This is a genomic window from Pseudomonas sp. PGPPP1, assembly GCF_002255865.1.
GTDB lineage: Bacteria > Pseudomonadota > Gammaproteobacteria > Pseudomonadales > Pseudomonadaceae > Aquipseudomonas > Aquipseudomonas cremoris.
Window position 1 is genome coordinate 113,533 of the sequence record NZ_NKIG01000001.1, and the last position, 461,373, is coordinate 574,905.

At 60.3% G+C, this 461,373-nt stretch carries 409 protein-coding genes, 2 tRNA genes and 8 pseudogenes (2 of these 419 cut by a window edge); 206 read left to right on the plus strand and 213 right to left on the minus strand.

Annotation, left to right across the window (positions count from 1 at the left end):
* Window positions 1-1,128, plus strand: the 3' portion of a protein-coding gene (locus tag CFE47_RS00560) for a sugar transporter (RefSeq protein WP_286835030.1). The gene continues 57 nt to the left of window position 1, outside the view; the window shows 1,128 of its 1,185 coding nt (coding positions 58-1,185); its start codon lies off the left edge, out of view; the stop codon is at window positions 1,126-1,128.
* 153 nt (window positions 1,129-1,281) lie between these two features.
* Here the strand turns inward: CFE47_RS00560 and CFE47_RS00565 are convergent, their stop codons facing one another.
* Window positions 1,282-2,226, minus strand: coding sequence for an aliphatic sulfonate ABC transporter substrate-binding protein (locus CFE47_RS00565; protein WP_286835031.1), 945 nt, complete (start codon window positions 2,224-2,226; stop codon window positions 1,282-1,284).
* Window positions 2,227-2,421: 195 nt separating this feature from the next.
* On the opposite strand from CFE47_RS00565, the gene CFE47_RS00570 reads away from it, so the two are divergent.
* The 4 genes from CFE47_RS00570 to CFE47_RS00585 all read left to right on the plus strand — a co-directional run bounded on the left by CFE47_RS00570 (window position 2,422) and on the right by CFE47_RS00585 (window position 5,974).
* A complete protein-coding gene (locus CFE47_RS00570) occupies window positions 2,422-3,480 on the plus strand; it encodes an ABC transporter substrate-binding protein (protein WP_286835032.1) in 1,059 nt (352 codons plus the stop codon).
* Window positions 3,467-4,456 carry an ABC transporter permease gene (locus CFE47_RS00575; protein ID WP_286835033.1) on the plus strand — a complete coding sequence of 330 codons (990 nt, stop codon included), beginning with the start codon at window positions 3,467-3,469 and terminating at the stop codon, window positions 4,454-4,456. The genes CFE47_RS00570 and CFE47_RS00575 overlap by 14 nt, the downstream gene beginning before the upstream one ends.
* Window positions 4,450-5,238: an ABC transporter ATP-binding protein gene (locus CFE47_RS00580; protein ID WP_286835034.1), complete on the plus strand. Its 789-nt coding sequence runs from the start codon at window positions 4,450-4,452 to the stop codon at window positions 5,236-5,238. Before CFE47_RS00575 ends, CFE47_RS00580 begins: the two co-directional genes overlap by 7 nt.
* Before the next feature lie 115 nt (window positions 5,239-5,353).
* A complete protein-coding gene (locus CFE47_RS00585) occupies window positions 5,354-5,974 on the plus strand; it encodes a phosphatase PAP2 family protein (protein WP_286835035.1) in 621 nt (206 codons plus the stop codon).
* On the opposite strand, the gene CFE47_RS00590 is transcribed toward CFE47_RS00585, so the two are convergent.
* Together CFE47_RS00590 and CFE47_RS00595 are read right to left on the minus strand one after the other, a co-directional pair.
* The gene (locus CFE47_RS00590) at window positions 5,926-6,258 is read right to left on the minus strand and encodes a hypothetical protein (RefSeq protein WP_286835036.1); all 333 of its coding nucleotides are present in this window, start codon (window positions 6,256-6,258) and stop codon (window positions 5,926-5,928) included. The two genes, CFE47_RS00585 and CFE47_RS00590, sit on opposite strands and share 49 nt — an antisense overlap.
* Window positions 6,255-6,563 (minus strand): phosphomannomutase, encoded by a 309-nt coding sequence (locus CFE47_RS00595; RefSeq protein ID WP_233081344.1) that lies wholly within the window; start codon window positions 6,561-6,563, stop codon window positions 6,255-6,257. Before CFE47_RS00595 ends, CFE47_RS00590 begins: the two co-directional genes overlap by 4 nt.
* Window positions 6,564-6,862: 299 nt before the next feature.
* Here CFE47_RS00595 and CFE47_RS00600 point away from each other — a divergent pair, with 299 nt between their 5' ends.
* On the plus strand, window positions 6,863-7,924 hold the full coding sequence (locus tag CFE47_RS00600; RefSeq protein WP_286835037.1) for an acyltransferase family protein: 1,062 nt from the start codon (window positions 6,863-6,865) through the stop codon (window positions 7,922-7,924).
* A 12-nt stretch (window positions 7,925-7,936) separates the two neighbouring features.
* Here the strand turns inward: CFE47_RS00600 and CFE47_RS00605 are convergent, their stop codons facing one another.
* The 7 genes from CFE47_RS00605 to CFE47_RS00635 all read right to left on the minus strand — a co-directional run bounded on the left by CFE47_RS00605 (window position 7,937) and on the right by CFE47_RS00635 (window position 16,898).
* Entirely contained in the window at window positions 7,937-9,076 is a 1,140-nt protein-coding gene (locus tag CFE47_RS00605; protein WP_286835038.1) for a glycosyltransferase, read from the minus strand.
* A gap of 17 nt (window positions 9,077-9,093) precedes the next feature.
* Complete coding sequence (locus CFE47_RS00610; RefSeq protein ID WP_286835039.1) at window positions 9,094-9,876, minus strand: glycosyltransferase family 2 protein; 783 nt, start codon at window positions 9,874-9,876, stop codon at window positions 9,094-9,096.
* On the minus strand, window positions 9,873-11,096 hold the full coding sequence (locus CFE47_RS00615; RefSeq protein ID WP_286835040.1) for a hypothetical protein: 1,224 nt from the start codon (window positions 11,094-11,096) through the stop codon (window positions 9,873-9,875). The genes CFE47_RS00610 and CFE47_RS00615 overlap by 4 nt, the downstream gene beginning before the upstream one ends.
* A 140-nt stretch (window positions 11,097-11,236) precedes the next feature.
* Window positions 11,237-12,577, minus strand: coding sequence for a lipopolysaccharide biosynthesis protein (locus CFE47_RS00620; RefSeq protein WP_286835041.1), 1,341 nt, complete (start codon window positions 12,575-12,577; stop codon window positions 11,237-11,239).
* An 83-nt stretch (window positions 12,578-12,660) separates the two neighbouring features.
* A complete protein-coding gene (locus tag CFE47_RS00625) occupies window positions 12,661-13,983 on the minus strand; it encodes a UDP-glucose dehydrogenase family protein (protein ID WP_286835042.1) in 1,323 nt (440 codons plus the stop codon).
* Window positions 13,984-14,192: 209 nt separating this feature from the next.
* A complete protein-coding gene (locus CFE47_RS00630) occupies window positions 14,193-16,418 on the minus strand; it encodes a polysaccharide biosynthesis tyrosine autokinase (protein ID WP_286835043.1) in 2,226 nt (741 codons plus the stop codon).
* A gap of 39 nt (window positions 16,419-16,457) precedes the next feature.
* Window positions 16,458-16,898, minus strand: coding sequence for a low molecular weight protein-tyrosine-phosphatase (locus CFE47_RS00635; protein WP_286835044.1), 441 nt, complete (start codon window positions 16,896-16,898; stop codon window positions 16,458-16,460).
* A gap of 388 nt (window positions 16,899-17,286) precedes the next feature.
* Here CFE47_RS00635 and rfaH point away from each other — a divergent pair, with 388 nt between their 5' ends.
* From rfaH to CFE47_RS00705, 14 genes are all read left to right on the plus strand, one after another.
* The gene (gene rfaH, locus CFE47_RS00640) at window positions 17,287-17,823 is read left to right on the plus strand and encodes a transcription/translation regulatory transformer protein RfaH (protein WP_502695416.1); all 537 of its coding nucleotides are present in this window, start codon (window positions 17,287-17,289) and stop codon (window positions 17,821-17,823) included.
* A 208-nt stretch (window positions 17,824-18,031) separates the two neighbouring features.
* On the plus strand, window positions 18,032-19,177 hold the full coding sequence (locus CFE47_RS00645) for a glycosyltransferase (RefSeq protein ID WP_286835045.1): 1,146 nt from the start codon (window positions 18,032-18,034) through the stop codon (window positions 19,175-19,177).
* On the plus strand, window positions 19,174-19,743 hold the full coding sequence (locus CFE47_RS00650; protein WP_185706908.1) for an LbetaH domain-containing protein: 570 nt from the start codon (window positions 19,174-19,176) through the stop codon (window positions 19,741-19,743). Before CFE47_RS00645 ends, CFE47_RS00650 begins: the two co-directional genes overlap by 4 nt.
* Complete coding sequence (locus tag CFE47_RS00655) at window positions 19,740-20,678, plus strand: glycosyltransferase family 2 protein (RefSeq protein WP_198913552.1); 939 nt, start codon at window positions 19,740-19,742, stop codon at window positions 20,676-20,678. Before CFE47_RS00650 ends, CFE47_RS00655 begins: the two co-directional genes overlap by 4 nt.
* Before the next feature lie 69 nt (window positions 20,679-20,747).
* Window positions 20,748-21,869, plus strand: coding sequence for a GDP-mannose 4,6-dehydratase (gene gmd, locus CFE47_RS00660; RefSeq protein WP_286835046.1), 1,122 nt, complete (start codon window positions 20,748-20,750; stop codon window positions 21,867-21,869).
* Window position 21,870: 1 nt separating this feature from the next.
* On the plus strand, window positions 21,871-22,848 hold the full coding sequence (fcl, locus tag CFE47_RS00665; RefSeq protein WP_286835047.1) for a GDP-L-fucose synthase: 978 nt from the start codon (window positions 21,871-21,873) through the stop codon (window positions 22,846-22,848).
* Window positions 22,848-24,056, plus strand: coding sequence for a glycosyltransferase WbuB (locus CFE47_RS00670; RefSeq protein WP_286835048.1), 1,209 nt, complete (start codon window positions 22,848-22,850; stop codon window positions 24,054-24,056). Before fcl ends, CFE47_RS00670 begins: the two co-directional genes overlap by 1 nt.
* 5 nt (window positions 24,057-24,061) lie before the next feature.
* Entirely contained in the window at window positions 24,062-24,520 is a 459-nt protein-coding gene (locus CFE47_RS00675; protein ID WP_185706916.1) for a GDP-mannose mannosyl hydrolase, read from the plus strand.
* Window positions 24,521-24,543: 23 nt separating this feature from the next.
* Window positions 24,544-25,953: a mannose-1-phosphate guanylyltransferase/mannose-6-phosphate isomerase gene (locus CFE47_RS00680; RefSeq protein WP_286835049.1), complete on the plus strand. Its 1,410-nt coding sequence runs from the start codon at window positions 24,544-24,546 to the stop codon at window positions 25,951-25,953.
* A gap of 179 nt (window positions 25,954-26,132) precedes the next feature.
* Complete coding sequence (locus tag CFE47_RS00685) at window positions 26,133-26,372, plus strand: hypothetical protein (protein ID WP_286835050.1); 240 nt, start codon at window positions 26,133-26,135, stop codon at window positions 26,370-26,372.
* Between the two features lie 84 nt (window positions 26,373-26,456).
* Window positions 26,457-27,569, plus strand: coding sequence for a polysaccharide biosynthesis/export family protein (locus CFE47_RS00690; RefSeq protein WP_185706922.1), 1,113 nt, complete (start codon window positions 26,457-26,459; stop codon window positions 27,567-27,569).
* 12 nt (window positions 27,570-27,581) lie between these two features.
* The gene (locus CFE47_RS00695; RefSeq protein WP_286835051.1) at window positions 27,582-28,235 is read left to right on the plus strand and encodes a YjbF family lipoprotein; all 654 of its coding nucleotides are present in this window, start codon (window positions 27,582-27,584) and stop codon (window positions 28,233-28,235) included.
* Window positions 28,232-28,993, plus strand: coding sequence for a capsule biosynthesis GfcC D2 domain-containing protein (locus CFE47_RS00700; RefSeq protein WP_286835052.1), 762 nt, complete (start codon window positions 28,232-28,234; stop codon window positions 28,991-28,993). Before CFE47_RS00695 ends, CFE47_RS00700 begins: the two co-directional genes overlap by 4 nt.
* Window positions 28,990-31,065, plus strand: a complete 2,076-nt coding sequence (locus CFE47_RS00705; protein ID WP_286835053.1) for a YjbH domain-containing protein — start codon at window positions 28,990-28,992, stop codon at window positions 31,063-31,065. Before CFE47_RS00700 ends, CFE47_RS00705 begins: the two co-directional genes overlap by 4 nt.
* 82 nt (window positions 31,066-31,147) lie before the next feature.
* Here the strand turns inward: CFE47_RS00705 and CFE47_RS00710 are convergent, their stop codons facing one another.
* From CFE47_RS00710 to CFE47_RS00730, 5 genes are all read right to left on the minus strand, one after another.
* On the minus strand, window positions 31,148-32,539 hold the full coding sequence (locus CFE47_RS00710; protein ID WP_286835054.1) for an undecaprenyl-phosphate glucose phosphotransferase: 1,392 nt from the start codon (window positions 32,537-32,539) through the stop codon (window positions 31,148-31,150).
* Window positions 32,540-32,790: 251 nt separating this feature from the next.
* Window positions 32,791-33,450 carry a winged helix-turn-helix domain-containing protein gene (locus CFE47_RS00715; RefSeq protein WP_286835055.1) on the minus strand — a complete coding sequence of 220 codons (660 nt, stop codon included), beginning with the start codon at window positions 33,448-33,450 and terminating at the stop codon, window positions 32,791-32,793.
* A gap of 31 nt (window positions 33,451-33,481) precedes the next feature.
* Window positions 33,482-34,162: a hypothetical protein gene (locus CFE47_RS00720; RefSeq protein WP_286835056.1), complete on the minus strand. Its 681-nt coding sequence runs from the start codon at window positions 34,160-34,162 to the stop codon at window positions 33,482-33,484.
* The gene (locus tag CFE47_RS00725) at window positions 34,155-34,883 is read right to left on the minus strand and encodes a winged helix-turn-helix domain-containing protein (RefSeq protein WP_286835057.1); all 729 of its coding nucleotides are present in this window, start codon (window positions 34,881-34,883) and stop codon (window positions 34,155-34,157) included. The genes CFE47_RS00720 and CFE47_RS00725 overlap by 8 nt, the downstream gene beginning before the upstream one ends.
* Window positions 34,884-35,202: 319 nt before the next feature.
* Complete coding sequence (locus tag CFE47_RS00730; RefSeq protein WP_286835058.1) at window positions 35,203-36,066, minus strand: LysR family transcriptional regulator; 864 nt, start codon at window positions 36,064-36,066, stop codon at window positions 35,203-35,205.
* A 103-nt stretch (window positions 36,067-36,169) separates the two neighbouring features.
* On the opposite strand from CFE47_RS00730, the gene CFE47_RS00735 reads away from it, so the two are divergent.
* Window positions 36,170-37,174, plus strand: coding sequence for a quinone oxidoreductase family protein (locus CFE47_RS00735; RefSeq protein WP_286835059.1), 1,005 nt, complete (start codon window positions 36,170-36,172; stop codon window positions 37,172-37,174).
* Window positions 37,175-37,236: 62 nt separating this feature from the next.
* On the opposite strand, the gene CFE47_RS00740 is transcribed toward CFE47_RS00735, so the two are convergent.
* Together CFE47_RS00740 and CFE47_RS00745 are read right to left on the minus strand one after the other, a co-directional pair.
* Window positions 37,237-37,623 (minus strand): hypothetical protein, encoded by a 387-nt coding sequence (locus tag CFE47_RS00740; protein WP_286835060.1) that lies wholly within the window; start codon window positions 37,621-37,623, stop codon window positions 37,237-37,239.
* 145 nt (window positions 37,624-37,768) lie between these two features.
* Entirely contained in the window at window positions 37,769-38,491 is a 723-nt protein-coding gene (locus CFE47_RS00745; RefSeq protein ID WP_185706943.1) for a pirin family protein, read from the minus strand.
* A 192-nt stretch (window positions 38,492-38,683) separates the two neighbouring features.
* On the opposite strand from CFE47_RS00745, the gene CFE47_RS00750 reads away from it, so the two are divergent.
* Both CFE47_RS00750 and CFE47_RS00755 read left to right on the plus strand, forming a co-directional pair.
* Window positions 38,684-39,634, plus strand: coding sequence for a GlxA family transcriptional regulator (locus CFE47_RS00750; RefSeq protein ID WP_185706945.1), 951 nt, complete (start codon window positions 38,684-38,686; stop codon window positions 39,632-39,634).
* A gap of 95 nt (window positions 39,635-39,729) precedes the next feature.
* Window positions 39,730-41,253, plus strand: a complete 1,524-nt coding sequence (locus CFE47_RS00755) for an ATP-binding protein (protein WP_286835061.1) — start codon at window positions 39,730-39,732, stop codon at window positions 41,251-41,253.
* Here the strand turns inward: CFE47_RS00755 and CFE47_RS00760 are convergent.
* Complete coding sequence (locus CFE47_RS00760; RefSeq protein ID WP_286835062.1) at window positions 41,200-43,962, minus strand: ATP-binding protein; 2,763 nt, start codon at window positions 43,960-43,962, stop codon at window positions 41,200-41,202. The genes CFE47_RS00755 and CFE47_RS00760 overlap by 54 nt on opposite strands.
* A gap of 57 nt (window positions 43,963-44,019) precedes the next feature.
* Window positions 44,020-44,418, minus strand: coding sequence for a helix-turn-helix domain-containing protein (locus tag CFE47_RS00765; RefSeq protein WP_286835063.1), 399 nt, complete (start codon window positions 44,416-44,418; stop codon window positions 44,020-44,022).
* Between the two features lie 204 nt (window positions 44,419-44,622).
* On the opposite strand from CFE47_RS00765, the gene CFE47_RS00770 reads away from it, so the two are divergent.
* From CFE47_RS00770 to CFE47_RS00795, 6 genes are all read left to right on the plus strand, one after another.
* Window positions 44,623-45,531: a LysR family transcriptional regulator gene (locus CFE47_RS00770; RefSeq protein WP_286835064.1), complete on the plus strand. Its 909-nt coding sequence runs from the start codon at window positions 44,623-44,625 to the stop codon at window positions 45,529-45,531.
* Window positions 45,532-45,672: 141 nt separating this feature from the next.
* A complete protein-coding gene (locus CFE47_RS00775) occupies window positions 45,673-47,322 on the plus strand; it encodes a PI-PLC domain-containing protein (protein ID WP_286835065.1) in 1,650 nt (549 codons plus the stop codon).
* A 200-nt stretch (window positions 47,323-47,522) separates the two neighbouring features.
* Window positions 47,523-48,113, plus strand: a complete 591-nt coding sequence (locus tag CFE47_RS00780; RefSeq protein WP_185706955.1) for an antibiotic biosynthesis monooxygenase — start codon at window positions 47,523-47,525, stop codon at window positions 48,111-48,113.
* Window positions 48,110-49,948, plus strand: a complete 1,839-nt coding sequence (locus tag CFE47_RS00785) for an amidohydrolase (protein WP_286835066.1) — start codon at window positions 48,110-48,112, stop codon at window positions 49,946-49,948. Before CFE47_RS00780 ends, CFE47_RS00785 begins: the two co-directional genes overlap by 4 nt.
* A 29-nt stretch (window positions 49,949-49,977) precedes the next feature.
* A complete protein-coding gene (gene ycaC / locus CFE47_RS00790; RefSeq protein ID WP_185706960.1) occupies window positions 49,978-50,595 on the plus strand; it encodes an isochorismate family cysteine hydrolase YcaC in 618 nt (205 codons plus the stop codon).
* 183 nt (window positions 50,596-50,778) lie between these two features.
* Entirely contained in the window at window positions 50,779-51,660 is an 882-nt protein-coding gene (locus CFE47_RS00795) for a LysR family transcriptional regulator (RefSeq protein WP_286835067.1), read from the plus strand.
* Here the strand turns inward: CFE47_RS00795 and CFE47_RS00800 are convergent.
* Together CFE47_RS00800 and CFE47_RS00805 are read right to left on the minus strand one after the other, a co-directional pair.
* A complete protein-coding gene (locus CFE47_RS00800; protein ID WP_286835068.1) occupies window positions 51,647-52,684 on the minus strand; it encodes an AraC family transcriptional regulator in 1,038 nt (345 codons plus the stop codon). The two genes, CFE47_RS00795 and CFE47_RS00800, sit on opposite strands and share 14 nt — an antisense overlap.
* Window position 52,685: 1 nt before the next feature.
* Complete coding sequence (locus CFE47_RS00805; protein WP_185706968.1) at window positions 52,686-53,600, minus strand: GGDEF domain-containing protein; 915 nt, start codon at window positions 53,598-53,600, stop codon at window positions 52,686-52,688.
* Between the two features lie 388 nt (window positions 53,601-53,988).
* Between CFE47_RS00805 and CFE47_RS00810 the strand changes: the two genes are divergently transcribed.
* Genes CFE47_RS00810 through CFE47_RS00830 form a run of 5 tightly spaced genes read left to right on the plus strand, consistent with a single transcriptional unit; the run spans window position 53,989 to window position 60,375 of the window.
* The gene (locus tag CFE47_RS00810) at window positions 53,989-56,502 is read left to right on the plus strand and encodes a TonB-dependent receptor (protein ID WP_286835069.1); all 2,514 of its coding nucleotides are present in this window, start codon (window positions 53,989-53,991) and stop codon (window positions 56,500-56,502) included.
* A 45-nt stretch (window positions 56,503-56,547) separates the two neighbouring features.
* Entirely contained in the window at window positions 56,548-58,410 is a 1,863-nt protein-coding gene (locus CFE47_RS00815; protein WP_286835070.1) for a phytase, read from the plus strand.
* A 47-nt stretch (window positions 58,411-58,457) separates the two neighbouring features.
* Window positions 58,458-59,150 (plus strand): protein TolQ, encoded by a 693-nt coding sequence (gene tolQ / locus CFE47_RS00820; RefSeq protein ID WP_286835071.1) that lies wholly within the window; start codon window positions 58,458-58,460, stop codon window positions 59,148-59,150.
* A 14-nt stretch (window positions 59,151-59,164) separates the two neighbouring features.
* A complete protein-coding gene (gene tolR / locus CFE47_RS00825) occupies window positions 59,165-59,611 on the plus strand; it encodes a protein TolR (protein WP_286835072.1) in 447 nt (148 codons plus the stop codon).
* On the plus strand, window positions 59,608-60,375 hold the full coding sequence (locus CFE47_RS00830; protein ID WP_286835073.1) for an energy transducer TonB: 768 nt from the start codon (window positions 59,608-59,610) through the stop codon (window positions 60,373-60,375). Before tolR ends, CFE47_RS00830 begins: the two co-directional genes overlap by 4 nt.
* Window positions 60,376-60,380: 5 nt before the next feature.
* Here CFE47_RS00830 and CFE47_RS00835 read toward each other — a convergent pair whose 3' ends face one another.
* The 12 genes from CFE47_RS00835 to CFE47_RS00890 all read right to left on the minus strand — a co-directional run bounded on the left by CFE47_RS00835 (window position 60,381) and on the right by CFE47_RS00890 (window position 76,265).
* Window positions 60,381-62,501 (minus strand): TonB-dependent receptor, encoded by a 2,121-nt coding sequence (locus tag CFE47_RS00835; protein WP_286835074.1) that lies wholly within the window; start codon window positions 62,499-62,501, stop codon window positions 60,381-60,383.
* 700 nt (window positions 62,502-63,201) lie between these two features.
* The gene (locus tag CFE47_RS00840) at window positions 63,202-64,146 is read right to left on the minus strand and encodes a D-isomer specific 2-hydroxyacid dehydrogenase family protein (protein ID WP_286835075.1); all 945 of its coding nucleotides are present in this window, start codon (window positions 64,144-64,146) and stop codon (window positions 63,202-63,204) included.
* On the minus strand, window positions 64,143-65,312 hold the full coding sequence (locus tag CFE47_RS00845) for an acyl-CoA dehydrogenase family protein (RefSeq protein ID WP_286835076.1): 1,170 nt from the start codon (window positions 65,310-65,312) through the stop codon (window positions 64,143-64,145). Before CFE47_RS00845 ends, CFE47_RS00840 begins: the two co-directional genes overlap by 4 nt.
* 125 nt (window positions 65,313-65,437) lie before the next feature.
* Complete coding sequence (locus CFE47_RS00850) at window positions 65,438-66,121, minus strand: peroxiredoxin-like family protein (RefSeq protein ID WP_286835077.1); 684 nt, start codon at window positions 66,119-66,121, stop codon at window positions 65,438-65,440.
* Entirely contained in the window at window positions 66,118-67,476 is a 1,359-nt protein-coding gene (locus tag CFE47_RS00855) for an LLM class flavin-dependent oxidoreductase (protein ID WP_286835078.1), read from the minus strand. The genes CFE47_RS00850 and CFE47_RS00855 overlap by 4 nt, the downstream gene beginning before the upstream one ends.
* Before the next feature lie 30 nt (window positions 67,477-67,506).
* A complete protein-coding gene (locus CFE47_RS00860) occupies window positions 67,507-68,481 on the minus strand; it encodes an ABC transporter substrate-binding protein (protein WP_286835079.1) in 975 nt (324 codons plus the stop codon).
* Between the two features lie 156 nt (window positions 68,482-68,637).
* The gene (locus tag CFE47_RS00865) at window positions 68,638-69,003 is read right to left on the minus strand and encodes a 4Fe-4S dicluster domain-containing protein (RefSeq protein ID WP_286835080.1); all 366 of its coding nucleotides are present in this window, start codon (window positions 69,001-69,003) and stop codon (window positions 68,638-68,640) included.
* The gene (locus CFE47_RS00870) at window positions 69,000-70,526 is read right to left on the minus strand and encodes an FAD-dependent oxidoreductase (RefSeq protein ID WP_286835081.1); all 1,527 of its coding nucleotides are present in this window, start codon (window positions 70,524-70,526) and stop codon (window positions 69,000-69,002) included. The genes CFE47_RS00865 and CFE47_RS00870 overlap by 4 nt, the downstream gene beginning before the upstream one ends.
* Window positions 70,527-70,535: 9 nt before the next feature.
* On the minus strand, window positions 70,536-72,989 hold the full coding sequence (locus CFE47_RS00875) for a TonB-dependent receptor plug domain-containing protein (RefSeq protein ID WP_286835082.1): 2,454 nt from the start codon (window positions 72,987-72,989) through the stop codon (window positions 70,536-70,538).
* Window positions 72,990-73,147: 158 nt separating this feature from the next.
* Window positions 73,148-73,978 carry a TauD/TfdA dioxygenase family protein gene (locus CFE47_RS00880; protein ID WP_286835083.1) on the minus strand — a complete coding sequence of 277 codons (831 nt, stop codon included), beginning with the start codon at window positions 73,976-73,978 and terminating at the stop codon, window positions 73,148-73,150.
* A 95-nt stretch (window positions 73,979-74,073) separates the two neighbouring features.
* Window positions 74,074-75,657: a rhodanese-related sulfurtransferase gene (locus tag CFE47_RS00885; RefSeq protein ID WP_286835084.1), complete on the minus strand. Its 1,584-nt coding sequence runs from the start codon at window positions 75,655-75,657 to the stop codon at window positions 74,074-74,076.
* Complete coding sequence (locus CFE47_RS00890) at window positions 75,654-76,265, minus strand: cysteine dioxygenase family protein (protein ID WP_178922500.1); 612 nt, start codon at window positions 76,263-76,265, stop codon at window positions 75,654-75,656. The genes CFE47_RS00885 and CFE47_RS00890 overlap by 4 nt, the downstream gene beginning before the upstream one ends.
* Before the next feature lie 213 nt (window positions 76,266-76,478).
* Between CFE47_RS00890 and CFE47_RS00895 the strand changes: the two genes are divergently transcribed.
* Together CFE47_RS00895 and CFE47_RS00900 are read left to right on the plus strand one after the other, a co-directional pair.
* Entirely contained in the window at window positions 76,479-77,384 is a 906-nt protein-coding gene (locus CFE47_RS00895; RefSeq protein ID WP_286835085.1) for a LysR family transcriptional regulator, read from the plus strand.
* A 191-nt stretch (window positions 77,385-77,575) separates the two neighbouring features.
* Window positions 77,576-78,370 (plus strand): class II aldolase/adducin family protein, encoded by a 795-nt coding sequence (locus CFE47_RS00900; RefSeq protein WP_185707007.1) that lies wholly within the window; start codon window positions 77,576-77,578, stop codon window positions 78,368-78,370.
* 133 nt (window positions 78,371-78,503) lie between these two features.
* Here the strand turns inward: CFE47_RS00900 and CFE47_RS00905 are convergent, their stop codons facing one another.
* Window positions 78,504-79,586: an LLM class flavin-dependent oxidoreductase gene (locus CFE47_RS00905; protein ID WP_286835086.1), complete on the minus strand. Its 1,083-nt coding sequence runs from the start codon at window positions 79,584-79,586 to the stop codon at window positions 78,504-78,506.
* Window positions 79,587-79,843: 257 nt separating this feature from the next.
* Between CFE47_RS00905 and CFE47_RS00910 the strand changes: the two genes are divergently transcribed.
* Both CFE47_RS00910 and CFE47_RS00915 read left to right on the plus strand, forming a co-directional pair.
* Window positions 79,844-80,665: an ABC transporter permease gene (locus tag CFE47_RS00910; protein ID WP_286835087.1), complete on the plus strand. Its 822-nt coding sequence runs from the start codon at window positions 79,844-79,846 to the stop codon at window positions 80,663-80,665.
* 1 nt (window position 80,666) lies between these two features.
* Window positions 80,667-81,467, plus strand: a complete 801-nt coding sequence (locus CFE47_RS00915) for an ABC transporter ATP-binding protein (RefSeq protein ID WP_286835088.1) — start codon at window positions 80,667-80,669, stop codon at window positions 81,465-81,467.
* Between the two features lie 22 nt (window positions 81,468-81,489).
* Here the strand turns inward: CFE47_RS00915 and CFE47_RS00920 are convergent, their stop codons facing one another.
* Window positions 81,490-82,329 (minus strand): AraC family transcriptional regulator, encoded by an 840-nt coding sequence (locus CFE47_RS00920; protein ID WP_286835679.1) that lies wholly within the window; start codon window positions 82,327-82,329, stop codon window positions 81,490-81,492.
* A gap of 110 nt (window positions 82,330-82,439) precedes the next feature.
* Here CFE47_RS00920 and CFE47_RS00925 point away from each other — a divergent pair, with 110 nt between their 5' ends.
* Both CFE47_RS00925 and glsB read left to right on the plus strand, forming a co-directional pair.
* Window positions 82,440-82,850: a hypothetical protein gene (locus CFE47_RS00925; protein ID WP_286835089.1), complete on the plus strand. Its 411-nt coding sequence runs from the start codon at window positions 82,440-82,442 to the stop codon at window positions 82,848-82,850.
* Window positions 82,851-82,964: 114 nt separating this feature from the next.
* Window positions 82,965-83,873 (plus strand): glutaminase B, encoded by a 909-nt coding sequence (gene glsB, locus CFE47_RS00930; RefSeq protein WP_286835680.1) that lies wholly within the window; start codon window positions 82,965-82,967, stop codon window positions 83,871-83,873.
* A gap of 58 nt (window positions 83,874-83,931) precedes the next feature.
* On the opposite strand, the gene CFE47_RS00935 is transcribed toward glsB, so the two are convergent.
* A complete protein-coding gene (locus CFE47_RS00935) occupies window positions 83,932-84,759 on the minus strand; it encodes an SDR family oxidoreductase (RefSeq protein WP_286835090.1) in 828 nt (275 codons plus the stop codon).
* A 110-nt stretch (window positions 84,760-84,869) separates the two neighbouring features.
* On the opposite strand from CFE47_RS00935, the gene CFE47_RS00940 reads away from it, so the two are divergent.
* Window positions 84,870-85,775 (plus strand): LysR family transcriptional regulator, encoded by a 906-nt coding sequence (locus CFE47_RS00940; protein ID WP_286835091.1) that lies wholly within the window; start codon window positions 84,870-84,872, stop codon window positions 85,773-85,775.
* A 183-nt stretch (window positions 85,776-85,958) separates the two neighbouring features.
* Here CFE47_RS00940 and CFE47_RS00945 read toward each other — a convergent pair whose 3' ends face one another.
* From CFE47_RS00945 to CFE47_RS00960, 4 genes are read right to left on the minus strand one after another with little or no spacing between them, the layout of a single operon-like run.
* Entirely contained in the window at window positions 85,959-87,227 is a 1,269-nt protein-coding gene (locus tag CFE47_RS00945; RefSeq protein WP_286835092.1) for an NAD(P)/FAD-dependent oxidoreductase, read from the minus strand.
* Entirely contained in the window at window positions 87,224-87,976 is a 753-nt protein-coding gene (locus CFE47_RS00950) for an amino acid ABC transporter ATP-binding protein (RefSeq protein WP_286835093.1), read from the minus strand. Before CFE47_RS00950 ends, CFE47_RS00945 begins: the two co-directional genes overlap by 4 nt.
* Entirely contained in the window at window positions 87,973-88,641 is a 669-nt protein-coding gene (locus tag CFE47_RS00955) for an amino acid ABC transporter permease (protein ID WP_286835094.1), read from the minus strand. The genes CFE47_RS00950 and CFE47_RS00955 overlap by 4 nt, the downstream gene beginning before the upstream one ends.
* Window positions 88,638-89,420, minus strand: a complete 783-nt coding sequence (locus tag CFE47_RS00960; protein WP_286835095.1) for an ABC transporter substrate-binding protein — start codon at window positions 89,418-89,420, stop codon at window positions 88,638-88,640. Before CFE47_RS00960 ends, CFE47_RS00955 begins: the two co-directional genes overlap by 4 nt.
* Window positions 89,421-89,636: 216 nt before the next feature.
* Between CFE47_RS00960 and CFE47_RS00965 the strand changes: the two genes are divergently transcribed.
* On the plus strand, window positions 89,637-90,416 hold the full coding sequence (locus tag CFE47_RS00965; protein ID WP_185707044.1) for an IclR family transcriptional regulator: 780 nt from the start codon (window positions 89,637-89,639) through the stop codon (window positions 90,414-90,416).
* A 141-nt stretch (window positions 90,417-90,557) separates the two neighbouring features.
* Here CFE47_RS00965 and CFE47_RS00970 read toward each other — a convergent pair whose 3' ends face one another.
* Window positions 90,558-90,797: a DUF6124 family protein gene (locus CFE47_RS00970; RefSeq protein ID WP_286835096.1), complete on the minus strand. Its 240-nt coding sequence runs from the start codon at window positions 90,795-90,797 to the stop codon at window positions 90,558-90,560.
* A 488-nt stretch (window positions 90,798-91,285) separates the two neighbouring features.
* Window positions 91,286-91,447, minus strand: a pseudogene (locus CFE47_RS31705) (saccharopine dehydrogenase); the annotation flags it as partial.
* Window positions 91,448-91,588: 141 nt separating this feature from the next.
* Between CFE47_RS31705 and CFE47_RS00980 the strand changes: the two are divergent.
* Window positions 91,589-91,663: transfer RNA gene (locus CFE47_RS00980), tRNA-Lys, on the plus strand.
* A 52-nt stretch (window positions 91,664-91,715) separates the two neighbouring features.
* Window positions 91,716-93,974, plus strand: coding sequence for a hypothetical protein (locus CFE47_RS00985; RefSeq protein WP_286835097.1), 2,259 nt, complete (start codon window positions 91,716-91,718; stop codon window positions 93,972-93,974).
* Window positions 93,975-94,064: 90 nt separating this feature from the next.
* Here the strand turns inward: CFE47_RS00985 and CFE47_RS00990 are convergent, their stop codons facing one another.
* Window positions 94,065-95,309 (minus strand): saccharopine dehydrogenase family protein, encoded by a 1,245-nt coding sequence (locus tag CFE47_RS00990; RefSeq protein ID WP_185707048.1) that lies wholly within the window; start codon window positions 95,307-95,309, stop codon window positions 94,065-94,067.
* A 28-nt stretch (window positions 95,310-95,337) separates the two neighbouring features.
* Entirely contained in the window at window positions 95,338-96,435 is a 1,098-nt protein-coding gene (locus CFE47_RS00995) for a carboxynorspermidine decarboxylase (RefSeq protein ID WP_286835098.1), read from the minus strand.
* 266 nt (window positions 96,436-96,701) lie between these two features.
* On the opposite strand from CFE47_RS00995, the gene CFE47_RS01000 reads away from it, so the two are divergent.
* The 7 genes from CFE47_RS01000 (at window position 96,702) to CFE47_RS01030 (ending at window position 103,647) form a co-directional block, all read left to right on the plus strand.
* Window positions 96,702-97,721 (plus strand): LacI family DNA-binding transcriptional regulator, encoded by a 1,020-nt coding sequence (locus tag CFE47_RS01000; protein ID WP_286835099.1) that lies wholly within the window; start codon window positions 96,702-96,704, stop codon window positions 97,719-97,721.
* On the plus strand, window positions 97,705-98,709 hold the full coding sequence (locus tag CFE47_RS01005) for an ABC transporter substrate-binding protein (RefSeq protein ID WP_185707056.1): 1,005 nt from the start codon (window positions 97,705-97,707) through the stop codon (window positions 98,707-98,709). The genes CFE47_RS01000 and CFE47_RS01005 overlap by 17 nt, the downstream gene beginning before the upstream one ends.
* Complete coding sequence (locus CFE47_RS01010) at window positions 98,710-99,528, plus strand: ABC transporter permease (RefSeq protein ID WP_286835100.1); 819 nt, start codon at window positions 98,710-98,712, stop codon at window positions 99,526-99,528. It begins immediately after the preceding gene.
* Window positions 99,525-100,319 (plus strand): ABC transporter permease, encoded by a 795-nt coding sequence (locus CFE47_RS01015; RefSeq protein ID WP_286835101.1) that lies wholly within the window; start codon window positions 99,525-99,527, stop codon window positions 100,317-100,319. Before CFE47_RS01010 ends, CFE47_RS01015 begins: the two co-directional genes overlap by 4 nt.
* Window positions 100,316-101,347, plus strand: a complete 1,032-nt coding sequence (locus CFE47_RS01020) for an ABC transporter ATP-binding protein (RefSeq protein ID WP_286835102.1) — start codon at window positions 100,316-100,318, stop codon at window positions 101,345-101,347. The genes CFE47_RS01015 and CFE47_RS01020 overlap by 4 nt, the downstream gene beginning before the upstream one ends.
* 9 nt (window positions 101,348-101,356) lie before the next feature.
* Complete coding sequence (locus CFE47_RS01025; RefSeq protein ID WP_286835681.1) at window positions 101,357-102,190, plus strand: phosphodiesterase; 834 nt, start codon at window positions 101,357-101,359, stop codon at window positions 102,188-102,190.
* 137 nt (window positions 102,191-102,327) lie between these two features.
* Entirely contained in the window at window positions 102,328-103,647 is a 1,320-nt protein-coding gene (locus CFE47_RS01030; protein ID WP_286835103.1) for an OprD family porin, read from the plus strand.
* A 228-nt stretch (window positions 103,648-103,875) separates the two neighbouring features.
* Here the strand turns inward: CFE47_RS01030 and CFE47_RS01035 are convergent, their stop codons facing one another.
* Window positions 103,876-104,964, minus strand: a complete 1,089-nt coding sequence (locus CFE47_RS01035) for a polyamine ABC transporter substrate-binding protein (RefSeq protein WP_286835104.1) — start codon at window positions 104,962-104,964, stop codon at window positions 103,876-103,878.
* Between the two features lie 19 nt (window positions 104,965-104,983).
* Entirely contained in the window at window positions 104,984-106,273 is a 1,290-nt protein-coding gene (locus CFE47_RS01040) for an NAD(P)/FAD-dependent oxidoreductase (protein ID WP_286835105.1), read from the minus strand.
* Between the two features lie 116 nt (window positions 106,274-106,389).
* Here CFE47_RS01040 and CFE47_RS01045 point away from each other — a divergent pair, with 116 nt between their 5' ends.
* Window positions 106,390-107,265, plus strand: coding sequence for a LysR substrate-binding domain-containing protein (locus CFE47_RS01045; RefSeq protein WP_286835106.1), 876 nt, complete (start codon window positions 106,390-106,392; stop codon window positions 107,263-107,265).
* 72 nt (window positions 107,266-107,337) lie between these two features.
* Window positions 107,338-107,949, plus strand: coding sequence for a LysE family translocator (locus tag CFE47_RS01050; protein WP_286835107.1), 612 nt, complete (start codon window positions 107,338-107,340; stop codon window positions 107,947-107,949).
* 116 nt (window positions 107,950-108,065) lie between these two features.
* On the opposite strand, the gene CFE47_RS01055 is transcribed toward CFE47_RS01050, so the two are convergent.
* Window positions 108,066-109,220, minus strand: a complete 1,155-nt coding sequence (locus tag CFE47_RS01055; protein ID WP_286835108.1) for an acetyltransferase domain-containing protein — start codon at window positions 109,218-109,220, stop codon at window positions 108,066-108,068.
* A 131-nt stretch (window positions 109,221-109,351) separates the two neighbouring features.
* Here CFE47_RS01055 and CFE47_RS01060 point away from each other — a divergent pair, with 131 nt between their 5' ends.
* From CFE47_RS01060 to CFE47_RS01090, 7 genes are all read left to right on the plus strand, one after another.
* Entirely contained in the window at window positions 109,352-109,849 is a 498-nt protein-coding gene (locus CFE47_RS01060) for a sigma-70 family RNA polymerase sigma factor (RefSeq protein ID WP_286835109.1), read from the plus strand.
* Window positions 109,846-110,799 carry a FecR domain-containing protein gene (locus CFE47_RS01065; protein WP_286835110.1) on the plus strand — a complete coding sequence of 318 codons (954 nt, stop codon included), beginning with the start codon at window positions 109,846-109,848 and terminating at the stop codon, window positions 110,797-110,799. Before CFE47_RS01060 ends, CFE47_RS01065 begins: the two co-directional genes overlap by 4 nt.
* Before the next feature lie 91 nt (window positions 110,800-110,890).
* Window positions 110,891-113,320 (plus strand): TonB-dependent receptor, encoded by a 2,430-nt coding sequence (locus CFE47_RS01070; protein WP_286835111.1) that lies wholly within the window; start codon window positions 110,891-110,893, stop codon window positions 113,318-113,320.
* A gap of 173 nt (window positions 113,321-113,493) precedes the next feature.
* A complete protein-coding gene (gene yfcF / locus CFE47_RS01075) occupies window positions 113,494-114,126 on the plus strand; it encodes a glutathione transferase (protein ID WP_286835112.1) in 633 nt (210 codons plus the stop codon).
* Window positions 114,127-114,237: 111 nt separating this feature from the next.
* Window positions 114,238-114,969: a GntR family transcriptional regulator gene (locus tag CFE47_RS01080; RefSeq protein ID WP_286835113.1), complete on the plus strand. Its 732-nt coding sequence runs from the start codon at window positions 114,238-114,240 to the stop codon at window positions 114,967-114,969.
* A gap of 98 nt (window positions 114,970-115,067) precedes the next feature.
* Window positions 115,068-116,333, plus strand: coding sequence for an MFS transporter (locus CFE47_RS01085; protein ID WP_286835114.1), 1,266 nt, complete (start codon window positions 115,068-115,070; stop codon window positions 116,331-116,333).
* 29 nt (window positions 116,334-116,362) lie between these two features.
* A complete protein-coding gene (locus CFE47_RS01090; RefSeq protein ID WP_286835115.1) occupies window positions 116,363-117,196 on the plus strand; it encodes an amidohydrolase family protein in 834 nt (277 codons plus the stop codon).
* On the opposite strand, the gene CFE47_RS01095 is transcribed toward CFE47_RS01090, so the two are convergent.
* Window positions 117,173-117,436, minus strand: coding sequence for a hypothetical protein (locus tag CFE47_RS01095; RefSeq protein WP_185707089.1), 264 nt, complete (start codon window positions 117,434-117,436; stop codon window positions 117,173-117,175). The two genes, CFE47_RS01090 and CFE47_RS01095, sit on opposite strands and share 24 nt — an antisense overlap.
* A gap of 131 nt (window positions 117,437-117,567) precedes the next feature.
* Here CFE47_RS01095 and CFE47_RS01100 point away from each other — a divergent pair, with 131 nt between their 5' ends.
* Window positions 117,568-118,212: an ATPase gene (locus CFE47_RS01100; protein WP_286835116.1), complete on the plus strand. Its 645-nt coding sequence runs from the start codon at window positions 117,568-117,570 to the stop codon at window positions 118,210-118,212.
* A gap of 34 nt (window positions 118,213-118,246) precedes the next feature.
* Entirely contained in the window at window positions 118,247-118,588 is a 342-nt protein-coding gene (locus CFE47_RS01105; protein WP_286835117.1) for a hypothetical protein, read from the plus strand.
* Between the two features lie 31 nt (window positions 118,589-118,619).
* Here CFE47_RS01105 and CFE47_RS01110 read toward each other — a convergent pair whose 3' ends face one another.
* A complete protein-coding gene (locus tag CFE47_RS01110; RefSeq protein ID WP_286835118.1) occupies window positions 118,620-119,366 on the minus strand; it encodes a creatininase family protein in 747 nt (248 codons plus the stop codon).
* Window positions 119,367-119,408: 42 nt separating this feature from the next.
* Entirely contained in the window at window positions 119,409-120,137 is a 729-nt protein-coding gene (locus CFE47_RS01115) for a murein L,D-transpeptidase catalytic domain family protein (protein WP_185707097.1), read from the minus strand.
* A gap of 41 nt (window positions 120,138-120,178) precedes the next feature.
* On the opposite strand from CFE47_RS01115, the gene CFE47_RS01120 reads away from it, so the two are divergent.
* Window positions 120,179-121,753, plus strand: a complete 1,575-nt coding sequence (locus CFE47_RS01120) for a L,D-transpeptidase family protein (RefSeq protein ID WP_286835119.1) — start codon at window positions 120,179-120,181, stop codon at window positions 121,751-121,753.
* 25 nt (window positions 121,754-121,778) lie between these two features.
* On the opposite strand, the gene CFE47_RS01125 is transcribed toward CFE47_RS01120, so the two are convergent.
* Complete coding sequence (locus CFE47_RS01125; protein WP_286835120.1) at window positions 121,779-122,807, minus strand: alginate lyase family protein; 1,029 nt, start codon at window positions 122,805-122,807, stop codon at window positions 121,779-121,781.
* 117 nt (window positions 122,808-122,924) lie between these two features.
* Between CFE47_RS01125 and dapF the strand changes: the two genes are divergently transcribed.
* Window positions 122,925-123,731, plus strand: a complete 807-nt coding sequence (gene dapF, locus CFE47_RS01130; protein ID WP_286835121.1) for a diaminopimelate epimerase — start codon at window positions 122,925-122,927, stop codon at window positions 123,729-123,731.
* 178 nt (window positions 123,732-123,909) lie between these two features.
* Here dapF and CFE47_RS01135 read toward each other — a convergent pair whose 3' ends face one another.
* Together CFE47_RS01135 and CFE47_RS01140 are read right to left on the minus strand one after the other, a co-directional pair.
* Window positions 123,910-125,067, minus strand: coding sequence for a PAS domain-containing sensor histidine kinase (locus tag CFE47_RS01135; protein WP_286835122.1), 1,158 nt, complete (start codon window positions 125,065-125,067; stop codon window positions 123,910-123,912).
* Window positions 125,057-125,872, minus strand: a complete 816-nt coding sequence (locus CFE47_RS01140; RefSeq protein WP_286835123.1) for an alpha/beta fold hydrolase — start codon at window positions 125,870-125,872, stop codon at window positions 125,057-125,059. The genes CFE47_RS01135 and CFE47_RS01140 overlap by 11 nt, the downstream gene beginning before the upstream one ends.
* Before the next feature lie 128 nt (window positions 125,873-126,000).
* Here CFE47_RS01140 and CFE47_RS01145 point away from each other — a divergent pair, with 128 nt between their 5' ends.
* Window positions 126,001-127,197, plus strand: a complete 1,197-nt coding sequence (locus CFE47_RS01145; RefSeq protein WP_286835124.1) for a TPM domain-containing protein — start codon at window positions 126,001-126,003, stop codon at window positions 127,195-127,197.
* 61 nt (window positions 127,198-127,258) lie between these two features.
* Window positions 127,259-127,792 carry a GNAT family N-acetyltransferase gene (locus CFE47_RS01150; RefSeq protein WP_286835125.1) on the plus strand — a complete coding sequence of 178 codons (534 nt, stop codon included), beginning with the start codon at window positions 127,259-127,261 and terminating at the stop codon, window positions 127,790-127,792.
* Here CFE47_RS01150 and CFE47_RS01155 read toward each other — a convergent pair.
* Together CFE47_RS01155 and CFE47_RS01160 are read right to left on the minus strand one after the other, a co-directional pair.
* Window positions 127,779-128,204: a GNAT family N-acetyltransferase gene (locus CFE47_RS01155; protein WP_286835126.1), complete on the minus strand. Its 426-nt coding sequence runs from the start codon at window positions 128,202-128,204 to the stop codon at window positions 127,779-127,781. The genes CFE47_RS01150 and CFE47_RS01155 overlap by 14 nt on opposite strands.
* Window positions 128,205-128,206: 2 nt before the next feature.
* Window positions 128,207-128,698 carry a GNAT family N-acetyltransferase gene (locus tag CFE47_RS01160; RefSeq protein ID WP_286835127.1) on the minus strand — a complete coding sequence of 164 codons (492 nt, stop codon included), beginning with the start codon at window positions 128,696-128,698 and terminating at the stop codon, window positions 128,207-128,209.
* Window positions 128,699-129,151: 453 nt separating this feature from the next.
* Here CFE47_RS01160 and CFE47_RS01165 point away from each other — a divergent pair.
* Window positions 129,152-129,277, plus strand: a pseudogene (locus tag CFE47_RS01165) (magnesium chelatase subunit ChlI family protein); the annotation flags it as partial.
* Between the two features lie 9 nt (window positions 129,278-129,286).
* Here CFE47_RS01165 and CFE47_RS01170 read toward each other — a convergent pair.
* Window positions 129,287-130,501 (minus strand): aldose 1-epimerase family protein, encoded by a 1,215-nt coding sequence (locus CFE47_RS01170; protein WP_286835128.1) that lies wholly within the window; start codon window positions 130,499-130,501, stop codon window positions 129,287-129,289.
* 154 nt (window positions 130,502-130,655) lie between these two features.
* Entirely contained in the window at window positions 130,656-131,258 is a 603-nt protein-coding gene (locus tag CFE47_RS01175) for a LuxR C-terminal-related transcriptional regulator (RefSeq protein ID WP_286835129.1), read from the minus strand.
* 115 nt (window positions 131,259-131,373) lie between these two features.
* On the opposite strand from CFE47_RS01175, the gene CFE47_RS01180 reads away from it, so the two are divergent.
* Window positions 131,374-132,987: an ATP-binding response regulator gene (locus CFE47_RS01180; RefSeq protein WP_286835130.1), complete on the plus strand. Its 1,614-nt coding sequence runs from the start codon at window positions 131,374-131,376 to the stop codon at window positions 132,985-132,987.
* Here CFE47_RS01180 and CFE47_RS01185 read toward each other — a convergent pair.
* Window positions 132,977-133,312 (minus strand): hypothetical protein, encoded by a 336-nt coding sequence (locus CFE47_RS01185; protein WP_286835131.1) that lies wholly within the window; start codon window positions 133,310-133,312, stop codon window positions 132,977-132,979. The two genes, CFE47_RS01180 and CFE47_RS01185, sit on opposite strands and share 11 nt — an antisense overlap.
* A gap of 248 nt (window positions 133,313-133,560) precedes the next feature.
* On the opposite strand from CFE47_RS01185, the gene CFE47_RS01190 reads away from it, so the two are divergent.
* Together CFE47_RS01190 and CFE47_RS01195 are read left to right on the plus strand one after the other, a co-directional pair.
* Window positions 133,561-134,037: a GNAT family N-acetyltransferase gene (locus CFE47_RS01190; RefSeq protein WP_286835132.1), complete on the plus strand. Its 477-nt coding sequence runs from the start codon at window positions 133,561-133,563 to the stop codon at window positions 134,035-134,037.
* A 138-nt stretch (window positions 134,038-134,175) separates the two neighbouring features.
* A complete protein-coding gene (locus CFE47_RS01195) occupies window positions 134,176-134,652 on the plus strand; it encodes a DUF488 domain-containing protein (protein WP_286835133.1) in 477 nt (158 codons plus the stop codon).
* Here the strand turns inward: CFE47_RS01195 and CFE47_RS01200 are convergent.
* Window positions 134,609-135,430 (minus strand): DUF8758 domain-containing protein, encoded by an 822-nt coding sequence (locus CFE47_RS01200; RefSeq protein WP_286835134.1) that lies wholly within the window; start codon window positions 135,428-135,430, stop codon window positions 134,609-134,611. The two genes, CFE47_RS01195 and CFE47_RS01200, sit on opposite strands and share 44 nt — an antisense overlap.
* Before the next feature lie 209 nt (window positions 135,431-135,639).
* On the minus strand, window positions 135,640-136,128 hold the full coding sequence (locus CFE47_RS01205) for an HIT family protein (protein ID WP_286835135.1): 489 nt from the start codon (window positions 136,126-136,128) through the stop codon (window positions 135,640-135,642).
* A gap of 125 nt (window positions 136,129-136,253) precedes the next feature.
* On the opposite strand from CFE47_RS01205, the gene CFE47_RS01210 reads away from it, so the two are divergent.
* Window positions 136,254-136,583 carry a DHCW motif cupin fold protein gene (locus tag CFE47_RS01210; protein ID WP_286835136.1) on the plus strand — a complete coding sequence of 110 codons (330 nt, stop codon included), beginning with the start codon at window positions 136,254-136,256 and terminating at the stop codon, window positions 136,581-136,583.
* A gap of 139 nt (window positions 136,584-136,722) precedes the next feature.
* On the opposite strand, the gene CFE47_RS01215 is transcribed toward CFE47_RS01210, so the two are convergent.
* Both CFE47_RS01215 and CFE47_RS01220 read right to left on the minus strand, forming a co-directional pair.
* Complete coding sequence (locus tag CFE47_RS01215; protein ID WP_286835137.1) at window positions 136,723-137,190, minus strand: copper chaperone PCu(A)C; 468 nt, start codon at window positions 137,188-137,190, stop codon at window positions 136,723-136,725.
* Entirely contained in the window at window positions 137,190-137,795 is a 606-nt protein-coding gene (locus CFE47_RS01220) for an SCO family protein (RefSeq protein WP_185707128.1), read from the minus strand. Before CFE47_RS01220 ends, CFE47_RS01215 begins: the two co-directional genes overlap by 1 nt.
* Before the next feature lie 180 nt (window positions 137,796-137,975).
* On the opposite strand from CFE47_RS01220, the gene CFE47_RS01225 reads away from it, so the two are divergent.
* Window positions 137,976-138,359, plus strand: a complete 384-nt coding sequence (locus CFE47_RS01225; RefSeq protein ID WP_286835138.1) for a DUF2946 domain-containing protein — start codon at window positions 137,976-137,978, stop codon at window positions 138,357-138,359.
* Between the two features lie 62 nt (window positions 138,360-138,421).
* Window positions 138,422-138,967 (plus strand): putative natural product biosynthesis protein, encoded by a 546-nt coding sequence (locus CFE47_RS01230; protein WP_286835139.1) that lies wholly within the window; start codon window positions 138,422-138,424, stop codon window positions 138,965-138,967.
* On the opposite strand, the gene CFE47_RS01235 is transcribed toward CFE47_RS01230, so the two are convergent.
* Entirely contained in the window at window positions 138,942-139,856 is a 915-nt protein-coding gene (locus CFE47_RS01235; RefSeq protein WP_286835140.1) for an aromatic alcohol reductase, read from the minus strand. The two genes, CFE47_RS01230 and CFE47_RS01235, sit on opposite strands and share 26 nt — an antisense overlap.
* Before the next feature lie 91 nt (window positions 139,857-139,947).
* Between CFE47_RS01235 and CFE47_RS01240 the strand changes: the two genes are divergently transcribed.
* A complete protein-coding gene (locus tag CFE47_RS01240; protein ID WP_233081356.1) occupies window positions 139,948-140,343 on the plus strand; it encodes a winged helix-turn-helix transcriptional regulator in 396 nt (131 codons plus the stop codon).
* A gap of 173 nt (window positions 140,344-140,516) precedes the next feature.
* Window positions 140,517-141,833 (plus strand): OprD family porin, encoded by a 1,317-nt coding sequence (locus tag CFE47_RS01245; RefSeq protein WP_286835141.1) that lies wholly within the window; start codon window positions 140,517-140,519, stop codon window positions 141,831-141,833.
* A 6-nt stretch (window positions 141,834-141,839) separates the two neighbouring features.
* On the opposite strand, the gene CFE47_RS01250 is transcribed toward CFE47_RS01245, so the two are convergent.
* Both CFE47_RS01250 and CFE47_RS01255 read right to left on the minus strand, forming a co-directional pair.
* Entirely contained in the window at window positions 141,840-142,082 is a 243-nt protein-coding gene (locus CFE47_RS01250) for a hypothetical protein (protein WP_286835142.1), read from the minus strand.
* Window positions 142,083-142,161: 79 nt separating this feature from the next.
* Window positions 142,162-142,638: a PA2171 family ribosome-binding persister protein gene (locus CFE47_RS01255; RefSeq protein WP_286835143.1), complete on the minus strand. Its 477-nt coding sequence runs from the start codon at window positions 142,636-142,638 to the stop codon at window positions 142,162-142,164.
* A 268-nt stretch (window positions 142,639-142,906) separates the two neighbouring features.
* Between CFE47_RS01255 and CFE47_RS01260 the strand changes: the two genes are divergently transcribed.
* Window positions 142,907-143,113, plus strand: a complete 207-nt coding sequence (locus CFE47_RS01260) for a PLDc N-terminal domain-containing protein (RefSeq protein WP_185707142.1) — start codon at window positions 142,907-142,909, stop codon at window positions 143,111-143,113.
* Window positions 143,114-143,169: 56 nt separating this feature from the next.
* On the opposite strand, the gene CFE47_RS01265 is transcribed toward CFE47_RS01260, so the two are convergent.
* On the minus strand, window positions 143,170-143,730 hold the full coding sequence (locus CFE47_RS01265) for a type 1 glutamine amidotransferase domain-containing protein (protein ID WP_286835144.1): 561 nt from the start codon (window positions 143,728-143,730) through the stop codon (window positions 143,170-143,172).
* A gap of 286 nt (window positions 143,731-144,016) precedes the next feature.
* Here CFE47_RS01265 and CFE47_RS01270 point away from each other — a divergent pair, with 286 nt between their 5' ends.
* From CFE47_RS01270 to CFE47_RS01280, 3 genes are read left to right on the plus strand one after another with little or no spacing between them, the layout of a single operon-like run.
* Window positions 144,017-144,241, plus strand: coding sequence for a hypothetical protein (locus tag CFE47_RS01270; RefSeq protein WP_185707146.1), 225 nt, complete (start codon window positions 144,017-144,019; stop codon window positions 144,239-144,241).
* A 2-nt stretch (window positions 144,242-144,243) separates the two neighbouring features.
* A complete protein-coding gene (locus tag CFE47_RS01275) occupies window positions 144,244-144,675 on the plus strand; it encodes a DNA methylase (RefSeq protein WP_286835145.1) in 432 nt (143 codons plus the stop codon).
* Window positions 144,672-145,409, plus strand: a complete 738-nt coding sequence (locus CFE47_RS01280; RefSeq protein WP_286835146.1) for a DUF72 domain-containing protein — start codon at window positions 144,672-144,674, stop codon at window positions 145,407-145,409. The genes CFE47_RS01275 and CFE47_RS01280 overlap by 4 nt, the downstream gene beginning before the upstream one ends.
* Here CFE47_RS01280 and CFE47_RS01285 read toward each other — a convergent pair.
* A complete protein-coding gene (locus CFE47_RS01285; RefSeq protein ID WP_286835147.1) occupies window positions 145,374-146,159 on the minus strand; it encodes a DeoR/GlpR family DNA-binding transcription regulator in 786 nt (261 codons plus the stop codon). The two genes, CFE47_RS01280 and CFE47_RS01285, sit on opposite strands and share 36 nt — an antisense overlap.
* A 121-nt stretch (window positions 146,160-146,280) precedes the next feature.
* On the opposite strand from CFE47_RS01285, the gene CFE47_RS01290 reads away from it, so the two are divergent.
* Window positions 146,281-147,441 (plus strand): alpha-hydroxy acid oxidase, encoded by a 1,161-nt coding sequence (locus CFE47_RS01290; RefSeq protein ID WP_286835148.1) that lies wholly within the window; start codon window positions 146,281-146,283, stop codon window positions 147,439-147,441.
* 192 nt (window positions 147,442-147,633) lie between these two features.
* Here CFE47_RS01290 and CFE47_RS01295 read toward each other — a convergent pair whose 3' ends face one another.
* Window positions 147,634-148,560, minus strand: a complete 927-nt coding sequence (locus CFE47_RS01295; protein WP_286835149.1) for an alpha/beta hydrolase — start codon at window positions 148,558-148,560, stop codon at window positions 147,634-147,636.
* Between the two features lie 162 nt (window positions 148,561-148,722).
* On the opposite strand from CFE47_RS01295, the gene CFE47_RS01300 reads away from it, so the two are divergent.
* The gene (locus CFE47_RS01300; RefSeq protein WP_286835150.1) at window positions 148,723-149,580 is read left to right on the plus strand and encodes an SDR family NAD(P)-dependent oxidoreductase; all 858 of its coding nucleotides are present in this window, start codon (window positions 148,723-148,725) and stop codon (window positions 149,578-149,580) included.
* A gap of 11 nt (window positions 149,581-149,591) precedes the next feature.
* The gene (locus CFE47_RS01305) at window positions 149,592-150,179 is read left to right on the plus strand and encodes an NUDIX domain-containing protein (protein WP_286835151.1); all 588 of its coding nucleotides are present in this window, start codon (window positions 149,592-149,594) and stop codon (window positions 150,177-150,179) included.
* Between the two features lie 163 nt (window positions 150,180-150,342).
* Here CFE47_RS01305 and CFE47_RS01310 read toward each other — a convergent pair whose 3' ends face one another.
* Window positions 150,343-150,729: a hypothetical protein gene (locus CFE47_RS01310; RefSeq protein WP_286835152.1), complete on the minus strand. Its 387-nt coding sequence runs from the start codon at window positions 150,727-150,729 to the stop codon at window positions 150,343-150,345.
* A 129-nt stretch (window positions 150,730-150,858) separates the two neighbouring features.
* Between CFE47_RS01310 and CFE47_RS01315 the strand changes: the two are divergent.
* Window positions 150,859-151,642 (plus strand): annotated as a pseudogene (locus CFE47_RS01315) (lipase family protein); the annotation flags it as partial.
* Window positions 151,643-151,749: 107 nt separating this feature from the next.
* Here CFE47_RS01315 and CFE47_RS01320 read toward each other — a convergent pair.
* The gene (locus CFE47_RS01320) at window positions 151,750-152,163 is read right to left on the minus strand and encodes a hypothetical protein (protein WP_286835153.1); all 414 of its coding nucleotides are present in this window, start codon (window positions 152,161-152,163) and stop codon (window positions 151,750-151,752) included.
* 1 nt (window position 152,164) lies between these two features.
* Window positions 152,165-156,907: an RHS repeat-associated core domain-containing protein gene (locus CFE47_RS01325; protein ID WP_286835682.1), complete on the minus strand. Its 4,743-nt coding sequence runs from the start codon at window positions 156,905-156,907 to the stop codon at window positions 152,165-152,167.
* 213 nt (window positions 156,908-157,120) lie between these two features.
* On the opposite strand from CFE47_RS01325, the gene lexA reads away from it, so the two are divergent.
* From lexA to uvrA, 6 genes are all read left to right on the plus strand, one after another.
* A complete protein-coding gene (lexA, locus tag CFE47_RS01330; protein ID WP_286835154.1) occupies window positions 157,121-157,738 on the plus strand; it encodes a transcriptional repressor LexA in 618 nt (205 codons plus the stop codon).
* The gene (imuA, locus tag CFE47_RS01335) at window positions 157,738-158,352 is read left to right on the plus strand and encodes a translesion DNA synthesis-associated protein ImuA (RefSeq protein ID WP_286835155.1); all 615 of its coding nucleotides are present in this window, start codon (window positions 157,738-157,740) and stop codon (window positions 158,350-158,352) included. Before lexA ends, imuA begins: the two co-directional genes overlap by 1 nt.
* 7 nt (window positions 158,353-158,359) lie before the next feature.
* Entirely contained in the window at window positions 158,360-159,775 is a 1,416-nt protein-coding gene (locus CFE47_RS01340; protein ID WP_286835156.1) for a Y-family DNA polymerase, read from the plus strand.
* Window positions 159,751-162,843: an error-prone DNA polymerase gene (locus CFE47_RS01345; protein ID WP_286835157.1), complete on the plus strand. Its 3,093-nt coding sequence runs from the start codon at window positions 159,751-159,753 to the stop codon at window positions 162,841-162,843. The genes CFE47_RS01340 and CFE47_RS01345 overlap by 25 nt, the downstream gene beginning before the upstream one ends.
* Window positions 162,844-162,952: 109 nt before the next feature.
* Window positions 162,953-164,653: an ATP-binding protein gene (locus CFE47_RS01350; protein ID WP_286835158.1), complete on the plus strand. Its 1,701-nt coding sequence runs from the start codon at window positions 162,953-162,955 to the stop codon at window positions 164,651-164,653.
* Window positions 164,654-164,661: 8 nt separating this feature from the next.
* Window positions 164,662-167,169 (plus strand): excinuclease ABC subunit UvrA, encoded by a 2,508-nt coding sequence (gene uvrA / locus CFE47_RS01355; protein WP_286835159.1) that lies wholly within the window; start codon window positions 164,662-164,664, stop codon window positions 167,167-167,169.
* Window positions 167,170-167,282: 113 nt separating this feature from the next.
* On the opposite strand, the gene tkt is transcribed toward uvrA, so the two are convergent.
* Entirely contained in the window at window positions 167,283-169,337 is a 2,055-nt protein-coding gene (gene tkt / locus CFE47_RS01360) for a transketolase (RefSeq protein WP_286835160.1), read from the minus strand.
* 174 nt (window positions 169,338-169,511) lie between these two features.
* On the opposite strand from tkt, the gene CFE47_RS01365 reads away from it, so the two are divergent.
* A complete protein-coding gene (locus tag CFE47_RS01365) occupies window positions 169,512-169,736 on the plus strand; it encodes a DUF465 domain-containing protein (protein ID WP_185705421.1) in 225 nt (74 codons plus the stop codon).
* A gap of 147 nt (window positions 169,737-169,883) precedes the next feature.
* Here CFE47_RS01365 and hglS read toward each other — a convergent pair whose 3' ends face one another.
* Entirely contained in the window at window positions 169,884-171,260 is a 1,377-nt protein-coding gene (gene hglS, locus CFE47_RS01370; protein ID WP_286835161.1) for a 2-oxoadipate dioxygenase/decarboxylase HglS, read from the minus strand.
* A 288-nt stretch (window positions 171,261-171,548) separates the two neighbouring features.
* Between hglS and CFE47_RS01375 the strand changes: the two genes are divergently transcribed.
* Window positions 171,549-172,958 carry an OprD family outer membrane porin gene (locus CFE47_RS01375; protein ID WP_286835162.1) on the plus strand — a complete coding sequence of 470 codons (1,410 nt, stop codon included), beginning with the start codon at window positions 171,549-171,551 and terminating at the stop codon, window positions 172,956-172,958.
* A 69-nt stretch (window positions 172,959-173,027) separates the two neighbouring features.
* The gene (locus CFE47_RS01380) at window positions 173,028-175,667 is read left to right on the plus strand and encodes an MGH1-like glycoside hydrolase domain-containing protein (RefSeq protein ID WP_286835163.1); all 2,640 of its coding nucleotides are present in this window, start codon (window positions 173,028-173,030) and stop codon (window positions 175,665-175,667) included.
* Between the two features lie 104 nt (window positions 175,668-175,771).
* On the opposite strand, the gene CFE47_RS01385 is transcribed toward CFE47_RS01380, so the two are convergent.
* Window positions 175,772-176,086 (minus strand): SCP2 sterol-binding domain-containing protein, encoded by a 315-nt coding sequence (locus CFE47_RS01385; protein ID WP_095016621.1) that lies wholly within the window; start codon window positions 176,084-176,086, stop codon window positions 175,772-175,774.
* Between the two features lie 56 nt (window positions 176,087-176,142).
* Window positions 176,143-176,853: a histidine phosphatase family protein gene (locus tag CFE47_RS01390; RefSeq protein ID WP_286835164.1), complete on the minus strand. Its 711-nt coding sequence runs from the start codon at window positions 176,851-176,853 to the stop codon at window positions 176,143-176,145.
* 194 nt (window positions 176,854-177,047) lie between these two features.
* Here CFE47_RS01390 and sohB point away from each other — a divergent pair, with 194 nt between their 5' ends.
* Window positions 177,048-178,073, plus strand: coding sequence for a protease SohB (gene sohB / locus CFE47_RS01395; protein ID WP_185705434.1), 1,026 nt, complete (start codon window positions 177,048-177,050; stop codon window positions 178,071-178,073).
* A gap of 132 nt (window positions 178,074-178,205) precedes the next feature.
* On the opposite strand, the gene CFE47_RS01400 is transcribed toward sohB, so the two are convergent.
* A complete protein-coding gene (locus CFE47_RS01400; RefSeq protein ID WP_286835165.1) occupies window positions 178,206-179,738 on the minus strand; it encodes an MFS transporter in 1,533 nt (510 codons plus the stop codon).
* A gap of 150 nt (window positions 179,739-179,888) precedes the next feature.
* Here CFE47_RS01400 and CFE47_RS01405 point away from each other — a divergent pair, with 150 nt between their 5' ends.
* A complete protein-coding gene (locus CFE47_RS01405) occupies window positions 179,889-180,764 on the plus strand; it encodes a LysR family transcriptional regulator (protein WP_286835166.1) in 876 nt (291 codons plus the stop codon).
* Here the strand turns inward: CFE47_RS01405 and CFE47_RS01410 are convergent.
* Window positions 180,742-181,857, minus strand: a complete 1,116-nt coding sequence (locus CFE47_RS01410; RefSeq protein WP_286835167.1) for an MDR/zinc-dependent alcohol dehydrogenase-like family protein — start codon at window positions 181,855-181,857, stop codon at window positions 180,742-180,744. The two genes, CFE47_RS01405 and CFE47_RS01410, sit on opposite strands and share 23 nt — an antisense overlap.
* A 66-nt stretch (window positions 181,858-181,923) precedes the next feature.
* A complete protein-coding gene (locus CFE47_RS01415; RefSeq protein WP_286835168.1) occupies window positions 181,924-182,931 on the minus strand; it encodes a substrate-binding domain-containing protein in 1,008 nt (335 codons plus the stop codon).
* A gap of 477 nt (window positions 182,932-183,408) precedes the next feature.
* Between CFE47_RS01415 and CFE47_RS01420 the strand changes: the two genes are divergently transcribed.
* A complete protein-coding gene (locus CFE47_RS01420) occupies window positions 183,409-184,971 on the plus strand; it encodes a TerC family protein (protein ID WP_286835169.1) in 1,563 nt (520 codons plus the stop codon).
* 71 nt (window positions 184,972-185,042) lie between these two features.
* Here the strand turns inward: CFE47_RS01420 and CFE47_RS01425 are convergent, their stop codons facing one another.
* The 4 genes from CFE47_RS01425 to CFE47_RS01440 all read right to left on the minus strand — a co-directional run bounded on the left by CFE47_RS01425 (window position 185,043) and on the right by CFE47_RS01440 (window position 187,736).
* Window positions 185,043-185,786 (minus strand): hypothetical protein, encoded by a 744-nt coding sequence (locus tag CFE47_RS01425; protein ID WP_286835170.1) that lies wholly within the window; start codon window positions 185,784-185,786, stop codon window positions 185,043-185,045.
* A gap of 135 nt (window positions 185,787-185,921) precedes the next feature.
* Entirely contained in the window at window positions 185,922-187,004 is a 1,083-nt protein-coding gene (locus CFE47_RS01430) for a GGDEF domain-containing protein (RefSeq protein WP_286835171.1), read from the minus strand.
* 74 nt (window positions 187,005-187,078) lie between these two features.
* The gene (locus CFE47_RS01435) at window positions 187,079-187,414 is read right to left on the minus strand and encodes a thioredoxin family protein (RefSeq protein WP_286835172.1); all 336 of its coding nucleotides are present in this window, start codon (window positions 187,412-187,414) and stop codon (window positions 187,079-187,081) included.
* A 73-nt stretch (window positions 187,415-187,487) separates the two neighbouring features.
* Complete coding sequence (locus CFE47_RS01440) at window positions 187,488-187,736, minus strand: hypothetical protein (protein WP_286835173.1); 249 nt, start codon at window positions 187,734-187,736, stop codon at window positions 187,488-187,490.
* A gap of 333 nt (window positions 187,737-188,069) precedes the next feature.
* On the opposite strand from CFE47_RS01440, the gene CFE47_RS01445 reads away from it, so the two are divergent.
* From CFE47_RS01445 to CFE47_RS01480, 8 genes are all read left to right on the plus strand, one after another.
* A complete protein-coding gene (locus tag CFE47_RS01445) occupies window positions 188,070-188,918 on the plus strand; it encodes a transporter substrate-binding protein (protein WP_065907736.1) in 849 nt (282 codons plus the stop codon).
* Window positions 188,919-188,970: 52 nt separating this feature from the next.
* Window positions 188,971-189,633 (plus strand): amino acid ABC transporter permease, encoded by a 663-nt coding sequence (locus CFE47_RS01450; RefSeq protein WP_185705451.1) that lies wholly within the window; start codon window positions 188,971-188,973, stop codon window positions 189,631-189,633.
* Between the two features lie 11 nt (window positions 189,634-189,644).
* The gene (locus CFE47_RS01455) at window positions 189,645-190,307 is read left to right on the plus strand and encodes an amino acid ABC transporter permease (protein WP_025857548.1); all 663 of its coding nucleotides are present in this window, start codon (window positions 189,645-189,647) and stop codon (window positions 190,305-190,307) included.
* Entirely contained in the window at window positions 190,304-191,086 is a 783-nt protein-coding gene (locus CFE47_RS01460; protein ID WP_286835174.1) for an amino acid ABC transporter ATP-binding protein, read from the plus strand. Before CFE47_RS01455 ends, CFE47_RS01460 begins: the two co-directional genes overlap by 4 nt.
* Window positions 191,087-191,101: 15 nt before the next feature.
* Window positions 191,102-191,491, plus strand: a complete 390-nt coding sequence (locus CFE47_RS01465) for a RidA family protein (protein WP_005788829.1) — start codon at window positions 191,102-191,104, stop codon at window positions 191,489-191,491.
* A gap of 166 nt (window positions 191,492-191,657) precedes the next feature.
* A complete protein-coding gene (locus CFE47_RS01470; protein WP_185705455.1) occupies window positions 191,658-192,422 on the plus strand; it encodes an IclR family transcriptional regulator in 765 nt (254 codons plus the stop codon).
* 9 nt (window positions 192,423-192,431) lie between these two features.
* Window positions 192,432-193,640, plus strand: coding sequence for an amino acid deaminase (locus CFE47_RS01475; protein ID WP_286835175.1), 1,209 nt, complete (start codon window positions 192,432-192,434; stop codon window positions 193,638-193,640).
* Window positions 193,641-193,757: 117 nt separating this feature from the next.
* A complete protein-coding gene (locus CFE47_RS01480; protein WP_286835176.1) occupies window positions 193,758-194,663 on the plus strand; it encodes a sugar kinase in 906 nt (301 codons plus the stop codon).
* 111 nt (window positions 194,664-194,774) lie between these two features.
* Here CFE47_RS01480 and CFE47_RS01485 read toward each other — a convergent pair whose 3' ends face one another.
* The 15 genes from CFE47_RS01485 to CFE47_RS01555 form a co-directional block, all read right to left on the minus strand.
* Window positions 194,775-195,050 (minus strand): peptidylprolyl isomerase, encoded by a 276-nt coding sequence (locus CFE47_RS01485; protein WP_034098324.1) that lies wholly within the window; start codon window positions 195,048-195,050, stop codon window positions 194,775-194,777.
* A gap of 43 nt (window positions 195,051-195,093) precedes the next feature.
* On the minus strand, window positions 195,094-197,589 hold the full coding sequence (locus CFE47_RS01490; RefSeq protein WP_286835177.1) for a PAS domain-containing hybrid sensor histidine kinase/response regulator: 2,496 nt from the start codon (window positions 197,587-197,589) through the stop codon (window positions 195,094-195,096).
* Window positions 197,590-197,731: 142 nt separating this feature from the next.
* The gene (locus tag CFE47_RS01495; RefSeq protein ID WP_286835178.1) at window positions 197,732-199,684 is read right to left on the minus strand and encodes an acetoacetate--CoA ligase; all 1,953 of its coding nucleotides are present in this window, start codon (window positions 199,682-199,684) and stop codon (window positions 197,732-197,734) included.
* A gap of 169 nt (window positions 199,685-199,853) precedes the next feature.
* Complete coding sequence (locus tag CFE47_RS01500) at window positions 199,854-200,627, minus strand: 3-hydroxybutyrate dehydrogenase (protein WP_185705465.1); 774 nt, start codon at window positions 200,625-200,627, stop codon at window positions 199,854-199,856.
* A gap of 7 nt (window positions 200,628-200,634) precedes the next feature.
* Window positions 200,635-202,026, minus strand: coding sequence for a GntP family permease (locus CFE47_RS01505; protein ID WP_185705467.1), 1,392 nt, complete (start codon window positions 202,024-202,026; stop codon window positions 200,635-200,637).
* 298 nt (window positions 202,027-202,324) lie between these two features.
* Complete coding sequence (locus CFE47_RS01510; protein WP_286835179.1) at window positions 202,325-203,716, minus strand: sigma-54 interaction domain-containing protein; 1,392 nt, start codon at window positions 203,714-203,716, stop codon at window positions 202,325-202,327.
* Entirely contained in the window at window positions 203,713-205,293 is a 1,581-nt protein-coding gene (locus CFE47_RS01515; protein ID WP_185712141.1) for an ABC transporter ATP-binding protein, read from the minus strand. The genes CFE47_RS01510 and CFE47_RS01515 overlap by 4 nt, the downstream gene beginning before the upstream one ends.
* A 10-nt stretch (window positions 205,294-205,303) precedes the next feature.
* A complete protein-coding gene (locus CFE47_RS01520) occupies window positions 205,304-206,326 on the minus strand; it encodes an ABC transporter permease (protein ID WP_185705473.1) in 1,023 nt (340 codons plus the stop codon).
* Window positions 206,326-207,387: a microcin C ABC transporter permease YejB gene (locus CFE47_RS01525; RefSeq protein WP_286835180.1), complete on the minus strand. Its 1,062-nt coding sequence runs from the start codon at window positions 207,385-207,387 to the stop codon at window positions 206,326-206,328. Before CFE47_RS01525 ends, CFE47_RS01520 begins: the two co-directional genes overlap by 1 nt.
* Window positions 207,387-209,246, minus strand: coding sequence for an extracellular solute-binding protein (locus CFE47_RS01530; RefSeq protein WP_185705477.1), 1,860 nt, complete (start codon window positions 209,244-209,246; stop codon window positions 207,387-207,389). Before CFE47_RS01530 ends, CFE47_RS01525 begins: the two co-directional genes overlap by 1 nt.
* A 130-nt stretch (window positions 209,247-209,376) precedes the next feature.
* Window positions 209,377-209,658, minus strand: coding sequence for a peptidylprolyl isomerase (locus CFE47_RS01535; protein ID WP_010210937.1), 282 nt, complete (start codon window positions 209,656-209,658; stop codon window positions 209,377-209,379).
* 88 nt (window positions 209,659-209,746) lie between these two features.
* Window positions 209,747-210,595, minus strand: a complete 849-nt coding sequence (locus CFE47_RS01540) for a response regulator transcription factor (protein WP_286835181.1) — start codon at window positions 210,593-210,595, stop codon at window positions 209,747-209,749.
* A gap of 65 nt (window positions 210,596-210,660) precedes the next feature.
* Window positions 210,661-212,079, minus strand: a complete 1,419-nt coding sequence (locus CFE47_RS01545) for an aminotransferase (RefSeq protein ID WP_286835182.1) — start codon at window positions 212,077-212,079, stop codon at window positions 210,661-210,663.
* A gap of 24 nt (window positions 212,080-212,103) precedes the next feature.
* Window positions 212,104-213,204, minus strand: coding sequence for a polyamine ABC transporter substrate-binding protein (locus tag CFE47_RS01550; RefSeq protein WP_286835183.1), 1,101 nt, complete (start codon window positions 213,202-213,204; stop codon window positions 212,104-212,106).
* Between the two features lie 97 nt (window positions 213,205-213,301).
* Window positions 213,302-213,796 carry a DUF1543 domain-containing protein gene (locus CFE47_RS01555; protein ID WP_286835184.1) on the minus strand — a complete coding sequence of 165 codons (495 nt, stop codon included), beginning with the start codon at window positions 213,794-213,796 and terminating at the stop codon, window positions 213,302-213,304.
* Between the two features lie 106 nt (window positions 213,797-213,902).
* Here CFE47_RS01555 and CFE47_RS01560 point away from each other — a divergent pair, with 106 nt between their 5' ends.
* Window positions 213,903-214,724 carry an aldo/keto reductase gene (locus CFE47_RS01560; protein ID WP_286835185.1) on the plus strand — a complete coding sequence of 274 codons (822 nt, stop codon included), beginning with the start codon at window positions 213,903-213,905 and terminating at the stop codon, window positions 214,722-214,724.
* 51 nt (window positions 214,725-214,775) lie between these two features.
* On the opposite strand, the gene CFE47_RS01565 is transcribed toward CFE47_RS01560, so the two are convergent.
* Entirely contained in the window at window positions 214,776-215,291 is a 516-nt protein-coding gene (locus CFE47_RS01565; RefSeq protein WP_185705488.1) for an Hcp family type VI secretion system effector, read from the minus strand.
* A 480-nt stretch (window positions 215,292-215,771) separates the two neighbouring features.
* Here CFE47_RS01565 and tssA point away from each other — a divergent pair, with 480 nt between their 5' ends.
* The 16 genes from tssA to CFE47_RS01645 are packed head-to-tail and all read left to right on the plus strand — an operon-like array spanning window position 215,772 to window position 235,589.
* Complete coding sequence (gene tssA / locus CFE47_RS01570; protein ID WP_286835186.1) at window positions 215,772-217,325, plus strand: type VI secretion system protein TssA; 1,554 nt, start codon at window positions 215,772-215,774, stop codon at window positions 217,323-217,325.
* A 31-nt stretch (window positions 217,326-217,356) separates the two neighbouring features.
* Window positions 217,357-217,854, plus strand: a complete 498-nt coding sequence (gene tssB, locus CFE47_RS01575) for a type VI secretion system contractile sheath small subunit (RefSeq protein ID WP_286835187.1) — start codon at window positions 217,357-217,359, stop codon at window positions 217,852-217,854.
* 27 nt (window positions 217,855-217,881) lie between these two features.
* Window positions 217,882-219,357, plus strand: a complete 1,476-nt coding sequence (tssC, locus tag CFE47_RS01580) for a type VI secretion system contractile sheath large subunit (RefSeq protein WP_286835188.1) — start codon at window positions 217,882-217,884, stop codon at window positions 219,355-219,357.
* Complete coding sequence (tssE, locus tag CFE47_RS01585; protein ID WP_502695420.1) at window positions 219,354-219,773, plus strand: type VI secretion system baseplate subunit TssE; 420 nt, start codon at window positions 219,354-219,356, stop codon at window positions 219,771-219,773. Before tssC ends, tssE begins: the two co-directional genes overlap by 4 nt.
* Window positions 219,763-221,550, plus strand: coding sequence for a type VI secretion system baseplate subunit TssF (gene tssF / locus CFE47_RS01590; protein ID WP_286835189.1), 1,788 nt, complete (start codon window positions 219,763-219,765; stop codon window positions 221,548-221,550). The genes tssE and tssF overlap by 11 nt, the downstream gene beginning before the upstream one ends.
* Window positions 221,514-222,521, plus strand: a complete 1,008-nt coding sequence (gene tssG, locus CFE47_RS01595; protein ID WP_286835190.1) for a type VI secretion system baseplate subunit TssG — start codon at window positions 221,514-221,516, stop codon at window positions 222,519-222,521. The genes tssF and tssG overlap by 37 nt, the downstream gene beginning before the upstream one ends.
* Before the next feature lie 12 nt (window positions 222,522-222,533).
* Window positions 222,534-225,101 carry a type VI secretion system ATPase TssH gene (gene tssH / locus CFE47_RS01600; protein WP_286835191.1) on the plus strand — a complete coding sequence of 856 codons (2,568 nt, stop codon included), beginning with the start codon at window positions 222,534-222,536 and terminating at the stop codon, window positions 225,099-225,101.
* The gene (locus CFE47_RS01605; protein WP_286835192.1) at window positions 225,098-226,615 is read left to right on the plus strand and encodes a sigma-54 interaction domain-containing protein; all 1,518 of its coding nucleotides are present in this window, start codon (window positions 225,098-225,100) and stop codon (window positions 226,613-226,615) included. Before tssH ends, CFE47_RS01605 begins: the two co-directional genes overlap by 4 nt.
* A gap of 39 nt (window positions 226,616-226,654) precedes the next feature.
* A complete protein-coding gene (locus CFE47_RS01610; protein WP_286835193.1) occupies window positions 226,655-226,786 on the plus strand; it encodes a type VI secretion protein in 132 nt (43 codons plus the stop codon).
* 16 nt (window positions 226,787-226,802) lie between these two features.
* The gene (tagH, locus tag CFE47_RS01615; protein WP_286835194.1) at window positions 226,803-227,975 is read left to right on the plus strand and encodes a type VI secretion system-associated FHA domain protein TagH; all 1,173 of its coding nucleotides are present in this window, start codon (window positions 226,803-226,805) and stop codon (window positions 227,973-227,975) included.
* 5 nt (window positions 227,976-227,980) lie between these two features.
* Entirely contained in the window at window positions 227,981-228,466 is a 486-nt protein-coding gene (gene tssJ / locus CFE47_RS01620; RefSeq protein ID WP_286835195.1) for a type VI secretion system lipoprotein TssJ, read from the plus strand.
* Window position 228,467: 1 nt separating this feature from the next.
* Complete coding sequence (tssK, locus tag CFE47_RS01625; RefSeq protein ID WP_286835196.1) at window positions 228,468-229,796, plus strand: type VI secretion system baseplate subunit TssK; 1,329 nt, start codon at window positions 228,468-228,470, stop codon at window positions 229,794-229,796.
* Window positions 229,797-229,801: 5 nt separating this feature from the next.
* Entirely contained in the window at window positions 229,802-230,665 is an 864-nt protein-coding gene (icmH, locus tag CFE47_RS01630; RefSeq protein ID WP_286835197.1) for a type IVB secretion system protein IcmH/DotU, read from the plus strand.
* Window positions 230,666-230,680: 15 nt separating this feature from the next.
* Window positions 230,681-234,046: a type VI secretion system membrane subunit TssM gene (gene tssM / locus CFE47_RS01635; protein WP_286835198.1), complete on the plus strand. Its 3,366-nt coding sequence runs from the start codon at window positions 230,681-230,683 to the stop codon at window positions 234,044-234,046.
* Window positions 234,040-234,750 carry a PP2C family protein-serine/threonine phosphatase gene (locus tag CFE47_RS01640; protein ID WP_286835684.1) on the plus strand — a complete coding sequence of 237 codons (711 nt, stop codon included), beginning with the start codon at window positions 234,040-234,042 and terminating at the stop codon, window positions 234,748-234,750. The genes tssM and CFE47_RS01640 overlap by 7 nt, the downstream gene beginning before the upstream one ends.
* On the plus strand, window positions 234,747-235,589 hold the full coding sequence (locus CFE47_RS01645) for a serine/threonine-protein kinase (RefSeq protein ID WP_286835199.1): 843 nt from the start codon (window positions 234,747-234,749) through the stop codon (window positions 235,587-235,589). The genes CFE47_RS01640 and CFE47_RS01645 overlap by 4 nt, the downstream gene beginning before the upstream one ends.
* An 8-nt stretch (window positions 235,590-235,597) precedes the next feature.
* Here the strand turns inward: CFE47_RS01645 and CFE47_RS01650 are convergent, their stop codons facing one another.
* On the minus strand, window positions 235,598-235,927 hold the full coding sequence (locus tag CFE47_RS01650) for a DUF6388 family protein (protein WP_286835200.1): 330 nt from the start codon (window positions 235,925-235,927) through the stop codon (window positions 235,598-235,600).
* Between the two features lie 24 nt (window positions 235,928-235,951).
* Window positions 235,952-236,218, minus strand: a complete 267-nt coding sequence (locus CFE47_RS01655) for a hypothetical protein (RefSeq protein ID WP_286835201.1) — start codon at window positions 236,216-236,218, stop codon at window positions 235,952-235,954.
* A 316-nt stretch (window positions 236,219-236,534) separates the two neighbouring features.
* Between CFE47_RS01655 and CFE47_RS01660 the strand changes: the two genes are divergently transcribed.
* Window positions 236,535-238,610, plus strand: coding sequence for a PTS sugar transporter subunit IIC/EAL domain-containing protein (locus CFE47_RS01660; protein ID WP_286835202.1), 2,076 nt, complete (start codon window positions 236,535-236,537; stop codon window positions 238,608-238,610).
* Here the strand turns inward: CFE47_RS01660 and CFE47_RS01665 are convergent.
* The 3 genes from CFE47_RS01665 to CFE47_RS01675 are packed head-to-tail and all read right to left on the minus strand — an operon-like array spanning window position 238,607 to window position 241,890.
* Window positions 238,607-239,449 carry a metal-dependent hydrolase gene (locus CFE47_RS01665; protein ID WP_286835203.1) on the minus strand — a complete coding sequence of 281 codons (843 nt, stop codon included), beginning with the start codon at window positions 239,447-239,449 and terminating at the stop codon, window positions 238,607-238,609. The two genes, CFE47_RS01660 and CFE47_RS01665, sit on opposite strands and share 4 nt — an antisense overlap.
* 15 nt (window positions 239,450-239,464) lie before the next feature.
* On the minus strand, window positions 239,465-240,355 hold the full coding sequence (locus CFE47_RS01670) for an SDR family NAD(P)-dependent oxidoreductase (protein ID WP_286835204.1): 891 nt from the start codon (window positions 240,353-240,355) through the stop codon (window positions 239,465-239,467).
* Window positions 240,352-241,890 carry a flavin-containing monooxygenase gene (locus tag CFE47_RS01675; RefSeq protein WP_286835205.1) on the minus strand — a complete coding sequence of 513 codons (1,539 nt, stop codon included), beginning with the start codon at window positions 241,888-241,890 and terminating at the stop codon, window positions 240,352-240,354. Before CFE47_RS01675 ends, CFE47_RS01670 begins: the two co-directional genes overlap by 4 nt.
* A gap of 264 nt (window positions 241,891-242,154) precedes the next feature.
* Between CFE47_RS01675 and CFE47_RS01680 the strand changes: the two genes are divergently transcribed.
* The 5 genes from CFE47_RS01680 to CFE47_RS01700 all read left to right on the plus strand — a co-directional run bounded on the left by CFE47_RS01680 (window position 242,155) and on the right by CFE47_RS01700 (window position 247,608).
* On the plus strand, window positions 242,155-243,153 hold the full coding sequence (locus tag CFE47_RS01680) for an alpha/beta fold hydrolase (RefSeq protein WP_286835206.1): 999 nt from the start codon (window positions 242,155-242,157) through the stop codon (window positions 243,151-243,153).
* A 306-nt stretch (window positions 243,154-243,459) separates the two neighbouring features.
* On the plus strand, window positions 243,460-244,740 hold the full coding sequence (locus CFE47_RS01685; RefSeq protein WP_286835207.1) for an alkane 1-monooxygenase: 1,281 nt from the start codon (window positions 243,460-243,462) through the stop codon (window positions 244,738-244,740).
* A 136-nt stretch (window positions 244,741-244,876) separates the two neighbouring features.
* Entirely contained in the window at window positions 244,877-245,371 is a 495-nt protein-coding gene (gene praA, locus CFE47_RS01690; protein ID WP_286835208.1) for an alkane oxidation protein activator PraA, read from the plus strand.
* 133 nt (window positions 245,372-245,504) lie between these two features.
* On the plus strand, window positions 245,505-246,023 hold the full coding sequence (gene praB / locus CFE47_RS01695; protein ID WP_286835209.1) for an alkane oxidation protein activator PraB: 519 nt from the start codon (window positions 245,505-245,507) through the stop codon (window positions 246,021-246,023).
* Window positions 246,024-246,132: 109 nt separating this feature from the next.
* Window positions 246,133-247,608 (plus strand): outer membrane protein transport protein, encoded by a 1,476-nt coding sequence (locus tag CFE47_RS01700; protein WP_286835210.1) that lies wholly within the window; start codon window positions 246,133-246,135, stop codon window positions 247,606-247,608.
* 111 nt (window positions 247,609-247,719) lie between these two features.
* Here the strand turns inward: CFE47_RS01700 and CFE47_RS31650 are convergent, their stop codons facing one another.
* Complete coding sequence (locus CFE47_RS31650) at window positions 247,720-247,770, minus strand: hypothetical protein (RefSeq protein WP_353744888.1); 51 nt, start codon at window positions 247,768-247,770, stop codon at window positions 247,720-247,722.
* Window positions 247,771-247,876: 106 nt separating this feature from the next.
* Here CFE47_RS31650 and CFE47_RS01705 point away from each other — a divergent pair, with 106 nt between their 5' ends.
* The 5 genes from CFE47_RS01705 to CFE47_RS01725 all read left to right on the plus strand — a co-directional run bounded on the left by CFE47_RS01705 (window position 247,877) and on the right by CFE47_RS01725 (window position 255,827).
* The gene (locus CFE47_RS01705) at window positions 247,877-250,402 is read left to right on the plus strand and encodes an acyl-CoA dehydrogenase (protein WP_286835211.1); all 2,526 of its coding nucleotides are present in this window, start codon (window positions 247,877-247,879) and stop codon (window positions 250,400-250,402) included.
* A 157-nt stretch (window positions 250,403-250,559) separates the two neighbouring features.
* Window positions 250,560-251,903, plus strand: coding sequence for a 3-oxoacyl-ACP reductase (locus tag CFE47_RS01710; protein ID WP_286835212.1), 1,344 nt, complete (start codon window positions 250,560-250,562; stop codon window positions 251,901-251,903).
* 3 nt (window positions 251,904-251,906) lie between these two features.
* Entirely contained in the window at window positions 251,907-252,797 is an 891-nt protein-coding gene (locus CFE47_RS01715; RefSeq protein ID WP_286835213.1) for a MaoC/PaaZ C-terminal domain-containing protein, read from the plus strand.
* A complete protein-coding gene (locus CFE47_RS01720; protein ID WP_286835214.1) occupies window positions 252,794-254,092 on the plus strand; it encodes an acetyl-CoA C-acetyltransferase in 1,299 nt (432 codons plus the stop codon). Before CFE47_RS01715 ends, CFE47_RS01720 begins: the two co-directional genes overlap by 4 nt.
* Window positions 254,093-254,123: 31 nt before the next feature.
* Complete coding sequence (locus CFE47_RS01725; protein ID WP_286835215.1) at window positions 254,124-255,827, plus strand: AMP-binding protein; 1,704 nt, start codon at window positions 254,124-254,126, stop codon at window positions 255,825-255,827.
* A 92-nt stretch (window positions 255,828-255,919) separates the two neighbouring features.
* Here the strand turns inward: CFE47_RS01725 and CFE47_RS01730 are convergent, their stop codons facing one another.
* A complete protein-coding gene (locus tag CFE47_RS01730) occupies window positions 255,920-257,035 on the minus strand; it encodes a Gfo/Idh/MocA family protein (protein WP_286835216.1) in 1,116 nt (371 codons plus the stop codon).
* Between the two features lie 305 nt (window positions 257,036-257,340).
* Here CFE47_RS01730 and CFE47_RS01735 point away from each other — a divergent pair, with 305 nt between their 5' ends.
* From CFE47_RS01735 to CFE47_RS01755, 5 genes are all read left to right on the plus strand, one after another.
* The gene (locus CFE47_RS01735; RefSeq protein WP_286835685.1) at window positions 257,341-258,381 is read left to right on the plus strand and encodes a WD40/YVTN/BNR-like repeat-containing protein; all 1,041 of its coding nucleotides are present in this window, start codon (window positions 257,341-257,343) and stop codon (window positions 258,379-258,381) included.
* Window positions 258,382-258,396: 15 nt separating this feature from the next.
* A complete protein-coding gene (locus CFE47_RS01740; RefSeq protein WP_185705519.1) occupies window positions 258,397-260,772 on the plus strand; it encodes an efflux RND transporter permease subunit in 2,376 nt (791 codons plus the stop codon).
* 79 nt (window positions 260,773-260,851) lie between these two features.
* The gene (locus CFE47_RS01745) at window positions 260,852-261,148 is read left to right on the plus strand and encodes a DUF5629 family protein (RefSeq protein ID WP_185705521.1); all 297 of its coding nucleotides are present in this window, start codon (window positions 260,852-260,854) and stop codon (window positions 261,146-261,148) included.
* On the plus strand, window positions 261,135-262,310 hold the full coding sequence (locus CFE47_RS01750) for a lactonase family protein (RefSeq protein WP_286835217.1): 1,176 nt from the start codon (window positions 261,135-261,137) through the stop codon (window positions 262,308-262,310). The genes CFE47_RS01745 and CFE47_RS01750 overlap by 14 nt, the downstream gene beginning before the upstream one ends.
* A gap of 156 nt (window positions 262,311-262,466) precedes the next feature.
* Complete coding sequence (locus CFE47_RS01755; protein WP_286835218.1) at window positions 262,467-262,646, plus strand: hypothetical protein; 180 nt, start codon at window positions 262,467-262,469, stop codon at window positions 262,644-262,646.
* 113 nt (window positions 262,647-262,759) lie between these two features.
* On the opposite strand, the gene CFE47_RS01760 is transcribed toward CFE47_RS01755, so the two are convergent.
* From CFE47_RS01760 to CFE47_RS01810, 11 genes are all read right to left on the minus strand, one after another.
* Complete coding sequence (locus CFE47_RS01760; RefSeq protein WP_286835219.1) at window positions 262,760-263,353, minus strand: glutathione S-transferase; 594 nt, start codon at window positions 263,351-263,353, stop codon at window positions 262,760-262,762.
* A complete protein-coding gene (locus CFE47_RS01765; protein WP_286835220.1) occupies window positions 263,350-266,988 on the minus strand; it encodes an AAA family ATPase in 3,639 nt (1,212 codons plus the stop codon). Before CFE47_RS01765 ends, CFE47_RS01760 begins: the two co-directional genes overlap by 4 nt.
* Complete coding sequence (locus CFE47_RS01770) at window positions 266,985-268,226, minus strand: exonuclease SbcCD subunit D C-terminal domain-containing protein (RefSeq protein ID WP_286835221.1); 1,242 nt, start codon at window positions 268,224-268,226, stop codon at window positions 266,985-266,987. The genes CFE47_RS01765 and CFE47_RS01770 overlap by 4 nt, the downstream gene beginning before the upstream one ends.
* Window positions 268,227-268,585: 359 nt before the next feature.
* Window positions 268,586-270,226, minus strand: coding sequence for a BatD family protein (locus tag CFE47_RS01775; protein ID WP_286835222.1), 1,641 nt, complete (start codon window positions 270,224-270,226; stop codon window positions 268,586-268,588).
* Complete coding sequence (locus CFE47_RS01780) at window positions 270,223-271,968, minus strand: tetratricopeptide repeat protein (protein WP_286835223.1); 1,746 nt, start codon at window positions 271,966-271,968, stop codon at window positions 270,223-270,225. Before CFE47_RS01780 ends, CFE47_RS01775 begins: the two co-directional genes overlap by 4 nt.
* The gene (locus tag CFE47_RS01785; RefSeq protein WP_286835224.1) at window positions 271,965-273,053 is read right to left on the minus strand and encodes a vWA domain-containing protein; all 1,089 of its coding nucleotides are present in this window, start codon (window positions 273,051-273,053) and stop codon (window positions 271,965-271,967) included. Before CFE47_RS01785 ends, CFE47_RS01780 begins: the two co-directional genes overlap by 4 nt.
* Window positions 273,046-273,540, minus strand: a complete 495-nt coding sequence (locus CFE47_RS01790; protein ID WP_058424110.1) for a DUF4381 domain-containing protein — start codon at window positions 273,538-273,540, stop codon at window positions 273,046-273,048. The genes CFE47_RS01785 and CFE47_RS01790 overlap by 8 nt, the downstream gene beginning before the upstream one ends.
* On the minus strand, window positions 273,537-274,469 hold the full coding sequence (locus CFE47_RS01795; RefSeq protein WP_116628994.1) for a DUF58 domain-containing protein: 933 nt from the start codon (window positions 274,467-274,469) through the stop codon (window positions 273,537-273,539). The genes CFE47_RS01790 and CFE47_RS01795 overlap by 4 nt, the downstream gene beginning before the upstream one ends.
* 5 nt (window positions 274,470-274,474) lie before the next feature.
* Window positions 274,475-275,434 (minus strand): AAA family ATPase, encoded by a 960-nt coding sequence (locus CFE47_RS01800; protein WP_017739127.1) that lies wholly within the window; start codon window positions 275,432-275,434, stop codon window positions 274,475-274,477.
* A gap of 167 nt (window positions 275,435-275,601) precedes the next feature.
* Window positions 275,602-277,974, minus strand: coding sequence for a S8 family peptidase (locus CFE47_RS01805; RefSeq protein WP_286835225.1), 2,373 nt, complete (start codon window positions 277,972-277,974; stop codon window positions 275,602-275,604).
* Window positions 277,975-278,094: 120 nt separating this feature from the next.
* On the minus strand, window positions 278,095-278,448 hold the full coding sequence (locus tag CFE47_RS01810; protein ID WP_286835226.1) for a hypothetical protein: 354 nt from the start codon (window positions 278,446-278,448) through the stop codon (window positions 278,095-278,097).
* Between the two features lie 480 nt (window positions 278,449-278,928).
* Between CFE47_RS01810 and CFE47_RS01815 the strand changes: the two genes are divergently transcribed.
* A complete protein-coding gene (locus tag CFE47_RS01815; RefSeq protein WP_286835227.1) occupies window positions 278,929-283,788 on the plus strand; it encodes an NAD-glutamate dehydrogenase in 4,860 nt (1,619 codons plus the stop codon).
* A 190-nt stretch (window positions 283,789-283,978) separates the two neighbouring features.
* Here CFE47_RS01815 and CFE47_RS01820 read toward each other — a convergent pair whose 3' ends face one another.
* The 3 genes from CFE47_RS01820 to CFE47_RS01830 all read right to left on the minus strand — a co-directional run bounded on the left by CFE47_RS01820 (window position 283,979) and on the right by CFE47_RS01830 (window position 286,880).
* Window positions 283,979-284,665 (minus strand): GntR family transcriptional regulator, encoded by a 687-nt coding sequence (locus CFE47_RS01820; protein ID WP_286835228.1) that lies wholly within the window; start codon window positions 284,663-284,665, stop codon window positions 283,979-283,981.
* Between the two features lie 17 nt (window positions 284,666-284,682).
* Window positions 284,683-285,384, minus strand: a complete 702-nt coding sequence (locus CFE47_RS01825; protein WP_286835229.1) for a FadR/GntR family transcriptional regulator — start codon at window positions 285,382-285,384, stop codon at window positions 284,683-284,685.
* A 170-nt stretch (window positions 285,385-285,554) separates the two neighbouring features.
* Window positions 285,555-286,880 (minus strand): C4-dicarboxylate transporter DctA, encoded by a 1,326-nt coding sequence (locus CFE47_RS01830; protein WP_185706310.1) that lies wholly within the window; start codon window positions 286,878-286,880, stop codon window positions 285,555-285,557.
* A 216-nt stretch (window positions 286,881-287,096) separates the two neighbouring features.
* Here CFE47_RS01830 and CFE47_RS01835 point away from each other — a divergent pair, with 216 nt between their 5' ends.
* Window positions 287,097-287,726, plus strand: coding sequence for a DNA-3-methyladenine glycosylase I (locus CFE47_RS01835; RefSeq protein WP_286835230.1), 630 nt, complete (start codon window positions 287,097-287,099; stop codon window positions 287,724-287,726).
* A gap of 249 nt (window positions 287,727-287,975) precedes the next feature.
* Here CFE47_RS01835 and CFE47_RS01840 read toward each other — a convergent pair whose 3' ends face one another.
* Both CFE47_RS01840 and pdxR read right to left on the minus strand, forming a co-directional pair.
* Window positions 287,976-288,377 carry a cupin domain-containing protein gene (locus CFE47_RS01840; protein WP_286835231.1) on the minus strand — a complete coding sequence of 134 codons (402 nt, stop codon included), beginning with the start codon at window positions 288,375-288,377 and terminating at the stop codon, window positions 287,976-287,978.
* 84 nt (window positions 288,378-288,461) lie between these two features.
* Complete coding sequence (gene pdxR, locus CFE47_RS01845; RefSeq protein WP_286835232.1) at window positions 288,462-289,895, minus strand: MocR-like pyridoxine biosynthesis transcription factor PdxR; 1,434 nt, start codon at window positions 289,893-289,895, stop codon at window positions 288,462-288,464.
* 153 nt (window positions 289,896-290,048) lie between these two features.
* Between pdxR and CFE47_RS01850 the strand changes: the two genes are divergently transcribed.
* Window positions 290,049-290,492, plus strand: a complete 444-nt coding sequence (locus tag CFE47_RS01850) for a carboxymuconolactone decarboxylase family protein (protein ID WP_286835233.1) — start codon at window positions 290,049-290,051, stop codon at window positions 290,490-290,492.
* On the opposite strand, the gene CFE47_RS01855 is transcribed toward CFE47_RS01850, so the two are convergent.
* The 5 genes from CFE47_RS01855 to CFE47_RS01875 all read right to left on the minus strand — a co-directional run bounded on the left by CFE47_RS01855 (window position 290,493) and on the right by CFE47_RS01875 (window position 294,831).
* Window positions 290,493-291,260 carry an SDR family oxidoreductase gene (locus CFE47_RS01855; RefSeq protein ID WP_286835234.1) on the minus strand — a complete coding sequence of 256 codons (768 nt, stop codon included), beginning with the start codon at window positions 291,258-291,260 and terminating at the stop codon, window positions 290,493-290,495.
* 22 nt (window positions 291,261-291,282) lie between these two features.
* Complete coding sequence (locus CFE47_RS01860; protein WP_286835235.1) at window positions 291,283-292,350, minus strand: phosphotransferase family protein; 1,068 nt, start codon at window positions 292,348-292,350, stop codon at window positions 291,283-291,285.
* Between the two features lie 129 nt (window positions 292,351-292,479).
* Entirely contained in the window at window positions 292,480-293,433 is a 954-nt protein-coding gene (locus tag CFE47_RS01865) for a 2-hydroxyacid dehydrogenase (protein ID WP_185705569.1), read from the minus strand.
* 92 nt (window positions 293,434-293,525) lie between these two features.
* The gene (locus tag CFE47_RS01870; RefSeq protein ID WP_286835236.1) at window positions 293,526-294,053 is read right to left on the minus strand and encodes a cysteine hydrolase family protein; all 528 of its coding nucleotides are present in this window, start codon (window positions 294,051-294,053) and stop codon (window positions 293,526-293,528) included.
* A gap of 184 nt (window positions 294,054-294,237) precedes the next feature.
* Window positions 294,238-294,831, minus strand: coding sequence for a TetR/AcrR family transcriptional regulator (locus CFE47_RS01875; RefSeq protein WP_286835237.1), 594 nt, complete (start codon window positions 294,829-294,831; stop codon window positions 294,238-294,240).
* 427 nt (window positions 294,832-295,258) lie between these two features.
* Here CFE47_RS01875 and CFE47_RS01880 point away from each other — a divergent pair, with 427 nt between their 5' ends.
* From CFE47_RS01880 to CFE47_RS01900, 5 genes are all read left to right on the plus strand, one after another.
* Window positions 295,259-295,801 (plus strand): DUF3833 domain-containing protein, encoded by a 543-nt coding sequence (locus CFE47_RS01880; protein WP_286835238.1) that lies wholly within the window; start codon window positions 295,259-295,261, stop codon window positions 295,799-295,801.
* A 101-nt stretch (window positions 295,802-295,902) separates the two neighbouring features.
* On the plus strand, window positions 295,903-296,208 hold the full coding sequence (locus CFE47_RS01885) for a DUF6482 family protein (RefSeq protein WP_286835239.1): 306 nt from the start codon (window positions 295,903-295,905) through the stop codon (window positions 296,206-296,208).
* 718 nt (window positions 296,209-296,926) lie between these two features.
* On the plus strand, window positions 296,927-299,029 hold the full coding sequence (locus tag CFE47_RS01890) for a P-loop ATPase, Sll1717 family (RefSeq protein WP_286835240.1): 2,103 nt from the start codon (window positions 296,927-296,929) through the stop codon (window positions 299,027-299,029).
* A 9-nt stretch (window positions 299,030-299,038) separates the two neighbouring features.
* Window positions 299,039-299,509 (plus strand): hypothetical protein, encoded by a 471-nt coding sequence (locus CFE47_RS01895; protein ID WP_286835241.1) that lies wholly within the window; start codon window positions 299,039-299,041, stop codon window positions 299,507-299,509.
* Window positions 299,510-299,758: 249 nt separating this feature from the next.
* Complete coding sequence (locus CFE47_RS01900; RefSeq protein WP_286835242.1) at window positions 299,759-301,414, plus strand: GGDEF domain-containing protein; 1,656 nt, start codon at window positions 299,759-299,761, stop codon at window positions 301,412-301,414.
* Window positions 301,415-301,571: 157 nt separating this feature from the next.
* Here the strand turns inward: CFE47_RS01900 and CFE47_RS01905 are convergent, their stop codons facing one another.
* Together CFE47_RS01905 and choX are read right to left on the minus strand one after the other, a co-directional pair.
* Complete coding sequence (locus CFE47_RS01905) at window positions 301,572-302,738, minus strand: gamma-butyrobetaine dioxygenase (RefSeq protein WP_286835243.1); 1,167 nt, start codon at window positions 302,736-302,738, stop codon at window positions 301,572-301,574.
* A 53-nt stretch (window positions 302,739-302,791) separates the two neighbouring features.
* Window positions 302,792-303,709: a choline ABC transporter substrate-binding protein gene (gene choX, locus CFE47_RS01910; protein WP_286835244.1), complete on the minus strand. Its 918-nt coding sequence runs from the start codon at window positions 303,707-303,709 to the stop codon at window positions 302,792-302,794.
* 285 nt (window positions 303,710-303,994) lie between these two features.
* Here choX and CFE47_RS01915 point away from each other — a divergent pair, with 285 nt between their 5' ends.
* From CFE47_RS01915 to CFE47_RS01960, 10 genes are all read left to right on the plus strand, one after another.
* Window positions 303,995-305,116, plus strand: a complete 1,122-nt coding sequence (locus CFE47_RS01915; protein ID WP_286835245.1) for an aromatic ring-hydroxylating oxygenase subunit alpha — start codon at window positions 303,995-303,997, stop codon at window positions 305,114-305,116.
* Window positions 305,117-305,146: 30 nt separating this feature from the next.
* Complete coding sequence (locus tag CFE47_RS01920) at window positions 305,147-306,121, plus strand: PDR/VanB family oxidoreductase (protein WP_286835246.1); 975 nt, start codon at window positions 305,147-305,149, stop codon at window positions 306,119-306,121.
* 139 nt (window positions 306,122-306,260) lie between these two features.
* Window positions 306,261-307,757 carry an aldehyde dehydrogenase family protein gene (locus tag CFE47_RS01925; protein WP_502695422.1) on the plus strand — a complete coding sequence of 499 codons (1,497 nt, stop codon included), beginning with the start codon at window positions 306,261-306,263 and terminating at the stop codon, window positions 307,755-307,757.
* A 10-nt stretch (window positions 307,758-307,767) separates the two neighbouring features.
* Entirely contained in the window at window positions 307,768-308,952 is a 1,185-nt protein-coding gene (locus CFE47_RS01930; protein ID WP_286835247.1) for an iron-containing alcohol dehydrogenase, read from the plus strand.
* 58 nt (window positions 308,953-309,010) lie between these two features.
* Window positions 309,011-310,456, plus strand: a complete 1,446-nt coding sequence (locus tag CFE47_RS01935) for a purine-cytosine permease family protein (protein WP_286835248.1) — start codon at window positions 309,011-309,013, stop codon at window positions 310,454-310,456.
* 180 nt (window positions 310,457-310,636) lie between these two features.
* On the plus strand, window positions 310,637-311,611 hold the full coding sequence (locus tag CFE47_RS01940; RefSeq protein ID WP_286835249.1) for a helix-turn-helix domain-containing protein: 975 nt from the start codon (window positions 310,637-310,639) through the stop codon (window positions 311,609-311,611).
* Between the two features lie 34 nt (window positions 311,612-311,645).
* Window positions 311,646-312,293, plus strand: coding sequence for a transcriptional regulator BetI (betI, locus tag CFE47_RS01945; RefSeq protein WP_286835250.1), 648 nt, complete (start codon window positions 311,646-311,648; stop codon window positions 312,291-312,293).
* Window positions 312,294-312,501: 208 nt separating this feature from the next.
* Complete coding sequence (locus tag CFE47_RS01950; RefSeq protein WP_286835251.1) at window positions 312,502-313,779, plus strand: serine/threonine transporter; 1,278 nt, start codon at window positions 312,502-312,504, stop codon at window positions 313,777-313,779.
* A 592-nt stretch (window positions 313,780-314,371) separates the two neighbouring features.
* Window positions 314,372-314,515, plus strand: coding sequence for a hypothetical protein (locus CFE47_RS01955; protein ID WP_286835252.1), 144 nt, complete (start codon window positions 314,372-314,374; stop codon window positions 314,513-314,515).
* Window positions 314,505-316,148 (plus strand): SulP family inorganic anion transporter, encoded by a 1,644-nt coding sequence (locus tag CFE47_RS01960; protein WP_286835253.1) that lies wholly within the window; start codon window positions 314,505-314,507, stop codon window positions 316,146-316,148. The genes CFE47_RS01955 and CFE47_RS01960 overlap by 11 nt, the downstream gene beginning before the upstream one ends.
* Before the next feature lie 48 nt (window positions 316,149-316,196).
* Here the strand turns inward: CFE47_RS01960 and acnB are convergent, their stop codons facing one another.
* A complete protein-coding gene (gene acnB / locus CFE47_RS01965) occupies window positions 316,197-318,806 on the minus strand; it encodes a bifunctional aconitate hydratase 2/2-methylisocitrate dehydratase (RefSeq protein WP_185706316.1) in 2,610 nt (869 codons plus the stop codon).
* Between the two features lie 396 nt (window positions 318,807-319,202).
* Here acnB and CFE47_RS01970 point away from each other — a divergent pair, with 396 nt between their 5' ends.
* Window positions 319,203-319,673, plus strand: coding sequence for a DUF1289 domain-containing protein (locus CFE47_RS01970; RefSeq protein WP_286835254.1), 471 nt, complete (start codon window positions 319,203-319,205; stop codon window positions 319,671-319,673).
* Window positions 319,674-319,797: 124 nt separating this feature from the next.
* Here the strand turns inward: CFE47_RS01970 and uspL are convergent, their stop codons facing one another.
* Window positions 319,798-320,661, minus strand: coding sequence for a universal stress protein UspL (gene uspL / locus CFE47_RS01975; RefSeq protein WP_286835255.1), 864 nt, complete (start codon window positions 320,659-320,661; stop codon window positions 319,798-319,800).
* Window positions 320,662-320,812: 151 nt separating this feature from the next.
* On the opposite strand from uspL, the gene CFE47_RS01980 reads away from it, so the two are divergent.
* Window positions 320,813-321,415, plus strand: a complete 603-nt coding sequence (locus CFE47_RS01980) for a MiaE family protein (protein WP_185705605.1) — start codon at window positions 320,813-320,815, stop codon at window positions 321,413-321,415.
* On the opposite strand, the gene CFE47_RS01985 is transcribed toward CFE47_RS01980, so the two are convergent.
* The gene (locus CFE47_RS01985) at window positions 321,371-322,570 is read right to left on the minus strand and encodes an MFS transporter (protein ID WP_286835256.1); all 1,200 of its coding nucleotides are present in this window, start codon (window positions 322,568-322,570) and stop codon (window positions 321,371-321,373) included. The two genes, CFE47_RS01980 and CFE47_RS01985, sit on opposite strands and share 45 nt — an antisense overlap.
* A gap of 155 nt (window positions 322,571-322,725) precedes the next feature.
* Here CFE47_RS01985 and CFE47_RS01990 point away from each other — a divergent pair, with 155 nt between their 5' ends.
* Both CFE47_RS01990 and CFE47_RS01995 read left to right on the plus strand, forming a co-directional pair.
* Complete coding sequence (locus CFE47_RS01990) at window positions 322,726-323,433, plus strand: response regulator (RefSeq protein WP_286835257.1); 708 nt, start codon at window positions 322,726-322,728, stop codon at window positions 323,431-323,433.
* Window positions 323,434-324,711, plus strand: a complete 1,278-nt coding sequence (locus CFE47_RS01995; protein ID WP_286835258.1) for an ATP-binding protein — start codon at window positions 323,434-323,436, stop codon at window positions 324,709-324,711.
* Between the two features lie 127 nt (window positions 324,712-324,838).
* On the opposite strand, the gene CFE47_RS02000 is transcribed toward CFE47_RS01995, so the two are convergent.
* The 4 genes from CFE47_RS02000 to ampC form a co-directional block, all read right to left on the minus strand.
* On the minus strand, window positions 324,839-325,630 hold the full coding sequence (locus CFE47_RS02000; RefSeq protein ID WP_286835259.1) for a MipA/OmpV family protein: 792 nt from the start codon (window positions 325,628-325,630) through the stop codon (window positions 324,839-324,841).
* Window positions 325,631-325,647: 17 nt separating this feature from the next.
* Window positions 325,648-327,471: a serine hydrolase domain-containing protein gene (locus CFE47_RS02005; protein ID WP_286835260.1), complete on the minus strand. Its 1,824-nt coding sequence runs from the start codon at window positions 327,469-327,471 to the stop codon at window positions 325,648-325,650.
* Between the two features lie 94 nt (window positions 327,472-327,565).
* Complete coding sequence (locus CFE47_RS02010; protein ID WP_286835261.1) at window positions 327,566-328,054, minus strand: GFA family protein; 489 nt, start codon at window positions 328,052-328,054, stop codon at window positions 327,566-327,568.
* 102 nt (window positions 328,055-328,156) lie between these two features.
* Window positions 328,157-329,299 carry a class C beta-lactamase gene (ampC, locus tag CFE47_RS02015; RefSeq protein WP_286835262.1) on the minus strand — a complete coding sequence of 381 codons (1,143 nt, stop codon included), beginning with the start codon at window positions 329,297-329,299 and terminating at the stop codon, window positions 328,157-328,159.
* Window positions 329,300-329,431: 132 nt separating this feature from the next.
* On the opposite strand from ampC, the gene CFE47_RS02020 reads away from it, so the two are divergent.
* Window positions 329,432-330,310 carry a LysR family transcriptional regulator gene (locus CFE47_RS02020; protein ID WP_286835263.1) on the plus strand — a complete coding sequence of 293 codons (879 nt, stop codon included), beginning with the start codon at window positions 329,432-329,434 and terminating at the stop codon, window positions 330,308-330,310.
* A gap of 75 nt (window positions 330,311-330,385) precedes the next feature.
* Window positions 330,386-331,570: a DUF2252 domain-containing protein gene (locus tag CFE47_RS02025; RefSeq protein ID WP_286835264.1), complete on the plus strand. Its 1,185-nt coding sequence runs from the start codon at window positions 330,386-330,388 to the stop codon at window positions 331,568-331,570.
* 138 nt (window positions 331,571-331,708) lie between these two features.
* On the opposite strand, the gene yghX is transcribed toward CFE47_RS02025, so the two are convergent.
* Together yghX and CFE47_RS02035 are read right to left on the minus strand one after the other, a co-directional pair.
* Window positions 331,709-332,596 (minus strand): YghX family hydrolase, encoded by an 888-nt coding sequence (gene yghX / locus CFE47_RS02030; RefSeq protein WP_286835265.1) that lies wholly within the window; start codon window positions 332,594-332,596, stop codon window positions 331,709-331,711.
* 44 nt (window positions 332,597-332,640) lie between these two features.
* Window positions 332,641-333,135 carry a PaaI family thioesterase gene (locus tag CFE47_RS02035; RefSeq protein ID WP_286835266.1) on the minus strand — a complete coding sequence of 165 codons (495 nt, stop codon included), beginning with the start codon at window positions 333,133-333,135 and terminating at the stop codon, window positions 332,641-332,643.
* A gap of 92 nt (window positions 333,136-333,227) precedes the next feature.
* Between CFE47_RS02035 and CFE47_RS02040 the strand changes: the two genes are divergently transcribed.
* Window positions 333,228-333,794, plus strand: a complete 567-nt coding sequence (locus CFE47_RS02040; RefSeq protein WP_286835267.1) for a YceI family protein — start codon at window positions 333,228-333,230, stop codon at window positions 333,792-333,794.
* Here CFE47_RS02040 and CFE47_RS02045 read toward each other — a convergent pair.
* On the minus strand, window positions 333,791-334,681 hold the full coding sequence (locus CFE47_RS02045; protein ID WP_286835268.1) for a DMT family transporter: 891 nt from the start codon (window positions 334,679-334,681) through the stop codon (window positions 333,791-333,793). The genes CFE47_RS02040 and CFE47_RS02045 overlap by 4 nt on opposite strands.
* Before the next feature lie 89 nt (window positions 334,682-334,770).
* Here CFE47_RS02045 and CFE47_RS02050 point away from each other — a divergent pair, with 89 nt between their 5' ends.
* On the plus strand, window positions 334,771-336,096 hold the full coding sequence (locus tag CFE47_RS02050) for an aminotransferase-like domain-containing protein (protein WP_286835269.1): 1,326 nt from the start codon (window positions 334,771-334,773) through the stop codon (window positions 336,094-336,096).
* 7 nt (window positions 336,097-336,103) lie between these two features.
* On the opposite strand, the gene CFE47_RS02055 is transcribed toward CFE47_RS02050, so the two are convergent.
* Window positions 336,104-336,535, minus strand: coding sequence for a nuclear transport factor 2 family protein (locus tag CFE47_RS02055; protein ID WP_286835270.1), 432 nt, complete (start codon window positions 336,533-336,535; stop codon window positions 336,104-336,106).
* A 245-nt stretch (window positions 336,536-336,780) separates the two neighbouring features.
* On the opposite strand from CFE47_RS02055, the gene CFE47_RS02060 reads away from it, so the two are divergent.
* On the plus strand, window positions 336,781-337,008 hold the full coding sequence (locus tag CFE47_RS02060) for a DUF6434 domain-containing protein (protein ID WP_286835271.1): 228 nt from the start codon (window positions 336,781-336,783) through the stop codon (window positions 337,006-337,008).
* Entirely contained in the window at window positions 337,005-337,742 is a 738-nt protein-coding gene (locus CFE47_RS02065) for a CPBP family intramembrane glutamic endopeptidase (protein ID WP_286835272.1), read from the plus strand. The genes CFE47_RS02060 and CFE47_RS02065 overlap by 4 nt, the downstream gene beginning before the upstream one ends.
* 121 nt (window positions 337,743-337,863) lie before the next feature.
* Here CFE47_RS02065 and CFE47_RS02070 read toward each other — a convergent pair whose 3' ends face one another.
* The gene (locus CFE47_RS02070; RefSeq protein WP_286835273.1) at window positions 337,864-339,573 is read right to left on the minus strand and encodes an amidase; all 1,710 of its coding nucleotides are present in this window, start codon (window positions 339,571-339,573) and stop codon (window positions 337,864-337,866) included.
* Between the two features lie 54 nt (window positions 339,574-339,627).
* Window positions 339,628-340,416, minus strand: coding sequence for a helix-turn-helix domain-containing protein (locus tag CFE47_RS02075; protein ID WP_286835274.1), 789 nt, complete (start codon window positions 340,414-340,416; stop codon window positions 339,628-339,630).
* An 83-nt stretch (window positions 340,417-340,499) separates the two neighbouring features.
* Between CFE47_RS02075 and CFE47_RS02080 the strand changes: the two genes are divergently transcribed.
* Window positions 340,500-340,805, plus strand: coding sequence for a DUF2834 domain-containing protein (locus tag CFE47_RS02080; protein ID WP_286835275.1), 306 nt, complete (start codon window positions 340,500-340,502; stop codon window positions 340,803-340,805).
* Complete coding sequence (locus CFE47_RS02085; RefSeq protein ID WP_286835276.1) at window positions 340,798-341,217, plus strand: MAPEG family protein; 420 nt, start codon at window positions 340,798-340,800, stop codon at window positions 341,215-341,217. Before CFE47_RS02080 ends, CFE47_RS02085 begins: the two co-directional genes overlap by 8 nt.
* Window positions 341,218-341,269: 52 nt before the next feature.
* Here the strand turns inward: CFE47_RS02085 and CFE47_RS02090 are convergent, their stop codons facing one another.
* The 3 genes from CFE47_RS02090 to CFE47_RS02100 are packed head-to-tail and all read right to left on the minus strand — an operon-like array spanning window position 341,270 to window position 344,214.
* Complete coding sequence (locus tag CFE47_RS02090) at window positions 341,270-342,193, minus strand: sugar ABC transporter substrate-binding protein (protein ID WP_185705649.1); 924 nt, start codon at window positions 342,191-342,193, stop codon at window positions 341,270-341,272.
* 42 nt (window positions 342,194-342,235) lie between these two features.
* Complete coding sequence (locus CFE47_RS02095) at window positions 342,236-343,369, minus strand: phytanoyl-CoA dioxygenase family protein (RefSeq protein ID WP_286835277.1); 1,134 nt, start codon at window positions 343,367-343,369, stop codon at window positions 342,236-342,238.
* Window positions 343,369-344,214, minus strand: a complete 846-nt coding sequence (locus tag CFE47_RS02100) for an SDR family oxidoreductase (RefSeq protein WP_286835278.1) — start codon at window positions 344,212-344,214, stop codon at window positions 343,369-343,371. Before CFE47_RS02100 ends, CFE47_RS02095 begins: the two co-directional genes overlap by 1 nt.
* A gap of 124 nt (window positions 344,215-344,338) precedes the next feature.
* Between CFE47_RS02100 and CFE47_RS02105 the strand changes: the two genes are divergently transcribed.
* Window positions 344,339-345,364: a LacI family DNA-binding transcriptional regulator gene (locus tag CFE47_RS02105; RefSeq protein WP_286835279.1), complete on the plus strand. Its 1,026-nt coding sequence runs from the start codon at window positions 344,339-344,341 to the stop codon at window positions 345,362-345,364.
* Window positions 345,365-345,398: 34 nt separating this feature from the next.
* Complete coding sequence (iolG, locus tag CFE47_RS02110) at window positions 345,399-346,403, plus strand: inositol 2-dehydrogenase (protein ID WP_286835280.1); 1,005 nt, start codon at window positions 345,399-345,401, stop codon at window positions 346,401-346,403.
* On the opposite strand, the gene CFE47_RS02115 is transcribed toward iolG, so the two are convergent.
* The 3 genes from CFE47_RS02115 to CFE47_RS02125 all read right to left on the minus strand — a co-directional run bounded on the left by CFE47_RS02115 (window position 346,400) and on the right by CFE47_RS02125 (window position 350,640).
* Entirely contained in the window at window positions 346,400-347,566 is a 1,167-nt protein-coding gene (locus tag CFE47_RS02115) for a GGDEF domain-containing protein (protein ID WP_286835281.1), read from the minus strand. The genes iolG and CFE47_RS02115 overlap by 4 nt on opposite strands.
* Before the next feature lie 87 nt (window positions 347,567-347,653).
* Window positions 347,654-348,784, minus strand: coding sequence for a sensor histidine kinase (locus tag CFE47_RS02120; protein WP_286835282.1), 1,131 nt, complete (start codon window positions 348,782-348,784; stop codon window positions 347,654-347,656).
* Between the two features lie 644 nt (window positions 348,785-349,428).
* Window positions 349,429-350,640 carry an MFS transporter gene (locus CFE47_RS02125; RefSeq protein ID WP_185705661.1) on the minus strand — a complete coding sequence of 404 codons (1,212 nt, stop codon included), beginning with the start codon at window positions 350,638-350,640 and terminating at the stop codon, window positions 349,429-349,431.
* A 97-nt stretch (window positions 350,641-350,737) separates the two neighbouring features.
* On the opposite strand from CFE47_RS02125, the gene CFE47_RS02130 reads away from it, so the two are divergent.
* Window positions 350,738-351,559, plus strand: coding sequence for an AraC family transcriptional regulator (locus CFE47_RS02130; RefSeq protein WP_286835687.1), 822 nt, complete (start codon window positions 350,738-350,740; stop codon window positions 351,557-351,559).
* A gap of 61 nt (window positions 351,560-351,620) precedes the next feature.
* Here the strand turns inward: CFE47_RS02130 and proP are convergent, their stop codons facing one another.
* Window positions 351,621-353,123: a glycine betaine/L-proline transporter ProP gene (gene proP, locus CFE47_RS02135; RefSeq protein WP_185705665.1), complete on the minus strand. Its 1,503-nt coding sequence runs from the start codon at window positions 353,121-353,123 to the stop codon at window positions 351,621-351,623.
* A gap of 394 nt (window positions 353,124-353,517) precedes the next feature.
* Here proP and CFE47_RS02140 point away from each other — a divergent pair, with 394 nt between their 5' ends.
* Window positions 353,518-354,921, plus strand: a complete 1,404-nt coding sequence (locus tag CFE47_RS02140) for an MFS transporter (RefSeq protein ID WP_286835283.1) — start codon at window positions 353,518-353,520, stop codon at window positions 354,919-354,921.
* Between the two features lie 38 nt (window positions 354,922-354,959).
* Here the strand turns inward: CFE47_RS02140 and CFE47_RS02145 are convergent, their stop codons facing one another.
* From CFE47_RS02145 to CFE47_RS02155, 3 genes are all read right to left on the minus strand, one after another.
* Window positions 354,960-355,880: a bifunctional helix-turn-helix transcriptional regulator/GNAT family N-acetyltransferase gene (locus CFE47_RS02145; protein ID WP_286835284.1), complete on the minus strand. Its 921-nt coding sequence runs from the start codon at window positions 355,878-355,880 to the stop codon at window positions 354,960-354,962.
* A 70-nt stretch (window positions 355,881-355,950) separates the two neighbouring features.
* Window positions 355,951-357,243: a PQQ-dependent sugar dehydrogenase gene (locus CFE47_RS02150; RefSeq protein ID WP_286835285.1), complete on the minus strand. Its 1,293-nt coding sequence runs from the start codon at window positions 357,241-357,243 to the stop codon at window positions 355,951-355,953.
* Complete coding sequence (locus tag CFE47_RS02155) at window positions 357,240-357,653, minus strand: DUF2231 domain-containing protein (protein WP_286835286.1); 414 nt, start codon at window positions 357,651-357,653, stop codon at window positions 357,240-357,242. The genes CFE47_RS02150 and CFE47_RS02155 overlap by 4 nt, the downstream gene beginning before the upstream one ends.
* A 173-nt stretch (window positions 357,654-357,826) precedes the next feature.
* On the opposite strand from CFE47_RS02155, the gene CFE47_RS02160 reads away from it, so the two are divergent.
* On the plus strand, window positions 357,827-358,855 hold the full coding sequence (locus CFE47_RS02160; RefSeq protein WP_286835287.1) for an apurinic/apyrimidinic endonuclease family protein: 1,029 nt from the start codon (window positions 357,827-357,829) through the stop codon (window positions 358,853-358,855).
* Window positions 358,856-358,861: 6 nt separating this feature from the next.
* On the opposite strand, the gene CFE47_RS02165 is transcribed toward CFE47_RS02160, so the two are convergent.
* Window positions 358,862-359,812, minus strand: coding sequence for a SphA family protein (locus tag CFE47_RS02165; RefSeq protein ID WP_286835288.1), 951 nt, complete (start codon window positions 359,810-359,812; stop codon window positions 358,862-358,864).
* A 144-nt stretch (window positions 359,813-359,956) separates the two neighbouring features.
* Here CFE47_RS02165 and CFE47_RS02170 point away from each other — a divergent pair, with 144 nt between their 5' ends.
* On the plus strand, window positions 359,957-360,439 hold the full coding sequence (locus tag CFE47_RS02170; RefSeq protein ID WP_185705679.1) for a P-loop nucleotide/nucleoside kinase family protein: 483 nt from the start codon (window positions 359,957-359,959) through the stop codon (window positions 360,437-360,439).
* 23 nt (window positions 360,440-360,462) lie between these two features.
* Here the strand turns inward: CFE47_RS02170 and CFE47_RS31710 are convergent, their stop codons facing one another.
* The 3 genes and pseudogenes from CFE47_RS31710 to CFE47_RS02180 all read right to left on the minus strand — a co-directional run bounded on the left by CFE47_RS31710 (window position 360,463) and on the right by CFE47_RS02180 (window position 366,509).
* Window positions 360,463-361,230, minus strand: coding sequence for a methyl-accepting chemotaxis protein (locus CFE47_RS31710; protein ID WP_371857077.1), 768 nt, complete (start codon window positions 361,228-361,230; stop codon window positions 360,463-360,465).
* A 135-nt stretch (window positions 361,231-361,365) separates the two neighbouring features.
* Window positions 361,366-362,415: pseudogene (locus CFE47_RS31715) on the minus strand (cache domain-containing protein); the annotation flags it as partial.
* A gap of 125 nt (window positions 362,416-362,540) precedes the next feature.
* Complete coding sequence (locus CFE47_RS02180) at window positions 362,541-366,509, minus strand: bifunctional nitrate reductase/sulfite reductase flavoprotein subunit alpha (RefSeq protein ID WP_286835290.1); 3,969 nt, start codon at window positions 366,507-366,509, stop codon at window positions 362,541-362,543.
* 519 nt (window positions 366,510-367,028) lie between these two features.
* Between CFE47_RS02180 and nirB the strand changes: the two genes are divergently transcribed.
* Together nirB and nirD are read left to right on the plus strand one after the other, a co-directional pair.
* Entirely contained in the window at window positions 367,029-369,569 is a 2,541-nt protein-coding gene (gene nirB / locus CFE47_RS02185; RefSeq protein WP_286835291.1) for a nitrite reductase large subunit NirB, read from the plus strand.
* Window positions 369,569-369,916, plus strand: a complete 348-nt coding sequence (gene nirD, locus CFE47_RS02190; RefSeq protein ID WP_286835292.1) for a nitrite reductase small subunit NirD — start codon at window positions 369,569-369,571, stop codon at window positions 369,914-369,916. Before nirB ends, nirD begins: the two co-directional genes overlap by 1 nt.
* 55 nt (window positions 369,917-369,971) lie before the next feature.
* Here the strand turns inward: nirD and CFE47_RS02195 are convergent, their stop codons facing one another.
* Window positions 369,972-370,610 carry an aspartate/glutamate racemase family protein gene (locus CFE47_RS02195; RefSeq protein ID WP_286835293.1) on the minus strand — a complete coding sequence of 213 codons (639 nt, stop codon included), beginning with the start codon at window positions 370,608-370,610 and terminating at the stop codon, window positions 369,972-369,974.
* Between the two features lie 101 nt (window positions 370,611-370,711).
* Between CFE47_RS02195 and CFE47_RS02200 the strand changes: the two genes are divergently transcribed.
* Complete coding sequence (locus tag CFE47_RS02200; protein WP_286835294.1) at window positions 370,712-371,161, plus strand: HIT family protein; 450 nt, start codon at window positions 370,712-370,714, stop codon at window positions 371,159-371,161.
* Here CFE47_RS02200 and CFE47_RS02205 read toward each other — a convergent pair.
* Together CFE47_RS02205 and CFE47_RS02210 are read right to left on the minus strand one after the other, a co-directional pair.
* Window positions 371,143-371,712: a cysteine hydrolase family protein gene (locus CFE47_RS02205; RefSeq protein ID WP_286835295.1), complete on the minus strand. Its 570-nt coding sequence runs from the start codon at window positions 371,710-371,712 to the stop codon at window positions 371,143-371,145. The genes CFE47_RS02200 and CFE47_RS02205 overlap by 19 nt on opposite strands.
* 125 nt (window positions 371,713-371,837) lie before the next feature.
* Window positions 371,838-372,458, minus strand: a complete 621-nt coding sequence (locus CFE47_RS02210) for a LysE family translocator (protein ID WP_286835296.1) — start codon at window positions 372,456-372,458, stop codon at window positions 371,838-371,840.
* Between the two features lie 129 nt (window positions 372,459-372,587).
* Between CFE47_RS02210 and CFE47_RS02215 the strand changes: the two genes are divergently transcribed.
* From CFE47_RS02215 to CFE47_RS02240, 6 genes are all read left to right on the plus strand, one after another.
* A complete protein-coding gene (locus CFE47_RS02215) occupies window positions 372,588-373,496 on the plus strand; it encodes a LysR family transcriptional regulator (protein ID WP_286835297.1) in 909 nt (302 codons plus the stop codon).
* A 134-nt stretch (window positions 373,497-373,630) separates the two neighbouring features.
* On the plus strand, window positions 373,631-374,761 hold the full coding sequence (locus CFE47_RS02220) for an SMP-30/gluconolactonase/LRE family protein (RefSeq protein WP_286835298.1): 1,131 nt from the start codon (window positions 373,631-373,633) through the stop codon (window positions 374,759-374,761).
* A gap of 67 nt (window positions 374,762-374,828) precedes the next feature.
* Window positions 374,829-375,803, plus strand: a complete 975-nt coding sequence (locus tag CFE47_RS02225) for a hydroxyacid dehydrogenase (RefSeq protein WP_286835299.1) — start codon at window positions 374,829-374,831, stop codon at window positions 375,801-375,803.
* A 13-nt stretch (window positions 375,804-375,816) separates the two neighbouring features.
* Complete coding sequence (locus tag CFE47_RS02230) at window positions 375,817-376,509, plus strand: RraA family protein (protein WP_286835300.1); 693 nt, start codon at window positions 375,817-375,819, stop codon at window positions 376,507-376,509.
* Between the two features lie 75 nt (window positions 376,510-376,584).
* The gene (locus CFE47_RS02235; protein ID WP_286835301.1) at window positions 376,585-377,871 is read left to right on the plus strand and encodes a CitMHS family transporter; all 1,287 of its coding nucleotides are present in this window, start codon (window positions 376,585-376,587) and stop codon (window positions 377,869-377,871) included.
* Between the two features lie 10 nt (window positions 377,872-377,881).
* Complete coding sequence (locus tag CFE47_RS02240; RefSeq protein WP_286835302.1) at window positions 377,882-378,142, plus strand: TerC family protein; 261 nt, start codon at window positions 377,882-377,884, stop codon at window positions 378,140-378,142.
* 40 nt (window positions 378,143-378,182) lie between these two features.
* Here the strand turns inward: CFE47_RS02240 and CFE47_RS02245 are convergent, their stop codons facing one another.
* On the minus strand, window positions 378,183-379,184 hold the full coding sequence (locus tag CFE47_RS02245; RefSeq protein WP_286835303.1) for an NAD(P)H-quinone oxidoreductase: 1,002 nt from the start codon (window positions 379,182-379,184) through the stop codon (window positions 378,183-378,185).
* Between the two features lie 16 nt (window positions 379,185-379,200).
* A complete protein-coding gene (locus CFE47_RS02250; RefSeq protein WP_286835304.1) occupies window positions 379,201-380,637 on the minus strand; it encodes an NAD-dependent succinate-semialdehyde dehydrogenase in 1,437 nt (478 codons plus the stop codon).
* A 189-nt stretch (window positions 380,638-380,826) separates the two neighbouring features.
* Here CFE47_RS02250 and CFE47_RS02255 point away from each other — a divergent pair, with 189 nt between their 5' ends.
* Window positions 380,827-381,762, plus strand: coding sequence for a LysR family transcriptional regulator (locus CFE47_RS02255; protein WP_286835305.1), 936 nt, complete (start codon window positions 380,827-380,829; stop codon window positions 381,760-381,762).
* A 60-nt stretch (window positions 381,763-381,822) separates the two neighbouring features.
* On the opposite strand, the pseudogene CFE47_RS31720 reads toward CFE47_RS02255, so the two are convergent.
* Together CFE47_RS31720 and CFE47_RS31725 are read right to left on the minus strand one after the other, a co-directional pair.
* Window positions 381,823-382,767 (minus strand): annotated as a pseudogene (locus CFE47_RS31720) (methyl-accepting chemotaxis protein); the annotation flags it as partial.
* Window positions 382,768-383,115: 348 nt separating this feature from the next.
* Window positions 383,116-383,418 (minus strand): annotated as a pseudogene (locus CFE47_RS31725) (PAS domain-containing protein); the annotation flags it as partial.
* A 132-nt stretch (window positions 383,419-383,550) separates the two neighbouring features.
* On the opposite strand from CFE47_RS31725, the gene CFE47_RS02265 reads away from it, so the two are divergent.
* Window positions 383,551-385,749 carry an OsmC domain/YcaO domain-containing protein gene (locus tag CFE47_RS02265; protein ID WP_286835307.1) on the plus strand — a complete coding sequence of 733 codons (2,199 nt, stop codon included), beginning with the start codon at window positions 383,551-383,553 and terminating at the stop codon, window positions 385,747-385,749.
* 59 nt (window positions 385,750-385,808) lie between these two features.
* Here CFE47_RS02265 and CFE47_RS02270 read toward each other — a convergent pair whose 3' ends face one another.
* From CFE47_RS02270 to CFE47_RS02315, 10 genes are all read right to left on the minus strand, one after another.
* Entirely contained in the window at window positions 385,809-386,975 is a 1,167-nt protein-coding gene (locus CFE47_RS02270; protein ID WP_286835308.1) for a cystathionine gamma-synthase, read from the minus strand.
* Window positions 386,972-388,348, minus strand: a complete 1,377-nt coding sequence (locus CFE47_RS02275) for a pyridoxal-phosphate dependent enzyme (protein ID WP_286835309.1) — start codon at window positions 388,346-388,348, stop codon at window positions 386,972-386,974. The genes CFE47_RS02270 and CFE47_RS02275 overlap by 4 nt, the downstream gene beginning before the upstream one ends.
* A gap of 121 nt (window positions 388,349-388,469) precedes the next feature.
* Complete coding sequence (dapA, locus tag CFE47_RS02280; RefSeq protein WP_286835310.1) at window positions 388,470-389,333, minus strand: 4-hydroxy-tetrahydrodipicolinate synthase; 864 nt, start codon at window positions 389,331-389,333, stop codon at window positions 388,470-388,472.
* Window positions 389,334-389,614: 281 nt separating this feature from the next.
* Window positions 389,615-390,592 carry an alpha/beta hydrolase gene (locus tag CFE47_RS02285; RefSeq protein ID WP_286835311.1) on the minus strand — a complete coding sequence of 326 codons (978 nt, stop codon included), beginning with the start codon at window positions 390,590-390,592 and terminating at the stop codon, window positions 389,615-389,617.
* A gap of 76 nt (window positions 390,593-390,668) precedes the next feature.
* Window positions 390,669-391,151, minus strand: a complete 483-nt coding sequence (locus CFE47_RS02290; protein WP_286835312.1) for a VOC family protein — start codon at window positions 391,149-391,151, stop codon at window positions 390,669-390,671.
* Between the two features lie 32 nt (window positions 391,152-391,183).
* Entirely contained in the window at window positions 391,184-391,576 is a 393-nt protein-coding gene (locus CFE47_RS02295; protein ID WP_286835313.1) for an ester cyclase, read from the minus strand.
* A 146-nt stretch (window positions 391,577-391,722) separates the two neighbouring features.
* Complete coding sequence (locus CFE47_RS02300) at window positions 391,723-394,185, minus strand: TonB-dependent siderophore receptor (RefSeq protein ID WP_286835314.1); 2,463 nt, start codon at window positions 394,183-394,185, stop codon at window positions 391,723-391,725.
* Window positions 394,186-394,282: 97 nt separating this feature from the next.
* Window positions 394,283-395,263 carry a FecR domain-containing protein gene (locus tag CFE47_RS02305; RefSeq protein WP_286835315.1) on the minus strand — a complete coding sequence of 327 codons (981 nt, stop codon included), beginning with the start codon at window positions 395,261-395,263 and terminating at the stop codon, window positions 394,283-394,285.
* Window positions 395,260-395,775, minus strand: coding sequence for a sigma-70 family RNA polymerase sigma factor (locus tag CFE47_RS02310; RefSeq protein WP_286835316.1), 516 nt, complete (start codon window positions 395,773-395,775; stop codon window positions 395,260-395,262). Before CFE47_RS02310 ends, CFE47_RS02305 begins: the two co-directional genes overlap by 4 nt.
* 108 nt (window positions 395,776-395,883) lie before the next feature.
* Window positions 395,884-396,504: a LysE family translocator gene (locus CFE47_RS02315; RefSeq protein WP_286835317.1), complete on the minus strand. Its 621-nt coding sequence runs from the start codon at window positions 396,502-396,504 to the stop codon at window positions 395,884-395,886.
* 120 nt (window positions 396,505-396,624) lie between these two features.
* Between CFE47_RS02315 and CFE47_RS02320 the strand changes: the two are divergent.
* A pseudogene (locus CFE47_RS02320) lies at window positions 396,625-396,786 on the plus strand (zinc-binding dehydrogenase); the annotation flags it as partial.
* Window positions 396,787-396,953: 167 nt separating this feature from the next.
* Here CFE47_RS02320 and CFE47_RS02325 read toward each other — a convergent pair.
* The 4 genes from CFE47_RS02325 to CFE47_RS02340 form a co-directional block, all read right to left on the minus strand.
* Window positions 396,954-397,544 carry a hypothetical protein gene (locus tag CFE47_RS02325; RefSeq protein WP_286835318.1) on the minus strand — a complete coding sequence of 197 codons (591 nt, stop codon included), beginning with the start codon at window positions 397,542-397,544 and terminating at the stop codon, window positions 396,954-396,956.
* A 62-nt stretch (window positions 397,545-397,606) separates the two neighbouring features.
* On the minus strand, window positions 397,607-397,894 hold the full coding sequence (locus CFE47_RS02330) for a hypothetical protein (protein ID WP_286835319.1): 288 nt from the start codon (window positions 397,892-397,894) through the stop codon (window positions 397,607-397,609).
* 26 nt (window positions 397,895-397,920) lie between these two features.
* Window positions 397,921-398,463, minus strand: coding sequence for an ATP-binding protein (locus tag CFE47_RS02335; protein ID WP_286835320.1), 543 nt, complete (start codon window positions 398,461-398,463; stop codon window positions 397,921-397,923).
* Between the two features lie 18 nt (window positions 398,464-398,481).
* Window positions 398,482-399,279 (minus strand): hypothetical protein, encoded by a 798-nt coding sequence (locus CFE47_RS02340; protein ID WP_286835321.1) that lies wholly within the window; start codon window positions 399,277-399,279, stop codon window positions 398,482-398,484.
* 252 nt (window positions 399,280-399,531) lie between these two features.
* On the opposite strand from CFE47_RS02340, the gene CFE47_RS02345 reads away from it, so the two are divergent.
* From CFE47_RS02345 to CFE47_RS02360, 4 genes are all read left to right on the plus strand, one after another.
* A complete protein-coding gene (locus CFE47_RS02345) occupies window positions 399,532-399,879 on the plus strand; it encodes a metalloregulator ArsR/SmtB family transcription factor (RefSeq protein ID WP_286835322.1) in 348 nt (115 codons plus the stop codon).
* Between the two features lie 36 nt (window positions 399,880-399,915).
* The gene (locus CFE47_RS02350) at window positions 399,916-400,386 is read left to right on the plus strand and encodes an arsenate reductase ArsC (protein ID WP_286835323.1); all 471 of its coding nucleotides are present in this window, start codon (window positions 399,916-399,918) and stop codon (window positions 400,384-400,386) included.
* A gap of 9 nt (window positions 400,387-400,395) precedes the next feature.
* Window positions 400,396-401,094, plus strand: a complete 699-nt coding sequence (gene arsH / locus CFE47_RS02355; RefSeq protein ID WP_286835324.1) for an arsenical resistance protein ArsH — start codon at window positions 400,396-400,398, stop codon at window positions 401,092-401,094.
* A gap of 241 nt (window positions 401,095-401,335) precedes the next feature.
* A complete protein-coding gene (locus CFE47_RS02360) occupies window positions 401,336-402,448 on the plus strand; it encodes a (R)-mandelonitrile lyase (protein WP_286835325.1) in 1,113 nt (370 codons plus the stop codon).
* Between the two features lie 145 nt (window positions 402,449-402,593).
* Here CFE47_RS02360 and CFE47_RS02365 read toward each other — a convergent pair whose 3' ends face one another.
* On the minus strand, window positions 402,594-403,505 hold the full coding sequence (locus tag CFE47_RS02365) for a LysR family transcriptional regulator (protein WP_286835326.1): 912 nt from the start codon (window positions 403,503-403,505) through the stop codon (window positions 402,594-402,596).
* Between the two features lie 76 nt (window positions 403,506-403,581).
* Window positions 403,582-404,202: a TetR/AcrR family transcriptional regulator gene (locus tag CFE47_RS02370; protein WP_185705741.1), complete on the minus strand. Its 621-nt coding sequence runs from the start codon at window positions 404,200-404,202 to the stop codon at window positions 403,582-403,584.
* Window positions 404,203-404,318: 116 nt separating this feature from the next.
* Here CFE47_RS02370 and CFE47_RS02375 point away from each other — a divergent pair, with 116 nt between their 5' ends.
* The 7 genes from CFE47_RS02375 (at window position 404,319) to CFE47_RS02405 (ending at window position 413,665) form a co-directional block, all read left to right on the plus strand.
* Window positions 404,319-406,106, plus strand: a complete 1,788-nt coding sequence (locus CFE47_RS02375; protein WP_286835327.1) for an ABC transporter ATP-binding protein — start codon at window positions 404,319-404,321, stop codon at window positions 406,104-406,106.
* Window positions 406,100-407,827, plus strand: a complete 1,728-nt coding sequence (locus CFE47_RS02380) for an ABC transporter ATP-binding protein (protein WP_286835328.1) — start codon at window positions 406,100-406,102, stop codon at window positions 407,825-407,827. Before CFE47_RS02375 ends, CFE47_RS02380 begins: the two co-directional genes overlap by 7 nt.
* Complete coding sequence (locus CFE47_RS02385; protein WP_286835688.1) at window positions 407,827-408,759, plus strand: ABC transporter permease; 933 nt, start codon at window positions 407,827-407,829, stop codon at window positions 408,757-408,759. The genes CFE47_RS02380 and CFE47_RS02385 overlap by 1 nt, the downstream gene beginning before the upstream one ends.
* Window positions 408,756-409,688 (plus strand): iron chelate uptake ABC transporter family permease subunit, encoded by a 933-nt coding sequence (locus tag CFE47_RS02390; RefSeq protein ID WP_286835329.1) that lies wholly within the window; start codon window positions 408,756-408,758, stop codon window positions 409,686-409,688. The genes CFE47_RS02385 and CFE47_RS02390 overlap by 4 nt, the downstream gene beginning before the upstream one ends.
* Window positions 409,685-410,449, plus strand: coding sequence for an iron ABC transporter ATP-binding protein (locus CFE47_RS02395; RefSeq protein WP_286835330.1), 765 nt, complete (start codon window positions 409,685-409,687; stop codon window positions 410,447-410,449). The genes CFE47_RS02390 and CFE47_RS02395 overlap by 4 nt, the downstream gene beginning before the upstream one ends.
* 8 nt (window positions 410,450-410,457) lie before the next feature.
* Complete coding sequence (locus tag CFE47_RS02400) at window positions 410,458-411,390, plus strand: siderophore ABC transporter substrate-binding protein (protein WP_286835331.1); 933 nt, start codon at window positions 410,458-410,460, stop codon at window positions 411,388-411,390.
* Window positions 411,391-411,457: 67 nt separating this feature from the next.
* Window positions 411,458-413,665 (plus strand): TonB-dependent receptor, encoded by a 2,208-nt coding sequence (locus CFE47_RS02405; RefSeq protein WP_286835332.1) that lies wholly within the window; start codon window positions 411,458-411,460, stop codon window positions 413,663-413,665.
* Window positions 413,666-413,690: 25 nt separating this feature from the next.
* Here CFE47_RS02405 and CFE47_RS02410 read toward each other — a convergent pair whose 3' ends face one another.
* The 21 genes and pseudogenes from CFE47_RS02410 to CFE47_RS02505 form a co-directional block, all read right to left on the minus strand.
* Window positions 413,691-414,719: an alpha/beta fold hydrolase gene (locus CFE47_RS02410; RefSeq protein ID WP_286835333.1), complete on the minus strand. Its 1,029-nt coding sequence runs from the start codon at window positions 414,717-414,719 to the stop codon at window positions 413,691-413,693.
* 138 nt (window positions 414,720-414,857) lie between these two features.
* The gene (locus CFE47_RS02415; protein ID WP_286835334.1) at window positions 414,858-417,437 is read right to left on the minus strand and encodes an autotransporter family protein; all 2,580 of its coding nucleotides are present in this window, start codon (window positions 417,435-417,437) and stop codon (window positions 414,858-414,860) included.
* Window positions 417,438-417,685: 248 nt separating this feature from the next.
* On the minus strand, window positions 417,686-418,447 hold the full coding sequence (locus CFE47_RS02420) for a PIG-L deacetylase family protein (RefSeq protein WP_286835335.1): 762 nt from the start codon (window positions 418,445-418,447) through the stop codon (window positions 417,686-417,688).
* Window positions 418,448-418,624: 177 nt separating this feature from the next.
* Entirely contained in the window at window positions 418,625-419,284 is a 660-nt protein-coding gene (locus CFE47_RS02425; protein WP_286835336.1) for a glycosyltransferase family 2 protein, read from the minus strand.
* Window positions 419,281-419,880: an SAM-dependent methyltransferase gene (locus CFE47_RS02430; protein WP_286835337.1), complete on the minus strand. Its 600-nt coding sequence runs from the start codon at window positions 419,878-419,880 to the stop codon at window positions 419,281-419,283. The genes CFE47_RS02425 and CFE47_RS02430 overlap by 4 nt, the downstream gene beginning before the upstream one ends.
* Window positions 419,877-420,635, minus strand: coding sequence for a PIG-L deacetylase family protein (locus CFE47_RS02435; protein WP_286835338.1), 759 nt, complete (start codon window positions 420,633-420,635; stop codon window positions 419,877-419,879). Before CFE47_RS02435 ends, CFE47_RS02430 begins: the two co-directional genes overlap by 4 nt.
* Window positions 420,632-421,630 carry an acyl-CoA dehydrogenase family protein gene (locus CFE47_RS02440; protein WP_286835339.1) on the minus strand — a complete coding sequence of 333 codons (999 nt, stop codon included), beginning with the start codon at window positions 421,628-421,630 and terminating at the stop codon, window positions 420,632-420,634. Before CFE47_RS02440 ends, CFE47_RS02435 begins: the two co-directional genes overlap by 4 nt.
* Window position 421,631: 1 nt before the next feature.
* Window positions 421,632-423,791: a glycogen debranching protein GlgX gene (gene glgX / locus CFE47_RS02445; protein WP_286835340.1), complete on the minus strand. Its 2,160-nt coding sequence runs from the start codon at window positions 423,789-423,791 to the stop codon at window positions 421,632-421,634.
* 130 nt (window positions 423,792-423,921) lie between these two features.
* Window positions 423,922-424,191: a DUF2934 domain-containing protein gene (locus CFE47_RS02450; RefSeq protein WP_286835341.1), complete on the minus strand. Its 270-nt coding sequence runs from the start codon at window positions 424,189-424,191 to the stop codon at window positions 423,922-423,924.
* A 23-nt stretch (window positions 424,192-424,214) separates the two neighbouring features.
* Window positions 424,215-426,950 carry a malto-oligosyltrehalose synthase gene (locus tag CFE47_RS02455; protein ID WP_286835342.1) on the minus strand — a complete coding sequence of 912 codons (2,736 nt, stop codon included), beginning with the start codon at window positions 426,948-426,950 and terminating at the stop codon, window positions 424,215-424,217.
* Entirely contained in the window at window positions 426,947-429,031 is a 2,085-nt protein-coding gene (malQ, locus tag CFE47_RS02460; RefSeq protein WP_286835343.1) for a 4-alpha-glucanotransferase, read from the minus strand. The genes CFE47_RS02455 and malQ overlap by 4 nt, the downstream gene beginning before the upstream one ends.
* Complete coding sequence (gene treZ, locus CFE47_RS02465; RefSeq protein ID WP_286835344.1) at window positions 429,028-430,773, minus strand: malto-oligosyltrehalose trehalohydrolase; 1,746 nt, start codon at window positions 430,771-430,773, stop codon at window positions 429,028-429,030. The genes malQ and treZ overlap by 4 nt, the downstream gene beginning before the upstream one ends.
* 20 nt (window positions 430,774-430,793) lie before the next feature.
* The gene (gene glgA / locus CFE47_RS02470; protein WP_286835345.1) at window positions 430,794-432,347 is read right to left on the minus strand and encodes a glycogen synthase GlgA; all 1,554 of its coding nucleotides are present in this window, start codon (window positions 432,345-432,347) and stop codon (window positions 430,794-430,796) included.
* Window positions 432,348-432,851: 504 nt separating this feature from the next.
* Window positions 432,852-433,805 (minus strand): D-2-hydroxyacid dehydrogenase family protein, encoded by a 954-nt coding sequence (locus CFE47_RS02475; protein ID WP_286835346.1) that lies wholly within the window; start codon window positions 433,803-433,805, stop codon window positions 432,852-432,854.
* 26 nt (window positions 433,806-433,831) lie between these two features.
* Window positions 433,832-434,833: an alpha/beta fold hydrolase gene (locus CFE47_RS02480; RefSeq protein ID WP_286835347.1), complete on the minus strand. Its 1,002-nt coding sequence runs from the start codon at window positions 434,831-434,833 to the stop codon at window positions 433,832-433,834.
* 44 nt (window positions 434,834-434,877) lie between these two features.
* Window positions 434,878-435,321, minus strand: coding sequence for a YqaA family protein (locus CFE47_RS02485; protein ID WP_286835348.1), 444 nt, complete (start codon window positions 435,319-435,321; stop codon window positions 434,878-434,880).
* Window positions 435,322-435,324: 3 nt separating this feature from the next.
* Entirely contained in the window at window positions 435,325-435,771 is a 447-nt protein-coding gene (locus CFE47_RS02490; protein WP_286835349.1) for a DUF411 domain-containing protein, read from the minus strand.
* Between the two features lie 99 nt (window positions 435,772-435,870).
* The gene (locus CFE47_RS02495) at window positions 435,871-436,329 is read right to left on the minus strand and encodes an SRPBCC family protein (RefSeq protein WP_286835350.1); all 459 of its coding nucleotides are present in this window, start codon (window positions 436,327-436,329) and stop codon (window positions 435,871-435,873) included.
* Window positions 436,330-436,409: 80 nt separating this feature from the next.
* Window positions 436,410-437,255 (minus strand): methyl-accepting chemotaxis protein, encoded by an 846-nt coding sequence (locus tag CFE47_RS31730; RefSeq protein WP_502695435.1) that lies wholly within the window; start codon window positions 437,253-437,255, stop codon window positions 436,410-436,412.
* Between the two features lie 15 nt (window positions 437,256-437,270).
* A pseudogene (locus CFE47_RS31735) lies at window positions 437,271-438,404 on the minus strand (HAMP domain-containing protein); the annotation flags it as partial.
* A 134-nt stretch (window positions 438,405-438,538) separates the two neighbouring features.
* Entirely contained in the window at window positions 438,539-439,534 is a 996-nt protein-coding gene (locus CFE47_RS02505; RefSeq protein WP_286835352.1) for an aldo/keto reductase, read from the minus strand.
* A gap of 116 nt (window positions 439,535-439,650) precedes the next feature.
* Between CFE47_RS02505 and CFE47_RS02510 the strand changes: the two genes are divergently transcribed.
* Window positions 439,651-440,568, plus strand: a complete 918-nt coding sequence (locus CFE47_RS02510) for a LysR family transcriptional regulator (protein ID WP_286835353.1) — start codon at window positions 439,651-439,653, stop codon at window positions 440,566-440,568.
* Window positions 440,569-440,642: 74 nt separating this feature from the next.
* Here the strand turns inward: CFE47_RS02510 and CFE47_RS02515 are convergent, their stop codons facing one another.
* Window positions 440,643-440,783, minus strand: a complete 141-nt coding sequence (locus CFE47_RS02515) for a hypothetical protein (RefSeq protein WP_185705808.1) — start codon at window positions 440,781-440,783, stop codon at window positions 440,643-440,645.
* A 172-nt stretch (window positions 440,784-440,955) separates the two neighbouring features.
* On the opposite strand from CFE47_RS02515, the gene CFE47_RS02520 reads away from it, so the two are divergent.
* Complete coding sequence (locus tag CFE47_RS02520; protein WP_010210250.1) at window positions 440,956-441,144, plus strand: hypothetical protein; 189 nt, start codon at window positions 440,956-440,958, stop codon at window positions 441,142-441,144.
* 1 nt (window position 441,145) lies between these two features.
* Here CFE47_RS02520 and CFE47_RS02525 read toward each other — a convergent pair whose 3' ends face one another.
* Complete coding sequence (locus CFE47_RS02525) at window positions 441,146-441,526, minus strand: fe2+ zn2+ uptake regulation protein (protein WP_185705810.1); 381 nt, start codon at window positions 441,524-441,526, stop codon at window positions 441,146-441,148.
* Window positions 441,527-441,761: 235 nt separating this feature from the next.
* Here CFE47_RS02525 and pvdQ point away from each other — a divergent pair, with 235 nt between their 5' ends.
* The 4 genes from pvdQ (at window position 441,762) to CFE47_RS02545 (ending at window position 445,953) form a co-directional block, all read left to right on the plus strand.
* Complete coding sequence (gene pvdQ / locus CFE47_RS02530; protein WP_286835354.1) at window positions 441,762-444,050, plus strand: bifunctional acylase PvdQ; 2,289 nt, start codon at window positions 441,762-441,764, stop codon at window positions 444,048-444,050.
* Between the two features lie 212 nt (window positions 444,051-444,262).
* Window positions 444,263-444,336 (plus strand) — tRNA-Cys (locus tag CFE47_RS02535).
* 401 nt (window positions 444,337-444,737) lie between these two features.
* Entirely contained in the window at window positions 444,738-445,022 is a 285-nt protein-coding gene (locus tag CFE47_RS02540) for a hypothetical protein (protein WP_286835355.1), read from the plus strand.
* A gap of 310 nt (window positions 445,023-445,332) precedes the next feature.
* On the plus strand, window positions 445,333-445,953 hold the full coding sequence (locus CFE47_RS02545) for a hypothetical protein (protein ID WP_286835356.1): 621 nt from the start codon (window positions 445,333-445,335) through the stop codon (window positions 445,951-445,953).
* Between the two features lie 289 nt (window positions 445,954-446,242).
* Here the strand turns inward: CFE47_RS02545 and CFE47_RS02550 are convergent, their stop codons facing one another.
* From CFE47_RS02550 to CFE47_RS02570, 5 genes are all read right to left on the minus strand, one after another.
* Window positions 446,243-446,788 (minus strand): GNAT family N-acetyltransferase, encoded by a 546-nt coding sequence (locus CFE47_RS02550; RefSeq protein ID WP_286835357.1) that lies wholly within the window; start codon window positions 446,786-446,788, stop codon window positions 446,243-446,245.
* Between the two features lie 4 nt (window positions 446,789-446,792).
* Window positions 446,793-446,996, minus strand: coding sequence for a hypothetical protein (locus CFE47_RS02555; RefSeq protein ID WP_286835358.1), 204 nt, complete (start codon window positions 446,994-446,996; stop codon window positions 446,793-446,795).
* Between the two features lie 121 nt (window positions 446,997-447,117).
* Window positions 447,118-448,536 (minus strand): efflux transporter outer membrane subunit, encoded by a 1,419-nt coding sequence (locus CFE47_RS02560; RefSeq protein WP_286835359.1) that lies wholly within the window; start codon window positions 448,534-448,536, stop codon window positions 447,118-447,120.
* The gene (locus CFE47_RS02565) at window positions 448,533-450,101 is read right to left on the minus strand and encodes a DHA2 family efflux MFS transporter permease subunit (protein WP_185705820.1); all 1,569 of its coding nucleotides are present in this window, start codon (window positions 450,099-450,101) and stop codon (window positions 448,533-448,535) included. Before CFE47_RS02565 ends, CFE47_RS02560 begins: the two co-directional genes overlap by 4 nt.
* Window positions 450,094-451,203 carry an HlyD family secretion protein gene (locus tag CFE47_RS02570; protein ID WP_286835360.1) on the minus strand — a complete coding sequence of 370 codons (1,110 nt, stop codon included), beginning with the start codon at window positions 451,201-451,203 and terminating at the stop codon, window positions 450,094-450,096. Before CFE47_RS02570 ends, CFE47_RS02565 begins: the two co-directional genes overlap by 8 nt.
* A 99-nt stretch (window positions 451,204-451,302) precedes the next feature.
* On the opposite strand from CFE47_RS02570, the gene CFE47_RS02575 reads away from it, so the two are divergent.
* Window positions 451,303-452,007, plus strand: coding sequence for a CerR family C-terminal domain-containing protein (locus tag CFE47_RS02575; RefSeq protein WP_286835361.1), 705 nt, complete (start codon window positions 451,303-451,305; stop codon window positions 452,005-452,007).
* Window positions 452,008-452,157: 150 nt separating this feature from the next.
* Complete coding sequence (locus tag CFE47_RS02580; RefSeq protein ID WP_286835362.1) at window positions 452,158-452,334, plus strand: hypothetical protein; 177 nt, start codon at window positions 452,158-452,160, stop codon at window positions 452,332-452,334.
* A 175-nt stretch (window positions 452,335-452,509) separates the two neighbouring features.
* On the opposite strand, the gene CFE47_RS02585 is transcribed toward CFE47_RS02580, so the two are convergent.
* The 4 genes from CFE47_RS02585 to CFE47_RS02600 are packed head-to-tail and all read right to left on the minus strand — an operon-like array spanning window position 452,510 to window position 455,930.
* Window positions 452,510-453,040 (minus strand): phospholipase D family nuclease, encoded by a 531-nt coding sequence (locus CFE47_RS02585; RefSeq protein ID WP_286835363.1) that lies wholly within the window; start codon window positions 453,038-453,040, stop codon window positions 452,510-452,512.
* A gap of 27 nt (window positions 453,041-453,067) precedes the next feature.
* Window positions 453,068-454,390 (minus strand): coiled-coil domain-containing protein, encoded by a 1,323-nt coding sequence (locus CFE47_RS02590; RefSeq protein WP_286835364.1) that lies wholly within the window; start codon window positions 454,388-454,390, stop codon window positions 453,068-453,070.
* On the minus strand, window positions 454,387-454,791 hold the full coding sequence (locus tag CFE47_RS02595) for a DUF6384 family protein (RefSeq protein ID WP_286835365.1): 405 nt from the start codon (window positions 454,789-454,791) through the stop codon (window positions 454,387-454,389). Before CFE47_RS02595 ends, CFE47_RS02590 begins: the two co-directional genes overlap by 4 nt.
* Window positions 454,791-455,930, minus strand: coding sequence for a merozoite surface protein 3b (locus CFE47_RS02600; RefSeq protein ID WP_286835366.1), 1,140 nt, complete (start codon window positions 455,928-455,930; stop codon window positions 454,791-454,793). The genes CFE47_RS02595 and CFE47_RS02600 overlap by 1 nt, the downstream gene beginning before the upstream one ends.
* A gap of 264 nt (window positions 455,931-456,194) precedes the next feature.
* On the opposite strand from CFE47_RS02600, the gene CFE47_RS02605 reads away from it, so the two are divergent.
* On the plus strand, window positions 456,195-456,803 hold the full coding sequence (locus CFE47_RS02605; protein WP_185705836.1) for a LysE family translocator: 609 nt from the start codon (window positions 456,195-456,197) through the stop codon (window positions 456,801-456,803).
* A 3-nt stretch (window positions 456,804-456,806) separates the two neighbouring features.
* Here CFE47_RS02605 and CFE47_RS02610 read toward each other — a convergent pair whose 3' ends face one another.
* Window positions 456,807-456,956, minus strand: a complete 150-nt coding sequence (locus CFE47_RS02610; RefSeq protein ID WP_286835367.1) for a hypothetical protein — start codon at window positions 456,954-456,956, stop codon at window positions 456,807-456,809.
* 235 nt (window positions 456,957-457,191) lie between these two features.
* Between CFE47_RS02610 and lepB the strand changes: the two genes are divergently transcribed.
* Window positions 457,192-457,860: a signal peptidase I gene (gene lepB / locus CFE47_RS02615; RefSeq protein WP_286835368.1), complete on the plus strand. Its 669-nt coding sequence runs from the start codon at window positions 457,192-457,194 to the stop codon at window positions 457,858-457,860.
* A gap of 70 nt (window positions 457,861-457,930) precedes the next feature.
* On the plus strand, window positions 457,931-458,911 hold the full coding sequence (souR, locus tag CFE47_RS02620) for a transcriptional regulator SouR (protein WP_286835689.1): 981 nt from the start codon (window positions 457,931-457,933) through the stop codon (window positions 458,909-458,911).
* 255 nt (window positions 458,912-459,166) lie between these two features.
* Here the strand turns inward: souR and CFE47_RS02625 are convergent, their stop codons facing one another.
* Together CFE47_RS02625 and CFE47_RS02630 are read right to left on the minus strand one after the other, a co-directional pair.
* Window positions 459,167-460,417 carry an NAD(P)/FAD-dependent oxidoreductase gene (locus CFE47_RS02625; protein WP_286835369.1) on the minus strand — a complete coding sequence of 417 codons (1,251 nt, stop codon included), beginning with the start codon at window positions 460,415-460,417 and terminating at the stop codon, window positions 459,167-459,169.
* Window positions 460,418-460,420: 3 nt separating this feature from the next.
* Window positions 460,421-461,373 carry the 3' portion of an aldehyde dehydrogenase (NADP(+)) gene (locus CFE47_RS02630; protein WP_286835370.1) on the minus strand. Its footprint extends 619 nt past the window's final position, so the window shows 953 of its 1,572 coding nt (coding positions 620-1,572); its start codon lies beyond the right edge, outside the window; it ends in the stop codon at window positions 460,421-460,423.

Consider the following 461,373-nt stretch of genomic DNA (forward strand, 5'->3'; position numbering starts at 1 on the left):
CTGGCCGCCTTTGTGTTCAACACCACCGAATTCGTGCCCGTCGGGCTGCTCAGCGCCATTGGCGCCAGCTTCGACATGCCGGTGTCCAGCGTCGGGTTGATGCTGACCATCTACGCATGGATCGTCTCCCTCACCTCGTTGCCGGTGATGCTACTGACCCGCAACGTCGAACGGCGCAAGCTGCTGATCGTGCTGTTCGGCCTGTTTATCGCCAGCCATGTGCTTTCCAGCATCGCCACCAGCTTTGGCATCCTGATGCTCAGTCGGATCGGCATCGCGCTATCCCACGCACTGTTCTGGTCGATCACGGCGTCCCTCGCGGTGCGCCTGGCGCCGGAGGGCAAGCAGGTGCAAGCCCTCGGCCTGCTGGCCACCGGTACGTCGCTGGCGATGGTATTGGGCATCCCACTGGGCCGTTTGCTGGGCGAAGCCATGGGCTGGCGCACCACCTTCCTGGTGATCGGTGCCTTCGCTGCTGCGCTGGTGTTCTGGCTGGCGCGCACCTTGCCGCCGCTGCCGAGCCAGAACTCCGGTTCCCTGCGCAGCCTGCCGTTGCTGTTCAAGCGCCCGGCGCTGGTGGCGTTGTACGTGCTGACCGCGATGACCGTCACTGCGCAATTCACTGCCTACAGCTACATCGAACCCTTCGTCGAAGGCGTGGCTGGCATGAGTGGCAGCGCCGTAACCCTGATCCTGCTGGTGTTCGGCGGTGCGGGCATCATCGGCTCGCTGCTGTTCAGCCTGGTACACCGCTTCAACCCGCACCTGTTCGTGGTCGGTGCGGTGTTTATCCTGGCTGCGTGCCTGGCGCTGCTGCTGCCATTGAGCGGTGCCGAGTCGTACCTGGTGGTGCTGAGCATTTTCTGGGGCATGGCGATCATGGGCTTTGGCCTGGCGATGCAGTCCAAGGTGCTGGTGCTGGCACCGGATGCGACCGACGTGGCCATGGCGATGTTTTCCGGGATCTACAACATCGGTATCGGCGGCGGCGCGCTGATGGGCAGTTGGGTCGGCAGCCACTTTGGCTTCGCCTGGATCGGCGCGGCGGGCGGGTTGATGGCGGCGCTGGCGTTGATTTTGTATTGCCTGGCGATCCAGCGATTTGGGCAGGGAGTTGTCCGTAACTGATAGCCGACCAAGGTGATGTGTCGGGCTCGGTTTAAATGTGGGAGCGGGCTTGCTCGCGAAGGCGGTGGATCAGCCAATAAATGTGCTGACTGACACACCGCATTCGCGAGCAACCCCGCTCCCACATTTGGATCTTCAACTATCAGGTAGATCTCAAGGCTTCCAGGTTTGTACGTCCTGTGCGTCGACTGCCTTGGGCAGCAGCCCGGCCTTGAAGAACGCATCGGCAATCTTCTGCTGCTCACCCAGCTGATCCAACGTCACCGGCTGCACCAGATAGCTGCGGTGTGCATTCGCCGCTTCTACCGTGGCCACGTCCAGGTTGCCCCACAGCGGGCCGAGCACTTTGGCCGCGTCCTGCGGGTGGGTTTTCACCCACTTGCCAGCTTTCTCCAACTGCTCATACACCACCTTCAACACTTCGGGATGCGCCTTGGCGTACGGTGTGCCGGTCAGGTAGTAACGCTTGTAGCTGGCCAGGCCAGTACCGTCGGCCAGGGTGCGTGTGGGCAGTTGACGCTGCACGCTGGTAAGGAAGGGTTCCCAGGTGACCCAGGCGTCTACTTTGTTGTTCTCGAAGGCGGCGCGGCCATCGGCGGGGGTCAGGTAGGCCGGTTCGATATCGGAGAACTCAAGGCCTGCCTTGGCCAGCGCCGCAATCAACAGATAGTGGGTGCCTGCCGCCTTGGTCACGGCGATTTTCTTGCCTTTCAAGTCGCTCAGTTGCTGGATCGGCGAATCCTTGCGCACCACGATGGCCTGGGCCGACGGTGAGGGTGCTTCCTGGGCAAAGTAAGTGAGTTTGGCCTGGGCCGCCAGGGCGAAGATCGGCACGGTGTCGGCGACATCGGCGCTGATGTCCACGTTGCCCACGTTCAGCGCCTCCAGCAGCGGTAGGCCACTGGGGAATTCGTGCCAGCTCACATCGATATTGTCGGCCTTGAGGGCTTTTTCCAGGGTGCCTTGGGTTTTCAGCAACGTGATCAGGGTGGAGGACTTCTGGTAACCGATGCGTACGGTTTCTTGAGCCTCTGCACTCACGGCGACAGAAAAGGCCAGCAACCCGAGTACCGCGGCGAGGGGACGACGTATGGACATGGCGAGCTCGATCTTCAACGAAATAACGCCGAGCATAAAGTTCTAAAAACTATTCGTTAAATACTCTTTCGGTCTTAGCTTAGGGCGCTTTTCCCGCGTTTCGACGAATCGGGCATAACCATAGAGTTATATGTTTCTTTCATAATCATCTGCCATTTATATAATCGATTTGATTTTATAAGAGGATAGTTGTGCATGGATGATTTCGACCGTATCACCCGCCGCCGCCTGCTGGGCATGGCCGGGATCACGCTGGCCGGCCTGTCGCTGCCTCGCCTGGGGTTTGCCGCCGATGAACACGCTGGCCACAACACCACCCCGGAACCGTCGGGGACGGGTGAATTCATCCGCCTCGACGCGCCACGCAAGCTGAAACTGGCCGTGAACCTCAACGCGGTCTGCCTGGCCCCAGTGGTCATAGCCCATGGCCAGGGTTTCTTTACCAAGCACAACCTTGATGTGGAACTGGTCAACTTCGGCAACTCCACCGAAGTGCTGCTGGAAGCCATCGCCACCGGCAAGGCTGACGCGGGCGTGGGCATGGCACTGCGTTGGCTCAAGGCGCTGGAGCAGGGCTTTGATGTGAAACTCACCGCCGGTACCCATGGCGGATGCCTGCGTTTACTCAGTGCGGTGAATGGCTCGGTCACCAGGCTGGAAGACCTCAAAGGCAAGGCGATCGGCGTGACCGACATGGCCAGCCCCGACCGCAACTTCTTCTCGATCCTGCTGAAAAAGCATGGCGTGGACCCGGTACGTGATGTGGAGTGGCGCCTGTACCCGGCCGACCTGCTCGGCACGGCGCTGGAGCGCGGCGAAGTGCAGGCCGTGAGCGGCAGTGACCCATTCATGTACCGCCTGATCAAGTCCGGCGTGGCGCGGGAGCTGTCCACCAACCTAGTAGAGGAATACGCCAACCTCAGTTGCTGCGTGGTCGGTGTTACTGGCAAGTTGGTGCGCGAAGACAAACGTGTGGTCGCAGCGCTGACCCAGGCGATCCTGGAGGCCCATGACTATTCCGTGCAACACCCGGAAGAAGTCGCCAAAGGCTTCCAGGCGCATGCGTTGAATACCTCGGTCGAGGAAGTGCAGGCGATCCTTCACGACCACACCCACGGCCACCATGCGGTGGGTGCAGCCCTGACGAAAGAAATCACCACCTACGTCACCGACCTGAAAACCGTTGAAGTGATCAGCAAGGGCACGGATCCGGTGGAGTTTGCCAGGGAGATCACCGCCGATGTCTTCAGTTGACGCCACCACCCTTAATCCGCCGCTGCCCCTCAGGCTTTGGGGGCAGGGCGTTGCAGTGGTGGCGGCCTGGCTGGCCGTCGCGCTGTTGATCAGCTATTGGCCCAACGCGATACGCAATTGGCCGATGACGCAGGGGTTGGCCAATGTCTGCGTGGGCGTGGCGGCGTTGTTTGTGGTGCTGAGCGTGGTGGGGCGCAGGCTTTCCAGGCTGGGCACGCGCCTGCGCACGGCCGGGCCCTGGCTGATTGCCTTGCCGGTATTGCTGGGCATTTGGGAGTTGCTCACGGCCAAGCTGGCGTTGTTGCCGGTACCTTTTTTTGCGCCGCCCCAGGCGCTGCTGGCGGTGTATGTCGAAGACTACGCACGCTTGGCCGACAGCCTGTTGCATTCAGCATTGCTGCTGGGCTCGGGCGTTGCACTGGGGGCGATCACCGGATTTATTGCCGGTGTGGCCATCGGCTGGTCCACGCGCATCGGTTACTGGCTGCACCCGGTGCTGCGCATCCTGGGGCCGGTGCCGTCGACGGCGTTGTTGCCGTTGTGCTTTTTCCTGTTCCCCAGCAGTTGGAGTGCCAGTGTGTTCCTGATTGCCTTGGCGACCTGGTTCCCGGTGACGGTGCTGACCTGGTCCGGCGTGGCCAGCGTGGACAAAGCCTATTACGACGTGGCCCGCACCCTCGGCGCCAAGCAAGGTTTCCTGATCTTCAAGGTGGCGATTCCTGCGGCCTTGCCCCATGTGTTCGTCGGCCTGTTCATGGGCCTCGGCGCCTCGTTCTCGACCTTGGTGGTGGCGGAAATGATGGGGGTCAAATCCGGCATCGGCTGGTACCTGCAATGGGCCCAGGGTTGGGCCGCCTATGCGAATATGTATGCCGCACTGCTGATCATGGCGTTGGCCTGCTCGGGGTTGATCACCGGCCTTTTCCTGGTGCGTGACCGCCTGCTGGCCTGGCAAAAAGGAGCGATGAAATGGTAGCCCTGGCACACGCAGTACCGGCGTCGACGGGGTTGGCGCTGCGCATCGAAAACCTCAGCCATGGCTTTGCCTTGGACGGCCAGCACCTGCCAGTGTTGGAGCGGGTATCGCTGGACGTGGCACCGGGGGAATTCGTCGCGTTGCTGGGCCCTTCGGGGTGCGGCAAATCCACGTTGCTGCGCCTGGTTGCCGGGTTGGAACCGGCGGATTCGGGCCGCCTGCTGGCCGATGGTGCAGCCATCACCGGACCAGACCCGAGCCGGGTGGTGGTATTCCAGGACCCGACGCTGTACCCCTGGCGCCGCGTGTGGGACAACGTCGCCGTGGGCCTGGAAGCCCAGGGGTTGCTCAAGACCCATTCGGCCAAGGTCGATGAGGCCCTCGACAAAGTCGGCCTGAGCCAGTTCGCCCGCGCCTACCCTCGGCAGCTGTCCGGCGGCATGGCTCAGCGGGTGGCGCTGGCGCGGGCACTGGTCAACCAACCGCGCCTGCTGATCCTGGACGAACCGCTGGGCAAGCTCGACTCCCTGACGCGCATCACCATGCAAAAGGAGTTGATCTACCTGTGGCAGCGCCAAGGCTATACGGCATTGTTGGTGACCCACGATGTGGAAGAGGCGTTGCTGTTGGCCAACCGCGTGATTGTGTTCAGCGATCGTCCCGCCAAGATCCAGGCACAGCTGACCATTGACCGGCCGTATCCTCGGCACCGTGATGACCCTTACCTGGTGGATTTGCGCCGCCAGATACTAGGATTATTGGGCCTGGGCGCGAACTGGTAGCCCGCTCGCTACAACAATCCGGTTCACCATGAAAGGCTGACCCTAGATAACGTTGTAATTTCCCCGACGCTGAGGTCTGATGAGCGCCGAAATGGGCTTGTCAGGTTGGGGCACGATGCGGGCAGAACTAGCGCAATATGGCGGCATTACCGTCATGATTCCGGCTGCGACCATCATTGCCGTTTGGCTGTGGTACTCCAATCCCCGGGCGCTTCGGGCCTGGGTTATCACGGTCTTTGCCACTTACTCGCTGGTGGCCGTCAGCAAGTTGCTGTTCAAGGGTTGGGGCTTGTCGTTCGAGCACTTGGACATTGCCGTATTGAGTGGGCATGCCATGAACACCAGCCTGATGGTCACGGTGGGGGCGAGTCTGGTCGCGCGTCAGTTCAACCCGACGCTACGCTGGCCAGCGGCCCTGGTGGGGTTGATCGCCAGTCTAGGATTCAGTGCCTACTGCGTTGCGCCGTATATCCATCCTCTGAATGAAGCCCTGGCCGGCGCCGTATTGGGCGCCACGGCGGCCATCGCGTTCCTCTGGCGCATCGAAGCCGCCGAGGTCAAGGTGTCGCCCTCGTTCATCGGTGGCGGCCTGGTGGTCTTGCTGTTATGTGCGCTGGTGCCTAAGTACAACGCCGAGCTGTTGCTCAACCGGGTCGCCATCAGCCTGTCCGGTGCCGATCAGGCCCATCAAGAGCCTTCCTGGCGACTGGACGTCACGCACAGCAAGGCCGAGTAGGTCACCAGGTCCAGCGCGCGGTTGCTTTCTACCATCAACTCCAGCAACACCGTCTGCGCATTGAAGCGCCGCTCATCGCCGCGGCTGCGCGACTCTCTCATGTGTTTGAACAGCGTGTGGGTGATTTGCTGCGGGGAACTGCCGTGCAGTTGGTCCAGCCAGCGGCCAATCGCCTGGGTATTACGACGGTACTGCGCGCCCACGGCAGGCTCGGCAAAACCTTCGAACAGCCGGGTCAATTTCCTCAGCGCATAACTGCGCCGCACATCTTCCAGCAGGCTCATAAACGCTCCTCGGTGCCGGAAATGTTTGCCAGCAACTCGGCAGTCTTGACCTGCATGAACTGGCTATCGCCTCGGCTCTCCACACACAGGCACACCGACAGCGCATCGCTCACCTGCAACTTGAAGCGCCAATCGGCAAACACCATCGACAGCCCCGAGCACGACTCGTTGCTGTCCAGGGAGTTGTCGGCATACAACACCTGCATGCGTTCGACGACGCGGGTCGAGTTATTCACCTCTACATGAATATTTCCCGAAGAAGGAAATAGGCCAATACGTTCTACCAATAACTTTGAAGTGTTCATGGCCGTGTTCCGCTGCTGTGTCCAGTAGGCACTTTATTATGAAGAACGATAAAAGAAAGGGGATGTTATTTTTTGTCGGATTAAAGTTGTCGATGGTGGTCGGGGCGGTGCGTATGGTCAGACTTAAAAGAGTTCAACGTTATCGTATGTCATCCCTGAGCGCTAGATGTGTATGTATTAGGTGGTGATTAATAATTGTTTATGGTTGGGCGGAAAGTATGAATTATGCTATGTTGATCGTCGCTATATATGCTATTTCCTTGTTCTTTATAGAGAGGGTGTTCAGGCGGATTAATATCTTGACCGAGCAGACCTTGATAAGATCTTCGCCAATTGATGCTCTACGCGGTTTACTGGCGACCTCTGTCGTTTGTCACCATTTTGTAGTGACGTACCACTGGAAAATCAGCGGGGAGTGGGAGCGCCCGCAAAGTGATATTTTAAATAATATGGGGGTTGTGCCGGTCTCGCTATTTTTCATGATCACCGGGTTTTTGTTTTTTGGGAAAATTTACAGAAAGAACCCAGAGTGGGGCAGTATCTTAAGGTCGAGAATACAAAGGGTAATGCCCCTTTATCTATTTGTAGTGCTAATGGTGTTTGTGATCAGCGTGATCAAAACTGGGTGTGTAATGAATGGCGACACACGAGGGCTAATAAAAGCAATGATAAGTTGGGGGCTTTTCGTAGGTTCTTCCTTCAATGGATCCGTGGAGAGTGTGCACATGACATCAGGCGCACATTGGACGCTTAGATATGAATGGCTTTTTTATTGCTCTCTTCCGATAGTTGCCGCTTTTTTTAATATGAAGTGGTACGGAAAATATTGCTTCTTGTCAATGCTTGCACTGGGATTGGCGATTCCCGGTGTTTACGCGGGATTGGTGGTACCGAAATTAGCGTTGCTGTTCTTTATAGGCTTTGCGCCTGTCATCATAAAGATAAATTTTCCAGAATTTTTGCCTTTGGCTAAAGGTCGGTTGAGTTCGCTGGTGGTTTTAGTTTTTATCGTTTCTGCAATGTTCATGGGGCAAGGATATTCTATTATTCAGATGCTGGCGCTCGGAGTCCCGTTCATTATGATTGCCCTGGGGAATAATGTTTTTGGGGTGCTTGACAGTCGTGGGCTCAAGGCGCTTGGGGAAGTGAGTTATAGTATTTATCTGACGCACGGCTTAATACTTTATATATTGTTTTCAGTGCTTGAAGTGTTTTCTTTCGAAGAGGGTGGCGTGCTTCAATACAGTGCTTGGTTGCCTGTTGTTCTTACGTTGGTTGCAGTATGTTCTATTGTGACGTTTTCTGTCATAGAAAAGCCGTTTATTCTGGTTAGAAATAAAAAGATGCCTGTTTTAAGTTGATGTGATCAATGGCTAGTTGTGTTCCTCATAAAACTTCGGTGGTCGAGCGTCGCGCCCGTCATGCCACGAAATCACACGCATCAGATATTCAGCTCCCGCATGTGCAGAGAGAATGCTCGTGGCTGTCGCTGCTCGCAGGGCTCTATTGACGGGGTTTAGCTCTTCCGTATCCCTTAGGTTTTCAATGGCATCGGCGATGGCAGTTGGCTTGTTGGGTGGAACGCACCGACCAAACAGGCTTCGCTCAAGAACTACCGATGCCCCGACGGTTGCAGTGGCCACAACAGCGACGCCGCACATAAGTGCTTCGCTGACAACGACGCCCCATCCATCATCCGCCGTGGTAGAGGCGAGTACCAGCACATCGACCTGGCGAAAAAAACAATTGACGTCGCTCATGGGTAATACGCCGTGCAAGGTCGCCTCTACACCAGCTGAAATACAATAAGCTTTCAGCGCGTCCTCATCGGCACCGCCGCCGGCGATATCGAGCGTTACGCAACTGTTTAAGTGAGCCAGTGCGTCCACCAGGTCAAATACACCTTTAGACTTCACCAGACGGCCCAAATACCCGACGCGTAGTTTTTCGCTGGAGGGTGGAATATAAGTTTTCACGCTGGGGGGGGATATGAAATAAGCAAACGGAATGATTTTTTCCGCAGAATAACCAATCGACTTAAACCAGGGTGGTCCATTACGCCCAATGGCCAGGATGAACGCCGCATGGCGACGGTGATAGCGTTCTTCTCCCCATGACTGCAGCCACCTTAATGCGCCAGACCAGCCCGAGCCCACGCGAGGCTCAGACATAATGGCGTAGCGCGCTTTATTGGCTCTTACCGCTGTTAGCCCTTTGAGAATCGTTGGAACCCAACGTATTCCTGAAAAGATATGCAGCGACGTGGAAACAGATTCCGCCACCAACCACTCAATAGTTTGGGAGCTGGGCGCTACAATATTTCTATAGCCTACGGGCTTGGGAACACTCCAGCCCATGGCGCGACGACCCTCAGAGAGTTCTCTATCGGCGCAGCAAATCACCTCCCATTCAGGGTTTAAACGTGCCAGTGCCGTGAAGAAATCGGACTTGTGAGGGGACAGTGACGGCTCCCAAATGACGAGCCTCTGCAGTGAAGGACGATGAGTATTCATATTGAGATGTCCTGCACCTATCGGAGTCGGGCAATACGGCGTATCAGCCATGAAGGCTCAAACAGCCATTTGCGCAGTTTTGCCAGAATATCGATGTAACGGTCTCTTTCGGATCGGGGCCGTTTCAGCGCTGAGCGGAAAAGCCGATCGGCATCCATGGCATACAGTTCATTCAGACGTCCGCTCCCTGTGATGGAAGCCTCATGCAGCCGAAAAATCGCAAGTTCCTCACCGATGGTTTTGAAATGGGCACCCGCAAGCGCCATACCTAAAAACAGTTCTCCGTCCCAGCAGGTTCGGTTATCAGTATTGAATCCGCCGACTTTTCTAAACCAGTCACTACGGAAAAAAGTACCCTGTTGAAAGACGGAAACTGCACCATGCACATAACGCCAGGGTGTGAACTGCGAAGGAGTAATTGATTTTAGAAACGCTCCAGAGGCATCAACAAAGTAACCGCATCCTGAAATGGCGCCCGCTTGACTGTTCTTCAGAAAGGCATCGGCGACCTTTTCCAACGCCCCGGGTAGCAATTCATCATCGGAGTTGATGAACCCAAAGATTTCTCCGGTGGCTCGTGAAAATCCTTTATTAAGGCCATCCGCAGCGCCAGCGTCTTTTTCGAAAACTTTGATTAATTTGTCGCCATATGCCTCGATGATCTCTCGGCTGCCATCGGTGCTTCCGGGGTCAACTACGATATATTCCAAGTCCTTGATATTTTGGGAAAGTACGGAGTCTATACATTTTTTTAAATAGTCCGCCTGATTGAATGAAATCGTGATAATTGATATTTTCAATTTGTTTTTCCGCTCTTTGAAAGACGTCTTGAGTAACAGTAAAGTGCTGCAATGAATAGCGTTGTGCTCCACCTGGCACTTGCCCCAAAGGGTGAAAACATGATGTCCCAGAATAGTTCTATGAGTCCGTTATAAAAATAGAATCCGAGAAAGCTAAAATTTCTAATGAACTCAATTAATAACCAGCGGCTCATGATTATCCAGAACAGGCCGCCACCCACACCGGCCCAGACCAGTCCTCCCATAAGGTAGGAGTGGACCGGTATAAGATCGGTGTTGTAGTTTGCTTCATCTTTTTCTGAGTAGCCCAATGCAAATTTTAGAGCGGTCAGTTTGTCCTGATAACCGCCCGTGTCTTTTGCCCATGAGCCATGACCCAACAAGGGCTTATCGAGAAAAGCACCGATAGACACCAACATTTCACTACGGCCGCCGAGAAGGGATCCGTACTCGCCGCTAGCCTGTACTTGAAATTTTTTCGCCGATTCTTCGGGAAGTTTATCAAGGACCCAATCGGATGAAAAAATAGCAGTGAAAACCGCGTTGATTAATAGTAAAAAAGCAAAAATCAAAAAAACCATTTTAGTTGCGGCAAATTGTCCTTTAACTGTATTGAGTGCTGCTGCGAAACGTTTGCGACTGAGCAATAGGTAGGCGGCCACGGCGAGGACCGGAAAAATGGCCATGCTCCGCGAATCATTAAAAAGACTGAAGATGGAAAAAAGACTGACGAACAGGATGAGGTAGGCGTTTTTTTTTCGTGCGATGAAAAAAGTGTAGACCGTGGCAAAGAGCGCGATGACTAGTTGCCCAATACCCCATTTCCACGCGTTGCCCAAAAAATATTCACTTGGAAATAAAATAAACTGTGGAATGGCACCCAGGTAGGCACCTATCAGAAATGACGGCATGCGCCGATTGTCGCGATCAAAATATATCGACAAGGCAATGAACGTGGATAAGAAAATGAGGGGGGCGCCCACACCTTTTAGCGAGTCCACGGCATCGGACTGATTGACTTGGTCGGAAATAAATTGGCAGGTGGCCCAAATGATACCGAACGCAATGAGTACTGTGGTGTTTTTTTCGAGTTTAAGCGAGCCCAAGTTTATCGCTAGGTAAATGAGCGCAAGAATTTCGCCTATATAGAACTCACCGCCTAAGGCCAGTTTCTGACTGGCGACAAAGCCGATTAATAAGGGCGTTAATCTGAGTGTCATTTTAAGTCGGGATCGGTCTAGCTCACTTTTTATCTTAAGGGGAGGGAGCACCGTAGAATGACCCGGTTGAGGACAAAATTCTTGCATGCTGAAGATCCCAGTCACGTTAATGTAAGCGCGGTAGCCGCACGTTGGTGGGGTTACGAATTTTTATGGGCGAAAGATGTGCTGTTTTTTACGTTTTTGGAGAACGTCAGTCTGATGTTGGTAGTGAGCAGCCATCCTCCCACTACTAGTCGGAGTACTTGGCAAGCGTTCAATGACCATATCATACCCAATAATCCCAGCGCTGACGTAGCCCATATTTTTGCCGTGAGCAAAATAATTAAGTAAACAATGTAGAGCTGTACTTGTTGCTTAATGACGCCAGCACCATTTAATACCATCGACTGCACCGTGCCGATGCAAGTAAGTACCGCAAATAACGCCATGCCGGTCAGCACGGGGTAGGGCAGTGTAAGGTTCTGGTGGGTCCACGCCATAACCAAGTGCTCTCCGAAGAGCAAAAGAACGAGGCTTATGGCGAGTGCCAGGGTTCCAGTCAGGTAATAAGCCCAACGCGTTATTTTTAAGATCCAGGCCACATTTCCTTGCGCTTTTGCGTTGGCGATTTCTGGCCATAGCGGAAACAGCGCAATCGAGATCAGTGCGGGAACATAGGTATACAACCGCGTGTACACATCCAGTGATGGCACACTGTCGATGCCGATTAGACTGCCGGCCAGTAGCGTGTTTACGCCGACTTCTGCATACGGTACGACCTGCAGAATCAAGAATGACAGTCCCGTTATCAAATAAGGTTTTAAAAGGGCGTTATCATAATGTTCAACGCGAGGCACTAACGGCTTTATGCTGCTTCTGCTGAACACCACCAGTACTGAGACCCAGCCAATGATGACGGGTACGCCAATCACCCCGAAAATAAGCAATGACAAGTTTGCGACGCCACTCTCTACCACTGCCCACACAAAGAACAGCGACAGTAGACGCCCGCTTGTGGTCCATGCGTTCGCTTCGGTTGTGCGGTGACGGGCGAACAAAATTCGTTGAATCAGTCCTGATGGCAAACCGACGAAGACGCAAGCGGATCCCAGCAGCATTGCCTGGTAGCGTGGAACGTCGGCAATAGGCGCAAAGTGGTAGACCCAGAGTGCCAATGCCCCAGTCACAGTCAGGGCCGTGCATGCAATCGCCAGCAACGTAAACCAGACCACCGAAACAGCTTTTCGAGATTCTTCGGAGACGGACTTGTCGTTCTCCCCCGCCAGGGTGTTGACAATCGCCAGTCCAATACCGAGGTCTGCGTAAGCGGACAGCACCGATAATGATATCGCCATTGACAGAAAGGCATAATCAGCCGCACTCAGCGTGTTAATGGTGAGCGGAATGAGCGCCATGACAATGAGCAGATTAAAAAAGCGGGCGGCCGCAGACCCAAAAATGTTTTTAACGAGCCGCCGAAGTCGGTTATCTAGACGCACCGTATGAGATCTCTGGATTAGGCTGAGCAGGGTTGCATGGAAATCATGAAGGTGCTTCGACGGTTATTAGGGATGGGGCTTACTTATCGGCCAATAGAGTAATGAGTGATGCCTTTCTTTTTCATTCGGGCAGGCTCATATAAGTTTCGCCCATCAAAAATCACGGGCTGGTTAAGCTGTTGTTTGATGAATTCGAAGTCCGGTGCTTTGAAGGCGGGCCAATCGGTGACGATCACCAGGGCCTCTGCACCTTTGAGTGTCGCCTCCTTGGTTCCGCACAAACTAAGATCGTCACGAACGCCATAGATGCGTTGGGTTTCCTCCATGGCTTCTGGATCATAGACGTGGACCTTGGCACCCGCTTTCCACAGGGACTCCATGAGTACGCGGCTGGGAGCCTCGCGCATGTCGTCGGTGTTTGGCTTGAAGCTCAGGCCCCAAATGGCGAATGTTTTACCGCTCAGCTCACCCGAAAAATGCTGATGGATTTGTTTGAACTGGAGGGTTTTTTGTTCGTTATTTCGGTGTTCAACCGCTTTCAAGATACTGGCATCGAAATCGATGCTGTCAGCCGTGCGAATCAATGCTTGTACATCTTTCGGGAAGCACGATCCGCCGTAACCGACACCAGGGTAGATGAAGTGGTAGCCGATGCGCGGATCCGAACCGATGCCCTGGCGAACCATTTCGATGTCAGCGCCGAGCATCGCCGCCAAGTTGGCCATTTCGTTCATAAAGCTTATTTTTGTAGCAAGCATGCAGTTGGCTGCGTATTTCGTCAGTTCGGCGCTGCGTACATCCATGACAATAATTTTTTCGTGATTGCGGTTGAACGGTGCATACAGTTCACGCATGACTTCTTCGGCGTGCTTGCTACCCGTGCCGATGACGATGCGATCAGGACGCATGCAGTCCGTGACTGCAGAGCCTTCCTTGAGAAACTCGGGGTTTGACACCACATCGAATGTCAGCTCCTCACGCGCGCGCTGGGTGAGAACGTCCACAATACGGCTATTGACCTTATCGGCCGTACCGACGGGCACGGTGGATTTGTCGATAATGATTTGATGGCCTTCCATGTACTGGGCGATCGTTTCTGCGACGCTGAGTACGTACGTCAAATCGGCCGATCCATCCTCATCCGGCGGCGTGCCTACAGCAATGAACTGTACTTCGCCATGCTTGACGGCGGACATCGCATCGGTAGTGAAAGTGAGGCGGCCTGCTGCGTAATTTTCTTTCACAAGAATTTCCAGGCCTGGCTCATAGATCGGTACATGGCCCTGCTTGAGTTGCTGGACCTTATCAGCATCAATATCAACACACACGACGTCATGACCCACTTCGGCCAACACAGCGCCTTGGACTAAACCTACATAACCAATGCCGAAAACGGTGACTTTCATGTCGATTCTCTAGGGAAGAATTTAAGGGCGCAGAACTGAGGTGTTTGGGCACGCTACCGCCCCAGGATTTTCCGCCAGTCCCTGAGAGCGGTATGAGTTGAAGGGTTAACTGAATTCGAGCCAACAGGCGATCTACTCATACGCAGCTGAGGAAACAGCTACTCGGAAACAGTCAGATCGACAGGGGCGGTAATGCAAAGGGCGGCACCTCAAGCCTTATCGGATTTGTAGTCATAGTGGTAGTAGCCATAGTTTGAATAACCATACTTAGCCGATGCGCGTCTTTTAACCCCATTAAAAATAACGCCTTTAAGCTGTATGCCATTTTGAGCAAATCGTCGCCTGGTCAATTCAATTTCCCGGGCCGGGTTCATTCCGAAGCGAGTCACAATCAAATTGGTACCAGCCAGGCGGCCTACAATTGCAGCATCTGTCACTGCCAGAAGAGGTGGTGTATCCAGAATGACCAGATCGTATAGGCTGCTGACTTGCTCAAGCAGTGCACTAAAATTCGCGTGCATCAAAAGTTCTGACGGATTGGGAGGGATTTGGCCTCGCCCAATGACGTCAAAGTTCTCGATTCCGGTTTTGTGTATCGCCGCCTTCAAATCACAACGTTTTACCAGCAGGTCGGACAGCCCATGTTTTGCTGAAACCCGCAGTACTTTATGCAGATAGCCTTTGCGCATATCTACATCAATAAGCAATACCCTTTGCCCTGCCTGCGCGATGACAGCGGCGAGGTTGGCCGAAACAAATGTTTTCCCCACCAGGGGGCTTGGGCCGGAGATCATCAAACGGTTATTGGGCGCCTCGAGCATGGCGAAGTGCAGGCTGGTACGCAGGCTGCGCAGTGCTTCAATCGCAAGGTCGGTAGGGTGAGAAAGGGATAGCAAACCGGCAGGGTTGTACCGGCCATGGCCTCGATTGCCCTTCGCTTCCTCAGCGTGTTGCAGCACGCTGTAGGGAATAGAGGCATAAACCGGCAACCCTAGCCGCTCGATGGCATCTGGATTCTCCAGCCCTTTGTTCAAGGCTTTTCGAAACAATACCAAGGTCACGGCGAAAAAGGCGCCGAACAGCGTAGCGCCCAGTACAATCATGGCCTTCTTGGGTTTGACGGGCTTCTGAAAGTTCACATCGGCGGTGTCGATCAGGCGTACGTTCCCGACGGTACCCGCTCGCATCACATCAAGTTCCTGAGATTTGTTCAGGAGCTGGGTGTACACCTCGGTGCCCACCTCGACATCGCGAGTGAGGCTAAGCAGTTCCTGCTGTGTCGAGGGCAGACTGATAACTTTTTTCTCCAACGTTGCTTGTTTGTCAGTCAATTCGCTGATTTGACTCAGCAGCGCACGGTAGGCGGGGTGCGCGGGGGTAAACTTTCTATCCATCTCCGCCTGCTGGAGTTTCAAGTTGGATATATTGGTGTCCAGATTGACCACTTGATCAAGGATCGCCTTTGTTTCCAGAGTGATGTCCACGGACTTGTTACGGGTCTGGTATTGGTTCAGGGCACTGCCAGCTTTCTCTAGATCCTTTTTGATCTCTGGAAGCTTCTCTCGCAGAAAGTCCAGGCTCTGAGCAGCCTCTGCAGACGTACGCTGCACGTTCTGTCGTACATAGAGCTCAGCAATGGTGTTTAAGATTTTTACCGCCTTTCCAGCGTCTTTACTTTCCAGTGCGAGGTTGAGAATGCCTGATTCTTTCCCGCGCTCAAGCACCTCCAGTGCATCTTGATATTCCAAAATACTGTTCAAACGAGGTTTGCGGAGAATACTGAACGTTGTTCCGGGATTGGCGTGCATTTCCTCAATTTGAAGTTTGATGCCGTCCCGATCAACGGCTTGTCCCACTTCGCTTTCAACCAACAAGTTGTCATCATCGTCTAAAAGCGTGAAATGCCCATTGGTGCCCGCGACGAGGGTCATTTTTTTGCCGAGGAGTCTCTCGGGTAGCGTAAGTTGAAACAGTTTGAGGGACTCCCCCCCCCACGCGAAGCTACTCAAGCCCAACCATGGGGTGGACACATCGCCGGGAAATGTGCTTTTGAAACGGCGATAAATGAACTCGCCCACCAGAGGGAAGTAGTTCGGCGCGACGACAATATCAAGTTTCAGTTTGTCGACCGTCTCGCCAATAATCGCACGCGACCTGATCAGTTCAATCTCGGTGGTAGAAGGAGACTCTTTGCCGAGCATACTGCTGACATCCGAGAATCCTAACAGGTCATTCTTTTTAGATTCTACCTGAATCAGCGCGTTCGCTTGATAGATGGGAGGCGCTAACAGCGCGTACGCGGCGCCGACAATCATAAAGGCCACGGTAATTACCGAAATTAACACCTTATGATCTAACATTGTTCCGAACAAGCCGAGAAGATCAATCTCGTCAGTGTCGTTATCCTGCACATTGATTACGGTTGACTCTTGCATAAGTTTGGTTCTTGGCCTTGACTATTCGGGAAGTGACAATCAGCGCGCGAGACGCTGTGCCCATGCATGTACGGCTTCTTCTATCAAGGCATAAGCATGCACAAAAGCAGGTTTACCTTGGCGGTAGGGATCGCTAATTTCGCGGTTGTTTTGCCATTTACCCAACAAGAAAACTTTGCCGCGTGCTTGCGGAGCAATGTTGAGAATACTGTTGATATGCCCTTGTTCCATCACCAGGATGAGATCCGATCCACAGACAGCTTGTGTCGTCAGCTGACTGGCTTTATGTGCCGTGTGGACGAACCCATGTTCCTCAAGGACTATTCGCGCTGTGGGCTCGATCGGGTTTTCCACCAAAGCCGCAAGGCCCGCGGAGCTCACTTCTATGTCCGAACTAGCAAGTGTTTCGCGCAACAAAATTTCTGCAGTGGGGCTGCGGCAGATGTTGCCGATGCAGATAATCAGAATTTTTTTAAACACGGCAACCTCCTTGTATCGTTTAGCGTTACGTTGATGAAGTACCTTCCAGCGTCGAGAATGCTGAAAGATAGCGCGAGGTTTAAGTGCGAGCTGGGCGTTTAAAAGCTTACCGTCTAAATCGCCGCAACAGCAACTCTTAAATGTCAGTTGTGTACTTAATGCCACAGTGTTCGTGATTAGCCAGCTTATTAAGTTTGACAAAAAATAACATTCAATCTGATGGCGGACAAAATATAACATTCATGGATTTTTCTGTGCGGCTCGGTATAAAGTTTATTGGCGGCTGTTAGTGTGTGGGAAGTGTAAGTGTGCGGGTTAAGCGTCCAGGCGCCTTTAAGCCGGACGAGCACCACTGAGTTGCTCTAGCGAGACGGAAAAGGGGCTGAAAGTGTTGGGAGATAATGCGACAGCCGTTAGGGTTTTCGACGGTCAGCACGTTTCTGCTACGGCGTGGTATTTGATCCAGTGCAAGGCCAATCAAGATGAGCGCGCCGAAAATAATCTGGTTCGCCAAGGCTATATCTGTTTTCGTCCCAAGCACTGGCGTGAGCGTGTTTTACGGGGGCAACGAAAGCGTGTCTGTGAATCGCTTTTCCCCAGTTATTTATTTATCCAACTCGGTGCCGACGACCACTGGGGATCTCTGCGTTCAACCCGTGGTGTATTACGGATTGTTGGTTTTGGCGGCAAGCCTCTGCCGGTTTGCGACGCATTGATTGAGCGGTTCTATGAGCGCGATAACGAAGCTACCGTAGCGCCGAGCCTTACCTGTGGGGAGGCATTGCGCATTACTGAAGGCCCCTTTGTCGAGTTGAAGGCGATTTTTCTGGCAATGGAGGGTAACGAGCGAGTCTTGCTGCTCATGAATTTCCTGCAACGCGAGCAAAAAATTAGTGTGCCGGTGACCAGCGTCTGCAAGCTTTAAGCGCAACGGATCAATAGTCATGGGCCTTTCCGCAGGGTTTATGTTCATCCTGTTCAGGATGTTCGTCTGCTCTGCTTACTGCTCAAGTCCTATAAGGCGCTAACCCTGCCTGGCACTTTCCGGGCAGTTGGCGTGTTCAATGCCTGCCTGATTCTCGCGGCCTGCAAGACAACCAGAATCAACTCAACGGATCAGCGGACGACAGCACTTGAAGTTATTAAGAATCATATCTTCGGTTAAACCGGAAAAGGGCGGGCCCATCAACGCGGCTCGGGAAATTGACACACTGCTTCTCCAGGACGGGCATTGTGTTGATGTGCTCACGCTGGATTCGCAATTCGCTGTCGATTACCCCGGTGCCGTGCATTTCATGGGCCCCAGCCGGTTTGGGTACGGGTTGAACGGCAACATCCGCCAATGGCTTGAACAACATGCCCGACACTATGATTTTTTCATCATTAACGGCCTTTGGCAGTACCACGGATACGTTGCCCGTCAGGTGCTTAGCAAACTGGGCCGGCCTTACATCGTTTACACCCATGGCATGCTTGATCCCTGGTTCAAACATGAATATCCGCTCAAGCATTTGAAGAAATGGCTGTACTGGCCGTGGGGCGAATACCGGGTGTTGCGGGATGCGCGGCGCGTGGTGTTTACCAGTGAAGAAGAGCAAATCCGTGCGCGCGAGTCGTTTTGGCTGTATCGCGCCAATGAGACGATAACGGCGTATGGCACGGCCAGCCCGCCTGCTGATGCTGAACGCCTGGCGCAAGGCTTCGTCGAGGCCCACCCACAGTTGCAGGGCAAACGGCTGGTGCTGTTCCTGAGTCGTATCCATAAAAAAAAGGGTTGCGACCACCTGTTGCAAGCATTCGCCCAGATCGCCGGGCAAGACGAGCGTTTGCACCTGGTCATGGCTGGTCCCGATCAAGGCGGTTGGGCGCCGGCGCTGCAGGACCAGGCTGAGAAGCTGGGCATCGCCCATCGTGTGACGTGGCCAGGTATGTTGCAGGGGGCCGCCAAGTGGGGGGCGTATTACGCTGCCGAAGTGTTTTGCCTGCCTTCGCATCAGGAAAACTTCGGCGTGGTCGTGGCGGAAGCGCTGGCCTGCGGTAAACCGGTATTGATCAGCAATAAAGTGAATATCTGGCGTGAAATCGAAAAGGATTTCGCCGGGTTTGTCAGCGAAGACACGGTGGCCGGCGCTGCGAATAACCTGCAGCGCTGGTTGCAGCTCGATGTGACCGATTATGCGCACATGTGCGAACGAGCCAAGCTGTGTTTTGCCGAACGATTTCATATCCGACGGGGTGCGCAGCGTCTGCTGGAGATCGTGCGGGAGTGTTGCCCGTGATTCTCCAAGGCAACGACCCCCATCGCGCACCGTCTTTTTCCCTCGGCCACCGGGTGCGGAGGCAGGTGTGGAACATCGTGTATGTGCTGCTGTTTCGCACCAGTCCGCGTCCGTTCCATGGCTGGCGGGCATTTTTGCTGAGGGCGTTTGGCGCGCGCCTCGGCAAGGGTGTGCATGTGTATCCGGGGGCAAAAGTCTGGGCACCCTGGAACCTGGAGTTGGGTGACCATGTTGGCATCGCCGACGGCACCACTATCTACAACATGGCGTTGATTCGCATTGGTCGCTACAGCGTGATTTCCCAAGGCGCGCATTTGTGCGGTGGGTCCCATGACTACAACAGCCAGAACTTCCAGCTGTACGCCAAGCCGATCGTGCTGGGCGAGCACGTCTGGGTCTGTGCCGAGGCCTTTATCACGTTGGGCGTGAGCATTGCCGACGGCGTGGTCGTGGGGGCCAGGGCGCTGGTGACGAAAAGCATTGCGCAACCCTGGACCGTGCATGCCGGACACCCGTCCAGACACATCGGGCAGCGCACCCATCGTTCGCCGGAGCACGCCGCATGATCACGCCGCCGACTATCACCGTCATCATCCTCACCTACAACGAAAGCCTGCACATCGCCCGGGCCATCGAGTCGGTGCGCGCGTTCAGCGATGAAGTGCTGGTTGTCGATTCGTTCTCCACCGACGCCACCTGCGACATCGCCCGCCGCCACGGCGCGCTGGTGGTGCAGCACGCGTTCGTCAACCAGGCCAAGCAGTTCCAGTGGGCATTGGACCATTTGCCGATCACCGGTAACTGGACCTTGCGCCTGGATGCCGATGAGGTCATCGAGGCCGACCTCGCTGCCGAGATCAAGGCTCGGCTGCCGACGCTGGACCGTGGGATCACCGGCATCAATTTCAAGCGCAAGCATATTTTCATGGGGCGCTGGGTACGCCATGGCGGTCGCTATCCGTTGAAGATGCTGCGGTTGTGGCGCACCGGCCTGGGGCGCATGGAGGACCGCTGGATGGACGAGCACATCTCGGTGGCCGAGGGCCGCACCATCACTCTGGAAGGCGGGTTTGCCGACCATAACCTGCATGACCTGACGTTCTTCACCCACAAGCACAACCAGTACGCCACCCGCGAAGCGATCGAAGTGCTCAACGCGCGCTTGGGGTTGTTTGCGATCCGCGACGAGTTGCACACCGGGCAGAGTTCGTTCCAGGCCAGGACCAAGCGCCTGATCAAGAACCGCGTGTACAACCGTGTGCCGTTCACCCTCAGTTCCACGGCGTATTTCCTGTGGCGCTACCTCTTCCAACTGGGGTTTCTCGATGGCCGCAGCGGCCTGGTCTATCACCTGCTCCAGGGCTACTGGTACCGCTTTCTGGTGGGCGCAAAAGTGCTCGAACTGGAAACCGCGATTGCTCACTTAAACGATAAGGACGCCATTGTCCGGGAACTTTCAAAGTTGACCGGCCATAACTTGAACCTGCCCACACAGAAGTAACTGACCGTTTTTAACAAACACCCAAGTTTGGGTGTCGGCCTTCGCTCGCCTATCAATTGGGAGACAGACATGAACAAAGTCGCGCTTATCACCGGGATTACCGGTCAGGATGGCTCGTACCTGGCGGAACTCTTGCTGGAAAAAGGCTATACCGTGCACGGCCTCAAGCGACGCTCGTCGTCGTTCAATACGCAGCGCATCGATCACATTTACCAGGACCCGCAAGCCCTGCATAAAAACCTGATCTTGCACTACGGCGACCTGGCGGATTCGTCGAACCTGACGCGCATCATCCAGCAGATCCAGCCCGACGAAATCTACAATCTCGGCGCCCAATCCCATGTCGCCGTGAGCTTCGATTCGCCGGAATACACCGCTGACGTCGACGCGTTGGGCACGTTGCGCATCCTCGAAGCCATCCGCCTATTGGGCCTGGAAAAGAAGACCCGCTTCTACCAGGCGTCCACCTCCGAGTTGTACGGGTTGGTGCAGGAAACCCCGCAAAAGGAGACCACGCCGTTCTACCCGCGCTCGCCCTATGCGGTGGCCAAGTTGTACGCCTACTGGATCACCGTGAACTTTCGCGAAGCCTATGGCCTGTATGCGTGCAACGGCATCTTGTTCAACCACGAGTCGCCGCGCCGTGGCGAAACTTTCGTGACCCGCAAGATCACCCGCGCCTTGACCAACATCGCGCTGGGCCTGGAGCAGTGCCTGTACATGGGCAACATGGATGCCTTGCGTGACTGGGGGCATGCCAAGGACTACGTGCGCATGCAGTGGATGATGCTGCAACAGGACACCCCCGAAGACTTCGTGATCGCCACCGGCGTGCAGTATTCGGTGCGTGACTTTATTCGCTGGTCGGCAGCCGAGTTGGGCGTGCGCTTGCGCTTCGTGGGCGAAGGCATCGAAGAGGTGGCGGTGGTCGAGCACATCGACGGCGACCTGGCACCGGGCATTCTGGTGGGCGATGTGATTGTGCGTGTCGACCCACGTTACTTCCGCCCGGCGGAAGTCGAGACGCTGCTGGGTGATCCTGCCAAAGCCAAGCAAAAGCTTGGTTGGACGCCGGAGATCAGCGCCCAGGAAATGTGCGCCGAGATGGTCCGCGAAGACCTGAAGGTTGCCCAGCGCCACGCCTTGTTGCGCCTGCACGGGCATGACGCACCGATTGCCGTGGAGAACTGAGATGGCACGTGATCTTGATGCGCGCATCTTTGTCGCCGGCCATCGCGGCATGGTCGGTTCGGCCATTGTGCGGCGCCTGTGGGCCCTGGGGTATACGCAGATCCTCACGGCCGGGCGTGATGAACTCGACCTGCTGGACGCGGCTGCGGTGCAGGCGTACTTCGCCGAGCAACGCGTGGACCAGGTGTACCTGGCGGCGGCCAAGGTCGGCGGGATTCACGCCAATGCCACGTACCCGGCGGACTTCATCTACCAGAACCTGATGATCCAGGCCAACGTGGTCCACGCGGCCCACAGCCACGGGGTCGAGAAACTGTTGTTCCTCGGCTCGTCGTGCATCTACCCGGTGCATGCGCCCCAACCGATGATCGAAGCGGTGTTGCTCGATGGCGCGTTGGAGCCCACCAACGAGCCTTACGCGGTGGCCAAGATCGCCGGGATCAAGCTGTGCGAAAGCTATAACCGCCAACACGGCCGCGATTACCGCAGCGTGATGCCCACCAACCTGTACGGCCCGGGCGACAACTATCACCCGGAAAACAGCCACGTGATCGCGGCCTTGTTACGGCGCTTCCACGAGGCGACGCAACGGGGTGATGACGAGGTGGTGATCTGGGGCAGCGGGCGCCCGCACCGTGAGTTTTTGCATGTGGATGACATGGCCGCCGCCAGCGTGCATGTGATGGAACTGGAGCCGGCGCGCTACCGCGAGCAGACCCTGCCGATGCGTTCGCACCTCAACGTCGGCACCGGGGTGGATTGCACCATCGCCGAGCTGGCCCAGGCGCTGGCGCGGGTGACCGGGTTCCAGGGGCGCCTGCGTTTCGACGCGAGCAAACCCGACGGCGCACCGCGCAAGTTGCTGGACGTGAGCCGCATCAACGCCCTTGGCTGGGAAGCCTACATACCGCTGGAGGAGGGCCTGCGCGACGCCTACAACGCTTACCGCGCGGCGCTCGAACAGCCTCGGGGCCACTGATGAAGATCCTCTTGTATGGCATCAATTACAGCCCGGAGTTGACCGGCATCGGCAAGTACAGCGGTGAGCAGGCGCGCTGGCTGGCAGAGCAGGGGCATGAGGTGCGGGTAGTAACGGCGCCGCCGTATTACCCGCACTGGCAGGTGGGTGAGGGCTATTCAGCGTGGCGCTTTCGTACTGAGCAGGACCACGGCGTGACGGTGATTCGTTGCCCGCTGTATGTGCCGCGCCAGCCCACCGCGCTGACGCGCCTGCTGCACCTGGCAAGTTTTTCCGCCAGCTCGTGTGTGGCGGTGCTCGGGCAACTGCGCTGGAAGCCGGACCTGGTAATGCTGGTGGTGCCGACCTTGTTCTGCGCGCCCCAGGCCTTGCTGCTGGCCAAGCTCAGTGGTGCGAAGGCGGTGCTGCATATCCAGGACTATGAAGTGGATGCAATGTTTGGCTTGGGGTTAGGGCGCGGTTCGTGGTTGCGCCGCTTGGCGTTCGGCGTCGAGCGCTGGTTGCTGCGGCGTTTTGATCGAGTCTCGACGATTTCCAGCGGCATGCTCGACAAGGCTCGCAGCAAAGGCGTGCATGACCAGCGACTGCTGTTCTTTCCGAACTGGTCGGAAACCGCACGTTTTTGCCAGGTCGCGCACAATCGCGCACTGCTGGAACGTTTAGGTGTACCCAGCGGTGCGCGGGTGTTGTTGTACTCCGGCAACATCGGCGAGAAGCAGGGCCTGGAGCTGATTCTCGACGCTGCCCAGGCCCATGCCCATCGTACTGACCTGGTGTTCTTGATCGTCGGGCAGGGCACCGGCAAGGCGCGCCTGCTGGAACGTGTCCAACGCGACGGGTTGCGTAATGTGCTGTTCGCGCCGTTGCAGGCCTATGAGGATTTGCCGGCGCTGCTGGCCTCGGCCGACGTGCACCTGGTGATCCAGAAGCGCGGCGCGGCCGACTCGGTGTTGCCGTCCAAGCTCACCAACATCCTCGCGGTGGGCGGCAACGCCATCATCACCGCCGACCCGCACACCACCCTCGGCCGTCTGTGCGAGGAACACCAAGGTATTGCGGTGTTGATCGAGCCGGAGTCCGTCGCGGCATTAAACGCAGGGATCGAGCGTGTGTTGGCATTGCCCACGCGCAATGGGGTGGCGTTGAACTACGCCAAGGAGTTCCTCGACAAGGAACGCATTCTGCAACGTTTTCTGGCACAGGTTTGACCGGTATGTGGCTTGATTTACCGACTTTCAATACAGTCGTGGCGTCGACACCGTTGGTGGCGATTGACCTGGTGGTACGCAACCGCCGTGGCGAGGCTTTTCTCGGCCTGCGGGTCAATCGGCCGGCCTATGGTTTCTGGTTCGTGCCCGGCGGGCGTATTCAAAAAAATGAGACCCTCGACAGTGCCTTCCGGCGCATATCCCGTGATGAACTGGGGGCGACGTTTGAGCGCGCAAATGCGCGGCTGCTGGGGGTGTTCGAGCACTTCTACGATGACAGCGTGTTTGCCAACGCCGGGTTCGGGCCGGACACCCACTACGTGGTGCTCAGCTACTGCCTGGACCTGGACGAAGGCCTGGACCTGCAGCCGCCCACCGAGCAACACCAGCAGTACCGCTGGTGGTCGCAGGATGAACTGCGCGTGAGCCCAAGGGTGCATGAACACACCCGCGCCTATTTCTGAATCGCTCTACCAAGGATGCCCTCATGTTATTACCCGTGATCATGGCAGGCGGTTCGGGATCGCGCTTGTGGCCGCTCTCGCGTCAGCTGAACCCCAAGCAGTTCCTGCGCCTGACCGACGCGCACCTGTCGATGCTGCAGCAAACCATCACCCGGCTGACGGGCGCCAATGTTGCGTTGCCGCAGTTGATCTGCAACGAGCAACACCGCTTCCTGGTGGCCGAGCAGTTGCGCCAACTGGGCATGGAGCAGGCCAATATCCTGCTGGAACCGGTGGGGCGTAACACAGCACCGGCTATTGCGCTGGCGGCGTGCAAGGCGCTCGCCGAGGCCGACGACCCGATCCTGCTGGTGCTGGCGGCGGACCATTTGATCGAGGATGTCCCGGCGTTTCATGCCAGCCTCGAACTAGCCTTGCCGCTGGCACGCGCGGGCAAGCTGGTGACGTTTGGCATCACGCCTACCAGCGCCCATACCGGCTACGGCTACCTCGAGCGAGGCGCAGGGGTGGGCGAGGGCGGTTATCGGGTCAAGCGTTTTGTCGAGAAGCCCGACGCCGCCACCGCCGCAGGCTATGTGGCCAGCGGCGCGTATTGCTGGAACAGCGGCATGTTCATGTTCCGCGCCAGTCGCTACCTGGAAGAATTGGAACGCTTCCAGCCGGCCATTCTTGAAGCGTGCCGCGTGGCGCTGGAGGGCGGCAGCTTTGATCAGCCGTTTACCCGCGTGCATGCCGCCACCTTTGCCGCCTGCCCCGACGACTCCATCGACTACGCGGTCATGGAAAAAACCGACGATGCGGTGATGGTGCCACTGAATGCCGGCTGGAGTGATATCGGCTCATGGTCGGCGCTGTGGGAGGCCAGCGAAAAAGACGCCAGCGGCAACGTGATCCGTGGCGATGGGCTGGTGCTGGATACCCGCGACACCTACGTGCACGCCGACAGCCGATTGGTAGCGACGGTGGGCGTGCAGGACCTGATCATTGTCGAGACCAAGGACGCGGTGCTGGTCGCCCACAAGGACCAGGTACAGCAGGTCAAGGCCATCGTCGACCAACTCAAGCAGGCCGGGCGTCATGAGCACCTCAACCACCGCGAGGTGTACCGGCCATGGGGCATGTACGACTCGGTGGACAGCGGCCAGCGGTATCAGGTCAAACGCATCACAGTGAAGCCGGGGGCCAAGCTGTCGGTGCAGATGCATCACCACCGTGCCGAGCACTGGATCGTAGTGAGCGGCACGGCCAAGGTCACCAACGGCGAGCAGACCTACCTGGTGTCGGAAAACGAATCGACTTATATCCCCATCGGCCAGGTGCATGCCCTGGAAAATCCGGGGGTGATTCCCCTGGAGTTGATCGAGGTGCAATCAGGTTCCTACTTGGGCGAAGACGACATCGTGCGTTTTGAAGACAAGTACGGTCGCGCCTGAGGGTTTTCGACAATTAATAACGTTTTAAATAACGCCGACAGCAGCAATGTGTTGAGGGCCGGGCACTTCGCCGGAAAAACGTTATTTTCAAGTAAGTGCACTACAAGTTACGTGTCTGGTGCACGGTTTAGTTGAATGGCACTATCGCTTGACCAGCCACTGACGATAAGGAGTCTGTTATGAAAAAAGCACTGGCTATTATTGTGCTCAGTGTCATGAGTACTTCCGCATTGGCCGATGAGTTGCCGTTGGGGCTCGACACCAAAGTGGTCGGGTCGGTGACGGTCGGGCAAAGCCTGCTGGTGGGCACGGCCCTCCTGGTTGGGCTGATCGCTGCGTCCAACAGCGGCGGCAGTTCCAACGGCGGCACAACCACAGGTACGACCGGGACTACCGGCACCACGGGGACTGGGAACTAGTTGTAAACCTTCCGTTTTTAGACTGCTTGGAACCCGTCCAAGTGGTCTTTTTTTCTTGTCGTTTATCGCGAGTGTCCTAGCACCATGATGCGTATTTTTTCTGTGGCGGCCGTGGCCGCGGCATTGTTGCAGGGCTGCATGTTTGCACCGGGTCAATACATGGACACGGCGGCATTGACCGAAGGCGGCAGTGCTGAAAACAGTCGCGTGGATTTAATTCCGATAACACCCAAGTTATTGGCCATGGACGCGGCGACCCAAGTGCCTTATTCCATTCCAGCTGAACTTTTGAGTTATAAGCCGGGACCTTACCTGATCGGCGCGAATGACGCGTTATATATCACCGTGTGGGATCACCCCGAACTGACGGCACCTTCGGGCCCCCAGCAGCAGATCGATGCCAACGGCCGGCTGGTGAGCCCCGAAGGCAACCTGTTCTACCCCTATGTGGGTGAACTGGTTGCCAAGGGCCGCTCCATTGAAGCGCTGCGCAGTGAAATCACCGACAAGCTGCGCCAGTACATCGACAGCCCTCAAGTCGACGTCAGCGTGTTGCGTTTTGCCAGCCAGAAAGTGGTGATCACGGGCGCCGTGGTCAAGGCCGGGCCGCTGCCAATCACCACCATTGCCATGAACGTGATGGAAGCCTTGGGCACGGTCGGTATCGACCCGATCAATGCCGACCTGTCCAACCTCACGCTTACCCGTGGCGGCAAACGCTACACCCTGGACCTCGACACACTGAACCTGGAAAAGTCACGCCTCAATGACATCTACCTCAAGGACGGCGACCAGTTGTACCTGGCCTACAACGACCGCAAGCGCATCTACGTGATGGGCGAGGTCATGCAGCCGCGTGCGCTGACCTTCAAGACCCGCAGCATGAACCTCTCCGACGTGCTGGGTTCGGTGGGTGGGGTCAACCAGAACACCTCCAACGCCGACGCGATCTACGTGATTCGCGGTGCGCAGAACATCAATGTGGAGCCGGCCAAGGTGTTCCAGCTGCAAGCCGGCTCACCCTCCGCCATGGCCCTGGCCACGCGCTTTGATGTGCAGCCCCAGGACGTGGTGTTTGTCGGCCCGGCGAACATCACGCGGTGGAACCGGTTCATCAGCCAGTTGATACCTTCCGCCACGATTATCGGTATTGGCGCGTCCACCCAGAACAACCTGAGCGAAGCCAGCAACCGATAGGGTGGTACCTGCGTGAACAGCCTGAAAATGATGACGTGCGCGGGGTTGGCGTGGCTGCTGGCTGGCTGCAATCCGCTGATGAACGCCTCGCTGGATACGTTTAAGGCGGCGGTGGTCGGTCCCGCTCCGCTGGATTTGACTCAAGCCCAGGTGGACGCGACGCCGTTCCCCCAGATCAAGGTCACTACAGACTCCAGTGAGGGCGTCATGGCGTTGATTCGCCAGCGTGGCGACCTGCAATTCTGGGTCGCGTCCGGCAAACAAGTGTTGCTGCTGCGCGACGGTTTGGTAGTGCGCACGGTCGGGCTTGGCGTGGACCTGGATGGCACCCGTTGGCAGGGTCAATCGCCGTTCCAGCAAGGCCTGCACCGCGTGCCGGAGGGGTATCGCAGCACCCGCCAGCTCGATGGAATTGAGGGGTACCGGATGGGCGTCACGCTCAGCAGTCGGCTGACCCACAAGGGCTTGGAAACCCTCGAGATCCTGCACAAACCGTATGTGTTGTTGCGCGTCGATGAAGAGGTGGAGGCGCCCGGTTTCCGGGCACGCAATCGTTATTGGGTCGATCCCGATGACGGTTTTATCGTGCAGAGCGAACAGCACCTCACCCCCGACCTGACCCTGACCATCACCCAACTGCAACCCACCCGCAAGGACGCCCGATGAACCGTCGAACACTCGCGGCGCTCGCCGTTTTGGGGGGCTGTGTCGGCGCATGCCAGGCTGCCGTCACGGTCAGTGGCCAGGTGCGCAATGCAGGCGCCATCGAGGTGCAGGCTGGTAGCCGCTTGCTCGATGTGATCCGCGCCTCTCAGCCGGATGCCGAAGGTTATTGGTTGGGTGCTGCCTGGCTGCACCAGCCGTTGCTGGAGCGCCAGGCGCGACTCAAGGCAGGCGTGCTGTTTGACCTGGACACTCTGCATCGGGCGGCCCTCTCCGCTGGAAACGAACGCCGCGCGCATGTGGCCGCGCAACTCTATCAACAGGTGTCGGCCATGCCGGTTACCGGGCGCCAGGTTGCGATGCTGGACCCGGTGGCGGTGGAAGTCGGCTTTGCGCAGAACCCGTTGGTCAGCGATGGCGACCGTCTGGTCTACCCGCCGAGGCCCGACAGCGTGCGGGTGCTGGGTGCAGTCGCAACGGCGTGCACCTTGGCGTTCCAGGCCCTGCAACCGGCACGTGACTACCTCAATGCCTGCCCACCCGTGGAGCAGACCGACGACCTGTGGCTGATCCAGCCCGACGGGCGTGTCACGCGCCTGGGCATTGCCCCATGGAACCGTGAAGACGGCGCGCCACCCGCACCCGGCAGCATGCTGCTGGTGCCACTGCGCAGCGACGACCTGGACCCGCCCACCCCGGAACTGAATCAGCAATTGGCCGAGTTTCTCGCCACCCAATCCCCGGCCGAGGTCACGCCTTGAAATTATGTATTGCGGCCGTGCTGCTGGTGCCTTGTGGCGTCGTGCATGGCGACCCTCGTTACACCCAAAGTGATTTTGGCGGCGTAGGGCTGCTGCAAACCCCCACCGCACGCATGGCGCCCGCCGGCGAACTCAGTGTGAATGCCAACCGTACCGAGCCCTATAGCCGCTACAGTTTTTCGGCGCAGCCGCTGGACTGGCTGGAAGGCACCTTTCGCTACACCGCGATTACCAACCGGCTGTACGGTGCCGAGTCGTTCAGTGGCGGGCAAAGCTACAAGGACAAGGCAGTTGACGCCAAAGTGCGCCTGAATCCGGAAAGCCACTGGCTGCCCCAGGTGGCGCTGGGGCTGATGGACTTGGGCGGTACAGGCTTGTTTTCCAGTGAATACCTGGTGGCCAACAAACGTTATGGCGACCTGGATTTCAGTGCGGGCATCGCCTGGGGCTACCTGGGCAATCGCGGCGACTTCGACAACCCGTTGGGTGTGCTGGACGATAGCTTCAAAACCCGACCCACTGCCGAAGGCTCAGGCAATTTCTCCAACGGTTATTTTCGCGGGCGGCCCTCGCTGTTCGGGGGCGTTGCCTACCAGACACCCTGGGCACCGTTGAGCGTCAAGGTTGAATACGAAGGCAACGATTACAAGCACGAGCCGCGCGCCAACCCGTTGCGCCAGGACTCACCGGTCAACCTCGGCGTGGTCTACAAACTCGCCGACTCCATCGATGTGAGCGCCGCGTGGGAGCGCGGCAATACCGCAATGTTTGGCGTGACCCTGCACACCAATTTTGTCAGCCGCAAGGCGCCGGTCAAAACCTACGATCCGCCGGCACCCACGTTGCCGGCCGTGGCACCCAGCACGCCACCGGACCAGGTGGATTGGGCCCAGGTGGCCCAGCGGCTGCACGACAACGCGGGCTACAACGTCGAGCGCATTGCCCAGCGCGGTCCGGAGTTATTGGTGTATGGCGAACAGCAACGCTATTTCTACAGCGCCAAGGCAGTCGGGCGTGCCAGTCGTATCCTCGATGGCAGTGTGAATGACCAGATCGATTGGTTCACCCTGGTCAACCAGCGCTACGCCATGCCGATCGAAGAAACCAGCGTGCCTCGCGAGACTTTTCGCGAGGTGGTCAACAACCGCGAAGACCTGCAGAACCTGCATCGCCAGGTCGAGGTCAATCGCGCCAGCGACAACACCCAGACCGTGCTCTACACCGAGCCGCTCAAACCGCTCACGTACGGTGTGGGCCTGGGCTACAAGCAAAACGTCGGTGGGCCGGATGGTCTGCTCTACCAGGTGACCGCCGACCTCGACGCCGAGTACCGCTTTACGCGCAGTACCTGGTGGAGTGGTTTGCTCAGCGTCAACCTGCTGAACAACTACGACGGCTTCACCTACGACGCGCCCAGCGGGTTGCCACGGGTACGTACCGACCTGCGTCGGTACATGACCAGCGCCGACGTGACCCTGCCAACCTTCCAGCTCAACCATGCGCAACGCCTGGACCAGGACCTGTACGGCATGGTCTACGGCGGTTTGCTGGAGTCGATGTACGCCGGCGTCGGCAGTGAAGTGCTGTACCGGCCGATGGGCCAGCGTTGGGCGCTCGGCGCGGATGTGAACTACGTGCGTCAGCGCGGGTTCGAGCAGGATTTCAGCCTGCGCGATTACCGTACGGTGACCGGGCATATCACCGGCTACACCGATTTGCCATTCAATACCCAGGGTGCGTTGAGCGTCGGCCGCTACCTGGCCAGGGACTGGGGCGCCACCTTGGACCTGTCGCGCCAATTCAACAACGGCGTGCGCATCGGCGCATGGATCACCCGTACCAACGTCTCGAAAGAGCAGTTTGGCGAGGGCAGCTTCGACAAAGGCCTTTACCTGTCCATTCCGTTCGATGAGCTGATGAGCCTGTCGACGATGCGCCGCGCCAACCTGGTGTGGGCGCCGCTGACCCGCGACGGTGGTGCACGCTTGAACCGTGCCTACTCACTGCATTCGATGACGGATGGCCAAGACAGCGAGTTGTTCTACAAGAACATCGACAAGATCACCCAGTAGCGACTCGCCGCTTGTTGTAGTGAGCGGGTAAACCCGCTCCCTACAACAAGCCTGCTCACCACAGCAAGCCCGTTCATCACAATCAGTAGATATCCTTGGACAGCAACGTAAACGGCGTCTTCACCAGGATCTTGATATCCAGCCACAACGACCAGGTGTTGATGTAGCGCAGGTCGATCTCCACACGCTTTTGCATCTTCTCCAGCGTCTCCGTCTCGCCTCGGCAACCATTGACCTGGGCCAGGCCGGTGATGCCGGGCTTGATGCGATGGCGCGCCATGTACGCCAGGATCTTCCCGGAGTAATAGTCGTTGTGCGCGATCGCATGGGGCCGTGGGCCGACCAGGGCCATGTGCCCTTGCAGCACGTTGAACAGTTGCGGCAATTCATCGATAGACGTGCGCCGGATAAACCGACCCACCCGTGTGATACGCGAGTCGTTGCGGCTGGCCTGGCGCACCTCGTGGTCGTCATGCACGCGCATCGAGCGAAACTTCCACACCTTGATCACTTGGCCATTCCAGCCATGGCGGTCCTGTTTGAAAATCACCGGGCCGGGGGAGGTGAGCTTGATCAGCAAGGCAAACAGCAATAGCACCGGGCTCAAGACGATGATCGCCAGCAGTGCCAGGCTCTTGTCCAGCAGTGCCTTGCTAAGCGCTGCGGTGGGGCGGCTGGTCAGCGGGCTTTCATTGAGGAAGATCGCCGGCAGCCCATCCACTTCAGCCACGCAGTGGTTAAGCAGCAGCATGTTGTTGAGGTCTGGCACCCAGATCACATCCACACTGATGTCCAACAAGTTGAGGTACAGCGCCTCGATGTGGGTCGCATCTTTCAGGGAATGGGTGATGTAGAGCCGGCGGATGCCGTGCTGCCGGATCAGCTGAGGCAATTGCGGCAGCTCGCCCAGAATCTGCGATTGCGCGTCATCGCAGGCATCCGCGCGATTGCCGACAAGCCCGACCAGGGGCGAGCGTTTTTGCCGAGAAAGGGTGTTGGCCAGGTCGACTGCCAGTTTGCCGGTGCCCACGATCAATGATTTCTGCCGTTCATGCAGTTGGCGGTGGTAATACTTGGACAAGCTATGCAGCGGTGCGTAGCAAATCGCCAGCAGTGGATAACTAATCGCCGCCCACAGCAACAGGATTTCCAACGGAAATACTGAACTGGCATCACAGGCCAGGCCGATTGCCAGCAATATGCCCAACGTGAGCAACCAGCCCATGAACAATCGACCCAGCCCCACGGCATAGTCATCTTTTTTACTGTAGACATCACAAAGGGTATAAGCCGGCAGAGAAGCCAGTATGGTAAACGCGGCGAGCACTCGGTAGTTATATTCAAGTTGGCCAGTTTTAAAAACGACCAACAGGAATAACAGTGCAACGACCAGGCCCGATGCCAATGTCCACTGGCCCCAAAACGTTAAACCTTTCGGGGTCAGGTTACGATGCAGTCTAGTGTTGTTCAGCATACTGCTGCTCCCGGTGGTGACCACTCACGTGGTGGCAGGGTTTAATCGGACAGCGGTTTAACCGCACTAAAACAACAGGCACGCGCACGCGCGTGCCCAGTGATAGTAATGAACGACAGGGCGCAGTGGCTGACGACTTATAACAAGCGTGGCGTCATCTTTTAGAGGGGATGTTATAAATGGGCTGGTAATAGAGTTGGGTGATAGGCAGGGTGAGCAGTAGTGTCCGCATTGCTTATAGTTTTTTTGTATTAACGGCGTGACGGGTTAAGATCGATTGGTTTCTTTATTTTTTGTGTAAGGCAATAACCACGATTGCGTACGGCGCGGAAAAGACGCTCGCCATCGTTAGCGCGTTTGAACTTTTCCTGGAGTCGGCTTAAGCACATCTCCAAGCCACGGTATTGTTCCGGTTCGCGTCCTATGTTGCGGATTAGTTCATCTTTACTGACCACGCGCTCTTCGTGGTGCAGCATCTTTTTGATCAGTGCGGATTCGATACTGGTCAACGAAATGCGCAACCCACCTTTGACCAGTGTTCGGTCATGTTGGGTCAGCAGCCAGAAGTCCTGGGCGTGTAATTGAGTTCTGTCTGGGCTGATGTCCTGAGGGGGAGTGTGGTTATTCGTGAGGCGATCGATCGGTGTTTTTGATTCTTTGCGCGTTGCATTAAAGGGTTGCGAGGGCAGGGTAAGGGAGTGCGTGATCACATAAGTGTTCATCCGCTGGGTAACCTGTTGCTGGTCACCCAGCGTGATGTGCAGATGGGAAAACACCAGTTTTTTGTCTGGGGTATCGGTGCGGGTTGGCACGGTTAATTCGTAGTGGAACAACTCTGCATTGGGCGTGAAGTCCTTCAGTGCGATCGCGGGAAGTGTGGGAGTGAAGGTGTATTTCTTGAGTGAGCTCATAGCGTCCACCAATAAATGGGAAGTGCAGTTGTTATAAACGGTCAGCGGGGGAGTAGTAGCCGCCCTGAAAGTATTCGAACGGCAAATTTTTAGCCAGCAGTGCACTGTCGTCGAACTCGACATTGTCGGCGATGAAGCGCACCCGGGTCGCACTGATCAGCTCCAGCATGCGGTCGTAGAGCCGGTCGAACAGATCGGAGCGGGTATTCAGGCTCAGCCGCAGGGCGGAGTCGGGGAAGGGCATTTTTATGAAGTCATAGAGTTTGAGGTCGACCAACAGGTCGGTCTGTTTTGTGTCGAGTCGGTAGTTGCTGAAAGCCAATTGAACGTCGCATTGATCCTTCAGGCGATAGAGTTGGCGCACCATGGTCCGGCGTTCTACCGGACCGGGTAGGGCATCCAGGGGGTTATCAATACTGAGGGTGAGCGACTGTGTGTGTTCCTCCAGTGCTCGGGCGGCCTGAATAATCTGCTTGATGAAGTTTTCATTCATCAAGACAGATTGATCGACACGCAAAAACGTCTGGCTCGCGCTGCTTGACGTCTTGCGGCGTGGACTTATGTGGCGCAACGCTTCGTTATAGGTGTGTTCCAGTGGTTCGCCGATAACGCACACCTCGTGACCCCATAACGCGTGGTTGCGTTCGACGATAGCCTGCCGCGTGAGGCTCAAATGTGCAGTGTCTGCAGGGACGGCTTTCTCGCTATTCACGGTGCGACCTCTCCTTGACCGGTTGGAAATGGCCCGCGCAGATAAGGCCGCGATTCAGTTTGTATCCATAACCGCGGATGTTCTGAATGATATTGCCGCCATAGTGCGCCTTGATCTTGCTGCGCAAGCGACTGATGGACTTTTCCAGGGCCCTGGAGTCGTAATATTTGGTATTGAGGCCCATGATGCCGGCAATTTCATTGTGACTGAGCAGGCGATTATGGATAAGCGCTTCAAGTACTTTCATTTCGACAAACGAAATTTCCAACTTTTTGCCATCGCCATGAATGCACATCCGGTCCTGATCCAACACCAGGCTGCCCTCGTTCAGGCGTGCACTTTCACTGAGAAAGGCATCGAACAAACTCAGCTTTGTTTCAGGCGCATTTTCGACTACCTGGATGCAATAGTCCGCTCCCGCCAAGTAATACTTGGTTTTACTCAACGTGGAGGCAAAGGTCACTACAACAAATATAGTGCAGCCAGGGTGTTCGTCTCTGGTCTTTCTTATTATGTCAAGGGTTTGATTGCTGGCGGAGGGTGTGTCAATTTCTATAATGATGGCGCGGTAATTTCCGTGGATTTCCTTGGCGTCAATTAGTTGTCCGTAGCAGCGTGTATCGACTTTTAAATTATTCGCTACAGTGCCAACTATCAGCGCCCGAAAGTCCTCCGATTTCGATTGAGTCCGTGCAATAGCGAGGACGTTGGAAAAATGCATCACCCTACTCCCTTTTCCGGCATGCAAGGCCGTCAGTTCAATCGCTGCTAGCGTTTAGATACTAATCGAATTGAATACGCTAAAACGTGACAAATTTTAACATTGGCCACTTTGTTTTTACGAGCGGAGAGGGCAGGCGGCGGGCACTATTAGGAGTGTGATTGCACGGACTAAGACATATGCTAGTGCAAATTTTTAGTGCTCGATAAGTATTTTATCTCAAACGATTTTTTGGCATATCCGGGTTTAACCCTTCTGATGTTAAGGACAAGCAAGGGCAGGCTATGGCGCTTGGTACTCGCGCTTTTTCCGTGTTAATTCAGCGACGTAACTGCACCTCGGCCTCAATGCACGCCACCAGGAATTCCATCACTACTTTGACCAACGGTGAGCGACGCATATCGGGGTACACCGTCAGCCAGATATCCCGCAACGGGCCTTCTGTTGCCGTGGGCAACCTCACCAGCAACGGGTCGTGATCGCCCACCAGCGTCGGCAATACCACTGCGCCGACGTGGGCCCTGGCTGCCATCTGCTGGGTGATCAGCTCACTGGCGGCAAAGGCGATCTCGCGATGGCCGCGCAGTTGGTGCAACCAGGCCTGCTGCGGCAGGTGATCGCGGCTGCTGTCGTAGGCGATGAAGGTCCATTGCTCAGCCGGTAGCTGCTCGTACGTCGATGGCCCGTAGAGCCCGAAGCGCACCACGCCGACCTTTCTGCGCACCAAGGCGTCTTCATCGGGCCGCAGTGTGCGCAGCGCAATATCCGCCTCACCTTTATCCAGTGCGGCCAGTTGGGTTGATGGCATCAACACCAGGTTCAGTTGCGGGTATTCGCTACGCAAACGCGCCACATGGGGCGCGATGCAGTAATTGGCAATGGACGGCGGGCAACTGACCCGCACCGTGCCGGCCATTTCGATGGACGCGAGCCGCGACAGGCGCAACACCTGGGTGGCCATTTCGTCCATGCCAGCAGCCATCGCGGCCAGTGCCAGGCCTTGCGCGGTCAGTGGGCGACTGCGGGGCAGGCGGTCCACCAATTTGACGCCCAGGGCCTTTTCCAGCGCATCCACCCGGCGTCCGACAGTGGCGTGTTCCACCTGCAACTCACGGGCAGCGGCCGAGAGTGACCCGGTGCGGGCCAATACGGTGAAGTAATACAAGTCTTGCCAGTCGAACATCGGATTATTTCCGCACAGAGGATGGGATTGAATGGGGAATTTTCCGTCTGAAGGTGTCCTTTTACCATGTGCGCTTTCCAGTGCAAACGGAGTTGTTCCCGCGATGAAAGCCATCACCCTGCAAACCTATGGCGGCCCAGACGTTGTTCAAGTGCGCCAGGACGTACCCAAACCTCAGGTCACGCCGGGGCATGTGCTGATCAAAGTGGCGTGCGCCGGCATCAATTTCATGGATATCCATACGCGCCAAGGCAAATATGCCAATTCGGTGACCTATCCGGTGCGTCTGCCCTGCACCTTGGGCATGGAAGGCGCGGGGGTGGTGGTGGAGATCGGTGACGGCGTCAGGCATCTGGCCGTGGGGGATCGGGTCGCCTGGTGCATTGCCTGGGGCGCGTATGCCGAATACGCACTGGTGCCGGTCGAAAAAATCGCACAGATCCCCAACGCCATCGCCTTCGATCAGGCGGCTGCGGCGATGTTTCAAGGCTGCACCGCCCATTACCTGATCGATGATGTCGCACGATTGCAGGCCGGCAGCAGCTGCCTGGTGCACGCGGCGTCCGGCAGCATCGGTCAGTTGCTGGTGCAGATGGCTCGGCATTTGGGGGCGACCGTGTTTGCCACTGGCAGCACCCTTGAAAAATGCGCGATTGCGCAACAACGCGGTGCTCACCAGGCTTGGACCTACGACGATGGGCGCTTTGCCGACCGTGTGCTCGACGCCACGCACGGCAAAGGCGTGGACGTGGTGTTCGACTCCTTGGGCAAAAGCACCCTGCGAGACAGCTTTCGCGCCTGCCGTACACGGGGCCTGATCGTCAATTACGGCAATGTCTCGGGGTCGCTGACCGACCTGGACCCGATGGAACTGGGCGAAGCGGGCTCATTGTATTTGACGCGCCCGCGACTGGCCGACCATATGGCCGACGGCGCTACGGTGCAACGGCGCGCCAATGCGGTGTTTGCGGCGATGCTTGAAGGGGCGTTGACGGTGGAGATCGAAGGGCATTACACCCTCGACACGGTGCAGCAGGTGCATGAACGCATCGAGGCGCGGCAACAGATCGGCAAGGCAGTGCTGTGGGTGGACCGCGACCTGCATTAATGACAGGCGAAAAAAAACCGGCTGATCAGGCCGGTTTGGGGTGCCCCGCAAACACTGCGGGGTTATACGCGGTTGCTCTGCAGACGGTCAGCACCACCTTCGGCGACACGACGTTCCAGCAAGCGATCCGAGCCACCTTCGGCAACACGGTTGCCTTGCAGACGGTCGGCACCGCCTTCGGCGACACGACGTTCCAGCAAGCGATCCGAGCCACCTTCGGCAACGCGGTTGCCTTGCAGACGGTCAGCACCACCTTCGGCGACACGACGTTCCAGCAGACGATCCGAACCACCTTCGGCGACGCGGTTGCCTTGCAGACGGTCGGCACCACCTTCGGCAACACGACTTTCCATCAGACGATCCGCGCCGCCTTCAGCGACAACAGGGTGGGCAAATGCGTTGGCTGCGAGTACCGAGAAAGCGAGGCTAAGCAAGATTTGGCGTTTCATGAGAGTGTGCTCCGAGTGTTTTAGTTGGGTGCCGCTGGGTATGGGTTTGATGTTACGCGTTGCATTTTTTTAGAGAACTTCATTGGGCTGATGGTGACTATCGATGCCAGCGATAGCCCGTTTTGGCGGGCTATCGCAGGGACGGTCACGGCATCTGCGGCAATTCCAGGGGGCGCAGGTCGAACACCAGCACCTCAGCGTCCGTGCCTTGGCTCAGGCGAATCTGGCGCTCATCCCGCACTCGGGCACCGTCGCCCTCCTGCAAGCGCTGACCGTTGACTTCAACGCTGCCGCTGGCCACATGGATGTACACATGCCGGTCTGGCGGCAGGTCGAGGGTCGCGGCTTCATCACCGTTGAACAGCCCGGCGTACACCCGTGCGTCCTGGCGCACGCTCAGGGAGCCGTCAGCACCGTCTGGCGAGATGATCAACTGCAAGCGTCCACGTTTCTGTGCCTCGCTGAAATGCTCCTGCTGATAGCGCGGCTCGGCGCCAGCTTCGGCGGGCACGATCCAGATTTGCAGGAAGTGCACGCCACGGGTCTGGCTGTGATTGAACTCGCTGTGGGCCACGCCGCTGCCGGCGCTCATCAGTTGCACATCGCCTGGGCGGATCACCGAACCTGTGCCAAGAGTGTCCTTGTGTTCCAGGGCGCCTTCGAGCACATAGGAGAAGATCTCCATGTCGCGGTGCGGGTGCTGGCCGAAGCCTTTGCCGGCCGCTACGCGGTCATCGTTGATCACCAGCAGGTCGGAAAAACCCTGTTCTTTCGGGTTCCAGTAGTTGGCGAACGAGAAGGTGTGGAACGACTTCAACCAACCGTGATTGGCGGCGCCGCGTTCCGAAGCTTGGCGAAGGGTCAGCATGGTCTTGTCCTCAAGTGAGAGCGGGCTGCGGTATGCAGGGCTCCTGCGTTGAGAAGAAGATTAATGGTTACTGAAAAATTCATTAAGAAGATGAGATCTGAATAACTGTCACCTTGGGGTTGACAATAAAGACCGTGCCATAATGCTCCGGCTGTCCCCTGAGCTTCTTTCTATTTATGGATGTTTTGCCCTATGAAAACCGTGGCCATGGCGCTGTTTCCGGACTTCCTCCTGCTCGACATGGCCGGGCCGCTCGAAGTGTTTTCCATCGCCAACCGCTACCTGCCGGCGGCCGCGCATTACCAGATCCTCACCCTGGGCACCGAACCTGGGCCGTTGCGCGCCTCCAACGGCGTGGTGGTGCAGACCGACCTGCTGTTGGACCAGGCCGACGGCGCCTACGACCTGCTATTGGTACCCGGTGGCCCCGGTGCCTATAACGAATGCCACCCGGCGTTGTTGCCCTGGCTCAAGGCGGCTGCGCCACGGGCGCGGCGCTTTGGTTCGATCTGCACCGGCGCCTTTGTGCTGGGCCACGCCGGGCTGCTGGACGGTCATCGCGTGACCACCCATTGGCACTACACCGAACGCCTGATCAAGGCGTTTCCCAAGGCTATCGTCGAGACCGATCGTATCTACCTGCAAGACGGGCGTTTGATCACCTCGGGCGGGGTCACGGCAGGCATCGACCTGGCGCTGTCGATCGTGGCCCAGGACCACGGCAAGGAAGTCGCGGTGGACGTGGCCAAGGTGCTGCTGGTGGTGATGAAGCGCCAGGGCGGCCAGGCGCAGTTCAGCCCGATGACCGCAGCGGTGGCGCCCCAGGAAACCGCGATCACTCGCGTGCAAAACCATGTGCTGGCGCACCTCGACCAACCGTTCACCATTGAGTCCATGGCCGAACTGGCCGGCATGAGCGCGCGCCATTTTGCGCGGCTGTTTGCCAAGGACGTGCAGATGACCCCCATGGCCTTCCTGCAGGGCGCGCGCATCGACCGTGCCCGCCAGTTGCTGGAAACCACCGACCTGCCGCTCAAGACCGTGGCGTTCCACGCAGGCTTCGGCAGCGTGCGCTATATGCGCTTTCTGTTCAGTGAGAAGCTCGGCCTTAACCCCACCCAATACCGACAACAGTTCAGTTAACGACGGGATGTCCGTCTCACACCCCCGAATGTCCGTGTCGCTCCCCGTGCCAGCATTGTCCTGTCATCGCTAGCTGGCAAGATAGCTGCAAGCCCATGGAAAAGGATGCGCAAACGCCCAAGGCCGGGCGTTTCAGCGCGATTGCACACATGAACAACCCTCAGGCGATTGACGCTGATGGCACGGTGCGCTTCGGTGCCTATGCCTTTCACCGGCAACAGCGGCTGGTCAGCAAGGCAGGCTGGCCGGTGCCGTTGGGCGGGCGGGCGTTGGATATCCTCACCGTGCTGCTTGAAACACCAGGGCAGTTCATCAGCAAGGTCACGTTGATCGAGCGGGTCTGGCCGAACAGCGTGGTGGAAGAAAACAACCTGCGGGTGCACATCGCCGCACTGCGCCGCGCCCTTGAAGGCCCGAGTTTTATCCTCAATGACCCGCAGCGCGGCTACTGTTTTGCCGCGCCTGTGCAAGGGACGATCCAGCACGTGACGCCCCGGCATAACCTGGCGGCGCGGCTCAACCCGCTGATCGGCTGTGACGCGTTGTTGGGCGTGCTGGTGCGGCGCCTGTCCGGGCAACGCCTGGTGACGCTCACCGGTTGCGCTGGCGTGGGCAAGAGCACCTTGGCCCTGGCCCTGGCCGAACGCGTATTGCCGCGTTACCGCGACGGCGTGTGGTGGGTCGACCTGGCCACGGTGGACGCGCCGATGAGCATGCTGCGCCACCTGGCCGCCGCGTTGCACTTGGAATCCAGCGGCAGCGCCACTGAGTTGGCTCGCCAATTGGCCGACCGACAATTACTGCTGGTGCTCGACGGCGCCGACCTGCTGCTCGGCGCCTGCCGGCACTTACTGCGCGTACTGCGTGAAAAAGCCCCTCAGGTGAGTGTGCTGATCAGCAGTCGCGAACCGTTGCAGATCGCCGGCGAATGGGTACAGCGCGTGCCTCGACTGGCGGTGCCCGCACCGTCGGCGCTGAGCAGCGTGGAGCAGGCGATGGCCTATCCAGCGGTGCAATTGTTTGTCGCAAGGGCGGCTGCCAGCCAACAGGGTTTTGCATTGCGGACCCAGGACTTGGCGCCCCTGCGGGATATCTGCCGGCGCCTCGACGCACTCCCCCTGGCCCTCGAACTGGCGGCTGCCCAAGTGGATGCACTGGGTGTGCGTGGCTTGCAGTTGCAATTGCGCCAAGGCTTGCAAGTGCTGACCCGGGGCCGGCGCACGGCGGTGGAGCGTCACCAATCGCTGACGGCCGCCCTGGACTGGACCTACGAGCGCCTGAGCCTGCCGGAGCGCTGGCTGTTCCTGCAGTTGAGTTTGTTCAAGATGGCAGTGACGTTGCCCACCTTGAGTGAGCTGGTCGCCGGTACGGAGTTGGAACACGCCGACCTGGCCTATTTGCTAGGTCGCCTGGTGAACACTTCGCTGCTGAGCCTGGAGCCGGGGCCAGGTGAGGCGCGCTATCGCCTGCTCAATTGCGTGCGCAGCTATGCGCTGGCGCACTTGCGTGATCCGGCACAAGTGGCGCGTCTGCAGCAAGGGTATGGGCATTACCTGGGGCCGTTTTCAGGCCGGCCGTTTGTCTTGCAGCTCGTCGAGCAGGCTGCGTACGCTTATTAGATCCTGGGTTGCAAAGCCTTCGGTAAACCGTGCATGCACGGAACTCAACAGATCACGCGCCGGCTGCAGGCGTGCTTGTCGCTGCCACAACCGGGCCAGCGACGTCGCGCAACGCAACTCCCAGGCCAGCGCCCCTTGCTGGTGCGCCAGGCCCAGGGCTTCGAGCAGCAGCGCCTCGGCGGCACGGGTATCGGCCATGCCATCGGCGCGCACCCGCAGGATCTCCGCAGTGCACCAGCCCGCCGCGCCGGTTCTGGCACGTTCGAAAACGGCGTCTTGCACCTCGATGGCATTGAACGTCACCAACGTATCTTCGACCAATCCCAAACCCTGCACATCCGCCATCTGCAGCGTGCCTTCGTAGCAGCGCGCCCAGGTCTGGAACAACTGCACTGAATGCTTCTGTGCCTGTTGCAACAGCAGGTCGAGGTTGTCGCGGGCGGTGGCGGTGTCTCCGTTGTAGTGAGGGATCACCACCCCGGCCAGGGCCAGGGTGTAGCAAATCGATGTGCCGTGATTGATCTGCAGTGCCAGTTCCAATGCCTGGCTTGCGGTACGCCAGGCGCGCTCCGGAAAGCCGCGCAGCCACAGGATGCGCGCAAGGATGGTCAACGAGGCGACGCTCTGGTCGTACTGCACACCAAAGCCATGGGTGAACCGGTTGAGATGACCGCTCTGGGCCATGCGCTGGATCACCTGTTCGGCATTGTGCTGCGCCAGCGCCTGGTTGCCTGCAAAGTGCTGCGCCAGCACGCGCAAACGTTGAGCGCTGAGGGCTAGCAACGGCTCGGCCTGGGGGCCCAGTTGGTCGAAATGCAGGCTTTGGACCAAGGCTTCGCGGTAGTTGCCACAGCACAGGTTGACGGCCATATGGCCCGATACCGCGCGCAACTGGCCGGCCAAATCCTTGCCGGCTTCCGCCAAGCGCCGGGCGCAGGTAAAGGCCTCGATGGTCTGCGGCGTGCCACCCTGAGCGTGGTAGGAAAAACTGCCCAGCGCCAACTGCAACGCCATGTGCAAGCGTTGGCTGGGTGTGCTCGATTGCCCCAGGCGCAACAGGGCCTTGCCCACGTACAGGCCGTGTTCGCGCAGCAGTGACAGTTCCTGCCACAACGGCATGGCGCTGACGGTCAGGCGTATGCCCAGCACGTGCACGCCGCCGTCGCCCAGGCCCCAATCGAGGGCGGCGCGGATGTCTTCGCGCAGCCCTGCGTAGCGGTCGATCCACACCTGCGTAGCGGTGATTTCCCAATCGTCCTGCGCCTGGTTCATCAGGGCGAGGCAGCGCTCGGCGTGACGTTCGCGGGTGATGGCGAGTTCGTCGGCAACGCTGAGTTTTTCCAGGGCGTAGGTGCGGGTGATGTCCAGTAGGCGATAGACCATCTCATCATCGCCGGCCTCCACATTGATCAAGGACTTGGCCACCAGCTGCGTGATGGACCCCAGCACTTCAGTCGGCGCAATCTGCTCCCCGGCGATCACCGCCGCCGCGCTGGCCAGGCTGAACTCACCCCGGAACACCGCCAGGCGGCGCAGGCAAATTTGCTCGCATGCCGTCAACAGCTCAAAGCTCCAGTCCAGCGTGGCGCGCAAGGTTTGATGACGGGGCAGGGCACTGCGCCGACCACGGGTCAGCAGGCGGAAGTTGTCTTCCATCTGCACCAGCAGCCCTGGCAAGCCGAAGCGTTCGATTTGCGCCGCTACCAACTCGATGGCCAGGGGAATGCCGTCGAGGCGCTGGCAGATATCAATCGCCAGCGGCAGTTCGGCCTCGCTCAACTCAAAGCTGTCCTGCTGGGACATGGCCCGTTCGACCAGCAATTGCAGGGCCGGGTAACCGAGTGCCTGGGCGCGATTGCCGGTAGCGGGCGGGCAGGCCAAGGGGTCGAGGCGTTGCACATGTTCACCCTCGGCGCGCAACGCTTCGCGGCTGGTGGCCAGGATGTGCAGCTTGGGCGCGTGGCGCAGGAGGGTTTCGCTGATCAGCGCGATGTCGTCCAGCAAGTGTTCGCAGTTGTCGATCACCAGCAGCAACTGGCGCTCTTGCAAGCTGCGGGCAAACGTTGCCAGGGGTTCATGTTCGACTGCGGTGAGGTCGAGCAGGGCGGCGAGGTTGGGCAGGATCATCGACGGTGTGCTGAGGGGCGTCAGGTCCAACAGGCGAATGCCGTCGCGGTAATGCCCGATCAGCAGTTCCGCGACGCGCAAGGCGACGGTGGTCTTGCCGATCCCCCCGGTGCCGGTGAGGGTGATAAAGCGGCGCTCGGGCAATTGCTGCACCAGGCTGTCGATCAGGGCCTGGCGACCGATCATCCGCGTACGGCGCAGGGGCAGGTTGTGCCCCTGGCCGAGTGGGGCGCCGTCGTTGGGTAGGCTCATCGGCTCGATGCTCAGTGGCGCCACAAAACTGTAGCCACGCTGGGCCACCGTCACGATATAGCGCTGCCCGGCCTGGCCATCGCCCAGGGCCTTGCGCAACGCCGCCATGTGCACCCGCAGGTTGCCGTCTTCCACGACGCTTTTCGGCCAGACGCGGGCGATCAACTCTTGTTTGCTCACCACATTGCCGGCCTGTTCCAACAGGATCAGCAGGATCTCCACTGCCCGTCGTCCCAGGCGCAACGGGCGACCAGCCTCCAGCACCAGGCGCTGGCGCGGATGGATGCGGTAAGGGCCGAACTGCACGGCCTGATCGCTGAGGTCATTCATGGTTGCCCATGCTCTGGGAAAGGATCGGGCAAGCATATTCCAGGTGCAGGTGTACCACTAGGCCGCGATCACGTGAGGCTTGTGACGCATGTGGTGATTTCGCCAGGTCATCGGGTTGACGCCTTCGCTGCGGGTGAACATATGGCAGAAGTGCGCCTGGTCGCAGAACCCACACTCCAGGCTGATTTGCGTGAGGCTCAGGGCGGAACCGGTGATCAGCTCCTTGGCCCTTTGGATGCGTTGTTGGCGTATCCACTCCTGAGGCGACAGCCCGGTGGTGCACTTGAACGCGCGGGAAAAATGGCTGCGCGACAATGCGCAGGCCTGGGCCAGGTCGGCAATTGCCAGGCTTTCGCCGAGGTTGGCCTGAATCAGTTGCTTGGCGATACGCTCGCGCCGGGGGCATAGGCCGCCGGTCGCGGATAAACGGGGAGCCTGGAGTTCAAGTCGGGCCATGACGGATGTCCGCAGTCGATGGGAGCGTTCCCGGTGAATGGATGCAGTGTAGACCGATACATTCTTGGCGCCTGACCGCCTGGCTGACGAGTTAATCGTTGTTAATTTCGCCAGGTGCAGTCACCGAAAAGACAGCACAGCGGTGCAATCGCGGCAGCGTCTGGCGTGATTTTCTGTGTACTTGCCAACCGTTTGGATACCTCCATGAACCGCAACGACCTACGCCGCGTCGACATGAACCTGCTGGTGATTTTCGAAGCGTTGATGTTCGAGAAGAACCTGACCCGCGTTGCCGAAAAGCTCTTCATGGGCCAGCCGGCGGTGAGCGCGGCCCTGGGCCGCCTGCGCGACCTGTTCGACGACCCGTTGCTGTTGCGCAACGGGCGGGGCATGGAGCCCACGCCACGTGCCGTGGCGATACTCAAGGAGTTGCAACCGGCCATGGACATCATCTCGGGCGCCGTCAGTCGCGCCAAGGATTTCGACCCCTCCACCAGCTGCGCGGTGTTTCGCATTGGCCTGTCCGACGACGCCGAGTTCGGCCTGTTCCCGCCACTGCTCAGCCAACTGCGCGAAGAAGCCCCGGGGATTGTCGTGGTGGTGCGCCGCGCCAATTACCTGCTGATGTCGACGTTGCTGGCCAGCGGCGAGATTTCGGTGGGGGTGAGCTACACCACTGAATTACCGGCGAATGCCAAGCGCAAGAAACTGCGGGACATCCCCTGCAAGGTACTGCGCGGCGACGATGGCTCTGAGCCGCTGACGCTGGATGATTACTGTGAGCGGCCCCATGCGATGGTGTCGTTTTCGGGGGACCTGAGTGGCAATATCGACTTGGACCTGGCGCGCATTGGCCGGGCGCGGCGGGTGGTGTTGGCCGTGCCGCAGTTCAGTGGGCTGCGGGCGTTGTTGGCCGGTACGCAGATTATTGCGACCGTGCCGGACTATGCGGCGTGTGCGTTGACCGAGGGCACTACGTTGCGGGCAGAGGACCCGCCGTTTGCGATTGATGCTGCGGAGTTGTCGATGGTGTGGAGTGGGGTGCATGACAATGATCCGGCGGAGCGGTGGTTGCGGGGGAGGATTGGGGAGCATATGGCTCGTGTTTTGTAGACGAGGCTTAACGGTATATTGGCTATGTATTTTATAGCGAAATATGTTTAAAGACTGTCATTCTTCACAGTAGTTGTATTTTGGGGCGCCGTGTTAACTGTATAGCAATTAAACGCACTTACAGTAGTCAAGGAGTCGAACATGGCGCGCAAAAAAGAAACCGCTGAGTTGCGGGGTGTTGCCCCTGATGACATAAATGAAGATGGTACGTTAAAGCCTGAAGAGGTGACTGTTTTTGGCCACGATCATGGCATGAGTCGATTTCCCGAAGGTCGGCCACTCCCAGAAGATATAATGCCTGATTTATTAAGTCTTAAGCCGGATGATGAGAATTCACCTAACGCCGGTTGGTGCCCGAATGGAAGTTGGAGTGGTGGCATATGTCGTCCGTATAACAATGTGCATAGAGCTCGGTGGATGTCCGCCTATGGATCGGTCAAACACCTTCGGGTTCAAGATGCCATTCTTCCTGGTACTCACCAGTCGGCGTTTGATAAGCAAGCAGCGAGTACGCCTTCAATGGAGACTTGCCAGGACGTGAGCGTTCACACGCAGTTGCACGCGGGTATTCGTGCGATTGACATCAGGGTTCAGTTTTATTTTGGTTACCCGGCGGGCGACAGCCGGCGGTTCATGATATTCCACAGCGGTAATAACGGCCGAACGATTCAGGGTGATATTTTAAATGCGGTGTTAAGCTTTTACAGTGATGCAAATAATAAGGGTGAGGTTATTGTTCTTGATTTTCATCAGTTTAAGGGGTTTACGCCGGCCGCACACCTCGAGTTGGCTGGGATTATTAAAAACTCATTACGGATGGTTATAGCTCCTCCTAGATTTCGAAGCTTCAACATAGCACAACTGGCTACACTAGGTAAGACAGTGATCATCGCCTACAACGATGGTACTCGAAATTCGGATTTCTGGCCGGGAGTCAATCAGCGCTGGATTGGACATAACCAGCCCTCATCCTCTCAATTAAAAGCATTTGTTGATAAAGTAGCGGCTGAAAATAAGCCTGCTTGGGAGCTGCGAGCTATTCAGGCAGCTAAATATACCAAGGTGTTTCACGTACCTGATGATATGTCTCCCGATGTGATGAGTTGGTTTGCGGCCGGTACTGCTGCTAGTCCTATTATGAAGCACTTCATAATTAACACGGACTGGTCTTTGCGTCATCGGCTTGTTGATAATATCATCTACGCCAATCAGTTTCGTTTTGGTTATTATAATGCGGCGTGGCCTTGCTATGAGCCGACGAATTACATTCCTTATAGGCTGAGTCTTATTTATTGGGTTTTTTATGGCTGTTCGCGCAGTCATATTATTTTGCCGGACCCTGCCAACTCACCCTATGGCGAGCATGGATTGGTGGTTGCGATAGGTCGAGAAATTAGCACGACGTTGACGATAAGGCACTCGATATTTCCAGCTGATATTCATGTTCCAATGTCAGCGGGCGATCTTGCTGCGTTTGTTTATTTGAATAAGCGCTGGGAATTTTTATGTGATGTTTATACGCCAAATACGAATGGTGCGACGGTGCCGGCACCGCCATTTGGTGAAAAGTTTGCCCGTTATGTACTGAGTGACGGTAACTATGTTTCGCCAATACGATTGCCGCGCTATGCCGAAAAAATCAATAGCGTGGTCTTTGTAACGTCTAACGCTACTTTAGATGCTGTGATTTCTGGGGAGGGAGTGGTCGGAGGCCATCAGGTTACGATAAGGAAAGGCGATACTTATGCCTTTGCATATGAGGGGCCAGGTCGGTGGCGGCGGTTGAGTTAAACTAACTAAACAAATCAAATAAAACATCGGTGCCTACGTGAGCTTCATCATGCATTCAGGCTTACGTAGGTTTCTGGGTAGCGGGAGGTTACGCGCAGCAAGCGATGATGCTTCGCTAGACAGCACATACATCCAATTTCCCACCCGTCATCCACTCCAAACTCCCCCATCGCTCAACTTTCCAGGGGGAATCAAACATCATGGACCCAGCACCCAACACCAGCCCCGACGAAGTCGTCACCCTGGTCGTCAAGCACCTCATCAAACAAGGCCACGAAGCCGACTACGAAGCCTGGCTGCGCCGCATCGTACGCATCGCCGGCGAGCGCCCCGGCCACCTCGGCGTCGACGTCGTGCGCAGCAAGCAAAACGGCCTGGCCCTGTTCACCTGCGTGTTGCGCTACCGCTCCACCGACGCCCTGGAAACCTGGCTCGACTCCCCCGAGCGCAAAACCCTGATCGACGAAGCCGCCCCCCTGCTGGCCGACGGCGACAACACCGAAATCGGCGCCGTCAACGAGTTCTGGTTCAACCCCGAAACCGAAAACGCCGCCAAGCCACCCCGCTGGAAACAGGCCGTAGTCACCCTGTTTGTGATCCTGCCGCTGACCCTGCTGGTCCCGATCATCTGGGGCCCGATCCTGCGCCTGCATCCGTTCCTCTCCAACTATGTGGTCGCCACTTTCCTGGTCACCCTGACCATCGTGTTGCTGGTGGTCTACCTGCTGATGCCAGCGGCCACCCGCCTGTTCGCTCCCTGGCTTGAAGCCTCTGTAAAGGAAACCCTATGAACGCCGATCTGATTCTGTTCAATGGCCAGTTCCACACCGTGGACCGTGAAAACCCGCGTGCAACGGCCGTCGCCATCAGCCAGGGGCGCTTTGTCGCCGTCGGCACCGACGGTGAAGCGATGGCCCTGCGCGGCAGTGGCACCCAGGTCATCGACCTCAAGGGACGCACCGTGATCCCCGGCCTCAACGACTCCCACCTGCACCTGATCCGTGGCGGCCTGAACTACAACCTCGAACTGCGCTGGGAAGGCGTGCCGTCCCTGGCCGATGCGTTGCGCATGCTCAAGGACCAGGCCGACCGCACGCCCACCCCGCAATGGGTGCGCGTGGTGGGTGGCTGGAACGAATTCCAGTTTGCCGAAAAACGCATGCCCACGCTGGAAGAGCTCAACCAGGCTGCGCCGGACACCCCGGTGTTCGTGCTGCACCTGTACGACCGCGCCTTGCTCAACCGTGCTGCCCTGCGCGTGGCGGGTTACACCAAGGACACGCCGAACCCGCCGGGCGGCGAGATCGTGCGTGACAGCAACGGCAACCCCACCGGCATGCTGGTGGCACGTCCTAACGCGATGATCCTGTATTCGACCCTCGCCAAAGGCCCGAAACTGCCACTGGAGTATCAGGTCAACTCGACCCGCCAGTTCATGCGCGAACTCAATCGCCTGGGCCTCACCAGCGCCATCGACGCTGGCGGTGGGTTCCAGAACTACCCCGATGACTACGCGGTAATCGAGCAACTGGCCAAGGACGAACAGTTGACGGTGCGCATCGCCTACAACCTGTTCACCCAGAAACCCAAGGAAGAGCTCAGCGACTTCCAGAACTGGACCGGCAGCGTGAAGCTGCACCAGGGCGATGACTACCTGCGCCACAACGGCGCCGGTGAGATGCTGGTGTTCTCGGCCGCCGATTTCGAAGACTTCCTTGAACCGCGCCCGGACCTGCCATTGACCATGGAGCAGGAGTTGGAGCCGGTGGTACGCCACTTGGTGGAGCAGCGCTGGCCGTTCCGCCTGCACGCCACCTATGACGAGTCCATCTCCCGAATGCTCGACGTGTTCGAGAAGGTCAACCGCGATATTCCGTTCAATGGCTTGCCGTGGTTTTTCGACCACGCTGAAACCATCACGCCGAAAAACATCGAGCGCGTGCGGGCGCTTGGCGGTGGTATTGCGATCCAGGACCGCATGGCGTTCCAGGGTGAGTACTTCGTGGAGCGTTACGGCGCCAAGGCCGCCGAAGCCACGCCGCCGATCAAGCGCATGCTTGCCGAGGGTGTGCCGGTAGGGGCGGGCACCGATGCCACGCGGGTCTCCAGTTACAACCCGTGGACCTCGCTGTACTGGATGGTCAGCGGCCGCACCGTCGGCGGCCTTGAGTTGCACGCCGAGGGCCTGCCGCGCCTCACCGCGCTGGAGCTGTTCACCCACGGCAGCGCCTGGTTCTCGTCCGAACAGGGCAAGAAGGGCCAGATCAAGGTCGGCCAATTAGCCGACGTCGCCGCGCTCTCGGCGGATTTCTTCAGTGTCGATGAAGAAGCCATCAAGTGGATCGAATCGGTACTGACTGTGGTCGGCGGCAAAGTGGTCTACGGCGCCGGCGATTTCGAGGATTACGCACCACCGCGCGTGCCGGTGCTGCCGGACTGGTCGCCGGTGGTCAAGGTGCCGGGGCACTGGCGCCCAAGCTCGCCTTTGCAGGCTCAAGTACACCAATGCTGCGGCCCGTGCGGCGTGCATTCACACAGCCACGAAAAAGCCCGCCTTTCCAGCGTGCCGGTCAGCGACTTCCAGGGTTTCTGGGGTGCGTTCGGCTGTTCGTGCTTTGCCTTCTGATTACTCAAACCCCCGTAAGGAACTGAACCATGGCTAACAACCGTTTGAACAAAGATGACGCCGTCGTCCTGTTGGTCGACCACCAGACTGGCCTGATCTCACTGGTACAGGATTTCTCGCCGAACGAGTTCAAGAACAACGTGCTGGCACTGGCCGATGTGGCCAAGTTCTTCAACCTGCCAACCATCCTCACCACCAGCTTCGAAAGCGGCCCCAACGGTCCACTGGTTCCGGAGCTCAAGGCACTGTTCCCGGACGCGCCGTACATTGCCCGCCCTGGCCAGATCAACGCCTGGGACAACGAAGATTTCGTCAAGGCCGTCAAGGCGACCGGTCGCAAGCAGATCATCATTGCCGGTGTGGTGACCGACGTGTGCGTAGCGTTCCCCACCCTGTGCGCGTTGGAAGAAGGCTTTGAAGTGTTTGTAGTTACCGACGCATCCGGCACCTTCAACGAAACCGTGCAACAAGCGGCCTGGGCGCGTATGACAGCCGCCGGTGCACAACTGGTCAACTGGTTCGCCGTGGCCTGCGAGTTGCAACGCGACTGGCGCAACGACATGGAAGGCCTGGCCAACCTGCTGTCGCCGCGCATCCCGAACTACCGCAACCTGATGAACAGCTACTCGGCGTTTACGGCCAAGTAACCCGTTCTAGAAAACTGCGAAATACCCCTGTGGGAGCGGGCTTGCTCGCGAATACGGAGTGTCAGTCAACAGATCAAGTGACTGACCCACCGTATTCGCGAGCAAGCCCGCTCCCACATTTTGGTTTGTGGTGTTGCGACGAACCCGTTATACAACCGTACAAATGTCCACCGAGAAGCGACAATGAACCCCTTTGAAGACATGCGCCTTTTCTGCCAAGTCATGGAGTCCGGCAGCTTCACCGCTGCCGCCGAACAGTTGGGCCTGTCCAAGCAGTTCGTCAGCCGCCGCCTGATCCAACTGGAAGACCGCCTCGGCGTGCGCCTGCTCAACCGCTCCACGCGTCGTTTGGATGTCACCCCACTGGGCCAGAGTTACTACGAATCCGCGCTGCGACTGCTCAATGAAGTCGAGCAAGTGGAGCAGGGCATCGCGGGCCAGAACAGCGAACCACGCGGCACCATTCGGCTGAGCGCGCCGCTGTCGTTTGCCATGGCCCACTTGGGTTGCCTGTTGCCGCTGTTCTTGCAGCGCCACCCTCAGGTGTCGGTGGAAGTCGATCTCAGCGACCGTCCCGTGGACCTGATCGGCGAAGGCTACGACCTGGTGTTGCGCATCGGCACCCTGGAAGACTCCACCTTGATTGCCCGCCGCATCGCCAGCATCCCCCGCGTGTATTGCGCCAGCCCCGAGTACCTGGCTCTGCGCGGCACCCCGCAAAAACCCGACGACCTCGCCGAGCACGATTGCCTGCCTTACGGCCATGGCCGCCAGGTGCAGTGGCGCTTCAAGGGCAAGTTGCAGGCGTTGAGTGTCAGTGGGCGCATGCGCGTGAACAACGGTGATCTGCTGCGCGACACCGCGATTGCCGGTCTAGGCGTGACGTACTTGCCGACCTTTATCGTCGCCGATGCGTTGAAGGACGGACGCCTGGTCAGTGTGTTGGATGAGTTCGCCCCCGAAGACCTGACGCTGTCGGCGGTGTACCCGCAACACCGGCAGAGCTCGCGGCCCGTGCAGGCGCTGGTGGAATTCCTGCGTGAGCGCCTGGCTAGCGGCTGTTGAACAACTGGCGGATCAGGTTTGGGGTACTACCGGTCCAACGCTTGAACGAGCGGCGAAAGTTCGCCGCATCGCTGAAGTTCAAATACGCCGCCACCTCATCGTTGCTGTAGCCCTTGACCTGATACAGGTGCAACGCCACTTGCTTGCGCACCCGGTCCACCTGCTGCTGAAAGCCGGTGTCGTGCTTGTGCAGCTTGCGCTTGAGGGTGGCCGGGCTCATGGCGAAGGCGTGCGCGGCCTGTTCCAGGCTGGGTGGCTGGCGTACTTGTTCGCGCAGGTAGTCGTAGAGGCCGTCGAGAAAACTGCTGGCAAAGCCCAACTGTTCAATCTGCTCGCGGGCTTGTTGGCGCGCCACTTGGCCGGCGGTGGCCGAAGCGCCCGGCCAGGGGCGGGTAAGGTATTCACGCGGGATGCACATCACATCCAGTGGCCGCGCGAAGCGGGTCTCTTCCCCCAGATGCACCCAGTACTGCTCGACGTAGCGGGGCTCGGGGTGACTGAAACTGCACGCCCAGGGCAGTCGTTCACCGCTGAGCCATTGGCTCATGGCAACCAGTGAGGTCATGCTCGCTTCCAACAGGAAGCGCCACTGTTCGCCAGCCCCGCAACTGTCCAGCCAGTAGAGGTAGGCGTGGTGCTCATCCAGCTCCAATTGCAGTGTGACCAACGGGCTGAGCAGCACCTGTTGTTGGATCAGGATTTCCAGCGCTTGATGCAAATTCTGCGCATGGCCCAACGCATGGCTGGCCGCGCCGTAATAGCCCGGCAACAGGCGCTGGCCGAACAGGAAGCTGCTGTCGTCGGCGTCCAGCAGCTTGCGGCTGTTGCCGATCAAGGCGAAAAACTGGTGTGGGCTCAGGCGTGCAGTGCCGGCCAGGATGTCTTCATGAAACAGCCCGGTGCCGCGCAGCAGGCGATGGCTGTCGATGTCCCGGGACAAGGCCAGGTCGATCAAGGTGGCAGGCTGGTAGTGCCCCGGGATGAAGCGGCTGTCGGCTTCATACCCGTTGGTTTTCACGGCCATCTCAGGCGATTTTCGCGAGAGGTTGCTTGGCTTTGGCCAGCGCCAGGTTCAGGCGCTTGAGCAGGTCCTGGGGCGGTTCGTCCAAGGCCATCACCACGGCGGTGGTCGCCCCTAGTTGCAGGCGTTCGCCTTGCTGGCGGGTCTTGTGGGCGAGGGCGCGCACGGCCTGTTGCAACTCCAACGCCAGCACTTGGGCCTGGCGTTCGCCGGTGTTGGGCAGCAGCACCACGAAGCGGTCGCCCGCCAAGCGGCAGAGCAAGTCCTGGCGGCGCAGATTGAGCAGCAGTAAATGGCTGAGGGCCTGCAATACCGCATCACCCTCGGCATGCCCGTAGGCCTGGTTGATGGCCGCGAAGTTGTCCAGGTCCAGGGCGAGCAACGACAGCGGTTGCTGCTGGTCGCGACTGTCTTGCAGGCTGTCGGCCAACTGGCGCTTGAGATAGTCGGCGCCGGCCAGTGGCGTGAGTTTGTCGAACAAGCGATGTTCACGGAACAGCCGCTCACGCTTTTCCATCTGTGCGCTGATCGCCAGTTGCTCGCGGTGCCAGTGGTAGATACCAATGGTCAGCAGGATCATGCCCACCGGCATGGGCCCGGATTCGAGCCAGTGGTCCCAGGTGATGCTGTCGGGCAGGCGGATGAACTCGTCGAGGCTGTCGATCCACCAGGAAAAGAAGATGCACGACAGGCCCAACGCCAGGTAGTTGGTGACGCGTCCGGCGGGGCGGCTTTTCAGCACCAGGCCCAGCCATACCAAGGCCAGCAGCGCCGACCCGCCTTCGCCAAAGATATCCAGCCATTCCCACTCGCTGACGCTTTTGAGGTTACCGCAGGCCAGGTGCAGGATCAGCCCGAGGTTGGCGGCGATCAGCAGCAGGGTGAGTTTCCAGCGGTGGGGTTTGAGCACGGAAAACATGGCCGCGAGTCCTTGGGCAAATAAGCGATGGGCGCCAGCACAGCAGATCGATGTGACCGTTGCGTGACGGTGGGGGAGGGTCGAATCAGCTCACGGCATAAACACAATCCACAGGCAAACATCGTTCAAATGTGGGAGCTGGCTTGCCTGCGATAGCGGTCTGTCTGTTGGCACAGTGTTAACTGACGCATCGCTATCGCAGGCAAGCCAGCTCCCACCTTCAATCGAGGTCATTTCAGCTCATTTGCACGCTTGAATGCGCCCTAAACCCCTGATTACGGGGTTTGCAGCCAACCCCTGTCACAGAACCGTCATCCCCCATCCCTAGCTTGCCCTCCCAGTTGCCGGGCCCCTTGCCTGGCGCCAACGGATTCTTGGGGAGGATTTCATGTACAAGCGCACCGGGCTCGTCAGCTTCACGCTTACCGCCTTGGCCCTGGCGATTGCCAGTGAGCGATTGAATGCGGCCGAAGCAGCCACCACCGAGCATGTCGAGGTGGTTGGCCAGGCGGCCGCCATCGATTCGGCGCTGAAAGAACAGCGCACCTCCGACAGCATCAAGAGCGTGGTGCATGCCGACGGCGTGGCCCAGTTGCCGGATGAAAACGTCGCCGAAGCGGTGCAGCGCCTGCCGGGTGTCAGCGTCGAGCGCGACCAGGGCGAAGGGCGCTTCGTCAGCGTGCGTGGCCTGGGCCCGGACCTCAACAGCGTGACCATCAACGGCACCCTCGTACCGGCCCCGGAAAGCGCGCGCCGTGCCGTGGCCCTCGACGTGCTGCCGTCGGAACTGGTGCAGTCGCTGTCGGTGATCAAGACCTTGACCCCGGACATGGACGCCAACTCCCTCGGCGGCACTGTCGACGTACAAAGCCTCTCGGCGTTCGATCACAAAGGCCTGTTCTACACCGGCAGCAGCGAAGCCAGCTACGACAAGAACACCCACCAGACCAGCCCGAAATTCTCCGGCGCGGCCAGTAACCGTTTCAGCCTGGGCGACGGCATCGACAACTTCGGCGTGGCCGCCGCACTGAGCTGGCAGAAGCGCGACTTCGGTTCCGACAACGTCGAAACCGGCGGTGCCTGGGACTTCTCAAGCGGCGCCAAGCTCAACGAGTTCGAACAACGCGACTACGACATCAGCCGCGAGCGCGCCGGTGGCGGCCTCAACTTCGACTACAAACCGGATGATGTGAGCAGCTATTACCTGCGCACCCTCTACAGCCGCTACAAGGACACCGAAACCCGCAACTCCACCAGCATCGAATTTGCCGACCCGCTGGCAGCCGGCGAGTTGGGCGATGCCGAGGCCAAGCGCAAGCTGAAAAACCGCGAAGAAACCCAGGAAATCCAGTCCTATGTATTCGGCGGCGAACGCATGCTTGGCCTGTGGACCCTGAGCGGCCAGGCCGGCTACAGCCAGTCCAGCGAAGACAGCCCGGGGCATATCGCCGGGGCGACCTTTGATGGCGGTGACTTTGCCAACAGCGGTTTCTACGACAACGGCAAGCCGCGCCCGATCATCGGTGCAGGCTTCTACGACGCCAGCAACTTCACCCTCGACAAAGTCGACTGGGAAAAACAGAACACCAAGGACACCGAGAAAAACCTGCGCCTGGACTTGTCCCGCGACTATGACCTGAGCGGTTATGCCTCCCAGTTCAAGTTCGGCGGCAAGGTCAGCCGGCGCCACAAGAGCAACGACCTGGAAGCCTGGACCTACAAGGACTTCGATACCCTGGGGTTCAGCGCCGACCAGCTCAACCTGACCCAGTTCCAGAAGGGCAACGTCGATTATCGCCTGGGCAACTTCGGCCCCGGCATCAGCCCGAGCAGCATCAAGCAGTTGATCGGCGGCCTCAACGCTGCGGACTTCTATGACGAGACCGAATCGCGGGTCAACGACTTCACCATCCGCGAAGACATCAACGCCGGCTACTTCATGAACACCATCGATGTCGACGATTGGCGCTTCATCGCTGGCCTGCGTTACGAAGGCACCGAGTTCGAAGCCAAGGGCACCGGCGCCACCGATGGCGTGTTCACCGCCACCGAGACCAAGCGCCGCTACCACCACTGGCTGCCTGGCCTGCATGCGCGTTACCAGATCGACAAGAACACCCAGGTTCGCGCAGCCTGGACCAAATCCGTGGTGCGCCCGACGTTCGGCCAACTGGCACCGGGTTTTGTGATCGACGATGACGAAGCCACCTTCGGCAACCCGGACCTCAAGCCCCTGGAGTCGAGCAACCTGGACCTGGGCATCGAGCACTTCATGGGCCGCGCCGGGACCGTGTCGGCGTTCGTGTTCTATAAGGACATCAAGAACTTCGTCTACAACACCGACCTGGCCGGTACCGGCGCCTGGACCAACTTCTCCGAGGCCCACACCTACGCCAACGGCGATAGCGCCAAGCTCTACGGCCTGGAACTGGCCTACTCACAGAAGTTCGACTGGCTGCCGGCGCCATGGAACGGCTTGCTGGTGGGTGCCAACACCACCTTCAGCCGCTCCAGTGCGGATATCGAAGGCTTCGACAATGCCAGCGGCACGAACCGCAAGCGCAACATCAGCCTGCCGAACCAGTCGGACACCGTCGGCAACCTGATGCTCGGCTGGGAAGACGACAAGCTCAGCCTGCGCCTATCGGCCAACTACAAGTCGGCCTACCTGTATGAGCTGGCCTCGATCAACGACAAGGCCCATGACCTGCACGTCGATGCGCAAACCTTCGTCGATTTCAGTGCGCGCTATTCGCTGACCAAGAACCTGCAAGTGAGCTTCGAGGCGCAAAACCTTACCGATGAGTCGTACTTCGTCTACACCGGCCACCGCAGCTACAACGGCCAGTACGAGGAGTACGGCCCGACCTACAAGCTGGGCCTGACCTTCACTCATTTCTAAGCTCCCACAGTAGATCTCCATTGTTTTTGAAGGATTTGCATGTTCATGAAATTTTCCAAGTTGTACCTGCTGATCGCATTGGCAACCTGTGGTCATGCCATTGCCGCCGATTTGGCCCTGACCCCTTGGGCACCAAACCTGAATGCCGAAGCCATGGCGTTCCTGAACACTGACGAACGCCTCACCGCCAGCCCCCGCGACGGCCTGCAACTGGTGGACGCCAAAGGCACCGAGCTGGCGCGCTTCAAAGGTAATTTCAGCAGCCTCGACACCCGCGCAGCCGGTGCCCAAACGCTGGTTGCCAGCCTCGACAACGATCGCCAGCAAGCCCTGCTGATCAGCCTTGATCCGTCGACCAAAACCTTCGGCAAACCGCTCTACCTGCCCACCCGTGATTACGCAGTGAATGGCCTGTGCCTGTACCGCGACGCCGCCGCCAACCTGTTTGTGTTCCTGGTAGGCGAGGAGGGCAAGGGCGAGCAATGGTTGGTAGGCAACGGTGCGACCTTGTTGAACGAAGCCCAGCGCGTACGCGGTTTGCCGCTGCCACCTTCGGCGCAGTTCTGCCAAGTGGATGATGCCGCCAATCGCTTGGTGGTTAACGAAGAAAACGTTGGCTGGTGGGCCTATCCGGCGCACCCGGAGGCCGATGTAAAACGCACGCCAATCGCGTTGTTCGACACGCCAAAACGCGAAGCCGGCGCCATGGCGCTGGTGCCGGGCGGTGTGATCGCGCTTGATCCAAAGACCGCCCAACTGCACCTGTTCCAGCAAACCGGTGAGCGTTGGGTCGAGCAGCTCAGCTTGAGCCTGCCAGGCCTTAAAGAGCCCGAACAACTGAGCATCAATGGTCAGCAGGTACTGGTGCGTGACGACGACACCGGCAAGCTCTATCAGGGCAAGCTGAACTGGCAGGCCACGCCGGTGCCGGTCGAACCGGTGATTCCTGAAGTCGCGGCCGTGCGCCAAACCGACCCGGTCGGTCGTCAGGGCGATGCCGCCGATGACCCGGCGATCTGGATTCACCCCACGCAACCGTCGAAGAGTCGCGTGCTTGGCACTAACAAAAAACAAGGCCTGTTGGCCTACGACCTTGACGGCAAGCTGTTGCAGGAACTGGCCGTCGGCCGCCTGAACAATGTGGACGTGCGCTCTAACTTCAAGTTCGGCACGCAAACCGTCGACCTGGCGGTGGCGAGCAACCGTGATCACAACAGCCTGAGCCTGTTCAGCATCGACCGCACCACCGGCGAGCTGCGTGAAGCGGGTGAAGTGCCCACGCCCCTCAAGGCTATCTATGGCATCTGCCTGTTCCAGCCCGCCACTGGTGAAATTTATGCGATTGCCAACGACAAGGACGGCACCTTCCTGCAATACCGCCTGAGCGCGCCGGACGGCCGTGTGCACGGTGAGTTGGTGCGTCAATTCAAAGTCGACAGCCAGCCCGAAGGCTGCGTGGCCGACGACCAGCGCCAGCGCCTGTTTATCGGTGAAGAAGACGTCGGTGTATGGGCGGTGGATGCCCGTGCCGATCAGCCGGCCACGCTCACCAGCGTGATCAAGGTGGGGCCGCAGCTGCATGCCGATGTGGAAGGGTTGGCGCTGTACCAGAGCGACAAGCGCGATTACCTGGTGATCTCCAGCCAAGGCAACGACAGCTACCTGGTGGTGGACGCCGAACCGCCGTTTGCTGCCCACGGTGCCTTTCGCGTCGGCCTGAATGCCGCAGCGGGTATCGATGGCGCTTCGGAAACCGATGGTCTCGAAGTCACGGCCATCAACCTTGGCGGGCCGTGGAGCAAAGGCATGCTGGTGGTGCAGGACGGGCGCAAGCGCATGCCTGAGCAAACCCAGAACTTCAAGTTCGTGCCCTGGGCCGAAGTGACCCGCACGTTGAATTTGCCGTGATCGGTCATTACCCGGTCACAACTTTTTTGTTCGAATAGGAGTTCACCATGCACGCGACGATGGAACACATGACGATCTGGGGCCTGATCAGTGGCGCGAGCCTGTTGGTCAAGGCGGTGATGGTCACGTTGCTGCTCGCTTCGCTGACCAGTTGGTACCTGATCATCCAGCGCGGCAGCGTGCTGCGCCGCCTGGAACGCCAGTTGAATGAGTTTGTGCAGCGCTTTCGTGCCGCGCCCGACTTGCAGCCCCTGTACCGCGAAACCGTGCAGGCGGGCGAGGGCGGTATCGCGCCGATCTTTATCGCCGGCGTACAGGAATACCAGCATCTGCACAGCCATGATCCGGCGGTGTTGGAGGGCGTGGAGCGCGCCTTGCAGGTGGCGATTACCGAGCAGGAAATCGAGCTGGAAAAAGGCCTGCAATTCCTGGCGACCGTGGGTTCGGTCAGCCCCTATATCGGTTTGTTCGGCACGGTGTGGGGCATCATGAATTCGTTCATCGGTTTGTCCCAGGTGCAACAGGCCACGCTGTCCACCGTAGCGCCGGGTATCGCCGAGGCGTTGATCGCCACGGCCATCGGTTTGTTTGCGGCCATCCCGGCGGTGATCGCCTATAACCGCTTTGCAGCCCGTGGCCAGACCTTGCTGACGCGCTACTACGCCTTCGGCAATGAGCTGCAAGTACGTCTGCATCGCACCTTGCGCGGTACGCCGATCAACCTGGCCGTGGCCGCCTGAACAGGAGCAAGACCATGCTGACCAGGCCGCAACGCAAGCACGGGCCCAAGGCCGAGATGAACGTGGTGCCTTACATCGACGTGATGCTGGTGCTGCTGGTGATCTTCATGGTCACCGCGCCCATGTTGACCCAAGGCGTGAAGATCGAGCTGCCCAAGGTCGCAGCCGAGGCACTGGCCACCGACACCCGCCAGCAGATCCTCACGTTATCGGTGAAGGCCGACGGCGGCTACTACTGGAACCTCGGCGGCGAACTCGACACCCAGCACCAGACCGACAGCGCCGTGAGCCTGGAGGAAATGGGCGCCAAGGTCATGCAGGTGGTGGCGGCGCGCAGCGATACCCAGGTGTATATCCGCGCCGACGATAACGCCGGCTACGGCCGTGTGGTCGCGGCCATGGCGGTGTTGCAAAAAGGCGGTGTGAGAGACCTGGGCCTGGTGACCGAGGCCCCGCAATGACGGCGATGATCATGCACAGTCCGACGCTTGCGATGGCGCCCCGGGACACGTCCGGGTTCTGGAGAAACAGCGTTGCTGCCAGCGTGGCGGTGGCGCTGCATGTGGGGGTGTTGGCCGCGCTGATGCTGGGCTGGTCGACCGACAAGCCGGTGGCTGAAGCGCCTCGGGTGATGCACACCCAGTTGGTGATGCTGCCGCCGGCACCGGCACCGGCTCCCGTGCCCGAACCGGTGGCCGTTGCAGCACCCCCACCGGAGCCTGTCGTCGCTCCCGCCCCCGCCAAACCCGTAGTCGATCCACAGATCCAGGCGCAAAAACTCGAAAAAGCCGCCTTGGCCCGCAAGCGCGTCGAGGAGAAAAAGGCTGAGCAGCAACAAGAGCGCCTGGCGGCCGAACAGCGCACTCAGGAATTGGCACAACAACGCTTGGCCCAGGAACGCCTGGCCGCTGAACGCGCACGTTCTGCTGCCCCAGCGGCAGCCCCGGCGTTTGACAGTCGCCAATACCAACCCTTGAGCAAGGAAGCCCCGGACTACCCCGAGCGCGCCCTGGACAAGAACATCGAAGGCGACTGCACGGTGGAGTACACCGTCAACACCCAGGGGCGCGTGGAAAACCCCAAGGTGCTCGACGGCTGCCATCCGCTGTTCATGCGCCCGTCACTGGCGGCGGCGAACACCTTTCGCTATCAACCGAGGGTGGTTGAAGGCAAACCCGTGCCGGTACCGGCGGTGCGCAATACCTTCCACTACCGCATCAAATAATACCGTCAGAGGTCGTATCGCACCGACAGCAACAGGGTGCGCGGATCGTTGACCGAGTAGTAGCGCGCGCCGCTGGAGGGCACGTAGCCCACAGATTGTGGGTAGGCGCGGTCCAGCAGGTTTTTCACCGCCAGGGTGGTGGTCCAGTGGCCGTCACCGCTGATGTAGCGGGTGTTGGCGTTCCAGAAGGTTTGCTGCGGCACTTCCTGGATATCGTCGTTCAGCGCGTTGGCGTAGGACTTGGTCTGGAACTGCGCATCGGTGCCCGCCAGCCAGGTGCCCGGCAGTCCGGCCGGAATGGTGTAGTTCAGCCCGACACTGGCGTTCCAGCGCGGCGAGAACACCAGTTGCTTGCCGTTGGCGTCCACGCCGGCACCGCTGGCGTTCTGGAAATCGTCGTACTGGCTTTCGAGGTAGCCGATGTTGGCGGTCAGTTGCAGGTCACGGCTCAGCGCGGTGAGGGTTTCCAGTTCTACGCCGTACGTGTGGGCCTGGCCGACGTTGGTGCGCAGGCTCACGCCCAGCGCGGGGTCGTAGGCGTTGGTCTGCAGGTCTTTGTAGTCGTTGTAGAATAGCGCGACGTTGGCCCGCAGGCGCTGGTCGAAAAAGTCACCCTTGAAGCCAGTTTCCCAGGTGGTCACGTCCTCTGGTGAAAACGCCTGCTCGGCCGCGGCGCGGGTTGGCGCACGGTTGTCATAGCCGCCAGCCTTGAAGCCTTTGGCCACGTAGGCGTATTGGTTGAGGTGCGGGGTCCAGGCGTATTCAAAGCCGATTTTCGGGCTGGTGGATTGCCACGACTTGCTCGACTCGGCAGTAAAGTTGGTGCCGGTGATGTCCCGGTTGGTGTTGATTGCGTAGTTGGTGAAGTCGAAATTCTTGTGCTCGCGGGTAAAACGCAGGCCGGCGATCAGCGACAGTTGCGGGGTGATCTTATAGGTGCCCTGGCCGTACAACGCGTAGCTCTCGGTGTTGGTGGTGCTGTATTGGCCCTGGCCGATCACGCGGTTGCGCGCGATGGAATAGGTGAGGTTGTCGCGGTCGGCATCAAAGCGTTCGCGGTACAGGTACAGGCCGGTGCTGAAGCTGAAATCATCGTAGTCACCGTTGAGCTGGAACTCCTGGGTGGCGTAGTTCTGCTTGTAGAGGATCAGGTTGTTCTGGATCAACGCGGCTTGGCCGGAGTTGTCGTAGTCCACCGGCTGGTTGAAGGACGACCAGGCGGTGACCGACTTGAAGTTCAGGTGGTCATCGATCGCGTAGATCGCCCGCAACACCGAGCTGCCTTGGTCGAGACGGTTTTTCGGGTCGAGGCTGCTGTAGCTCTTGAACTTGTCGAAGTGGCCGTTGGCATCGAACGGTGAATAGCTGGTGGTGTCGCCGCGGTCGAAGGTACCGGCCAGGGTCAGTTGCACATCCCATGGCGAGTCTTCGGGCTTGTAGCGCAGCTTGCCGCGATAGGACTGGATATCGACGTTGTTCACATCCTTGTCCCGTGTCGGGTTCGAGACGGTGCCGTCGCGTGTCAGGCGGATCGCCGAGAAACTGCCGAACAGGGCGTTGTCCACCAACGGCCCGCTGATCAGGAAGCGGCCGTTCTGCGCGTTGTAATTGCCGGCACCCAGCTCGACGAAACCACGGGTTTCCTGGTTCGGGTCACGGGTGATCACGCGGATCGCGCCGGCGCTGCTGTTGCGCCCGTACAGCGTGCCTTGGGGGCCGCGCAATACTTCGACGCGCTCGACGTCGTTGAAGTCGAGCATCGAGGAAATGGCGCGGGGGATGTACAAATCATCGGCGTAGACCGCGACGGCCGCTTCCTGGATCGGGTCGGTTTCACCAATGCCGCGAATGCCGTAGGTTTGCGCGCTGTAGGAGATCGACTGGCGGCTGAGGGTCAGGTTGGGCACCTGGCCGGACAGGTCGCGCACGCTGCGGATCTGCTTGTCTTCCAGGGTCTTTTCGTCGAACGCGGAAATCGCCAGCGGGGTTTTCTGCAGGTCTTCGCTGCGGTGTTCAGCCGTGACATTCACCACCGGCAGGGCGGCGTCATCGGCGTGGGCGTAGACGCCGAACAGGGCGAGGGAAACGGCGAGGGTGAGGCGATTGGGCGCGAGGGTATGGCTCATGGTGGACCCCTGAGAAAGTGGTGGTTGGCAAAGCCTCCACCTGGTCAGGGGTCGGTGCTGGAGGTAACAATATGGATATGAAAGGCGTTCGTAAAAGTCCGTTTTGTTATATGTTAAGTATGAATAATATGCATTTTATTGGTGCATAAAATGCGCGTGGCTGATTATGTTTCAAGGGTGCCGAATGCCCAATGTGGGAGCTGGCTTGCCTGCGATAGCTATGTGTTAGGCGCTAAAGCTTTTTGGGCGGAGTACATATCCGTTATTTGGGTAACGGCGGCTATTGGTTCCGCTCTTACAGCGGCTCACTTTTGAAAAGCCGGAATGCCGGCCCAGTCAAAAGTAAGCAAAACGCTTCGCCCCACCACTCGGCACCTCGCCTTGGCTCGGTGTGCCCGAACGAAGGCTTGAATCCGTGGGCCGCCGTCATGGGCCATCCTTGGCCCAGGACGGCTAACCCGGCGTCCTGCCGGGTTACCACGGATTCAAGCCTGCGTTCGGCCAGCGTGGTTTAACGGGGCGCCTGAGATCAAGATCAAAAGCCAAATCAAAAGCCAGAGCAGACCGCTGTCTGCCTGACAAATGGAGATCCAAATGTGGGAGCGGGCTTGCTCGCGAATGCGGCGTGTCAGTCACCGAATGTATTGACTGATTCACCGCATTCGCGAGCAAGCCCGCTCCCACATTTTTTTGAATAGCGTCAGGCGTTGGCTAGGTTTGCCAGTTCGCTGCCGCCCACATACCGCTCCAGATTCGCCAAAAACGTATCCGCAATCTCATTGCGACTATTGGTCGAAATCGCTGACGTATGCGGCGACAACCTCACCCGTGGGTGCGTGTACAACGGATGCCCATCCGGCAGCGGCTCAGGCTCGGTCACGTCCAGCGAGGCCAGCCCGACTTGCCCGTTATCCAGCGCTTGCAACAACGCTTCCTGGTCGAGCAACCCACCCCGTGCAATGTTGATCAGATGCAGCCCCGGCTTGGCACTGCCCAGCACATCGCGGTTGATGATGTTGCGTGTGCTCTCGGTCAACGGTGCGGCCACTACCAAGTGATCGGCGCGGGCGAACAGGTCGTGGATGTCCTTGGCGGCTTCCACGCCTGCGCTGAACGGCGCCTGGCTTTGGCGCAGCGCCACGACGTTGATCCCCAAGGCCAAGGCCTTTTGCGCCAGGCTCTCGCCAATCGCGCCAAAGCCAAGGATACCCAGCGTGGTGCCCTTTAGCGGCCGCAGTGGGGTGAAATTCCACTGCGAATCCTTCACCCAGATATCCGGCAAATGCTTGGACGCCGCGAAGATCGCGGCCAAGGCAAACTCGGCCAGGTTGTCGGCGGCACTGCCGCGTGAGGTGGTCACGGGCGGGCCGTTGAACAGCCACTGCGGGTAGAAGTCGATGCCCGACGACACCAGGTGCACCCACTGCGCACCGTACGGCCAGCCCGGCGGCGGGGTGTCCGGCGCGGCATAGCCACGCACGTTGATCGGGCGCGCCAGCAGGATATTCGCCTGGGGTGGCAGGTCGCTCGGCACGCCAGCCGGTACGCCGATTACCTGGGCGTCGGGGTGAATGGTCTTGAGGCGCTCGCGGATCACTTGGTTGAAATCTTCGTCCAGCTGGCTGGCGATAATCACCTGGGTCATGTGCGTTCCTTCTGGCGTTGGGCGAAGACGGCTTTGCCGACGCCTTGCAATACGGCGTCGTTCTGCGGGGTATGTACGCGGCTGCAGAGCACGTCGCGGTAATGGCGTTGCAGTGGGTTCAGGCGCGACAGGCCGGGGTTGCCCGAGGCTTCGATGGCCAGTTCCACGGCGCGAATCGCGTTGTTGGTCACCAGGTACTTCAACTGCGCGGCATTGGCGGCCGGGGTGTGTCCTTCGGCGGCGGCATCTAGCAGGCTGCGGTTGGCGAACAGCAATGTGTCGATATGCCCGACGGTCTCCTGGAAGCGCGGCAACGTGGACAAGGCGGCGCCGAGGTTGGACGGTGCGCGTTCTTCCAGCCAGTTCACCAGCCAGTCCCGTGCAGCATGGGCCACGGCGTCGTACACCGAGGACAGCAACACCGACATCCATAGGAAACCTTCGCCATCCAGTTCCGGTGACGGCGCGCTCCATGGGCTGACGCTGACAGCGTGGTCCAGCGGCACCAGGACATTGTCGAGCACCACTTCATGGCTGCAGGTGGCGCGCATGCCCAAGTGATCCCAGCTGTCGATGATGGTCACGCCGGGGCTGTCTTTGGGCACCAACCAGGCGCCTACCAGCGGGTCGGCGTCATCGCTGCGGCCCCACACGCTGAACCAGGTCAGGCCATGGCTGCCGGTGGAGTAGATCTTGCGTCCGCTGATGCGCCAGCCTTCGGCGGTACGCACGGCGGTGGTTGCCGGCAGGCCGCCACGGGCCGGGGTGCCGAGGTCGGGTTCAACGCGCAGGGCGTTGATCAAGGCGCCGTTGCGCACGGCGTCTTCGGCCACTTGGGTGCGCAGGTGCGCGGGCCAGGTCTTGCTGTCTTGCAGACGGGTGTGTTGCAGGTATTGCATCACCAGGATCAGCGCGGTGGAGGGTTCGCCCTTGGCAATCGCACTGATCGCCTTGCGCGCCTGGGGCAAGCTGGCACCGCCGCCGCCCAGGGCCTTGGGCACAGTGAGCGCGACCAGGCCGTGTTCGTGCAGCAACTTGAAGTTGGCGTGGGGGAACGCGCCGCTCTCGTCATACAGGTGCGCGGTGCTGGCCAGCTCGGCGCTGAGGCGTTCGAGCAGGGCTTCGAAATGGGCGACTTCCACGGAGCGTAGAGACGGTAGGGTCATAGGAATGTACTCGGTCAAAAAATGTGGGAGCGGGCTTGCTCGCGAAAGCGGTGTGTCAGGCAACTGATTCACTGGCTGATCCACCGCATTCGCGAGCAAGCCCGCTCCCACATTGGATTGTGGGCTTAGATGGCTAGGCGTACAGGCTGTGTGCCTATCAAGCGCTCCACCACCTGCAACACCGGCTCAGCCTCCGTGCGCACCAACCAATCCGGGCTCACCTCGACAAACGCCACTGTGCCGTCCTTGGCAATCACCACCACCGTCGGTTGCGGCAACTCCCACGTTCCGGTGCCGGTGGTCTCGCCAATGCTGGTGCCCTTGGCCAGCGCTGCATTACGCGAGGCTTCGTCAAAGCTGTAGAGAATGCCCAGGCGTCGTCCGAGGTTGTTGTCCTTGTCGCTGGCCACCAGCAATTGCAGGTTATGCCGGGTCTTGATCTCCACCAGGCGTTCAGGCACTTGCGGGCTCACCGCTACCAGCGGCACGCCCAGTTCACGCAGGCGCGGGTAAAGCTGGCGCTCGTAATAGGGCAGGGCGATGTTGCACGCCGGGCAGCCGGCAAAGCGGAAGAAAATCAGCACCGCCGGGCCGTCGGCCAACAGCAGCTCGCGGTTGAGTTCGCCGCCTTCCACGTTGAGCAAGGTAAACGGGTCCAGCTCATCGCCCACCTGCACGTAGTCGTCTACCCGTGCTTCATCCACCAGGCGCTGGCGCTGGTCGATATTGATCTTCAATGACTCCGGTGCCCAACTGGCGACACGTTCGGCGTGCAGGTCCGCCAACTGACGGTTGAGGGATTCGCTCATGCCAGCGCCTCCTGTTTGTCTTCAACCTCAGCCGCCACGCTGTAGCGGTTGGCCGGCACGTCCAGGCCCAGGTTGTCGCGCAGGGTATGGCCGCTGTATTCAGTGCGGAACAGACCGCGTTGTTGCAGCACCGGCACCACCAGTTCGGTGAAGTACTGCAAGCCGTCCGGCAACACCGAGTTGATGATGAAACCGTCGCTGGCGCCACGCTCGAACCAGGTCTGGATCGCATCGGCGACTTGCTCCGGGGTGCCGACAAAATCACGCTTGGGCCGCGAGAAGCGCAGGGCCACTTCGCGCAGGGTCAGGCCTTCGTCCTTGGCCAGTTGCTTGATGCGGTCGGAGCCGCCGCGCTGGCTGTTGGAGCCCAGGTCGCCCAGTTCCGGGAACGGCGCGTCCAGCGGATATTTGCTGAAGTCGTGGTCGTTGAACGGGCGGCCAAGGGCGACGATGGCGTCTTCCACGGTGACCAGGTCCACGGCCTGCTGATAACGGCTTTCCACCTCGGCTTCATCGCGACCGACAATCGGGCGGATACCCGGCAGGATCGACAGGCTTTCGGGGTCGCGGCCAAAGCCCTTGGCGCGACGTTTGAGGTCCTGTGAATACGCCAGGCCTTCCTCGATGCTCTCCACGTGCACAAAGATTGCGTCGGAGTTTTCGGCGGCAAAATTACGCCCGTCTTCCGAGGTGCCGGCCTGGAAAATCACCGGCTGGCCCTGGCGCGAACGCGCAATATTCAATGGGCCTTTGACCGAGAAGAACTCGCCCTTGTGGTTCAGTGCATGCAGTTTGCTCGGGGTGAAAAACTCGCCGCTTTGCTTGTTGTAGGCAAAGGCATCGTCTTCCCAGGAATCCCACAGGCCTTTGACTGCATTCACGTGTTCCTTGGCGATGCGATAGCGCACGGCATGCGGCGGGTGTTCGGCCTTGCCGAAGTTGTCGGCGGTGCCGCTGAGCCACGAGGTGACTACGTTCCAACCGGCGCGACCGCCGCTGATATGGTCCAGGGACGAGAACTGACGTGCCACCTGGTAGGGCTCGGTGTAGCTGACGGTCACGGTGGCGACCAGGCCGATGTTGCTGGTGATCGCGGCGAGGGCCGAGAGGATGGTCAGCGGCTCGAAACGGTTGAGGTAATGAGGGCTGGACTTGGCGTGGATATGCAGGCTGTCGGCGATGAACACGAAGTCGAATTTGGCGGCTTCGGCCAGTTCAGTCTGTTGCTTGTAGAAACCAAAACTGGTGCTGGCATTCGGTTGGGCGTTCGGGTGGCGCCATTCGCCCCAGCCGTGACCCACTCCGTGGACCATGGCGCCGAGTTTCAAGTGGCGTGGCTGCTGTGACTTGCTCATGTAATGCTCCTTCTAGCGCGATGCTTTTTATCAGCGCGATGCTTGGGAATTGGGGGCACGCTTGGCGTTAAAACTTTTATCGAAGCCCTGCGACACATCGATGTGCTTGGTCACCAGGCCTTCTTGTTGATAGATGTCGGCGGTCGCTTGCAGGCCGCTGATCACCGAGTCGTCGATGGCGACCGGGCTCAGGCGGGTGTCCTTGGCCACTTCCACGTGCACTGCCAGGGGCAGGCCGGTGATCTTGGCCTGGGCGGCGGCGTATTCATTGGGGTGGGTGTTGGCCCAGGCGAAGGCGCGGTCGATGCGCGCGACAAAGTCGTCCAATTGCGGACGCTTGTCGGCGATGGCTTGGCTAGTGGCGGCGAAGTACAGGTGGTTGCTCAACAGCTTGTTACCGCTGATCAGCACGCGGGCTTGGCTTTGCGAGGTGACCACGGTGGTGTACGGGTCCCAGGTGGCCCAGGCGTCGGCGGTGCCGTTATCCAGCACCAGGCGTGATTCGCTCGGCAGCAGGAAAATGAACTGCACGTCCTTGGTGCTCAACCCGGCGCTGGCCAGGGCCTTGATCGCCAGGTAATGGCCGATGGAGCCGCGCCCGGTGACGATCTTCTTGCCCTTGAGGTCGGCGACGGTCTTGATCGGCGAATCCTTCGGCACCAGCAGGGCAGTGGTGTTACGCCCCTCGGCATGGATGATGCTGACCACCTTGAGCGATGCACCGGCGCCCAGGGCAAAGACATACGGTGCATCGCCGAGGGCGCCGATATCCACCGCACCGGCATTCAGTGCTTCACCCAATGGCGAGGCGGACGGAAATTCCGACCATTGGATTTCGTACGGCACATTTTTCGACTCGCCGGAGACATCCAGCAGCGCCTTGATGGTTGATTTCTGATTGGCCACCCGCAGCGGTTGCAGGTCGGCGGCATGGCTGCTGCCGATCAGGCCGAGGGCCAGGGCAGTGCCCAGGAGCAGGCGTTTGAAAGGGGTGGTAAAGACCATGGGATGCAGGCTCCAGGCAGATCAAGAAAGGGTTCGTTACCTCCGCCTGGAGAAGGGGTCGGTGTGTGGGGTTAACGTTATGCCCATAAAAACTCGCTGTGAAGTTCTTTTTGGTTATATGTTAATTATCAAAATAATTCATTTTGCAGTGATTGATTATTCAGTTATTGCATTTGGCGGGGTGATGCGAGCCAGGGCGAAGATGCCGTCCATGCGCCAATGCTCATTGCGATGAGCGGGATCATCGGCCCACTCATCCCAGCCCGAGTCGCGACGGTATTGGCCGAGCAGTCCTGCTTCACGCACGGCTACCGGGTCGGGGTGGCGCAGGTGCTCGACGTCCGGGTCGACGTACAGCGCGTCGCTGGTGCAATACAGCTCGCACATGAAGCAGGTCTGGCAGGCCTGTTGTTCGGCGATCAACGGTTTGCCCTGGCTGTCCTGGGCCAGCACATTGGTGGGGCACACGGCGATGCATTGACCGCAGCCGTTGCACAGGTCGGAGTAGATCAGTTCAATCATCGGGGTTGACCTTGATGGGTGGGATCGAAACGCGCCTGCACCTGGTCCACGCCGGACACCCGCAAATGCGCGTCATACAGCTCACTCTGCTGCGGAGTATCGCTGCGCTGGTGCATGCCCCGACTTTCCTTGCGCAATGCGGCAGCGGTGTAGCACCAGCGGGCGGTGGCGGCCATGGCGGCGGTTTCGCGGGCGCGCAGCGGGTTGGTGGTGGGTGTTGCGGCGCGCACTTGGTCCCAGATGTTGTCGAGTTCGCTTAAGGATCGCTCCAGTTGGTCACCGCTGCGAAACAGGTTTTTGTCCAGCGGGTGCACTTCGGCCTGGATGCGTTGGATCAGCTCAGCGCTGCCGCCCGCCGCGCCGTCAAACCCTCGCAATGCGCCGTGATACGCAAGCTTGTTCTGCGCCAATCTTGCCGCGCCACGGCCTGCCCATTGCCCGGTAGACAACGCCCATGCGGAGTTCTGTGCGCCGCCGCCCGAGGTGGCACCGGCAATCGGCTCACGGCTGGCGGCATCCCCGGCGGCGAATATGCCGGGCACGGTGGTCTGGCAGTCATCGTTCACCAGGCGCAAACCACCGACGCCACGGATGGTGCCCTCGGGATGCAAGGTCACCGCAAACCGCTCGCGATACGGGTCGACGCCGCGCCGGTCAAACGGCAGCATCAGGTTGGGTTGGATGCTCGGCAGTTGCGCACGAACCTGTGCAGGCACCCGATTCAAGCGGCAATACACGGGACCGTTGAGCAGCGCCTTGGCCAGCGTCTCGGTAAACCCAGGGCCGCCACGGATATCCAGCGGGCGGTCCGCCGCGTCGAAATACTCGCCAAAGGTGTACACCATCGAGCGCGTCATGCTGCTGCCTGCCGCCGCGATGCAGTAGTAGTTGGAAAACTCCATGCCCGACAGCTCGGCACCGGCTTCGGCGGCCATCAAGTAACCGTCGCCAGTGTTGGTGTGGTTGCCCAGCAAGCGCGACAGGAATGCACAACCGCCCGTGGCCAGCACCACCGCCCCGGCACGGATCAGCCAGTCGCCCCCGGCCTGGCGCCGCCAGCCTCGGGCGCCGACCACGTTGCCGTGATCGTCGCGCAGCAGCTCCAGCGCAGGGTGGTGATCAAGGATCGTCACGCCGCTGTCGAGCACGCGACGACGCAGGCCGCGCAGGTATTCCGGGCCGCGCAGGCCACGGTATTGGGTCTCGCCCTGTTCGTTCTGGGGGAAGGCGTAGTAGTCGCTCAAGCCCGGCAGGCTGGTCCAGGTGGTGTCGATGGCGCGGGCCATCCAGCGCGCGTCGGCCAGGCCATAGGCGGTGGCCAGGCGCTTGTCGATGGCGGCTTCGCGGGCGCCGGGTGGCACCCACCAATGGCCGGGGCCGGCGGTGGCAGTGACGCCGCTGGTGCCGCAGTAACCCTTGTCCACCAGGATCACCTTGACGCCTTCGCGGGCGGCGGCGATGGCGGCCCAGGTACCCGCCAGGCCGCCGCCGACGATCAGTACATCGCAGCTCAACTCAGTCATGTCAGGGCCTCAGAAGTTGTACGCCAGGCGCGTGTAGTAGTACGCACCGCCAAAGCCGAACGGCGAAAACTGGCCGTATTCATAGGCTCCCGCCCAGTCCTTGATGCCCTTTTTGTCCGGGTACACGTTGAACAGGTTGTTGGCGCCGAGTGCCACGGTGAAGTGCTTGTTGATGTCGTAGGCTGCGTCCACGTCGCTGATCCATTTGGCGCTGAATTTGCGGTCGTTGATCGGGTTGTTGTCGCCTTCGGTGTAGCTGCCGAAGCGGGTCAGGGCCAGGTTGAGGGTGTATGCGGTAACCTTCCAGTTGGCCGCCAGGATCAATTTGGATTGCGGCGTGGCAACCGTCAGGTCCTTTTGCAGGCGCCGGTCGAAAATCTGGTAGTTGGAGCCCAGGCTGGCGAGTGCGGGCGGGGTGTCCTGGAGTTTTTCGATCTTGGTCTGGTTCCAGTTGTAGGCCAGGCTCCAGCGCACTTGGCCGTACTCATCCAACTGCTGGCGGTATTCGTTGATGATGTCGACGCCACGGGTACGGGTGTCGACGGCGTTGGTGTAGTACTGCGCGTACAGCCCTGGCGATAGGCCGTTGGCAGCCAGGATCTGCGACACGGCCGGGCCGCCGAGCAGGCTGGTGGACACGATGCGGTCGCGGATACCGATCTGGTACAGGTCGGTGGTCAGGCGGTAGTTCTGTGTGGGTTCGTAGGTGAAACCGAAGCTGTAGTTCAGCGACTTTTCCGGCTTGAGTTTCTCTGCACCCAACGCTTGCGCTTCGGCGGTGTCCACCGGCAGCACCTTGACCGGCACCGAGACCTGCTGGCCGTTGACCACGCCGCCGGAGGTGAAGGTGGACGAGGCATAAATGGTCTGGGCCAGCGACGGCGCCCGGAAGCCATTGTTGATGGTGCCGCGCAGGGCAAATTCCGGGGTGAGCTTGAAGCGCGTCGACAGCTTGCCGCTCCAGGTGCTGCCGATGTCCTGGGTGTAGCGCTCGTAGCGCGCGGCGGCGCCGACGTACCAGCGGTCGGTTACGTCCAGGCCCAGGTCGACGTAGCTGGCGACGTTGCTGCGGCTGATCTCACCGGCGTCCGCCGTGCTGGTGCCGTTATACGACGCCAGCCCCGGCAACGGTGTTTGCCCGGCGAACGGGCCGCTGGGCAGCACATAGTTGCCCGGTGTATAGGATGCATAGTCGCCGGCTTCGATCTGGTATTTCTCCCAACGGTATTCAAACCCGAACGCGGTTTGCAGCGGGTGGCTGAGGCCGATATCGAAGGTGCGGCTCAAGTCCAGGTTGTTGGTCCACTGGTCGAAGATCTGCGAGGCCAGGTTGAACGAGGTCGGGCTGGTGGGCCCCCAGGAAGGGTTAAGCGTGTTGTTGGCGTTGAGGGTGGAATCGTCTTCGCCCCAGGTGGAACTGATGTCGTAGTCCCAACCACCGACCAGGCCCTTGAAGCCACCGGCCACCTGGAAATCCTTGGTGCGGTTGCGCCGTTGTGCGTGGATGCCGTCGGGGTAGGGCGTGTTCGGGTCGCCGGCCAGGGAGGTGATCTCATTGGGGCGGTAGTTGCCGGTGACCTTGGTGGTTTCCATGTAGCTGGCGGTGGAGAACGAGTAGAACTTGAGGTCGTCTTGCAGCGGCAGCTCGAGGTTGTAGCTGGCGTTGGTGACTTTCTCGCGGCCCAGGCCGTAGCTGGGGTTCCAGCCGTGGCGGTTGACGGTCTGGTCGCGGCTGTCGGGGGCAGCAGCGGTACCATACAGCCGGCCGGTGGCGCTGCCGGTACGGTTGAAAGGCTCTTGCTCCTTGCTGTCCAGCGCCAGGTTGGCAAAGCCATCGTTGGGCAGGGACAAGCCGTAGTTGACGGTCTGGTGCACGGTGTCGCCGTCACCTGCACCGTAGCGGCCGAACGAGGTTTCGGCGCTGCCGCCGCTGTCGTTTTCCTTGAGGATGATATTGATCACCCCGGCAATTGCGTCCGAGCCGTATTGGGCGGACGCACCGTCGCGCAGCACTTCGATATGGTCGATGGCCGACACCGGGATCAGGTCCAGGTTGACCGGCACAGCGGCGGTGCCGATGCGCGCCAGGTTGTTGATCAAGGCCGTGTTGTGGCGGCGTTTGCCGTTGACCAGCACCAGCACCTGGTCGCCAGACAAACCGCGCATGGTCACGCCGCGCACCGACCACGAGGTGCCGCCGCCGTTGATGGCGGGCAGGTTGAACGACGGCAGCAGGCGCGCCAGCAGTTCTTTGAGACCGACCTTGCCGCTGGCTTGCAGTTGCTCGGCGCTGATCACGTCGATGGGCGAGGGGCTGTCGGCGATGGTGCGCGCCTGGTTGCCACGGTTGCCGGTGACGACCACGGTGCCAAGGGTTTTGTCGGGGTCTTCGGCCTGGGCCGGGAAATTAATGGCGAGCAGGCTGATGGCTACCGCACAGTATTGAAAGTGGGATGCAGGCATGGGGGCTGTTTCCAGAAAACCTAGGGACACCGCACATCCCTGTGGGAGCTGGCTTGCCTGCGATGGCGGTGTCTCAGCTAAAGAAATACTGGCTGATATGTCGCCATCGCGGGCAAGCCCGCTCCCACAGGGGATCTTTGTTGTGGCTTAAATAGAGGTCAGGCCGCGTTGGCAGCTCTTACCCGATGCGGAATATCGTCATAGGCAATCAGCACCCGCTCCATGCGACGCGGGTAGTCGCCGTAGTTGTAGACCGGGTAGTGCAGGGTCGAACGGTTGTCCCAGAACGCTACGGAACCCGGGCGCCATTTGAAGCGCACCTGGTGTTCGGGCTTGTTGAATTCCAGCAGCAAGCGATCGATCAACTGCTTGCTTTGCTGTGGCGTCCAGCCGATCACCGAAGGGTTCTGCGAGAAGTTGATGAACAGCCCGTCTTCACCGGTTTCCGGGTGGGTGCGCACCAGCGGGTGAGCGAGGATCGGGTAATCGTAGCCGACCTTGTCCAAGGCCTTTTTGAAGTCGTGTACCACGTGCAAATTGTCGATCTCTGCGCGCAGTTCATCGGGCAGTGCGCGGTACACCGCGCCGGCATCGGCCCATAGGGTGTCGCCGCCGACTTCCGGCAAGTCCACCGCGCGCAGTACTGCGCCTAGGGTGGGTTGCAGCAGCCAACTAGTGTCGGTGTGCCAACGGCCGCTGATGCGCGGGCCGTAGAGTTTGCGTTCGTCCTGGGCTTCGATCAGGTGCGCCTGGGGCTGCGTCGGGTCGTTCTGCTGGGTGGTGGGGTGTACGTACAGCTCGCCGAATTCCTTGGCGAAAGCAATTTGCTGTTCGGTGTTGATGGCTTGGTCGCGGAAGAACAGCACTTTGTGCTTGAGCAGCAGTTGGCGCAGTTCATCACGCAGCGCAGCGGTCAGCGGCTGGCGCAGGTCGATGCCGGCGATTTCGGCGCCGATGGTGGGTTCCAGGCGGGTGATATGCAGGGTCATGCGGGTGTCCTCTCGTGTGTGGGTTCAGCCTCCGCCTGGAGAGGGGTCGGATGTGGAACCTGCACCCCGTGTGGGTGCAGGTGGGTCAGGGGTGATCAGATCACGTAGAAACCGTGGGTGCCGTCGCGGGCCAGTTGGTCCACCAGGCCGAATTCCCAGTCCAGGTAAGCCTGCATGGCTTCCTTGGGGTTGTCGGTGCCTTCGTACGGCCGGCGGTAGCGGTCGATACGCGGTGACGCCAGGTGGGTTTCACCTTCCTCCAGCGGCAGTTGCGCGTTGATCCAGCCGGCCGTGCCGTCTTGCAGCAGGAACACTGGCTTGCCGGTGATGGCCTCCACTTCCGCCACCGCCAGGCGCGCCAGTTGGCTGCTGCCGCAGGTCAGCACATAACGCTCGGCGTCGGGTGTTTTGGCCAGGGCCTGGGGCAACTGCGCACGCAGGGCCCACCAGGCGCCGGGGATATGGCGCTTGACGTAGTTGGCGCTGGCGGTGAAGTCCAGCACCACGGTGTCGCCATGGCCCAGCCAGTCGGCGAGGGTGTGGGGGGTGATCAACTCGGCTTGTGGTGGCGCTGGTACCGGGGCGACCCAGGCACCTTTCTCGCTGAATTGCGCCGTTTGCAGGCCATCCAGTACGTGCACTTCCCAGCCCAGTTGGGCCAGCCAGGAGGCGGACATGTTGGCGCGCACACCGTCGTCATCCGCCAGCACCAGGCGTGCACCGCGTACGCTGGCGACGTGGTCGGTTTCTTGCACCAGCTGGCCGCCTGGCGTGGAACGTGCACCCGGCAAATGCCCGGCTTCAAATTCTTCCGGCGTGCGCACATCGAACAGGTAGGTGGTGCGGTTCGCTTCCTGCTGCCAGCCCTGTAGATCGGCCAGGCTGGCGCGACCGACGCGGGCTTTGTCGGCGACGCGACGCGCATCCGCTGCGGCCACTTCGCGATGTTCTTCCGAGGTCGGCGCAAAACGGCGCGATTGGCCGTGGGCGAGTTTTTGCCCGGCCAGGGTCCAGCCGATGGTGCCGTTGCGCAGCGCCGACACCGGGTTGGCCACGCCCGCATTGATCAGCGACTGGGTGCCGATAATGCTGCGGGTGCGCCCGGCGCAGTTGACGATGATGCGGGTGGCCGGGTCCGGCGCCAATTCACGGGCGCGCAGGACCAACTCGGCCCCCGGCACGCTGATACCGGTGGGAATGCTCATGGTCTGGTATTCGTCGAAGCGGCGTGCGTCAAGCACCACCACATCGGCTTGGCTGTCGAGCAGGGCCTGCACTTCTTCGGCGGCCAGGGACGGTGTGTGGCGCTCGCTTTCCACCAGTTCGCCAAAGGCTTTGCTTGGCACGTTCACGTCAATGAACAGCTCGCCACCGGCCTTGCGCCAACCTTCCAGGCCACCTTCGAGCAGGCTGACCTGGGTGTAGCCCAGTGCAACCAGGCGCTCAGCGGCGCGGGTAGCCAAACCTTCGCCGTTGTCATACACGGTGACCTGGGTGTCGCGGCGAGGAATGCGCGAGTACACCTCCAGCTCAAGCTTGGACAACGGAATATTCGCGGCAAACAGCGGGTGGGACTCGGCAAACGGTGCTTCTTCACGCACGTCGACCAGGGCGAGTTCTTCATGGTCCAACAGGGCCTGGCGAATCTGGGCAAAGCTGCGGGTGGATACGGTGGTCATAGGGCAGGGCTCTTTTCTTTGGACAAATCCCAGATATTCGGGAGGAAGGCGTTGGAATAACCGGAGATAAACAGTTTCTCGCTGCCGTCGGGTTGGTACACCGCGCGGCGCACCGCACCGATATTGGCGCCGTACACATGGATACTGATGGACACCTGGTCGCTGTGGGCGTTGCTCACCTGATGAATGTCGCCGACCTTGGGCGATACGGCTTCAACCTGGCCCGGCACCAACTGGATCGGCTTGCCTTCGGCCACCAGGCTGCCGTCCGGAGCGCGTTCAAAGCCTTGGGAAAACTCCGCACCGCGCAGCATGCCGATCAACCCCCACACCCGGTGGTCATGAATCGGTGTGCTTTGGCCCGGCCCCCAGACAAAACTGACGATGCTGAAACGCTGGCGCGAGTCGGCATGCAGCAAAAATTGCTGGTAGCGCTCGGGATCGGGTTGGGCGAATTCATCGGGGAGCCAATCATCATGGCTGACCAGTTGCGCTAGTAGCTTGCCGCCACGGTGCAGCAGGTCACCTTCACGTGGATTGCCGTCAATCAATTCCGCCAGGGCGCCTATAAATGCTCTTAGTCTCTCGGGGTGCTTGGCCTGGGTCATGGCAATTCCATTGGTCTGTGTTCTTGAGCTTATCTAAGCATAATGTTTATAGTTAATATGCTATTTTTTAATGATTAGCTTATAGCGGAAGGTAATTTAGAACTGGTCCGACTAGGGTTAGACGTTATCGATCACAGCACGGGCTATCCAGACAGCCTTCCTGCAACTATGCTTTGCACACATCTTAATGACTGTTCTCTATGTGCGGCCCAAATGAAAATTGACGATATCGATGCCTTTGTCGAAGTGATTCGTTGCCAGTCCATCAGCCATGCCGCCGAGTCGTTGCAACTGACCCAGCCGGCCATCACCCGTCGCGTGCAGAACTTTGAGCAGGCACTTGGGGTGGAGCTGTTCGACCGCAATACCAAACCCCTCAAGCCTACGCTGATCGGTACTCGCGTTTATGAGCAGTGCCGGCTGATCCTGCGCGAGATGGATGCCCTGCGCGAGCTGGTGGCCACCGACGCACCGCCCACTGGCCTGCTGCGCCTGGGCGTGCCGCAGACCATTGGCGATGTGGTGTTGCTGGATGCGCTCAAGCACCTGCGTACCGAATACGCCGACCTGCGCGCCCAGGTCGCCACCGGCTGGGGCAGTCAGTTGGTGGGCAAGATCGAACGCGGCGAGCTGGATGCGGCGGCGGCGTTGTTCCCGGCGGGCAAGATCTTCCCCGACAACGTGGTTGGCGAGTCCATCGGCAAGATGGAGTTGGTGGTGGTGTGTGCCAAGGCGCAGTTGCCGAAGAAGCCGTGCAAGTTGGCGGATGTGTACCAGAGCGGTTGGATATTGAACCCGGATGGTTGCGGCTTCCGTGCGGGTTTGCAGCGCACCTTGTCGGATCAAGGGTTGGCGTTGCGGGTGAACCTGGAAACCTTCGGCACTGAGCTGCAGTTGGGCCTGGTGGCAGATGGTTTGGGCCTGGGCCTAGTGCCGCGCCCGTTGCTGGAACGCAGCGCCCATCGCGATCAACTGGCGGTGATGCCGCTCAAGGACTTCAAGCCGGTGATGGATTTGTGGCTGATCTATCCGCACTTCCTGGGCAACTTGCAGGGGCCGGTGGATGCGTTTGGCAAACTGGTCGCGGCTTCCTTGCACAAAATCCGCGACGCTGCCTGACGCTACATCAAAGGCACAGCCGCATTTGTAGTGAGCGGGGGTAATCCCGCCTCTCACACTGACCGGTGTAGAAGCTGATGGAGTTATGAAAAAAAATAATAATTAGCTTAGATTAAAATGTGCTTTTTATTATTTTTTTGCATCCCATAGGCTTGCCTGGAAGTCCTTAAGGCCATCCAGGAAGTTTTGCCATGAGCAGCGTCACCTCGATTTCCAGTGTTTCCAACAATGTTCGCCAGCGCGTCACTCCGGAAGAATGGGAAGTGCGCGTCAAGCTGGCCGCCGCGTATCGCCTGGCGGCCTTGTACAAGTGGACTGACCACATCTACACCCACTTCTCCGCCCGCGTGCCGGGCCCGGATGAGCACTTCCTGATCAACGCTTTCGGGTTGCTGTTCGATGAAATCAGCGCCTCCAACCTGGTCAAGGTCGACCTCGACGGCACCATCGTCGACGACCCGACCGGCCTGGGCATCAACTACGCCGGTTATGTGATTCACAGTGCCATCCATGGCGCGCGCCATGACCTGCAAGCGGTGCTGCACACCCATACTCGTGACGGTATTGCGGTGTCGGCGCAGAAGGACGGTCTGTTGCCGATCTCCCAGCACTCCATCGGTTTTTCCGGGCGCGTGGCGTACCACGGTTATGAGGGCGTAGCCCTCGACCTGGACGAGCGCGAGCGCCTGGTGGCCGACCTGGGTGACAAGAGTGTGATGATCCTGCGCAACCACGGCTTGTTGACTGCAGGGGTGAGTGTGGAGCATGCGTTTCAGCAACTGCAGCAGTTGGAGCGCGCGTGCAATATCCAGGTGGCGGCGCAGGCGGCAGGCAATGCGGAGTTGATTTTCCCGCCGGCGGAAGTGGTGCAGAAGGTCGAGCAACAGGCCAAGGTGTTTGCCAGTGGCGATGGGCCGGGTGTGGCGCGGCATTGGAATGCGTTGGTGCGCCAGTTGGAGCGCACCGATACCGACTACAAAAACTGATCCAAGGTACACAGCAGATCAACATGTGGGAGCTGGCTTGCCTGCGATGCAAACACCTCGGTTATTCAGATGTACCGAGTTGATGCTATCGCAGGCAAGCCAGCTCCCACATCTGTTTTGCAGTGTTTTTGATTTAAGCGACTTGCTTGGACTGCTCGCGTTCGGCGATCAACTGGCGGGTGAGCGGGATCAAGCGTTTGCCGTAGTCAATCGCATCGTTCAGCGGATCAAACCCACGAATCAGGAACGTGGTAATGCCCAGGTCGTAGTAATCCACCAACGCCTCGGCCACTTGGTCAGCGGTGCCCACCAGCGAGGTGGAGTTGCCTTGCGCGCCGAGCAAGCCGGCAATCCCGGTCCACAAGCGCTTATCCAACCGCGACCCCTGCGCCGCTGCCGCCAGCAACCGGCGCGAGCCTTCATTCGGCGGTTCGCGGCGTACAAATCCATGCTTCTCGGCCAGTTCAGTGGCTTGTTGCAGGATGCTGTCGGCGCGCGCCCATGCCAGTTCTTCGGTCTCGGCGAGGATCGGGCGCAGCGACAGGCTGAAGCGAATCGTGCGCCCATGCTTGGCTGCTTCGGCGCGCACCTGGGTCACGATCTCGCGGACTTGTTCGTAGGTCTCGCCCCACAGCGCGTACACATCGGCGTGCTTGCCGGCGACAGCGATAGCGGCGGGGGAAGAGCCGCCAAAGTACAACGGAATATGCGGTTGCTGCGGTGACTTCACCGTCGAATAGGCGCCTTCGACCTGATAGTAAGTGCCCTCGAAATCGAACGGCTGCTCGCTGGTCCATTCCTGGCGCACCACACTCAGGTATTCGTCGGTGCGGGCATAGCGTTCGTCCTTGCCGATATGGCTGCCGTCGGCGCGCAGTTCGCGATCATCGCCGCCAGTAATGATGTGCACGGCGGTGCGGCCGCCGTTGAATACGTCCAGGGTGGTGAACTGGCGTGCGGCCAGGGTCGGCTGGGCAAAACCCGGGCGGTGGGCAATCAAAAATTGCAGCTTCTGGGTCACGCTGGCGGCGTGGGCGGCGATCAGCGTGCTGTCCGGGCTGTTGGAATGGAAGGCCACCAAGGCGCGGTCGAACCCGGCCTCTTCGTGGGCGCGGGCCACGGTTTCCACGTAGTCCGGTTGCAGGGTAGGGCCGCTGCGCGGGTGGATCTCGGAGGCGTGGTGGCCGCCGATGTAGCCGATGAATTCAATGCTCATGGTCTGTCCTTGTCGTGTACGGGATGGGCACCTCCACCGGGCAGGGGGTCGGCTATTCGCGTCCAAAAGTAGGGGCAGGGGGCGGGGCTGTAAAATGCCGTTTGGTTCTAACCTAATTATTAAAATGTTGAATCATTAATTGTTAGATGTATCAGTAATTTGCATCTTGTGTGTATTAGGTTATTCCTGGAAAGACTTTCACAGCTGTTTTTTATGCGATTAGCATGGGGTCCAGTCTAGATAAGGAAGCAAGCCTGATGACCGAGACGCTCTTCATCAACAAGCCCGCCGTTCAACTCAAGGCAACACGCAACTGGCGCACACCCGACGCGCTGTTGCGACTGGTCAGCCCCCTGGTGCTGTTGCTGCTCTGGGAGCTGGCCTCGCAGTTGGGCTGGATACCTTCGCGGGTCATCGCGGCGCCGTCGCAGATCGGCGGCACACTGTGGGCGATGATCGTGTCCGGCGAACTGGGCAAACACCTGCTGGTCTCCCTGCAACGCGCGCTGTTCGGCTTGGGCATTGGCGTGAGCATTGGTGTGGCGGCAGCGTTGATCAGCGGCTTGTCCCGACGCGGTGAGGTGATCCTCGATTCGCCCATGCAGATGGTGCGCACCATTCCGTCCCTGGCGCTGGTGCCGCTGTTTATCCTGTGGTTCGGCATTGGCGAATTCACCAAGATTGCCTTGATTGTCGTGGGCACCACGTTCCCGGTGTACCTCAACCTGTTCGCCGGCATTCGCAATATCGACCCCAAATTGATCGAAGCCGCCAACACCCTGGGCCTCAACCGCCGAGAGCTGATCTGGCATGTAATTTTGCCGGGCTCGTTGCCTTCGTTCTTCGTTGGCCTGCGCTATGCGTTGGGTATCTCCTGGCTGGCCCTGGTGTTTGTCGAGCAGATCAACACCACCGCCGGCATCGGCTTCCTGGCCAGCGATGCGCGGGACTTCATGCGCACCGACGTGATCGTGATCTGCCTGTTGATCTACAGCGTGCTCGGCCTGTTGATCGACGGCCTGATCCGCACCCTCGAACGCTTCGCCCTGGCCTGGCGCCCATCTTTTGTGAGGAACTGACATGTCGACACTTCAAGCGCCAGTGCAACTGCGCAATGTGGTCCGTCAATTTGGCGAGCAGCGGGTTATCGACGGCCTGGACCTGGACATCGCTCCCGGTGAGTTTGTTGCCTTGCTCGGCGCCAGCGGCTCGGGCAAGACCACTTTGCTGCGCAGCCTGGCCGGGTTGGACAGCATCGACAGCGGCCAACTGCGCGTGCCCAAGGCGCGGGCGGCGGTGTTTCAGGAACCGCGCCTGATGCCCTGGAAACGCGCCTGGAAAAACGTAGTGCTGGGCCTGCGTATTCCCGATGCCAAGGCGCGTGCGGTGCAAGCGCTGACCGAAGTTGGCCTGGCCCATCGCCTCGACGCCTACCCGGCGACCCTGTCCGGCGGCGAAGCTCAACGTGTCGCCCTGGCCCGTGGCCTGGTGCGCGAACCCAAGCTATTGCTGCTCGACGAACCTTTCGCCGCCCTCGATGCCTTGACCCGCATCAAGATGCATCGCCTGATCGTCGAACTGTGGCGCAAGCACACGCCTGCCGTGCTGCTGGTGACCCACGACGTGGACGAGGCGATCCTGCTGGCAGACCGCGTGATCGTATTGGAAAACGGCAAGATTGCCGAGCAACTGAGGATTGACCTGCCGCGTGCGCGCGACACCGGCCAGGAAGGTTTCCAGGCGATTCGTGCGCGGCTGTTGGGGTTGCTTGGGGTGCAAGTGGAGGCCGCCGTGGCGCGCTCGGCAGAGGCCAATGTGCGGCGGTTGCCGGTAACCGAGCACAGCCAGGTGGCGCGATCGGCTTTCAAGGTTGCCATCTAGCTCTACAGCGCAGAACCCGTGGTCAATTCAAGGCGATGGGCGCCACGGTGCTCTGGAGGGTACCGGCGCGGTCCGCCAGGTAACGCGCCGGCGGCTGGCCCACCGCTTTGCGGAACATGGTGATAAACCCGCTGGCGTTTTCATAACCCAGGTCCAGCGCCACCCGTTGCACACTCTCACCCTTGGCCAACCGTTGCAGTGACAGGATCACATGCAACTGCCGGCGCCAGCGCCCAAAACTCAGGCCCAATTCTTCCAGCAACAGGCGGGTCATGCTGCGCTCGCTCATGCCGATGCGCACCGCCCATTGGCTGAGGGTGGCTTTATCCGTCGGGTCGGCCAGCAGGCTGTCGGCCAGGCGCCGCAGCCTGGCGTCTTGCGGCATGGGCAAGTGCAACGCTTCGATGGGCGCAGCGGCCAGTTCATCCAGCAGCGTGTTGATCAGGCGACCTTGTGCGCCATGCTCTTCATACAGCAGCGGGAAGCTCACCGCTTTGCTGATCAGCTCATGCAGCAGTCCCGACACCGCCAGGGTGCAGCATTGCGGGGGCAGGGCGCTGGCGGCGTCGGGATCGATCAGCAGGCAATACACCTCCGCCTCCCCGGAGCCGCGCGCCGCATGGGCCGTGCCGCCGGGAATCCACAGTGCGCACTGCGGCGGCACGATCCAGATACCGGCCTCGATTTCACAGTGGATGACCCCGCGCAAGGTGTACATCAGCTGGCCCTTGCGATGGGCGTGGGGCGTGTGCTCCCAGGTGTCCGAGGTGCTGCTGGCGCCCACGGCCACCACGGCGCGCGGAAACACATCGGCATCCTTGGCCATAAGCGGGTCGTGCAGATCAAGGCGGTGGTGCTTCATGGCGGCGTTCGCAACTTGGCTGAAATGCGAAATAGTCTGGCTATTTTGTGCAATGCCGTCCAGTGGCTGGGTCACTATAGTGAGATCCACTCTCAACAAGGAGCTCTGCCATGCGACTCGACAGTTCAACTTTTCCTGTGGTGAAAATCGTCTTCGATGCCCCGAACGAAGGTGGCGCGGAGGATGCTTTCCGGGTGTTTGAAAACCTGCTGGCGCGCCAGCAAGCGTTCCTGCTGCTGCATGAAAAAGGCGTGGATGAAAACAACCACGAGCACTCCCATGAAGAGCGCAAGCAAGCGTCGATCTGGATGAAGAAGAACAAGCAGGCACTGCGAACCTACGTCCGCGGCATGATCCAGGTGGAACCCAGTGCGGCGCAGCGCCTGGCGCTCAGGCCATTTGCCGAGATGTTTGGCAAGGCCTGGGGTTATCCATTGCTGGTGGTGGAGTCCAGGGACCGCGCCTGGGCGCTGGCGCGGGATGTGCTGGATGAGCAGGTGTCGGATGTGGCGCAGTTCTGAGCAGTGCTGTTATCCCTTGTGGGAGCAGGCTCCCACATTGGGATTACGGCGCCTATTGAAGTATGCTCCGCGCCCCGCTTATTACCCATTCAATACCACATGACCGGACAAGACATGCAGGCGCTGCTGGAGTCGATCCTTGACGAAGTTCGTCCACTGATCGGCCTCGGCAAAGTCGCCGATTACATCCCCGCATTGGCCGACGTGCCCGCCAACCAATTGGGTATCGCGGTCTATGGCAATGACGGCTCCGCCTACTGTGCAGGCGACGCCGATACGCTGTTCTCGGTGCAGAGCATTTCCAAGGTGTTCAGCCTGGTGCAAGCCATCGACCACGGTGGTGAAAGCATCTGGGAGCGCCTGGGTCATGAGCCTTCAGGGCAACCCTTCAACTCGCTGGTGCAGCTGGAATTCGAACGCGGTCGCCCGCGCAATCCGTTCATCAACGCCGGTGCGCTGGTGATCTGCGACATCAACCAATCACGTTTTGCCGTGCCGATCCTGTCGATGCGCGATTTTGTGCGGCGCCTGTCGGGTAACCCGCAGATCCTGGTCAACAGCATCGTCGCCGAATCGGAGGCCCAACACGGCGCGCGCAATGCAGCCATGGCCTACTTGATGAAATCCTTCGGCAATTTCCACAACGACGTGGACGCGGTGCTGCACAGCTACTTCAACTACTGCGCGCTGCAGATGAGCTGCCTGGATTTGGCCAAGGCGTTCAGCTTCCTGGCCAACGAAGGCGTGAGTGCCCACAGCGGCGAGCAGATCCTGACGGCGCGTCAGACCAAGCAGGTCAACTCGATCATGGCCACCAGCGGGCTGTATGACGAGGCGGGTAACTTTGCGTATCGCGTGGGGCTTCCGGGCAAGAGCGGTGTGGGCGGCGGGATCGTCGCGGTGGTGCCGGGGCAATTTACGGTGTGCGTGTGGTCGCCGGAATTGAATGCGGCGGGTAACTCACTGGCGGGGATCAAGGCGTTGGAGTTGTTGAGTGAGCGGATTGGGTGGTCGGTGTTTTGACGGGCCGGGGATTTAGGGATCACGCCCTAAATCCCCTGGAGATCCACCCCGTCGATGATCAGTCCATCTCCGTACTCAGCGCTACCGCCTGCTGGCGCTCCAGCGCCGCCAACCGTTCAGTCAACGCTGCATGCACGCGCTCGTAGGCGCCGCTGCCCAGCAACAAACGCTTGGGCGCCGGGCTTACTGCGGCCACGTCCAGCATGGCCTTGGCCATTTTCACCGGGTCGCCGGTCGTCGCAAACTCGCCACTGGCCACGGCTCTGCGCACATCGCCGGCAGGCGTGTGCTCATACGCGGCCATGGGGGGAGGGCTGACCAGTGCGGCACCAAAGTTGGTGTGCGTCGGGCCGGGTTCGACCAGTGTGAACTCGATACCGAACGGCGCCACCTCTTGGGCGACCGATTCAACAAACCCTTCAATCGCCCATTTGCTGGCGTGGTACAGACTGAAATTCGGATAGGCCAACTGCCCGCCCTCCGATGAAACCTGCAGCACCCGGCCGCCGCCTTGTTCACGCAGAAACGGCAGGCAGGCACGGATCACCTGGATCGAACCCACCAGGTTGGTGTGCAGCTGTTGGTCGATCTGTTCGTCGCTGACTTCCTCTGCCGCGCCGAACAGCGCATAGCCTGCGTTGCTGACCACTACATCGATACGCCCCAACTCGGTGAAGGCTTGCCCCATTACGCGGCGGATCGCCGGTGTGTCGGTCACATCCAGCTGCGCCAACCAGAGCTGGTCGGGGTAACGGGCCTTCAGTTCGTCCAGGGTCTCGGGTTTGCGCAACGTCGCGGCCACGCGGTCGCCGCGTTCAAGCAATTGTTCTACAAGGGCTTTGCCGATGCCCGATGAGCTGCCGGTGACCAGCCAGGTGGTGTTCATGGATAAATGCCTCTGCGAGCCGCCGGGGTGGCGAACACCGCACACACCGTACTCCGTGAATACTGCTGCTACTATCGGTTCAATTCTGCATGAATCAGTGAAAATTACCCATGAATAAAGCGCCGCTGTCCCTCGCCGAACTCAATGCCTTGACGCTGATTGTGACCCATCGCAGCTTTCGCAAAGCCGCTGATGAACTGGGGCTGTCGGCTTCGACGTTGAGCCATATGATGCGCACGCTTGAGGCAAACCTGGGGGTGCGACTGCTTAACCGTACCACCCGCAGCGTGGCGCCGACGCCGGCGGGCGAGCGTTTGGTGACGCGTATGGCGCCGTTGTTGCGCGAGTTCGAATTGGCGCTGGAGGAGGTCAACGTGTTCCGTGACTTGCCCAGCGGCAGCCTGCGTATCAATGCGAGCGAACCGGCGGCGCGGATATTGATGGAGGCGATACTGCCGCAGTTCCTGGCGCGCTTTCCGCAAATGAGCGTCGACCTGGTGACCGATGGCCGCCTGGTGGATATCGTCGCCGAAGGGTTCGATGCCGGCATTCGCTTGGGCGAGTCAGTGCCCCAAGACATGATCGCGGTGGCGTTGGGGCCACCGATGCGATTCATCACCGTAGCGTCGCCGGGATATCTGGAACAACATCCTGCCCCGTCGACGCCGGACGATTTACAGCGGCACCGGTGCATTGCTTTTCGCATGCCCAGCGGTAAACCCTACCGCTGGGAGTTCGAGAAACGCGGGCAGTCGCTGACGGTGAACACCTCGGGAAACCTCACGCTGGATAACGTCGAAATCATGGCGGACGCTGCCGTACGTGGCCTGGGTATCGCCTACGTGCCGGAGCACACCGTGGCGCAGCACTTGAAGGCCAAGCGGTTGGTCAGCGTGCTGGAGAATTGGTGCCCGCCGGGGCCGGGGTTGTTTCTGTACTACCCGGGGCACCGCCATGTGCCCATTGGGTTACGCGCGTTTATCGAGGTGGTACGGGAGATCGCTGATGTTGGGTGACGTTACCGTTGTGCGGTCTAGCGGAAGCCAGCGGCCACGGTGCCGTAACGGCTTGCCAGCGAATTCGGCCATATTCCTGTAGTGAGCGGGCTTGCCCCGCGCGGCGTTGTGTCAGATAAGCGTGGAGTGCCTGACACGCCGCCGCGCGGGGCAAGCCCGCTCACTACAGAAATCGTGGCGAGGTCAGCTCACGTTGAGTCGATCCAACAGGCTATACCACGCCACCCCTGCGCCGATGTAAAAGCGTTGCAATCCATGCATCGGCAAGCGCTGCAACGGTGTGACCGGGTAGGCGAAGTCGGCCTCTCTGTCGCACAAGCGCGCGGCCAGTTGCTGGCCTAGGCTGGTACACAACGCGATGCCGCGACCATTGCAACCCAACGCCAACGTAAGCCCCGGCGCTGGTTCGTGCACATGGGGCATGAAGTCCCGTGTGATCGCGATGCGCCCGGCCCAGCGGTACTCGAACTCCAACGGGCCCAGTTGGGGAAATAGCAGCGCCAACGATCGTTCAAGGTGGGCGAAGTCCGCAGGCGCAGTGGGGTCGTTGAACAGCCCGCGCCCGCCCATCAACAAACGGCCGTGGCTGTCTTTACGAAAATACAGCAGCAGGCGTTGTGCGGTGGAAACGGTTTCCTGGCCTGGCAAAATGCTCTCGGCGACACGTCCACTCAAAGGCTTGGTCGCGACGATAAAACTGTTGGCTGCCAGGATGCTCTGGGCCATGCCCGGCCACAGGTTGCCGCTGTAGCCATTGGTGGCCAACACTACTTGATCAGCACTCACATGCGCGCCATTTGCGGTCGTCAGTTGCCAGCCCGAACCCTGGCGCTGCAACCCGGTCACCGCACTTTGCCCATGAATCTGCACGCCCGCTGCCAACGCCGCTGCCACCAGCCCACGGGCATACGCCAACGGTTGAATCGCCCCGGCACGGCCATCCAGCCAGCCACCGGCAAACGCCGAGCTGCCCATGCGCGAGGCCACGGCGTTAGCATCCAGTCGTTGCACGGGAACGCCGCGCCGGGCCCACTGCTCGGCGCGCGCGTGTAGCCCTGCCACGCCTTTTTCGGTGTACGACACCTGCATCCAACCCTTGCGCACCGGTGCGCAATCGATGCGGTGGCGTTCGATCAAGTTGAACACCAGGTCCGCCGAATTCGACACCGTCGAGATCAACGGCTCCGCACGCTGCGGCCCATACATGTGCACCAGTTGCTGCGGGTCATATTTGAGCGTTGGATTGACCTGCCCACCATTGCGTCCGGACGCGCCCCAGCCCGGCTCATTCGCTTCCAATACACACACGCTCACGCCGCGCTCGGCCAAGTGCAGCGCCGTCGATAAACCGGTATAGCCGGCGCCGACAATTGCCACGTCCACTTTCACCGATTCCCGCAGCGCAGGTGTTGGCACCGCTGCCGGTGCGGTGGCCGACCATAACGACTTCATGACAGGCTCCGCGTATCGCCAGTGGGATGCAGCACGCGGCGCAGGAAGTCCTGGGTGCGCGGTTGCTGTGGGTTGCCCAGTACTTGCTCGGCCGGGCCGCTTTCGACGATGTAGCCGCCATGCAGGAAGCACACGCGGTCGGCTACCTCACGCGCAAAACCCATCTCGTGGGTGACCACGATCATGGTCATGCCTTCATCGGCGAGGGTGCGCATCACCGCCAGCACGTCGCCCACCAACTCTGGGTCGAGGGCCGAGGTGGGTTCGTCGAACAGCATGGCTTCGGGTTTCATCGCCAGGGCGCGGGCAATGGCCACGCGTTGCTGTTGGCCGCCGGAGAGTTGTTCGGGATAGGCATCGGCCTTGGCGCTCAGGCCGACTTTTTCCAGCAGCACTAACGCCTCTTTGCGCGCCTGTTTCGCCGGCTCGCCTTTGACGTACACCGGGCCCTCCATCACGTTTTCCAGCACCGTACGGTGCGGGAACAAGTTGAAGCGCTGGAACACCATGCCCATGCGGCTGCGCAGGGCGTGCACGGTCTTGCTGGCGCGTTGTACGGTTTCGCCGAAGACGGTGATGGTGCCGCCGTCGTAGGCTTCCAGCGCATTGATGCAGCGCAGCAGCGTGGATTTGCCGGAGCCCGACGGACCGATCAGGCACACCACTTCGCCCTTGGCCACGTCCAGGTCGACGCCGTGCAGCACGCGGTGGCTGCCGTAATGTTTTTGCAGTTGGCGGATCTCGATCATGCTTTTTTCCTCCGGCCCAGGCGTTGTTCCATACGGCGCAGGCCATACACCAGCGGCAGGCTCATCAGCAGGTAGAGCAGGGCGACCAGGGTGTAGACGGTCATGTTCTGGAAGGTCGACGAGGCGATCAGCTGGCCCTGGCGGGTCATTTCCGCCACGGTGATGGTGGACACCAACGACGAGTCCTTGAGCATCATCACCAGCGTGTTGCCGTAGGGCGGCAGGGCGATGCGAAACGCTTGCGGCAGGATCACCCGGCGCATCATCAGCACCGAGCGCATGCCCAGCGCCTCCGCGGCTTCGCGCTGGCCCTGTTCCACGGCGATGATGCCGGTGCGAAAGTTCTCGGCCTGGTACGCCGAGTAGGCGATGCCCATGCCGATCACACCGGCATAGAACGCGGTGAGGTGCACGCCCATGTCCGGCAGCACGAAGTAGATGTAGAACAGCTGCACGATGATCGGCAGGCCACGGATCACGTTGATGATGGTGCTGGCGGCCCACGACAGCGCACGGATCGGCGACAGTTTAAGCAGTGCCAGCACCAGGCCGATGGCGCTGCTGAGCAGGAACGACAGCACGGTTATCTGGATCGTCACCCACGCGCCTTGCAGCAGGATCGGCAAGAAATCCTGGGCGTTTTGCAGGAATTCGACCAGGTTCATGGACGCACCTGGGTATCAAGTCCCCACTTCTTGAGGATAGTGTCCAGCGTGCCGTCGGCCTTGATGCTGGCGATGGCGCCGTTCAATCGCTCCAGGGTTTGCGCATCGCCCTTGCGCACCACCAGGCACACTTCGCCGACGTTGGTGGGCGTGTAGTCGGCGGCCAGTTTCACGCCTTTGAACAGCTTCTGGCGGATCTGGTAGGCGACCACCGGCTGGTCACCTACGGCCGCCTTGATACGGCCCAGCGACAAGTCGCGGACCATCTCGCCGATGGAGTCGTAGGTGCGGATCTCCTTGAAGATGCCGAGCTTGTTCAGCTGGTCGTAGAACACCGTGCCGGCTTGCACACCGACGATTTGATCCTTGAGCGGCGTCAAGTCCGGGTAGGCCGCGTTGTCGTCGGCATTGACGATCAGGCCTTCACCGTAGGCGTACACCGGGGCGCTGAAGTCGACGACCTTGGTGCGCTCCTCGGTCTTGAGCATGCCGGCGGAAATGAAGTCGAGCTTGCCGGAGGTGAGGGAGGGGATCAGTGCGGCGAAGTTGGTCTGTTCGATCTGGCTGGTGAAGCCACCAGCCTTGCCCACGGCCTCGGCCACATCGACCATCACCCCTTGAATGCTGTTGCTCTTGATGTCGAGGAAGGTAAACGGCGAACCACTGGCCGTTGCACCGACTTTGTACGAGGACGCACTTTCTGCGTGCACGGCGCTGGCGCAGAGCGTGGCGCAAACTGCAAAGGCGAGGCGGCGAAACAAGGGCGAAAGACTGTTCATCGGGTTACTCCAGAAGGAAAACGGATCGTCAGTACCGCAAGCGGCTGGTGATGAAACCGCAAGCTCTGTGCCATTTCGATTGGAAAAAATCGTATATCGCTATAGAAAATCAATAAAATGAACCGTTCGTATCGATATGCGATATTTAGTGGTCTATTTTTGCAATTTGCGGTAGAAATGTCGCCACGCCTGATCGATCAAACCCGCGAGTTCGCCATGTCCGAAGAACGCAACAGTTTGCACAACCAATCCCTGGAAAAAGGCCTGTCGGTACTCAAGGCATTTAGCGCACAGCGCCGCAGCATGAGCCTTGCAGAGGTGGCCGAGGCTGCCGGCATGACCAAAAGCTCGGCCCAGCGCATGGTGTTTACCCTCGAAAGCCTGGGTTACCTTCGGAAACACTCGCGCACCCGTCATTACCAACTCACACCCCGGGTGTTGGAGTTGGGCTTCAGTTACCTGGATGCGCATTCGTTGATCGAGGTGGCCAACCCGTTTCTGTCGGAGTTGACGCGGTTGACGGGGGAGACGTCGTGTCTCACGGAGCCTGCGGGTTACGACATGACCTATATCGCACGGTTCGTCAGCGCAGGTTTTGTGCCGGTGCATATGCCGATCGGCTCGCGGGTGCCGATGTATTGCACCGCATCGGGCAGGGCGTATTTGAGCGCGTTACCACAGGAGGAGGCGTTGGTGTTGATCGAGAACAGTCAGCGCATAGCCCACACCAGCCAGACGCTGACGGACGTCGAGCAGATTCTGGAGTCGCTGCAACAGGTGCGCGAGCAGGGCTACGCGGTGAATGGCCAGGAGTTGTTCCTGGGTGATATGACCATTGGCGCGCCGGTGTTGGGTGCGAACGGCCGGCCGGTGGCGGCGGTGCATGTGGTAGCGCCGACCAGTCGGTGGAGCAGGGCGGATGCCGAGAAGCAATTGGCGCCGGCGTTGTTGCAGTGCTCAAGAGCGCTGAGTAACTCAGCGCGGAATCTGGAATAACAGGCACTGATATTTAAATGTGGGAGCTGGCTTGCCTGCGATGACAGTGTGTCAGCCAATACATCCGGTACTGGAAGACCGCTATCGCAGGCAAGCCAGCTCCCACAGTTGAGCGTCATTGGTTTTGAGAGTGTTGTTGGGTCAGGCCACTGGATGAGCCTGATCCAACGCTTTGTCTACCAACAATTGCACACCTTCAAGCATGCGGCAGATACCCAGCGCCATATTGCGTTGAGCACCCTCGACTTCAAAGGCGAGATGGGCGGCGATGTCGTTGAGGCAGGCCAGGTCTTGCGAGGCATTGGCCAGCAGGGTTTCGGTGCCCAGGTCGGGGCGGAGGGTGAAGGGGGTGGTTGGGGGATTTGGACTGTCTTTGATCATGGTGGCATTCCTAAGATTAGTGGAGCTGCCAGCGTTCGCCGTCAAGCGAAGAGGGTGGCAGCTGTACGCGGGTTGACCGACCGGCAATCAAAGGAAATCCGGCATACCCGAAGGTATCCCGCGTACAGCCGCCGCAACACGATACCTCAGGCATAAAAAAAACGCCTGAAATAGGTTTTGGCGCAACAGTACTTCAATTAATCGGACGGTCAAATCCGGCCGCTGAATGGGCAGCGACGGCGAGGAGGTTAGCCAGCGAAGTTCCCAGGGACAACCTGAAAGCCTTGTGGGAAATCTCTGAGCCAACACTGTTCACCTGTGGGAGGGGCGGTGCGGCCATTCGACTTGCTCCCGATAGCAGTGGGTCAGTTGATACATGTGTTGACTGACACACCGCTATCGCAGGCAAGCCAGCTCCCACATTTTGACCTCATTGGTCATGAGGGCTATGTTTCGCCCCAACAAAAAATGCGCCCTTGGGGGCGCATTTTTTTGTTCGTGACCAGGTCGCCGATGCAGGTCTTTCCGGTGTAGCCAGGGGCCAGTGAAGACGGGTCGGGCAGCACGGCTTTGACCAGTTTCAGTGGCACCACTTCCAGGCCTTAGGCGGTGGTGACCGGTTTTTCGGAGAGCAGGCCGAACTTGTTCAGCATGGTGAGCATCCGCCACTTAAATAATAAAAAAATTCCCGGTGGTTCTGACAGAAAAAAGCTCAGTGTCGTCAGCCATTGCTTAATGATGACCTGCGATCTTCACATTCTTTAGCGGTTGCCCGACAATGCGACCCCTGTTCCGGAGTAGTTCAGCGGTAGAACACTCGGCTCTTAACCGGGTGGGCGCTGGTTCGAATCCAGCCTCCGGACCCATCACATTCAAAGGCAATCTGGACTCATCTCCAGAGCAAATGGAGCGACTGGCATGGGCGCAGGTTATGCGGTCTTCCAACTTTCCAAGGCATTGATCGCACACGATCATACCTCTAGCCCTCTTGCTCGTTTCAACGCCCGCAGACGTATCTCACACTGGCAACAAGTGATTGCACATATGCTGCAAGGCACCGCCGAGTATGGTTCGCGAACCCCGCTGGCCGAGATACCTGCCTGGGTTACGCTGGAAGTTATTACAGGCGGCTTTGCAACCGGCAACCTGTTGGCGGGTGGCGAATTGACTGACTATGAGCGTGAGTTGGCCGCTCGTGTTCCCGGTATTCGCAAAGGGTTTGAGCGACTGGATCTCAACGCTTGGCATCTGACGGATGATGGTCTTGAAACGCTGCAACAGCGTCTGGCCAGTTGTGACTATAGCGTCGATGTTCCGGAAGAAGCCGCGTTGCTGACAGTGGCATGGTTGTCGAGCCAGCGTCGCAACGACGAGGCCAGGGCACTGATAGACGTGATTGTTCCCTTTTTTGACCGATTGCGTTTCTTTCCGGCAACCTTCGCGCAGCTCCCGATTTCAGCCGCGCACGTACATGTCGCTAATGTTGGTGAGATCAAGCAGTTGCTTTTAACCTTACCGCCGCGGGCTCAAATCGTTGCTCAGAAACACACAATCGAAGCCCGTCTTCCTCTTTATGATTCAGCTGTTGCGCATTTCCTCCTGACGTATCAGGAGGGTTGGCCATGTCGCACTTACCCGGCTCAATGGCACGAACAGGCAGCCGAATTAGCTGCACGTTATGAACAGCTTGAGACCAACAAGTGCTCTTCTGATCGTGTAACGGAATTGTTTCTGTTGCTTGAACAGTGCTCTCACGATGCACAGTCGCTTACAGGGCGCCACGTAGGTCGTATTCGTCGAATAGTCGATGACTTCGTGCGCAAACATGGCGCGCCGGATTGCGCCTCTCACCTCGCGTTCCGGGAAGACCAGCTTCGCCAGGTATCAGGGCCAGTGCACCATCTTATTGCGCGTGCCGTGGCAAAGCGTCTTTCTAAGTATCCAGTACAAAGTGGCATCTGTGATTTTGGCGATTTGGTCATGCCGCTTGATGTTGAAGAGGCGGCGGATTGCGCGCAGGGCGAGGGTGTCGCGATACCCGCGCCAATCCTGCGACGTGTTCAACGCTGTCGCAGCGGAACAATCAGCGAGTTGATTGAGCATGGGTTGATCACTTCGGGTGACACAGTCGCACGAGTGCTGCCCGCGATGACCGCGCAGCTCAGTAGCGCAGGGTTACGCGACGAAAACTTGAGGAGGGTCTATGCCTCCACCTATCAGGCCTTCCGCCGTAGGCGTTCTTTATTGCTTTTGAATCTTCAACGTCAGGTGGGCTTCAGTGAGTTGCCGTGGATTGCTGCCATTGAAGGCGATCGACAGTCAGGCATCGGGACGGAGAGTGCAGCGAGGCAGTCTCTCGTTGAGTCCTCGGCATTAACGCTTCATGCCTTCCCATACGCCATCCTTCCTAACAAGCTTCTCCAAGAGCTTGGAACGCTGGTGGACACTGCGGACCTGGACCTTCCTTTGGTGGAGGAGGTCGCTGCAGATATCTTCATGGGGCAGTTCTCGACCAAGTTCGCAGACACTGCCCGGCGAGCGGGCTTGGTGATAGCAGGCTCCCTTTACGCGCGTTACTACGCCATCGATACAGACGAACTGGCTGGCCTCGTAACTAGAGGACGACGGCGCGGGCGAGTTGCACGCGAGGCTTTTGCAGCCTTATGTGCAAAGCGGGCGGAGGCGCAGTTGGGTACTAGGCACCCTGCAACCAATGGCACCATCCTTGAGCAACAGCAGATTTTAACGACGCAAAACCTTGCGCTGCTTTTCGACGAGCTTGGGTTGAAAGGTTTGCTGAGTACTCGGCTAGCGGGCATGGTTCAGGCGAGTTTTGAGTGGATCTGCAAGCGACACCATATGCACACCGATTGCTATCATGCTCGATTGATCATGCTCAAGAACACAGCTTATGCCTGGCGCCAGATGGTGTTTTACCTCGCAATGCTTGACGAGCATGAACGCGCAGATGCCTTGGAGTCGGTCGAGGTTTGCTTCGCTAAACAGCCGCAGGCTTTCCGCGAAAGATTTCTGCCAGTGATGATCGGTTTGCGCAAGGCTGCCGCAGGCGAAGTGTTGCCTCAGCAAGGTCAGACCGTCGACGGTGCCAGGGTCTTTTTGGGATGGACCACTACACGGCATTGGTTACTGCCGCCACAGGGCGTCTCTTCCAATTAAGTGTTTGGGCAGTAGGTAAGGGCTGCGTTTGGCCCAAACAAAAAATGCGCCCCAGAGGGCGCATTTTTTTGTTCGGGCCGCTATCGCCTATCAGGCAATGGCATCCCAGGCACGGTCGCCGTGCTCGTCTTTGATCCGAGTCGGCAGGCCCATCACGTCCAGCGCCTTGAGGAACGGCTCAGCCGGCAGTTCCTCGACGTTGGCCATGCGTTGCACGTCCCACTCGCCACGGGCAACCAGCAGCGCGGCGGCTACAGGAGGAACACCTGCGGTGTAGGAGATGCCCTGGCTGTCGGTTTCAGCGAACGCTTCTTCGTGATCAGCCACGTTGTAGATGAACACCTCACGCGGCTGGCCGTCCTTGGTGCCTTTGACCAGGTCGCCGATGCAGGTCTTGCCGGTGTAGCCAGGGGCAAGCGAAGACGGGTCGGGCAGCACGGCCTTGACCAGTTTCAACGGCACCACTTCCAGGCCTTCGGCGGTGGTGACCGGCTTTTCGGAGAGCAAACCGAGTTTGTTCAGTACGGTGAACACGTTGATGTAGTGTTCGCCGAAGCTCATCCAGAAACGCACGTTGGGCACGTCGAGGTTTTTCGACAGCGAGTGCACTTCATCGTGGCCGGTCAGGTACAGGTTCTGCGAACCGACCACTGGGAGGTCGTCGGTGCGTTTGACTTCGAACATGGTGTTGCTGGTCCACTGGCTGTTCTGCCAGCTCCACACCTGTCCGGTGAACTCGCGGAAGTTGATTTCCGGGTCGAAATTGGTGGCGAAGTATTTGCCGTGGGAGCCGGCATTGACGTCGAGAATGTCGATCGAATCAATGCGGTCGAAATGCTGTTGCTGCGCCAGCGCGGCATACGCGTTGACGACACCCGGGTCGAAGCCCACGCCAAGGATGGCGGTGATGTTCTTCTGTTTGCACTCTTCCAGGTGGTTCCACTCGTAGTTGCCGTACCACGGCGGGGTCTCGCAGACCTTGCCCGGCTCTTCGTGGATAGCGGTGTCGAGGTAGGCCACGCCCGTGTCGATGCAGGCACGTAGTACCGACATGTTGAGGAACGAGGAACCGACGTTGATGACGATCTGCGATTCGGTCTCGCGGATCAGGGCCTTGGTCGCTTCCACGTCCAGGGCGTTCAGCGCGAAGGCTTTGATGTCCGCAGGTACCTTGAGGCTACCCTTGGCCTTGACGCTGTCGATGATGGCCTGGCATTTGGAGATGTTGCGCGACGCGATAGCAATACGACCGAGTTCGTCGTTGTGCTGCGCGCACTTGTGGGCCACCACCTTGGCGACACCTCCTGCACCAATGATAAGAACGTTCTTTTTCAATTGCTTTATCTCTCCTTTATCCGCCAGCTTACGAAAGGCTGGACAGGTAGTCGTCGTAACCAAATTCACGAACCACTTCGACTGTACCGTCGAGTTGTTTCACTACGATGGACGGCATTTTCAGGCCGTTGAACCAGTTTTTCTTGACCATGGTGTAGCCCGCGGTGTCGATGAACGACAGCCGATCGCCGATGGCCAGCGGACGATCAAATTGGTACTCACCGAAGATGTCGCCGGCCAGGCAGGATTTGCCGCACACCATGACGGTGTGTTCGCCATCGCTCGGCGCCAGCTTGGCGTTGAGGCGATAGATCAGCAGGTCCAGCAGGTGGGCTTCGATGGAGCTGTCTACCACGGCGAGGTTCTTGCCGTTGTAGAGCGTGTCGAGCACGGTGACTTCCAGGGAAGCGCTGTTGGTGATCGCCGCTTCGCCGGGTTCCAGGTAGACCTGCACGCCGTACTTCTGGGAGAACGCCTTCAAGCGGGCGCAGAACGCGTCCACCGCATAGTCTTCACCGGTGAAGTGGATGCCGCCGCCGAGGCTGACCCACTCGACCTTGTGCAGCAGCGCACCGAAGCGTTCTTCGATGGTGCCAAGCATCTTGTCGAACAGGCTGAAATCGCCGTTCTCGCAGTTGTTGTGGAACATGAAACCGCTGATCTGGTCGATCACGCCTTCGATCTTCACCGGGTCCCATTCGCCCAGGCGGCTGAACGGACGCGCCGGGTCGGCCAGCAGGTAGTCGGAGCTGCTCACCTGCGGGTTCACGCGCAGGCCACGGGTCTTGCCTTCGGAACGTTCGGCAAAGCGCTGCAGCTGGCTGATGGAGTTGAAGATGATCTTGTCGCAGTTATCCAGCATCTCTTCGATTTCATCGTCGGCCCAGGCCACGCTGTAGGCGTGTGCTTCACCTTCGAACTTCTGGCGACCCAGCTTCAATTCATACAGCGACGACGAGGTGGTGCCGTCCATGTATTGCTGCATCAGGTCGAACACCGACCAGGTGGCAAAGCACTTGAGCGCCAGCAGGGCCTTGGCGCCGGACTGCTCGCGCACGTAAGCAATCTTCTGCATGTTGACCAGAAGCTTCTGTTTATCGATGAGGTAGTACGGCGTTTTGATCATTTTTGAGAGCCTGCGGCGGTGCCTGCCAAAAAAGGACACGCATTGTGCCCGCACTTGGATCGAATCGAAAGGTTCGTGGGCGGATTTTGCTGCCCTAGGTTTTCGACTCTACCTTCTGAGTATGACTATCCATAGGCACACCCAGCTCCCACATTTGATCTCCATCCGGCGATTGGGTGCCATCAAACTGTCATCTCCTCACCGCCGAACTGCCACATTCCCCCGTTACTGTCCTCGCCAATGAGATCGATCTCAAGCGAGTGACAATGACTGACCTGAAAGACGTTGCCCGACTGGCCGGCGTATCCCGCGCCACTGCCGCCCGGGCCTTTGCTTCTCCTGATCAAGTGCGCCCGACCACCCGTGAGCAGGTGTTCGCCGCCGCCCGTGAGCTGGGTTTTCGCCCGAATCTATTGGGCCGCCAATTACGCTTGCAGACCACTCAGTTGATCGGGGTGGTGGTGCCCAACTTGCTCAACCCGGTGTTCGCCGAGCAGTTCCAGGCCATGGAGCGCGCCGCGCGCTCGCGGGGCTACAGCCTGGTGCTGGCCACCACCGACTACAACAGCGAACGCGAGAGCATCGTGGTGGAAGAATTGTTGCGCCAGCGCGTCGACGGGTTGGTGCTGACGGTCACCGATGCCGAAAGCAACGCCGTGCTCAGCAGCCTGAACACCGAACAAACCCCCTTTGTATTGGCCTATCACCAACCGAGCAACCCCAACTACAGCGCCGTGTCGGTGGACAACCGTGCGGGCATGGCCCTGGCCACGCGCTATCTGCTGGATGCGGGGCACCGACGCATCAGCATGGTCGCCGGTCCCGCGTTGCAGTCGGACCGTGCTCGCCTGCGCTATGCCGGGTATTGCGATGCGATGAACGAGTACGGCCTGCGACCTCGCCCAGTGATCGAAATGCCGGCCCACACCCAGGCCGAATTTGCGGCTATCGCGCCGTCTCTGCAGGGCGGCGACGCCCCTACCGGGTTGGTGTGTTCCAACGACTTCCTGGCCATCAGCCTGATCGCCGAACTGCGCCGCAATGCCTGGAACGTCCCCGAACAACTCTCGGTAATGGGCTTCGACGGCATCAGCCTCGGCACCCAGATGCACCCGACCCTGTGCAGCGTGGTGCAACCCATCGCGCTGCTGGCCAGTACCGTGATTGACCAACTGCTGGCGCAGATCGCCGGCAACCAGCCGATTTCCCTTTGCCTGCCTTGCCACATCCGGCCGGGCGAAAGTACTCAACCCCATGAGGAGACCCTTGATGCGCGCATTCAGTAAAACCCTGGCCGCCGTGCTGTTGTGCGGCGCGGCCAGCCTGGCCCAGGCCGCCGAGACCGCTATTTGCTACAACTGCCCGCCGGACTGGGCCGACTGGGGCACCCAACTCAAGGCCATCGCCGCCAGCACGGGCGTGCAGGTGCCGCTGGACAACAAGAACTCCGGCCAGTCCCTGGCGCAACTGGTGGCAGAAAAAGCCGCACCGGTGGCCGACGTCGTGTACTACGGCGTGACGTTCGGCCTGCAAGCGCAAAAGGCCGAGGTGGTCGGCACCTATAAGCCCAAGGCCTGGGACCAGATCCCCGCGGGCCTGAAAGACCCGGCCGGCCATTGGTTCGCGATCCACTCCGGTACCTTGGGCATCATGGTCAACGTCGATGCCCTCGGTGGCCTGCCGGTGCCGCAGAGCTGGGCCGACCTGCTCAAGCCTGAATACAAAGGCATGGTCGGCTACCTCGACCCGTCCAGTGCGTTTGTCGGCTACGTCTCGGCGGTGGCAATCAACCGTGCCCTGGGCGGCGACCTGGACAACTTCGCGCCGGCCATCGACTACTTCCAGAAGCTGGCGAAAAACGCGCCTATCGTGCCTAAGCAAACCGCCTATGCGCGGGTGCTGTCCGGTGAGTTGCCGATCCTGGTGGACTACGATTTCAACGCCTACCGCGCGCGCTACAAAGACAACGCCAACGTCGCCTTCGTGATCCCCAAGGAAGGCAGCATCAGCGTGCCCTACGTGATGAGCCTGGTGGCCAATGCACCGCACCGCGCCAATGCCGAAAAGGTCCTCGACTTCGTGCTGTCGGATGAAGGCCAGGCGCTCTGGGCCAAGGCCTACCTGCGGCCGGTGCGCCCGATGCAGATGCCAGCGGAGGTTGCCGCGCAATTCCTGCCGGACAGCGACTATGCCCGCGCCGGGGTGGTGGACTACGAAAAAATGGCCGCTGTGCAGGAAGCCTTCGCCGCCCGTTACCTGAACGAGGTCAAGTAAGTGGCTGCATCGGCAAAACACGCAGCCTGGGCGCTGGCCCCCGCGCTCGCCGTGTTGCTCGCGTTCTGGTTGCTGCCGTTGGCGCACTTGATGGTGCTCGGCGCCGAGAGTCGTGACAGCAACGGCAGTGGCTACTGGCAGGTGCTGAGCAGTGCGCAGTACCTGGGCAGCCTCGGGCAAACCTTGATATTGGCGGTGGTCGTGACGTTCGCCGCGCTGGTGGTGGGGGGCATCAGCGGTGTGTTCCTCGCGCGGCATCAGTTCTTCGGGCGCTCTGCATTGGTCGCGTTGCTCACATTTCCGTTGGCGTTTCCGGGCGTGGTGGTGGGTTTCCTGGTGATCTTGCTGGCAGGCCGCCAAGGCCTGTTCGCCGCGCTGGGGCTGCAACTGGCCGGTGAACGCTGGATCTTCGCTTACTCGCTGGCGGGCCTGTTCGTGGGCTACCTGTACTTCTCGATCCCACGGGTGATCCTCACGGTGATGGCCGCCTGTGAAAGCCTCGACCGCAGCCTGGAAGAAGCCGCGCACTCACTCGGCGCCGGCCATTGGCGCGTGGTGTGCGACGTGATCGTACCGGGCTTGGCGCCAGCATTGGCTTCCTGCGGGGCGATCTGTTTTGCCACCTCCATGGGCGCCTTCGGCACGGCCTTTACCTTGGGCACACGGCTAAATGTCACCCCGGTGGCGATCTACAACGTGTTCACCAACTACGCCAACTTTGCCGTCGCCGCCGCGCTGTCGGTGGTACTCGGTGGGGTGACGTGGGCGGTGTTGCTGCTCACCCGGCGCCTGGTGAAAAACGCGGGGACTGTCTTGTGAAACGTTCATCGCTGTTCGTGCTTCAACTGCTGTTCACGTTGGTGGTCTGCGCCTTCATGTTGGTGCCGGTGCTGATGTCGCTGCTGGCCGGTTTGACCCGCAACTTTTTCGTGGGCGTGTCCAGCGGCCTGACCTTCGACTGGCTGATCCAGGTGTGGCAAGCCTATTCGCCCACCGTGTGGTTGTCGCTGCAACTGGCGCTGGCCTGTGCGGTGTGCGTGTGTGTGATCGGTGTACCGGCGGCCTACGCCTTGGTGCGGATGAACAATCGCTTCAGTCGCGCCTTCGAAGAATTGATGGTATTGCCGGTGGCCATGCCCGGCTTGGCCAGTGCGTTGGCGTTGCTGCTGACCTATGGCCAGTTCGGCAGCTTTCGCAGCAGTTGGCTGTTCATCCTGGTCGGCCACGTGTTGTTCACCTTGCCGTTCCTGGTACGCCCAGTGATGGCGGTGATGCAACGCCAGCAACTGCCGGTATTGGAAGAGGCCGCCGCCAGTTTGGGCGCCGGGCCGATCAAGCGCTTTTTCAGTGTGGTGGTGCCCAACTGCCGCGCAGGCATCCTGGCCGGTGTGCTGATGGTGGAGACCTTGTCCCTGGGTGAGTTCAACCTGACCTGGATGCTCCACACGCCGATGACCAAGACACTGCCCGTTGGCCTGGCCGACAGCTACGCCTCGGCACGCCTGGAAATCGCCAGTGCCTACACCCTTATCTTTTTGCTGATGATCGTGCCGCTGCTGATTGCGTTGCAGGCCATCAGTGCCCGTTTGTCCCGTGGAGAGCGTCGATGACCGCTATCACTATCCGCCTGCAAGGCTGCCGCAAGGTATTCGCCGACGGCACCGTGGCCGTGCATGACTTGAACCTGACGGTTGAAGGCGGCGAAACCCTGGCGATCCTCGGCCCGTCGGGCTGTGGCAAAACTACCACCTTGCGCTTGATTGCCGGCCTGGAACGCCCGGATGTGGGCCAGGTGTTTTTTGGCGATCAGGACGTCACGCGCCTGCCCATCGAGCGCAGGGATGTGGGCATGGTGTTCCAGAACTACGCGCTGTTTCCCAACCTGGATGTGGCGGGGAATATCGTCTACGGCTTGAAGATTCGCGGCCTGTCGGCGCCGGAGCGCAACAAGCGCTGTGAAGAGCTGTTGGAGCTGGTGGGCTTGCAGGGCCACGGCAAGCGCAGCATCCACGAGCTGTCTGGCGGCCAGCGCCAGCGCGTGGCACTGGCCCGCGCCTTGGCGCCACGGCCCAAGGTGTTGCTGCTGGATGAACCGCTGGCGGCCCTTGATGCGCAGTTGCGTGAACGCCTGCGCAGTGAGCTGAATGATTTGCTGCGCGGGCTTGGCATCACTTCGGTCTTCGTGACCCACGACCAGGGCGAAGCCATGGCCCTCGGCGACCGCATCCTGGTGATGGAAAAAGGCCGGGTTGCCCAGTTGGCGAGCCCGCGAGACATCTACCAGAAACCGGCCAACGCCTTTGTCGCAGGCTTCGTCGGCAACCTCAATGCCTTCGAGGTCATCCAGGCATCGTCCCATGGCTTAAAAGTCTGCGGCGGTGAGTTGCCGTGGCACGAGGCCAACCTGCCGAACACGGTGTATTGCCGCCCCGAACACCTGCGGGTGATGGAGCGCGAAGGGCACTTGCACGGCCATCTTCTGGCGCAGTTTTTCCAGGGCGCACAAAGCCGTCTGTTGGTGGATGTGGGCGGCCCGCAACCGCTGCTGGTGGACAGCAGCGACAACCAGCTCTACGCCGTCGGCGCGCCGATTGCCTTAGCCGTTGCGCCGCACATGTTGTTCACCCTGAATGCTTGAGAATTTATGTTGAATCGTCCATTTGTTGTTGCGCAGATCAGCGACTTGCACCTTAAAGCGGGCCAGCGTCTTACCTACGGTGTGGTCGATACGTTGGGTGCGCTGCGCCGTGCCGTCGACCACTTGAACGCCAGCCACCCGCGCCCCGATATCGTGGTGATCAGTGGCGACCTGGTGGACTTCGGCCGCGCCGATGAATACGCCGTGCTGCACCCCGAACTCGCACGCTTGCACATGCCGTGCTACCTGGTGCCCGGCAACCATGACACGCGCGAGCCGTTGCTCGATGCGTTCCGCGATCACCGCTACTTACCAGCCTCGGCAGACGGGCCTTTGGACTGGGTGGTGGACGAGCATCCGCTGCGCCTGATCGGCCTCGATTCCACCATCCCTGGCGGTCACGGCGGCCAGTTGCTCGACAGCCAATTGCAGTGGCTCGATGCGCAGTTGGCGTTGCGCCCTGATGCACCCACGTTGCTGATCCTGCATCACCCGCCGTTCATCAGTGGCATCGGCCATATGGACCGCGAACCCTTTATCAACGCTGCGGGTTTGGAGCGTGTAGTCGCCCGTCATCCGCAAGTGGAGCGCCTGCTGTGCGGGCACTTGCACCGTCCGATGCAGCGCCGCTTCGGCGGTAGCTTGAGTTGTGTCTGCCCCGGCACGTCCCACCAGATCGTGCTGGATTTGCAAGAAGCGGCGCCCGCGCATTTCAACCTGGAGCCGGCGGGCTATTTGCTGCATCGCTGGGACGCGCAGCAAGGTTTGATCAGCCACAACGGCGTGTTCGGGAATTACCCGGGGCCGTATCCGTTTTATGACGCGCAGGGATTGATTGACTGAGGGTGTACGGAGGTTCTTTCGCTCAACTAAGACGCTAATCGTTAGTTAACGCACCGGCCAACCCGAGTTTGGCCGTGTGCTTCCTGCTGCCCATTTTTTGCGCCCGGAACTTGGATTCCGCGCCGGAGTTCGTCCTGATGAAAGCCACTTTGAATGTTTTAAGCGTATTGACCGGCAGCCTGGGCATTGCCCTGAGTCCCTTGGCCTCGGCTGATTTTTTGAGCGACAGCAAAGCCAACTTGAGCATGCGCAACTTCTACTTCAACAACGACAACCGTGACGGCACCGCCGCACCCTCGAAGACCGAGGAATGGGGGCAGGCGTTTATCCTCAACTACCAATCCGGGTTTACCGACGGCACTGTCGGTTTCGGCCTGGACGCTATCGGCATGCTCGGTGTGACGCTCGACAGCAGCGCCGGCCGCCACGTGGGCAGTTCGATGATCCCCAATGACGACGGCAAGGCCGCCGATAACTGGGCCCGTGGCGGAGCAACCGCCAAGGCCCGCTTCGCCCAGACCGAACTGCGCTACGGCTACCTGCGCCCGAACCTGCCGATCCTGGTGAGCAACGATGGCCGGCTGTTGCCGCAGTCTTTTGAGGGCGGCCAGATCACCAGCAAGGACATCGACAACCTGACCCTGATCGGCGGCCAGTTGCAGCACACCACCGGTCGTGGCTCCAGCGACCGCAGCGGCCTGGCAGCGGCGGGCGGTACCCAGGAAAGCAATAAATTCAACTATGCCGGCGCCGATTACCAAGTGAACAAGGACCTGCTGGTCCAGTACTACTACGCCAACCTTGAAGACTATTACCAACAGCACTTCGCCGGTTTGATCCATGTATTACCGTTGGGCGACTACGGCTCATTGAAGACCGACCTGCGCTACTTCAAGACCACTTCCGATGGCAAGAACAGCAACGCCGCTGGCCGTGCCGAAGGCTACAAGTTCAGCGGCTATACCAAGAATGGCAACGGTGAAATCGACAACAACACCTGGAGCGCGGCGTTCATCTACTCCCTGGGCCCGCACGCGATCACTGCCGGCTACCAGCAAGTCTCGGACGACAGTAACTTCGCCCAGCTCAACCAGGGCGGCCTGGTGAATAAAGGCGAGGGCGGCTCCAGCCTGTACCTCTACACCGACCGTACCGTGCAGACCTTCATCCAGGCGGGCGAGCGCACAGCGTTTGCGCAATATGCCTATGACTTTGCCGCGCTGGGGGTGCCGGGCTTGAAGGCGTCGATGATGTACTTGAAGGGTGACCATATCCTCACCACCAGCGGTAACGATGCCAGCGAATGGGAGCGGGATATTTCCCTGGACTATGTGGTGCAGAGCGGCACGTTCAAGAACGTCGGGTTTGGCTGGCGTAACGGCGTGTCCCGCAGTGAGGTGGCCAGGGACCAGGATCAGAACCGGGTGTTTGTGAACTATTCGATTCCGTTGATGTAAGCCGCGCGAGAGTGCGGGCCTCGATAGGGTCCGGGGTCTATGTTGGTTAGGGGAAAGCGCCCCCTGTGGGAGCTGTCGAGCTTTAGCGAGGCTGCGAAGGCGTCGGCAGGGGCGATAAATGTGTTGCCTGGGACACCGCTATCGCAGGCAAGCCAGCTCCCACATTTGGTCTGTGTTGGCAGGTAAGGAGTGTTCGGCTACACATCCCACCGGCACCACCAAACGCTGTCAGGTATTGGTCTTGAGCTTGGTCCACAACCGCGTCGCCAATCGCGCGATGGCGGGTGGCAGGTCTTCGACGATGAACAGCTTGTCCATCACGCTTTTCGGCGGGTAGATCGCCAGGTCCTGTTTCACCGCCGGGGTGAGGAATTCATCGGCAGCGCTGTTGGGGTTGGCGTAGTGGATGCTGTTGCTGATGTTGGCGATCACCTTAGGGTCGAGCAGGTAGTTCATGTAGGCGTAGGCGTTCTTTTCATGAGGCGCGGCCTTGGGCATCACGACCATGTCCAGCCACAGCGTGGAGCCTTCTTCGGGAATGGAGTAGGCGATGTCGATACCGTTCTTGGCTTCCTTCGCGCTGGCCGCCGCTTGCACCACATCGCCGTTGAAGCCGATCACCGCGCAGATATTGCCGTTGGCCAGGTCGCTGATGTACTTCGATGCATGGAAATACTGAATGTACGGCCGGATCTTCAACAGCGCCTGCTCGGCCTTTTTGTAGTCGGCGGGCTCGTGGCTGTGGTGGGGCAGGCCCAGGTAGTTGAGGGTGATGGGCAGGATCTGCGTGGGGTTGTCGATGATCGCCACGCCGCAGGTGCTGAGCTTCTTGATCGTGTCTTCATCGAAAAACATCTTCCAGGAGCGGGTCACGTCGGTGTTGCCAAAGATCGCCTTGATCTTCTCGACGTTGTAGCCAATGCCTGCAGTGCCCCACATATACGGGAAGCCGTACCGGTTGCCGGGGTCGTTGGTCTCGAGTTTTTGCATCAGCACCGGATCGAGGTTTTTCCAGTTCGGCAACTGGCTGCGGTCGAGTTTCTGGATCGCCCCGGCCTTGATCAGCCTTGACAGGAAGTGGTTCGAAGGGCTGACCACGTCGTAGCCGGTGTTGCCGGTCATCAGCTTGGATTCGAGTACTTCGTTGCTGTCATGAATGTCGTACGTGGCCTTGATTCCGGTGGCCTGGGTAAAGCGCGTCAGGGTGTCGTCGGCGATGTAGCCGTTCCAGTTGGAGATGTTCACTTCTTCGGCGGCCTGACTGGCCATCGAAAACACGCTGAGCATGACCGCCACGGACAATCGGTTGATGTGCATTGCATTCACCCTTTTTGTTTTAGATTTCTGAACGGGCGCGCACCGCTTCGATGCGCATGCGCAGCAGGGCGCCGAGGTCGAACAAGGGGCGCGGTGGCAGCCAGCCAGGTTGTGCGCGCTGGGTCACCGATTGCAGCAGTGGTGAGTGTTCACCACTGGCCCATTCGGCCATCAGCCGACCCCACAAGGTGCCGCGCGCCACACCGGAACCGTTGCAACCGGCGATGGCGTACAGGTTGTTTTCGACCCTGGCGAAGTACGGCTGGCCGGAGCGCGACGCGCTGAGGTGGCCGGTCCAGGTGTAGTGGATGTCCTGCTCGGTGAGCCACGGAAAACGCCGTTGCAAGCCGCGCACGTGGTGCTGGCGGCGCTGCTGCAAGTCATCGTTGGACAAGTCTCGCGTGCGGTACTCGGCAGTGTTGCGGATCATCACGCGACGGTCCGGAGTCAAGCGCACGGTGGCCCCCAATGGCCGTGTGGAGAGCACGCCCCATGGCTCGGCGGCGCATTCCTTGGCGGTGAGCGGGCGGGTGAGGCTGGCGCTGAGTTCCATGGGGAAGGTGGCGCTGTTGCCCAGGCCCACACGCGGGATAAAGGCATTCAGGCACACCAGCGTTTGCCGCGCCTCGACGCTCCCGGCCTCGCTGCGTGCGCGGATGGCGCCGTTGGCCATACGCTCCAGGCCGGTGATGGCGGTGTGTTCAAACAGGCTGACATTTGCCGGCAGGGCCTCCAGCAGGCCTCTCACGTACTTGGCCGGCTGCAACAACGCGTTGCCGCTGCCGCACCAGATACCGGCCTGGTAATGCGCGGTGCCGAGGGCTTGGCGTAGTGCATCGCCTTGCAGGAAATCGGCGGACGCACCCAGGGCGCGCAAGGTCGCGAGCTTGGCCTCGACGTGGCTGAGTTTGTCGGAGTCGTGCACGGCGAAGAAATAGCCGTTGTCACGAAAATCGCAGTCGATGCCGTGTCTGCCGATGCGTTGGCGCACCTCATCGCTGGCAGCACGTGAAATGGTGGTGTCCACTTCAAAACCGGCGAATCCCGCGCTGCCCATCAGTTCGTTTTCCGCCGGGTGCTCGTGCGCCACCACAAACCCCGAGTTACGGGCCGAGGCACCTTGTGCGGCGTGTTGCCGATCAATGATCACGATGTGCGCTTCGGGGTGCAGCGCCGCCAGGCTGTGGGCAGCGCTGAGCCCGGTGATGCCGGCGCCGATCACCAGCCAGTCGGCCTGCAGCGTGCCTTGCAGGGCGGCGCGGGCGGGCAGGGGGTCGGTTTGGGCTATCCAGCCACAGATATTGTCCACGGTAACCTCGGCTGCATGCGCTGTTCGCATGGATGGTTTAAGTCGATGGCTGGAATTTATAGGGCGTTTGGTGATACAATCAACGTTATAAAATCATCCAGCTATTCGGAAAACGCATGGATAAGATTCGTCACGTGCCATCGTTGCAGGGCCTGCAAGCGTTGGTAGAAGTCAGCGACAGCGAAAGCTTCACCCTGGCGGCGCAAACGCTGTGCCTGACCCAGAGCGCAGTCAGCCGCCAGATCCAGCAATTGGAAAGCCACTTCGGTGTGGCGCTGATCACCCGCACCAGCCGTCGCCTGCAACTGACGGCCGAGGGCGAGCAGGTGTTGGCCAGTGCGCGCAGTATCCTGGCGCAACTCAAGGGGCTGGAGGACCGGATTTCACCGCACAAACGTCCGTTCCGCATTCGCCTGCATGTGTCGCTGGCGGTGCGCTGGTTGCTGCCCAAGTTGAGTGACTTCTATCGGCAGCACCCGGACATTTCCCTCGCGATTGAGACAGTCGCCACAGAGGTGGTCGAGCCCGCCGGCGACAGTGATGCCTACATCCAATACCTGCCCAAGGCGCCGAACGATCAGGCCTGCCTGACGTTGTTCCAGGAAAAACTGGTGCCGGTATGCGCGCCCCACCTTGGGCCGCTGGCAACGCTGCAAGACCTGCAGCACGTGGCGCTGCTGCACCGTTCGGTCGACAAGCAAGACTGGCGCGTATGGCTGGCCGCTCATGGCGCCGAGGCGCTGGAAGATTATCGGCACATTCCGTTCAACCTCGATGAGCTGGCGCTGGATGCCGCTGCGCGAGGGTTGGGCGTGGCGATGACCGACCAGACGCTGGCCGCCGAGTCCATCGAACGCGGTGTGCTGGTAGTGCCCTTCGGTGAACCACTGGAAACGGGTGGGGTGTACGCGCTGTGCCTGCAACCGATGGCGGCGTCTCACCCGGGGTGCAAGGCGCTGATGGAGTGGTTTACCGGTCAGGCGCAGCGCTGAACTACAAACGTACAAGAATCCGCCCAGCCCGCCTCAGTAGACTCGAATCACTTCCTCTACTGCAGGTTTTTCATGGACATTTTCCTCTACGCATTCAGCGTCATGTACAGCCCCGGCCCGGTGAACTTCATGGGCCTCAATGCCGGGCTTACCGGCCAGTTTCACCGCTCCACCGGGTTCTTCATCGGCGTTGGTTGTGCGATGTTGCTGCTGTTCGTGTTGTTCGGCTACACCGGCGAGGCGATCATTTCCCAGGCGGCGTTGCCGTACATCTCGTTGATCGGCGGTGTGTACACGTTGTACCTGGCCTATCAGGTATTCACCGCGCGCACGGTGGTGGATGAGGCGTCCTCAACGGCGCCGGCCAAGACCCTCACGTTCTGGAATGGCTTGGTGATTCAGTTGCTCAACCCCAAGGGCATCATGGCGGTGCTGCCGATCACCAGCGTGATGTTGCCGGCGGCGCATATCACCGGTGTGTCCATCGCAGTGGTGTCGGCCCTGCTGGCGTTTGGCGCGTTCGGCGCGCCGTGGATTTACTCGCTGCTGGGTGCGCTATTGGGGCGGCGTATCAACGGCACGTCGGCGTTTACCGTGTTTAATCGCTGCATGGGGATTGCGCTGGCGGTGTGTGCGTATTTCATGTTTCACGCGTTTTACGTGCACCTGATACCCAGCGTTTAACACCGTCAACCTGTGGGAGCGGGCTTGCTCGCGAAGGCGGAGTATCAGGCGATTAACCTTTGACTGAACCACCGCTTTCGCGAGCAAGCCCGCTCCCACATTTGGCCCGTGTTGGATCAGAGGTATTTGAGCCAGGCAATGTCCCTACGCCTTGCTTTCAGCTCGGCAAACCAGCGCACCGGCCTATACAGCGCCAGGGGCAACACCAGCGCCACCAGCCATATTGCCCCGATACCCTCGAAGCCAAAATACTTGCCCTGGTTAAGCCCAAACAGTGCTACGCACGCTACATAAAGAATTTTCAGCACATACAGGTGCAGCAAATAAAAGAACATCGGCGCTGCGCCGAAGGTCGCCAGTACGCCAATCCAGCGTTTGTGCCCCGCGCGTTCGAACGCCAGCAACAGCAGCAAACCAACCCCCAGCGTCAGCGCCAAAAACAACAGTGACGGCGGGTATTTGGTCACGTTGAAAAAACTCATCAAGGTCTGCACGCCATAGTCATAGGCCTGCCAGGGTTTTTCGCCGTAGCCGTTGAAAGCCCGCAGCACCAAAAATCCAAGTAGAGCACCAACGCCCGACAGCCATAGATAGCGCTGACGCACCGCCGGCGGCATGCCATTGGCAAACCATGGACCCAGCCCGTAGCCCAGGGCGATCACGCCGATCCACGGCAGCACCGGATAGGTGGTGCGCAGGCGCAGGGTGTCACTCACATCGATCCAGCCGCGTTCATGCAGGATCGCCCACAGGTTCTGCAACGCCGCCCCCGGCGCGAAGTGCAAACCATCCAGCAGGTTGTGCCCGCCGATAATCACCAGCGCCACGCCCAACAGTAATGGGCGCGGCAACCACACCAGCGCTGCAAGGGCGAGCATGCTCACGCCGATGGCCCAGATCACTTGCATATAGATCACGCTGGGCGGCAACTGGAAGGTCCAGGCGAAGTTGACCAAGGTGAATTCCAGCACCACCAGGAACAACCCGCGCTTGAACAGGAACGCCGACACGTCGCGGCGCCCCTGGTATTTCTGGCCGTACAGCCACGCGGACAACCCCGTGAGCAACACAAATACCGGCGCGCACAGGTGGGCGAGGGTACGGCTGATAAACAGCGCGGGCTCGGTGCTGTCAATGTTCATCGGGTCGCTGACCTGGCGGTGCAGCAGGAAGGTTTCGCGTACGTGGTCCAGCAACATGAACAGGATCACCAGGCCGCGCAGGGCGTCGATGGAAAGCAGGCGTTGGCGCAGGGGAACAGCGTCGGTCATAGGGGGGGATCGCAGGGCTGAGTGGAAAATTGGCGTTATCCTATAACATTAATTTGTGCGTTGCCGCGTTTCACCCCGACAGATTAGAATGCGATCAATTCTTAATTACTTCCGGGCTCCGGGTGATCTGCATGTCGACTTCGCTCAATCTGCCTGTCCAGGCGTTGTACTGCGAACACCACGGATGGTTGTACCGCTGGCTCGATCGCAAGCTGGGCAATGCCAGTGATGCGGCGGACCTGGCCCATGACACCTTCGTGCGCCTGCTCACCCGCCAAAACAATGCGGGGTTCGGCAGCGAACCGCGTGCGTTGCTCACGCACATCGCCAAGGGTCTGATGATCGACAGCTGGCGCCGACAGGAAGTCGAGCGCGCCTACCTGGAAACCATCGCCCATCTGCCGGAGCAGGAGGTGCCGTCGCCGGAAACCCGCTGGTTGATCCTTGAAGCGCTGTACCGCATCGAAGCCATGCTGCGGGATTTGCCGGAGAAAACCCGGCAGGCGTTCCTGATGTCGCAGATTGACGGGCTGACCTACCCGCAGATCGCCGATGAGTTGAAGGTGTCGCTGGTCTCGGTCAAACGTTATATGCGCGACGCGTTCCTTGCGTGCCTGAGCGTGGCATGACCCCCTCCATTGATCCGCTGATTCTCGGTGAGGCCGCCGACTGGATGGTGCAGTTGCAATCTGGCAGCGCCACCGATGAAGACCGTCGCGCCATTGCCCAGTGGCAGGGCCGCAGCGCCCAGCATGCCCAAGCCTGGCAGCGGGCGGAGGCGATCCTGGGAGACTTCAACAGCGTGCCGGGCGCGATTGCGGGCGACACCCTCAAGCGCATCGGCCGCAAGCAAGCCCTGGGTCGCCGCCAGGCGTTGGGGCTGTTGCTGCTGGCAGGTCCAGCGACCTGGCTGGCCTACCGGCACAAACCCTGGCAGCCATGGACTGCCGACCAGCACACCGCCATCGGCGAACAACGCCACCTCACCTTGCCCGATGGCACACGCCTGCTGATCAATACAGGCAGCTCGCTGAACATCGCTTTCAGCGAGCACGTGCGCCGTATCGAGTTGCTCCAAGGCGAGGTGATGATCACCACCGCCAAGGACCCCGCACCGACCCATCGCCCGTTTATCGTGCAGACCCGCCATGGCACTGCGCGGGCGCTGGGTACGCATTTCAGCGTGCGGGTAGGGGAGCAGGCCAGTCGCGTGGCGGTCATCGAAGGTGCGGTGGAAATGCTGCCACAGCATGCCAGCCATGGCGTGATTCTCAAGGCTGGCGAACAAAGTGCATTCGACAGCGACCGCGTGGCGGCGGTGCAGGCCCTGGAGATCAGCGCCATGACCTGGGAGAACGGCATGTTGCTGGCCCAGCAGATGCGCCTGACCGACTTGCTCGACGAGTTGGGCCGCTACCGTCACGGTGTGCTGCGTTGTCACGAGAGTGTGGCCGGGCTGACGGTGTCCGGGGCGTTCCCGCTGCGCGATACCGACGCCAACCTGCGCCTGTTGCAGGAAACCCTGCCGGTCAAGATCAGCAGCCTGACCGGCTATTGGGTGACCATTGAGCCGCGCTGAATTTATTTGCGGCTTTCGCTGATACCTTTTTCGTTGTCGTGCGGTGTAGGGAAGAACCCTCAACGTTGCACCGCGCCGACAGGAATGCCCCATGACCTCCACCACGCACCCCATCCGCCCCTTCAAGGCCCTGAGCCTGGCCGTTGCCCTGGCCGCCATCGCGCCGCTGCACAGCGCGGTGGCAGCAGACGCGGCGCCTACCAGCGCGACGCGCAGCTACACCCTCGCGCCGGGGCCGTTGGGCAATGTGTTGGCGCAGTTCGCGGCGTTGTCGGGAGTGCCGTTGTCATTTGATTCCACGCTGCTCAACAACCAGCAGAGCCCTGGTTTGCAAGGCAGCTACACCGCGCAGTCGGGTTTCATGCAGTTGCTGCAAGGCAGCGGTTATACCCTGCAAAGCACCAGCGCCAACGGCTACACCGTGGTGCCCGAGGCCACGGGCGAGGCGGTGCAACTGGGGGCGACCACCATCAGCGGCGAGAGCGGGGCGCAGGCAGATACCTATGGCGGTGGCCAGGTGGCGCGTTCGGCCAGGCTTGGGGTGTTGGGCAATCGCTCGATCAATGACGTGCCGTTCAGCGTGGTCAGCTATACCGCCAAGACCATTGCCGACCAGCAGGCACGTACCGTCGGTGATGTGCTGCTCAACGATGCGTCGGTGCGCCAATCGTCAGGCTTTGGCAACTTCTCCCAGGTGTTCACTATTCGCGGCCTGCCGCTGAACACCGATGACATCGCGTTCAACGGCCTGTACGGCGTACTACCCCGGCAGATCATCACCACCGAAGCCCTTGAGCGTGTGGAGTTGTTCAAAGGCCCCAATGCCTTCGTCAATGGCGTTTCCCCAGCAGGTTCGGGGATTGGCGGCAGCGTCAACCTGGTACCCAAGCGCGCTGAAGACACCCCCACCCGCAGCGTCACCCTCGACGCTGCCAGCGGCGGGCAAACCGGTGGTCACCTGGACCTGGGCCAGCGCTTTGGCGAAGACAATCGCTTTGGTGCACGGGTCAACCTGGCCAAACATGGCGGCGACACAGCCATCGATGATGAATTCAAAAGCTCGCAGTTGGTCGCCGTGGCCCTGGATTACCGTGGCGAGCGCCTGCGCGTCTCCACCGATTTTGGCTACCAGAAAGAGCGCATCAACAACGGTCGCTCGGTGGTCTACCCCAACGGCACCCAAGTGCCCAAGGCCCCGTCGGCCAAGCACAATTATGCCCAGGACTGGAGCTGGTCGGAGCTGGAAGACACCTACGGCATGTTCAATGCCGAATACGACCTGAATGAAAGCTGGACCGCCTATGTGGGCGGCGGGGCCAAGCACACGCGGGAAAACGGTCAGTATTCATCGCTGTATGTGGGCAACGACGGCAGCGGGCGCGTGGGTTTTTTGTACTCGCCCCACGACGAAGACAACAAGAGCGCCATGGCTGGCCTTAACGGGCACTTCAATACGGGGCCGGTGACCCATCAGATGAACTTCGGTTTGTCGGGTATCTGGGGCGAGCAGCGCTCGGCGTTTGAAGCGATCCTGCAAGCCAACCGCAAGCCGGGCAACCTGTACAACCCGACGCAGATTCCGCGTCCGACCGTGACGTATTTCGGCAGCGATATTCATGACCCGCGCGTGGTTGGCAAAAACCGCATCAAGAGCGCGGCGGTGTCCGACACCCTGGGCTTTATCGATGATCGGGTACTGTTGACCCTCGGCGTGCGCCGACAAACGATCGAAGTGGATGCGTGGAACACCACAACAGGTGTGCGCAATGCCAACTACGCGGAGTCGATTACGACGCCGGTTTACGGTGTGGTGATCAAGCCCTGGGAGCATGTGTCGTTCTATGCCAACCGCATTGAGGGCCTGGCCCAGGGGCCGACGGCGCCGCTGACCAACGTCACCAACCCGGGTGAAGTGTTTGCGCCCAACCGCAGCAAACAGACTGAGGCAGGCGTGAAGCTGGATTGGGATACCTATGGCGCGACGCTGGGGGTATACCGCATCGAGCAGCCGAACAGCGCCACCAACACCAACGCCAATGGCACCAACACGTTCAGCGTCGATGGCAAGCAAATCAACAAGGGTGTGGAGCTGAATGTCTTCGGTGAGCCGGTCGATGGCTTGCGCTTGCTGGCCGGTGCGACCTGGATGAACACCGAGCTGCAGAACACGTCCAACGGCCTTACCGATGGCAATCGCGCCGCCGGCGTGCCGCGTTTCCAATACAACGTGGGGGCGGACTGGGACATTCCGGGCATTCAGGGGGCGGCCGTCAATGCGCGGGTGCTGCGCACAGGTGGCGAATATGTCAACGCCACGAACACGCTGAACATCCCGGCCTGGACCCGCGTCGACCTCGGTGCCCGTTATGGTTTCAAGGCTGACGACAAGTACATCACCCTGCGCGCCAACGTCGAGAACGTGGCGAACAAGGCGTATTGGGCGTCGGCTTCTACGGCCAACAACTACCTGACCCAGGGCGAGCCACGCACCGTGAAAGTCTCGGCCACGGTAGATTTCTAACCGGCGATGGGTGAGCGGGACAAGCCCGCTCACCACCCCAAAAAGGTCTGAGCGCCACGATGACCTGTGCCAGCCAGGTCGCTATTCCCCATTGGAATGCCCCTATAAAAACCGGCCATTGTCTTTCTCTTCTGTGATCTCGTAGCGTGGAGTTTCATCAGAGGAGACCCGCCATGAACTCACCGTTGTTGCGCCTGTACGTCGATGCCCAGTTCACCAGCCCCTACGCGATGTCGGTGTTTGTAGCCCTGCGAGAAAAAGGCCTGGCCTTCGATACGCTGACCCTGGACCTGGACACCGCGCAGAACCGCACAGCCGACTTTGCCAAGCTGTCCCTCACCCAACGCGTGCCGACGCTGGTGGACGGCGACTTTGCAGTGTCCGAGTCGTCGGCGATCACTGAATATCTGCAAGAGACTTACCCCGAGACGCCGATCTATCCGGTCGATCCAAAGCAGCGGGCGAGGGCGCGGCAGGTACAGGCCTGGTTGCGCAGCGACTTGCTGCCGATTCGCCAGGAGCGGTCGACGCTGGTGGTGTTCTACGGGCAGAAGATGCCGCCACTGTCGCCTACTGCCGAGGCGGCGGCGCGCAAATTGATCAGTGCGGCACAGGCGCTGTTGGTGGGGAACCCGGCGAACCTGTTCGGCGAATGGTCAATTGCCGATGTGGACCTGGCCGTGATGCTCAATCGGCTGATCCTGAATGGCGACAGCGTGCCCGCCGAGTTGGTGGAATACGCCCAACGCCAATGGCAGCGGCCGTCCGTGCAAGCGTGGGTTCAGCAGCAACGTCCGGCGCTATAAACCAACCATTCATCTTCGCGTGTGGTGGCGCCCTTGACAGGTGTCACCCGGCGGACGAATACTCTCGCCATATTCATATATATGACTAAATAACAAAGTGAATGTGGCCCCATGAATACCTTGTCCAGTGATGCCCGTCTGCCGCTTTATCAACGCCTGCGTGACCACTTGGTTGAGCAGATCGCCAATAACCGCTGGCGTCCCGGCGAAGCCATTCCCACTGAAGCGGTGCTGTCCGCCGAGTACGAGCTGTCTACCGGTACTGTGCGCAAGGCGGTGGATGCACTGGTGAGCGAGGGCATTCTCGAACGCCAGCAAGGGCGTGGCACCTTCGTGCGCCGTCCGCAGTTCCAGTCCTCCCTGTTTCGATTTTTCCGTTTCCAAGGCCCATCGGGCGAGCGCCAGGTGCCCGAGAGCCGCATCCTGACGGTCGAGTCGTTGGCCGCGCCGTCAGCAGTCAGCGAGGCATTGGGCCTGGCGTCTGAGGCGCAAGTGATTCGCATCGTGCGTACCCGTCTGTTTGACGTGCAACCGTTGCTGGCCGAAGAAATCTGGCTACCGCGCGCGCGCTTCCAGGCGTTGCTGGACATCGACCTGTCCGCGCAAGGCCCGTTGCTCTACCCGGTGTATGAAAGCGTTTGCGGGCAAGTGGTGGCTTCGGCCGAGGAAACCCTCACCGCCGAATCGGTGAACGAGGTGTACGCGCGCTTGCTGCAGGTGCCGGTCCACAGCCCGGTGGTGGTGATCGAACGCCTGGCCCGCGATTACGCCGGCCAACCGCTGGAGTGGCGACGCTCCCGAGGGCATGCCGAGCACTTCCGCTACCGCGTGGATATCCGCTGACCCCATACCCGCACCGTTAACTGTTTGCCCAACACTGGCCCTGTTCTGGCGCGGTTCGCGCCCGGCTGCCTCGCGTTTGACCTATAAGGATAAAAATCATGTTCAGTTGGTATCGCCAAGTCACTCCTCGGGAGCGCAAAACGTTCTGGGCCTGCTTCGGCGGATGGTCCCTCGACGCATTGGAAGTACAGATGTTCGGCCTGGCGATCCCGGCACTGATTGCCGCCTTCGCCTTGAGCAAGGGCGATGCGGGGCTGATCAGCGGTGTCACGCTGGTCACCTCGGCCATCGGTGGTTGGGTCGGCGGCACCTTGTCCGACCGTTACGGCCGCGTGCGCACCCTGCAATGGATGATCCTGTGGTTTTCGTTCTTCACCTTTTTGTCGGCGTTCGTCACCGGCTTCCACCAGTTGTTGATCGTCAAGGCGCTGCAGGGCTTCGGTATTGGCGGTGAGTGGGCGGCAGGCGCGGTGTTGATGGCCGAGACCATCAACCCGAAATATCGCGGCAAGGTGATGGGTACCGTGCAAAGCGCCTGGGCCGTGGGCTGGGGCGTGGCGGTCGGGGTGTTTACACTGATCTATTCGTTCGTGCCGCAGGACATGGCGTGGCGTGTGATGTTTGTGGTGGGTTTGCTGCCGTCGTTCCTGATCATTTGGGTACGCCGCAATGTCGAAGAGCCCGACAGCTTCCAACGCCTGCAAAAGGAACAAGCGATTCCACAGAGTTTTTTCAAATCGCTGGCGGGCATTTTTCGCCCTGAGTTGATTCGCGTCACGTTGTTCGGCGGGTTGCTGGGCCTGGGTGCCCACGGCGGTTACCACGCGGTAATGACCTGGTTGCCGACCTTTTTAAAGACCGAGCGTAACCTGTCGGTGCTCAACTCCGGCGGTTACCTGGCCGTGATCATCTTTGCCTTCTGGTGTGGCTGCATCGCCAGTGGCTTGCTGATCGACCGTATCGGGCGGCGCAAGAATATCGTGTTGTTTGCCTTGTGCTGCGTGGTCACCGTACAGGCCTATGTGTTCCTGCCGCTGACCAATACGCAGATGCTGTTCCTCGGCTTCCCGCTGGGCTTCTTCGCGGCGGGGATTCCAGCCAGCCTGGGGGCGCTGTTCAACGAGTTGTACCCGGCGGATGTGCGCGGCGCTGGCGTGGGTTTTTGCTACAACTTCGGGCGAGTGCTGTCGGCGGTGTTCCCGTTCCTGGTAGGGCATATGAGTGATTCGATGTCCCTGGGCTCGGCCATCGGTATCGATGCCGGGATAGCCTACGGCGTCGCCGTGATTGCTGCACTGTGCCTGCCCGAAACCCGAGGCCGGGTATTGGAAGCGACACCCGTCGGCCAGCGCGCCGAGGCTTGAACCCTTTTTACTTTTGAAAGATGAACCCCATGCTTGATAACTGCTCCATCACGGGTATCGACGCCCACGCCCATGTGTTCAGCCGCGCGCTGGCCCTGGCCGGTGAACGTCGCTACACACCCGGCTACGACGCCACGCTGGCGGACTACCTTGGCCACTTGCATGCCAATGGCCTGAGCCACGGCGTGCTGGTGCAGCCCAGCTTTTTGGGCACCGACAACCGCTATCTGTTGGACGCCTTGCAGCAGGCACCAGAGCGGTTGCGCGGTGTGGTGGTTGTGGAACGCGATATTCCCCGCGACGCTTTGCAGGCCATGGCCCGTGTCGGCGTGGTGGGCGTGCGGTTGAACCTGGTGGGCAGGGCGCTGCCGGATTTTGCCGAGCACGGCTGGAAGGCATTCTTTGAACACATCGCCGAGCTGGGCTGGCACGTGGAGTTGCATCGAGACGTGGACGACCTGCCGCACTTGGTGCGTGAGTTGCTGCCGTTTGGGGTCAAGCTGGTGATCGATCACTTTGGGCGTCCGGATGCGCGATTGGGTGTCGAACAACACGGTTTTGCGCAACTGCTGGAACTGGGCCGCAGTGGACACCTGTGGCTGAAAGTCTCGGGCATCTACCGCTTGGCCGGCACGCCCGCGCAGAACCTGGAGTTTGCCCGCCAGGCCATGCCTTTACTGCAACAGAGTTTTGGCCTGAGCCGCTTGGTGTGGGGCAGCGACTGGCCGCATACCCAACATGAATCGTCTATCGGTTACGCCAGTGTGATCGAGCAGCGCCAGGCCTTGGGTTGCTCGGCGCAGGTCGAGCAAGCGTTGCTGATCGACACACCCCGCCAGTTATTCGGCTTCCAGCACCCGTAGCCAATCCTCTTTTACCCGGCGGTCCAGGTCTTCCCAGTCGGCCATGCCCAGCACTCGCGTGGTGTTCAAGCCACGCAGGTAGCCGCGCAGTTGCTGGGCGCTGGCAATCACCTGGTCTGAATCTGCGGTGTCGTCCTGCAGCACGGTTTCATAGTCGACCAGGTAATCGGCGACCCGCTCGCGAAACTCCGGCAAGACAGCTTCGCGGATGCGATCGAAGGTTTTCTGGTGGGGCTTCATAGCGGAGTCCTTATAGATTTTATGGGTGCACTATCGGTTCAGATAATAGTCACCATCACGGATCGCAAGTTCTGTTTTTTCAGGAAAAGCGGAAAATCACCTCATCGAAACGCTGTTCAAGGAAATGCGCGATGAGGACGTTTATCCAGCTGGGTTTAATGGTGCTGATGCTTGGCACAGTCATCATGAATAATGCGGCATTCGCTGATGATCTGCGTGATAGCCATTTGCTACCTATCGACGGTAGCGTAGACTCCCTGCAACATGCGCAGTCGGTGGGTGTGTTACTGAGCGATAACACCCGCGACAACCTCAGCTACCTTGAACGCTACCACGACATGGCCTTGAACGGCGCCAAGGATGCCCTCGACGGTCGCATCCGCGAGGCGTTCGTCAACAGCTCCGACCCGGAACTGGCCATTGATTGGTTGATGAGCTCGCTGCAGGGAACCTTTCTGTCGGTTACGGTCTACGACAACCTGGATGCCCTGGTGCAGGCTCACCCCGACGTGGTGGTGATGCTCGATACCCATAACCAACTGCTGACCCAGCGTAATGATGTGGTCGAGGCGCGGTTTGTTGCACGGTTCTATGACGCGAACCTGCAATACATCGCCAAGGCCGAAGGCTCGGTGCACAAACAGGTGCCGTCAGTGTGGGTGCATGACAAGGCCGCACCGGAGATTGCCGCGCAGATCGAGCAGCAACGGGATGTACAACTGGACGCCTTGAAGCAGTTTGACGTGTCGCTCAAGGCGTTGGTGCAAGCGGGTTGATGTGAACTTTTATCTTTAATTTCAGGATTTTTTCATGCGTTCTTTTTTTGTTCCGGCCCTGGCCTTCGCATCGCTGTTGCTGGCCGGTTGCGTGTCTGCACCCAACGCCCCGACCCTGACCCTGCAAACCGACAAAGGCCCTGAGGCCTATGCGCAGTGCGTGGTGACCAAGCTTGAGAAGCACGGGATCACCTCGACCGTGACGCAGAACTCGCGCCACGCCAAAGTGGTGTTGACCAGCAAGATCGCTGCCGATGATGTGCTGGAGGCCTACAAGGCCCAGGATGGTGGCAAGGTGTTCTTGTATGAGCGCAAGCCGCTGGCGTCGGCGCTTACGCCGTCGCGGCTGGAGTTGGCTGCGCAAGCCTGTAAGTAACACACAATTCCACATTTGGATAAGTGCAGGGCTAGGGCTTGGCTTCGTTGCTGAAACTATCGACGACTTTGACCAGCCCTTTGGCAGCCAACCTCACCAACTCACCACCTTTCTCCACCGTCGCCAGCGCCGGGTCCGAGCCCATGCGCCCGTCAGGGAAGCGCGCGCGGAAGTCCAGCGCTTCACGGATCGGCCCGGTATTGGCGATCTGCGGCGAATACTCGGCAGTCTTGATCGATTCCGGGTACGCCCACTGCGTCACCGCAATCTCCGACGGTGTGGCATGGCTGCCGTGGCCGACCGGGAACTGCTGGTGAGCCAGCTCGTTGACGCCTTCCAAATCCCACCAGTTCACCAGTTTCAAGGCAAACCCGGCTGGGCGACCGGCGAAGCTTGCTTCGGCGTACAGCTCGGAAAACGCCGCTTCAATCGTGGCGATATTGCCGCCATGGCCGTTGAGGAACAGGATCTTGTCAAAACCATGCCCGGCCAGCGAGCGCACCCAGTCGCCAATCGCGGCGATAAAGGTCGAAGGGCGCAGGGAGATGGTGCCGGGGAAACCCAGGTGATGCTGGGCCATGCCGATGTTGAAGGTGGGGCCGATCAGGATGTCGGCGTTGGCCTGCGCCTCATGGGCGATGATTTCCGGGCACATCCAGTCGGTACCCAACAGGCCGGTGGGGCCGTGCTGTTCATTGGAACCGATGGGGATCACCACCGTGCGGCTACGTTCCAGGAACTGTCCGATCTCGATCCAGGTGGACTTGTGTAGAAGCATGCGACGTTCTCTTTTTATCTGTCTTTTGTATAGGGAGACAGGCTATCCGCCACGGATTGTACGACTACTCGCCACTTGTTGGGGTTTGCAATTGAGGTACGTCGAGGACTTCAACCAGTGCTGGTCGGGGTACCACGAAAACATGAACTGCCCATCCTTGAGCTTATCCACCACCTGACGCGCCACCTGCGGGCGTACGGCCGGGCAACCCTGGCTGCGGCCGATGCGACCTTCGCGCTTGCTCCACAGCGGGCTTACATAGTCGGCGGCGTGGATCACCAGCGCACGGTCGCGTGCCTGGTCATTGAAGCCAGGCTCCAGGCCGTCCATGCGCAGCGAGTAGCCGTGGGTGCCCAGGTAGCTTTCCTGGGTGCGGAACAAACCCAGGCTGGACTGGTGGCTGCCTTCGCGATTGGAGAATTGAGTGGCGAAGTTTTCCCCGGACTTGGCGCCATGGGCCACCAGGTCACGCAGTACCAGGGTTTTCTTGCGCAAATCGAAGATCCACAGCCGACGGGCGGTCGAGGGCTGGGAGTAGTCAATAACCGCTAGGCGTTCTGAGCGTTCCTCGCCGTTATTGACCGCACACTGCACCGCGCTCAAGGCGCTTTTGAGTACAGTGGGATTGAGTTCTGGAGCCGAGCGCGCGAGGCTGCTATACAAGGTAGGAGGGGTGCCATTGGCGGCGAGCGCAAAATTGCTCAACGCGGTCAGGCTCACGGTGATTAAACCCAACGTGATCATGTTGAGCCGGCACAAAAAAGTCAGCATCTGCAGTACATCCCCCCCGCTGCGGATTGGAGTTAAGCCAAGTGTTCAAAAAACACGCATGTTACTTGAGCATTTGCCTGCTCGTTGCACCACTGGTCGCGACAGCTGATGAGGTACCGGTGGCCGTCGCATCGCCTAGCCCCGTGCAACTCGCCCTGGCGCAACTGTCCAGTGTTTGCCCTGGGCTGGCGCCGCACATCGACCCGGGTGCCCAACTGCGCCTGCAAGCGTTCTATCAGCAGCAGGGCGATGTGCCGTTGTGGTCCGCCGACGAACGCCGCCACGCCTTGCAAACCCAATTGCAAATGCTCGCCGACGACGGCCTGGACCCCACCCACTATAGCCTGCCCACGGCAGACACCTCGGCCAACGTGCTGTGCAGCGATATCGACATCAGCCGCCAGTACCTGCAAGCCCTGCAGGACTTGCACTACGGGCGCCTGCAGCAGTCGCGCTTCGAGCCGCTGTGGCATTCCCAGCCGCCGACCCGCGACCCCAACACCGAAGTGCTGGCGTTCGCGGCCATCGGCCTGCAAGACATGGCCCAGGCCTTCGACCAGGCACGCCCCAGTGCCGATCTCTACCGCAGCCTGCGCAATGCCTATTCCACGGTGCGTCAGCAACCGTTGCCGCATTGGGACCCCGTCACCAGTGGACCCTTGCTGCGCCCTGGCATGGAAGATCCCCGCGTGCCGGAACTGGGACGGCGCCTGGTCAGTGGCGGCTACCTGGCCAAGGCGCCGAGTGGCAAGCAATACCGCGATGAGTTGGTCAAGGCGGTCAAGGCCTTCCAGCTCAGCCACTCGCTGCAGGCCGACGGCGTGATCGGCGCCGGTACCGTGGCCGAACTGAACATCAGCCCGGCGATCCGCCGCGAACAATTGCGCATCAACCTTGAGCGTTTCCGCTGGCTCAGCCAGGACCTGGAGCCGGAAGGCGTACTGGTCAACGTGGCCGCTGCGCAATTGAGCGTGTACCAGAGCGGCATTCCCGTGTGGCAGACGCGCCTGCAGGTTGGCCGCGCAGAGCGCCAGACACCGCTGCTCAAGTCACGCATCACGCGGCTGACCCTCAACCCCACGTGGACCATCCCGCCCACCATCATGCGTGAGGACAAACTCCCGGCGATCCGTTTAAACCCTGAATACCTGCGCCAGCAGAACCTGCAAGTGCTCGACCCGGAAGGTCGCCCGCTGGCCCCCGAAAACATCGACTGGGCGCGTCCTGGCAATATCCTGCTGCGCCAGGAAGCGGGCCCGCGCAACCCGCTGGGCAAGATCGTGATGCGCTTTCCCAATCCGTACTCGGTGTACCTGCATGACACCCCGAGCCAGCCGCTATTTACCAAAGGCCCGCGTGCGTTCAGCTCGGGGTGTGTGAGGGTTGAACAGCCCATGATGCTGCGCGACCTGCTGGTGACCCCGGCCGAACGTGCGCGCACCGATGAGCTGCTGGCTACCGGCGTGACCCATGAATTCAGGCTGGCCACGCCGGTACCGGTATTGTTGAGCTATTGGACGGTGGAGGTCGACCGACAAGGCGGTTTGGTGTATTCGCCGGATATCTACGGACGCGACCTGGCGCTAATGAAAGCCATGGGCACACAGGCCTTGTAGTGAGCGTTCGGGTCAGTGACCTTGCCTATTTCACGTAGCACACGCTGATCCAATCCACTGGATGCTCCGCCAACTGCTTGGCCACGGGTAAGTAACGCCTGTCCAACTGCGCCGCCAGCCAAAACAGTGTCGCGCTGCTCTTGGGTTGCCAGGTGCCGCTGTAACCCGCTTCGCCCACGCGGGCGCGGTCTTTGTCGAATTGCACGCGGGTGTGCACGAATTCCTCATGGCTGCGCTCGCCATTGGCATACGGCACCAGCCAATCCAGTGCAGCGCTGAGCGAGGTGCCATTGACAGTGGCGTGCAACCAGTCGCCACCGTCGGCTTTGGCCGCCAGTGCGGCCTGCACCAAGGGTTCGAGGTCGTAGACCACATAGTGCAGGGCATCGCGGTCGTGGAAGTCGGTTACCGAGCCATCGGCCAGGACGTTGTCGGCGATCTGCTGTTTGAACAACCCGAAAGCCTGCTGGAGCATCGCATGATCACCCAGCGCGACGGCGGCTACAGTGATCAGTTTGATGCGGTGGCTCTGCCAATTATTGGTCTGGGTGCCTTTTTTCGGCCCATGGAATTGTTGGATATGGGCGATGTAGCCGTTGCCCAACGAGCTGATCAACCGGCGGCTGGCCTCACGGGTTTCAGGGCTCAGGTCGGCAGCGGTGAGCGCATAGGCGTTGATCACCATATCCAGGTTGGTTTCGTCGATGGGGTTGAAGTCCGGCCTGTAGACGCCGGCCCATGCGGCCAGGTAATTATCGACTTGCTTGAGGTAGCGCCGGTCACCACTGATGCGCCAGGCCAATGCCGCCTGGCGCAAAATCGGCCAGTCTTTTTCGGCGGCGATGCTTTGTTCGCGAATGCCGTGGTTGGGCAGCGTGCCTTCGGTGTGCAGATGGGGCAGCGGATTCGGCTGATCACCCAGGTGGCGCTGGGCGGCTGCCAGCATTGCTTTGGACGCCGAGGATGCGGCGACAGGCTGGCACAGGTCGGTAGCCAAGGCGGCGTGGGTAAACGCTGCCAGCATGACGGTCAGGGCGAGGCGGTTTTTTTTCATGAAGGGCTCAACCGAACAGAAACGCGCCCACGCTAGCACGCGGCCAAATCGGGTTTGATGAAACTCTCGTCACCTCCGTATGCTTGCGCTTCCAACCGCAAGAAAACAGGACTGCCCATGACGTTGTCGTTCGTGAAGATGCATGCCCATGGCGACGATTTCATCATCATCGACCGCCGTGGCCTGGATGATCCCATCACCGCGCACATTGCGCGCCGCCTGGGTAATCGTCATACCGGTATCGGCTTCAACCAACTCGCCGTGGTGCTCGATTGTGACGATGCTGCGGCGCGCATCAAGTTCTGGAACCCCAATGGCACACCGCTTGAAACCTGCGGCAGTGCCACCCGTGGCGTGGCTGATCGCTTGATGCAGGAAACCGGCAGCGACGCCATCGTGTTGCGCACTGATCGCGGCCTGCTGACCTGCGTTCGGCAACCGGGTCGGCAAGTGTCGGTGAACATGGGCGAGCCGTCGCTGGAGTGGTCGGCGGTGCCGCTGACAGAGGCGATGGATACGCGTCGCTTGCCCATTGAGGGCGACCCGGCAGCGTGCAGCATGGGCAACCCCCATTGCACGTTTTTCGTCGACGACATCGCCGCTGTCGATGTTGCAGCGGTGGGCCCGGCGCTGGAAGCCCACCCGTTGTTCCCGGCCAAGACCAACGTGCATTTTGTGCAGGTGCTCGACCGCAGCCATATCCGCCTGCGCATCTGGGAGCGCGGCGGCGGTGTGCCGCTGGGCTCTGGTTCATGTTGTTGCGCAGCAGTGGTCAACGGCATTCGCCGTGGGCTGCTGGATGCCACGGTGCAGGTGCAATGCGACGGCGGCACACTCACTGTGCACTGGGCGGGCGAGGGCGGTGTGGTGCTGACCGGCAGTGTGGAACCGGTGATGCAGGGCAGTGTGTTTGGCATCGGCTAAGCGGCAATATCGCTTTTGTAGTGAGCGGGCTTGTCCCGCGCTGGGTGGCGAAGCCGCCCTAATCCAGACGCAGCATTCATTCTATTCAGGCGCGCTGGCAGGTTTTGGGGCGGCTACGCCACCCAGCGCGGGACAAGCCCGCTCACTACAGAGCACCGCTGCGCATCCATGACCGGCATTAGGGCAAGCCCGTTCCCACGGGGAGGAAGCGCACGCTAAAGGTCGTGCCGTCTTGCGCGGTGGAAGTCACTGCAACATCCCCACCATGTACCCTGGCCAGTTCCCGCACGATATACAAGCCCAGCCCTACGCTGCGCACGTCGCTGCCTTGGTCGGTGCCACGGGTCATTGGCTCAAACAACCCTAGCAGCAACGCGGGGGGTATTACCGCGCCGTGGTTGTGCACCGACACTTCGCAAAGGTCACTGCCCAACCGCGAGGTGATGCTGATCGGCCGTTGCAGGTCGCCATAGGCCACGCTGTTGGCCACCAGGTTGCCGATGATCTGCTGCACGCGGTCGGCGTCCAGGTTGGCCACGCCACGGCCTTCGACGTGATGGTCCAGCGTGGCATTGGGGAAGGCAACGCGCAGTTCATCCACCGCCCGCCGAGTGACGCCATGCAGGTCCAGTGGCGCCGCCTTGATGGTAATGCCTTGGCCAACCCGGGCCTGGGTGAAGTCCAGCAAGTCGGCGATCATGCGTTGGGCGCGTTCGGACGATTGCCCGATATGCCCCAGCAACTGGCGTTCCTTGGCGGTGCGTTCGCCACGGCCGAGAAAGTCCGACGCCATGCGGATCGCTGTGAGTGGGTTCTTCAAGTCATGGCTGACAATCGCGACCATTTGCTCGGCAAACAGCGCGCGCCGCTGGGCGATGGCATAGGCCTCGCTCAGCTCGGCCTGGGCCTGCTTGAGGGCGAGTTCGGTGGCGGTTTTTTCCTGCAGCAGCGCCTCGGCGAAATTGCGTGCATTGAGCAACTCGCGTTCGTACTTGTCGCGGTCGGTGGTGCCAAACAGCGCCAGGTCATACACCGCACCGTCGGCTTGTTTGCGCTGTATGCCGTTTAGCAACACGGTGACCTTTTGACCGTCGCGGTGCAGCATGTCGAGCTTCACTTCGGTGACGTTGCCGCGCATGCGCAGCATGGGTGCCAGGTGGGTCTGGTGGAAAATCCGCCCGCCCATGGTCAGCAAGTCCTGGAAGCGTCGGCCGCACAGCTCGGTGGTGCTGAACCCCAGCCATTCGCCGAACCGCGTGTTGGCCTGCAGGATCGTGCCGTCCTCTGCGGTGACGGCCAGGGCGCAGGCGGCGCTGTCGAACAGTTCAGCCGGCATGGGCGATGGTCCATGGCGCCAGGAACGTTTCCATCGCCGCCGCGCAAGCCTGCGGCGCGCTCATGTGCGGGCAATGGCCGACGTTGCCGACCAAACAGTAGGTGCTGTAGGGCAATACGCTGTGCAGGTATTCGCCAACGGCCACGGGGGCGATCAGGTCGTCGCTCGATTGCAGGATCAGTACCGGGGTGGTGAGACCACTCACGTCCTGGCGGTTGTCCGACATAAAGGTCACTCGCGCAAATTGCTTGGCGATCTCAGGTTCGGTGCGGCAGAAACTGTCGGTCAGTTCTTCGCTCAACGCCGGTTGCCCAGGCGCGCCCATGATCACCGGGGCCATGGTGCTGGACCAGCCGAGGTAGTTGCTGTCGAGGGTGTCGAGCAGGTCCTGGATATCGGCGAGCTTGAAGCCGCCAACATAACCGTCGGCGTCGATATAGCGTGGCGAGGGGCCGATCATCACGTGGGCCGCGATACGTCCGGGGGCCTTGCGGTCGGCGAGGGTGCCGATCATGGCACTGACCGAATGGCTGACCAGGATGACCGGGCCGATGGCGAATTCGTCGATCAGCTCGTTCAAGTCGCGGGCGTACCCCTCCAGCGAGCTGTATTTGGCCTTGTCGAACGCATTGAGGTCCGAGAGACCGGCGCCCACCAGGTCATACATCACCACGCGAAATCGTGCATAGAACTGGGGGGCCAGGTAGTTCCACATGGCCTGGTTGCAGCCGAACCCGTGGGAGAACACCAGGGTCGAGGTTCCGGTGCCCATCACACTGACGTTGTTGCGGAGGCGGAGGTTCATGGGCTTCTCGATTATGGCGCTTTGCTATGCGTGGAGGGAGTTTAGATAGTCAACGGCGTGGGGTCACGCGTTATAGCGCTGATAAGGTAAAGTCGGCGCCTTCAGGAAGAACCTTCAGGTAACACAGCATGTTGGCGATTTTGCGGCAATCGGTCTTGAGTCTGTTGGCGCTGGTCTTTATCAGCCTGTCGGGTGCCGCCCTGGCGGACACTTCGCCGATTGGCATCGCCCTCGACCAGCGAGTGATCGACCTCACCAACACCCTGGATGCCGAGACCACCACCCGTCTGAAAGACCAACTTGCCGCTCTCGAACAGCGCAAAGGCGCGCAAGTGGCCGTATTGCTGGTGCCCACGACCGGTGGCGCGAGCCTTGAGGATTACGCCAACAGACTGTTCCGCGCCTGGAAACTGGGGCGCAAGGACGTCAACGACGGCATCCTGTTGGTGGTCGCCAAGGAAGACCGCAAGGTGCGTATCGAAGTGGGGTACGGACTGGAAGGCACGGTCACGGATCTGTTGGCCCATCGAATCATCGAAGAACACATCACGCCGGCGTTTCGCCAGGGCGACTATGCCGAGGGTGTTTCCCGGGGCGTGAACGACCTGGTGCTGCTGGTGGACGGCGGCGACTTGCCCGCGGTGGCCGGGCCGGGGTTTGCTCCCGAAGCCATTGCGGTGTTGCTGGCGTTTATCTTCGGTGCGATTGGCGGTGTGCTGATGGCCGCCGGGAAACTGGGATGGCGCCGCGCATTGATTGCCACTGTTGCGCTCACGGTACTACTGGTGGTGTTCGCGGGTGGCCGGGAGTGGCCGGTGTACCTGCTGCTATTGCCGCTGACCATGCTGATCGGCGGCGCCACCTTTGGCGCGTTGTGGATGGCCCGCACGGTGTTCTACTGCGTGTTGGGGCTGTTGGCCTATATCGTCGCGCTGGTGGTGATGAACCTATTTGTCGAGGTCAATTTCATCCACTGGCTGGCGTTTCCGTTGCTGGGGCTGGTGGTATTGGGCATGTACCTCGTCCTGTTTGTGATCATGAAGGCGGCTTGGAAGAAAAGTCGTGCGGGCTTTATCGCGCGGCTCTTGGCCGCGGTGGCGGTGTATGTGGCCGCCGGGCTGGTGGCGGACGCGGGTCGGGACGGCTGGTTGCTGGCGGTGCCGATTGCCTCGTTCGTGGCGTTGATCATCTTTGGCAAGGCGGGCAGCGGCTCGGGTTCGAGTTCGGGCGGTGGTTCTCGTTCGAGTTCCAGTGGTTCCAGCTCCAGCAGTTCGTCGGGCGGCGGTGGCTCCAGCGGCGGCGGCGGAGCATCGGGGAGTTGGTGATTGCCGTCACGCTCATTCGTGGTAAAACGTGAGTCCTTTCAACCCTGGGTACGGACGCTCGATGCCTGCAATCATTCTTCGCAACGCCACCCCTGATGACGCGCTGTGCATTGGCGTATTGGGCATGCAAGTGTTCCTCGACACCTACGCCACCCAAGGCATTCGCAACTCGATTGCCAATGAAGTACTGGAGGCGTTCGCACCCTCGACCATCGCCCGTTTGATGGCCGAACCAGGTACCTCGCTGATAGTGGCCGAGTCCAACAACCACCTCGTCGGCTTTGCGCAGGTCAAGCTTAATGCCCGCCACGCCATGATCGAGGTCGCAAACGTTGCCGAGCTGCAACGCCTGTATATCCAAGAGCGCTTCACCGGTTTGGGCATCGGCTATCAACTCCTGCAGGCGGCAGAGCAATGCGCGGCCCGCGCGGGTGCATGCATGTTGTGGGCAACGGTATGGGTGAGCAACGAGCGGGCACTGGGGTTCTACCCCCGGCGTGGGTATGAGGCATTGGGCTCGCCGACCTATACCTTCCAGGGCGAGACCCATGGCAATCGGCTGTTTGGCAAAGCCCTGAGCGTCACAGCACCTTAGACAGAAACACCCGGCTGCTGCCTTCCGGCTCGCAGGGGATTTCACCAAACCGTACCCAACCGTGCTTTTCGTAAAAGCCAGGGGCCTGGAAGCTGAGGGTGTACAGCACCGCATTGCGACAACCCCGGTGCCGAGCCTCATCCTCGAAGGCTTGCAGCAATTGGCTGCCCAAGCCCGTGCCGCGCAAGAAATCGGGCAGGTGGAACAGGTCGAGGAAGGCCATGCCCAAGGTGGTCTTGCCAGTGATGCCGCCGAGGATCTGATGGGTGTCGGGGTCTTTGATCAACACGGTCAGCAGGCGACGGTCGTTGTAACCGGTGATGCTTTCATTGAACGCCGCCAGGCCACTGCCCAGGATACCCTCGGCTTCGGGGCAGGGTTGATCGCTGGTTTCAATGAGTGGCGCAGTCATCGTTAGAGATCCATTACCATCTCGTGCCACGCCATCCCACCATGATCCGACGGCGAAGGCTGAACATAGCGATAGCCCATGCGTTCGTAGAGCGGCACGTGCCGCTCCTTGCACATCAAGTGAATCGTCTGTTTGCCCATGTCGCGCATGCGCTGTACAAATTCGGTCATCAGCGTGGTGGAATAGCCCTTGCCCTGATGCGCGGGGTCAACCACGACGGACATGATCACCACATTCGGCGCCTCGGCCGAATGCCCTACCAATTCCTTGAACGCCTCGTCCGACATCACCACATCAAAGGCGCAGCCGCTGTTGATAAAACCTGCGATTTCGCTGTCTGCTTCCAGAATCAGGAACCCTTGCGGGTACTGGGCAATACGCGTCGCGATTTTTCCCAGGGTCGCGGCTTCGTCGCCTTCGTAGGCAGTGGTTTCGATTTCAAAGCAGCGGGCGGCGTCGGCGGGGCGAGCATTGCGCAAGGTCAGGGTGGGCATGGGTATTTCCTGGAGCGTTGAGCGAAGCCGAATATGATAGCGGTGTACTGTCCAGAGTGGGAGAGGGCTTGCACGGAGCCGACCCGGTATCGAAACTCACGTGGGTTGGGATGCAGATTCATCTTCCATTTGAATACACGAGGTCAATATGGGTTATCACGTTTGTCACAGGTACGGTGCCATGGAGTCGGATCCTGGAATACACACATTCCCGCAGCTTCTTGCCGAGCTGAAAACTCGCCGAGAAGATGAGGAGCATGGAGCGGTTTCGGTGACCAACGATGGGGAGTGGTGTATCTCTGTATCGCTGTCAGGCACTGTCATATTTGAAAACCTGGAGGCTGGGGAGCCTCGGCACATGAAGCAAGTGTCGGAGGACAAGATCTTGGCGTTGTGGCGTTTGTTGGCTGAGGGAGACGTTGCGACCATTGAGCAAGAGACGTGGTTGCCGGGTTACGGATAGCGCTACGTGCCCATCGACTGCTCAAGGTCGAGCGCTCGCGGGCGGACCTTGAACAAGCCGATTGGATCAGGCGCGAACATTTGGCCGAGGGGCTGCAATATCGGCCGACAATGCTCCAGCCGGTGTCACCCCTTGGTCAGATCAACCAACGGCGTCTGCCGCACCTCAGTCTCCCGACCATCCTGAATCTCGCTCACTTGCTTCAAGGCCTTATCCACCGCCGCCTTATCTGCCAACAAGCTGTAGCTGATGCGGAACTGCTTGTGCTCCTTGGGCCCAATTGTCGGTACCAGGTTCAGTGGCCGCTGATAACGTCGGTTGTAGGAAAAACTTGTCCCCGGCTCCAGCCCCGTGACATAGCCCTGGCCTTCGGTGTCGGTGTTTTTCCACAAGGAAAACACCGGCAGTGTCTGGGTATTGAAGCCGACCGAAACGCCCAGGTTGCCGGCCTTGTTATGTAACACGGTCAACGTATCGCCCTTGGCATCGGCATACGGCACCACGTTGTAAACCGTTTCGTCGTAGTCCTTGGTCGGCGCACGGTAGGTTTGCCAGTCGGGCAGATCGTCCTTGGCCTTGTCGTTGAACGGCGACACCTGTTTCACCGGCGCGGCGAAACGAGCGCCCTGTTCCAGGAACGGGGTACTGAAGTTGCTGTGATACAGCGCCTGGTATTCCTTCGGATAGTCGCCGTTGTTGGTCAGCGTGTCGTTGAGGGCGAACACGACGCTGCCGGGTTCGGTGACCAGTTCGGTTGCGACCGAGAAGTCGACCTTTTTGAACGCCTGCTCTTTAAGTTCGCCGCGCAGAGTGATCGCGTACGGTGGTTTTTCATCGATATGCAGGGTGACTTTGTTCGCAGGAATGTTGGCGGCCCGACCGTGCAGGGTCAGCAGTTCGCCGTTGTCGATGCCGGGATGGCCAACCCATTCGTATCCGCAGCGGGTGACCAGCTCATTGAAACCTTCCAACCAGCCCAGACCACCGCGGCCATTGAGTTCGATGAAGGATGGATTGACCACTTCCTTGACCGGGGAATCCCAGCCCATGCGCACATTGCCGACCGAGGCCTGCAGGACGTTCATTCCGCGAGTCGGCACTACCGAGAGTTTCATCATGCCGTTATCAATATCGACGATGCTCACACCCTCCTGCCGACCGCCGTGCAAGGTGCGCAGGGTAACGCTGAAGGGTTTGTCGGTTTTGATTCCGAGTTGCTGACTGGTGACCTGCCAGCTCTGGGCGGCTTTGTCGGTGTCGAGCAGAACGTAATCCCAGGCCATGGCGTGGGAGGCAGCGGACAGTGCGCTGAGGGCAACGAACAGTTTGAGCGGGGTCATGACGGCAGCCTTTCTTGGAGTTGTGCCATTTTTATAAACCGGCTGAAACGTTTCATCAAGCTAAAAATCGACCCGATCCCGGCGAGTTAGGCAGCGGGCAGCGAGCGCAGGACAAACGCTGATAGCCGATTGCTGCCATTGAAAACCACACCCCTCAAACCACTCCCGAATACTTAACCGCTGCCGCCGCCCTCGACGGCACATCTAACGCGCGCAACAGCGACGACACATGAATCCGCACCGTAAAAGGCGAGATATCCAGGGCCTTTGCAATCTCTTTGTTCGTCTTGCCCTGGGCAATCAACCGCAACACATCCTGCTGCCGCGCGGTCAGTGTGTGGGTATCCAGCGGCAACAGGCCCGACGGGGCGAACTTGACCAGCACCTCACCGTCGCGGATGGCCAGCAGCGCCTGGCCAATCTCATCGGGCGCGATGTTTTTGCCGATAAAGCCGTCGGCTCCCAAGGCCATCACGTGCTCGATCACCGCCGGGTCGTCCACCATCGACACTACGATCAACGTGGTGCGCCGTAGTTGCTGACGCAGTTCGGCCAATTGGCTCATGCACGTCAGGCCGGGAAAGCGCAGGTCGAGGATCAACGTGTCGACTTCGCCGGCGTCCTGGATCAGCGCTCGCACCGTGTCCAGGTCGCCGGCCTCGTGTACCACGGCCTCGGGCAGCAGGCGTTGCACGGTGCGCAGCATGCCCTCGCGAAACATTGGGTGGTCGTCGGCAATGATGATGCAGCCGGTCATTGGGGGGCTCCTTCCTGGGGCAGTGCTGTGCGGTGTCATGCTACCTTACCACCCCATCCAAGGCCTGCCTTGGATGCATGACGCAGACGAGGGCTGCCGCACAAGGACGTAACCCATGAGTATTGAGACCAACTCCGAACTCGACCAGGCCAACCTGCGCATCGTGGTGGCCGGTATTGCGATTGTCTATATCAGCGTTTTGGGCTTTTTGCCGGGGCAATCGCTGGACACTTATCTGCCGGTGATTCTTTACATCGCGCTGTTCCTGATGGTCTCGATTGCTTTTCGTCAGGTGATCGCCCGTTGGCCTGGGCATTATCCGGCGCGACGCATCTTCGGCATGATCCACGACTACACCGGCACTTCGTTCGGCATGGTGGTGGGGGGTGAAGCGGCGCTGCCGTTGTATGCGGTGATGGTGTGGGTCAACCTGGGCAACGGCATGCGCTATGGCTCACGCTACCTGGCGATTGCCACGGCGTTGGCCCTGTTGGCGCTACTGATCGTGTACCAACTCACGCCTATTTGGCAGGCGCAGCCGTTCATGGTGCTAATGCTGATGATCACCAGCACGGTGATCCCGGTGTACGCGCATATCTTGCTGGAGCGCACGCGCAAGGCGTCCGAAGAAGCCATCGCCGCCAACCTGGAGAAATCCCGTTTCCTCGCCCAGGCCAGCCACGACCTGCGCCAGCCCATCCATTCCATCGGCCTGTTTACCGCATGCCTGCGCGAAGCTCGCCTTGGCGATGAAGAGCGGCGCCTGGTGGATAACATCGACCGTTCGCTGCTCAACGTGTCGCAGCTGTTCCGTTCGATTCTCGACCTCTACACCCTCGACAACGGCCGCCTGTTGCCCAAGTACCAAGCGGTAAACCTGGGCGAATTCCTTGCCGACCTGGTGCGCCAGAACGCCGAAGCCGCCCGTTGGGCCGGGGTGGAATTGCGCTTGCGGCCTTGTGCCCACTGGGTCTTGGTAGACCCCGCGCTGTTGGCGACCATGGTGCAAAACGTGCTGTCCAACTGCTTCAAGTACGGCGCGCAGCGGCCGGTGTTGATTGGTGTGCGAATTCGCGACGGCGGGCTGGCCGTGGAGATTCATGATCAGGGACGGGGGATCGCCGATGAGCATCTGTCAAAGGTCTTTGAAGAGTTCTATCGCGTACGCCACCTGCGGGACAAGGACGTCGAAGGCGTGGGCCTGGGGCTGTCTATCGTCAAGCGCCTGGGGCAACTCATGGGGGTGCACGTGAGCCTGCGTTCACGGGTGGGCCATGGCACTTCGGTGAGCCTGCATGGCTTGACCCTGGCCGCTGCGCCGCGCCAAACAGCACTGCGTGATGAAGCACGCCAGGCTGGGTTGCTCACTGGGTTGAAGGTGTGCCTGGTGGAAGATGATCACAACGTGCTGCTCGCCACCCAGGCACTGCTGGAGCGCTGGGGGTGCGAGGTGCAGGCGGAGTCGTCAGGGCGTGACCTGGTGAGTGATTGCGACATCATCGTCGCCGACTACGACTTGGGCAACCACGCCACCGGTATCGAATGCATCGACGCGCTGCGTGAGCAGCGTGGTTGGGCGGTGCCGGCGCTGATCCTCACCGGACACGACGTGGAAAAGATCCAGGCCGCCTTGCACGACCGTCAGATCGCCATCTTGTCCAAGCCGGTGCGCCCCGCAGAACTGCGCGGCACACTGCGCGACTTGAGCCAGGAAAAGCTTACTGGGTAAACGGCTGCAGCCCGTTGCCCTTAGCGCCCTTGGGTTGGCAGTAGGCCGCAGGTTTCATCAGGCCGAAGCTGGCGATTGCGAAGGCACCGCCGCTGGCACCGCTGGGCACGGAACAGTTGTATTCGCCGGAGGCGGCGCTGGCGATGTAGTAGGTGGTCATGGAGTCGCTACGCACGTTGGAGATGCGTTTTACCGGCTCGCCCAGGTTGGTTTCTGACAGCGTCTTGAGGTGGTCTTCGCTGGGTTTGATATTGCTGCAGCCGGCCACGCCGATGATCAAGGCGCCCAACAGGGTGAGACGGGTAACAGGGGAGAGCAGTTTCATGGTGCTTCTTCCTTGGGGGTTGTTATGGTTTTTCCGACGCACAACGTGGCCGCGCGCAGTGGGTGCGCGGTGCTGGTGGGGGCGTTGGAAGTGCCGAGGAATATAGCGCCGCAGCGCAGAGGGGTCGATTAGCACAGGTGTGCTAGTGGCACATTGGGGTCATTGCAGTGAGCGAGATTGTCGCATCGCTCTAACCCCGTATTGCATTCACCCGTAAGGGCAATAAAAACCCATGAAAAGGACTTTCAATGCTCCACATCAAACGCGCAACACCGCACGACGCCATGGCTGCTTTTGACATACGCCGCCAAGCCATTCGCAGCCAATGTATCGGTGCCTATACGGCCGAGCAAATGGCGTTATGGACGCGTGGTAAGGCCGAGGACGGCTACGACGCACTCATGGACAAACCGTTTTACCTGGGCTGGGTAAACGACGAACCCGTCGCCACCGGCATGCTCGACCTCGACAACAACGAAGTCGGCGCGTTGTTTGTATTGCCCGGCTTCACCGGGCGTGGGTATGGCAAGGCGATGCTCGATCACTTGGAAAACGTTGCGCGGGAACTGGCGATTGAAGAGGTGGTGTTGGATGCGACGTTGAATGCTGCGAGTTTCTATCGCAGGCACGGATATACGGGGGATGAACAGGCGGTTTATCACTCGCCCTCGGGATTGCAACTGGCGTGTATCCCGATGTCGAAGCGGATTCGATTTGCGCGTTGATCTAAAAAGCAGCAATTCGGTTTTTTTATGTTTCGCTCAGGTCCGCCCGTCACCGGCAGTACGTACGGGTGAAATCTCGATGCTATAGTTCCGGCGCTTTACGTTTTTATCGCGCCGGGAGGCTCCAGGAGAATCCGCATGACCCTCTACACCGCAGGCTATGAAGGTCTGACCATCGATGTATTCATCACGCGTCTCAAACAGTCCGGAATCGAGAAAGTGCTCGACGTACGTGAATACCCGTTATCGCGCAAAAAAGGCTTTTCTAAAAACGCGTTTGCCCAATGTCTTGCAGCAGCAGGTATCGCCTATGAACATAGTCGCCCGCTGGGGTGCCCAAAGCCCATCCGAAAGCAGTACAAGAAAGATGGTATCTGGGCTGTGTATGCCAGTGAATTTCGGTCCTACATTCGCAGCCAAACCAGTGTGTTGAATGCATTGCTTGCCAGCTCTCTTGATCAGCGCGTTTGCTTGGTCTGCTACGAAGCGGATGCAAGCTTTTGCCATCGTAGCCTGATCGCAGAAGCAGCTCATGAACTGGAGGCTTCACTGACAACCCAGCACTTGCCTGCTAAAACAGATTTATTTGTTGATCAGCTTCGGTCTGTCGCTTAGGTGGATAGATCAAACTGACGATCAGCCACTGCGCTGGGAAGCGATGGATAGTGCCCATCAGTAACATCAGATCCCTTGTTGGCAGCTCCGTTTCCAACTTGTGCCTAAACGGTCCCTCCCATCCCGCTCCACCGTGTTTGCGGTAAACATTTCGATAGAGCTGGCTGGCTTCCCAGTCGACGATTTTGTGGGTGTAGGATTTGACTTCGCCGTTGACCAGGCATTCATAGATGTAATGAAAGTCGAAAGGCACTTTTTCCAGCCGCTTGATGCTTGCGCGTTCCTGCTCTTCAAAAAGGCTTGGTTGACGTTGCAGGGATTCTAACTTTTCGATTTCTTCGGGAGTCCATTTTTCCGAAGTCGATTTCTGAACGCGTAGAGCGCAAATGCGTAAGGGCTTGATTAAGCCTAACGTTACGCCGCTATCAATCCTGGCTATATCCAAGGCATCAAAGCTTTCATAAACCGTCAACTTATTCAGCCAGGCACGCCGCTCGTGCCAGTCCCCGGCGGGTAATGTTCTTCCGGTACAAATGCTGTCTACGCCGATCTTGTGGCTTTCTGGTCGGCGGTCAGTCGGGCTTCTTTCGATGAGCCCCTCAATCCATTGCCACTTTGCAAACTGCTGGTCGCCTGTTACCAAGCGAAAAGGGACGGGATAGAGCCGTATTAGATTGCCATCTTCATCCATCCCTGCGACACAGGAGGTTTCGGCATATTTCGCACTGGGGGATGGGTAGGTCTTGCACAAAATCAGGATTCGAACTTTGCGTTTCATAAATAAGCGCCATATCCAAAAGTCTTTTTTGAACTGTATCCAGACATCGGAGACCTGCCAGAAAGACTTGTAACGGCACATGCATGAAACTCGAAAACTGTTGACGCGAGCTTGCTCGCGAAGGCGGCGATTCAGGTGTGTCTGTACCGTATTGCTGCCGACTTCAACGCTTCGCGGCAGGTATTGGTGGCGCCTGTTAGAACCTCAAACTATTGCGTGGCGAAAGCTATGCGCAACAGTTCAATCACCTGCTCGACTGAGCACCCCTGGGCTAGCGGCGGGGTCGGGCTTTCGCCGAATTCCCGCCATACAAACAGCGTTAACTCCGCACCGTCAGTCAGTGCCTGCCCTTGAACCTGCGAGCCAAAATCTTGCAGTCGCCGATAGCGCTCATCCCGCCAGAATGCGTCCTCTACCCAGTCATATACCGGGATGAAATGAAAGTGTAACGGGAAGCCCGGCATATGCCCGTAGCGGCTGATATATAGCCACTTGGGACGAAGTTGCGTTTCGATCACTCGTTGGGTGTTTGCCAGTAATCCACCCAACTCGGCCAATGCCGCCTCAGGCATATCCGCCAGGGAGTGAATGGGCGCTTTGGCTCCCAGCATCAGGTAGCCCGGCAAGGCCGACGACAGGTGATGATTGAGCCGCCAGTGTTCGGTTTCATGAAGAATATAAATGGGGTCGATCTGCATAAGCGTATCCGTCCGGCTAAGACCCGTAGGATACCTGTATCGCGCAAACGCGCTGGATCTGTATCTATCGTAGTAGGCATCAGGCGGTTAGGGTCATGCCACGTTAATCGACTACCGAGCCCACCATGGACCTCACCGCTGTCCCCTTTGGCACCACTGATTGGTCCGCTGTCGAACCTGTCATTCATCCTGGCATCACGGGCAATGCGTTGTGGCGCACTTGCCACTTTGGCACCACCCGCGTGCGAGTGGTGGAATACACCCCAGGCTACCTGGCGGATCACTGGTGCTGGCGCGGGCATATCCTGCTGTGTCTTGACGGCGAGTTGCACACGGAGCTGGAGGACGGCCGCCAGTTCACGCTGACGGCAGGCATGAGTTATCAGGTGGGCAATGAGATGGAAGGGCATCGCTCATCGACGGCAGTCGGAGCAAAGCTCTTTATCGTCGACTGACTTTGTAGTGAGCGGGCTTGCCCCGCGCTGGGGGGCGCAGCCGCCCTAATCGGGCCGCCGCAGTGTGTTTCAGAAAGACCGAGTTGCCTAGATTTAGGGCGGCTTCGCCCCCCAGCGCGGGGCAAGCCCGCTCACTACATCAATGCATTTTGCTGTGGTCCATGCCGTTGAGGGCGCGGGCTGGGGCTTTGACTTCAATCGACTGTTTTTCGCCCTTGGCGTTTTCCACGGTGAGGGTCAGCGGCACCTGGTCGCCTTCCTTGATCTGGCCGGTCAGGCCCATCAGCATCACGTGGTAGCCGTTGGGGTCGAGGGTCACGGCCTTGCCGGCGGGCAGGGCGACCGAGTCCACCGGGCCCATGCGCATCACGTCGTCCTTCATGCTCATTTCATGGATTTGCACGTCCTTGGCCACGGGCGACGCCACGCTGAGCAGTTTGCTGTCGCTGTCGGCGGTGACGGTCATGAACGCACCGCTGGACGGCTGGCCCGGCACGGTGGCGCGAACCCACGCATCGCTGACGAGCACCTGGGCGCTGGCGTGTGCGGCGAGGCCGAGCAGGGCTAGGCCGAAGGTGAGACGCTTGAGGTGTTGAGCGGCAGTCATTAGCAGACCTCCATGACGGTGAGCAGGTCTTCTGCGCACTCTTTAGCGGTAAGGGATGCCTGCAGGCCCAGGCGCAGGTTGCCACGGGTGTCGAATACGAAGCTGGTGGCCGTGTGGGACAGGGTGTAGGTGTCGCCGGCGGGGATCTTTTCATAAAAGATCCCGAACTCCTTGGCGGCCACGGCGATTTCTTCCGGGGTGCCGTACAGCGCCTGGAAGCTGGGGTCGAAGGCCTTGACGTACTTGTCGAGGATTTCCGGCGTGTCGCGCTCCGGGTCCAGGGTGATGAAGATCACCTGCATGATCTTGCCGTCGCGGCCCATCAGTTTCTTGGCCTGCGCGGCGCGCGCCAGGGTGGTCGGGCACACGGCCGGGCATTGGGTGAAGCCGAAGAACACCACCGGCATCAGGCCACGGTAGGAACTGAGGGTGACCGTCTCGCCTTCGGTGTTCTTGAGTTTGAAGGTGCGGCCCATGATCTTGTCGCTCAAGTCCTTGCCGTACTTGAAGTTCAACCTGGGGCTGTTGTCACAACCGGCCAGCAGGCCCAGACCCAACAGGCTCATGCCGGTCAGGACCTTGCGGCGGGTGAATAACGTACTCATCAACTGTGCATCCTGTGAAACGCCTGCATTGCGCGAAATCAAACACGCAGGCCTGGAAAAGGAGTAACGAGGAGGGCGCAAAGTCTACCAACCCTGAAGGGCTCGCGTAACGTGCGACGTTCTGCCACAGGGGCGTGCCGTGCTTCATCTCGGTGCACCTCTGGTGGTAGAGTCGCCGCCATGAAAATGAGCCACCCCGACCGTTCGCTGATCGCCTGGGCCCTGTACTTCTGCGTGCTGATGAACCTGTTTGTCTGTGGTTTGGGGCATGGTCAGATGACGGGGCAGGTGCTCAATGGCATCGGTGGTGCGTTCTGTTCCGTGGACGGCAAGCAGGCGCCACTTTCCGACAAAGGGTTGGGCAGCCCGTCTTCCAGCAACATCTCGAACTACTTTGCTTGCCCAGTTTGCAACGCATTGACCGTTGCGTTGGTGTTTTTGGTCGGCCTGGCATGGCTGCTTGGCCTCGGACAAACTCCACGCCCAGCCCATGAGCGGCGCAATAAGGCGCCCCCGCGATACTCCTGGCCCTCGGCCAACCCCCGCGCTTCCCCAGCCCTCTGACGTGTGCCTTGGGCCTCCTGCCAACAGGAGGCGTTCTATCGTCACGACTGTGAGTGCACTTCATGAACCCTGTATTGCCTGCAGGCGCCAGCCGCCTGGTCAGCAAGGCGTCCCGTCGCTTGCGCGCGGAACCGTTGCGGCCTGACTACCCCAGCAACTCCCGCTGCTTCGTACACCTGGATGCACGCCTGTTGCCGCATTGGCACAGCCTGTTCGATATCTGCCCGGCGCTGCTCAAGCTAGACCCACCCGAAGGCCTGAACCTGTTTCGCAGCTTCATGACCTGGGCCTATCGCAACCAGCCGCCGCTGGATTGGACCTACCACCTGAACGTCTGCCGCTGGCTGCTGGGCTCGACGTACCGCGCTCATATCGATGACGAACCCATCGAGACCTTCATGGCGGCAGCGGCGGCGCGATGGGTCGCTACCGATGACAGCCAGAACCTGGGTGTGGTCCTGGCCTGGCAAGGTACACGGGTGTTCGATTGGAAAGGTGTTCTACCCAGCACCCTCGAACACCAGGCACTGCCACGTTCGCCATGGGACTTTGCCTGGTGCGCCTTGGGCGCTCGCGGTGAATTCAGCGAGTGGTTGCCGGTGCCTTGAGGTGCCCGTCAATCCATGCAGCAACGTCCGTCACTGCGATACCTTGCTGAGCGTTGAAAGTCACGGCGGGGTCCCATGCCACGCCGTGGCCCTGAGCGAATACCGCGCGGTATTTTTTGAGGTTTTCGTTGGGATCTTCTTCCAACGCTGCCAGCAAAGTGGGCACTGACCACGCCTCGCGCTTGAGCTGGATGCCGAGGCTGGCGTCGACCGTATCTGCCAGTTGCCCATAGGTCAGGGTGTCACCGGCAGTGAAGACCACCTGGTTGCTCAAGGCCGGTTCCGCGAACAGGATGCGTGCAGTCAGCCGGCCAATGTCCTCAGGCGTAGTGACAGTGACGGCTGTGTCCCAGTCGCCCAGGGCATGCACGGTGTTGTTAGGCAAATCGACCACGCCGAACGACGGCTCGAACAGGAAACTGGTGAACATCCCGGTGGAAATGATCAGCCATTGCGTGCCCTGTTGAGCGCGCAGCAAGTCGCGTACATCCAACTGCTCATCGAACGTATCCTGCGGGCTGCCACGGCCGATCACGTCGTAGTCCACACCAAATTGCCACGGCACATAACGTTGCACGCCGCCCTCAATGGCGGCTTGGGCCAGCTTGCGTTGCGTGCCAGGGCCGGCGGCGAAACCGGTGCAGCAGATCACGCTGGCGAAGGGTGCAAAGATCGCCGCGAGGCTGCTCTGGCTGTCGTTTTGCAGGTCGCCGGGGATCAGCTCGATGCCCATCTCTTGCAGTTTTTTTGCAGTCGCCGAGTGCAGGCTGGCAGGGCGCAGCAGCACGGCGATGCGCGCGTTACGCGGTGCGGCCAACAGGGCCAGTTCCTGCAGCACGGCCATGCCCAGTTCGCCGGCACCGAGTACCAGAATGGAAGAGGCTGTCATGGGGTTCTCCGTCTGTGTTGAAAGTCGTGGCATGCTTGCAGAATTCATCGCCACGCATAAGAAGGCACACCCGTGATACCGAGAACGCACCATGGATAACGACGAAATCATCCGCCGCTCCCAAGCCGCCTGCGATGCCCTCAGCGCGGATGACGATGGCCTCAAACGCGAGGTGCTCACCCACGCAGGAAACCGCTGGTCGTTGGGCATCGTGCACGTGCTCGGCGTGTCCGGTCGTTTGCGGCACGCCGAGATTGGCCGGCGCATGCAGGGCGTCACCCAGCGTATGTTGACCCGCACGCTGCGCCAGCTGGAACGTGATGGTTTGGTACTGCGCCATGACTTCCAGGAGGTGCCGCCCAAGGTTGAATACGAGCTGTCGAGCCTTGGCACCGAGTTGCTGGTGCACATGATTCCGCTATGGACCTGGGTCGTGGAAAAGGGTGATGCGTTTCGCCAGGCGCGCGAACGGTTTGATCACCCGTAACCCTCGCACTGGATTGTTACGCAATCTGAAAAAGTGATTGACGGTTTAGACGGCTGTTTCCGCACAGCCTGACGCTATACCGTGCGCGCACCCGTTGAATACAGCACCTCCCGACTGACAAAGAACAGGGATGGGCTACGACGGGGTTGCCTCAATTACTTCTCGGAGCCTTCATGAATCACAAGACTTGCCTGGCCCTCGCCGTTTCCTTGGGGGCCGTGCAACACGCTGCTGCATCCGGTTTTATCGATGACAGCAAAGCCAGCCTCGACCTGCGCAATTTCTATTACAACCAGGACACCCGCAACGCCAGGGGCGCGTCGGACAAGGAGTGGGGCCAGGCCTTCATGTTCAACTACCAGTCCGGGTTCACCGAGGGCACGGTGGGCCTGGGGCTGGACCTGCAGCAACTGTATGGCCTGCGTCTGGATGCATCGGGGCGTGCAGGCAAGGCCGGTGAAGACAACACCCCCGGCAGCGTCTTCCCGCTGGACGACGGCAAGGCCGTCCACGACTTCAGCAAGACCGGCGTCACCGGCAAGATGCGTATTGCCCAGACCCAACTTAAAGTCGGCAACCTGCAGCCCAAGCTGCCGGTGCTGACCACCGAAGACGGCCGCTTGCTGCCGCAGACGTTTCGCGGTTATCAGGTGGACTCCAAAGACCTCAAGGACTTCAACCTGATCGCCGGTAAACTCGAGCAAGTCGTGGACCGAAATTCCAGCAATGGCCAAGGCCTGTCGATCGCTGGCGCCAACGACCCGATCAAGGGCAAGTCCAGCAACCAGTTCTACTACGGCGGCGTGGATTACGCAGTCAGCAAGCAACTGCAATTGCAGTACTACTACGCGAGCCTGGAGAACTTCTACCAGCAGCATTTCCTTGGCCTGGTGCACAACTGGCAATTACCCGTAGGGCAGTTCAAGAGTGACCTGCGGTATTTCTACAGCACCGCCGACGGTAAGAATTCCAGTGCGTCGGGGCGTAGCGAGGGTTACGTCAGCTCGGGTTACTACGCGCCTGGCGTCAACGCAGGCAAGGTCGACAACCGCCTGTGGAGTGCGCTGTTTACTTATGCGCTGAGCGGGCATTCGGTCAGCCTCGGTTACCAGAAGACCACCGGCGAAAGTGACTTTCCCCATATCAACCAAGGGCAGGGCCGTTCGCTCTACCTGATCACCAATTCGCAGTCGCTCAAATTCGTGAATGCCGGAGAACAAGCCACCGTCGGCAGCTATGCCTACGACTTTGCCAGCCTTGGCGTACCGGGCCTGCGCTCCAGCGTGACCTACATTCACGGCAGTCACATCCGCACAGCGGGTCGCGATAACAGTGAATGGGAGCGTGACGTGCGCGTGGATTATGTGATTCCCACCGGTACCCTGAAGGGCCTGGGGTTCACCTGGCGCAGTGCGGTGCTGCGGGGTAATGACACTGCCGACAAGGACGAGACTCGGCTGATCGTCAGCTACAGCATCCCGTTGCTGTAACGACTATCAGCTGCCCGACTTTTTCGGCTTGGGTTTGCTGTCTTTACCGTTGTCCGCTGGCTTGGGCGGCTGCTTGTCAGTGTCTTTGGGTTTCTTGTCGCTCTCGGACTGGCCGCTCGGGATAGTACCCGGCGGCAGCGCGTTGGCTGCTGGCGCGGTATCGTCGCCAAAGGCGGCGAGGGCAGGGCCGGTGAGCAGGGCGCACAGGCCGAGGATCAGCAAAATCCGTTGGGAACATTTGGTCTTCATGACGCAATCCCCTATCGCAGGGTTGTAACCTTCAACGGCTGCGAAGCCCGCAAACCTGCCAGGCTTCGCAGGGCCGGGATCAAGCCGCCATAGGCTTGCTGGCTTGCGACTTCTTGTGGGCCGCTTTCATTGCTTCCATCTCTGCACCCAGCGCATCGAGTGTGGCTTTGCCCAGCAGTTTTTTAGCCTGGGGAAACATTTCGGTTTCCTCTTCCTCGATGTGATGCTCCAGCAGTTCCTTGACCACTTTGACACGGCCAGAGAACTCCGTAGTGGAGGGTTCGGTCTGCTTCAGGTCAGGCAGCACCAAGGAGTCGACAGTACGGTGCTCTTCCTTGGCCTCGTGGTACATGATGTCCTGCTCCTTGCCCCCTGCTTTTCTGAAAGCGGGGTAAAGAATTTCTTCTTCCAGTTTGGTGTGCAGGCTTATTTCTGCTTCCAATTTGGCCAACAATTCGGTGCGTTTTTTTACCCCGCGTTCGGTGGACTCACTCAGTTGAGTCAGCAGGGCTTTCACACGTTCATGGTCAGCTTTGAGCAGGTCAATGGCGTTCATGGGTATCACCTCATTCAGGGACGGTAGACGTGTCTAAAAGCACGCCTCTTAGAAGAGTGACTTGCATCAGGTGTACCAAGCTTGGCGATAAAAGATTTCTTTTGTTATTCAACTAGATAGTCGATCCCTCACACGTCTGTTGTCGTGCAGGTTGCATGGTGGGTGCTGTCCAGGCGTGCATTACGCCCAAGCGGTGCGCCGCTGAACATTTTAATGAACCCTGGGCTTGAATGATTGACCTAAGGCTTAAGACCTCAGGAGGTGAATCATGCAATTAGAATATGTCTGGATCGGTTTGGCAGTGATCCTGCTGCTGTTGGAACTGTGGGCCATTAACGTAGTTTTGCGCAGTACGGGTGGCTGGGAGACCAAGGGTTTATGGCTGGTGATTTTGATTTTCGTGCCGCTGTTCGGGTTGATCGCATGGGCAATGTTCGGGCCTAAGCGTGAAATGCCGGAACATCGTAGAAGCTGAGGCAAAGACATAATAGAAAAGGCGCCCTGAGGGCGCCTTTTTTATGCGGCAGTCGTTTAGCCTGCGAGGGCTTGCGCAATGGCCTCGCTGAACGCCGGTAAATCATCCGGAGTACGCGACGTGATCAACGTCCAGCCATTGGCCGTGCATTGTTTGACTTCGGCATCCACCCAGCCTGCCGCGCCGGCGTTTTCCAGGTCGATGCGCACGCTTTTGTAGGAGGTCAACGTCTTACCTTCGATCACGCCAGCATCGATCAGCGCCCACGGCCCGTGGCAGATCGCTGCAACGATTTTTCCCGCCTTGACGAAGTCGTTGATCAAGCGTTGCGCGTCGGGGTCCTGGCGCAGTGTATCGGCATTGACCGTCCCTCCAGGGATGACCAGCGCGTCAAAGTCGCTGCCCACGGCGTCTGACAATTTCACATCGGACTCGACGGCTTTGTCCTTTTCAGTGTCGCCGACGAAGGTCTGTGTTGTGCCACCTTTGATGGAAGCATGGGTGACGGTCGCGCCTTCGCTGCGCAACGCTTGTAGGGGCTGGAGCAGTTCGTCGCGCTCGATGCCGGAGTTGGAGGTGATGAACAGAACGTTCTTGCCGTTGAGTTGCGCACTCATGATCGAGTTTCTCCTGTAATCAAAGAGGGGTTAACGGTCGTGTTTGGCTTGCAGTTCCTTGGTCATTTTCAGGTGGCTTTCAAGCGCGGGCAGAGTCTTGGTGGCGTTGGCGATACGCCGTTACCTGAGTGTTGAGCCGGCCGTGATCCGAAAGGTTTAATTTAATTTGCGCTTTTTTCGTCAGTGGCCCTGCGCCGCACATTCCTTGAACTATCGATACCCGTCGACCTCTGCTGCTTAAGTGGCCGTTGGTTTTTCAGCGGCCCTCAACTGCCTGGAGAAACCTATGTCCGATCACAAGACCGCCGATAAAACCCCCGATCCCATTAGCTCCGAACAGGCTCAGAAAGGCGCTGGCAGAGCAGCCAAGGGCGAAACGCTGGAGCGTGCGAATCCAAAGACCGGAACCGTCGACAAGGTCATCACTCCCACATCGGTCAAGGAGGTTGAGCGCCAGACGGATGCGATCAACGAGCAGGCAGCCAAGGCCGAGCGCAAGCTGGGCCACTGAAGATGGCAAGGTCGATTACGGCATCTGAATTAGGCATCGAACTCAAGCCTTTGGATGACAGCAGTCTGTTCAAGTGGTTTATCGCCAGCTTCCTGATGGGCAAGCGTATTCAGGCGCCCATCGCGGCGCAGGCGTACCGGGAGATTGTCGAAGAGCAGGGCCGCGACACGCCGCGCAAGTTGCAACATTGCACGTCCCGGGAGCTGGTCTCGATGTTGGGGCGTGCGCATTACGTGCGCTACGACGAAAGCACTGCACAACGTCTGCTTGACCTTAGCGCCAAGCTCAATGCCGATTATGAGGGCAAGATCACTCACATACGCAGTATCAGCGAAGATCGCCAAGCATTCGAAAAACGCCTGGGCGAATTTGATGGCGTGGGCCCCAAGACCATCGAGATTTTCATGCGCGATGCCGCCAAGGTGCTGTTTTGACGACACCTCTCTACGTGGGGTGCGCAGGCTGGAGTTTGCCTAGTGAACATTGGCCCGCTTTTGCGCGCGAGGGTACGCACTTGCAGCGCTATGCAACGCGGTTCAGGGCTGTGGAAATCAACAGTTCGTTTTATCGCCCACACTTGGCAAAGACTTACCAACGCTGGAAATGCAGCGTGCCACCGGGCTTTCGTTTTTCGGTCAAAGTGCCCAAGCGCATCACGCATGAACTGCGTTTGCAGCACTGCGAGACGGCGCTGGACGAGTTTCTTGAGCAATGCTCGCACCTGGGTGAAACCCTGGGCTGCCTACTGGTGCAATTGCCGCCTTCGTTGAGTTATGAACGCTCTGTCGCCTCAAGTTTTTTTAGCGCATTACGCCAGCGCTTTGGCGGGGCGGTGGTGCTGGAACCTCGTCACCCCTCCTGGCTTGACGCCCAGATGCTTTTGCAGGATCTACACATTGGCCGTGTGGCCGCCGACCCGCCGGCCATCGACACCGGTGAAGCGCCTGGCGGTTGGCAAGGCGTGCATTATTGGCGCCTGCATGGCTCACCCCGTATCTATCACAGCGCCTATGGTCCGGAGCGGGTGCAGGCGTATTCGCGGTTATTGAGTCGGTCGGTTGAAGAGGGTATTCCCACCTGGTGCATCTTCGACAACACCGCCAGCGGCCATGCCGTCGCCGACGCATTGCATTTACTCGACCTCCACCCGCATCACCTCCACACCTAACTGCTCATACGCCTCCACACTTGGCACATGCCACTCGGTAATCAGGGTGTGGATACGATTGCACGGCGCCACCACAAACGGCTCTACCGCGCCGAGCTTGTCGGCCATGGTCACGGCGACGACATGGGAGGCACTGTCGAGCAACGCTTGCTTGACCGCCACTTCATCAAAATGCAGCGAACTGATGCCCACTTGTGGATGCAGCGCGCACACGCCTGTGAACAGTAAGTCGGCCTTGATGCTCTGGATCAGTCGCACCGTTTCCTGGCCGCTGGTAGACAGCGTTGCCGGGTTGAGTTGGCCGCCGGCGAGAATCACTTTCACGTCTGGATGGTCAGCCAATGCGATGGCGATCATCGGCGACGGCGTGACCACGGAGAGGCGTATCGAGCGCGGCAATGACTGTGCGATCTGCAGGGTGGTGGAGCCGGAATCGAACAGCACGATTTGCCCATCTTCCACACGCTCTGCGGCCAGTCGGGCGAGGTGTCGCTTGGCGTCGTTGGTCTCGCCGACTCGGGTGAAGAAGTCCTTGCCGGTGTCCTTCGGACGGGGCAGCGCACCGCCGTGCACGCGTTGCAACAGGCCGGCGGCGGCGAGCTCGCCGAGGTCGCGGCGGATGGTGTCCTGGGACACGGCAAAGTGCTCCACCAGATCCGAGGCGGTGACTTTGCCGTCGCGCTCCAGCAGCAACAAAATCTTCTGTTTGCGCAAGGAAGGCAGGTCGATGGCTTGATGGGTGTTGTGCATGGTTATGCGTCTTTTTGCGGGTTTATGCGAGATTAGTCCCGCGCTGATTTAAACGCAATGGCTGGTTGTGCAGCCGATGGACGGTTACTCTCAGGGCTCAGTTCAGGGAGAGGTGACCTAGATGCCGTTGATCACAACCATCGAAGATTTACGCAAGCTGGCGCAAAAGCGTGTCCCACGGATGTTCTACGACTACGCCGACTCGGGCTCCTGGACTGAGAGTACGTACCGGGCGAATGAAAGCGATTTTGCCTCGATCAAATTCCGCCAGCGGGTGGCACGCAACATTGATCAGCGATCGATCCGCGCCAGCATGATCGGCCAGGACATGGCGATGCCGGTCGCCTTGGCCCCCACCGGTTTGGCCGGTATGCAACACGCCGATGGCGAGATTCTCACCGCCCGAGCCGCCGCTGCGTTTGGCTTGCGCTACACCTTGTCGACCATGAGCATCTGCTCGTTGGAAGACATTGCCGAACAGGTTGGCCAGCCATTCTGGTTTCAGTTGTACGTGATGCGCGACCGCGCATTTATCGAGCAACTGATCGAGCGGGCCAAGGCCGCCGGTGTGGATGCGCTGGTGTTGACCCTCGACTTGCAGATTCTCGGCCAACGCCACAAAGACCTGATCAACGGCCTGTCTGCGCCGCCCAAACTGACCTTGCCGAATATGCTCAACATGGCGACCAAACCGCGCTGGGTGATGGGCATGCTCGGTACCAAGCGGCGCGGCTTCGGCAATATCGTCGGGCATGTGAAGGGCGTTGCGGACATGAGTTCGCTGTCGTCGTGGACTGCCCAGCAATTCGACCCGAGCCTGAGTTGGGACGATGTGGAATGGATCAAGAAATGCTGGGGCGGCAAGCTGATCATCAAGGGCATTCTCGATGTAGAGGACGCACGCTTGGCGGCGAACGCCGGTGCCGATGCGCTGGTGGTGAGCAACCACGGTGGTCGTCAGTTGGATGGCGCACCGTCAAGCATCAGCCAATTGCCGGCGATTGTTGACGCGGTGGGCGAGCGCATCGAGGTGTGGCTCGATGGCGGCATCCGCTCCGGCCAGGATGTGCTCAAGGCGATGGCGCTGGGTGCCAAAGGCACCATGATCGGTCGTCCGCATTTGTATGGTTTGGGTGCGTTGGGCGAGGCGGGGGTGACCAAGGCGCTGGAGATTATTGCGCGGGAATTGGACGTGTCGATGGCGCTGTGTGGGTATAACGATATACGCAATGTGAATCGCGAGATTTTGTTGCCCGGTACATTTCCCGAAAGCATTAACTGAGCAAAAAAATCGTAAAAAATTAAAAAGAGTTGTCCACGAAAACCGTGGGTATCTCTGTGGATAACTTTGCGAGGCCCCGGCAGGTATGGCGATTTAACCAAAGGTTAATATTTGATCAACTGCCGGCGCGGGCCAGTATGGGCAGGGTTTGCGCTTGACACGCAAGCGCGAACCCAGTGCCGAAAAGCGTTTTTACGAGTCGCCGCTGCGACCTGTGGAGTGCGTCACAACCTGGGCTGGCATCTTCGCTTGCATCAGCTTGTCCAGCGCCTGGCCATAACTGCGACCCGCCAGGCTCATGCTGTTGTTGTGGCTGGCACCGGGCACCAGTAGCAGCCGCTTGGGCTCCTGCGCGGCTTCGAATAATTGCTCGCTGAAACGTGGCGGCACGTAGCGGTCATCCAGGCCATGCACCACCAGCAGTGGCATATGGATATCGGCAATCTTGTCGATGGAATCGAACTTTTGCGACAGCAACCAGCGCACCGGCAATGAGGTATTCGCCACCGCCGTGGCCACATCCGCCAGCGAGGTAAAGGTGGACTCGATCACCAGACCCCGTACCGGCAGTGGCACCTGTTTGCCCAATTCTGCGGCCAGGTCGATGGCCACCGCGCCGCCCAGGGAATGCCCGTAGATCAGGCGTTTGCTCGGGTCTGGTTGCAGCACCTGGAAGCGTTCCCAGGCGATGCGCGCGTCTTCGTACACGGTGGTTTCCGATGGCAACTCACCGTGGCTCTGGCCAAAGCCGCGATAGTCGATGGCCAGCACCGAATAACCCAGCGCGTGCAATTGCTCGATGCGAAACAGCTGCCCGGTCAGGTTCCAGCGCACGCCATGCAGATAGAGGATCGCCGGCGCGTCTTTCTTCTCTGCCGGGTACCACCAACCATGAAGGTTCTGCCCCGATTTGAAGCTGGCAGGCTTGAGTTCGAATTCCTGCACCGCCTTGGGCAAGCCGGTGTACCAACCGGCAGTGCCGGGTTCGATGCGAAACACCAACTCGCGCTCTTTGTGTTGCAGCACGGCACACCCCACCGGCAGGCCGACGATCAACAGCGCCATGCACAACAGGGGAAACCAGCGCAGGCTCAGGCGTGACAGAAAACGTGAAGACATGAAGGTTCCAGGGCAAAGGTGAAGCAGGGTTTTTAACAGATGGCCCCTGCAGGCAGGTATTAATCCGACAGCCGTAAACGGGGATTGCTTGCAAAGTGTTACAGCATTGAACATTGCGTGCAGGGATTGTTAGGGTGGTCGGCCAAACAGGAGGGCAAGCACATGGACTTCACAGGCAGGACAGCCATCGTTACCGGCGGTGCACGTGGATTGGGGCTCAGCTACGCGCGGGCATTGGCCCAGGGCGGAGCACGGGTGGTGATCAGTGATATCGGCGCCGATAAGGTCGGATCCGGCACCGATGCGACGGTAGCGCAAGCGGCGGCTGAAGCACTGCAGGCCGAGGGGCTGACAGTGATCGGCCACGCTGGCGACCTGTCCACGGAGGACGGTTGCCGGCAACTGATCCACACGACAATCGAAGCCTTTGGCCAACTCGACATCCTGATCCACAACGCCGGCTGGGTGGGTTACCAGAACATCGAAGACCTCGACGTAGCGTTCCTGCAACGCGCGATGGACATCAACCTCTATGCACCCTTGTGGCTGTGCAAGCACGCCTGGCCACACCTGCTGCAATCCCGCGCGCCCCGCATCATCCTCACCACCTCCGACCGCGCCATGTACGCGCAGTACGAGCAGACCGGCCTGGTGGCCTACAGCGCCGGCAAGATGGCGCAACTGGGGATCATGAATGCGCTCGGCCATGAAGGCGCGCAGGCGGGAATTCGGGTCAACGCGATCTCGCCCGTGGCCAAGACACGCATGTGGGGAGTGACCGAGGAGCCGGACGAACTAAAACCCGAGTGGGTGACGCCAGGTGTGCTGTTTCTCGCATCGCAGCATTGCGAGGACACGGGTTATATCCTGCGGGCCAGCAACGGCCAATTCACCGCCACGCGCTTTACCGAAAACCCCGGTGTGGATTACCCGCGCGACCTTGCACGGATCAAAGCAGGCACCGCAGAAGCCGTCGCTGCCGCCTGGGACCGCATCAAACAAGCACTCCCCCTTACTTGAGAAAACCAACGATGGACCACAGCCCCGTGCGCATCACCGCCGAAGAAACCCTCTCGGACAATTGGTACCTGCTGAAAAAATACAGCTTCGACCTGCGCCGCCGCGACGGCAGTTGGCAAACCCAGACCCGCGAGGTGTACGACCGCGGCAATGGCGCGACCATCCTGCTGTACAACCGCGAACAACGCACGGTGCTGCTGATTCGGCAGTTCCGCATGCCCACGTTCGTCAATGACTACCCCGGTTACCTGATCGAAGCCGCTGCGGGATTGCTGGACAACGCCAGCCCCGAAGAGCGCATTCGCCTGGAGGCGGAAGAAGAGACGGGTTACCGCGTGGGGCACGTGGAGAAAGTCTATTCGGCGTTCATGAGCCCGGGTTCAGTGACGGAGCGGATTCACTTTTTCATGGGTGAGTATCAGCCGGGAGATCGCGTTGGCAGCGGTGGTGGCCTGGAAGAAGAGGGTGAAGACATTGAAGTGCTGGAGCTGGGTTTTGAACAGGCGTTGGCGATGGTGCAGAGCGGTGAGATTGTGGATGGCAAGACGATTATGTTGTTGCAGCACCTAGAGCTACGGATGTTGAAGGAAGGCTGGTAGTGAGCGGGCTTGCCCCGCGCTGAGCTGCGTAGCAGCCCCAAAACCGACGACGCCGATCTATCTGAAGAAAAGCATCGTCTGGATTGGGGCTGCTTCGCGGCCCAGCGCGAGCAAGCTCACTCACTACAGGTTTGGGTTGCCTTATTTGGTAAATACAGTGAATTCAAGCGTGAACAGATTTAGCCCAAGTCTGGCAAAAGTCATGTTGCTCTTGTATGTCGTTGGTTAGATCGTTTTCTTCATATGTAAAAATGTGCACCAGCTCACCTTCTGGTTGCCCAATGGTCATCTCGTATGCAACTAGCCCATTTGACATGTGTGAAGACATTCCTGAGGTATGAACGTTGATTTTTGCGCCTTTGCATAAAAAAACAATATCGTTCAAGTCGGCCCTTAATAAGCCAAAGCTGTCGTACAGGTCGAGTGCAGTATAAGTTTTCCGCATTCCATCGTTAAATAGAATATGAAGCGACGGCTTACCTCCCTCATATTCGATTAATGCGGTTTCACGCACGCCGTTTTTTATGATGGTTATTTCACGTGATTTCATGGGTATTCCCGATTGGGGTTCAATATCGTGTATCCCTTATATGTGCCATCTTCATTGACTGGCGAGGCACCCAAAATATGTTTGGAGTCTATACGGCCTGGAATCGCGACTTCTAAACCTCAACTATTGATTGTCGCCACCGACTACCAAGGGCTGGGTACGCCGGGGTTGCACCCTTACGGGCTCAGCCGGCCGTTGGCCTATGGCGTGCTCGACAGCATTCGTGCCGTTGGCGCCGCTCATTTCAACCTGTCCATGCGCGTCGTGGTGTTCGGCCAATCTCAGGGCGGTCGTGCGGCGTTTGCCACGGCGGGGTATGCGAAGGCCTACGCGCCCGAGATGGCTATCGTCGGGGTGCTGGCAACCGGTACGCCCCACGCGTCCGCCCAGCCTGCCGGCAAAAGCCCCGAGCTGGAAAACGCCCGTCACTCGGTGGTGCTGATCTTCGCTTATAACCTGCTGCGCCTAAGCACCGTCCCCTTGCTGGAGCCGTCCTTCATTCCCGCCGACTACCTCTCCGACCACGCGCTGCCAGCGTTCAAGGCCAGCCAGGAACAGTGCCTGCACACCATAGAACAACGCGTAGTCGCCGATGGCCCGAACTTCAACACCAGCTCAAACGCTCACCCAAGGCCGCGCTGGACCAGGTCTATCAAGCGTCGGCTTACCCCACGCTCAGGACGGATATCCCGATCTTTCTCGGCACTGGTGGCAAGGATCGCGACGTGTTTGTACTGGGCCAGAAAGCGTTGGCAAGAGAGGCATGTGAGGCGGGAGACAGGGTGGAATGGCATTTTTATCCGGAGTTGGATCATTCGGGCACGGTGAATGGGTCATTGGGGATTCGACGGGTTTCGTTCGACGGGCGTTTGCGGGCGAAAAGATCGCAGGAAATTGTGGGGTTGAGCTGTAGGTTGTGACTGGTAGTTTCCCCACTTGATGGTGTGAGCGACCCACTGTGGCGAGCGAGCTTGCTCGCCACAGGGTGGGGAATTAGCGTAAGTATTCATATGAAGGACACTAGTTGAACGTTTCATAGTCTTGAGCGCCTAGTGACGCTAGCCATTTTTTAAAAAAGTTGATTTGTTCTTGTGGGTCACTTGTAAGGTTGTCTTCTTCATAGTCGAACAAACGTACTAAGTTTTCGTTAGTGGCTTGCTCGCCTAAGATCATTTCGTACGCGACAAGGCCGGCGCTCATTTGAGAAGCCATTCTTGAAGGTTTGACATTTATCTTTGCGCCCTTGCATAGGAATGTTATATGAGGGAAATCTGCTCTGATTTTTGCAAGGCAAACGTACATGTCCCTTCCTTCGTAAACTATTTTGAAGTTATCGGCTTCTGAGAATGTCATGATTAATTTTGCGGTGTCATATTTTACGGTTACTTCTGTTTTTTGATTGTCGACTATCGCAGCTATTTTTTGCGTTTTCATACTATTTCCTATTTGGGTTTGGAATTGAATATCCTACATAACTTCCATCGGCTTTGACTGGTGTGGCGCCTAGGATGTCCTCTGGATTTATTGTGTTATGAATGGCAAATTCTTTTTCTTTTGGATATGGTGTCTGTTTGCCTAGTTCTAGGTTTATATCATGCCCCTCAATACTTTTAAGTATGTACAAGTAACCTTTCCTCTCTCCGTAGCTGGTAGCAAAGGTAATTCCTACTGAGCGCAAGGATGATGTGCTAATAAAATTGCTTGGCGGATCATCGCTGTCCACAGCGTGCAAATATAAGTCCTCACTAGTGCCTTTGCTTTTGAATCCATTTTCAAATGCCTCACTCGGCAGTTTTTTATCTCCGCGGAAAAGATAGTCCTCGTTTTTGGTTGAGTCCGGTGGACTGGGTTCCGACTTTTTAATTGACGCTTGTGTTGAAGGGATTTCAACGCCCGATAAAGGATTGCATCCGTCTCCACCTGGACATGTATTCAAGCCCAGCGGATCTACCCACCCTGTAGGACTGGGGACGTACTGGTACGTGTTGATCCCGCCCGCCAACTTCACCGGATCAGGCGTGAGGTAACGACCAATATCCGGATTGTAGTAGCGATGGCGGTTGTAGTGCAGGCCGCTTTCTTCGTCGAAGTATTGGCCCTGAAACCGTATTGGGTTGTCGACTTTTCTAATGTCGAGGCGGCTGATTTCGCCGTAGGCGCGGTAATGGGCGGACCAGACGATTTCGCCGTCGGGATTGGTGAGTTCTTGTGGGGTGCCGAGGTGGTCGAGTTGGTAGTGGTAGGGCTTGGTTTCTTTGGGGCCGTAGCCTTCCAGCATTACCAGTGGGCGAAAGCTGTCGGGTTCGTAGATATAGCTGCGGTGTTTGTTTTTGTGGTGTTCGGCAATCAGCTTGTCGCCTTGCCAGAAAAACTCTGTGGTGATGTCGTCAACGGTTTTGCTGATGCGACGCCCGAACGGATCGTAGCGATAGCTGGCGTTTTGACCGTCCGGTGTTGTGACGCCGATCAGTCGGTGTTGGCAGTCGTATCGGTATTCGGTGACGAGTAGATGGCCTTTGCCACACCGTTCGCGGATCAGGTTGCCGAAGGCGTCATAGTCGTAGTGGTTGTCGCCTTGGCTAATCAAACGATTGCCGGCCACGATGTCAGGGCCGGGGCGGTCTTGCATGAGTAGGTTGCTCGCCGGGTCGTGGGCGAAGCGTTCTTGCAGATCCTGGGAGTGGTCGGCGCGAGTCAGGCGGTTTAGGGGATCGTACTGGTAGTGTTGGTCGCCTTTGCGGGTGTCTAGCAGGCGGGTGAGGTTGCCGGATTTGTCGTAGTCGTATTGGCGTTGGTAGAGGTAGTGCTCTTGTTGAGTGACGGCGTGGGCATGCAGGCGCTGTTGATCGTCGTAGTGGTAGTGGCTGAGGAGTTGGCCTTGTTGGCGTTGGTGTTCCTGGCCGGATTTGAAGAGGTGGGAGGTGAGGGTTTCACCGTTCAGTTCTACCGTAGCTAAGTGGCCGCCTTTGGCATGATTAAAAACAAGACGGTTGTTGTCCGGCAGGCGCAGCTTTTGAAGTTGGCCGCAGGCGTCGTAGCCATAGCGCAAGGTGCCCCAGCCTTGGTGTTCGGCGGTGAGGCGGTTTTGGATGTCGTATTCGTAGGCTAAAAACCATTGGCTATCGTCGACGCTTAGGAGGTTGCCTTGGCGGTCGTAGGCATAGTCAACAACGCTGCTGTTGGGAAGGGTCTTTCGTACGAGTCGCCCGGCGTGATCACGCTCGTAGCAGGTGACGAGCTGACTGCCGTCATCGCCGTATTCAGTCTTTTCTTGCAGGTTGCCGTTGAGGTCGTAGACGTAGGCGGTGCGTTGGCCGTCGAAGCCGGTTTCCTGTTGGATCAGCCCGTTAGGGTGGTATTGGAGTGCATAGATTTCGCCGACTTCGTTTTCAATCTCGGTCAGCAACAAACGTACGTTGTCGTAGCGGTATTTAACCTGGGTGCCGTCAGCGTTGATGCGACGGCTGATCAGGTGCAAGCCATCCGCATATTCGTAGCGGGTCACGCGCCCGAGTTCATCGCGCTCAGCCGTGATCTTTCCGTGAGGGTTGTAGCTGTATTCCCGACAAGCGCCGCCTGGAAGCACCACACGCACCAACCGCCCAACGCCATCCCACTGATACTGGGTTAGCGCGCCGTGCTCATCCTCCCGAGCAATCTGCCGCCCAACGTCGTCATAGCGATAACGCTTGATGCCACCATTGGGCAATTGCTCCTCAAGCAACTGCCCACGCTCATTCCACACCAGTCTCTGAGAGCTGTGATCCGGGTACCAAACCCCAATCAGTTGCCCGTGCTTGTTGTAGGTGTAGTCGGTGATATGGCCGTCAGGATCAATCTTGCGCGTGACATCGCCCTGATCATTACGCTCGTATTTCCAGACTGCTTCACCACGCCGCACAACCCGTACGAAACCGTTGTCATGTTCGTAGGACGTTGGCTCATCGTCCCCGGGAAACAGCGCCACCAAGCGTCCGGCTTGGTCGTACTGATACGCCGTCACCGCTCCCAGCGGGTCTTGCTCAACCGTCAGCCGGCCCTTGTCGTCGTAGGACTTAAAGTGCTCGGCGCCATCAGGATCAACGCGCTGCACCAACCGCGCCCGCTGGTCATGCACGTAGACTTCCTGGCTACCATCGGCGTTAAACACCGTGACGCGCCCGTTATCGTCCCAGGCATAGCGCGTGTCCATTTGCGAAAAACTGGCCCAATGCCGGACACATCGCGCCGCCTTGCCGGACCGTTCCCACTCCCAGAAGAAACTCGCGCCACCAGCCAGACCACGTTCAAGAATGACGTGCTGCTCGTCGTACCGGTAACTCTCACTTTCGCCGACGGCATTGGTCGCCGAAACCAACCGTCCAAGTTCGTCGTAGGCGTAGGAAAAAACACTTTGCTCAGTGACCCAGACGTAGGGCTCATAACCCTTTGCCCGTTGAATCTGGTAGTCCACCGCAACGATGCGGTCCGACGAGTACCGCAAAAACAACGAGCGTCCGACTCCGTTAGACACCCGCTCGATACGCCCCGAATAATCCCGGGAAATACGCAATCGGTTGCCATACGCATCGCTAATGGCCGTCAGTAAACCGTTACGGAAATGGTAGAAACGCGAGGCTTGAGCCAGCACCAACTCATCCGGCAAATCGCCCAGATAAATCGCCGCCTCTGCCAAGCTATTGGTGATCGCAGGCCGAGCAGAAGAGGGCAAGGGCAGGGTGGTGGAGCGATTCTCATGATCCGTCCACACCACCGAATCGCCCGCAACTTCCAACCGATGCGCCAGTGAATGACTCCAGCCGAACCCCAACCCGCAATCCACTTCCACCGCACTGGTGCGATACAACCGAGTCCACTCAAACGGCAAAACTCCGTCCAGCGATCCATCAACCAAGGTCAGCAGCTCTTCCCCGGTCACCATCGAAACCGGGCAGCCATTCGTGGCTGTTTTATCCGCACTTGCGACGGCATCCCCGTTCTGGTTTTTCCCAGAAGAGGGCACATCATCCACGTGCTCCTGCCGAACCAACGCCGTGCGCTGTGCCGCCTTGTCCCGAGCCATCGCCACCGGGTTTGAAACCAGCTGATCTCCCGCCTTCAATGGCGCCGCCGGAATCGTTTTGATCGGTCTCGCCGGACCACTCAACAACAGGGGCTTTACCGCATCGACATGCGAGGCCAAATGCGGCGACACCAGTTGCTCGGACAGTAACGTCAACAATTGCCGCGCTCGACCGGATTTGGTGTGGCTCAACACTGGCGCACCCAGGCGCACCGCCACACCCATGGCGCCAAAAACCCTCAACAGCAGCAGGTTGATCAACACCTCGCCAGTGATCTCCCCCATCACCTCATTCATGTCCTGAGGCGGCAACATCCGAATCCAACTCGATATCGCCGACAGGTAGATGAACATCAGCGGCTCATCACTGAGTGCCAACAATCCCTTGGCAATCGATTCGCTATCCAGCGTCAACAGCTCATCCAGCTCCGCCTGAGACACGTACTGCAGCAGCTTTTCACTGTTGGGCTTAATGTCCGCAAGTAGGGCATACAGCTGCTTGAAATTGTCCCAAAGGCTGTAAAGCGCTGTGCCCATGCCGCGTAGGAACGCTGTCTCCAGCATGCGGCGTTGATCGAGTGGTTTGGCGTCGGTGAAGGTTTTCCACTGCGCTTGGAAGGTGTCCGTCCACGCTTGGCGCAGGCGCACTTCAAGGTCTTGGATCACCACCTGATAAGACGTATACAGCGCCTTGACGTGATCCTTGGAAACACTGGGATAGAAACTGACCCGGTACTGCTGGTTGCGATCACACTCGTCGATTTCGAGGATGCCGCTCGGACCGATGGTCTTGTGGAGGGGTTCACCCAGTGGGCCGCCGCTGGGGTCGACGCGTTGCAGCACCACCGGCGTATCGCCTATAGGCACAAAGCGCGTGCTCTGGAACAGATGCACCAGCGTCAAGGTGCCGCTCGCGCCGCACATTGCCGTGGTGGTATTGGGAATGAGGGAACGGTTGATCGGTGCGACCAGCGCCACTTCGTCGCCGACCTTGAATACCTGTTCCACCTCCAGTGCCGAAAAGCTCCAAAAGCTTTCAGCCCACGCGTCAAAGGTATTCAGGCATTCGCGAAAATCATGAAAGACGGCCTCGACATCGACCGTCTTCACATTCATGGGGGTGAGGGCCAGCCGGCCAATGGCCGGGTTCACGAGTGAGCCCGTTCAACAAGAAAGTCCATCTGCAATCCTTCGCTTGTGTATTCAGGCGTGGGACTTTGCAGAGGATCTCAGGGCGGGGGAGTAGAGCTTATCCGGCGGTTATGTGGGACGTTTCGATACCTCCACTCGACTAGCGGCTATTGTCAGAAATTTCCCACAGGAGTACAAATGTACTCCATGACGACTCTCACTCCCCGCCGTACCGCCATCCTGACCTTCATCCGCGACCGTATCGCGCAGCAAGGCCAGTCTCCCAGCCTCGCCGAGATCGCCGAGGCGTTCGGTTTTGCCTCGCGCAGCGTGGCGCGCAAGCATGTGCTGGCGTTGACCGAAGCCGGTTTTATCGAGGTCAACCCCAACCAGGCCCGGGGCATTCGCTTGCTCAACCAGCCGGCGCGCCCGGAATGGCTGGATGTGCCGGTGCTTGGCCGTGTCGCCGCAGGTTTGCCCATCGGTGCCGATGCCGAAGTGCACAGCCGCTTGCAACTCGATCCCGCCACGTTTGTGAGAACGCCGGATTACCTGTTGCGGGTGCAGGGCGACTCGATGATCGAGGACGGCATCCTCGACGGTGACCTGGTGGGCGTGCGCCGCAGTGCCGAAGCCTTGAACGGGCAGATTGTGGTGGCGCGCCTGGACGGTGAAGTGACCATCAAACGTTTTGAACGTAATGGCGACAGTGTGCGCCTGCTGCCGCGCAACCCTGCGTATCAACCCATCGTGGTAGGGCCCGATCAGGACCTGGCCATCGAAGGAGTGTTCTGCGGCTTGGTGAGGCAAGGCTGATGGGTGCCGTCGTTGCACTGGACACGCTGTTCAATGGCGGCCGCGTGTGGAAAGGCCGGCCCGCCGCGCCACCTGCCAGTGTGCACCCCACGGGGCTCAAGGCGCTGGATGCGGTGCTGCCCACGGGCGGTTGGCCGGAGTCGGCCCTGAGCGAAATCCTGATGGCGAAGGAGGGCGTGGGCGAGTTGCAACTGGTGCTGCCGACCCTGGCGCGCTTATCAACGGCAGGCGAGCGGATTGTGTTGGTGGCGCCGCCCTACACGCCGTATCCCCATGCCTGGCAGAACGCCGGGGTGGATTTGCGCCTGCTCTCGGTGATCCAGGCCGAGGAGCGTGACGCCCTGTGGGCGGTGGAGCAATGCCTGCGCTCCGGCAGTTGCGGCGCGGTGTTGTGCTGGCCGCGCAAGGCCGATGACCGTGCGTTGCGGCGCTTGCAGGTGGCGGCGGAAACCGGGCAGACCCTGGCGTTTGCCTGGCGTGCCTTGAGCGAGGCGATCAACTCGTCACCGGCTGCTTTGCGCCTGGCGGTCGAGGCCAAGCCAGCGCAAGTGCGGGTGCTCAAGTGCCGGGGCGGGTTGGCCCATCCGGCGCCGATTGCCTTGGCGGGGCATTGAGGTTGCCATGCGCTGGGTGTGTATTGTCTTCCCGCAATTGGCGCTGGACGGGGTGCAGCGTGCGCATCCCGAGCCGGACCAGCCCCTGGCCCTGCTGGCCGGTACGCCGCAGCGGCGCGTGTTGCAAACCGTCAACGAGGCGGCCCGTGCCTTGGGCCTGCGCCCAGGGCAATCCCTGACCGCCGCCCATGCCCTGGCCAAGACCTTCGCCAGCGCCGAATACGACCCCGCCGAGATTGAGCGCTGGCAGCAGTTTCTCGCGGCCTGGGCCTACCGTTTCAGCTCTCAGGTCAGCCTGTATTACCCACGAGCCTTGCTGTTCGAGATCGAGTCGAGCCTGGGATTGTTCGGGCCATGGCCGCAGTTTGAAGCACGCTTGCGCAAGGAGCTGACCGAGCTGGGTTTTCGTCACCGCATCGTCGCCGCGCCGAACCCGGCGGCAGCGCGGGTGCTGGCGAATCTCTACGATGGCCTGGCGGTGGCCGATGATGAACAGTTGATGCAGGCGCTGGCGCCATTGCCCATCGACCGTGCCGGTCTTGACCCGCAGGCGGCTACCGCCTTGTCGCGCATGGGCCTGCGCACCCTGGCCCAGGTGCAGGCGTTGCCCCGGCACACCTTGGCGCGGCGTTTCGAGGCCGACCTGCTCAAGCACTTGGATGCCTTGGCCGGGCAGCGCCCGCTGGCCTTGGCGTTCTATCAGCCGCCGGAACAGTTCGATGTGCGCATCGAGTTGAATTACGACGTGCAATCCCATCAGGCCCTGCTGTTTCCCCTGCGGCGCTTGACCGGTGACCTGTCTGCGTTCCTGTGCGGGCGCGACAGTGGTGTGCAGCGTTTTGACCTGCACCTGGAACATGCCCAGACACCCGACAGTGTGATCAAGGTCGGCCTGCTCAGTGCCGAGCGTGAGCCGGCGATGCTGTTCGAGTTGGCCCGTGGGCGCCTGGAGCAAGTACAGGTGACGTCACCCGTGCGCGGCTTTCGCCTGGTGGCCCAGGACCTGCCGGTGTTCGTGCCGCAGCGCCAGGATCTGTTCGACGACCGCCCGCAACAGACCCTGCCTTGGGAGCAACTGCGTGAACGCCTGCGCGCGCGCCTGGGGGATGAGGCCGTACAAGGCCTGCGTTTTCACGCCGACCATCGCCCCGAGTGCGCCTGGCAAGCGGCGACTGACAGCCGTCCTGGGACAACCCTGAATAAAGTCCAGCGTCCCGGTTGGTTGTTGCACGAGCCGACCTTGCTGACCGAGCACGGCCTACAGGTCCTGATGGGCCCGGAGCGCATCGAGTCCGGCTGGTGGGACGGTGCCGATATTCGTCGTGACTACTACCTGGTCCAAACCCGCGCCGGCCAACAAGGCTGGGCGTTCCGCACTGTAGGGCAGGGCGATGAGCTGTGGCTGCAAGGCTGGTTTGCATGAGCTACGCCGAGCTGCATTGCCTGTCCAATTTCAGCTTCCAGCGTGGTGCGTCGAGTGCGCTGGAGTTGTTCGAGCGTGCCAAGCATCAGGGCTACAGCGCGCTGGCGATCACCGATGAATGCACGTTGTCGGGCATCGTGCGCGCCTGGCAAGCGGCGAAAGCGGTGGAGTTACCGCTGATTATCGGCAGTGAGATGCGCCTCGAAAACGGTCCGAAACTGGTGCTGCTGGTGGAAGACCTCAGTGGCTACCAGCACCTGTGTCGCTTGATCACCCTGGCCCGACGCCGTGCAGAAAAGGGCAGTTACCGCCTGCTGCAAGAGGACTTCGAACAACCACTGCCCGGCTTGTTGGCACTGTGGGTCGCCGAAGACAGCAACACCCAGGCCGATATCCAATGGCTGCGCCGCACCTTCGGCGAACGCCTGTGGCTGGCGGTGCACCTGCACTGCGGCCAGGACGATGCGCGTCATTTGGAGCAACGTTTGCAGTTGGCTGCCAGCCTGCACATCCCGGCGGTGGCCTGTGGCGATGTGCACATGCATGCCCGTGGCCGCCGTGCCCTGCAAGACACCATGACCGCCATCCGACATCACGTACCAGTGGCCGAAGCCGGCACGCGCCTGCACCCCAATGGCGAGCGGCATGTGCGCAGTCTGGATGCCTTGGCCGCGTTGTACCCGCAGGCCTTGCTCGATGAAACCCAGGCCATCGCCGGCCGCTGCACCTTCGACCTCAGCCAGTTGCGCTACCACTACCCGCGCGAGTTGGTGCCCGCTGGTCACGATGCCAAATCCTGGCTGCGCGCGGTGACCGAAGAAGGCATCGCCCAACGTTGGCCAGAGGGCGTGGATACCAAGACCTTGCAGCAGATCAACAATGAGCTGGAGCTGATCAGCGAGTTGGGTTACGAGAGCTACTTCCTCACCGTGCACGACATTGTGCGCTTCGCCCGCAGCCGCTCGATCCTGTGCCAGGGGCGGGGTTCGGCGGCCAACTCGGCGGTGTGTTTTGCCCTGGGCATCACCGAGATCGACCCCAGCCTGATGAACATGTTGTTCGAACGCTTCCTGTCCCGCGAGCGCAACGAGCCACCGGACATTGACGTGGACTTCGAACACGAGCGTCGCGAAGAAGTGCTGCAGTACGTGTTCCAGCGCTATGGCCGCACCCGCGCGGCGCTGACGGCGGTGGTCAGCAGTTACCACGCCGCTGGCGCGGTGCGCGATGTGGCCAAGGCCCTGGGCTTGCCGCCGGACCAGATCAACGCCCTGGCCGACTGCTGCGGACGCTGGAGCGAGGATGCGCCGCCACTGGAGCGTTTGCGTGAAGGCGGCTTCGACCCCGAAAGCCCGCTGCTGCGCCGCGTGCTCACGCTTACCCAGCAGTTGATCGGCTTCCCCCGGCACCTGTCCCAGCACCCTGGCGGCTTTGTGATCTCCGAATACCCGCTGGACACCCTGGTGCCGGTGGAAAATGCCGCCATGGCCGAGCGCACCATCATCCAGTGGGACAAGGACGACCTGGATGCGGTCGGTCTGCTCAAGGTGGACATCCTGGCGCTGGGCATGCTCAGCGCGATCCGCCGCTGCTTTGACTTGCTGCGCCGCCATCGTAATCGTGACCTGGCCCTGGCGAGCATTCCCAAGGAAGACGCCGCCACTTACGCGATGATCAGCAAGGCCGACACCATCGGCGTGTTCCAGATTGAATCGCGGGCGCAGATGTCGATGTTGCCCAGGCTCAAGCCGCAGAAGTTCTATGACTTGGTGATCGAGGTCGCCATCGTGCGGCCCGGGCCGATCCAGGGCGGCATGGTGCACCCGTACTTACGGCGGCGGAACAAGGAAGAACCCGAAACCTATCCTTCACCGGAACTCAAAGCCGTGCTGGAACGCACCCTGGGCATCCCGCTGTTCCAGGAGCAAGTGATGCAGATCGCCATGGTCGCTGCCGACTACGGCCCCGGCGAGGCCGATCAATTGCGCCGCTCCATGGCGGCCTGGAAACGCCACGGCGGCCTGGAGCCGCATCAAGAGCGCCTGCGCACCGGCATGCTGAAAAATGGCTACAGCGAAGCGTTTGCCGCGCAGATTTTTGAGCAGATCAAAGGCTTTGGCAGCTATGGTTTTCCCGAATCCCACGCTGCCAGTTTTGCCTTGCTGACCTACGCCAGTTGCTGGCTCAAGTGCCATGAACCGGCGGCCTTCGCCTGCGCGCTGATCAACAGCTGGCCCATGGGTTTCTACAGCCCGGATCAGATTCTGCAGGATGCGCGGCGCCACAAACTGCAGATCCGCCCGGTGGACGTGCTGGCCAGCGACTGGGATTGCAGCCTGGAGCCCATCGACGGCCAGCAACCGGCGATTCGTATGGGCTTGCGCATGATCTCGGGGTTTCGCGAAGAGGATGGGCGGCGCATCGAGGCGGTGCGTCAGCGCCAGGTATTCAGCGACATCGCCGACCTGGATGAGCGTGCCGGGCTGGATGCTCGCGCTCAAGCACTGTTGGCGGATTCGGGGGCCTTGCGTGCGTTGGCCGGTAACCGACACAAGGCGCGCTGGGAAGTGGCGGGGGTGCACAAGCAGCTTGGATTGTTTGCCGGCTTGCCCAGCCCCGATGAAGCGGTGGTGGAGCTGCCGGCACCGACGGTGGGTGAAGACCTGCAGGCGGACTACGCCACCGTCGGTACCACTCTTGGTCCGCATCCGTTGGCGTTGTTGCGCGCCGAGCTGCGTAAGCGACGTTGCCGCAGCTCTCTTGAATTGATGGCGGTGGAGCACGGGCGCACTGTCAGCGTCGCGGGGTTGGTCACCGGTCGCCAGCGCCCAGGCACCGCAAGTGGCGTGACCTTTGTCACCCTGGAAGATGAATTCGGTAACCTCAATGTGGTGGTATGGCGCGACCTGGCCGAACGCCAGCGCCAGGCACTGGTGGGCTCGCGGCTGCTGAAAGTGGACGGGCGCTGGGAGGCGGTGGGCGAGGTACGGCACCTGATCGCGGGGCGCCTTACCGACCTGACGCCGCTGCTGGAAGGGATTAATGTGCGCAGTCGGGATTTTCATTGAGGCCAGTGGCGTCTGCGCCCGTAACCCCCTAAGTTATACCGGATGAAACCATCCGCCCGTGGTGCGCTCCAAATTTTGCGACCGTCTTCCCTTTGCGCAGAGCCCAACGATGCAATTCTTATCCAACCCCCACGGCTGTGAAGGCTGGGCCGGTGAAATGGCCCAGCGGATCCGCGCGTTCGATTGGTCGGCCACTGACCTGGGCCCCATCGACCGCTGGTCCACCAGCCTGGCGTGCACCGTGCAGATGATGTTGGCGTCGCCTGTGCCGATGGTGATGCTGTGGGGGCGGTTGGGCTACATGATCTACAACGACAGTTATTCAGCGTTTGCGGGTGGTCGGCACCCTTATTTGCTGGGCACGCCGGTGGAGCTGGGTTGGCCGGAAGTGGCCGATTTCAATCGGCATGTGGTGGACACCTGCCTGGCGGGCGGCACTCTGTCGTTCAACAACAAGGACCTGGTGCTGTTGCGTAATGGCAAACCGGAGAATGTGTGGCTGGACCTCTACTACAGCCCGGTCGCTGGCGATAACCAGCAGCCGGCCGGTGTGTTGGCAATTGTGGTGGAAACCACTGAACACGTGCACTCAGAACGCCTGCGCCAGGAACTGACCCATAACCTGGAGCAGCGGGTAGCCGCCGAGGTGCAAGCGCGCTCCGCCGCCGAGGACCAGTTGCGCCAGTCGCAGAAGCTGGAGGCCATCGGCGGCCTCACCGGTGGCGTGGCCCACGACTTCAATAACCTGCTGCAGGTGATCGCCGGCAACCTGCACCTGCTGGCCCGTCATGAGCCGGATAACGCCCAGGTGCAGCGCCGTGTGACGGCGGCCATTGCGGCCGTGGAGCGCGGTGCCAAGCTGTCGTCGCAACTGCTCGCGTTTGCCCGGCGCCAACCGTTGTCGCCTGCCGTCTACAACCCGCAGCGCATCTACGCGGGCCTGGGCGAACTGCTGCAACGGGCGCTGGGCGAAACCATCCATATCGACGTGCAACTGCCCCAGGACTCCTGGTGCATCAACGTCGACCGCAACCAACTGGAAAACGCGCTGCTCAACCTGGCGATCAATGCCCGCGACGCCATGAAGGGCGAGGGCGTGATTCGGATTACCGGCGAAAACATTATCCTCAACCCCGCCGATTGCGCGGGTAAAAGCATCAAGCCCGGCGAGTATGTGCGCCTGGCGGTGACGGACACCGGCGTCGGCATGCCGCCTTCAATCCTCAAGCGCGCGTTTGAACCGTTTTTCACCACCAAGCGCGAAGGCCACGGCACCGGCCTGGGCCTGAGCATGGTATTTGGCTTTGTGCGCCAGAGCGGCGGGCATGTGGAGATGTGGAGCGAGGAGGGCAAGGGCTCGGTGGTGCAGATGTATTTCCCCCATAGCCTGGACCCGGAAAGCTTCGATGTGCCTATCGACCAGGTGCCACACAGCGGCGGACAGGAAACCATCCTGGTGGTGGAAGACAACGAAGGTGTGCGCCTGACCGTCGTCGAGTTGCTGGAACAGTCGGGCTACACCGTACTCACCGCCGAAGACGGCGACCGCGCGATGCTGGCGCTGGAAGGCGGCTTGCAGCCCGACCTGATTTTTACCGATGTGGTCATGCCTGGCCGCCTCAAGAGTACCGACCTGGCCGACTGGGCCCGCGCGCAACACCCGCCGGTGGCGGTGCTGTTCACCTCCGGCCACACCCGCGACATCCTTTCCAGCAATCACCTGCTGAGCCCCGATATTCATTTGCTGAGCAAACCCTACAGCCCCGAAGCCCTGACGCAACGGGTGCGCAGCGTGCTCACCGCTCGATAAGGTTGACCATGACTTCACAGCGCAACATCCCCCAACACCTCGGTTTCGTGCGGGTGCGTGGCGCCCGCGAACACAACCTGCGCAACGTCGATGTGGACATTCCCCGCGATGCCCTGGTGGTGTTCACCGGGGTATCGGGTTCGGGCAAGTCGTCCCTGGCGTTTTCCACGGTGTATGCCGAGGCGCAGCGGCGGTATTTCGAGTCGGTGGCGCCGTATGCGCGGCGGCTGATTGATCAGGTCGGCGTACCGGACGTGGATTCCATCGAAGGCCTGCCACCCGCCGTGGCCCTGCAACAACAGCGCGGCACGCCGAGTGCGCGCTCGTCGGTGGGCAGTGTTACCACCTTGTCGAGCCTGATCCGCATGTTGTATTCCCGTGCTGGCAGTTACCCGCCGGGGCAGGCGATGCTGTATGCCGAGGACTTTTCGCCCAACCTGCCACAAGGCGCTTGTCCCCAGTGCCACGGCCTGGGGCGTGTGTATGAAGTGACTGAAGCGCTGATGGTGCCCGACCCCTCGCTGACCATCCGCCAGCGCGCGGTGGCGTCTTGGCCGCTCGCGTGGCAGGGCCAGAACCAACGCGACATCCTGGTGACCTTGGGTTATGACGTGGACATCCCGTGGCGCGACCTGCCGAAAAAGCAGCGCGACTGGATCCTGTTCACCGAAGAAACCCCGACTGCACCGGTGTATGCGGGCTTCACCCCGGAACAAACCCGCGATGCGTTGAAACGCAAGCTGGAGCCGAGCTACCAGGGCACGTTCATGGGCGCACGGCGTTATGTCTTGCACACCTTCACCCACACTCAAAGTGCGCTGATGAAAAAGCGCGTGTCGCAGTTCATGCAGGGCAGCGCCTGCCCGTCGTGCGCGGGCAAGCGCCTCAACAAGGCCGCGCTGTCGGTGAAGTTTGCCGGGGTGGACATTGGTGAGCTGTCGCAACTGTCGCTGGCACAGTTGGCCGACCTGCTGCGCCCGGTGGCGGCGGGGCAGGACAAGATGAAACTGTCCGTGGAAAAACGCTTGGCGGCGCAACGCATTGCCCAGGACTTGTTGGAGCGCGTCAGTACTTTGACCGAGTTGGGCTTGGGCTACCTGTCCCTTGAGCGCAGTACACCGACCTTGTCGTCCGGAGAGTTGCAGCGGTTGCGGTTGGCCACGCAATTGGGCTCGCAGTTGTTCGGCGTGATCTACGTGCTGGACGAACCCTCCGCTGGCTTGCACCCCGCCGATGGTGAGGCGTTGTTTAGCGCGTTGGATCGGTTGAAAGCAGCAGGCAATTCGTTGTTTGTGGTGGAGCATGACCTGGAAACCATGCGCCGCGCCGACTGGCTGATCGATGTCGGCCCGGCGGCCGGCGAGCACGGTGGGCAAGTGTTGTACAGCGGGCCACCGGCCGGTTTGGCAGAGATTGAAGCGTCACAGACCCGCGAGTATTTGTTTGCCGAAAAGCGCGTGTCGACCCCGGTGCGTCGCGAGCCCAGCGGCTGGTTGAAGTTGGAAGGCGTGACGCGCAATAACCTCAAGGACCTGAACGTGGATTTCCCGTTGGGCTGCTTCACTGCGGTGACCGGAATTTCTGGCTCGGGCAAGTCCAGCCTGGTCAGCCAGGCGCTGCTGGAGCTGGTTGGCAGTGGCCTGGGGCGCGTGCTGGAAAACGACGAAGAACCGAGCCTTGAAGATGACGCACCGCAAGCCAGTGGCGGGCGAATCAGCGCCGGGCTGGAGCACGTCCGACGCCTGGTGCAAGTGGACCAGAAGCCCATCGGTCGCACGCCTCGTTCCAACCTGGCGACCTACACTGGGTTGTTCGACAACGTACGCAAACTGTTTGCCTCCACGCCGGCGGCCAAGAAACGTCACTACGACGCCGGGCAGTTCTCCTTCAACGTCGCCAAGGGCCGTTGCCCCAACTGTGAAGGCGAAGGTTTTGTCAGCGTCGAGTTGCTGTTCATGCCCAGCGTGTATGCGCCATGCCCCACCTGTCACGGTGCGCGCTACAACCCCGAGACCCTGGCGATCCAATGGCAAGGCTTGAACATCGCCCAAGTGCTGGGGTTGACGGTGGAGCAGGCAGTCGAAGTGTTCGCCGAGCAGCCTGGGGTGCTGCGCTCATTGCAGGTACTGCGCGATATCGGCTTGGGGTATCTGCGCCTGGGTCAGCCGGCTACAGAGTTGTCCGGCGGTGAAGCGCAGCGCATCAAGCTGGCCACTGAACTGCAACGCAATGCACGGGGCGCCACCTTGTATGTGCTGGATGAGCCGACCACTGGCTTGCATCCACGGGACGTGGACCGTTTGCTCAGCCAGTTGAATCACTTGGTGGAGGCTGGGCATACGGTGGTTGTGGTCGAGCATGAAATGCGCGTAGTCGCGCAGAGTGATTGGGTGATCGATATCGGCCCGGGGGCGGGGGACTTGGGGGGCAAGGTCGTTGTTTGCGGCAAGCCGCAGAAAGTCGCCAAAAGCAAAGCCAGCCGCACCGCACCCTTCCTGGCCCGCGAGCTTATCTAGCAGACAATGCAGATCAAAGGTGGGAGCGGGCTTGCTCGCGAATGCAGGGTGTCAGTCACTGCATCTGGTACTGAACTACAGCATTCGCGAGCAAGCCCGCTCCCACATTTTGATCAGTGTTGGGTCAGTTGGATCTGCGCTTTGGCCTGTTTCACTACATGCTCAACGGTGAACCCAAACTTCTCCTGCAATTTGGCCAGCGGTGCCGACGCGCCGAAGCTGTTCATCACCACTTTGGCTCCGGTCTGCCCCACATACCGGTCCCAACCCAAGGGACCTGCCTGTTCCACCACAACCCGCGCCGTGACCGCTGGCGGTAAAACGCTGTCGCGATACGCTTGGTCCTGGTCTTCGAACAGCTCCCAACTGGGCATTGAAACCACTTGCGCGGCAACCCCTTCGTTTTTCAATTGCTCATAGGCCGCCACCGCTAGGCTGACTTCACTGCCCGTTGCCAACAGAATCACCTGCGGCTTATCCGCGCCAGCCAACACGTAGGCACCCTTGGCGGCCCCCGACGCCGAAGCGTACTTGGTCCGATCCAGCGTCGGCAGCGCCTGGCGCGACAACACCAGGCAGCTTGGCCGATGAGTTTGCGCGAGCGCGACCTTCCACAGCTCCAGGGTTTCATTCGCGTCGCCAGGGCGTAGGGTCAACAACCCCGGTGTTGCGCGCAATTGGGTCAGGTGCTCGATTGGCTGGTGTGTTGGGCCGTCTTCACCTACGCCGATCGAGTCGTGGGTAAACACGAACACCACCGGCAATTCCATGATGGCTGCCAGGCGGATCGGCGGTTTCATGTAGTCGCTGAACACCAGGAAGGTCGAGGTGTAAGGCCGCAGGTAAGACAACGCCATGCCATTGGCAATCGCTCCCATGGCGTGTTCGCGGATGCCGAAATGCAGGTTGCGGCCGCTGTAGTCCTCGGCACTGAAACGCCCAGCGCCGTCGAACGTTAGATTGGTCTTGGTCGAGGGTGACAAGTCCGCCGACCCGCCCAGCAGCCAGGGGATGTGTTGCGCAAAGGCATTCAGCACCTCGCCGCCAGACGCGCGGCTGGCGATGCCCTTTGCGTCAGCCGCGAAGCTGGGTAGATGGGCCTGCCATTGCTCGGGCATTTCCCCGGCGCGCATCCGCTGCAGTTCATCCGCCCGTTGCGGGTCGAGGTTCGCCAGGGTCTGGTTCCATTGTTGATACAGCGGCTCGGCACGTGTGAGTAGCGCGTTGCGCAGTACCGTGCGCGCTTCATCAGGCACCAGGAAGCTGGAATCCTCGGGCCAGCCATAGGCGGCCTTGGTCAGGCGAATTTCTTCATCACCCAATGGCTCACCATGGGCCGCGGCGGTGTTGTGCTTGTGGGGCGAACCGTAGCCGATCACGCTGTCGACCACGATCAGAGTGGGCGCGCCGGTGTTGGTCTTGAAGGTTTCCAGGGCCGTACTCAACGCAGCCAGATCGTTGGCATCCGTGACATGCAACGTGTGCCAGCCATACGCCTGGAAGCGCTTGATCACATCCTCGCTGAAGGCCAGTTCGGTGTGGCCTTCGATGCTGATGGTGTTGTTGTCGTAAATCCAGCACAGGTTATCCAGCTTCAAGTGCCCGGCCATCGACGCCGCTTCGCTGCTGATGCCTTCCATCATGTCGCCATCACCGCACAGGGAGTAGACGTTGTAGTCGAACAGCACCTGGCCATCACGGTTGAAGCGCTCCCCCAACCAGCGCCCGGCCATGGCCATGCCCACGCTGTTGGCGCAGCCCTGGCCGAGGGGGCCGGTGGTGGTTTCCACGCCCGTGGTCATGCGGTACTCAGGGTGGCCGGGGGTCTTGGAACCCATTTGCCGGAACTGCTTGATATCGTCCAGGCTGATCGCCGGCAGGCCCGAGCGCTTGCCGTGGGCGTCAATTTCAACCACACCGGCCAGATGCAGCAGCGAATACAACAACATCGAGGCATGCCCCACCGACAACACAAAGCGGTCGCGGTTGGGCCAGTCGGGATGTTCGGGGTGGTAACGCAGGAACCGGCTCCACAACGTATACCCCACCGGCGCCAAGCCCATGGGCGTGCCGGGGTGGCCCGAGTTGGCCTTTTGCACGGCGTCCATCGCCAAGGTGCGGATTGTGTTGATGCATTGGGTGTCGACTGCGGTGGCGGCGTGAGTCATGAAACCGGTCTCCCTCGGGTGGCTATCTAGAGTGGAGGGCAGGGCGGGGTAAAGGTTTGATCCCAACGCGCACGCAGCGACGAACGGAGCGTATTGACCTCGGACATGACAAGACCCCTCGCAATGGTCTAGCTTCAAGGGCGTAGGCCATTGATCAACATGCGGAGGTACGTCATGCCAGTGAAACACGACCTGTATCAGGACTTGGGGTTGAGCAAGGAAGTCGTTCACGAACGCAGGGCGAGCGACAAACGCCTGGACTCACTGCTCACTCAGTACGACGCCGCCGACGGGGAGGTGTTGAAGGCGGAATCGGCAAGCGCCAGCGATGAGGATGTGGAGAAGCTGAAGAAAAAGCGGCTGTTGGTCAAAGACAAGATTGTGGAGCAGTTGGGTTGAGCCAACGTTCCGGCATCTGGTCATATTTGTTCAGAATTGTCTAAGGGACAGCGTTCGATTCGCTCCCTATGATGCCCACCGTCCACCCGGCTCTGGGGACTGTTGCGGCGCAAGGATTGCGCTGGTGAGCCGGGCGGGCACCTTCTTTTATGCCAGCAGCGCTTGGGTGCATTCATCCATCGAGCGCTGTTGCGTCTGCTCATACAGCTTGAGTTCATCAATCGTCCGGCGACCCAGCGCCTTCTCGAACTCGGCCTGGTTCGAATTGGCTGCGTAGTGACTCTGCGCCGCATCCCCCAGGTTCGACTGGAAGATCCCCGCTGCACTTACCGGCAGGAAATCTTCGTACACCAACGGTTCCACCTCCACATCTCCCGCAGCGATCAGTGCATCCAGCGTGCGCGGTTGAGCGGCTGTGCCGCGTGCCGCCAAGCCTTGTTGGGTGGGGAAATAGCGGAAGTACGCCAGGCCCTGTTCGCGCATCTGTGCGTGATCGTCCGGGAAGGCCTGGAAGTGTTGCTCCATCAACTGCATATAGCGCGCGGCGTTGCCCTCATTGGGGAAGGCGCCCAGTTCGTCGCGCGCGGCGTTCAGCAATTGGTCGTAAAGGGCACGGCCTTTAGGCGTGAGCGCCACGCCGCGCTGTTCGATTTCGCCGAAGCGTGCGCTGTGGCTGCCTTTGGCGTCGGTGAAGGCGATGGGCTCGTCGAGCGCCTTGAAGCTGGTCTGGCGCAGCAGAATCGGGCAGTGGCGGCGCGGCGGGCCTTCGATCACGGCCTTGGGGGTGATGCCTTTGCCGGGCATGGCGGCCTGGACCTGGTCGATGTCCAGGGTGCGTGGGGTCAGGTGATTGATATGTGGGCCCTTGAAGGCCACCACGTCGGCGATCAAGCGATGCTGGTCGCTGAGTTGCTGGTACTGGGCGCTGGTGACGGTGGCGGTGTGGTGCCAGCGAAAGGTTTCCAGGGCCTGGCGGATGAATTCATCGGCGTCGGTGGCGTTGAGGCCGCCATCGTTTTCGGCCTGTTCGATCAGCGCCAGGGCGCCGGGGGTGAAGATTGCGCGCTTGGCCAAGGCGGTTTCGGCAAAGGTTCGCAGGTCTGGGTTTTCGATCAGTTCCAGGCGCAGCAATGAGGTGAACACGCGAAACGGGCTGGTTTGCAGCGCACGCTCATGCACGGCGCGAAAGGCGGTGGAGTGCACCGGCACTCCCGCTGGGGTCAGGTCGTAATAGCCCACCGGCTGCATGCCCATCACCGCAAACAGGCGGCCAATGGTGGCCAGCTCATAAGGCGTGCCTAGGCGGATGGCACCGTGGCGTTCGAGGTCCAGGCGCTGGATTTCGCCGGTGCGTTGCAGCTGCTGCGCAAGCTCCGGTTCGCTGTTGAGCACGCGGTTATTGGTCTCGGCTACCAGCTCCATCAACGCGCCGTAGAGTGGAACTTCATCTCGGTACATATCGGACATGGCCTTGGAAAAGCCCTTGCGGATCTCGTCTGGGCTGATATGTGCGGCGGTTGGCATAGAAAAATTCCTGATAGCAAGGGCGGTGAAATAGCCGATGCCAGGATTTTGTTGGGCTGGCGGTGTGCGTGCAAACGAAGAATCTTCAGGACTTCATTCTGCAAATGAATGAGATGACGTGAATATGACAAAAAACGGCCTTTTGAAAATTTCATTTTCCGGCGGTTTTCCTAACTAATTCTTCACGGAGTCGGCCCCGCCCGGCATGAAAGAATCGTTACGTTCGCAGGGATGAAAACGCCGTTTTGCACATCGCACACATAAAAAAATGTTTAGGGGCCGTCGTTAATGAAAATTTCTACACTGGCGTTATCCATCACCGCCGCCGTTCTTGCACAACAAGTTTATGCGGACGACTTCGGGCTTGGCTCACTGGGCACGGGCACCGGTCACAGCGGTTTCCTTGAAGACAGCCATGCGTCCGTCAGTTCACGGACCATGTACTACAGCGCCGACAACCGCTCGGGCAAAAACAACGACCTGCGCGAAACCGCAACAGCGCTGCGTTTTGACTACAAGTCCGGCTACACCCAAGGCACCCTTGGCGTCGGTTTCGACGTGATGGCGTTCGGTGCCTTGCGCCTTGATGGTGGCGATGGCCACACCGCAGGCGCAGGCCTGTCGGGTAACGGCAACAGCTTCTTCCCGACCAAGAACAACGGCACCGAACCTGCCGATTCCTTCGGCCGTGCTGCAGGCAACGTGAAGTTCCGTATCTCCCAAACCGAGTTGCACGTCGGTGGCGGCTTGGCGCCGGTACTGCCAATCCTGGTGTCCAACGACAGCCGCGTGGCACCGCAAACCTTTGATGGCGGCATCCTGACGTCGAATGACATTCCCAACGTCACCTTCACCGGTGGTGAGCTGAACCACGCCCAGGGCCGTGCGTCGAGCAACTCCACCGGCTTGAGCGTTGCCGGCGGCACCCGCGACAGCAACAGCTTCAAGTTCGGTGGTGTGGACTACAAACCCTTTGGCTCTTCCGACAATGCCATCGCGAAAAACCTGACGTTGCAGTACTACTACTCCAACCTTGAGGACTTCTACAAACAAAACTACGTCGGCCTGGTCCACGTACTGCCGTTGGGCAATGACCAGTCGTTCAAGACCGACCTGCGTTACTTCGACAGCACCAGTGACGGCCAGAACGGCGAAACCGGCTACAAGTTCAACAACAACGGTGGTTATGCCAAGCACGCCGGCGAAGTCGACAACAAAACCTACAGTGCAGCGTTCACTTACCAATTGGGCGGCAGCAGCCTGATGCTCGGCCACATCGGTGTGGGCGGCGATGGCGGCTTCGTCTGGGTCAACCAGGGCAGCCTTGCCGATCCACATGCACAGGGCGCAGGGGGCAGCGACTTCTACCTGTTCACCGATGCCGTGGTGGGCCAGTTCTCCCGTGCGGGTGAGCAGGTCAACTTTGGCCAATACGCGTATGACTTCAAAGCCTACGTTCCAGGCCTGAAAGCATCCGTGGCGTATCTGGACGGCAAGGACATCAAGTCGGCTGTAGCCGGTGGCCCTGACCAGAAGGAAAACGAAACCGACTTCCGCCTGGACTATGTCGTGCAAGCCGGTCCTCTGAAAGGCTTCGGTACCACCCTGCGTACCGGTACGTATCACGGTAAAAACACCGGCACCGCGGACCAGGATCAAACTCGCCTGATCTTCAACTACACCTACGCAATCTTCTAAACCTTCATGTGCACACGGGCGTGGATGGGTTCTACACTGCTCCTCTCTTTGTAGGAGATGGAGGACCCAATGACGGCCACGCCCGTAACCCGAATTCTCGACACAATTGAAGGCCAGCGCCTGGCAACCCAAGAGGCCGAGCGTTGGCGTGAGTGGGGCCCTTACCTAAGTGAACGCCAATGGGGCACGGTGCGCGAAGACTACAGCGCCGATGGCGATGCCTGGGCTTACTTCCCCCATGAACATGCCCGCAGCCGCGCCTACCGTTGGGGCGAGGATGGCTTGGCCGGTTTCAGTGACAAGGCGCAACGCTGGTGCCTGGGCCTGGCTCTGTGGAACGAGCGCGACACCATCCTCAAGGAACGCCTGTTCGGCCTGAACAACGCCGAGGGCAACCACGGTGAAGACGTCAAGGAACTGTACTTTTTCGTCGATGGCGTACCGAGCCATGCCTACATGCGCATGCTCTACAAATACCCCCATGCCGCATTCCCCTACGCCGACCTGATCAACGAAAACGCCCGCCGTGGGTTGGCCGACGCCGAGTACGAGATCCTCGATACCGGAGTGTTCGAAGACAACCGCTATTGCGATGTCAGCGTCGAATACGCCAAGCACCAGCCCGACGATATCTTCATGCGGGTCACCGTACACAACCGTTCGGATCAGCCGACGCGCCTGCAGGTACTGCCTCAATTGTGGGCGCGCAATGACTGGAGTTGGACTGCTGATGCGCCCAGGCCGCAACTGAGCATGGAGGGCGAGCCCGTACTGGCCCGTCATCATGAGTTGCCAGACCGTCACTTGAGTGCCTGGGGCCAGAACGGGGTGCAATGGCTGTTCTGTGAAAACGACAGCAACTATCCATTGCTCGATGGGCAAGCGGCACCGGGGCCGTTCAAGGATGGGATCAATGATTACGTGGTGGATGGGCGCGAGGGGGCCATTCGCCGTGACCACGGTACCAAGGTCGCTGCGCGGTTTATCCTTGAACTGGCGGGCCTGGAAAGCAAAACCCTGTACCTGCGTTTCGCGCCCGTGGACGCGCCCGAGGTCAACGCACGCAAGCTGTTCGAACAACGCCGCCAGGAAGCCGACGACTTCTACGCCGCACTGCAACACAACCTCGCCGATGCGGACGCGCGCAACGTACAGCGCCAGGCCCTGGCCGGGTTGCTGTGGTCCAAGCAGCTCTATTATTTCGACGTGAACCAATGGCTCGACGGCGACCCGGCCCAGCCTGCACCGCCGCCCGAGCGCCTGCATATTCGCAATACCCATTGGCGGCACCTGTCCAACTTCGACATTCTCTCGATGCCTGACACCTGGGAGTACCCGTGGTACGCCTCGTGGGACCAGGGCTTCCAGGCGGTGGCGTTTGCGTTGATCGATCCGGGGTACGCCAAGCAGCAATTGCTATTGCTGGTGAAGGACCGCTTCATGCACCCCAATGGCCAGTTGCCGGCTTATGAGTGGCGTTTCGACGACGCCAACCCGCCGGTGCACGCGTGGGCCAGTTGGCGGGTATACCAGCAGGACAAGGCGCTGAACGGCGTGGGCGATATGGATTTTCTTGAACGGATTTTCCACAAGCTGCTGCTGAATTTTTCCTGGTGGGTCAACCGCAAGGACGCCGAGGGGCGCAACCTGTTCCAGGGTGGGTTCCTCGGGTTAGACAATATCGCCCTGTTCGACCGCTCGGCCACGTTGCCTGAGGGCTATCAGCTCGACCAGGCAGATGGAACAGCATGGGTGGCGGCGTATGCGCTGGACTTGATGCGTATCGCTTTGGAGCTGGCCAAGCGCAATCCGGTCTACGTCGATATCGGGGTGAAATTTTTCGAACACTTCTTGTATATCGCCGGCGCCATCAACCGGGTGGACGATAGCGCCGAAGGCTTGTGGGATGAACAGGACCTGTTTTTCTACGACGTGCTGCACCGCCCCGACGGGCAAAACGAACCGGTCCGCCTACGCTCCATCGTCGGGCTGATGCCGCTGTTCGCCGTGTTGGTGTTGGAGCAGCGCGAGCATGAAGGCTTGGAGGGTTTGCGCGAACGGCTATTAGGCTTCATGAAGCACCGGCCCGACCTGGCCAAACTGGTTTCACGCTGGAATGAACCGGGGCAGGGCAATCGGCTGTTGCTGGCGCTGCTGCGGGGTGAGCGTACCAAGGACCTGCTGCGACGCATGCTGGATGACCGTGAGTTCCTGTCGACGTTTGGCGTGCGCTCACTGTCCAAGGCTTTCGCCGAGCAGCCGCTGGCGTTGAAGATGAACGGCAACACCTTGAGTGCCAGCTACCAACCCGGCGAATCCGACTCACGCCTGTACGGCGGCAACTCCAATTGGCGCGGGCCGTTGTGGATGCCGGTGAACTACATGCTGATTGAATCGCTGCGCGAGTTTCACCGCTACTACGCGGACAATTTCTCGGTGGAGTACCCGACAGGCAGTGGGTATCTGTCGTCTCTTGAAGAGGTGGCTGACAGCCTTAGTCAGCGACTAACCGGGTTGTTTCTGCGAGATGAGAATGGCCTGCGGCCGTCGATGGCGGGGTATGCACAGTTGGAAGCCGACCCGGCGAGCCGCGATCTGGTGCTGTTCCATGAGTATTTTCATGGGGACACCGGGCGTGGGTTGGGGGCATCGCATCAGACGGGGTGGAGTGCGTTGGTCGCATTATTACTGCAACCCAAAACTGCATGACCTAAGCGGACTCAATCCGTCGGATTGCCTGCTCACTACAGGCGTCAATATTCGGGGCAAAAAAAATCCCGCCTCGAAAGGCGGGATTCAGGATCAGCTGTCAATCAAGCTGGGAACAGCTCGCTCAGCTTCATCGCCAGCATCATGTCGCCTTCGGTGCGCAGTTTGCCGCTCATGAAGGCCTGCATGCCGTCGGTCTCGCCGCTGACGATGCCTTCCATGGTTTCGCCGTCGGTCACCAAGGTCACCTGGGCGTCTGGGTTTTCGCCTTCCAGCAGTTCGCAGGTGTTGTTTTTCACCACCAGCGAGAAGTTCTGGGTGTCGTCGATACGGAAACCGAACACCAGGTCCAGGCCGTCGGCAGCGGCTGGGTTGAATTTGGCTTTCATTGCTTCTACAGCTTTGGCTACGTCAGTCATGGTTTCGATCCTTTAGGGTAGAGTCCAGTGACCTTGGGGTCACGGTTGGCCGCAGTTCATCGGAACGTGATGAGCTGCGGCGCCTTCAACAGTTGCAAGTGGGCATGACCGTTGAAGGAAGCCAGTGCCACCTCGCGACCGCGGAATTTCAGCTGGTTGAGCGAGGTGTTAACAATTTGCCAGTTCAGTTCGAACGCCTGCGCGGCAGGCATCCGGGTAATCAGGTGGAGCAGGGCAGTGATGGTGCCGCCGGAGGTGAACACCGCGATTTTCTGCGTGTTGTCTGCGGCTTCGAGGATGCGTTGCAAGCCACCCTGAACACGCTCGACAAATCCCAGCCAGCTTTCCAGGCCCGGCGGGTCGTAGGTGCCGGCGAGCCAACGTTCGATGATCAAGGCGAAGATGCGCTGGAATTCGCTGCGGTTCTGCGCGGCATTGCGCAGGATCTCCAGGGCATCGGGTTCGCTATTGAGCAGGTCGGGAAGCAGGGCGCGGATGATCGCGTCGGCATCGAATTCGTTGAAGGCGCTGTCGGTTTCCAGCGCCGGTACCGGCAGGCCGAGGGCGCTGTACTGATCGAAGGCGGCCGTGGCGGTGTGCTGCTGGCGGCGCAAGTCGCCGGCCACGCAACGGTCGAACACCAGGCCCATGTCCGCCAGGTGGCGACCCAGCACTTGGGCTTGCTCCACGCCAACGGGCGACAGCACGTCGTAGTCGTCTGCACCGAAGGAGGCTTGGCCATGTCGAATCAGATAGATGCTGCCCACGTCCGTTTTCCCGGTACGTTGAAAGTCTGGCGAGGTTATGAGGATGCCTGCGAGCTGTCAATGAAAAAACATACGCTTGTTTTAAAAGCTCGTTGGAGCGCTGCTTGCTGGCGGTTTGACCGCTGGCTCCAATGCGGTGCCGCCGGTATGCTGGGGCAATCCGCGCTTGGCGCACTGCACTTGTAAGGAGCAACATGGATTTTTTGGCCGAATACGCGAGCTTTCTGGCGAAGACCGTCACCCTGGTGGTCGCTATTCTGGTGGTACTGATCAGCTTCGCGGCCTTGCGCAGCAAAGGTCGTCGCAAGTCCGCCGGCCAATTGCAGGTCAGCAAGCTCAACGATTTCTACAAGGGCCTGCGCGAGCGCCTGGAGTCGACTTTGCTCGACAAGGACCAACTCAAAGCCCTGCGCAAGTCCGAAGGCAAGGCCGAAAAGAAGAAGGGCAAGCAGAAGGCCGAGGCCAAGCCACGGGTGTTCGTGCTGGATTTCGACGGCGATATCAAAGCCTCGGCTACCGAGAGCCTGCGCCATGAAATCACCGCGCTGCTGAGCCTGGCCACGCCGAAGGACGAAGTGGTACTGCGCCTGGAAAGCGGCGGTGGCATGGTCCACAGCTACGGCCTGGCGTCTTCGCAACTGGCGCGTATCCGCCAGGCGGGCGTGCCCCTGACCGTGTGCATCGACAAGGTCGCGGCCAGCGGTGGCTACATGATGGCGTGCATCGGTGAGAAGATCATCAGCGCGCCGTTTGCCATCCTAGGCTCCATCGGCGTGGTGGCGCAGTTGCCCAACGTCAACCGCCTGCTGAAAAAGCACGACATCGACTTTGAAGTGCTGACGGCTGGCGAGTACAAGCGCACCCTCACGGTGTTTGGCGAAAACACCGAGAAGGGTCGCGAGAAGTTCCAGGAAGACCTGGACATCACCCACCAACTGTTCAAGAACTTCGTGTCGCGCTACCGTCCGCAACTGGCGATTGATGAAGTCGCGACCGGAGAAGTGTGGCTGGGTGTTGCAGCGCTGGATAAGCAACTGGTGGACGAACTGCAAACCAGCGACGAGTACCTGGCCACCAAGGCCAAGACCGCCGAAGTGTTCCACCTGCACTACGCCGAGCGCAAGAGCTTGCAGGAGCGCGTAGGGCTGGCGGCCAGTGGGTCGGTGGATCGGGTGCTGTTGACCTGGTGGAGCCGTTTGACCCAGCAGCGCTTCTGGTAACCCGGTTAGGGAAATGGCGTTGATCCCTTGTGGGAGCGCGCTTGTGTGGGAGCTGGCTTGCCTGCGATAGAATCACCGCGGTGTGACTGACGCACCGCGGTGCCTGTATCGCGGGCAAGCCCGCTCCCACATTTAATTTTGTGCCAGCACGGAGGATGGTTGCGCCAAGGGAATCGGCTTTCTCATCAACATCCCCACCACCAACGCCCCCAGCAATCCCAACAACCCCGCCACCCACAACACCCCGCCAAACCCACCCACAAACGCCTGTCGTGCCAACGGCTGGACCACTGTTCGTGCGGTTTCTGGCAGCAAGCCCATGGCCGCCGGCATATCCCCGGCCACCACGCGTGATGCGATCCCGGCCACCTGCGCCTGCCACTGCCCGTCAATGCTCGCGCTCAACAGTTGCTCGCTATGGCTGCTCAACAAGGCGCCATACACCCCAATCGCCAACATGATTGCGCTGAATCGCATCGTGGTGCTCATGCCAGACGCCATCCCTGCCCGATCCCGTGGCACGCAGGCCATGATGTTTTTCTGGGTGTCGCCATTGAGCAATCCCGCACCGGCGCCGGTGACGGCAATCGCCAAGGCAAACGGTAAATAGCCACCGATGTGCACTGCCCAGGCGCTCAATAGATTGCCGCAGCCCACGAGTGTCAAGCCGGCAGCCATCATCGTTGCGGGTGCAAAGTGTCCTGCCAGGCGTGCGCCGATACGCGGGCAGATCAGCATGGTCAGGGCAAACGGCAACATGCCCAAGCCTGAGGCAATCGCGGAAAAGCCCAAGCCGTTCTGCAGGTAAAACGGCAGCAGCGTCATCATCACCTGGGCGCAACCGGCGTAGGCAAACATCCCCAGCAGGGCGCCGATAAAGCGCGGATGGCGGAATAGTTGCAGGTCGACCATTGGCCGTTGCTGCACGCGCTCGACGACGACAAATACACCCAGCAATGCCGCGCCGCCGATAAGTCGCGCGTAGGTCAGCGGGTTATCCCAGCCGATGCGGTTGGCCTCGATCAAACCCCAGATCAGGCACAACAGGCTGGCGCTGAAGGCCAGGCTGCCCCAAGGGTCGAGCCTGGCGGATTGAGCATCGCGCGATTCCGGGATAGCACGCAGCACCAGGCCCATCAGCACCAAGCCGACCGGCAAGTTGAGGTAGAAGATCCAGCGCCAGCCCAGGTATTGAGTGATCAGCCCGCCCAGGGTCGGCGCGGCGGTCATGGCCACGCCCATGCAGGCGCCCCAGAAGGCCCAGGCCTTGGCGCGTTCGACCTCATCGTGGAAAGTATGGCCGATGGACGCCAGCGCGGATGTCAGCAGCAACGCCGCGCCAACGCCTTTGATGGCGCGGGCGATGTCCAGAAATAGTGCAGTGGGCGCTGCGCCACAGCCCAGGGACGCGAGGATAAAAATGCTCAGCCCCCAGACCAGGGTTTTTTTGCGTCCGAAACGGTCGGCGATGCTGCCGGCAGGCAGTAGCAAGGCGGCGAATGCCAACATATAAGCACTGACCACCCACTCGATGTCGGCGAAGTTTGCCCCCAGGTCGCGAGCGATGCTCGGCAGGGTCACGGCGACGATATTGGTGTCGAGCACGATCAGCGAGCAGACGCCGGACGCGGTCAGCAAGGTGAGGCGTGGGCTGACGCGGCTCATGACTGGATTACCCGCAGGGCAATAGGTGGAACGCAGTTGACGGGCATCGCAAGGGCTCTCTACTGTTCTAGTCAGCCCAGCTTATGCGCGACTTGCGGTGTCTTTGTTAGCCGAGCCGAAGCACTTCATTACCTTTGAGCTAATCCTGAGATGGAAATCCGTCATTTTCGCTACTTCCTTGCCGTCGCCCGGCAGCGCAACTTTACCCGCGCTGCCGAGCAATTGGGTATTGCCCCGCCAACCTTGAGCCGGCAAATCCAGGACATGGAAGCCAGCCTGGGCACGCGCCTGTTCATTCGCCAGCAGCGCGAGGTGAGCCTGACCGAGGCTGGCGCCGCGCTGTTGATCGAGGCGGAGGCCACCGTGCGCCAGTTCGAATTTGCCCAGCGTAATGCCCAGCGTGCCGGGCGTGGCGAGATCGGTCATATCGAAGTGGGGTATGTGGCTTCGGCGGTGTACTCCGGGGTGTTGCAGCGCCAAATGCAGTCGTTTTGCCAGGCCTTTCCCGATGTCAGCGTGAACGTATGCGAATGCGCGATGGCCACGTTGCCAGGCGCAGTGGCGGATGGGCGCTGTGACATCGGCTATATCCGCTCGCCGATGACCTTGCCGGAGGGGGTAGAAGCGGTACGCCTGGACAGCGAAGGGTTCGTGCTGGCCTTGCCCCAGGATTCGTGGTTGCTGGGCTTGAAAGCCATTCGTTGCGAGCATTTGCAAAACGAGACGTTCATTTTGCCGGAGCAGATCAGCGGTACCTTGCAGGTGGCGGCCCAGGGTGGATTTGCGCCGCGCCTTGGCCCGCAGCCGGGTGGCTTGGTGGCGGTGGTGGCGCTGGTGTCATTGGGGCAGGGCGTTGCGTTGGTGCCGGCGTCGGTGGTGGGGCATGTGAGTTTGCCGGGGGTGGTGTACCGCACTGTGCAAGACAACGAGGCGTCATCCTGGCTTTCGTTGATACACCGGCGCTTTGAGAAAGCGCCGGCGGTGGCGCGGTATATCCAGCAGGTCAGGGCTCAAGCACAACCTTGAGCGACTTGTCGCCACGCTCCATCACCGCAAACGCTTCCTTGAAGTCTGCCAGGGCGAACTTGTGGGTGACCACGTCGCGCATGTCGATCTTGCGGTTGCCGATAAAGTCGATGGCGCGCGGGTACATGTAAGGCCCCAGGTGCGAGCCGAGTACGTCCAGCTCCTTGCGATCGCCAATGATCGACCAGTCCACCGTGGCCTCGTCATTGAACACACTGAACTCGACGAACCGCCCCAGTTTGCGCAGCATCGCCAGGCCCTGGTTCACCGCCTTGTGATGGCCGGTGGCTTCGATGTAGATGTCGCAACCGTAGCCGTCGGTGATTTCGCGGATCTTCGCCAGTACGTCTACTTCGGCCGGGTTCCACACTTCATCGGCACCCATGCGCAGGGCGAGGGCGGTGCGTTCGGGCTTCATGTCCAGCACGATGAGTTTCTTCGGGTTGCGCATGCGCACTGCGCCGATGATCCCCAGGCCCAACGTACCGGCGCCGGCGACTACCACCACGTCGTCGAAATCCACATTGGCGCGTTCGGCGGCGTGCAGCGAGCAGGCCAGGGGTTCGATCAGAATCGCTTCGTCAGGCGCGATCGAATCCGGCACTTTATGGATGATGCCTTCCTTGGTGAAGATCATGTACTGGGCCATGGCGCCCTGCACATTGTTCTGGAACCCATACAAGTCGTGCTTTTGGCACATCCAGTATTGGCCGTGGTTGCAAAAGCGGCAGCCCCAGCACGGCACGATCTGTTCGGAGATGACGCGGTCGCCGACCTTTACACCACGCTTTTCCGCGCCGGGGCCAAGGGCAACCACGCGGCACACGAATTCATGGCCTGGGATCATCGGCGGTTTCACGTAGCGCGGTTGCTCGGCATCGCCCCAGAACGAGGGCGCGCCGCGATAGGTCTTGATGTCACCCATGCAGATACCGCACAGCTCGACTTTGGTGAGGATCTCCTCGGGGCCGGGTGTGGGCACGTCGACGGTTTCCAGTCGATAGTCTTCCGGGCCGTAACAGACGACAGCTTGCATGGTTTTCGGAATGGTAGGGAGCAGTTGTTCTTGCGGGCGTTCGGTGACGGTGGACATGGCAGGCCTCATAACAAGAATGAACGGATCGCTCCCGCGCGAGGGGAGCGATCAACCGGCAGTGGGTTACTTGGCGCCGCTGACTTGCTTGTACAGCGCGTCGGCATTCGCATTGGTCACCGGTACCCACGGCAGGATGTAGTTCTTCGCGGTGCCGTCGCCCCATTTCACGTCCTTGGCGTAGCGCTCCCATATCACAGATTTGGGCTTGTAGTCGTCACCGGCCAAGGCGCGCAAGGCTACGTCCAATGCGCCCTGGGACTGGGCCTGGGCGTCTTGCAAGAAGGTCGTGACTTCGTCTTTCTTGGCCGCCTGGATCGCGTCCGGCATGCCATCAATGGACGTGACGGGCACGTCCTTGGAGGTCAATCCGTGGGACTTGAGCGCCTGTACGGCGCCGAGGGCCATGTCGTCGTTTTGTGCGATGACGCCGTTGATGCCCTTGGGGTGGGCATTCAGCCAGTCTTCAGTCAGCGTCATGGCTTGGGCGCGGTCCCAGTTGGCGGTCTTTTTCTCGATGATCTTAATGTCGGGGTGTTTGCTCAGGACTTCGAGCTCGCCTTTTTCGCGGTCGATTTGCGCGGACTGGCCAATTGGGCCCTGGATGATCACCACGTTGCCCTTGCCATTGAGTTTGTCGACCATGGCCTGGGCCTGCAGGCGACCGCCTTCGACGTCGTCGTTGCCCACGTAGGGCACCGAAGGGTCGGCGACCTTGGTGTTCGAGGCGATCACCACCACGTCGTTGCTCATGGCTTGCTTCACCGTGCCGACGCCGGCCTTGGTGTCGATGGGCACGAACAGGATGGCGTCGTAGTGCTGGGTCACCATGTTTTCGATCTGGTTGTTCTGGGTCAGCGCGTCGTAGTTGCCGTCGAACACTGTCAACTGCACCGTACCGTCTTTTACGGCAGGGTGTTCCTTGAGTTCACGCACCCAGTTCTGCATGAACTGGCCTTTGAGGCCGTAGACCGCGGCGCCGACCTTGTAGGTCTTGCCATCGGCGGCCAGGGCGATGCTGCTGGCAAGCAGGGAGAGGGCCGCAGCGGCGGCGAAGGTCGTACCAAGTTTCATGATGAGCACCCCATTTATTGTTGTAGTCAGTCGTTCATTCATTGCCTTGTCGTGAACATATGTTTATCAAATGAAATTCTGATCAGTCAAATCATTTTGCGTAAAACTTGAAAATAGGCGAATTAAAGGGTTTTATAGATTTTTTCCGTGTGCATGGCATGAATTTTGTTGGTTTTTATCTGTAATTAATTTCACTAGGTGATCATGTGATCGACTTGTGAGGCTGCGGTTTACAGATTTTGTAATAGTTTTGCGTTGTGGGCATTTTCTGTTTCGACTGTACGATTCAAGTCCTTTTCTCATTGCAGGACTTGCATGAACACCCTCTCGGAGCCTCCCAGTCGTCTTTCCCCAAGACACCCACTGCCGCCGTTCCCGCTGAAACATCCCGTATTCCGACTGCTAGCCTTGTACCGGTCCACTGACCGCGCATTGCCGTGCCCGGCATTCTGAAAATCGACTGAAGAGACTCAATAAATGGAATGGTTAGCGGATCCAACGGCCTGGCTCGGCCTGTTGACTTTGATTGTGCTGGAACTGGTGCTGGGCATCGACAACCTGGTGTTTATCGCGATTCTTGCGGACAAATTGCCACCGGAGCAGCGCGACCGTGCGCGCTTGATTGGTCTGTCCCTGGCGTTGCTGATGCGCCTGGGCTTGCTCGCGAGTATTTCCTGGTTGGTGACCCTCACCCAGCCGCTGTTCGAAGTGTTCGACAAAAGCTTCTCCGGCCGTGACCTGATTATGCTGTTTGGTGGTGTGTTCCTGTTGTTCAAGGCCACCATGGAATTGCACGAGCGCCTGGAAGGCCATGTGGCCCAACGCACTGGCAATGTGGCCTATGCGATGTTCTGGCCGATCGTGGCGCAGATCGTCGTGCTCGACGCGGTGTTCTCCCTGGACGCGGTGATCACCGCCGTGGGCATGGTGGATGAGCTGGCAGTGATGATGATCGCTGTGATCATTTCCATTGGCTTGATGATTGTCGCGAGCAAGCCGTTGACCCGCTTCGTCAACGCGCACCCCACAGTAATCATGCTGTGCCTGGGCTTTCTGATGATGATTGGTTTTGCCCTGACCGCCGAAGGCCTGGGTTTCCATATTCCGAAGGGCTACCTGTACGCGGCCATTGGGTTCTCGATTCTGATCGAAGTGTTCAACCAGATTGCCCGCGCGCGTCGCAAGAAATCGGCGCAGGGCACGTTGCCGATCCGCGAGCGAACTGCCCACGCAGTGATGCGCTTGCTGGGCGGCCGCAGCCTGGCAGTGGAAGAGGTGGGCGAAGACGTTGCCGACCTGTTGGGCGAACCGGACGCCGTGCAAGGCCCGCTGTTCGACCGTCGCGAGCGCGTGATGATCAGCGGTGTACTGCAATTGGCCGAGCGACCGATCCGCAGCTTGATGACGCCACGCGCCAAGGTTGACTACATCGACCTGGCCGATGACCCCGAGAGCATTCGTTTGAAGCTGATGCATTCGTCCTACTCGCGTCTGCCACTGATCCGCAACGGCGCGGTGGATGAACCGCTGGGCTTTGTGCACAAGAAGGAACTGCTCAAGGAATACCTGGCCGGTAACGAGCCCAACCTGGAGCATCTGGCGCGTCGGGCGATCAACCTGCTGGACAGCTTCTCGGTGCTCAATGCCCTTGAGCAAATGCGCCAGGAATCGACCCACATCGCGTTCGTGATCAACGAGTTCGGCGACTTCATGGGCGTGTTGAGCATGACTGACATTCTTGAATCCATCGCCGGTGAGCTGCCTGACGCCAGCGAAATCGAGGGGCCAGACATCGTCGATGAGGGGCAGGGGTTCCGTGTCAATGGCGCCTTGAACCTCAACCAGGTCCGACAGCGTAGCGGCTTCCAGGCGGTGGCCACCGAGGACTACCAGACCCTGGCTGGCCTGCTGATGAGTCTGTTGGATCGCCTGCCGGTGGTGGGCGACAGTCTGGTGCATGAGGGCTGGCGCCTGACCGTGGCAGCAGTGGAAGACCGCCGGGTCACTCAGGTTAACCTGCAACGGTGCTCGGAGGGCTGACGCAGGGGCCATTCAAATGCAAGCGCCCAGGCCCTGCGCCTGGGCTTTACCGCTCGCTTGAGGGCAACCCTTTAGTTCAATGCGACACCGCTGAATTTCACCACATTGTCCTCGCCCTTGAGGCTACGAAACCTGACCTTGAGTGCTGGGATGCTCTCCAGCTTCCCGCGTACAGGCTGGAATACCAGCGTTACGCGGGTGGGGACATTGCGTACCAGTGCAAAAGCGTTCCACTGATCAGACTTCGATTGGCCAACCTGAAGTTGCTCCACATCCAGGGAGCCCCCGGTTTTTTCAAACAGGGTACTTTGCTTGAGGTCTCGTATTTCGCGGTCGACATTGGTGTTGGTCAGCTCCAGCACGCAGTTGGGTGCCTGGCCGATCTGCTCACACTCCAGCAGTTCAATGCGTACACCGTCCACCAACTCGATGCGCTTGCCAAACAGGTTGGCGCCGTCGTTTTCGATCATCAACTTCTGTGACTGGGCAAATTCGAAAGTGGGTTTTGCGTACTCGCTACCCAAGATGAAAAAGCCGCCGGCCATTAGCACCGCCAGGATTACCGAGAGCGTGCCCTTGATTGCATCCGGCAGCCGACGCGCCTGCCAGCCAATCGACAAGGCGGCGAGGAACAGGAACACGCTGATCACCAGGATCAGGTTTTTCCAGTTGAGAAAGCCAAAGCCAAATACGCTGGGGTCGGGAAACACATAGGTGATCAGCGCCCACATGGCTCCCAGCGTGGCGCTGATGCCGGCCATGACTTTGGTGATTGCAACGTTAAGGCGTTTTTGCGGAAGCAGCGGAGTGTCCATAGGGGGAAGAAATCCATCGAAGCGGTAGAGGGGGCAGGTCAGTATTGGGTGAAGGCATTGAGCCATTATCCAGTAAGTGGCTGCCACGTAAAGCATTTCGATGGAGTGCCTGTTAAGCGTAGGCCGCGAGTGGGCTTACGGTGGCACGTGAAACGTAAAACGGTCCTTGCCCGTGTGCTTTGACTCATACAGCGCCTGGTCTGCCTTGATCAGTGCCTGATTCAAGGTTTCACCATCCTCCACTCGTGCCAGGCCGATGCTGATGGTCACCGGGTGTGGGGTGGGTTCTTCGCGCACGCGGCGACAGAGCAGGGCGGCCAACTGCTCGACGTCGTCGTGTCGCACTCCTGCCAGATAGATCCCGAACTCTTCGCCGCCCAGGCGGGCGTAGTCAAAGTCGACCATCACGCCCTTGATGTCTTGGGCCACGCGTTTAAGCACTTCGTCGCCAATATCGTGGCCGTACACGTCGTTCACTTTCTTGAAATTGTCGATGTCGATCATTGCCAGGTAATGGTCATGGGCGCGGGGCTTGTGGTCGAGTTTCTTTCCGGCGCTGGTCATGAAGGAACGGCGGTTGGGGATCTCGGTCAGTGGGTCGACGTAGGCCTGCTCCAGCAGCAGCTTGGCCATGATGTAGTTGCTCAACTTGAGTTGGCGCAGCTTCAAGAAGCTGTAGAGGGTGAGTGCGCTCAGGAAGACTGCGTAGAAGAGCACCATGGTGCCTTTGACTTCCAGCAGCGAGGTCTCGGTCAGGTAGAACGGGTTCAGCAGCACCCAAGTGATCAGCAGCGCGGTCACGAAGGACCAGCGGCTCAGCGGCAGTACCGAGGCGCTGTAGAGGATGGTCGAGGCGCCGAGAATCAGCCAGCCGGGGTGCAGGACCATCGGCAAACCTTCGATCACCAAGCGGATGCCGGTCGCGATAATGCTGACAAAGGCCAGGTTGATCCATTGGAAGTAGCGCACGCGTCGGTTGAAGGCCAGTACCAGCAGGTTGATCACCAAGAGGCTGAGAAAGATCATCGAATAGAAGGTAAAACCCTGCTGCCCGGGAAAACTGACGATCAGGTTGAACGCCAGCCAGATACTGATACTCGCGCCATAGACCAGCAGGCAGAAAGGCTTGAGTCGCTCGAAATCATGCTGGGCGAACTCACGTTGCAAGGCGGGTGAGGGGTGTTTCTTCAGGACTTCGGCTTCAATGGTCTTGAGCATCGCTGACCCTGGTTCGGCTGAGACTGCTTTGAGCAGCGTAGACGGTGGTCAGGGGTGTGCAAGACACGGTTTGCCTAGTGGGCCTTGGTGTAGCGCTTGAAGGTTTGTTCGACCAATTGCGCTTGTCCCTCTTTGGGGCCGAACCCCTTGAGTTTTTCCATCAGCACGCCGTCCAGGTAGACGAGCAAGGTCGGCGTGCCTCTGACTTCGAGGTGCCTGGGGGTTTCTGCGCAATCGAGCACCAGGCTCACCACCCATGGATATTTGCTGGCGATCAATTCGAACAAGGGGCCAGCATCGGCACAAGCGGGGCAATGCTCCGAGACAAACAGCAGGAACACCGGGTGTGGCGTCTTCAGTACCTGTTCAAACTGTTCGGCATTGGCGATGGTGGCCGTGGCAATCCCCATGGTGATCTCCCTTTTGCGTCGTGGGTTTTTGCCAACGCTAAGCCGGGGTATTGCAGCCGTCTACTGTCAACCTTTACAGGTCGATGTCGCGTTCCAGTCGTTCCCGTTCCTTGCGCGCCTGGCTCGCGCATTTCTTGTATTCCTCATTGTCCCGGGAGGCCTTGGCCTTGCGGTAGCCGTGATGGTTCTGGCCGGTGTAGTTGGTGCTCAAGACGTCGTGGAGCTTGCGCAGTTCTTCCTTGCAATCGCGGCGGTCGTTGCTGGCGGTGGCGCTGCCGGCGACCAGAAAGCAGAGTACTAGCAGAGTGAGTCGACACTTCATCGGGGCACGGTCCTTGTCGGCAGGGATGTGCCAAGGCTAGTTCAGCATGGGGATTTTTCCACGCTGCGAGCGCACTGCAATGGTGCGCGGTGACGCCGTTGTGGCGCGCTCGGGTGGGGCCTGTCACCCCAGTGTGGGGCCTTGGGTAGCAATGTGAATTCTCGTGCTGGCGTAACGCCGTACTCGCCACATAACGCTATCTATCTGATTTATAAGCGTTTTATTTCGATCATGTTTTTCTGTTACGGCGTGTGGCACACTTTCTGCTGTCTATTCCGTTGTTACATACTAAGTTCCGGTATAGCGGAATACACAACTCCTGGAGTGCTTGTCATGCATCACCGACCTTCCGTGTTTAAAGCGTGTGTTTTTCTCTTCGCCGCATCGGCTTCCCTCGCAAGCGTAGTGCAGGCGGCGGACAGCAAGCTCGATGATGTGCTCAAGCGTGGGCACCTGATCGTGGGTACAGGCAGTACCAATGCGCCGTGGCACTTCCAGGGAGCGGATGGCAAGTTGCAAGGTTTTGATATCGACATCGGCCGCATTGTGGCCAAGGGTCTGTTCAACGACCCGAGCAAAGTCGAGTTTGTGGTGCAGTCTTCCGACGCACGTATTCCCAACCTGCTGACCGACAAGGTCGACATGAGTTGCCAGTTCATTACCGTCACCGCCAGCCGTGCACAGCAGGTCGCGTTCACCCTGCCGTACTACCGCGAAGGCGTGGGCCTGTTGTTGCCGAACAACAGCAAATACAAAGAGATCGAAGACCTGCAAGCCGCCGGCGACGGCGTGACCGTGGCCGTGCTGCAAAACGTGTACGCCGAAGAACTGGTGCACCAGGCGCTGCCCAAAGCCAAGGTCGACCAGTACGACAGCGTCGACCTGATGTACCAGGCCGTGAACTCCGGTCGCGCCGATGCGGCCGCCACCGACCAGTCCTCGGTCAAGTACCTGATGGTGCAGAACCCTGGCCGCTACCGCAGCCCGACCTACGCGTGGAGCCCGCAGACCTACGCGTGCGCGGTCAAACGTGGCGACCAGGACTGGTTGAACTTCGTCAACACCGCCCTGCATGAAGCCATGACCGGTGTGGAGTTCCCGACTTACAAGGCCTCGTTCAAGCAATGGTTTGGCGTGGACCTGCCGGAGCCGGCCATCGGCTTCCCGGTTGAGTTCAAGTAAATCGTAAACGCCGGGGCGCCGCCGACGGCGCCCCATTCAGGTACTGCCGACCATGAACTATCAGTTGAACTTTGCCGCCGTGTGGCGCGACTTCCCCAGCTTGCTGGCGGGGCTCGGCCTGGGCCTTGAGCTGGCGCTGTTGTCGATCGCCATCGGCTGCGTGATCGGCTTGATGATGGCGTTTGCCATGCTGTCCAAGCACCGTGCGTTGCGAATCTTCGCCTCGGTGTACGTGACGGTGATCCGCAATACGCCGATCCTCGTGCTGATCCTGTTGATCTACTTTGCGTTGCCGAGCCTTGGGATTCGCCTCGACAAAATCCCTTCGTTCATCATCACCCTGTCGTTGTACGCCGGTGCCTATCTGACCGAAGTATTCCGCGCCGGGCTGTTGAATATTCCCAAGGGCTTGCGTGAAGCCGGGTTGGCCATCGGCTTGGGCGAATGGCGTATCCGCGCCTACATCACCGTGCCGGTGATGCTGCGCAACGTGCTGCCCGCGCTGTCGAACAACTTCATTTCGCTGTTCAAGGACACCTCGCTGGCTGCTGCGATTGCGGTACCGGAGCTGACCTATTACGCCCGCAAGATCAACGTCGAAAGCTACCGGGTGATTGAAACCTGGCTGGTCACGACGGCGCTCTACGTGGCTGCCTGTTACCTCATTGCCATGCTGCTCCGTTACTTGGAACAGCGTCTGGCGATCCGTCGTTAAGGAGGGCTTTCATGTACGAGTCCCCAAGCTGGCTGCATGAGTTGTGGATCGCCCGGGATACACTGTGGGCGGGCTTTCAAGCCAGTGTTTATGTCTCTGCGTTGGCGATTATCTTCGGCACCCTGATCGGCATTGTCGCCGGGTTGATCCTGACCTACGGCAAGTTCTGGATGCGTGCACCGTTTCGCCTGTATGTCGATTTGATCCGTGGCACACCGGTGTTTGTGCTGGTGCTGGCGTGTTTCTACATGCTGCCGGCACTCGGTTGGCAGATCACCGCGTTCCAGGCCGGTGCGGTCGGGCTCACATTGTTCTGTGGCTCACACGTCTCGGAAATCGTGCGCGGTGCGCTGCAAGCCATTCCCCGTGGGCAACTGGAAGCGGGCAAGGCAATCGGCCTGACGTTCTACCAGTCCCTCGGCTATGTGCTGCTGCCCCAGGCGCTGCGCCAGATACTGCCGACCTGGGTCAATTCCTCCACGGAAATCGTCAAGGCCTCGACGTTGCTATCGGTAATCGGCGTAGCCGAGTTGCTGCTTAGTACCCAGCAAGTCATCGCACGCACGTTCATGACGCTGGAGTTCTACCTGTTCGCGGGTTTTCTGTTCTTTGTCATCAACTACGCCATCGAGTTATTCGGGCGCTACATTGAAAAGCGGGTGGCCTTGCCATGAACCAACCTCAAACCAACCAACCGCTGCTGAACATCCGTGGCCTGCGTAAACAATATGGCGAGGTCGAAGTGCTCAAGGGCGTCGACCTGTCCATGCAGCGCGGCAACGTGGTGACCTTGATCGGCTCCAGCGGCTCGGGCAAGACCACCTTGCTGCGGTGCGTCAACTTGCTGGAAGAATTCCAGGGTGGCCAGATCACCCTGGATGGCGAGTCCATCGGCTACAGCGAAGTCGCCGGCAAGCGTGTGCGCCATCCTGAACGGGTGATTGCCCAGCACCGCGCAATGACCGGCATGGCGTTCCAGCAGTTCAACCTGTTTCCGCACCTGACCGCCTTGCAAAACGTCACCCTCGGCCTGCTCAAGGTCAAGAAGATGGGCAAGGACGAAGCCGTGGCCCTGGCCGAAAAATGGCTGGAGCGCGTCGGCCTGCTGGAGCGTCGCAACCACTTCCCCGGCCAGCTTTCCGGTGGCCAGCAACAGCGCGTGGCGATTGCCCGCGCCATTGCGATGAACCCCAGCCTGATGCTGTTTGACGAAGTCACCTCGGCCCTCGACCCGGAGCTGGTGGGCGAAGTGCTCAGCGTGATCAATGGGCTGGCAGAGGAGGGCATGACCATGTTGCTGGTCACCCACGAAATGCGCTTTGCCTATGAAGTCTCGGACAAGATCGTATTCATGAACCAGGGTCGCATTGAAGAGCAGGGCACCTCGAAGGACATCTTCGAACGCCCGCAATCGCCGCGCCTGGCGGAATTTTTGAAGAACATTCGTTTTTAATCAGGAGCACATTTTATGAGCATTACTCGTTACGGCACCGGCAGCACCGCCGGCGGCGGCCAGCCTCGTCCTTTCGCCCGTGCGGTGGAAGCGGACGGCTGGCTCTACGTCTCGGGCCAGGTGCCAGCGGTGGACGGTGAAATCATCAGCGGTGGCATCGTCGAGCAAACCCGCCAGACCATGCGCAACGTGGTCGCGATCCTCGAAGAGGCCGGCTACGAGTTGAAAGACGTGGTGCGCGTGGGCGTTTGGCTGGAAGACCCGCGAGACTTCTGGAGTTTCAACAAGGTGTTCGGCGAATACTTCACCCCGGAACACGCCCCGGCACGCGCCTGTGTTCAAGCCAACATGATGGTGGATTGCAAGGTGGAGATTGATTGCGTGGCCTACAAGAAAAAAGGCTAAATGCCCTAGCTTGGAAACCACAGAAAATTCCTTGTGGGAGCGGGCCTGCCCGCGATGACGGAGTGTCAGTCGGCCCATCCACCAATGACCCACCGCAATCACGGGCAAGCCCGTTCCCACAGGGGATCACCGTGCCGCACATACCTTTGACCGGATCCACACTGCCATGACCGAAGACACCATCAAGCGCCGCGCCAAAGGACTGGACCGTGCGTTCGATATCCTCGATTTTCTCAAGGAAATCGGCCAGCCCTTGCGCCCGAATGATATTGCCAGCGGCATCGGCAGCCCCAAGTCCACTGTCTACGAATTGGTCGCGTCCCTGCTGGAACGACGCATCCTGGAAACCGTGGGCAAGGATGGTCACGTCTACCTTGGCCGCCAACTGTATTTTCTCGGACAAGCGCATTTGCGCCATTTCGACCTGACCCGTGAGGCCGACCACGCCTTGCAGGAGATCGTCAGCCAGACCCACGAAACCGCACAGATGTGCCTGCTCAATGGGCGCAAATACACGGTGGCGCTGATGCGCGAAGGCGAGCGGCATTTCCGTATTTCCTCGGACATCGGTGAAAACGCGCCGATCCCCTGGACCGCCTCCGGGCGCTTGCTGCTGGGGCACTTGAGCGATCAGCAAATCATCGACCTGATCGACCACGACGACTTCATCCTGCCGGACGGCCAGCGTTTGCCGCTGGACACCTTCCTGGCGCAAATCCGTCAGGCCACCCTCGATGGCTTCTTTTCCTTCGACAGCGTGGCCGACACCTTTACCCATTGCTTTGCCGCCCCGGTGCGGGACGGGCAAGGCATCAGCATTGCGACGTTGTGCATCGTCGCCCCTCGGGCCGATGCCATCAAACACTACAACGACTATCGCCGGGTGTTGATCGAAAGCGCCAACAACCTGGCCCGTCGCATCAACGAATAGGAGCATTTCATGTCTGCCATCAATGCCGTTGAAAAGGGTGCCGCCGCCGTCGGTGCCCACCTGGTCCGCGACGTCAGCCTGCCGGCCCTGGTGCTGCACCGGGACGCCCTGGAACACAACATTCGCTGGATGCAGGACTTCGTCAGCAACAGCGGCGCCGAACTGGCGCCCCATGGCAAGACCAGCATGATGCCGGCGCTGTTTCAGCGCCAAATCGCCGCCGGCGCCTGGGGCATCACCCTGGCCAACGCCGTGCAGACCCGCGCAGCCTATGCCGGTGGCGTGCGTCGCGTACTGATGGCCAACCAACTGGTGGGCGCGCCGAACATGGCGTTGATTGCCGACCTGCTGGCCGACAAGGATTTTGATTTCCACTGCATGGTCGATCACCCGGACAACGTTGCCGACCTGGGCCTGTTCTTCGCTGCCCGTGGCCTGCGCCTCAACGTGATGATCGAGTACGGCGTTGTTGGCGGGCGTTGTGGCTGCCGCAGCGAGCAGGAAGTGCGCGAGCTGGCCAAGGCAATCAAGGCCCAGCCAGCCCTGGCCCTTACCGGCATCGAAGGGTACGAAGGCGTGATCCACGGCGAGCACGCCATCAGTGGTATCCGCGATTTCGCCGCCAGCCTGGTGCGCCTGGCGGTCGACCTGCAAAACAATGGCTCTTTTGACCTGCCCAAGCCCATCGTCACCGCATCGGGTTCGGCCTGGTACGACCTGATCGCCGAGTCTTTCGAGGAGCAAAACGCCGCTGGCCGCTTCCTCAGCGTGCTGCGTCCGGGCAGCTACGTGGCCCATGACCACGGTATCTACAAAGAAGCGCAATGCTGTGTACTCGACCGCCGCAGCGACCTGAGCGAAGGCCTGCGCCCGGCGTTGGAAGTCTGGGCTCATGTGCAATCGCTGCCGGAACCGGGCTTTGCCGTGATCGCGCTGGGCAAGCGCGACGTGGCCTACGACGCCGGGTTGCCAGTGCCGCTCAAGCGCTACAAAGCCGGTATCTTGCCGGCAGAGGGCGATGACGTTGGCGCGTGCAAGGTCACGGCGGTAATGGACCAGCATGCGTTCATGACCATCGCACCGGGGGTTGAGTTGCATATTGGCGACATCATTTCGTTCGGTACTTCGCACCCTTGCCTGACCTTCGACAAGTGGCAGGTGGGGTGTTTGGTGGATGAGCAGTTGCAGGTGATCGAGAGTCTGCATACCTGCTTCTAGACCGCGTCGTGGCCATCGCAGGCAAGCCAGCTCCCACAGTTTGAATTGTGAATACCTTCAACTGTGGGAGCTGGCTTGCCTGCGATGGGGCCCTAAAGAACACCCGAGATGCTAGCCATGACTACCCAACCCCGCATCGCCCTCATCGGCGAATGCATGATCGAACTGCAACACCGCGCCGACGGCAGCCTGCACCAGAGCTTCGGCGGCGACACCTTGAACACGGCGGTGTACCTGCGTCGCGAGCTGGGCGATATCGGCAGCGTCGACTACGTGACAGCGCTGGGCGACGACAGCTTCAGCGACGCCATGTGCCAGCAATGGACTGACGAAGGCCTCGGCCTCGGCTTGGTCCAGCGCCTGCCCGGGCGGTTGCCGGGTTTGTACTGCATCCAGACCGATGCCAAGGGCGAACGTAAATTCCTCTACTGGCGCAACGAAGCGGCCGTGCGTGACTGCTTCACCATGCCCGCCGCCGAACCGATCCTGGCCGCGTTGCCGGATTACGACGTGGTGTATTTCAGTGGCATCACCCTCGCCGTGTTGGGGGAAGTGGGGCGTGAGCGCTTGCTGCAAGCCCTCGTCGAAACTCGCCGGCGTGGCGCCAAGGTGGTGTTCGACAACAACTATCGGCCACGTCTGTGGGCCAGCGTCGAGGTCGCGCGCGCGGCGTATCACACGGTATTGGCGCAGGTGGACATAGCCTTGCTGACCGAGGATGACGAGTTGGCGTTGTTCGGTTATGCCGACAGCGAGCAGGTGTTTGCGGCGTACCCGGCGATTGAGGAAGTGGTGCTCAAGCGTGGCGCGGATGCCTGTTTGATTCGTTCTGCGGGTGAGCGCTTTTCAGTGCCGGCAGTGAAGGTCGAGAAGGTGGTGGATACGACGGCGGCGGGGGATTCGTTCAGTGCGGCGTATCTGGCCAGTCGGCTCAAGGGGGGATCGCCTGAGCAGGCTGCGGTGGCGGGGCATGGGTTGGCGAGTCGGGTCATTCAGGTGCCGGGGGCTTTGATTCCTCGGTGAATGGCCGCCTTCGGCGGATCGCGGGCAAGCCCGGCTCCCACATTTAACGGTGTACACCACATCAAATGTGGGAGCTGGCTTGCCTGCGATAGCGGTCTCGAGCCAAAAGACTCAGTCGCGGTAGAACACCTGCACCAAGTGATACCCAAACTTGCTCTTGATCGGCCCATGCACCACCCGCAGCGGCTTCTTGAAGATCACCGCATCAATCGCGCCCACCATCTGCCCCGGCCGAATCTCACCCAAGTCCCCACCGCGCTTGCCCGACGGGCAGGTGGAGTATTTCTTGGCCAGCACATCAAAGGCTTCACCCTTGGCGATGCGCTGCTTGAGCTGTTCGGCTTCTTCACTGGTTTTCACCAGGATGTGACGGGCTTGGGCTTTCATTGATCTCTACCAGGTGTGCGACGGCGCGCGATTATGCCTGAACTCATTCGTCGACGTTGATCATGCTGCGGATTTTCGTGGCCAACAGGTCGATGGAAAACGGTTTGGCCACCATGTCCATGCCGTCTTCGAGGAAACCCTGGCGTTCGGCGGCTTTTTCCGCGTAGCCGGTCATGAACAACACCTTGAGGCCTGGGCGATGCTGGCGGGCGATTTCCGCCAGTTGCCGGCCATTCATGCCCGGCAGGCCCACGTCGGTTACCAGCAAGTCCACGCGTAAATCCGATTCCAGCAACGGCAGTGCGGTACGCGCATCGGCGGCCTGGTGCGCGGTATAGCCCAGTTCGTCGAGCACATTGACCACGAGCATGCGCACGGCAGGGTCATCTTCGACCACCACGACGGCTTCTCCGGCCAGTGCCAATGGCGCTTCGCCCAGATGCTGCGGCAGGCTGCTTTCCAGCGCGGTGCCATACAGGCGCGGCAGGTACAGGCGCACGCAAGTGCCCTGGCCCGGTTCGCTGTGAATGGTCACGTGGCCGCCGGACTGCTGGGCAAAGCCGTAGATCATCGACAGGCCCAACCCAGTGCCTTGGCCGATGGGTTTGGTGGTGAAAAACGGGTCGAAGGCTTTCGCCAGGATCTTCGGCGCCATGCCGGTGCCGTTGTCGCACACGCCGAGCATCACGTAGTCGCCGGCCTTTACCGGCTCCAGCGTGGTGATGTCCGTGCCGTCGAGGTAGCTGTTGGCGGTTTCGATGCGCAGCTCGCCGCCGTCGGGCATGGCGTCGCGCGCGTTGATCACCAGGTTGAGCAGGGCATTTTCCAGCTGGCTGGCGTCGGTATTGACTGGCCAGATATCGTGGCCCAGTTGCAGCTTGAGGGCGATATGCGCGCCCTTGGTGCGGCGAAACAGGTCTTCCAGGGACATCACCAACTGGTTCGGATCCAGCGGGCGGCGGTCCAGCGACTGCCGGCGCGAGAACGCCAGCAAACGGTGGGTGAGGGCGGCCGCGCGATGGGCGGAGGACACGGCCGCATCGGTAAAACGGCCAATCTCGTCACTGCGCCCGGCGGCAATATACCGCTGCATCAGGTCGAGGCTGCCGATGATGCCGGTCAGCATGTTGTTGAAGTCATGGGCGATGCCGCCGGTGAGTTGGCCCACCGCTTCCATCTTCTGCGCATGGCGCAGGGCGTCTTCGGCGCGCTCGCGTTCGAACATCTCGTTTTGCAGGCGCTGGTTGGCTTCGGCCAGTGCCTGGGTGCGCTGGGCCACGCGTTCTTCAAGGTTTTCGTTGAGGTGACGCAGGGCTTCTTCGGTGAGCTTGCGCTCGGTTTCGTCGATCACAAAGATGTAGAACCCATTCACCGAACCTTCATTGCTGAAGCGTGGCAGGTACTTCATCAGCGCGTGGCGTGGGCGTCCATCGCAGTGTGGGGTGACGGTCATGAAACTGCAGGCCTTGCCCCTGAGCGCCGCCGTGATTTTGTCTACGCGCCCGGCGTAAACCTCGTCGCCGAGGACTTCGCGGATGGTCTTGCCGTACAGCTCCTGGGGCGTCATGCCGTACCACTCCAGGTACGCGCTGTTGTTCAGACGAAAACGCTGCTCGTGGTCGACATAACCGATCAGCACCGGCATGGCGTTGATGATCAGTTGCAGCTCGGTCTGGCTTTGGCGCAGGGCTTGTTCGGTGTGTTTGCGTTCGGTGAGGTCCAGCGCCGCGCCGAGGAAACGGGCCGGGCGGCCGTGGTGATCCTTGTAGCAGCGCCCCCGGGCAAATACCCAGCGCAGCGTGCCGTCGGCTTGCAACAGGCGGTATTCCTCGGCGTATTCGGTGCCGAAGGTGATGCAGTGCTTGATGCTGCGCGCCACCATGCCACGGTCTTCGGGGTGCACGCCTTGCAGGTAGTCGCTGATGGGCAGCAGGCCGGCCTCGCTGGGGTCGACGCCGTGCAGGTAGGCGAAGTGGGCGTCGGCGATAAAGCGGTCTTCGCCGATATCCCAATCCCAGGTGCCGACTGCGTCCGTTGCCGCCAGTGCAAGCTGCAGGCGTTGCTCGGTGTTGTGCCGGGCTTTGCGACGTTCGTTGGTTTCGATGGCGGTGACCAGGATCCCGGCCACACTGCCGCTTTCATCACGGATTGGGCTGTAGGTCAGGTCCAGCCAGATTTCTGTGTCGCGATTATTGCGCTGCAGCACAAAGCGCTGTTCGGTGAAAGTGCGCACTTGGCCGGCGAGCACGGCGTCGTAGATCGGCGCGGTAAAGCTCTGTAATTCCGGCCAGGTCTGGTGCGCAGGCTGGCCCAAGGCCTCGGGGTGCTTGTTGCCCGCCAGTTGCGCAAAGCCGTCGTTGTAGAGTTGGGTGAGCTCGTTGCCCCACAGCAGCAGCATCGGCATCGGCGAGTGGATGACGATATCCACGGCAGTGCGCAGGCTTTGCGGCCAATCGTTGGCCTCACCGAGCGGGCTTTGTGCCCAGTCCAGCCGCGCAATCAATGCGGCGGCTTCGCTGACGGTGGATGTTCCATTCATGAAAAAGCCCTGAGCGTAACGCTTTGAAATATGACAAACGCCGATTATCCCGTGACTCGGGAGCGGCTGACTACCCCCGAAAAATAGCATGCATTGGCGTTTTGTCTTCAAATGAGTACGTCAGGGCTGAAACCTTTCATCTTCAGGCCAGTTCGGGACGGTCGCGAAACTCCTCCAGCGCCTGCGGGTTCGCCAGGGCATCGGTGTTCTTTACGGGCTCGCCATGCACCACGTTACGCACCGCCAATTCGACGATCTTGCCGCTGATGGTGCGGGGGATATCGGTGACAGCGAGGATCTTTGCCGGCACATGGCGCGGTGTGGTGTTGGCGCGGATCACTTGGCGAATTTGCTGCTCCAGCGCCTCATCCAGTGCGACGCCATCGTTGAGACGCACGAACAGCACCACCCGCACGTCATCCTGCCAGCGTTGGCCGATGGCCAGGCTTTCCAGGACTTGCGGCACTTTTTCTACCTGGCGATAGATTTCTGCCGTACCGATACGCACGCCGCCGGGGTTGAGTACGGCGTCGGAGCGCCCATGAATCAACAGGCTGCCGTTTGGCCGCTGCTCGGCGTAATCGCCTTGGGCCCATACGCCGGGAAATTGGCTGAAATACGAGGCGCGCAGTTTCTTCTGATCTGGGTCGTTCCACAGGCCGATGGGCATGGCCGGGAAATGCCGCGTGCAGACCAACTCGCCTTTTTCGCCAACCAGGGGCTGGCCCTTGTCGTCCCACACTTCGATGGCCATCGCCAGGCTCTTGCACTGCATCTCGCCGCGCCGTACCGGCAGCACCGGGTTGCCGATCACAAAGCAGGAAACGATATCGGTGCCGCCGGACATGGAGGACAGGCACAGCTCGCCTTTGATCTCGCGATAAACGTAGTCATAACTCTGGGGCGACAGCGGCGATCCGGTGGAAATCAGCCCTTTGAGGCTGCCCAGGTCGTGGCTCAGGCGCGGTTGCAGCCCGGCTTTTTCCAGGGTGGCGAGGAACTTGGGGCTGGTACCGAACACGCTGATTTTTTCCGCGTCGATCAGGTCGATCAGGCGCTCCGGCCCCGGATGAAATGGCGACCCGTCATACAGCACTGCCGTCGCCCCGATGGCCAGTACCGAGACCAGCCAGTTCCACATCATCCAGCCGCAGGTGGTGTAGTAGAACAGGCAGTCGTCGCGGCCCAGGTCGGCATGCAGGCCATGTTCTTTCAGGTGCGTGAGCAGCACGCCGCCGGTGCCGTGAATGATGCACTTGGGCACGCCGGTGGTGCCGCTGGAGTAGAGGATGTACAGCGGGTGGTCGAAGGGCACCGCAACGAATTCCGGCTCGCCGCCGGGGTGGTAGAAGTCGCTCCACAGCGCGGCGTTGGCGTGGGTGTAGTAGTCCTCGACGCGTGCCTGGGGTTTGGCATACGGCACAATGATCAACTGTTCCAGGGACGGCAGGCGTTCGAGGATTTCATTGAGCTTGGCGGTTTGGTCAATTTCCTTGCCTGCGTAACGGTAACCGGCACAGGTGATCAGCACCTTGGGCTCGATCTGGCCGAAGCGGTCGATCACGCCTTGGGTGCCAAAGTCGGGGGATGAGCACGACCAGATCGCGCCGAGGCTGGTGGTGGCGAGCATGCCTACCAGGGTTTGCCAGGTGTTGGGCATGCAGGCGGCAACGCGGTCGCCCCGGGTTACACCGGCGGCCCGCAGGCTGCGTTGTAAACCGGCGACGTGCTGGGCGAGTTCGGCGTAGGTCAATTGTTCGCGCTGGCCGTCTTCGCTGATGGCAACCACTGCCGCGTGATCGTCGCGGCGACGCAGCAAGTGTTCGGCAAAATTCAGGGTGGCGCCGGGAAACCATTGGGCGCTGGGCATCTCGGCGTCTTCGATCAGCACGGCGCTGGGTGGGGTGCGAAACTGCACGTCGAAGAACGCGACGATGGCCTGCCAGAAGTCGGGGCGCTGGTCGATGCTCCACTGGTGCAGGGCGGGGTAGTCGGCGAGTTGCAGACTGTAGCGTTCGTTGATGTAGCGGCGGAACTGGTCCATGCGCGTATTGGCGATGCGTTCCAGGGAGGGCTGCCAGAGGATGTCGGACATTGCGAGATCTCGAGTTCTTGTTTGGGTCTGCCGGGCAACACAGGTCCAATGTGGGAGCGGGCTTGCTCGCGAATGCGTCGGGCCAGGCCCAGTTGTGCTGGCTGATACGGCGCATTCGCGAGCAAGCCCGCTCCCACCTTTAGATCTTCATTGTTGTCGAGGTTTGCGTTTATTGGGCCAGCCAGCCGCCATCAATGTTCCACGCGGCACCGCGCACCTGGCTGCCAGCCTCGCTGCACAGGAACAACACCAACTCACCCAACTGCGGCGGCGTCACGAACTCCAGCGACGGCTGCTTTTCCGCCAGCAAATCATGCTGCGCCTGCTGCGGATCCACGCCATTGGCCGCTCGATCATCAATCTGCTTCTGCACCAGTGGCGTCAACACCCAGCCTGGGCAGATCGCGTTGCACGTCACGTTGCTGGTGGCCGTCTCCAGGCCTACGACCTTGGTCAATCCGATCACACCGTGCTTGGCCGCGACATACGCCGCCTTGCCCACCGAACCGACCTGGCCATGTACCGAGGCAATATTGACGATACGCCCCCAGCCCTTGGCTTTCATGCCCGGCAAGCTGAGGCGTGTGCTGTGGAACACCGACGACAGGTTGATCGCGATGATCGAATCCCAGCGCTCCGCCGGAAAGTCTTCCACCGCCGCCACATGTTGGATACCGGCGTTGTTCACCAGGATGTCCACGCCGCCGAACTCACGCTCGGCGTAGGCGATCATGTCGGCGATCTGCGCCGGGTCGCTGACGTCGGCCGGGTGATGGCCGACCTTGCCGCCGAATGCCTGCACCTGGGCGATCACCGCGCTGGCATCACCGAAGCCGTTGAGGATCAGGTTCGCGCCAGCCTCAGCCAGGCTCAACGCAATGCCCAAACCGATGCCGCTGGTAGAGCCGGTAACCAGGGCCGTCTTGCCGTTCAATGTCGTCATACAAACCTCACACAATGCCGGTGGCGTAGAAAGTACCGATCACCACGAACACCGCGAGGGTCTTGATGATCGTGATGCCGAAAATGTCCTTGTAGGCTTCGCGGTGCGTCAACCCCGTCACTGCCAGCAGCGTGATCACCGCGCCGTTGTGGGGCAGGGTGTCCATGCCGCCACTGGCCATGGCCGCGACGCGGTGCAGCACTTCAAGGGGAATATTGGCCGCATGGGCCGCCGAAATAAAGCTTTCGGACATGGCCGCCAGGGCAATGCTCATGCCGCCCGACGCGGAGCCGGTGATACCGGCCAGCAGGGTCACGGTAATCGCTTCGTTGACCAGCGGGTTGGGGATGCCCTTGAGCCAATCCGCCAGCACCAGAAAGCCCGGCAGTGAGGCGATCACCGCACCAAAGCCGTATTCCGACGCGGTGTTCATCGCCGCCAGCAACGCACCGCTTACCGCGCTTTTGCTGCCTTCGGCGAGTTTGCTTTTGATCGCCGACCAGCCGAACACCAGCACCATGACAATGCCTACCAGCAACGCCGCCTGCACCGCCCAGATCGCCGTGAGCTTGGCGATTTCGGTGGTTACTGGTGCGCTCATGCCTGGCAAGGCAAGGCTGTGGGTCTTGCCATACCACTGCGGAATCCAGTGGGTGAACAACAGGTTCATCACACCCACCAGAATCAGCGGCGACAGCGCGATCCATGGGTTGGGCAGTGCCAGGTTGTCGGCGGTTTCGGGTTCGTTGCGAAGCTCCGTGCCATAGCCTTCGCCGGCGCGCTGCGCTTTGTTGCGCTGGCGGGCCAGGTACAGCATGCCGGTGCAGAACACGAAGATCGTGCCGATCAGGCCCAGCCAGGGCGCGGCCCAGGCGGTGGTGTTGAAGAAGGTGCTGGGGATGATGTTCTGGATCTGCGGTGTGCCGGGCAGGGCGTCCATGGTGAACGAGAACGCACCGAGGGCGATGGTCGCCGGGATCAGGCGCTTGGGGATATTGCTCTGGCGGAACATCTCCGCTGCAAACGGGTACACCGCAAACACCACCACAAACAACGACACGCCGCCGTAGGTGAGCAGCGCGCAGACCAGCACGATCACCAGCATCGCCTGACGCGTGCCGAGCAGGCGGATCGCAGCGGCAACGATGGAGCGCGAGAAACCCGACAGCTCAATCAGCTTGCCGAACACCGCACCGAGCAGGAACACCGGGAAATACAGTTTGATGAAGCCTACCATCTTCTCCATGAACACCCCGGTAAAGGCGGGCGCAACGGCGGACGGGTCGGTGAGCAGGACAGCACCGAGGGCGGCAATGGGGGCAAACAGGATAACGCTATAGCCACGGTAGGCAGCCAGCATCAGCAGCGCGAGGGCTGCCAGGGCGATGATTACACTCATGGAGTGTCTCCAGATCGAATTGTTATTTTTGTGGGGTGTTGCGGTGGGAAGGGGCTATAGCTAGATGTGTGCCAAGATGTTAACTATATGAAACATAAGGATAATTTATTTATTTTGAGTGAATATTTTGAAAGGTGTCTCAATTCGGAGACTGGAGAGGATCAACTGTGGGAACTGGCTTGCCTGCGATAGCGGTGGATCAGCTTGAATATTGGCCAGCAGACAGACCGCTATCGCAGGCAAGCCAGCTCCCACATAGGGCTGTCTTGAATTTGAGAATTGTGTCTCTATATAGAGATTAAGTGATGCCCAACGCCACCATCTTCTTATACAACGTCGACCGCCCCAGCCCCAGCCGCTTGGCCGCCTCCACCACATTCCCCTCGCATTCATTCAACGCCGCCGCAATGATCTGCCGATCAAACCGCTCCCGCGCCGCGCTGAAGCTTTCACCGGCTACCGACGCCACGGCACTGCGTTCTACGGGGGTAAACGTCCCAATCGCCGCGCGAACTTCCTGCGCATTCAACACCAGGTCATCACTCAACAACGCCGCCCGCTCCAGCACGTTACGCAGCTCGCGGATATTCCCTGGCCAGGCGTGTTGTGCCAGCAGCGCCAGGGCTTCACGGTCCAGTTCGTGTTGGCTGCGCAGTTCCTCCAGAATCGCCTCGCTCAACGCCGGAATATCTTCCAGGCGCTCACGCAATGGCGGCACCTGGATTGGCAGCACATTCAAGCGGTAATACAGGTCGGCACGGAACTCGCCACGTTTGATCGCCGCCTCCAGGTCCATGGACGTGGCCGCGATCACCCGCACATCGCTGTGCAGCATCTCGTTGGAACCCACCGGTTCAAATTCCTTTTCCTGCAACACCCGCAGCAGCTTGCTTTGCAGTGGCAGGGGCATGTCGCCGATTTCATCGAGGAACAGCGTACCGCCTTGGGCAATCTGGAACTTGCCGGGACGCCCTTTGCGGTCGGCACCGGTAAACGCGCCCGGCGCGGTGCCGAAGAACTCGGCTTCCAGCAGGTCGCCCGGAATGGCTGCACTGTTGATGCTGACAAACGCCTTGTGCGCGCGAGGTGAGGCGCCGTGAATTGCCTGGGCCAGCAACTCCTTGCCGGTGCCGGTTTCACCCAGCAGCAGCACCGGTGATTCGGCGCTGGCACTGCGTCGTGCACGGCGTTTCACCTCAAGGCTGGCAGCGCTGGTGCCGATAAAATGCGCGAAGTTGTACTTGCTCTGGCGAGAGCGCAGCAGCGAGCGAGTGGAGGCCAGCTCCTGCTGCATGCTCAAGTAACGTTCGATCAATGGCGACAGGTTGCGCAGCTCATCAAACAGCGCAAACCCAATCGCGCCGATCACTGCGCCAGCATCGTCGTGGATCGGCAGGCGCATCACCACCAACGGGCCCTTGGGCGTGTCCTGGATATCCAGCAGAATCGGCTGGTCGTTGCGCACTACCTGGCGCAGCAGGCTGTTGGAAATCACCTGCTCGCAGGGTTGGCCGATGGCTTCATCGGCGCTTTTGAGGCCGAAGCGCTTGGCGTAGCGCTCGTTCATCCACACGATATTCGCGTCGCGGTCGACAATCACCGTGCCTTCGCTGGACTGCTCGATGATCTCGAACAGCGACTGGATGGCCAGGCCGCGAACCTGTTGGTAGTCCGTGAGGCGGGTATTCATGTCGACAACCCGCATGCGGCTGCCAGCAGTTCCTGGGTGTAGGGGTGCTGCGGTGCGTCGAACACCTGATGGCTCGCTCCGGCCTCGACCACCTTGCCATCCTTGATCACGATCATGTCATGCGCCATCGCGCGCACCACTGCCAGGTCGTGGCTGATAAACAGGTAGGTCAGGCCGTATTTCTCTTGCAGCTCACGCAGCAGCGCCACCACTTGTTTCTGCACGGTGCGGTCGAGGGCCGAGGTGGGCTCATCCAGCAGCATCAGCGCGGGCTTGAGTACCAAGGCGCGCGCGATGGCGATGCGTTGGCGCTGGCCGCCGGAAAACTCATGGGGGTAACGGTGACGGCTCTCGGGGTCGAGGCCCACGTCCTTGAGCACCTGGATCACCTGCGCATCGCGGTCGGCCAGGCTGCATGGGGCGTGCACTTCCAAGCCTTCGCTGATGATCTGCTGCACGGACATGCGCGGGCTGAGGCTGCCGTAAGGGTCCTGGAACACCACCTGCATCTGCTTGCGCCACGGGCGCATCTGCTGATTGTTCAGCGGGTCGAGGGCTTCGCCCTGGAAGCGAATGCTGCCGGTGGAGTCCAGCAAACGCAGGATCGCCTGGCCCAGGGTGGACTTGCCCGAGCCAGACTCGCCGACAATGCCCAGGGTCTTGCCGCGCTGCACGCTGAGGCTGATGCCGTCCACGGCACGCAGATAGGTTTTGCGCCGGAACAAGCCGCCGCTGAGCGGGAATTGCACGGTCAGGTTATCCACCTGCAATACCGTTTCGCGCGCATCGCTGCACAGGGCATCGCCCGCCGGCTCCGCGTCCAGCAACAGGCGGCTGTAAGGGTGTTGCGGTGCCGTGAACAGCGTTTGGCAATCGGCCTGCTCGACGATCTCGCCAGCGCGCATCACGCACACACGCTGGGCAATGCTGCGCACCAGGTTGAGGTCGTGGCTGATCAGCAGCAATGACATGCCCAAACGTTGTTGCAGGGACTTGAGCAGCAGCAGGATCTTGCGCTGCACCGTTACGTCCAGCGCGGTGGTGGGTTCATCGGCGATCAGCAATTCCGGCTCGCAAGCCAGGGCCATGGCGATCATCACCCGTTGGCGTTGCCCGCCGGAGAGTTGGTGGGGGTAGGCTTTGAGCCGTTCCTGGGGTTTCTGGATGCCCACCAGTTCCAGCAGTTCCAGGATGCGCGCCTGGGCGGCCTTGCCACCCAGGCCCTTGTGCAGCAGCAGGGTTTCGCCGATCTGCTTTTCGATGCTGTGCAAGGGGTTCAGGGAGGTCATCGGCTCCTGGAAGATCATCGCGATGCGGTTGCCACGCAGTTTTTGCAGGGTGGCCGCCGACGCGCCCACCAGCTCCTGGCCGCGATACTTCACGGAGCCGGTGGTTTGCGTGCCGGCCTCGGGCAGCAATTGCAGGATCGAATGGGCCGTCACCGACTTGCCCGAGCCCGACTCGCCCACCAGCGCCAGGCACTCGCCGGGGCGCACGTCCAGGCTCAGGTTGCGCACCACGGTCTGGCCGCTGAAGGCGACGCTGAGGTCGCGGATCTCGATCAGGTTGTCGCTCATACGGATTCACTCATGAACGGGGGTCGAAGGCATCACGCAACGCCTCGCCGATAAATACCAGCAGCGACAGGATCAGCGCCAAGGTGAAAAACGCCGTCAGGCCCAGCCACGGCGCTTGCAGGTTCTGCTTGCCCTGGGCGATCAGTTCGCCCAGCGACGCACTGCCGGCGGGCATGCCAAAGCCGAGGAAGTCCAGGGCGCTCAAGGTGGAGATCGCCCCGGTCAGGATAAACGGCAGGTAGCTCAAGGTGGCAGTCATGGCATTGGGCAGGATGTGCCGGCGGATGATCTTGGCGTCCCCCAGGCCCAAGGCCCGTGCGGCCTTGACGTACTCCAGGTTGCGCCCGCGCAGGAACTCGGCGCGCACCACGTCCACCAGTGCCAACCAGGAGAACAGCGCCATGATCCCCAGCAGCCACCAGAAGTTCGGCTCCACAAACCCTGACAGGATAATCAGCAGGTACAGCACCGGTAGCCCCGACCACACTTCCAGCACACGCTGGCCGATCAGGTCGACCCAACCGCCGTAGTAGCCCTGCAACGCACCTGCCGCAATGCCGATGGCCGCGCTGATGGCGGTGAGCGCCAGGGCAAACAGGATCGACACCCGTGCGCCAAAGATCACCCGCGCCAATACATCCCGCGATTGGTCATCGGTGCCCAGCCAGTTCACCGCCGAGGGCGGGCTGGGGGCCGGGCGGGTCAGTTCGTAGTTGGGCGTGTCTTCACTGAACGGGATCGGCGGGAACAGCATCCAGCCTCCGTCCTGCTTTATCAGCTTTTGCACGTAGTCACTGCGGTAGTCGGCCTGGAAGGGCAACTGGCCGCCGAACTGTTGCTCGGTGTAGCGCTTGAAGACCGGGAAATACAGCTCGTTCTTGAAGCTCAGCACCAAGGGCTTGTCGTTGGCGATCAACTCGCCGCCGAGGGTCAGGATAAACAGGCCGATAAACAGCCACAGCGACCACCAGCCACGACGGTTTTTCTTGAAACGCTCGAAACGTCGGCGTGCGACAGGAGACAGATTGAGCATCAGGCGTTCCTCGCGGCGAAGTCGATACGCGGGTCCACCAGGGTGTAGCAGAGGTCACCGATCAGTTTTATCAAGAGGCCGAACAACGTGAAGATAAACAGCGAGCCGAACACCACCGGGTAATCCCGAGAGAGGGCGGCTTCGTAGCTCATGCGACCCAGGCCGTCGAGGGAGAAGATCACCTCGATCAGCAAGGAGCCAGCGAAGAACACGGCGATAAACGCCTGGGGAATGCCGGAGATCACCAGTAGCATCGCATTGCGGAACACATGGCCGTACAGCACCCGTCGTTCACTCAGGCCTTTGGCGCGTGCGGTCACTACGTATTGGCGGGTGATTTCATTGAGGAACGAGTTCTTGGTAAGGATGGTCAAGGTGGCGAATCCGCCAATTACCAGCGACGTTACCGGCAAGACCAGGTGCCAGAAGTAATCGGCGATCTTGCCCACGGTGCTCAGTTCTTCGAAGTTTTCCGACACCAGCCCGCGTACGGGGAACCAGTTCAACGATGTGCCGCCAGCGAACACCACGATCAGGAACATCGCAAACAGGAACGCCGGCATCGCATAGCCGATCACGATGGCGGTGCTGCTCCATACGTCAAAGCTGCTGCCATGGCGCACCGCCTTGCGAATCCCCAAGGGAATCGAGACCAGGTAGGTAATCAGCGTGGCCCACAGCCCGAGGGAAATGGTGACGGGCATTTTTTCGAGGATCAGGTCGATCACGCTCTTGCCACGAAAGAAGCTGTTGCCGAAATCCAGGTGGGCGTAGTTCTTGAGCATCAGCCACAGGCGTTCCGGCGCGGGCTTGTCGAAGCCGTACTGTTTTTCGATGTCCTTGATCAGCTTGGGGTCCAGGCCACGGCTGGCGCGGGAGCCGCCGCTGATGCCGTCACCGGAAGCACCGCCGACGCTACCGCCGCCGATGCCTTGCAGATGGGCGATGGCTTGCTCCACCGGCCCGCCGGGCGCAGCCTGCACAATCACGAAATTCACCAGCAGGATGATCACCAGCGTCGGGATGATCAGCAGCAGGCGCCGCACGATATAGGCAAACATCAGCGCGCCCCTCCGCGTTTTTTCAGCTCAGCTTGCATCTGTTCATTGGTCAACGGCACAGGGCTGATTTCCCACCAGGTTTCCAGGGCTTCATCGTTCTTCGCCTCGATGGCCGGCCGGCCGAAGCGGTTCCACCAAGCGGCGGACGTGCCCGGCGGGTAGTAATTGGGAATCCACAGGTAATTCCATTGCAGCACCCGGTCCAGGGCGTGGGCGTAGGTCAGCATCTGCGCCTGGGTATTGGCCTTGACCAGGCCCTTGATCAGGCTGTCGACGGCCGGGTCCTTGAGCACCATGTAATTGTTGGCGCCAGGGTCGTAGGCAGCGTCCGAACCGAAGTAGTTGTAAAGCTCCATCCCGGGCGACGTGGTGACGGGAAAGCCGATGACGATCATGTCGTAATCGCGCGCCATCATCCGGTTAACGTACTGGGAAGGGTCAATGCGGCGGATGTTCAGGGTGATACCAATCTGCGCCAGGTTGCGCTTGTACGGCAGCAACAGGCGTTCCATGCCGGCCTGGGCATTGAGGAAAGTGAACTCCAGCGGCTCGCCTTCGGCATTGACCAGCTTGTCACCTTTGGGGGTCCAGCCGGCCTCTTCCAGCAAGGCCAGGGCTTGCAGTTGTTTGTCGCGGATCATGCCGCTGCCGTCGGTGACCGGGGCTTTGAATACCTGGGTAAATACCTCGTCGGGCACTTGCCCGCGCAACGGTTCAAGAATCGCCAGTTCTTCCTTGGTCGGGAGTTGGCTGGCGGCCAGCGGGCTGTTGGAGAAAAAACTCTGCTGGCGGATGTACATCGTGCGCATCATCTGCCGATTGGCCCATTCGAAGTCCCACAGCATCGCCAGCGCTTCGCGCACGCGGCGGTCCTTGAACATCGGCTTTTGTACGTTGAACACATAGCCCTGGGCCGGTTGCGGCATCTCCTTGGCCAAGTGGTCGCGTTGCAGGCGGCCATCGTCGAGGGCCGGGCCGTTGTAGCCGATGGAGTAACCGGTGGCAGAAAACTCGCGGTTGAAATCGAACGCGCCACCCCGCAGTACCTGGCGCGCTACTTCGGTATCGCCGAAATACTCCAGGCTCAAGTGGTTGAAGTTGTACAGGCCGCGGCTGACGGGCAAGTCCTTACCCCACCAGTCAGGGTCGCGGGTAAAGGTGATGGTGTTGCCGGAGTCGATCTTGCTGATTTTGTACGGGCCGCTGCCCAGTGGGATTTCGTACCCACCGCCGTTGGCGAAATCACGAGTTTTCCACCAGTGCTCGGGGAGGACGGGCAGGGTGGCGAGGTCGAGGGGCAGGGTGCGGTTTTCATTGCTGGAGAAATCGAAGCGGACCTGGCGCTCGCCTTCGACTTCGACGTGCTTGACGTCGGCGAACAGCGTGCGAAAGCCTAGCCGGCCTTGGGTCATCAACAGGTCGAAGCTGTAGCGCACGTCTTCGGCGGTAATGGGCGTACCGTCGGCGAAACGCGCCTTGGGGTTGAGGTAGAACCGCAACGACAGACCGTCGTCGGCGCGCTCCATCTTCTCGGCGACCAGGCCGTAGACCGTATACGGCTCATCCAGGGAGCGTTGGGCCAGGGGCGAATAAAGCCAGCCGTCGACCTGGGACACGCCGATGCCTTTGTCGATGTACGGCAGCACATGGTCAAAACGTCCGATCTCAATGGCCGAGCGCTTGAGGGTGCCTCCCTTGGGGGCATTGGGGTTGGCGTAGTCGAAATGGCTGAAGCCGGCGGGGTACTTGGCCGGTTCGCCGTACACCGTCAGGTACGGTTGGGGCGCCGCGATCACGGCAGTGCTGGCCAGCAGCAGGGCCAGGGTGGAGCTAAACAGGGTAGAAAAAGCCAGTCGCATTATCAGCCTTGAACGCCGCGTGTATAAGAATAGGGATTTGTACGCTATAGGCTTGCGCGTCGCCAGTCATCACATGCACAACGGCCCACCAAAAGGCGGGCCGTTGTTTACAGCATCAGCGCAGACGGGATCAGTCCTGGCGGCTGGTGACTTCCAGCAGGTGGTAGCCGAACTGGGTTTTTACCGGGCCTTGTACGGTGTTGACCGGGGCGCTGAATACGACGGTGTCGAATTCTTTAACCATTTGGCCTGGACCGAACGAACCCAGGTTGCCGCCGTCGCGGCTGGATGGGCAGCTGGAGTTGGCTTTGGCGATTTCTGCGAAATCGGCGCCGCCTTCGATTTGGGCCTTTAGTTCGTTGCACTTGTCTTCAGTGGAAACGAGGATGTGACGGGCGGTGGCTTTGGCCATGGGGAATAACTCCTTGAGTGAAAAGGGTGAGCCTACCGGATTCAGGCGGTTATTTCCTGGCAAAGTTCCCGTGGATTGCATGAGTGGATCAAGCCCGGGCCATGGCGCCGCTGCGGGTCAGCCATTCGATGAACAGCGCGAACAGCTCGGCCTGGGAGTTGATCGCCAGCTTGGTGTAGAGGTTCTTGCGGTGCATGCGCACGGTTTCTGGCGAAATGCCCAGCACTTGCGCGGTGGACTTTACCGAATGGCCCCGCAGGATCAAATGCGCGATTTCGCGCTCTCGCACGGTGAGCACGCCGCTGCCAAAGCCCATGAACGCGGCTTCGATCTGTTGATGAGCCTGGGTCTGGGTAAACGCCTCGTCACTGATTACCTTGGCCAGGCCGCCGGTGGTGCCGAATCGACGTAGCAAGGCACGCACCATGGCCTGGGTGGATTTCTGCAATGCCAGTTGTTCAGCGCTGAACTGCCCGGCGCTCAAGCCCTGGAACATGCACAGCGAGATCTTGCTCTGGGGGCACAGGTCGACGATGTAGTAACTCTCCTGGGCGCCGCCACTGCGCAGGTAGTAGGTCTTGTAGTACTCGCTGTTGAAGAAGTCGTCCGGGGCGATCTGTGCCAGGTGGTAGAAACCCTCGGCCAGGCCCTTGTCCACCGCCAGGCAGAACGGGTCCAGCAGATAACCCCGAGAAAAGTAGCGGTGGATGATTTCATCCTGATAAGCGCGGGGAATGCCTTGCTGGTACAGCAGGTGCGGCGGTTGGCCCTGGCGCTCCAGGCTGATCATCATCGATTCGATGGGGGTAAGCGTGCAGAGCGCACTGGCCAGGTGTTCGAGAAACGACGTCTCGTCCACATGGATAAACGCCTGGGCCAGGGCTTGGTGCCAGGCTTCAAGTGCGTCGAGGGTTGGGGAGGGGCGGGCAGTGGTCATGACCGCCAGTCTACCCGCCGGCCCGTGCCCAGGCAAAAACGCCGAGACGGGCTCGGCGCTGTGGCTCATCGGCCCTGATACTCGCCGCTTTGGCGCAGTTCCGCAGCCGTTTCGAGGATGCACTGGCGTAGGGTTTCCACCACTTCATCCACTTGGGCATGGGTGATGATCAGTGGCGGCGACATCACGTTCAGGTGGCCGATGGGCCGCACCAGCAACCCCTTGGCCTGGGCACGCAGGTGGATTTTTTCGCCGATGTTCACCGCGTCCGGCAACAGCGCCTTGCTGCGTTTATCCGCGACGAATTCGATGCAGGCCATCAGGCGTTGGCAGCGGATGTCACCCACCAACGGCAGGTCGGCCAGGGTGTGCAGGCGTTGCTCCAGGTACACGCCGACATCTTCCACATGGGCCAGCAGGTTCTCACGCTCGATGATCTCGATGTTTTTCAGGGCTGCCACGCAACTGACCGGATGGCCGCTGTAGGTAAACCCATGGGTAAAGCAACGGCCTTTGCCCGGCTCGCCAATCACTTGCCAGATACGCTCCGAGAAAATGCACGCACCCAAGGGCAGGTAGCCGGAAGTCAGGCCCTTGGCGGTGGTGATGATGTCGGGCTGCATGCCGAACACGTCCTCGGAGGCAAAGAATGCACCCAAGCGCCCGAACGAGGTGACCACCTCATCCGCGACATAGAGCAGGTCATGGCGCTGGCAGATTTCCCACATACGACGGTGGTAACCCTTGGGCGGAATGATCACGCCGCCCGAGCCCATGATGGGTTCGGCAAAGAACGCGGCCACGTTATCGGCGCCCAGGGTCAGGATCTTGTCTTCGAACTCGTTGACTAGGAAGTCGAGGAAATCTGCCTCGCTCATGCCCTCTGGCGCCCGGTAATAGTTGGGGCAGGAAATGTGGTGGAACAGGTCGCTCATGAAGTCGAATTCTGGCGCACGGTCGGCGGCCTTATTGCCGATGGACATGGTCAGGAACGTACTGCCGTGGTACGCACTGAAGCGCGAGATGATGTGCTTCTTGGTCGGTTTGCCACGGCTGTTTTGATAGAACTGCACCAGCCTGTACGCGGTATCCACCGCAGTCGAGCCGCCGGTGGTGAGGAACACATGGTCCAGGTCGCCGGGGGCCAGGCTGGCGAGCTTGGCGCACAATTCGATGGCTGTGACGTTGGCCATGTCGCAGAAGGGGTTGGAGTACGCCAACTGACGCACTTGGTTGGCGATGGCCTCGGCCATTTCCTCGCGGCCAAGGCCGATATTCGTACACCACATGCCACCGACCGCATCCAGGTAGCGATTGCCATGGGTGTCGTAGATGTAGGCGCCGTTACCCGCTGCGATATTCAGCGAACCTTGTTCACGGTGTTCGTCGAACATGTGGAAACCGTGCATGTAGTGGGCTTTGTCGGCGGCGTCCAGCTTGGCGTGGTCGAACTGGGCGAAGAAAGCAGGATTTGGCAGAGTCATGGCATTTACCTTCAATGGCTGGGTTTACTTGCCGGTCTTGACGGCATTCCAGGTACGGGTGATCAGGCGCACGGCGGCTTGGGGTTGGCTTTTCTGCGTGAACAGCCGCTGCATGGTCGCCGGGTCGGGGTAGATCGCCGGGTTATCGCGGACATCGGCGCTGAGCAAGGGTTTGGACGCGAGGTTGCTGTTGGCGTAGTGAATGGTGTTGCTGACCCCGGCCATGGTGCTCGGTTGCAGCAGGAATTCGATGAACTTGTGGGCATTGGCCACATGGGGCGCATCGGCGGGAATGTAGAAGTTATCGAACCAGATCAGCGAGCCTTCCTTGGGAATGAAGTAGTCCAGCTTGACCTTGGCCCCGGCCTCCGTTGCTCGCGCTTGGGAGGTGGCGTAGTCGCCGGACCAGGTGGTGGCCATGCAGAGGTCGCCATTGGCCAGGCCATTGATGAACCCGCTGGAATCAAATTTTCGAATGTACGGGCGCACCGCCATCAACACTTCCTGGGCGGCCTTGAGGTCTTTGGGCGCGGCACTGTTGGGGTCCAGGCCGAGGTAGGTCAGGGCCAACGGGATCATGTCGGTGGGGGAGTCCATGAAGGTAATGCCGCAATCGGCAAACCGCGACACGATCTTGGGATCGAAGATCATCGCCAGGGAGCCGATGGGGGCGTCCGGCATGCGCGCCTTGATCATGTCGACGTTGTAGGTCACGCCGTTGCTGCCCCAGGTGTAAGGCGCCGAATAGGTGACGCCGGGGTCATGGGCCTCCAGGCTCTTGAGCACCAGCGGGTCAAGGTTGTTCCAGTCGGGCAACAAGCTTTTGTCGAGGGGTTGGAACACCTTGCCCTTGATCAGCAGCGGCACCAGTGAGGCGTTGAGCAACGCCAGGTCATAGCCGGAGCGACCGGACAGCAACTTGCCTTGCACGGTCTCGTACGAATCGTAGGTGTCGTAGATCACCTTGATACCCGTGGCCTTCTCGAAGTCGGCCAGGGTGGTGTCGCCGATGTAGTCCGCCCAGTTGTAGATGCGCAAGGTATTGCCTGGGTCATCGGCGGCCTGGCTCTGCGGGGATGAGGCTAGCAGTACAACGCTGAACAGGGCGATCAAGGTTTTATGCATGGGGACCCACCGTTAGTTGTGCTTGTTATCAGGCGCAGGGACTGATTGCACTGTCAGGCAGGTGGCGGGTGGGCGCCATACCCCGTTCGGGTAGGGTTCAAGGCAGCACGATGTAGTCGTTGCGCTGGATGATCGGATGGTGCGGGCCTTGCACCAAGTGAATGTAACGTCCATCCACCAGATCGATGGGCAGGCAGTCGTCAACGTCCATCACAGCGTCGGTGTGGGCCTGGGACCATTGGCGCAGCATCTGTTGCTTGCCTTTGTTCTTGGCCTCTTGTTTGTTGCGGGCGACCACCAGCAAGTAATGGTGTGCCTCACCAAAGCTGTTGGCCTCATAACCGCCAAGGTTGATGAAGTAAAGGTGGTGCGCGTGCGCCTCGGGGGCCAGGTTGCTGAATTCGACCTTCCAGCCATCGACACCGTCTACTGCCATCCACCCGTCGATATGCACACCTTTAGGGCTGCCAAACCAGCTATTGCGTAGTTGCGGGTAGGTGGCTTGCAGCGTGTCCGCTGCGGCGAATACCACATCATGTACTTCGATTTTCGCCCGAGGGTGCTTGCCCCCGAGCATGACCACAAACAGCATTGCAGAAACTTCCTGGCGAATTGACAGGAAGTAACCATCCTTCGATTGAACCCTGCTGTCCAGTTAATGCCACACTCTTAAGTCTTGAACCCATCAGGAGGTTGTCATGCGTACCATTGATCTGGCGGGTGTTCCCGTCCCCGTCATCGGCCAGGGGACCTGGCGCATGGGCGAAAATCCCGATCATCACCGCGCCGAAGTTTCGGCCCTGCAATTGGGGATCGACGAGGGCATGACGTTGATCGATACCGCCGAAATGTACGGCGAGGGCGGCGCTGAAAGCGTGGTCGGCGAAGCCATTCGAGGGCGTCGTGACCAGGTATTCCTGGTGAGCAAGGTCTACCCGCACAATGCCAGCCGCAAGGGCGTGCCCCGTGCCTGTGAAGCGAGCCTGCAACGCCTGGGTACGGACTACATTGACCTGTACTTGCTGCATTGGCGCGGTCAATACCCGCTTGAAGAAACTGTCGAAGCGTTCGAACGCTTGCGTGAAGCCGGCAAGATCGGCCGTTGGGGCGTGTCCAATTTCGACGTGGCCGACCTGCAGGAACTCGCATCCCCGGCCTGCGCGACCAACCAGGTGCTCTACAACATCGAAGAGCGCGGCATCGAATTTGATCTGCTGCCCTGGTGGCAACAGCATCATTTGCCATTGATGGCTTACTGCCCGATTGCCCAGGGCGGTGAATTACTCACCAGTACCACGTTAAAGCAAATTGCCCGTCGCCATGAAGCCACGCCCGCGCAGGTTGCGCTGGCCTGGGTGCTTCGCCAGGAAGGCGTGATCGCCATCCCCAAGGCGGTCACACCGGAGCACGTGAGGCTCAATGCGGCAGCTGCCAAATTGGTGTTGGATGAACATGACCTGGACGCGATCGACCGGGTTTTCGGTGCGCCCCAGCGCAAACATCCATTATCGATGGTGTAGCCAACCGGTAAAGCGGCGCCGTCCATGGCGCCGCTCCTGCACTAGTCCAACTTAACCCGCAACTGGGCTGCGCCAGTCATCTGCCCCGGAAGTACCGGATACTTCGTGGGTCCATACGATCTTGCGATAACTGAAGTGCACATCTTCCAAATGCGTGAAGTGGGCGTTGTTCGGGTCTTGGCAGTTGGGCATGCGGGATTGGATATCCACGATGGTCGCCCCCTCTAGTTCAATGGTGAAGTAGTGTTCCTGGGTGCCGGCTGATGAAGTCCGGAACCACTCCAGCCGGCAGCTGACTTCTTCGCCGCTGGTCAACGCGCTGAACAGCAGCGGTGAAGACTTATCGAACACCTTGCTGACCATCAGCGGTTTGTGAACCCTCTGGCCCGTGGGCTGGCCGGACTGCGGATCGCGCGGAATGATGACTTGGTGCGCGAACGCCTGGACCAGGATCTGATCCTCATGGCCCTCCTGGTAAATGTTGCCTACCGAATCCTGAGTAAACGTGCCTGCCGTAATCAAACCCTGTTTGATACCGGTGATAGAGAGATAGGCGGGTGTTGGCATGACTGGTTTCCTTGCCTGAATGAAAAGGTAGTTCCAGACGAAAAGTCTATCGGCTGGGCCAATGCCTATAACAAAAAGCGTGCCTGAAAACGGCAGCCCAATAAAATCAAAGAGATGAAGTCTTGCGCGAGTGGGTTTATAAGGTTTTGCGTGAGAAATAGATGGTTTTGTGTGGATATTGCTGCGCATTAGTGCGCATTTAGTTGCTCGTTAAGAATGAGCTGCAAGTATCTTGTCTGAGGGTTTAAACAAGTCGTTAAATATGTTTTTAATGCGCAAGATATTGCGCTACTCCTCGAATTTATGGGGTTGTAGGAGAATTCTTAAGTGTCGGCTCGATGCTTGCTGAATGTGTTTTGCATGGCTAAGGTTCGTGGGCTTCACGGCGAGTCCAGTGAAGTTTAGATGGCGTTCTGATGCACGATTTAAGTGTGCTTTTAGTTAGCCTGTCCGACCTTGAGCAATCGTGTGCGGTCCAGAATGGTTTATTCAGACAAACTTTGCGCTTATTACCTTGAACTTGCACAGTTGCCTTGTTCGCAAACAAGTTTTGCTGGCGGTGATATGCGCTTTTCGAGTGAGTTTGAAGCCCTGGAAACCGAGGTGGGAAAAGCGCAATCGATTCACGACAGCGCCCAGCCCGATTGGCATTCCGTTCTTGAAAACAGCGAAAGTCTGTTGCGCCAGCACTCCAAGGATCTGCGTGTAGCCGTCTGGTTAGCCTGGGCCTTGCAGCAGCGCGAATCCTTCCCTGGGTTACTGGGGGGGCTCGGTGTGTTGCTTCATCTCTGCGAGCATCACTGGTCGACGGTCTACCCCGAGAAGCTGCGTACGCGTGGCGCTGCGTTTGGCTGGCTGGTTTCACGCCTGGAGCCGGTGTTCGCACAAAACCTGCCGCTTCAGAACCAGCAACCCCTGTTTCAATCGATTCTTGAGCACCTGGCGCGCCTCGATGAACTCTGGACCGAGCACTTGGCGGGCGACGCGCCGCTATTGTTGCCTGTTCGTCGGCAACTGGCGCAACGATTGGAACATGCGGCTCAGGGCGAGCCTGTCATCGCGGGCTTGAGTGGCGTGATTGCCCAGGTCAAGCAAGTGACCCACCAGCGGTTGAAGCCTGAAGCGCTGATCGAGAATGAAAAAGACGCGCATAAATTACTGCGCACCCTGCAGGAGCAGGCGCGGTCTTTGTGCGTGTGGTGGTTGCACCAGAACGCCGCCGACCTGCGGGCCTTGCGCCTGAACCGGACATTGACGTGGCTGGCACTGGTCAGCTACCCGGAGGCCGACGGTGAGCGCACCACCGTGTTGCGCGGTCTCGCGCCCGATAAGCTCAAGCGCTACCAGGAGCGTTTCGCCCAAGGCCATCACGCTGACCTCATGCTTGAGCTCGAGGCCAGCCTTGCGGGAGCGATGTTCTGGTTCGACGGGTTGCGCATGGTCTGGCAGTGCCTGGAAGCGCTGCAAGCCGCGCCCGCCATGCTCGAATTGGAAGTGACCTTCGCCTTGCTGCTGCAGCGCTTGCCGCATCTCCCGGACTTTCGTTTTCACGACGGTACTCCGTTTGCCGACGACACCACCCGCGACTGGATTGCATTGCACGTCACCCGCCGTCTGCAAACACCCGAGCCTTGCACCAAGGCGGTGGATGCCAACGCCGCGCCATGGGAAGTCGCTTTAGCTGACGTTGCAGCAGGGCTGCGCAAGGGCGGGCTCAAGGCGGCGGTGCAGGAACTCAAGTTCGGTATGCAGGCCGCCCAAGGTGACCGCGCACGTTTTCACTGGCGGTTGGCCCAGGCCCGTCTTTGTATGCACGCGGGAAAACCGGAGCTGGCGAAGATCCAGCTTGAATACCTTGATAACGAATTGCAGCGCACGGGCCTGGAGCGATGGGAACCGGAGTTGGCGCTGCACGTGACGCAGCTTCTACACAGCTGCTGCGACCTCTTGCCACAAAACCATTCGGTGCGCGAGTGCAAGGAAGACACCCATCGCAGGCTGTGCCTCTTCGACCTTGAAGCGGTACTTGAATAGATTTTCCAGCCACTAAAAAAGGAGAAACACCATGGCCAAAGAAGGGTCGGTAGCACCCAAGGAACGCATCAATATCACCTTCAAACCGGCTATAGGCGGAGCGCAAGAGGAAGTCGAGCTGCCGTTGAAACTGCTGGTGCTGGGTGATTTCACCCAGCGTGAGGAGACGCGCAAGCTGGAAGACCGAAAACCCATTGCTATCAACCAGCACACCCTTGATGAGGTGCTGGCCAAGCAGGCGCTGAGCCTCAGTTTGAATGTGCCTAATCGCCTTCAAGAGCATGGAGACGTGGAGGCGTTGGCGATTCAGGTACGCATCAATTCGATGAAGGATTTCAACCCGGCAAACCTGGTCGAGCAGATTCCCGAACTGCACAAGCTGATGGCCTTGCGTGAGGCGCTGATGGCACTCAAAGGCCCTTTGGGCAACACGCCGAGCTTTCGCAAGGCCATCGAACACGCCCTGGCCGACGATGAATCCCGTGCCCGCGTATTGGCGGAACTGGGCCTAAGCGGCCACGTCGCCTGACATTTTTCAGTAAAAGGACACTGAGCCATGAGCACCCAACAAGCCGTTGCGACGGAACAACCTACCGGCGAGAGCAGCATCCTCGACACGATTGTCGCCCACACGTTATTGAGCGCGGACGACGAGGCCTATGGCATTGCCAAGCGCGGCGTCTCGGCGTTCATCGAAGAGCTGGTCAAGCCGCAGAACCGCGGGGAGGCCGTCAAGAAGCGGCTGGTGGACCGCATGATTGCCGAGATCGACACGAAGCTCAGCCAACAGATGGATGAGATTTTGCACCACCCGGATTTCCAGGCCCTCGAGGCTTCGTGGAAAGGGCTGCAGTTGCTGGTCGACCGCACCAACTTTCGCGAGAACATCAAGATCGAACTGTTGAATGTCTCCCGGCAAGACCTGCTGGACGACTTCGAAGACTCGTCGGAGGTGATGCAGTCTGGCCTTTACAAGCACATCTACAGCGCCGAGTACGGTCAGTTTGGTGGGCAGCCCGTTGGTGCAATCATCGCCAACTATTTCCTGTCTCCCAGCGCACCTGATGTGAAGCTGATGCAATACGTCTCCAGCGTTGCCTGCATGGCGCATGCACCCTTCATTGCCGCTGCTGGGCCGAGTTTTTTCGGGCTTGAAAGCTTCTCTGGCCTGCCGGATCTCAAGGACCTCAAGGACCATTTCGAAGGCCCCCAATTTGCCAAGTGGCAAAGCTTTCGCCAGAGCGAGGACGCGCGGTATGTCGCGTTGACCGTGCCGCGCTTCCTGTTGCGCACGCCCTACGATCCGCTTGAGTGTCCGGTCAAGACCTTTGCCTACCAGGAAAACGTGGTCAACAGCCACGAGCACTACCTGTGGGGCAACACCGCCTACGCCTTCGCCACGCGCTTGACCGACAGCTTCGCGAAGTTTCGCTGGTGCCCAAACATCATCGGCCCGCAAAGCGGTGGCGTCGTGGAAGATTTGCCGTTGCATCACTTCCATAGCATGGGCGAAATCGAAACCAAGATTCCCACCGAGGTCTTGGTTTCCGACCGTCGCGAGTATGAGTTGGCGCAAGAGGGCTTTATCGCCCTGACGATGCGCAAGGGCAGTGACAACGCGGCGTTTTTCTCGGCCAGTTCGGTACAGAAGCCCAAGCATTTCGGTATCAGTGCCGAGGGCAAGGAAGCTGAGTTGAATTACCGCCTCGGCACCCAATTGCCTTACATGATGGTGGTCAATCGACTCGCTCATTACCTCAAGGTGCTACAGCGCGAACAGTTGGGTTCCTGGAAGGAGCGTACCGACCTGGAGTTGGAACTCAACAAGTGGATTCGCCAGTACGTTGCCGACCAGGAAAACCCCAGTGCCGAAGTTCGCGGACGACGCCCGCTACGCGCAGCCCGGATTGTTGTCAGTGACGTCGATGGCGAGCCGGGCTGGTACCGCGTCAACCTGAGTGTGCGTCCGCACTTCAAGTACATGGGGGCGGATTTCACCCTGTCCCTCGTAGGCAAACTCGACAAAGAATGAGTAAAGGTCAGGGGATACCCCATCATTCAAGTCTGTTTGAGCGCCTGGAACGCCCAACAGTCACCCCTACCAGTGGCGCGGCATCTGTTGCCACCCACCTGGGAAAAATGCTCAGCATCCGCGCGGGTAGCGTCCAGACCTTGCCGGACTATGGCATGCCCGATCTCAATGATATGAACCAGAGCTTGCACGAGTCATTGAGCCAATCGCGGATGCTGATCGAGCGTTTTGTGCGGGCCTACGAGCCACGTTTGAAGCATGTGCGTGTGCGGGCATTGCCTCGTGATCATGATCCGCTGGCCCTGGCGTTTGCCATCGAGGCCACGCTGATGATCGCGGGCGTCATGCAGCCCGTGGCGTTTACCGCGAGGCTGTGTGATGCCGGTCGCGTCGAGGTGCAGCCTGATGTCATTTAACCGGTATTACCAGAGCGAGCTCAGCGCGTTGCGGCTGCTTGGTCGGCGCTTTTCGCAGCGCAATCCTGCGCTTGCTCCCTTTCTCGCAGAGCCCGGCCAGGACCCTGATGTGGAACGGTTGCTGGAAGGTTTTGCCTTCCTCACCGGTCGCCTGCGCCAGAAGCTCGATGACGAGTTGCCTGAACTGACTCATTCGTTGATGCAGCTGTTATGGCCCAACTACATGCGGCCGATGCCGGCGTTCAGCATCTTGCAGTTTGACCCGTTGAAGCATGTCGGACCTGGAGTGTGCGTGGCCCGGGACACGCCGGTCGAAAGTGCAGCGGTCAATGACGAGTGTTGTCGCTTTCGTACTTGTTACACCACGCAGGTCCTGCCGTTGCAATTAAGCGCCCTGGAATACAGCGTCCAAGGCGACCGCACGTTATTGAGCCTACGCCTGGACATGAATGCAGACGGCAATTTCAGTGAATGGCCGTTTGACTCGTTACGTCTGCATTTAGCGGGTGACCGTTATATCAGCCAGGGGTTGTACCTGGACCTGTTGCGTCATCTCCAAGGTATCGAGTTATTGCCATTGGGCCTTGATGGCTTGCCGGTCTGTGGGATCGACGGCCAGCCTGTATCGCTGCGATTGGGAGCGGATCGGGTACAGCCGGTGGGGTTCCGTGAGGACGAGGCACTGATTCCTTATCCGCTGAATACCTTCCCAGGCTATCGCCACCTGCAGGAGTACTTCGCGTTTCCCGAAAAGTACCTGTTTGTCGATGTTGGTGGCCTGGATGCCCTGCGCCAACTTCCCGCCCAAGTGCTTGAGCAGGTGCGCGGCGTGACCTTGCGATTTGAGTTGCGCACCCAATGGCAAGAGGCCCAACGACCTACTGTCGACAATGTGAAGCTTTACTGCACCCCGATCGTCAATCTCTTCACGCTGGACGCGGTGCCGATTCGCCTGGACGGTAAGCAGGATGAGTATCGGGTGCTACCTGGGGAATATGCTCGCGGTCATGCCAGTGTGTTTTCCGTGGACAACGTCACAGGCTGGCGCCCTGGCGGGTTGGGGTATCGGGCTTATGTGCCGTTCGAGTCCTTTGAACATGACAGCGACACCGAAAAGCAGGCAGGTGTGCCCAGCTACAGCATTCGCCAGCGGTTATCGGCGCAGCCAGATGAACTCGAAACCTGGTTGGGGTTCGGCAACACCCTTGGGCGTGACCAGGAAACGTTATCGATCGAGCTGACGTGCACCAACCACAACCTGCCTCGGCAACTGCAAGCCGGAGCTATCAACCTGCCTTGCGAACAGACGCCGGAAGGGTTGTCGTTTCGCAACATCAGCGCGCCGACGCCAAGTTTTTCACCGCCCCTTGACCAGGATTTTCTCTGGCGGCTCATCAGCAACATGTCGCTCAACTACCTGTCATTGAGCGACATCAACGCCTTGAAAGTGATCCTCGAAACCTACGACTTGCCTCGTTATCAAGACCGGCAGGCGCAAAAGGTCAGTCAATGCCGCTTGGAGGCTTTGCTGTCCATCAACCACACGGGTGTTGACCGATTGCACCGCGGCTTGCCGTTTCGAGGCGTGCGGGTCGACCTGACCGTCGATTGCCAAGGCTTTCTCGGGCGGGGCGAAATGTTTGTGTTTGCGTCGGTGCTCAACGAGTTCTTCGCGCTGTACGCCAGCCTCAATGCCTATCACGAATTACGAGTCATCAGCACACAAGGAGACGTGTACCTATGGCCACCCCGGACGGGTCAGCAGCCCCTGCTTTGAACGAATTGTCACGTGTCATCCGTGAATACTCGCTGTTCCAAGCGGTTTTACAGGTGATCAGTTGTCTACGTGATGCCCATCCCTCGCTGGATGATGATGCGTTGTATGACCAGTTGGAGTTCCAGGCAAACCCAGGTTTGGGGTTTCCCGGTCACGATATCGACCGAGTGGAGTTTTTTGTTGAGCGTGATCAATTACGTGCACGTCTTCGCCTCAACGTACTCGGCCTGTGCGGGGCGGGCTCGCCCTTGCCGGCGTTTTATGGTGAGCAAGCACTGGCTGACGGTGCGGGTGGCACCGCGACCCGAAATTTTCTAGACCTGTTTCACCACCGCCTGCATCGGTTGATGTTGCCGATCTGGCGCAAATACCGCTATCGGATGTGTTTTCAGCACGGGGCCAGCGACGGGTTTTCCCAGCAGATGTTTGCGTTGATCGGTTTGGGCGGGCGGCACATGCGCAGTGCTGCGCAATTGGACTGCAAGCGGCTATTGCCCTACCTGGGGTTGCTGAGCTTGCGGGTGCACTCGGCAGCCTTGATCGAGACGGTACTGCGTCACTACTTCAAGCACAGTTGCTTGTTCATCGAGCAGTGGGTTGAACGCACGGTGGTCATCGCGCACGCGCAGCGCAACAGACTGGGGGGCGCCAACAGCCGGCTCGGTCATGACCAGGTGCTGGGTCGCGAGGTTGCCGACCGAAGCGGCAAGTTTCGGGTGCACCTGCAGGGGCTGAAGTGGCAACGATTCCACGATTTTTTGCCGACGGGGCTGGACCATGAGCCGCTGTGCTCACTGGTCCGGCTCACCGCCCGCGACCCCTTGGAATATGACCTGCGCCTGGTGTTGGCCGCAGGAGAGATTCGGCCGCTGCACATTGGAGAGCACAACCCGTGCCGCCTGGGCTGGACCAGTTGGTTGGCACACGAATGCGCTGATGGTGTGGCCATTGTCGCCAGCAACGCTCATTAGGGACGAATGATTATGATGAATGTGGACTTGCAACAACTTATCCAGACCTTGACCGCCGCGACCCGTAGTGACCTCGAACGCTCGGCCGAACGTTGCATCAGTCGTGGCGGTAGAGAAGTCCTTGTCGAAGACCTGCTGCTGGCGTTGCTGGAGCATCACGACGGGCTTCTGTTACGGGCGTTGGCGGATGCAGGTATCGAGCCCGGTGAACTACAAGACACGCTGCAGCCCAAGGGTGAAACAAGCGCGTCGCACAGCCCGGTGTTCGCCCCGGCTCTTGTGTTGTGGTTGCAGCAGGCGTTGATGGTTGCGCACCTTGAGTTGCGGCAAACCGAGGTGGGTCATGGGGCATTGTTGCTCGCACTGCTTCGCCACCCGTTGCAGCACGCAGGCAGTGGCTACCAGCGTTTATTGAGCCGGTTGGACACCCAACGGGTGCTTGACTGCGTGTTGAGCCAGGTGCCTGAAAACGCATTGGCTCCCAATGGCGAGTCGTTGTTGGAGCGCTTTACCCATGACCTGACGCGCCAGGCCCGGGAAGGGCTCATCGATCCGGTGTTGTGCCGCGATGGCGAAATCCGCCAGTTGATCGACATTTTGGTGCGCCGGCGCAAGAACAACCCGATCCTTGTGGGTGAAGCCGGGGTGGGTAAAACCGCGATTGTCGAAGGTCTTGCCCTGCGGGTTGTCAGTTCGCAAGTGCCGGAACCCCTCAAGGATGTGCGGGTGTTGACCCTGGATATGGGCTTGCTTCAAGCCGGCGCCAGTATCAAGGGGGAGTTCGAACGACGCCTCAAGGGTCTGATGGACGAAGTCCGTGCTTCGGTAAAACCTGTGATCCTGTTTATTGATGAGGCACATACCCTGGTGGGGGCCGGAGCACAGGCGGGTACATCCGACGCCGCCAACCTGCTCAAGCCGGCACTGGCCCGTGGTGAGCTGCGTACCATTGCCGCCACCACCTGGTCGGAATACAAGAAGTACTTCGAGAAAGACCCAGCCCTTGCCCGCCGTTTCCAGCCCGTGCGTGTCGGCGAGCCCAGTGTCGAGCAAGCGGTGGCCATTTTGCGCGGCCTGGTTGCGGCGTATGAAGCCAGCCACGGCGTGTATGTACGTGATGACGCCGTGGTCGCCGCAGCGCAGATGAGCGCCCGTTACCTGGCGGGTCGTCAGCTACCCGACAAGGCCGTGGATGTGCTGGATACCGCTTGCGCACGTGCCCGAACCAGCAGGGTGACGGCGCCCGAGTCAGTGCAAAAGCTGTTCGCCGAACACGCCGAGGGTATGCGGCAGCGGCAGGCGTTGGAACGTGACAGGGACGCAGGGCTTTGCGTGGATGAGCAGGCCTTGCTCGCACTGAGTCTTCGGCTGGAGGGGGGCGAGCGCGAGCGCCAACAGATGGAGCAAGCCTGGATGGAGCAACGCGTTTTGGCGGAACAGGTACTTGAGTTACGCCAGCAATTGCACGAGGCGCGACAGGCGGGGCAGGGCGTTGATCAGCTGGAATGCACCCTCGCTGCGCAGCGCAAAGCATTGCTCGCGCACCAAAACAGGCAGGCGTTGGTCAATCTTGATGTATGCCCGCGCCTGGTGGCACAGGTCGTCAGCGCCTGGACCGGCATCCCTGTCGAGCAACTGGCGCTTGAGCACAACCAATCCGTCCTGGGTTTTGCCGATGCATTGCGCGCACGGATCCTGGGTCAGGAGCCTGCAGTGCAAGCCCTAGACGGTAACCAGCGGGCGGTTGCTGCAGGACTCAACGAGGTGGATGCCCCGGTGGGGGTTTTTCTCCTGGTGGGCCCAAGCGGAGTGGGCAAGACCGAAACAGCGTTGGCACTCGGCGACCTCCTGTATGGCGGCGAGCGTTTTGTCACCACGCTTAACATGTCGGAGTTTCAGGAAAAACACTCGCTGTCCCGGTTGATCGGTGCACCGCCCGGGTATGTCGGATATGGCGAGGGTGGCGTACTCACGGAAGCCGTACGCCAACGTCCGTATTCGGTGGTGTTGCTCGATGAGGTCGAGAAAGCCGACCCGGAAGTGCTGAGCCTGTTCTACCAGATCTTCGACAAGGGGCTGGCCAATGATGGTGAAGGCCGGGAAATCGATTTTCGCAATACGCTGATCCTGATGACGTCCAACCTGGGCAGTGAGTGCATCGACGATCTGTGTGCTGGGGGGGCGCGCCCGGATACGTCAGTGCTGCAAGAAGCGATTCGCCCGCTGTTGAGCGCGCACTTCAAACCCGCGTTGTTGGCGCGGATGCGTGTTGTGCCGTACTACCCGATCACGGGTGAGGTGTTGCATGAGTTGGTCAGGCTAAAGCTCGACCGCCTTGGCCAACGGTTGCAACTGCGCAGATTGGCGTTCAGCTATACACCCGAACTGGTGACGCAGATCGCCACACGTTGTGCATTCGGCGACAGCGGCGCGCGGCAGATCGATCAATGGATCGAGACGTGCTTACTGCCGCAGATAGTCGACCGTGTGCTGGGGGCAATGGCCGTAGGCGAACCCCTGGCATACGTGCATGCCAGTCTGGATGCCAACGAACAGCCAGTCTGCGAGTGCCACTCATGATGGCGCACTCCTTTACCCACTTGCCTGACCCCCTGGCCTACGCCGATGCGTTGCTGGGCTGGTTTACGCGCTTGGGCAACGACGGTGATGAAGCGACATTGCCAGGGTTGTGTGCAACGGCTGCCGCCGAGCTGAGCCAGTGCGAGCTCAGTCAATTGTATTGGCGCGACGAGGTCACGGGGCGGCTTGAGTTGCTTGCCCAACATTTCCCCACGGGCGCATCGCCTTGCGACCAGGCTTCGCGCGCCGATTATCAGCATGAGCAGTTGTTGCACTACGTCCTCAGTCAGCAACGGGCACTGAACCTGGACGATGTGTCGGGCAGCCTCTACGAGAGTGGGTTCCTGCCGGCGTCTGCAACGCCGTGGCGCTCATTGTCATGTGTGCCGTTATTCAGCCGACACACGCGAATTGCAGGCCTGTTGTTGTGCGCCAGCCAGCACTCCAGACCGTTACAGGATTACGCCTGCTCACTGGGGAAACTGGGCAGTTTCGCCATGAACCAGCTTGCGTTCTCACGGCGCGTACGCCCAGTGCAGGACCCCTCGGTACTCACGCCCCGCGCGGCGTTTGGCCTGATCGGAAACAGCACAGCCATGGATGAGACCTGCCGCTTGATCGGCAAAGTATTGAACACGTCTTACACCGTGCTACTGCGCGGTGAGACCGGTACCGGCAAGGAGGTGGTGGCGCGAGCCATTCACTCGGCAGGGGCGCGCAGTGATAAAGCGTTCGTCGTGCAGAACTGCGCGGCCTTTCCCGAAAACCTGCTGGAGAGTGAGCTGTTCGGTTATCGCAAAGGTGCCTTCACTGGGGCCGACCGTCACCACGCTGGGTTATTTGATACGGCGCACGGCGGAACGCTACTGCTGGATGAGATCGGTGACATGCCGCTGGCGCTACAGGCCAAGTTGCTGCGGGTTTTGCAGGAGGGTGAGGTACGCCCGCTAGGGGCCAGTACCGCCCATAAGGTTGACGTACGCATCATCGCCGCGACCCACCGTGACCTCGGTGCAATGGTCGCCCAAGGCAGTTTTCGCGAAGACCTGTATTACCGACTGGCGCAGTTTCCCATCCAGTTACCTGCCCTGCGTGAGCGCGAAGGCGATGTGCTGTTGCTGGCGCGGGCCTTTGCACACACCGCCTGCATTGGTCTTGGCCGGAGCCCCGTGGAGTGGTCGAACGCCGCCCTTGACCAGCTGTCGAGCCATGGGTTTCCCGGCAATGTCCGCGAACTCAAATGCCTGGTGGAGCGTGCCGTGTTGCTCTGTGACGACGACGTGATCCTGCCTGCGCACCTGGCGTTGTCGACGTCACCTACCACGATGGGTATGGATGCAACGTTGCGCCAGCGGATGGAGCGGGTTGAGCGGGTATTCCTGATCGACTGCCTGCGCAAGAACCGTGGAAATCGAACCCGTACTGCGCGCGAACTTGGGGTTGCACGTCGCACGCTGCTCTACCGCCTGTCGCGCTTGAAGATCCCCCTCGGCGACGTTCGGGAGGAATGCTGAATGATTTGTTTATGGGCACCTTTTTTCGGGAGATACCTGATGCCTTTTCATCGTTGGCCAGCCTTAGTGCTTGCCCTGTTCTTGCTGGGTGGCTGCAACGCCAACTATGTCTTTGACGATGCTGACTACCGTCCCTTGGGGGACTCCCAGGCCAGTGGCCGCGGCCATTGAACAAGGAAGCCTTGCCATGCAATTAGTGTTTGAGGTGTGTGATACCGCTAGCGGTGAACCACCGGCCGAGAAGACGTTTGACGGTGTCGGTGGGGTTATTGGGCGAGGGGCAGCCTGTGACTGGATCATCGCCGACCCCCGCCGCTTGATGTCCAGTCATCACGGGTTGGTCAGTTATCGTGACGGCCAGTATTTTTTAACTGATATCAGCAGTAACGGTATTGGCATCGGCGACGGGCCTGAGCGCTTGCACAGGGGGCAGGTTCGCCTGATCTGCGAGGGTGACATCTACCAATTAGGCTCGGTGAGTATCCGTGCGCGGCTGGTGGGGCATGTACGGCAAGCGTTCGTTCTTGGAGAGCTGATCCCTGATGATCTCTTCCTGGGGGTGGACCCGGTGCGTGCGTTGGATCGCGAACAGCGGCGCACGGAGTCATCGGTAGAGCTGGATGCGTTGAACACAGCGCCCGCTGAGCCCGCGTTCCCGAGGGACCATGGGGTTGTCGATCGAGATCACCTGGTGGTGCCCAAATGGGCCGAGCCTGTCGAACCGTTATACGGCGCCCAACCCGCCACCGTGGCACCGGTGGCTCAGGATGCGTTCTGGTTTCAGTTCGGTACAGCACTTGGCATGCCCCTTGACTCACTTGATTACCCGGGGCGCGAAGCCCTGGCGATCAAGGTCGCGAGCCTGCTCAGGCAAACCATCGACGGCTTGCAACAGAGCTTGCGTACCCGCGACGAGTTGACCGGTGACTTGAAGATGAGTGCGACCACCTCTGCGCAAAGCAGTCATCACTTGCTAAGGGATTGCACCGATAGCCAGTCCGCATTGGCGGCGCTGTTGGTGGGGGGAGAGTTGCGCCCGTTATCCGCCGAGCAAGAGGTCGCTCATGCCTACCGGGAAATGCAGGCCCACCAACTGGCATTGGTCGCGGCTTGCCGCGCCACAGTACGCAGTGCCTTGGGGGCGTTCGCGCCGGGTCATCTGCTGCTGTGTTTTGAGCGGGAGGGCAAACGTTCCAGGTTTTCCACCGACGGCGCCCATTGGCGGGCCTATCAGCGTCATTACCAGCGCCTGGTCAACCAGGATTGCTTGGCTGAGCAGTTATTTCGCCACGACTTTTCCGATGCCTATAGGGAGCAGGTACGCCTGGTCTCAACCTTGCACGCGGCTTACCCAGGATAATGTTCATGTATCGATTCACCGTTATATCAATGCTGATTGTGCTGGGGATGTTGGCCGGTTGCAGCAGTGTGTCGCCGTTTTCAGCCTTGACAAAATTGGATCTGACGTTGACCGCCAGCGACGAAGTCAACCCCGATTTGCATGGCCGACCCTCCCCAGTGGTGGTACAGCTGCTCGAACTGCGGCACCCCGTGGCCTTTGAGAATGCAGATTTCTTCAGCCTTTATGGTCGAGGCGAGCAGGCACTGCCCAAGGATTGGGTGGCCGGCGAAGAGCTGGAGTTGCGACCCGGTGAGCAGCGCGAGCTCAAGCTCAGCGTCGAACCGCACAGTCGTTATGTCGGGGTGCTGGCGGCGTATCGAGACCTGCCGCAAGTGCAATGGCGGTATGTATTGCCTGTGGTCCATAAGCGTTTGACACGTGCCGAATTAGTGCTTGATCACACCGGTATCCGGGCTGCCAGCGCTCGTGCCAATGCGATGGAGGATTGAAATGGGCGCCGATAAAGTCATCTGGCGCGAAGGCATGCTGCTGCGGCCCCAGCACCTGCAACACAATGACCGTTATTACCACCAACAACTCAACCGTACCCGCCTGCTGGGCAGTGATACCTGGGGCTTCCTGACGCTGGAAATCGACGTGCAGTACCTCAACCTGGGCAAGGTAGTGGTCAACCAGGCCAGCGGAGTTTTACCAGATGGCAGCCTGTTCGAACTGGACGGCGCGATGGAGCCCTTGGTGCTGCAGGTACCCGCCAACGCCGGCAGGCAAACGGTGTACTTGGCGTTGCCATTGGCTGCGGGTAACCAGATTGAAGTCCGCACACCATCACAAAGTGATGTCCTGGCCCGTTACATCTCTCGTGAAACTGAGGTAGGCGATTGCAATGCGGGGGCCGATTCTCGTTGCCAGATCAACTGCGCGCATCCCGATTTCCGCTTGCTGCTGGAGGACCCCACCCGTGACGCACTCTACGTCAAGCTGCCGGTCGCCCAGGTACTGGATTCGACCAGCGAAGGCGGCGTCCGGTTGGATACAGACTTCGTGCCCTCGTTCATTTACCTGCAGGGTTCCGGGTATGTGTCCTCGTGCATCAAAGAGGTGATCAGCCTGCTGGCTACTCGAGGTGATGCAATCGCTACGCGTATCCAGGGCAGTGGCGCGTCGGCAGGCGCGCAGGTCGGCGATTTTCTGATGTTGCAAATGATCAACCGTGCAGAGTTGATCCTGCGTCACTATCTAAGCCAGTCACAGGTTCGGCCGGAAGCTGTGTTTCGAGAGATGCTGTCGATCCTCGGCGAGTTATCGACGTTTGGTGCCGATAACAAACGCCCGCAACTGGAGGTGCGCTACAGACATGGCGACCAGGGCGCGAGCTTTCGCGCGTTGATGGAAGGCCTTCGTGGGGTGCTGTCGCTGGTGCTGGAACAGCACGCCATCGAGTTGGCGTTGCAGCCGCGCCAGTACGGGGTGCTGGTCTGCCCGATGAGTGATCTCAAGCTGCTGGGGAGTGCAACGTTCATCCTGTCGGCCACTGCCCAGTGCGACTCCGAGGAGCTGCGCCACCGCCTGCCGGCGCACTTAAAGATTGGGCCTGTGGAGCGCATTCGCGAATTGGTCAATTTGCAACTGGCCGGCATCAAGGTCAAGCCGTTGCCAGTGGCGCCGCGACAGATTCCATTCCACGCCGGCAAAACCTATTTTCTCCTCGAACTCAGTGCCCGCGACATCACCCAACTTGAGCAATCGGGTGGTTTCGCTTTCCACGCCAGCGGCGAATTCGCCGAGTTGGAGCTGCACTTTTGGGCCATCAGGAACTGAACGCCATGACGATCGACAGTGAATATCCAGTGGATGAAAAAACCGTGCTGCTCGACCACGAGGGGCGCAGCCCGGCCCAGGGTGCGGTAACGGATACACCATCGCCGCCACGCTTTGAGCAGCTGGAAGATCGGATGATCTACACCGCACGCTTGCAGGGTGCGATGAACTTCAACATGGGACCCAATCCATTAGTGGACGCCGCTTGGGAACTGCTGTTGCAACTGGCCCAGCTCAAGGCCAGCGCGGGTCGTGAGAGTGTGCAGGCCCTCAATGATCGGTTGTCCGCGGCGATCACTGCGTTTGAAGTCCACGCTTTGCATCAGGGCGCAGAACATGACCAGGTGATGTCGGCACGCTACGTGCTCTGCAGCAGCATCGACGAAGCTGTGACCACCACCCCATGGGGCAGTCGCAGCGACTGGTCGAAGGCCAGCCTGTTGAGTCGTTTTCATAACGAGACGTTTGGCGGCGAAAAGTTCTTCCAACTGCTGGAGCGTTTATCCCGTGACCCCATCAAGCACGTAGCCATGCTCGAACTGATGTACCTGTGTTTGTCCATGGGGTTCGAAGGCAAGTACCGGGTCATGGAGCGGGGAGGGGTGCAGCTCGAAACCGTACGTGATGCCCTGTACCGGCAGATCAGGCACGTTCGCGGCGATCACCGTTCGATAACTACGCCGCCGGCCGCCGTAGCGGGAAGTCACCCACGGTTACGCATGGTCTGCACCACTTGGGTCTGTGTGCTTGGGCTGGCCGCTTTGCTGGCAATGTACTCAGGGTTTACCTGGGTGTTGGGCAACGAGCGCATGGCTGCGCTGCAACCTTTTCAATCCTTGACGCCGGATCAGAGTCTGCCGTCCTTGTAATGCTGGGAGCAATGAATGAACGCATTCTTCAAGAGCGCGGGCAGGCTGCTGCGTAAAGTTTGGCTCTGGAGCCTGTTGCTGGTGTTGTCCGCAGCGATGTTGGTGTGGTTTTTTGGGCCTTTGCTGGCGGTGGATGAGCATCGTTTTTGGCAAGGCTCGACGGCACGCTTGCTGACCATCAGCGTTATGTTCCTGCTGTGGGGGCTGGCGATGGTGATCGTGAGCGGTCGCCGTGTCGCGCGGCTCAATCAGCCGGAGAACCAGGCGCGGCAGCAGCAAAAGGGGTTGGTGGAGGATGAGCACAGGCAGGTGCGGGGGCGTTTCAAGGAAGCCTTGCAAGCCTTGAAACGCTCGCCCCGTTATGGCGAACACGGCGAGCGTTGGCGCAACGAGTTGCCCTGGTACCTGGTGCTCGGTGAGCAAGGCAGCGGCAAGACTCGCCTGCTGGCGGCCAGCGGATTGCAGTTTCCGCTGGATCGCAGCGATGCACTGGCGCCTGGTGCGACGTCCTACTGTGACTGGTATTTTGCTGACGAGGCGGTCGTGGTCGAGACGGCCGGTCGCTACTTGTTTCAGCCCGACAGCGCGGTGGATGGTACAGGCTGGTGCACATTGCTGGGCCTGCTCAAGACGCGGCGCCGCACGCGCCCGCTCAACGGCGTGGTGGTGACGCTGTCGGTCGACACGCTGCTGAGCAGCAATGAGCATGATCTGGAACTGCATGCGCGTCACGTTCATAACCGTTTGCAGGACATTCAGCAGACGCTGCAGGTGGACGTCCCGGTTTACCTGGTGCTGACCCAGGCTGATCGATTGACCGGGTTTGCCGAGTTCTTCGATGGGCCGCAGGGTGACAGCGCCGACGCCGTGTTGGGTGAGAGCCTGGTCACCGGCAGGGCCGGGATCGAAGTCGCCCAGATGCGCGAAGCGTTCCAAACGCTGCTGCAAAGATTGGGAGCTGAGCTGGTTCAGCGCCTGCATCAGGAGCGGAGTGTTGAGCGTCGTGGCCAGATGCTTGAGTTTCCTCGGCAGGTCGCCCATATCGGCGAACAGGTGTGCCTGTTTGTCGAGACTGCCTTCTCTGCCCATCGCTATCAGCGGATCAACGGGTTGCGCGGGTTCTACCTGACGGGCACCGAGGCCGGTGATCGGCGCGCGCATTTCGCCCAGGGGTTGTTCCGCCGGGTGATTTTCGCCGAAGCCGGCCTTGCGGGGCTGCAGGCCCCGGAGCAGCGACGCATCCAGCGGCGCCAGGGGCTGTTGGCATTGGCTGTCGTGCTGGTGGTGGGTGGGGTCGGCGTACTGTGGTCGCATAGTTATTGGGCCAACCATCAACGCTTGGCGCAATTGGCGCAGCTGACAGCGTCCGATGGGGCGGCGCCGACAGCTTCAAACGATAGCCAGGCATTGCTGGCGCTGTTGGACAGACGCCTTGAGGCGACACGGGTGTTCCCCTCGCTGGCAGACGCGCGATGGGTGGACCGTGCTGGTTTGTATCAAGGGGAAATGAGCCGCCCGTTGTTGGCGGCTGCCTATGATGAGGCGTTGCGCCGACAACTGTTGTCCCACGTGGCAACTCTGCTTGAAGAGCAGGTGCTCACGAGCCTTGACGACCGTGATCGGTTGTTGGAAAACCTGCGCGCGTACTTGATGCTCAACCTGCGCGAACGCCGTGACGCCGCGTGGCTGGCGGAGCACGTGGCAGGTCATTGGTCAGTGCGTTATCCCGGTGAGACATCGGTGCAGAAACGGCTGAATGAACACTTGGGTCATCTGCTGGCACAACCGTTCGTGGTGCCGTTGAACGATGAGTTGGTCGCCCAGGCTCGACTGCAATTGCGTGGTGAGTCACTGGCAGACGTGGTCTACCGCACGCAGCGGGAACAGGCTCGGGGCCTTGAGCCCTTGCGCTTGTCCGAGGGGCGGGCGTTCTCAGCCACAGAGTCGCTCATCCCGGGTTTCTACACCAAAAAGTACGTGCAGTACTTTGAGACGCAGGGGGCTCGGCTGGTCAATGCCATCGTCCAGGACAACTGGGTGCTTGGGGCCGGCGCCGATCTTAGCGACATGGACTTGCGCCGATTGATGCTGGAGCTGGAGCAGCGCTATTTCAGTGAGTACGCCGACGCCTGGAGCGAGGCAATCGGCCAACTCCAACTGTCGGAAAGTGACAGTCTCAGCCAGGGTGTCGACAGGCTTGCGAACCTCACGTCCGCACAGTCGTCGCTGGTACAGCTGTTGCGGCACGTTCGTGAAAATACCCGCTTGTTGTCCACTAATGACCGGCTTGAGGCGCTTAACCAGCAGTTAGGTGAGACCGCATTGAGCCCACTGCTCGGTCAGTTGCCTGGGCAGGTGTCGCAAGATTCTGCGCGGCGTGCGTTGCAGCGTCGTTTCGAGCCTCTGCACCAACTACTCGACGAACAGCAGAACCCGGGCGCTGAGCTGACCCAGGCGTTGCGGTTGCTCGATGAGTTGCATCTGCAATTGGCTGCGCTGAACCGGGAGAGCGCGCCGGAGCAGGCAGCATTCAAGATGGTCAAGTTGCGCATGGAAGGGCAGCAGCCGCTGCTGGGCCATGTGCGTGACGCCGCTGTCCGCCTGCCGTTGCCACTCAGGGGATGGTTTGAGGGCATTGCTGACGACAGTTGGAGGCTATTGCTCAACGAGGCCTACGGGTATGTGAATCAACGTTACCAAAGCGAGGTCCATGGTTTTTACGTCAAGGCCATCCAACGACGGTATCCGTTCAATGCCCACGCCAGCAGTGACGTTGCTCTGGACGATTTCCAGGAGTTCTTCAAAGGACGGGGCGTGATGGGGCGTTTTTATGAGGGCTACCTACGGCCTTTCGTCAGCGTCGAGGGTGGCCGTTATCGGTTGCGCGGCCTGGACGGTCGCAGCCTGCCGTTGTCGCGCTCGCTGCTCGACCAGTTAGGCAAGGCCCAGATGATTCGCCAGGGTTTTTTCAGTGAGGACCAGGGCGAGTGGGCTGTGCGTTTCACGTTGGCGCCCTACAGCCTGGACCAGGCGGTCAACCGAGCGGTCCTGCGGATTGGTGACCAGCAGCTCGAATACCGTCACGGGCCCATCGTACCCATGACCTTCCACTGGCCCATCGAGGCGGGCAATGGCCGTAGCAGCCTGGTGTTGGAGCGCGGCGCCGCAAGGCCCATGGGCATCGAAAAAAACAGCGGGGCCTGGTCTTGGTTCCGGCTGTTGGAGCTGATGCATAGCGAGCCAGCCAGTGGCAGTGAGGCTCAGATAATCAAAGCCGATCTTGCGGGACTGCGTGCCAACTACCTGTTGGCGAGTCAACGTAACCCCAGCCCATTCCAGATGGCCGCCTGGCGTACCTTCCGCCTGCCGGATCAATTGTGAGCCAGCCCGTGTGGCGCAGTGCTGGCCGAACCGCTAAAGGCAAGCTGCGCTCGCGCAACGAGGACGCGTTCCTGGATTGCCCCCAGCGCAGTTGTTGGGCGGTCGCTGATGGCATGGGCGGCCACCGAGCAGGGGATGTGGCCAGCCAGTGGGTGGTCAGCAGCCTGGCTTCGTTGCCGGGTCACGGCAGCCTGGACCAGCGCATCGAGGATGTGCGGCAATGCTTGCGCTCAGTCGATTGCCGTCTGGGTCAGGGTGGCCGGCCAGACATCATGGGCAGCACCGTGGTTGCGTTGTTGCTGGAAGGCAACCGCGCCGCCTGTATCTGGGCGGGAGACAGTCGCTGCTACCTGTGGCGTGGGCAGCGCCTGTACCAATTGTCACGGGACCATTCCTTGCTGCAGCAGCTCATGGATAAACAGCAGTTGAGCCGTGAGCAGGCCTTGGCCCAGCCAGGCGCTCGCGCCCTGACACGTGCAATCGGTGCCCGACAGCCATTGAGCCTTGAGGTATTGGAGCTCCGTATCCACCCCGGCGATGTGTTTTTACTGTGCAGCGATGGCTTGTATCAGAACCTCAGCCATGGCGAGCTGGGGCGCGCGATGAATGTGGGCACACCGCAACAAGTGGTGGCTCGCTTGTTCAGCAACGTGTTACGCGGGCCGGCGGCGGACGATCTCACCGCCGTTGTGGTGCGGCCATGAGCACGGCGGCCTCTGCGCCAAAATTGCTGGCGGGGCGCTATCAGCTTGAGCGGGTCCTGGGCACGGGCGGGATGGGGGTGGTCTATCGTGCCCGCGACCTGTTGCATGAGGTGCTGGGTGAGCCTGACTCCAGCGTGGCAGTCAAACTGTTGGGGGAGACGTTCGCGGAGTCTCCCGATGCCCACCTGTTGCTGTACAGCGAGTTTGCGTTGACCCGTAGCCTGCGCCACGCGCATGTGGTGCGCTTGTTTTCTTTCGAAGTCGACACTGCGCACCAGCTCGCATTCTTCACGATGGAACTGATGCACGGCATGACGCTGGACCATCTGCTCAAGGAGTGTCCGAATGGTCTGCCTTGGCCGGAGCTGCAACCCCTGGCCTTGCAACTGTTGGATGCACTTGACTACAGCCACCAGCAAGGCGTGCTGCATGGGGATGTAAAACCGGCCAACATCATGTTGGGCGAGCAGGGGCTGCGCCTGTTCGATTTTGGCTTGGGCCACTCCGAGGCGCAAAAAGCAGCTGGGTTGCCAGGGTTGAGTCGCAACCGCCTGCACGCCTGGACGCCCGCGTATGCCGCCCCGGAACTGATGGCGGGTGGTTGTCTGTCGGCGAGTACCGATTTGTATGGCGCCGCCAGTGTGCTGTATGCGCTCGCCCAAGGTCAGCGGCTGGGTGAGGAGCAACGCAATCAGCCGTTGCCCAGGCCTCGGCAGTTACCCAGCGATTGTTGGCCGGCGTTACGTTTGGCGCTCGCCACAGACCCTGAACGCCGAACCGTTTGCGTCAGTGAACTGCATGAAGCGCTGGTACGCAGGCGCCGTCGTTGGTTTTTCTAGTGGGTGCATCAGCCTGGCAAATCATGCAGTTGGCAGTATTCGGCCCAACTGAGGCCGGCCATCTGCGCCACTTCCTTGTGCACTTCGAGGCGCTGTGCTTCAAAGGCTTCGACGGAGTCGGCGGTCAGCTTGAGGGTCAACTCCCAGGCAAAGAGGCCCTGAAGTTCAGCTTCTGCCTCGAAGGCTTCATGCAACCGTTCGGCGCGGTACTCCGCCAGAGTTTCGCCCTTGGCCTGCGCGGCCAGCGGGTTGAGGGTGTTCAGCTGCGTGGCCACTTCTGGGTGTTGGTTCAAGAACCGATCCAGCGCGAGCTGGTGGTGTTCAGCGGGTTGGGACAAGGTTTTGCTCCAGGTAAGGCGGGCTCAGGCCCCGGCCTTGAGCCGCTGGCGAGCGGCATGGCGGCGGGCGCGTTTATACAAGCGGCGATTGATCCAATTGCGCATCGGGTTGAGCAAAAACAATAACAGATAGGCGATCAGCACCAGGGCCAGGTCAAACGAACTACCGCTGGTGTCGCCCATTATTCGTTCGATCACGTCCCTGCTCATCAGCAGCAGCGTTACCCCTGAAACCCATAGCAGCGTGTTCAGGAGCAACGGATGCATGTACGTGGACAGCTTGTCTTGCATAGTGAACCTATCTCCTTGGTATCCGCTGACGTCGCAGGCACCTTTCCTTGAGCGGGCAAATCTGAGGCTGAGCGCACCCGGATTGCGCGCAGAAAAAACGCAGATACTACCTATTGAAGCAGGTTCGGCGATTGGCACAGGTCAGAGAATTCAATTATTGGGATAAATAAGCGGATTGCCTGTCACCCATTGCAGAAAAATCACTCAGGCAGATGGCAAAAAGCTTTCGCTCAGAGTAGCAGGGCGTGTAGCGTTAGCCCGGTAGTTGCGGCCCTGCCTTCAGGGGCCACGGGGCGTGTGGACAGAGGGACGGGTCATGGCGCAAACGCTGTTCAAACTTTTCTTCACCCAACGTCTGGCCGCCCTGGCCAGTACCGAGTCGTTGCGCGCGATCCGCGAGGGGCTGTTGTGGATCCTGCCGTGCCTGTTGGTGTCGGCGGGCTTTTTGATCCTCTCCGAATGCGCCCGGGTGCTGGGCTTCGATCCGCAAGTGGTGGCGTTTCTCGCAGGGCTGCATAACCAGATCAGCTCGGTGATTCCGCTGCTGGTGGCTGCCTCCATTGGCTACATGCTCGCGATCCAACATCGCCTGCCGCAACTGCCGGTGGCGTTCCTGTGCCTGGCCCATGTGGTGGTGGCGACGTTTATCTTGCGCGAATACCCTCGGGCCTCGGCCACCTTTGTATTGTTTATTGCGATTGCCTCGCCACTGCTCAACGTGCCGGCGATTGCCTGGCTGCACCGCTATCGCTGGACGCGGCTGGTCAATGAGGACCTGGTCGGGCATAACCTCAGGGGCACCATCAATATGGTGGTGCCGGGGGCGATCACCGCTCTGGCGTTGGTGCTGGTGTTGTCGGCGCTGTTGCAGGTGCCGTATGTGGCGCAGCTCCAGGGGCCTCAGGTACTCGATGCCCTGGAAACGCCCTACGGCAGCGGCTTGTTTGTAACGCTGATGAACTCGCTGTTGTGGTTTTTTGGAATCCATGGCGTGTATGCCATGCAACCCCTGTTCGATGTGCTGGACCAGGCCGTGGTACTGAACAGCGCCGCGCTGGCGGCCGGCGAGCCGATCAAATATGTGCTCAACAGCGGCTTGTTGGGCAGCTTCGCGTTTATCGGCGGTTCAGGCAGTGCGTTATGCCTGCTGGTGGCCATTTTGCTGTTTTCCAAGAGCCAGTCCATGCGCCTGTTGGCGATGGCAAGCCTGCCACTCTCGTTGTTCAATGTCAGCGAGGTGCTGCTGTTCGGCTTGCCGATCATTCTCAACCCGCGCCTGTTCATTCCGTTCTTGCTGGTGCCGGCCCTGAATACCCTGGTGGCGTTGACGGTGGTGCTGCTGGGTTGGGTGTCCCCGGCGGTGGCCAGTGTGCCGTTCACCGCGCCGGTGCTGCTCAACGCCTACCTGAGTACCCACGGTGATATCGCGGCGGTGGCGTTGCAGGTGGCGCTGTTGGGCCTGGGCACCTTGGTGTACGCGCCCTATGTACGTGCGATCCACCGACAGGGCATCGAGGGTGGCACGGTGTACCTCAAGTCGCTGGATATGACCTTTCGCGGCCTGGAAGAAAAGGGCCGACTGCGCGAATTGGACCCGGTGCTGGCGTCCCACAAGATCCAAGCGCGCCAGGCCGCTGAACTGAGCCGCATCCAGCAGATCAGCGACTACGAGTTCTACCTCGAATTCCAGCCGCAAGTCTCGACCCGCACGGGCCTGTGCACCGGCTGCGAAGCCCTGATGCGCGCCCGCGACGCCCAAGGCACCGTGCATTCACCGTGGGAGTTCCTGCAATGGCTGGCCCAGGCACGGCTGATGCCCGATGTGGATGTGTGGGTGGCCTCACAGGCGGTTCGCCAGTACCAGAAATGGCAGAAGCTCGGCTTCGCCCTGCCGATGACCATCAATATTTCCAGCGCAACCCTGACCGACGCCGCCTATGGCGAACGCCTGGTGGAGATCCTGGCCCAGGCCCATGGGCAGGTGTCGGTGGAAATCACCGAAGATGCGCTGGTCAGTGACGTCTCGGCCACGCGCCAGACCATCCAGAAGCTGCAGGCCATTGGGGCCAAGGTGTATATCGATGACTTCGGCACCGGTTTCTCGGCATTGAGTTACTTGCACCAGTTTCCGGTGGACTTCATCAAGATCGACCGCAGCTTTGTGGTGGCCCAGCACGACCCTAAGGGGGCCCAGGTGTTGACCGGCATGCTGCGCTTTTGTGAAGCGCTCGACCTGGGCGTGGTGGTGGAAGGCGTGGAGACCGCCGAGCAGTTGGCTTTCCTGAATACCGGCACCGAGTTGTTTATCCAAGGCTGGTATTTCAGCAAGGCGCTGCCGGGTGATCAGTTGGAGCGTTTTGTCCGCGAGCGGGCCGCGCTGGCAGAGGCCTAGGCTGTCTCATAGCCACGCCGAGTCTGTTCGATCTCCTCGACCAACGTGTCGATACGTGCCAAGCGTGCGCGGTTGTCATGGTCCCAGGGGTGAAAACCGGGCTTGAAGTAGTGCAGCCACGGCCGCAGCATTCGTGGGAATACGCCCTTGGGTCCGTACAGAAACTTCAGCATGCGCCAGGAGCCTTTCCAGAACCCAACCGCCTTGCGGTCGGCAATCAGCAGGCGCAGGTGGAAGTCCAGCACCACCAGCCAAAAGAACACCGTGGTGGTCAGCATGGTCCCGGTGCGCAACAAATAGCGCTTGGGTCCAGGTTTGATCACTGCGTTCCACACATCAAAGGCGACGGCCTTGTGTTCGGTTTCTTCGAGGGCGTGCCAGTACCACATCTGCTGGTAGCCCTTGAGGGAATCACCGAAGCGTGACGGGTCGCTCAGCAGGATCTCCGCCAGCATCGCCGTGTAGTGCTCAAGGGCAATGGTAATTGCCAGGTTGAACGACGGCGCAAAGTGCTTCTTTTGCAGGTCGAGGATGAATTTGAGCCGGCGGTCGAGGGTGTGTGCCGGCAAGCCAGCGGCTTGCAACAAGTCGTTGTAGGCCACGTGCTCACGGCTGTGCATGGCTTCCTGGCCGATAAAGCCCTGGATCGCTTTTTTCAGCTCGGGATCGTCGATGCGCTGGCGATAGTGGCGCACGCTGTCCATGAAAAACAGCTCGCCCTGGGGAAACAGCAGCGACAACGCGTTGAAAAAGTGCGTGATGAACGGACCCTGTTCATGCCAATTGGTGATGCGCTCGGCGGGCAGGGCGAAATGGATGTCGCGACGGATAGGCAACATAGTGCGTGCTCCTGTTCAGAGGCGAGGCTCGTCGTTGGTTTCAAACACCGGCGTGCGTGGTTTGGGCGCCATGCGTTTACTGGCGAACACCACCAGCGCTTGATAGGCCGCGGGCAGGCAACGGGCGAGCAGGTCGAGGAAGTACGCGTCACGGCCGATCAGCACGCGACGTTTGTTTTTGCGCACACCTTGCAAGATGACCTTGGCCGCCTGGTCGGCATCGGTGATGAAGAGTTTTTCGAAGTCGGCGCGGGCTTGTTGTTCGCTGTGGATCAGAAAACCGGTCATGTTCGCGTCGATGCGACTGCTGCGGCAGATATCGGTCCGAATGCCGCCGGGGTGCACGCAGGTGGCCGATACGCCGCAGCGCTGCATGTCCAGTTCCTGGCGCAGGGACTCGGTAAAACCGCGCACGGCAAACTTGGTGGCGTTGTAGCCGCTCATGCCCGGCTGGGCAAACAGGCCGAACACGCTTGAGGTGTTGATTACATGGCCGTCGCCGCAGGCTTTCAGGTACGGCAGGAACGCTTTGGTGCCGTACACCACGCCCCAGAAATTGATGCCGACGATCCACTCCAGGTCGGCGTAGTCCACCCCTTCTACCGTGCTCGACAGGGCGACGCCGGCGTTGTTGAACACCAGGTTGACCTGGCCGTGTTCGGCAACGCAGCTCGCAGCCCAATCCTCCATGGCCTGCCGGTCGGACACATCCAGCACTCGGGTGGTGATCGTGACGGGAGACAGGGTTGAGGTCTTGATCAGTGCCAGCGTTTGCTCAAGGCCCTGGCTGTTTTTGTCCGCCAGTGCCAGGTGGCAGCCTTCCCGTGCCAATGCCAGTGCCAGGGCGCGGCCCATGCCGGATGCCGCGCCAGTGATCGCCGCCACGCGGCCGTTGAATGACTTCATGACAGGCTGCCTTCTGCAGAGGAGAGGGGCTGCGCAACCGGTTGTGCGGGCGCATTGATCGGCAGCAGGTCTGCCACGTAATCCTTGAGCGCGAACTGCCGGGTGACCTGTTTGAAGCGCCAGGTCGAGCCAGGCCACAGGGTGGTGTTCTTGCCGGTGCGTGGGTCGAGGTACCAGCTCTGGCAGCCGCCGGTGTTCCAGATGGTGCGCTTGAGGTTGTTCTGCAGCTGCAGGTTGTAGGCGCTTTCCACCGCCGGTTTGACGTCCACCGTGGCGATACGATGCCGCTGCATTTGCTTGAGCGCGTCGAGGATGTAGGTCACCTGGGCTTCGATCATCAGGATCATCGAGTTATGCCCCAGGCCGGTGTTCGGTCCGACGATCAGGAACAGGTTGGGATAACCCGGCACCGTGGTGCCCTTGTAGGCATGTGCGCCGTCGCTCCAGGTGTCCATCAGGTCCACGCCGTCACGGCCGATGATGCAGTTACGGGGCAGGGGATCGGTGGCTTGGAAACCGGTGCCGAAAATCAGGCAATCAGCGGGGTGCTTGATGCCGTCCGCCGTGACCACGCCGTCGGCTTCGACCCGTAGCACCGGGGTGGTCACCACCTCGACATTGCTGCGGGCCAGTGCGGGGTAATAGTCATTGGAGATCAGCACACGCTTGCAGCCAATGGTGTAGTTCGGCGTCAGGGTCTTGCGCAGGGAAGGGCGGGACACTTGTTTCTGCAGGTGGCGTTGAGCGATTTTCTGCACCATTTTCATCAACCTTGGGTGCAGCGCAAAGCCGACCACGCGGCCCTCCAATGCCCAGTAAAACGCACCGCGCAGCAGGCGCTGGGTGAAGGGCAAGTGTTTGAACAACAGGCGTTCGGCAGGCGAAATCGCCCGGTCAGGTTTGGGCATGATCCACGGCGGCGTGCGTTGGAACAGGTCCAGATGGGCCACCTGCGGCGCGATCTGCGGCACGAACTGAATAGCGCTGGCGCCCGTGCCGATGACGGCCACGCGTTTGCCCTTCAACGAATACCCATGGTTCCACTGTTGGGAATGGAAGCGCTCGCCTTTGAAGTCGTCCAGCCCTGGAATGTCCGGCAGCGCCGGGCGCGACAACCCACCCATCCCCGACACCAGCACCCGTGCGCTGACTTGACGACCGTTGCTGAAGCTCAATTGCCAGCGCTGCCGTTGCTCATCGAACACCGCCCGTACCAGGCCCATGCCGAAACACAAATAGGGCGCCAGTTCGAAACGCTCGGCGCACTGCTCCAGGTAGGCGCGGATCTCGGCTTGCGGCGCGAACTGGCGCGTCCAGTTGGGGTTGGGAGCAAAGGAAAACGAATACACATGGGACTGCACATCGCAGGCACAGCCCGGGTAGTGGTTGTCTCGCCACGTGCCGCCGAGGCTATCGGCCTGCTCGGCAATAAAGAAGTCGGTAATGCCGGCTTCCTTGAGCTTGATGGCCATGCACAAGCCGGCAAAGCCTGAGCCAATGATGGCGATGTCGATTAAGTCGTCGTGGGCATTCATAGGCGGATTCCCGTGCTCCTGTTTTTGTTTTGTCTTTTAGATAGAACACCATTGCAAAGAAAAAATGAATTAATTATTTTAAAAAAGATTTTAAATAATCTACCTGAAAATGTCGCCTACGCTAGTCACTGGCTCCTCATGTGCGACTTGTCCGACGGACGAGCACGGTAATGCACATAAGTTTAGGTCCAGGGGTGGACGATGGCTGAGGTCTGGACCAATACCGGTCGGGCCGACAGCAGCAGGGATGCAGAGGACCGAACTATGGCTGTCGAATGGGTTGTCGCTGCAGGTGTGTTTGCCGGTGCGAGTGCAGTGTTGTGGGCCTTTAGTGCCTGGATGACACGGCGGATCGAAGCGGCTGTGCCGATCAACGGGCGCTTTCTGGAGGTCGACGGCGAGCGCTTTCACTATGTAGAAGAGGGCAAGGGCCCGCCGCTGGTGATGATTCACGGGCTGATGGGCAGCAGTCGCAACTTGACGTACGTGTTGTCCGGCCAATTGCGTGAGCATTTCCGAGTGATCACGCTTGATCGTCCGGGGTCGGGCTATTCCACTCGACACAAGGGCACGGCGGCGGGCTTACCGGACCAGGCGCGTCAGATTGCCGGGCTGATCAAGGCCCTGGATCTGGACCGGCCGTTGGTGCTGGGGCATTCCCTCGGTGGGGCGATCTCCCTCGCGCTGGCCCTGGATCATCCCGAGTCGGTATCCGGGTTGATCCTGGTGGCACCGTTGACCCACCCCCAACGCCTCTTGCCACTGGTATTCCTGTCATTGGCGGTGCGCCCCGGGTGGTTGCGACGCTGGATGGCCCACACCTTGACCATGCCGGTGGGGCTGCTGACCAAAGGCTCGGTGGTCAAGGGCGTGTTCGCCCCGGACGCGCCCCCGGCGGACTTTGCCACTCGCGGCGGTGGCCTGCTGGGCATGCGCCCCGACAACTTCTATGCAGCGTCCACCGAGATCAACCAGGTCAACGATCACTTGCCGGGCATGGTCAAGCGCTACTCGCAACTGACCCTGCCCATCGGCTTGATCTATGGCGCGCGGGACCAGGTACTGGACTTTCGTAAACATGGCCAGGCCCTGGCCGACAAGGTGCCGGGCCTGAAACTGCAGCTGGTAGAAGGGCGCGGCCATATGTTGCCGATCACCGCCACAGCACGTGTGGTGGAGGTGGTCCAGCAGGTGGCCAAGCGTGTTCGACCACCGGCGAACGCCAGCGTGTTGCATCCACCTTTTGCATTGGCGACCAAATAATTGCGCAATTCGAATCGCGGTTCAGCGGCGTCAATGCCTGCCCTAGACACCTGACCAAACGGCTGAAAAACAGACTGCTCGGTCACATGAAAAAGTGTTTGAAAAACTAGTTGACGACCTAACGATTCCGCGCTATTTCTTTAAAAAAATATTTCAATGTTTATTTTGAAATGATTTTTGAAATGCCTAAGAGCGAATAAAAATGAAAAAAACGTCTTTTATCGCATGGTTGATTTCCTGGGGCATCCAGCGCTCCTCGAACCTGTTTTCCGCGTCCCTGCCTACTCGCCTCATTCGGAGGCTGCCATGAACCAGACCCTGGCAGCGCCGAGTGTATGGACCGACGGCAAGCGCCACCTGTGGTGGCTGGGCATCCTGCCACTGGCTACCCCACTCTTGTCTGGCTCACTCGCCATCACTACCGGTATTCAGCAATTGTGGTGGGTTGGCGTTCTGGTGATCTTCGGCCTGATCCCTCTGATTGACGGCCTGCTCGGTGAAGACGTGAGCAACCCACCGGAGTCCGCCGTCGGCCATCTTGAATCCCAAAGCTACTACCGTTGGATCGTCTACACCGGCGTACTTTTCGTCATCTCGTCGGTGGTGATCACCGGTTGGCTCGCGGCTGGCGGTATCGAATGGATCATCCAGGGAGGGCTGCTACAAGCGGCGGCTCATCTTGATCCTTCCAGCTGGCTGTCCCACGCCGCCAGCTACATCACCGCCCGCACTCAATTGCATGGCGAACCCAGCTGGTTCACCTACTTGGGCATGGCCATGTCGACCGGTGCTGCCACCGGCATCGCGATCAATACCGCCCATGAATTGGGGCATAAACCCAATGCACTGGAAGTCTTCCTGGCCAAGGTGACGTTGGCACCGACCTTCTACGGGCACTTCTACACCGAACACAACCGTGGTCATCACGTGCGTGTCGCGACCCCGGAAGACCCCGCCAGCTCGCGGCTCGGGGAAAGCTTCTGGGCCTTCCTGCCGCGCTCGGTGTGGTACAGCGCACGCTCGGCCTGGAACCTGGAGCGCGAACGCCTGCGCAAACTCGGCCTGCCGGCCTGGCATTGGAAAAACGGCGTGCTCAGTGCCTGGATGTACAGCGTGGTGTTGTGGGGCGCGATGATTGCCTGGTTGGGGGTTGCGGTGATTCCGTTCCTGATTATCCAGGGCATCTACGGTTTCTCGCTGTTGGAAGTCGTGAACTACGTCGAACACTACGGCCTTAAACGCCAGAAGTTACCCAATGGCCGTTATGAACGTTGTTCGCCACGCCACTCCTGGAACAGTAATCGGATTGTGACCAATATCTTTCTGTTCCAACTGCAACGGCACTCCGATCACCATGCCAACCCGACGCGCAGTTATCAGTCGTTGCGCCACTTTGATGAGTCACCGCAACTGCCATATGGCTATGCAAGCATGATTGTCTGGGCCTATGTGCCTTACTTGTGGCGACGTCGAATGGACCATCGAGTACTCAATCATTACGCCGGGGATATCACCCTGACCAATCTTCAACCTTCACAGCGTTTGAAATACCTGGAGAAGTACAGCGGGAACTCCAAGCCGTTTTGATTTGAACTGATACATCCATTGGCGTACTCGGGATCTGTGTATCGCGCAGGATTGTTTCGCCCGGAATACGCGAATGAAGCGTTGCAAGAAGTTGTTTGACCCTAACAAAAATAATTTCAAGGGAAGGACGTACACCATGCAAACACCTGCCAAGTTCACCACCCATATTGTGCTGGCCGCGCTGGGGCTTATTGTTTATCACCAGGCCCAGGCTGCACGTATCGAACCGGCCGGCAGTGCCTTCACTGCCCAAGGCCCCATCAGTTTCTCCAAGGGCGCATTGATCAGCGCCGACTGCACCATCAAGGTCGCCGGCAAGGTGGCAGCGGATGGAACGTCGGTAAATGTGGACAAAGTCGAATTCGACGGGGGCCTCAAGTGCAGCCGCGTCGAGGCCATTAACTTGCCATGGGTATTAGTGGCCAAAGATACCAAGAGCGGTTCCATGTCGAAGATCAGCGTGGATGTTCATGCCTTTGGTCTAGGCGGCAAGTGCGGCCCTTCAACCGCCGACGGTACGTGGGATAACGCCACCGGCAAGTTGGAGGCGGCCAATGTACCCATCGGTGAAGACTGCAAGATCAAGACGGTGTCGATCAAGATGCCGCCCAACTTCAAAGTGGTTGAATAACCGTCGGATGTTGCTGCGGTAATTGAATTGAGATTTGGCTGGAAAGGGATGTTCTGCTTGTTTCACCGTGACTTCTCGATCATGGCCATTACCCCTGGCGAAATGAATTCGCCATAACATGTGAGGAAAAACAATGAAAAGTTTTAAAACCCTCGTATCGTTGTCTGCTTTAGTTGTTTGCATGGGCGCTGCTTCGATGGCCAATGCCTATAGTTTCAATCCAAAAGTTACGGGCGGTACGCCGTTTTCCGGTACCGGTACTCTCGTTGCCAAGTCCCCAACTTCGAACAACTTGAATGTCACCTGCTCGCTGTCAGTGACAGGCAGTATTGATGCTGCCGGTAATGCGAGCATCCTCACTGCAGCCACAACAGGCGGTGGTCTGTGTGCGCTACCGACCATCACGGGTTTGCCTTGGCCTGTTGTACCTACCGGCCTCTCAACGGTTCGAGTCGATAACGTAGGTTACAACCTCCCTGCGGTATTCCCGTTTCCCAAGTCAACGTGCGGGTTAACTTCGATTAATGGCTCATTCACTCCGGGTGCGAGTGCCTCACTTGGTTTTACCAACCAGGCGTTGGCGGGTAGTTGCACGATTACCTCGCTGACCATCACCACGTCGGGCGCAACCATCACGATCACCAACCCCTGAACTTCGTAAAGGGCTGATCACCCGTTGAAGGCAGGCACTTCTTGCGAGGTGCCTGTTGTTGCAAGGTGAACCGGCGTGGCCGGGCACTGATAATAATAAGGAGTGTTGCATGAGCAATAAAAAAAACCACGCTCGTACTTTATTAAGCATCGCAGTATTGGGAGGGCTGATGGCGGGCGTCCCTTCGGTACAGGCGGGTGGTTTATCCACGCCTACTTATGGTGCTCCAGGGTGGGGGCGGGCATTTGGCGGTGGTTCGCTGTTCAAGAACGACCCCAGTTCGGCCTTCAATAACCCGGCGGCCATGGCATTTGTCGATAAGACCATTTCACAGTTCACCGTGGACTATGCACGGATCAGCATCAAAATGAAGGGGCAGTCCAAGGATTACAACGGCGACCCCTTGACCAGAACGCCTATTGCTCCCGATGGCAGCATCTTGTTTGACGACGCCAGTGTCGTGAACGGTGAGGGTGGCCAAGGCGGTTTTACCGCATGGGTGCCCACGGGTTTTCTGGTGATGCCTATCGGTGATCGCTTCGCGTTCGGTCTTAGCCAAGTGGTGCCACAAGGTGCGCGTACAACGTGGGATACCGATTCGAAATACCGTGACTTTGCCGTGGACACAAAAATCGAGACCGTGGGCCTGACGGGGTCTCTATCGTTCAAGGTCAATGACGAATTTTCCATCGGCGCGGGCGCTATCGTTCAGCGCAGTCAGGGGTTTGTCAGCCAGAACATCGATTTGTTTGCCGCCGCCTCAAACTCACCGGGTATCGGCAAGGATCGTCCAACGGGGGGTGTAGCACTTCCTGCCGGGATCGGCGATTCGTTGATCCGCGTAAAAGTCGACAATGTCTCTGTCGGCTGGTTTACCGGGGTGGTCTGGCAGCCGACCGAGCGTGACTCCCTTGGCTTGAACTATCACGCCAAGATCAAGAACAAGATGAAGGGCAACTACAACATCTATACGGATTCAGTGACCCAGGCATTGTTGACAGAGCCTAGCCCGTTAAACCCAGACGGAGGGACGATATTGGGGGCCGCCTACCCCGGGTTGAATCTGTACCCCAACGGTGCCAAGGCTTCGACCCAGTTGGACATCCCTGCAACCGCCGCGTTTGACTGGGTTCACCAGTTTGATGATCGGCTGACAGTGGGTGCCAGCGTGATGTGGACTCAATGGTCATCCTTTCAGGACCTGACGCTGAAGTCGGAGGGCTACACCATCGTTTCCATCCCATACAAGTACAAGGATGTCTGGATGTACTCCTTGGGTGGCGACTACAAACTTACCGACCAATGGACAGTGCGTGCCGGTGTGGCTTTCGATCAGACCCCGACCCGCAACTCTACACGTGACCCGCGGATTCCTGATGGCGACCGTGTCTTCACCTCGTTGGGTGCAGGTTACGTTGTCAAGCAGATCCCAGGGCTTTCGCTGGATGCCGCTTACTCCCACCAATTCGTGGAAAAGGTCAAACTCAAGACCCAAAACGTCGATCGGCTGGGTGCGGGTAGTCTGGATTCCGAGGCCAAGGCTCATGGGGATGTGGTCAGCCTTTCCGCCACTTACGCGTTCTAAAACGCAGCACTACGACCCACACGCTTGAACGGCGGTGGTGCCAGGAACAAGGCTTTTACAAAAAGCCGAAAACCTATCACCGCCTGTAAAAGCCTGATCGGTTTCACTGTCTCAATTCACCCTTTTTGCCTGAGCCATGCGGCTCTGTTTTGTTTGGCTCAGGCATTAAATAAAAATTTCAAATATATTTTTAAATAACCACCTATTGTTTGGTCAGTGAGCAGGCGCACGGCCTGTATCCGGGCAGATGTTCAAAGTGAGGTGCGGTATGGTTTTCTGGTTCTTGGTCGGTATGGCGTGCGTAACGGCGTTGGCGTATCGGCAGTCGGCGGCTGTTGTCTGGGCGGGTTGGAGCCTGATTTGGCTGACAGCAGGTTACTTGTTGGGTGGCATCGGTGTGTTGGGCTTGTGCCTGTGGGCAGTGGCGTTGCTGTTGCCCAGCGTAATCCTCAGTATCAAACCCCTGCGACGGTGGTTGATAAGCAGCCGTGCACTGGCGATGTTCCGGCAAATCATGCCGGCGATGTCCGACACCGAACGCGCTGCCATCGAGTCCGGCACTGTGTGGTGGGACGCCGAACTGTTCAGCGGCAAGCCGAACTGGGAGCGCCTGCTGCAAGCGGCACCTGCCAGCCTCAGCGCGGAGGAACAAGCCTTCCTCGACAACGAAGTGGAAACCCTCTGTGACATCGCCAATGACTGGGAAACCACCCAGGTCTGGCAGGACATGTCGCCCGAAGGCTGGCAGTACACCAAGGACGCCGGTTTCCTCGGCATGATCATTCCCAAGCAGTACGGCGGCAAAGGGTTCTCCCACTACGCGCATTCGCAAGTGGTGATGAAACTTTCGACGCGCTGCTCGGCAGCGGCAATTTCGGTGATGGTGCCCAACTCCCTGGGCCCGGCCGAGCTGCTGTTGCATTACGGCACGGATGCCCAGCGCAACCATTACTTGCCGCGACTGGCACGGGGTGAAGACATTCCGTGTTTTGCCCTGACCAGCCCGTATGCCGGTTCCGATGCCGGGGCGATCCCAGACCTGGGAATCGTTTGCAAAGGCACCCACGAAGGTGAGGAAGTGCTGGGGTTCCGGGTGACCTGGGACAAGCGCTATATCACCCTCGGCCCGATTGCCACGGTGCTCGGCCTTGCGTTCCGTGCCGAAGACCCGGATGGCCTGCTCGGTCCGGCCGGCTCGTTGGGGATTACCTGTGCGTTGATTCCTACCTCCCATCCGGGTGTGAACAGTGGTCGTCGTCACTGGCCACTCAACGCGGTGTTCCAGAACGGCCCCACCACCGGCAAGGACGTATTTATCCCGCTGGAATGGGTGATCGGCGGCCGCGAGCAAGTCGGCAATGGCTGGCGCATGCTGATGGAGTGCCTGGCCGCGGGGCGAGCGATTTCGTTGCCGTCGGCCAACGTCGGCCTGGGCAAAGTCGCGGTGCGCGGTACCACCGCCTATGCCGCGATGCGCAAACAGTTCGGCCTGCCCATCGGCAAGTTCGAAGGCGTGCAGGCGCCGCTGGCACGCATGGCCGGGCATCTGTACGCCTGCGATGCGGTGCGCAAGGTATCGGTCGCATCCTTGGACGCAGGTGAGAAACCGTCGGTGATCTCGGCGATCGCCAAGTACCACGTCACCGAGCGAGCGCGGATCATCGTCAATGACGGCATGGACATCGTCGCCGGCAAAGGCATTTGCATGGGCCCCAATAACTTCCTGGCCCGCGCCTACCAGCAAAGCCCCATCGCCATCACGGTGGAGGGCGCCAACATCATGACCCGCTGCCTGATCATCTTTGGCCAGGGCCTGATCCGTTGCCATCCCTATGTGTTCCGCGAGATGGAAGCCGCGCGCAACCCCGACCGGCGCAAGGCGCTGGAAGACTTCGACAGCGCCATGTTCGGTCATATCAGCTTTGTGCTGGCCAATACCGTGCGTGCAGCGGTGCATTCGCTGACCGGCGGGCGGCTGATTTCCGCGCCGGCCAAGACCGACCCCGCGCTGGCGTCCTACTACCGTCAGGCCAATCGTCTGTCGGTGGTGCTGGCGCTGATCTCGGATGTTTCCATGGGCGTGCTGGGCGGTGCCCTCAAGCGCAAGGAAAGTATCACCGGGCGCCTGGGGGACATTCTTTCGCAGTTGTACATCTTGTCCTGCGTGCTCAAGCGCTTTGAGGATGATGGCCGGCCCCAGGCGGACCTGCCGCTGGTGCATTGGTCAGCCCAGGACGCCTTGCTGCGGGCCCATGAAGCGCTGGCCGAGGTGCTGGAGAACTATCCGTCGAAAGCCGCCGCTGCAGGGGTGCGCGGCTTGAGTTTCCCGTTTGGTATTCCACTGCGCAAACCCTCGGACCGGCTGTTGGCCCAAGTGGCCGATGTGGTGCAGACGCCAGGGGAAACCCGCGACCGGTTGCTGGCCAATTCCTACGTCCCACGGCCAGAAATCGACAAGTTGGCCTACGGCGAATTGGGCTTCCGGTTATTGCCGCAGGTGGAGTTGATCGACGCACGACTCAAACCGGCGATCAAGCAAGGTCTGATCGAAGCACTGCCGATTTCCGCCACGGCGTTTACCGCCTGGCGCGTCAAGGCGCGGGCGCTGGACTTGATCAGCGACGACGAGGATGCCCTGCTCGCGCGCTATGTGGAATACGCCGACCACGGCATCCAGGTCGACGACTTCCCGCAGGACTTCGGTTTGCTGGAGGCGTTGCAGCAACGCAAGCAGGCGCTGGAACCGCCCGCAAAGCGCAAGGCCAGCCAGGGTGAAAACGCCTCGGTCAATTGATGGGTACTGAATGAACGCGCTCCGTGTGGGAGCTGGCTTGCCTGCGATGGCATCGCCGCGGTTTGACTGGCAGACCGAGTCGTCTGCATCGCAGGCAAGCCAGCTCCCACATTGAGCGGGTTTTCAAGGCAGGAATGTGTTGTGAGTGGATCTATCTATGAGTGACAGCTACCTATCGTTCGTCAATTCCCCGTGGGGCCGTCGTTTGGCCCAGGCCATCGGCTTGCCCCAACCCTTACCGTTGCAACGCCATCGCAGCGGCCAGCAGGGCCTGGCCAACCCGGTGATTCTGGCCGGGGCAGGGCGCCTGGCCGGCGAAGTGCAGCGCATTTTCGGCGACACTGACACGGTCACCGCCACGGCGGCCACCCTCAAGGCACCGTCCACGGTCAAGGTGCAAGGCGCCGTATTCGACGCCAGCGCCGTGGCCGACCTACAGCAGTTGGATGAGCTGTACGTGTTCTTCCACGCCAACGCCAAACGCCTCGGCCAGCACGCCCGCGTGGTGGTACTCGGCACCGCGCCGGAGCACTGCCAGGACTTGCCCCAGGCCGTTGCCCAGCGTGCGCTTGAAGGCTTGGTGCGCTCGCTGGCCAAGGAGCTGCGCCGGGCGATTACCGTGCAACTGATCTATGTCGCGCCGGGAGCGGAAGAGGCGCTGCACAGCAGCCTGCGCTTCTTCCTGTCGCGCCGCTCGGCCTACGTGTCGGGGCAGGTGGTGCGCCTGGAAAAACCCGTGGATGGCCAGGTCGCGGTCAACTGGGACAAACCCTTTGCCGGTCGGCGGGCACTGGTCACCGGCGCCTCCCGTGGTATCGGCCTGGCGATTGCCCAGGTGTTGGCGCGCGACGGTGCGCATGTGGTCTGCGTGGATGTGCCCCAGGCACAACAACACCTTGAACAAGCGGCCCAGAGTGTCGGTGGTTCGGCGCTGCCGCTGGACATCACCGCCGTAGACGCCGTTTCACAGCTGTTAGCCCATACCCGCCAGTACGGCGCCTTCGATGTCGTGGTGCACAACGCCGGGATCACCCGCGACAAAACCATCGCCAAGATGACCGAAGCGGCCTGGCGCAGTGTGCTGGCGGTCAACCTGCAAGCACCGTTGCAACTAAGCGAGGCTTTGCTGGCAAACCAAGGCCTGAACCGCGGTGGGCGCATCGTGTGTGTGTCGTCGATTTCCGGTATCGCCGGCAACCTGGGGCAGAGCAACTACGCCACATCCAAGGCCGGAGTGATTGGCCTGGTGCAAGGCCTGGCGCCGCGTGCAGCCGCGCAGCAGGTGACGGTGAACGCGGTGGCCCCGGGGTTTATCGAGACCCAGATGACGGCGAAGATCCCGCTGATGATTCGCGAGGCGGGGCGGCGTATGAATTCATTGTCCCAGGGTGGCCAGCCGATCGATGTGGCCGAGACCATTGCCTGGCTGGCGCACCCGGCGTCCGGCGGGGTCAATGGCCAAACCGTACGCGTCTGCGGGCAAAGCCTGCTGGGAGCTTGAGCCATGGACTACCTAACACAGGTCATCGACCCACCCCCTTCACGCACCCAGCTATTGATGGATGGCGTGCGCGCCTTGCGCAAACCCAAGCTCGATGGCGCACCGGTTTTACCCAAGGAACGCCTGGTGCGCTCGGCCGTGGAGCTGTCCGCCGCTGGAATCGCCGCCTATGGCCGTGCCTGCGGTTTTCGCCGCGAGCAGGGCGTGCCATTGTCTTATCCGCATGTATTGGCGTTCCCGTTGCACTTGTTGCTGCTGACCCGCCCGAGCTTTCCGTACCCGGCCAGCGGCATGGTGCACCTGGCCAACCGTATCCGTCAGCACCAGCGTCTGCAGGAAGGCCAGGCCCTGCGACTTGAGGTGTATTGCGAGCGCTGGGTTGCCCATCCCAAGGGGCAGGCGCTGAGCATCGCCACCCGTGCCTACGGCGCCGACACCCTGGTGTGGGAAAGCGACAGTGTGTACCTGCGCCGCGACGTGAAAGACCCGATTGGTGAACCGTGGGACGGCGCATTGCCGTTGCAGGAAGACGGTCTGCTGCGCACCCAGCGTTGGGTGTTGCCCGCGGACCTGGGGCGACGGTTTGCCAAGGTCTCGGGAGACTTCAACCCCATCCATACCTCGGTGATCGGCGCGAAGCTCTTTGGCTTTCGCCGCGCCATCGCCCACGGCATGTGGACCCTCGGCCGCACGCTCGCCGCCCAGCAACCCCCGGGGGGGCTGGACCAGGCCCAAGCCCATTGCGACTTCAAGCTGCCAATCTTCCTGCCCGGCCAGGTCGCCCTGTGGAACCACCCCGCAAGCGGCCCACGCCGTGAATTCGAAGTGCGCAATGTTGCTGGTGACACACCGCATATGCGCGGGCTCTTTGTCTGGAACGAGAACCGTCGATGACTGATTACAGCTTCAACCCGGCCCCGGTTCGCCGCGTGGCGATTATCGGCGGCAACCGCATCCCGTTTGCGCGCTCCAACACCGTATATGCCCATGACAGCAACCAGGATTTGCTGGTGGCCGCGCTGCAAGGCTTGGTGGACCGCTACAACCTGCATGGCCAGCGTCTGGGTGAGTTCGCCGCCGGGGCGGTGATCAAGCATTCGCGCGATTTCAACTTGGCGCGTGAGTCACTGTTGTCGACCACCTTGTCCCCGGACACGCCGGCCTATGATGTGCAGCAAGCGTGCGGCACCGGCCTGGAAGCGGCGCTGTTGGTGGCGAACAAGATCGCCCTGGGCCAGATCGAGGTGGGTATTGCCGGCGGTTCCGACACCACGTCCGACGCGCCCATTGGCATCAATGAAGCCCTGCGCCACACCTTGCTCGCAGCCAATCGCGCCAAGAGTTTGGGCGACAAGCTCAAGGCGTTGCTCAAGGTGTGCCCGTCGATGTTTTTCAAGCCACTGCTACCACGTAATGGCGAGCCGCGCACCGGCTTGTCCATGGGCGAACACTGTGAAGAAATGGCCAGGCGTTGGCAGATCAAGCGCCTGGCCCAAGATGAACTGACCCTCACCAGTCACCAACGCTTGGATGCGGCGTACACGCGCGGTTTTTTCGATGATTTGATCAGCCCCCATCGCGGCCTGGCCCGGGACAACAACCTGCGTGCCGACGCCAGCCTGGAAAAGCTCGCCGGCTTGTCTCCCGCCTACGATCGACAGAACGGCACCCTCACCGCTGGCAACTCCACGCCGCTGACCGATGGCGCCTCGGTGGTGCTGTTGGCCAGTGAAGAATGGGCTGCCGCCAACGGCTGGCCGGTGCTGGCGTATCTGCGTACCGGCGAGACAGCAGCGGTGAATTTTGTCGACGGCACCGAGGGCCTGTTGATGGCTCCGGCCTACGCCGTGCCGCGCATGCTCAAGCGCGAAGGGCTGAGCTTCGAGGATTTTGATTTCTTCGAGATCCACGAAGCCTTCGCCGCCCAAGTGCTGTGCACGCTCAAGGCTTGGGAAGACGCCGACTACTGCCGTGAACGCCTGGGTTTGGACGCACCGTTGGGGCCCATCGACCGCGCAAAGATGAACGTCAACGGTGGCTCTTTGGGCTGCGGCCACCCGTTTGCCGCGACCGGTGGCCGGCAACTAGCGGCACTGGCCAAAATGATCCACGAGCGCGGCGGCGGACGCGGCCTGATTTCCATCTGCGCGGCGGGCGGGCTGGGCATTACCGCCATCGTCGAAAAGTAGCTCTATCAAAAACAACAACAAGGAGACTGCCATGAACGCTGTAAGCCTGGAACACACCGAACGGATCTGGTTGGACGCTTACCTGCCCGGCGTGCCGGCGGACATCGATGCCGCTATCGCGGACTACCCCTCGCTGCGTGAGGTGTTCCTGGAGCACCTGGAAAAATTCCGTGAGCGGGTGGCCTACGTCAGCATCGGCACCGAAATGACCTACGCCGATTGGCAGGTGCAAGGCATCGCGTTTGCCGCCTGGCTGCAGGGGCAGGGCGTGCAGAAGGGCGATCGCGTGGCGCTGATGATGCCCAACTGCTTGCAGTACCCTATCTGCCTGTTGGGCACGATCCTGGCGGGGGCGGTGGTGGTCAACGTCAACCCGCTGTACACCGCCCATGAGCTCAAGCATTTGCTCAAGGACAGCGGCGCGGAAACCGTGGTGATCTTCGAAAACTTCGCCCACACCCTGGAAAAGGTCGTGGCGGGCAGCAGCGTCAAGCGTGTAGTGGTAGCCGCCATTGGCGATTTGCTTGGCACGTTCAAAGGCGCGGCGATGAACTTCATCCTGCGCACGGTGCAAAAACAGGTGCCGGCGTTCAACCTGCGCGGCTCGATACGCTTCAACCAGGTGCTGAAACAGGGGCGCGGGCTCAACCACTTTCCGGTGGACATGCAGCTGGATGACCTGGCCTTTTTGCAATACACCGGCGGTACGACCGGAGACGCCAAAGGCGTGATGCTCAGCCACCGCAACATCATCGCCAACCTGCTGCAAGCCAAGGCCTGGGTCGGCGACCAGTTGGATCAGGACAAGCAAGAAACCAACGTCACCTTGCTGCCGCTGTACCACATCTTCTCCCTGACGGTGAACTGCTTGATGTTCATGTGCCTGGGCGGGCGCAACATCCTGATCGCCAACCCACGGGACGTGAAACGGGTGCAGATGATCCTGCGCAAGGAGCGCTTCAACGGGATTGCCGGGGTCAACACGCTGTTCAATGGTTTGCTGGAGAACAAGGAGTTCTGCGCGCGGGACTTCTCCGATTTACGCATGGTGATCGCGGGCGGCATGGCCACCCATACGTCGGTGGCCAAACGCTGGAAGGAGGTCACCGGGTTGCCGATCATCGAAGGCTACGGCCTGACTGAATGCTCGCCGGTAGTGAGCATCAGCCCGATCAACATTGCGCGCATGCGCGAGATGGAATTCACCGGCAGCATCGGCGTGCCACTGCCCTCGACCTGGGTGCGCTTCATGCGTGAAGACGGCGAGTTGGCCGAGATTGGCGAGCAAGGCGAGCTGCAAGTGCGTGGCCCGCAGGTGATGCAGGGCTACTGGAAACGCCCGGATGCCACCGCCGAGGTGCTGGATGCCGAGGGGTGGTTGTCCACGGGCGATATCGGGGTGATGGATGTGCGCGGCTATATCCGACTGGTGGACCGCAAGAAGGACATGATCCTGGTCTCGGGTTTCAACGTGTACCCCAATGAAATCGAAGACGTGGTAGCGATGCATCCGGGCGTGAGTGAAGTGGCGGCAATCGGCGTGGAAGACGCGGTGACCGGCGAGAAGGTGAAGATCATCGTGGTGCGCAAGGACCCGAACCTGACGCAGGAGCAGATCATGGCGCATTGCCGGGAGTACCTGACGGGGTACAAGTTGCCCAGGTATGTGGAATTTAGCACGATGGAGTTGCCCAAGACCACCGTAGGTAAAGTACTTCGCCGAGCCTTGCGCTGATGTAAGGCGGTAGGCGATCAAATGTGGGAGCGGGCTTGCTCGCTCCCACATTTGAATGTATTCACAAGTCAAGATGTGGGGGACGTTGGGTTTCAGACCGTGCCCACGTTCACCCAACGCTCTTCCTTGGCCGCCACGCGGATCGCCGTCGCCAGTTGCTCCACCGCCCACGCGCTTTCAAAGTCAGTGCCATCGGTGCCCTGGCCCGCCAGCGCCAGGATCAACTCCTGAACTTCCAACGTCTTCAGTTCGTTGTACCCCAGCTGATGCCCCGCAGCCGGGCTGAACGCTGCATAGCCTGGCAGGGCCGGGCCCGCCAGCAAACGCTGAAACCCTTCCTGGCCGACTCGGCACAGTTGCAGTTCATTCAAGCGCTCTTGATCGAACGCCAGCGTGCCCTTGGTGCCGCTGATCTCGAAACTCAGGTGGTTCTTGTAACCGTGCTTGAGCCAACTGCTGCTCACCGTGCCGCGCGCGCCATTGGCAAAACGCAGCAGCGCGTGCACCTGGTCGTCTACGGCGATGCTTTTGCGCTCGGCGCTGCCTTTTACGGCCGGGCGCTGGGCATGCACGGTCTGGGTGTCGGCGCACACGCTCACCACCTCTCCCACCAGATATCGCGCCATCGACAGCAAGTGACTGCCCAGGTCTGCGAGGGCGCCGCCGGCGTGTTCCACTTCGCAGCGCCATGACCATGGCGAGGCGGGGTCGGCCATGAAATCTTCGCTGAATTCGCCCTGGAAGCTGATGATGTCGCCCAACTCACCCTTGGCGATCATTTGCTTGGCCAGCACGATCATCGGGTTGTGCTGGTAGTTGTAGCCGACCCGCGTCACCACGCCGGCGGCACTGGCGGCGCGGCGCATGGCGTCGGCTTGTTCGAGGCTGACGGCCAGGGGTTTTTCGCAGTACACCGCTTTGCCCGCCGCGATGGCGGCCATGGCCATGGGGTAGTGCAAGTGGTTGGGGGTGGTGATGGCCACGACGTCGACGGCGGGGTCATGGATCAGCGCTTGCCAGTCGCCATGGGCCTGGGCAAAACCCCAATCCCTGGCACAACGCTGGGCGCGTTCGGTGTCGGCGTCGGCCAGTGCGGCCAGCTTGAGGGTGACGGGCAGTTCAAATACCGCACGGGCGTTGTTGAACGCCAAGGCATGGGCGCGGCCCATGAAACCTGTGCCGATCAAGCCGATTCCGAGTTCACGCATAGCCGTGGTCCTTTGCATTATTGTTTTCAGAGGGCTTATTAATGGAATAAAAATTCTCATAATTCAATAGATGGAATAAAAATTCATTTGCTGTGAAGCAATCAGCCTGGCGAATACGCCTATATTCAGCGCGTGGCCAAAGGCCTTTAGTTAACAAAACATAACGTAGCGCTGATTGTCAGACGATTCGAAAGCCCGATAGGATGGCCGAAGCTTCCTCCAGGCGCTCTAGATTGCAGGTTTCAGCGCCCAGGAACGCCCCCTAACAATAATAAATGGGAGAAAGGTCTATGAGTGAGCCTGTCATGGGTTGGGTTGTTTGCCGCCCACGCGCCGCACGCAGGGTTGCGTTGCTGGCCACAGCGCTCTCGCTGTTTGGACTGGGGGTAACGGCCGCCACGTTGCCGACCGCCGTCCAGGCCGCCGGTGATACCGCTTTTGCGATTGAATCCCCCAAGGCCGCCAAAGGCCTGATGATTGACGTGGTCCACGCAGGCAAACGCCTGGTGGCGGTTGGTGATCGCGGGCATATCCTCTATTCCGACGACCAGGGCAGTACCTGGACCCAAGCCAAAGTGCCTACCCGACAACTGCTCACGGCGGTGTATTTCGTCGATGACAAACAGGGTTGGGCGGTAGGCCATGATGCGCAAATCCTCGCAAGCACTGACGGCGGCGCCACCTGGACCCAGCAATACCAGGACCTCAAGCGCGAAGCACCCTTGCTCGACATCTGGTTCAACGATGCCAGCCACGGCCTGGCGGTCGGCGCCTACGGTGCGCTGATCGAAACCACCGACGGCGGCAAGACCTGGGCAGACGTCAGTGATCGTCTCGACAACGAAGACCAGTACCACCTCAACGCCATCGCCCATATCAAGGATGCCGGCCTGTTTATCGTCGGCGAGCAGGGCAGCATGTTCCGCTCCAGCGACGACGGGCAGACCTGGGAAAAACTCGAAGGCCCCTACGAGGGCTCGCTGTTTGGCGTGATCAGTACTGCGCAACCGCAGACCCTTCTGGCCTATGGCTTGCGCGGCAACCTGTACCGCTCCACCGATTTTGGCAGCACCTGGGAGCAGGTCGAATTGAACGCCGCGCGGGGAGCGCTGGAGTTCGGTTTGTCAGGCGCCACCTTGCTCGATGACGGTGCCATCGTCGTAGTGGGTAACGGCGGCAGCGTAGTGGTCAGCCATGACGACGGGGTGACGTTCAGCGTGTTCAATCGGCCGGATCGTATTTCGCTTTCTTCCGTCACGGCGGCAGGCAACGGCAACTTGATTCTGGCCGGGCAGGGTGGTGTTCGCGTGGCGACGCCTGCCGGCGCCGAACCGACAAAACAATAAGAAGGCGGGGAAAGAATGAGCAGTCATCACAACGATAAAGCGACCTTTCTTGAGCGCCTGATTTTCAACAACCGCCCGGCAGTGATCGTGATCTGCCTGCTGGTGAGTATTTTCCTGTTCTGGCAGGCGACGTTGATTCGCCCGTCCACCAGCTTTGAAAAGATGATTCCCCTCAAGCACCCCTTCATCGAAAAGATGATGGAACACCGCAATGACCTGGCCAACCTGGGCAACACGGTGCGGATCTCGGTGGAGGCCAAGGACGGCGACATCTTTACGAAGGAATACATGGAGACCCTGCGCCAGATCAACGACGAGGTGTTCTACATCTCTGGCGTCGACCGCTCCGGGCTCAAGTCGCTGTGGAGCCCCAGCGTACGCTGGACCGAAGTGACCGAAGAAGGCTTCGCTGGCGGTGAAGTCATCCCGCAGAGCTACAACGGCTCACCGGAAAGCCTCGACCAACTGCGCAACAACGTGCTCAAGTCCGGCCAGGTCGGGCGCCTGGTTTCCAACGACTTCAAGTCGAGCATCGTCGATATCCCGCTGCTGGAGTCCTACCCGGACCCTCAAGACCAAGGCAAGTTGCTGGCCCTGGACTACCGCAAGTTCTCCCACGAACTCGAAGACAAGATCCGCGACAAGTTCGAAGCGCAGAACCCCAACGTCAAGATTCACATCGTCGGTTTCGCCAAAAAGGTCGGCGACCTGATCGATGGCCTGGTCATGGTGGTGATGTTCTTCGGCATCGCGTTCGTCATCACCCTGATCTTGCTGCTGTGGTTCACCAACTGCCTGCGCAGCACCGTCGCCGTGTTGAGTACCACGCTGGTGGCGGTGATCTGGCAACTGGGGCTGATGCACTTTTTCGGTTTCGGCCTCGATCCGTATTCGATGCTGGTGCCGTTCCTGATTTTCGCCATCGGTATTTCCCACGGCGTGCAGAAGATCAACGGCATCGCCCTGCAGTCCAGTGAGGCTGACAATGCGCTGACAGCCGCGCGGCGTACGTTCCGACAACTTTTCTTGCCGGGGATGATCGCGATCCTCGCCGATGCTGTGGGTTTCATCACACTGCTGATCATCGACATCGGTGTTATCCGCGAGCTGGCCATCGGCGCGTCCATCGGTGTGGCGGTGATTGTGTTCACCAACCTGATCCTGCTGCCGGTGGCGATCTCCTACGTGGGCATCAGCAAGCGCGCCATCGCCAAGAGCAAGAAGGACGCCAATCGCGAACACTCGTTCTGGCGCTTGCTGTCGAACTTTGCCAGCCCGAAAGTCGCACCGATCTCCATCGCGCTGGCGCTGGTGGCCTTTGGCGGCGGCCTCTGGTACAGCCAGAACCTCAAGATCGGCGACTTGGACCAGGGCGCGCCGGAACTGCGCCCGGATTCGCGCTACAACAAAGACAACAACTTCATCATCAGCAACTACTCCACCAGCTCCGACGTGCTGGTGGTGATGGTCAAGACCAAGGCCGAAGGGTGCTCGCGCTACGAGGCCATGGCACCAATCGACCAGTTGATGTGGAAGATGCAGAACACCGAGGGCGTGCAGTCGGCGATCTCGCTGGTGACCGTGTCCAAGCAGATGATCAAGGGCATGAACGAGGGCAACCTGAAATGGGAGACCCTGTCGCGTAACCCGGACGTGCTGAACAACTCCATTGCCCGCGCCGATGGCCTGTACAACAACAATTGCTCGCTGGCGCCGGTGCTGGTGTTCCTCAATGACCACAAGGCCGAAACCCTCGACCGTGCGGTGCATGCGGTGCAGGACTTCGCCAAGGAGAACAACAAGGACGGCCTGGAATTCATCCTTGCCGCCGGTAATGCCGGGATCGAAGCGGCCACCAACGAGGTGATCAAGGAATCCGAACTGACCATCCTGATCCTGGTGTACCTGTGCGTGGCCACCATGTGCATGATCACTTTTCGCTCCTGGGCGGCGACCCTCTGCATCGTGCTGCCGCTGGTGCTGACCTCGGTGCTGGGCAACGCGCTGATGGCGTTCATGGGCATCGGCGTCAAGGTCGCGACTTTGCCGGTGGTGGCGTTGGGTGTGGGGATCGGCGTGGACTACGGCATCTACATCTACAGCCGCCTGGAAAGTTTCCTGCGCGCCGGCCTGCCGTTGCAAGAGGCGTACTACCAGACGCTCAAGTCCACCGGTAAAGCCGTGCTGTTCACCGGTTTGTGCCTGGCGATTGGCGTGTGCACCTGGATTTTCTCGGCCATCAAGTTCCAGGCCGACATGGGCCTGATGCTCACCTTCATGCTGCTGTGGAACATGTTCGGCGCGCTGTGGCTGTTGCCGGCGCTGGCGCGGTTCCTGATCAAGCCGGAGAAGTTGGCAGGGCAGAAGGGCAATTCACTCTTCGCGCATTGATCGATTTAGACCATTGCCGCAAGGCACGGCGGGGGAATTGACCTATCATGTGTCTTTTCCCCCGCAGTGACTTCACATCATGACCGACGCATCACCAGACCTGAGTAATGCCCTCAAAGACAGCGACATGCTGATCATCAACGGGCTGCACGCCTTCGACTTCACTTTCGACCAGCACCTGCTGATTGAAAGCATGGATGGCCGGGAACTCAAGCGCTGGAAGTTCAGTCCAGAACAACTGAATGCCGCCACCTTTGACGACAGCTTGCAAAGCTGGCTCTTGAGCAACGAAGACGGTGAGCACCGACTAGTCTGTTTGAGCGCGATCAAGGGCGACAACAACAACGACGAGGACGAAGCGGATGATGATGCGTAAATTCTGGCCCCTGCTGATGGCTGGCAGTGTCGGCGCCATGTCGGTACAGGCCGCCCCGGCCGATACCTATGAACTGCTGGTAGGCAGCTACACCGCCGGCACCAGCGAAGGTATCTACCGCCTGCAGTTCGACAGCCGTACCGGTAAATTCCAGGGCCAGCCGGTGCTGGCAGCCAAGGCGGCCAACCCATCCTGGTTGACGCTCTCCAAGGACCAGAAGCACCTGTTTGTGGTCAACGAGAACGGCCCGGGCCAGAAAGACCCGGTCGGCCGGGTGAGCAGCTACAGCGTCGACCCGCAGAATCACCAGCTCACATTGATCAACCAGGTGCAGAGCCTGGGCAACGAACCGACTCATTCCAGCCTGGCCGCTGACGGGCGTTACCTGTTCGTCGCCAACTATTCGGTGCTGGAAGATCCGGGCGGCAGCCTGGCCGTGTTGCCGCTGGATGCCAATGGCAAACTGTCGCCACCGGTGCAGTTGAGCGCCCACCCGGCCAGCGGTGTGAACCCTGAGCGCCAGGCGTCCAACCACGTGCATTCGGTGGTGTCGTCGCCGGATGGCAAGTTCGTGTTTGTGCAGGACCTGGGGGCGGACAAGGTGTTTGCCTACCATTACGACCCCAAGGCCAACCACGAGCTACCGCTGACCCCGGCCAACCCGGCCTCGGTGCAGTTGCCCCCAGGCAGTGGCCCACGGCACTTGCTGTTCAGCGCCGATGGCAAGCACGCGTGGCTGACTACCGAGATGAGTGCGCAGGTGGCGGTGTTTGACTACAACGACGGCAAGCTCAGCCAGACCCAACTGGTGGACTTCGCTGCCGGCCAACCGGTTTCCGACAAGGCCGGCGCGGCGCTGCATGCGTCCAGCGACGGCAAGTTCCTGTACGTGAGCAACCGTGGCACGGCCAACCAGATGCTGGTTTTCAGCATCGACCCGGCCACCGCGCACCTCAAGGAACTGCAGCGCCGCTCCGTTGAAGGCGACCACCCGCGCGAGTTCAGCCTGGACCCGAGCGGCAAGTTTTTGCTGATCGCCAACCAGAAAAGCAACGAAATCGTGGTAGTCGAACGTGACCCCAAGACCGGCTTGCTAGGCAAAACCGTGCAAAAACTGGCCATCGATGCCCCCAGCGACCTCAAGTTCCTGGTGCGTCAATAAGCCACAGGCCCCGCACTGCGGGGCCTGACCCTTTCTATTAATTCCATTAATAGCGGCTACTGTTTCAAAGCATTTCTAAGGTTCAGCCCTCGGGCGTAAGTTTGGTTCCAAGGCCTTCCCCGGCCACCCAACCAAACGAACACAAGGGTTACCGACATGAATCTGAACCTCTTCTCCATCATCGCTGCTTCCGCTGTTTCCGCCACCGTAGCCCTGCCTGCCGCCGCTAGCGTGGAAGTCACCGGCAAAAAATCCAACACCAGCGCCTACACCCAGAAATACCTGCAACAGAGTGCCAATTTCTATGCGGCTCTGGATCACAAGATTCAGCAGTGAGCTAAAGATCACCTGATTCAAAAGTGGGAGCTGGCTTGCCTGCGATGGCGTCACCTGGATATGACTGATTCACCGAGGTGTCTGCATCGCAGGCAAGCCAGCTCCCACATTTGTTAGGGTTTTGCCATTACTGCGATAAACAGTGGCGATTCCAGAAAGCGTTCAAGCCAACCCTGCAACCGTTTATACGATGTACCGGCAAACCACACTCGATCCACATGGGCAAACTGGCGCACAAACGGCGCCAGTGCAGCATCCGCCAGGGTCAGGTGGTTTGCCAGCAGGTAATCCCGCTCGGCCAACAACCCCTCCAGCTTCTGCAAGAACACCTCACCCTCGGCCCGATAGAGTTCCATCGGTTGCTCTGGGTAACGCTCGGCGTACTTGTATCGATTCAAGTGATGTTTGAAGCCCTGATCGTTTTCTGCAATCAACGCCAAGACCGCTGGGTCACCGTGCAGCAACCAATCCTGCGGATCGTTCTGCGCCAAGGCCCATTGCATGATCTCCAGGCTTTCCTCAATTACCCGCCCGTCAACACTCAACACCGGCACCGTGCCTTTGGGCGACAGCGCCAGCATCTCGGCCGGCTTGGCCTTGAGGCTCACCTCGACGACGCGCACCGGCACACCGGAGTAGCGCAACGCCAACCGCGCCCGCATCGCATACGGGCAGCGTCGGAACGAATACAGCAGCGCTTCGCTCACTTGACCTCCAACGTGCTCAAGCCATTGCCCTGGCGCTTGACCTGGATCTGCACCGGGATGCGTTCATGCATTTCCTGCACGTGGGAAATCACCGCCACCTTGCGGCCCTGGGCCTGCAAACCGTCCAGGGCATCCATGGCCAATTGCAGCGATTCGGGGTCGAGGCTGCCGAAGCCTTCGTCGATAAACAGCGACTCGATCTTCAAGGTGCTGGACGCCATCGACGCCAAGCCCAAGGCCAGCGCCAGCGACACCAGGAACGTCTCGCCGCCGGACAACGAATGCACCGAGCGCAGTTCGTCGCCCATCTCGGTGTCCATCACCAACAGGCCAAGCATGCTGCCGCCACGCTTGAGGCGGTAGCGACGCACCAGTTGGCGCAGTTGCACGTTGGCGTGGTGCACCAGCAGGTCGAGGTTGTAGGCCTGGGCGATCTTGCGGAACTTGTCACCGCTGGCAGAGCCGATCAGCGTTTCAAGGCGTGCCCAGCGCTGCCATTCTTCATAGGCTTTGGCGGTGGTCAGTGCCAGGGAGTGGTTGGCATCCTGGCGGCGTTGGTCTTCGGACTGACGCGCACGCAACTCGGCAACCTGTTTCTCGCCCTCGGCCAGTTGCTGGTTGAGCGCGGCCAGGGTGCTGTCCAGCGCCTCGGCTTCGAGGTTGCCGTTGTGCAGCGCCTGGTGGTCGGCAAGACGTTGTTCACGTTCTTGCAGCAGCACCTTGGCTTGTTCGACGGCTTTCTCGCTGTGCTGCAACTGCTGGCGCAGCGCGCTGACCTGCGCGTCATCGAAGGTCAGCAAGCGGGTGAGGCCGACGTCGTCCAACTCCGGGTGCAGGGCGCGCCACTCGCTGATGCGGGTGTCGAGGTTCTGTTGCTCGACGAGTAGCGCCTGTTGGCGTTCCTGCTGGGCCTTGAGGTCAGCCGCCAGTTGGATTAGCGCATTACGCGTGTCCTGCAACTGCTGGTTGGCATCCGTCTCGCTTTGGCGGGACTGGACTACGGCTTGGTCCAATTGCTGCTGCCAGTGTTCGGCGCTGGCGTGGGCGCCGAGCAGTGCGCCGAGTTTCTCCTGGGCGGCCTGTTGCTGCGCCGCCAACTCGGTGACTTGCACAAGCAACGCATCGCGTTGCTGCTGGCGATGTTGCTGATGCGTCTGCTCTTTCTCGATGGCTTGCTGGCGATCTTGCTGCTCGGCCAGTTCATCGCGTTGATGGCCCAAGTGCTCAAGGCGTTGGCTGACCTGTTGGTCCAGCTGAATAAACGTCGCCGCCGGTTCGTTGCGCAAGCCTTCCAAGGTGTCGGCAGGCAACAGGCTGGCGAAGGCGTTGAGTTCTTCGTCCAGGCGTTCGCGGTCGTTGGACAACTCGCGTTGCTGGTCCACCAGCAATTGCCGGGCTTGCTGGCTGGCATCCTGCGCGGCTTGCAGTTGTTGCTGCAAGCGTCCGGCGTTTTGTTGAAGGTTGAGCAGGGCGCCCTGGCGTTGTTCATCCTGGGTGATGCTTTGGGTCAGTTGGCCGAGCTGTTGGGCCAACCAGTCGCTGCGTTTGGCTGCGTCCTGGTTGAACAACGAAGCGGACAACGGGTGCGCGTCCAGGGTCGGGGCCAGCGCTTGCTGCTGCGTTGCCAATTGCTCCTGCTGTTGCAGGAACTCCTTTTGCTGGGCGATCAAGCCGCCGACTTCGCCACGCAGTTCGTTGAGTTTTTCCTTTAGGGTGTCGACCGTTTTCTGCGCGGCAGCCTCTTCGTTGTCGTCATGGCGACCCAGGCTTTGCAGCAGGGCTTCGGGCTGGTGATACGGATGCTCATGGCTACCGCACACGGGGCATGGTTGGTCGTCTTGCAACTGCTCGCGAAGCTCTTCGACGCTGGCACTGCGGGCCAGGCGTTGGCGTTCCAGCAGTTGCTTGGTTACCGTTAGCGTCTGTTCGGCAACGGTCAGTTCGGCCTTGGTTTGCAAGCCGGTCTGGTTCAGTTGTTCACGCTGCTGTCGGGCATCGGCGAGCTTTTGCGCCAGTGCCGTCGCGCGCTGATCGAGTTGCTGCTGGTTGTCCCACAGGCGCGTCAGGTCTTCGAAGGCGCGCTGCTGTTTGCGATTGTCTTGCAGCAGGCTGGCAAGCAGCTGGATCTGCTCGGCCACGGCGTGGGGTTCGGCACCGGCTTCCTGATACAGCAGGTCCAGGGCTTCGCGCTGTTGGGTGAAGCGTTCTGCGGCAGTGGTGGCGCGTTGTTCCAACTGCGGCAATTCGGCTTGGCCCTTGTTCAGGCGATTGCCGATCAGCATCAGTTGTTGCAGGCGCTCACGGTAAACGGTCCAGGCATCGCTTAGCGGGGCGAGGGCGGCGCTGCGCTCCAGGCCTGTGGCCAGGCGTTGCAGGCGTTCGGCAACTTGGGTTTGTTTGTCCAGCAAACCGTTGAGCAGGGCCTGGCCTTCGGTGCAGGCGCTTTCGTGTTGCAGTTGGTCTTCGACGCGCTTGGCCAGGTCCTTGGTCAAGTGGGCCAGGGTGCTTTGCTCTTCGAACGCCTGGCGCAGCAAGGGCACCGCGTCACTCTGGTTCTTCAAGGCATCGACGAGGGCCGTGTGTGCCGCTGCCTGCTGTTGGTGCGCCTGTTCCTGGCGGGTGTTCAGTTCGGCCTGTTGTTCGATGTGCTGCTGAATCTGCGCGGCCAAAGGCGCCAGCAGATTGGCCAGGTCAGCCTGACGGGCGAAATGGTGACGCTGCGGCGCCAGTTGATCCAGGCGGCTCAGGTCCTGACGCAGTGGGCCCTGGCTGTCCCAATCGGCCTGCGCGCGCTGCAGTTGCTCGGTGGCACTGAGCTGGCGCTCCTGCCATTCGCGCAGTTCCTTGAGCCAGGTGTGCTGCAACTCCAGCTGCTTGAGCTGAGCCTGTTGGGTCTTGAGTTGCTGTTGGGCCTCAGTGAACTGTTGATCCAGTTCGGCGCGGGCCTCAGGTGCCAGGGGGACTACGCCGGTGGCCTGGTCTTGCAGCTGTTTGTGGGCGTCCTTGGCCTCTTTGGCCTTGTCGAACGCGCGACGGCCGAGCTGGGTATAGAGCGCGGTGTCGGTGAGTTTTTCCAGCAGTTCACTGCGTTCGTTGTCATTGGCCTTGAGGAACGCGCTGAACTCGCTCTGGGCCAGCAATACGGCACGGGTGAATTGCTCAAAGTTCAGGCCCAGGGCCAATTCCAGCTGGGTCTTGTATTCGGTCTTCTGGCTGGCCAGCAGTTGATCGCTGTCGAGGTCGATCAGACTCTGGCGGCTGTTCTGCAGCTTGCCACTGGCCTTGTCACGGGCGCGATTGGCTTCCCAGCGTGCGCGATAACGACGGCCGCTGACGCCGACAAAATCCACTTCGGCATAACCGCCGCCGGTGCCACGCCTCAGCAAGGTACGTGGGTCACCGATGGAAATGTCGCTGTCGGCATCCGGCATCTTGGCCTGGCCGGTATCGCCCAGGCGCGGCACCGCACCAAACAGCGCCAGGCACAAGGCGTCGAGCAGGGTACTTTTGCCGGCGCCGGTTGGCCCGGTGATGGCGAACAAACCGGCGCTGGCCAGGGGCTCGGCGGTGAAGTCGATTTCGAACGGGCCCGCCAGGGAGGCGAGGTTTTTCAGGCGAATGGCGAGGATCTTCATGGCTGTTCATCCTCCTGTTGCACTTCCTGGAGCAGCACGGCGAAGTCCTTTAAGGTCTGTTCATCCACTTCACTGCCGTAGCTGTCCTGCCAGGCGCGGCTGAACAGTTCCTGAGGGGTGAGTTGGTCGAGTTCGATCAGGCGCTCGTCGCTTTCGTCTTCGCGGTTGCCGGTACCCGCATATTCAGCAGCGATGCGCACCAGGCGCACGGCTTTGCCTTGCAGGGCGGTTTCGATCTGCTGGCGCAGGTCCGGCTGGGGCTCGTCGAGGCGCACGCGGACTTCCAGCCACGGGTGGCGCTGGGTTTCGGCGAGCAGGTCGATGTCCGGCAGCTCGGCCAAGGTGCTGAGGATATCGGCCAGCGGAGCGGCTTCCAGGCGTTGCAGATCGACCGAGCGCGGAATCAGCAGCGGCTCGACACTCACCAGGCATTGGCCCTGGAATGTCACGTCGAGCACCTGGTGCTTGTAGTTGATTTCGGAAAACGACAGTGGAATCGGCGAGCCGCTGTAGCGAATGCGCTCTTCTGCGTTCACCTTTTGCGGCTTGTGCAAATGGCCGAGGGCGACATAGGCGACACTTCGGTCAAACAGGCTGGCGGGAAGCGCCTCGGCATTGCCAATGATCAGGCTGCGCTCGGAGTCTTCCGACACTGAACCGCCGGCCATATGCGCATGGCTGATGGCAATCAGCGCCTGGCCTTTCTTGCGCTTGGCGTTGGCGGCAGCGATCAGCTGTTCATGCACCTGGCCGATGCCGCGCAGGTAATCGTCGCCCAATAGCGTGCCGGTGACTTCCGCCGGGCGCAAAAACGGCAGCGCCAGGCACCAGCCAACAACCTTGCCTTTGGCATCCGGCAGTGGGATGAGCAGGCGGTCGGCATCCAGCTGGCCGTCGTCCAGCCACAACACCCGACCGAGGGCGTGGGTGCGCAACCGGCGCATCAACGGTGCCGGCAACTCGATGCGTGAACCGGAATCGTGGTTGCCGGCGATCATCACAATGGTCAGTGTCGGGTTTTGTTCGTGGGCGCTGATGATGAAGTCATACAGCCGCTCCTGGGCCTTGAGCGGCGGGTTGACCGTGTCGAAGATATCGCCGGCGATCAGCAACACATCCGGGGCGTGGGCCTTTAATTGGCCCAGCAGCCAGTCGAGAAAACAGGCGTGTTCGTAATCGCGTTCCTGGCCATGCAGGTTTTGCCCAAGGTGCCAGTCGGAGGTGTGAAACAGACGCAAGGCGAACTCCGTGGAGAATAGGAAAAGGAGGGGAGTTTACCTGTAAAAGCACACGCGGTGCCTGTTGCGGGGCACAGATCAAATGTGCGGGCAGGCTTGCCCTAATGCCAGTCAGTCAAGCGCAACATGGCTCTGTAGTGAGCGGGCTTGTCCCGCGCTGGGCTGCGAAGCGGCCCTAATTCGGCCGACGCGCTCTTCCAGATAGAGCCCAGTTGTCCGGTTTTGGGGCCGCTTCGCAGCCCAGCGCGGGACAAGCCCGCTCACTACAAGAATGAGGTCGCCTTTCGTTTCCTTAAACGACTGGCATTAGAGCAAGCCCGCTCCCACATTTTGATAGGTGTTGTGTCTGGGATGTCGCGTTACTTGGGATACAGCGGCGGCAAGCTGGTGGTATCGGCGGCCGGGTCCAGCTCACGTTCCGCCATCGGGATCGACTTGACCGCACGCCACAGGTCTTCGCCCAGCCAGTATTGCCCGCTTTCGCTGTAGAGCGCGCCGTTCAGCCCATCCAGCGCATCGGACAAGGGGATATAGCGCGCCGCCATGTCCGCCAGGGTTTCCGGCTGTTGTCGCGCCCAGGCGTCGAGGGCCTGGCGCGTGGCCTGGGGGTCGTTGGCCTGGGTGGCGCGCTTGAGGTCGTCCAGTAGCGTGCGTGGGCTGGGGCCGGTTTGCGCGGCGCGCAGCACGGCCGGTTGCCAGCGCGCACGCCACCATAGGCCGAAGCCCAGCAGCGTGGTGCAGGCAAGAATCAGGGTGCTCAGTTGCCACAACCACAGGTGGCTGTCGTCGGGCGCGGTGATCACGGTGGGGGTGGCGGGGGTGTCCACCACCAGGCTTGGATTGGTGGCCACTTGCAGGGTGCGGGCCGGCAGGCTGGTGCGTTCCAGGTGGTCCTCATGGGTGTTCCACCACACCACTTCTACGGCGGGCATTTCAAGTGTGCCGGCGCGGTTGGGCACCAGGGCTTCGCGGTCCTCGCGGCTGCCGATCAAGCCGCGGTCGTTGGTCTGGTTGCCCAGCACCGGTTGGTCGGGATAGCGGCGCAGGCCAGGAATGTCGGTGCTGGGCAGGGCAGGCAGTTGGGCGCTCGACAGGCCTTCGGCCTTGACCGTCAGGCTGCGGGTCAGGGAGTCGCCGACCTGCACGTGTTCAGGTTCCGGGTTCCAGGTTTCGCTCAGGGTGAGGCTGCGTGCCGGCAACCACGGGGTGTCGGCGGGATACAGTTCGGGTTTGGGCTTGACCGTCAGTGCAAGCTCCGCAGAGCTCACGTGGATCAGCTTGCCGGGCTTGGTGCCTTGCAGGGTATTTTCCTGGGGCGGCCGCGCTTCCACCAAGGTCGCACTGAACGTCTGCGCAGGAATCACCAGGCTGCCGCTGTGCTGCGGATAGATCGCGTAGCGGGTTTCGATCACGCCGTGGCGAATGCTGTTGATGACTTTCTCGTAGGTGCGCGACTCACCCAGCTGCTCGACCCGCGCATCGGGAATCTGCAACGGCGTCAGGCTGCTGTCGTCATACAGCGACACCGAGTGGTACACGCGCACCGTCAACAGCACCTGGGCCTGCACGTACACAGTGGGCTGGTCGATGTTGGCTTCGACAAACACAGGGGCCAGCTCGGCGCTGGTGTTCTGGCTGGCGGTTTCAACCACTTGCAGGCTGATGGGCTGGGTCTTGTATTCGCCGACCTGTAGCGGCGGGATCACCACGGTGCCGTTTTCCTTGGGCAGCAGGGTGATGATCCAGCGCGTGGTGGCGTGGTTATCGCCGCCCAGGGTAGTGAGCTGGTTGAGCTGGCGCGTGCCGCTGACTTCGAATTGCGCATCCAGCGGCGACAGGTCGGGTTTGCCGAACAGCGTGACGTCGTTGGATTCCACCGTCAGCTCTACCGTTTCCCCGGAGTTGACGCGGCTGCGATCAACGCTGGCGACCAAATTCGCCGCCTGGGCGTGGCCTGCCGTTAACGCGAGCAGAAGCAGTAGGGTGGTGCGGCGGCTCATCGAGTCTTGTCCTGATGTTGTTGCTGTTCGTACCAGAATTTGCGGCGCAGCAATTCACCGGGGTTGTCCGGGATCTCCTGCAGCCATTGCTCCAAGGCCTGGCGGTGTTCGCCGTCGAGGCTGGCATCGTTTGGGCGCAGCGGCGGGGTGGTGGTTTGCTCATCCCCCAGCTCGCTGCCCGGTACGTCATTGTTGCCGGTTGGCGAGGTGGCGCCGGTCTGCGTATCGCCGGTGCCGGCCTGACCCTGGCCTTGGGAGGACTGATCACCACCGCTGGCGTTTTGCCCGCTGGTGCCCGGTTGCGCAGTTTGGCCGGGTTGGGTGGTTTCGTCATCCTCGTTTTTTGCAGGCTTCTCCGGCTCTGTCTTCGCCTGCTCTTGCTCCTGAATCAGGGTTTCCAGCAGGGCTTTGTTTTTCAAGGCTGGCTGCAAGTCTGGCTGGGCTTCCAAAGCCTGTTCGTACGCATCGATCGCGGCCTCCAACTCGCCTGACTTGGCCAGGGCGTTCCCTCGATTGTAGTGGGCGTAGGCGTCATCGCCCTCGGCAAAACGCTTGATGGCCTCGGCATAGTTGCCGGCCTCGTACAGCGCCACACCCTGCCATTGCGGGTCCTGAAAGTGTTCGGCGGCTTCGGCAGGACGTTTTTTCTTCAACAGGTACTGACCTTGTTGGTCGGGACGCAGCCACAGGTCCTGAAAGTCAAAGGCGTAGCTGGGCTGTGGCGCACCCAGTAGCAATAACGGCAAGCAGAACAGCCAGCCACGGCGCCCGGCGCAAGCGGCGAGTAACAACAGCGGCAGGAGCAGCCAGTAGCCTTGGTCGGCCCAGGTGTCCAAATGCAGCAGTTGCCCGTCGTTGCGCATGGATTGAGGCGGGTCCAGCACGCCGAGTTGGCGCAGGTCCTTGTCATCCAGGCGTGCCGCGCGGTAACGCCCGCCCATTTCGCTGGCGAAGGCCTTGAGGGTCGGGCTGTCCAGGCGCGGCACCAGAATCGCGCCTTGCTCGTCCTTGAGGAACTCGCCGCTTTCCTGGGTTACCGGCGTGCCTTCACGGCTGCCAATGCCCAGGATCGACAAGGCCGGCGACTGCGCCCCTTGCAGCAGCAGGCGGATACCCTGGCGTTCCTGCTTGGACAGCGACGAGCCAACCAGCAGCAGGCGGCCTTGGCCCAGGCCTCCTTGCTTGAGCAAGCCCAGGGCTTTCTCCACTGCCAGGTCGGCACGATGCCCGGGTTCGGGCATGATCGACGGGCGCAGCGCTTCCAGCAGGTTGCGGCTGGTGGACAGGTCATCCGACAGCGGCACCAGGGTGTGGGCGCTGCCGGCATACACGACGATGGCGGTTTGCGCATCGCTGCGTGCTTGCAGCAAGTCATACAGCTTGCGCCGCGCTTGCTCCAGGCGGTTGGGCGGGCTGTCGGTGGCGAGCATTTCCGGGGTCAGTTCCAGCAACACCACCAACGGGTCGGAGGGTTTCTGGCTGGATTGTTCTACCCGCTGCCAGCTCGGGCCGAGCAATGCCAGCACGGCCAGCAGCCAGGCGATCCCGAGTACCACCCAGGGCGATTTGCTTTCGCGGCCATTGCCACCACTGAGCAACACGGCGTGGAAGGCCGGCGGCAGGATCATCTGCCAACGCCCGGCGCGTTTTTGCCGGTGCCACAAGTGCCACAGCAGCCAGCAGAGCAGTGGCAGCAGCAACAACCACCAGGGACGGAACCAGTGCGGCCACAGGTCGATCATCGACGCCTCCGCAATCGCAGGCGTTTAAGGCGTTGGCGCCATTCCGGGTGTTGTTGCAGGAAAGTCCCCTTGCTCGACAGTTTGTTGAAAAAGCGCTGCAACGCGTTGTTTGGCCAGCGTTCCTGGATCACCAACAGCATGCTGAGCACCAACGCCAGGGCCAGCGGCGCGCTATACAGCGCCTGGGCCGGGCGTGCGCGGGTCGGTTGTTGCTCGACCGGCTCAAGTTTGTCGAGGGTTTCCTTGATGGTTTGCAGTTCTTCGCCGTCGCGGGCGCGGAAGTACTGGCCGCCGGTGGCCTCGGCAATTGCCTTGAGCGCTGGCTCGTCCAGGTCCAGGCTCGGATTGACACCCAGAATGCCTAAGGAGCCGGTTTGTTCCGGGTCGGCACCGATGCCGATCGGGTAGATCTTCACGCCTTCTTCGGCGGCTAGGCGCGCGGCGGTCAACGGGTCGATCTGCCCGGCGTTGTTGGCGCCATCGGTGACCAGGATAAGCACGCGGCTTTGTGCCGGACGCTGGCGCAGGCGTTTGAGGGCCAGGCCAATGGCATCGCCGATGGCGGTGTTCTTGCCGGCGATGCCGATGCGCGCCTCGTCCAACCAAGTGCGCACGGTGCGGCGGTCGAAGGTCAGCGGGGCTTGCAGATAAGCCTGGCTGCCAAACAGGATCAGGCCGACGCGGTCACCTTCACGGTTTTCGAGGAAGTCGCCGAGCAGGTGCTGCACCAGACTCAAGCGGCTGACGTCATCGTCCTGCCAGTGCATGTCGGGAAAGTCCATGGAGCCGGACACGTCCACCGCCACCAGCAAGTCGCGGCCACTGGCGGCGATCGGCAGCGGTTCGCCCAGCCATTCCGGGCGTGCGGCGGCGGTCAACAACAATAGCCACAGCACCACGAACGGCGCTTGCTGCCGCCAGCCCGGCAAATTGACGCGGGCGCGGCGGCGGGCCAGGCCTTCGAGGTCACTGAGGTAGCTGACTTTAAGCGCGGGCTCACCGCTGTCGGCCGCCGGCAGCACCCACCGCATCAACCACGGCAAGGGCAACAGGGCGAAGATCCACGGCCAGGCGAACTCAAACATGTTTGCGAATCCAGGTGTCGACGGCTTGGGTCAGGCCGGCGATGGCCTTGTCGTCGAGTTTGCATTCGGGTTTGTAGGCGCCTTCCACCAGCACCATCCAGCGCGTGAGGCCGGCGGCCGGACAGCGGTTGTCGAGAAACGCCAGCCATTTGCGACCGTTGAGGGTGTGGCTCTGGCTGTAGGGGTAGTCGTTACGGCACAGGCGCTTGAGCAGACCGTTAAGCTGCTGCAGCCAGGCGCCGGCGGGTGCACCGTCGTAGGGTTTGGGCATCAGGGCCAGTTCTGCCAGGGCGGCGATGCGCAACGGGTCGAGTGGTTGTTCGGCGCGCGCCACTGGGCGGCGTGCGGGCAAGAAGCGGCGCAGCGACCATAGCCCCCAGCCCAGCAGCGGAATCACCAGCAATAACAACCACCAACCGGGCGCAGGTGGCCAGAAACCGATGGCTGGCGGGGCGATCAGCGGTTGCAGTTGGTCGAGGCTGCTCATTGCTTTTTAACCGGGCGTTGCGGGTTGAGGTATTCGCGCAGTTGCTCGACCATTTCGCTTTGGGTGCTCAAGGGCATCAACAGAATGCGTAGTTTTTGCGCGAGCAATTCCCAGCGCGCAATACGCGCCTCGGCCTGCGCCTTGTAGGCCTGGCGCAGGTCGTAGTTCAGTGTGTCCAGTTCCAGCTGCGCGCCGCGTTCCGCGAAACGCAGCAGGCCGGCGGCGGGCAGGGCGTGGTCCAGTGGGTCGGAGATCGGCAACAGCAGCAGGTCGCAATGACGCGACAGCAGGCTCAGTTGTTGTTCGGCGCCTTCGGTCAGCGCACGTTCGTCGCAGATTACGATCACCAGGCTACCGGGGCGCAGCACTTCACGGCCACGGCGCAAGGCCATGCCCAACGCGTCCGCTTCGGGACGGCTCTCGGTGTTCAGGCTCTGGTTGACCCGTACCAGCCGGTTGAGCAGTTGCAACAGGCTTTGCTTGCTGCGCCGGGGTTTGATTTCGTAGTGCTCGTTATCACCGAATACCAGGCCGCCGACGCGGTCGTTATGCCCCAGCGCCGCCCAACCGATCAGGCTGGCAGCTTGCGCGGCGAGCACCGACTTGAACATCTGCCCCGAGCCGAAAAACAACCGACAGCTTTGCTCCACCATGATGAAAATCGGCCGCTCACGTTCTTCATGGAACAGCTTGGTGTGCGGCTCTTGGGTGCGCGCGGTCACGCGCCAGTCGATGGTGCGCACATCGTCGCCGGCCTGATACACGCGGACCTGGTCGAAGTCGACGCCGCGTCCACGCAGCTTGGAGTGGTGCAAGCCGATCAGCGGGCTGCGCTGGCTCGGCGTGGAAAACAACTGCACTTCGCGCACGCGATGGCGCATCTCGATCAATTCGCTAAGGGTGACGCGGATTCCATCGCTGGCGTTCATGCGGGTCAAGCGACGGCAACGACGTCGAGAATGCGCTGCACCACGCGGTCCTGGTCAATGCCAGCCGCTTCGGCCTCGAACGACAGGATGATGCGGTGGCGCAACACGTCAAACAGCACCGCCTGGATGTCTTCGGGGCTCACGAAGTCGCGCCCGGCCAGCCAGGCGTGTGCACGGGCGCAGCGGTCGAGGGCGATAGAGCCGCGTGGGCTGGCGCCGTAGGCGATCCACTCGGCCATTTCCGGGTCGAACTTGGCCGGGGTGCGCGTGGCCATGACCAGTTGCACCAGGTATTCCTCCACCGCGTCGGCCATGTACAGGCCGAGGATTTCCTTGCGGGCGGCGAAGATCGCCTGCTGGCTGACGCGTCGCTCGGGCTTGGTTTCACCGTTGAGGGCTTCGCCACGCGCCTGTTGCAGGATGCGGCGTTCGACGGCGGCGTCGGGGAAGCCGATTTTCACGTGCATCAGGAAGCGGTCGAGTTGGGCTTCGGGCAGCGGGTAGGTGCCTTCCTGCTCGATGGGGTTTTGCGTGGCCATCACCAAAAACAGCGGCGACAGCTCGTAAGTGCTGCGCCCGACGCTGACCTGGCGCTCGGCCATGGCTTCGAGCAAGGCCGATTGCACCTTGGCCGGCGCGCGGTTGATTTCGTCCGCCAACACCAAGTTGTGGAAGATCGGCCCTTGTTGGAACACAAAACTGCCGGTTTCCGGACGATAGATCTCGGTGCCGGTGATATCGGCGGGCAATAGGTCGGGGGTGAACTGGATGCGATGGAACTGCGCTTCGATGCCTTCGGCCAATTCCTTGATGGCCTTGGTCTTGGCCAGTCCCGGCGCGCCTTCGACGAGCATATGGCCGTCTGCGAGCAGGGCGATCAGCAGGCGATCGATGAGTTTTTCCTGGCCGAGAATCTGCGTAGAAAGAAAGGTTCGCAGCGCAAGCAGCGCTTCACGATGTTCCATCGATGACGGTTCCTGGAAAGATAAGCGCGGGCATCGTGGAAAATGCCTGGGCTGGGGCGCCTACTTTAATCCATCGAGGGGGCTGGCGACTAACGGCTTTTCGCGCAAAGTGCCGGGTTTTGAACCCAGTCGGCCTTTGCGCGGGGGCGGTAGAGGATTTTTGAGGACTAAGGACAGGGCACGCCCAAATGCCATTCCTTACCCCATTCGGCCGAGTTGACGTCGGGTGGCTTGTTGATGTTGTAGAAATTCTGCTTGTAGACCTTACCGTTGTAGGCCACTTGCTCGGCGAAGACTGCATAGGTTTTGGCCGGATCCCACGCCGGTATAGTGCCGCAGTTGCCCGGCGCGGGAGCGGTGACATTGACTATGTGAGTGGCCGTTGCCTCGCGATGGGTGGCATCCGTGATCCTCAGCGTGATGCTGCGCGGGCCCACAGCCGGGGGCGCAGTGAAGCCTGGAGCAACCTGTGTCGATGTAGCCGGGATAAAGTCCGGTGCCGTCCAGGCATAGCGCAGGCCGCTACCGCTGGAGGTGCTGGCGGACAACGCCAGTGTCTTGCCAACCTCTGCGGTATTGGCGCCGGTGATCCTGGCTTCGGGCGGTGGGGTTGCCTGGCGTGGGCGAATGGTGATGACTTGGGTGGGGGTTTGCAGGAAGTCGCGCCCATCGCTGACGCGCACATTGACCGTCGCCCGCACCTCACTGGTCACCGGCGCAGCGGTATAGGTGGCCTGTGGCGTGTTGCCCGGGGATCCCAACAGTGAAGCCGAACTTGCCCATGTGTAACTTAATGGCTTGCCTGTTGAGCTGCGCGCGTCAACGCGTACGGGGACCGAATCGCCCGAGCCCGCCGCTTCCGGCGCCGTCAGCGTGGCGGTGATGGGCGGTGCCTTGATGATCACGCTTTCGGTCAGCGTGATGGTATGCGTGCCATCGGACACGTCCACAGAAACCGGCATCACAGTGTCCGTGTTCACGGCGGGTGCAGTGAGTGACAGTGACGCATCGTGTCCTGTGGCGGGAGTAAAGCCCGCGGTATTCCAACGATAGAACAGCGGCTTGCCTGCCGATGATTCGGCATAGACATGGTTGCTGAAGGTGCCGGCGGATGGCGCCTCGTCAGGAATTGCCAGGCGCCCGGTCGGCGGCTTTCCAGCATGGTCGGCCAGCATTTTTCTGATGGCCGCGTCCAGGTCGGGTTGTACGCCAATTTCGGTACGGTTGCCGTTGATCTGCGGGTAGCCGGTGGTCACCAGGATGGCGCGTAGTTCCTTGGGCGGAATCGGGCCCAGGTCATGGGCAAGTGCTACGCCTTGCAGAGAAGCGACCACGCCCGCAATGATCGGGTTGGCTGAAGAGGTGCCGCTGAACGTGTGGGTGTAGGCACTGTCCGGGTTGTTTTTGGTATAGCTAGTGGTCGTGACGTTCTCGCCCCAACTGAATAGGTCAACACGGCTACCGTATTCGGAATAGCCCGCTCTGAGCCCGGACTTGGGGTCGACCGCCCCTGCGTAAATACCACCGGAGTCGAATTTCTGGCGGTCAAAAAAGCCATTGAAGTAAGCCGCGTCGAGATTGATGTTGCCGTTGGCGGCCGCCAATACCACGTGAATGCCTTTTTCTTCGGTCATATAAGCAATGGTGTCGCGTACGACAGCGTTGTACTCAACCGGCATGTAACAGTCCGTCGCACATCCAACTTGGGGGATTGCGGGGTAGAGATAATGCACGCCAATTTGGACGACGTTACCCGCGTGTAAACGCTCGGCTAATTGGATCAGCCGATCTTGACCCCAGTCCATGAAACCGAGTTCGGTAGCTTGCGCGATTCCCGTTGTTCCGAAACCATTTTCTCGCGAGGCGATAATACCGGCGCTTGCGGTGTCATGGGAGCCCACCAATGCCGGGTTGGTTGGGTGCTGGATTTCCAAGTAAGGTTTGGGTAGGTCCAGGTGGCTAAAGGACCAGTGATCGACTTCCGAGGAAACGACCTGCATGTTTTGGCCTTTGCCACCCGGTATTTTCCAGGCCTCCACGGCGTTGATACCGCCGATCCTATACGGGGCTACCGGCGCTTGGCCGAGGAGGTAAGTTTGCCGACCCGTATAGTCAGGAATGCTTGGGGTGCTCGCCAGCCCAATGGCCAGGCCGTTGTCGCCATGCATGCCATCGACAACAGGTTCAAGTTGAACGTCCTCAACGCTGGGGTCGGCTTTTAGTTGAGCGGCCAATGCTTGTGCCTGTGCCAGGCTCATCGGGCGAATATCAACGGTGTAGTAACGGTCCAGGCGGTGGCGTTGCAATGCCTGGGTGTCCGCAGGGGTGCGTGCGATAGACGCTGGAAGCAAGGGTTGAAGAGTAGGCGCGAGCCGCCTGAGGTTGTTCAGCGGCGCAGTGTTGTTGAGGCCGTTACTGCCCGTCCCGGGCTTGAGCAAAATGTTGAGCGTTGTATAGCCGGAGGGGGCTGCCAGCGTTGATAAAGGCAATAAAGCAGCCCAGCAAAACGCGATGTTCAAGCATTGGCTCATCGGTTTCATGTTGGCACCTGAGTGATTGACCCTGTTGCTGGCCTTACTTATCAGTCAGCAAAGACTCAATCAGATGTTCTCGATACTGTTAGAAATAACAGTGCGGACGAACGGTCAGGTGCCCTGAATTCAGGCGCGGATGTAAGTACCGGTGCCTTTGAGGATGTTTTGCAGGGTTTCTTCGACTTCGGGCAGGTCCGAGGCGGCGGTGGTGTGGGTGATCTCAAGCTGATCCTTGCCGCCCAACGCGTCCGCGTCCCCGGCAGCCAGTTCCACCAGCAGGGTCGCGTCACTCAGGGTGACTTTCAGCCCGTCCAGGGTCGATGGCTCGTAGTCCCAGGTCAGTTCCACTTCCTCTTCATCCGGGTACCGGGTGAGCATGAACATTTCGCCGTTTTTACCGTGGCAGCAGAGCATGGCCATGTTGTCTTCTTCGTCGTCGCATGGGGTGACCATCAGGGCGTCGGTTTTCAGTTGCAGCATGGGGAATCCTGTCTGGGGTAGGGCGTAATGCGGGCAATTGTGCCACTGCGGCGAATTTTGTGCTGCATCCTGTGTCAGACACAGGGCATGACTTGACGGGCTGTATCAGTCATTTCCGGTACTAATGACGGCTAAAACAGCGGGTTTTTCTGCCGAAAATATCGGGTTGCCAGAGTCGCAACTCCAAGCCTGCGTACCGATGACCGAATATGTCGCAGCGTCGCAAGCAGCTGTCTTCCTACACTCGTTAAGCTGCGCAACGGATGTGCATGAGCCGGGCGCCTGACCTGCCCGTCGTACCGTCACCCGGCAGGGTGCGCATCTTGTGGGCGTTGTATGTGACCTGAGTGTCTTGTGCAGCTTCACCCACCTGTCACTCCGATTCGCTATGGTTAACCTGCGAACAGAGCTGACGGTCTCCCCGCAAGGGGATAACACGCGACGCTTTCATCAATAACAAGCCCAAGCGGAGTACCACAGATGGCGTTCTTCACCGCAGCCAGCAAGGCCGACTTCCAGCATCAACTGCAAGCGGCACTGGCGCAGCACATCAGTGAACAGGCACTGCCACAAGTGGCGCTGTTCGCTGAACAATTCTTCGGCATCATTTCCCTGGACGAACTGACCCAGCGTCGCCTTTCCGACCTGGCCGGTTGCACCCTCTCTGCGTGGCGCCTGCTTGAGCGCTTTGACCACACCCAACCGCAAGTACGGGTGTACAACCCCGATTACGAACGTCATGGCTGGCAGTCGACCCACACCGCGGTCGAAGTGCTGCACCATGACCTGCCATTTCTGGTGGACTCGGTGCGTACCGAGCTGAACCGCCGTGGCTACAGCATTCATACCCTGCAAACCACCGTGCTCAGCGTACGCCGTGGAGCCAAGGGCGAGCTGCTGGAAATCCTGCCAAAAGGCACCCAGGGCGAAGGCATCCAGCAAGAATCGCTGATGTACCTGGAAATCGACCGCTGCGCCAACGCCGCCGAACTGAACGTGCTGAGCAAAGAGCTTGAGCAGGTATTGGGCGAAGTGCGCGTGGCCGTGGCCGATTTCGAACCGATGAAAGCCAAGGTCCAGGACCTGTTGGCCGGTGTCGACGCTAGCCAGTTCGCGATTGATGGCGAAGAAAAGGCCGAGATCAAGAGCTTCCTGGAGTGGCTGGTGGGCAACCACTTCACCTTCCTCGGCTATGAAGAATTCGTGGTACGTGACGAGGCGGACGGCGGTCATATCGAATATGACACCAACTCCTTCCTCGGTCTGACCAAGTTGCTGCGTGCCGGCCTGACTGCCGAAGACACGCGCATCGAAGACTACGCCGTGGCTTACCTGCGCGAGCCTACTGTGCTGTCGTTCGCCAAGGCCGCACACCCGAGTCGTGTACACCGTCCGGCTTACCCGGACTATGTGTCGATCCGTGAGATCAGCGCCGACGGCAAGGTCATCAAGGAACACCGCTTTATGGGCCTCTACACCTCGTCGGTGTACGGCGAAAGCGTGCGGGTCATTCCTTATATCCGTCGCAAGGTCGCGGAAATCGAACGCCGTTCGGGCTTCCAGGCCAAGGCTCACCTCGGCAAGGAACTGGCGCAAGTCGTTGAAGTGCTGCCGCGTGACGACCTGTTCCAAACCCCGGTTGACGAACTGTTCAGCACCGTGATGTCGATCGTGCAGATCCAGGAGCGCAACAAGATTCGCGTGTTCCTGCGCAAAGACCCGTACGGTCGTTTCTGCTACTGCCTGGCCTACGTGCCGCGTGACATCTATTCCACCGAAGTGCGCCAGAAGATCCAGCAAGTGCTGATGGATCGCCTGAAAGCCTCGGATTGCGAGTTCTGGACCTTCTTCTCCGAATCCGTGCTGGCCCGTGTGCAGCTGATTCTGCGGGTTGACCCAAAGAACCGCCTCGACATCGACCCGCTGCAACTGGAAAAAGAAGTAGTGCAGGCCTGCCGCAGCTGGCAGGACGACTACTCCAGTCTGGTCGTGGAAAGCTTCGGCGAAGCCCAAGGCACCAACGTGCTGGCGGATTTCCCGAAAGGCTTCCCGGCGGGTTACCGCGAGCGTTTTGCTGCGCATTCGGCCGTGGTCGACATGCAGCACCTCAACAGCCTGACCGAAGCCAACCCGCTGGTGATGAGCTTCTACCAGCCGCTGGGCCAGGTCTCCGGTCAGCGTGAGCTGCATTGCAAGCTCTACCACGCTGACACCCCGCTGGCGCTGTCCGACGTGCTGCCGATCCTGGAAAACCTGGGCCTGCGCGTGCTGGGTGAGTTCCCGTACCGCCTGCGTCACGCCAATGGCCGTGAGTTCTGGATCCATGACTTTGCGTTTATCGCCGCCGAAGGCGTGAACCTGGATATCCAGCAGCTCAACGACACCCTGCAGGACGCGTTCGTGCACATCGTGCATGGCGACGCCGAGAACGATGCGTTCAACCGCCTGGTGCTGACGGCGGGCTTGCCGTGGCGCGACGTGGCTTTGCTGCGTGCTTACGCCCGCTACCTGAAGCAGATCCGCCTGGGCTTCGACCTGGGTTACATCGCCAGCACCCTGAACAACCACACCGACATCGCTCGCGAGTTGACCCGGTTGTTCAAGACCCGCTTCTACCTGGCGCGCAAGCTCACCGCCGACGACCTGGAAGACAAGCAGCAACGCCTGGAACAAGCGATCCTCACCGCCCTGGACGACGTTCAGGTGCTCAACGAAGACCGCATCCTGCGTCGCTACCTGGACCTGATCAAGGCCACCCTGCGTACCAACTTCTACCAGACTGACGCCAACGGCCAGAACAAGTCCTACTTCAGCTTCAAGTTCGACCCGCGCGCCATTCCTGAACTGCCTAAGCCAGTGCCGAAGTTTGAAATCTTCGTGTACTCGCCGCGGGTTGAAGGTGTGCACCTGCGCTTTGGCAACGTGGCCCGTGGCGGCTTGCGCTGGTCCGACCGTGAAGAAGACTTCCGTACTGAAGTGCTCGGCCTGGTAAAAGCCCAGCAAGTGAAGAACTCGGTCATCGTGCCAGTCGGTGCGAAGGGCGGCTTCCTGCCGCGTCGCCTGCCACTGGGCGGCAGCCGTGACGAGATCGCGGCCGAGGGCATCGCCTGCTACCGCATCTTCATTTCCGGCCTGCTGGACATCACCGACAACCTGAAAGACGGTGCCCTGGTGCCACCGGCCAACGTCGTGCGTCATGACGACGATGACCCGTACCTGGTGGTAGCAGCGGACAAGGGCACTGCGACCTTCTCCGACATCGCCAACGGCATCGCCATCGACTACGGCTTCTGGCTGGGTGATGCGTTCGCCTCCGGTGGTTCCGCCGGTTACGACCACAAGAAAATGGGCATCACCGCCAAAGGCGCGTGGGTCGGCGTGCAGCGTCACTTCCGTGAGCGCGGCATCAATGTGCAGGAAGACAGCATCACCGTGGTGGGCGTCGGCGATATGGCCGGTGACGTGTTCGGTAACGGCCTGTTGATGTCTGACAAGCTGCAACTGGTCGCAGCGTTCAACCACCTGCATATCTTCATCGACCCGAACCCGAACCCGGCCACCAGCTTCGTCGAGCGCCAGCGCATGTTCGAGCTGCCGCGTTCGGCCTGGACCGACTACGACACCAGCATCATGTCCGAAGGCGGCGGTATCTTCTCGCGCAGCGCGAAGAGCATTGCCATCTCGCCACAGATGAAAGAGCGTTTCGACATCTCGGCCGACAAGCTGACCCCGACCGAACTGCTGAATGCCTTGCTCAAGGCGCCGGTAGACCTGTTGTGGAACGGCGGTATCGGTACTTACGTCAAGGCCAGCACTGAAAGCCACGCCGACGTGGGCGACAAGGCCAACGACGCATTGCGCGTCAACGGCAACGAGTTGCGCTGCAAGGTGGTGGGCGAGGGCGGTAACCTCGGCATGACCCAACTGGGTCGTGTGGAATTCGGCCTCAATGGCGGCGGCTCCAACACCGACTTCATTGATAACGCCGGTGGCGTGGACTGCTCCGACCACGAAGTGAACATCAAGATCCTGCTCAACGAAGTGGTGCAGGCCGGTGACATGACCGACAAGCAACGCAACCAGTTGCTGGCGAGCATGACCGACGAAGTCGGCAACCTGGTGTTGGGCAACAACTACAAGCAGACCCAGGCCCTGTCCCTGGCGGCGCGTCGTGCCTACGAGCGTGCTGCCGAGTACAAGCGCCTGATGAGCGACCTGGAAGGCCGTGGCAAGCTGGACCGCGCCATCGAGTACCTGCCGACCGAGGAGCAGCTCGTCGAGCGCGCCGCGACGGGCAAGGGCCTGACCCGTCCAGAGCTGTCGGTGCTGATCTCGTACAGCAAGATCGACCTCAAGGAAGCGTTGCTCAAGTCCTTGGTGCCGGATGACGACTACCTGACCCGTGACATGGAGACCGCGTTCCCGCCGAGCCTGGTCGCCAAGTTCGGCGAGGCCATGCGCCGTCACCGCCTGAAGCGCGAGATCGTCAGCACCCAGATCGCCAACGACCTGGTCAACCACATGGGTATCACCTTCGTTCAACGACTCAAAGAGTCGACCGGCATGAGCCCGGCGAACGTGGCGGGCGCTTATGTGATCGTGCGTGACATCTTCCATCTCCCGCACTGGTTCCGCCAGATCGAAGCCCTGGACCACCAGGTTTCCGCTGACGTGCAACTGGAGCTGATGGACGAGCTGATGCGCCTGGGCCGCCGTGCTACACGCTGGTTCCTGCGCAGCCGTCGCAACGAGCAGGACGCTGGTCGCGACACTGCGCACTTCGGTCCGCACCTGGCAGCGCTGGGCCTCAAGCTCGACGAACTGCTGGAAGGCCCTACCCGCGAAGGCTGGCAGAACCGCTACGGCAAATACACCGAAGCCGGTGTGCCTGAGCTGTTGGCCCGCATGGTTGCAGGTACCACTCACCTGTACACCTTGCTGCCGATCATCGAAGCCGCCGACGTGACCGGGCACGACGCCGCCGAAGTGGCCAAGGCCTACTTCGCCGTCGGTAGCGCCCTGGACTTGCCGTGCTACCTGCAGCAGATCAGCGATCTGCCAGTGGCCAACAACTGGCAGGCCCAGGCCCGCGAAGCGTTCCGCGACGATGTGGACTGGCAGCAGCGAGCAATCACCATTTCGGTACTGCAAATGGCCGACGCGCCCCAAGACATGGAAGCCCGCGTGGCCCTGTGGCTTGAGCAGCACAAGGACATGGCCGATCGTTGGGTGGCGATGATGGTGGAAATTCGTGCTGCGGTCGGCACGGACTACGCCATGTACGCGGTGGCAAACCGTGAGTTGCTGGACCTGGCGTTGAGCGGTCAGTCGGTGGTGTAACCGGCTTTCCTTGAGTAAACAAAAAGCCCCCGTATCGCGAGATACGGGGGCTTTTTGGTTATCTGGAATACGATCATTGTGGGAGCTGGCTTGCCTGCGATAGCGGTATATCAGTGGATCAATTTTTAGCTGACCCACCGCTATCGCAGGCAAGCCAGCTCCCACATTTGCATCTCCATCTTCCTTGGGTTCAGTGGTGTTTGAGTAATTTGGATTCCAGATGGTCCAGGTGTTGAGTCATCAGCGCTACCGCAGTCGTGGCATCGCGCTGCTCCACTGCATCGACAATCGCCCCGTGTTCCTGCCATGCGCAGTAGCTGTACGCATTCGCTTCGAATTGAGCGATGACCAGCGAGGTCAGCGGCACCAGGCTGTTCAGAAATTGCGCCAACGGTGCGTTCCGCGCCATGGCTGCCAGCTGCAAATGGAACTCCCCGGATAGGCGAATCGCGGGTCCACGTTGATCCTTTTCGATGCATTCACGTTCGCGGGCAATCAACTCGCGTAGCTGGCGCACCTGAGTCGGCGTGGCATGCACGCAGGCCAACTGCACCACGGTGATTTCCGTCAGGCGTCGGGCTTCGAGGATCTGCCGGGTTTGCTGCGCATCCGGCGCTGCGACCTGGGCGCGTTGATTGGGGCGCAGGATGACCACTTGTTGGTGGGACAGTTTGGCCAGCACCCGGCGGATCACGCTGCGGCTCACACCAAAGGTATCGCCCAGGCTCTCTTCGGTAAAACGACTGGCGGGGGCAATGCGTTGTTCCAGAATGGCGTCGAACAGGCGCGGGTAGATGTCATCCACCGACGGCTTTTTACCGGCGATCAAGCGCAGGGCAGGGAAGATAGGGTCGCGTTGCAACGCGTAAGCAGTCATGGCCGGTCTCCAATAAATCAGCTACCCAGATGGTCATCCGGGATGTTCAAGCGAATGCCCATGCGCAGGCCTTCCTGGAGGATGTGCCGACGCATTTCGGCACTGGCCAGGGCGCTGTTTTTGTTGCGGATGGCGCGCACCACGGCCTCGTTTTCCCGCAGGCGTTCGGCCAGGTGTTCCGGCGAATTGCGCAGCACCTGGGCGCTCTGCTTGAGGGCATTGCTGGTTTGTTGCACCACGTTCTGGAAGATCGGGTTGGACGTCAGCGCGAACAGTTCTTCGTGGAAGTCGATGTAGGCGTTCATGCCGGCTTCGGCGTCTTCAGCATCGAGGGCTTCGCGCATGTCCATGAGCGTCAGGCGCAGTTGGCCGACTTCCTTGCTGCTGATGGACTGCGCCACCAGGCCGACAATGAACGGTTCGAGGGTGTAGCGCAGTTGCAGGATGTCTTCCAGGCTGGCGTCGGCGACGGCATCGGCGGATTGTGGTTCGCTGATGCTGGTTTCCAGCACCACCACGCCTTTGCCGGGCATGGAACGTACCAGGCCGAGGGTTTCCAGCACGATGACCGCTTCGCGCAGGCTCGGGCGGCTGATGCCCATCTGTTCGGCCAGCTCACGTTGGCCGGGGAGCATTTCGCCTCGGCGCCATTGGCCACGCGCCAAGGCGGCGCGTAGTTTTTCTACCACTGAATTGACGACGGTTGAGGTGCTGATCACGTCTACGCCTCCTTGTAAGTTGCAAACACAATAGTTAATCCAGCGACAATTCCCTGTGGGAGCTGGCTTGCCTGCGATGGCGGACTGTCAGCCAACATCTTCATTGCTGATCCACCGCTATCGCAGGCAAGCCAGCTCCCACATTGATAAGTGTTGTGCTCAGGAACGCATCAGAACTCCTGATGCGCCGGCAACACCGGCTTCTTGGCCTGGAAGGCATAGCCTTGCTGACCGTCCAGCACCTTGTTGGCGCGCTGGATATCAATGTCTTTTTCCCAACGTGCAATCGCCACAGTGGCCACGCAGTTGCCGATCAGGTTAGTCAGCGCACGACCGATGCCCATGAACCAATCCACCGCCAGCACCAGCACCAGACCTACCACCGGAATCGCCGGGATCGCAGTGAGTGTCGCCGCCAGGATCACCAGTGCCGACCCCGGAATCCCGTGGGCGCCCTTGGAGGTAATCAGCGAGACCAGCAGGATGGTTAGCAAGTCGGTCATCGACAGCGGCGTGCCGGTGGCGTTGGCGATAAACACAATGGCGAGGGTCAGGTAGATGGAAAAACCGTCGAGGTTGAACGAATACCCCGTCGGAATCACCAGGCCCACGGTGGAGCTGCCGATGCCCAGGTGTTCGAGTTTACGCATGATCTGTGGCAGCACGGCGTCGGAGGAGGCAGTGCCCATCACAATCAGCAGTTCTTCACGCAGGTACTTGAGCAGCGGCAACATGCGCAGGCCGGACAGGCGCATTACCAGGCCAAGGATGATCCCGACAAACGCAAAGCAGGTCAGGTAGAACAAGCCCACCAGGCTGCCCAGGTGTTGCAGCGAATCCAGGCCGTAGGTGCTGGTGGTGAAGGCGATTGCACCAAACACGCCGATCGGCGCCAGGCGCACGATCATGCCCATGATGCGGAAGATCACATGGCTCAGCTCGTTGATCAGTCGCGAGATCCCGGACGCTGCTTCGCCGACCAGGTTCAGCGCGCTGCCGAACAGTACCGAAAACAGCAACACTTGCAGCACGTTGTTGTCGGCAAACGCGCCGATCACCGAATTGGGGATCAGGTCCATCAGGAACTGGCTCGTGCCGCGGATGTGCTGGCCCTTGTCGGCCAATTCATTGAGGCCGGCGGACGACAGTTGTTCCAGGTGGATGTTGGCGCCTTGGCCGATACCCGTGCTGAAGGCCATGATCAGGCCGATCACCAGGGCGACGGTGGTGAGTACTTCAAAGTAGATCACCGACTTGAGCCCGATGCGCCCGACCTTTTTCAGGTCGCCGGCGCCAGAGATACCGCTGACCACCACGCAGAACACGATCAGGCCAATCAGCATTTTGATCAGCTTTATGAAGCCGTCACCCAGGGGTTTGAGTTGCGAGGAGAATTCGGGAAGGGCCAGGCCGCAGATGATGCCGAGCATCAGACCAATCACGACTTGCAGGAAAATCGAACGCGAGCACCATCTGAGCATGGGAGGGATCTCTATTCGGTGCCCTGGTGGTTCCAGGGCTTAATTGTTGTGGTCATACCGGTAAGTCCAGTGCGGGGCCAGTCTACGCCGGGTTTTTTTGAAATCACAAGTAAAAATTCAAGGGTTGACCGGTCCCGGTCTGACCAGTTGGTCGGCGAGGGCGGAGCTTGAGCGGTTGGGGGCTTGAAAATATTTGGCTTATCATCCGCCGCTCGGCATATGAGGTGAAGGATGGACAAACCAGGGCTGACCACCGACGCCACAGGGCTCACACACTGCACCTGGCGTACCGCCGCGCCGGAGTACCCGCGTTACCACGACCATGAATGGGGCGTGCCGGTGGCGGATGACATCCAGCTGTACGAGAAGATCTGCCTGGAAGGCTTTCAGGCGGGCATGGCGTGGATCACCATCCTGCGCAAGCGCGAGCAGTTTCGGGTGGCGTTCGAGGGTTTTGATTTTCGGCGGGTCGCGCAGTACGGCGAGGCGGATATCGAGCGGTTGATGCAAGACCCCGGCATCGTGCGCAATCGGGCGAAAATCGTCTCCGCTATCAACAATGCGCGCAGAGCGTGTGAGTTGGTGGACGAAACCGGCTCGCTGGCGCGCTGGTTGTGGGCGTTTGAGCCAGCCGACGAAGAACGCCCGGCGATGGTGGACATGGCTTATTGGACGGGCAATCCCACGTCGCCGGCGTCGATGCGGTTGTCGAAAGCCTTGAAGAAACGCGGCTGGACGTACGTGGGCCCGACCACGATGTACGCGTTGATGCAGGCGATGGGGATGGTCAATGATCACCTGGAAGGGTGTGTTTGCCGGTCGCAGATTGAGCGTCTACGCAGCCAGTTCAAACGTCCCTGAATGAATACGCTTGAAACTGTGGGAGCTGGCTTGAGCATCTACACCATTCTGTAGTGAGCGGGCTTGTCCCGCGCTGGGTGGCGAAGCCGCCCCAAACCATGGCACCTCGCTGTATCTGAGGCTTGATCAGGGCCGCTTCGCAGCCCAGCGCGGGGCAAGCCCGCTCACTACAGTTGCGCTAGATATTTCAGCTGACCCAGCGCTATCGCAGGCAAGCCAGCTCCCACATTTGTCCCGCTGTGTAGCGGGTTACTTTGGCAGGGGCGTGAGCACCTCGGCCTTGTCATCCAATACCATCACCACCAGCAATTTGGCCGGTTTTGTCTGGCTGGCATTGCTCGATTCGAAGTGTCGCGACCCTGCGGGTTCGTAGAAGGTCTCGCCGACTTTGTAGGTTTTGGCCTGCTCATCATTCACCCGCGAGGTGATCGAACCTTCCAGCACATACGCCACGGCAGTACCCGTGTGGCTATGGGGAACAGTGGCCTGACCGGGTGCGTAGTCCACGGTCAGCATGATGGTTTTCTTGCCGGGTACATTGGTCAGCGCATGTTCTTGCAGCACCTTGATCGATTCCTGGTTGTAGACAGGCTCGTGGGCAAAGGCGCTGAGGGAGGCGAGCATCAGGGAGGCGGCGAGCAAACGTTTCATGGCGTAGTTTCCGAGTAGTTCGAGACCTCATTACCCTACGCCCGAGGCGGCAGGTGACCAATGACCAATCCGCCGGAAAACCGCCTAGCCAATCTGCTGGAGAATGTTGCGCACCTTGTCTAGGGCCGGGTCGATGTCCAGGGTTTCGATCGCACCGAAGCCGATGATCAAGCCAGGCCGGACCGGCGCGTCATGGAAGAACACATCCAGCGGGTACAAACCCACCTCCACCTGGCGCGCCAGCTCCATCAGCAACGGGATATTCACCGCCACCTTACACAGCGCAGCCATATGGAACCCGGCCACGGTGGGCACCGCTTCGAACCACGGCGACAGGTCGCCGGCCAGCCGTTGCAGGATGCGCTCGCGGCGTCCGGCGTACACCGTGTGACAGCGGCGGATGTGCTTGAGCAGGTAGCCCTCGCTGATGAACTTGGCCAGTGCCCATTGCGGCAGGGTGGAGCTGTGCTGGTCGGTGAGTTGTTTGGCCTTGAGCACCGCGCCATGGATCGCCGGTGGCAGCACCGCGTAGCCCAGGCGCAGCTCGGGTAGCAGGGTTTTGGAGAAGGTGCCGACGTAGGTCACCACGCCGCGAGTGTCCATGCTTTGCAGGGAATCGGTGGGGCGGCCTTCGTAGCGGAATTCACTGTCGTAGTCGTCTTCAATGACGATCGCCCCCAGTTCGAACGCGCGGGCCAACAGGGCTTCACGTCGTGGCAGGCTCATCGGCATGCCCAGCGGGAACTGGTGCGACGGCGTCACGTAGATCAACCGCGTGCCCTCGGGGATCTGGTCGACCTGAATGCCGTGTTCATCCACCGGTACGCTGGCGACCCGCGCGCCCATCGCCACGAATAATTGGCGTGCGGGGCTGTAGCCGGGGTCTTCCATGGCAACAATGCTGCCCGGTTCCAGCACCACGCGGGCGATCAGGTCCAGGGCTTGCTGCGCGCCGTTGGTGACCACGATGTCGCTGTCTCGGCATTTGACCCCGCGTGAGAAAGCGATATGCCCGGCGATGGCACTGCGCAGCGTCGGCAACCCTTCGGGCTGGCTGTAGAAACCGCTGTCCTGAGCGATGCGCCGCAACGCGTCCTGGGTGCAGCGCCGCCATTCATCCGCAGGGAATTGGTTGCGGCTGGTGGCACCACCAATAAATTCGTAGCGCAGGGTGCTGTCGCGGGTGGGATGGCGCATTGGTGAGGGCAGCGACGCCCACTGTGCCAGGTTGGCGGCGCAAGCCAGGTCGGTGGCGGTTTGCAGGCGTTCTGACTGCGCTGTGCGGGCGTTGACGAAGGTGCCCCGGCCGGTCTTGCCCACCAACAAGCCTTCATAGGTGAGGGTGGCGTAGGTGTCGGACACCGTCTTGCGCGACACGCCCAGTTGCTCCGCCAGCAAACGGCTGGGTGGCAGTTGCGCGCCGGCGGCCAGCCGCCCGCTGCTGATGGCTTCACGCAGTTGCTGATACAACTGTTCGGCCAGGTCCTTGCGGCCGTTGATCACAACGTGCAGTTCCATGTGTATTCCCAATGCTTGGATCTGCGCCAAGACTACTCGCTCGCGCGGTGCGCTCAAAATGGTCTGCGCATAAACCGGCGAATTGGCTATAGGGCTTATGCCCTGCGGGTTCTAGGCTAGGGTGTGATTGCCTTTGTCGCCCGAGAGTTGCCTATGGAACCCCGTCTGGATTACTACACCGCTTCGCCGCTAGCGCTCAAGGGCATGTTGATGCTGGAGGCGACGCTGTTTGAGCTGTCTATCGAAAAGCCGCTGTTGGAACTGGTGAAGATTCGTGTCTCCCAACTCAACCACTGTGGTTTTTGCACCGACATGCATTCGATGGCGGCGCGCCAGCGCGGTGAGACCGAGCGACGGTTGTTTGCGTTGTGTGTATGGCGCGATTCGCCCTTTTTCAGTGCCAGGGAGAAGGCTGCTTTGGCGTGGAGCGAGTCGGTGGCAACGTTGCCGACTTCAAGCATTTCAGATGAGCTCTTCACGGCGGTGCGCGTGGAGTTCAGCGAGCAGGAACTGGTGGACCTGACCATGGCGGTGTCCAGCATCAGTGGCTGGAACCGCCTGGCGGTCAGTTTTCGGCAGCAACCGCCGAATGCCTGATCAGGACAGGAAACCGCCATCCACATTCAGCGAGATGCCCGTGGTGTAGCTTGACGCATCGCTGGCCAGGTAGAGCACCGCGCCGGCCATTTCGCTCGGGGCGGCGACGCGCTTGAGCGGGATCTGCGCCAGGGCCATTTTCAGGATCGAATCGTTTTTCACCAGCGCCGAGGCGAACTTGGTGTCGGTCAGGCCTGGCAGCAGGGCGTTGCAACGAATACCAAAGGCAGCGCATTCCTTGGCGAACACCTTGGTCATGTTGATCACGGCGGCCTTGGTCACCGAGTAGATGCCCTGGAACACACCAGGGGAAATGCCGTTGATCGACGCCACGTTGATGATGCTGCCACCACCGTTTTCGCGCATCAGCTTGCCGGCTTCCACCGACATGAAGAAGTAGCCGCGAATGTTCACGTCAACGGTCTTCTGGAACGCCCCGAGGTCGGTGTCCAGCACGTTGCAGAACTGTGGGTTGGTGGCGGCATTGTTGACCAGGATATCCAGGCGGCCGAACTGCTCGCGAATTCCGGCGAACACTTGGGTGATCTGCTCCATTTCACCGATGTGGCAGGCAACGGCCGTGGCCTTGCCGCCGTCGGCGATGATCGCATCGGCCACGTGCTGGCAACCCTCAAGCTTGCGGCTGGAGACGATCACATGGGCGCCTTGCTGAGCCAGCAACTTGGCGATGGCTTCGCCGATGCCACGGCTGGCGCCTGAAACAAAGGCAATCTTGCCGTCGAGGTCGAACAGGTTGGTCTTGGACATGAGGGTTCCTTGTTGTTGTCGATCAGAGCGCGGACTTGCCGATGACTTGCAGGCTCATCTGCTCCAGCAGCTTGTTCATGTGGATGAACTGCGCAAAGCGTTTGTCCTGGGTCTGGCCATGGAAGAAGCGGTAGTAGATCTGCTGCACGATGCCGGCCAGGCGGAACAGGCCGTAGGTGTAGTAGAAGTCGAAGTTGTCGATCTGGATGCCTGAGCGCTCGGCGTAGTAGTCGACGAACTGACGGCGGGTGAGCATGCCAGGGGCGTTGCTCGGCTGGCGACGCATCAGTTGCACCGGTGCTGGGTCCGCTGCTTCGATCCAATAGGCGAGGGTGTTGCCCAGGTCCATCAACGGGTCGCCGAGGGTTGTCAGCTCCCAGTCCAGCACGCCGATGATCTGCATCGGGTTGTGCGGGTCGAGGATCACGTTATCGAAGCGGTAGTCGTTGTGCACGATGCTCGACGTTGGGTGGTCGGCGGGCATCTTGTCGTTGAGCCAGGCGCGTACCGTTTCCCAGCTTGGGGCGTCGGGGGTCAGGGCTTTTTCGTAGCGGTCGCTCCAGCCACGGATCTGACGCTCCACATAACCTTCAGGCTTGCCCAGATCCGCCAGGCCGCACGCGGTGTAGTCCACTTGGTGCAGCTCGACGAACTTGTCGATAAAACTCTTGCACAGCGCTTCGGTCTTGGCAGCGTCCAGCCCCAGTTCGGCTGGCAGGTCAGAGCGCAGGATGATGCCGTTGACGCGCTCCATCACATAGAACTCGGCGCCGATCACCGACTCGTCGGTGCAGTGCACGTACGCCTTGGGGCAGTACGGGAAGCCGTCTTTAAGCTTGTTGAGAATGCGGTATTCGCGGCCCATGTCATGGGCGGACTTGGCCTTGTGCCCAAACGGTGGGCGGCGCAGGACGAACTCTTGGCCGGGGTATTCCAGCAGGTAGGTCAGGTTCGACGCGCCGCCGGGGAACTGGCTGATGGTGGGCGTGCCGCTCAAGCCCGGGATATGGGCCTTGAGGTAGGGATCGATCAGGCTGGCATCAAGTTCTTCACCTGGGCGAATCTGGGTCGATTGGTCATTCAGCGCCATGCTTATCCCTTCTGCTTATTTTAAAGGCCTTGGACTATTTCCTAATCTAATGCGCACAACCGCCCAGCGACAAGGTCGGGGCGGCTTAATAGGTTAGCGTGTTGGATGATGATCAGCGTGCCTGATCGGTCATTTTGCGGGCGGGGGCAGGGCAACCGGTGTGAGTACTGGGCGACCGGCAAAATACTCCACCAGGTTGTCGGCCACACGTTGCACGGTGTCGTGGGCGGCTTCCGGTGACAGGCCTGCCACGTGGGAGGTCAGCACCGTGTTGCTCAAGCGCTTGAGCGCGTCGGGAACCTTGGGTTCATCGTCGAATACGTCCAGTGCCGCGCCGCCGATACGGCGCTGTTCAAGGGCGGCTACCAGGTCGTCGGTCACCACCACGCTGCCACGACCGATGTTGACCAAGAAGCCATTGGGCCCCAGTGCATCGAGGGCGTGACGGTCGATCAGGTGGCGGGTGCTGGCGCCGCCGGGCGTAGCCAGGATCAGGAAATCCGAGTTGCGCGCCAACTCCACAGCCGTGGCGCAGTAGGTGTAGTCCACATCATCGCGGGGCTGGCGGTTGTGATAACTCACCTCCATGCCAAACCCCAGGGCGGCGCGCTTGGCAATCTCCAGACCCACGGCACCAAGGCCAAGGATGCCCAATTGCTTGCCGCCCAGGGACGGGCGCATGACTTTCGGCCACTCGCTGCGGCGCACGGCGGCGTCGGTTTGTGGAATGCCGCGCACCAACGACAGCAACAAGGCCATTGCGTGATCGGCCACCGACGGCGCGTTGACCCCCGCACCATTGGTGACCACGATCCCACGGTTGCTGGCGGCCTGCAGGTCCACATGTTCATAGCCCGCGCCGATCACACAGATGATCTCCAGTAACGGCAGCGCAGCGATTTCCTCAGCGTACAAACCCAGCGGGCCACGGGTCAGCACCGCCTTGATCTGCCCGCCGTGGGCCTTGATGGCCTGGGCACGTTCGGCAGGCGTCGGCGCCAGAATCACGTGAAAGTCATTGCTCTCGATGATTTGCAGGTATTCGTTGATGGTTTCAACCAGGACCAGAACAGTGGTGGACATCGGAAGGCTCTTCCTGAGGGGTTTGAGACGATCAGTATGCGCGATTTGTCATACGGATCGTCTGCTTCAAGCATGAAATTTGTGCGTCGAGATCACAGGAAATCGACCTGTTCGGTGCGAACCCGCTTCACAAATGCGCCCGCCAACGTCGCGTTATGGTGCTCAATGATCGCCTTGGCCGGCAATGCCGGGGTATCCATGCAGGTATGGCCGTCTTCTGGCAGCACCACCGAAAACCCCCGTTCCACGGCTACCCGGCAAGTGGTGTCGATGCAGAATTGGGTTTTCATCCCCACGATGACCAATTCATTGACCTGTGCGGCGTTCAGTTGCTGCTCAAGGTCGGTGCCCAGGAAGCAACTCGGGCGGGTCTTGTTGAACAGGTGATCGCGGGATTCGTCCACATCCAACGCAGGCCACAGCTGCCATAAAGGGCTGCCTTGCGCAATTGGCGAGCCTGCCGGGCCGGTATGGCGGGCGACGAAGATCGGGGCGTTGGCGCTGCGAGCGCGCTGAATAAGCTGATTGATAGTGTCCAACAAACGCTCGCGCGCGTAGGGCTTTTCCGGGCCATCGAACAGGCCAGCTTGCATGTCGATGATCAGCAGGGCGTCAGCCATGGTGTTGCTCCTTGTGATTGCCAGGTGGCGGAGCAATAAAAAAGGCCCCGTCCATTGCTGGCGGGGCCTTGGGTTGAATCTGTCAGGTGTTTAGCTCAAGCACCCACAGCCACCGCGCGACCCGCCGGAAGCGGTCGTGGTGGTGGTACGGGTGAGGTGCATCTGAATAAGGTTCATGGCCCGATCATGCTGGGACAGGCACGGGGCTGTCAACGGGGACTAGAGTGTTTCGTACCGCTTCTAGGAATTCGTCTGACAAGGCATTGCCTCTTGTCGCACGTGCAAGGGTAACGGCGCCGACCATCATCGCGTACTTGGCCAGCATGGCCTGGCGGTCGTCATCCTGAAGCTGGGCAAACACCGCCAGCGACGCTTCGACGCCGTCAATAAAGGCCTGTTGCAACGCCGTATCCGCGGGTTCGTGGCACATGTCCGGGGCAAAGGCCGACACCGGGCAACCATCACCGGGGTTGTCACGATGCGCGGCGGACAAGTAGGGGCCCAACACGGCCTGGCGGGCGGCGGGTTGATCGTCGCTGCGGCTGATTTTCTCCTGCCAGCCTTGGTTCGCGTGTTCGAATGCCTGCTCGCAAGCCTCGGTCGCCAACGCTTCCTTGGACGCGAAGTGGCCATAGAACCCGCCGTGAGTCAGGCCGGCAGCGGCCATGACGTCGGAAAGGCTGATGCCGTGCAGGCCGCGCTCACGAAACAAATGGGTGGCGGCCTCGACGATGATTTCGCGGTTGAGTTCGGCTTGTTTGCGGGAGACGCGGGGCATGACGGGGTACTCTGGATGAACGGCGGGCACGGTTTGAAAACTACAGGATCGGGTTAGATTCTAAAATAGATTTTTAGGGGAATGTATTGTGGCTGAGCGCTTTTTTGGGGGGATGATTGTTGCGAGCCGAGCAACCTCACAATCGGCGATGTGAGGTTTTCGTATCTGCAGAAAAAGATTACCTATTCATTGTCAGGTCATTTTTTCCAGCCTATCTTGGTTAAAACCTATACAGGCAAACTGACTGCGTACAACTATCGTGCAGTGTTTTCGCTGTGGATTGGCCCTCACCCTAGGGGCCATCGTGAAAGAGCCCGCTATTAGCCAGTCCATCGGGCGCCGATAAACCTGTACATCGCTGTCACACTGTACAAGCCATATTTCCACACTTAACTCACTCCACCGCTGTGCTTTAGGGAGTAAGGCAATGACCCGATTTCTACTGTTACTGACACTGGTACTGAGCGTCTCGAGCTGCGGCAGTGTGGATGTGCACCGTTATGCGGATCAGCAACCGGCATTGAATCTGGAGCGTTTTTTCAGCCAGCCCGTCAAAGCGTGGGGCATGTTTCAGAAACGCAGCGGTGAGGTTGCCAAGCGTTTCGAGGTCAACATTGTCAGCCGGCGCGAGGGCAACAACCTGATTCTCGACGAGCAGTTCCTGTACAGCGACGGCACCCGCCAACGCCGCGTCTGGGTCCTCACGCCAGAGGGCGATGGGCGCTGGAGCGGTCGCGCGGGTGATGTGGTGGGTGTCGCCAAGGGCCAAGTCGCGGGAAACACCTTGCACTGGCGTTATCGCCTGAACCTGCCGGTCGACGACTCGACCTATGAAATGAGCATGGACGACTGGATGTATTTGATGGACGAGGACACGTTGATCAACCGCACCAGCATGTCCAAATTGGGGGTAGAGGTCGGTCAGGTGACATTGTTCTTCCGTCGCCAGGGTGTCGAAGCAAGCCAATGAGCCGCGGTTACTGACCTAGATTGACCCGTTGATGCCGGCCGACAGCGGCCATTTATTTGCCTACGATGGAGAACGCCTACCCTGGTAGGCAAGGAGTGAGCATGAACCTGCAAACCCTCACCGAACGTGCGGCCAACAGTGAAGTCCGCGAGCTGGAGCTGCTGTCACTCGAAGGTGGTTTCTATCTGGCACGAATCCGCCTGGATCACGGCCAATTCACATTGCTTGATCATGCGGCTAAACCGATGCACCTGCGTTCGATCACGCACCTGCGTGACTTGCTGCAGACCGTCCCGGCATTTCCTTGCGTGTTGGTGCAGCAATGCGCGCACGACGAAATGTGCGGCCGGGACTCAGGGCCTGTCGAAGAGCTGCGCATTCCGTTTTCGCTCACCTCGCCATTATGAATCGGACAACGCCGAGCCTCACCGAATGGGAAGCACCCGCCTGAGCGTTTTCGACGCGGAGCAGTCGCACGCACAGGGTGAGCCTGCGTCGTTCCTCTGCCGGGCAGCGTAGTTGAAGAACGATAATGTCTTGTCTTTACAGCTACTAAAACCTACCACGGCGGGCCACATCGGTGTCCCGGATCTAACCTGCGGCGATCACTGCGTTCCTACATGATGAGGGTAAGCCTGTCGTCGCTTACCCTTGTATCAATTAATACGGTCGACACGCCGAGATCGGCTAGAAGCGTACATCGGCAAGCGACCGCTGTCGGCCAAAAGCGGACCTTCGCAGGCGCCCGTTACCGGCCAAGGGGGGCGCTAGTGATTAACTGTTCGCGACCCGCAACGGGCATCAATTCATGGCTGCTGATATAGATGAACAAAAGACCCCTGACTCCCCGCTGAACAGGGTGCGGAAAACTAGAGGAAAAGCCGGTCAGCCCACAGGTGAAGTCGTGGTGAGGCGACCGCAATCTCACGCTACGTATGCGAATCGAAAAAAAACGCCGCAAACAATCTTTCTGGCTACTTTCAGGATATATTTCGAAAAGATGCCAGTGTTGGGACAATCGGCGATCGATGAGGGTGCGTTGTGATTGAGCAGAGAGGCAAGATTTTTCGATCGAAAAACATCACAAAAAATGAGCCGTCAAGCCACGCTAAGGAGAGCGCAGTGATGAATAGTATTACTCAACCTATAAGAGCAAACTCTCTAGGAGATACGACGGCAGAAAATGATAGTCGAATGTTGTCAGATGCCTTCGTCGCGACCGCCGATTTTCGTTCATTGATTGAGTCTGACGACAGAACTATTGTTGTAGGACGAAGAGGAACAGGGAAGAGCGCCCTATACATAGAGCTACAAAAGCATTGGAAAAAAGATAAAAAAGTAATCGTTATTTGCTTTTCCCCGGAAGACACTGAAATAATCGGATTTCGATCATTGTTGAGACCCTTTTCAGAATCTTTCAACCTCTCTAGGGCAGTTACCAAGTTACTTTGGAAATACACCATGCTTATGGAGATGGCCAACTATGTTTTATCAAACTACAAGCTATCCTCGCTAATAGAGAGGGATAGCCTACTCAACTCTCATCTCACGCGATGGAATGAAACCAAGGGAGGCTATCTTACCAAATCCCGAAACATAGCGAGACTATTTCTTACCTCCATTTATCCTGAGGAGGCGGTGGGTGATCTACCAGGCAACCTTGAGCTCAGCCAAGTAGAAGAAAAAGTATTAGGTTTATTTGACAAAGCGGATCGCCGGGTCGTAGTGCTGATGGATCGGTTAGACGAGGGATATGAGTCCGATGCCGTCGGTATCGGAATGATCGCAGGGCTAACCTACGCAGCTATTGAACTAAACAAAAGATCTCATCTAATACGGCCGATCGTCTTTCTGCGCGACAATATATACCGGACACTTGCAAAAGAAGATCCCGATTATTCAAGAAATATCGAAGGCCAAGTTATACGCCTACACTGGGATTGGGCCCAACTCCTAACCCTGGTTACAGCACGCATGAAACTATCTTTCAAAATAACCGTTGAAAAAGACCAAAAGGTTTGGGATAGGGTTACTGCGGGAGAGCTCCAGGGGCGTGATGGCTTTAAAAAATGTTTGCAATTCACACTTTATAGACCTCGCGATTTACTTTCACTGCTTAATGAAACTTTTTTCTGTGCTGCGCGACACTCAAGAGAAACGGCAATAATTCAAGATCTAGACCGCGCAGCACAATCCATATCAGTCGCGCGCCTCGAAGATCTGTGGAAAGAATATTCAAAAATATTCCCATCGATACAGTTGGTCACCAGCTCATTCAAAGATGGAGAGCCTGAACTATTGGTAGGAAGCGCAATTCAGGTAATACAGCACCATGTCGAGACAACTGAAGATACTAGCAATCATGAGTCTTTGGCAGAAACAAGGATACTTCAAGCCAGTGGGCTTCTGCAGTCTCTTTATAGTGTGGGTTTTATTGGCATCCACGACAGCAGCACCTCAGCTTTTTCATTTTGTCATGACGGAAGAACTCCCGACAAAGGATTTGAGAATAGAGACAAAATACTTATTCACCCTTGCTACTGGCTCGGGCTAAACCTTTCTCGCAACGCGTTAGCTCCGGAGGAGGCGGAAGAGATCAACGATGAATATGACATTGTCGTACAGTCCGCAACCCCTGAAATTCGAAAGGTAAAAATAGGACAAACAGTTTCACAGTTAGATAAGATTCCGTTGGGCAGGGATGGCGCGCGAGAGTTTGAGCATTGGTGCCTTGATACTTTGCGAATTATATTTGCTTCGCACCTTGTCAACCTTGAATTAGCACCTAATGGCCAAGCGGTACAACGTCGAGACATTGTTGGCACCAATCGTTCCGGCTCCGACTTCTGGAAGCGTGTTCACGAGGACTATAAAGTCCGCCAAGTCGTATTCGACTCGAAAAATTATTCTGGCTTAGGACCTGAAGAGTATCGGCAACTGCAATCCTATCTTACAGGTCAATACGGAAAACTTGGATTCATAATAACTCGAGATGAAGATGAGCACATGACCGGCGTGGAGTTGGATTGGGTCAGAGAAATGCACAAATCGCACTCTGTGCTAATAATAAAATTACCAGCGCGCTATTTATGCAAGCTTCTACAAAAGCTTAGGAATCCAGAAAAGCACGATGCCATTGACAGACTAATGTTTTCGCTACTTGATAACTACGAGAGAAATTATTTGCAGTTAAAAACAACGTACACCAGACGACCAAAAAGAAAATAGCGCAGGCCGATGATGGATATTATTCAACAGGATAAAGTAAGCAGGATTGTCGAAGGCGATTCCGATCGAAAGAAGTCGGAGGAGAATGCTCAAAAGTTTTCGAAGATGCTTAATTGTTACTTGTCTAGGGAGTTTGAAGAAAAAAAGAGCCTCACTGAGTCAGTGATAGGGCATACCGTGAATGCGCACGGTGATGAATATGAATTATATCTTCGAGTTACACCGCCCAAGGGCGGCATATGGGATTCGGACACCTTGGTAATTGCTAGAATTGGATTCAAAGAGCACCGACGGGGCCACGGAAGAAATTTTATGGCTTTTTTAGTCGAGTCCGCAGGGAGTATTGGGTACAGCAAAATCGGATTGGAATGTACTAATGATAAATCTGATGCATTCGGCAAACGGTTTGGACTTCAGAAACATGGTGTTTATAATCATCTTTTAGGTACAGTGCACACTATAACAAACAACTTAAAATGAGCTGGCGAGTAGTTACAGCAAGAGAAAGTAGCGACTACCTTGGGTTGCTCAAACGATTCGGAATGCGATTGTCTGCTTTTGGCCGGTAGCTGCCTGTTGTAGGGAACCAAACACCATCTACGCCGCAAGCGAGGGCAACGGCCGCTTGGGTTATCGTGGTGCGCGATTGCTGGCCCCGCATGAGTGATGTCAGAATGAACCGCCGTGCCTTGCACGCTCAACGATAAGCGCGATTCACGGACTATCACCATGCCTAGCCTCTGTTGCTGTTCTAACACGGCAGGACCGTCGGAGAAACTTCTCCTGGTTTGGCTGCGTCGACTGCTGTGTTTTTTGTTGGTCTGGGGTCCGGCTGCGTGGGCGGTTCCTGGCGCTCAACAGAATGGCGCCGAGCAGGTGATTGATGTACAGCTACGTTGGAAACATCAGTTCCAGTTCGCGGGCTACTATGCCGCCATCGCAAAGGGCTATTACCGCGAAGAAGGACTGGACGTTCGCTTGCACGAAGGTGGTCCCAACGTCACACCGGTCGAAGAAGTGCTCTCTGGGCGTGCCCAATACGGCGAAGCCAACAGTGAATTGCTCTACGCACGTCTGCATGGAAAGCCCTTGGTAGCGCTGGCGGTGATTTTTCAGCATTCACCTTCCGTGCTCGTGGCTCGCACAGACCAAGGTATTCGCACTGTGCACGACCTGATCAGCAAGCCGTTGATGCTGATGGATGCACAGACCGATGCTGATTTTCTGGCGATGTTCCGTAGCGAGGGTATACCCCTCGAAAAACTACAACTGCTACCCAGCAGTTTTCAAATTGGGGATCTGGCCAGCGGTAAGGTGGCGGCGTTCAACTCGTACCTGACCAACGAACCCTTCTACCTGCAAGAGCGGGGCGTGGATTACAACATCATCTCGCCCGTCACTTATGGGATCGACTTCTACAGTGACATCCTGTTCACCAGCCAGGTCGAGATTGACGAAAATCCGCAGCGGGTAGAGGCCTTCCGCCGCGCTACCTTGCGCGGCTGGCATTACGCGATGGATAACCCCGAGCAAATCATAGACCTGCTGCTCAATCAGTATTCGGTGGAGAAAAGTCGCGCGCACTTGCAATTCGAAGCTCAAGCCATGCGTCCGCTGGTGGTATCTGACCTGATAGAGATCGGTCATATGAACCCAGGGCGTTGGCAACGAATGGCTGAAACTTTTCTTGAGCTGGGTATGGTTGACAATATCGCCGGTCTGGAAAACTTCATTTACGATCCAAACCCGCCACAGCTCGTCGAGCGGCTGCGCAAGACCATTGTGCTGATCAGTATTGGCTGTGCGCTTGTGCTTATGTTCGCTCTGGTTCTGTTAAATGCCCAGCGCCATCTGCGCAACGAGATCAAGTTACGCAAACTGGCTGAAGAGGAAGTACACAAGCTGGCCTTCTATGACAGCCTGACTGGCTTACCCAATCGAAATAGTTTTATTCCCTTTGCTAGTCAGAAGCTGCTGGCCGCAAAGAGCCGTGGAGAACATCTGGCCCTGTGCTATATCGACTTAAATCACTTCAAGCAGATCAATGATCGTTTTGGCCACCAGGCAGGCGATGCCATCCTGATCCATGTAGCCACGGCCATCAAATCCAATATTCGCGAGTTCGAAATAGCCGCGCGCATGGGCGGTGACGAATTCGTAGTGCTGCTCGACGGCGCGCATCACAGAAGCGATATCCAGCGCATCACTCAGGATATCTGCAAGGCCGTCGACCTGCCCATTCCATGGAAAAACAGCCAGATCAAGGTCAGCGCCAGCCTAGGGGTGGCGTGGTACCCGGAAGATGGCGAAGGTCTGGATGATCTGATTTTCAAAGCCGACACCGCCATGTTCCAAAGCAAAGCAAGTATCGCTACCCAGGCTTGAGGCTGCTGGTGTGGTGCTCCTGCGAAAAGACTTGGTAGTTAGAAACCATTGCACCACTGCGGTTTGCGTGTGCGTCCTCCTTCGCATGACACTTTCACGACCTACAGCGAGAATCACCCCTGGGTGCGAGCTGTCAGAAGGCCACAACTCCATTCTGTTAAAGCAAACGCTGACGCTCCAACACCAAAATACGCGACAACAGCTCATCCCTGTCCACATAGCACCCCTGCAGATGCCGCACGCCTGAAGTCGGGTCGAAAGCATCGCGGGCGTGCAGGCTGCGACGGTTGTCGAAGCACCACAGCTCGCCTTCATTCAGGCGCCGGCGAAACTGAAAGCGCGGTTCGCGGCTCAGTTCGATAAAGCGTCGATAGGCATGGTAGAGCGCGGGCATCAACTGTGGTGCGGTGGTGAATGGGCCGCGTAGAAAGTTCGCCATACGGACTTCGGCTATTTCCCCGCGTGCGTCCAGCGCAATGATCGGTGCCAGGCAGCGGTAGTCGCTGTTGCGGTCCTTGTTGCGAAATTCCACCGGGATTTCGCACAGGTGGCGGAACGCTGCAGGGTCTTCTTCCTGCAGTGCCTTGGCCACGCTGAAACCATCGACAAACAGGCTGTCGCCGCCGCTGGCCTGGTTGATCAGGCAGTGCAGAAATTGCAGCCCGGGCTGTAACTCACGGGTTGGCAGGTCGGTGTGCAAGGGCAGGTTGAACGGGGTGTAGGCGTTGCTGTCGGCATCCGCCTTGGGCTTGACGTTGAACAACACGCCAAAATTGCTTTCGCGGATAAACGAAATACGTTTGGCCAGCGCAATCAGCGACTCGGGGTCGGTGGGCACGTTGCGCACTTGGGTCAGGCCGATATCGCGCAGCGCCAGCAACCATTGCAGCAATATCTCGGGTTCCTCCATCACGCCATGGTAGTCGAACACCGGCAGGTCGAGGTCATGGTGCCAATAGTGTTTTTGCCCACGGCGCTCGAGCTGTTCCTGGCGCGACGCATCGTCATAGGCGTGGGCGCGCAGCCAGCCGGGTTCAAAACGGCTGCGGTGGCCGTCTTCCCAGTTGATCAGCAGCAGGCCCTCGGGGTCGATTTCGGCGCTGTGGGGGCGCAGGTTTTCCGGTACGTCGGCAATTTCGAACACTTGCTCCCGCGTGACGCCATACACGCACTCCGAGCACGGGCAGTTGTCCCGCAGCCACAGGTAGTGAAAGGGGCTCAGGCGCTGGTCCGCCCATTTGACCTGCACCTGGTCTTCCAGGCACTCGACCGTCTCCAGCGAGCTGATCAGGGGGTACACGCGATAATCGGCAATCGAACTCATGGCTATCTCCTCAACAATGAAGTGTGGTGCAGGGGGGGCGTTCGATTGAGGTCTCAGGGCGTGTAGGGTTCGCCGTTGTAGGTGGTGACACCGGCCGTCCAGCGCTGGTGATCGTCGGGGTGGTTTTTCAGCCACTCGCGGGCCATGTCCTGGGGTTTTTGCCCCGCCAGGATCGACACCATCATTGCGCTTTCGCTGGCGGTGGTGAAGGTCAGTTGATCCAGCAAGCGCTGGACGTTGGGGCAGCGCGGGCCGAACGCCGGCGTGGTGACGGTCCACACCTGGGCCGCGCCTTCCTGTGGGCCGAGGGTGTCGTTGCTGCCGGTGAGGTATTGAATGTCGAAATTCACATTCATCGGGTGCGGCGCCCAGCCGAAGAACACGATTGGGGTCTTGCGGTTCACCGCGCGTTGCAACTCGGCAAGCATGCCGGCCTCGCTGGATTCAACGATGCGAAAGCCCTTCAAACCGAATTGATCGGTGTCGATCAAGGCCTGCAATTGCTGGTTGGTCGCCGAACCCGCCTCGATCCCGTAGATCTTGCCGCCCAGGGCATCCTTGAAGCGGGCGATGTCGGCGAACGTTTTCAGGCCCTGGTCAAACAGGTATTGCGGTACGGCCAGGGTGGCGTTTGCATGGGTCAGGTTGGGCGCGGCGGAGACGGTGATCTGCTGGTTGTCTTTCAGGGATTGGATTTCGGCGTTCATCAACGGGTCCCAATAGCCAAGGAACACGTCGAGTTTCTTGTCCTTGAGACCGGTGAGGATGATGCTTTCCGAGGCGAAGGTTTGCTTCACGTCGTAGCCCATTTCACTCAGCAATTGCTTGGCGACGGCACTGGTGGCCATCACATCCGTCCAGTTGGCGACGCCCATTCTGATCTGCTTGCAGGCGCTGTCCGGCGCTGCAAGCAGTGAGCCGGAACACAACATCAAGGTAAACACACTCAGGTAGCGGGGCACGGTGCGCATTGTTCATTCCTCCAGGCTTGATTGGGCAGATGCTTGTTAACGGTTATCCGGAGCTTTGTTTTTATTGTCAGCAACACGTAATAGGGCAAGACACTGCGCATAGCTGCGAGTTGAGGCGAACATAATCCCTACTGAAATAGATTTCAATAACGCTAGTGAAATAATTTTCAGTAGGTGCGTGGATCCCAGCCATTGCTTTTCTCGCAGGTTTCCGAGATTATTTTGTTAACCAAAGGTTTTGCGTAAACCAACAGTTAACAATAATAACCCAAGAGACCGCCGATCGTGAACACCTTCCTGAAATTGCCTGCCGATTTTTGTGCCGATGTCGAACGCGCTCATACGCTGCCGGCTGCGTATTACACGCAACCACAGGTGTTTGAGCAGGAGAAAGAGGCGATCTTCGCCAAGAGCTGGATCTGTATCGGTCATCGCAGCGAGGTGGCCGAGAGCAACGCCTACATCACCCGGGAAATTGTCGGCGAAAGCATCATTGTCGTGCGCGGCCGCGACGCAGTGCTGCGGGCCTTCTATAACGTGTGCCCACACCGTGGGCATCAGTTGTTGACCGGCAGCGGCAAGGCGAAAAATGTCATCACCTGCCCGTACCACGCCTGGGCGTTCAAGCTCGACGGCGAACTGGCCCACGCGCGCAATTGCGAAAGCGTCGCCGACTTCGACAAAGACAACTCCAGCCTGGTGCAACTGCGGGTCGAGGAGTACACGGGGTTCATCTTCATCAATATGGACAACGCCGCCGGTACCGTCGAAGCGCAACTGCCGGGACTGGAAACCAGTATGCGCGATGCCTGCCCGGTGATTGACGACCTGCACCTGGCGGCGCGGTTTGTGAGTGAAACGGCGGCAAACTGGAAGTCCATCGTTGACAACTACCAGGAGTGCTACCACTGCGCGCCGGCGCATCCGGGGTTCTCCGATTCGGTGGATGTCAGCCAATACACCCACACGCTGTTCCAGAATTGGTCGTTGCAGTTTGGCCGGGCGAAGTCCTCCGAGCGCTCGTTCCAGTTCGATGACACGGGCGATGCGGCGAAGTATTCCGGCTATTGGATCTGGCCCTGCAGCATGTTCAACATGCCACCGGGCGGCAACTTCATGACGGTGATCTACGAGTTTCCGATGGACGCCAACACCACCCTGCAGCACTACGACGTGTACTTCCTGAACAAAGACATCACCCCCGAGCAGCAAGCGCTGATCGAGTGGTACCGCGACGTGTTCCGCCCCGAAGACCTGCGGCTGGTGGAGAGCGTGCAGCGCGGCCTGAAGTCCCGTGGTTATCGCGGCCAGGGCCGGATCATGACCGACAAGGCCCGCAGCGGCCTGAGCGAGCATGGCATCGCGCACTTTCACAACATCATCGCCCGTACCCAGCACAGCGACTGAGCAACGGTAACCCAGCAAGTGAGGTGAGTGATGGCTGACAAGTACCAATGGTTCAAGGTGAAGGTAGTCGGGGTTGAGCAACAGACGCCGCTGATCAAGCGTTTTACCCTGGCCCGTGAAGACGGCCAGGCGCTGCCGGCGTTTACCGGCGGTAGCCACGTGATTGTGCAAATGCAGGAGGCTGACGGGCGTCAGCACAGCAATGCCTATTCGCTGCTGAGCGACCCGGCGGATACCCGCCATTACCAGATTGCCGTGCGCCTTGAAGATCCGTCCAAGGGCGGTTCGGCGTTTATGCATCGCCAGGTCGAGGTCGGCACGGTGCTGACCCTTTCCAGCCCCAACAACCTGTTTGCCATTGACCCAGGTGCGGCGCGGCATGTGCTGATCGCCGGCGGGATTGGCATCACCCCGTTCCTTGCGCAGCTCCCCGAATTGCGTGCGAGCGGGGCGGATTACCAACTGCACTACGCGTTCCGCAGCCCCGAACACGGTGCATTTCACCCTGAGTTGATGGCCGGTCCCCACGCCGAACGCACGCGGCTGTACATCGACAGCCAAGGCCAAACGCTGGACATCCACGCGTTGATCGCCGGGCTGGACGACGCTGCGCACCTGTATGTGTGCGGCCCCCGGCCGTTGATCGATGCGGTCATCGACACCGCCCGGCAGTTGGGAGTAGCGGAAAGCCGCGTGCATTGGGAGCAGTTTGCTGCGGCGACGCCTGCAAACAGCGGTGTGTTCAGCGTAACCCTGGCGCGCTCCGGTCGCGAGTTGTGGGTGGAGGAGGGCATGAGCATCTTGCAGGCCATCGAAAACGCCAAGGCCGCGACCGTGGAATGCCTGTGTCGGGAGGGCGTGTGCGGCACCTGTGAAACGCAGATTCTGCAGGGTGAAGCGGAGCATCTGGACCAATACCTGAGTGATGAGGAAAAAGCCGCGCAAAAAACCCTGATGATCTGTGTGTCCCGTGCACGAGGCGCATCGTTGGTGTTGGACCTGTAGCTGCATCGGTGTTGATCGAGCCCGCGAAAGCGGGCTTTTTATTGAATTTAATTTCAATAGAGGCTTGTTTGTTATTGAATGGAATTTCAGTATGGCCTAGGATTGCCACAGCCTGACAAGAACAAGATGAGGTGTTGCAGTGCCAGTTTTGAAAGACACAACCTATTGGCTCCAGAAAGCCAAAGACCTGCGCCTTGAGGGCCGGGCGTTTATTGATGGGGTCTACGCGCACGCCGATGACGGGGCGACCTTCGGTTCCTACAGCCCGATTGACGGTGAGGCGCTGGCGCAGGTTGCGCTGTGTGCCAGCGCCGATGTCGACAAAGCCGTAGCGGCGGCAAGGCGCAGTTTTGAGGCCGGGGTCTGGTCGGCCCTGGCGGCGCGTGATCGCAAAGCCGTGCTGCTGAAATGGGCGAACTTGCTGGAAACTCATAGCGACGAGTTGGCCTTGCTTGAGTCTCTGGACAGCGGCAAGCCCATCGCCGACACCACCGGCGGTGACCTCCCAGGAACGATTTATTGCCTGCGCTGGTTTGCTGAACTGATCGACAAGCTGCACGGCGAGGTGCCCGCCACTGAACCGGGCTTTTTTGGCACCGTGACCCGTCAACCGCTCGGCGTGGTAGCGGCGGTAGTGCCGTGGAATTACCCCCTGTTGATGGCCGCCTGGAAGTTCGCCCCGGCATTGGCTGCGGGTAACAGCGTGGTGCTCAAACCGTCGGAAAAGACGCCACTCAGCGCGCTGCGTATCGCCGGGTTGGCCCTGGAGGCCGGGGTGCCTGCAGGCGTATTCAATGTGTTGGGTGGCGACGGCGCGACAGGCCGGGCGCTGAGCCTGCATGGCGATGTCGACTGCATCGCGTTCACCGGTTCCGGGGCGGTCGGTCGGGATATCGCGAAGAACGCGGCCGTCTCCAACCTCAAGCGTGTCTGGCTGGAGTTGGGCGGCAAGTCGGCGAATATTGTCATGGCCGACTGTGCGGACATCGGCCAGGCCGCACGCTCTGCCGCCGCCGCGATTTTCGCCAACATGGGCCAGGTGTGCAGCGCCGGTTCGCGGCTGCTGGTGCAACGCTCGATAGCCGACCGATTGATCCCGTTGCTACTCGAGGCCACCGATGCCTATCAACCTGGCCACCCGCTGGACCCCGACAGCGTGACCGGCGCCATTATCGACCGCGCGCAGTTCGAGCGGGTCTGCCAGTTCATCGCGCTGGGCCGGCAGGAAGCGCAGTTGCTCAAAGGAGGCAACCCGTTGTCGGTGGTCGGGGAGGGCGCTTACCTGGAACCGACGATCTTTCTCGCCCAAGACCCATCGGCGCGCATCGCCACTGAAGAGATCTTCGGCCCGGTGCTGGTGGTGATGCTGTTCGACACCCTCGAAGAAGCGATCGCAATCGCCAACAGCACCGAATACGGCCTGGCGGCTGCCATTTGGTCGTCCGACCTGAAGACTATTCATGCCGCCACCCGCCAACTCAAGGCCGGCACGGTGTGGGTCAACTGTTATGACGAACTGGTGGATATGAACTTCCCGTTTGGCGGGTTCAAGGAGTCCGGCAATGGTCGGGATAACTCCGCCCACGCGCTTGGCAAGTACACCGAGTTGAAATCAACCATCGCGCGTTGCGGTTAAGGTGAGTCCCGTGCAAAACACTCTTTCAGCGTTGAACCCACAGAAGTGGACCGTCCCCCTGCCAATGGAATATGGCCCCGGCGCCCGTCGGCAACTGGTCGAGCTTTGCCGCGAATTCAACATTTTCCGGCCGATTATCATCACCGACCAAGGCTCGTTGAACCTGCCCTTTGTCGGCGAGATGCAGCGCAGCCTGACCGACGCCGGCCTGGCATGCGGCCTGTACGGTGGCATTGAGCCCAACCCCACGGACACCTCGGTTATCGCCGGTGCCGCCGCGTTCCGCGAGTGGCGCGCCGACGGCGTTATTGCGTTGGGTGGCGGCAGCGGCCTGGACGGTGGCAAAGCCGTGGCGTTGATTGCCCAGCAGCAGCGTTGCGACCTGTGGGCATTCGATTTCGACCAGCCCGTGCCCAGCGGTTTTGGCAGCGCCGATTTCCCGCCGGTGATCACCATTCCGACCACCGCCGGCACTGGCGCGGAAACCGAAAGCACCGCGATGCTCACCGACACCGCTCGCGGCATCAAGGGCTGTGTCTGGCACCCTCGGGCGCGGCCTTCGGCGGTGATCCTCGACCCGGAACTGACCCAAAGCCTGCCCGCCAACCTGACAGCGTGGACCGGCTGCGATGCAATCATCCATGCCTTGGAAGCCTACTTTGTTCCCAGCTTCAACCCCCTCAGCGACGGCGCGGCGCTACAAGCCCTGAGCCTGCTGTGGACCTCGATCGACACCGCCGTCGCCCAGGGGCAGGACCTCGAAGCTCGCGGCAAGATGCTGATCGGTTCATGCCTGGCCGGCGTGGGCTTTCTCAAGGGACTGGGGCTGGTGCATGCCCTCAGCCATATGGTCGGCGCGACCTACAACACCCATCATGGCTTGACCAACGCGATCATCCTGCCGGTGGTGCTGCGGTTCAACCAGGCTGACATCAGCCCACGCCTGACCCCCGTGGCCCAGGCCCTGGGCCTGCCGGACGCCGGTTTCGAAACGTTCTACACCGCCATCTGCGCCAAGCTCGACCACCTCAATATCCCCAAATCCCTCTCGGCCCTGGGTGTGCAGCACGCCGACATCGGCGTGATCGCGCGCAAGTCCATGGGCGATCCCGCGCGCTTGACCAACCCCCGCGACAGCTCCGTTGAGCAACTTGAGCAACTGCTGGCCCAGGCGATCGACAAGGCCCGCGACTGATTGACCCGCTGTACCGCTTTGCCGTGCAACCAAACCAATAAAAAAAGGTGCAACTCACATGTCTGCCTCTCCCCAAGTCGCGTCCAAGGGACGCCTGAACCTGGAAACCCGCTCCATCGATTACGTGCCGCTTGCCGAGCGCCATGGCAAGGCCTGGCACTTGTGGCCGATCTGGTTCTGCGGCGAAGCCCACCTCACCACGCTGGCTGTCGGCATCATCGGTGTTGGCATGGGTGCCAACCTGTTCTGGTCGGCGGTGGCGATTTTCCTCGGGTGTGCGTTCGGCACGCTGTTCATGGCTGGGCACTCCACTCAAGGCCCGCAGATGGGCCTGCCGCAACTGATCCAGTCGCGCCCGCAATTCGGTTATTTCGGCGCGCTGTTGGTGTACGCGGTGGCCATCGCTACGTATGTGGGCTACAACGCGTTCAACCAATTGCTGGTGGGGCAAACCCTGCACGAACTGTTCGACGCGCCGGAACATGGCTCGGCCATCGCCTTTTCGTTGCTGGCGATTGTCATGGCAATTGCCGGCTACAACACCTTCCACAAGGTGCAGCGGGTGCTCGCGTTTGTATTGATTGGCGTGATGCTGGTGTTCACCGTCGGGCTGGTGTTCCTGGTCAAGCTGCCGGCTGAGCAGTTGACGGTTTCCGGGTTCAAGGCCACGCCGTTCCTGGCGCAGTTTTTTGTTGCCGCCGCCTATCAACTGAGCTGGGCGATTTACGTCTCTGACTATTCGCGCTACCTGCCGGCGAACGTCAGTGTGAAGTCGTCGTTTTGGTGGACCTACTTGGGCGCCATGATCGGCGGCGTGTGGATGATGTTGATCGGCGCCCTGGCCGCAGCATTGAGCCCGGGGCAGAACCTGGCCAAAGGCCTGGTGATGCTCGGCAACCTGCTGTTCAGCGGCTTTGGCGAGTGTCTGTTGATCCTCGCCGTGCTCAGCCTGGTCACCAGTGCCGCACAGAACTTCTACGGCGCATCCATCACCCTGCTAAGCATTGCCGACACGATCAAGAGCCAGACCTCAACCCTGTTCAAGCGCATCGTTTCGATGCTGCTGGTGGGCGGTACCGCGATTGCCATCGCGATGACGGCATCGGATAACTTCGTGAAGGACTTCGGCGACTTCCTCGCGATCCTGCTGTACCTGTTCACGCCCTGGACCGCGATTAACCTGGTGGATTTCTACAAGGTGCGCCACGGCAAATTCTCGATTACCGAGATCTTCAAGCCCAACGGCATCTATGGCCGCTGGAACTGGCGCGGGATTGGCGCCTATGTGGCGGGGTTCGTGGCGATGCTGCCGTTCTCCAGCACCGGCTTGTACACCGGCTACGTCACCACGCTGCTCGGCGGTGCGGACATCAGCATGTTGGTAGGGCTGGTGGTGTCGGCGCTGGTCTACGGTTGGCTGTGCCGCTCGCAGAACATCGCGCAGGAACTGTCGCGCATCGAGGTGCTGGACAAGGACCTGGAAAGCGGCCTGCAAGCCGGCTGAAGCACCGTCTTACGCCTCACCGCCTGCAATGGGCGGTGAGTGCGCCCCTGCAAACCCGTCTCCCGCTGATTTCCTGCCACTCATCGCGCAAAAAGTTGCTAAATTGACGCCTCGTTTAAAGCCCTGGCCTTGATCCTCGTCGTTGATGGACGCCAAGGAATGGATTTTTAGGATGGCTCGATGAGTGAAGACAGTTTCGCGTTTCGCCTCAAGGAGCTTCTGGAACACAAGAAGTTGACGCTGCAAGCCGTCGCGGGAGCGCTCGGCGTGTCGCGCACGGCTGTCCATAAGTGGACCCGTGGGGGGGAAATCGACTACGACAACCTGCGCAAATTGTCCGGGCTGTTGGACGTCAACTGGATCTGGCTGCGCTATGGCGCACAGGCCCAGCAAGACGTGCAACACAGCCCGCCGCAAGCGCTGCCCATGACCGAGATGCGCCGCAAGCACACCGCCCAGATCATGGAGAGCGAGGCGCGCATGAAGCTCGCCCAGGAAAACGCACGCATCGTGACCTGGGAGTGGAACCTGCTGACCGACGAGGTCACCTATTCAAGCAACGTGCAGGCCGTCTACGGCTGGCCCGTCAAGCACAACGAAGACTTCTGGAGCCATATTCCGCCCGACGAAGTGCCGGCCTTGCAGGCGGTGTTCGAGCGCTCCATCAGCAGCGGGCAACCCTGTGACACCGACTTTCGCATGCTGACCCCAGAAGGCGAGGTGCGCTGGATCTCATCGCGGGCCACGCCGTTGCTGGACGACGCCGGTCGCGCGCTTAAAATGATCGGCATCAGCATGGACACCACGGCTCGCAAGGTCGCCGAAGACGCTGTGCGCCACAGCGAAGACCGGCTGCGCATGGTGTTTGAGCTGGCGGACGAAGCCATGGCGTTTATCGATGTTAATGGACGTTGGCTGACGGTGAACCCGGCGTTCACGCAGTTGAGCGGGTACGCGATTGACGACCTGATCGGGTCCAACGTGAGCACACTGCTGCAACCTGGCGCGCCGCTATTGGCGTCTATCGTGGCATCGCCGTTGAAGGTGCACGAGCAAGTAGGCCAGTTGCGTCACAAAACCGCTGCGCCCGTGCCGGTCCGTCTCAAGGCCCGGCTGCACCTTGAGCAGATTGTCATGGTTCTTGCCGCCGTTTGATGGCGATTAATGTTGCGTAAACACAGGTTGATGTATGAGCACTGAGTCAGAAGGGATTGCCGTCAAGAAACGCCGCACCCGTATCGAGCCCGAAATGCGCCGCAAGGCGATCATCGAGGCGACGATGCAATGCATCACCCGCTACGGCCACAGTGGTAGCACCCTGGAGCGGATCTGCGCGCAGGCTGGAGTGTCGATCGGCCTGATCGGGCATCACTTTTCCAGCAAGGAAGAGTTGATGCTGTCGACCTATCAGGAGTTGACCGACCAACTGCGCGAAGAAACCCGCAAATACCTGGAAGCCCAGGGTGGCACCCCAGAAGACCGCTTGCTGGCGATCATTCGTTCGTCGTTTCGCGGGCAGATTTTCAACGAGTTCATCCTCACCACGTGGTTGGGCTTCTGGGGCGCAGCGGTGTCCTCCGAGCAGCTTCGTGCACTGAACAAAAAGCTCTACGCCGATTACCGCAAGGAGCTGGAGTCGGTGTTCAAGGCCATCGCCCAGCAAAACCGCACGCAAATCGACGCCAAGGCCGCCGCCCTGACCATTACCGCGTTGATCGATGGTTTCTGGTTGGAATGGGCCCTGGACCATAAGGCCTTCAGTCCAAAAAAGGCCGAGAAGTGCTGTATCACCACGGCCCAGATGTTCGTGAAGAGTGCAGAGCCGCTTCAATCCTGACGGCCGGCACGGCCTGCAATCGCGCGAAATCAATAGGATTTCGCCGCCTCGGGGCCTGCCAGGACAACTGTTCCGATAAACCGTTCCTCAGCTAAGTCTTTGCTTATTCACAAGAATCCCGGACAATCGCGCCCCTTCTATGGCTGGGGCGCTGCCTGTCAGGTTTTTCTGACTCGTCCCGGCCGTGTAAATGCGGAGATCCGACCGGATGAATGATCAGGCCAATAGCGTCGACGAACGCTATGCAACGACACCTGCAACTCTCACAAGCTGGAGCCGCCAGGACACCACCTGGATGCTTGGCCTGTTTGGCACCGCTATCGGCGCCGGTACCTTGTTCCTGCCGATCAACGCAGGCTTGGGTGGCTTTTGGCCGCTGCTGATCCTGGCAGTACTGGCCTTCCCGATGACGTTCTTCGCTCACCGAGGCCTGACCCGCTTCGTCCTTTCCGGTCGTGAAGGCTCCGACATCACCGACGTGGTCGAAGAGCACTTCGGCATCAAGGCTGGCGCGCTGATCACCTTGCTGTACTTCTTCGCGATCTTCCCGATCCTGCTGATCTATAGCGTGGCCCTGACCAACACGGTCAGCAGCTTCATGGAACACCAACTGCACATCATGCCGCCGCCACGGGCGATCCTGGCGTTTGTGCTGATCCTCGGCCTGCTGGCCGTGGTGCGTTGCGGTGAGCAGGTGATCGTCAAGGCCATGAGCCTGATGGTGTACCCGTTTATCGTCGCGTTGCTGTTCCTGGCCGTGTACCTGATCCCGCATTGGAACGGCGGCATCCTCAGCACCGCCAGCGTGGTCCCTGAGCCGTCCGCGTTGCTCAGCACCTTGTGGCTGGCGATTCCGGTGATGGTGTTCTCGTTCAACCATTCGCCGATCATCTCGGCCTTTGCCGTTGACCAAAAGCGCCAGTACGGCGCGCACGCCGATGAGCGCAGCTCGCAGATCCTGTCCCGCGCGCACCTGCTGATGGTGGCGATGGTGCTGTTCTTCGTGTTCAGCTGTGTGCTGACCCTGTCGCCGGCACAACTGGCCGAAGCGAAGGCGCAGAACCTGTCGATCCTGTCGTACCTGGCCAACCATTTCGATAATCCGACCATCGCGTTTGCCGCGCCGTTGATTGCGTTTGTGGCGATTGCCAAGTCGTTCCTTGGCCATTACATCGGTGCCAGCGAAGGCCTCAAGGGCCTGGTGGTCAAGACGGGTCGCCGCCCTGCGCCGAAGACCCTGGACCGCATGACTGCTGCATTCATGCTGGTGGTGTGCTGGATCGTTGCCACGCTGAATCCGAGCATCCTCGGCATGATTGAGACCCTGGGTGGTCCGGTGATCGCGTCGATTCTGTTCCTGATGCCGATGTACGCGATCCGTAAGGTTCCGGCGATGGCCAAGTATCGGGGGCAGGCGTCCAATGTGTTTGTCACGGCGGTGGGGCTGGTGGCGATTACTGCGTTGATTTATTCGCTGTTGTCCTGATAACGGGCGGTAACGATGGAGGCCGATTCGCGTACAGCGAGTCGGCCTTTTTTTGTGGGAGCGGGCTTGCTCGCGAAGGCGGCCTATCAGGCGATTCAGTTTTATTGGATGTACACGGTTCTAATGTGGGAGCTGGCTTGCCTGCGATAGCGGCCTGTCGGTGTACATATCCGTTGCTGCGGTAACGGCGGCTTAGGGTTCCGCTCTTACAGCGGCTCACTTTTGGAAAAGAGCCCCAAAAGTAAGCAAAAGGGCTCTTGCCCCAACACTCGGCACCTCGCCTAGGCTCGGTGTGCCCGTAATCCGACATGGATTTGGGGGGTCGCCGCCACGCGCCATCCATGGCGCGGGGCGGCTAAACCGGCATCCCTGCCGGTTTACCCCCCAAATCCATGTCGAATTCCGGCCAGCGTGTTTAACGGGGCGCCTTAGATCAAGATCAAAAGCCAGAGCCAGAGCCAGAGCCAGAGCCAGAGCCAGAGCAGAAGCCTCCGTTTTCGGTAGGCTCTGCCGAGGCCAGAAGTTATGTCGATCCTGCGCTGCAATGAGGGCTAAGCTTGTCGGCTGACTGCTGCTCTTTTTGGAGGTATCTATGGCTCGGCCCCGTCCGCAGCTGGTGACTGGCAAGCTGGAAAAACTGCACCCCACTCACCTGACGGACGGCATGGCCATGACCCTGGCACGCAGTCAGGACGCGCGTTATTTACCGGGATGGGTTGGGCCGATTGAAAACTGAATCCATTCCCTCGGTCATTCCGCCACCCAACCGCACTCAGGACATACTCGCCGGGCTGTCGATTGCCGGTCTGCTGCTGCCGGAGGCGGTGGCGTATTCCAGCATTGCCGCGCTGCCGCCGCAGGCCGGGGTGATTGCCTTGTTTGCGGGGCTCGTGTGTTACGGCCTGTTCGGCACCAGCCGGTTTGCGATTGTCTCGGCCACGTCGTCCTCGGCGGCGGTGTTGGCTGCGGCAACCGCGAGCCTGGCGGGGGATGATCCGTCGCTGAGGCTGTCGCTGGCATTCGGGCTGGTGCTGGTCACCGGTGTGTTTTTTCTGTTGGCCGGGTTGTTCAAGTTGGGTGGCGTTACCTCGTTTATTGCCAAGCCGGTGTTGCGTGGGTTTGCCTTTGGCCTGGCGCTGACGATCATTCTCAAGCAACTCGCCAGCGTGGTGGGCGTGCACCTGACCGACAACAACCTGATCCGCTTCCTGCCGCAATTGCTCGAACAGTTACCGCACTGGAACTGGCCCGCCGCGCTGGTGGCCGCTGCTGCGTTGGCGGTGTTGTGGCTGTGCGCGCGAATACCGCGTTTGCCAGGCGGGCTGCTGGTGGTGTTGTTGGGGATCGTTGGCGGGCAGTTCCTGAACCTGGAGGCCCATGGCGTGGCCTTGATCGGCATGATCGACCTGCGCCTGGAGCTTGGGCATTTCCCGGTGCTGCCGTTTGCCGACTGGTTGCGCCTGGGAGAGCTGGCGTTTGCTCTGGTGATGATCCTGTACGCGGAGTCCTACGGCTCGATCAGCTCGTTCGCGCTCAAGCACGGCGACCGTGTGTCGTCTAATCGAGACCTGCTGGCATTGGGTGCGGCCAACCTTGTCTCGGGGCTGTTCCACGGCATGCCGGCCGGTGCCGGGTATTCGGCGACGTCGGCCAATGAGGCGGCCGGTGCGGGGTCACGGTTGGCCGGCATCGTGGCAGCACTGGTGGTGCTGGTGATCGTATTGACGGTGTTGCCATACGTCGCACTGACCCCAGAGCCGGTTCTCGCGGCCATCGTTATCTATGCGCTGGGGCGCGGCCTGAGCCTGCAGCCCCTCGGGCGTTACTTCCTGTGGCGGCGTGACCGCTTGCTGGTGATCTGCGCGGTAGCGGCAGTGTTGGTGTTGGGTGTGCTGGACGGCTTGTTGTTGGCGGTGGCCATCAGCGTGCTGTTGATGCTGCGTCAGATGTCTTCTGCGGATATCCAAGTGCTCGGCCGCTTGGGCGACAGCCATGACTTTGTTGATCGCCAGCATCATGCCGATACGGTGGACGTGCCCGGTGTGCTGATCGTGCGGCCCAGCGAGGCACTGTTTTTTGCGAATGCCGAACGCATCCTCGGTGCGGCCTTGCGCTTGATGCGCCAGTCGCCGGTGGATGCGGTGGTGTTGAGCCTGGAAGAGTCGCCCGACCTGGATGGCACCAGCATCGAAGCGCTGGCAGCGTTTTTTGCGCAGGTGCGCGGGGAGGGCAAGCGCCTGGTGCTGGCCCGTGTGCGGCATGCGGCCCTTGAGGTATTGCAGGCGTTGCCCGAGGCGCAGGCGCCGCAGGTGCTGCTCAGTGCCTTGAGCGTGGACGGCGCGGTGCAACTGGCCAAATCCCAGGCATAAAAAAACGCCGCGTACCTTGCGATACGCGGCGTTCGTTACATCAACACCTTAGGCTTGAATCACCGGGATGTTGGCGCTTGCTGCGATTTTGCGGAACTCGGCGATCTGGTCGAAGTTCAGGTAGCGGTAGACGTCACTGGCCATGGTGTCCAGTTTCGCTGCGTAACCCATGTACTCTTCGACAGTCGGCAGGCGACCCAAAGTGGAAGCGACTGCCGCCAACTCGGCCGAGGCCAGGTAGACGTTCGCGCCGTCACCCAGACGGTTCGGGAAGTTACGGGTCGAAGTCGACACAACAGTCGAGTTCGGCTCTACACGTGCCTGGTTACCCATGCACAGCGAGCAGCCCGGCATTTCCATGCGTGCGCCAGCCTTGCCGTAGATGCCGTAGTAGCCTTCTTCGGTCAGTTGGTGAGCGTCCATCTTGGTCGGCGGCGACAGCCACAGACGAGTTGGCAGCTGACCCTTGACCTGTTCCAGCAGCTTACCGGCAGCGCGGAAGTGACCGATGTTGGTCATGCACGAACCGATGAACACTTCGTCGATCTTCTCGCCGGCAACGCTCGACAGCAGACGAGCGTCGTCTGGGTCGTTTGGTGCGCAGAGGATTGGCTCGTTGATTTCCGACAGGTCGATCTCGATGATTTCAGCGTATTCCGCGTCGGCATCGGCAACCATCAGTTCAGGGTTGGCAACCCAGGCTTCCATCGCTTGGGCGCGACGTTCCAGGGTACGCGCGTCGCCGTAGCCTTCACCGATCATCCAGCGCAGCAGGGTGATGTTGGAGTTCAGGTACTCGGTAACGGACGCTTCCGAGAGCTTGATGGTGCAACCGGCAGCCGAACGTTCAGCCGAGGCGTCGGACAGCTCGAAAGCTTGCTCCAGCGTCAGGTCGTTCAGGCCTTCGATTTCCAGGATGCGGCCGGAGAAGGCGTTCTTCTTGCCTTTCTTCTCTACGGTCAGCAGACCCGACTGGATCGCGTAGTAAGGAATGGCATGAACCAGGTCACGCAGGGTGATGCCAGGTTTCATCTTGCCTTTGAAGCGCACCAGGATCGATTCCGGCATGTCCAGTGGCATTACGCCAGTGGCTGCGGCGAACGCGACCAGGCCAGAACCGGCCGGGAACGAGATGCCCATCGGGAAACGGGTGTGGGAGTCACCACCGGTACCGACGGTGTCCGGCAGCAGCATGCGGTTCAGCCAGCTGTGGATGATGCCGTCGCCTGGACGCAGCGATACACCGCCACGGGTCATGATGAAGTCAGGCAGGGTGTGGTGGGTGGTCACGTCGATCGGCTTTGGATACGCCGCAGTGTGGCAGAAGGACTGCATCACCAGGTCGGTCGAGAAGCCCAGGCACGCCAGGTCTTTCAGTTCATCACGGGTCATAGGACCGGTGGTGTCCTGGGAACCCACGGTGGTCATCTTAGGCTCGCAGTAGGTGCCTGGACGAACGCCTTTGCCTTCTGGCAGGCCGCACGCCTTGCCAACCATTTTCTGCGCCAGGGTGTAGCCCTTGCCGGTGTCGACAGGTGCTTCTGGCAACTTGAACAGGTCGGTAGGGCCCAGGCCCAGTTCGGCACGGGCCTTGTCGGTCAGGCCGCGACCGATGATCAGCGGGATACGGCCGCCAGCACGAACTTCGTCCAACAGGACCGGGGTCTTCATTTCGAAGGTGGTCAGGACTTCGTCGGTGCCGTGTTTGCAGACTTTGCCAGCATGCGGGTACAGGTCGATCACGTCGCCCATGTTCATGTTGGTGACGTCGAATTCGATTGGCAGTGCGCCAGCATCTTCCATGGTGTTGTAGAAGATTGGAGCGATCTTGCTGCCGAAGCAGAAGCCGCCAGCGCGCTTGTTCGGCACGTATGGAACGTCGTCGCCGAAGAACCACAGTACGGAGTTGGTCGCCGACTTACGGGACGAACCGGTACCGACCACGTCACCCACGTAGGCGATCGGGAAGCCTTGGCCGCGCATCTCTTCGATCTGCTTCATCGGGCCGGTCTTGCCTTGCTCGTCCGGCACGATGCCTTCGCGAGCCATTTTCAGCATGGCCAGGGCGTGCAGCGGGATGTCAGGACGGGACCAGGCATCTGGTGCAGGGGAGAGGTCGTCGGTGTTGGTTTCGCCGGTGACCTTGAACACGCGCAGGCTGATCTTGTCGGCCAGGGTAGGGCGGTTCTTGAACCACTCGCCGTCGGCCCAGGACTGGATCACGGCTTTGGCGTGTTCGTTGCCGTTCTTGGCTTTTTCAGCCACGTCGTGGAACGCATCGAACATCAGCAGGGTGTGCTTGAGCTGAGCAGCGGCAACCGGTGCCAGCTCTGCGTCGTCCAGCAGCTCGACCAGGGTCACGATGTTGTAGCCGCCTTGCATGGTGCCGAGCAGTTCAACAGCGCGTTTTTTGTCGATCAGGGGGGAAGTGGCTTCGCCCTTGGCCAGGGCAGACAGGAAACCGGCCTTGACGTAGGCAGCTTCGTCAACGCCTGGTGGAATGCGGTTGGTGATCAGGTCAACGAGGAATTCTTCTTCGCCAGCCGGAGGATTTTTCAGCAGCTCGACCAGGCCTGCGGTTTGTTCGGCGTTAAGCGGCTGGGGAACGATACCCAGGGCTGCACGCTCTTCGATATGTTTGCGGTAGGCTTCAAGCACAGTTATTACCCTCATCAGTGGTCCCACGGGACGCTCATCCAGAAATGAACGGCACGCATGCGCTCGGGGGCTTTTTGGGCCGCAAAGCCAGCGCTGCCGGCATTCCTCACAGAAGCTGCTTTCAAAGTTTTACGCCTGCAGAACGGAGCTGATGAGGGTTGGCGAGGGTTTTGACCTACCGGGTCAACACCATCGCCAACACCGTTCTGAAGGAACGACTGTGCTCGTGACGCTTTGAAAACAGCTTCCAGCGGATTATTGGCGCCTTACAAGGCCGGATGATTCTACGGCAAAAAATTTCTAAAGGTAAGTTGCCTAACCAAGTTTGCAGGGTGATGAAGGTTAGACAAAGGGCTAACATGGCGCATTGTTTCGCTGATTTGCGTGTCGCTGCCCATGTCCAACCAAACCATCAAGACCCCCTGCGTAGGCCTGTGCTCCACGGTTTACGGCGATCTCGTGTGCCGTGGCTGCAAGCGTTTCCACCACGAAGTGATCCAGTGGAACGGCTACAACGAAGAAGAAAAACGTGCGGTCTGGCTGCGCCTGGAGCAGCTGTTGGTGCAGGTGATGGCCGGTAAAGTGGAGGTTTTCGACCCCAAGACCCTGCGCGGGCAGCTGGAGCAGCGCAAGATTCGCTTCGTGCCGCACCAGTCCGAGTACTGCTGGGCCTATCAGTTGATCGCGCGGGGCGCGCGAGTGATCTCTAATCTGGAAGCGTATGGCATGGTGCTGTTGCCGGAGTTTCGTGAGTGGGCGCTGCCAGATTTGCGTGATGCGATTGATCGGGAGTTCTTTATCTTGTCCGAGGCGCATTACCAGCGCTACATCGCGCCGGGGTTTCTAAAGGATGCATTTGGTGCCTGACACCGCGCGGAGCAAATGTGGGAGCGGGGTTGCTCGCGAATGCGGTGTGTCAGTCTCCAGATACGTTGACTGAACCACCGCATTCGCGAGCAAGCCCGCTCCCACATTTTGATCTCCATCACTTTCAGGGTTTGTTCGCCAGCTCTTCCAAGTGATCCATCAACGCCTGAGGCTTAAGCACCAACACATCACTCTCCACCGCATCCAGTACCACTTCCGCCGTATTGCCGATCAACGCCCCGGAAATCCCGGTACGCGCGACCGTGCCGATAATGGTCACCGCCGCCTCCAGCTGGTGCACCGTATGCGGGATCAATACGTCCGCCGGGCCTTCCATGATGTGCAGGTGCGAGTCGTCCACATCGAATTCCGCCTGGAACGCCTGGCACTGCTCGCGATAACGCGCCTCGATGGTCTCCTTGAGCTGAAAGGTCGGGTCCGCCGCCGACAGCATCGGCGACGGATGGGCGCTGATCACATGCAGTTGCGCCTTGGCCAGGCTGGCAATGTCAAAGCCATGGTCGATGATCGAGTTGTGCAGCGACCGGTGGTCACTGTCGCTGTTCCCCACGTCGATGGCGGCCAGGATCACTCGGCCGGCCCATGGGGTGGAGGTCTTGACCAGCAGCACCGCCGTCGGGCAGTAGCGCAACAGCTTCCAGTCCGCCGGGGTCAGCAGGGCTTTTTTCAGCGGGCTGTCGGGGAAATGCTGTTTGATCACCAGGCCACAGCCCTCGGCCTGCTGCACATCGATGATGGTTTCATGCAGGCTGTCATTCCAGGCCTGCTCGGTGGTCACGCTGTAGCCGTCCTCCTGCAAGCCTGCCTTGAGCAGGCTCAACAGCGCTGAGTGCTCATGTTTCTTGTCGCACACCAGCAAATGCAGGTGCGCGCCCGTGACCCCGGCGATCAGCTTGGCGCGCTTGAGGGCCAGGCTTTCCGAATGCTCGGGCTCGATGACCACCAGGATGCTGCGGATAGCTTGCATAGTCGGGATCTCCAGGAAGTAGGGGCATTGAACAACTATAGTTGCTGCCCGCCAGACGGCATGTTGATGCACATCAAGGCCGGTGGCTGGTGGTCTGCGGCGCGGTCGGTATAATCGGCGCCCTTTTGTGATTCTTTTGCCCGTGAGCCCGATGAACCTGCCAGAAATCCACGAATTCCTCGGTTGCCGCACCCCTGACGCCTGGGTCCAGGCCGCGCTGGCCGATCAGGACACCCTGCTGATCGACCACAAGAACTGTGAATTCAAAGCCGCCAGCACCGCCTTGAGCCTGATCGCCAAGTACTACAGCCACGTTGACCTGATCAATATGATGTCGCGCCTGGCCCGTGAAGAACTGGTGCACCACGAACAAGTCATGCGCCTGATGAAAAAGCGCAAGGTTGAGCTGCGCCAACTGAACGCCGGGCGTTACGCCTCGGGTTTGCGCAAAGTGGTGCGCACCCATGAGCCGGTCAAGCTGGTGGATACGCTGGTAGTGGGCGCGTTTATCGAAGCGCGCAGTTGCGAGCGTTTCGAAGCGCTGGTGCCGCATTTGGACGAAGAACTCGGCAAGTTCTACTTTGGCCTGCTTAAAAGCGAGGCGCGGCACTATCAGGGGTACTTGAAGCTGGCCTACCAGTACGGTGACGCCAAAGACATCGCCCAAGTGATCGAGCGGGTGAGGGCGGCCGAGCAGGAACTGATCGAGTCACCCGACGTCGAGTTCCGCTTTCACAGTGGCGTGCCAGCCTGACGCCACGGCCACGCCGATCAACGCGGTGATCCCGGTCAGCAGCAGGATCACCGTTTGCGTGCCCAATGGCGCGGCCAGCACTGCAATCACCAGGCCTGCCAGCGGTTGCGGCAAGTTGTTGAGCAGCGTGATCACGCCCACCGTCTTGCCGAAGTCCTGCACCGGGATCACCTTCTGACGCACGCTGCGCATGTACACGCTGTACATCTTGTCGAAGCCGATCACCAGCAGGAAACCCAGCGCGTAAACCCACAGGTTGGTGCTGATCGCCATGATCAGCGCGCCGACGGCAATCAACCCATAAGATACGCCACCGAGCAGCTTCAACGGCAGGGTGGCACGGGACAGGTAAAACAGAATCACGATGGTCACCAGCGCGCCCGCCGCTTGCAGCAAGGCGTAGGCATCCTTGCCCGCGCTGAACTGGCCGATGACCAGGGCGGCGGAGGTCGCCAGGGTGACACCGATGATCAGGTTCACGCCCACTGTCAGCGCAATCAAGCGTTTCAACCCGGCCAGGTTGCGAATGTGTCCGAACGCGACCCGCAACGGCTGCAGCCAGATATCCCGATGTTGCTCAAACACCTCCAGGTTGACCGTGCAGGTGCGCTGCCATACCCGCATCGCCAGGTCGGCCAGCACAAACAGCCCGGCCACCCCCACGACCACCCAATGCCACGGCCACACTTCCAGTATCAGTGCCGCCGCCAGCGGGCCCAGCACCAAGCCGCTCTGGTCGGCAATCTGCGAATAGGACAAGGTCTTGGCATAGCTGTACTGCTGAAAGACATGCGGCATCAGCACTTCGCGGGCCATGATGCCCTGGGTAGTCAAGACCCCGCACAGCGCCGAGAGCAGCACGATCCAGTAGACCCCGTCGAACACGCCGTACAGCAACACCGCGATCACACAAGCCAGTGCACGGTAGACCTGGCTGATGTGCAGCACGCGCACCGCAGGGTACTTGTCGCACAATGCGCCGCACACCGGGAACGCCAGGAAGCGTGGCAGCGACTCGACAAAAAAAGCCAAACCGGCCCAGGAAACACTCTGGGTGGTCTGAAACACGATCAGCGGTACGATAAACAGCAGGATCTGATCCGCCAGCCGTGACAGGAACAGCGAAACGAAGAACGCCAGGTAATCCTTGCGCATACAACTCCCTGTGAATGGCGTTAAAATTGCAGGCTAATTGTTAAAAACTCTTAAAAGCATGAAGCTTCGTCGTGCCGTATCGGCAGACCGCGTCTGCTATCAGCTTGCCACCTATAATGCCCACACTTCAATTCATGCATCCACACTGAGAAATTATGGAAAACCTGGGTCTGGGCAAGGTCTTGCTCGTCGAGGACGACGAAAAGCTGGCAGGGCTGATCGCGCACTTTTTGTCACAACACGGTTTCGAGGTGAGGGTGGTGCACCGGGGCGACGAAGCCTTGGCCGCGTTTCTCGACTTCAAGCCAAAAATCGTCGTGCTCGACCTGATGTTGCCCGGTCAGAGCGGCCTGCATGTGTGCCGCGAAATTCGTAACGTGTCCGACACCCCCATTGTGATTCTCACTGCCAAGGAAGATGACCTCGACCACATCCTGGGCCTGGAGTCGGGTGCCGACGACTATGTGATCAAACCCATCAAGCCGCCGGTACTGCTCGCACGTCTGCGCGCCTTGCAACGCCGCCAGGTGCCCGAGCCGACCGTGCGCGGCTCGCTGGAATTTGGCCGGTTGTCGATAGATCGCAGTTGCCGCGTGGTGAGCCTGGGCGGTGAAAAAATCGACCTCACCACCATGGAGTTCGAACTGCTGTGGTTGCTGGCCAGCAGTTCGGGAAAAATCCTCTCCCGCGACGATATCCTCAATCGCATGCGCGGCATTGCGTTTGATGGCCTCAACCGCAGCGTCGACGTGTATATCAGCAAGCTGCGCGGCAAGCTCAACGACAATCCTCGTGAGCCGGTGTGCATCAAGACCATCTGGGGCAAAGGCTACCTGTTTAATCCGTTTGCGTGGGAGGTCTAGATGCTGCGGTTATTTTTGCGCCTGTATGTGATCCTGGCGCTGGGTTTGGCGGGCGCGATCTGGCTGGTCAACTACACCTTTGACGAACTGCTCCCCGAGGCCAACGAAGTCTATAACCGCGAAGCGGTGCGCGGCCCGGCCTATGGTCTGGTTGAGCAATTGCGCCCGTTGCAGGGGGAGGCGCGCGCCGCACGCCTGGCCGAGTTGCAACCCCATTACGGCTTGCGCTTGCAGTTGGTACAGCGTGACGCACTGGCGTTGAGCCCGCGTGAGCAAAAACTCCTGGCAGACGGCCAACTGGTGGTGCGAGGCGACTTCATGGAGTTCCTGGCCACCATCGATGATGGCCCGCAACTGCTGGAAATCAAACTCCCGGAAGAACCCAAGTGGCTGTACTTGTGGGCCTACGGGTTTCTCGGTGTGAGCTTGGCTATCGTCCTGTATTTCTGGGTGCGCCCGCATTGGCGCGACCTGGAACATATCCGCCTGGCCGCGCAACGCTTTGGCGACAACGATCTCGGTTCACGCATCCTGTTGCCACGCCGCTCCACCGTGCGTGAATTGGCCGGGCACTTCAACCAGATGGCTGAGCGCATCGAAAGCCTGATCGCCAACCAGCGCGAATTGACCAACGCCGTCTCCCACGAACTGCGCACGCCGATTGCGCGTTTGTCGTTTGAGCTCGACCAGCTCAAGCAACAGGCTGACCCACGCCAAAGCCGCGAGCTGATTTCCGATATGTACGCCGACCTCGGCGAGCTGGAAGAAATGGTTTCCGAACTGCTGACTTACGCCAGCCTGGAGCGCGGCGCGACCCAGGTGACCCGGGAAAGTATCGAGGCCCACAGCTGGCTCGACAGCGTGATCGGCAGTGTGGCGCTGGAAGCCGAGGCCGCCGGCGTGCAGTTGTCGTTGCGCACTTGCGAGGTCGATTTTATCCAGATCGAACCCCGTTTCATGGCGCGCGCCGTCATCAACCTGCTGCGCAATGCCATCCGTTACGCCGAACGCCGTGTGGAAGTGTCGCTGGTCAAATTCGGCAGCGGCTACGAAGTGCGGGTCAATGATGATGGCCCTGGCGTACCGTTGGACGGCCGGGCAAAGATCTTCGAGCCCTTCATGCGCCTGGATGCCAGCCGTGATCGCCGCACAGGCGGTTTTGGCCTGGGCCTGGCGCTGGTGCAGCGCGTCAGTCAGTGGCATGGCGGGCAAGTGGAAGTGTTGGATTCGGAGTGGGGCGGGGCGTCGTTTCGCATGACGTGGGCGTATGCCGAATAACTCGCTCGAAGGTGGTCAGTTCAAAGTGTGGGAGCTGGCTTGCCTGCGATTGCGGTGGATTAGTCAATGCATATGTTGACAGATACACCGCAATCGTAGGCAAGCCAGCTCCCACAGGGTTACCAGATTAGAACGTGTACTCCACCATTCCCATCACCGACGTCTGCAACCGTCGCTCTACAATCGGGCTCTTGCCTGCTTCGTCCGCCAGGTACTGCACATCCAGCAAGGTCGAGAACTGGGTGTGTTCGCTGATCGGCAGGCTCCACACCAGGTTCATGCCATTGCTGATGTTGCCGGCACCGGCCTTGTATTCCTTGAAGCGGCTTTGCGCGGCCTGGCCGGTGGTAACGCCGTACCAGGTCTGCAGGTAGTTGCGGTCGCCAAAATGGCTGGTGAGGCTGGCGTCGATGGACCCGTAGTTGCCTTCATACAGGTTAGTGCCCAGGCTCAGTTCGACGTGGGTAAACGCCTTGCCGTTTTCCTTATGGTCATCGTCCTTGAGGGCGTGTTCCAGGGTTGCGCCGACAATCACCCCACCCAAGTTGTAACTGGCATTGACGCCTACCTGTCCGCGCGCCTTGATCTCGCCCATGCCCTTGAGGCGTTTTGAGCCGGCATGCATGCTTTCATTTTTATCCTTGCGTGAACCGCTTACGCCCACGTAGGTGCTGAAGCTCAGCGCGTCGCCTTCGTAGCCCCAGCCGAGTCCTTTGCTGGAGTCGAGGAAAATCCCCCAGGGGCTGACAATTTTGCCGCCCAGCAATGGTGCGGTCATGCGTTCGTCGCTACCGCTGTAGCGCGGTGCGTTGCCGACACCGGCCTTGAGGCTGTACTGCCAGTCTTCGGCCAGTGCGCGTTCGGCACTGGCCAGCAGGCACAGCGAGGTGAGCGACAGGCAAAGGTTTCTAGAGCGCATAAAGGTGTTCGTCCATTTTAAAAAAACAAAGGTTTGTGGGGGGATTGCGTACGTTTGAAGGAATAGCCGGAGGCACTGAGCCCATTGACCTGCCGGCTCACGGTGTCGCCCAGGCCATAGCCGTTGCCGGCGAGCACCGCATGAGCGTTATCGATAGGCAGCAAGATGTAGTCGGTCAGCGGCTCATCGTGCAGTTGGCCGCGAATCATCAGGAAGCCGTCCTCCAGGCGCACACTGATGCCGCTCAGCGGCGCATCGGGTTCATGGGTGTTGAGCACTTGATAGGTGCCGATGGTGTCTGCCCAGGCCAGCGGCAGGGTCGGCGGTTCCACGCGTTCGCCAATGGCGATGCGCTGGCCATGGCTGCGGGCGGTGAGCATTTGTCGGCCGTGTACGGTGACCACGTCCAGTTGCACACGGCCCAGTTCGCCGAGGTCCTTGAGCCAGAAGCCGAAGATTTTTTTCTGCGCGCGCAGCCAGCCTTGGTCGTCGCGCAGCAATTGGAATTGAAGGCCGGCCAACTCGCCGGATAACCGATCGTTTTCATCCTTGATGCGGAACACGCCCCACGCGGTGGCGTAAAAACCAGAGAGGCGCCGGCGGTCGATCGCAGCGGGCACATGGCGCAGCTTCAGGCCCAGGCTCGGCGCCTGGCAGTCGTCGGCGCACACCTGCTCGCCGGTTTGTGCCTGGAGCATCAGGCGCAGGGCGTCGGTGGACAGCGAGACCACCAGGTCTTCGGCGTTGCTGTCGTTGGCCATGATGATCACGGCCAGTTGTTGGTCAGGCAGTACAGTCAGCTGCGCTGCAAAATCATCGCCACCGCCGCTGTGTTGGTAGGTGCGAATTCCGGGACCGATCGGCTCGTCGCCACAGGGTGCCAGAAACCAGGCCAGGCCTATCTGGCAGTCGAAGTCCAGGGCGTTACCGGTGTTTTGCTGGGTGAACATGTCCTCGATCAACGGGTTACCCAGCACCCGATTGCCCTTGTAGACCCCGTGGGCGAAGAGCATCTGCACGTAGCGGCTGAGGTCTCTTGGGCTCGTCCACAAACCACTGGCGGCGAGGTCACGCACCTGCGCGTCGGTACTGGCAGCGCCGTCTTCGTAGCCCGTGGCGCGGTAGCCCAGTTCGCTGCTTGTGCCAACAAAGCTCGATTGGGTCATTTCCAGTGGTTGCAGCAGGCTGCGTTGCATCTGGGCTTCGAAGTTTCTTCCGGTGGTGCGCTCAATCGCTGCGCCGACCAAGGCATAGCCCAGGTTGGAGTAAGCCACCTGGCTGCCGGGCGCGGTGCTTAGCCAGACGCCCGATACACGCGTCGGCATCTGGCCCATGGCAAAGGTGCTGCGCAGGTCGCGCAGGTGTTCGCTGGGCAAGCCCGATTGATGGCTGAGCAGCCGGCGCAACGTGATATCGCCGTCGGCAGTTGCCTGGTCACTGTGGAAGCGCGAGCGCACGTAGAACTCGCGCAGCGTGTATTGGATCGGGGCATCCAGTGCCAGGTCGTGGTCTTCCACCCGTTGCAGCGCCGCCGTGGCGGTCAGCAGCTTGGTGATGCCGCCGGCGCGAAACGCTGTGTTGGGCGTTACCGGCACGCCATGGGCCTTGTCGGCCAGACCGAAGCCTTGGGCCCAGATCAGTTCCTGGCCGTTGACCAAGGCAATGGAAAGCCCGGCGACATTTTGCCGTGCGATCTCCTGGGGAATACGCGCCTGCAGGTAACGGATGATCGCGCCGTAATCACCCTTGGAAATCGGCGGCGGGGCAGACGGTTGAACATGGCAACCGATGCTGCCCAGCAGGCAACCCACTAGCGGAATACCGCGCAATGTACGAAACATGAAGAGCACCCGGAAGGCGATTTGGATGCTCAAATGTTAGGGATGGGGGCCCTGGGGGTCTTTGACAGCTTTGTCGGGAAACTGTCAAAGACTGTTAACGGCTGAGGCCCAGCCGCGTATGCCACTGGGCGATGGACTCCTCGGGGTATTCGTCGAACTGCAAATCGCCTTTGCGTACGCTGACCTCAACCCATGGCGCCTTGGAACCGAGCATCAAGTGCGTGTGCTCCGGCGGCACCGGCAACGGCGTGTCAATGGCCGAGGCGAACGGGTGAATCAGCTCCGGCCACTCCGGGCTGAACAACCACAAGGCGCTGCCGCACTGGGCGCAGAAGTGTCGCTCGGCGGTGCTGGCGTGGGCTCGGCTGGCGCCGTCCGGCTTGAGCCGGGCGTGGTAGATCGAAATCTGTTTGCGCCCACGCACCTTCAAGCTGGCAGTGTCGCCGGCCAGGTTGATCGCATAACCACCCCCGCCCTGAGTCTTGCGGCAGATGGAGCAGTAGCAGCGTTGGTAGGGATAGGGGTGGGCGCTGGTCAGGCTGAATGTGACGGCGCCGCAGTGGCAGGATCCTTCTAAGTGCATGGCAGTCTCCTCTGGCAAGGTGACTGTTGAGCTTAGGCGCTATCGGGCATCAAGGTGGTCATCAAAGCGGGGCGTTTCACCACCCCGCGGCTCGACGTTCGCTCACTGGCCCAGCGCTTCCAGAATCTTATGGGCGATCTTCACCCGCTCCGCATTCGGGTAATTTTTGTTCGCCAGAATCACGACCCCCATGTCCTTGCTTGGCACATACGCAACATAGGCGCCAAAACCACGGGTTGAGCCGGTCTTGTTGTACAGCACGTTGGCCGGTTGCGGTTGTGCCGGCGTGAGCCATTGCACCTTGTGCGGTTCCATCGCCATCGGCGTGGAGTTGCCGTCGATCAACGCTTGCAGCTTGATCGGGTAGGGGTAGTACTCCCAGCCCAGGCCTTGGGTCATGCCGTTCACGCGGTAGTAACCGGTGTGCGTGGTAGCGATGGCTTGTTGCAGGGGGCTCTCCAGGGTTTGCGGGTGCAGGTTGAGCATCACGTAGCGCGCCAGGTCCTGGGGGCTGGTCTTGATACCGTAGGCCTCGCTGTCCAGCGCACCGGGGCCGACGCGAACAGGGTTCTGGTCTTTGTCATAGCCTTGGGCGTAGCGGTTGGCCTGGTCGGCGGGCACGTTCAGGTACGTACTCTTCAAGCCCAGTTTGGGCAGTAGGGTTTGTTCGATCGCCACATTGAATGGCTGGCCCAGGCTTTGTGCGCTGAGGTAGCCAAACAGGCCGATGCTCGGGTTGGAATACACGCGTTGTGCACCGGGTGCGTAGGCGGGTTTCCAGTGCTGGAAGTAGTCGAGCATGGTCGCGGCGCTGTCGGCGGCGTCGGGAAATTGCAGCGGCAAGCCCCCCGGTGTGTAGGTGGCCAATTGCAGCAGGCTGATACGGTCAAAGGCGCTGCCCTTGAGCGCTGAAAGGTGCTCACTGGCGATGTCCGACAGCTTGAGCTTGCCGCTCGCCTGGGCGTAGCCACCGAGCGTGGCCGTGTAGGTTTTACTCACTGAGCCGATCTCGAACAGCGTGTCCTGCGTGACGGGCAGTTGGTTGGCCTTGTCGGCGACGCCGTAGTTAAAGTATTGCACCTTGCCCTTGTTTACCACCGCCACCGACAGGCCGGCGATGCCCTGTTGCTGCATCAGCGGTTTGACGTTGGCGTCTACGACCTGGCGCAGGTCGGTGGCAGCCAGGCAGGTTCCGGAGCTTAAGAACAAGGCACAAAACAGGAATTTTCTTACATTGGAGTTCATGGTTGTTCGCATCCATGTTGATAAGGAACTGACGATTGGGGCCTGCGCTGGCGTCGCAAATCTAGGTGGATTTTGCCCTTTGGACAAACGATCATATCTCGCACCAGCCATTAGAAAAATTTGGGTACAAGCATGCTGCGCTCACATTTGCCCTTGAATGCCTTGCGCGCCTTCGAGGCCTCGGCGCGCCACTTGAGCTTTACTCGGGCGGCCATCGAGTTGTGCGTCACCCAGGCGGCGGTGAGCCATCAGGTAAAGAGCCTCGAGGCGCAACTGAATGTCACCTTATTCAAGCGCCTGCCCCGTGGCCTGATGTTGACCCGCGAGGGCGAAACGCTGCTGCCGGTGCTGCGTGAGTCCTTCGACCGCATCGCTCATACCTTGGGCCAGTTCGAGGGTGGGCATTACCGCGAAGTGCTTTCAGTGGGGGCGGTGGGTACCTTTGCAGTGGGTTGGCTGTTGCCACGCCTGGCGGATTTTCAAGGCCGCTACCCGTTCATAGACCTGCGTCTGTCCACCCATAACAACCGCGTGGACGTGGCCGCCGAAGGCCTGGACTACGCGATTCGCTTCGGCAGCGGTGCCTGGCACGGCACTGACGCCTGTCAATTGCTAGAGGCTCCGCTCACCGTACTGTGTGTGCCGCCAATCGCAGAGCAACTGCGCGTACCTGCCGACCTGTTAAAGCACACCTTGCTGCGCTCCTACCGCGCCGATGAATGGAACCTGTGGTTCCAGGCTGCAGGCTTGCCCGCCGATACCCTGGTGCCCCGCAGCATCGTGTTTGATTCGTCATTGGCGATGATGGAAGCGGCGCTGCAGGGCACTGGCGTGGCCTTGGCGCCCGCGATGATGTTCTCGCGACAGTTGGAAGGGGACGTGATACGTCAGCCGTTCGACATCGGTATAACCACGGGTAGCTACTGGTTGACCCGCCTGCAATCGAGGGCCGAGACGTCGGCGATGCTGGCGTTCAAGGGCTGGCTGAAAGAAGCGGCAGGGCAGGGCTGACATTTTTATTCTTGAAACAAAATGAAACATTCGCCGCGGGCTACCCTCTACCGTATCCCCCATCCGAGTGCATTCATGAAAAGCCCGCGCCCCTCCGCTCGTATTCCCCACCTCACGCAATTGCGCAACTTGAAAATGGCACGTTCGGCCCACGCCTACGTGCGTGGCAGCACTGTGCAGTTCTACGAATGGCTGCACAGCCTGCCGGGTCGCCGTTTGCCCCATGGCCCGGCGATCTGGATCTGTGGCGACTGCCACGCGGGCAACCTGGGCCCGACGGGTGATACCAAGGGGCGTATCGACATGCATATCCGCGACCTGGACCAGACGGTAATCGGCAACCCGGCCCACGACTTGGTGCGCCTGGCATTGTCCCTGGCCACTGCCGCACGCGGCTCGGATCTGCCTGGGGTGACCACCGCGCGCATGCTTGAAGAAATGATGGTGGGTTACGAGCAGGCCTTTAAAGACAAGCCCGACGCCGCGCCGCCGCGTCCGTCCCAGGTCAAGGCCGGCATGCGCAGCGCGGTGGAGCGCACCTGGAAAAACCTGGCCCGCGAGCGTATCGAAAGCGCGCGCCCGACGATTCCGCTGGGCAAGCATTTCTGGTCGTTGTCGCGGGCGGAAAAAAACGCGCTGGAAACCGTGTGTGCATCGGATGAACTCCATCAGTTGGTCACCTCCCTCAAAGGCCGCCCCAAGGACGCCAAGGTCGAACTGCTGGACTCGGCCTATTGGGTCAAGGGCTGTAGCTCGCTGGGGCTGTTGCGCTATGCCGCCTTGCTGGGCGTGGGCGACAAGGACGATCAGGAGTATTGCTTGATCGATATCAAAGAGGCGGTAGGCGCGGCCGCACCTCGCGCGGCACGGGCGAAGATGCCGAGGGATAACGGCCGTCGGGTGGTGGAAGGCGCACGGCAGCTGTCACCGGGACTGGGCGAGCGCATGGTAGCGACGCGGTTTTTGGATCATGGTTTCTTCATCCGTGAGCTGTTGCCCCAGGACATGAAACTGGAACTCGACGAACTGAGTGAGATCGATGCGATGCACGCCGCCGGTTACCTGGCCCGCGTGGTCGGCATTGCCCATGCCCGGCAGATGGACCGGGATGCGCGCAAGGACTGGATGGCGGTGCTGCAGGAGAATCGCTCCAAGCAACTGGATGCGCCGTCCTGGTTATGGACGAGTGTGGTGCAGTTGGTGGGTAGCCATGAGCAGGGTTACCTCAACCATTGCCGGCGGTATGCGCTGGAGCACTGACCTCAACGCAATGAAGATCAACTGTGGGAGCGGGCTTGCTCGCGAATACGGAGTGTCAGACCCGAATGAATTGGCTGACACACCGCTTTCGCGAGCAAGCCCGCTCCCACACAAGCCAGCTCCCCCGTTTGACCGGGGCTAGGCAAGGTATTTGCGAAACCACCCCAACGTACGTTCCCACGCCAGATTCGCCGCCGCCTCGTCATACCTCGGCGTCGAATCATTATGGAAACCATGGTTGGCGCCCTTGTAGATATACGCCTCGTAGGTCGTGCCGGCAGCCTTCAACGCCTGTTCATACGCCGGCCAGCCTTCATTGATCCGCGTGTCCAGCTCGCCGTAATGCAGCATGATCGGCGCCTTGATCCGTGGCACATCCTTGGCCTCTGGCTGGCGACCGTAGAACGACACCGCCGCGCCCAGTTCCGGGTAGGCCACGGCCGCCGCATTGGTCACGCCGCCGCCGTAGCAGAAGCCGGTGATGCCAACCTTGCCGGTACTGTTGTCATGGTGCATCAGCCATTCGATGGCGGCAAAAAAGTCGTTCATCAGCTTGGTCGGGTCGACTTTCTGTTGCAGTTCCACACCTTTTTCATCGTTGCCGGGGTAGCCGCCGACGGAGGTCAGGCCGTCTGGCGCCAGGGCGATAAACCCGGCCTTGGCCAGGCGTCGGGCAACGTCTTCGATGTAGGGGTTGAGGCCACGGTTTTCATGCACCACGACCACCGCCGGCAGTTTGCCGCTGGCCTTGGCCGGGCGTACCAGGTAGCCGCGTATGGTGCCGTTGCCTTTGGGCGAGGGGTAGGTGATGTAGTCGGCGACGATGTCCGGGTCAGTGAATTTCACTTGTTCGGCCAGCGCGTAATTGGGGCTCAGGGCCGCCAGCAGGGCCGAGGCAGTGAGGCCGCCGAAGGTGAACAGTGCGGCGCGGTCGAGAAATTCACGGCGGTTGATCTTGCCGTGGGCATAGCCGTCATACAGTTCCAGCAATTCGGGGGCAAAGTCTTTCGCGGTGAGACGAGTCATCGGTGCAATCCTCGATTAGCGGTGGCAGACAATGTAGACCAGGTTCAGCCCTCGCGACCATGGGCGGCGGCGGCCAATTGGCCCGTGTCGACGCGCACGAACAGTGAGTCGCCGATGGCCGTCAGCACGTCGTCGGCGTATACCTCGCAGACCACGCGGCTTTTGCGCCCCACCTCGCCTTCGACGCGGGCGCGCAGGGTCAGGGTGACACCCATGGGGGTCGGTTTGATGAACTTGATGCTCAGGTTACCTGTGACGCAGTCGATACGCGGCAGGCTGCCGGGCTCACGCTGTTCGGCGCGGTAGTGGTAGGCCATGGCGGTCCAGTTGGAGTGGCAGTCCACCAACATGGCGATCAGGCCGCCGTAGACCAGGTCGGGCCAGCCGCTGTATTGGGCCTCAGGCAGGTGTTCGGCGACCAGGTGCACACCGTCAGCGTCCCAACGGCTCTTGATGTGCAGGCCGTGGGGGTTGCTGGCGCCGCAGCCGTAGCAAATGCCTTCCGGCGCGGTGGTGTCCTGCAGAGAAGGGGTGTACATGCAAAGTCCTTGTTGTTCTTGGGCGACTACCCTGTGTAACAGGACATGGGCAAGATGGGAATAATGGGTCCTTACTTCTTGTGGAGCGCTGCATGAACTGTCGAACGTTTCCTCTCGTGCTGCTGGCACTTGTCCTGGGGTTTTCATCCGGCGCACGGGCCGTCGAGTACAAGGACGTCAACCGTGCCGCCAGCCAGATCAGCTTCACCTTCCAACAGTTTGGGCAGCGGGTGTATGGCACCTTCAGCGACTTTGAAGGCACCCTGAGTTTCGACACGCAAAGGCCCGAGGCGGCCCATGCGTTGCTCAAGATCCAACTTGCCAGCATCGATGCCGGCAGTGAGGACGCCAATACCCAATTGCAGCTGCCGGCCTGGTTCGATACGCAGGCCTACCCGGTGGGTGTGTATGAATCCAGCGGTGCCACCGCACTGGGCGGCAACCGCTACAAGATCGCCGGCAACCTGACGATCAAGGGCATTACGCGGCCGGTGGATATCGACGTGCTGCTCAAGGAGCAGGGCGGCATTGGCGTGTTCGACGGTGAGTTTGTGCTAAAGCGCGGCGACTTCAAGATTGGCGATGGCGAGTGGGCGGGCAACAGCGTGGTGTCGGACGACATCCACATTAAATTCAAGATGGTGGCGCCCCAACGCTAGCGCGCAAATTTCTTCGCCCCCGCCACGCAGCCGATGACCGCGACGGTCACCAGCACCATGCCCAGGCTGACCTGCTCATGCAGCAGGCCCGCCGCCAGCGCCAAGCCAAAGAATGGCTGCAGCAACTGCAACTGGCCAACAGCGGCAATGCCGCCTTGGGCCAGGCCGCGATACCAGAATACAAAGCCGATCAGCATGCTGAACAGCGCTACATAGCCCAGGCTCAGCCAGGCGGGCAGGCTGATGCCGCTGAAAGACGCCGGTGCGAGGGCCACGCTCAGCGGCACCACCAGCGGCATCGACACCACCAGTGCCCAGCAGATCACCTGCCAGCCACCCAGGCTGCGCGAGAGTTTGGCGCCTTCGGCATAACCGAGGCCGCACACCAGCACCGCCAGCAGCATCAACAAGTCTCCGGCGGGGGCGGCGCTCAGGCCTTGGGCAACCGCGTAACCCATCACCAGTGCACTGCCCAGCATCGAAAACAGCCAGAACACCGGGCGCGGCCGTTCGCCACCGCGCAGCACGCCAAATAGCGCCGTGGCCAGCGGCAATAAACCGATAAACACGATGGAATGGGCGGAGGTCACGTATTGCAACGCCAGTGCGGTGAGCAGCGGAAAGCCGATCACCACGCCGAGGGACACAATCGCCAGGGGTGCCCACTGGTTGCGGGCGGGGCGTTTTTCCTTGAACCACCACAACAACGCCAGCCCTACAGCAGCGGCGATGGCGGCGCGGATCATGGTGAGGAACACCGGGTCGAACTCCATCACCGCCAGGCGCGTGGCAGGCAATGAACCGCTGAAAATCACCACGCCGATAAAGCCGTTGATCCAGCCTTGGGTGCTGTTGTCTAGGGTGTTGAATCGCGAAGTCCGTTCCATGAGGAATGCCCGAAAAAGAAAAATTGCGTGCCGGTCATCCTAGGGTTGAAGATTAAGACAATCAAAAAATTGTCATGGATACATCCACTATGCCGCGCGCTCGTTATAAGTCGCTGGTCGACACCTTTGCCGAAGCCATCCGCAGCGGCAAAATGCCGCCGGGTACACGCCTGCCGACCCATCGGCAACTGGCCGCCGAGCATGGCCTGGCGCTGGTCACCGCGAGCCGGGTGTATGGCGAACTGGAAGCCATGGGCCTGGTCAGCGGCGAAACCGGGCGCGGCACCTTTGTGCGGGAAATTTCATTGCCGCCGGGGCAGGGCAGTGGGCAGATGACGTTGGCGACGGGCATGCTCGACCTCAACTTCAACTACCCCTCGTTGCCGGGGCAGGCGGAGTTATTGCGCACGGCGTTGCGCCAGTTGGCCCTGTCCGGCGACCTGGAGGCATTGTTGCGCTACCAGCCCCATGCCGGGCGCCTGCATGAGCGTACCGTGGTGGCGCGCCACCTGTTGAGCCGGGGGCTGACGGTAGCGGGCGACCAAGTGCTGGTGGTCAGCGGTGCCCAGCACGGGTTGGCGATCACCATGATGGCGTTGCTCAAGCCCGGGGATGTGATTGCAGTGGATGCGCTGACGTACTCGGGGTTCAAGGTGCTGGCCGAGACCCTGCATCTGGAAATCGTCGCCATCCCGGCCACCGCCGACGGGCCGGATCTGGATTATCTGCACAGCCTGTGTCGCAAGCGCCCGGTGCGGGCGGTCTATAGCATGCCGACCTTGCACAACCCGTTGGGTTGGGTGATGAGCCTTACGCAGCGCGAGCAGTTGGTCAGCATCGCCCGCCAGCACAACCTGATGATCATCGAGGACGCGGCCTACGCGTTCTTGGTGGAAAACGCACCGCCGCCCGTGGCCACCCTCGCGCCGGAGCGCACGGTGTATGTGGGCGGGTTGTCGAAAAGCGTCGCCACCGGCCTGCGCGTCGGGTTTGTCGCAGCGCCTGCAGCGTGGATGGGTCAGTTGGAGCGCACCATCATGGCCACCACCTGGAACGTCCCCGGGGTGATGAGTGCGATTGCCGTGGCATGGATCGAGGACGGCACGGTGGCGCGGCTCGAAGCACAAAAGCGCGAGGATGCCCAGGCGCGCCAGGTGTTGGCCGCGCAGGTATTGAGCGGGGTGGACTACATCAGTCACCCCTCGTCGTATTTTTTATGGCTGCCCCTGGCCGAGGACGTTCGCGCCGATCAGGTGGCGATGACCTTGCAGCGTGACCACGTCTGGGTTTCCACTGCCGAGCCGTTCGCTGTCTCGACGCATGTGCCCCACGCGTTGCGACTGGCGTTGGGCTCGGTGGATACCACGGCACTGCGCGAAGCCTTGGGCAAGGTCCGCCAGGTAGTGTCGTGGTAAACCGGCTTCAGTACTTGTAAGCCTGACGCCCGATCAACAGCCACTTGCCTTTCTGTTTCTGCCAGACCTGGAAGTTGTCGATATCGGTAGGCACTTCGACGCCGCTGTTCACCGCCAACGCGTGGAAATGGTTGCGCACCAGGGCAGTGTCACCGTTGAGGGTGATGGTCTGGTTTTGCATTTCCAAAGTCTTGAACGCGCTGGTGTGGGTTTCCAGGTCGGCAATGAATTGCGCCTTGTCTTGCACCTTGCCGCTGGAGTGGCCGTAGGTCAGCTTGTCGGAGGTCAGGGCATGCAGTTGTTTGAGATCCAAGTGCAGCATGGCTTGGGTCAGTTGGTCGACTGCTTGGGCCACGTCCTTTTCGGCATGAGCCGGCGCGGCTGCGACGTAGCCGGAGAACAGGCACAGAAAACCGATCAACACTTTGACGTTGGGCATAGGTGTTTCCTTATTGTTGTTGGGTATGTACGACGGCGATAGTCGTCGTACAACCATGCAATATTTTAAGGTGTCTAGGAAAGTGAAATTTGAAATATCTTGAAAAGATTAGGCGTCCTAGTCGTTTTAAAGGCCTATTTTTCTTGTATGACGTCCCAACACATCAAGAGTAAATCCCGATTCTTCCTGCTTAGGTGGCATATCGCTATGCTAGTGCCCAAACAACAAGATGCTTGAGGAACACAATGGTTTTTGATTGGCACAGCGACCTCATCACCCGTAGTACTCCCGTCACGCCAGGCTATAAAAACACCCAGAACGTGCGCCGTTTCATGCTTGAACACTGCGGCCCAGGGTTCAGGTTCGACCGCCCGTTCATGGCCTGGATTCGCAACGGCTTGCCCAAGACGCTGGGCGATGTGGTAGATGAATGGCAGCGCCGCAACCCAGACAGCCAGGCGAGCGGACGATGATCATCGAAGGCGTGCGGATGCTGGCCAACTACGCCACTCACCTGGCACCCGGTTTATTGCTGTTCGGCCTCTGGTTTGCGCTCACGCCCAGGGCGCTGACGGTGATGCGCATCGTGCTGCTGTTGATGGCATTTGTGTTGATGCGTGATGTGATGACACCGCTCGGCCTGTGGGCGCTGGGCAGCGAGGTGCAGATTGCATTCAGCGAAAACGCCTTGGTGCTGGCAGCACTGGGCGGCTTATCGGTGCTGACGATAATGTTGCTTGCACGCGTCGCACCGGACCTGTGGTCACTGATTCGCTGGTTCATCGGCAACCCTGGGGTTGGCTTGCTGGTCGGGCTGGGCGTGGGGTGCCTGATCGGCGTGCCGTTGCGGGTGTACCAAGGGATCGATGCGTCGCAGATTCACGGCTATTGGGTGTGGCTGCCGGGTATGGTGGTGTTGGCTTATGGCGCCAATGCGTTGGAAGAAGTGTTGTTTCGCGGGTTTTTGCAGGGGTATCTGGAACAGCACGCAGCGCCGTTGCGTGCAGCATTGATCAGCGGGGTGGCGTTTGCCGCCTGCCATACCTTCCTGGCATTGAGCGTGACCCAGCTAGGCTGGTCTGTGTTGGTGTTTACTCTGATCGAAGGGTTGGCGTGTGCGCTGGTGCGCATGCGTTATGGCGTGCTGCCGGCGACGATTGCGCATGGCACGGCCATTGTGCTGATTGCGCTGCCCCTTATCGCTTGATCTGAAATGCTCGAAAAAAATGTGGGAGCTGGCTTGCCTGCGATAGCGGTGAATCAGTCGGCATATCTGTCGCTGAAAGGTCGCTATCGCAGGCAAGCCGGCTCCCACAGGGGGGCGGCGTTTATTCAGTGGGCAATGGCGGCGTTCGCGGCGGCACCAGGCGCTTGCTGCCAGTGGCCTCAAAGGCCGCAGCAAACGTCAGCAGCGCCGAATCATCATAGGCACGCCCGGCAAACGTCAGCCCCACCGGCATGCCGATATCCGCCATCACGCCCATCGGCACGGTAACGGTCGGTACGCCCAAATGGCGAATCGCAAGGTTGCCGTTGGCCACCCATACACCGTTACTCCACGCGATATCAGCCGAGGCTTCATTCACATCGGCATCCGCCGGGCCTACATCGGCTACGGTCGGGAACAGCACGGCGTCTAGGCCCAGTGTGTCCATCCAGTCTTCCAGGTCGATGCGACGGGTGTGCTCCAGGCCGCGCAGGCCATCGGGCACGGTGCTGATTTCATTCCACGGCGTGATGCCGCGCTGGGCCATGCGCACGTATTCGTCCATGCCGGCGGCCAGGTCGTCCTCGCGGTTGGGCAGGGTGCCAGGGTCGTGGGGGAAGATCTTCGGCCCGTCCACGTCGGCCAGGCGGTTGAGGTTCGGGTCGTCGTTGGCACGCAGGAAGTCATCGAAGGCCCACGCCGACAGTTCCCACAATTCATCGTGCAGGAATTCCTTGGACACCAGCCCTCGGGTAAACACGGTCGGCGCGCCGGGGCGGTCGCCTTCGCAGTTGGACACCAGTGGGAAATCCACCTCGATCACTTCGGCGCCGTAGGCTTCCAGGGCCCGACGGGCGTCTTGCCACAGGTCGATCACGCTGGCGCGGGTGTTGATCTTTTGCCCGGTCGGGCCGCCGATGCCGGGTTTTTCACTGGTGCCAGCCTCGTCGTCGGCGTTGATGTACATGCGCGGTACGCCAAAGCGCTTGCCCGCCAGGGATTCGGCGGTGACGGCCAATTGCGCATAGGAGGCCGGGCGCACCGAGGCGACGCCAGGGATCGGCACCCAAGGCTGCAGGCGCCACAGGTCGCCACGGGTGTGCGGGTCTTCGGCGACCACCACATCGAGCACTTCCAGCAGGTCGGCCATGGTGCGGGCGTAGGGCACCACCACGTCCATGGTCGGCGTGAGCGGCCAGTTGCCGCGCACCGAAATCACACCACGGGAGGGGGTGTAGGCGCACAGGCCATTGTTGGAGGCTGGGCCGCGACCGCTGGACCAGGTTTCTTCCGCCAGGCCGAAGGCCGAAAAGCTCGCAGCGGTGGCAGTGCCCGCGCCATTGGACGAGCCGGAGGCAAACGGGGCGGTCAGGTAGTTTGCGTTGTACGGGCTTTCGGCACGGCCATACACGCCGCGCTGCATCCCGCCATTGGCCATCGGCGGCATATTGGTCTTGCCCAGGCAGATCGCACCGCCGGCGCGCAGGCGCTCGATGGTGAAGGCGTCACGCTGGGCGACCAGGTTCGCAAACGCCGGGCTGCCGGATGCGGCGGTCAGGCCCTTGACCAGGTAGCTGTCTTTGGCGGTGTAGGGAATGCCATCCAGTGGCCCCAAGGTCGCGCCCTTGGCCCGGCGCGCATCGCTGGCCTGGGCTTCCTTGAGGGCTTCGGGGTTGCGCACCACCACGGCGTTCAACGCAGTGGCAGTCTGCGGGGCGTCGTAGGCATCAATGCGTGCCAGGTAAGCCTGGACCAGTTCAACGGCCGTGGTCTGGCCGGATTCAAGCGCCGCGCGCAATTGGGCAATGGAGACTTCGGTAACTTGCATCACGTTTTTTTCGCCGCCTTCAAATGGGGGTATGGCGGCAGTCTACGTACAGATATTTCACAAAACCAGCGCCGCATAATCGGCGTAGGCGCCGCGCATGACTTGCCACGTGTGCGCATCAGCAGGAATCAGATGTTCGATGCGCAGGGAGGCGAGGGTGATGTCCTGGGGCATGCCAAAGGTGGTGAAGGTGGACAGGAAATTCAGCTCGCCTCGCTTTGAGCGCAAGCGAGTCATTACCAGCAAAGGCATTTCTTCGGGCAGATCAGTGCTGGTGGGCACAGGCAGCCCTGCCAGCACTGTTGCCAATGCGGGGTTGCCCATTGCTTCGCGAGTCGCCCGTTGCCACGCCAGGGTGCGGATCTCTTCGGCATTGATCAGGTGGTCGCCGAGACCGCCGGGTTGCAGCAGGGTGGCCAGCAAATTCACGCCAGCGGCCGCGTCAGGCTGGATGCCGATCAAGTCAAACAGCACACCGGTGCTGGCATTGGCCGCCAGCACGTGCCACTGGCTGTCCAGCAGAATCGCCGGCGCGGGGTTGTGGGCGTGCAGCACATGGTCGACCGCTTCACGAACGGCCTCCATGGCCGGTGCGGCCAGTGGGGTAGCGGCGTAGCGCGGGGCAAAACCGGCGGCAAGGAACACGCGGTTGCGCTGCTCCAGCGGGGCCTCCAGCGCACCCAGCAAATGATGCAAGGTGGCCGGGCTCGGTTTGGCGCGCCCGGTTTCGAGGCAACTGAGGTGACGCTGCGAAACACCGGTGATCAGCGCCAGCTCGAGCTGGCTGAGTTTGGCGTCCCGGCGCAATTGGCGCAGGTGTTCGCCTGCAGTAGAAGGCGTGTCCATGACGTGTTCATGACCTCCGAGGTCATTGCGAGGGGCAGAACCTTATCACTAACGTAGGCCTTCATCACGCCAAGGAAGCAAGCATGCCAAAGCCCTATTTCGCCCTGATCGGATTGCTCGGATTTTCGTTGTACACCCTGTTCACGCTGCTGACGGCCGAGCAGTCGCTATGGGCATTTGGACGGGAATTGATGTCGCGTCCGGACACGGCGCAGGTGGTCATCGACTTGTATTTGATGGCGGCGCTGGCGTGCGTGTGGATGTACCGCGATACACGGCGGCGCGGGCATTCGCCGGCTTCGCTGGTGCCATATGTGGTGCTCACGGCCGTGTTCGTGTCGGTGGGGCCGTTGCTTTATCTCGTTGTGAAGGGATTTCGGGATGAATGACCTTATGCCTGTCTATGTCGCGTGCGTACTGGTGCTGGGCCTGAAGATGTTTGCGATCTCCTGCTATCAAGGGTTCTTCCGAATCCGGGGCAGGGCGTTCACTAATCAAGAGGATGCCGCTTACTTCAACCGTGCCACGTGCCCGGAAGAATTGCCGCAGGTCGTGAGAGCGACCAAGGCGTGGGCCAATGACCTGGAAAATATTCCACTGTTCTTTGTGTTGGGTGGGCTGTGTGTGGTGCTGGAGGGGTCCAGCGGAGTTATCGCGTGGTTGTTCTGCGCTTTTACCCTGGCGCGGGTGGCACACACCATTACCTATTTGATGGGATGGCAGCCTTGGCGGACCGTTGCCTATGCCGTGGGCACGCTCTGCCTGTCAGGACTGGGCGCCACGCTCGCCTACCCTTTGTAGTGAGCGGGCTCGCCCCCCCAGCGCGGGGCGAGCCCGCTCACTACAAACACAGCTATGGGTTGAGGAAGGCTTGGTAGTTCGCCTTGGTAATCTGCTGATAAGGAATGGTCAGTTCAGCGTCATACGGCTCCTTTTTTACCATCTTCACCGCCAGATCGATCGAGCCTACGGCCTGGCCTTTGTTGTCCTGGTAAGCCGTGACCAGCAACTGGCCCTTTTTCACCGCATCCAACCCCGCTGCACCGCCGTCGCTGCCGGCGACCAAAATGTCCTTGCCCGGTTGCATGCCCGCCTGGCTGATCGCCATGGCCGCGCCGATGGCCATTTCATCCGCGTTCGCCGCCACCGCGTCGATCTTGGTGCCCGACACGATCCAGTTGTTCATCAGGTCAATCGCCTTGCTGCGCTGCCATTCGGCGCTTTGTTCCTCGACGATCTTGATGCCGGGATAGTCCTTGAGCACGTTTTTCACACCTTGGGTGCGGTTATGGGTCGCGTTGTTGGAGAGCAGCCCTAGCATGATCGCCAGGTTGCCCTTGCCGCCCATTTGCTCGGCCAGGTAGCGCATCTGGATTTCACCGGCCTTGATCTCATCCGAGCCCACATACCCCACGCCCGGCGGTACCTCCTTGAACTCCGGGCGGCGGTTGACGTACACCAGCGGGATCTTGGCCTGCTGGGCATTGACGGTCATTTTCGCCGTGGCGGCGGTGTCCACCGCGTTGACGATAATCGCGTCCATGCCCTGGGCCGTGAAGTTCTGCACTTGGTTTAGCTGGCGCACCACGTCGCCCTGGGCATCCTCGAATTGCAAGGTCACTCCGGGCAGTTCCTTGGCGTGGGCGGCCATGTAGTCACGCATTTGCGCCAGGAACACATCGTCAACCTGGGCGATGCTCACGCCGATACGCATATCGGCCAGCGCCCAAGGCGTCACAGCGAGGGTAAAGAGTGCCGCAAGGAGTTGCTTCTTCATGGTGTTGCTCCGTTATTTTTGTTGTTGTTAAAACAGAGTGATTCACGCTTGGCGCTTCTCCCGCATCTGCTTGACGGCAGCGGCGAAGTCCGACAGCGGCCAGCGTTCGTTGAGGGCCTGCACCATCAGTTGTTGCCCGGTTTGTGGCGCCAACCCCTGCAAGGGTGGGTCAGTGTCAAGGTTGGTGGGGAAGGAATAGCCGTCTGCCGTGCAGCCGATCACCGCCTCCACGGCCTGGGCATCGAGTGCGGTGTTGGCCAGCAGCGCCGGGTAAATCGCCAGCATCATGCGGTCGCGGTCGAGCGCTTCCATGGGCTTGCCGAACGCCGACGAGATTTGCAGCAGATTGGCCATGCGCTGCCGGTCTGGCGTGCGGTTGGTGCCGGCGGCATGAAACAGCGCCGGGTTGAAGAACAACAGGTCACCCTTGTTCAGCGGCAATTGCACGGCGTGTTGCTGGAAGTAGTCGATAAACTCCGGGCGCCGCCACGCCAGGTAGCCCAAGGCGTACTGCTGGGAAAACGGCAGCAACTGGGTGGGGCCGGTTTCCAGCGGCATATCGGAATGCGCCACCGCGCCTTGCAACGTCAGGTACTGGGACAACACGTGCAAGGGCAGGGGAAACCGCTCCACCACATCATGGGTCTGGAAGCCCAGGTGATAATCCCGATGCGGCTGCTGCGCCTGGCCGCCGGGGTGCACCACGTTGACTTGGGCGGTTACCTGAAAGCTGGGCCCCAGCCACGCCTCGGCGATCAGCCCGAGCAACGGGTTGGCGTAGTACTCGACAAAGGACTCTGGCGACTGCAACGCCGCCTTCTGCAATGAATTCCAGATACGCCCGTTGCTGCCCGCCTTGGCAAAGTGATCGGCCGCCACGCCTTGGGCGGCCTCATGGGCGAAGATCGCCTCAAACACCTGGCTATGGCGGTCCACCACTTCCAGGTCCTCATACGCGCGGCGCACCACCATTACCCCCGGCCCATCGCGGAACAGCTGATGCAGTTCATTCATCACGACAAGACGGTCACTGTGGCGCAAGGTGTGGGCGTCGTAGATCACCACATTGCTCACCACCTCGGCGCACAGCGGGTAGTCTTCTGCGTTGGCCTGTTGTGCGCAAAGCCGGCTGAAATCCGCTAGCTGTACGTCATCGCGGGTGACAAACGCCGCCATCACACACCTCCCGACAGGCTCAGCGCCTGATGCGGTTGCGGGCTACCGCCGTCAGTGCAGCCGACCACGCCTTGTTCCAGGTCGATCACCGAACCGGTCATCATCCCCGACTCGCTGGACAGCAGGAACGCCACGCTGCGTGCCACTTCTTCGGGCTTGAGCAGGCGCCCGAAAGGCTGTGCGGCTTCGGCCTTGGCCAGCCAGCCGTCCTCGGCCCCGTGGTATTGGCGTTGAATGTCATCTTCGTGGGGGGTGTCCATCCAGCCGATATTCAAGCCATTGACGCGAATCCGGTTGCGCAACGCGCTGAACGCCACGTTCTTGGTGAGGATCGCCAGTGCGCCCTTGGAGGCTGCATAAGCGCTGAGGAATGATTGCCCGCCGTGTCCGGTGATGCTTTGGATGTTCACCACTGCGCCTTCCACGCCTTTGCTGATCATCAGCTTCAAGGCTTCCTGCATCAGGAAGAACGGTGCCCGCACATTCACCGCAAACAGGCGCTCGAACAGCTCAGGCGACGTATCCAGGATCGTGCCGCGATCCGACATGCCGGCGCAGTTCACCAGCCCGTGCAAGGTGCCAAAGTGGGTGCGCGCCGCCTCAATGATTGCTCGGCAATCCTCCACCTTCTCAAGGTCCGCCTCGACAAAGAATGCCTGGCAATCGAGTTGGGCGAGCTGCCGCACCTGTTCTTCGCCCTGGGCGCGACGACGCCCGCAGATGATCAACCCTGCGGCCCCGCGCTGGGCCAAGGTGTGGGCTACCGCAGCGCCCAGGCCTTGAGTGCTGCCGGTGACGACGAAGTATTGGCCGCTGAAAGTGCTGGCGAGATCGGTGTTCGGCATGGGTTTCTCCTGAATTTTTGTTGTTGTGCATCGCCCGACTCGACGGCGAGCAAAACTGAGACTAGCATTGCGAAACCTCAGTAATGCCTAAAAAACACCTCAAAAAGACATCAGGCACATACCCATGCTCGAACGCGCCAAACACTTCTCCATCAAGCAACTCGCCACCCAGGCCGGCGTCAGCAAAGCCACGGTCGACCGCGTGCTGCACCAGCGCGGCAGCGTGCATGCCCAGACCCAGCGGCGTATCGAACAGGCGCTGGATGAGTTGGAGTCACAGGAGAAAAACGGCCTGGCGGTGGGGCGCACGTTCCATGTCGACGTGATCATGCACACGCCCAAGCGTTTCAGTGCGGCGGTGCAGGCGGCGATCACTGCGCAGTTGGCCAGCCTCGCGCCGTTCCGGATTGCCCCGCGCTTTCACCTGTTCGAAGAGATCGAGCCCCAGGCCATGCACGACCAGTTGCTGCGCTGCCTCGACACCGGCAGCCAAGGCGTGGTGCTCAAGGCCGCCGACGAGCCGGCGGTGAACCAGGCGGTCAAGCAACTGATCGCAGCGGGCATTCCGGTGGTGACATTGGTCACGGACCTGCCGCAAAGCGAGCGCATCGGCTACGTCGGCATGGACAACCGCACTGCAGGGCAAACGGCTGCCTACTTGATGTCGCGCTGGCTGCCCTCAGAACCCCAGGACGTGGCCGTGGTGATCGGCAGCGAACTGTTCCGTGGCGAAGAAGAGCGCGAGATGGGCTTTCGTGCCTGGCTGCGCGGGCGTGCGCCGCACTTGCGGGTGCTCGATATCAGTGGAGGCTATGGGGTGTATGACCGCACCTTTGAACGGGTCACCCAGGCGCTGAAACAGCAGCCCGAGCTCAAGGCGGTGTACAGCGTCGGCGGCGGCAACCGGGCGATTGTCGATGCCTTTGCCGCTCAGGGCCGTGCGCTGGACGTGTTTATCGGCCACGACCTCGACGAAGAAAACCGCCAGTTGCTGCTGGAAGAAAAAGTCGCGGCGATCATCGACCACAACCTGCAGATCGATGCGCGCCATGTGTTCCTGCACATCCTGCACTACCACCGGCTGTGGAAGGCCGGGCTGATTGCGCCATCTCAGGTGCAAATTGTTACGCCGTTCAACCTGCCGGACTGAATCTCCCTCAACAACAAAACCAGGAGTTTTCACCATGCTACGAATCGCCGTTCTAGGTGCCGGGCGCATCGCCAAGATCCACGCCGCCAACGTCGCCGCCCACCCCAACGCCACGCTGGTGCTGGTCGCCGACCCCTGGCGTGAAGGCGTCGATGCGTTAAGCACCCAATTGGGCTGTGAGGCGGCCTACGATTGCGCCGCCGTGCTCACGCGCAAAGATATCGACGCCGTGGTGATCGGCACGCCCACCGACACCCATATCGATCTGCTGCTGGCGGCGGTGGCGGAAGGCAAGGCGGTGCTCTGCGAAAAGCCTATCGACCTCGACATCGCCAAGGCCCGCAGCGCCGCCCAGACGGTCGAGCGCCAAGGCGGCAAGGTGATGCTGGGTTTCAACCGGCGTTTCGACCCCGACATGCTGCGCCTGCGCCAGGCTCTCGACGCCGGGCAGATTGGTGCGGTGCGCCAGGTGATCATCACCAGCCGCGACCCCGGCCTGGCGCCGCGTGACTACCTGAAACACTCCGGTGGCATCCTGCGCGACATGACCATCCACGACTTCGACACCGCCCGCCACTTGCTCGGCGAAGAACCGGTGGAAGTGACCGCCATCGCCAGCCGCCTGGTGGACCCCAGCCTTGCCGAGATCGACGACTACGACAGCGTGATGGTCTTGCTGCGCACCGCTTCGGGCAAGCAATGCCATATCAACTGCTGCCGCCAGGCGGTGTACGGCTACGACCAGCGGGTGGAAGTGTCTGGCGCCAGCGGCGTACTGCTCACCGACAACCATCGCCCCAGCACGCTGCGCCACTGGAGTGCCGAGCACACCGAAGCGCTGGAGCCGCTGCAGCACTTTTTTCTTGAGCGCTATGCCGATGCCTACCGCAATGAGCTGACCCAGTTCATTGATGCGCTGAACAACGGGCAGCCGTTGCCCACCAACGTGCGCGACGGTTTGTACGCGCTGCACTTGGCGGATTGTGCGTTGGAATCGGTGAAGACCGGGCGCAGTGTGGCGGTCAACTACGACCTCTAACCGTAGGAACTGACCCCGGTTCGATCCACCAGCCGAATGCTGTCGCGGCCACCACGCTTGGTTTCATACAGCGTGGTGTCACCTTGTTCGATCAAGGCGCTCAGGCTGGCGGGTGGTTGGTCGAACAGGTTGGCGCCGATGCTCAAGGTCACCGGTTCCGGGGTGGCAAAGGTTTGCGAGGTAAGTTTAAAAAATTGTTCGCGCAGGCGGCTGCCCAGGTCGACGATCTGCTCGGTCGAGGCGGTGTTGAGCAGGATCACGAATTCGTCACCGCCCAGGCGTGCGGCGAGCGCGCCATGGGGGACCACGGCGCGGATCATTTCGCTCAGGGCGATCAGAAGGCGGTCGCCGGCGGTATGGCCGAACAGGTCGTTGACCGACTTGAAATTATCGATATCGATCAACAGCAGCGCACCCGGTTGTGCCGGTGACACTTGGGCCAGCAGGCGCGGTGCGCGCAAGTCCAGGGCGCGGCGGTTGTACAGGGCGGTCAGCGGGTCGCGGGCGGCGAGGCGGGCGATTTGCTGCTCGCGGCGGTAACGTTCGGAGCCGGTCATCGACAGGGCAATCAACATGATCGCCATCGCGCCTTCCACCAGGGACACCTGAATGATTTCGCCCTTGAACGAGGCCAGGTCGATCAAGGTGCCGGGGATCAATACCGACAGCGCCTTGGCCACATAGAAAGACCCATGGAACAACAGCACATAACGCAGTTGCACCGCGCCGATGCTCAAGGATTTGCCGTGTGGCCGCAGCAGGAAACTGGCACGCAGGGTGGGCAGGGCGACGAGCAGCGACTGCACCCCCAGCATGGCCTTGGACCACGGCAGGTCGGAGGGCAGCATCAGCATGCCAAACCAGATAATCACCATCAGGGCCCAAAGCCGCGATACGCGCACCTGGGTAAACCGCGCCACACCCAGCAGAAACAGGAAGTGCGCGGTCACCAACAAGCCATTGGCGAACCAGATGCCAACCATCAGGAAACCGTTGGTGCGCAGCAGGGCCAGGGTTGAGCCAAGGGTGATGGTGGCAAAACCGGCACTCCAGAACAGCAGCGAAGGTTCGCGCACGCTGCGCCATTCAATGGCCAGGTACAGGGCCGCAGCGGCGGCGAGCGCCACCGTGAGGGCCAAAATCGTTGGAGGATCGAGCGTCATGTGCTGCCAGGCGTGCGTTGAAAAACGCGATTGTAAGCGTTCACAGAGCGTTTTCGGAGCCTTACTGGCGAACGGCTATCTTTGTTTTCAAGCGGCAGACAACGGCACGCTCACCCGAAACACCGTACCGGTTTCTGCGCAAGACTCCACTTCGATCGAACCCTGGTGGGCCGAGACGATTTCCGAGGCGATAAACAGACCCAGCCCAAGGCCCGCTGTAGGACCATGCTCAATCACCGAGCGCTGGGAAAAGCGCCCCATGGGATTGAAGATAAACGGCAGCACATCGACCGGAATCGGCTCGCCCAGGTTGTGAACCGTGAACACCACCGTCTCAGCCGTGGCCGTCAGCTCTACGTTGATCGGTAAGCGAGCGCCGCCGTGTTGCACTGCGTTGCTGATGATGTTGGAAAACACTTGCTCAATGCGCGGGCCGTCAAACAGCCCAAACGCTTGGGTCTTGGTGTGAAGGATGATCTCAGCGTCAGGATGAAACGCCCGGATTTCCTCGACGATGCGCTCGCAGATGGGTGCCAGATCGACGGCCACCCGTTTCACCGGAATGCCGGGGCCCATCTGGCAACGGGTCAAGTCCAGCAAATCGCCGACAATCTGACTGGCGCGCTGCACACTCGTGTAGATCTGCGTGGCGACCCGCGTACCGCGCTCGCCGATGGTGTCTGAGCGCCGTAGCATATCGGCGCCCAGCAGAATCGCGCCCAGTGGAGTGCGCAAATCGTGGCCGAGGATGCCCAAGAATACGTTTCGCGAGGCTTCGACCGCCCGCGAATAACTGGCGATCGACTCGGCCAGGGCCTGATCGATGGCCTCGTGGAAGCGATTCATGTCGTCGACTTCCAACGGCGTGCCGTGTTTGACCTGGTCGAGCCACTGGCTGAGCACACTGGTGCGCAACGCGCGGTATTCAGACACCATTTGATCGATGGAAAACCCGGCCATCAAACGCGTCATGGCATGGGTTTCAGCCGGCGTTTCATCGTCATGCTGAGGGGCCAGGCCTTGGGCCTTGTCGATTTGTTCCTGCACGGTCTGGGTGGTACGCAGGTCCAGCACAATAGCGCGCAACATTTGCTCGGCGTGATCGCGCAAGCCTTCGCGGTCCAGATCGGCGCCGGGGGTATGGATGGTGCGGGCAAAATCTTCCCAGGCCTGCAGAATCGGCTCAAGGTTTTGGAGGATGAAGTCTGGCAGGCGCATGAGGGGAAGTCCTTGAGGGGCGGCGAGCACAGACGCTCGCGAAGCTGCCAAACAAGGATTTAAGCATGGATCGGTGTGTCGCATGCTGAACGGACGTGTGAGACGGAGTCCCGACATAACATTTGGCTAAAAAAACCTGCGAACACGCCGCCGTTGCTTTGCTTTGCTTTGGATCTTGATCTTGATCTTAAGCGCCCCGTCAAACACGCTGGCCGAACGCAGGCTTGAATCCGTGGGTAACCCGGCAGGACGCCGGGTTAGCCGCACTGGGCCAAGGATGGCCCATTGCGGCGGCCCACGGATTCAAGCCTGCGTTCGGGCATGCCGAGCCTAGGCGAGGCACCGAGTGTTGGGGCAAGAGCCCTTTTGGTTACTTTTGGGGCTCTTTTCCAAAAGTGACCCGCTGTAAAAGCGGAACCAATACCAGCCGTTACCCAAACAACGGATATGCACTCCGACCAAAAAACTCCAGCGCCCAACACAAAGCCATCGCAGGCAAGCCAGCTCCCACATTTGAGCGGCATACACCCGTTACAGCTCGGTCGCATGAAAGGCCGCCTTCGCGAGCAAGCCAGCTCCCACATTTGAATCGGTTTACAGCCGATAAACCTCGATCGACGTGAGAGCGCCACGGCGGCGTGCAGTCAGATGCCTTTGGTCGAAGGCAGCAAGATCGTCAGGATGCCCACCAACGGCAGGAACGAGCACAGCTGATACACATACTCAATACCGTGGCTGTCGGCCAGCAAGCCCAGCAACGCCGCGCCAATACCGCCAAAGCCGAACATCAGACCGAAAAAGATCCCGGCGATCATACCCACATTCCCCGGCACCAGCTCCTGGGCAAATACCACAATGGCCGAGAACGCCGACGAGAGGATGAAACCGATCATCACGCTCAACACCGCCGTCCAGAACAAGTCCACGTAGGGCAGGGCCAAGGTGAATGGCGCAGCCCCCAGGATGGAGAACCAGATGACCTTTTTACGGCCGATCCGGTCGCCAATCGGCCCGCCCGCAAACGTACCGACGGCCACCGCGCCCAGAAACAGGAACAGGTACATCTGCGAACTGGCAACGGACAGGTGAAATTTTTCAATCAGGTAAAACGTGAAGTAGCTGGTCAGGCTGGTCATGTAGAAGTACTTGGAGAACACCAAAACCGCCAGCACCACCAGGGCAAACGTCACGCGGCCTTTGGACAGGCCGTGAGTGGCCTTGCTGCCTTGCTTGAGCTTGAACAGATTGAGGTGGTTGCGGTACCAGCGGCTCAAACCGTACAGCACCATGATCGCGAACACTGCGAACAGCCCGAACCAGGCGATATGGCCCTGACCGTAGGGAATGATGATCGCTGCCGCCAGCAACGGCCCGAACGCACTGCCGGTGTTACCGCCCACCTGGAACGTCGATTGCGCCAGGCCATAGCGACCGCCGGAGGCCAGGCGCGCAACACGCGAGGTTTCCGGGTGGAAGGTGGATGAGCCCACGCCCACCAGGCCTGCCGCCAACAATATCAGCGGGAAGCTGCCGACAAACGCCAGCATCAGGATGCCGATCAAGGTGCACACCATGCCCGCCGGCAGCAGCCAGGGCTTGGGATGACGGTCGGTGTGGTAGCCGATCCACGGCTGTAGCAGCGATGCGGTCAGCTGGAACGTCAGGGTGATCAGGCCGACCTGGGCGAAGCTCAGGCCATAGTTGGCCTTGAGCATCGGATAGATAGACGGCAGCACGGCCTGGATCAGGTCATTGATCATGTGGGCCAAGGCGCAGGCGCCAAGGATGCGCATGACCAAGGGGCTTGTCTGGGGTGTACTGGTTGCAGCAGCGGGTGACGCAGTGAGGGTCGACATGCAGGCATTCCATACAAGGCAGCAAACAAAGATGGCGAGTACTTGAGCCCGCCATCTATTTCAAAATGATTCGGCGTTCATGCTAGATTTGCAGCAAATGCCTGTCTCGCGAAATTCGGGCAGCAATCATCGCAAAAAGGGCGAAATGGTCAAATCACTGGATATTTTTTTGCAGGAGATCAATGAAGGCGACTGGGCTGTCATCAGTTCGGCCACCGACTACCCGGAAAACTGGGTGATCCCCGACCACAGCCACGAAAAGCACCAACTGCTCTATGCCATCGAAGGCGTGATGGTGGTGTATTCGGCACTGAACCAATGGACCGTGCCGCCCAATCGCGGCATCTGGATGCCCAGCGGGCAGGTGCATTCCCTGCGCTGCGTGGGCACCTTGAAAATGCGCAGCGTGTTCGTGCGCCCGGACCGCTTCCCGAACATGCCGAGCGAGCCCAAGACAGTGAGTATTTCGCCGCTGTTGAGCGAGCTGATCAAGGCGTCAGTGAGCTTGAAACCGCCGTATGCCGAAGACTCGCGCGACGCTCGGATCATGCACCTGATCCTCGATGAGCTGGCCATTTTGCCGGCCTTGCCGCTGTCGTTGCCGCAGCCCGCCGACCCGCGAGTGAACCGCATTTGCCAGGCGTTGCAGCAAGATCCCGGGGACGCCTCCACCGTGGCGGACTGGAGTGAGCGCCTGGGCCTGGACCAGAAAACCATCCAGCGCCTGTTCCGCAAGGAAACCGGCATGACCTTCGGCCAATGGCGCCAACAGGCACGCTTGCTGCTGGCCCTGGAGCGCATTGCGGTGGGGGAGAAGATCATCGACGTGGCCCTGGAATTGGGCTACGAAAGCCCCAGCGCCTTTACCAGCATGTTCAGAAAACAGTTTGGCAAGACGCCGAGTCATTTCTTCCGCTAAGCAACGTTCTGTAGTGAGCGGGCGGTGCGACGTTTCGACAAGCCCGCTCACTACAAAGGCGTCAGTTAATCCTTGGATGCTGCTGAACGAGGTTCTTGCGCTTGGCCTCCAGCTCGGCAATCTCGGCATCGATGTCTTCGATTTTCTGCTCGATATTGTCGTGATGCTCTTGCAGCAATTCCTTGGCCTCTTCCATGTCCGACGCCGCGGGTGCGGCGCCACGCAGTGGTTTGTTGGCGGTTTCCTTCATGGTCAGGCCAGTGATCAGGCCGACCACGGCAAACACCATCAGGTAGTAAGCGGGCATGTACAGGTCGTTGGTGCTTTCCACCAGCCAGGCCACCGCCGTCGGCGTCACGCCAGCGATCAATACCGAGACGTTGAACGCACTGGCCAGCGCGCTGTAGCGCAGGTGTGTGGGGAACATCGCCGGCAGCGTTGAAGCCATCACGCCGATAAAGAAGTTCAACACCACGGCCAGGATCAGCAAGCCGGCGAAGATCAGGCCGGTCTTGCCGCTGGTGATCAGCATGAATGCCGGGATGGCCAGGAACAGCAGGCCGATGCTGCCCGCGATGATGAAGGGCTTGCGGCCGATCTTGTCGCTGACAAAACCAATGAACGGCTGTACGAACAGCATGCCGACCATGATCGCGATGATGATCAGCACGCCGCTGTTTTCGGCGTAGTGCAGGTTGTGGGACAGGTAGCTCGGCATGTACGTGAGCAGCATGTAATACGTCACGTTGGTGGCCGCGACGATACCGATGCAGGTCAACAGGCTGCGCCAGTGCTTGGTGGCGATTTCCTTGAATGACACTTTTGGACCGTGGCTCAGGCCTTCGCGGTCGCCTTGTTCGAGCTTGTCGACATGCTGTTGGAACGCCGGGGTTTCTTCCAGCGCATGGCGCAGGTACAAGCCGATGATGCCCAGGGGCAGGGCGAGGAAGAACGGCAAGCGCCAGCCCCATGCTTCAAATTCGGCTTCGCCCAGCACACTGGAAATCAACACCACCACGCCGGCACCCAGCACGAAACCGGCGATGGAGCCGAAGTCCAGCCAACTGCCCAGGAAGCCGCGCTTGCGGTCTGGCGCGTATTCGGCGACGAAGATCGAAGCGCCGGTGTATTCACCCCCGACCGAGAAGCCTTGGGCCATTTTGCACAGCAGCAACAGGATCGGTGCCCAGATGCCAATCGAGGCATAGCCGGGGATCAAGCCGATGGCGAAGGTGCTCAGGGACATGATCACGATGGTGGCGGCGAGGACTTTTTGCCGCCCGTACTTATCGCCCAGTGCGCCGAAAAACAGGCCGCCCAGGGGACGGATCAGGAAGGGCACGGAGAAGGTCGCCAGTGCGGCGATCATTTGTACGCTGGGGGACGCGTCCGGGAAGAACACCTTGCCGAGGACGTAGGCGACAAAACCATAGACGCCGAAGTCGAACCACTCCATGGCGTTGCCCAGTGCGGCGGCGGTGATTGCCTTGCGCATCTTGGCGTCGTCGACAATCGTGATGTCTTTCAAGCCGATGGGGTTGACGCTTTTCTTACGTGATTTCATGCGGACCACTCTAAATCTGAACAGGGGAGGTGCCATCGCCGCGATGGCACCGCTCTGTCAGTTCAGATACAAGCGGACACGAAATAATTCACCACTCATTTCGATTTTTTGCACCGCACGTTGGAACGGGCCTTTGTAGTGAGCGGGCTTGCCCCGCGCGGCGTCCTTCCTGGCGAAATCCGCGTGACTGTATTGGGGCCGCTTCGCAGCCCAGCGCGGGGCAAGCCCGCTCACTACAATAAGCGTCGTCGTCCTACAACTCGATTTCGTGACTTCCAACAAAACTGAATCTTTCCGATTGACACCACTCAGGCGCCTCGATATAAAAGCCACAGTTGTACGACGACATATGACGTTACATATGTCCTACCTAACAAAAATAAAAAGTGATGCCATGAACTTGAACGAGCCCATCAACGCCCATCGCGTTGGCCAAGCTGTAGGCAACTATCGCTGGACCATCTGCGCGATGCTGTTCTTCGCCACTACCGTCAACTACCTCGACCGCCAGGTGCTCAGCCTCCTGGCGCCGCAGCTGTCCACGCAATTTGGCTGGAGCAACACCGACTACGCCAACATTGCCGCGGTGTTCCAGTTCGTCTACGCCATCTCAATGCTGTTCGCCGGGCGCTTTGTCGACAAGATCGGCACCAAGGCCGCCTATGTCGTTGCGATTGGCATCTGGTCCACGGGCGCCATCATGCATGCGTTTTCGGTGCAGATGGGCGAGGGCATTGCTGCCGTGAGTACTGCCGTCGGACTGGCGGTGATCCCGGTGTCGATCGCCGGTTTCATGCTGTCCCGGGCGGTACTGGCGATTGGCGAGGCGGGTAACTTCCCGATTGCGATCAAGGCCACTGCCGAATATTTCCCGAAGAAAGAGCGCTCCCTGGCCACCGGTATTTTCAACTCCGGTGCCAACATCGGTGCGATCCTGGCGCCGATCTGCGTGCCGCTGATTGCCGGCATGTGGGGCTGGGAAGCGGCCTTTATGGTGATCGGCATGCTGGGCTTCGTGTGGGTCGCGGTATGGGCGGCCATCTATGAAAAGCCCGACCAGCAAAAGCGCCTGTCGGCCGAAGAACTGGCCTACATCCGCAGCGACCAGACCGTACAGCCTTTCACGCCACCCGTTGCCGGTGCGGTGCAGAAAAAGGTGTCCTGGTTCAAGTTGCTCACCTACCGCCAGACCTGGGCCTTTGCCTTCGGCAAGTTCATGACGGACGGCGTGTGGTGGTTCTTCCTGTTCTGGCTGCCCACTTACCTGTCGGCGCAATACGGCATGAAGGGCGCCGATATCGTGATGCCGCTGGCGGTGCTGTACAGCATGACCATGGTCGGCAGTATCGGCGGCGGCTGGTTCCCCAGCTATTTCATGGCACGCGGTGACGCTCCGTATGACGGCCGCATGAAAGCCATGCTGGTCATCGCGCTGTTCCCGCTGGTAGTGCTGCTGGCGCAGCCGTTGGGCTATATCAGCTTCTGGGTGCCGGTGTTGCTGATTGGCGTGGGCGCTTCGGCGCACCAGGCGTGGTCGTGCAATATCTTCACTACCGTGTCCGACATGTTCCCGCAGAAAACCGTGGCTTCGGTGGTCGGTATCGGCGGCATGGCCGGTGGCCTGGGCGGTGTGGTGATGACCAAGATCGGTGGTTGGGTGTTCGACTACTACAAGTCCATCAACGATATCCACACCGGCTACATGATCATGTTCGCGATCTGTGCGCTCGCCTACCTGGTGGCGTGGAGTGTGATGAAGACGCTGGTGCCGCGCCACAAGGAGATCACTGAATTGTAAGCAATGCTCTCCCGCGCTGACGGCAGCGCGGGAGACGTTTAGAGGGCGCGGGTCCAGGTTTCACTGATCAGCGTCTTGCCGAAGCTCACCGTAGGTTCCTCTTCAACCAGCTCGAACCCGGCTTTTTGGTAGAGCTTGCGCGCATCGGTCAGGATGTTCACCGTCCACAGCATCATGCTTTTGTAGCCCGCCTGCCGGGCAAACCGCACGCACTCTTCCACCAATCGTTGGCCGATACCCATGCCCCGCGTGCTGGCGTCCACATAGAGCATGCGCAACTTGGCGGTGCTGTCGTCATGACGGACCACGAACACCGAGCCCACCACCTCGCCATCCTTTTCGGCGATCCAGCAGCGCTCTCGCGTCGGGTCGAACTCCCTCAAGTACTTGGCGACAATCTCCGCCACCAGTGCCTCAAACTCCCAATTCCATTGGTACTCACGGGCATACAGCGCTGATTGCTGTTGCACCACCAGGCCCATGTCCCCCGGCTGCGGATCGCGCAACAGGTAGCTGGGCGGCGTGCCTTGCAGCAGGGCCTGGATGCGTAGCATGGAGGCAGCCAGTTGTTGTTGCTGTTGTTCGGGCAAGGCTTGTAGCAGGGCGATGACTTCCTGCTGGGTCTGCTGCTCCAACGGGGTCAGTACCGAGCGGCCCAGGTCGCTGAGGTGTAGTTGAACGGCACGTGCATCGGTGACGGAGCGGACTTTCTGGATCAGGCCTTTCTTTTCCAAACCGCCCACCAACCGGCTCAGGTAACCCGCGTCCAGGCTGAGCATCTGGCACAGGTCGGCACTGGTGAGGTCGCCCCGTGAAGACAGCTCATACATCACTCGGATTTCCGTCAGGGAGTAATCGCTTTGCAGCAGGTGTTCCTGCAGCACGCCGATCTGATGGGTATAGAAGCGGTTGAAGCCGCGCACGATGCCGGCGCGCTCGACAAGCAGGGGAGTGGACATGGGAGATGCTCGGTATGGTTGCCTGAGGCAATTATATTGTTGCCTCAGGCAAGCATGTCAAACATTTTGCTTAGTGGTTCCGCGTCACCCGCCAAATGGTATTGGCCAGGTCATCGGCAATGATCAGCGCGCCTTTCGGGTCCACCGTCACACCCACCGGACGGCCACGGGTCTTGCCGTCGTCACCGCGAAAGCCGGTGGCGAAGTCGATGGGCTCACCGGAGGGCTTGCCGTTGGTGAACGGTACGAAGATCACCTTGTAGCCCACGGGATTGTCGCGGTTCCAACTGCCGTGCTCGCCAACGAATACGCCATCAGCGAATTTTTCGCCCATTTGCGGGATGGAAAAGTCCACCCCGAGCGCCGCCACGTGGGAGCCGAGGCTGTAATCGGGCTTGACCGCGGACGCGACTTTGGCGGGATTTTGCGGTTGCGCGCGCGGGTCGACGTTCTGGCCCCAATAGCTGTAGGGCCAGCCGTAGAACGCACCTTCACGCACTGACGTCAGGTAGTCCGGCACCAAGTCGGGGCCTAGTTCGTCACGTTCGTTGACCACCGTCCACAGCTGCCCGGAGTCGGGCTGGATAGTCAATGCGGTCGGGTTACGCAAGCCCGTTGCATAGGGTTTGTGCGCGCCAGTGGCCGCATCGATCTGCCAGACCATCGCCCGGTCGATCTCCACTTCCATGCCGCGCTCAGTGATGTTGCTGTTGGAGCCGATGCCCACGTAAAGCTGGCTGCCATCGGCGCTGACGGCGAGGGACTTGGTCCAGTGGTGGTTGATTTGCGCTGGCAGGTCGGTGACTTTCGACGGCGGCCCGCTGGCCTTGGTCTGCCCATCGGCGTAGTCGAAGCTCACCAGGGCGTCCTGGTTGGCCACGTACAACTTGCCATTGGCGTAGGCCAGGCCGTAGGGCGCATTGAGGTTGTCGGCGAATACGGTTTTCAGTTCATAAGTGCCGTCGCCGTCAGCATCGCGCAGCAAGGTCAGGCGGTTGCCACTCTTGACCTTGGTATTGCCCTCGGCCTTGATCAGGCTGGCGATCACGTCCTTGGGCTTGAGTTTGGCCGCGCTGCCGCCACGGCCTTCGGCAACCAGGATGTCGCCGTTGGGCAGTACCAGGGTCTGGCGCGGAATCGCCAGGTCGGTGGCGATGGCGGTGACGCTGTAGCCCTCCGGTACCTTGGGTTTCTGCTCGCCCCACGGCGCGGGTTCGGCGATTTTCATGCTCGGCAGCAGGCTGCTTTGCTGTTCCGGCAATTTTGGGTCAGGTCCGCGCGACTGGGTCTTGTCGCCCTCGCCACCGCAGGCAGTCAGCAGCAGTGCTGCACTCAATAGGGTCAATGTGCTGGACGTTTTCATTTGGCACCTCCGCTGCGCAGGCCGGTCCATGTGGCCGCCAGTGTCAGCAGCAAGACGATGGCCGACAGCACCAGGCCGCCGGGCATCGCGGCGTAGGCGTCCTTGGCATGTTGGAAGGCATTCACCAGGCCCAATACCCAGGTCACCAGCAACAGCAGGACATAACGCGCCGGTTGCCCGGCCCTGAGTCCGGTGCGGAACAGATTGACCAGTGCAAACAAGAACGCGAACCCCGCAAACACCAGCGCCCCGGCGATCAGCCAGGACGCGAAGTTGGCCCACTGAATCTGGTAGGTCTGGGTGTAGGCAATGTCGCTGAGCAACGCACCGAGAAACAGCGGCACGGTGCCGGCCAGCAAGGTCGTATGCAACGGGCCTGGATGGGTTCGGTAGACGGGAAGGGTAGTCATAGGGACGGCGGCTCCTTGTTGTACAACGCCCCTGGGCGGGGCAGCGCATAGGAGATGAACGCACCGCGTGTCAGAAAGTTCAGCATGAATCATGTCGAAATATTATGAACCCCCTAGGGCGGCCCCGGCCTAACGCCGTATCATCCCGCACTTTCCTATCGCCAGGCGCTTCCATGACTCACCCCCGCATCGGCTTCGTGTGCCAATACAAGCATCCCGAGCGCCTGCTCTCGGCCAGCGCCCTCAAATTGATCGAAGGCCCGTTAAACCCGCGCACCACCACTTTGCGCTGGATGGACGGGGTCACGCCGCAAGTGGCGCGTGACAAGCTGGTTGAAGTGGTCACCCACAACCTGGCGGCGCAACTGCGTCTGCTGGCCTATGTCGCCACGTTGCCTGCCGCGCTGCGCATGCTGCGCCTGAGCAGTGACTTGTTGCCGTTCTACAGCCACCCGAAAGTCGCTGCTGTGTATAAGGACCCGGCCATCGAGCGTCAGTTGGTGGAAGGTTTTGCTGCCATTGGCGAACTGGCACGCGCATCGGATATCCGCCTGTCATTCCATCCCGGCCAGTACTGTGTGCTGGGCTCGGAAAACCCAGGTGTAGTGGAAAACAGCGTGGCCGAATTCGAATACCACGCCGACATGATCCGCATGATGGGGTACGGCCAACGCTTCCAGGACCTCAAGTGCAACGTGCACATTGCCGGGCGTCTAGGTGTTGAAGGCACCCGCACGGTGTGGGCGCGGCTGTCGGAGGTGGCGCGTAACTGCATCACCTTCGAGAACGATGAAAAAACCTACGGCCTCGACGACTGCCTGCAAATCGCTGACCTGGCGCCCGTGGTGCTCGACATCCACCACTGCTGGATTCATGAAAACGACTACATCGACCCCCACTCTGAGCGGGTTGCGCGGGTCATTGACAGCTGGCGCGGCGTGCGTCCTACCTTGCATTACTCCCAGCCCCAGGAAAGCCTGCAAGAGTTGGGCTTTGACGCCGAGCACAAACTGGAAATGGACGCGCTGATGAAGGTGGTTTCCAAACGCGACCTGTATGGCCACAGTGCGCAAATGTGGAACCGCTGGACCAACGACTACGCGCTGCAGTTTCTTGATCGCTTCGACATCATGCTCGAAGCCAAGGACAAGAACGTCGCGTCCCTGGCGTTTTACGAGCATTGGCAACGGCGTAAGGCATGACCCCGGCTATTTCTTGCCTTCCAGCGGAATCACCAGGGTTGCCCACAGGTTCCAGCCATCGGGACGGTTTTTTGCGTCGAATTCATAATAGCCCTTGATGTTGGCGTACCACTGTTCATCGCCCACCTTGAAGAAGTGCCCCACCTGCGGCCCGATCCCCGCCACGCGTGACTTGAAGTCGCCCAGTACCGCGCCGCTGCCGCTGTCGCCGGTGACTTGCTCGAAGTAATAGCCAACCAGGCCGACCAGGGTCTGCGAGGTCAGGAACCGCGAGGCGCTCAGATCAATGTGAGCGTCGATGCCGTTTTTATAGTGGGTGTCGGTGTTCTCCCAGTTGTAGGTCATGCCGGCCACGGCGGAGAACTCGTAGGTCTTGTCGAAGTAGGTGTAGCCACCCCCGGCATCCAGGGCCGCATGGCCCAGGCCGATGTTTACCAGGCGGTTCGGGTCGTAGGTACCGATGGGGATGTTGCCCATGGAATAGGCCATGAAGTTGTGCACGCCATGGTTCCACTTCAGGGTGCCGAGCAGGTAGAGATCACTGCCGCCTTTGAGACTGTCGTTGGTGCCCCCGGAGAATGAACGTCCGCGTGGCCCGGTGATGGTCGCGTCGATACTGGCTTCGGAACGTCCAACGGCGGCGACGGCGGAAATCGCCGCCTGCGCACCGCCCAGCACCGGGGTTTCGAAGGTGTAGGTGGGGCTTGCGAACAACAAGTCGGCCTTGGCGTCCAGGCCGACCACCGTGCGCCCGCCACGGGGTACGACGGCGTTTTTGTTATCGCTGGCGCTGACGTGGTAATACACCAGCGGCAGGCTCCAGCCGGGTGCGACCGGCGCGGCGGCCAGTGCGCCAAACTGTCCGGGTAGCCAAAAGCTGATGCCGCCGTCGTCTGCCTGCGCCATGGCGATGGGGAGCAGGGTAAGCAGGCTCAAAACACGGGTTGTCGTGGTCATAGGACTTCCTATCCAAAGGGCCGAACCGTGCGCTCTGGGGTGGGGCGCCCCACAGGCTGCTTGAGCATAGTCCAGGGATGGCAGAGTGTTGTGTTCGCGACCTTCTGCCTGCATTCTCCCAGGCCCGACACAAGGAACCGTCCCATGCCAACCCTGCATCTGCTGTGCGGCAAAATCGCCTCCGGCAAGTCAACCCTTGCCCAGACCCTCGCTGCCCAGCATGGCGCTATCGTGTTCAGCGAAGACCACTGGCTCGCCACGCTCTATCCGGCTGAAATCCGCTCCATCGCCGATTACCTGCGCTGCGCCCAGCGCGTTCGTGGCGTGCTGGGGCCATTGGTCATCAAGGTGCTGCAGTCGGGTGTCAACGTAGTACTGGACTTCCCCGCCAACACCCTGGCCAATCGCGAGTGGCTGTTGGGCTTGGCGCACGCAGCCCAGGTTCCCCACTGCCTGCATTACCTGGAACTGGACGATGCCACCTGCCGTGCGCGGCTGCATGCGCGCAATGCCCAGGGCGAGCATGACTTTGCTGCGACCGATGCCGAGTTCGACCTGATCACCCGCCACTTCAGTGTGCCGGGTGAGGAGGAGGGATTGGTGATTGAGGTGCATCGTCCACAGTGAACGCCGTCAGTGCGCCACAGGTTTCAGGACTTGAACCTCCCCACCAAACCATTCAGTTCATCTGACAGGTTGGACAAACGCCCCGAGTCGTCCTGCGCCGAATTGGCCAGGCTTTCCACCAGCCGTGCTTCGTCGTAGATCTGCTGGATGTGCCGGTTGATCTCCTCGGCGACGCTGTGTTGCTCCTCGGCGGCGGCGGAGATTTGCAGGTTCTGGTCGCGGATCTCGTTTACCGAGGTCTGGATGCCTTCAAAGCTGTCCCGTGCGCTTTCGATGGACGACACACTGGCCCGTGACAGGTCCAGGCAACTGCCCATTTTTTGCGTGACTTCCTGGGTTTTGTTTTCCAGGGTGCCGAGCAGTTGTTCTATTTCGCCAGTGGAGTCGGAGGTGCGCTTGGCCAACGCGCGCACTTCGTCGGCGACCACCGCAAAGCCGCGGCCTTGGTCGCCCGCGCGCGCGGCTTCAATGGCTGCGTTGAGTGCCAGCAGGTTGGTCTGCTCGGCAATCGCGCGGATGGTGCCGAGGATCTGGTTGATGCTGCGGCTACCGGCTTCCAGCTCGACCATGGCCTGGGACGATTCGGTCAAGCGACGCCCCAGGCGGTTGACGTTATCGGTGGTCACTTCGATCTGCTGCTTACCTTCGGCCACACGACGGTGGCCGTTCTCGGCGGACTCGGCCGCGCCACTGCACGAGCGCGCTACCTCGTTGGCGGTGGCGACCATTTCATTGAACGCGGTAGACACCAACTCCACCGCCTCACGCTGGCGCCCAGCGGCTTCGTTCATGTTGTGCGCCACTTCGCTGTTGACCTTCGATGCGTTTTGCAAGTTGGTCGAGGCCGCGCCGATGTGCTGGATCAGTTGGCGAATCGCTGCGAGAAACTTGTTGAACCAGCCCGCCAGTTCGGCCGTTTCATCCTTGCCTTGCACCTGCAGTTCATGGCGCAAATCGCCTTCGCCCTGGGCGATGGACTGCAAGCCCGTGCTGACCTGGCCGATAGGTTTGACGATGACTTTGGAAAACGCCGCCGCAATCAGTCCGAAGATCAGCACCAGCACGCCGACGATGATCGCGGTGAGGTAGGTCATGCGCGTGGCTTCGGCCATGACTTCGCCGTGTTCGATCAAGCCGATATAGCGCCAGCCCAGGCCGGGCGAGGTCCAGATATTGGCCATGTAACGCACGCCGTCGATGACCACTTCGGTGGAGCCCTCTGGGGTCTGCGCCAAGTGCGCGTACGGCGCACCCAGCTCCTTGAGGGGCTTGAAGCTGTGGGCGGCGTCACGCGGGTCCACCAACACCACGCCGTCTTCCACCAACATCACGTAGCCGCTTTGCCCCAGCTTGATGCTCTTGACCAGTTCGGTGAGGTTTTTCAGTGACACGCTGACCACGAACACACCCTTGGCCTTGCCGGCGTTATCCAGCAGCGCCCGCGCGGTGCCCACCAGGGCCACGTCGTCCTTGTCGTAGTAGTAAGCCGGCGTGCGCACGGTCTTGCCGGGGCTGGCCATCGCGGCCTTGTACCACGGTCGGGTGCGCGGGTCGTATTTGGATAACTGCGGGTCATCCGGCCATTTGGCGTAGGTGCCGTCTTCCAGGCCGATAGACAGGATCGCCGCTGCCGGGTGTGTGGCGCCGAAGCGGGCGAAACGGTCGATCACGTCCTGCGCGGCCGCTGGCATCGGCTGGCTGGCCGCGTCGGCAGGTTGGTAATTCTTGAGCGTGTTGATGGACGTGTATACAGGATCGGTGGCCATTTGATCGACGTTCTGCAACGTGCCATCGAAGAATTGACGGATATTGCCGTCGATCTGGCGAATTTCCCGCGTGCTGCCGTCGATGAACTGGTCCACCGCCTGGGTCCGTGTATTCATGACGGAGATCACTGCCACCAGGCTTACTGGAATAAAAGCGACAGAGACAAAAGCCAGTACAAGCTTATTTTTTATTTTCATCGAGACGACCATCAGCTAGAGGGCGGCCAGACCACCGAAGACTTGGCGATCTGCTATCACTGCTGTTTCGGCTCGACGCCGGCAAATCTTTAGGGTTTTTTGTACACAATACAAATAGGCGATTGTTCTGTATCCAATCAGTACACATCACGCAGATAACGTTTTTGCTCGCTCAAGCCTCGCCAATACTCCACGGCGCCTTCAACGCCAAGCCCGCCGTGGTTTTGCGCGATTTCACGGAGTGCCTGGTCGACGTCCTTGGCCATGCGGCTGGCATCGCCGCAGATATACAGCCGCGCGCCGTCCTGCAGCCAGCGCCATAGCTCGGCACCGTGTTCGAGAAGGCGGTCTTGTACATAGATTTTCTGTGCCTGGTCGCGGGAAAACGCCAGGCTCAGGTGGGTCAGCAAGCCGTCGCGCTGCAGTCCTTGCATCTCGTCCTGGTAGTAGAAGTCGCTGGCGGCGTGCTGCTCGCCAAAGAACAACCAGTTACGCCCGTGATGGCCCAAGGCACGGCGCTCTTGCAAGAACCCACGAAACGGCGCCACGCCGGTGCCGGGGCCGATCATGATCATTGGCACGTCACCGTCGGTGGGCGTACGGAAATGCTTGGAAGGCTGCACGAATATCGGCACCTCGCCGTCGTCCGCGCGGTCGGCCAGGTAGGTTGAGGAAACGCCCTTGCGCTTGCCATACCGCACGGCGGCCACTGTGAGATGCACCTGCTGCGGGTACGCCTTGGCGCTGGACGCGATGGAATACAGGCGCGGTTGCAGGCGCTTGAGGGTGCCGAGCAACTCATCCGCCGCGCAGTCGATGGGGTATTCCTGCAGCACGTCCGCCAACTGGCGGCCCCACAGCCAGTTTTTCAGGTCTGCCTTGCGCTCCGGTTCAAGCAATTGTTTAAGCGCGGGATTGCGGCTGCGCTCGGCGATGAACGCCAGGGTGTCGCTGCTGGGCCGGGCGATTTCGAAGTGCTGGGTCAATGCCTGTTGCAGCGGTACGTCGCCAAAGGTGTCGATGTTCACGTGGGTGTCGCCACCCAGGCGGGTGAGTTCAAGCAGTTCGCTGACCAGTTCCGGGCAGTTGCGCGGCATCACGCCAAGCGCGTCACCGGCTTCATAGCTCAGGCCGGAGTCGGTGAGGTCCAAGGCGAATTGGCGGGTTTCCTTGTGCAGGCTGTGCGGGTTCAGGTGCCGATTAAGCAGCAGGCGTGACCCGTGCAGTTTGGTTTTGCCGGCGGGCGTGGCCGGGGTGATGGCTTTTGTCGGGCTGAGGGTTTGTTGGAGCCGCGCCAGCCAGGCATCGGCAGCGGCTTCGAATTCGGTGTCGCAGTCGACGCGCTCCAGCAGTCGCGTCGCGCCCAATGCCTGGAGGCGCTGATCGAGTTGTTTGCCGTGATGGCAGAACTGATCGTAGTTCGGGTCGCCCAAGGCAAGCACCGCAAAACGCACGGATTCCAAACGTGTTTCGCTGCGGCTCAAGCCGTGCCAGAACCCTTCGCCATTGTCCGGCGGATCGCCGTCGCCGAAGGTGCTGCTGATCAACGCGAGGGTGTGCGTGGTCGCCAGTTTGCTGGGCGGGAAGTCGGCCATGGCGCTCAGTTCCACCGCAATACCGGCATCGCCCAGGCGTTTGGCGAAGCGCTCGGCGAGGGCTTCTGCGTTACCGGTCTGCGAGGCCCATAACAGCGTGACTGCCGGGGAGGGCGCCGGTGTGTTTTGCGCGCGGCTGAACAATCCGCCAAGCAAGCCGTCCAGCCACAAGCGCGAGGCCTTGGCCAGCGGTGCGTTGTCCGGCATCACTGGCACGCCCAGCGTAGTGGAGCTTGATTGCAGGCCGCTCAGGAAACCGGCGAGGTAGGTGCGTTCACTGTCGCTCAGTTGCGGCGGTGGCACGTTGCGGATGCCGGCGATGTCGGCGAAGGCGTCGAGGCGCGACAAGGTGGAGTCCTCTGTATTAGGGGCAGGGCGGTCGAGAAACTGATGGTCGATCAACTCGACTCGCGCCAAGGCAACGGCGCAGAACTTGAATTCTGGCTGCAAGGAAATCGGGTCCACCGCATCGTTGGTCACTGCGTTGATGGCCAGGTGTTCGCCGAACACATCGTTCCAGTGAAAGGGTGCAAAACAGTTGCCTGGGCGCACCCGGTCGGTGACCACGGCGGGCAGCACGGCGCGGCCGCGTTGGGAGCGGACCTCTACCGAATCCTGGTTCTTGATGCCCAGGCTCGCGGCGTCCTCGGGGTGCAGTTCGATGAACGGGCCAGGGTTGAGTTTGTTCAGGGTGGCAACCTTGCCGGTCTTGGTCAGGGTGTGCCACTGGTGTTGCAGGCGACCGGTGTTGAGGACGAAAGGGAAGGCGTCATCGGGCATTTCCGCCGGCGGCATATGCGGGCGAGCGAAGAAACGACCCTTGCCGGTGTCCGTCGCGAATCTGAGCGCGCCGTCATTGAGGTAGCGGATCGGATTGCGGTCCGCGCCATCGTCGGATGCGCATGGCCATTGCAGCGGTTGTTCGCGCAGGCGTGCATGGCTGGCGCCGCGAATGTCGTAGCCGGTCTTGGGGTTCCAGGCGCGCTTGATCTCGTCGAAGACGTCGGCGGCCGAGGCGTAGCTGAACGCATCGGCAAAGCCCATCTCGCAGGCAACCCTGGCGATGATCTGCCAGTCCGGCAGGGTTTCGCCCGGTGCGTCGACGGCCTTTTGCATCAGCGTCAGGTTACGCTCGGAGTTGATCATCACGCCTTCGGCTTCGGCCCACAGGGCGCCCGGCAACAGGATATCGGCGTAGCGGTTGGTCTCGGTGTCGAGGAAGGCGTCCTGGGTGATCACCAGTTCGGCGGCTTGCAAGGCTTCGATGACGGTGCGGCGATTGGGCACGCTGGCCACTGGGTTGGTGCAGATGATCCAGCAGGCCTTGATCTGCCCGGCGGCCATCTGCTCGAACATCGCCACGGTGCCGCCGCCCACCTGGCGCGGCAGGCTGTTCTGTGGCAGTTGCCAGAGGTCTTCGATAAACGCGCGGTCGGCGTCCACCAGCACCGAACGCTGGCCTGGCAGGCCCGGGCCCATGTAGCCCATCTCGCGACCGCCCATGGCGTTGGGTTGGCCGGTGAGGGAAAACGGTCCGCTGCCGGGGCGGCAGATGGCGCCGGTGGCCAGGTGCAGGTTGCACAGCGCGTTGGTGTTCCAGGTGCCGTGGGTGCTCTGGTTGAGGCCCATGGTCCAGCAGCTCATCCATTCGGCGGCTTGGCCGATCCACTCGGCGGCTTGGCGGATATCGGCTTCGGCGAGGCCAGTGAGTTCGGCGACGGTGTGCGGTGGGTAGTCCTCGAGGAAACCGGGCATCGCCTCCCACCCTTCGGTGAAGGCGGCAATAAAGGCGGGGTCGGTGTGGCCGTTTTTCACCAGCAGGTGCAGCAGGCCGTTGAGCAGGGCGAGGTCCGTGCCGGGCTTGATCGGCAGGAACAGGTTGGCCTTGTCTGCCGTGGCGCTGCGCCGGGGGTCGACCACAATCAGCTTGGCCCCGGCCTTGACCCGGTCCATCATGCGCAGGAACAGGATCGGGTGACAGTCGGCCATGTTCGCGCCGATCACGAAGAACAGGTCGGCGCGGTCGAAGTCTTCGTAAGAGCCGGGTGGCCCGTCCGCGCCCAGTGAAAGCTTGTAGCCGCTGCCGGCGCTCGCCATGCATAACCGTGAGTTGGATTCGATGTTGTGGGTGCGGACAAAACCCTTGGCCAATTTGTTGGCCAGGTATTGGGCTTCCAGCGACATCTGCCCCGATACGTAGAATGCCAATGCGTCCGGCCCATGGTTGTCGAGGATCCGCCGCAAGCGCGTGGCGGTCTCGCTGATGGCGTTGTCCATGGCGATGCGCACCGGGTCGTGGTCCCGGGCCTGGCGCAGATAGGCGTGTTGCATGCGCCCGGAGTCGGCGATGGCCTGCCCGCAGGTCGTGCCCTTGGTGCACAAGCGGCCGAAGTTGGTGGGGTGGGCTTTGTCGCCGATCACCTTGACCACTGTGTTGTGCTCGACTTGCATGACGATGCCGCAGCCCACACCACAATAAGGACACACACTGCGTATGCTGTTGCTTGCCATCCGACATCCTGTAGACAAAAAAAGGCGCCTTGCGACCCTCCGTTGAAAACGGGGATCGCACGGCGCCTTTGTCGTGAGAGGGCAGTCTGCGTTGACTGCTTGATGGGAGTGTTGCTCGCAAGTCACGTGCCACCTTGTGTTGTAGTGAGCGGGCTTGCCCCGCGCTGCGGTGTATCAGGCACATCACGCTAGCCTGACACACCGCAGCGCGGGGCAAGCCCACTCACTACACGTGCACATTTATGAGGCGAGGCGCACCAGGGAGAGGCGCCATGTGAGGTCGTTGGCAGGTTGGAGTATCACCTGAAGCGGCCAACACGGGTCTTAGGCCAATTGGCACGCCGCCTGCAAGCTCTCCAACCATCCCACCTCGGTCAACGACGATCGACAGGCCAACACCGGTCATGGGCATAAGCGGCTAGACCGCATAAGAACAGGCAAAGACGCCTGGAACCGCAAGGTTTCAGGCGTTTTTTTTTGCTTTTTTTAAACCGTGATGAGCTTTGTCAGGTGCTAACTATGAACACTCTCAAAACCCTGATCGTCGTCGGCAATGGCATGGTCGGCCACCACTGTGTGGCGCAATTGATCGAGCGCGGCGCGCTGGATCACTACCGGTTGCATGTGTTCAGCGAGGAGCCGATGCGTGCCTATGACCGTGTGCACCTGTCGGAGTACTTCACCGGTCGCGATGCCGAGTCGCTGGCGTTGTCCGAGGCGTCGTTGTACCAGACGCCAGGCGTGACCTTGCACCTGGGCGTGCCGGTGCTGGAAATCGACCGCGCCCGTGGCGAGGTGATCACCGCTGACGGGTGTGTGGCCTATGACAAGCTGGTGTTGGCCACCGGCTCTTATCCGTTCGTGCCGCCGATCGAAGGAGCCGAAGGCGATTCGCGGTTGGTGTATCGCACCCTGGAAGACTTGGACGCCATCCGCACCGCCGCCGCCAATGCACGCCGGGGCGTGGTGGTGGGCGGTGGCCTGCTCGGGCTGGAAGCCGCCAACGCGCTGAAAAGCCTCGGCCTGGAAGCGCATGTGGTGGAGTTCGCGCCGCGCTTGATGCCGGTGCAGTTGGATGATTTCGGCGGTTTGGCGCTCAAGGCACAAATCGAACGACTGGGCGTCGGCGTGCATTTGTCCCGCGCCACCCAGTCCATCAGCACGGGCGAGCAGTACCGCTACCGCATGAATTTTGCCAATGACGAATTCCTTGAAACCGACCTGATCGTGTTCTCCGCCGGTATCCGCGCCCAGGACGCGTTGGCCCGTCAGGCGGCACTGGAGATTGGCCCGCGCGGCGGCGTGGTGATCAACGATGAGTGCAAAAGCAGCGACCCGAATATCTACGCGATTGGCGAGTGCGCCTCCTGGAATGGCAGCCTGTTCGGCCTGGTCGCGCCGGGCTACCAAATGGCCCGAGGCGTTGCCGCGTTGTTGTGCGAGCAGCCCGCCGAGCCCTTTGTCGGCGCGGACATGTCGACCAAACTCAAGCTGCTCGGCGTGGACGTGGGCTCCATCGGCGATGCCCACGCGCACACCCCCGGCGCACGCAGCTATCAATTTATCGACGAGGCCAGTGCCAGTTACCGGCGCCTGGTGGTGAGTGCCTGCGGCCAGCATGTGATCGGTGCGGTGCTGGTCGGTGATAACAGCTACTACGACACCTTGCTGCAATACCTGCAGAACAGCATCGCACTGCCCCCGGAACCGGCCAGCTTGATTCTGCCGTCGTCTGGCGGTGCACCGACCCTTGGCCCCGGCGCCTTGCCGGACTCGGCCACCGTGTGTTCCTGCCACAACGTGACCAAGGGCGCGATCTGTTCGGCCATCGACGGCGGTTGCAGCGACCTCGGGCTGCTCAAGACTCAGACCAAGGCCTGCACCGGCTGTGGGGGCTGCGCCGGGTTGCTCAAGCAAGTGTTTGAGCATGAGCTGATTGCACGTGGTGTCAGCGTCGATAAAAGCCTGTGCGAACACTTCGCCTACACCCGCCAGGAAATCTACGCCCTGGTGCGCGTGGAAGGGCTGACCACGTTTGATGAACTGCTGGCCAAGCATGGCCGTGGGCATATCGGTTGTGACGTGTGCAAACCCGCCGTGGGGTCAATTCTGGCGTCGTGCTGGAACCAGCCGATCATGGACGCGTCGCTGGTGCCGTTGCAGGACACCAACGACACGTTCATGGCCAATATGCAGAAGAACGGCACCTACTCCGTGGTGCCGCGCATTCCGGGGGGTGAAATCACCGCCGACAAGCTGATCGTGATTGGCGAGGTGGCGAAGAAATACGACCTCTACACCAAGATCACCGGTGGCCAGCGCATCGACCTGTTTGGCGCACAGTTGCATGAGTTGCCGGACATCTGGGGTGAGCTGATCGCGGCGGGGTTCGAAACGGGGCATGCCTATGGCAAATCTACGCGCACGGTCAAATCCTGCGTGGGCAGCACCTGGTGCCGCTACGGGGTGCAGGACAGCGTGAAGATGGCGCTGCTGATCGAGGACCGCTACAAGGGCCTGCGTTCGCCGCACAAGCTCAAGTTTGCGGTGTCTGGCTGTACTCGCGAGTGCGCCGAAGCACAGAGCAAAGACGTGGGCGTGATCGCCACTGAAAAGGGCTGGAACCTCTACATTGCCGGCAACGGCGGCATGCGCCCACGCCATGCCGAACTGTTCGCCACCGACCTGGACGACGCGACGTTGATCCAGTACATCGACCGCTTCCTGATGTTCTACATCCGCACGGCCGACAAACTGCAGCGCACCTCGGTGTGGCGCGAGAGCTTGGAGGGCGGGTTGGACTTCCTCAAGGACGTGATCATCCACGACAGCCTGGGCCTGGGTGCCGAGCTGGAAGCGCAGATGCAACTGGTGGTGGACCGCTACGAGTGCGAGTGGGCCAATGCGCTGAGGGACCCGGAAAAACTCAAGCGTTTCCGCACCTTCGTCAACGATAAACGCGCCGATCCGGATATCCAGTTTGTCCAGGAGCGTGGCCAGCGCCGGCCCGTCATGGCCAACGAACTCACCCTGATTCCAGCCGTCGAGGAGATTGCCTGATGAGCCAGCCCACTTGGAAAACCGTGTGCAATGAGCAGGACTTGGTGATCAATTCCGGCGTAGTGGTGTGGTTGGATGGCGTGCAGGTTGCGCTGTTCTACTTGCCCACGTCGGGCGACGAGACCCTGTACGCCATCGACAATCACGACCCGGAATCCGGCGCCAATGTGATCGGTCGCGGTTTGATTGGCAGTATCAAAGGCGACCTGGTGGTGGCCGCGCCGATCTACAAACAGCATTACCGCCTGCATGACGGCCAATGCCTGGAGGCGCCGCACCAACGGCTGCGGGTGTGGCCGGTGCGGCTGAACAATGGGGCCGTGGAACTGGGGATTGGCGCTGGCTGATTCAACTTGATCTCACTGTGGGAGCAAGCCTGCGCGGGCCACCCCCTTGCTGTCATCAGTAGATGTCTTGGGTGGCCCGTACCGAATCCGCTTGCAGTGCTGCCGCCAGCCCGGCTGATGCACTGGTGAGTGGCGCGGGGCCGGCGGTGACGCGTATGGCCGCATCACTCATCGAGGCTTGGGCCAGTACAACCACTGAGGCGCCCGTTGAGTAGGCCTGGTCGGCAGCCTGGGCGATGGTCGTCAGGTAGCCGTCGATGTCGCCCGCCCTGAACAGCTCCCATGCGCCTGCAACCAGTCGCACTTCGGCTGTGTGGAACAGGCGTGACGTGGGTTCAAGCGTCGTTTGTACGGTGCACAGCACCACGACGTTGCCAGCGGCCTTGAGCGCTGTGGCGGCGAGGGCTTCATCGGTACGCAGGATGGGGGCCTGGGGAGACCGGATGTTTTCAACCACTGGGCCTAATGTCGAACAGGTGAGCACCACAACGTCGGCGTATTCAGCGAGGGCAAGCAGCGCCGATGCGGTTGCTGCTGCGATGTCGGCGGTCAAGTGGCCCGCATGTTCCGCTGCTGCCAGAAGGTCGGCGCGCACTTCATGGCGCAGTACGCCAGGGCTTATGCCGAGTACGATCGCTGCCGTATCAAAGACGGCGATGTTGCTGGCGGCGGTATGAAGGCAAGCAATACGCATGGGTTGATTTCCAGAGTAGAGCAGGGCGGGCATGCCCCAACATTTTTAAACGACCAAGGCTTACTATGCCGCCTGCACTTCACGCCCATCAAGGAGATCCCATGGCGCTTATCACCGAACGCGTAACACTGGCCCGCAACGGCGCCAATGACAAAGTCATCTGTCGCATGCCCTCAGGCTGGGCGGTCATGGGCGATGTGCAATTCCTGCCCGGTTACTGCCTGTTGCTGCCCGACCCAGTGGTCGCCAGCCTCAATGACTTGGATGCCGAAGCCCGCGCCACCTACCTGCTGGACATGGCCCGCATCGGCGACGCAGTGCTGGAGGCCACTGATGCGCTGCGCATGAACTACGAGATTCTCGGCAACTCGGAGCCGGAACTGCACTGCCATATCTTCCCGCGCTACGCCTCTGAGCCGGAGGACAAACGCCGGATGCCGGCGTGGTTTTATGACTGGAAAAACGCAGTGCCCTATGACGAAGACGTGCACGGAGAGCTGCGTAGGAAAATCGCTGTGTTGTTAAGCGAGCATCAACCCGCCGTGAACTGAGCCAGGATTTCTTCGGTCTCCACCACCTTGGCATAGTCCATCGCCAGGTTGCTCAGCGACAGCGCATGCACGTCTTCTGCCGACCAGAGGCGTCCCGACAGATCGGGTTGATCAAAGGTGTAGCAGGCATCGGCGACCACGCTCACGTCAAAGCCCAGGTTACCTGCGGAGCGTGCGGTGGACTCAACGGAGTTGTTGGTGATTACCCCGACAATCACCAACTGCCTGATCGCACGCGTATGCAGCCACCGCTCCAGCCCGGTGGCGGCGAAGGCATCCGGAACGTTCTTCTCTACTACATGCTCATGGGGCAGTGGGGACAGGGCGGGCTGGAATTCGCAGCCGGGTTGTCCTGGCCAGAATACCGAGCCCGGCGTGCGGGAGATGTGTCGGATATGGACGATGGGCCGACCGGCATGGCGCCAAGCGTTCAGCAGGTGCTGCATCTGCACCTCGGCGCAGAGGTTATTGCGTCGCCCCAGCATTGGCTGGTTCATGCCTTGCTGCATGTCGATGATCAGCAAAGCGGGGTTTACGACTGACGGTTCCATGGCACATCCCTAGGCTGGAAAGGCCTGGAACATATCAGGTTTATCTGGAACCTCGACAGTCCAATCTGCTGAGGAATGTGTGATGTGTCTGCATCTTATTAACGCCGCCCTCCGTTCGTTCTCGGTTATCGCTTGCTGAACGCCAACCGCGCCGCAAACAACACAAAGATCATCCCGGTGGTGCGGTCCATCCACTGGATGACCTTTTCGCGGCGCAAGAACCCGGACAGGGGTTGCGTGGCGCCAATCAGCACCAATGACCACAACAGCCCAAGCACCACATGGATGCTCACCAGGCCAAACGTCCACACGATCAGCGAGCTACCCGGGGGAATGAACTGCGGCAGGAAGGACACATAGAAAATCCCCACCTTGGGGTTGAGCACATTGCCCAGCATGCCTTTGACAAACCAGTTGCCGGCGCGCTTGCCATCGGTTTCGGCGGGCGCCAATGAGCGACGCGGGCGCAGCAGCATGTTCAAGCCGAGCCAGGCCAGGTACGCCGCGCCGCAGTACTTGAGCAGGTTGAAGGCGACTTCGGAAACCGCGATCAACGCACCCAGGCCGAAGGCAACGGCAGCGCCCCATATCAGGCAGCCTGCGTTGATACCCACGGTAGCCTGCAAGGCCTGGCGCTTGCCTTCTACCGTGGCGGTCCTGAGGACCAAGGCGGTATCCAGTCCGGGCGTCAGTGTCAGGAGCGTGGCGGCAAAGGTGAAGGCAATAAGGTTGTCGGCAATGGACATGGGCGCAGGCATCCGGGAAGGCGAGAAGGGACGTTAACGCAAAGCGAGGCGCCTTCACAGGGGTGTATCACGTGCAGCCTTACGCTACCCTGCGCGCACCCTTGGACTCACCTGAAGAGTGACGCCCCGATGAGCATCAACCTGCAGATACGCGACCTGGCGTACTTTATGAAAATCGCCGAACTCGGCCACTTGGGGCGTGCTTCCGAAGTGCTGCATATCTCCCAGTCGGCACTGTCCAAGTGCATCGACCGGCTGGAGGCCGCCTATGGCGCCGAGTTGTTCGAGCGGGTCGGGCGGGGGATTCGCTTGACCAGCGCCGGGCAACTCTTGTGTGAGCGCTCGCAGTTGGTCGAGCGGGTGCTGGATGAAACCCAGCGCCAAACCGCATCCATGGGCAAGGGGTTGTCCGGGGTGATTCGTGTCGGTGCAGCAGCGACCACTGCCGAATTCGTGTTGCCTGAGGCCTGTCGCGAACTGCAGGCGCAGGCCCCAGAAGTGTTGCTGGAGTTGCAGATCGGCATGAACGATGTGCTGCACGACTCCCTGCGCAAAGGCGGCCTCGATATCGTGCTCGGGCCGTTGGGCGCACTGGAGTCTGGCGGCGATGAGGAGTTGACGCAGTTGCCGATCATGGACGACCAGGTGGTGGTCGCCGCCAGTGCACACCACCCGCTGGCAGGTCAGCAGGTGCCGATGGCCGCATTGTGCGACTACCGCTGGATGCTTTCACCGCCGTCCGTAGCAACCCGCCAATGGCTCGAAGCCGCCTTCCGGGACAACGGGCTGCCGCCGCCGAAAGTGGCCATCGTCTCCAGCTCGCTTGCGTCCACACGCAACCTGATTATCGAGAGCGGGCTTTTGAGTTTTGTCTCCCGGCGCAACCTGATCGGCGCCGGCGCGGACGGGCTGGTCGAGGTGCCCAACGCACTGACCACCATGCGTCGACGTTTTGGCGTGGTGCACCGTACGCACGCTTACTTGTCACCGGCAACACGCCGTTTTATTGAAATACTCCAGGCTCAGGGCGTGGCATAAGCTCAGCAGAATCATTCCTGCAGGGAATGGTTTGTTGAAAATACGCTAATAGATTCCAACAGTTCCCATCGCGATACTCATGGCGCACTCCCGGAATCGGGGGGGCATAACAATAAAAAGCCAGAGATCACGCCATGAAACTGTCTGCTGCGCACCTGCTTTTTCTCGCCCTGCAATGCCCACTGTTGGCCCACGCTGCCGACGTGCTGCCGCCGCAACTGCCCGTGACCGAAGACAGCCGGCTGGTGTCGGTCGCCACCTCGGCACATATCTGGAACGGAGTTACCGTCGCGCCCGATGGTCGTACGTTCGTGTCCCTGACTCAGTCCGAAGGCCCAGGCGTTTCCCTGGCGGAAATCGGCCAAGACGGCCAACTGCATCCGTATCCAGATGCCCAATGGAACAGCTGGGACGCGACCAACCCGGGCAATCATTTCCTGCATGTGAACGCATTGCGCATCGGCCTGGACGGCAAGCTCTGGGCAGTCGATGCCGGCAACACCGGCATCAATACCGGCGCCCACGCGGTGCCCGGTGCCGGCAAGTTGGTGAAGATCGACCTGGCTACCAATACGGTAGAGAAGGTCTACCCGCTGGCTGGCGATGTGCAACAAGACAACAGCTATTTTGATGACATCCGTTTCCACGGTGACCTCGCGTACCTGACCGATCCCGGCGCCGTGCGCTTGGTGGTGCTGGACCTCAAGACCGGCAATGCGCGCACTGTGCTGGAAGGCCATGAGCTGTCCATTGATCACCTGCCGATGTACGCCGACGGCAAAAAACTGTTCATCCCCAATGGCCAGGAAAAACGCGTCGGGCTCGACCAACTGGAAGTCACGCCCGACGGCAAATACCTGTATTACCAGGCCATTCCTGGACCGTTGGCGCGCATCGAAACCCGCTACATCGACGACGCCAAACTGCCTGCCGCCGAAGTCGCCCAGCACGCCGAGCGCTGGCTGGACACCTGGAGCACCGGCGGCACGGCTATCGACGCGGCCGGCAACCTGTATGCCTCTGATGTGAACACCCGCAGCGTCAAACGCATCGCCCCCGACAAGACCGTCACCACCGTGGTCGCCGACCCGCGCCTGGTGTGGGTAGACGCGATGTGGATCCAGGGCGGCTACCTGTGGCTGCCTGCCGCCCAGATCAACCGTACGCCGGCCACCACTGCGGGCAAGCCGTCCACGGTCGAATATCCGGTGCACCTCTACAAGATCAAGATCGACGCGCAACCGTCGCCTATCGATCATTCCTGAATCGGGATGACGGCCCCCGGCGATTCAGGCCGGGGACGTTTCATCTCCACAGCCTAAGGCTTGACTCATGCCCCATACCATTCTCGTCACCGCGCCGAAACTCGCCGGCGCGGGCCTTGACTTGCTCAACGCTGGACAGTGCCGCGTGTTGTACATCGCGGCGGGCGAGGGCGCCGATGCCGTCGAACGGATCCTGGCCCAGGAACCTGTGGACGCGGTGATTTCCCGCACCCTGGATCTCACTGCCAAGGCCATTGAGGCGTGCCCGACCCTCAAGGTTATTTCCAAGCATGGCGTGGGCGTCAGCAATATCGACGTGGCCGCCGCCAGCGCGCGGGGCATTCCGGTGTACGTCACACCAGGGGCCAACGCGCAGTCAGTCACGGAAATGACGTTGGCGCTGATGTTCGCCGCTGCCCGCCGTGTGAGCTGGATGGACCGCGAGATCCGCAGCGGTCGCTGGTCCCGCGCCCAAGATGGCCTGGAATTGAGTGGCCGTACCTTGGGGCTGGTGGGTTTCGGCCAAGTGGCGCGGCGCGTGTCCATTGCGTGCCAAGCCATCGGCATGCCGGTGGTGGTATTTGACGCGTTGTTGCCCGCCGACAGCGATCTGCAAGGTGCCGAGCGCGTTGATTCGCTGGCCGCGTTGCTGCCGCGTAGCCAGGTGCTCAGCCTGCATGTACCGCTGACCGAAAAAACCCGTGGCTTCATCGGCGCCGAGCAACTCGCTCTGCTGCCCGAGGATGCCGTGCTAATCAACACCGCACGTGGCGAAGTGGTCGATGAAGCAGCGCTGATCCTGGCGTTGCGCGAGCGCCGCCTTTACGCCGCCGGGCTAGACACCATGGCGGTCGAGCCACTGCCGGCGAGCAGCGAATTGCTTGGCCTGGACAATGTGGTGCTCACCCCGCATGTCGGTGGCTCCACCCCCGCAGCCTTGGCCGCAATGGCCGCCGGTGCGGCGCGTAATGTCTTGGGCTACCTCACCGGCAACCCGGTCGCGGCCTCGGCATGCGTCAACCCATCAGTCTTCGACAAATGATCAGGAGTTTTTCATGACCAGCACTCAATCCTGGCCTGCGGGCTATCGCATCAACCCGCGTGTCGAGGGTGTAAGCCCGGCACTTGTCGAGGCGTTCCGCGCGATTCCTGTTGCCGTGGCGGGCGACTGCATGGGCCGCAGCATCGGTGCCCGTGGCCTGAAGATCTATCACGGTGATTTGTCGCTGAAATTGTGCGGCCCTGCGTTTACCATCCGCGTCCGTCCCGGTGACAACCTGATGGTGCACAAGGCGCTGATGATGGTTGAACCGGGCGATGTGTTGGTCATCGACGGCGGCGGCGATGTCAGCCAAGCGGTGATTGGCGGACTGGTGCGCACCACAGCGTTGCGCGTGAAGCTGGGCGGCATTGTGATCGATGGCGCGGTGCGTGACCTGGAAGAACTGGCCGAAGGCATCGTGCCGGTGTTTGCCGCCGGCCATACCCATCGCGGCCCAAGCAAGGACGGCCCTGGCGAAATCAACGTACCGGTGGCCTGTGCGGGGTTGTGTGTGTTGCCGGGTGATTTGGTGCTGGGGGATGCCGACGGTGTGATCGCGATTCCAGCGGCAGATGCCGAGGCGTTGCTGCCCAAGACCCTGGCCCATCTGGAGCGGGAAGCGGGCATTCGTGAGACCAATGAAAAGGGCACGGCAGACCCGGAGCGTTTTAATGCGCTACTGCGGGCCAAGGGCCTACCGGTGTGACCTGCTGCTGACTCGCGCCGCCCTGGCATGGGCGGCTGCCGTATGCCTGTACAACTATAAAAACAGGGTTTCGCCATGCTTATGCTTTTGAGTTTTTTGATGTTGGCCTGCTTCATTTATTTTTTGATGAGCAAGCGTTTGTCAGCCTTGACCGCGTTGATTCTGATTCCCACCGTGTTTGCCCTGATCGGTGGCTTCCAGGCCGACCTGGGCAAATATGTGATCGATGGCTTGAAGATGGTCGCGCCTAACGGCGTGTTGATGATTTTCGCCATGCTGTACTTCCTCACCATGACCGAAGCCGGGATGTTCGACCCGTTGGTGAGCAAGATCGTCAAGGCGGTGCGCGGCGACCCGGTGAAGATCTTTGTCGGCACGGTGTTGCTGGCGTTTATCGTGGCACTGGATGGCGATGGGGCGACCATCTACATGATCGTGCTGTCGGCGTTCCTGCCGATCTACAAACGCCTGGGCCTGTCGCTGCCGATGGTGTGCTGCCTGCTGCTCCAAGTGGCCGGGCTGGGCAACATGGTGCCGTGGGGCGGGCCGACTGCACGTGCCGCCACCGCGATGCACGTGGATGTCGCCGACATGTTCGTGCCGATGCTGCCGGCGATGCTGGCGTGCGTGGCCTGGACTTTCGTGCTGGCCTATTTGTTTGGGCGCCGCGAACGTGCGCGGCTGGGCGGCACCATCGACCTGAACGGCGACTTCGCCGAGCACAAGGAGCACCGGGGTGACGGCTGGCGCTTCTATTTCAATTGGCTGCTGACCGCGCTGTTGATTCTTGGGCTGTGCCTGGAACTGTTCCCGCTCAGCTACATGTTCATGGTTGCGGCCTGCCTGGCGCTGGTGGTGAATTTTCCGGGTCTCAAAGACCAGCAGGAGCAGCTTGCACTGCATGCGCCGCCGATTCTCGCGGTTTCCAGCCTGATCTTCGCGGCGGGGGTGTTTACCGGCGTGCTGTCCGGCACCGGTATGGCCAACGCGGTGGCGACCGGCCTGCTGAAAGTGATTCCCGACGCCTTCGGTCCCTACATGGCGGTGATCACGGCCTTGTTGAGTATTCCAGTGACCTGGTTGGTGTCCAACGACGTGTTTTACTTTGGCATTCTGCCGATCCTGGCCGAGACCGCCCAGCACCACGGCATCACTGCCGTGGAAATGGCCCGCGCCTCACTTGTGGGCCAGCCGGTGCATATTCTCAGCCCGTTGGTGGCGTCCACCTACCTGGTGGTGAGCATGCTCAAGCTCGACTATGCCGAGAACCAGCGCTTCACCTTGAAGTGGTCAGTGATCAATTGCTTCATCCTGTTGATCGTGTCGTTGCTGACCGGCATTTTCCCCCTGGTTGTCCGTTGAAGAGGTCGACATGAATTGGCTTTACGACCCCCTGCTATGGGCGGCCCTGGCGCAAATCATCGCCATGGACCGGTTGCCATGGCTGGTACCCGCAGGCGGCGCGCTGATCGGCTGGATTGCCGGGGGCATGGTGGTTGCTGATCTGGCCTTGCAACCCTTTTTTCCCCTGGACGAATGGGTGCATTGGATTGCCAGCGTTGGGTCAGCAGCAGCTGTTTTGCTGGCAGGGTTGTGGCTGGCACGGCGGGAGCGTTCGACCGCGTTGAATTAAAGCCGTCTGCACGCGCAAGCGTGCAGACGGTCAGGTCGGTTCAGTACAGATCCTGAGGCTGCATCGTCAGGATAATTTTGCCTACATTTTCAGCTGACTCCATACGGCGATGTGCGTCGGCAGCGCGGGATAGCGGGTACGTGCTGTCGACCACCGGCTCTAGGCTGTCGCCGCCCTCGAAACGTTCGAGCCAGTGCTCGCGAAAGCGCTGGATCATCGCGTGTTTCTCCGGCTGGGTGCGCGACTTCATGACCGTGCCGATGATCTGCAGGTGGCGGTACAGGACATGTTCCAGTTTCAGGCTGACCTCGCCACCCCCACCGAGAATACCTACCTGGATCAGCCGGCCCCCGTTGGCCAACGACGCAATGTTACGGCTGAAGTAGGGCGCACCCACGAAGTCGATGACCACATCCACCCCTCTGCCGTTGGTTTTAAGGGCGATGACTTCAGCAAAGTCTTGGGTTTTGTAATTGATGGCGACATCCGCCCCTAAGTGTTCAACGCGCACCGATTTGCTGCCCTCGGTAGTTGCATATACGGTCGCGCCTGTGGCGTACGCCAATTGCACCGCCGCAGATCCCACGCCACCCGCTGCGGCATGAATCAATACGCAATCGCCTGCCTTCAACCCACCCAGGTGCATCATCGCCTCGTGAGCGGTGACGAATACCTCAGGAATGGCTGCGGCATGCACATAGTCCAACTGGGCGGGAATGGGCATCGCCATGCGATAGTCGATACGTGCGATTTCAGCATAGGCGCCGCCGCCCACTACGCCCATTACCCGGTCACCCACGACGTAGCCGATAACGTCCGCGCCGGTGGCAATCACCTCGCCTGCGATCTCCAGTCCGATGATCGGCGAATCGCCGAAGTCCGGGCGGCCATAGCCGCCGTTGCGATGGGTCAGGTCGGCCCGGTTGACGCCCGCCGCGTAGACGCGCACCAGCAGATCGGTGGGGCGTACATCAGGGGTAGGGGCGTCGCCCAGTTTGAGCACGTCGGCGCTGCCGAATTCTTCAAGGGTAATGGCTTTCATGAAGGGTTGATCTCCGTTAAACCTGGCTGATGAATTTGTGGGTCAGGTAGTGCTCGATGCCCTCAATGCCGCCTTCCGAGCCATGGCCGCTTTCTTTCATGCCACCAAAGGGCAGTTCGGTGGCGACAATGCGGTACTGGTTGATACCGATCATTCCGGCCTCGAAGCCATCGGCGACGTCGATGGCCGTACGGGCGTTGGAGGTGAAGGCGTATGCCGAGAGCCCGTAGGGCAAGCGGTTGGCCTCCTGGAGGCCAGCGGCCAATGTGTCGAACGGCATGAGGACGGCAATGGGGCCAAAGGGTTCTTCATGCATGACCCGCGCGCTCATCGGCACGTCCACGAGCACCGTTGGCGCGAAGAAATAACCCTGGCCCGGCATACGCTCACCGCCTGCCAGGACTCGAGCGCCTTTCTCGACAGCGTCCGCTACCAGTTCTTCCATCTTGGCCAACTGCCTTGGGTTGGCGAGTGGGCCGACTTGGGTGTGGGGGTGCAAGCCGTTGCCGATGCGCAGGGCCTGGGTAGCCTCTACAAATTTGGCGACAAAAGCGTCATACGAGCCGCGTTGTATGAGGAACCGAGTGGACGAAATGCACACCTGGCCCGTGCCCCTGAAACGGTTGGCAGCACCCTCCACGGCAGCCTTTTCCACATCCCCGTCATCAAACACCAGCACCGGTCCGTGGCCACCCAGCTCCAGGGTGATGGGTTTGACCCCCTCGGCTGCGCGCGCTGACAGCAGGCGCCCAATCGGCACCGAGCCGGTAAACGTGACCTTGCGAATGATTGGCGAGGCGATGAGGTGGCTGGAGACCTGATCCGGCACACCGAACACGACTTGCAGCACACCTTTGGGCAATCCGGCATCGTCGAGCGCACGCGCCAGTGCCAAGGCCGTGGATGGGCTTTCTTCGCCAGGTTTCAGGATCACGCTGCAGCCTGCGGCCAACGCAGCTGAAAGCTTGCGCGCTGGGGTGATCGCCGGAAAGTTCCAGGGGGTGAATGCCGCCACCGGGCCAATTGCCTGGCGCTTGACCAGCTGCAAGACCCCTGGCCGATTGGAGGGCACCACGCGACCATCAATACGCCGTGCACTTTCGGCAAACCACTCGAAATACTCAGCGGCGCGGGTCACTTCGTCCAAACTTTCACCCAGCGGCTTGCCTTCTTCCAGGGTCATTTGCGCGGCAATCTGCGGTGCGCGTTCCAGGATCAGGTCGGCGGCGCGTTTGAGGATCTTGGCGCGCTGGTCCGGCACCGTGCGGCGCCAGGTGTCGAAGCTCACTCGGGCGACGCCCAGGGCGTGGTCCAGGTCGGCGGTGGTGGCAAGCGGCACTCGGCCGATTTCTCGCTCGGTGGCCGGGTTGACCACGGCGGCGGTGGCACGCCCTTCGGCACTGATCCATTCGCCACCGATGAAAAGGTAAAGCGGGTCGTAGGTTACGTTCATGGCAAGGCCCTTTTTAGTGTCTTGGGAGTCGGCTGGATTGGGGCCAAGTCTAGGGACGGCAGGGCGTTTGATTTAGCCGGCTGCGAGGGAATGATTGTTGTACGAGATAGCAAAATCCCCGGCTTGCGCGGACTGAGGCCAGCGGCGATTATGCGGCCAACGGCGTAACAGGCCCTTTGGACGATAGAGATGGACAAACTTTCGAATATGGCGGTGTACGTCAAAGTGGTCGAGATGGGCAGTTTTACGGCGGTGGCCAACCATCTTGACTCTACTGTCGGGAATGTCTCGCGGGCCGTTTCTGCCCTGGAGAAAAACCTTGATGCACGCTTGCTGCAACGCTCCACCCGGCGCTTGTCGGTGACCGACGCTGGCCGTCGTTATTACGAGCGATGCAAGAGCATCCTGTCGGACCTGGAAAACGCCGAAGCCGAAGCCAGCGATGCACTGCTGGCACCCCGTGGCAGGTTGCGAGTGCACTGCGTACCGGGCCTGGCCCGCCAGTTGGTGACCCGTGCGGTGCTGGACTACCGCAGGGCATTCCCCGAAGTGACGGTGGATCTGCTGCTCTCCCAGCGCATGCCGAACCTGCTGGAAGACCAGCTGGATGTGTCTATCCTGATTGCTCGAGCCTTGCCGGACTCGGCTTATGTCAGCCAGAAGATCGGCGTGAGCCATTGCGTGCTGGTAGCGGCCCCCGAATACCTGGCTCAACACGCGCCACCTCAGGAGCCCGACGACTTGAGCGACCACCAATGCCTGTTGTTGGGGACTGTCGACTACGCGCGCGACGAGTGGCAACTCAAGAGTACAAAGGGTGACGTCACGTTCGTGCCAACGGGGCCGAGTTTCAGCGTGAATGATATGGACGCCATGGCGGTGGCGATCAAGGAAGGCGCCGGAATAGGTTTGTTGGCGGGTTTTTCGGCTGTTGACGACCTGCGCAGTGGCAAGCTGGTGCGGGTGTTGCCGGAATATCACACCTATGAGCGTAATGTGTATGCGGTGTACACGTCGCGTCAGTTTGTGGATGCGAAGATCACTCGGTTCATCGAGGCCCTCAAGGAGCGAGTAGGCGGGGAATTGGCGGCAACGGCTCGTGAGTTGGTTGGCGATAGTGCGTGACAATCCTGGTGGAAAACAGCGCGCCCGTCAGGTTCAATGACAGGCGCGCAGCGAGGCTGGTCAGCGATTGAAACGTTCCACCAACGCATATTGGGTGGAAGCGGTATTGGTCAGCTCTTTGCTCAAGTCGGTGGATTGATGGGCCTGGATCGAGGTCTGGTCGGCCAGTTCGGCGATGGTGGTGATGTTGCGGCTGATCTCCTCGGCCACCGCGCTCTGTTCTTCGGTGGCGGCGGCGATCTGGGTGGTCATGTCGGTGATATGGGACACCGCTTCACTGATGCCCACCAGTGCCTGGTCCGCTTCCAGTACCCACGCCACGCCTTCCTGGGCTTGGCGTTGACCGTGCTCCATGCTTTGCACGGCATTGTTGGATGAGGTTTGCAGTTGAAGGATCAGCGCATGGATCTGCGTGGTGGATTGGGCAGTGCGCTGTGCCAGTTGGCGCACCTCGTCAGCCACCACGGCAAAGCCACGACCTTGTTCGCCGGCGCGGGCGGCTTCGATGGCCGCGTTTAGGGCCAGCAGGTTGGTCTGGTCGGCGATGCCCTTGATCACGTCAACCACGCTGCCGATTTCGTCGCTGTCCCGTGCCAGTTGCGCCACGGTGGCACCGGTTTCGCCGACAACTGTCGACAGGCGCTCGATGGCCTCACGGGTGTCCCGCGCTACCTCACGCCCGCGACCGGTAAGCGCGTTGGCCTGTTGCGTCGCGTCGGCGGTGCGTTGTACGTGGCTGGCGACTTCCTGGGTGGTGGCGGCCATCTGGTTGACCGCAGCCGAGACCTGTTCGGTTTCGACGCGCTGGCGGTCGAGACCCCTGGCGCTGGCCGTGGCCAACTGATCGGACTGCCCGGCCAGGGCGCTGAGTTGTTCGGCGCTGTCCTGCAGGCGGGTGAGGCAGGTCTTCAGGCGTGCGGCCTGGCTCAGGAACGCGGTTTCCAAGCGTGCCTGGGGGCCACTTGCGTCACTGTACATCTGCGCAATCAAGGCGTCCGACGTCGAAGGTTCTACCCCCTTGAGCAAGCGCAAGGTGCTGCTGTGGCGCGCGCGTGAGCAAAGCAAGCCCACGGGGATCGCAACGGCCACGGCCACCGCGAGGGCTATGGGAGCACTCAGGTAGAGCCCGGCGAGGGCGCCTGCAATACCGGTTGCCGCATACGGTACACAACTCAACACGGCCGGCAGCCAGGCGTCCTGACGCGGCACGCCGGGCTTGCCTTGGCTGATACGTTGATACAGGGCCTGGGCGCGGCGGATTTCATCGGCGCTGGGCTTGACCCTCACCGATTCGAAGCCGACCACCGTGCTGCCATCGAATATCGGCGTGACGTAGGCGTTGACCCAATAGTGGTCGCCATTTTTCGAGCGGTTCTTGACGATGCCCATCCAGGGCTGGCCTTGCTTGAGCGCATTCCACATATGAGCAAAAACGGCGGGGGGCACATCCGGGTGCCGGACGATATTCTGCGGTGCACCGATCAGGTCGGCACGGTCAAAGCCGCTGATATCGACAAAGGCATCGTTGCAATAAGTAATCACACCCCGAACATCGGTGGCAGAGATGAGTTTTTGCTGAGGCGCGAGTGAAATCTCGCGCTGGGTTACTGGCTGGTTGTTGCGCATTCCGACTACTCCCTGGTTGCACTCAGCCATCGGCCTCAACTGCAAAAAGATTAATCCACATTGGGAATTTCGCCAGCCATTGGTCAAAAGCCTGAAACTTGCGGATGAAAAACCTCATAATGGCGGCCATTTTTGTTTAGCCCGTTATTCTGGTGTGCCCGCATGGAAATCAAGGTCAACTTTCTCGACAACCTTCGACTTGAAGCCAAGTTCGATGACTTCACGGTGATTGCCGACCAGCCCATTCGCTACAAAGGCGATGGCTCGGCACCCGGACCGTTCGATTACTTCCTGGCTTCGTCGGCGTTGTGTGCGGCGTACTTCGTGAAGTTGTACTGCCAGACGCGCAATATCCCCACGGACAATATTCGCCTGTCCCAGAACAACATTGTCGATCCGGAAAACCGCTACAACCAGATCTTCAAGATCCAGGTGGAGTTGCCGGCGGACATCTCCGATAAAGATCGCCAGGGTATCCTGCGCTCCATCGACCGTTGCACAGTGAAGAAAGTGGTACAGGCAGGCCCTGAGTTTGTTATCGAGGAAGTTGAAAACCTTGATGCGGATGCACAAGCCCTGCTGATGCCCAACTCTACCTCCGAGGGCGGCACCTACATTGCCGGCAAGGACCTGCCCCTGGAGCAGACCATCGCCAACATGTCCGGGATCCTCGCCGGGCTGGGCATGAAGATCGAAATCGCGTCGTGGCGCAATATCGTGCCCAACGTCTGGTCGCTGCATATCCGCGATGCCCATTCGCCGATGTGCTTCACCAACGGCAAAGGCGCGACCAAGGAAGGCGCGCTGGCGTCGGCACTGGGCGAGTTTATCGAGCGGCTCAACTGCAACTTTTTCTACAACGATCAGTTCTGGGGTGAGGAACTGGCCAATGCGCCGTTCGTGCACTACCCGGACGAACGCTGGTTCCAGCCGGGCCCCAAGGATGAGCTGCCGACTGAAATCCTCGATGCCTATTGCCTCAAGGTCTACAACCGCGAGGGTGAACTGCGTGGCTCGCACCTGTTCGACACCAACTCCGGGAATGAAGAACGCGGCATTGTCTCGCTGCCGTTTGTGCGCCAGTCCGATGGCGAAGTGGTGTATTTCCCCTCCAACCTCATCGAAAACCTCTACCTCAGCAACGGCATGAGCGCGGGCAATACTCTGGCAGAAGCCCAGGTGCAGTGCTTGTCGGAGATTTTCGAGCGGGCGGTGAAGCGCGAAATCATCGAAGGTGAATTTGCCCTGCCGGACGTACCTGCCGAAGTGCTGGCCAAGTACCCAAGCATCCTCGCCGGCATCCAAGGCCTGGAAGCCCAAGGCTTCCCGGTATTGGTCAAGGATGCCTCCCTGGGCGGTGAATTCCCGGTGATGTGCGTGACCCTGATGAACCCGCGCACCGGTGGCGTTTTCGCCTCGTTCGGCGCGCACCCGAGCCTGGAAGTGGCGTTGGAGCGCAGCCTCACCGAGCTGCTGCAAGGCCGCAGCTTCGAAGGCTTGAACGACTTGCCGCAGCCGACCTTCGAAGCACAGGCTGTGACCGAGCCAAACAACTTCGTCGAGCACTTCATCGACTCCAGCGGCGTGGTGTCGTGGCGCTTCTTCAGTGCCCAGTCGGACTATGAGTTTGTCGAGTGGGACTTCACAGGTGAAGGCGAAGACTCCAATGCCCAGGAAGCCGCGACGCTGTTCGGCATTCTGCAAGGCATGGGCAAAGAGTCCTACATGGCGGTGTACGAACACCTCGGCGCAACCGCCTGCCGCATCCTGGTGCCGGACTATTCGGAAATCTACCCGGTGGACGACCTGATCTGGGACAACACCAACAAGGCGCTGTTTTTCCGTGCCGACATCCTCAACCTGCACAGCCTCGACGAGGAGGCGTTGCAAGCGTTGGTCGAGCGCCTGATCGAAAGTGAGCTGGACGACTACACCGACATCACCACCCTGATCGGCATCGAGTTCGATGACAACACCGCCTGGGGCCAACTCACCATCCTGGAGTTGAAACTGCTGATCTTCCTGGCCCTGAAGCAATATGAAGAGGCCAAGGAATGCGTGGAGATGTTCCTGCAGTACAACGACAACACCGCCGAACGTGGCCTGTTTTACCAAGCGATGAACGCGGTGCTGGAGATGGAACTGGACGACGACCTGGAACTGGCCGACTACGAGACCAACTTCCGCCGCATGTTTGGCAACGAGCGGATGGACGCGGTGATTGGTTCGGTCAACGGTGACGTACGTTTCTATGGCCTGACACCGACCAGCATGAAGCTGGAAGGCCTGGACCGGCATCAGCGATTGATCGAGAGCTACAAGAAGCTGCACGCAGCTCGGGCCAATGTAGCGTCAAGCTGACACAAGTCCTCTTGTGGGAGCGAGCAAGCCCGCTCCCACAGGTTGTCCGGTGCAGTTCGCTAGATTTTCCTGAGGGCCTGGGCCAAATCTGCCCTCAAATCCTCCACATCCTCAACCCCCACCGACAACCGCACCAACCCATCACCTATCCCCAACTGCGCCCGCGTGGCGGCTGGAATACTCGCATGGGTCATGATGGCCGGGTGTTCGATCAGGCTTTCCACGCCGCCGAGGCTTTCGGCCAGGGCGAAGATTTGCACGTTTTCCAGAAACCGCGTGGCGCCGGCCAGGTCGCTGTTCAGGTCGATCGAGATCATCCCGCCAAACCCGCGCATCTGCCTGCGGGCCAGTTCGTGCTGTGGGTGGGACGCCAGGCCGGGGTAGTAGACCCGTGCCACTTGCGGCTGTTGTTCCAGCCAGGTCGCGAGGTCGAGGGCGTTGCTGCAATGACGCTCCATGCGCAGTGCCAGGGTCTTTACGCCGCGCAGGGTGAGGAAGGCATCAAACGGCCCGGCAATGGCGCCGACGGAGTTTTGCAGGAAGCCCAGGCGCTCAGCCAGCTCGGGGTTGTCGCCGACGATGGCGATTCCGCCGATCACATCCGAATGGCCGTTGAGGTACTTGGTGGTGGAGTGCACCACCACATCAAAGCCCAACTCCAGCGGGCGCTGGATCCAGGGGCTGGCAAAGGTATTGTCGGCCACGCAGATAATTCCGCGAGCCTGGCAGATACGCGCAATGGCGCTCAGGTCAGTGAGGCTCAGCAGCGGGTTGCTCGGGGTCTCGACCCAGACCATGCGCGTATCGTCTTGCAGGCTCGCTTCAAACGCCGACAGGTCACTCAGGTCGACAAAGCTGAAACGGTGCCCGGCGCTGCGCTGACGCACCTTGTCGAACAGACGGAACGTGCCGCCATACAAGTCATTGCCGGACACGATATGCGCACCGGCGTCCAATAACTCCAGCACCGTGGAAATCGCCGCCAGCCCGGACGCAAAGGCAAACGCCTGGCTGCCGCCTTCCAGGTCCGCCACGCAGCGTTCCAGGGCAAAGCGCGTCGGGTTGTGGGAGCGGCCGTAGTCGAAGCCCTTGTGCACGCCGGGGCTGTCTTGCAGGTAGGTGGAGTTGGCGTAGATCGGCGGCATCAGCGCGCCGGTGGTCGGGTCGGGGGATTGCCCGGCATGGATCACACGGGTGGCAAACGCAGTTTTATCGGACTGACTCATGCAAGGGATCTCCGTAGGTGGTTGAGCAGGTCGACGCGGGTGATCAGGCCATGGAAGCCGGAGGCGTCGGCGATGATGGCGACCAGGCCGCGATCCAGTTCTGCCTGCAGTTCCGCCAGGCTGGCGCTGGGGTCCAGGGTGTGCAGGGTGTTGGTCATGGCGCTGGCGACAACCATGTTGAAATCCGCCGCGTCGTGGTGCAGGCCCAGCAGGATGTCGGATTCGTCGATCACGCCGACCAGATCCACACCGTCAACCAGCACCGGCAGTTGTGACACATCCGCCAGGCGCATGCGCTGGAAGGCAGTGAGCAACGTATCGTCGGGGCTTACGCTGATCACGCGGCCGTCTTCAAAGCGACGGGCGATCAGGTCGCGCAGGTCGCCGTAGTGTTTGTATTGCAGCAGGCCTGCGTCTTTCATCCACTGGTCGTTGTAGACCTTCGACAGGTAGCGCGTGCCGGTGTCGCACACGAAGGTGACCACGCGCTTGGGCTCCGTTTGCTCGCGGCAATAGCGCAGCGCGGCGGCGAGCAAGGTACCGGTGGACGAGCCGCCTAGAATGCCCTCGGCACGCAGTAGTTGGCGGGCATGGTCGAAGCTTTCTTCATCGCTGATGGAATAGGCGTGACGCACGCTGGACAGGTCGGCAATCGAGGGGATGAAGTCTTCTCCGATGCCTTCCACTGCCCAAGACCCCGGCGTTTCCAGGCGACCGCTGCGGCTGTACTCGGCCATCACCGAGCCCACCGGGTCAGCCAGCACCATGGCCAACTCGGGTTGCACGCGCTTGAAGAAGCGAGTCAGGCCGGTGAGGGTGCCGGCGGAGCCTACGCCCACCACAATCGCGTCCACGTCATGCTGGGTTTGCGCCCAGATTTCCGGTGCGGTGCTGGTCTCGTGGGCGAGGGGGTTGGCCGGGTTGTTGAACTGGTCGGCGAAGAATGAATCCGGAATGTCCTTGGCCAGGCGCGCCGCCACGTCCTGGTAATACTCGGGGTGGCCCTTGCCGACGTCGGAGCGGGTGATGTGTACTTCGGCGCCCATGGCCTTGAGGTGCAGCACCTTTTCCGTGGACATTTTGTCGGGCACCACCAGCACCACGCGGTAGCCCTTGGCGCGGCCGACCAGCGCCAGGCCCAGGCCGGTATTGCCGGCAGTGGCCTCGATGATGGTGCCGCCCGGTCGCAGGCGGCCGTCACGTTCGGCGGCGTCGATCATGGCCAGGCCGATGCGGTCCTTGATCGAGCCGCCGGGGTTTTGCGATTCAAGTTTGAGAAACAGCGTACAGGGGCCGGTGTCGAAGCGGCTGACCCGAACCAGTGGCGTGTTGCCGATCAGTTCAAGTACGGCGGGACGGGGGAGGCTGGGCATGGTGTCACCTGGTACGGGTTGGCGTAGGTGGGACAGCAAAGTGCAAAGCATGCCTTGGACCATAGGCCGGGATCAGCCCGGTCGCAACCGGGCGGTCCATTGGATGTCTGTTTTTGGCGCATTACCTTGCAAGATTGCCGAGGCCCTGCAAGCGCGCGATGACCGTAGCGCTCGCTACTTGCATCGGTGCCCGCAACTCGTTGCTGATCAAACCCTGCAGGGCCAGGGCGGCCTTCACTGGGGCTGGGTTGGGTTCGATGAACATCAGGTTGATCAATGGCAGCAACTGGAAAAACGTCGCGCGCGCTTCGGCCAGTCTGTTGTCGCGCACTTGCTGCCACAGCGTCACAAACTGTTCGGTATGCACATGGGCGGAAGCCGCAATAGCACCGCTGGCGCCTAGCGTCAGTGCGTTGAAGATCTGGATGTCCTCGCCACACAACACATCCACTTTGCCACTGGCCAGCAACGCCAAGGTATTGCCGAGGTTGCCGCCGCAATCCTTGATCGCCACGATCCGCTCATGGGCAACGATGTTCAGCAAGGTGGCCTGTTCGAAGGTTGCGCCGGTGCGGTAGGGAATGTCGTACAGAATGATCGGTGCACTGGAGGCATCGGCCACGGTGCGGAAGAACGCTTCAAGGCCGGCCTGGGACGGGCGGATATAACTCGGTGCTGGCACCAGTAATCCGGCGACCGGGCGCTGCAGGACTTCACGTTGAAACTGCAGCAACTCAATCTGGTTGTTGCCCGCCAACCCCATCACCACGCGATGTGCCGGCACCCATTGCAACACGGCGTCCAGCACCGCCAGTTGTTCCTGGCGACTCAGCGACGCTGCTTCTCCGGTGGTGGTGCACACCATGATCCCCGCCACGTGTTTTTCCAGCAGGTGGCTGACCAGACGGTGCAGGCCGATAAAGTCGATAGCACCGTCATGGAACGGTGTGACCACGGGAACCCACATACCTTGAAACGCTGACATGCACTTTCTCCTGATGATTGACCGAATAAGTCACCGTCAGAAGGGCAGGGGGAATTGTGCAAGGGGGGAGACCGTCGCGCTCAATGTCCTGTCAGCTCATCTGACGGGACAGCGCGCCCCGGTCACATGAGCGACTGTTTCTTCGATTTGAGGGCGTGCGCAACGCAACCTTGCGCCTTGGCAATCAAGCCAATGACGGAGAGGTTAACGAAAGAGGTTGCGGACATTTGCTGACACACCCTGAAGAAGGCGTTCATCTTCAGGGGATGTAAGAGCGTGTGTCAAGCCCGCCGCAGGTGTTGACGCACAAATTGCGCGACTTCTGCTGCCAGCTCCCTGTCTTCCGGTGCGCCCATGAAACCGCCGTGGGGCATGGCTTCGAAAACATGCAGCACCGCTGTCACCTGTGCCTTGCGCAAGACGCGGTGCAGACGCACGGTGTTGGACAGGAACAGGTCCCGTGTGCCGCTTTGCAGGAAGGTGGGAGGGAATCCCAGGGTGAAATCACCAAACAGCGGCGAAAGGTACGGATGGCACACATCTGCGTCGGCGGCATACAGCAGATTGGCGCTTCTCAGCGAGTTGGGTAGCACCACGTCGACGGTACGGTTGACCTGGAAGCTGTCACCGGATTCGGTCAGGTCCACCTCCGGCGACAACAGCACCAGCGCCGCCGGCAGCGGCAAACCTTCGTCACGGGCACGCAACACCAACGCCGCCGCGAGGTTGCCACCCGCCGAACGGCCGCCGATCACAATGTGTTCCGGGGCGTGGTGCTTGAGCACATGGCGATAGGTGGTCATGCAATCATCCAGCGCCGCAGGGTAGGGATGATCGGGTGGCATGCGGTAATCCACGCCATAGCAGACCACATCGTGCAAGTCGGCTTGTTTACCGGCTGCGATACGGCAATTTTCACCCCCGCCGAACACCAGCGCGCCGCCATGCAGGTCGATGAAGGCAAAGCTCGTACCCGTCGCTGGTGTTGCCACGTGCACGGTGGTGTTTTCAAGGGCCAGTGTGTGAAGGTTGGCGCGCAGGGTTTCGGCCTGTCCGGCGTTGGCGCTGGCGTAATGCTGGGCCACGGCGGCTTGCATCTGACGCCAGCCAGCGTGGTCCTCGGGTGCGGGCAGGGCGTGCAAGGCATTGAGTGGTACACCATCCGCCCCGACCAGGCGTTGAAGAGTCGCCTGGGCTTCGGGGCTGATGGACGACGGGACCGGAATCGTCCGTGAGTCTAGTTTGACGCCTGTGTTCATGGGCTGACAGCTCGCGTTCGACGACTGGGGGCGCAAGCATGCCAGCCCTGATGTGCGGCTCGCAATGGGCGTGAGTTCAGTGCCCTGCGACTGCTGCCTTAATGGCTGCAATGTCGATTTTGGTCATGGTCATCATCGCCTCAAACGCCCGCTTGGCGATTGCCGGGTCAGGATGGGTCACCGCGTCTGTCAACGCCCGAGGCGTGATCTGCCACGACAACCCCCACTTGTCCTTGCACCAGCCGCAGGCACTTTCCTGGCCGCCGTTGCCGACGATGGCGTTCCAGTAGCGGTCGGTTTCTGCCTGGTCGTCGGTGTGCACCTGAAAAGAAAACGCCTCGGTGTGCGTGAACATCGGGCCGCCATTCAAACCCAGGCATGGAATGCCCAGCACGCTGAACTCCACGGTCAACACATCGCCTTGTTTGCCCGACGGGTAGTCACTCGGGGCCAGGTGCACGGCGTTCACCTGGCTGTCAGGGAAGGTCATGGCGTAGAAGGTAGCGGCCTCCAGGGCCGTGCCGTTGTACCAGAGGCAGAGGGTGGTCTTGTGGTTCATGGTTGCGCTCCACGCAAATGGGTGTGTGGAGTCTAGTCAACCAGCTGCTGTTCGATGGCTGCCTTGTCGATCACCGACCACACGTGGGCGAATCTGCCGTCGACGCATTCGTAGAACACGTTCTCGTCAAACGTGATCCTGCGGCCATTGATCGGCAGCCCGAAAAATTCGCCCCGTGGCGTGACTTTGAAGTTCAGGCGACTGGCAACAGTGGGTGGATCGGCGACCAGCAGGTGGATGCGGAACACCAAGTCGGGGATTTCACGGAAGTCGCGCTCCAGCATCGCGCGGTAGCCGGCGAGGCCCACCCGGGTGCCGTTGTAGGTGACGTCCGGGTGGACGAAGTGGCCCAGGTGCTCCCAGTCCTGGCGGTTCAGGCAGGCGATATAGCCTTGGTAAAGGGTGGCCAGTTCGTCTCGGGTCATGTCGCGATCTCCTTCTGGATAAGTTGCTTGGGAAGCTCCGCTCGGTAACGCGATACGCAAACGCCACTGAGTAGGGAAACAAAAAATCCGCATTCTTTAAAGGCATGCGGATTTTTTAGTGTTGTGAACCTCGGATCCGTTCCTCGTCAGAAGGCGTACTTCGCCGTCACACTGATATTGCGCGGGTCACCGTAGACGTCATAAGGGCTCCACGTCGAGTTGCTGGCGATGCCCTGGTAGTACTTCTTGTCGAAAACGTTGTTGATGTTCAGCTGGGTGTCGAGGTGTTTGTTGACCTGATAGCCGGCCATCAACCCAACCACCGCATAGGCCTTTTGTTCGATATGGAAGTTGCCAAACACGTTGCTGCCTTTGTTGTAGGTGCCGCTCTGGCTGTAGACGTTCGCACCGATACGCAGTTTGTTCAGGTCGCCTTGAAGGTGGTAGGTGGTATTGGCCTTTAACATATGGCGAGGCACGTCGGTGTCGAACAGCGTGCCTTCCTTGCGCTTGTCGGCATCCTTTTCGTATTTGGCCTGGGCGAATGTGTAGCCGGCGCCGAGCTGCCAGTTTGGCGTGAGTGCCCCGTTGATCTCAAACTCGATCCCCTGGCTGCGAACCTTGCCGGCAGCCTCGTAGCAGCCATAGGCACCGACGGGGATGACCCGGCAGGTGCTGGCGTCTGCCACTTCTGCCGCCCGGTTCAGTTGGTCGATCTGGAACAACGCAGCGCTGGCATTCAACGCGCCGCCAAAGTACTCACCCTTGATGCCCACTTCGTAGTTTTCGCCGGTGATGGGCTTGATCCCGGCACCGTCGCCATTTTTCTCGGTTTGGGGCTGGAAGATATCGGTGTAGCTGGCATAGACCGAGTGGTTGTCGTCCAGGTCATAAATCACCCCGGCGTACTGGGTGACGTGGCGCACTTCCTTGGTCTTGCCCGAGGTGTAGTACTGGTCGTTGATCTGGTCATAGTTTGACGTCGCGTCGTACCAGTCCAGGCGCGCGCCGAGAAAGACTTTCAGCGGGTCGGCGAGGTTCCAGCGGGTGGTGACGTACAAGCCCTCCTGATCGACGTTGTCATCGATGGTGTAGATGTCCGGAACGATAGGCTTGGGTGTTTTCGGGTTAAAGTCATTGATGTCGATATTATTGAGGAAGGTGGTGCCACCTACCGCTTCTGTCTTGAGTTGACGCTTGCTGGCACCGACCACCAACTCATGCTGGCGCCCGAGCAGTGAGAACGGACCGCTGGCGAAAAAATCATAGGTGGACTGGTCGTAATTTCGCGTCTGGTTGAATACCCGCTGGCGGTAGGTCGCGTCGTTGTTGCGCTCCAGAACGGCGCCGGTCAACTTGAAGTCGGACCAGTTTTTCGACGCGCCCAGGTGCAGGCGCCAGTCGTTGTCGAAGCGCTGGTCGAGTTCGGCGAACACTGTCTTGTTGTCGATGTCCTGGTGCGACCAGCTGTAGCCGAACGACTTGGAACGGTTAAAGCCCATGTGGCTACCGTTGGGGTTTACCGGCAAGCCGCCCCAGTTGATGTTGTTATTGTCGTTTTGATCGGATGCGCCCACGGTCAGGGTGGTGCTGTCGGTCAGGTCGAACTCGGTAACGCCGTAGAATACGCCCCGTTCACGCCCGGCGTAATCCTGATAGCTGTCCTTGTCGTGATAGGCCCCGACAAAACGGCCACGCACGCTGCCACTGTCATTGACCGGGCCGGACACATCCAGCTCGCTGCGGTAGTTGTCCCAACTGCCGGCGCTGCCGGTGATGCTGGCCTGGAATTCTTTGGTGGGACGCTTGCGCACCATGTTGATGGCCGCCGATGGGTTGCCGGCGCCCTGCATCATGCCGGTGGCGCCGCGAACCACCTCCACACGGTCGTAGGGGGCCAGGTCGGCGGTAGCGACCCAGTCGGCGTTGTAAGTGGTGGGCAGGCCGTCGAACATGATGTTGGTGATAGGAAACCCACGGGCGAAGAACTCGCTGTTGGCGGGACGTGCGGCCGCCAGACGCAGCCCTGGTGTGGCCTGGACCACGTCGTCAAGGCTGCGCATGGCCTGGTCGTCCATGCGCTGGCGGGTAATCACGGTCACCGATTGCGGCGTTTCACGCAGGGACAACGGCAGTTTGGTTGCGGTCTGCATCGCGCCCGTGGTGTAGGAATCGCTGTTTTCGGTGGTTGCGCCAAGGTCTGCGCCGCTGATGTTAGTGGCGCCCAACTCCAGCGCACTGCCGTCACCGGTGCGCGGTACCAACAGATAGTTGCCGCTGGCGGTGCGGATAACGCTCAGGCCACTGTCGGCCAGAAGGCGGTTGAGGCCGTCGTGCACGCCATAGTCGCCGCGCAACGCCGGTGCGCGTTTGCCCTGCACCACGGCAGGATCAAAAGGCAGGGAGATACCGGCAATCTGAGCGAAACCGTTCAGCGATTCTTCCAGTGGCCCGGCGGCGAGGTCGTAGTGGCGGCTGTCGCTCTGCGCTGCTTGTACGGCAAAACTGGCCAGCGGCAGGCCGGTGATGCCGCCCAGCAAAAGGCTATGAAGGGTCAGTGCAAGGACACTGCGAGGCAGAGGCCGAGGGGAAATCAAAACAGAGGACATGTACGACGAGCTCCTTTCGAATAACAGGGGGTATGTCCTGTTTGTCGAAGGGCCCGGAAAAACCCGTAAAACTTTTTGCGAATTTTTCTCATCGGGCTTAACGGGCGACGACACGGGTCCAGAGCGGGGTAAACCGTTCGACGCGAACTGGCAGTGATTCGCTGAGGGCGCTCAATGCTCGATCGATGTCATCCAATTGGAACACGCCGGACACCTCCAACTGAGCGATGGCAGGGTCGCAGCGCAGCCAACCGTGGCGATACCGCGCCAGCTCGGCGGTTAGGTCGCCCAGGCGCATGCGCTTGGCCACCAGTTGTCCACGCGTCCAGGCGCTGGCATTCAGGCTGCTGGCCTCGACTCGGTGGTTGCCGTGGGTGTCGATCAGGTATTCCTCGCCGGCGGCGACCAGGACCTGTTCGCCCTTCCCGTGGATGGCGACCACGCCGTCCTCCACCCGTAAGCGTGTGCCCAGCGGTTCATCACGCACCGCAAAGGCGGTGCCGATGGCCTGTAACTGCGCATGCCGGGTGCTGACCCAGAAACTACGGCGTCCACCTGGCGTGGTGCTGTCCTTGCCGGTATCGATGAAGATCTCGCCGTGCCGCAAGGCGATCAATCGACGTTGGGCGCTGAATTGCACGTCCACCACACTGGCGGTGTTGAGTTGCAGGCGGGTGCCATCACTGAGCAGGAATTGACGACGCTCGCCCACGCTCGTGGCGTAATCGGCCCCCCATGGCACCCACGTGCTTTCACGCAGCGACCAGCCGGTAACGCCACTGGCGAGCAACCCCATGCCCAGCAACTTGAGGGTCTGGCGTCGGGTGTGGCGCCCGCTGTGCAGGCGCTCCAGGGTGTCCAGCGCCACGTTGTCTGGCAGTGCCGCCAAGCCTTGGAAAGTGGCATCACTTTTTTGCAGCGCTTGCCACGCAGCCTCATGCAGCGCATCAGCTTGGCGCCAGTGCAGGCAAGCCTCCAGGAGCTGAGGATTCGAACTGCTGGACTCCAGCTTCACCAGCCACCCGATGGCCTGGTCCAGTACGTTATCAGGCAATTCCGGTTGCGCTTGAGTGCTCATTGTTGGGCCAGGTAGCAATGGCGAATGGCGCTGGCCATGTACTTCTCCACGGAGGCGAGACTGACGCCCAAGCGCACCGCAATCTGCTTGTAGCTCAGGCCTTCCAGGCGTGACAGCAGAAAGGCCATGCGCACCTTGGGGCGCAGGCCGTCGAGCAATGCATCCACCCGAGCCAGTGTCTCCAACAAAATCAACTGCGACTCTGGCGACGGCACCTCAGCCTCCGGCAGGTGTGCAATCGCCTCCAGATAAGCCCGCTCAACCCGTTGCCGACGAACACGATCGAACAATAACCCATGCGCCACAGTACTCAACCAGGCACGTGGCTGGCGCAACTCCTGTAACTGCTGCGGCTTGCCGAGGATATGCACGAACGTGTCATGGGCCAGGTCGGCCGCGTTATCGCCATGGCGCAGGCGTTTGCGCAGCCAGCCCAGCAGCCAGGTGTGATGATCGATATACAGTGCACGGATATCAGCGTGAGGGGCTGGAGGAGAGGATGGCGACGACACTGAAAGCCTCTGCAAGAACAAAGTGCATTTGAGAATTTGTCGCATCTTAGTGGTGGTCGGATGTGAACGGCAAGTGGAGGAGGCGTTTATTCCTCGCCCATCTGTCACTTATGCCCTACGCGCCATCAACAACACCGTCGCCGCCGCCGACAACAAACCCGCGCAGCAACGATTGAACATCCGCTTGCCACGCGACTCGGCAAACCAACGACGCATATGCAGGCCCATGTAGGCGTAGGCGCTGATGGCGATCCACTCCAGCACCAGGAACATCGCGCCCAGCAACGCAAATTGCGGTGTGATCGGCTGGCCTGGAACCACGAATTGCGGGAGGAACGCGGTGAAAATCAGGATGGCTTTCGGGTTGCCCGCCGCCACCAAAAACTCCTGCCGCGCCAACGACCACAACCCCACCTTGGCTGCGGTGGTTTCCGTCTCCGCCTGCGGGTTCGCTCGCCACAGCTGATACGCCAGGTAAAACAGATACGCCGCCCCCAGGATCTTGATCCCGTAGAACAACAACTCCGAGGTTTGCAGCACCACCGCCAACCCCGCAGAGGCGAGGGCGATCATGCCGGCAAACGCCAGCAGGCGACCGATACCGGCCAGGCATGAGGTGCGGTAGCCGTAGCGGGTGGAGTTGCTGACGGAAAGCAGGTTGTTCGGGCCGGGCGCCATGTTGAGGGCGAAACAGGCGGGGAGGAAGAGGGAGAGGGTGGCGAGGTCCATGGCGGCTCCGTGTGCGCAGGGGGACGGGTAGGGGGAGGATAATGGGAGTGGAGTGGGTTGGACAATGTGTGCGTTGGGTTGGCGAACCGGTATCGGAGACCCGGCAGACCCGAAGCTCTCCCACGCACAGCCGCTATATTCGACCGAATGAACAGGTTCCTCAACGAGCACAAGATTCGTCCCGTGATCGATCAGGTATACCCGTTTGAGAAAGCACGAGAAGCTTACGAGCATCTCGCCAGGGGCGCATTTGGAAAGGTGGTGATCAACGTCGCCCAATAACGTTAAGTGCAACATAGCCTTTGTAGTGAGCGGGCTTGTCGAATCGTCGCACCGCCCGCGCTGGGGGGCGAAGCCGCCCCAAATCCGGCTGCTTCGGTCTTACTGATACACCGAGGCGCCTGGGTTTAGGGCGGCTTCGCCCCCCCAGCGCGGGGCAAGCCCGCTCACTACAAATCTGCGTGTGACGCGGATTGCGTGTAGATAAATTTATAATCGCAAATGTAGGAGCCGATTTTATTGCTGTGCGCAGTGACCCAAACGGCCTGCATGCCAGGGGTTAGTTGGTGATGCAAATCAGCTCGGGTCGTGCACAGTTGGATGCGTTGTTCAGTCGTTAAGTCCTTGATCCACAGGCCTGCCTCGCAGCGGTTGGATTTACCAATGGCCGGTCCCGGGAAGGTTATTTCATAGGCTGATTCGTAATGGACCGTGTCGCCAGGCAACAGGTAGACGCCGACATTGCAGCTGTTTATGGACAACACAAAACCAACGCAAAAACCACTGAGAAAGGCATCTGAAACGCGCTTAAGGGCTTTCTCAGCTGGGCGTTGATAGAGCGCTCTACCTGCGAAAACCAGCCCCATCAAAACGCTGACGGCTACATAGATGGTCCACTCTGGAATCCACGGCATCAAAACGGTTTGTCTTGCAATGCGAGTCGCCCACAGCATGTAGCAAAACAGCGTTCCAACCACCAATAGGGTGATGGCCAAGACCGTTATTTTCTTGCCTGTGCTCACGGGTAAGTGCTGTTTCATTGATTGCTTCCGTGCAATTGAATCCGTCGCTGACAATGTGGCGAGATGCGCCGATTTACATCTCAAACGCTGAACTGATTGAACAGCGTTTGCAGAAATACATCAGCAGCCGCAGATTCAGAAAGCAAGTAATGTCCAAACCAAATGTCCCACCCGGCGGCAAGGCTAAACTGTGCGCACTCGAAATTTGGGTGAATGGTTTCGTCAAGTCCGAAGACAGGTGACCCTACTCGTTTGAACCCTTGGTGTTTGACCAGATCTTCAGCCAACGATAGCCAATAATCATCCGAGCACTCGTTGAGATTGAATGTCAGATGACCATTGGCTGCGGTGGAGAGAGTGGGTTTCATGGCTCACCATTTGATCTGCTGTCGAGCTACCGCGATATCTGCGATAACACCTGAATCACCTCGGCTGCCATCTGGTCAGCGCTGTTCGTTCCGTCGATCCGCAAGATCGGCGCGGTTTGTCTGGCCAGCCACGCTTCGTGCCAGGCCCGATTGCGTCCAGAAAAACTCGGGTCGTCATACTGCGAGGCCCATTCCCTGAAGGCCAGGTGTATTTCATGCATGTCGCCACCGGGGGCGATGCGATCGCCAAAGCGTTGCGTTTCTCGTGCGGTCAGCCGCTCAAGGCGAACGGGTGTGGGCGTGGCCACGAACACAATCAGCTCGGCACGGGTAATCAGCGCATCACCCCAGCCCATGCAGGATCCGGTCAGCAACCAGTCGCCGTCACCGAATGCTTGCTGGATCAGCGTCACCCGGTCATCAGGAGGACGTTTGGTGGTGAAGGGCGGGTTGGTGGGCATCCAGTAAAAATCATCGACGTCGAGGTGTTTTACGCCGAGCAACGTCGCGAGGTTTTGACCCAGCGTGGTCACGCCTGCACACGAGGCGCCGGTGATGTAAATGCTCAATTTTTGCTCCATCGGGTGTTATCGAACCGCCTCCAAGGGCGGTCCTTTGATCAGCGCCCTTAATCGCTCATCCCTCACATACTTTGCCACCCTCATGAAATCTTCGCGGCAGCCTTGTGCAAACGCCAAATTCAGGAAGTTCACTCTTTGCTCGTCGATCTCGGTACGCATGGCGAGGATGTAATAACCTTCTGCGCGAAAATCGCCAGCACTCAAGGCCAGGGGGCGAGCATTATCAATCACCCATTGAATCGCATCTTCGTCCGGTTTTGGTGGGGGCTTGTGCTTGGGGAAGCAGCTGGGAAAGGCGGTCAGCAATGGGTACTCCGATTCGTAGTAGTCCGGACCCTGGACTGTCGCTTGCAGAAGGGCAAGGCGCCTCTCGTACTCAGCACTGGGGGGATAGAAGGGTATGCAATTGACGTATTCCACAGCCCCTGCAATCAGGCCTTGCTCGGCGGCCCGGCCGTAGAACTCGCAGGCGGATTGTTTATTCTTGAGAATTGATGCCGCCAGCAACACCTTGGCTTTTTGGTACATGGCAACGGCATGCCCACCCGCGATTGCAGTGTCCAGGTGTGCGTTGAGTCGCCTCATTATTTGCGCGCTTTCAGTCGCTAACGCCTCTGGCTCGGCAGGGTCTACGGGTTGATCGGTTTTGACGATTTCGAGCACGCGGTCGGACACGCGCTTTGCATCGTCCAGCGCGTCCAGGGCGGCGTGATAGTGCGTGACAGCTTCGGGCGTGGGTGGCTGGGCGAGTGTGTTCAGCGGAAAAAAACAAAGCCCTAAAACGTATATGAAGCGCAGGGTCAAAAGGACCTCCTTGTTTGTCGCCATGGCCCGTTCCATCAGGTCTGATCCATCAAGTACGCCATCGGCATTAATATTCCTATTTGAGCGTATCGCCTTTGCGCGTCCGAACTTTAATCACTGCAGGTCGAGCAAACTCAGGAGCGGGGCAGGCGCCATCACCCGAGCGCGCAAAAACGGCAATCAACAAAACAACTGCTTGCATGGCACATATGGATATCCGTATATTCACATCTCCAAATGTAAGGAGCTTTCATGATCACGCCCCCTGAGGTCTTCAAAAGCCTGGCCGACGAAACCCGTTCCCGCGCCACCCTGCTGATTGCTGATCAGGGCGAGCTGTGTGTCTGCGAGTTGATGTGTGCCCTGGACGACAGCCAGCCAAAGATCAGCCGCCATTTAGCGCAACTGCGCAGCAGTGGCTTGCTGCTCGACCGCCGCCAGGGCCAGTGGGTGTATTACCGCCTTAACCCGGACCTACCGAAGTGGGTTCACGAAATCCTGCAGGTGACCTCGAAAGCCAACACCGATTGGCTCAAGCAAAACGCTGCTCGCCTGCGGTGTATGAATGGCCGGCCTGTGCGGGAAGCCGACTGCGCCTGAGCCTCTGACGTCCGCCAAAAGCGGCAGGAGCAATCCATGCGAGTCCTGTTCATGTGCACGGCCAACAGTTGCCGCAGCATCCTTTCAGAAGCGGTCTTCAATCACCTGGCGCCGCAGGGCATCGAGGCGATCAGTTCCGGGAGTTTCCCCAAAGGCCAGGTGTTGCCACGCAGCTTGTCGACGTTGCAGCAGGCCGGGATCTCTGTCGATGGCTTGTACAGCAAAGGCAACGACGCATTCGAAGGCAACCCGCCAGACATCGTGATCACCGTGTGTGACAAGGCGGCTGGCGAAAGCTGTCCGGTGTATTTCGGCCCGGCGCTGAAAGCCCATTGGGGGTTGGAAGACCCCTCGGATGTGACGGGAGACGAGGCGGCGATCGACGCAGCGTTCAATACCACATTGGCGCGCATTGAAAAACGCTGCCAAGCCTTCCTCGCCCTGTCCCTCGGCACCATCAGCCGTGATGCGCTCAAAACCGAGCTTGAACGAATTGCCACGCTCTGAGGAGAACCCATGTCTGACCATCTACCCAATCTCGACCTGAGCCTGTTCGACGAGGTGCAAGCGTCGACGCTGGACCCACATAAACCGCGGATCTTGCTGCTCTACGGTTCGACTCGCGAACGCTCGTTCAGCCGTCTGCTGGTGGAAGAAGCCGCACGCTTGCTGGAGCATTTTGGTGCCGAGACACGCATCTTCAACCCCTCCGGTTTGCCGTTGCCAGACGACGCCCCGGTCGATCACCCCAAGGTGCAAGAGCTGCGCGACCTGGTGTTGTGGTCGGAAGGGCAGGTGTGGTGTTCCCCGGAGCGACACGGCGCGATGTCTGCGGTGTTCAAGGCGCAGATCGACTGGGTACCGCTGGAGCTGGGAGCCGTGCGCCCGACTCAGGGCAAGACGTTGGCGGTGATGCAGGTCTGCGGCGGTTCGCAGTCGTTCAATGTGGTGAATCAACTGCGGGTACTGGGCCGCTGGATGCGTATGTTCACCATCCCCAACCAGTCATCGGTACCCAAGGCTTATATGGAATTCGACGAGGCTGGGCGGATGAAACCGTCGCCGTTTTATGATCGCGTTGTCGACGTGATGGAAGAGTTGGTGAAGTTCACCGTACTGCTGCGTGATCGCCAGGCGTTCCTGGTGGACCGCTATTCGGAGCGCAAAGAGTCGGCTGAGCAACTGATGGCGCGAGTAAACCAGCGTTCCATTTGAGCGGTTGACGCTATCGTTCCGGTGGCCAGGGATGATGCGTGAGCGTTCTGAATGATGCGTACTTATGCGTTTCTGGTATCAGTCCTATACGGTTCACCCCATTTATCAATCAATGCCTGACCCGTTAATTTGCTCTCCACGTCATCACGCGTATCGAGGCGTTTTAGTGTCCGCGTAGGTAGACATTGCCATCACGCAATTCAGCGCGTTCTAGAACCCTTTGATTTGGAGAGCCCGCACTGTGAATAAAACCCTTCTTGGTGTCGCGATGTGCGTCACGGCGCCGTTTGCCGCTGCCGCGGACAGCGTCGCTGAATCCCAGCAAATCCGCCGTGCAAACAGCCAGGCTTCGGCTGCCGGCCCCGAGGACTATTTCTCTGGGCGGGTGCGTGTTGATCCGCTGTTTCCGGCGTCCGATGAGATCGACGTTTCGGGCGCCTACGTCAGCTTTGAGCCGGGCGCACGTTCGGCCTGGCACACGCACCCGGCGGGTCAGCGGCTGGTGGTGATGTCGGGCGTTGGGCTGACTCAGGATTGGGGCAAGCCGGTGCAACGGATCTTGCCGGGCGACGTCATCGTTTGCCCGCCAGGCGTCAAGCACTGGCACGGCGCGGCGCCGAACAGTGCGATGACGCACCTGGCGGTGACCGGGACGGTGGGCGGTAAAAACGTCGACTGGCTGGAAAAAGTCACCGACGCCGAGTACAGCGCCTCGCTAAACAAACCCGCCAGCAGCGAGACCGCGCTGTCCGCCAAGCAACAGTCGATACCCTTGATTGCTGCAGCGATGGCCACCGGCAATCTGCCCGCACTTAATACGGCACTGAATCAAGGTCTGGACGCTGGGTTGGCCATCAGCGAGGCAAAGGAAATTCTGGTGCAGCTTTACGCCTACGTTGGCTTCCCTCGCAGCTTGAACGCGCTGGGTGAGTTGATGCGGGTAGTGGAGGCGCGCAAGCAACGGGGGATCAAGGATGAGCAGGGGCGCGAGCCGATGGCGGTCATTCCCGTTGGCGAGCAGTTGCTGGTGCTCGGCAAGGCCAACCAAACGAAAATCGCCGGCGCAGAGGTGAAGGGCCCGTTGTTCGATTTTGCCCCGGTGATCAATCAATACCTGCAGGCGCATCTGTTCGGCGACATCTTTGCCCGGGACAACCTCGACTGGCAGAGCCGCGAGTTGGCGACGGTTGCCGCGTTGGCCGCCACACCGGGTGTGGAGTCGCAGTTGCGTTCCCACGTCGCCGCCAGCCTGCGGGTGGGGGTGACGGTGGAGCAATTGCGCCAACTGGTGCGATTGCTCGAAGAGCAGGGCAACGTCGAAGCGGCCCGACGCGCCAGCGCAATACTGGAATAGGTATCCCTGTAGTTTGTAGTGAGCGGGCTTGTCCCGCGCTAGGGGGCGAAGCCGCACTAGATCCAGTCACCGCAGTTCTTACTGCAAAACCGCGTAGGCCGTGTTTAGGGCGGCTCCGCCACCCAGCGCGGGGCAAGCCCGCTCACTACAAGCCCGCCACCAGTGGCTGGGGATAGCGCAAGGTCTCGCGCAGCAAGGTGAATGCCGGTGAGCTCTGGCGCCGGCTCGGGTAGTACAAGTGGTACCCCGAGAACGGCTCGCACCAGTCTTCCAGCACCCGCACCAGGCGGCCCTGCGCCACGTGTTCCAGCACCAGGTCTTCGGGCATAAACGCCAAGCCCAGGCCTTGGAGCGCCGCTTCCATGCGCATGGCGATGGTGTTGAACACCAGTTGGCCTTCGACGCGTACGTTCAATTCCTGCCCGTTCTTTTCAAACTCCCACACATACAAACTGCCATGGGTCGGCATGCGCAGGGTGATGCAGTTGTGGGTCATCAAGTCGTTGGGAATTGTCGGCAGCGGGTAGCGGGCAAAATACGCTGGCGAACCGACCACCGCCATGCGCATGTCCGGGCCGATGCGCATCGCGATCATGTCCTTGGCCACTTGCTCTCCCAAACGCACGCCTGCATCGAAACCTTGCGCCACGATATCGGTGAAGCCGTAGTCGACGATGATCTCGATATGGAGGTCGGGATTGTCTGGCAGCAGCTTGGCCAGCACCGGATGCAGCACGCTGATTGCGCAATGTTCGCCTGCCGTGATGCGCAGCTTGCCCATCGGCTTGTCGCGGTATTCGCTGAGAGAGGCCAGCTCGCTGTCGATCTCCTCGAACCGTGGCGCGATCACCCGCAGCAGATGCTCACCGGCCTCGGTCGCCGACACGCTGCGGGTGGTGCGGGCCAGCAAGCGCACGCCGAGGTGCTCTTCGAGCTGGCGCATGGCGCGGCTCAAGGCCGGTTGCGACATGCCAAGCCGAGCGGCCGCGCGGGTGAAGCTGCGTTCCTGGGCCACGATGGCGAAGAGTGCCAGTTGGTCGTAGCGTTCGGTGGTCATTGATGCGTCTCTGGTATGAACAGAGTGTGATTATGCCTGTTGTAGAAAGGCGCTCTCACAATTTGTAGGCCTTGGGTCACTCGGCGGACGAGCCTTCCTTCAACATCACCAGTGCCCCCACGATCAGCGCCTGCATACCTTGTTCCAGTTCAATTTCCATCTCCGCTTCTTCGGTAGCGCGATCCGTTTCCACCACGGGCTCTCGCTGGGTAACCGTATACACCGTGTCGGCTACGGCCATGCAGTGGAACGCCACCGTGGCAAGCAGCCAGCGCGCCTGATCCTGGCTGACGCCAAATGCCTGGGCGATAAGCGCTTGGTGGCCGTGGATCTTGGCCAGCATCGGCTCAGTCGCGGCCGCCCTGCGGATGACGAAAGGCGTGAGCCCCGGGTGCGCCTTGACGAACTCCCGGACCGAGGTGGCGAACACGATCAGGTACTCGCGCAAGCCGCCGTCCTTGTCGCCGCAATCCTGGGGAATCTGCCAGCGCGTGAAGATTTCTTCGGCGACCAGCGCTTTGAGCGCCTCGAGGTTGGCCACGTGTTTATACAGCGCCATATGGCTCACACCCAGCGCCGCCGCGAGGCCGACGAAGGTGATGTTGGGCAGGCCCATCTCTATACCGGCTTCGACGATTCGCTCCCGTGTGATGCTCGGCGGGCGTCCGCGGGTGGCCGGTTTTTTTGCGGGTTCCATAGGTATTCCTTAATCACTGAACACAAGGTTGTAGCTGTCTTGTCGGGTTTACGCAAATTAGTTTATAGTCATGCAACTAAATATGATTCTGATTCTCAAACGGACCTTTTCTCGCAATGGACTCTCCTGACTCGGCCTCGGCCAACCCCACTGTCGAAGGCACGCTTAGCCGGGTATTGGCGCCTATCCGTGGGCGCCTGGTGATTGCCGCGCTGTTGGCCGCCGTCGGTGCGATGCTGACCCTGGTGCCCCTGGCCGGTATCGCCCATATCGCTCGACGCTTGCTCGGCGATGCTGGCAGCGTATCCAGTGAACTGTGGTGGGTGGCGGGCTTGAGCATCGCGAGCCTGTTTGTGGGCATGGCGCTGATTTTTGCGGGTGAACTGCTGGCCCACCTGGCCGACAACCGCCTCACACACCACTTGCGCCAGGCCATCACGCAACGCCTGAGCCGGGTACCGCTGGGCTGGTTCAGCAGTCGCGCGTCGGGCGAAATCAAGCGGGCGGTGCAGGACGACATCAACACCCTGCACAGCCTCACCGCGCATTTCTACACCACCACCGGGCGTGCAGGCGGCGCCGTGCTGATCTCGATGGTCTACCTGTTCGCCATGGACTGGCGCCTGGCGCTGATTGCGTTGTTGCCATTCGCCGGTTATTTCCTGTTCCTTAAACGGGCCATGCGCGCCAGCGGCGCGAGTATGCAGCAATTCATCGGCGGCATGGACCGCATCAGCAATGCGGTGGAGGAGTTCGTCAAAGGCATTCCGGTGGTCAAGGCCTTCGGTGTCAGTGGCAAGGCGCATAGCGCTTACCGCCAAGCGATCGATGCGTTCGCCGAAGCGTTCATCGACTTCACCCGTCCGCTGGTGGCTTCGATGGCGAATGCCAACGCGATGATTGCGCCGGTCACCGTGCTCTGCGTGGTGCTGGTGGCGGGCACGCTGTTTGTCAGCCTGGGTTGGATGATGCCGCTGGACGTGCTGCCGTTTGTGCTGGTGGCGCCGGGCTTGAGTGCGCCGTTGTTGCTGTTGCACTACATCACCCACGACCTCAACAACGCCACGGGCGCCGCCCAGCGTGTGCACGCGCTGCTCGACACGCCAACGCTGTCGCAGCCATCGGTGCACACCCAGCAATTGCCGAGGGGCAGCGAGATTCGCTTCGAGCAGGTCGGTTATGGCTATGGGCCCGACAATCCGGTGCTGGCTGATATCAGCTTCACGCTGCAACCGGGCACCACCACGGCGATTGTCGGGCCGTCAGGTGCCGGCAAGTCGACGCTGGCGCGCCTGCTGCTGCGTTTCTTCGACCCCGACACCGGGCGTATCACCCTCGGTGGCGTAGACCTGCGAAACATCGAGACCGAACGGCTTTACCAACGCATCGGGTTCGTGTTGCAGGAGGTACGCCTGATCAACGCCAGCGTGCGCGACAACATCGCCCTCGGCAGGCCCTCAGCCACTGCGCAAGACATCGAAGACGCCGCACGCACCGCGAATATCCACGAGCGCATCCTGCGCCTGCCCCGGTGCTATGAGTCGGTAATCGGCGAAGACGCCCAGCTTTCCGGCGGCGAGCAGCAGCGCGTGAGCATCGCCCGTGCGGTGCTGGTGGACCCGCCGGTGCTGGTTCTCGATGAGGCCACTGCCGCTGCGGATGCCGAGAACGAAGTGGCGATCCAGCAAGCCCTGTCGCGCTTCGCCCGGGGCCGCACGTTGTTGGTCATCGCCCATCGGCTCGACACCGTGATGCACGCCGACCAGATCCTGGTCGTTGATCAAGGCCGCGTGGTTGAGCAGGGGCGGCATGCCGACTTGCTGGCCCGTGAGGGGCTCTACGCACGCCTTTGGCATCTGGGCGACTACGCCCGCGACGAACAACCGGTGGTGCAACCATGCTGAAGACTTTTGTGCGCCTGCTGGGCGAAGACGCCCCGACCTTGCGTCGCTATGCCTGGATGGCAGCGTTCTATGGCCTGCTCTGTGGGCTGACCATTACCGCGCTGGTGCCGGTGATCAGCCGCCTGCTGCGCGGCGATGTACGCGGCGCGGCGTTTTGGCTGGTTGCGCTGCTGGTGGGCATGCTTGCCTGCGGCATATGGCGGCGCAGCGTGGACAAGGCGGGTGTGGCGGTCGGCGTCGCAGTGCTGCAAGGCGCACGCCAGCGTATCGGTGATCACGTTGCGCGCCTGCCCATCGGCTGGTTCACCCCACAAAACAGCGCTCAGCTCAGCCATGTGATTACCCAGGGCATGATGGCGGTGGCCCAGTTACCGGCCCACGTGTTCACCCCGGTGATCAGTGGCGCGGTGACGCCATTGGTGATCGTCGTCGCACTGTTTGCGCTGCACTGGACGTTGGGGCTCGTCGCATTGCTGGCACTGCCGCTCTTGGTGGGCGCGATGTTACTCACGGCCCGCCTGGGCCAAGCGGCCGACGCCACTTATCAGCAGCACTTCGCCCACACCAGTCAGCGCATGGTCGAGTTCGCCCAGGCCCAATCGGTGTTACGCGCCTTTAATGGCGAGGGCGGTGGCCTGCGGCTGCTGGGACAAGCCATCGACCAGCAGCGCCAATCCGGCATGCGCTTGATCTATCAGTCGTCATTGTCGGCGGTGCTCAACGCGTGGGTGGTGCAGGCGATTTTCTGTGCGCTGCTGGTGGCCGTGGCGCTGTGGGCCGAGCTGCTTGAGCAGGACGCTGCGATTGCTGCCTGTGTCGCGCTGGTGCTGGTGTGTCGCTACATCGAACCGCTGCTCGACGTGGCCAGTTATGGCGAAATCCTGCGCAGCGCCAACGGCCAGCTTGACGCGGTCCAGAGCATCCTGGCGGTGCAGCCCTTGCCAGTGATGGAGCCAGCGCAAACGCCGGCGGACAACGCGGTGGAACTGCGCAGCGTGAGCTTTCGTTATGCGCCTGACGCGCCCCAGGTGCTGCGCGGTGTGAACCTTGAAATCGCGGCGGGTAGCATGACGGCACTGATCGGTGCGTCCGGCTCGGGCAAGACCACGCTGGTGCGTTTGCTCGCGCGTTTCTTCGACGCAAGTCGGGGCACTGTGCTGATCGGGGGCGTGGATGTGCGGCAGTTGTCCGAGGCGGATCTTGCGGCGCAGGTCAGCCAGATTTTCCAGGACACCTACCTGTTCCAGGGCAGCATTGCCGACAACATCCGCCTCGGCAAGCCGACCGCCACTGAGGCTGAATGGGTTGAGGCGGCGCGCCAGGCCAGTGTGGCCGAGATCGTCGCGCGCTTGCCCCAAGGCCTGGACACGCCGGTGGGCGAGGGCGGGGCACGGTTGTCGGGTGGCGAGCGGCAACGCATTGCCATTGCCCGTGCCTTGCTCAAGGGCGCACCGATTCTGCTGGTGGACGAAGCCACCGCCGCGCTGGACGCGGAAAACCAGGCGGCCGTCGCCGAGGCGTTGGCCAGGCTGCGCGGCCAATGCACGTTGATTGTGATTGCACATCAGCTGTCCACTGTGGCCATGGCCGACCAGATCGTGGTGCTCGATGAGGGCCAGATCGTTGAGCAAGGTACCCCGTCGAGCTTGGCGGCCAGTGGCGGGCGTTACGCACAGTTCCTGGCTCAACGGCAGGCGGCAACGGGCTGGCGCATCGCATGATGGGCTTAGCTTGGAGTGGACTGTTTACGGTGCTGTGCGGGGTTTCGCTACTGGTCGGTGCGCGTGAGATCGACGTGTGGACATTCTCCGGTGATGCCTGGCTGACGCTGACCGCCAGCCGCTTGCCGCGCCTGGCCGCATTGGTACTGACCGGCGTGGGGTTGGCGGTGTGCGGGGTGATCCTGCAGCACATCCTGCGCAACAAGTTTGTCGAGCCGGCTACCACGGGCGGGCTGGACGCGGCCAAGCTCGGCATCCTCGTGTCGCTGGTGCTGATGCCCGCCGCCAGCCCCATGACGCGCATGCTGTTTGCATTGGCGTGCTGTTTCGCCGCGAGCCTGGGGTTCCTGGCGATCATCCGGCGCATTCGCTTTCAGAACACGCTGCTGGTGCCGGTCATTGGCCTCATGTACGGCGCGGTACTCAGTGCCATCGCCGAGTTCTTTGCCTACCGCCACAATATCCTGCAAAGCATGCAGGGCTGGTTGCTGGGTGACTTTTCCAAGGTGGTGCAGGGCAATTACGAGATCATCTATTTGATCCTGCCCATCGTTGCACTGACCTACCTGTACGCCCATCGCTTCACCGTGCTGGGCATGGGCGAGGGCATGGCCACCAGCCTGGGGCTGAACTACGCAGCGACTGCCGCGCTGGGGTTGTTGCTGGTGGCGGTGACGGTGGCTGCGACGGTCATCACCGTCGGTTCGATTGCATTTGTCGGGCTGGTGATCCCTAACCTGGTGGCGCTGCACTACGGCGAAAACCTCAGCCGCACGCTGCCCATCGTCGCCATGGGCGGTGCCGCATTGTTGCTGGTCTGCGACCTGCTTGGCCGGCTATTGATCTTTCCGTTCGAAGTGCCGATCGGCCTGACCGCCGGCATCGTCGGTGGGCTGCTGTTCCTCGCGCTGATCGTCTGGAGGCACCGATGAAGCGTCTGTGGGCTTTGGTGCTCAGCTTGGCCGTGGCGTTTGTGGTGTATGGCTCGGGCCTGGACTTCGACTACGTGATCCCCAAGCGTCTTATCCGGCTCTCGGCGATGTGCATTGGCGGGGTGTGCGTGGCGTGGTCGTCGATCATCTTCCAGACCCTCACCGGCAACCGCATCCTGACGCCGGCGATCATGGGCTATGAAGCAGTTTACCTGTTGTTCCAGGCGCTGCTGGTGCTGGTGCTCGGCACCGCCAGCCTGGTGTTGCTGGGCAGCCAGGGCAACTTTGTACTGTCGGTGTTGTTGATGCTGGGTTACTCCTGGGCGATCCATCGCTGGTTGCTGCGCGACGGCAAGAACAACGTGTATTTCCTGCTGCTGCTGGGCTTGGTGCTGAGCATGGTGATCGGCACCCTCACGCAGTTCGTACAGCTCAAGGTCAGCCCCGGCGAGTTCTCGATTTTGCTCGGGTTCAGCCAGGCTTCGTTTGGCCGCGTGCAACCCCAGCAACTGGTGTATTCGGGCCTGCTGGTGGCGCTGTTGTACCTGGCGTTTGCGCGAACCTTGCCAACCTTGGACGTGCTTGCGTTGGGGCGCGATCAAGCGGTGTCCCTGGGTGTGGACTACCCGCGTACCGTGCGCCTGCAACTGGCCCTGGTCGCCACGTTGGTGGCGGTGTCCACCGCGTTGCTGGGGCCGACGGCATTCATGGGCGTGTTCGTCGCCAACACCACGTATGCGCTGGCGCGTACGTTTCGCCATCGGGTCACGTTGCCGATGGGCAGCGCGGTGGCCATCGTCATTTTCATCACGGCCCAGCTGCTGGTGGAGCACGTCTTCAACTACAAGACCACCGTCGGCATTCTCGTGAATCTGCTGTGCGGCGCGTATTTCCTCGCACTGATGCTGCGTACCCGAGGCAACCCATGATCACTGTGCAAAACCTCAGCAAGGCGTACGGCGCCAAGACCGTGCTGTCCGGCGTGAGCACTGGCTTTCCCGCGCAGCGGCTGACGTCGTTGATCGGCCCCAATGGCGCGGGCAAAACCACGCTGTTGATGATGATCGCGCGGCTGATGCAACCCAGCGGTGGCGACATCCTGCTCGACGGTCGCAAGGCCGGGGACATCCCCATCCGTGACTACGCCAAGCGCGTGGCCACCTTGCGCCAGGCGCCGGATTTCAACCTGCGGCTCACCGTCGAGGAACTGGTCGCCTTCGGGCGCTTCCCCTACAGCCGTGGCGCGCTCACGGCAGAGGACCGACGCGTTATCGACGAGGCCCTGACGTTCCTGGACCTGCATCCGCTGCGCCACGCCTACCTTGAGGAGCTCAGTGGCGGGCAGCGCCAGATGGCGTTCCTGGCCATGACCGTCGCCCAGCAAACCGAGTGCCTGTTGCTGGATGAGCCGCTCAACAACCTCGATATCAAGCACGCCGTGCACATCATGCGTGCGCTGCGAAGGCTGTGTGACGAGCAGGGCCGCATGGTGATCCTGGTGGTGCATGACATCAATTTTGCCGCCCATTACTCGGACCACATCGTCGCCATGAAAGCGGGCGCAGTGCACTGCACCGGCAGCGTGGCCGAGGTGGTCACCGAAGCGCGCTTGCGCGAACTGTACGACCTGGACTTCCAGATCACCCACAGCGCGCGCGGGCGCCTGTGCAACTACTTCAATCCCGCATGAGAGAACCCATGAAACGTCATCACACCCCCTGGGCGTTTGCCCTGTTGCTGAGCGTGTTCGTCACGGGGCAGGCAGCCGCTGCGGCGCCTATCAGCGTGACCCACGCGCTGGGCACCACACAGATCCAGCCACCGGTGCAGCGCGTGGTTGCCCTGGACATGAATGAAGTCGATTTCCTCGACCAATTGGGCGTGCCCGTGGCCGGTATGCCCAAGGACTTCGTGCCGCAGTTCCTGCAGCGCTACAAGGACGATGCGGCGGTGGTCGACACCGGCGCCATCGTGCAACCTAACCTGGAGCGGGTACACGCGGCCAGGCCGGACCTGATCCTCATCACCTCGTTGCAGGCCCAGCATTACGGCGAACTGAGCGAGATTGCACCGACGTTGCATTTTGACGTGGATTACCGCGACAGCGAGGCGCGGCATATTGAGGTGATCAAAAACCACCTGCTGACGTTGGGGCAGGTCTTCGACAAGCAGTCACTCGCTCGCCAGCAGGTCGCCGCGCTTGACGCAAAAGTCGAGCAGGCGCGGCGTATCACCCAGGCGCGGCCCGAGCGCGCACTGGTGGTGCTGCATAACAACGGCGCGTTCAGCTCGTTTGGCGTGCAGTCGCGCTACGGCTTTGTGTTCACCGACCTGGGCGTGAAACCGGCAAGCCCGACCGCCGAGACCGGCTTGCATGGGCAACCGATTTCCAGCGAGTTCATCCAACAGGCCAACCCGGACATCCTCTACGTGGTGGACCGCACCGCCGTGATGGAGCGCCGCCCGACGCTGGACGCGCAAAGCCTGGGCAACCCGTTGTTGCGCCAGACCAATGCCTGGAAGAACGGGCGCGTGGTGTTCGTCGATGCCCAGGCCTGGTACGTCATGGCCGCCAGCCCGACGTCGATCAAGCGCGTGATCGACGATGTGATCAAAGGTTATCAGCCCTGATTCCAGGCGTTTAACCCGCTACACACTGCCAACACTAAAAAATACACACACCCTTACGGAGCCTTCCATGACTCGCCGTACTCGTACCCCTGTGCCCGCTCGTCCAGGTTTTGCCCTCAAACGCAGTGCTGCTGCCGTACAAATCGCCTTGCTGGGGCTGGCGATCAGTGCCGCGCCGGTGTTCGCCGAAGAGGCGGAACGCACTGAAGAAAAACCCGTCTCCACCTTGCCTTCCATCCAGGTGGACGGCGAAATGGCCACCGCCGAATTGCCGCCCACCTATGCCGGTGACCAGGTGGCGTATGGCAGTCGTATCGGCCTGCTGGGCAACAAAGACTTTATGGAAACGCCGTTCAGCACCATCAGCTACACGGAAAAATTCATTGCCGACCGCCAGGCCCAAACCGTCACCGATGTGATCGCGGCCACCGATCCGGCGGTGTTCAGCAATGGCTTGAAAGGCACCTACAGCGAGAACTATTCCATCCGTGGCTTTGCCACCAGCATCAGCGACGTGACCATCGGCGGGCTGTTCGGTGTTGCGCCGTACTACCGCATCTCGCCGGAAATGTACGAGCGCATCGAAGTGCTCAAGGGCCCATCGGCGTTGCTTAACGGCATGCCGCCCGGTGGCTCGGTAGGCGGCACCGTCAACCTGGTGCCCAAGCGTGCCGGTGCCGAACCGCTGACCCGTTTCACCACCACCTATAACTCCGATGCGCAATACGGCGGCCACCTCGATGTAGGGCGTCGGTTTGGCGAAGAGCAGCAGTTTGGTGTGCGGTTCAACGGCGTTTATCGCGACGGCGATACGGCCACCGATCACCAACAACAGAAAGCCCAGTTGAATGCCCTCGGCCTGGATTGGCGTGGCGAACGTGCACGGTTGTCGGTGGACCTCTACAACAGCGAGGACCGCGTGCGCGGGCAGAACCGTGGGATCAGCCTGGCGCCCAACGTGTCGGTACCCAAGCCACCCAAGTCCGACACCTTGCTGAACCCGGACTGGGCGTTTGTCGAGACCAAGGACAAAGGCGCGATTGTGCGTGGCGAGTTCGACTTGAGCGACCAGTTACTGGCCTACGCGGCGTTTGGTGCCAGCGAGACCCACTATCGCTACAGCGGGGCGATGTCGGCGACGGTCATCAACAACGCGGGCGATTTAAGCACCACCATGGGCCAATTGAAGATGGACATCGAAAAGACCTCAGGCGAGGCCGGTCTCCGGTGGCAATTGCAAACCGGGCCGGTGGCACACCAGTGGGTGGTGAATGCCACGCGCTATGCAGACAAACAGAAAGACTACGGTCGTCGTTCGGTGCCAGGCGCCAATTGGGTCACCAATATCTATCACCCGACCTGGGGGCCGCAGGCGGCACAAAGCTTCCCGGCAGTGGCTCACACTGAATCCGAGCTGACCAGCTATGGCGTGGCCGACACCCTGTCGATCCTAGACGACAAGGTGCAGCTGACCCTCGGCGTGCGTCGCCAAAACGTTGTCACCGACACGTTCAGCGTCACCACCGGCGCCCGTAACAAACCCGGTTATGACGAGGGCGCCACCACTCCGGCTGCCGCGTTGGTGGTCAAGGTCACAGAGCAGGTGTCGGTGTACGCCAACTACATCGAGGGCTTGAGCAAGGGCGCCATGGCGCCGATGACAGCGGCCAACTACGGTGACGTGTTTGCGCCGTACAAAACCAAACAAAAGGAAGTGGGCCTCAAGCTGGACCTTGGCACGTTCACCCACACCCTCAGCCTGTACCAGATCGAACGCCCCGGCAGCTTCACCGACCCGGTCACCAATGTGTTTTCGTTTGGTGGCGAGCAACGTAACCGTGGGATTGAGTGGGGCTTCTTCGGTTCGCCGCTGGACGATGTGCGCTTGATGGGCGGCGTGGCCCATGTCGACCCCAAAGTGACCAAGTCGGTCGGTGGCCGCTACGACGGCAACACAGCAACCGGCGAGCCCAAGTTGCAAGGCAAGCTCGGCGCCGAGTGGGACACACCAGTCCTGCGGGGGTTGACCTTGACCGCCAACGCCACCGCGATCTCGCGGCAATACATCGATGCCGACAACACACAGACCATTCCCGGCTATACCTTGTTTGACGTCGGCACGCGCTACGCCACGCAAATCGCCAGTCGCCCGGTGACCCTGCGCGGCACGGTGACTAACGTGACGAACAAGGCCTATTGGGGCATGCCGCTGACGTCGAGCCTGGGCCTGGGAGCGCCACGTACGTTTGAGCTGTCGGCGACGGTGGACTTCTGAGTGCCAGGCGGGTCGCTATAGTTTTTTATAGATGATCCGCATCCACCACAGCCTTGGCGAACGCTGCGGGTGCTTCCTGCGGCAGGTTGTGGCCGATGCCGCCATTGATCTGGCGGAATTCGTATTTGCCGGTGAAGCGTTTGGCGTAGTCCTCGGGCAAAGGGTGCGGCGCGCCGTTGGCGTCGCCCTCCAAGGTGATGGTCGGTACACGAATGGCCGGGGCCTGGGCGAGTTTCTGTTCCAGCGGCGCGTAGTGGGGCTCGCCTTGCACCAGGCCCAGGCGCCAGCGGTAATTGAACACGGTGATGGCGACGTGATCCGGGTTCTGCAGGCCCTTGGCGCTGCGCTCGAAGGTGGCGTCGTCGAATTTCCATTGGGGCGAGGCGGTTTGCCAGATCAGCTTGGCAAAGTCATGAGTGTTTTTCTGGTAACCGGCGGCGCCCCGTTCGGTGGCGAAGTAGAACTGGTACCACCATTGCCGCTCGGCCTCTGGCGGCAGTGGATTTTTACCTGCGGCCTGGTTGCCGATCAGGTAGCCGCTGACGGACACCAGCGCCTTGACCCGCTCCGGCCACAGTGCCGAGACAATGTCCGCCGAGCGCGCGCCCCAGTCGTAGCCGCCGAGCACCGCTTGCTTGATTTTCAGCGCGTCCATGAAGTCGATCACGTCATTGGCCAACGCCGCCGGTTGGCCATTGCGCAGAGTCTTGTCCGAGAGGAAATGCGTGTCGCCATAACCCCGTGCATAGGGGATCAGCACGCGATAACCCTTGGCTGCCAGCAACGGCGCGACCTGGGCGTAGCTGTCGATATCGTAGGGCCAACCATGCAGCAAGATCACCGCCTGGCCGTCCGTCGGGCCGACTTCGGCGTAGGCCACATCCAGCAGGCCGGCCTTGACGTGCTTGAGCGCGCCGAAGGCCGATTGGGTGACGGGGGCGGGGATATTGATCTCCGGCATTTCGGCGCTGGCCCTGCCGATGATGCCCAATGGCAGCAGCGCAAAGGCCAGGTAGAGGGGACGTTTGGAGCGGCGATTCAACTGAGCGTGCATGGCGAGCCTCCTGCGGCTTGATGTGTGCCTGGCCGTCAGTTGAACGCGGTGCTGTGTCTGTTCTGTTTCAAAAAAACGCGAGAGTTAAAGGCTCTGTATCGCAATGGTCTACGTACACACTGCGATACAGACGGGGTGTCAAAACTCCATTCGCAACCCCACTGTGCCCTGGCGACCGTTGAAGGTATTGCTGTCCAGGTTGCGGTTGTAGCCGACTTCGCCGTACAGGTTGATACCGGATGCCACTTTAAGATTGACGCCAAGACTGACCCCCATTGTGGTGGATTTCTGCTCGGTCACGATGTCTGTGACGTCTGCAAACGTCACCGTATTTTGCCCACCTTTTGTATGCCAGATGTTGGCACGCGCATAGGGTTGCAGGAGCGTGCCACTGAGTGGGTAGTCGCCGCTCAGGCGCACGCCCAGCCGGGTGGTCACCAGCGTGTCGGCATCGTAGGACACGTCGGAGATGCCGTCGTTTTGGCTATCCAGTTTGGTCTTGCTGACGATGACCTGAGCCTGGGGCTCGATCATCCATTGTTGTGTGAGCGGCAGCGGCCAACCCACCTCTGCCGAAGCGGCCACGTTATGGCCACGCGTCTTCATTTTTACACCACGGTCTGACTCGTTGTGACCGTCGAAGCGGGTGCCCATTACCACCAGGTCCAGGTAGGCCCGGTTGGGGTTGATCAGCGTCCAGTACACGCCCAGGCTATCGCCGCGCAAGGTGGTGCTGCCAGCGTCCTTGTTTTGCCAGCCACCGTTGAAACCCTTGATGTCACCGGTTAAACGGCTATGGCCGACGAAGAACCCGACGTGTTGGGTCAGGCCGTTGTCCAGGGTGTTGGCAAACACGTCACTGCCCACCTGAAACCCGGTAATCGAGCTGTCCAGCGTGGGGTTGACCGTGCCTGCAAAGCTTTGCCGGCTATTGCTGCCATACACCCGTCCCCAGCCTGCCGTGAGAGGGCTTGTCTGTAGCTGTTGGCTCTGGTCGCCCATGCGTTCGTGATAAGTCCCCAGCATGGCCTGGACGACTTGCTGTGCGGCCGGGAACAGCGTCGCGTAGATCGGAACTTCCGGGCGGTAGATGGGGATTGGTGTGACGCCCGGGTTCGGTGGCAACGGCGGCGTTCCCTCTACGGGCGTCGGCAGTGGCACGATAATGACCGGGTCAGGATTGGGCGGGGGGACGACAGGCACGGTGGAGCGCAAGTAGTAGTTTTCTGCGGTACCGGCAGTGACTCCGCCCTTGAACAGGTAGTAATCAAACGCACCGGCCGAGGCGGGTGCCGCTAGGGTAAAGGCGCTGGCGCCACTGGTGGCACCGTTGGTGGCGAGCACGACTTGAATACCGTCCTGAAGCGTCGCCGCCCCTACGCCCCCGAGGTTAGTGATATTAATCCCTGTATTGCCTTGGATCGTGCCTTGGCTTACCACCAGTTTGTCGCTGGCCGAGCCATCGGCGCCCAGCACCGTTTGCAAGGCAAGCGTGCCGCCGGTGCCGTTATAGTTGCCATTGACGGTCAGCGTATCGGTAGCGGTGGTACTGCCGGTGGTCATGTCGATGGTTCCGCTGTTGTTCAGCGTCACCAATTGCCCAGCGGTGTAAGCGCTGAGAATGCCGGTGTCGACCAGCAATTTACTGCTGCCGCCAAGCGTCATGGTGCCAGTGCCTGTGCCTGGGTCACCGAACACAAAGGTGCCGCCAAGTTTGAAGCTGGCGTTGTTTTGCAGCCTCACTTGCTCCCACTGGGTATAGCGTCCCGGTGTATCAGCCTGGGTATTGTCGAGTATGAGCGTGTCGGTACCCAGGCCGCCGTCAATCAGCGGCGTCGTGGACAGTTGGGTTGCAGTCAAGTTCTGGAGAAGCGCGGTGTCAGTACCGTCGCCCATCAAGATAAGGCCCCGGATGACACCGCCGCCGATCCAATTGAACTGGTCGTTACCGGTGCTGGCAAGGATCTGCCCCCCGATAGTGCCACCCGTGACGTTGATAACGTCGTTGCCACCACTGGTGCTGACGTTCCCGACGATAAGGCTGGTGCCCGAGACCAGAATCGTATCGTCGTCAAAGCCGGTCACCAGGTTGCCGAGGATCGTCCCGCCGCGCATATCGAACAGGTTTTTATCCAGCCTCATGTCGACGCGGCCAATGGTGCCGCCAGTCATCAAGGCGTCATCCCCATTCAGGAAGGCCCCGGTGATGGTGCCCGCGTTCATGACAAACGTGTCGTGGGCGTCGCCCTGGTCCAGCGATGCAATGGTGCCCCCGCTGATTGAAAAGCTATCCCTGCCGTCTCCCTGAAACACGTTGCCAATTTGCCCGCCACTGATCTGCACAATATCCGCGCCCGAACCCTGTGTTAGCGATCCGCTGATCGAGCCGTTGTTCATCTGGAAAATGTTGTTGCCGTCACCCTGATTCAGGGATCCGTTGATGTGCATGCCTGTGCTGTTGGCGTCAAGCAAGGTCACGACGTCGATACCTGCACCAAACGTGACATTTCCCGCGATGGTCCCGGTTCCCGACATGCTCAGCGTATTGTTGCCGCCATTGTCAGTGAACCCGGCAGCGCTGCCGCTGTTGCACGTGTAAGTGTCATCCCCGGCGGAGGGGACGATAATACAGGCACCCTGGCTGATAGCAGGCCAAGTGATCATGGCTACCGAGCAGGCGAAATACAGGGAGAGAGAGGGTGTTGTCCGTGCGCGCATGATCCGTCCTCATTCAAGGGGGATGTGTCCTGGACCTGCGTAAGCAGGGCTCGGACCAGACCATGACAACGATATGCGCAGTACGGACCAGGGACAGCGAGTTACCTGTTTCGGAAAACAGCGGCCAATGCAAAGGGTTGGCATGGATTTCTCGACTGCACATCAACCAGTGCAGGGCTTTTTGCACCTTAGACGCAGTTCGATAAGGCCGCCACTGTCAGAAGTAACAGGTACAGACGAGTAGGGGGCTACGCAAGCACGATCTCGTAAGGTTCGCGCATCCGCTCCAGCAACACTTGCGCCAACATCGGTGCGAGGCCGATTTGCGGGTCACCCACCAGTTGGCTGGCGTATGCATGCACCGCGTGAAGCTTGCGTGCCACGCTCCAGGTGTCCAGGCGCACTTTACGCGCGCGTTGCCAGGGGATCACCGCGCCTTCACGGGCCGGCCAGTGCCAGGCCCAGATCGGCAGCTCATACAGCTGTGCGCCCACCAGGCTACAGGCTTTGGCACTGGCCCGGCCCACGGCGTCGTGGTCGTCATTGCCGTCATCGCGCCAGGTGGAAAACACCACATCGCCGGGTTGCAGGTAACGCGCAATGAACTGGCTGAGCTGCGGCTCACGAGCGGCCAGGGCGTTGTCGCAAAAACCGCCACGGATCCACTTCAAACTGTGCAACGGCATACCCAGGCGGCGCAATGCTTCGGCACTTTCCTGTGGGCGTACCACGCTCAGCCGGCTGACCGGCCACACCTGGGAGCCCGGATGGCTGGCGCTGCCGTCAGTGATGGAGATCAATTGCAGAGGGTGCTCCAAGGTGCTGAGCAGTTGTAGCAAACCGCCGCAGGCCAGCACTTCATCACCGGGGTGGGGAGCGATGATCACCACGCGCGCACCGGGCGGTACCAGTGACGTAGTCGAGATAGGAGGGATTTGCGCCAACTGCGGTGCGCTGTTCCAGATTTGCGCCGGGCCGCGGCGGCCGTCGCTTAACGAGGCAGGCTTCATGGGTGTCACATCCTTGTCGATTGTTGCGGGGTCGTGCCCCGTTGACGGGACGACTCTCTTTTTTCCACCACAGGCTCCGCTGCGGTGGTTGCGTGGCACTCCAACCCTGGATTACCAGCAAGGCGTTGTCAGCATAGACAAGGTTCCGTTGCTTTTACATGACGTAACGTCGTTTTTTTACGACGCCTGCACCAGGCTCTTCAAATAATCACCAAACCCACCTTGGGCCCGCGCCTCCAGCCGCGCGCTGGTGACGACCTGCGGGCTATGGCTCCAGGCGATCAGCGCGCCGCAGCGTTCGAGATCGCGCACCAATTGCACATCCTCATGACACGCCAACGGTTCAAAGCCGCCGGCGCGTATATAAGCACTCGCGCTGATACCGAGGTTGGCGCCGTGGATGTGACGATGACCATCACACGCTTGATAGCCCTGCAGGTAACGGATCTGCGCCGCCGAGTCGAAGCCTTCGCTCCACGTATCGACGGTGACGGTGCCGCACACGGCGTCGGCGTTCAGTGCAAGCTGCGCTACCAGCCAGTCCGGTGCCACGCGGCTGTCGGCGTCGGTGCAGGAGATCCAGCGCGCCCCTTGGTTAAGCAGATGCCGCGCACCCACACCACGCACGTGCCCGACATTGCGCGCCTGTACTTCCAGACGCTGAACGGCAAAGGTCTGGGCAATTGCGCCGCTGGCGTCGCTGCAACTGTCGAGCACCACCAGGATCTGCACCGATTCGCCCAACAGTCCCGGATGGTGGGCGGCGATCAGTGCTGCCTCAAGGCATTCGCCCAACAACGCTTCCTCGTTATGTACCGGGATCAGTATGCCGATCATCGCAAGCCCTCAAGGGTGGCAACCGAAGTGCCGTCGCGGCCCCACAGGTCGAGAAGAAAATCAGCTTCGTGATGGCGGGCTAACAGTGGCATTCCGAGCCGCTCCTGAAGTAACCCGTGCACGTGTTCGCCGGTTTGCGGACAACCCGCAATGGCGGGGCGCCAATGGCAGGCGAGCAACTGGCCGTCGTCGGTCAAGCTGTCGAGGGCGCGGTCGATCAGTACGTTCAAATCATCTGGGTCGAGGTAGTAGCACAGTTCGCTCAATACGATCAGGTCGAAGCGGCCCGCTGGCCATTGCGCCGGCAAGTAGCCTTGCTGCACCTCGGCATGGGGGAAACCCAGGAGGCGGCCGCGGGCCAACAAGACGGCTGCGGATGCGGTATCACAACATATTAAACGGTCACAGCGTGGCGCCAGTTCAAAGCTCAACTCGCCATTGGCACAGCCCGGCTCAAACACCGAGGCATAGCGAGGACGGGTCAGCATCGCCAGGGTCAACGCACGTTTGCGGCGCTCATACCAACGTTGGCGAAAAGCCCAAGGGTCGTCGTTATCGGCAAACAGTTGGTCGAAGTAGGGCGTGGTCACGCTCATACAAACACCACTTCGAAAGGCTGCAAAAGGCGCTCCACCACATAGGGCGCCAATACGGGCGGCAGACCGATCTGCGGGTCGCCTTCCAGTTGGCTGGCAAAGGCATGGATGGCATGACGCTTGCGCGCCACGGCGTCGCAACTCAGTGGGATTTTCCGCGCGCGGTGCCAGGGCACGAGGCTGTCCTCGGGGGTCGCCCAATGCCACGTCCACACGGGCAGTTCATACAGCGTGGCGCCTGCCGCCAGTGCCGCCTGGGCGCTGGCACGACCGACGGCTTCATGATCACAGTGACCGTCTTCGCGCCAGGTGGTGAATACCACGTCGGTGGGCTTGAGGTAGCGTTGGATAAATGCGGCCAACTCTTGCTCTCGAGCGGCGACCTGGCTGTCGGCAAACCCCGCCCGCAACCATTTCAATCGGTGCATTGGCACACCAAGACGGTGCAGGGCCTGGGCCGACTCCTGCGGGCGCACAACGCTCAAGCGCTCCACCGGCCAACGTTGCGAACCGGGATGGCTGGCGCTGCCATCGGTGACCGAGATCAGCTGTATCGGCCGGTCCAGCGCCGTCAGGCCTTGCATCAGGCCACCGCAACCCAGCACTTCATCATCCGGGTGCGGCGCAATGATCACCGCCCGATGGCCTTCAGGTACCAACTGCTCAATGCTGATAGGGGCCAGTTCGGCGATCTGTGTCGAGGCCTGCCAGCGATGCAACGGGGTGCCCTGGCCCACGATCGGATTGGGTTTCATAGCTGCCACCTCCCTGTGGAATCGCCGGCGACCTGTTCGCCCAAGGCGGCCAAGTCGCGCTCGGCGTGACTCTGGCGCACATACACCGGCAGGTCCGCCATCAACTGCGCAAAGTGCGGATCCTTGCAATAGGGGCCCGCACCAACCGCTCGGCCGACATGCCGCATCACTTGCTCGACCGTGTCTTCAATGCTGGCTCGCGCTTGCTGGGCCAGTTGCCTGGCATCGGCCTTGGGGTCGCGGTCGATGTGTTCTGCACTTGCCCGTAACACACAGGCAGCGCTGTTCAACGCACTGTCGACAGCCCCCAGGTGAGCGAGGGCATGGGGCTCAGGACGCTTGCTGCATTGTTCGCGCAAGACCTCTGCCAGGCGCTGCGCCGCGCCGTACCAACAGGCTGCGATGCCGATGCCGCCTTGCCAGAATCCGGGTCGCGCCAGGTAATCACCCGGTGCGCCCACTGCAATCGCACTCACACCCTCGAATACCACCTCGACGCTGCCGGTGGCGCCCATGCCCACGGCATTCCAACCCATGTTGGTAACGGTGATGCCCGCTTGATCCATCTGCACCGCCATCAGTTGCTGGCGATCCTGCTCATCCCATGCGGTCAACAAACCATGGCTGACCACTGCCGCGCCGGAGCACCAGGCTTTGCGTCCGTCGAGGATCCATCGATGGCCGTCGTGTCGCACCCGCACCTTGGCATTTGGCGGCTCGGCGGCCCACATGCCCCACGTGCTGCCCAGCGGCGGTAGCGGACTATCGAGCTCGGCGATGATAGCCAGCGCGTCGGTGTGCCCTTCGAACAATTTGCACAGGCGCAGGTCATGCCCGGCGACCTGGGCCAGGCCACTGAAGCGTTCCAACGTCTGGCCGCTGCCGGGCAACGGCAGCTGGTCCAGGCCTTCTTCCTGAAGCGCCTTCAGGGCCTCGCCCAGGGCCTGCGTGTCCGCGTAGCCCCGGTAGCCTTGAAGAAATCCATGCAGTGCCATGTCACACCTCTTCCTCGTATTGCAGTTCAAACAGCAACAGTGAGCGGCCGGTGACGGCGTACTCGTGATCGAACTCAAAGCGCTCCTGGCCACGTACCGACGGTTGATTGGTGTCGAGCATGCAGGTCCAGAAACCACCCTCAGGCACCGGCGGCAGACGGAAATTGACCATGTCATGGTGGGCGTTCACCACCAACAGCAAGGTTGCATCGGCGCCTGGGCGGCGAATCCCGGTTTCCTGGGCGCGGCCATCCATCAGCATGCCCAGGCAACGCCCGTGACTGTCTTCCCATTGTTCGGTGGTCATCTCGTCGCCCGCCGGTGACAGCCAGGTAACGTCTTTTACACCGATATCCTCGTTATAGTCGCCAACCAGGAAACGGCCACGACGCAGGATCGGGTAAGCCAGGCGCAGCTTGATCAGGCGCTTCACAAACTTGAGCAGCGCTTTGCCGTCATCGTCCAGGTCCCAGTTGACCCAACCGATCTCGCTGTCCTGGCAATAGGCGTTGTTGTTGCCGTGCTGGGTGCGCGCAAATTCGTCACCTGCAACGATCATCGGCGTGCCTTGGGCCAGTAGCAGAGTGGCAAAAAAGTTACGCATCTGGCGCAGGCGCAGCGCGTTGATCTCCGGGTCGTCGGTGGGGCCTTCGACGCCGTGGTTCCAGGACAGGTTGTTGTTGCTGCCGTCCTGGTTGTTTTCGTCGTTGGCTTCGTTGTGCTTGTCGTTGTACGAAACCAGGTCGTGCAGGGTGAAACCGTCGTGGGCGGTGATGAAGTTCACCGAGCTGTAAGGCCGGCGGCCACGATGGTTGAACATCTCGCCCGACGCGGTCATGCGCCCGGCAAAGTCCGCAAGCTGGCCGTCATCGCCTTTCCAGAAGGCCCGTACGGTATCGCGGAACCGGTCGTTCCACTCTACCCAACCCGGTGGGAAGTTACCGACCTGGTAGCCTCCAGGGCCGCAATCCCAAGGTTCGGCGATCAGTTTGAGCTGGCGTAACACTGGGTCCTGGCGGCAGGCAACGAGAAAACTGTGGCGCTCGTCGAAGCCGTCGCGGTAGCGGCCAAGGATGGTCGCCAGGTCGAAGCGGAAGCCGTCGACGTGCATCTCGTTGGCCCAGTAACGCAGCGAGTCGGTGACCATCTGCAGCACGCAGGGGTGGCTCAGGTCCAGGGTGTTGCCGGTGCCGGAGTCATTGATGTAGAAGCGCTTGTCGTCTGGCATCAGCCGGTAGTACGAAGCATTGTCGATGCCGCGCATGGACAGGGTCGGCCCGCGCTCGTTGCCTTCGGCGGTGTGGTTGTAGACCACGTCCAGGATCACTTCGAGCTTCTGCTCATGCAGGTGCGCGACCATCTCCTTGAACTCGGCGATCTTGCCGCTGGCCAAGTAGCGCGGGTCGGGGGCGAAAAACGCGATGCTGTTGTAGCCCCAATAGTTGGTCATGCCTTTTTGCAGGAGGTGCTGGTCGTTGACGAAGGCGTGCACGGGCAACAGCTCAACTGATGACACGCCGAGCTGGCGGATATGCTTGAGCACATCATCTTCCATCAAGCCGGCACAGGTGCCGCGCACCGACTCACCCACCGAAGGGTGGCGCATGCTGATGCCGCGCAGGTGGGTTTCGTAAATGATCGTGCGATCCCACGGCACGCGCACCGGTTGGTCATTGCCCCAGGTGTGGGCAGGGTCGATCACCTTGCACTTGGGCACGAAAGGCGCGCTGTCGCGTTCGTCGAAACTCAGGTCGTCATCGGGGTGGCCGATGGTGTAGCCAAACAGGGCCTCGGACCACTTGAGCTCACCGACCAGTTGCTTGGCATAGGGGTCGATCAGCAATTTGTTGTGGTTGAAGCGGTGACCGTTGGCCGGGTCATAAGCGCCATACACACGGTAGCCGTAGATCAGCCCTGGGTGGGCGTCGGGCAGGTAGCCGTGGAAGGTCTCGTCGGTGTACTCAGGTAGTTCGATGCGCTCCAGTTCCACTTCGCCGGTGTCGTCGAACAGGCATAGCTCGACCTTGGTGGCGTTGGCGGAGAACAGCGCGAAGTTGACGCCCAGGCCATCCCAAGTGGCGCCGAGAGGGAAGGGCAAACCTTCACGAATCCGCGACGGCTCGTTGTTCGGCGTCGCTTGGTTTTTGTCGGGTTTGCTCATTAATGTGCTCCTGCAAGGGTGTTTTTTCGAGCCGAACGCCGCCGTGCCGACGATGGTTCAGCTGACTGTCTGAAAAGTGAAATGACCGCCTGCCGACACTGCCGGCAGGCGGTTCAGAGGAGCATGCCGTTTACGGCTTGGGCTTTTTCGGAGCCGGTGGCTTTTTAGCCGCTGGGGGCGTCGGCTTGCTGGCGGCGGGCACCGCAGGCTTGGCTTTCGCCGCAGGTTTGGGCGCGGCTTTTGGCTTGGCTGCCGCCTTCGGTTTACTCGGCGTCAGCGCCTCGGCCTCCGCCAACTTGCGCGCCATCTCCCAGTGACGCGCATCCTCACCATGAGGTTTACCCTCAGACTCCCAGATCTGATGCGCCAACTCGCGTATACGTTTGTCTTCAGTGCTCATCACAATGCTCCTCACAGAAAATTTCAGCTTTCTTGATCATCAGGATTGATAAAGACATTGACCGGGAAATCCCCCAGGGCAGTGCTGACCAACAGCTCCTTGTTTGGTGTGACTGCGCCCGTGTGAAAAAGTCCCTTCCAGTTTTGTGTTGGCACGGCGAACGGTAATTTCACCCGTGTATCGCCCCAAATCTGCGCATTGATCTGGGGGTACACACCGTTTTCCAGCAAGTGATGGGGCCAGCGCGGCACCACCACCCACAGCGTTTTGCCCTGGTACTCGCGACTGAACGCCACCACCCGTTCCGCGTGTTTGCCAACCACTTGAAGTGGTGTGTAGGTACCGCTGTGGAACACCCCAGGATGGGCCTTGCGCAAGGCCAACACCTGGGCAAGCAATGCCTGCTTGATACGCCCGTCACGCCAGTTGAACAACAGTTCACCGATATCCGGCGGGGTATTCAACGCTTGTTGCCGCGCGTTGAAATCCACCGGACGACGGTTGTCCGGGTCGACCAGGCTGAAGTCCCAGAACTCATCGCCCTGGTACAGGTCTGGCACACCCGGCACAGTGTTACGAAGCAAGGTTTGCGCCAGGCTGTTGAGCGCACCCGCTGGGGCGATGGTTTGGGCGGCGCTGCCAATAGCCGTGCGCAGTGCGGCGCCTTCTTCACTGAGCAACAGGCGCGACAGGAAACGCTCGACACCTCGCTCGTAAGCCTCGTTGGGCGCGCTCCAGCTACTCTGCAACTTGGCTTCGCGCAGGGCTTTTTGTTGCCACTGCCAGAGGCGCTGCTGGTAGCCGTCGAAGTCGTCTGTCTGGTCCAACGGCCAACTGCCCAACAGCACTTGATACAGGATCAATTCATCGCCGGCCGAGGGGCTGCCTTCGGCACGCAACGGTTCGGCAAGGGTGCGCCAATGCTCCACCTGCTCGACAAACCACGGTGCACATTCGCTGAGCACCGCCAGACGTGCGCGGGTGTCTTCGCCGCGTTTGTGGTCGTGGGTGGCAGTGGCCAACAGGTTGTCCGGGAAGGTCTGCAAGCGCTGTTGATTGACCGCGTGAAAATCCGCCAAGGGCGCGCTGAACTGCTCGGTGCTGAACCCCACATCGTTACGCGACAACAGTACCGCCGAGCGATAGAACGCAGTGTCCTCCACGGCCTTGGCGGCGGCGGGCGAGGTCAGTTGCTGGAAACGTACGCAGGCATGCTTGAGGATCTTGCGCTCACGGCCCACCGGGCGATTGCGCCAGGGTTGGCCACCCAGCCAATTCGCCAGGTGGTCGAGCACCGGCCAATCGCCTTCGCCCAGGGTGCTACGCGCACCTCGCATGGCTTGCTGGAACAGTGCGTCGTCGGCAGCGCTGCGACCACGAGCGCTGATATAGGTGCGGTACACCGGGAAGTGCACGATCAATTCCTGCAACGCCCGACGGATCGCGCCCAGGGTCAGGTCGCGGGTCATCACGTCGTCGCGGGCCACTTGCAGCAGGGCCTGGGCGACGCTTTCAAAGTCGCCACCGAGGGAGCCGTTGAGGATTTGCTGACGGGCCAACCGGGCCTCTTCGATAAACGCCGAGGGGCGTTCGCTGTGGCGTGTCCATAAGTCGGCCAGTGGTTCGAAGCCATCCGGATGATGCTGCAGCAACGACAGCTGGTTCATGAATTCGTAGCCGGTGGTGCCGTCCACTTGCCAGTCTTCACGCAGGGTTTCGCCTTCGCCGAGGATTTTCTCGACGAAGATCGGCAGGTGGCGGTCCGGCACCAGCGAGTCCACGCGGCGGCGCAATTTGCGGCAATACCCACGTGGGTCGGCCAGGCCGTCGATGTGGTCGATGCGCAGGCCGTCCACCAGGCCTTCGGTGATCAGTTCGAAGATCTTGCCGTGGGTGGCTTCGAACACCGCGCTGCGTTCCACGCGCAGGCCGCCCAGTTCGTTGACGTCGAAGAAGCGCCGCCAGTTGATATCGTCCGCCGCCGTGCGCCAACTGGCCAGGCGGTAGGCCTGTTGCTCCAGCAACCGATGCAGGCGGTCAAAGTCGAAAGCCGCCACTTGGTGCTCGATGGCTTGGCGCACATCGCCTTCGGTCGCGCGCTCGGCCAGCGCCTGCTTGAGCCAGGCCGCCTCGTGATAAGCATCGTCCTGGTTGGCCAGGGCGCTGAAACGCTCGGACATGGGCCTGAGCAATTCATCCTGACCCAGGATCTGCGCGTAATCGCGTGGACAAATCGGGAAGCGGTGCTCGTAGTGCTCGACGTAGAACGCACCATGGGCAGCATCGAAGCGCAGAGACACGGTGCCGGTCTGCAACGCTTCGCCATAATCGCTACCCAGGAAGGGCATCAACAATTGGCCCTTGAGCAGCGGGTCGGGCGAGTGCCATTGGATGTCGAAGAACTCGCTGTAGGGACTCAGGCGGCCCCATTCCAGCAGGTCCAGCCACCACGGGTTATCAGCGCCACCCACGGCCATATGGTTGGAGACGATATCGAGGATCAGCCCCATATGGTGTTCACGCAGCGCAGCCACCAGACGGCGTAATGCCGGCTCGCCGCCCAACTCCGGGTTGACGCGGGTCGGGTCGACCACGTCGTAGCCATGCATGGAGCCGGCGCGAGCGCTGAGCAGGGGCGAGGCATACAGATGGCTGATACCCAGCTGGGCAAAGTACGGCACCAGCGGCACCGCATCGTCCAGGGTAAAACCCTTATGGAATTGCAGGCGTTGGGTGGCGCGTAGCGGCAAAGCCTTCATCGGTCACGCTCGTGGGCCTGGTTGCGCGCAACGGCCAGCAGTTCGAGGCGGCGTGCGGCATTGTCATTGTCGAGCAGGGCAGAGGCCTCTCCCGGCAGGCGGCGGCGCCAATTGGGATGCGTGTCGAGGGTGCCGGGCAGGTTGGCCTGCTCTTCGATGCCCAGCGCATCTTCCAATGGCAGCAGTACCAGCGGCGCACGGGTGTGGCCGAGGTAGCGCACGCTGGCGTCGATCATATGGTCGGTTTCATTGCGGATCTCATCGACGAAGTTCTGCGGGTCTTGGCTCAGCGCCTGGCGAAGTGCCTGCCGTTCGCGCAGGCGGTGTTCGCTCCACTGCTCGACGGTGGGCGCATCGATCAGGCCGAGCTGGATGTTCCATTGGATATCGCGGCTGTGCCACCACCCATTGAGGGTGGGCAGGTCGTGGGTGCTGGTGGTGGCCAGGGCGTTGTCCGGCCAATCGAGAATCGGCTTGAAATGACCCTCGTGGTTTTGTTCGAACAGCAGCACGCGCATGCCGAGAATCGAACGCGCGATGAGTTTTTCGCGCAAACCGTCGGGCACGGTGCCGAGGTCTTCACCGAGCACAATCGCCTGGTGCCGGTGGGATTCCAGCGCGAGCAAGCGCAGCAAGTCGTCCACCGGGTAATACAGGTAAGCGCCTTCACGTGGCGAGGCGTCCATGGGGATCACCCACAGGCGTTGCAGGCCCATCACATGATCGATACGCAAGCCACCGGCATGCGCGAAGTTGGCGCGCAGCATTTCGATGAAGGCGCGAAAACCGTGGCGTTTCAGGCCTTCGGGTGAAAATGCCGAGATGCCCCAACCTTGCCCGGCACGGTTGAGAATATCCGGCGGTGCGCCCACGGTGAGGTTGGCGAGCAGTTCATCCTGACGGCTCCAGGCCTGGCTGCCACCACCATCGGCGCCCACCGCAAGGTCGGCGATCAGGCCGACGCCCATGCCGCTGCCCCGCGCCGCCTGTTGTGCACGCTCCAGGCAACGAGCGATCAGCCATTGGCAGAAGGCGAAGTAGCCGATCTGCTCGGCGTGCTCTTCGGCAAAATGGACGAGGGCAGGGCTTTGAGGGTTACGCCATTCTTCGGGCCAGTGGCGCCAGTCAAGGTCTTCACCGGCCGCCGCCCTTAGCGCTTGGACGGCTTCGAAGCGACAGTGATTTTCCAGGGCTTCACCGCCTGCCTGGCGAAAGCTCAGGAAGTCGGCGTGTTGCGGATGGTGGCCGTGCCGGAAGTCTTCATAGAGTGCACGCAGCAGGCGTTGCTTGGCCTGGGCAGCAGCGGGCCAATCGATCAGGGTGTGTTGTTCGAGGTTGTGTAGTTCGTCCGTGAGGCCGATGGCTTCAATGGCGTTACGCACTTCGCGTTCGCCGAGGATACAGCCGGGGGAGGCGTACAGGCTGTTGAGGAACAGCCGGCTGGACGGGGAGTACGGGCTGTAACGCCCGGTGTCAGCGCTGAACATCGCGTGCATCGGGCTGATCGCCAAGGCATCGGCGCCGCGCTCGGCAGCCGAACGGGCCAGGTGTTCCAGCGCCAATGTGTCACCGAAGCCGCCATCGCCCAAGCGGCGCAGGGCATAGAGCTGGGCGCTGAGGCCCCAGGCGCGTGCGGGGTGGCTGTCGACAGCTTCGGCGACGCTGTAGCAGTGAGTGGGGGCGACCGCCAGCGTGAAGGTTTGCCCGTTGATATGCACTTGGTGGTAACCCAGCGCAACCACGCCGGGCAACACACCGTCGCCATCAAGCCGCAGCTCAAGGGTGTCGCCGCCTTCCAGGGTGACACGGCACAGCGTATCGGGCTCGAAGTAGCGGGCCAGGTCGAGGCCTTCGCCGCTGTCGATGGTCAGTAACGGCGGCAGGTGCTTGTCTTGTTGCGCCTGCTCCAGTTCCAGCAGGCTGGCGTCGATCTCTGCATCGCTGTCGGCCGGGTGGCCCAGGCCTTTGAGAACGGCGCGCAAGGCGTCGGGTTTCACTCGTTGCGGGCGGCCGTTTGCATCGATCCAATCGACGGCCAGGCCCGCTCGGCTGGCGAGGATTTCCAGGTTCGCTTCGCTCAAGGGTGCTCTCCAACAGGGGATAGGGTGACGCGTGCGCTATAGGGCGGCAGTTGCGCGCCTTGGTCGGCAGGCGTTTCGAATAACACGGGTGCAGACGTTGGATGGTCCAACGCGGCGGCGCTCAGGTTCAGGTCGATCTGTAGCACGCTACCGTCGCCCAAGCGCCAGCGCGCAGTGACGGCGCCGTCGGCCAGCACCCGCGTGCCCAGCGCCACGCTGCCGGGCAGGTGCGGCACGATATGCCGGTGGCGCAGGCTTAATAGCTGGCGGTACAGCCGGGTGTGTTCGCTGTCGGTAAATGACGGTGCAGAGTGTTGAAAGGTGGACAGGGCGTTGGGGTCGGGAATGCGTTCACGGCGCTCGGGGTCGTGGAACGCTGCAAAGTCGGCAAATTCGCTGCGCCGGCCTTCACGTACCGCTTCGGCGAGTTCGCCGTGATGATCGGTGAAGAATAAAAACGGTTCGCTGGCGTTCACTTCATCACCCATGAACATCAGCGGGATCATCGGTGACATCAGCAATAACGTGGTCGCCGCCGCAAGAGCCTGGGGCGAGCAGAGTTGGTGCAGGCGCTCGCCGAGGGCACGGTTGCCAATCTGGTCATGGTTCTGCAAGAACAGCACGAAAGCAGTGGGCGGAAGATGGCCGCTGGGCTCGCCACGGGTGTGCCCATGGCGGGTGGTAGCGCCTTGGTAGATGAACCCCTCGCTTAGGCAACGGGCCAGCTTGGCAGTGGTGTCGCTGGCGAAGTCACTGTAATAGGCGTCGGTCTCGCCGGTAAGCAGTACATGCAGGGCGTTGTGGCCGTCGTCATTCCACTGCGCGTCAAAGTCGTGCTCCAGCAGGTTGGCCTGGTTGAATTCGTTTTCCAGCACCAGCCAGACGTGGCGGCCGATATCGACTTGCTGGCGTACCCGTTGGGCCAGCTCCTTGAGGAAATCGGGGTTATCGATGGCGTGTACTGCGTCCAGGCGCAGGCCGTCGAAACGATATTCCAACAGCCACATAAGCGCGTTATCGAGAAAGAAATCGCGGACCTCCCGCCGATCAAAATCGATGCCAGCGCCCCAAGGGGTGTGTACGTCTTCGCGGAAAAAGCCTTGGGCGTATTGACCCAGGTAGTTGCCGTCGGGGCCGAAGTGGTTGTAGACCACGTCGAGAATCACCGCCAGGCCGTGTTCGTGGGCGCTGTCGATCAGGTGCTTGAGTTGTTCGGGTGTGCCGTAGGAGGCTTGGGGCGCGTAGGGCAGTACGCCGTCGTAGCCCCAGTTGCGCTCACCGGGGAAGTGCGCCAGTGGCATCAGCTCAATGGCGGTGACGCCCAGCTCGGCCAAGCGTGGCAACTGTTTTTCGACCCCGGCGTAGCCCCCCAGCGCGCCGACGTGCAGTTCATAGATCACCGCTTCGTGCCACGGGCGGCCTTGCCAGTGGCTATGGCGCCAGGAATAAGCGAGCGGATCGACCACCAGGCTCCAGCCGTGGACGTCCGAGGCCTGAGCCCGGGACGCTGGATCCGGAACATCCTGTTCCCCGTCGATATTGAAGCGGTAGCGCGTGCCCGCCGGGCACGCCAGTTCAGTTTCAAACCAGCCTTCCGGCTGGGGGAGCATGGCGACGGACTTGCCGTTTTCCAATTCAACGCTGACATAAAACGCGTCTGGCGCCCACAAGGCAAAACGCGTGTGTTGCGCGTCCAGCATGATTGCGCCGTGGGGCCAGGTTTCCAGAGTCCGTGACGGCATCTACAGAGACCTCCCTTTGATTATTTAGCGGATTTCCCCTGTGCTTTAACCACCAGTTGTTCATACAGTTCGGCGTAGGGTTCCACCGCCTGGCACCAGTTGAAGGGTTGGGTCATGGCACGGCAGCGCATGGCGTTCAGCAAACGAGGGAAGGCAAACACCTTGAACGCACGGCTCAGGGCTTCTTCATAACTTTCCACGGTGGATTCGTTAAACAGGAAGCCGGTGACGCCATTCTCGATGGTGTCCGCCAGCCCGCCGGTATTGCGCGCTACCGGCAGCGAGCCGAAGCGTTGCGCGTACATCTGGCTCAAGCCGCAAGGCTCGTAGCGTGAAGGCATCAGCAGGAAGTCGCTGCCAGCGAACATACGGCGCGCGTCGGTCTCGTTGAAGCCGATGCGCACACCGACCTGGCCGGGGAAACGCAGGGCCAGTTCGCGCATGGCTTGTTCTTCTTCCGGTTCGCCGCGACCGATAATCGCGATCTGGCCGCCATTTTCGACGATAAAGCTGGCAACGGCTTCTGTAAGGTCCAGCCCTTTTTGATAAACCAGTCGCGATACCACGGCGAACAGCGGGCCGGTTGAGTCATGCAGGCCAAACAGTTCGCGCACATGCGCGGCGTTGATTGCCTTGCCGTCCCAATCGCCGATGTTGAAGTTGTGGGTGAGGTGCGTGTCTGTCGAGGTCTCCCAGCTTTCATCGATACCGTTGGGAATACCGCTGAGCAAACCTTGCTGGGTCTTGCTGGCCAGGAAGCCATCAAGACCACAGCCGAATTCCGGGGTGGTGATTTCCTGGGCGTAGGTAGCACTCACGGTGGTGATATGGCTCGAGTACGCCATGCCCGCCTTGAGGAACGACATCTTGCCGTAGAACTCCATGCCTTCCTGTTGCAAGGCATGGGGTGGAATGCCCAGCTCCGGCGTCGAGGCCAGGCTGACCACGCCCTGGTACGCCAGGTTGTGGATGGTGAACAGGGTTGGGGTGCGTGATCCACGCCAGTGCATATAAGCGGGGGCGAGGCCGGCTGGCCAGTCATGGGCGTGCACCAGGTCCGGGCACCAGTGAATCTGTGCGAGGTTGGCGGCCATGTCGGCGGCGGCCAGACCCAGGCGGGCGAAGCGAATGTGGTTATCCGGCCAATCGCGACCGTTGTTGGCGCCGTAGGGCGTGCCTTCACGCTCGTAGAGTTCAGGGCAGATCAGTACATAAATGACCAGGCCGTCCTTGAGGTCCATGCGCCCGATCTTGCACGGCGGCAGCGCTGCATGGCCGCCCAGTTCGCCGATGATATGGATCGGGTTGTCGCTTTCCATCACTTGCGGGTAACCGGGGATCAGCACGCGCACATCATGCAGATGCGCCATGGCGCGGGGCAGGGCGGCAGATACGTCGCCCAGACCGCCGGTTTTAACCAGGTCGGCAAATTCCGATGTCACAAACAGGACTTTCTTGCGATTAGGGTTCTGACTCGCGATCGGCCGCACAGTGGTGGGCAGGTCGACCAGTGAAGATCCCCCTACCGGCTGACTGACACGCTCTCCCTGAATATCTACAGCGGCACTGATCATAGTTCTCTCCCACATGTTGGTCGGCTAATGGCCCGCTGCCATCAGCTCCGATGACCGCATCCTGCGGCCAGGCGCACAAGCACTGTACAAACTGGCAAGGCGTATGCCAGTTGCACGGTTAGCTGAAAAAGATTGGATGGACGGGCATTGGGCGTGAACGCTGATTGCTCGCCTTACCTTAAAACTGGACCTACGGCAGAGTTGGAAAGTTTCGATTTTTTGCGGGGTTTTTGTTTTAGATCGGACCCATCGGTCATCAGTCTAGGACAGATCCTAGAGCCTGTAGGGTTTGTGTGAAGATTTTGTAGGACAAAAAACTTGTAACCATATGCAGCTTTGAAAACATGCGTAGATTTGTAGTGAGCGCGCTTGTCCGGCGCTGGGGGGCGCAGCAGACCCAATAGGGGCGCTGCGGTATTTCCAGAAAAACTGCGGTGCCTGGTTTGGGGGCGCCTTGCGCCCCAGCGCGGGGCGAGCCCGCTCACTACAAGGGCATTGCGTGCGTTAGGCAAGCACGCGAATGGGCGCGCCGGTGGCCCAGGCATGGATGTCTTCGATCATCTGGGCGTAGAACTGTCGGTAGTTCTGCTCGCTCACATACCCCACGTGAGGCGTGGCCAACACGGTGGGCAAGCGGCGGAACGGGTGGTTCGCGGGTAACGGCTCTTCGGCGAATACATCCAATGCGGCGCCGGCCAGGCGGCCACTTTCCAGTGCCTGCACCAACGCTTGCTCATCCACAATCGGTCCGCGGGCGGTATTGACCAAGCGAGCGCTTGGTTTCATCCAGCCCAATGCTTCGGCATCCACCAGGCCACGGCTGCGGTCGCTGAGTACCAAGTGCACGGTGAGGATATCCGCCTGCTCAAACAGTTCCTTTTTACTGACCCACGTCACGCCTGACGCGGCTGCGCGTTCTGGCGTGAGGTTTTCACTCCAGGCAATCACGCGCATGCCGAACACCTGGGCGAATTGCGCGACCTTCTGGCCAATGCTCCCCAACCCCAGGATCCCCAAGGTCTTGCCATGCAGGTCGCCCCCCAGCCCAACCTGCCAACCGCCGGCGCGCAGGGAATTGGCTTCCGCCAGCAGGTTACGGGTCGAGGCCATGATCAATGCCCAGGTCAGTTCCGGTGCCGCCTGCTTATAGCTGTCGGTACCGCAGACCGTGATGCCCAGTGCCTTGGCAGCGGGGAGGTCGATGGCTGCGTTGCGCATGCCGCCGGTCACCAGCAACTTGAGCTTGGGCAGGCCTTGCAACAAAGCCTTGTCGAAGGTGGAGCGCTCGCGCATCACGCAAATTACCTCGAACCCCTGCAATCGCTCGACCATCGTCGCGGTATCAGCCGGGTATTCGTGCAGGAAATGTACTTGGCCTACCGACTCAAGGGCCGACCAGTCCACGACACCACTGGCCACATTCTGCCAATCATCAATGACTGCGATCTGTACCGACATTTACGCGTGCCTCGAAAAAGGGTGGATTAAAGGGCGTTCAAACCCTGCAACAGCGCTTTATGGAACTGGGCCGGTTCTTCCATTTGCGGCGCATGCCCCAGCCCGGGGAATTCCACCAGGGTCGCATGGGGGATCAGCTTGGCCACTTGCTTGCCCAATACCTCGTAGTGCCCCAGCTTGGCCTTGACCGCCGGCGGCGCAATGTCACTGCCGATGGCGGTGGTGTCGGACGTACCGATCAGCATCAGGGTCGGCATCTGCAGGTCCTTGAACTCGTAGTACACCGGCTGGGTGAAGATCATGTCGTAAATCAACGCCGAGTTCCACGCCACCTGGGGATGACCGGGGCCGCTGTTGAGGCCGGCGAGCATGTCGACCCAGCGCTCGTACTCGGGTTTCCAGCGGCCGACGTAATAGGTGTTGAGCTCATATTTGCGGATGCCGTCGGCGCTCAGTTTCAATTCACGCTCATACCACTGGTCCACACTGCGATAGGGCACGCCAAGGGCTTTCCAGTCTTCCAGGCCGATGGGGTTCACCAGTGCAAGCTGTTCGGTTTGTGCGGGGTAGAGCAAAGCGTAGCGGGTGGCGAGCATGCCGCCGGTGGAGTGGCCGACAATCGTGGCTTTTTGAATGCCGAGCTTTTCCAGCAATTGATGAGTGTTGATGGCCAGCTGTTGGAAACTGTATTGGTAATGGTCGGGCTTGCTGGAGGTGCAGAAACCGATTTGATCGGGCGCGATCACGCGGTAGCCGGCGTCGCTCAGGGCTTTGATCGAATCCTCCCAGGTGGCACCACAGAAGTTCTTGCCGTGCATCAGCACCACGCTGCGGCCATTGGGTTTGCCTTTGGCGGGGACGTCCATGTAGCCCATTTGCAGGGATTTGCCCTGGGATTGAAAGGCGAAGTGTTCGACGGGGTAGGGGTATTGGAAGCCTTGCAGCTCGGGACCGTAACTGGCAGCGAAGGCTGGGGCGGCAGTGGCGGTTAGCAGGCCGGCAATACAAAAGGCACGGATCAGAGGCATCGGCAGGGCTCCGGGAAAGATGCTCGGATGCTGTTTCGGGGGGATTAAGCAGGGATTAACACCCAGTGCAGGGTCAAGGCTGCGAGCACGCCATAGCGCACGCTTTTGGCCAGGGTCACCAGGAGCAGGAACCGCCACAGTGGCTCGCGCATCACGCCAGCCACCAATGTCAGTGGGTCGCCGATAATCGGCACCCAACTGAGCAACAAGGTCCAGTGCCCCCAACGCGCGTAGTGGCCACGGGCTTTATCCAGTTGTTTGTCACTGACTGGAAACCAGCGCCGCCCCTTGAAGTGTTCCACCCAACGCCCCAGCCACCAGTTCACCACCGACCCCAACACATTGCCCAAGGTGGCGATGCCCAGCAGTAGCCACAAGCTGTAGTGCCCGCTGACCAGCAGGCCCACCAGCACGGCTTCCGATTGCAGGGGCAATAAGGTCGCGGCGCCGAATGCCGCGACGAACAGCCCCAGGTAGCCCATCAGCACGGGTCAGTGGGCCGGGTAGTCGGCCACCACGACGTCTTTACCGTCACGCGTCAGGCCGATGACTTGGTAGGCCTCGCTGCGACCTTCCACTTCCATCCCCGGCGAGCCCATCGGCATGCCCGGTGCGGCAACGCCCAGCAGATCATCACGCTTGCGCAGGGCCAGCACTTGCTCGGCGGGTACATGGCCTTCAACGAACTTGCCGTCGATCACGGCGGTATGGCAAGAACCCAGGCGTGGTGCTACGCCGAGGCGTTGCTTGACGGCGCTCATGTCGGCTTCGACATGGTCATTGACCTTGAAACCGTTGCTTTCCAGATGGCTGATCCATTTTTTGCAGCAGCCGCAGTTGGCGTCGCGGTGCACGTCGATGGGGATCAGGTCGGCGGCTTGGGCGAGGGTGGAGGTGAAAAGGGCGCAAAGCAGGGTCAATCGCAATGGGGTTTTCATGGGTTGGCTCTTGACGAGGGAGAGGTCATCGGATCGGAGGCGATCATGACGACCTCATCGCAGGCAAGCCAGCTCCCACAGGGTGTTAATGTTTCAAGATTATACGAAAGGTGGATTTTCCAGGCGGTGCTTGAGCTGATCCAAGGCGATGGTCGAGAGTTCGATCATGCGCTCATGCAACGTGGCCAGTTGCAGTTCGGTTTCGTAGGTCAATACGCGCTTGAACAGCGTGCCGCCTTGATGCTCGCGCAAAAAGTAATGGATGGAGCCATCGACGGCCAATGAAGTAAACACAGTCTTGAATTCTGCAGGACGCCGGGCGATCTGTACGCGGTAACTCATGGGAACCCGCACACCCAGCAGGTCAATGAACTCGGTAAATCGGGTGCCGGCGGGGAGTGAACCGGTGGTGCCCGTGTCGGCACTGAGTGACGTGGGGTGCCACTCGTGCCAACGGTCCGGCTGGGTCACATAGTCATAAACGGCATCGATGGGGGCCTTGATAAAGCGTTCCTGGCTGATCCGCTCCAAGCGGACCGACTGCTCGGCTGCGCGCATGGCACACCTCCTTGTGGCGACTAGGAGTTGTCAGAATAGTCCTACTCCCGTGCTTTGCACGGGAGTGTTTCAGCCATTTATCAGCGTACTTTGAACCGACTCATCAATGAAATCACCCGACCGTTCGCCGCCAGCAGGCTTTGGGTATTGGTTTCAGTGGCGTGGCCGCTCTGCACCAGCTCCTCAACCATTTGTCGGATCTGCACCATGCTGCGGTTGATCTCCTCGGTCACTGCGCTCTGCTGTTCGGCGGCCGTGGCGATCTGGGTGCTGAGGTTATTGATATGGTTGACGGAGCCGGCCATCTCATCCAGCCCGCTGTTGACTCGCGCCGTGGCGTCCGCCGCAGACTGGCAACTGGCCTGGGTGTTTTCCATGGCCGCCACCGATGAACTCACGCCCGTGGTCAGGCGTGCCAGCATCTCGTTGATTTGTGACGTGCTGGCCTGAGTGCGAGCGGCCAATGCGCGGACTTCATCGGCCACCACTGCAAAACCACGGCCTTGCTCGCCGGCGCGGGCCGCTTCGATGGCGGCATTGAGGGCAAGCAGGTTGGTCTGGCCGGCAATCGCGCCGATGACGCCTAGGGTTTCGGTGATGCGTGCAGCGTCCTGGCGCATGTTTTCAACGGTATGGGTTGCGCTGGACACTTCGCCGATCAATGCGCTGACGCTGCTGGACGCTTCACCCACTACCACGCGGGAACGGTCGGCATGCTCATTGGCACGCTGGGTGAAGGCTGCGGTTTCGGCGGCATTTTGCGCGACCGTGTCGGCGGTGGAGCTCATTTCGGTGATAGCGGTGACGGTCTGATCAGTTTCAGAAGCGTGGCGCACCAAGATGCGGTTGGTCTGTGCCGAGGTGTGTTGCAGTTGCTCTAGGCCCGACGACATGGCGCCTGTGGCCTGGGTCACCTCGCCGATCATGTTCTGCAGGTAGACGATAAACCGGTTAACCGAGTGACCGATGGCCCCCAGTTCGTCTTCGGCGCGGATAGTAATGCGCCGCGTCAGGTCGGCGTCGCCGGCGGACAGCGCGTCGATATTGGTTTTCAGCGATTGCATGCGCTGCATCAATTGGCGGATCGCATACGCCGCGAGCAGTACCAGCAGCAACACCATGGGAATTTGCAGCAGCGCCAGTGTGCCGAGCACGTCATCGCGCTGGGCGGTGATCAGCGTAGTGGGCAGGGCGGTCGCAAGGAACCAGGGGGTGCCTTCGATGGGGCGCATATAGAACGTGCTGGCCACGCCGCCATTGTCGAACTCGCTGCGTTGCAGTGCCTGGTCGCGGTGGGCCAGGGCTTTGCTGACCTGGGCTGCAAATGCCGAAGTGCCCGTCAGTTCGCTGATGTTCTTCAACACCACCGGACCACTGATGCGCGAGCTGTTGCTGATGATCTTGCCGTCGCCTTCGACGATCAACATTTGCCCGCCGATGTCTTTTTCCTTGCTGGCCACCAGGTCATTGAAGAAACCCAGGGTCACGTCGATGGTGGCGACGCCATACGGCGCGCCGTCGCGTTGGATGGCCATGGCGCAGTTGGTGCGCGGTTCCTGGCTGGCGTCGTCTTTGTAAGCGGCGGCCCAGGCGCATTGGCCGCGCGGTGAGGCGAGCCCGCCTTTGTACCAGCTCTGGTCGTAATAGTTGGGCGCAGGGTCACTGTTCCAGAACGTATTAACGGCGAGCTTGCCCGACGCGTCGCGGTGCCAGAACGTGCTGTGTTTGTTGCGCCCCGGCGTGCGCTGGTTCGGCAGCGGCCAGATACCCCCGCCGAAGACTTTCAACTCGCCGTATTGGTCGACCAGGCCGGACAGGACCTTGTCGATGGCATCGCTGTCGAGCAGCGGGATGGTCTGGGTGATGCTGCGTTGCTGGGCCTGAACCTTGTTCAGTTCGCCCTGGATCTGTTCGGCCACTTCGGCGACGCGATTGAGCACCACCTGTTCTTCGGTTTGGCGCAGTTTGGGCGCGACCAATTGGCCGATACCCACCACGGTCAACACAAATAACACCAGGACGAACAGCACCAGAAACAATGTGTAACGGGCTTGGATAGAGCGCAGTGGGGGCATGAAGGGTCGTCCTTACGAAGCGTTTATTGTCGACGCGGCTGTGTTAGAGCTTCGTCGGGCTATCGGCTTGGCAAGGAGGAGCTTTAGGTACGTTCGTGCAAGAAAATTATGGCGCCTTTGCAGGCGCCTTCTTGCTAGATGTCGAGCATCGCCATCACGGCTTGCGGGTAGCGCAGGCCGGCGGTTGCGTCGGCGGGGAAGATCGCGTCCAGTGCCGCCAATTCTGTCGGGCTGAGGCTGACGGAGACGGCTGCTACGTTTTCTTCCAGGTACTTGCGCTGCTTGGTACCGGGAATCGGGATGATGTAGTCACCTTGCGCCAGCACCCATGCCAAGGCCAGTTGCCCGGCGGTGACGCCTTTGTCGTTTGCCAGGGTCTGGACTTGCTTCACCAATCGGAGGTTCTTTGCGAAGTTCTCACCCTGGAAACGCGGACTGAATCGACGGTAATCGTCGGCCGCGAAGTCGTCCGGGCTTTTCAGCGCGCCGGTAAGAAACCCCCGCCCCAGCGGGCTGTAGGGCACAAAGGCGATGCCCAGGCGTTGGCAGGTTGCCAGGCAGCCGTTGTCGTGTTGGTCGCGGCTCCACAACGAGTATTCGCTTTGCAAGGCGCTGATGGGGTGCACCTTGTGAGCACGCTCCAGCGTGGCAGCCGAGGCTTCGCTCAGGCCCAGATAACGCACCTTGCCTTGTTGCACCAACTCGGCCATGGCGCCGACGGTTTCTTCAATGGCCACCTCGGGGTCGATGCGGTGCTGGTAGTACAAATCCAGGGTTTCAATGCCCAGGCGTTGAAGGGTGCCGTCGATCGCGTTGCGGATGTACTCGGGGCGCCCGTTCACGCCGCGCAGCGCGGGGTTGGCCGGGTCGCGCACGATGCCGAATTTGCTGGCGAGGAACACCTGGTCACGTTTGCCGGCAAGGGCCTTGCCGATCAGTTGTTCGTTGGTGTGAGGGCCGTAGATGTCAGCGGTGTCGAGGAAATTGACGCCCAGTTCCAAGGCGCGGTGCAGGGTGGCGAGGGCTTCGGTCGTATCGCTGCCGGTGGTGTAGAAATCCGTCATGCCCATGCAGCCTAGGCCGATGGCGGAAACGAGAGGGCCGTTGGTACCGAGTTGACGCGTTTGCATGGGTTCAGCTCCTAGTGGATTAGGGCTTCATTGTTACCCTCGACAATAACTGGATAAACCGGCTAAAAGCACTATCACTATTTGTAAAATCTAAACAATCAATAAGGAGCCGCTCCTTGGACCGCTTCAATGCAATGCGCGTTTTTACTCGGATTGTCGAACTGGGTGGGTTTGCCAAGGCCGCCGACAGTCTGCAAATGCCCCGCGCTTCAGTGACCATCCTGATCAAGCAACTGGAAGCGCACTTGGGGGTGCAACTGTTGCAGCGCACCACGCGCCAGGTCAGCCCCACCCTGGACGGCGCCGCGTATTACCAGCGTTGCGTGCGTTTGCTTACGGACCTGGAAGAGACCGAGGCGGTGTTTTCCGCTCAGCGTCACAGCCCGCGTGGCACCTTGAGCATCAACATGCCGTCGGGGATAGGCCGCTTGATCGTGATTCCTGCGCTCCCTACATTCACCGAGCGCTACCCGCAGATCGAGCTGGAGATTGGCCTTAACGACCATCCTGTCGATTTGATTCGCGAAGGCGTGGATTGCGTCTTGCGCGGTGGTCTGGCCCTGGACGAGTCGCTGGTAGCGCGGCCGTTAGCCATGATGGAGCAGGTTACCTTGGCCAGCCCGGTCTACCTTGAGCGCATGGGGGTACTCGCATCACTTGAAGACCTGGCTCACCACGAAATGGTCGAGTACGTGTCCAGTACCAGTGGCAAGCGCTTTGGCCTTGAATTCCAGTTAGAGGCAGAACTGCGCGCGGTCAACCTGCCCAAGCGTGTCGCGGTCAACAGTGCCGATGGTTATTTTGCGGCATGTGCAGCCGGGTACGGCTTGATCCAGGCGCCGCACTATCACGCAATGCGCCAGCTGGCAGAGGGCACGCTGGTGCAGGTGTTGCCACACCTGGCGGTGCCCCCAATGGCACTGACGGCGCTGTATCCGCCGCACCGTCAGTTGTCACAACGCGTGAGGGTGTTTGTCGACTGGCTGGTGGAGTTGTGCGGCCAGCCGGGCAATGGGTTGCGCCGCCAAGCGTGAGCCAGGTTTGCGAAGCTTTCACGTAGATTCGCAGATCGCCGATGGTTCTGGTGGCGTATCAGATAAAGGCGTGATCAGCGATGGTAGTAGCCGGGGCCACCACCGTCGTACCGGTGGTCATGCCAGCCACCACCGCCACCATGAGGGAAAAAGAAGCAGCCGCTCATGCTCAACATGATCAGCAATGGAATCAGCAGTGTGATTCGACGGAACATTTCAAAATCCTCCAGGGTTCTCACAGGGTCTATCAGGCGCGGGACAAGCCAAATTTTTTCATCGCCTGTAACATGAGACCCTGCCGACCCTGCGTCATCCCCTTCACTGGGTATGTGCTTGGCATGTTCGGCGATACAAAGTGGATACATTATTCAGGTTCAGGAACCCGTCATGACTCAAAAGCAACGTTTGAAATATTCGATTCTGATTGCCCTGGCTGTACTGGCGACGATGTTTGGCCTGTCCTACTTGCAGAACACTGGGGTTATCAGCGAGAAGACGTTCCAGACCATCGCCATTGCCGTCGCGGTGGTCGTGGTCGTGATCAACGGCATCATGCGTCGTAAAGTCAAACTCTGACTCAGTCGCGACCGTCGAGCACTTTGGCAGCCTCTTCATGGAGGCTGTAGCTTTTATCCGCGTTGAGGGTGATCACACCCTCGCTGCACAGGCGCTTGAGCACCTCACGCACGCTGAGAAACGACAACGGAATGCCCAGCTCCAGCAAATGGCTGTGCACACCGCGCACACCGAGGGTGCGCTGGTTGTCGGCAGCGGTGAGCAGGGCGTCGATGACCTTCAGCCGAATCAGGCTGGTGCGCAAACCGAAACACTTGAGCAAATGGCGAATACGCTGGTTGCCTTGCTGTTCGGGCGCTTTGCCGAACGTTTGTGTGCCGCTGCCGAACTTGGCATCGGCGGCCGGTGAATGTCCATCCATGGGCAGTTGCGAGTTGTACATGCAAAAACTCCTTATCAGAGCCTGATCAGGAAAATGAGTGCTCTTAGTTAATAAGACGAACGAGCGAGCGAAATCATGAAGTGCCGGATGTAGAAATTTTGTCGGTATCGGTTTTGTCACACCAGGATCGCCTTAAATAAACGTTCATCACCGCTAAATTGTTCCCGGTTTTTTGCGTCCTTACGGTGGGGGAATTACCCCTGGTGAGGATGTTCAATTTGACTGTGGAGTCGGCGTGATTATTTCCAACGGGTTGTCCAGGGTGTGTGTGGCGGGGATGTTGCTGGGGTTGAGCCTGGCCGCATCGGCGCGGGAGTCGGTGACGCAGGCGTCGGCCGATATCCGCCGTACCAGTTTCGGCGTGCCGCATATCCGCGCCAGCGATGAGCGGGGCCTGGGCTTTGGCATTGGTTACGCGTATGCCCAGGACAACCTGTGCCTGTTGGCCAATGAAGTGGTCACGGTGAACGGTGAGCGTGCGCGCTACTTCGGCCCCGAGCAGGCAACACTGGAAGAACGCAACAACTTGGCCAGTGATGTGTTTTTCACCTGGCTCAATACCCCGGACGCCGTGGCGGCGTTCTGGAACGCGCAAACCCCACAGATCCGCCAGCGCATCGAAGGTTATGTGGCCGGTTACAACCGTTACCTGAAAGAGCAGGGCGCACCGGCGCAGTGCCAGGCCGGCTGGGTGCGGCCACTTGTAACCGGGGATGTGGTGAAGTTGACCCGCCGGTTGCTGGTCGAGGGTGGAGTTGGCCAATTCGCAGAAGCGTTGGTCGGCGCGAAGCCACCACAGGCAACTGCAGGTGTAGAACCCAGCCTGAAGTCCTTTGAACTGGCTGCCGCCAATCAACAGCGTTTTAGTTTTGATCGTGGCAGTAACGCCGTTGCGGTAGGCCGTGACCGCTCATTCAATGGCCGCGGAATGCTATTGGCCAACCCGCACTTTCCGTGGCTGGGCGGCATGCGCTTTTATGAGATGCACCTGACTATCCCTGGCCAGTTGGACGTGATGGGGGCCGCGTTGCCGGGTTTGCCAGTGATCAATATCGGCTTCAACCAGCATGTGGCATGGACCCATACGGTGGACACGTCCAAGCACTTTACCCTGTATCGCTTGACCCTCGACCCCAAGGACTCCACGCGCTACCTGCTCGACGGCAAATCCTTACCGCTGGATAAAACCACGGTAACCGTACAGGTCAAGGGCGCTGACGGCAGCCTCAAGCCACAATCCCATACTGTCTATAGCTCGCAGTTCGGCCCAGTGGTGCAATGGCCTGGCAAGCTCGATTGGGACAGCCACTACGCGTTCAGCCTACGTGACGCCAACCTGGGCAACGACCGCGTGCTGCAGCAGTGGTACGCAATGAATCGCGCCGCCAACCTTAAGGAACTGCAAACTTCAGTGCACACCCTGCAAGGCATTCCGTGGGTCAACACCCTGGCGGCCGATGACAGGGGCCAGAGCCTGTACATGAACCTGTCGGTAGTGCCCAACGTCAGCGCGGCCAAGCTGGCGCAATGCAGCGACCCACGTGCGGGCCTGCAAATGATCATGCTCGACGGCGCCCACAGCGCCTGTGCCTGGGATATCGACCCGAGTGCCGCCCAGGCCGGGATCTTCCCCGCCGATAAACTGCCGCAACTGGAACGTACCGACTACGTGCAGCACTCCAATGACTCGGCATGGTTGGCCAACCCCAAGGCGCCACTGGCCGGGTTCTCCCCGGTGATCAGTCAGGACAACATCGCCCTTGGGGCGCGCGCGCGTTTCGCCCTGCAACGGTTGCAGTCCCTCGACAAGCAACCTATCGGCGTGAGCGACCTGCAAAGCATGGTGATGGACAACGAGGTGTACTTGGCTGGCCAAGTCGTGCCTGACCTGCTGGAGTTCTGCGCCAAGCACCTGGGCACTGATGCCGCTGCGTTACAGCCACTGTGTACCAGCCTGAAAAACTGGGACCAGCGCGCCAACCTCGACAGCGGCCTGGGCCTGGTGCACTTCATCAACCTGGCGAAACAGCTGCGGCAAATCCCCGATGCCTGGCGCGTCGCCTTCGATCCGGCGCAACCGTTGACCACGCCACGCGGCCTGGCCATCGACCGCGAGCCTGTGGCCAAGGCCTTGCGCGAAGCCATGCTGGCCTCCACCGCCGACGTCGCCAAACGTGGTCTCACCGCCAATAGCACCTGGGGTGACATCCAAGTCAGCGGCCAAACCCCCATCCACGGCGGCCCGCAGGAACTTGGCATCTACAACGCCATGCAAACCGTGCCCCGCGCAGATGGCAAACGTGAAGTCATCAGCGGCAGCAGCTACCTGCAAATCGTCACCTTCGACGACAAAGGCCCGCATGCCCAAGGCCTGCTCGCGTTCTCCCTGTCCAGCAACCCAGCCTCCCAACACGCCAAGGACCAGACCCAAGCCTTCTCCCAGAAAAAGCTCAGCCCGCTGCCATTCACCGAAGCCCAGATCAAGGCCGATCCGCAGTACCAACTGCAACGGATCAAGGAGTAGGGCAGACTCGCAACCCCTTGATGCCAATACGAAATATTTTTGAAATCAAGGGGTTGCACGCTTTGGCAAATACGTACATAATGGCGCCCATCGAACGCAACGAAGCATTAAAAACTTCAATGTATTCAATGAGTTAGAGTAGAGGCAGGGTTTTATAGCCCACTCAAGTTTTTATGCGGTGAGTGTCAGTTATCTGGACATTGATCGTTTGAGGCCGAGTAGCAAAATGGTTATGCAGCGGATTGCAAATCCGCCTACGCCGGTTCGATTCCGACCTCGGCCTCCACTCTTGAAAACCCCGTAGATTAACGTCTTCGGGGTTTTTTATTGCCTGCGGTTTAGTCATCGCTTCCGCAACTTATCGGATCGTTTGCGCAACCGTACCTTTTTGTCCGCAAATTTGAGGCGCCTAGGCGTCCATTAACAGTCAGAAGCGGTCGTTCGATGGGCACCATTGAGGCGGTTGTTGTAATTAATGGCAGCGTGCGTGTGGGGAAATTATGAAGGCTGAATGAGCCAGACCATAGGCCTCATCAAGGAGAAGAACGTTCTCAACACTTGAGATTGAGCGTCAAGGCAGGTAGCGTGGCATCGCCGTGGAATAAAGGCGAAACGCCATCACCTATTGCGCGAAGGTCGACAATGAGCTTTCACACTGATGTTTGGGTCCAACCGTTGGACGGGGACTTGTTGGTACTGGACAGCGTGCGATCGGAGTTGATCGCCTACCTGGAGGAAAACGCCCTCAGCCAAGACGTTTATGCCGACCTCGTCACCGCATGCACCGAACCTAATGGGTACTTTTCGTTGGATAGCTGGTCAGTTCGTGCACTTTTCGAAGTGGTCGCACGCTTATTGCCGAAACTCAGTTTCGCGGTCAGAGGCGTGGGCGAAGAGATGCGCGACATTTGGGTGCGAGAGTTTACGGACGGTCGTATTTCCTTTGAGGCAGGAGCGTTCAACGAAGACTGATCCAAGTGTGGCAGCACGACGGGCCGCAATGGGTCAATAGAAGTCGTCGACGGGTGGCTGCTATTGGCCGATCGCTTCCCGAATCTTTTAGTGGAAGAAGTTCAAAGAGCGCTGACTCACGTCTTCACTTCCCTTGCCGACACACTGGCGTGACTGGAAGTCTGAAAGACGTGAACGGGCAACCGCGGCTGTTTAACAGGGAACATGCTCTTTCCACCACCGACTTCACGCAGTCATCTCTCACGCTAAGGCTCGTTTGTTCCCACTGTGCCGTATAGACGATCATCGTTTTGACGCTAGGAGTAACTCTATGAAATGGCATCACCTGCTCATCCCTTTCGCCGCGCTGGTTACTTGCACTAGCAGCTTCGCTGCCACGCCTGCACTGCAAACATTTCTCGCCTGTGACGAAAACTCTCTTGCAGTGGTCAATCAGCCAGGTCTCAAGGAGCGCATTTCCAGTGCGCTGGACAACGGGAAGATTACGTTGAGTGGCGGAACCAAAACCGAAATGGGGCAGCGCTGGGTGTTTGACACGCCAGTGACCCTTAATGGCGTTGCGTTGACCGGCTTTTTTGCGGAAGACCAGGATCTGATGGGTTCGCGCATCATTGGTTGGGGATTCTATACACAGCAGGCACCCGATGAGCTTTACACAACGTTGAATAAAGTACCGGGTAGCAACTTGGAAAGCGCCAACGGGATTTACGCCCGCGCGCAAATCTGGTCGCACAAGCAGTCGGCCTGGGTGCCGGAAAGCGGCGATGACAACGCAGGCAAGTTGGTGACCGATACAGCAGAGCGGATATTGATGGTAGAACCTGCTTCGCAAGACGTGGCCAAGACCAGCAAAGGCATGATTACCTGCTCGGTTCAAGGCACGGTCAGCGTGGCGATGCTCAAGTCCACTCGGCCTGACTTGATCAAGTGACCCGGTCAGTACCACTTTAGACCTGTAGGCGCGAGAGCATACTCGCGCCTACAGGTTGAATAGGGGCAGAACAACCAGCAGGTGCATCACGGGTGACTTGCCTAGACCAACTGAGTCCGACGCCAGACCCGTCTGCCGTTACACGCGTCCAGGAAGCTACGCGCATGTTCGCCGGCACGGCTGCGAGTTCTCCGAACTTGAATTTGGACAAATGAACGTGGCACTTCCATCCCACCACTCATCTCGGTGTTTTGTACCCGATTTGGTGGTGTGATCGGCGCGCGTGTCGCTATTTCCCGAGCTCTTTTAGCGCCAGCCCCATCGCCACCATCCCGATTTCCGTCAAATCCGTGCTGAAAGGAATCTCACCCAGCGTGCGGAAACCAACGGCCTCATAGAAGCGCTGGGCATTCGAGTTGCTCTTGAGTACGTCCAGCCACAGTAGGCGCTCCCCACGTTGCCCGGCTCGATCGCTGATGAATTGAAGCATCTGCTTTCCATACCCCAGCCCTGCGGCTGATTTGAGGAAGTAGATTTTTTGCAGTTCGGCACCCATTTCACCCGTGATGGGAGCAGGTGTTGACCAGTTCACCTTGGAAAAACCTACTACCCGCGAGTCTTCGTCCGAGGCGATCAGCCACAGGTGGCGGTCGGATGATTCCAGCGACGATTGCAGCACGCTGGGCGCAAAGTCCTGATCGAGAAACGCCTGCAGCCCGGCGGGCGACCATATTTGAGCAAAGTGTTGTCGGTAGGTCTCGCAGCCGACGTGGCGGAGTGCATCAAGGTCGGCTTTTGTCGCTTCGCGAATGGAAAGCCTGTTTTTGAAATTCATTAAATCACCACTTTAAAAGTGCTTCTTCGGGATGAATCACTCGCTGATTAAATTGCACATCCATCCGGTTGATTGGCTTGCTTCCCACCATTTGTGCGACGGGATACGCGTCCTTTGCATATTTTCTGGCGGCGATGTCGGCGATCGCCTGATTCAGCGGTGCGAACCTGACCGTCATTGGTTCGAGCGGCCCGGTCTTTTGCAGCACTGGCGCCTAGTTGTTCGCAGAGCATCGTCTTGCTCATCAAGCGTCCTTTCGTGATGGTTACGGCAAAGGGCGCAAGTATACCGATCAGTGAAGGCAAACCAATGGCAGGTTGTGGTTTGGGTTACAGCGTCCACCCCAACCCCAATGCCTTATGCAGCGACGCAAAATCCTTCAGCAACTCCGCATCCCCTGAAATCCGGCTTTCCTGTGCCTGATAACGCGTACGCTCAGCATCCAGCCAGTCCAGCGTGCTCGCGGTACCTGCGCGATAGCGTTGGCGTGTCAGGTCTGCGGCACGCACGGCTGATGACTCGACGCTGCGCAACAACACGACGTTTTGCCGCTGGTGGCCGTATCGCGCCAAGGCTACATCGGCGTCGCGCAGTGCCCCCAATACCGTACTTTTATACTGGGCAAGCGCTTCGTCGCGGCCGGCTTCGGCGCCTTTGACGCTGGCGGCCACGCGGCCGAAATCCAGCACGTTCCAGGTCAGGCGCGGCAGGATCAGCCAAGTGCCGTTGTCTTTGCGGGCGAGGTGGCCGGGGTCGCTGGCGGAGAATGACAGGTCGCCCATCAGGCTGAGCTTGGGGAACCAGTCTGCGGTTTTTTCGCCGATCTGCGCGTTGCTGGAGGCGAGTTTGCGTTCGGCGATACGGATGTCGGGCCGGGCTTTGAGGAGGGCGGCCGGGTCTGCGATTGGCACCACGCCGGGAATCGTCGGCAAGGCTTTGGCGGTGGCGAGGCGGTTATCCAGCTCGCCCGGTTCCAGGCCGCAAAGTAGGCCCAGTTGATCCAGGGATTCGACGATGGACGCTTGCAAGGGTAGGCGTTGCGCCTGGGTGTTTTCGGCCTGGGTCAGTACCTGTTCAAGTTGCAGTTGGGACGCCACGCCACGCTCGCGCCGTTGTTGAGTAAGGTCCAGGGCCTGGTGTTCGATGTCGACGCTGGCGTCTACCAGCGCCAGTCGCGCCTGTTGGTCGCGAAGGTCGGTGTAGGTTTGCACCACCTCAGCGGCCAGTTGCACCTGGGCGTCCGCAAGCTGTGCCTGGGAGGCGTCGGCTTCGGCTTGCGCCGCTTCCACCGCACGGCGTGTGCCGCCGAACAGGTCGGCCTCCCAACTCGCATCGAAGCCGGCAAGGTACAGGCTCAATGGGCCGCGACCGCCGCTGCTGCCGCCCAGGGCCGAGGTGTCGGGTGAGCGCAGTTTCAACATCGCCGCGTCGCCGGTGACCTTGGGCATGCTGTCGGCACGGGCGCCGCTGAGGCTGGCACGGGACTGTTTCAAGCGCGCCCGGGCGGTGGCGATGTCCGGGCTGTTGTGCAGCGCCTGGTCGATCAATTCATTCAGCTGGCTGTCACCCAGCGTGCGCCACCATTGGGCAACCGCGGGCGCACTCGGTGCGGTGCTGTCGGCATGCGCCAACTGCCTGGCTGCCAGGGTTTTGGGGGCGACATCCGGTGCGCCTTGGTAGTCCGGGCCCACCGTGCAGGCGGACAACAAGCCGACCGTGAAAAACAGGGGAAGGGAGCGAAGAGTCATGACTGTACCGTGCGCTTTTTCAGGATGAAGATCAGGGGCAGACACGCCAGCATTGCGAGTCCCAGTACGTAAAACGCGTCGTTGTAGGCCATGACCGAGGCCTGGCGCGCGATGTCGTTGGCCAACTGGGCCATCGCTTGCAACGAGGCGGTGGTGGCATCGCCGGTTTGCGCGAGGTAGCTGGCGGTGTTGCTCGCCATTTGGTCCTGAGCCAGTTGGCTGTTGGCCAGGATTCCCTCGCGCAGCCGGTCGTCATGGAAATGACTGCGCCGGTCCATCAGCACGCCGAGCAACGCCAGGCCGATGGTGCCGCCCAGGTTACGCGACATGTTGTAGAGCCCGGATGCATCGCCGGCGTCCTTGGTGTCGACCGAACGCATGGACAATTGGCTGAGGGGCATCATCACCAGGATCTGCCCGAAGCCGCGCAGCAACTGCGACCAGATAAAGTCATGGCCAACGCTGTCGGCAGTCAGCTGTGTATCGACAAAGCAACTGGCCCAATACAGCAGCAGGCCCGCGCCGACCATCCAGCGCAGGTCGTAACGGCCGAGCATGCGAGGCAGGATCGGCATCAGCAGGAATGCCGGAATACCCGACAGCAACATGATCGACCCCGACTGCTGCGCGTTATAGCCAGACAAGATCCCGAGGAACTGCGGTACCAGATACGCCGTGCCATACAGGCCTGCACCCACGGCCGTGCCGATCAACAGCACGCTGCCAAAGCTTTTATTGAGCACCAACTGCAAGCGCAGGATCGGCGTGGCGGAGCGAAATTGCCCCACGGCAATCAGGAAAAACCCGACCACGGTGGCGATGCTCAGCCAGGTGATCAGCAGCGAGTCAAACCAATGCTCACGCTGGCCTTCCTCGAGCACCACGGTGAGCGAACTCAAGCCCATTGCCAGGCCGAGGATGCCCAGCCAATCGGCGCTGATGAACCGTTGCAGGTTCATGCGCTCGCTGGGCAAGCCGGTGATCAGCAGGGTGATCAGGGCAATGCTGATGGGCAGATTGAGAAAGAAACACCAGCGCCAGTTGATGTTTTCTGTAAGCCAGCCGCCAATCACTGGGCCCAGCAGCGGGCCGAGGATAACGGTCATGCCGAACATGGTCATGCCGATCGCCATCTGATGGGGCGGCAGGCGGGTGCGCACGATGGTTTGCGCGGTAGGAATCATCGCGCCACCGGCAAACCCTTGGCCGATGCGTCCGGCGATCATCGCGCCGAGGCTGGCGGACAGGCCGCAGAACATCGAAAAGAACGTGAACATCAACGCCGTGCCAATCAGGAACCGACGCAGGCCAAAGACCCGCGTCAGCCAGGCGGCGAGGGGGATCATCACGATTTCCGACATCAGGTAGCCGGTGGCAATCCAGGTACCCTCGGTGCCCGTTGCGCCGATCTGGCCTTGGATCTGCGGCAATGCGGAGTTGGTGATCGACACGTCCAGGGTCGCCAACAGCGCACCCAAGGCGCCTGCGGCGACAGCGATCCAGTCGGTCAGCGAGGCGTTGCGCGGTTTGTCCGCTGCCACGCCGGTCATTGTCGCTTCAGCCATGGTTGGCGTCCGCGCCGTGGGTGCGAGTGTCTACTTCCACCGTTGCCGAGAGACCGGGCATCAATGCCGCGCGCAGGTCGTCCGGCACGTCGAGGGCAATGCGCACCGGTACGCGTTGGACGATCTTGGTGAAGTTGCCGGTGGCATTGGACGGCGGCAACAGGGCGAACTGTGCGCCGGTGCCGGGGGCCAGGCTGTCGATATGGCCTTGCAGGTCGCGGCCGGGCAGGGCGTCGACATGCACGGTGACGGCCTGGCCAGGGCGCATGGCACCGATCTGGGTTTCCTTGTAGTTGGCGGTCAGGTAGATCGAGCTGATGGGTACCACGGTCAACAGGCGTGTGCCGGGCTGCACGTATTGGCCGACACGCACGCCACGGTCGGCTACGCGACCATCCAGCGGGCTGCGGATGACCGCGTCGTCCACATCCAATTGGCTTTGCGCTTCGCTGGCCTTGGCCACGCCGAGTTGCGCCTGGGCCTGCTTGAGTTGAGCCTGGAGCGTACCGTAGCGGGTTTGACTGGAGCGCAGTGCAGCTTGCTTGGCCGCTACCGTGCTGCGGGCTTGGGCCAGTTGGTTATTCAACTGCGCCAGGCGTTCTTCCGGCTCGGCACCGGAGCGGGCCAGTGGTGCGTAGCGTGCTACTTCGGTCTTGGCATGCTGGGCATCGGCTTCGGCTCCCTGCAGTTGGGCGCGGGCTTCGGCGATGGTCGAATCCTGTTGCACCAGGTCGGCTTCGGCCTTGGCGAAGTCGGCATTGCGTGCGGCAATCGTCGCGGTGGCTTCGTCACTCACGGCTTGGTATTTACGCGCATCCAGGCGTACCAGCACGTCGCCGCGCTTGACCTGTTGATTGTCGGTCACCAGCACTTGGGCAACGTAGCCATTGATCTTCGGCGCCACGCTGATGCTGTCGGCTTGCAGGTAGGCGTCATCGGTGGTCTCGATAAAACGCCCGGTTATCCACCACCAGGCGCCCCATGTAACGCCGATCACCGCCGCAATGGCCGCCAGGGTGAGCAGGATGCGTCGAGCCTGGCCGCGTTGGCCGTTGACGGTTTCTTCAGGAATGACCTGAGGGGAGGGAAGTGCAGCGGACATCAAGGTCACTCCAGATTTATATCAGATGGAATAAATTCCTTTTTTCGCGAATTTTTGTCAACTGGTATATTTTGGTCCGAGATCTGAAAGGAGTTGCACATGGCACGACATAAACCCGCTGCCGAGGGTGGATACCAACGCGGCGAAGAAACCCGGGCGCGAATCATCGAGGCCGCCGTTGTGGTCTTTGGCGAGCGTGGCTACGACGGTGCGTCCACCCGCGATATCGCCACCGCCGCCGGGGTCAACGCGCCCGCGCTCCAGTATTACTTCGACGGCAAGGAAGGCGTGTACCTGGAATGTGTCGAGCACCTGATCACCTTGCTGTGGCGCAAGATGGCACCTAGCGTCGAGGCTGCCGAACACGCGCTGGCCGATGACAACTGCCAGGACAACAGCCTGATCGAGGCGTCATTGGGCATTTTGGGTACGGTGGTGTCGACTATTCAGGACAGTCCGGAAGCGACGGCCTGGCGCGCGTTCCTCGATCGCCACCAGGCCGGGTTGTGCCCGGAAAGCGCGACGATGGCGTTCGATGAGCGGTTCAAGGCGCGTATCAGCGGCGTGATCCGGTTGTTGATTGCGCGGTTGTCGGGCTTTGCCGTGGAAGATGAGCGCACCGTGATCCACTCGATGGCGCTGTTTACCCAAGGGTTGGCGTTCCGCGTGCAGAAACCCAAGTTGCTTGCCGCACTGGACTGGGCGCAGATCGGCGAGAAAGAGATGGAATTGGTGCGCGAGGTGGTGCTGACGCAGGCGCGTTTCACGTTGGAAGGCTTGGTGCAATTACGCAATCAGCGTTAGGGCACGGTAACTAACGCGGTTTTAAACGTTGCACGGTGTACCGTTATGCATACAAACCCTACCATCAAGTTACACGAAAGCCGTGACGCACTTGAGTTTGCACTGTCTTACCCAGCGAGAAGTTAATCTCGTTGAGTAGAGAGTGTGGTCATGAAGTTGAATTACCTAACTAAGGCGGCGGTTGTTGTCGCGTTGTTGTCGTCCTTGTCGGGCTGCTGGATGTTCATGCCACCACCGGGTGGTGGTGGTGGTGGTGGTGGTGGTGGTGGTGGTGGCGGGCACGGACAAGGCGGTGGCCCTGGCGGCGGTGGCGGCCCGCGCTACTAATTAGGAAAAAAAGAGGCAAGTCACGTGCAGTGGCTTGCCTCTTTTTTTGCCCGCGACAAATAGCGGGCAAAAGAAAGCCCGCAATGGGGAGTGCGGGCTAAAGGGATGTTCATTAGGAGCTAGATCCACCATAGGCCCGCGTCTGTGAAAGGTTTGTGAAAGCGCTACGGTTAATTCAACGCTTTATCACGATGTAAGGGACACCAAAATCCCAGCGCGATTGCCAATGTCCAACGTATTGGCTGGCGACTTCGGGCATGTCACGAATGACCAGCACATTCTCGGAGTTGGCGGTCTCGGCAGATGGGGCGTAATTGAATGAACCGGTTTGCACGGTGTTGCCATCGACGATGATCAGCTTGTCATGTTGCAAGTGAAAATGGTCGCTGGTACGCAGTTGCACGCCATTGCGCGCCACGAAATCCATCGCCGACTTGCTGGCTTTACCCAGGTTGCGCCTTTTGTCGATGACCACTTTTACATCCACCCCGCGCTGCCTGGCTTCTACCAACGCCTGCGTGATGTCTCGCGCTTGAAACGCGTAGGCGAGCATTTGGATGCTGCTTTTGGCGCTGCCGATGGTGTCCAGTACCAATTGGCGTGCCGACCCCTCGGGTGAAAAACCCACTTGTATCTGCGGCTCAGCGAGTACTGCGCAAGGCAGCCCAAGCAGGGCAGCCAACGCGATGAATCGAAACAGCCTCATGGTTCAAGCCCTCCAATGGCACGGCACTCAAAAGCCGTCAGATTTCCCGGCGGCGCTGCTAGCCGTTACGGTGGTCGTGGTGAAACTGTATGAGGTGGTGGTCGCGCTAACGAAACCGCGCTGCGCCGCCGCCTGGCTGCGCCGCACGATCGTACGAGCCTGGTTCAGCGCATCGATCAACCGTCCCAGCGTCACGTCGCCCTCCATGTAGCGCGCCATCAACTCCTCGAAGTCCGTCGACAGGTCGAAGTAGACATCGCTGCCGGTAAACGCCTCGTTGCGCAGCTTGCGTTGCAGTTCTTTGGCGCGCTCGTAGCGGGTTTGCAGCGCTTGTTGATGCTGTTTCAATGCCGCCTGGTCCGCCTTCATGCTCAACAGGCGCACGTGCAGGGTTTGCAGTTGCTCGACGATTCGGTCATCAGCGGTGTCCGGGGTCTGGCTGGCGAGGTCCACCAGCTCACCGAGGCTGCGGGTCTTCAACTGTTCGGTGAGCAGCTCGCGGGTACGCAGGTAATGCGGGTCCTGGTTGAGTGCATAGTCGGCCAATTGTTTTTGCAGGGTATTGGCGCGGGCCTTGGCGTTGTCGATAGCCGCGTCGGTGGCGCAAACGTCGCTGTGCAATGCGGTGAGGCCCAGCTGTTCGCGCGCTTGCTGTAGCTGCGCGTCAATGCTGCTACTCAACTGTTCGATAAGCGTTTGGCGCTCCAATTGCAGCGATTCGTTGCGCTCGCCCATGGCGATCAGGCTCAGTTCATTCTTGCGGTTTGCCGTGTAGTTCACCTGCTTGGCCAGCCAGCGGTCCATCGCCAAATGCAGGCGGTTGCGCTGGTAGTGCTCGGTGCCAAAACGATGGCTGCGCAAGTAGCAGTAGATCGGGTCCGCGTCGAACGTCGGGCGCTTTTTCGCGTATTCCTCGCGCAACTCCAGGTAGCCGCTGATGTGTTCGCGGTGTTCGGCCTGTGTTTGGTCGAGCTGCGCGACTTGCCGCGCATATTCCGGGTCCTGCTCCAGCCGCTCACGGGCTTGTTGGTCGATACCCTCGTAGCGGGCCTGTGCCGCCTGCTTGGCGGCCAGGGCATCGGCAACCTGTTGCTCGGCGGCTTGCAGTTGCTGGTCCAACTGTTCGCGGGCGTCTTTACGGGCTTGCAGGGCAACGCTGACCTGGCTGTCGGCAGCGTTGCCATGCTCCAGGTGCAGTGCCGCGATGCTGCCCAGGCGCGTGGAGATATCTTGCTCCAGCGCCAGTTGCTGCCAGGTCAGGTCGGACAGCTCTTGTTCGGTGGTGCGCTTCATCAGTTCGACATTGCGCGAATTACGTTCGGCGAGGCCGATCAGGGTTTCGGGCGTCATGGTTTCACCGATTCTGAAACGCTTTGGGCCGCTTGCTTGTGTTGACTGTCCTGCAACACCACGCGCGTGCATTGCACCGCCAGCGCGGCAATCGCCAGGTACTGCAGCAGGCGAATACCCTTGCTGCGGTTGAGCAGCACCTTGCTCCACAACCGCGCAAGCGGCCCTAGTGGTGGTGCCTCGAACACCAGCCGACCGGCGAAAAACTCGCGCACACCCTGGTCGATCTGCGCATCAGTGAACTGTACGCCGTTGTTTTGGTAGTACTCGCGGATACGCGCGGCGACTTCGGCGCGGCGCTGGGGCAGGCTCAGATACTCGTCTACTTCGTTCTGGTGTTGGCGCAGTTGATCCACCCGCGCCATGGCACCGAGCTGTTCGCTAAGCAGCACTTTACTCATCAGGCGGCCTTGCTCAGCAGGGCAGCAAACTTGCGTTTGGACTCCTCGACCGCGTCGGCGATGTCGCGTGAAGCGTTGCTCGATTCCACGCGGTAGGTCTCGGTCAGGCCATGCATGTCGGTCTGGAAACTCAAGGTGGCGTCTGCCAGCGCGCGCACCGAATCGACCTTGATGGTCGAGCCATAGCTGGCCTTTACAGCGGCTTCCAACTGTTGGTTGCCGGTGCTGCCCAGGGCTTCAAGGCCTTTGCTGATGCCGTCGGTGGTGGCGTTGAGCGTGTGGGTGGCTTCGGCCAAGCCACTGTTGCTGGTGAACGACACGGCCAGGCCGGTGAGCACCACTTCATTGGTGGAGAAGAACGACACCATGCGCTGGTATTGGCGCTCCTTGATCACATGCACCTGGTTGATCCGTGCAAAGACCATTTCGGCAGTGTTGTAGCCCACCTTGAGGTCGTCGGCGATGTCCTTGACGATCTGGTAGCGCTTGTCCTCGTCTTGCAGCGCGCGCACGGCTTCGTCGCGACGCAGTTCCTGGGCCGAACGCTGGGCGGGTTCAAGCTGGTCGGCGGCAGTGACCTCAGCGTTGGCATCGTTCAGCGCCAGGGTGCGTTGCTCCAATGCCTGGGCCGCCACGCTGAGCACATGCTGGGCGTCGACCTCAGCGGCTTTCATGGCCATGCGAAAGTCCATGTAGGACTCCAGGATCACGCTTTCCCGGGCGATCTGGTCGTTGGCCGATTTGCACACCTGCAGGTAATTGTCGCGGATGTCATTGAACCGGCTGGGGATCGAGCCTCGGCGCAGGTTCATCCAGCTCAGCTTGAGTTTTTCCAGGGTGTCGAGGCGGCCGTCGTCCATCCAGCCGGCCATCGCGGCGGCGTCTTCACGGATCGAGGTAAAGCGTTGGGTGATGTCCATGAAGCGCGCGGAGATATCCATGCCTTCAATCTGCTCGCGCACCATGCTGTTGAACGCGGTGGACTGTTGCAATACCGCTGCGATGGCGGTGACTTTGCTGGTGTCGTACTGGGCGACGCGGTCGAGCAGGACCAGCACCGGGGCGTCTTGGACAGGTTGCAGCAGGTTGATGCCAAGCGTGCGCAGGCCAGTGATTGCCCGTTCCAGGTAGTTGCTCATCGTGCGTCCTTTCGTGATGTGTTCAGCACAGATTCAAGTTAAGTGGGCGAGTATACCGATCAGTGAAGGCAATCCAATGGCTCTTGGCCTGAGACGCGCTGTTATAAGCCAAATCCGTCGTGCTTCGAACACACCGCAGTCCCGTGCCGGGCGTTTCTGGACTGCGCAAAAGTGTACGCCTCGATCCGCGCTTAGCTGTACGGGGCGGCGGGGGCGGCAACCCACTACTGTCACAGGCACTTCACCCTGTTTGGATGCCGCACCATGTTCATGTCTACCAGCCTGCTTTCGGCTTTTGTGCTGTTCGCCTTCGTGTCCTCGATCACGCCTGGCCCCAATAACACCATGTTGCTCGCATCGGGGGTGAACTTCGGGTTTCGCCGCTCGATGCCCCACGCCCTGGGCATCAGTGTGGGGTTCATGTTGTTGGTGATTTCGGTGGGGCTCGGCCTGGGCGAGGTGTTCAAGGTGTTTCCGTGGGCCTACACGGTCTTGCGCTACGTGGGCGCGGCGTACCTGCTGTACCTGGCCTGGAAGATTGCGACGGCGGGCGGCATGTCCGATAGCAATGATGAGCATGGCAAACCCATGACCTTCCTTGGCGCGGCCGCGTTCCAGTGGGTCAATCCCAAGGCGTGGATCATGGCGCTGGGCGCCATCACCACCTATACGCCGGCCGAGGGTTACGTCACCAACGTGCTGGTGATCGCCTTGGTGTTTGCAGTAGTGAACTTGCCCAGCGTGTGCGTATGGGTTGGCTGTGGCACGGGCTTGCGCAATGTATTGCGCGAACCGCGCTGGCTGCGGCTGTTCAACTGGTCGATGGCCGGCTTGCTGGTGCTGTCGCTGTATCCGATGTTGTTTGCGAGCTAAGTGTCAGACCGGCGAAATGGTTGCCAGCAGGCCGATGCCGATGGTCAATACCAAAAAGCCGAACAGGAAAAGTGCCATCTTGGTCATAAGGCCTCCGAAGGGAAGGGGAGCGGCAGGGACATTCCTGTCGCACTCGACAAGCGTGTCGGGCATGACGCTATTGTCCGCGCAGTGCAGATTTCGGTACAGGCGCAGATAACACTCAAAAAACCGTATCAGATGCAGCTGTGACTGCTGTGCCAAGGGTTGCGCGTTGGGCCGGGTTTCTAAAGATCAGCCAGGTGGGCGGTGTTTTAGTCGTTGTATGGCGCCCGACAACCTGTAATCTTCCTACGCAACAGTGAGAATTGGCATCAGGCTTCAGGCCGCTTTCGTCGTGCGAGGACATATGCAACGCTGGTTGAGCAAATACCGTTACGTCATTATCTTCTGGCTGTGCTTCGGCATGTTCCGAACGTCCCTGGCTGACTGGAACCCTATTCCGTCCGGCTCCATGCGCCCAACCCTGGTCGAGGGGGATGTGGTGCTGGTGAACCGCGTGGCCTATGACCTCAAGCTACCCCTCACCGATATTTCGCTGGTCAAGCTGGATAACCCGCAACGCGGCGACGTGGTCACCTTTACCTCGCCCAAGGACGGTGTGCGCCTGATCAAGCGCATCGTCGGCATCCCCGGCGACACGCTGCAAATGAAGGACGAGGTGTTGTGGGTCAACGGCGTGCCGGCCAGCTACGCCGACGCGCAATCCTTCAGCGAGCGCGTGGCACCAGGCCAATTCATCCCCGCGATCAAACTGACCGAGCAGGCCGCGACCAGCCAGCGCACGGTACAAATCATGCCGCAGGTGCGTGCAATGCGCGACTTCGGCCCAGTGGTAGTGCCTGCCGACAATTACTTCATGCTGGGAGACAACCGCGATAACAGCGCTGATTCGCGGTACATCGGCTTTGTGCCGCGCCGGTTGCTGATCGGGCACGCGCACCATATCCTCGCCTCCGCGCAGATCCTGGATCACTGGATGCCACGATTTCGCCGATTCGGGGCGCCAATCCTCTAAGATGGCGCCCACTGCATCAACAATAAAAGTGGGCTGACCCTCGATGGAAAGACGTCAATTCAGCGGTGGCATGAAGGGCAAGAACCTGCGCTACCTCAACGAAACCCAGCAGCCGACGTCGGTTACCCGCGTCGGCTTCTTGCTGCTCGAACACTTTTCCCTGCCTGCATTCACCCAGACCCTCGACACCCTCATTACCGCCAACCTGTTGCGCCCCGACCTGTTTGCCACACGCACCTTCGGTTGTGGCGACGGTGAAGTGATCAGTGACCTGGGATTGGTCATTCGCCCCGATGCGCGCCTGGACGGCGTGGCGTTGCAAGCGCTTGACCTGTTGGTGATCTGCGGCGGTTTTCGTACCGAACTCAAGGCGGGCGAAGAGTTCATCCAACTGCTGCGCAGCGCTGCCGAACACGGCATCAGCCTGGCTGGCTTGTGGAACGGCTCATGGTTCCTCGGCCGCGCCGGCTTGCTGCAAGACTACCGCTGCGCCATCCACCCCGAACATCGCCCGGCGCTGGCGGAAGTGTCCAAGGCCGCCCAGGTTACCAGCGAACCTTACGTCATAGACCGCGACCGTCTTACCGCCTCAAGCCCCTCGGGCGCGTTCCACATGGCCCTGGACTGGATCAAGAGCCTGCACGGCAAAGCCCTGGTCGAAGGCATCGAAGATATTTTGGCGTTTGAAGAGTCGCGCTACCGGCGCATCAAGCCCACCGAAAACGTCAGCGTCAGCGCGCCCTTGCGTGAAGTGGTCAAGCTGATGGACGCCAACCTCGAAGAACCTCTGGAACTGGACCAACTTGCGGTCTACGCCGGCCGCTCGCGCCGCCAGCTCGAACGGCTGTTCAAGGAACAACTGGGCACCACGCCGCAGCGTTACTACATGGAACTGCGCGTCACCGAGGCCCGGCGGTTGCTGCAGCACACGGAGTTGTCCCAGGTGGAAGTGTTGGTGGCATGCGGTTTTGTGTCGCCGAGTCATTTCAGCAAGTGCTACAGCTCATATTTCGGATATCGCCCTTCGAAGGAGAAGCGGTTGGTGAAGTAGCCTCGAATCAAAATGCGGCACCGGGCTGCATTTTGTAGTGAGCGGGCTTGTCCCGCGCTAGGGGGCAAAGCCGCCCTAATCCCAGCAACGGCGGGTGTACCTGACACACCGTGGCGTTTTTGTTGGGGCGGCGTTGCCTCCCAGCGCGGGGCAAGCCCGCTCACTACAGGGGCTAGGCGGCATTGGGGGCTGATGGCAGTGGACCCGTCTACACAGTCATTGCGGGTACCGCAGCCATCAAACGGTTTGTATTTTTCAGAACCGGTCCAGCCGATATGGCCCAAACGCTGATATCGGAGCCTGCATCCGCAGCGGATCATCCAACCTCCCCACCATCTCCGCCGTCACCGCCGCCTGCGTCAACCCCAGGTGCTGATGCCCAAACGCAAGCAACACCTTGCCTTCACACACCCGGTCAATAATCGGCAACGAGTCCGGCAATGAAGGCCGGAACCCCATCCATGGCGTCGCGTCTTGTGCACTCAATTCTTCACGGAACAACCCATTGCTCAACCGGTGCAACTGCCAGGCACGCTCCATGTTCGCCGGGCGCTCCAGGCCCGCGAACTCCACGGTGCCTGCCAGGCGCAGGCCACCGGACATGGGCGTCATGATGAACTTGCGCTCCAATGAAGTGACGGCAAACGGCAGGCGATTGTGTTCGTGGGGCAGCATCAGGTGGTAGCCGCGCTCAGTGTCCAGCGGCACCTTCTTACCGGTCAGCGCAGCGGTGAGCTTGGCCGAATGAGCGCCGCAGGCGATCAGCACTTGGCCTGCCGTCACACGGCCTTGATCTGTGTTCAGCGATACACCGTGCGCTTCTACCCGGCCATCAAGTACGCGACGTTTAAGAAATTGCACGCCGTGGGCCTTGGCGGCTTGCACCAGCTCGCACACCACGTGGTACGGATCGAGAAAATGCCCGGTAGCGGGAAAAAACAGCCCACCTTGAATGTTGTTGCTCAGTTGCGGTGCAGCTTGGCGAATAGTGTCACCTGACCAAAAATCCACTGGCACCTGCTGCTGGCGCATGCGTTGTTGCAAGGCATCGAGCGCCGCTCGCGAGTCGGGGCGTTCAAACACCAGCAGTGAGCCGTCCTCGCGCAGCAACTGCGGGCGTTCGATGCTGTGCAGCAGGCGCTGCCAGGCACCCAGGCTGCCTTCGTTGAGTGCGCGAATGCCCGCCACCGTGCGCTGGTAATGCGCCGGGCGCAGGTTCAGCAGCAGGCGGATAAACCAGGGCAGGGCGCGGGGCATGTATTTCCAGTCCAGGCGCAGCGGGCCCATCGGGTCCAGCAACATGGCGGGCAGGCGCTTGAGGATCGACGTGTCGGCGATGGGAAACACTTGCTCGGTCGCCAGGTGACCGGCGTTGCCATAGGACGCGCCCATGCCCGGTTCTTGAGCATCCATCACCACCACCTGCTTGCCTTGGCGAGCCAACTGCAGGGCGCAGGCGATACCGACAATACCGGCACCGACCACTACGATATTGGGATCGGACATGGCCTAGGCCTCTCTCTGGCCATCGAGCAGACGCCGCAGCAGCAAGGGATTGTTGTGTTGCAGCGCACTGGGGAGCAGCGCGTCCGGAAAGTCCTGGTAGCACACCGGCCGAAGGAACCGGTGGATGGCGGCCGTGCCCACCGAGGTGCTGCGTGAGTCGCAAGTGGCAGGGAAAGGCCCTCCGTGGACCATGGCGTCACTGACTTCAACACCCGTAGGCCAGCCGTTAACCAGCAGCCGACCGGCCTTGCGTTCCAACACCGGTAGCAGGACTTTGGCGCTTGCCAGATCAGCGTCGTCGAGGTGCAAGGTGGCGGTGAGTTGGCCTTCCAGGTGTTCGCTGACTTGGCGAACTTCATCCATGTCGGCACACACCACAATCAACGACGCCGAACCAAATACTTCGGCGTGCAGGTGTTCGTTGGTCAAAAACGCTTGGCCTCGGGTGACGAATACATGCGCCTGGCCCTGGTTCGGAGCGTCTGCCGCCTGACCTTTTGCCGCGACATGCGCGTGCTGGCTCAAGGCGCTGACGCCAGACGCGTACGCACTGTAAATGCCAGGGGTAAGCATGGTCTGCGCCGCGCAGCCCGGCAGGCGCTCACTGACTGTACTGATAAAACGATCAAGCGCCGGCCCTTTAACCGCAATCACCAAACCGGGGTTGGTGCAGAATTGCCCGGCACCTTGGGTCAACGAGGCTACAAAACCCTGGGCCAGCGCCTCGGCTCGTGCTTCGAGCGCTGCCCCGAACAGATACACCGGGTTGATCGAACTCATTTCCGCATACACCGGAATGGGCTCGGGCCGCGCCTGTGCGGCGTGAGTCAGTGCAACACCACCGCTGCGCGAACCGGTAAACCCCACCGCCTTGATACGTGGATCGGTGACCAACGCAATGCCCACTTCGCGGCCCGAGCCATACAACAGAGAAAACACGCCCTCCGGCATGTTGC

Coding starts and splice junctions, on each gene's coding strand:
- CFE47_RS01500 (WP_185705465.1), bottom strand. CDS start 200,627: ATGACGACATTGAACGGCAAGACGGCCCTGGTTACCGGCTCTACCAGC.
- dapA (WP_286835310.1), bottom strand. CDS start 389,333: ATGTCAGCGTTTCAAGGTATGTGGGTTCCCGTGGTCACACCGTTCCAT.
- CFE47_RS02365 (WP_286835326.1), bottom strand. CDS start 403,505: ATGACCACCGAACGCTACGACCAACTGGCACTCTTCGCCATCGTGGCC.
- icmH (WP_286835197.1), top strand. CDS start 229,802: ATGACGATCGACAGTGAATATCCAGTGGATGAAAAAACCGTGCTGCTC.
- CFE47_RS01505 (WP_185705467.1), bottom strand. CDS start 202,026: ATGAGTGTAATCATCGCCCTGGCAGCCCTCGCGCTGCTGATGCTGGCT.
- CFE47_RS02265 (WP_286835307.1), top strand. CDS start 383,551: ATGGAAATCAAGGTCAACTTTCTCGACAACCTTCGACTTGAAGCCAAG.
- CFE47_RS01895 (WP_286835241.1), top strand. CDS start 299,039: ATGATGGATATTATTCAACAGGATAAAGTAAGCAGGATTGTCGAAGGC.
- CFE47_RS01450 (WP_185705451.1), top strand. CDS start 188,971: ATGAACTATCAGTTGAACTTTGCCGCCGTGTGGCGCGACTTCCCCAGC.
- lexA (WP_286835154.1), top strand. CDS start 157,121: ATGTACTCCATGACGACTCTCACTCCCCGCCGTACCGCCATCCTGACC.
- CFE47_RS01675 (WP_286835205.1), bottom strand. CDS start 241,890: ATGAATGCCCACGACGACTTAATCGACATCGCCATCATTGGCTCAGGC.
- CFE47_RS01495 (WP_286835178.1), bottom strand. CDS start 199,684: ATGTCCGACATCCTCTGGCAGCCCTCCCTGGAACGCATCGCCAATACG.
- CFE47_RS01875 (WP_286835237.1), bottom strand. CDS start 294,831: ATGCCCCGCGTCTCCCGCAAACAAGCCGAACTCAACCGCGAAATCATC.
- CFE47_RS01810 (WP_286835226.1), bottom strand. CDS start 278,448: ATGCTGCAACTGAAAACCGACGCCCTGATGGTCACCCCATGCGACGAC.
- pdxR (WP_286835232.1), bottom strand. CDS start 289,895: ATGGAACTGCACGTTGTGATCAACGGCCGCAAGGACCTGGCCGAACAG.
- CFE47_RS01285 (WP_286835147.1), bottom strand. CDS start 146,159: ATGCACAACACCCATCAAGCCATCGACCTGCCTTCCTTGCGCAAACAG.
- CFE47_RS02545 (WP_286835356.1), top strand. CDS start 445,333: ATGAAATGGCATCACCTGCTCATCCCTTTCGCCGCGCTGGTTACTTGC.
- CFE47_RS00715 (WP_286835055.1), bottom strand. CDS start 33,450: ATGAGCTCACTCAAGAAATACACCTTCACTCCCACACTTCCCGCGATC.
- CFE47_RS00965 (WP_185707044.1), top strand. CDS start 89,637: ATGTCCGAAGAACGCAACAGTTTGCACAACCAATCCCTGGAAAAAGGC.
- uvrA (WP_286835159.1), top strand. CDS start 164,662: ATGACTTCACAGCGCAACATCCCCCAACACCTCGGTTTCGTGCGGGTG.
- CFE47_RS00880 (WP_286835083.1), bottom strand. CDS start 73,978: ATGACCCTGCATATCACCCGCCTGGAACCCACCATCGGCGCCGAAATC.
- CFE47_RS01645 (WP_286835199.1), top strand. CDS start 234,747: ATGAGCACGGCGGCCTCTGCGCCAAAATTGCTGGCGGGGCGCTATCAG.
- CFE47_RS01090 (WP_286835115.1), top strand. CDS start 116,363: ATGCTTGATAACTGCTCCATCACGGGTATCGACGCCCACGCCCATGTG.
- CFE47_RS00865 (WP_286835080.1), bottom strand. CDS start 69,003: ATGATTGAACTGATCTACTCCGACCTGTGCAACGGCTGCGGTCAATGC.
- CFE47_RS01265 (WP_286835144.1), bottom strand. CDS start 143,730: ATGAGTGCGCAACTCAACGGCAAGAACGTTCTGTTCATCACCTCCAAC.
- CFE47_RS01460 (WP_286835174.1), top strand. CDS start 190,304: ATGAACCAACCTCAAACCAACCAACCGCTGCTGAACATCCGTGGCCTG.
- lepB (WP_286835368.1), top strand. CDS start 457,192: ATGCAACGCTGGTTGAGCAAATACCGTTACGTCATTATCTTCTGGCTG.
- CFE47_RS01175 (WP_286835129.1), bottom strand. CDS start 131,258: ATGACCGGCTGCATCATCATTGCCGACGACCACCCAATGTTTCGCGAG.
- CFE47_RS01725 (WP_286835215.1), top strand. CDS start 254,124: ATGAACGCTGTAAGCCTGGAACACACCGAACGGATCTGGTTGGACGCT.
- CFE47_RS01565 (WP_185705488.1), bottom strand. CDS start 215,291: ATGCCAACACCCGCCTATCTCTCTATCACCGGTATCAAACAGGGTTTG.
- CFE47_RS02230 (WP_286835300.1), top strand. CDS start 375,817: ATGACCAGCACTCAATCCTGGCCTGCGGGCTATCGCATCAACCCGCGT.
- CFE47_RS02020 (WP_286835263.1), top strand. CDS start 329,432: ATGCTGCGCTCACATTTGCCCTTGAATGCCTTGCGCGCCTTCGAGGCC.
- CFE47_RS00955 (WP_286835094.1), bottom strand. CDS start 88,641: ATGAACCTGGTCGAATTCCTGCAAAACGCCCAGGATTTCTTGCCGATC.
- CFE47_RS00670 (WP_286835048.1), top strand. CDS start 22,848: ATGAAGATCCTCTTGTATGGCATCAATTACAGCCCGGAGTTGACCGGC.
- CFE47_RS02415 (WP_286835334.1), bottom strand. CDS start 417,437: ATGCGCGCACGGACAACACCCTCTCTCTCCCTGTATTTCGCCTGCTCG.
- ampC (WP_286835262.1), bottom strand. CDS start 329,299: ATGAACTCCAATGTAAGAAAATTCCTGTTTTGTGCCTTGTTCTTAAGC.
- CFE47_RS02105 (WP_286835279.1), top strand. CDS start 344,339: ATGCTCGAACGCGCCAAACACTTCTCCATCAAGCAACTCGCCACCCAG.
- CFE47_RS01610 (WP_286835193.1), top strand. CDS start 226,655: ATGCCTTTTCATCGTTGGCCAGCCTTAGTGCTTGCCCTGTTCTTGCTG.
- CFE47_RS01215 (WP_286835137.1), bottom strand. CDS start 137,190: ATGACTGCCGCTCAACACCTCAAGCGTCTCACCTTCGGCCTAGCCCTG.
- CFE47_RS00795 (WP_286835067.1), top strand. CDS start 50,779: ATGAACCCCTTTGAAGACATGCGCCTTTTCTGCCAAGTCATGGAGTCC.
- CFE47_RS01055 (WP_286835108.1), bottom strand. CDS start 109,220: ATGACCGACGCTGTTCCCCTGCGCCAACGCCTGCTTTCCATCGACGCC.
- CFE47_RS01535 (WP_010210937.1), bottom strand. CDS start 209,658: ATGGCCAAAGCCACCGCCCGTCACATCCTCGTTTCCACTGAAGACAAG.
- CFE47_RS01525 (WP_286835180.1), bottom strand. CDS start 207,387: ATGTTTGCCTATATCGTGCGGCGCCTGCTGCTGATCATCCCGACGCTG.
- CFE47_RS01425 (WP_286835170.1), bottom strand. CDS start 185,786: ATGGACACTCCGCTGCTTCCGCAAAAACGCCTTAACGTTGCAATCACC.
- CFE47_RS01475 (WP_286835175.1), top strand. CDS start 192,432: ATGTCTGCCATCAATGCCGTTGAAAAGGGTGCCGCCGCCGTCGGTGCC.
- CFE47_RS01555 (WP_286835184.1), bottom strand. CDS start 213,796: ATGCTGTTTGTGGTCATGCTCGGGGGCAAGCACCCTCGGGCGAAAATC.
- CFE47_RS02420 (WP_286835335.1), bottom strand. CDS start 418,447: ATGAAGCCTGCCTCGTTAAGCGACGGCCGCCGCGGCCCGGCGCAAATC.
- glgA (WP_286835345.1), bottom strand. CDS start 432,347: ATGATCAGTGCCGCTGTAGATATTCAGGGAGAGCGTGTCAGTCAGCCG.
- CFE47_RS01560 (WP_286835185.1), top strand. CDS start 213,903: ATGCGTACCATTGATCTGGCGGGTGTTCCCGTCCCCGTCATCGGCCAG.
- CFE47_RS01465 (WP_005788829.1), top strand. CDS start 191,102: ATGAGCATTACTCGTTACGGCACCGGCAGCACCGCCGGCGGCGGCCAG.
- CFE47_RS00755 (WP_286835061.1), top strand. CDS start 39,730: ATGGAAAAGGATGCGCAAACGCCCAAGGCCGGGCGTTTCAGCGCGATT.
- CFE47_RS01300 (WP_286835150.1), top strand. CDS start 148,723: ATGGACTTCACAGGCAGGACAGCCATCGTTACCGGCGGTGCACGTGGA.
- CFE47_RS02430 (WP_286835337.1), bottom strand. CDS start 419,880: ATGAGCGTGACCACGCCCTACTTCGACCAACTGTTTGCCGATAACGAC.
- CFE47_RS01510 (WP_286835179.1), bottom strand. CDS start 203,716: ATGAATACCCGCCTCACGGACTACCAACAGGTTCGCGGCCTGGCCATC.
- CFE47_RS01230 (WP_286835139.1), top strand. CDS start 138,422: ATGAACCCTGTATTGCCTGCAGGCGCCAGCCGCCTGGTCAGCAAGGCG.
- CFE47_RS01135 (WP_286835122.1), bottom strand. CDS start 125,067: ATGCCGGCTGAACTGTTCGACAGCGCCGCCTGCGCCCTGGCCGTCACC.
- CFE47_RS01270 (WP_185707146.1), top strand. CDS start 144,017: ATGTCCGATCACAAGACCGCCGATAAAACCCCCGATCCCATTAGCTCC.
- CFE47_RS02235 (WP_286835301.1), top strand. CDS start 376,585: ATGCTTATGCTTTTGAGTTTTTTGATGTTGGCCTGCTTCATTTATTTT.
- CFE47_RS02520 (WP_010210250.1), top strand. CDS start 440,956: ATGACTCAAAAGCAACGTTTGAAATATTCGATTCTGATTGCCCTGGCT.
- CFE47_RS01890 (WP_286835240.1), top strand. CDS start 296,927: ATGAATAGTATTACTCAACCTATAAGAGCAAACTCTCTAGGAGATACG.
- CFE47_RS00920 (WP_286835679.1), bottom strand. CDS start 82,329: ATGAAGCACCACCGCCTTGATCTGCACGACCCGCTTATGGCCAAGGAT.
- CFE47_RS02140 (WP_286835283.1), top strand. CDS start 353,518: ATGAACTTGAACGAGCCCATCAACGCCCATCGCGTTGGCCAAGCTGTA.
- CFE47_RS02515 (WP_185705808.1), bottom strand. CDS start 440,783: ATGTTCCGTCGAATCACACTGCTGATTCCATTGCTGATCATGTTGAGC.
- CFE47_RS02045 (WP_286835268.1), bottom strand. CDS start 334,681: ATGGAACGGACTTCGCGATTCAACACCCTAGACAACAGCACCCAAGGC.
- CFE47_RS02300 (WP_286835314.1), bottom strand. CDS start 394,185: ATGTCCTCTGTTTTGATTTCCCCTCGGCCTCTGCCTCGCAGTGTCCTT.
- CFE47_RS02180 (WP_286835290.1), bottom strand. CDS start 366,509: ATGGCAAGCAACAGCATACGCAGTGTGTGTCCTTATTGTGGTGTGGGC.
- nirB (WP_286835291.1), top strand. CDS start 367,029: ATGAACACTCTCAAAACCCTGATCGTCGTCGGCAATGGCATGGTCGGC.
- CFE47_RS01020 (WP_286835102.1), top strand. CDS start 100,316: ATGACCGCTATCACTATCCGCCTGCAAGGCTGCCGCAAGGTATTCGCC.
- CFE47_RS02165 (WP_286835288.1), bottom strand. CDS start 359,812: ATGACCACGACAACCCGTGTTTTGAGCCTGCTTACCCTGCTCCCCATC.
- CFE47_RS01430 (WP_286835171.1), bottom strand. CDS start 187,004: ATGCTCAAGACCATTGAAGCCGAAGTCCTGAAGAAACACCCCTCACCC.
- CFE47_RS01000 (WP_286835099.1), top strand. CDS start 96,702: ATGACTGACCTGAAAGACGTTGCCCGACTGGCCGGCGTATCCCGCGCC.
- CFE47_RS02145 (WP_286835284.1), bottom strand. CDS start 355,880: ATGTCCACTCCCCTGCTTGTCGAGCGCGCCGGCATCGTGCGCGGCTTC.
- CFE47_RS01530 (WP_185705477.1), bottom strand. CDS start 209,246: ATGCGACTGGCTTTTTCTACCCTGTTTAGCTCCACCCTGGCCCTGCTG.
- tssE (WP_502695420.1), top strand. CDS start 219,354: ATGAGTAAAGGTCAGGGGATACCCCATCATTCAAGTCTGTTTGAGCGC.
- glsB (WP_286835680.1), top strand. CDS start 82,965: ATGCAGGCGCTGCTGGAGTCGATCCTTGACGAAGTTCGTCCACTGATC.
- CFE47_RS01670 (WP_286835204.1), bottom strand. CDS start 240,355: ATGAAGTCATTCAACGGCCGCGTGGCGGCGATCACTGGCGCGGCATCC.
- CFE47_RS01865 (WP_185705569.1), bottom strand. CDS start 293,433: ATGTCCACCACTGTTCTGGTCCTGGTTGAAACCATCAACGAATACCTG.
- CFE47_RS01700 (WP_286835210.1), top strand. CDS start 246,133: ATGAGCAATAAAAAAAACCACGCTCGTACTTTATTAAGCATCGCAGTA.
- CFE47_RS02425 (WP_286835336.1), bottom strand. CDS start 419,284: ATGATCGGCATACTGATCCCGGTACATAACGAGGAAGCGTTGTTGGGC.
- CFE47_RS01100 (WP_286835116.1), top strand. CDS start 117,568: ATGAGGACGTTTATCCAGCTGGGTTTAATGGTGCTGATGCTTGGCACA.
- CFE47_RS01605 (WP_286835192.1), top strand. CDS start 225,098: ATGATGGCGCACTCCTTTACCCACTTGCCTGACCCCCTGGCCTACGCC.
- CFE47_RS00900 (WP_185707007.1), top strand. CDS start 77,576: ATGAGCAGCGTCACCTCGATTTCCAGTGTTTCCAACAATGTTCGCCAG.
- CFE47_RS02405 (WP_286835332.1), top strand. CDS start 411,458: ATGACTCGCCGTACTCGTACCCCTGTGCCCGCTCGTCCAGGTTTTGCC.
- CFE47_RS00915 (WP_286835088.1), top strand. CDS start 80,667: ATGTCGACACTTCAAGCGCCAGTGCAACTGCGCAATGTGGTCCGTCAA.
- CFE47_RS01785 (WP_286835224.1), bottom strand. CDS start 273,053: ATGTTTGAGTTCGCCTGGCCGTGGATCTTCGCCCTGTTGCCCTTGCCG.
- CFE47_RS02060 (WP_286835271.1), top strand. CDS start 336,781: ATGGTTTTTGATTGGCACAGCGACCTCATCACCCGTAGTACTCCCGTC.
- CFE47_RS01870 (WP_286835236.1), bottom strand. CDS start 294,053: ATGGCTGACGCCCTGCTGATCATCGACATGCAAGCTGGCCTGTTCGAT.
- CFE47_RS02495 (WP_286835350.1), bottom strand. CDS start 436,329: ATGCGCGCAGCCGAGCAGTCGGTCCGCTTGGAGCGGATCAGCCAGGAA.
- CFE47_RS00810 (WP_286835069.1), top strand. CDS start 53,989: ATGTACAAGCGCACCGGGCTCGTCAGCTTCACGCTTACCGCCTTGGCC.
- CFE47_RS01200 (WP_286835134.1), bottom strand. CDS start 135,430: ATGAAACGCAAAGTTCGAATCCTGATTTTGTGCAAGACCTACCCATCC.
- CFE47_RS31730 (WP_502695435.1), bottom strand. CDS start 437,255: ATGATCGGCGAGGTGACCCAGGCCACAGGCGCCATGTCGTCGGGCCTA.
- CFE47_RS01030 (WP_286835103.1), top strand. CDS start 102,328: ATGAAAGCCACTTTGAATGTTTTAAGCGTATTGACCGGCAGCCTGGGC.
- CFE47_RS00910 (WP_286835087.1), top strand. CDS start 79,844: ATGACCGAGACGCTCTTCATCAACAAGCCCGCCGTTCAACTCAAGGCA.
- CFE47_RS00860 (WP_286835079.1), bottom strand. CDS start 68,481: ATGGTCTTTACCACCCCTTTCAAACGCCTGCTCCTGGGCACTGCCCTG.
- CFE47_RS02350 (WP_286835323.1), top strand. CDS start 399,916: ATGCGAGTCCTGTTCATGTGCACGGCCAACAGTTGCCGCAGCATCCTT.
- CFE47_RS02585 (WP_286835363.1), bottom strand. CDS start 453,040: ATGAGGCTGTTTCGATTCATCGCGTTGGCTGCCCTGCTTGGGCTGCCT.
- CFE47_RS01050 (WP_286835107.1), top strand. CDS start 107,338: ATGGACATTTTCCTCTACGCATTCAGCGTCATGTACAGCCCCGGCCCG.
- CFE47_RS00565 (WP_286835031.1), bottom strand. CDS start 2,226: ATGTCCATACGTCGTCCCCTCGCCGCGGTACTCGGGTTGCTGGCCTTT.
- CFE47_RS01520 (WP_185705473.1), bottom strand. CDS start 206,326: ATGCTCAATCTGTCTCCTGTCGCACGCCGACGTTTCGAGCGTTTCAAG.
- CFE47_RS01980 (WP_185705605.1), top strand. CDS start 320,813: ATGAACCTGCCAGAAATCCACGAATTCCTCGGTTGCCGCACCCCTGAC.
- CFE47_RS01195 (WP_286835133.1), top strand. CDS start 134,176: ATGACCCTCTACACCGCAGGCTATGAAGGTCTGACCATCGATGTATTC.
- CFE47_RS01940 (WP_286835249.1), top strand. CDS start 310,637: ATGAGTGAAGACAGTTTCGCGTTTCGCCTCAAGGAGCTTCTGGAACAC.
- CFE47_RS01310 (WP_286835152.1), bottom strand. CDS start 150,729: ATGAAATCACGTGAAATAACCATCATAAAAAACGGCGTGCGTGAAACC.
- CFE47_RS00605 (WP_286835038.1), bottom strand. CDS start 9,076: ATGAATACTCATCGTCCTTCACTGCAGAGGCTCGTCATTTGGGAGCCG.
- CFE47_RS02005 (WP_286835260.1), bottom strand. CDS start 327,471: ATGTTTCGTACATTGCGCGGTATTCCGCTAGTGGGTTGCCTGCTGGGC.
- CFE47_RS02505 (WP_286835352.1), bottom strand. CDS start 439,534: ATGCAAACGCGTCAACTCGGTACCAACGGCCCTCTCGTTTCCGCCATC.
- tssC (WP_286835188.1), top strand. CDS start 217,882: ATGAGCACCCAACAAGCCGTTGCGACGGAACAACCTACCGGCGAGAGC.
- CFE47_RS00785 (WP_286835066.1), top strand. CDS start 48,110: ATGAACGCCGATCTGATTCTGTTCAATGGCCAGTTCCACACCGTGGAC.
- CFE47_RS01885 (WP_286835239.1), top strand. CDS start 295,903: ATGAACCTGCAAACCCTCACCGAACGTGCGGCCAACAGTGAAGTCCGC.
- CFE47_RS00870 (WP_286835081.1), bottom strand. CDS start 70,526: ATGACTGAGTTGAGCTGCGATGTACTGATCGTCGGCGGCGGCCTGGCG.
- CFE47_RS01950 (WP_286835251.1), top strand. CDS start 312,502: ATGAATGATCAGGCCAATAGCGTCGACGAACGCTATGCAACGACACCT.
- CFE47_RS01995 (WP_286835258.1), top strand. CDS start 323,434: ATGCTGCGGTTATTTTTGCGCCTGTATGTGATCCTGGCGCTGGGTTTG.
- CFE47_RS01220 (WP_185707128.1), bottom strand. CDS start 137,795: ATGAGTACGTTATTCACCCGCCGCAAGGTCCTGACCGGCATGAGCCTG.
- tssJ (WP_286835195.1), top strand. CDS start 227,981: ATGTATCGATTCACCGTTATATCAATGCTGATTGTGCTGGGGATGTTG.
- CFE47_RS00760 (WP_286835062.1), bottom strand. CDS start 43,962: ATGAATGACCTCAGCGATCAGGCCGTGCAGTTCGGCCCTTACCGCATC.
- CFE47_RS00945 (WP_286835092.1), bottom strand. CDS start 87,227: ATGAAGTCGTTATGGTCGGCCACCGCACCGGCAGCGGTGCCAACACCT.
- CFE47_RS02155 (WP_286835286.1), bottom strand. CDS start 357,653: ATGACTACCCTTCCCGTCTACCGAACCCATCCAGGCCCGTTGCATACG.
- CFE47_RS00895 (WP_286835085.1), top strand. CDS start 76,479: ATGAAAATTGACGATATCGATGCCTTTGTCGAAGTGATTCGTTGCCAG.
- CFE47_RS02205 (WP_286835295.1), bottom strand. CDS start 371,712: ATGGAACCGTCAGTCGTAAACCCCGCTTTGCTGATCATCGACATGCAG.
- CFE47_RS01775 (WP_286835222.1), bottom strand. CDS start 270,226: ATGAGCCGCCGCACCACCCTACTGCTTCTGCTCGCGTTAACGGCAGGC.
- CFE47_RS01235 (WP_286835140.1), bottom strand. CDS start 139,856: ATGACAGCCTCTTCCATTCTGGTACTCGGTGCCGGCGAACTGGGCATG.
- CFE47_RS01080 (WP_286835113.1), top strand. CDS start 114,238: ATGAATACCTTGTCCAGTGATGCCCGTCTGCCGCTTTATCAACGCCTG.
- CFE47_RS01805 (WP_286835225.1), bottom strand. CDS start 277,974: ATGAAACCGATGAGCCAATGCTTGAACATCGCGTTTTGCTGGGCTGCT.
- CFE47_RS01065 (WP_286835110.1), top strand. CDS start 109,846: ATGACCCCCTCCATTGATCCGCTGATTCTCGGTGAGGCCGCCGACTGG.
- CFE47_RS00765 (WP_286835063.1), bottom strand. CDS start 44,418: ATGGCCCGACTTGAACTCCAGGCTCCCCGTTTATCCGCGACCGGCGGC.
- CFE47_RS01955 (WP_286835252.1), top strand. CDS start 314,372: ATGGCTCGGCCCCGTCCGCAGCTGGTGACTGGCAAGCTGGAAAAACTG.
- CFE47_RS01185 (WP_286835131.1), bottom strand. CDS start 133,312: ATGAAACTGCTCTCCCCTGTTACCCGTCTCACCCTGTTGGGCGCCTTG.
- CFE47_RS00740 (WP_286835060.1), bottom strand. CDS start 37,623: ATGAAACGCCAAATCTTGCTTAGCCTCGCTTTCTCGGTACTCGCAGCC.
- treZ (WP_286835344.1), bottom strand. CDS start 430,773: ATGCCGTCACGGACTCTGGAAACCTGGCCCCACGGCGCAATCATGCTG.
- tssF (WP_286835189.1), top strand. CDS start 219,763: ATGTCATTTAACCGGTATTACCAGAGCGAGCTCAGCGCGTTGCGGCTG.
- choX (WP_286835244.1), bottom strand. CDS start 303,709: ATGCGCACCGTGCCCCGCTACCTGAGTGTGTTTACCTTGATGTTGTGT.
- CFE47_RS01380 (WP_286835163.1), top strand. CDS start 173,028: ATGACGGCCACGCCCGTAACCCGAATTCTCGACACAATTGAAGGCCAG.
- CFE47_RS00570 (WP_286835032.1), top strand. CDS start 2,422: ATGGATGATTTCGACCGTATCACCCGCCGCCGCCTGCTGGGCATGGCC.
- CFE47_RS00800 (WP_286835068.1), bottom strand. CDS start 52,684: ATGGCCGTGAAAACCAACGGGTATGAAGCCGACAGCCGCTTCATCCCG.
- CFE47_RS01970 (WP_286835254.1), top strand. CDS start 319,203: ATGTCCAACCAAACCATCAAGACCCCCTGCGTAGGCCTGTGCTCCACG.
- CFE47_RS01305 (WP_286835151.1), top strand. CDS start 149,592: ATGGACCACAGCCCCGTGCGCATCACCGCCGAAGAAACCCTCTCGGAC.
- CFE47_RS02395 (WP_286835330.1), top strand. CDS start 409,685: ATGATCACTGTGCAAAACCTCAGCAAGGCGTACGGCGCCAAGACCGTG.
- CFE47_RS00685 (WP_286835050.1), top strand. CDS start 26,133: ATGAAAAAAGCACTGGCTATTATTGTGCTCAGTGTCATGAGTACTTCC.
- CFE47_RS00885 (WP_286835084.1), bottom strand. CDS start 75,657: ATGACCACCGTATCCACCCGCAGCTTTGCCCAGATTCGCCAGGCCCTG.
- CFE47_RS02220 (WP_286835298.1), top strand. CDS start 373,631: ATGAAACTGTCTGCTGCGCACCTGCTTTTTCTCGCCCTGCAATGCCCA.
- CFE47_RS01405 (WP_286835166.1), top strand. CDS start 179,889: ATGGAAATCCGTCATTTTCGCTACTTCCTTGCCGTCGCCCGGCAGCGC.
- CFE47_RS01255 (WP_286835143.1), bottom strand. CDS start 142,638: ATGAACGCCATTGACCTGCTCAAAGCTGACCATGAACGTGTGAAAGCC.
- CFE47_RS02000 (WP_286835259.1), bottom strand. CDS start 325,630: ATGCGCTCTAGAAACCTTTGCCTGTCGCTCACCTCGCTGTGCCTGCTG.
- CFE47_RS00985 (WP_286835097.1), top strand. CDS start 91,716: ATGGGCGCAGGTTATGCGGTCTTCCAACTTTCCAAGGCATTGATCGCA.
- CFE47_RS02315 (WP_286835317.1), bottom strand. CDS start 396,504: ATGGACCTCGCCACCCTCTCCCTCTTCCTCCCCGCCTGTTTCGCCCTC.
- betI (WP_286835250.1), top strand. CDS start 311,646: ATGAGCACTGAGTCAGAAGGGATTGCCGTCAAGAAACGCCGCACCCGT.
- CFE47_RS00575 (WP_286835033.1), top strand. CDS start 3,467: ATGTCTTCAGTTGACGCCACCACCCTTAATCCGCCGCTGCCCCTCAGG.
- CFE47_RS01290 (WP_286835148.1), top strand. CDS start 146,281: ATGCCGTTGATCACAACCATCGAAGATTTACGCAAGCTGGCGCAAAAG.
- CFE47_RS01005 (WP_185707056.1), top strand. CDS start 97,705: ATGCGCGCATTCAGTAAAACCCTGGCCGCCGTGCTGTTGTGCGGCGCG.
- CFE47_RS01385 (WP_095016621.1), bottom strand. CDS start 176,086: ATGACTGACGTAGCCAAAGCTGTAGAAGCAATGAAAGCCAAATTCAAC.
- CFE47_RS00905 (WP_286835086.1), bottom strand. CDS start 79,586: ATGAGCATTGAATTCATCGGCTACATCGGCGGCCACCACGCCTCCGAG.
- CFE47_RS01850 (WP_286835233.1), top strand. CDS start 290,049: ATGGAACCCCGTCTGGATTACTACACCGCTTCGCCGCTAGCGCTCAAG.
- CFE47_RS01115 (WP_185707097.1), bottom strand. CDS start 120,137: ATGCTGACTTTTTTGTGCCGGCTCAACATGATCACGTTGGGTTTAATC.
- fcl (WP_286835047.1), top strand. CDS start 21,871: ATGGCACGTGATCTTGATGCGCGCATCTTTGTCGCCGGCCATCGCGGC.
- CFE47_RS02055 (WP_286835270.1), bottom strand. CDS start 336,535: ATGCCCAACGTCAAAGTGTTGATCGGTTTTCTGTGCCTGTTCTCCGGC.
- tssA (WP_286835186.1), top strand. CDS start 215,772: ATGGTTTATTCAGACAAACTTTGCGCTTATTACCTTGAACTTGCACAG.
- uspL (WP_286835255.1), bottom strand. CDS start 320,661: ATGCAAGCTATCCGCAGCATCCTGGTGGTCATCGAGCCCGAGCATTCG.
- CFE47_RS02290 (WP_286835312.1), bottom strand. CDS start 391,151: ATGAACCACAAGACCACCCTCTGCCTCTGGTACAACGGCACGGCCCTG.
- CFE47_RS02325 (WP_286835318.1), bottom strand. CDS start 397,544: ATGAAACAGCACTTACCCGTGAGCACAGGCAAGAAAATAACGGTCTTG.
- CFE47_RS00840 (WP_286835075.1), bottom strand. CDS start 64,146: ATGACCCAGGTGATTATCGCCAGCCAGCTGGACGAAGATTTCAACCAA.
- CFE47_RS02215 (WP_286835297.1), top strand. CDS start 372,588: ATGAGCATCAACCTGCAGATACGCGACCTGGCGTACTTTATGAAAATC.
- CFE47_RS01160 (WP_286835127.1), bottom strand. CDS start 128,698: ATGCCCACCCTGACCTTGCGCAATGCTCGCCCCGCCGACGCCGCCCGC.
- CFE47_RS02600 (WP_286835366.1), bottom strand. CDS start 455,930: ATGAGCAACTACCTGGAACGGGCAATCACTGGCCTGCGCACGCTTGGC.
- CFE47_RS01515 (WP_185712141.1), bottom strand. CDS start 205,293: ATGAGCGACAACCTGATCGAGATCCGCGACCTCAGCGTCGCCTTCAGC.
- CFE47_RS01410 (WP_286835167.1), bottom strand. CDS start 181,857: ATGTCCACCGTCACCGAACGCCCGCAAGAACAACTGCTCCCTACCATT.
- CFE47_RS02040 (WP_286835267.1), top strand. CDS start 333,228: ATGAACTGTCGAACGTTTCCTCTCGTGCTGCTGGCACTTGTCCTGGGG.
- CFE47_RS01375 (WP_286835162.1), top strand. CDS start 171,549: ATGAAAATTTCTACACTGGCGTTATCCATCACCGCCGCCGTTCTTGCA.
- CFE47_RS01415 (WP_286835168.1), bottom strand. CDS start 182,931: ATGAAACTTGGTACGACCTTCGCCGCCGCTGCGGCCCTCTCCCTGCTT.
- CFE47_RS01125 (WP_286835120.1), bottom strand. CDS start 122,807: ATGAAAAAAAACCGCCTCGCCCTGACCGTCATGCTGGCAGCGTTTACC.
- CFE47_RS00655 (WP_198913552.1), top strand. CDS start 19,740: ATGATCACGCCGCCGACTATCACCGTCATCATCCTCACCTACAACGAA.
- CFE47_RS00850 (WP_286835077.1), bottom strand. CDS start 66,121: ATGAGCGAATCCCTCAACCGTCAGTTGGCGGACCTGCACGCCGAACGT.
- CFE47_RS01070 (WP_286835111.1), top strand. CDS start 110,891: ATGACCTCCACCACGCACCCCATCCGCCCCTTCAAGGCCCTGAGCCTG.
- CFE47_RS00750 (WP_185706945.1), top strand. CDS start 38,684: ATGAAAACCGTGGCCATGGCGCTGTTTCCGGACTTCCTCCTGCTCGAC.
- CFE47_RS02255 (WP_286835305.1), top strand. CDS start 380,827: ATGGACAAACTTTCGAATATGGCGGTGTACGTCAAAGTGGTCGAGATG.
- CFE47_RS01420 (WP_286835169.1), top strand. CDS start 183,409: ATGGAATGGTTAGCGGATCCAACGGCCTGGCTCGGCCTGTTGACTTTG.
- tssK (WP_286835196.1), top strand. CDS start 228,468: ATGGGCGCCGATAAAGTCATCTGGCGCGAAGGCATGCTGCTGCGGCCC.
- CFE47_RS02125 (WP_185705661.1), bottom strand. CDS start 350,640: ATGTCGACCCTCACTGCGTCACCCGCTGCTGCAACCAGTACACCCCAG.
- CFE47_RS01795 (WP_116628994.1), bottom strand. CDS start 274,469: ATGAACGCCAGCGATGGAATCCGCGTCACCCTTAGCGAATTGATCGAG.
- gmd (WP_286835046.1), top strand. CDS start 20,748: ATGAACAAAGTCGCGCTTATCACCGGGATTACCGGTCAGGATGGCTCG.
- dapF (WP_286835121.1), top strand. CDS start 122,925: ATGACGTTGTCGTTCGTGAAGATGCATGCCCATGGCGACGATTTCATC.
- CFE47_RS02115 (WP_286835281.1), bottom strand. CDS start 347,566: ATGACGCTCGATCCTCCAACGATTTTGGCCCTCACGGTGGCGCTCGCC.
- CFE47_RS02390 (WP_286835329.1), top strand. CDS start 408,756: ATGAAGCGTCTGTGGGCTTTGGTGCTCAGCTTGGCCGTGGCGTTTGTG.
- CFE47_RS02150 (WP_286835285.1), bottom strand. CDS start 357,243: ATGAAAACGTCCAGCACATTGACCCTATTGAGTGCAGCACTGCTGCTG.
- CFE47_RS00735 (WP_286835059.1), top strand. CDS start 36,170: ATGAAAGCCATCACCCTGCAAACCTATGGCGGCCCAGACGTTGTTCAA.
- CFE47_RS00745 (WP_185706943.1), bottom strand. CDS start 38,491: ATGCTGACCCTTCGCCAAGCTTCGGAACGCGGCGCCGCCAATCACGGT.
- CFE47_RS00960 (WP_286835095.1), bottom strand. CDS start 89,420: ATGAACAGTCTTTCGCCCTTGTTTCGCCGCCTCGCCTTTGCAGTTTGC.
- CFE47_RS01240 (WP_233081356.1), top strand. CDS start 139,948: ATGGATAACGACGAAATCATCCGCCGCTCCCAAGCCGCCTGCGATGCC.
- CFE47_RS00890 (WP_178922500.1), bottom strand. CDS start 76,265: ATGACCCAGGCCAAGCACCCCGAGAGACTAAGAGCATTTATAGGCGCC.
- CFE47_RS02250 (WP_286835304.1), bottom strand. CDS start 380,637: ATGAACGTAACCTACGACCCGCTTTACCTTTTCATCGGTGGCGAATGG.
- CFE47_RS02120 (WP_286835282.1), bottom strand. CDS start 348,784: ATGCGCCTGCCAGACTTCATCCTCCAAAACCTTGAGCCGATTCTGCAG.
- CFE47_RS02305 (WP_286835315.1), bottom strand. CDS start 395,263: ATGAGCACTCAAGCGCAACCGGAATTGCCTGATAACGTACTGGACCAG.
- CFE47_RS00770 (WP_286835064.1), top strand. CDS start 44,623: ATGAACCGCAACGACCTACGCCGCGTCGACATGAACCTGCTGGTGATT.
- CFE47_RS02195 (WP_286835293.1), bottom strand. CDS start 370,610: ATGCGTATTGCTTGCCTTCATACCGCCGCCAGCAACATCGCCGTCTTT.
- CFE47_RS01320 (WP_286835153.1), bottom strand. CDS start 152,163: ATGAAAACGCAAAAAATAGCTGCGATAGTCGACAATCAAAAAACAGAA.
- CFE47_RS01110 (WP_286835118.1), bottom strand. CDS start 119,366: ATGCTTCTACACAAGTCCACCTGGATCGAGATCGGACAGTTCCTGGAA.
- CFE47_RS02580 (WP_286835362.1), top strand. CDS start 452,158: ATGAAGTTGAATTACCTAACTAAGGCGGCGGTTGTTGTCGCGTTGTTG.
- CFE47_RS01730 (WP_286835216.1), bottom strand. CDS start 257,035: ATGCGTGAACTCGGAATCGGCTTGATCGGCACAGGTTTCATGGGCCGC.
- CFE47_RS00590 (WP_286835036.1), bottom strand. CDS start 6,258: ATGAGCCTGCTGGAAGATGTGCGGCGCAGTTATGCGCTGAGGAAATTG.
- CFE47_RS02160 (WP_286835287.1), top strand. CDS start 357,827: ATGACTCACCCCCGCATCGGCTTCGTGTGCCAATACAAGCATCCCGAG.
- CFE47_RS01480 (WP_286835176.1), top strand. CDS start 193,758: ATGACTACCCAACCCCGCATCGCCCTCATCGGCGAATGCATGATCGAA.
- CFE47_RS01745 (WP_185705521.1), top strand. CDS start 260,852: ATGACCGACGCATCACCAGACCTGAGTAATGCCCTCAAAGACAGCGAC.
- imuA (WP_286835155.1), top strand. CDS start 157,738: ATGGGTGCCGTCGTTGCACTGGACACGCTGTTCAATGGCGGCCGCGTG.
- CFE47_RS01720 (WP_286835214.1), top strand. CDS start 252,794: ATGACTGATTACAGCTTCAACCCGGCCCCGGTTCGCCGCGTGGCGATT.
- CFE47_RS02440 (WP_286835339.1), bottom strand. CDS start 421,630: ATGGCACTGCATGGATTTCTTCAAGGCTACCGGGGCTACGCGGACACG.
- CFE47_RS00700 (WP_286835052.1), top strand. CDS start 28,232: ATGAACCGTCGAACACTCGCGGCGCTCGCCGTTTTGGGGGGCTGTGTC.
- CFE47_RS01210 (WP_286835136.1), top strand. CDS start 136,254: ATGGACCTCACCGCTGTCCCCTTTGGCACCACTGATTGGTCCGCTGTC.
- CFE47_RS02225 (WP_286835299.1), top strand. CDS start 374,829: ATGCCCCATACCATTCTCGTCACCGCGCCGAAACTCGCCGGCGCGGGC.
- souR (WP_286835689.1), top strand. CDS start 457,931: ATGAAGGGCAAGAACCTGCGCTACCTCAACGAAACCCAGCAGCCGACG.
- CFE47_RS01880 (WP_286835238.1), top strand. CDS start 295,259: ATGACCCGATTTCTACTGTTACTGACACTGGTACTGAGCGTCTCGAGC.
- CFE47_RS00830 (WP_286835073.1), top strand. CDS start 59,608: ATGACGGCGATGATCATGCACAGTCCGACGCTTGCGATGGCGCCCCGG.
- CFE47_RS01735 (WP_286835685.1), top strand. CDS start 257,341: ATGGGTTGGGTTGTTTGCCGCCCACGCGCCGCACGCAGGGTTGCGTTG.
- tssM (WP_286835198.1), top strand. CDS start 230,681: ATGAACGCATTCTTCAAGAGCGCGGGCAGGCTGCTGCGTAAAGTTTGG.
- CFE47_RS01325 (WP_286835682.1), bottom strand. CDS start 156,907: ATGAATGTGAAGACGGTCGATGTCGAGGCCGTCTTTCATGATTTTCGC.
- CFE47_RS01045 (WP_286835106.1), top strand. CDS start 106,390: ATGGATAAGATTCGTCACGTGCCATCGTTGCAGGGCCTGCAAGCGTTG.
- CFE47_RS02410 (WP_286835333.1), bottom strand. CDS start 414,719: ATGCACGCTCAGTTGAATCGCCGCTCCAAACGTCCCCTCTACCTGGCC.
- CFE47_RS01860 (WP_286835235.1), bottom strand. CDS start 292,350: ATGGCGCTGAATGACCAATCGACCCAGATTCGCCCAGGTGAAGAACTT.
- CFE47_RS01170 (WP_286835128.1), bottom strand. CDS start 130,501: ATGACCCCGCTCAAACTGTTCGTTGCCCTCAGCGCACTGTCCGCTGCC.
- CFE47_RS01920 (WP_286835246.1), top strand. CDS start 305,147: ATGGCTGACAAGTACCAATGGTTCAAGGTGAAGGTAGTCGGGGTTGAG.
- CFE47_RS01935 (WP_286835248.1), top strand. CDS start 309,011: ATGTCTGCCTCTCCCCAAGTCGCGTCCAAGGGACGCCTGAACCTGGAA.
- CFE47_RS02490 (WP_286835349.1), bottom strand. CDS start 435,771: ATGAAAACCCCATTGCGATTGACCCTGCTTTGCGCCCTTTTCACCTCC.
- CFE47_RS02270 (WP_286835308.1), bottom strand. CDS start 386,975: ATGAGTCAGTCCGATAAAACTGCGTTTGCCACCCGTGTGATCCATGCC.
- tssB (WP_286835187.1), top strand. CDS start 217,357: ATGGCCAAAGAAGGGTCGGTAGCACCCAAGGAACGCATCAATATCACC.
- hglS (WP_286835161.1), bottom strand. CDS start 171,260: ATGCCAACCGCCGCACATATCAGCCCAGACGAGATCCGCAAGGGCTTT.
- CFE47_RS02625 (WP_286835369.1), bottom strand. CDS start 460,417: ATGTCCGATCCCAATATCGTAGTGGTCGGTGCCGGTATTGTCGGTATC.
- praA (WP_286835208.1), top strand. CDS start 244,877: ATGCAAACACCTGCCAAGTTCACCACCCATATTGTGCTGGCCGCGCTG.
- CFE47_RS00940 (WP_286835091.1), top strand. CDS start 84,870: ATGAATAAAGCGCCGCTGTCCCTCGCCGAACTCAATGCCTTGACGCTG.
- glgX (WP_286835340.1), bottom strand. CDS start 423,791: ATGAGCAAACCCGACAAAAACCAAGCGACGCCGAACAACGAGCCGTCG.
- CFE47_RS02090 (WP_185705649.1), bottom strand. CDS start 342,193: ATGAAGAAGCAACTCCTTGCGGCACTCTTTACCCTCGCTGTGACGCCT.
- yghX (WP_286835265.1), bottom strand. CDS start 332,596: ATGACTCGTCTCACCGCGAAAGACTTTGCCCCCGAATTGCTGGAACTG.
- proP (WP_185705665.1), bottom strand. CDS start 353,123: ATGAAATCACGTAAGAAAAGCGTCAACCCCATCGGCTTGAAAGACATC.
- CFE47_RS00730 (WP_286835058.1), bottom strand. CDS start 36,066: ATGTTCGACTGGCAAGACTTGTATTACTTCACCGTATTGGCCCGCACC.
- CFE47_RS01835 (WP_286835230.1), top strand. CDS start 287,097: ATGGACAAACCAGGGCTGACCACCGACGCCACAGGGCTCACACACTGC.
- CFE47_RS01540 (WP_286835181.1), bottom strand. CDS start 210,595: ATGACCACTGCCCGCCCCTCCCCAACCCTCGACGCACTTGAAGCCTGG.
- CFE47_RS01685 (WP_286835207.1), top strand. CDS start 243,460: ATGAACCAGACCCTGGCAGCGCCGAGTGTATGGACCGACGGCAAGCGC.
- CFE47_RS02095 (WP_286835277.1), bottom strand. CDS start 343,369: ATGGCGGCGTTTGTCACCCGCGATGACGTACAGCTAGCGGATTTCAGC.
- CFE47_RS00995 (WP_286835098.1), bottom strand. CDS start 96,435: ATGATCAAAACGCCGTACTACCTCATCGATAAACAGAAGCTTCTGGTC.
- CFE47_RS02170 (WP_185705679.1), top strand. CDS start 359,957: ATGCCAACCCTGCATCTGCTGTGCGGCAAAATCGCCTCCGGCAAGTCA.
- CFE47_RS02475 (WP_286835346.1), bottom strand. CDS start 433,805: ATGTCGGTACAGATCGCAGTCATTGATGATTGGCAGAATGTGGCCAGT.
- CFE47_RS02345 (WP_286835322.1), top strand. CDS start 399,532: ATGATCACGCCCCCTGAGGTCTTCAAAAGCCTGGCCGACGAAACCCGT.
- arsH (WP_286835324.1), top strand. CDS start 400,396: ATGTCTGACCATCTACCCAATCTCGACCTGAGCCTGTTCGACGAGGTG.
- CFE47_RS02565 (WP_185705820.1), bottom strand. CDS start 450,101: ATGGCTGAAGCGACAATGACCGGCGTGGCAGCGGACAAACCGCGCAAC.
- CFE47_RS02285 (WP_286835311.1), bottom strand. CDS start 390,592: ATGAACACAGGCGTCAAACTAGACTCACGGACGATTCCGGTCCCGTCG.
- CFE47_RS02075 (WP_286835274.1), bottom strand. CDS start 340,416: ATGGACACGCCTTCTACTGCAGGCGAACACCTGCGCCAATTGCGCCGG.
- CFE47_RS00780 (WP_185706955.1), top strand. CDS start 47,523: ATGGACCCAGCACCCAACACCAGCCCCGACGAAGTCGTCACCCTGGTC.
- CFE47_RS01150 (WP_286835125.1), top strand. CDS start 127,259: ATGCCTGCAATCATTCTTCGCAACGCCACCCCTGATGACGCGCTGTGC.
- CFE47_RS02050 (WP_286835269.1), top strand. CDS start 334,771: ATGCCGCGCGCTCGTTATAAGTCGCTGGTCGACACCTTTGCCGAAGCC.
- CFE47_RS01250 (WP_286835142.1), bottom strand. CDS start 142,082: ATGAAGACCAAATGTTCCCAACGGATTTTGCTGATCCTCGGCCTGTGC.
- CFE47_RS00925 (WP_286835089.1), top strand. CDS start 82,440: ATGCGACTCGACAGTTCAACTTTTCCTGTGGTGAAAATCGTCTTCGAT.
- CFE47_RS00970 (WP_286835096.1), bottom strand. CDS start 90,797: ATGATCAAAGACAGTCCAAATCCCCCAACCACCCCCTTCACCCTCCGC.
- CFE47_RS01680 (WP_286835206.1), top strand. CDS start 242,155: ATGGCTGTCGAATGGGTTGTCGCTGCAGGTGTGTTTGCCGGTGCGAGT.
- CFE47_RS01710 (WP_286835212.1), top strand. CDS start 250,560: ATGAGTGACAGCTACCTATCGTTCGTCAATTCCCCGTGGGGCCGTCGT.
- CFE47_RS01260 (WP_185707142.1), top strand. CDS start 142,907: ATGCAATTAGAATATGTCTGGATCGGTTTGGCAGTGATCCTGCTGCTG.
- CFE47_RS01550 (WP_286835183.1), bottom strand. CDS start 213,204: ATGCATAAAACCTTGATCGCCCTGTTCAGCGTTGTACTGCTAGCCTCA.
- CFE47_RS02100 (WP_286835278.1), bottom strand. CDS start 344,214: ATGCCGAACACCGATCTCGCCAGCACTTTCAGCGGCCAATACTTCGTC.
- CFE47_RS01365 (WP_185705421.1), top strand. CDS start 169,512: ATGCCAGTGAAACACGACCTGTATCAGGACTTGGGGTTGAGCAAGGAA.
- CFE47_RS00855 (WP_286835078.1), bottom strand. CDS start 67,476: ATGAGCAAGTCACAGCAGCCACGCCACTTGAAACTCGGCGCCATGGTC.
- CFE47_RS00630 (WP_286835043.1), bottom strand. CDS start 16,418: ATGCAAGAGTCAACCGTAATCAATGTGCAGGATAACGACACTGACGAG.
- CFE47_RS01755 (WP_286835218.1), top strand. CDS start 262,467: ATGAATCTGAACCTCTTCTCCATCATCGCTGCTTCCGCTGTTTCCGCC.
- CFE47_RS01140 (WP_286835123.1), bottom strand. CDS start 125,872: ATGAACCTCCGCCTCCGCAACAACGTCAGTGTGATGGGCACCGGAACC.
- CFE47_RS01440 (WP_286835173.1), bottom strand. CDS start 187,736: ATGAAGTGTCGACTCACTCTGCTAGTACTCTGCTTTCTGGTCGCCGGC.
- CFE47_RS00845 (WP_286835076.1), bottom strand. CDS start 65,312: ATGACCCTACCGTCTCTACGCTCCGTGGAAGTCGCCCATTTCGAAGCC.
- CFE47_RS02450 (WP_286835341.1), bottom strand. CDS start 424,191: ATGAGCACTGAAGACAAACGTATACGCGAGTTGGCGCATCAGATCTGG.
- CFE47_RS02375 (WP_286835327.1), top strand. CDS start 404,319: ATGGACTCTCCTGACTCGGCCTCGGCCAACCCCACTGTCGAAGGCACG.
- tagH (WP_286835194.1), top strand. CDS start 226,803: ATGCAATTAGTGTTTGAGGTGTGTGATACCGCTAGCGGTGAACCACCG.
- CFE47_RS02570 (WP_286835360.1), bottom strand. CDS start 451,203: ATGTCCGCTGCACTTCCCTCCCCTCAGGTCATTCCTGAAGAAACCGTC.
- CFE47_RS02210 (WP_286835296.1), bottom strand. CDS start 372,458: ATGTCCATTGCCGACAACCTTATTGCCTTCACCTTTGCCGCCACGCTC.
- CFE47_RS01905 (WP_286835243.1), bottom strand. CDS start 302,738: ATGAGTTCGATTGCCGATTATCGCGTGTACCCCCTGATCAGCTCGCTG.
- tolQ (WP_286835071.1), top strand. CDS start 58,458: ATGCACGCGACGATGGAACACATGACGATCTGGGGCCTGATCAGTGGC.
- CFE47_RS02590 (WP_286835364.1), bottom strand. CDS start 454,390: ATGACGCCCGAAACCCTGATCGGCCTCGCCGAACGTAATTCGCGCAAT.
- CFE47_RS01790 (WP_058424110.1), bottom strand. CDS start 273,540: ATGAGCAGCCTCGACCAACTGCAACCGCTGATCGCCCCGCCAGCCATC.
- CFE47_RS02560 (WP_286835359.1), bottom strand. CDS start 448,536: ATGACTCTTCGCTCCCTTCCCCTGTTTTTCACGGTCGGCTTGTTGTCC.
- CFE47_RS02330 (WP_286835319.1), bottom strand. CDS start 397,894: ATGAAACCCACTCTCTCCACCGCAGCCAATGGTCATCTGACATTCAAT.
- CFE47_RS02370 (WP_185705741.1), bottom strand. CDS start 404,202: ATGGAACCCGCAAAAAAACCGGCCACCCGCGGACGCCCGCCGAGCATC.
- CFE47_RS01190 (WP_286835132.1), top strand. CDS start 133,561: ATGCTCCACATCAAACGCGCAACACCGCACGACGCCATGGCTGCTTTT.
- CFE47_RS01490 (WP_286835177.1), bottom strand. CDS start 197,589: ATGAATGGAACATCCACCGTCAGCGAAGCCGCCGCATTGATTGCGCGG.
- CFE47_RS00690 (WP_185706922.1), top strand. CDS start 26,457: ATGATGCGTATTTTTTCTGTGGCGGCCGTGGCCGCGGCATTGTTGCAG.
- CFE47_RS02010 (WP_286835261.1), bottom strand. CDS start 328,054: ATGCACTTAGAAGGATCCTGCCACTGCGGCGCCGTCACATTCAGCCTG.
- CFE47_RS02035 (WP_286835266.1), bottom strand. CDS start 333,135: ATGTACACCCCTTCTCTGCAGGACACCACCGCGCCGGAAGGCATTTGC.
- tssH (WP_286835191.1), top strand. CDS start 222,534: ATGATGAATGTGGACTTGCAACAACTTATCCAGACCTTGACCGCCGCG.
- CFE47_RS02200 (WP_286835294.1), top strand. CDS start 370,712: ATGGCGCTTATCACCGAACGCGTAACACTGGCCCGCAACGGCGCCAAT.
- CFE47_RS01740 (WP_185705519.1), top strand. CDS start 258,397: ATGAGCAGTCATCACAACGATAAAGCGACCTTTCTTGAGCGCCTGATT.
- CFE47_RS00725 (WP_286835057.1), bottom strand. CDS start 34,883: ATGCATTTTTCCAACGTCCTCGCTATTGCACGGACTCAATCGAAATCG.
- CFE47_RS02605 (WP_185705836.1), top strand. CDS start 456,195: ATGTTCATGTCTACCAGCCTGCTTTCGGCTTTTGTGCTGTTCGCCTTC.
- CFE47_RS01145 (WP_286835124.1), top strand. CDS start 126,001: ATGTTGGCGATTTTGCGGCAATCGGTCTTGAGTCTGTTGGCGCTGGTC.
- CFE47_RS00710 (WP_286835054.1), bottom strand. CDS start 32,539: ATGCTGAACAACACTAGACTGCATCGTAACCTGACCCCGAAAGGTTTA.
- CFE47_RS01985 (WP_286835256.1), bottom strand. CDS start 322,570: ATGCGCAAGGATTACCTGGCGTTCTTCGTTTCGCTGTTCCTGTCACGG.
- CFE47_RS01225 (WP_286835138.1), top strand. CDS start 137,976: ATGAAAATGAGCCACCCCGACCGTTCGCTGATCGCCTGGGCCCTGTAC.
- CFE47_RS02480 (WP_286835347.1), bottom strand. CDS start 434,833: ATGCCTCTGATCCGTGCCTTTTGTATTGCCGGCCTGCTAACCGCCACT.
- CFE47_RS02065 (WP_286835272.1), top strand. CDS start 337,005: ATGATCATCGAAGGCGTGCGGATGCTGGCCAACTACGCCACTCACCTG.
- CFE47_RS00835 (WP_286835074.1), bottom strand. CDS start 62,501: ATGAGCCATACCCTCGCGCCCAATCGCCTCACCCTCGCCGTTTCCCTC.
- CFE47_RS01455 (WP_025857548.1), top strand. CDS start 189,645: ATGTACGAGTCCCCAAGCTGGCTGCATGAGTTGTGGATCGCCCGGGAT.
- CFE47_RS01765 (WP_286835220.1), bottom strand. CDS start 266,988: ATGAAGATCCTCGCCATTCGCCTGAAAAACCTCGCCTCCCTGGCGGGC.
- CFE47_RS00935 (WP_286835090.1), bottom strand. CDS start 84,759: ATGAACACCACCTGGCTGGTCACCGGCAGCTCATCGGGCATCGGCAAA.
- CFE47_RS02085 (WP_286835276.1), top strand. CDS start 340,798: ATGAATGACCTTATGCCTGTCTATGTCGCGTGCGTACTGGTGCTGGGC.
- CFE47_RS01400 (WP_286835165.1), bottom strand. CDS start 179,738: ATGAGCCGCGTCAGCCCACGCCTCACCTTGCTGACCGCGTCCGGCGTC.
- CFE47_RS00625 (WP_286835042.1), bottom strand. CDS start 13,983: ATGAAAGTCACCGTTTTCGGCATTGGTTATGTAGGTTTAGTCCAAGGC.
- CFE47_RS01815 (WP_286835227.1), top strand. CDS start 278,929: ATGGCGTTCTTCACCGCAGCCAGCAAGGCCGACTTCCAGCATCAACTG.
- CFE47_RS01750 (WP_286835217.1), top strand. CDS start 261,135: ATGATGATGCGTAAATTCTGGCCCCTGCTGATGGCTGGCAGTGTCGGC.
- CFE47_RS01990 (WP_286835257.1), top strand. CDS start 322,726: ATGGAAAACCTGGGTCTGGGCAAGGTCTTGCTCGTCGAGGACGACGAA.
- CFE47_RS01820 (WP_286835228.1), bottom strand. CDS start 284,665: ATGACTGCTTACGCGTTGCAACGCGACCCTATCTTCCCTGCCCTGCGC.
- iolG (WP_286835280.1), top strand. CDS start 345,399: ATGCTACGAATCGCCGTTCTAGGTGCCGGGCGCATCGCCAAGATCCAC.
- CFE47_RS00815 (WP_286835070.1), top strand. CDS start 56,548: ATGAAATTTTCCAAGTTGTACCTGCTGATCGCATTGGCAACCTGTGGT.
- CFE47_RS00595 (WP_233081344.1), bottom strand. CDS start 6,563: ATGAACACTTCAAAGTTATTGGTAGAACGTATTGGCCTATTTCCTTCT.
- CFE47_RS00875 (WP_286835082.1), bottom strand. CDS start 72,989: ATGCCTGCATCCCACTTTCAATACTGTGCGGTAGCCATCAGCCTGCTC.
- CFE47_RS02550 (WP_286835357.1), bottom strand. CDS start 446,788: ATGAATTTCAAAAACAGGCTTTCCATTCGCGAAGCGACAAAAGCCGAC.
- CFE47_RS01035 (WP_286835104.1), bottom strand. CDS start 104,964: ATGCACATCAACCGATTGTCCGTGGCGGTCATGCTCAGCGTGTTTTCG.
- CFE47_RS01660 (WP_286835202.1), top strand. CDS start 236,535: ATGGCGCAAACGCTGTTCAAACTTTTCTTCACCCAACGTCTGGCCGCC.
- CFE47_RS01855 (WP_286835234.1), bottom strand. CDS start 291,260: ATGTCCAAGACCAACCTGTTCGACCTCGACGGCAAGATTGCCTTTGTT.
- CFE47_RS01180 (WP_286835130.1), top strand. CDS start 131,374: ATGAGTATTGAGACCAACTCCGAACTCGACCAGGCCAACCTGCGCATC.
- nirD (WP_286835292.1), top strand. CDS start 369,569: ATGAGCCAGCCCACTTGGAAAACCGTGTGCAATGAGCAGGACTTGGTG.
- CFE47_RS01095 (WP_185707089.1), bottom strand. CDS start 117,436: ATGAAGCCCCACCAGAAAACCTTCGATCGCATCCGCGAAGCTGTCTTG.
- yfcF (WP_286835112.1), top strand. CDS start 113,494: ATGAACTCACCGTTGTTGCGCCTGTACGTCGATGCCCAGTTCACCAGC.
- CFE47_RS02240 (WP_286835302.1), top strand. CDS start 377,882: ATGAATTGGCTTTACGACCCCCTGCTATGGGCGGCCCTGGCGCAAATC.
- tkt (WP_286835160.1), bottom strand. CDS start 169,337: ATGACTCACGCCGCCACCGCAGTCGACACCCAATGCATCAACACAATC.
- CFE47_RS02455 (WP_286835342.1), bottom strand. CDS start 426,950: ATGAAGGCTTTGCCGCTACGCGCCACCCAACGCCTGCAATTCCATAAG.
- tolR (WP_286835072.1), top strand. CDS start 59,165: ATGCTGACCAGGCCGCAACGCAAGCACGGGCCCAAGGCCGAGATGAAC.
- CFE47_RS01245 (WP_286835141.1), top strand. CDS start 140,517: ATGAATCACAAGACTTGCCTGGCCCTCGCCGTTTCCTTGGGGGCCGTG.
- CFE47_RS02435 (WP_286835338.1), bottom strand. CDS start 420,635: ATGAAACCCAATCCGATCGTGGGCCAGGGCACCCCGTTGCATCGCTGG.
- CFE47_RS01085 (WP_286835114.1), top strand. CDS start 115,068: ATGTTCAGTTGGTATCGCCAAGTCACTCCTCGGGAGCGCAAAACGTTC.
- CFE47_RS00615 (WP_286835040.1), bottom strand. CDS start 11,096: ATGACACTCAGATTAACGCCCTTATTAATCGGCTTTGTCGCCAGTCAG.
- CFE47_RS01435 (WP_286835172.1), bottom strand. CDS start 187,414: ATGGGGATTGCCACGGCCACCATCGCCAATGCCGAACAGTTTGAACAG.
- CFE47_RS01900 (WP_286835242.1), top strand. CDS start 299,759: ATGCCTAGCCTCTGTTGCTGTTCTAACACGGCAGGACCGTCGGAGAAA.
- CFE47_RS01340 (WP_286835156.1), top strand. CDS start 158,360: ATGCGCTGGGTGTGTATTGTCTTCCCGCAATTGGCGCTGGACGGGGTG.
- CFE47_RS02385 (WP_286835688.1), top strand. CDS start 407,827: ATGGGCTTAGCTTGGAGTGGACTGTTTACGGTGCTGTGCGGGGTTTCG.
- CFE47_RS00805 (WP_185706968.1), bottom strand. CDS start 53,600: ATGTTTTCCGTGCTCAAACCCCACCGCTGGAAACTCACCCTGCTGCTG.
- CFE47_RS01155 (WP_286835126.1), bottom strand. CDS start 128,204: ATGACTGCGCCACTCATTGAAACCAGCGATCAACCCTGCCCCGAAGCC.
- CFE47_RS01105 (WP_286835117.1), top strand. CDS start 118,247: ATGCGTTCTTTTTTTGTTCCGGCCCTGGCCTTCGCATCGCTGTTGCTG.
- CFE47_RS02610 (WP_286835367.1), bottom strand. CDS start 456,956: ATGCCCGACACGCTTGTCGAGTGCGACAGGAATGTCCCTGCCGCTCCC.
- CFE47_RS01780 (WP_286835223.1), bottom strand. CDS start 271,968: ATGATCGACCTGTGGCCGCACTGGTTCCGTCCCTGGTGGTTGTTGCTG.
- CFE47_RS01545 (WP_286835182.1), bottom strand. CDS start 212,079: ATGACTCTGCCAAATCCTGCTTTCTTCGCCCAGTTCGACCACGCCAAG.
- CFE47_RS02245 (WP_286835303.1), bottom strand. CDS start 379,184: ATGAAAGCCATTACCCTTGAAGAATTCGGCAGCGCCGACGTGCTCAAA.
- CFE47_RS01275 (WP_286835145.1), top strand. CDS start 144,244: ATGGCAAGGTCGATTACGGCATCTGAATTAGGCATCGAACTCAAGCCT.
- CFE47_RS02295 (WP_286835313.1), bottom strand. CDS start 391,576: ATGACCCGAGACGAACTGGCCACCCTTTACCAAGGCTATATCGCCTGC.
- CFE47_RS01205 (WP_286835135.1), bottom strand. CDS start 136,128: ATGCAGATCGACCCCATTTATATTCTTCATGAAACCGAACACTGGCGG.
- CFE47_RS02525 (WP_185705810.1), bottom strand. CDS start 441,526: ATGTACAACTCGCAACTGCCCATGGATGGACATTCACCGGCCGCCGAT.
- CFE47_RS02130 (WP_286835687.1), top strand. CDS start 350,738: ATGCCTGTCTCGCGAAATTCGGGCAGCAATCATCGCAAAAAGGGCGAA.
- CFE47_RS01295 (WP_286835149.1), bottom strand. CDS start 148,560: ATGTCTTCACGTTTTCTGTCACGCCTGAGCCTGCGCTGGTTTCCCCTG.
- CFE47_RS02025 (WP_286835264.1), top strand. CDS start 330,386: ATGAAAAGCCCGCGCCCCTCCGCTCGTATTCCCCACCTCACGCAATTG.
- CFE47_RS02275 (WP_286835309.1), bottom strand. CDS start 388,348: ATGCCCAGCCTCCCCCGTCCCGCCGTACTTGAACTGATCGGCAACACG.
- CFE47_RS02380 (WP_286835328.1), top strand. CDS start 406,100: ATGCTGAAGACTTTTGTGCGCCTGCTGGGCGAAGACGCCCCGACCTTG.
- CFE47_RS01350 (WP_286835158.1), top strand. CDS start 162,953: ATGCAATTCTTATCCAACCCCCACGGCTGTGAAGGCTGGGCCGGTGAA.
- CFE47_RS00580 (WP_286835034.1), top strand. CDS start 4,450: ATGGTAGCCCTGGCACACGCAGTACCGGCGTCGACGGGGTTGGCGCTG.
- CFE47_RS00585 (WP_286835035.1), top strand. CDS start 5,354: ATGCGGGCAGAACTAGCGCAATATGGCGGCATTACCGTCATGATTCCG.
- CFE47_RS02575 (WP_286835361.1), top strand. CDS start 451,303: ATGGCACGACATAAACCCGCTGCCGAGGGTGGATACCAACGCGGCGAA.
- CFE47_RS00680 (WP_286835049.1), top strand. CDS start 24,544: ATGTTATTACCCGTGATCATGGCAGGCGGTTCGGGATCGCGCTTGTGG.
- CFE47_RS02595 (WP_286835365.1), bottom strand. CDS start 454,791: ATGAGTAAAGTGCTGCTTAGCGAACAGCTCGGTGCCATGGCGCGGGTG.
- CFE47_RS00675 (WP_185706916.1), top strand. CDS start 24,062: ATGTGGCTTGATTTACCGACTTTCAATACAGTCGTGGCGTCGACACCG.
- CFE47_RS01840 (WP_286835231.1), bottom strand. CDS start 288,377: ATGAAACGTTTGCTCGCCGCCTCCCTGATGCTCGCCTCCCTCAGCGCC.
- CFE47_RS01445 (WP_065907736.1), top strand. CDS start 188,070: ATGCATCACCGACCTTCCGTGTTTAAAGCGTGTGTTTTTCTCTTCGCC.
- tssG (WP_286835190.1), top strand. CDS start 221,514: ATGGCCACCCCGGACGGGTCAGCAGCCCCTGCTTTGAACGAATTGTCA.
- CFE47_RS01060 (WP_286835109.1), top strand. CDS start 109,352: ATGTCGACTTCGCTCAATCTGCCTGTCCAGGCGTTGTACTGCGAACAC.
- CFE47_RS01715 (WP_286835213.1), top strand. CDS start 251,907: ATGGACTACCTAACACAGGTCATCGACCCACCCCCTTCACGCACCCAG.
- CFE47_RS01800 (WP_017739127.1), bottom strand. CDS start 275,434: ATGGAACATCGTGAAGCGCTGCTTGCGCTGCGAACCTTTCTTTCTACG.
- CFE47_RS01655 (WP_286835201.1), bottom strand. CDS start 236,218: ATGCAAGACAAGCTGTCCACGTACATGCATCCGTTGCTCCTGAACACG.
- CFE47_RS01705 (WP_286835211.1), top strand. CDS start 247,877: ATGGTTTTCTGGTTCTTGGTCGGTATGGCGTGCGTAACGGCGTTGGCG.
- CFE47_RS01470 (WP_185705455.1), top strand. CDS start 191,658: ATGACCGAAGACACCATCAAGCGCCGCGCCAAAGGACTGGACCGTGCG.
- ycaC (WP_185706960.1), top strand. CDS start 49,978: ATGGCTAACAACCGTTTGAACAAAGATGACGCCGTCGTCCTGTTGGTC.
- CFE47_RS31710 (WP_371857077.1), bottom strand. CDS start 361,230: ATGAACGAAGCCGCTGGGCGCCAGCGTGAGGCGGTGGAGTTGGTGTCT.
- CFE47_RS01485 (WP_034098324.1), bottom strand. CDS start 195,050: ATGAAAGCCCAAGCCCGTCACATCCTGGTGAAAACCAGTGAAGAAGCC.
- praB (WP_286835209.1), top strand. CDS start 245,505: ATGAAAAGTTTTAAAACCCTCGTATCGTTGTCTGCTTTAGTTGTTTGC.
- CFE47_RS02400 (WP_286835331.1), top strand. CDS start 410,458: ATGAAACGTCATCACACCCCCTGGGCGTTTGCCCTGTTGCTGAGCGTG.
- sohB (WP_185705434.1), top strand. CDS start 177,048: ATGGATTTTTTGGCCGAATACGCGAGCTTTCTGGCGAAGACCGTCACC.
- CFE47_RS00775 (WP_286835065.1), top strand. CDS start 45,673: ATGGCGCGCAAAAAAGAAACCGCTGAGTTGCGGGGTGTTGCCCCTGAT.
- CFE47_RS00950 (WP_286835093.1), bottom strand. CDS start 87,976: ATGATCGAGATCCGCCAACTGCAAAAACATTACGGCAGCCACCGCGTG.
- CFE47_RS02080 (WP_286835275.1), top strand. CDS start 340,500: ATGCCAAAGCCCTATTTCGCCCTGATCGGATTGCTCGGATTTTCGTTG.
- CFE47_RS01665 (WP_286835203.1), bottom strand. CDS start 239,449: ATGTTGCCTATCCGTCGCGACATCCATTTCGCCCTGCCCGCCGAGCGC.